Consider the following 461,373-nt stretch of genomic DNA (forward strand, 5'->3'; position numbering starts at 1 on the left):
AATTAAGTCATTGTTTTGCAAATTTTTCACCTCGATGATTACCTTAGTCATAAATCTACAAGCCACCTTTTGGTATCATGCGAATTTATAACTAAGCAACACTTATTTAACTAGTGTTAATATTTCGGGTCCATCTGGTAAAATTACAACAGTATTTTCGTAGTGGGCAGATAGACTTTTATCACTAGTTACTACAGTCCAATCATCATTTAATGTTTTAACTCTATAAGTTCCCACATTAACCATAGGTTCAATAGCTAGTGTCATACCAGCTACTAATTTTGGACCTCTCCCTGGTCTACCAAAGTTAGGCACCTCAGGATCTTCGTGTACAACTCTACCTATACCGTGTCCTACGAAATCTCTTACTACATGAAAGCCATTTGCTTCAACGTAGTTTTGTATTTCATGTGATATATCAGTTAGTCTGTTGTTAACTTTTGCATATTCAATTCCCTTAAAGAAAGACTCTTCAGTTACTTTTATTAACTTCTTCGCTTCCTCTGAGATATTTCCAACTGCAAATGTTCTGGCAGCATCTCCATGAAAACCATTGAGCTCTGCTCCACAATCTACACTAATAATATCTCCATCTTTTAATACATACCCTCCTGGGATCCCATGAACTACTTGCTCGTTAACAGATATACATAGTGAAGCAGGAAAACCATATAGACCTTTAAATGAAGGCCTTGCTCCATGCTTAGTTATAAATTCTTCTGCTATCTTGTCTAATTCAGCAGTAGTTATTCCTGGTCTTACTTTTTCTTCAATTAATAGTAAGGTTTCAGCTACTATTCTACCTGCTGCTCTCATCAGGTCGATTTCTTTGTGGTTTTTAACGATTATCATTATTTGCCACTTCCTAGGATATCACAGATACCCTCGAATACTTCATTAATAGCTTTTGTACCATCTACAATTGAAAGTAAGTTTCTTTCTTTATAAAAATCAATCAGTGGTTGCGTTTGTCTCTCATACACATCTAATCTTTCTGATACAGTTTCTTCTGAATCATCTTTTCTTTGGATTACATCACTACCACAAACATCACATTTACCTGCAATAGTTGGTGGATTGAATTTTATATGATAACTAGCTCCACATGATGGACAAACTCTTCTGCCTGTCATTCTTTCTAAAATAAACTCCATTGGTACTTCAATTAATAATGCAGTATCAATATCTTCATTTCTTTCATTCAAGAATTGTTGAAGGGCTTCTGCTTGTGCAACTGTCCTTGGAAAACCATCCAAAAGATATCCGCCCTTACAATCTTCATCTTGTAGTCTATCTTTTACCATATTAATAGTAACTTCATCTGGTACTAATTGACCTTTATCGATGTGTTTTTTAGCTTCTATTCCTAAAGGAGTATTTTCAGAAATATTCTTTCTGAAGATATCACCAGTAGAAATATGTGGTATAGAGTATCTATTACTAATTGATTTTGCCTGTGTTCCCTTTCCTGCTCCAGGAGGACCTAATAATACTATCTTCACCGGCATCATCTCCAATATAAATCTATTTTAAGAATCCTTGATAGTGTCTCATTACTAATTGTGAGTCAAGTTGTCTTGAGAAATCTAAAGCAACCCCTACGATAATCAATAATGATGTACCACCAAATTGAACTCCTTCTAGAGAAGTACTTGAAATTATAATTGGTAATACTGCAAGTAACGCTGCAAATATACCACCTACTAAAGATACTTTAGTAAGTACATTTTCAAAATACTTTTCTGTAGCTTCCCCCGGTCTAATTCCTGGTACAAAACCTGCTGATTTATGCAGATTTTCCGCCATTTCATCAGGCTTAAATGTAATTTGAGTATAGAACCAAGTAAAGAATATAGTTAATACTGAATAACATACTGGATACATCCAAGTTTTTTCATTGAATATACTATATTTGCTTGATACTACCCAAGTTGCCCAATCATGACCTTGGAAGAACATTGCAATTGTTCTTGGAAACATCATAACTGACATTGCGAATATTATTGCTATTACCGCAGATCCAATTATGCTTAGTGGAATATGAGTAGATTGACCTCTCATAACTTTGCTTCCAACAGCTTTTCCTGCATATTGTACAGGTACTCTTCTTTCTGCTAATGAGAAGAATATTGTTGCTCCAAGCATTGCTAATGCAAAAACTAAAAATAGTGTAATCTCTACTATAGTAATTTTACCAGTATCCTTTAATGTAAATAATGACATTAAAGTCATAGGTAATTGAGATACTATATTAACAAAAATTAATATAGAAATACCATTTCCAAATCCTTTAACTGTTATTTGGTCACCTAACCACATACAGAAAGTTGATCCAGTAACTAATGCTACTAAAACGACTATCATTTCTGGTGTTGTTATACCTGCTGTTGCTCCAGTTGATGCTATCATTTGATATGCACCAAAGGCTAATATTACTGCTATCGCTATTGAAAGTATTCTTGTAATCTTTTGGATTTTTTTCCTACCTTCTTCACCTTCTTTAGAAAGTTGTTCTAAAGATGGTAATGCTATTGTAAGCAATTGAATAATAATCGATGCATTAATATATGGTGTTACACTTAATGCAAATATACTAAATTTACTTAAAGCTCCACCTGACAACAAGTCATAAAAACCAAGTAAAGTACCATTTCCAGTTAATTCTTGTAAATGTGATGTGCTAATCCCAGGAATAGGAATATGTATTCCAATCCTGAAAATTGCAACTAAAAATATTGTCCATATAAATTTTTTCTTTAGCTCGGGAACCTTCCAGGCATTACGTAGGGTTGATAGCATACTAAATCACCTCAACTTTTCCTCCAGCTGCTTCTATCTTTTCAGCCGCTGACTTGGAGAATTTACATCCTTTAACAGTTAGGCTCTTTTCTATTGTACCGTTTCCTAAAATCTTAACTCCGTCCATTAATTTACTTACAACTCTTCTGTCAAGTAAAACTTCTGGAGTAACTTCTGTTCCGTTTTCAAAAATGTTTAATCTATCAACGTTAATGCTAACATACTTCTTAGCAAATATATTTGTGAATCCTCTCTTAGGAAGTCTTCTGTATAGTGGCATTTGACCTCCTTCAAATCCTGGTCTTACTCCACCACCTGATCTAGCGTTTTGGCCTTTTTCACCTTTTCCGGCGTTTCTACCTAAACCTGAACCAGTACCTCTACCAACTCTTTTAGGAGCTTTCTTACTTCCTGCTGCTGGTTTTAATTCATGAAGTTTCATTATCAATGCACCTCCTCTGTATTAAACTTCTTCTACTTTTAGTAGATAGTCAACTTTGTTGATCATTCCTCTGATTTGAGGAGTTTCCTCATGCTCTACTGTCTTACCGATCTTTTTTAGTCCAAGGGCATGTGCAGTAGCAATATGGTCTTTCTTTCTTCCAATTAAGCTCTTTACTAAAGTAACTTTAATCTTTGCCATTGCTATTCCCTCCTAACCTAAAATCTCTTCAACAGTTTTTCCTCTTAATTTAGCTATATCTTCAGCTGTTCTTAAGTTTTCTAAACCATTGATTGTTGCATTTACCATATTTTTCGGATTGTTTGAACCTAATGACTTAGCTCTAACATCCTTTAATCCTGCTAATTCTAATACAATTCTTGCTGGACCTCCGGCAATAACTCCTGTACCTTCTTTAGCTGGCATTATAAGAACTTTACCAGTTCCAAATTTACCATATATTTCGTGAGGAACTGTAGTTCCAACTATTGCAACACTTACTAAGTGTTTCTTAGCGTCTTCAATTCCTTTTTTGATTGCTTCAGGTATTTCTATTGATTTACCCATTCCAACGCCTACGTGTCCGTTTTCGTCACCTACAACTACTAAAGCGCTGAATCTGAAGTTTCTACCACCCTTAACAACCTTAGTTACTCTGTTTATATAAACAACCTTTTCTTTAAGGTCTAGTGCGCTAGGATCGACTCTCATGTGTTTCCCTCCTTGTTTACTTAGAATTTTAAGCCAGCTTCTCTTGCTGCTTCAGCTAATGTTTGAACTCTTCCGTGATATACGTATCCACCTCTGTCGAATACTACTTCTGAGATTCCTTTTTCTAAAGCTTTTTTAGCAACTAATTCTCCTACAAGCTTAGCTGCTTCCTTATTTCCGCCTGCTTTTACAGTAAAATCTTTGTCTAAGCTTGAAGCTGAAACTAAAGTTACTGCGTTAACATCATCTATTATTTGAGCATATATATTTTTTTCACTTCTATATACTGAAAGTCTTGGTCTCTCAGGAGTACCAGAAATTTTCTTACGTACTCTAAGGTGACGTCTTTCTCTACTAGCTTTTCTGTCTACCTTCTTAAACATAAAAGGCTCACTCCTTTCTATTATTTCTTACCAGTTTTACCTTCTTTACGTCTGATAACTTCGTTATCATACTTGATTCCCTTACCCTTATATGGTTCAGGCTTTCTCCATGATCTTATATCAGCCGCAGCAGCCCCAACCTTTTCCTTATCGATACCCTTAACTACAACTTTTGTTGCAGCTGGAGTTTCGAAAGTAACACCTTCGATTGGTTCTATTTCAACTGGATGTGAATATCCTAAGTTCATTACAAGCTTCTTACCTTGTAATTGAGCTCTATAACCAACACCTATTAATTCTAAAGATTTTTCAAATCCTTTTTCAACTCCAATTATCATGTTGTTTATTAATGCTCTAGTTAATCCATGAAGAGCTCTGTGCTCTTTTTGATCGCTAGGTCTAGTAACAACAACTTGGTTGTCTTCAACTGCTATATTCATGTCTTTGTTCATAGCCTTAACAAGTTCGCCCTTTGGACCTTTAACTGTAACAACATTTTCTGCTGAAACAGTTACAGTTACGCCTGCAGGTATAGCTATAGGTAATCTACCTACTCTTGACATAATCGCACCTCCTGTTTTACTTGTTCGTGTGTATATATGTTAATCTTAGTTATTTTCTAATTAAGAACTACCAAACGTAGCAAACTACTTCTCCGCCTAAGCCAGCTTTTCTAGCTTCTCTATCAACTAATAATCCTTTAGAAGTTGATATTATAGCGATTCCTAATCCATTAAGAACCTTTGGAGTTTCATCTTTCTTACAGTAAACTCTTAAACCTGGTTTTGATATTCTCTTTATACCAGTTATAACTCTTTCTTTATTTGCACCATACTTAAGAGATATTCTTAACATTGGAACTACACCATCATTGTATTCCTCTATTTCTTTTATATATCCCTCTTGTAATAATATATCTGTAACAGCCTTCTTCATGTTTGATGAAGGAACTTCTACGACTTCATGTTTTACAGAATTTGCGTTTCTTATACGTGTTAGCAAATCTGCGATAGGATCTGTCATAACCATTTAATGTGCCTCCTTTCACTATATAGGTTTTTTACCAACTTGCTTTCTTACAACCAGGGATTTGACCCTTATAAGCAAGTTCTCTAAAGCATATACGGCAAATACCAAATTTCTTTAGTACTGAATGTGGTCTTCCACATATTCTACATCTTGTATAAGCTCTTGTTGAGTATTTTGGTTCTCTTTTCCACTTTTCAATAATAGCTTTACGTGCCACGGTTTTCCCTCCTTATTATTGAGCGAATGGCATACCAAGGAATCTTAATAATTCTCTTGCTTCTTCGTCTGTATTTGCTGATGTAACGAAGATAATATCCATTCCTCTAACCTTATCGATTTTATCGTATTCAATTTCTGGGAATATTAATTGCTCTTTAACTCCTAATGAGTAGTTACCTCTACCATCAAAAGCTTTTGCTGAAACTCCTCTAAAGTCTCTAACTCTTGGAAGAGCAATTGACATTAATTTATCAGCAAATTCATACATATTTGCCTTTCTTAATGTAACCTTACATCCTAAAGCCATATTTTCTCTAATCTTAAAGTTAGCAACTGATTTCTTTGCTCTTGTTAAGATTGGCTTTTGACCTGCAATTATAGTTAAATCATTAACTGCAGCTTCTAATATTTTTTGGTTGTCCTTAGCTTCTCCCACTCCCATATTGATGACAATTTTTTCAAGCTTTGGAACTTCCATAATGTTTTTATATCCGAACTTTTCTATCATAGCTTGCACTACTTCTTTTTCGTACTTCTCTTGAAGTCTTGTTATCATAATTAGTACCTCCTTTCAGATTCTAGAATGTTTCTCCACACTTCTTACAAACTCTAACTTTAGTACCATCTTCTAAGATTTTATTACTAATTCTTGTAGCGTTTTTACATTTAGTGCAGTATAACATAACTTTTGAGCTATATATAGCTCCTTCTTTTTCAATTATACCACCTTGAGCATTAGCTCTGTTTGGCTTTTGGTGCTTTTTAACTATGTTAACTCCTTGAACAATAACTTTACCTGTCTTTGGACTTACTTTTAAAACTTCACCTGTTTTTCCTTTATCTTTACCTGAAATAACTACAACTGTGTCATTCTTTCTAACATGTACCTTCAAATGAGCCACCTCCTCTATTATAGAACTTCAGGTGCTAATGATAATATCTTGTTAAATTCTTTATCTCTTAGCTCCCTAGCAACTGGTCCGAAGATACGAGTTCCTCTTGGTTGCTTATCATCTTTTATAATAACAGCTGCGTTTTCATCAAACTTAATGTATGAACCGTCAGCTCTTCTTAATCCTCTAACTGATCTAACTATAACAGCTTTTACAACGTCGCCTTTTTTAACAACTCCGCCTGGTGTTGCACTTTTAACGCTAGCAACTATTATATCTCCAATGTTACCGAACTTTCTTTTTGATCCGCCTAAAACTCTGATACACATAATTTCCTTAGCACCTGAGTTATCTGCTACCTTTAGTAAGGTTTGTTGTTGTATCATTGAATTACCCTCCTTTCAGTCTTAAAGCCTATTTAGCTTTTTCAACTATTTCAACAAGTCTCCATCTCTTATCTTTAGATAATGGTCTAGTCTCCATAATTAAAACTCTATCATTAATTTTAGCTTCATTGTTTTCATCATGAGCTTTAAACTTTGTTGTTCTGTTTACAGTCTTACCATATAATGGGTGTCTAACTTTAGTTTCAACAGCAACAACAATAGTTTTTTCCATTTTATCTGAAACAACTCTACCTATTTTTTTCTTTCTTAATCCTCTTTCCATTAAGAGTTACCTCCTTTCAGATTTACTGCTCGTATGCCCTGATCTCTTCTTCTCTTAAGATGGTTTTGATTTGGGCTATAGATTTCTTTACTTCTCTTATTCTCATAGGATTTTCTAATTGTCCTGTAGCTAATTGGAATCTTAAGTTGAATAATTCAGCTTTAAGGTCATTTAGCTTAACCTTTAAATCTTGAGGATTATTTGCTCTTAATTCTTTTAATTCTCTAGCCTTCATTATTCTTCACCACCCATTTCCTCAAAATCTCTTCTTGTAACGAACTTACACTTTACAGGAAGCTTGTGTGATGCAAGTCTCATAGCTTCTCTTGCAACTTCTTCATTAACTCCTGATAACTCGAATAACACTCTACCAGGTTTAACTACTGCTACCCAGTATTCTGGTGAACCTTTACCTGAACCCATTCTTGTTTCAGCTGGCTTTTCAGTTACTGGCTTATCTGGGAAAATCTTTATCCAAAGTTTTCCTCCTCTTCTGATATATCTGTTTATAGCAATTCTGGCAGATTCTATTTGATTACTAGTAATCCATCCACAAGTAGTAGCTTGAATACCATAATCTCCGTATGCAAGGAAATTACCTCTTGTAGCTTTTCCTTTCATTCTACCACGTTGTACCTTACGATGCTTAACTCTTTTAGGCATTAACATGATTAATTCCTCCTTTCTTACGCGTTAACTTCTTCCTTCTTTTCAACTTTTTTAGTTGGAAGAACTTCTCCATTATAAACCCAAACTTTTACGCCGATCTTTCCGTAAGTTGTATCAGCTTCAGCAAATCCATAATCGATATCTGCTCTTAAAGTTTGTAGTGGAATTGTTCCTTCGTGATATTGTTCAGTTCTAGCTATTTCAGCTCCACCTAATCTACCTGAGCAAGCAGTTTTAACACCCTTAGCTCCAAGTCTCATACCTCTTTGGATGCTTTGCTTCATAGCTCTTCTGAAAGATACTCTCTTTTCTAATTGTGCAGCAATATTTTCTGCCATTAATTGAGCATCTGCATCTGCATTCTTAACTTCAACTATGTTGATTAATAAATTCTTTTTACTAACCATTTTAGCTAATTTAACTTTTAATGCTTCTATTCCTGATCCACCTTTTCCGATGATAACACCAGGTTTAGCAGTGTGTATATTTAACTTTACTCTTTTAGCAGCTCTTTCTATTTCAATCTTTGAAATACCAGCTGAGTAAAGCTCTTTCTTTACGAATTCTCTGATTTTGTTATCTTCTATTAGATTGTCTGCAAAGTTCTTCTTTGAAGCATACCATTTAGCATCCCAATCTTTGATAACACCTACTCTAAGTCCGTGAGGATGTACTTTTTGACCCACTTGTTTTCCCTCCTTTTTTCTAAGCTCTTTCTTTAACTACAAGTGTTATATGACTTGTTTTCTTATTGATTCTAAATGCTCTACCTTGAGCGTGAGGTCTAAATCTCTTTAATGTTGGACCTTGACCTACGAATGCATCAGCAACGTATAATCTTTCCATATCCATTTCATGATTATTTTCTGCATTTGCAACAGCTGATTTTAAAACTTTGTTTATAACAACAGCTGCTTCTTTTGGAGTGTATTGTAATATAGCGAAAGCCTCTTGTATATTCTTTCCTCTTATTAAATCAAGAACTACTCCTACTTTCATTGGAGACATTCTCACATATTTAGCTATAGCTCTAGCTTCCATTTATGTTCCTCCTTTCCGGGATTACTTTCTTTTTCTTGACGCTTTTTCGTCATAATCGTGTCCTCTATAAGTTCTTGTTAAAGCGAACTCACCAAGTTTTTGTCCTACCATATCTTCAGTTATGAAAACAGGTACATGCTTTCTTCCATCGTGAACAGCGATTGTATGACCAATCATTTGTGGAAAGATAGTTGAACTTCTTGACCAAGTCTTAACAACCTTCTTTTCTCCACTAGCATTCATTTCTTCGATTTTCTTTAAAAGTCCTTCGTGTACGAAAGGTCCTTTCTTTGTTGATCTACTCACTATAATTTGCCTCCCTTCATAATCTCTAGGTTGACAAGTCATGAAGAGAATTTTAGATTCTCTTCATACTACTTATCGTTTCTTCTCTTTATTATGAATCTATCTGAATACTTCTTATTCTTTCTAGTCTTGTATCCAAGTGCTGGTTTACCCCATGGAGTAACTGGACTTGGTCTACCGATTGGTGATCTACCTTCACCACCACCGTGAGGGTGATCGCAAGGATTCATTACTGAACCTCTAACTGTAGGTCTCCATCCCATATGTCTCTTTCTACCAGCTTTACCGATGTTAATTATATCGTTAGTAGTATTTGAAACTGTTCCGATTGTAGCTCTACATTCAATTCTTACATATCTCATTTCGCCTGAAGGTAATCTTAATGTTGCATAATTTCCTTCTTTAGCCATTAATTGAGCAGTAGTTCCTGCTGATCTTACCATTTGAGCTCCCTTACCTGCTTGTAACTCAACGTTATGAACGAAAGTACCAACTGGTATGTTTCTTAATGGTAGAGCATTACCTGCTTTTATATCTGCTTCTGGTCCTGAAACAACAACATCTCCAACTTTTAATCCAACTGGAGCGATTATATATCTCTTTTCACCATCAGCATATACAACTAATGCAATGTATGCTGTTCTGTTTGGATCGTATTCTATAGTAGCAACTTTTGCTGGAACACCATCCTTATTTCTCTTGAAATCTATTATTCTATATTTTCTCTTAGCTCCACCACCGTGGTGTCTAACAGTTATTTTACCTTGAGCATTTCTACCACCAGTTTTCTTTAAAGATACAAGAAGTGATTTTTCTGGTGAGCTAGTAGTTACTTCTTCAAAAGTAGCCATAGTCATACATCTTCTTGATGGGGTAGTTGGTCTAAACTTTTTAACTGCCATGTAAATTCCCTCCTTCTTTAAGCTTATCTGGTACTATGTACCAATAACTCGCTCTACTTTAAATTATTGCATTCCTTCAAAGAATTCAATATTTTTGCTATCTTCAGCTAATGTGATTATAGCTTTCTTAAAGTCAGCTCTTTTTCCTACATGTACGCCCATTCTCTTAGTTTTTCCCATAGTTCTTATTGTTTGAACATTTTCAACTTTAACACCGAAAACTTCTTCAACCGCTTTCTTTATTTGAACTTTGTTTGCGTTTATATGAACTATGAAAGTGTACTTTTTCTCTGCCATAGCAGCCATACTCTTTTCAGTTATAACAGGCTTTCTTATTATATCATGGCTTGTCATTTTCATTATGCGTACACCTCCTCGATCTTTGATACAGCATCCTTAGTTATGATTAACTTTTCGAACTTTAATAAATCATAAACATTAATGTTGTTAACTGGCATTACTTCAACGCCTGTAATGTTTCTTGCTGATTTATAAACTGCTTCGTTTGATTCTGCAGTTACTATTAAAGTTTTCTTAGCTTCGAAAGCTTTTAAAACTTCAACCATGTTCTTAGTCTTTGGAGCTTCAAAAGTTAAGTTTTCTAAAACTATCATTTCTCCACCTTGTACCTTGCTTGTTAAAGCAGACTTCATAGCTACTCTTCTCATGCTCTTTGGTACTGACATTCTGTAATCTCTTGGCTTTGGTGCGAATACTATACCACCTTTGATCCATTGAGGTGCTCTAATAGAACCTTGTCTTGCTCTACCAGTTCCTTTTTGTCTCCAAGGCTTGATTCCGCCTCCTCTAACCTCAGCTCTAGTCTTAGCTGATTGAGTTCCTTGTCTCTTGTTAGCTAATAAAGCTACAACCATTTGGTGCATTGCATCTTGATTAACTTCAACTCCGAACACATTATCATTTAATTGGATATCTCCAACTTGTTTTCCTTCTTGATTAAATAATCCTACTGTAGGCATCCTGTTTCCTCCTTTCTACAGAATTAAGCTTTAACTGCGTTTCTTATTACTACTGTACCTTTGTTAGGTCCTGGGATACCACCCTTGATTAGTATTAAGTTCTTTTCAGCTATAACCTTAACTACTTCTAAGTTTAATACTGTTGTGTTAACAGCACCCATATGTCCTGGCATATTCTTGTTCTTGAAAGTTCTTGATGGATCTGATGAAGCTCCCATTGAACCAACAGCTCTGTGGAACTTAGAACCATGAGTCATAGGTCCTCTATTTGCATTCCATCTCTTGATAACGCCTTGGAATCCCTTACCTTTTGAAATTCCTGAAACGTCGATCTTTTCTCCAGCTACAAATATGTCAGCTTTGAATTCTTGACCAACTTCATAAGTTGAACAATCTTCTAATCTAAATTCTTTTAATCTTCTCTTTAAAGATACACCTGCTTTTGCAAAATGTCCTTTCTTTGGCTTGTTAACAAGCTTTTCTCTAACATCTCCGAAACCTACTTGTATTGCTTCATAACCATCTTTTTCGATAGTTTTCTTTTGAACAACAACACATGGGCCAGCTTCTACTACTGTTACTGGAACAACCTTACCATTTTCATCAAATATTTGAGTCATTCCTATTTTCTTTCCTAATATAGCCTTTTTCATGTATTTACACCTCCTAAACGTATTAGCGGATTGTCTAACAATCATAATCGTTCAAACTGTTTATTTAATAGTAGCTATTATAGCTTAATTTCGATATCAACACCAGCTGGTAAGTTTAATCTCATTAAAGCATCAACTGTTTTAGGTGATGGATTAACTATGTCGATTAATCTCTTGTGTGTTCTGATTTCGAATTGTTCTCTTGAATCCTTATATTTGTGAACAGCTCTTAATATAGTAACAACATCTTTTTCAGTTGGTAGTGGTACTGGACCTGCAACTTTAGCTCCTGTTGATTTTGCTGTTTCAACGATCTTTTCAGCTGATTGATCTAATATTGTGTGATCAAAAGCCTTTAATCTGATTCTTATTTTTTGTTTTGACATCTTGGTTTCCCTCCTTTTCATGTACGCTTTACTTCTAACGCACAACAGCGGTTGTTCTATAAACTGTTCCTGGTGTTTCCTATTAAAACACATAAAAAAGTTATAAAACCCCTGTCGTTGGATTCTAGATCCTAACATACTCATCAAGAATTAACCCGGAAGTCCGGCAACCTCTTGATTCATCGCTGTTCGCTATACAACTTCTTTATTATACTATCTTTACATAGTATTTTCAAGACTTTTTTAGCCTTTTTTCATTTTTTTAAATTAATTTTTTTATTAATTTTTAACCACATTTTCTTTAATAATTATATTTTATTAGTGTTTTATATTTTTATCAACAATTTTTTCTTGTAATATTTGGTTTGTATAATTTTATATTTATATTATTCCTATTTCTACTAATTTTAATCATTTACTCTTATTTTTATAAAAAAAAGAAAGAGTAAAGGCGTCCCCTTACTCTTTCTAAATAGTGATCACATTTTAGCGCTATTTATTTTAAATTTAAAGTTTGTTCATTAGCTAAATGAAATTATTCGATTATGCTAGTAACAACTCCTGAACCTACAGTTCTTCCACCTTCTCTGATAGCGAATCTTAATCCTTCATCCATTGCTACTTGAGTGATTAATTCAACGTTCATATCAATGTGGTCTCCTGGCATAACCATTTCCATTCCGTCTGGTAATTTGATTGATCCAGTAACGTCTGTTGTTCTGAAGTAGAATTGTGGTCTGTATCCATCGAAGAATGGAGTATGTCTTCCACCTTCTTCTTTCTTAAGTACGTATACTTGACCTACGAACTTGCTGTGTGGCTTAACTGATCCAGTCTTTGCTAATACTTGACCTCTTTCGATGTCTGTTCTTTGAACACCTCTTAAAAGAACTCCTACGTTATCTCCAGCTTGTGCTTCGTCTAGTAACTTTCTGAACATTTCTATTCCTGTTACTACTACTTTTCTGCTTTCTTCTGATAATCCAACGATTTCTACTTCGTCTCCTACGTGAAGAACTCCTCTTTCAACTCTTCCTGTTGCAACTGTTCCTCTACCAGTGATTGTGAATACATCTTCTACTGGCATTAAGAATGGCTTATCTGTTGCTCTTTCTGGTGTTGGAATATAGCTATCTACTGCTTCCATTAATTCTAAGATTGGAGCGATTGCTTTTTCATCTGTTGGGTTTTCTAATGCTACTAAAGCTGATCCCTTGATTACTGGAATATCATCTCCTGGGAAGTTGTATTCTGATAATAATTCTCTAACTTCCATTTCTACTAATTCTAATAATTCTTCGTCATCTACCATATCTGCCTTGTTTAAGAATACTACGATATAGTCAACACCAACTCTTGATGCTAGTAGTATATGTTCTCTTGTTTGTGGCATTGGACCATCTGCTGCTGAACAAACTAGGATTGCTCCATCCATTTGTGCTGCTCCTGTGATCATGTTCTTAACATAGTCAGCATGTCCTGGACAGTCAACGTGTGCATAGTGTCTGTTGTCTGTTTGGTATTCAACGTGTGCTGTATTGATTGTGATTCCTCTTTCTTTTTCTTCTGGAGCCTTATCAATTTCATCATATTTGAATGATTCTGCTAACCCTCTATTTGCTAAAACAGTTGTGATTGCAGCTGTTAATGTAGTCTTACCGTGGTCAACGTGACCGATTGTTCCGATGTTTACGTGTGGTTTACTTCTTTCGAATTTTTGCTTTGCCATTGTAAATTCCTCCTCTATGGAAATTAATTATATGAACCTTCCTAGATATTATATCTAATTCAGCTCTAATTTTCTATAGTTATGTGAAGTTTTCCTTCTATTTATAACAACAAAATTATTGTTATTTTGTTGTTACCTATAACTAATTATAAGTAACAACATTTTTATTTATATTTAAAGTGAATTATCTTTCACCCTTAATCTTTTCTTGAATGCTTTTTGGAACTTCTTCGAAGTGATCAAATACCATTGAGTAAGTACCTCTACCTTGAGTTCTTGATCTTAATGTAGTTGCATATCCAAACATTTCTGATAGCGGAACGAATGCTCTAATTATTTGAGCACCATTAACAGCTTCCATACCTTCGATTCTTCCTCTTCTTGAGTTAATGTCTCCCATTACATCTCCCATATATTCTTCTGGAATTGTAACTTCAACTTTCATCATTGGTTCAAGTAATACTGGGTCTGCTTTAGCCATAGCGTTCTTGAATGCCATTGATCCAGCAATCTTGAAGGCCATTTCTGATGAATCGACATCATGGTATGATCCGTGAACTAATTTAACCTTAAAGTTAATAGTTTCGTAACCTGCCACAACCCCGCTCTTAGCAGCTTCTTTTATTCCATTGTCTATAGCAGGAATGTATTCTCTTGGAATAGCTCCCCCAACTATAGCATTTTCGAAAACATATTCGCCTTCTGTTGGTTCCATTTCGATAACACAGTGACCGTATTGTCCTTTACCACCTGATTGCTTAGCATACTTAGCTTCAGCTTTAACAGCTGCTCTAATAGTTTCTTTGTAAGCAACTTGTGGAGCACCAACATTACATTCAACCTTAAATTCTCTAGTTAATCTATCAACGATAATTTCTAAGTGTAATTCACCCATACCAGCGATGATAGTTTGACCTGTTTCTTGATCTGTATAAGTCTTGAATGTAGGATCTTCTTCTGCAAGTTTAGCTAACGCTAATCCCATCTTTTCTTGACCAGCTTTTGTCTTTGGCTCGATAGCTACAGATATAACTGGTTCTGGGAATTCCATTGCTTCTAGTATTATTGGATCACTTTCTAAACAAAGAGTATCTCCTGTTGTAGTGTTCTTTAATCCGATAATAGCTCCTAATTCACCTGCTTCTAATGCTTCTACTTCTTCTCTTGAATTAGCATGCATCTTAACAAGTCTTCCTATTCTTTCTTTCTTACCCTTTGTTGAGTTTAATACGTATGATCCGCTTTGCATAACACCTGAGTAAACTCTTGTGAATGCTAACTTACCAACAAATGGATCTGTCGCTATTTTAAATGCTAACGCTGCCATTGGAGCTTCATCTGATGATTCTCTTGTATCTTCTTCACCTTCTAAAGTAGTACCCTTAACAGCAGGTATATCTAATGGTGACGGTAAGAAATCAACAACCCCATTGATCATTTCTTGAACACCTTTGTTTTTGTATGATGATCCACAAATACAAGGTACGATTTCGTTAGCTATAGTAGCTTTTCTTAAAGCAGTCATTAACTCTTCTTCAGTTAACTCTTCTCCTTCAAGATATTTTTCCATTAAAGTTTCATCTGTTTCAGCAATAGCTTCTATCATAGCCATTCTGTATTCTTCTGCTTGATCAACTAAATCAGCTGGAATCTCTTCTATTCTAACATCTTTTCCTAAATCATCGTAGAAGATGTTAGCTTTATTAGATATTAAATCTACCATTCCTTTAAATTGATCTTCTGATCCTATTGGAATTTGTATTGGAACTGCATTAGCTTTTAATCTTTCTCTTACAGTATTTATACATCTGAAGAAATCAGCACCTGTAGCATCCATCTTATTAACATATATCATTCTTGGAACGCCATACTTATCTGCCTGTCTCCATACTGTTTCAGTTTGAGGTTCAACACCACTCTTAGCATCTAGAACTGTTACAGCACCATCAAGTACTCTTAAAGATCTTTCAACTTCAACTGTGAAATCTACGTGTCCTGGAGTATCGATAATGTTTAGTTCGTGACCTCTCCATTCACAAGTTGTTGCAGCAGAAGTAATTGTTATACCTCTTTCTTGTTCTTGAACCATCCAGTCCATTGTAGCTGCACCTTCGTGAACTTCTCCTATTTTATGGCTTCTACCTGTGTAGAATAATATACGCTCAGTTGTCGTAGTTTTACCGGCATCTATATGAGCCATTATTCCGAAATTACGGAATTTTTCTAATGGATATTTTCTAGCCATTTGTATTTCCTCCTCTCAATGAGTAATTTTAAATTCGACAAAACTGTTTTGGAAATAACCAAAACAGTTTGTGTACTAGTATCTGTAGTGAGCAAAAGCCTTGTTTGCTTCAGCCATTTTGTGAGTATCTTCTCTCTTCTTAACAGCTGCTCCAGTATTGTTAGCTGCATCTAATAATTCTCCAGCTAATCTTTGAGCCATTAACTTTTCGCCTCTTTTTCTTGAAGCATCTAAGATCCATCTTAAACCTAAAGTCTGTCTTCTTTCTGGTCTTACTTCTATTGGAACTTGGTAGTTAGCACCACCTATTCTTCTAGCTTTAACTTCTAATAAAGGCATTACATTGTTCATAGCTTCTTCAAATACTTCTAAAGCTTCTTTGCCTGTTTTTTGCGCCATAATTTCAAACGCTTCGTAGCATATTTTTTGAGCTACTCCTTTTTTACCATCGATCATTACGTTATTTACTAACTTTGTAACAACTTTTGAGTTGTACATTGGATCTGGTAATACATCTCTCTTTGCGATATGTCCTTTTCTTGGCACTTTTCTTCCCTCCTTAACATGATAAATTTAAGTTCATTGGTACTCGGTAATATTTATTACCGTAAAGTGCTTCACTTCTTCATCTATATAAACTTAATTTATAAATCTATGTAAATGCTGAAGACAAGCACTGGTGTAGTTTAAACTACTTTTTTGCCTTCGGCTTCTTAGCACCGTACTTTGATCTTCCTTGCATTCTGTTAGCTACTCCAGCACAATCTAGTGCTCCTCTTACGATATGGTATCTAACACCAGGAAGGTCCTTAACTCTACCACCTCTTATAAGAACAACACTATGTTCTTGTAAGTTGTGTCCTACACCACCAATGTATGCAGTTACTTCGAATCCATTTGTAAGTCTTACTCTTGCGATTTTTCTTAACGCTGAGTTAGGCTTCTTAGGAGTTGTTGTTTTAACAACAGTACAAACCCCTCTTCTTTGTGGACACTCATTAAGTGCTGGTGCTGTTGACTTGTTGACAATAGTTTTTCTGCCTTTTCTAACTAATTGACTTATAGTTGGCATTATTTCACCTCCTGAAAATTATTTATCTATTTAATATTTAAGATAAAAGCTTTTTTACAAATTTAACATAAAATAAATATGTTAAATTAAATCATTTGATAAAATTTACATTTTACTAAACTGTAACAATGTGGTTTGATATTTTAAAACTTTATTTATCTAAATATATTAAGATTATAGAAGCAAAACTTAAATGTTTTGCTTCTATTAATCATATAAACATAATTTCGATAATATAGTTCAAAAATCACACAATTCGTATTTTATCATTTAAGTATATACATGTCAATAAAATTAAAATGTATTATTCTGTTATATTTAATACTTCTTCTTCTACTTCAACATCTTCAACGTCTAATTTTACTGATCTATATTTCATCATACCTGTTCCTGCTGGAATAAGTTTACCAATAATTACATTTTCCTTTAATCCTATTAATGGATCAACTTTTCCCTTTATAGCAGCTTCAGTAAGAACTCTTGTTGTTTCTTGGAATGATGCAGCTGATAAGAAACTATCTGTTGCTAAAGCAGCTTTAGTAATACCTAGTAAGGCCATTTCACCCTTAGCTTCTTCTCCACCAAATTCTCTTACTCTTGCATTTTCCTCATTAAAGTCGAACATATCTATCATTGTTCCTGGTAATAATTCAGTATCTCCTGAATCAGATACTTTAACCTTTCTAGTCATTTGTCTAACAACAACTTCTAAATGTTTATCATTAATATCAACACCTTGAAGTCTATAAACTTTTTGTACTTCTGAAAGTAAGTATCTTCTAGCTCCGTCAACACCTTTTATAGCCATGATATCATGAGGGTTTACTGAACCTTCTGTGATTTCATCTCCAGCTTCTATTTCATCACCATCAACAACTTTTAATCTAGATCCAAATGGTATTTCGTAACTACGTTCTTCACCATCTGCACCCATTACAAATACAGTTCTCTTCTTCTTAGTTTCTTCTATTCTTACATTACCAGTTATTTCACTTACTATAGCTAACCCCTTAGGTTTTCTAGCTTCAAATAATTCTTCAACTCTAGGAAGACCCTGAGTGATATCGGCTCCAACAACTCCACCTGTATGGAATGTTCTCATTGTAAGCTGAGTTCCTGGTTCCCCGATAGATTGTGCAGCTATTATACCAACAGCTTCACCTATATTTATCTTTTGAGCAGTAGCCATGTTCATACCGTAACATTTTGAACAAACTCCAACCTTACAGTTACATGTAAATACTGATCTAATTTTAACTTTTTTAATTCCTGTAGCAGCTACCTTTTCTGCCATATCTAAAGTTATATATTCATCAGCTGGAACCATAACTTCTCCTGTTTCTGGATGAAGTATCTCTTCAACTGTGTATCTACCATGAAGTCTTTCTGCTAATCCTTCAATTGCTTCATTTCCTTCTTTGATTTCTGATACATATATACCTTCTTTTGTACCACAATCAATTTCTCTTACGATAACATCTTGTGATACATCAACAAGTCTTCTTGTTAGATATCCTGAATCGGCAGTTTTAAGAGCAGTATCGGCATTACCTTTTCTAGCTCCATGAGTAGATATGAAGTACTCTAAAACTTCAAGACCTTCTCTAAATGATGCTCTAATTGGTAATTCGATAATCTTACCTGTAGGACTTGCCATAAGTCCTCTCATACCTGCTAATTGCTTAATTTGTGACTTAGAACCTCTGGCTCCTGAGTCCGCCATCATAAATATTGGGTTAAACTTATCCAAACTATTCATTAAGGCATCAGCAACTTCTTCAGTTGTTTTAGTCCATTTTTCTATAACTCTTTCATATCTTTCATGTTCAGATATGAAACCTCTCTTATACATCTTTTCAATTTTGCTAACAGTTTCATCAGCTTCTTTAAGTAAATCATACTTAGCATCTGGTACTATCATATCTGAAGCCGCTACTGTAACCGCTCCAATTGATGAATAATGGTAACCTAACGCTTTAATCTTGTCTAGCATAATAGATGTATTAGTTGGTCCATGAACTGCATAACATTTATCTATAAGTGTACCTAAAGATTTCTTAGTTATTAAGAAATCAACTTCTAAGTTAAACTTTCATCATCTTTAGTTCTATCTACAAATCCTAAGTCTTGTGGAATAGATTCATTAAAGATAACTTTACCTACTGTAGTTTTTATTATTCCAGATTTAAGTTCTCCATCAAATTCTTTGAACATTCTTACGCCTATTTGCGCATGAATTGCTATTTCACCTACTTCATAGGCCATAATAGCTTCATCTTTTGATGAGAATATTTTACCTTCTCCTTTAGCTGCATCCTTATCCATTGTTAGATAATATGAACCTAAAACCATATCTTGTGTAGGTACACAAACTGGCTTACCATCTGAAGGTTTCATTATATTTCCTGCCGCAAGCATTAAGAATCTCGCTTCTGCTTGAGCTTCTACTGATAAAGGTACGTGAACAGCCATTTGGTCTCCATCGAAATCGGCATTATATGCTGTACATACTAATGGATGTAGTTTGATTGCTCTACCTTCAACAAGTACTGGTTGGAAAGCTTGAATACCAAGTCTGTGTAGAGTAGGTGCACGGTTTAATAAAACTGGATGATCCGCAATAACTTCTTCAAGTATATCCCATACTTGATTATTTACTCTTTCAACCATTCTCTTAGCACTCTTAATATTATGTGCTACACCATCTTCTACTAACTTTTTCATTACAAAAGGCTTAAATAGTTCTAAAGCCATTTCTTTTGGAAGACCACATTGGTACATTTTTAACTCTGGACCAACAACGATAACTGATCTACCTGAGTAGTCAACTCTCTTACCAAGTAAGTTTTGTCTGAATCTTCCTTGCTTACCTTTAAGCATATCTGAAAGAGATTTTAGAGGTCTGTTTCCAGGACCTGTTACAGGTCTTCCTCTTCTACCGTTATCAATAAGCGCATCTACTGCTTCTTGTAACATTCTCTTTTCATTTCTAACGATTATATCAGGAGCTCCTAAATCTAAAAGCTTCTTTAATCTATTATTTCTGTTTATAACTCTTCTATATAAGTCATTTAAGTCAGATGTTGCAAATCTTCCCCCATCTAATTGAACCATAGGTCTTAAATCTGGTGGAATTACAGGTATTACATTTATAATCATCCATTTTGGATCATTCCCTGATTTTCTAAATGACTCAACAACTTCTAGTCTTCTTATAATTCTTACTTTCTTTTGACCTGTACTTGTTTTTAATTCTTCTTTAAGATCTCTTGATTGACCTTCTAAGTCGATTTCTCCAAGTAATTCTTGAATAGCTTCTGCTCCCATTCCAGCAACAAAGCTTTCATCACCATATTTATCTACAGCTTCTCTATATTCTTTTTCATTTAAAAGTTGTTTCTTTAATAATGGTGTTTCTTTAGGGTCAATTACTATATAAGATGCAAAGTATAATACTTTTTCTAAAGCTCTTGGTGACATATCCATAAGTAATCCCATTCTTGATGGAATACCTTTGAAGTACCAAATGTGAGATACAGGGGCAGCTAATTCAATGTGCCCCATTCTTTCTCTTCTTACTTTGGCTTTTGTAACTTCAACTCCACATCTGTCACAAACTATGCCCTTATATCTAACTCTTTTATATTTTCCACAATGACATTCCCAGTCTTTTATAGGTCCAAATATTCTTTCGCAGAATAGACCATCTCTTTCTGGTTTTAAAGTTCTATAATTTATAGTTTCCGGTTTCTTAACTTCTCCTCTTGACCATTCTCTAATTTGGCCAGGTGAAGCAAGCCCTATTTGGATAGCGTCAAAATTATTCAATTCAAACAAGGGTATATCCTCCCTTCAAATTTAGTGTTCATCATTTACAAAATCATCAAGTTCTAACTCTTCTTCATGGAATCCATCTAATGGGAAGTTTTCAAATTCAACATCCTCTTCAATTTCTTCTTCAACAACAGTGTAACTGTCATCTCCATTTGAAGTTTCACTTGTTACTAGTTCTTCTGTACCTTCTATGTTAACTTCTAAATCTGCCATATCTTCATCAGCAAATTCTTTTAATTTAACTTCTTGATTTTCGTCGTTTAATACTCTAACGTCTAAACATAAAGCTTGAAGTTCTTTAATTAGAACCTTGAATGATTCTGGAACTCCTGGTTCAGGAATATTTTCACCCTTAACTATAGCTTCATATGTTTTTACTCTACCTACAACATCATCTGACTTAACAGTTAATATTTCTTGTAGTGTATGCGCTGCACCATATGCTTCTAGTGCCCAAACTTCCATTTCACCGAATCTTTGACCACCAAATTGAGCTTTACCTCCAAGTGGTTGTTGAGTTACTAGTGAGTATGGTCCTGTTGATCTAGCATGTATCTTATCATCAACTAGATGGGCAAGTTTTAAGATATACATTATACCTACGGTAACAAGATTATCAAATGCTTCTCCTGTTCTACCATCATATAATACAGTTTTTCCATTCGCATTATATCCTGCCTTTTCAAGACATTCCTCTATATCATTTTCAGTTGCGCCATCAAATACTGGTGTTGCAATATGCCAACCTAATTGACTTGCAGCCCAACCTAAGTGAACTTCAAGAACCTGACCGATATTCATACGTGATGGAACCCCTAGTGGGTTTAAGCATATTTGTAGTGGTCTACCATCTGGTAAGAATGGCATATCTTCTTCAGGTAATACTCTTGAGATAACCCCTTTATTACCATGACGTCCAGCCATCTTATCCCCTACAGATATCTTTCTCTTTTGAGCTATATAACATCTTACTAATTCATTAACTCCTGGATTTAATTCATCACCGTTTTCTCTAGTAAACACTTTAACGTCTACTATTATTCCAGATTCTCCATGAGGAACTCTTAAAGATGTATCTCTAACTTCTCTTGCTTTTTCACCGAATATAGCTCTTAATAATCTTTCTTCTGCTGTTAATTCAGTTTCACCCTTTGGTGTTACTTTACCAACAAGTATATCTCCTGATCTAACTTCTGCACCGATTCTGATTATTCCTCTATCATCTATATCCTTTAAAGCATCTTCACTTACATTTGGAATATCTCTAGTTATTTCTTCCGGTCCTAACTTTGTATCTCTCGCTTCACATTCATATTCTTCTATATGAATTGAAGTAAATACATCTTCTCTAACTAATTCTTCAGAGATTAACATAGCATCTTCGTAGTTATAACCTTCCCAAGTTATAAAGCCCATTCTGATGTTTTTACCTAATGATATTTCTCCTAAATCAGTTGATGGTCCATCAGCTAATACTTGGTTTTTAAATACTATTTCACCTTTATCAACTAATGGTCTTTGGTTAATACAAGTACCTTGGTTACTTCTCTTGAATTTTAGAAGTTTATAAGTATCTATACCACCATCTAATTCTCTTTTTATTCTTATTTCGCTTGCGCTTACATAAACAACTGTACCAGCATTCTTAGCCTTTGGAAGAACTCCTGAATCTACAGCTGCCTTAAATTCTATACCAGTACCTACTATTGGAGCTTGTGGCTTTAATAATGGAACTGCTTGACGTTGCATGTTTGAACCCATCAGTGCTCTAGATGCATCATCATTTTCAAGGAAAGGTATCATAGCTGTTGCTACAGAAACGATTTGTCTTGGTGAAACATCAATTAAATCTACTTCTTCTGCATTAACAACTAATACTTCATGCTTAAATCTTACTGTAACTCTGCTATCAACGAACTTTCTATTTTCACCAATAGGTTCTTTAGCTTGAGCAACTAGATATTGATCTTCTTCATCAGCAGTAAAGTATCTAATTTCATCTGTAATAATACCTTTTTCTTTATCTATAACTCTATATGGAGTTTCTATAAATCCATATTCATTTACTTTTGCATATGTTGCAAGTGAGTTGATTAATCCTATATTTGGACCTTCTGGCGTTTCTATAGGACACATTCTACCATAATGTGAATGGTGAACGTCTCTTACTTCGAAACCAGCTCTTTCTCTTGAAAGACCTCCTGGTCCTAAAGCTGATAATCTTCTCTTATGTGTTAATTCTGATAATGGATTTGTTTGATCCATGAATTGAGACAATTGTGAACTACCAAAGAATTCTTTAATAGCTGCAGCAACTGGTCTAATATTAATTAACATTTGCGGAGTTATTGATTCTTGGTCTTGAATAGTCATTCTTTCCTTAACTACTCTTTCCATTCTTGATAAACCAATTCTAAATTGATTTTGTAATAACTCTCCAACAGATCTTAATCTTCTGTTTCCTAAATGATCGATATCATCTACATATCCTATTTCATAAGGTAATCCTAATTCATAGCTTATTGTAGCAAAAATATCTTCTCTTATTATATGTTTAGGAATTAATCTGTTTATGTTTCTCTTTATTTCTTCTTTTATAGTTGCTTCATCATCATAATTATCAAGTATTTCTTTTAAAGTAGGATAGTGAACTAATTCTTTAATATTTAAGTCATCAATATTAAATGAAATATGTTTAGTAATATCAACAAAGTGATTACCTATTACTTTTAATACTCTATCTTCTACTAAAATATCTACTGAATTAATACCTACATTTTGAATTTCTTCAGCTAAACTTCTGCTAATTTTTTGGCCTTGCTCAACCATAATTTCTCCTGTTTGAGGATTAACTATGTCTTCTGCAGCTACTTGATTAACAAGTCTTAAGTTTAGTGCCAACTTTTTGTTGAATTTGTATCTACCAACTCTTGATAAATCATATCTCTTTGCGTCAAAGAATAATGAATCTATTAGAGATATAGCACTATCAACTGTAGGTGGTTCGCCTGGTCTTAATCTTTTATAGATTTCTAATAAGGCTTCTTCTTTAGTCTTTGTATTATCTTTTTCAATCGTTGCCTTAAATCTTTCATCTTCACCAAAGTACTCTAAAAGTTCTTGATCACTTCCAAGTCCCATAGCTCTTCCTAATATAGATATTGGAAGTTTTCTTGTTTTATCTATTCTTACATAGATAATATCGTTAGAATCTGTTTCATATTCTAACCAAGCACCTCTGTTAGGAATTACAGTTGATGAATATAACTTTTTACCAGTCTTATCAACACTATAATTGTAATAAACACCTGGTGATCTTACTAATTGGCTAACAATTACTCTTTCAGCACCGTTTATGATGAAAGTTCCTTGTTCAGTCATTAGTGGGAAATCACCCATAAATACTTCTTGTTCTTTAATTTCTCCAGTTTCATTATTTTGTAATCTTACTGAAACTTTTAATGGTGCAGCATAAGTTGCGTCTCTTTCCTTACACTCTTCCACTGAGTACTTAATATTTTCCATATCAAGTTTATAGTCAATAAATTCAAGTACTAGATTTCCAGTAAAGTTTGTTATCGGATTAACGTCATCAAATACTTCATGAAGACCTTCCTTTAAAAACCACTGATAAGAATCTAATTGTACTTCAATAAGATTTGGCATTTCAGTTACGTCTTTAACCTTACCAAAACTCATTCTAGTTCTTTTTCCAACTTGGACAGGATGTACCATGAATTTTCACCCCTTGTATAAAACTAAAATAACCAAAAGCATACTTCCCCTAAGGACTTACGCTTTCGGACAGCATCACTTATTAGTATAACCACATCTGTTCTTGATTATACCTATTTTCAATTTGAATATAGACTTATCCATATTGAATAGTACATTTTATGATAGTATCATAATTGTTTTGTGTTGTCAATATTTAATACCTGTTAGTATAAATTTTTAAGTATAATTTAATTTTTATAAACCAAAACATTATAAAACTATATAAAGTATCCCAGGAATATGATATTTTATATAGTTTCATTTAGGCAATTAAAAAGGTGCCATTACAGCACCTTTTTATATAAAGTTTAAATTACTTTATTTCTACTTCTGCTCCAACTTCAGCTAATTTAGCTTTCATATCTTCAGCAGCTTCCTTTGATACAGCTTCCTTAAGTGTCTTAGGAGCTCCATCAACTATTTCCTTAGCTTCTTTTAATCCTAATCCAGTTAATTCTCTAACTACTTTGATAACCTTTATTTTTTGTCCACCAGCGTTAGCTAATATTACATCAAATTCAGTCTTTTCTTCAGCAGCAGCACCTGCAACAGCACCACCTGCAACTGCTACTGGAGCAGCAGCACTAACACCGAACTCCTCTTCGCAAGCTTTTACTAATTCATTTAATTCTAAAACGCTCATTTCTTTAATAGCTTGAATTATATCTTCTCTTGTCATTATAATTGCACCTCCAAATTTTTTAATCAGTTATTATTCAGCTGATTCTGATTCTTTTTTTTCTTTAATTGCATTTAATAAGTATGCAAGGTTTGATAATGGAGCCTTGAAGCTTCCAAGAAGTTTTGCAATAAGCACTTCTTTTGGTGGTATTGTAGCAAGTTGTTCAACTTCTGCCTTATTGTAGATAGTTCCATCTACTATACCAGCCTTTAATTCTAATTTCTTATGATCCTTTGCAAATGTGTGTAACACTCTTGCAGGAGCAGTAGCATCTTCGTATCCGAAAGCTATTGAAACAGGTCCTTCTAAGTATTGTTCTACACCATCTAAACCTAATTCTTTAGCAGCTAATGTTACTAAGCTATTCTTATAAACTTTGTATTCAACACCAGCTTCTCTTAAAGATTTTCTTAAAGCTGTATCTTCTTCAACAGTTAAACCTTGATATTGAGCTAAAACTACCGCTTGAGCTTTTTCAAGTTTTTCTTTTATTTCAGCTACTTTAGCTTCTTTAATTTGTCTATTCTTGTTCATTACTGTGTGTCCACCTCCTCACAGTCTTCAAACTGCAAATTTATATTAAGAAAGGCCTTCCCATCGACGCAGGAAGACCAATAATCACTAACCTTGGCATTCCTAGGTAGGTGATTATCTTTAAACCTTTCGGCACCTACTGTCTTTGGAAACAGTATTTTCTTTTACAACAGAACTTATTATATTACATAAGTTCTATGATGTCAATATTAATCTAAAACTTTTGTTGGATTAACTTTTGCTCCAGGTCCCATTGTGCTTGAAACAGATACTGACTTAACGTATTGTCCCTTAGCAGCTGCTGGTTTAGCCTTAACTAAAGCGTCCATTAAAGCATGGAAGTTTTGTTGTAATTTTTCAACACCAAATGACTTCTTACCGATTGGGCAGTGAACGATAGCAGTTTTATCAACTCTATATTCTACTTTACCAGCTTTTATTTCAGCTATTGCCTTAGCAACATCAAATGTAACTGTACCTGATTTTGGGTTTGGCATTAATCCCTTAGGTCCTAAAACTCTACCGATTCTACCAACAACACCCATCATATCTGGTGTAGCTACAACTACATCGTAGTCAAACCAGTTTTCGCTTTGAATCTTTTGAACTAAATCTTCAGCTCCAACGAAATCTGCTCCAGCTTCTTGAGCTTCTTTAGCCTTTTCACCTTTAGCAAATACTAATACTCTTACAGTTTTACCAGTTCCGTTTGGAAGAACTACTGCTCCTCTAACTTGTTGGTCTGCATGTCTTGGGTCAACCCCTAATCTAACGTGTAATTCTATAGTTTCATCAAATTTAGCTTTTGCAGTTTTAACAGCTAAGTCTAAAGCTTCTGATGGAGTATATAGAACATTTTTATCTATTAATTTTGCACTTTCAATATAATTCTTTCCCATAATTTGCCTCCTTTGTGGTTTTAACGGTTTTTACCTCCCACGCTTTTACGAATTACTCTTCAATAGTTACGCCCATACTTCTTGCAGTACCTTCGATCATGCTCATAGCAGTTTCGATTGTTGCTGCGTTTAAGTCTGGCATTTTTAATTCAGCAATTTTTCTTACTTGATCCTTTGTTAACTTACCAACCTTAGTTCTGTTTGGAACTCCTGAACCACTTTCTAGTCCTAATTCCTTTTTGATAAGAACTGCTGCTGGAGGAGTCTTTAAGATAAAACTAAAAGATCTATCTTGGTAAACTGTTATAACTACTGGTATTATTAAACCAGCTTGATTAGCAGTTTTTGCGTTGAACTCCTTACAGAAACCCATAATATTAACACCATGTTGACCTAATGCTGGCCCAACTGGTGGTGCTGGTGTTGCCTTACCTGCAGCAAGTTGAAGTTTGATCATTCCTGTTACTTTCTTAGCCATGTATTTTTCCTCCTATACTGTGGTAATACGGACTTTTTAGTCCTCCCACTTTATTAAAACATTAGCTTATAATTTATTAAACTAATTTTTCAACTTGTGTAAAATCTAGTTCAGCTAGAGTTTCTCTGCCGAACATATCGATTGATGCTTTTATTTTGCGTTTTTCTAAATTAATCTCTTGAATAGTCGCTACAAATTCTCTTAGCGGACCTGAGATAACTCTTACGCTTTCCCCTACTTCTAAGTCTATTTCAATAGGTGTTTCTATAACTCCCATTGATTCAACTTCATCATCAGTAAGCGGTACTGGTTTAGACGCTGGACCAACAAATCCTGTTACGCCTCTTGTATTTCTAACCACATACCATGATTCATCTGTCATTAGCATTTTTACTAACACATATCCAGGGAATTTCTTTTTAAGAGAAATCTTTTGTTTACCATCTTTCTCTTCTATAACTTCTTCCATAGGCACTTGAATGTCTTGAAGTAAGTTTTCAAGATTTCTGTTTTCGATGGTCTTTTCAAGATTTGCTTTTACTTTGTTTTCATAGCCTGAGTATGTGTGTACAACATACCATCTTGCTCTATCACTCATATTTTCTTAATAGGTGAAAACCACCTAAACCTCCTTATTTCAATTTTAACAATAATTCAAAGAGGTTTTGAAAAATATAATCTAACCCGCCTACTAATATCATATATATTAGAGCTACTACGCCAACTGCAATTAACGCTTTTTTAGTGTCATTTTTAGAAGGCCAAGTTATTCTTTTAACTTCTGCCTTAACCTCTCTAAAAAATTTAGATATTCCACCTTTTTCAGATGGAGTTTTAGTTAAATTTACATTTTCCTTAACAGCCATTATACTTCACATCCTTATTTCTCGTGAGCATGTGCATCTATTATATTAGCTAATTATTTTGTTTCTCTATGAAGTGTATGCTTCTTACAGAACTTGCAGTATTTTTGCATGTCTAATCTGTCTGGGTTATTCTTCTTGTTCTTCATTGAATTGTAATTTCTTTGCTTACACTCTGTGCATGCTAAAGTTATCTTTACTCTCACAGTCTGCACCTCCAGTTTATCGTAAATAATATCAAAACTTATTTGCTCTAATGTTATTTTATTCGTTAATTACTTAAACACATTATCACAAATAAAGTATTATGTCAATATATCAACCTTTGTAAAGGACTAGGTAAACAAACCCAGTCCTATTACTTATATGTTATATATGTCTTATTCGATTATGCTAGTAACAACTCCTGAACCTACAGTTCTTCCACCTTCTCTGATAGCGAATCTTAATCCTTCATCCATTGCTACTTGAGTGATTAATTCAACGTTCATATCAATGTGGTCTCCTGGCATAACCATTTCCATTCCGTCTGGTAATTTGATTGATCCAGTAACGTCTGTTGTTCTGAAGTAGAATTGTGGTCTGTATCCATCGAAGAATGGAGTATGTCTTCCACCTTCTTCTTTCTTAAGTACGTATACTTGACCTACGAACTTGCTGTGTGGCTTAACTGATCCAGTCTTTGCTAATACTTGACCTCTTTCGATGTCTGTTCTTTGAACACCTCTTAAAAGAACTCCTACGTTATCTCCAGCTTGTGCTTCGTCTAGTAACTTTCTGAACATTTCTATTCCTGTTACTACTACTTTTCTGCTTTCTTCTGATAATCCAACGATTTCTACTTCGTCTCCTACGTGAAGAACTCCTCTTTCAACTCTTCCTGTTGCAACTGTTCCTCTACCAGTGATTGTGAATACATCTTCTACTGGCATTAAGAATGGCTTATCTGTTGCTCTTTCTGGTGTTGGAATATAGCTATCTACTGCTTCCATTAATTCTAAGATTGGAGCGATTGCTTTTTCATCTGTTGGGTTTTCTAATGCTACTAAAGCTGATCCCTTGATTACTGGAATATCATCTCCTGGGAAGTTGTATTCTGATAATAATTCTCTAACTTCCATTTCTACTAATTCTAATAATTCTTCGTCATCTACCATATCTGCCTTGTTTAAGAATACTACGATATAGTCAACACCAACTCTTGATGCTAGTAGTATATGTTCTCTTGTTTGTGGCATTGGACCATCTGCTGCTGAACAAACTAGGATTGCTCCATCCATTTGTGCTGCTCCTGTGATCATGTTCTTAACATAGTCAGCATGTCCTGGACAGTCAACGTGTGCATAGTGTCTGTTGTCTGTTTGGTATTCAACGTGTGCTGTATTGATTGTGATTCCTCTTTCTTTTTCTTCTGGAGCCTTATCAATTTCATCATATTTGAATGATTCTGCTAATCCTCTGTTTGCTAAAACAGTTGTGATTGCAGCTGTTAATGTAGTCTTACCGTGGTCAACGTGACCAATTGTTCCAATGTTTACGTGTGGTTTGCTTCTTTCGAATTTTTGCTTTGCCATTGTAAATTCCTCCTTTAATCTTTCTAATAAACTTTGCCTAGCGTTTTGTACTTTTTAAAATATGTTGAAATTATAAATGTAAAATCAACTATACTGGAGCTCACGATCGGGATTGAACCGACGACCTCCGCCTTACCAAGGCGACGCTCTACCAACTGAGCTACGTGAGCACTCTTGCTTGCTCTGTAGTTTAATATACCAATTATAAAGTTTACTATTATTTAAAACCTTTGTCAATAAAAAATAAATACTTTATTTTCTAGTATCTAAACATTTTTCTAGTTTCCTTTTTACTCTTTGTAAAGCGTTATCTATAGACTTTGATTGTCTGTCTAAATCACATGCAATTTCTTGATATGATTTCCCATCTAAATAGGATTGAAGCACTTCTAGCTCTAAACTTGATAGAACCTTTTGCATCTCTCCTTCTATACTTTTCATTTGCTCTTCTCCTATTATGAGTTCTTCAGGATCACTTATTCTAAATCCTGAAAGAATATCTAATAGTGTTCTATCAGATTCTTCTTCATAAATAGGTTTATTTAATGATACATATGTATTTAAAGGAATATGTTTTTGTCTTGTTGCAGTTTTAATAGCTGTTATAATTTGTCTTGTTACACAAAGTTCTGCAAAAGCTTTAAAACTTGTTAACTTATCTGTTTTAAAATCTCTTATAGCTTTATATAACCCAATCATCCCTTCTTGATATATATCTTCTTTGTCTGCCCCAATAAGAAAATATGATTTTGATTTTAGTTTTACAAAGTTTTCATATTTAGATATTAGATACTCTTGGGCTCGTATATTTCCTTTCTGGGATTCGACTACAATTTCTTCATCCAGCATATCTTCAAAGCCAATAACAGTTTCTGCAACACATCCCTTATTATCCACACTTTTTCCCCCTCAACCCCATATTTTTTTCTACAATTACATCCTATTTGTATTATTTTATTCAAATAATTTACTTACTTCTTCTCATAGCTTCTAACTTTAGTAAAGTTTCATTGTTAATATTGTCACCTAAATGATTTTTATTAACTGTATAATTCTTTCTCGTTTTATTTTTTATAAGTAACTCTGATTGTATTATATCATTGTAAAACTCTAAAGCTGATACTCTTACAGCACCTCTTTGAAATATAGTTTGTTGCTCTAGCCAATCTGAAGTAACTACGTAAACTTCAAATTTTCTTCCTAGATTATGGACTTCTCTTTCAATATAAGAATCTGCCGTTTCTCCATCTTTAGTAAATACTACAGTTATATTTTTATTAATACTTTCTTTTTTCTCTATACTTCCACTAACTTTATGAGCATCAAAAACTATAACAATTTTACAATCATTATACACTCCATAATTATGTAGTATATCTATTAAATTTTGTCTTGTTCCTTGGAAGCTATGGTCTTTTTCATTTTTCAAATTAGGCCAACTATTAACTACATTGTATCCATCAACAAATATGATCTTCACAATTTACCTCTTTTATATTTCCAAGTTTATTTTGATAGTCTTCCCTTTAATACTTCATACATCATTATACCACCTGCAACTGAAGCATTTAAAGAGTTAATTTTTCCTATCATCGGAATTTTAACTAACTTATCACATTTTTTTAATGTTAATTTAGATATACCTCTTCCTTCACTCCCAATAACAATTGCACATGGTCCATTAAAGTTAACTTCATAACTATACTCTGTACCTTCTATATCAGCTCCATATACCCAAACGCCTTCTTCTTTTAATTCATCTATTATAGCATTTATATTTGTTACTTTTGCTATATTCATATGCTCTATAGCTCCTACTGAACATTTATATACTGTTGATGTTATTCCAACATTTCTTCTTTTTGGTATTATAATTCCATGCGCCCCACATAACTCTGCAGTTCTTATTATTGAACCTAAATTGTGTGGGTCCTCTATTTCATCTAAGATTATTATAAATGGATCTTCATTTTTTTCTTTAGCTATTTTTAATATATCTACAACTTCACAATATTTAAATGGCGTAACTAAAGCTATTGTTCCTTGATGATTTGCGCCTTCACTCATTGAGTCTAGTTTTTTTCTATCAACTTCTTTAATAACAATGCTCTTCTCTCTTGCTAAGTTTATTATAGCTTTAATTGATCCTTCTACATCACCTTTTGCTATATATAAGCACTCTATAGTTCTATCACTTTTTAAAACTTCCATAACGGCATTTCTACCAACTATTAAGTCTTCTCTCATTGATTGTACATTTTTAGAAGTATTCTCCTTATTTTCTATGTACTCTTGATTATTATTATACTCTCTTCCTTTTCTAGGTTCTCTAAAGTTTCTCTTAGAATTTTTATTGCTTCCTGAAAAAACTTCTCTCTCTAATCTAGCATTTTTTCTTTCTAATCTAGTTCCTTTCGTCACTATAATCACTCCTATTCCTTATATTTATTATAATTCTATCTTTACACTAGTTTCTAATACCTTTGTTAGTCTTTCTTTATCTCCAATTAAATATAAATACCCTACTAAAGCTTCAAAGCCTGTTGCATTTCTATAGTCTCTTACATCAGCATTTTTAGGTACTGTAGCAGACTTTGCATTTCTACCTCTCTTATAAATATAAAGTTCTTCTTCTGTTAACATGTCTTCTATATTATGCATTATTGTAGACTGGCTCTTAGCTTTTACATAACCTATAGCTTTTACATGCATTTTATGAGCTGATAAATCAGTATTTTCTGTAAGTATATAATTTCTTATGTATATTTCATATACCCCATCCCCTATCAATGCTAATTGCAAAGGATTTAATTGTCTTGCCTCTTCTTTACTAAATTCTCTAATTTTTAAATCATCTAACATGATTCTCTCCTTTAAATAAAGGCTGCAATATTGCAGCCTTGATATTTTAATTAATCTTTTTCCATCTAACTCCTTGTGGAGTATCTTCTAATACTATATTTCTAGCTTTAAGATCATCTCTTATCTTATCTGCTAAGGCAAAATCTCTATCTTTTCTTGCTTGTTGTCTTTGTTCAATTAATGCTTCAATTTCATCTTCTAAACTTCCTTTAGTTGAGTTTTGAAGTATTCCTAACGGTAGTCCTAATTCTTTTATTAATTCGAGAGCTTTTTCACATAATTCTTTTGATGACTCTATTGTTATATTGCTATTTGTATCTTTAATTAAATCAAATATAGCTGTTATAGCATCTGCTGTATTAAAATCATCATCCATTTTCTCTATATATTTTTGTCTGTATTTATCTAATGATATTAAGTATTCTTTTTCTTTATCATCCATTTTTTCTTTTGTTACTTCATCAATAAGATTTTCTAAGTTTGATATAGCATTATATAGTCTTTCAATTGATGCTTTAGCTGAATCTAATAACTCTTTACTAAAATTCAATTGTACTCTATAGTGTCCTGATAGCATTAAAAATCTTATTACATCTGCTTCATAATCTTTTAAAGCATCTCTAGCTGTTAAGAAATTGTTTAATGACTTAGACATTTTTTGATTATTAACATTTAAAAATGCCCCATGTACCCAGTAATTTGCAAAAGTCTTCCCTGTTAATGCTTCACTTTGGGCAATTTCATTTTCATGGTGTGGGAAAGCTAAATCCATACCACCTGCATGTATATCTATAGTATCGCCTAATAGTTTTTTAGCCATACATGAACACTCTATATGCCAACCTGGTCTTCCCATTCCCCAAGGACTTTCCCAAGCAGGTTCACCTGGTTTTTGAGACTTCCAAACAGCAAAATCCATAGGATCTTCTTTTCTTTCATCTACATTTATTCTAGCTCCAGCTTGTAAATCTTCTAGATTTTGACCTACTAATTTCCCATAACCTTCAAATTTCTTTGTTCTAAAATATACATCTCCATCAACTTCATATGCATATCCCTTTTCTATTAAACTTTCTACAAATTCAATAATATCTGATATATATTCAGTTGCTCTTGGATTTACTGATGCTCTTTTTATATTTAATCCATCAGCATCTTTATAATACTCACAAATATATTTATCACCTATCTCTTTAACAGTAGTTGATTCTTCATTTGCTTTCTTTATCATCTTATCATCAATATCTGTAAAGTTTTGTATAAATGTTACATCATAACCTCTATACTCTAGATATCTTCTTATTGTATCAAAAATAATAAAAGTTCTGCCGTTTCCTATATGAAAATAATTGTACACTGTAGGTCCACAAACATACATTTTCACCTTACCTGGAGTTATAGGAATAAATTCTTCTTTTTTTCTAGTTAAAGAATTGTAAATCTTCATTGCAGTACCTCCTATCTAATAAATATATTATTTTTCTTAAATTCATCTCTAACTTTATTGATAGCTTCTTCTATCTTTATAACTTCTACTTCTGAGCTTCTTAGCTTAAATTCAATTTCACCATCTGTTATTTTTTTACCAACAGTTATTCTCATTGGAATTCCAATTAATTCTGAATCTTTGAATTTAACTCCTGCTCTTTCGTTTCTATCATCTAATAAAGCTTCTACTCCTAGTTCTTTTAACTCTGCATATAGCTTATTAGCTATTTCCATTTGGTTTTCATCTTTTATATTAACTGGTATTACTGTAACATGATATGGTGCTACAGATAATGGCCATACTATTCCGTTTTCATCATGATGTTGTTCTATTATTGAAGCCATTGTTCTTGTTACTCCAATTCCATAGCAACCCATTATAAATGGCTTTTCTTTTCCATTTTCATCTATAAAAGTAGCTTTCATAGCTTCTGAGTACTTTGTTCCTAATTTAAATATATGCCCAACTTCTGTTCCTCTTGCTATTGTAACCTTTTCTCCACATACTGGACATTTTTCTCCTACAGTTATATTTCTATAATCTCCAACTTTACCATCAAAGTCTCTTCCGAAGTTCACATTTTCAAAATGGTATCCTGTTTCATTTGCTCCAACTATGAAGTTATACATATTAACTACTTCTTCATCTACTAGAAGTTCTTCTACTTTTATTCCTATAGGACCTGCAAAGCCTATTGCTGCATTTGTAGCTGCTAAAACTTCTTCTGCTGTTGCCATATTTAAGTTAACAATTCCACCTAAAGCATTTGAAACTTTTACTTCATTAACTTCTCTATCTCCTCTAACCATTACAGCAACAATTTTACCATCAGCATTAAATATTAATGTTTTTGCAAAACTTTTTTCTGTTGTGTTAAAGAATTTAACTAATTCTTCTATAGTTCTAACGTTTGGAGTTTCTGTTTTTACTAACTCTTTTGCATCTTCTTTTTCAGCCTTTTCTGGTGTTGATGGTGCTTTTTCCATATTCGCTGCATAATTACATTCTGTACAGAATACTACATCATCTTCTCCTACTTCTGATTTAACCATGAATTCTGCTGAATTTGATCCACCAATTGCACCTGAGTCAGCTTCTACACATTTAGCGTCTAATCCGCATCTATTGAATATTTTAACATATGCATCATGCATCTTATTAAATGATAAATCTAATCCTTCTTGATCTTTATCAAAGCTATAAGCATCTTTCATTACAAACTCTCTTGATCTCATAACTCCAAATCTTGGTCTTCTTTCATCTCTATATTTAGTTTGAATTTGATATAGATTTACTGGTAATTGTTTGTATGACTTTATTTCATTTCTAGCAATATCAGTAAATACTTCTTCATGTGTTGGTCCAAGACAGAAATCTCTATTATTTCTATCTTTTAATCTAAACATCTCTTCTCCGTATATATCCCATCTACCTGATTCTTGCCATAATTCAGCTGGTAAAACTGCTGATGCTAAAAATTCTTGAGCACCTGCTGCATTCATTTCTTCTCTAACTATATCTTCTACATTTTTTAAAACTTTTAAGCCTAAAGTAAGATAATTATATACCCCTGAAGCCATTTTTCTTATCATTCCTGCTCTTAACATCAACTTATGACTGTCTATTTCAGCTTCTGCTGGAACCTCTCTTAAAGTTGATATAAGCATATTGGACATTTTCATACTTATTCCTCCCTCTACATTAGGTTAGTGTAAAGTTTTTTACACTACTTTTCTTTTTAAATCTTTATATATCAAGGTTTCGCCAGTTTTTTTGTATAAAAAAATAACGACCCCCTAATTTCATGTTAAAATTGAATCTCTAACCAAACAAAATCACACATGAAAGGATGTCGTTATTATGGATTCAATTATAACTTATTTAATTACTTATAATCAATATTTAATTGCCATTATCGGTCAATTACTTTTATTCATCTCAAAACATATTCCACTTAACCAGATGATATTTGATGATTCTAATAGTCCAGAATACCAAAAATTCAAAGTAGATAAGCTACCCACAATTATTAGATTTGAAAAGGTAGACTATATATTACTTTTAGCTTATTACAAACATAAATATAACAAGACCGTAAAACCCGTCCAAAGACGGAACGGGAAGTCTATCCCTAAAAAAACTAAATGTCCTAAGTGTGGTGCACCACATGAATATATATACGATAACAATGGCAGTAAAGGACAGTTTCAATGTAAAGTTTGTGGTCTTACATTTAAAGAAACTAATCACACAACTAAACCAATAGTATTTATATGTCCTTATTGCGGTGCTACGCTTACGGAACAAAAGCAACGCAAGCACTTTAAAATACATAAATGCAATAATTCTAAATGCTTATACTATCAAAGAAATCTTAAGAATCTTCCAAAGAATATTGATCCTTGTGATAAATACAAGTATAAGCTTCATTACATATATCGTGAATTTAATATTAACTTCTTTAAAATGGATCTATATCCAATATCAAAACATGCTACCGGATTTAGTTTTAAGAAGTTTAGCCCGCATATAATGGGACTATGCTTGACTTATCACGTTAATTGTAAAATGTCTACAAGACAAACAGCTCATGTTTTAAAAGAAGTTCATGGAATAAAAATTTCACATAGAACTGTTGCTAATTATGCTCTAACAGCAGCTGCTGTTATTAAGCCGTTTGTTGATACCTTTGATTACAAACCCTCTAAAATACTTTCTGCCGATGAAACTTATATAAAAGTAAAAGGCATTAAGCATTATGTCTGGATTGTAATGGATGCTTGTAAAAGGTCTATTCTAGGTTATCAAGTATCTGATACAAGAGATACTGGCCCTTGTATACTAGCAATGCGTATGGCTTTTGATAAGTTTAAAGACTTCCCTGGAAAAGCTTTAAACTTCGTTGCCGATGGTTACAGTTCATATCCGTTAGCGAAGCAACAATTTGAATTAGAAAAAAATAAAGAATTTAATCTAACTCAAGTTATCGGACTTACTAACGATGATCCAGTATCTGAAGAATTTCGTTGGGTTAAGCAAGTTGTAGAGCGTTTAAACCGTACCTTTAAATCTTCCTACAGGGGTACCTGTGGTTATGGAAGTGATGAAGGTGCTCTTTATGGCTTCTCCCTTTGGGTTGCTTATTACAACTTCTTACGCCCGCATCCTTACAATTACTGGCGTCCTTTAAACGAATTAAAGCAACTAGATGGTATTGACAATATGTCTGCAAAGTGGCAAATTCTTATCAGTCTCGGTCAACAAACCATATTACATATGCAAGAATCACAAACTTCTTGATAAATCATAAAATCAAATATTGATTAAGTTTTTGCCTCCGTTACCGAAGGTCTTTTTAGCATATTCAATTTTAAAATTTTCTTAGATATTATAAAGATATTTTTAACTATTATTCCAAATTAGCCATAAGCTATTTTTTCATACGAAACTTTACACTATCTACATTAGTACTATATTATTTTATTAAACAATTAAATAATTGGATAATAATAAATTTTTTCATTTATAAAAATAAAAAAAGTCCACCCCTATGATTAGGGCGAACTTATATCGCGGTACCACCTAAATTTGTTCTCTACTAATGATAACGGTGTTAAACCGATAGTTTTTACCTACAACTCTAAAGCTGGTTCAAATCCTATTGAAAATCTTACAGCCTATGGACTTTCTCTCTGAATAGGCGGACTCTACTATTCTTCTTCACTGCGTTAGTAATATTTATTTGTAACTTATTATATCTTTTGCTTAAAATTATGTCAATATTATGTTCTATAGTCTAATAAGTGTTTCTCCTAATATTAAATCTTCTGGTGTTGTTATCTTTATATTTGTATAATCTCCTTCATAAAGATATACTTTATTATTGTAATTTTCAACTACCATGGTGTCATCTGTAACTGAAATTTTATCAGCTTTTACTCTCTTATGACATTCAAGAATTATATCAAACTTGAATACTTGTGGAGTTTGAATTGATACTAAATTTTCTCTTTTAGGAGTTTCTACTGAAAATCCCTTTTCATTTTTCACCTTAATTGTATCCTTAGGCATAACTCCAGGTGCCGCTGCTCCATGAATTCTAGCTAATTCTATTCCATTTTCAATTATTTTTTCTGAAACAAACGGTCTAGCTCCATCATGAATAAGTACAATATCAGTATCTTTAATACTTAGTAATCCATTTAATACAGAATCTTGTCTCTCCATTCCACCTTCTACTATAGAATCAATTTTTAAATTGTATTTGTCTAAGATTTCATTTTTACAATAATCAATTTCATCCTTAGGTAATACAAGGATTACTTCATCTACTTTTTTACAATCAATAAATCTTTTCAAAGTATAGTATAAAATAGGTTTTCCATTTAACTCTATATATTGTTTACTAATACCAGCACCCATTCGTTTGCCTCTTCCACCAGCTAAAATAATAGCACTTACCATTTAATCACCTACTTAGCTATTCTTTTGGTTTTGCGAAAATCATTCTTCCTGCTGCTGTTTGAAGTACTGAAGTTACTATAACTTCTATAGGTTCTCCTATGTACTTTCTTCCACCTTCTACTACAATCATTGTCCCATCATCAAGATAAGCAACACCTTGAGTAGCTTCTTTACCATCTTTAACAACAACTACTTTCATTTCTTCACCAGGAAGAACAACAGGTTTTATAGCATTAGCTAATTCATTTATGTTAAGTACTGGTACTCCTTGAAACTCAGCAACTTTGTTTAAGTTAAAGTCATTAGTTATAACTTTTCCCTTTAATACTTGAGCTAGTTTTAATAGCTTACTATCTACTTCTGCTATTTCTGGAAAATCACCTTCCCAAATTTCAGTTCCTATCTCTAATTCTTTTTGAATCTTATTTAATATATCTAACCCTCTTCTTCCTCTATTTCTTTTTAATGAATCTGAGGAATCTGATATGTGTCTAAGTTCATCTAAAACAAAACTAGGTATAACTAAGGGTCCTTCTATAAATCCTGTTTTACATATATCAAATATTCTTCCATCTATTATTACTGATGTATCTAAAACTTTAGAAATTGTTTTCATATTATTTTTAGATTTCTTTTCTTTTGAACTTGTTTTCTTTAAATTTATTAATAGTGTTGATATATCTTCTTTCTTTTTAATAAATATATCTCCTACGATAAATGCAAAAATTAGATTAAATAATATAAATATTATTGGACCAACCATAGTTAGTTTATTTAATGGTAATCCTATTAATGATGTTATTATTAATGATAATAACGCACCAAATCCACCATAAAGTATTTCCGTAGCCGATAACTTTTGAATATTTTTTTCTGCATATTCTATTAAACTTACTACCCAATCATAAATACGTGGAGAAATTATAAATAATATAAGACCAAATAATAAAACTGTAAAAATAAGAAATAATACCGAACCCACAGGTTTTGATAGGAAACTAATATTACTTATTTGAGGAATATCTAATATTATACTTCCAATAACATAACCACTGATTGAGCCTATAAGCGAAAATATAATTCTTATTGTTTTTTTGAACACGCAATCACCTCCTATTTAATTATTGACATAATTATATTATTAAATTCTATTCTATTTAATATTGATTTATTGCCCATATTAAAGGCAATTTTATAATATTATACCATATTAATCTACTGTCTAAAACTTGTAATTCTTAAATTCTTCTTAATTTAAAATAAAATTACCCCCTATAAATTTTAAATAAAATTGTCTATTATAATAATTAATACAGGCTATGGCTGTATTAACAAATTTATCAGTTATACTTTATAGCTAAATTTTATATTATATCGATTTATAATAAGGAGTTGAAATATATGAAAGATATAATTTTTGATAACTTTCAAAATGATGTGGACGAATCACTAATAAGACATAAAAGTATTCTTGACATAATGACTAAATATACTGAATCAAGTGCTAGGGTAAATAGAGCTGTAGCAAAATCTGTTACAAACTGTGGCTGTATTAACATATCCGCTAAAAAACAAGTTACTCCTAGCGAGAATGATTCATTATCTGAGTTTAGCGCTTTACTTGAAAATCATCTAAATGGTACCTTGTGTGATAATTGTCGTGAGGTTGTTGAAAGAGAAATCGGAAATAATTTATTTTACCTTACATCTATTTGTAATAGTTTAGGTTTAAACCTTTACGATATACTTCTTAAGGAAGAGGATAAAATAAATACCTTAGGTAAATTTTCATTTAGATAATTTTTAAAGCAGGTTATTTAAAATAACCTGCTCTTTTATTATTAACTATCTTTTTCTTACTTATTCCATTTTAATCTACTTAAATCTCATTTTTTAAATAAACTTGTTCTTTTATTCTTCTAAGTCCATTTCTTATAGCTCTTGCTCTTGCTTCTCCGATTCCTTCTACTTGATCTAGTTCATCAGTAGTAGCTTCTACAACATATTTCAATTCATTAAAATGCTTAACTAAATTTTCTATTACTGAGCTTGGAATTCTAGGAACTTTACATAATACTCTATACCCTTTAGGTGATATTAAAGTATCTACTAAGGATATTCCACTATGACCTAAGGATTTAGATATTAAGTCTAAATCTAGTAATTCTTCTGAACTAAGCATTTGTATTTCTTTATATATTTCTTCTGGCTCTAATTCTTCTTTACAATAATCTCTAATAAGAAGAATACCATCTCTTTCTATGTTTTTTATTAACTCTTGTAATTGCATAGAAATTAATCTTCCTTCGTTTCCTAGTTCTACAATATATCTTTTAATCTCTTCAACAATTCTCATAACCATTTCTGTTCTTTGTATTGCTGTTACTACATCAAATATTGTAGTTAAATCTTGAAATTCTAGTAAATTCAGATTGTTTATTGCTCTATTTAACACATTAACATATTTCTCAAGAGTCTGAATAGCTTGATTAGCTCTTGCTAGAATAACACTACTTTCTTGCAAAACGTACTTTAAATCGCCTTTATATACTGTTATTATATTTCTTCTTTGTGATATAGCTATAACAATATTACCCGTTTGTTTAGCAACTCTATTAGCTGTTCTGTGTCTGGTCCCTGTTTCATATGTAGTTAATGATGAGGATGGTACTAATTGTGTATTTGCACATACAATTCTTTTTAAATCTCCACTTATGACAATAGCTCCATCCATTTTAGCTAGTTCATATACATAAGCTGGAGTATATTCTGAATTTATATGAAATCCTCCATCTACTAGCTCCATAACCTCTTCTCCATCTCCAAGTACTATCAATCCACCAGTCTTAGCTCTTAAAATATTTTCTAACCCATCTCTTAGTTGAGTTCCTGGACTCATTAATTTCAATATATTTTTTATCTCTTTATCATTCTTTATTCTCATACACTCACCTGATTCACTAGAATATCTTACTAATTACTTCTCTTATATTACTTACGCCAATAATGTTCATTTCATTACTAGTTACTTTATCTTTATTTCTATTTGGTATTATAGCATTCTTAAATCCCATTTTTTCTGCTTCTTTAATTAATCTATCACAAGCTGATATTGGCCTTATTTCACCTGTTAATCCAACTTCTCCTATTATTACAGTTCTCTCCAACTTAAACCCAGTACTTTTAACACTAGATAATAGTGCTAGTGCTAATCCTAAATCCCCAGTAGTTCCATCTAAGTTTAATCCACCAACTACATTTACATATACATCATATTTAAAGAAAGGAACCTTTAATTTCTTTTCTAATACCGCTAGTATTAATCTAAGTCTTTGATTATCTATACCTACTGCTGTTCTACTTGCCATATGCATATTAGTTTCACTAACAAGAGCTTGCATTTCTACAAGTATTGGTCTAGTTCCTTCCATAACACCTATTACTGCTGAACCTTCTTGATTAAAATTTGTATCTTCTAAAAATATTCTAGATGGATCATAGATTTCCTTCAAACCTTCTTCAACCATTTCAAAAACTCCTATTTCACTAGTTGTTCCAAAACGATTTTTCATAGTTCTTAAAACTCTAAATTCTTCTGTTCTTTCACCTTCAAAATATAAAACAGTATCTACCATATGCTCTAACACTCTAGGTCCTGCAAGCTCACCTTGTTTAGTAACATGTGCCACTATAAATAAGGGGATACTTTTCTTTTTAGCAATTCTCATAATTGCATTTGAACATTCTTTTACTTGTGAAACACTACCTGGTGCAGATGTTATAGCTTCTTTATATACCGTTTGTATAGAATCTATTATTACAAATACAGGTTTTAATTCATCTATATATCCTTCTATTAAATCTAAATTAGTTTCAGATAAAACATATAAATTACTATCATTGGCTCCTAACCTATCCCCTCTTATCTTTATTTGCTCTTCTGATTCTTCACCTGAAACATATAATACCTTTCCATACTTTTTAGAAATAGCATTTGCTGTTTGAAGTAGTAACGTAGACTTTCCTATTCCTGGATCTCCCGAAATTAAAGTAAGAGATCCTTTCACTAAACCTCCACCTAATACTCGATTTAATTCTTTTAATCCTGTATTAAACCTTTCTTTTTCTCCAGATTTTATTTCCTGTATATTTTTAGGCATACTACCTAGAACTTTTATTGTATTAACTTTATTTTTTTGTTCTTTTTGTGTATCTTTAACTTCTTCTACAAGAGTATTCCATTTATTACAATCAGGACATTTACCTAACCATTTTAAAGATTCATACCCACATTCTTGACAAACAAATATGGATTTAATTTTAGCCATAAATTTACCTACCATCCTAAATTTAATTTTATTGTAAATACATTTAAAATCTTGATTTAACTATATTATAATATATCATAATAAATTTATAAAAAACAATTTATAAAAAATAAAAAAGGAACTATTATTTAAATAATTCCTTTTAATCTAATAATTATTCTAAAATATTATCTATTTATTAAACTTGCAGCGTCTTCATCAACTATTAATACAACATCTTTGTGCATTTGTAACATTGATGCTGGCATATTAGTTTTTATTTTTCCACTTAACATTTCTTTTACTGCTTCAGCTTTTCCTGCTCCACTTGCTATAACTATAATCTTTCTTGATTTCATTATTCCACCTAATCCCATAGTTAAAGCTGTTTTAGGAACCTCATCTATTGAATCAAAAAATCTTGCATTTGCTTCAATTGTATTTTGTGTTAATCCTGTTAAGTGTGTACCTGCTACTAAGAAATTGTCTGGTTCATTAAATGCTATATGTCCATTGTTTCCTATTCCTAATAGTTGTACATCTGTTCCACCTAGTTCTGCTATCTTTTGATCGTAATCTATACATTCTTTTTCAATATCTTCTGCTAATCCATTTGGAACAAAAGTATTTTCTTTATTTATATTGATATGATTAAATAAATTCTCATTCATGAAATATCTGTAGCTTTGATTATGTTCTCCTGATAATCCAACATATTCATCTAAATTAACTGTTGTAATTTGTGAAAAATCAACTTGACCTTCTTTATTCATTCTTATTAATTCTTTATACATTCCGATTGGTGAACCACCAGTTGCTAAACCTAAAACTGCCTTTGGATTATTTTTTATAATATCAGCCATTTCCTTAGCTGCTACTTTGCTTAATTCATCATAATTTTTTGTAACTATTAATTTCATCGCATTTTTCCCTCTCTTCTCGATATATTTACTTGAAGTATAAACTTATCTGATCTGTAAATTGCTTCTTCTACAAAAAGAATTTTCCCACTTTCAGTAAAAGTTCTTCCTATTACTTTTAATAACGGAACATCATTTTCCACATCAAATAACTTTTTTAAATCATCATTAACAATAATTGATACAATTGACGAATTAGTATAATCTACTGAATACCCAAAATCTTCAAGTATTTTGTATAAAGAACCCTCTAACATAGCTTCATCAACATATCCACAGTAATCTACCGGTATATAAACTGTCTCTATCGCTATACATTCTCCATCTACAATACGTTTTCTATTTATCTTATACACTTCGTCTAATTCAAGCACTTCTACTAAGTGTTCTGGAGTTCTAATTTTCTTGAATTCTATAACTTCAGTCTTTAACTTTCTGCCAGTTTGTTTAATAATTTCTGTAAAACTCATCATATCTTGTTGCTTTACTGTAGGTTCACATACAAATGTACCTTTACCTTTTACTCTTAAAAGGATACCTTCTTGTACTAGCTCTCCAATTGCTTGTCTAATAGTCATTCTACTTACACCATAGACTTCGCATAACTCTCTTTCACTAGCTATACATTCACCTGGCTTCCATACCCCTTCAGCTATTTTAGATATTAAATCGTTTTTTAATTGATAATAAACTGGAATTGGACTGTTTTTATCTATCATAATTAATCCTCCTGATAATATTATATTCAAAATTGTTATAGATGTCTAGACCAGTTAAAAAATTTATTTTTGAATAAAACAGAGATTTTTGGAAAAAATAATCTTAATAAGTCTAAAGGAGATGATATTTTGTTTAATAAGGATTTATTCTCAAACATTACCTCTAAAAATATACTTAAAGAAGATACCAAAAAAAATTTATCCGAAGACCTTTCAGATATCTATGTTCAAAATTCTCTTGATAACATGGTATTAAACTCTAATTTAGACAATAACAATGTTATTAAATAATTTAATTATTCTATGATATTATACATAATATCATAGAATAAAATTCATTTTAATATTTATAATTAAATTTGTTGTAAATGCTAGTAGTTTATTGTAAAATTTATAGTAATTAATATTAATTATTGATAGGAGGCATCTGATTATGATAAAAGTATATTCAACTAATGCTTGTCCATGGTGTGTCAAAGCAAAAAGTTACTTACAAGCTAAAAATATTTCATTTGAAGAATTTAATGTTCAAGATGATATGATGGCTCGTGAAGAAATGGTAAAGAAATCAAAACAAATGGGAGTTCCTGTTCTTGATATAAACGGTGAAATAATAATTGGTTTTGATAAAAAAGCTATTGATTCAGCTCTTGAAAAATAAAAATAAACCATTGGTTTTTGCCAATGGTTTATTTTTTTAACTTTGTATTAAGTTTATTACAGTAGCTTTTGGTCTTGACATAGATTCTATAGAATATCTTATACCTTGAGTTCCTATTCCTGATGCTTTTACTCCTAGGAATGGGAAATGATCTGGGCCTCTCTCAGTTTTATTATTAACTTGTACTGTTCCTACTTCTAATCTATTAGCAACATAAAATGCTTCATTTATATTTTCTGTAAATACTGATGATTGTAATCCATATTCTGATTTATTAGCAATTTCTATTGCTTCATCTTTATCTTTAACTCTTATTATAGGAAGTACAGGACCAAAAGGTTCTTCCCATGCTAATCTCATATCTGTTGTTACATTATCAAAAAGTGTTGGGTAAATTATATTACCTTCTCTTTTTCCTCCAGTTACTAAATGAGCTCCCTTTTCTCTTGCTTCCTCTATTAATTCCCACACAAAGTCTGCTGCTTTTGAATCTATTAAAGGTACTATATCTACATCAGACTCTAATGGATTTCCTACTTTTAAAGCTTCAATTTTATCTTTTAATTTATTAATAAGTTTATCTGCAACTTTATCAACTACTAATATTCTTTTTACTGCAGTACATCTTTGTCCTGAATAAGAATATCCTCCTGATACTATATTGCTTGCAGCTAAATCTAAATCTGCGTCTTCTAAAACTATAGCTGCATCTTTTCCTCCTAATTCCATTAAAAGAGGAACCATTGTTGTGATACGAGAAATTCTTGTACCTATTTCTGTACTTCCTGTAAAGTTTATAAAATCTATCTCTGGATGAGTAACAACATAATCTCCAATCTCGCTACCTCTTCCTGTTATAGTGTTTAAAACTCCAGCTGGTATTCCTGCTTGCTCAAATACTTTAGCTAGATATAATCCACATAAACTTCCTTGTGTTGCAGGTTTTAAAACAATAGAGTTTCCTGCTACTAATGCTGGTGCTAACTTTGACGCAGCTAAATTTATTGGATAATTAAATGGTGATATGGCTAAAACTACTCCTAATGGTTCTCTTGTTACTACAGAGATTTTATTTCTTTTAAAACCTGGAAAACTATCTCCTGGAATACTTTCTCCTGAAATATTCTTAGCTGTATCCGCTGTAAATTTTATGTAATCTGCTGTTCTAAATATTTCAGACTCAGCACTTTTTCTATCTTTTGCAACTTCTCTCATTAGTATATCTGATAGCTCTTCTTTTCTCTCTACTAATATTTCTGCCGCTTTATATAAAATATCTGCTCTTTGGTTTATTGTTATCTCTTTCCACTTTTTTTGTGCTTCTTTTGCACTTGTTATTGCAAAATTAACCTCTTCCTTAGTCATTGCAGGTACTCTGCCTACCAATTCACCATTTACAGGTGAATATAATTCTATAAACTTCCCATCTTTGTTACTAACCCATTCTCCATTAACAAGATTTCTAAATGTTCTTTCTTTATCTTTAATACAACTAAACATTTAACCACTTCCTTTCTAAGAAAATAGATTTTGATTATTACTTATTAAACGCTACTTCTATAGCCTTCTTATCAAAACCTACTATTATTTCTCCATTTACATCTACAACTGGTACTGTTCTTTGTCCTGAAACTTTAAATACTTCTTCTCTATCTTCATGTTTATCGGCTACATTTATCTCTTCATAATTCCAGCCTTTCATATCAAAAAATCTTTTCGCCTTAATACACGCTGGACACCAAGATGTTGAATAAATTTTTATCATTTTATAATCCCTTCCTTTTCTCTACAATATATTTTTCTGTGCTTAAAGCAGCTATTGTACCATCTGCTACAGCTGTTGTTATCTGTCTAAATTGTTTATCTCTAACATCACCTGCTGCATATACTCCACTTACATTAGTCTTCATATTTTCGTCTGTTATAATATATCCATTTGATGTAGTTTTTATATATTCTTTAAACATATCTGTTTTAGGTTCTGTACCAATAAATCCAAAAATAGCATCTATATCAAGCTCTTTTGTCTCTTTATTTTTAGTATTTTTAATCTTTACCTTTTGTAAAAAATCTTCTCCATATGCATCAACTAAATCATAGTTATACATAATTTCTATTTTAGGATTGTTTTCAACTTCATCTATTATAGCTTTTTCACCATTAAAATAATTATGTCTTCTTATCATAATTACTTTCTTTGCAAATTTAGTTAGAAATATAGCCTCTTCTAAGGCTGAATTTCCTCCACCTACAACTGCTACAATTTTATCTTGATACATAGCTCCATCACATACTGCACAGTAATGAATCCCTTTTCCTGCAAATTTACTTTCATTGCTTATTGGTAACTTTTTAGGGCTAGCACCAGTTGCAATTATTACAGCCTTAGTTTTATATATATAATCTCCAGTTTCTATTATTTTTTCATCTTCACTAAAATCAACCTTTTCAATAACATCAAACTCATCTATTTCAGCTCCAAGCTCTTCTGCTTGTTGTTGCATTAAATCTGATAATTCAGTTCCTGAAATTTTCTTAAATCCAGGATAATTTTCTATTGTATAACTGTTTCTTACCTGTCCACCTAGTATTTTATCTTCTAGTAATAACATATCAATTTTAGCTCTAGTAGCATATATGGCTGAAGTTAATCCCGCTGGACCTCCACCAATTATAATTAATTCTTTGAATTTTATCTCTTTATCCATTTTAACCTCCTTACCCCCACGGGGTATGATTAATGATTGTATTATACATATATTTTTTTATTTTTTCAACTGATTTTAAATAATAATTTTTATTATTTACTTTTATTTGTTAAATAAATCTACTAAGATACTACTATATTATTACCAAGTTTAATATCTATTATTATTTTGATATATAAAAATGAGCCCTAATTATACTAATTACGGCTCACTCTTAATTTATTCATTATGAAATATGCTTAAAGCATAATGATGCTCCATCACAATATACTTCTAGCTGATCTCCACCTTTTATATATCCCTTTAACATTTCTTCACTTAATTTATCTTCTAATTCTTTTGTTATTATTCTTCTTAACGGTCTTGCTCCATAACTTATATCTACACCTTTGTTAGCTAAGAATTTTTTACTATCATCATCTAAGTTTATTGTTATCTTTCTTTCTTTTAATCGTGTTATGGTATTATTTAGCATAATATTTACTATTTGTAATATATTTGATGTATCTAGTTGATGAAAAACTATAATATCATCTATTCTATTTATAAATTCTGGCTTAAACTCTCTTTTTATTTCTTCCATAATATTTTGTTTCATTTTTTCATAATCTGTTTCTGTATTATTTTTTTCTGTTTCAAAACCTACTGTTTTTTGTTTTTTTATTGTATGTGCTCCAATATTAGATGTCATAATTATTATTGTATTTTTAAAGTTTATTACCTTTCCTTTTCCATCTGTTAATCTTCCATCCTCCATAATTTGAAGTAATATATTAAACACATCTGGATGGGCTTTTTCTATTTCATCTAATAATATTACAGAGTATGGATTTCTTCTTACTGCTTCTGTTAATTGTCCACCTTCATCATATCCAACATATCCTGGAGGTGACCCTATTAATCTTGCTACTGCATGCTTTTCCATATACTCAGACATATCTATTCTAACTAGATTTTTTTCACTTCCAAACATAGCTTCTGCTAAAGCATTTGATAATTCTGTTTTTCCTACACCTGTTGGACCACAGAAAATAAAGCTACCTATTGGTCTGTTAGGATCTTTTAACCCTACTCTCGCTCTCTTTACAGCCTTTGATACTGCTCTTACTGCTTCCTTTTGACCTATAACTCTTTTATGAAGAATATCTTCTAATTTTAAAAGTCTTTGGGATTCTTTTTGAGTTAATTTTTCTAATGGTATTTGAGTCCATAATGATACTACATTTGCTATATTATCTGGTGTTACTACATACTTATTGTTGTAATTTTGATGTTTCCAATCATCTCTTAAGGTTATACACTCTTGTTTAAGTTCATTTTCTTTATCTCTTAAGCTTGCAGCCTTCTCAAAATCTTGACCTCTTATTGCTTCTTCTTTTTCTCTTTCTATATCTTCTATTTTAAGTTCTATATCTTTTATACTTGGTGGTGCTATTAAATTTTCTATTCTTACTTTAGCTGCTGCTTCATCAATTAAATCAATTGCTTTATCAGGCATAAATCTATCTGTTATATATCTATCTGAAAGCTTAACAGCTGCCTCTATTGCTTCTTCTGTAATTTCTACCCTATGATGCGCTTCGTATTTATCTTTAAGTCCTTTTAATATTTCTAAAGTTTCATTTTTTGAAGGTTCTCCTATATTTACAGGTTGAAATCTTCTTTCTAATGCTGAATCTTTTTCTATATATTTTCTATATTCTTCTATTGTTGTTGCTCCTATACATTTTATTTCGCCCCTTGCTAATGCTGGTTTAAGTATATTTGCTGCATCAATAGCTCCTTCTGCTCCACCTGCTCCTACTATGGTATGAATCTCATCTATAAATATAATTACATCTTCTCTACTTTTTATTTCTTCCATTACCTTTTTAAGTCTATCCTCAAATTCTCCTCTATATTTAGCCCCTGCTATCATGGATGTTAAATCTAAAGATATCAATGATTTATTTTTTAATATTTCTGGAATATTTCCATTAACTATTCTTTGTGCTAACCCTTCAACTACAGCTGTTTTACCAACCCCTGGCTCACCTATTAAACATGGATTATTTTTTATTCTTCTACATAAGATTTCTAAAACTCTTTGATTTTCGTTATCTCTCCCTATCACAGGATCTAATTTTGACTCTTTAGCCATTAATGTTAAGTCTATCCCATATTGATTTAACATTGGAGTTTTAACTGATTTCTTTTTAGGTTTAGTGTCCATTTTTTCAGTTAAACTTTCATCTATAATATCACTTCCTAATAGATACTTATTTAACTTTTGCTCTAAATCTTTAAATTCAACTTTATAATTAGATAATGTAGTATGTGCAACACTCTCTACATCTTCTATTAAAGCTAACAGTATATGTTCTGGACTTATTGCATTATGGTTAAAATTTCTAGCTTTTATTAAGCTATCATCAAATAATCTTTTTGCTCTAGGAGTTAATAGCATCTCTCCTACAGAGATATCATCATCACCAAACCCTAAATAATCTTCTATTACCTTTTTTACCTTTTCTACTGTTATTCCTGCAGAGTATAAAATTTCTCTTGCATATCCACCCTCTTTGAGTAACCCAACAAGAATATGCTCTGTTCCTATATAACCATGTTTAAAATAGTGTGATTCTTTTTGAGCTTCTACTAACACTATATGTGCCCTTTCCGTAAACCTCCCAAAAATCATATATATACCTCCATACCCTAATTTTATATTTTTTAACCCCTCATAAAGTAAACACATTTATATCTAGAATTTATGATAAAATTACCGTTATCATTCCTTTTAATATATCTGCTCTTACTCTATTTTTATCTAATACAGATGTTAATGTTCTGTCATTTAATGATATTTTCATTATTTCATATTCATTATCCGTAATGGATCTTGATTCTCTTAAGTGATCTAATATTGAAATTGCACCATTATATGTGATACTACTACCTATAGAATTGTTTATTATATCTAATCTACGTTCTTTATTGTCATAAGTTACTTTTGTAATAACAATATAACCTCCTCCGCCTCTTCTACTTTCGATTAAATACCCTTTTTCATAAGTAAATCTAGTAGTTAATACATAGTTTATTTGGGAAGGTGCACAACAAAATTTATCTGCTAATTCGTTTCTTTGAATTAACACTTGATTCTCTTCTTGCTCATTTATCATATTCTTTATAAATTTTTCTATTGTATCTGAAATTCTTGCCATCTTTTCACCTTTTTAAACCTAATTTAATTTTGACTTTCTTTGACTTTAATTATATATTAATACCTTTATTATGTCCATTTGGTATCATTGCAATCAATATATATTAATATAATCCACTTTTACTAAATTACCCTAAAATAATTAATCTTTTGGAATTATTTAAACATATTTTTCAAACACTAATAATATTAACTTTAAGAAAGGAGCTTACTATGGAAATTCAATGGTTTGGTGGTACCACCTTTATTATAAAAAATTCAATTGGCAAAAGAATATTAATAGATCCTATGCAAATAGGTGCCAGTATTAAAAAATATGATTTTAAAGTTGATATAATTACTTTAAATAGTCCAGATATATATCAAAATATCGAGCCCTACATTCAGAAAGAATGTACTATAATAAATAGCATTTCTTCTTTTTGTAATGAATATTTATCTTTAAATAGTTATAGTTCCTTTAAAGATAATATAATGGGGGCTAAAAGAGGTGAAAATATAATTTATATTTTTGAAATAGATGGCTTTAGACTTTGTCATTTAGGTACTCTTGGGCATACCCTAAATATTAATTTTGTTTCTAAATTGCAAAATTTAGATTTTTTATTTATTCCTATAGGAGGTCATTTTTCTTTAAATGGTATAGATGCTGCTAAGTTAGCCACATCTATTAATTCAAAGTATATAATTCCTATGTACTATAGAAATTTATATGATTATGCTTACTTAGATGGTCCGCATAAATTCTTATCTCATATGAAATGTGTAAAAAAATGTAATAGTACTTCTATTCAAACTAACTCTTTAGATTTTAAAAACAGTAATACAGTTCTATTACTTGAATGATATTTATTTACAAAATAAAAGAACCGTCATATAAAAGACGGTTCTTCTCATGTACATTACTCTTGAACTGGAGCTCCAACTGGACAAACATTTGCACAGTTTCCGCAATCTATGCAAGTATCTGCATCTATAACGAATTGAGTATCTCCTTGGCTTATAGCATTAACTGGACATTCTGCAGCGCATGCACCACAGTTTACACATGAATCTTGAATTACGAATGCCATAATTAGCACCTCCTAATTAATATGAAATTTATTTCTTCTTTATTTTAGCACAATGATTTCAATTTTAAAAGGGTTAAAAAGTATATCCTTATAGGATTTACCAGTCCTTTTATCCTTTACTCTACATCATATCCTGAATTTTCTAAAGAATTTATTATGTTATCTAGCTTTACAACTCTATCATCATATACAATACTAACTTCTTTTTTAGATACGCTAACTTCACAGGCAATTATTCCTTCATTACTGCTTATAGCTTCTCTTATAGCTATAATATCATTTTGTGTATTAAGATTATAAACTTTTAATGAAGATTTCACTTCTATTCCTCCTAATTGTCCTTTATAAGATTTTTAATTAAATTTTTATCTTCTGGTAATTCTATTTCAAGTTTAATATCTGATTCGTCTATAGAATCCTCATAACTTCCCTTTATAATAGTTACATCTTCTATCTTAAACTCTTCTATTACTTCTTCATCTACTCTCTTATATTTAACCTTAACACTCTCTTTAACAATATTATTACTTATAACTTCACCTTGCCCTTCAGACATTTCAACGATTGATCCAACTTTAGGCAATCTCTTTCTTATATCTTCATAAGTGCTTTGCTCATAATTTAAACAACACATAAGTCTTCCGCAAATCCCTGATATTTTAGTAGGATTTAAAGATAGGTTTTGTTCTTTTGCCATTTTTATAGATACTGAAGCAAAATCTCCTAAGAATGAAGAACAACACATAGGTCTACCACAAGGTCCTAATCCACCTAACATTTTAGCTTCATCTCTTACCCCTATTTGTCTAAGCTCTATTCTTGTTTTGAATATAGTTGCTAAATCCTTTACTAATTCCCTAAAATCAACTCTTCCGTCTGCTGTAAAGTAAAATATTACTTTGTTATTATCAAAAGTGTATTCTACATCTATTAACTTCATATTTAATCCATGCTCTTCAATCTTTTTAAGACATATTTCTAGAGCATCTTTTTCTTTGATTTTATTACTCTTATGTTTATCAACATCTTCTTGCTCAGCAATTCTTATAACACTCTTCAAAGGTGCTACTATGTCAGTCTCTGGTATTTCCTTCAAGCCAATTACACACTCGCCAAACTCAATACCTCTTGCTGTTTCAACAACTAAATAATTACCTTTTTTAATATCTAAATCCTTTGGATCAAAGTAATATATCTTTCCTGCCTTTTTAAATCTTACTCCCACAACTTTTATCATATTTAAACCTCCATAAAACCTATAAGCATTACTCTTATGGTTATAGCAAAATTAGAATTACTCATTAAATTAACTCTTGCTTCTCTTATTTTATCCAATAAGCTATTCAACTTTCTATAAGACATATCTATAGCTAGTTGTTGTAGCTCCTCTATTTTATCCCCATTTATTATTACACTATAATCATAAACTTCTTTATAAACCATTAGATCTCTTATAAAGGAGGCTAAAATGTTTAATATTTCCTCTTTATTATCCTTATACTCTAATATCTTTTCTTCAAAACTTAATAAAACTTCCCCATCATTTTTAGATAACGATTTAAGCAAGTCTAATATTAATTCTCTCAATTCTTTCAATCTTGTATCCGTTAAAAATCTTTCTGCCTTTCCTGGTATTCCCTCACTATAAGCAATACTAGCTAAAAGTTCTTCTTCACTTATATCATCTTTTATAAATTTTATATACTCTACTAATTCACTTTTAGATATAGGTGTTAATTTATATATTTGGCATCTTGATTTTATAGTATCTAATATTAGTTCTAAGCTTTCACAAAGAAGTATAATAAAAACTCCAATTGGTGGTTCCTCTATGGTCTTTAACAATGCATTTTGAGCTTGTGTCGTTAGTTTATTTCCTTCGTGGATAATTATTACCTTCTTATCTCCTTCAAAAGGCTTTTTACTAACTTCATCAATAATCTCTCTTACCTCATCTACCCCAAATGACGCCTTCTTAGGTCTATAATTTATTATGTCAACATAGTCCTTGTACTCTTCTTTATTTAAAATTTTAAGAGCAAATATTCTAGCTAAATTGCTTTTACCTATTCCGTCTTCCCCTACAATAAGGTGTGCATGAGATAAGTTGCCTGTATCAGCTCGCTTTTTAAAGCTACTAATTATTCTATCATGTCCTATAAATTCTCTCATTGCACGCCTCCATAATTTTATATTTTAACAAACTGATCAACATCTACTACAAAAACCGTTGCTCCCCCAACTTGTACTTCTATCGGATATGACATATACATATCTGCATTACCTGATATAGGTGTTGGAGTTGCTATCATTTGCTTTCTAGTTCTACAAATATCTTCTACAACCTCTATAACCTTTTGTACTTTTTCTTTTTCCACACCAATCATTAAAGTAGTATTTCCAGACTTTAAGAATCCTCCTGTAGTAGCTAACTTTGTAACTCTAAATCCAGCTTCTGTTATTGCATCTACTAGATCTAACGCATCATCGTCTTGTACAATTGCTATTACTAATTTCATAAAGACTCCTCCCCTTTAATTAAAAATTAAATCTCCTAAGAATATTTTATCATAAATCCTATAGAATTTAATTAAATTTTATATTATGATAAAATATTTTATAGTACCCTATTTAAAACTACATTTTTGACTTCTTCAAAGACTTCTTCTAATGTTTTTTCTGCATTTATTTTTATGATTTTTTCTTTATTATTTTGATATAAGATCTCATAACCATCTCTAACTTTGTGATGAAAATCTATTTTTTCTAAATCTAATCTATTAATTTCTCTTGTTGAATTTTTATTTATTCTTTCTAAGCCTACTTCTGGAGTTATATCAAATAATATTGTTAAATCAGGCATATACTCTCCAATTGCAAACTTATTTATTTCAAAAACATCATCAATTCCTAAGCCTCTTGCATAGCCTTGATAAGCTAATGATGAATAAATAAATCTATCACATAAAACTACTTTACCTTCATTTAAAGCTACTATAACCTTCTCAACTAAATGTTGTCTTCTAGCTGCTGCATATAATAATGCCTCTGTTCTTCCATCCATTTCAGTATTTTTAGTGTCTAATATAATAGATCTAATATCTTCTGATATTTTAATACCACCGGGTTCTCTAGTCTTAATACAATCTATTCCTCTTTCTTTTAAATGGTTATATACCATTTCTAGAACAGTACTCTTGCCTGATCCATCTCCACCTTCAAATACTATAAACTTACCTTTTTCCATTGTTGCTCCTTAATATTTAAATTTATAAATTATAATTACTAAATAAAGCTTTTTTAATCTTGTCCTTATAAAAGTCATACTGTTTATTATCTATATTAGTATTTACTATTTTGTCCTGACAACTTTTACAGATTAAGCTCTTTCCTACAATTATACCATCTTCCTGTTGATTTCTACATATAAAACATACTTTTTCACTTTCATGTATTTGAATACCTTTAAATTTTATTTTCATAAACCCACCCTCTTATTTTTTTAGTTAGTGTAAAGTTTTTTACACTACTTTTCTTTTTAAATCTTTATATATCAAGGTTTCGCCAGTTTTTTTGTATAAAAAAATAACGACCCCCTAATTTCATGTTAAAATTGAATCTCTAACCAAACAAAATCACACATGAAAGGATGTCGTTATTATGGATTCAATTATAACTTATTTAATTACTTATAATCAATATTTAATTGCCATTATCGGTCAATTACTTTTATTCATCTCAAAACATATTCCACTTAACCAGATGATATTTGATGATTCTAATAGTCCAGAATACCAAAAATTCAAAGTAGATAAGCTACCCACAATTATTAGATTTGAAAAGGTAGACTATATATTACTTTTAGCTTATTACAAACATAAATATAACAAGACCGTAAAACCCGTCCAAAGACGGAACGGGAAGTCTATCCCTAAAAAAACTAAATGTCCTAAGTGTGGTGCACCACATGAATATATATACGATAACAATGGCAGTAAAGGACAGTTTCAATGTAAAGTTTGTGGTCTTACATTTAAAGAAACTAATCACACAACTAAACCAATAGTATTTATATGTCCTTATTGCGGTGCTACGCTTACGGAACAAAAGCAACGCAAGCACTTTAAAATACATAAATGCAATAATTCTAAATGCTTATACTATCAAAGAAATCTTAAGAATCTTCCAAAGAATATTGATCCTTGTGATAAATACAAGTATAAGCTTCATTACATATATCGTGAATTTAATATTAACTTCTTTAAAATGGATCTATATCCAATATCAAAACATGCTACCGGATTTAGTTTTAAGAAGTTTAGCCCGCATATAATGGGACTATGCTTGACTTATCACGTTAATTGTAAAATGTCTACAAGACAAACAGCTCATGTTTTAAAAGAAGTTCATGGAATAAAAATTTCACATAGAACTGTTGCTAATTATGCTCTAACAGCAGCTGCTGTTATTAAGCCGTTTGTTGATACCTTTGATTACAAACCCTCTAAAATACTTTCTGCCGATGAAACTTATATAAAAGTAAAAGGCATTAAGCATTATGTCTGGATTGTAATGGATGCTTGTAAAAGGTCTATTCTAGGTTATCAAGTATCTGATACAAGAGATACTGGCCCTTGTATACTAGCAATGCGTATGGCTTTTGATAAGTTTAAAGACTTCCCTGGAAAAGCTTTAAACTTCGTTGCCGATGGTTACAGTTCATATCCGTTAGCGAAGCAACAATTTGAATTAGAAAAAAATAAAGAATTTAATCTAACTCAAGTTATCGGACTTACTAACGATGATCCAGTATCTGAAGAATTTCGTTGGGTTAAGCAAGTTGTAGAGCGTTTAAACCGTACCTTTAAATCTTCCTACAGGGGTACCTGTGGTTATGGAAGTGATGAAGGTGCTCTTTATGGCTTCTCCCTTTGGGTTGCTTATTACAACTTCTTACGCCCGCATCCTTACAATTACTGGCGTCCTTTAAACGAATTAAAGCAACTAGATGGTATTGACAATATGTCTGCAAAGTGGCAAATTCTTATCAGTCTCGGTCAACAAACCATATTACATATGCAAGAATCACAAACTTCTTGATAAATCATAAAATCAAATATTGATTAAGTTTTTGCCTCCGTTACCGAAGGTCTTTTTAGCATATTCAATTTTAAAATTTTCTTAGATATTATAAAGATATTTTTAACTATTATTCCAAATTAGCCATAAGCTATTTTTTCATACGAAACTTTACACTATCTTTTTTTATTATCTTAATTCTGACCATATGTAATGAATTTTATACTTTTGGGGAACTATAAAGTTAATAAATATTATTTGGTTTTTAAGGGAAACTAATATTGAAAATAATTTGGGAGGAATAAACTATGAAACAAGAGATGATTTCTTATTTGTCTACATGTCGTAATGACATTTTTGACCTGTGTAAGTATCTATATGATAATCCTGAAGATAGCTACAATGAAACTAAAGGTTGTAAGTATATATCTGACTTATTACTCAAATACGATTTTGAAGTAAAAAATAACTTTTTAGATTTATCTACTTCTTTTTATGCTACTAAAGGAAATGGGCATCCTAAGGTTTGCTTTCTATGTGAATATGATGCAATTCCTGGAGAAGGACATATAACAGGACATAACTTACTATCTTCAACTTCTATAGCTGCTGCTATAGCACTTGGTAAGGTTATTGATAAAATTGGTGGAACCGTTGTTGTTATAGGTTGTCCTGGTGAGTATCTAGGTGGCACTAAATCCGTTATGGTAAAACAAGGAGTTTTTGCAGATATTGATGTAGTTCTATTAGCACATCCTGATATTGTTACTTCTGAAAGTGGAAGTTCTTCTGCAATAATACCTTTAAGTATTAAATTTATAAGTGATAATGGATTGAGCTTTCTTAATAAAGGTAAGTACACTTCATTAGATGGAGTACTTCTAACATTTAATATTTTAAATGCACTATTAAAAGGATTTCCTGAAGATGTAGAAGTAAATTCTATCTTATCTCAAGGTGGTTTTACTCCACTTCTTTTACCTTCAGAATCAGAAGCTCAATTTTACATAAGAGCTAAAGATATGGATACAGCTAAAATAGCTGAAAATAAATTAAGAGAAATAGCCATATATGTTTCCAAGTTAATAAGAGTTCAATACTCTATATCCTTATATGAACCTGAGAACGAAGAACTTATTACTAACAGAACCTTAAATAGGCTATTTAGTCATAATCTTAAAGAAAATGGGATAATAAATATATCTGAACCTAGAGATGTTTATTCTGGTCTAAGCTTAGGTATTGTTAGTAAAACATTACCGTGTATTCATCCTTATATATCTATAATTGAGGATACTACTATAAAATATGGTTCAAAAGAATTTGCTAATGCAACAATTACTGAATACGCATTAGAACAAAGTTTAAAGGCTGCTCAAGCACTTGCTTTTACAGGATTAGATATTATACAAAATCAAAATCTTCTATGTGAAGTTAAAGATGAATTCTATAAAAAATAGGCTTCCGTTTGGAAGCCTATTTTTTTATAATATTAAACTGTCTTAGATAATTTACAACTTAAACTACCATGCTTTATTATTCTTTCAATAAATAAATTGCTTGGCTGGAAATTAAACTTTTTTATTTTATTTCCACTTTTGTAAATACAACAATAAATTTCACTACCAATTCTATTGCATAAATATTTTTTAGAATTTCTGATTGAAGAATACTCTTTAGGAATTTCATTTTTTTTACCTATGTATAATATATCCTGAATCTTTATGCTTTCTAAGTTTTTTTCCTCTCTGGTACTTATTTTATTTATTATTAGTTTTCCTGCTATTATCGAATGTTTATAAGCTAAACTCCAGGTTCCTAACTCTTTTAATAAAATAATTGTAGTAAGCAATAATAAAAACCCGTGTATTAAATAACCTAAAAAGTGATTATCTAATCCTATAATTTTTACAGCCTCTGATATATATAACATAACCGTAATAAGTACTATCGAAACAGAAATTACAGAAACCTTTCTTCGTGCAATAACCTCTCTATGCATCATATCAAAAAATCCCCCATAAATGCATTATCTCTTAATTTATAAAACAATATTGTGATTATACTAATTATTTTCACTTTTATCCACATCAAAATTCCTTCATTAATACTCATATTTGCAATTATTATAAGTTTAATATTAGTTTTTAAGAGAATATAGCCTTTTCCTAATTATAGCTTTAAGTATCTCTTATTTATACGCTTACATACCTCTTATTACTTATTTTCTCCTATTATAATTTTCTTTTTAATAGTATAATTGTTTCGGAGGTGTTATATAAAATGATTCAAATTTATAAAAGTAAAAGTGAGCAAGATCCTTCACTAAAAATATTGGATAATTTAGAACAAGGCTGTTGGATTAATATTATCGCTCCTTCAGATGAAGAATTAATATTAATATCAAAAAAAACAGGAGTACCACTTTCATTTTTAAAGGCGCCTTTAGATGACGAAGAAACATCTCGTATAGATATTGAAGATGGATGTGTCTTAGTAGTAGTCGATATTCCTTTTACAGAAATGGAAGATAACTCACTTACTTATGATACGTATCCTTTAGCTATAATACATACTGAAAAACAAATAATAACTGTTTGTTTGAAAAATAGTAGAATACTAACTGATTTTATAAACGGTAAAGTTAAGTCTTTTTATTCTTTTAAAAAATCTAGATTTATATTACAGGTATTAAATAAAATATCAACATATTACTTACTTTATCTTAGACAAATAGATAAAAAGAGTTTAATGATAGAAAAAAGACTTCATAAATCTATGAAAAATAGAGAATTAATTCAACTTCATTCTTTAGAGAAATCTTTAGTTTATTTTTCTACATCATTAAAAGCTAATGAAATAACCTTAGAAAAAATGCTTAAACTAGAAATAATGCAAAAATATGAAGATGATAAAGATGTGTTAGAAGATGTTATTATTGAAAATAAACAAGCAATAGAAATGACTGAAATATATAGTAACATTCTTGCTAGTACAATGGACTTTTTTGCATCTGTTATTTCAAATAATCTAAATATAGTAATGAAAATTCTAGCCTCTGTTACAATATTAATGGCAATTCCTACTGTAATTGGTGGTATATTTGGGATGAACTTCGTTGAAATGCCTTTATTAAAAAATCCTGCTGGATTTAATATCACTATGATAATAACAGCATTCTTAACTGCAATTACAGCATTTATCCTATATAAAAAAGGAATGTTTAGTTAAATTAATTTCATATATAAGTTTTATAATAAAAAGTTATTATTTTAAGTAATAGCTTTTTATTTTTTATAGTATATTTTAATATTAATATTTAAAAGTAGGTGAATTTATATTGATAAAATTAAACCCTCTATCTTCCTCTTCTACTATAGGGATAGTAGCTCCTGCCTCTTGTGAAGATTCTAATATTATAGATTCTAAAATATTAGAATTTGAAGAATTAGGTTTTAATATAAAAAAAGGAAAGCATATTTATGATAAATACGGTTATTTAGCTGGTACGGATGAAGATAGAGCGAAGGATATAATTGATATGTTTACTGATAGTACTGTAGATGCTATTGTATGTTTAAGAGGTGGCTATGGTTCTATAAGAATGATTCCTTATCTAGACTTTAAAAAAATCAAACAAAACCCTAAGCCATTCTGTGGCTATAGTGATATAACGTTACTTCTTAATTATATATCGAATAGATGTAACTTTACTACGTTCCATAGTCCAATGATAACATCTAATTTAAAAGATCAACTTACGCAAACTTATTTTATTAATACATTAACTAATTATAATATACCTTTTTATAACTTAAAAACTATTGGTAAAAATACTATAAGCTATATTAATAAAGATAGCTTTCATGGGAAACTTGTTGGAGGTAATCTTAGCCTTATCTGCTCTTCTATTGGGACACCTTATGAAATTAACTTTAAAAATTCAATTGTATTAATTGAAGAGGTTAGTGAAAAACCTTATGCAGTAGATAGAATGCTCTCTCAACTTATCTCATCTGGTAAATTTAAAAATTGTTCTGGCATTATTTTAGGACATTTTACAGATTGTATTTCTTCTAAAACATCTAATAGTTTCGATATTTCTAATATTATCGCTCAAAAATTATCCCCATTAAAAATTCCGATAATAAATGGTTTTCCAACTGGACATAGTTATCCAAATATAACATTACCTATTGGAGCTAAATTAACATTTAACTATAAAAATGATTTGCTATATATCTCTGATAATATATTTAAAAATTCTAAATAAAGTAAAAAAACCTACAAGTAAAACTTGTAGGTTTTTTGGAGGCGCCACCCGGATTTGAACCGGGGATAAAGGTTTTGCAGACCTCTGCCTTACCACTTGGCTATAGCGCCATACCTGGTGGCTCGACCAGGAATCGAACCAGGGACACGAGGATTTTCAGTCCTCTGCTCTACCGACTGAGCTATCGAGCCACATTACCTGGCAACGTTCTACTCTCCCACACAGTCTCCCATGCAGTACCATCGACGCTGTAGAGCTTAACTTTCCTGTTCGGAATGGGAAGGAGTGTTTCCTCTACGCCATCATCACCAGATGCATTGTCACCCCAAATCTATGATTTGGTTGGTGTAAAGCACTTAGCATAGCTAAGTTACCTTTTCAGAGATGTTCTCTGAAAATTGCACATGAATTTTTGCCATTTCGTTATTGGTCAAGCCCTCGACCTATTAGTATCAGTCAGCTAAATATGTTACCACACTTACACCTCTGACCTATCAACCTTGTGTTCTTCAAGGGGTCTTACTAGCTTATGCTATGGGAAATCTCATCTTGAGGGGGGCTTCACGCTTAGATGCTTTCAGCGTTTATCCCTTCCCGACTTAGCTACCCAGCCATGCTCTTGGCAGAACAACTGGTGCACCAGAGGTCAGTCCATCCCGGTCCTCTCGTACTAAGGACAGCTCCTCTCAAATTTCCTACGCCCGCGACGGATAGGGACCGAACTGTCTCACGACGTTCTGAACCCAGCTCGCGTGCCGCTTTAATGGGCGAACAGCCCAACCCTTGGGACCTACTACAGCCCCAGGATGCGACGAGCCGACATCGAGGTGCCAAACCTCCCCGTCGATGTGGACTCTTGGGGGAGATCAGCCTGTTATCCCCGAGGTAGCTTTTATCCGTTGAGCGATGGCCCTCCCACGAGGTACCACCGGATCACTAAGCCCGACTTTCGTCCCTGCTCCACTTGTGGGTGTCGCAGTCAGGCTCCCTTCTGCCTTTGCACTCTTCGAACGATTTCCGACCGTTCTGAGGAAACCTTTGGGCGCCTCCGTTACTTTTTAGGAGGCGACCGCCCCAGTCAAACTGCCCACCTAACAATGTCCCGTCACCAGATTCATGGCGTCCGGTTAGAACCCCAATACTGTCAGGGTGGTATCCCAAGGATGACTCCACCAAGGCTGACGCCCTAGTTTCCCAGTCTCCCACCTATCCTGTACAGACAATATCGGAATTCAATGCTAAGCTACAGTAAAGCTCTACGGGGTCTTTCCGTCCAATCGCGGGTAGCGAGCATCTTCACTCGCACTACAACTTCGCCGGATTTGCAGTTGAGACAGTGCCCAAGTCATTACGCCATTCGTGCGGGTCAGAACTTACCTGACAAGGAATTTCGCTACCTTAGGACCGTTATAGTTACGGCCGCCGTTTACTGGGGCTTAAGTTCACACCTTCGCTTGCGCTAAGTGTTCCCCTTAACCTTCCAGCACCGGGCAGGCGTCAGCCCCTATACATCAGCTTGCGCTTTAGCAGAGACCTGTGTTTTTGCTAAACAGTTGCTTGGGCCTATTCTCTGCGGCCTACTCTCGTAGGCACCCCTTCTCGCTAACTTACGGGGTCAATTTGCCTAGTTCCTTAACTGCAATTCTTCCGCTGGTCTTAGGATTCTCTCCTCATCTACCTGTGTCGGTTTGCGGTACGGGCACTACTTCTCTCTCTAGATGCTTTTCTTGGAAGCATGGAATCAGATACTTCAGCCTTTTGGCCTTCCCCATCACGCCTCAGAATTGTTGAAACGGATTTGCCTGTTTCAACTCCCTAAACGCTTAGACTAGCATTTCCAATCGCTAGCACATCCTATCCTTCTCCGTCACACCATCGATAATAACGATTGTAGTGGTATCGGAATATCAACCGATTGTCCATCGCCTACGCCTATCGGCCTCGGCTTAGGTCCCGACTAACCCTGGGCGGACGAGCCTTCCCCAGGAAACCTTAGATTTTCGACCTGTGAGATTCTCACTCACATCTCGCTACTAATGCCAACATTCTCACTCGTAATCAGTCCACCGCTCCTTACGGTACGACTTCAGCCCGATTACGACGCTCCTCTACCGCTCATCTTACGATGAGCCCGTAGCTTCGGTGGTAAGTTTGAGCCCCGGACATTTTCGGCGCAGGATCTCTCGACTAGTGAGCTATTACGCACTCTTTCAATGAGTGGCTGCTTCTAAGCCAACATCCTAGTTGTCTTAGAAATCCCACATCCTTTTCCACTTAACTTACACTTTGGGACCTTAGCTGACGATCTGGGCTTTTTCCCTTTTGACCACGGATCTTATCATTCGTAGTCTGACTGCCGGACTAATAGTATATGGCATTCGGAGTTTGATAAGGTTCGGTAAGCGATACGCCCCCTAGCCCATTCAGTGCTCTACCTCCATTACTCATATCCGACGCTAGCCCTAAAGCTATTTCGAGGAGAACCAGCTATCTCCGAGTTCGATTGGAATTTCTCCGCTATCCACAGCTCATCCCATGCTTTTTCAACAGCAACGTGGTTCGGTCCTCCACGGGGTTTTACCCCCGCTTCAACCTGGCCATGGATAGGTCACCCGGTTTCGGGTCTACGGCATGCAACTAGTCGCCCTATTAAGACTCGGTTTCCCTTCGGCTCCGTACCTTAAGTACTTAACCTTGCTACATACCGTAACTCGTTGGCTCGTTCTACAAAAAGCACGTCATCACACTCATATGGTGCTCTGACCGGTTGTAGGCACACGGTTTCAGGTTCTATTTCACTCCCCTCCCGGGGTTCTTTTCACCTTTCCCTCACGGTACTGCTTCACTATCGGTCATCAGGTAGTATTTAGCCTTGGGAGGTGGTCCTCCCTGCTTCCCACAAGGTTTCACGTGTCTCGTGGTACTCTGGATCAGAACTTAGTTATTATAATTTTTACCTACGTGGCTATTACACTCTATGGCCTAACTTTCCAGTTATTTTCAGTTAATTATAACTTCCCGTTAATGTTCTGTCCGCAACCCCAGAGATAAATCTCTGGTTTGGGCTCTTTCCCTTTCGCTCGCCGCTACTCAGAAAATCGATTTTTCTTTCTCTTCCTCTAGGTACTTAGATGTTTCAGTTCCCTAGGTTTACCTTCCTGTAACTATTTATTCATTACAGGATACATGGGGTTTCCCATGTGAGTTCCCTCATTCGGAAATCTCCGGATCACTGGCTATGTGCGCCTACCCGAAGCTTATCGCAGCTTATCACGTCCTTCATCGGCTCCTGATGCCAAGGCATTCACCATGCGCCCTTTGTAGCTTGACCTTTACGGTTCTCTTTTTACAAAGAGTCAATTTATATCACAAAGAATATTTTTCTTGGCTTGTTGTCACTTCTCAATTAACATTTGTTAATAAAGTTGTTTTAATTCATGTGCAATTTTCAAAGAACAATGGTGGGTCTAAATGGACTCGAACCATCGACCTCACGCTTATCAGGCGTGCGCTCTAACCAGCTGAGCTATAGACCCATGTGGTGGAGATAAAGAGATTCGAACTCTTGACCCCTTGCGTGCAAGGCAAGTGCTCTCCCAACTGAGCTATACCCCCACATGTTTTGAGGTAGATCCCTCAAAATTGAACAGAAGTTAAGATAACGCTTCTTTTGAAATATACTAGTTAATCATCTTGTTAACTATATTTCTCCATAGAAAGGAGGTGATCCAGCCGCAGGTTCTCCTACGGCTACCTTGTTACGACTTCACCCCAATCGCTGACCCTACCTTAGGTCGCTGCCTCCTTGCGGTTAGCTCACGAACTTTGGGTATTGCCAACTCTCATGGTGTGACGGGCGGTGTGTACAAGGCCCGGGAACGTATTCACCGCGACATGCTGATTCGCGATTACTAGCAACTCCAGCTTCATGTAGGCGAGTTTCAGCCTACAATCCGAACTGAGACAAGTTTTATAGTTTAGCTCCACCTCGCGGTATTGCATCTCGTTGTACTTGCCATTGTAGCACGTGTGTAGCCCTAGACATAAGGGGCATGATGATTTGACGTCATCCCCACCTTCCTCCCGGTTAACCCGGGCAGTCTCGCTAGAGTGCTCAACTAAATGGTAGCAACTAACAATAAGGGTTGCGCTCGTTGCGGGACTTAACCCAACATCTCACGACACGAGCTGACGACAACCATGCACCACCTGTCATCCTGTCTCCGAAGAGACTTCCTCGATTAAGAGTAATGCAGGAGATGTCAAGTCTAGGTAAGGTTCTTCGCGTTGCTTCGAATTAAACCACATGCTCCGCTGCTTGTGCGGGCCCCCGTCAATTCCTTTGAGTTTTAATCTTGCGACCGTACTCCCCAGGCGGGATACTTAATGTGTTAACGGCGGCACGGAAGGAGTTGATACCTCCCACACCTAGTATCCATCGTTTACGGCGTGGACTACCAGGGTATCTAATCCTGTTTGCTCCCCACGCTTTCGAGCCTCAGCGTCAGTTACAGTCCAGAGAGTCGCCTTCGCCACTGGTGTTCTTCCTAATCTCTACGCATTTCACCGCTACACTAGGAATTCCACTCTCCTCTCCTGCACTCTAGACTTCCAGTTTGAAATGCAGCACCCAAGTTGAGCCCGGGTATTTCACATCTCACTTAAAAGTCCGCCTACGCTCCCTTTACGCCCAGTAAATCCGGACAACGCTCGCCACCTACGTATTACCGCGGCTGCTGGCACGTAGTTAGCCGTGGCTTCCTCCTCAGGTACCGTCATTATCGTCCCTGAAGACAGAGCTTTACGATCCGAAAACCTTCATCACTCACGCGGCGTTGCTGCATCAGGGTTTCCCCCATTGTGCAATATTCCCCACTGCTGCCTCCCGTAGGAGTCTGGGCCGTGTCTCAGTCCCAATGTGGCCGATCACCCTCTCAGGTCGGCTACGCATCGTCGCCTTGGTGAGCCGTTACCTCACCAACTAGCTAATGCGCCGCGGGCCCATCTTGTAGCGGATCACTCCTTTAATTACTGCTCCATGCGAAGCTGCAATATTATGCGGTATTAATCTTCCTTTCGGAAGGCTATTCCCCTCTACAAGGCAGGTTGCCCACGTGTTACTCACCCGTCCGCCGCTAGGTTTGTTCCCGAAGGAACTCTCCTCGCTCGACTTGCATGTGTTAGGCACGCCGCCAGCGTTCGTCCTGAGCCAGGATCAAACTCTCACTAAAAAGTTTAATCTGTGCTCAAATTACTTTGAGTCTTTGTTTTAAGACTTTCAAAAGAATTGCTGGTTATACTTAACTTTTATTCTGTTCAATTTTCAAAGATCTAATTTCTTGCAATCTCTCGACCGCTTAATCATAATAACATTTTCTCATTTCCTTGTCAACATATTTTTTAAAATATATTTTCAAGTTTTTCGTTTTGTCCTCGTTGTTCCCGACGACGCTATTTATAATATCATGATTACGAAGAATAACATACTATAAATCTATTAATTTTTGAGTTTTATTTCTATTTTACTACTATTTTCTTGTATTTTCTAAGTTTTTCATATAAAGATACGCCAGGCATAGTTAACTCTATATATCATAATTATACTAAATATATTATTATAAAAGTACGATACTTATATTAAAGTTAAAACTTTATAATTTAAATTTTAAATTACATTAAATTAATATAAACTATTATATATTAGTATTAGCACATTATTTAGGAGGTTTATTATGCTAAAAAAAATTTTACCTTTAATTTTATTATCTAGCATTTTATTAATTGGTTGTACCAAACAAGAAGATAAAGAAAATAAAATTAAAAATAATACTACTACAGTAGAATCACAAACACCTTCCCCTACAACTAACACAAATATAGTTTTAGTTGAAAAATCAAATTCATACTCTCCATATTTAAATATAGGTAATCTAACTTTCTTTCCAGATAAAGAAAATAACAATAAATTATCTACTATAGAAAAACCTAAAGCTACTGGTTATATATCAACTAAAGATATAAAAGATATTTTTAATTACCCAGTAGAATCTACAGCTTCTATAGATGAATGTATTTATTTTCCAAACGGTTCTGATAATAATTTTTTATACAAATTAGATTATCAACGTAATGAAATAACCAAAATTAATAATAACTCTGTTTATAATATAACTTCTAACATGAAATCACTTTATTATATAAATAGAGATGATAACAATAAAATTTATACATATAATCTAGAAACTAGTACATCTTCCTCACTTACAGCTGATTCTTGTGGTAAATTTTTAATAAATGGAGATTTTATCTTATATCAAAACACTAGTGATAACTCTAAACTTTATATTGTAAAACTAGATGGTACTAATAAAAAGCAATTAACCAATACTTCTGTTGATAGTTTTACTGTTTATAATAGTCAAATACTTTATATAAATTCTCATGACAATAACTCGTTATATAAATTAGATCCAAATTCAACTTCAACAAATAGAGTAGACCTAATTAATGGTACAAATCTTAAATGTTTTGATAACAAATTATATTTCATCGATAATAGTAATAATAACTTATGTTCATTATCAGTAGATTTAACTAAAAATACTGCAACTACATCAAATGTAACTACTGATTCTATTAATAATTATTTTATTACTGATAACGGAATATTCTTAGATAAAACTATAGATGTAAATAAAACATATATCCTTAAATAAAAAAACGCCTACAGATTAATAAAGTTAACCTGTAGGTGTTTTGTTTTTATTTTAATTTTTTTACTATCTCTTTAAATTTATTTCCTCTTATTGCAAAGTTAGGGAACATATCAAATGATGCACAAGCTGGTGATAGTGTTACTACATCTCCTGTAGTTGCAATATTTCTAGCTTCATTTACTGCATCTTCTAATGAATCAACTATTTTAATTGGAATACATATATTTTTATCTTTCATAACTTTATCAAAAGCTTCCTTTATCATACTTTTAGTTGCTCCTAATAAAATTAATTCTTTTATATATGGATATCCCTTTTCTGCTAATGGTTCAAAAGGAATATGTTTATCATATCCTCCTGCTATTAATATTACTTTTTTTTCAAATGCAAAAAGACCTGCTAATGTTCTAGTTGGGCTTGATGCTATAGAATCATTATAATATTTAACACCTTCTAATTCTCTAACTAATTCACATCTATGCTCTACCCCATTAAATGTTTCTGCAACTTTTTTCATGGTTTCAATCTTCACATCATCTTTAGTTGCTATAAATGCTGCTAAATAATTTTCAACATTATGCATTCCCTTTATCACAATGTTTTCTTTTTTACATACTTCTTTACCTTGTAAATACAGAATACCATCTTGATAATATGCACCATCTTTTAATATTCTTTTAGAGCTAAATTCTCTTACTTCACCTTTAGCTTCCTTTTCAAATCCATATGTTATTTCATTTTCTCTATTTACTACTAAAACATTGTCTTTGTTTTGATATAAAAATATATTCTTCTTAGAGTCAATATATTCTTGCATATCTTTATGCATATCAAGGTGATTTGGAGCTAAATTTGTTGTTATAGCAACATCTATAGGTGAATCCATAGTCATCAATTGGAAACTTGATAATTCTAATACTACCATATCACTTGATTCTATTTCTTCTATTTGTGAGAATAAAGGCGTACCTATATTTCCACCAACCCACGTTTTATAACCTTCTGCTTCTAAAATTTTAGAAACTATTGTTGTTGTTGTTGTTTTTCCATCGCTACCTGTTAACCCATATATTTTGCCTTTGCAATATATAACAAACTCTTCCATTTCTGATGTTATATATGCTCCTTCATTTTTCACTTTAAGTAAAGCATCGCAATCTATTCTCATAGATGGTGTTTTAAATACAACATCAAAACCTGTTAATTTATCTAAATAATTTTCTCCTAATTCTAATTTTATACCCTTTTCTTTAAATCCGTTAACAACTTCTCCCAATTGGTCCTCGGTCTTCTTATCAAAAGCTGTAACAGTAGCTCCTAGTTTAAATAAAAAATTAATAAGAGGAATATTACTTACACCTATACCTACAACGGCAACATTCTTTCCATTTATAAACTCTTTAAATTCTTTAAAGTCTTTTTTCATATACTTTCCTCCAAAAAAACTATCTATTCCATTATTATATTAACTCTATTTAAGTCTGTCCCAATTCTTTCTAATTATAACATTTAAATTAATTAAATACAAAAATCAAAGAAATTTTATCAAGTTTTTCTTATACTTTTAATCTTTAACACTATTGGTTTTATATATACAATTATTTATATTTATTCTTGATATAACTACTAATTCGTCAACTTATCCAAAAATAAAAATAGCCCGGGAAATAATTCCCAAGCTATTAATTAATTAAATTAAAATTCTAAGCTTTTTGAAATAAATGCATCTAACTCTTCTATCTTTACTCTTTCTTGTTGCATTGTATCTCTATTTCTTATAGTAACAGCATTATCTTCTAAAGTTTCAAAATCAATTGTTATACAGTATGGTGTACCAATTTCATCTTGTCTTCTATATCTCTTACCGATACTTCCTGCATCATCATATTCTAAGTTGAACTTCTTGCTTAAATCTCCATATACTTCTAAAGCCTTTTCTGAAAGCTTCTTTGAAAGTGGTAATATAGCAGCTTTATATGGTGCTAATGCTGGATGTATATGCATTACTGTTCTTGTATCTCCACCTTCTAATTCTTCCTCATCGTAAGCATCAACTAAGAATGCTAATGCAACTCTATCTGCTCCTAATGATGGTTCTATAACATATGGTATATATTTTTCCTTGTTTGTTGGATCTAAGTAGCTCATATCTTGACCTGAATGTTCTTGATGCTTATTTAAATCATAGTCAGTTCTATCAGCTATTCCCCAAAGTTCTCCCCAACCAAATGGGAATAGATATTCTATATCTGATGTTGCATTTGAATAGAATGATAATTCTTCTTGAGCATGATCTCTCATTCTTAAGTTTTCTTTGTTAACTCCTAGATTTAATAGGAAGCTCCAACAGTAATCCTTCCAATATCCAAACCACTCTAAATCTGTTCCTGGTTTACAGAAGAATTCTAATTCCATTTGTTCAAACTCTCTTGTTCTGAAAGTGAAGTTACCTGGTGTAATTTCATTTCTGAAAGATTTACCTATTTGTGCTATACCGAATGGTACTTTCTTTCTTGAACTTCTTTGAACTGATTTGAAGTTTACAAATATACCTTGTGCTGTTTCAGGTCTTAAGTATATTTCGTTTTTAGCATCTTCTGTAACACCTTGGAAAGTTTTAAACATTAAATTAAACTTTCTAATATCTGTATAGTTCATTTTTCCGCACTTTGGACAAACTATATTATTTTTTTCTATATATTCTCTTAGTTGTTCATTACTCCAACCATCAGCTGATGCTACTTCTACTCCACTTTCAGTCATATGGTCTTCAACTAATTTATCTGCTCTAAATCTAGCCTTACATTCTTTACAATCCATTAATGGATCTGAGAAGCCACCAATATGTCCTGATGCTACCCAAACTTCCTTATTCATTAATATAGCGCAATCTACACCTACATTATATGGACTTTCTTGAACGAATTTTTTCCACCATGCTTTTTTAACATTATTTTTAAATTCTACTCCTAGTGGACCGTAATCCCATGAGTTTGCTAATCCACCATAAATATCTGACCCTGGGAATATGAATCCTCTATTTTTGCAAAGTGCAACGATTTTATCCATAGTCTTTTCTACTGCCATTTTCATACCTCCAATATTTTAATGTAAAATAAAAAGGCCTTATAAACCTAAAGGGACGAAATTTTCTTCCGCGGTTCCACCCTTCTTGGCTATAGCCCATCTTTCTAAATCAATACATTCAAAAGCGCCATTCATTTTAATTTAATAACGATTTTCAGCAACCATCGTCTCTCTAAAATTAAATTTAAAATTACTCTTCTTTATCATCATGTAATATTCACTTATACATCAATTTTATCAAAAGAGTTTTATATGTCAAGTAAAACAATACTATAAATATAAATCTTATCTCTTTTTTGTTTTTTAAATATAAAAAAGACTTTTATAACAATAGACTATATCTACTCTTATAAAAGCCTTTAGATAAAAAAATGGCTCCGCGAAGAGGATTCGAACCTCCAACCTATCGGTTAACAGCCGAGTGCTCCACCGTTGAGCTATCGCGGAATATTTTTTATATAAACATGTTAAATTTAAATGGCTCCGCGAAGAGGATTCGAACCTCCAACCTATCGGTTAACAGCCGAGTGCTCCACCGTTGAGCTATCGCGGAATATTTTTATATTAACATGTTAAATCAAATGGCTCCGCTAAGAGGATTCGAACCTCCAACCTATCGGTTAACAGCCGAGTGCTCCACCGTTGAGCTATCGCGGAATATTGATTACATTAGATATTATATCATGTTTTTTTAATATGACAACCCCTTTTATAAAAAAAAGTAAAAAAACTTTTATTTTTCACATTTAAATCATTTTATCCACAGTTTTTAAGAAAAAAATCTATTTTAATGTTAATAACTTTTAACATATTCACACCAATTTATTTAATCTTTTAACTATCTATATAAAAAAAAGAGCAAGAAAACTTGCCCTTTATTTAAATAGAATTATTTATTTGATTGTGGCTTCATTGTTGGGAACATGATGACATCTCTTATTGATGCTGAATCAGTTAAGAACATTATCATTCTATCTATTCCTATTCCTAATCCGCCTGTTGGTGGCATACCTGTTTCTAAAGCACTCATAAACTCTTCATCGATCATGTATGCTTCATCATCACCTAATTCTCTTTCTTTTTCTTGTTGGTTAAATCTTTCTCTTTGAACTATAGGATCATTTAATTCTGAGTAAGCATTACATACTTCTCTACCAAATACAAATCCTTCAAATCTTTCTGTAAACTCAGCATTATCTCTCTTTTTCTTAGTTAAAGGTGAGATTTCTACTGGGTAATCACATATAAATGTTGGTTGTATCATCTTTTCTTCTGCATATTCTTCGAATAGCATATTTAATACTTCACCTTTAGTTACGTATTTAAGTTCTTTTTTGAACTCTAAGTGCTTTTCTTTAGCTATAGCTTGAGCTTCTTCATTTGATTTTATTGCATTAAAATCTACGCCTGCGTATTCTTTTACAGCATCAACCATAGTTATTCTTCTCCAAGGAGGTGTAAAATCTATTTCTGTTCCTTGGTAATTAACTTTAGTTGTACCATTTACTTTTTCGCAAACATATGCAACCATATTTTCTGTTATTTCCATCATATCATTGTAATCTGAAAATGCTTGATACAATTCTATCATAGTAAATTCTGGGTTATGTCTTACTGACATACCTTCATTTCTGAATGTTCTTCCAAGATCATAAACCTTTTCTAATCCAGCTACTATACATCTCTTTAAATATAATTCTGGAGCAATTCTTAGATACATATCTATATCTAATGTATTATGATGAGTAACAAAAGGTCTAGCAGATGCTCCACCAGCTATTGGTGATAATATTGGTGTTTCAACTTCTATAAATCCTTTATTATCTAAGAATTCTCTTATTCCTTTTATTATTCTAGCTCTTTTTATAAAAGTATCTTTAACTTCTGGGTTTGTAATTATATCTACTTCTCTTTGTCTATATCTTAAATCTGGATCTTTTAATCCATGCCACTTTTCTGGTAACGGTTTTAATGATTTACATATTAATTCAAAACTCTTAACCTTAACAGATACTTCACCTGTTCTTGTTTTAAACACTTCTCCTGTTGCAGAAACCCAGTCTCCTAAGTCATAAGTCTTATATGACTTTAAAGCCTCTTCTCCAACTTCATCTATCTTGATAAATAATTGTATTCTACCATCTCTATCATGGATATCTGAAAATACAACTTTACCTTGACCTCTTTTAGACATAATTCTTCCAGCTACAGTTACTACTGTACCTTCTAAAGTTTCAAAACTATTTTTAACTTCTTCTGAAGAGTGGGTTCTTTCAACCTTATAAACGTCAAATGGATCCTTACCTTCATTTTGTAACTCTACTAGTTTTTCTCTTCTTAATGCTTCTTGTTCACTAAACTGAGATTCTAGCTCTTGTATATTCATTTCCTCAGTTGACATTAAATATCCCTCCGTTAATCTCTTCTAATTCCAAGTACTTCAAATTTATTTACTCCGCTTGGAACTGATACTTCTATTATTTCACCAACTTTTTTGCCCATTAAAGCACTTCCAACTGGTGATTCATTTGATATTTTAAAATTCATAGGATCTGCTTCTGCTGAACCTACTATTGAATATTCTACTTCTTCATCGAACTCATAATCTTTAACTTTAACTATTGATCCTACTGATACCTTATCAGTTGGTATTTCTGACTCATCAACAACAGAAGCATTTTTTAACATATTCTCTAATTGAATAATTCTTCCTTCTGTAAATGCTTGCTCATTTTTAGCTTCATCATATTCTGAGTTTTCGCTTAAATCCCCATACCCTAATGCTACTTTTATCTTTTCTGTTATTTCTTTTCTCTTAACTGTTTTTAGGAACTCTAATTCATCTTCTAACTTTTTAACACCTTCATAAGTCATCAAGAATTTTTTTGATTCGCTCATTTCTTTCTCCCCTTCAAACTAATTACTACTTTTATATTGTAATACCTAACACTAGGTCTGATATTCTTTGAACATTTAAAATATTATAAATCAGTAAGTTTAATATGTCAACAAAGTTAATGTCATCCATATACAAGATTAAGTTTAGTGACTTATATATGTATTAACCGTTTAGACTATATTTATTCAAATATTTATACTTTAATACCTAAATATTTTACTTTAACAGTTCTTCCTTATATTGTTTTAAAAAATCAATAACCTTAGAACTTTCCTCAATAGTATTCATAATATTTCTTACTTCACTACTTCTTGGCAATCCTTTTATATACCATGATGCATGCTTTCTCATCTCTCTTACAGCTTTATAATCTCCATCATATTTTATTGCCAATTCATAATGTCTAAGACACATATCTATTTTATCTATATCGCTTATCTCTAATAATTCTTCACCTTTAAGCTTTCTTTGAACCTGCTTAAATATCCATGGATTTCCCATACTTCCTCTTGCTATCATTATTCCATCACAATTTGTGATTTTTTTCATATCAAGAGCATCATCGGGTGTAAAGACATCTCCATTTCCAATGACAGGAATATTTACTGCTTGTTTAACTTTAGCAATTATATCCCAATCTGCTTTACCTTCATACATTTGTTTTTTGGTTCTTCCATGAACAGCAATAGCATCTGCACCTGCATTTTCTAATGCTTTTGCAAATTCAACTGCATTAACACTTTCTTCATCCCATCCTTTTCTAAACTTCACTGTAACAGGCTTTGTTGAAACCTTTTTAATATCTTCAACAATTTTTGCTGCAAGTTTAGGATCTTTCATAAGTGCAGATCCTTCACCATTCTTAGTGATTTTAGGAGCAGGACACCCCATATTTATATCTAATATACAAATATCTTCTCTATCATTAAAATATTTTTGTACTACCTCTGCCATTATTTTAGGGTCATTCCCAAAAATTTGAGCTGCTACAGGTTTTTCTTCATCAGCTATTCTTAGTAAAGTTTTAGTATTTTCACTTCCATAATATAAAGCTTTAGCACTTACCATCTCTGTGTATACTAATCCACAACCCATTTCTTTACATAATCCTCTGAAGGATATATCTGTAACGCCTGCCATAGGTGCTAGAAAAACATTATTTTCAAATTCTAGGTTTTTTATTTTCATACTATACTACTCCTTATTTTTTTCGTATATTATTCTTAACCCCTCTAATGTTAAACTAGAATCAACTTTATCAATAACATTTGTTTCATTAGCTATTAGATTAGCTAATCCCCCTGTTGCTATTACAAAAGGCTCTTCTGACCCAAGCTCCATCATTTCTTTTTTAGTCTTTTTAACTATATATTCAACCTGGCCTATATAACCATAAATTATTCCAGCTTGCATACTTGAAATTGTATTTTTACATATTATATTTTCAGGCACTTCTAACTCTACTCTTGGTAGCTTTGCGGCTCTATCGAATAAAGCATCTGATGATATTTTCACACCAGGTACAATACATCCTCCTAAATAATTTGCTGATTTAGTTACAGCACAAAAGGTAGTTGCTGTACCAAAATCAATTATTATCATATCTCTTTTGTAAATTTCATGAGCAGCTACTGCATTTACTATTCTATCTGCTCCAACTTCTTTTGGATTATCATATTTTATATTTATGCCTGTTTTAATTCCAGGGCCTACAATTAATGGATTAATCCCAAAGCATTTTTTAATCATATTTTCCAAAGAGTGCATTATATTAGGAACCACAGATGATATAATTATACCCTTTACTTCCTTTGGATTAAGTTCACTTTGCGTAAACAATTGCATCACTTGAATCCCAAATTCATCAGAAGTCTTTTTTGAATCTGTAGAAATTCTCCAACTCATAACATTTTCCTTGTCTTTGTATACCCCTAAGACTATATTTGTATTCCCTACATCCAGCAATAAAACCATAAAAGCACCATCCTTAATACAATTAAAAGCAGCCCTAAAGCTGCCTTTATTTTAAGTATTGTAATCCTTAAAATTTAATAATTTAATTTTAACAATTACAGAGTATTTGTCAAGCGTTGTAAATTGTAGAAATTAAAATAATCCTACAATTTCTCCGTTATCTAAAATATCCATTCTATTGGCTGCTGGTATCTTAGGTAACCCTGGCATAGTCATTACATTCCCATTTAATGCAACTATAAATCCAGCTCCATTTGACACTCTTATTTCTCTTACAGTAATTTCAAAATTTTCTGGTCTACCTAAAAGATTTGCATTATCTGAAAGTGAATATTGGGTTTTTGCCATACAAATTGGTAATTTATCTAATCCAAACTTTTCAAGTTCTAGTATTTGCTTTTTAGCTTCTGGCGTAAATTTAACCCCATTAGCTCCATAAATCTCTCTTGCTATTATATTTATTTTATTTTCTATTGTTTCTTTTTCACTATATATTGGTGCAAAACATGATTTTTCATTCTCTAATACGCTAGTAACTATATTTCCTAACTCTATTCCACCTTCTCCACCTTTTGCCCATACATCTGATAAAGCAACTTTTACATTTAGTTTTCCACAGAATTCTTTTATAAATTCAATTTCTTCCACACTATCTGTTAAAAATCTGTTTATAGCTACAACTACTGGTACATTATATTTTTTAATATTTTCTATTTGCTTTTCTAAATTTACTATTCCCACTCTTAAAGCTTCTACATTAGGCTTATTTAATTCGTCTCTACAAACTCCACCATGATGCTTTAAAGCTCTTATAGTAGCCACTACTACTACACAGTCTGGATTTAATTCTCCGTACCTACACTTTATATCTAAAAACTTCTCTGCTCCTAGGTCTGCACCAAATCCTGCTTCTGTAATAACTATATCGCCTAGTTTTAAAGCCATTTTTGTAGCTATTATAGAATTACATCCATGAGCTATGTTAGCAAATGGTCCTCCATGTATTATCGCAGGAGTATTCTCTAATGTTTGAACTAAATTAGGTTTTATAGCCTCCTTCATTAATAACGCCATTGCCCCTTGAACTTCTAACTGCTTAGCATATACTGGATTGCCATCTAAATCATATGCTATTAATATATTCCCCATTCTTTCTTTAAGATCTTTTAAGCTATTTGCTAAACATAGTATCGCCATTATTTCTGATGCTACAGTTATCATAAAGCCATCTTCTCTTAAAAATCCATTTATTTTTCCACCCATTCCAACAACTATATTTCTAAGAGCTCTATCATTCATATCCATAACTCTTTTAAAGATAATTCTTCTTGAATCTATTCTTAATAAATTCCCTTGATGAATATGATTATCTATAGACGCTGCCAATAAATTATTAGCAGAAGTTATTGCATGCATATCTCCTGTAAAATGTAGATTTATATCCTCCATTGGAACTACTTGAGAATATCCACCACCTGCAGCACCCCCTTTAATTCCAAATACAGGTCCTAATGATGGTTCTCTTAAAGCTATTACTGCATTTTTACCCATTTTGCATAACGCTTGCCCTAAACCAACAGTAACTGTAGATTTACCTTCACCTGCTGGAGTTGGATTTATTGCCGTTACTAAAACTAACTTCCCATCTTCTTTATCCCTATTCTGTTCTAATATATCTAAAGATAACTTACATTTATATTTGCCATATTGCTCTATATTATCTTCGTTTAGATTTAACTTTTCAGCAATCTTTACTATATGCTCCATATTAGCCTCTTGAGCTATTTGAATATCACTTTTCATAAATAACTAACCTCCCAATAACTTTTAAATTATAACTTATTATATCATCAATAAACCTTTAATTAAACACTTTGTTCGAATATTATTTTAATTTTAATTATTAATGTTCGTATATTTTAAATATAACCCCGCTTTTATATGTTATTTTAAAACATAATTCGTTAATTAAAAATTAATAATACTTACGCCTTATCTATTAATTACCTAGCCTTATCTATTAATTACCTATATATAAAAAATAAAATGCGAGATAATAAACCTATTATCTCGCATTAATAATTATTATAACAAATTAATTGGCATCGAATATTCTTTCGAATTCTTCTCCATCAATTTTTTCTTTTTCTAATAGAGTTTCTGCTACAGCATGTAATTTACTCATATTTTCACTTAGAAGCTTTTCAGCTTTACTGTATGCTTCATCAATGAATGATTTAACTTCTTTGTCTATTTCTGAGCCAACTTGTTCACTAAAGTTTCTTCCTCTTCCAAGATCTCTTCCAAGGAATACCTCGTTATTATCTGTTCCATAAGAAATAGTTCCTAGCTTATCACTCATTCCATATTCCATAACCATAGCTCTTGCTATTGCACTAGCTCTATCTATATCATTCTTAGCTCCTGTACTTATATCTGATAGAACTAACTTTTCAGCTACTCTACCACCTAAAAGTCCAACCATATCATCTTTTAGTTTTGCTTTTGATGTATATGATCTATCTTCTCTTGGTAAGTTCATAGTGTATCCACCAGCCATACCTCTTGGAATTATACTTATTTCATGTACTGGATCTGAATGTTCTAAGAATTTCATAACAACTGCATGACCAGCTTCATGGAAAGCTGTTAACTTTCTGTCATGTTCGCTAATAGTTCTACTCTTCTTTTCTGGTCCTGCTATTACTCTTGTAATAGCTTCTTCAAATTCATTCATTCCTATTTGTTTCTTATCTTTTCTAACAGCTAAAAGAGCTGCTTCATTAGCTAAGTTTTCTAAATCTGCTCCACTAAATCCTGGTGTTCTTTTAGCTAATACAGATAAATCAACATCTTCTTCTAAAGGTTTTTCTTTAGTATGAACCTCTAAAACTTCTTTTCTTCCTCTTACATCTGGAGCTCCAACAACAATTTGTCTATCAAATCTACCTGGTCTTAAAAGAGCAGGGTCTAATATATCTGGTCTATTTGTTGCTGCAATCATTATTATTCCTTCATTTGCTCCAAAACCGTCCATTTCAACTAGCAATTGATTTAAAGTTTGTTCTCTTTCATCATGACCACCACCAAGACCAGCGCCTCTTTGTCTACCAACAGCATCTATTTCATCAATAAATATTAATGATGGTGCACTTTTCTTTGCTTGCTCAAATAAATCTCTAACTCTTGATGCACCTACACCAACAAACATTTCAACAAAATCAGATCCTGATATACTATAAAACGGAACTCCTGCTTCTCCAGCAATAGCCTTAGCTAATAAAGTTTTACCAGTTCCCGGAGGTCCTACTAAAAGAACTCCTTTAGGTATTCTAGCTCCCATTTCTACGTATCTTGAAGGTTGTTTTAAGAAATCAACAATTTCTTCTAACTCTTGTTTTTCTTCATCTGCTCCCGCAACATCTTTAAATGTTACCTTCTTAGCGTCAGGTGATAGTACTTTAGCTCTACTTTTACCAAAGCTCATTACACCTCGACCGCCGCCTCCACCTTGGGATTGTTGCGACATCATAAAGAATGCTACTATCATTACTACCACTAGCATTATAGTAGGAATTATACTAATCCACATACCACTATTAGATGGTTGCTTAAACTCAACTTTAATATTATCTTTTGGATTTTGTGTCATTAAGATTTCTAACATATCACTTGGTGCATATGTTAAAAACTGCTTTCCATCTCTTAGTTTTCCACTAATAATCATTTTATCCTGTTGTACCGTCAAACTATCTATTTTGTCATTTACCCATTTTTGTTGAAATTCACTATATGCAATTTGGTCTGACATACTTCCATTATTCCACAGAAATGTAGCTGCTAAAAAAAGTAGAAGTATTGCAAATATCCATACAGTTGCACTTGAATATTTTTTCATTCAAGGCCCCCCTCTCTTATAGTATTTTATTTTTATCAATTGCTATTTTTGTCTTTGATAAACTTCCTCTTTCAATATTCCTATAAAAGGTAAGTTTCTATACTTTTCTGCATAATCTATCCCATATCCTACTATAAATTCATCTGGGACTTCAAAACCACAATACTTAACCTCTATTTGAACCTTTCTTCTTGCTGGCTTATTTAATAGTGTTAGTATTTCTATGCTATTTGCTTTTCTAGCTTTTAAATATTTAAGAAGATAATCAAGTGTAACTCCACTATCTATTATATCTTCAACTATAATTACATCCTTACCTTCAATTCCATGATCTAAATCTTTTAAAATTCTAACTACTCCTGAAGACTCTGTTGAGGTTCCATAACTTGATACTGCCATAAAATCAATAGAACATGGAATAGTTATGTTTTTTATAAGACTTGATGTAACTATTACAGATCCTTTTAATATTCCTACTACCAATAAATCCTTTCCCTTGTAATCCTCATTAATTCTTGATGCAAGTTCTTTGATTTTTTCTGTTATTTCTTGTTCTGTTAATAATACTTTTTTGATATCTTCTACCATTTGCTTATTCCTTTCTAGAAAAAGTAATTTTTATAATATTTTTAGTTTCTTTGGTTATTTTAAAATTCTCAGAAACCTTATACCCCACTACCCATGCTATGTCATTATCAAAACATACTATGGGTACATTTAATCTTTCTTCCCTTGGAATCTTTAGGTTTATAAATATATCTTTTAACTTTTTACTACCTTTCATTCCAAGAGGTCTAATTTTGTCTCCATCTTTTCTAGTCCTAATACATAGTCCTTCTTTTATATTATCATAATCAAAATATTTTATTAAGACATTATCGGAAAATTCTATATTATTTTTATTAGTTACTACTTGAAATTTAACATTATATTTACCAAAGGTAATTTCTTTACTATCAATCTTATCTTTTGACAAACATACTTGATTATATTCATTCTTTTCTACTTTTAAACGCTTTTTCAAATAAATATTTCCATATATATTCTCTGCAAAGATTTCGTTAGGTAAATCTATTTTTTTATTTGTCCCTATTTTAGCAAGTTCTATAACTTCGTAAATATGCTTCATCTCAAAATTAGTATGTTTTTTAGAATATTTTATAAATGCACTTTTTATTACTCTAGTAATTATAGAATCTTCTAATTCAAATAATTTTTTTGATATAATAAGATTTTCATTTTCTTCAAAGCAATATTCTTTATATACTTTATTTGCTGTCTTTTCAATAAATTCATTATCTTTTTGAAGGAGACTTGCCATTCTATTTATAGTGTCAATAATATCCTCATTAAAATTTTTCTTCATATATGGTAATATATCTAATCTTATTTTATTTCTACTATAAACTTTTTCTAAATTGCTCTTATCAATCCTAGGATTTAATTTGTTTAAATCACAATATCTTTCTATTTCTTGTCTTTTAAGGCATAATATAGGTCTTATTATATCTTGACCTCTTTGTGCTCTTATTCCACAAAGACCTTCTAAACCAGCACCTCTCATCATTCTCATAATCACAGTTTCTGCTTGATCATTAGCATTATGAGCTATAGCAATCTTATTATATCCTTTTTCCATCTTAACTTTATCGAAAAACTTATATCGCTCTTCTCTTCCTGCCATTTCATGAGATATACCTTTTTCTTTAGATATTTTATCTATATCTATTCTTTCTATATAACAAGGTATCTTTAACTCTTCACAAGTTTTTTTCACATATTCCTCATCTGCTAAAGCATCTTGCCCTCTTAACATATGATTAACATGTGCAGCTCCTATATCTAAATTCATTTCATCTTTTAATGAATTTAAAATATGCAACAAACATATAGAATCTGGCCCACCTGATAAAGCTACTAATATCTTATCTTCTTTATTAAGTAATTTATTATCTCTTATAAAGTGTTTTACCCTATCTATCAATTGTATGCTCCTAAGTATAAATATTTTAATATATAATATAATACCCTTTACAGCTATTAATGTAAATATTTATAAAAATATTATATTTTTTATAAATAAAAGAGATGAGATTTAATGGTACAATCCTAAATCTCATCTCCATACCTTTAAATTAATACACTGAATATATTTTTGATACTAATACCGTCATATCATCTTTAATTTTCCCACCACTTAAGGATTTAGATTTTTCTAATATATCCCTTGATAGTGCCTCTGGATTAGTATCTGCATATTCAAGATATTCTTTTAACCAGTCATAATTACCAATATCACTTTTATCTACATCTAAAACGCCATCACTTATACTAATAATAATATCTCCATGTTTTAACTTTTTCTTTTCAGTACTAATATCTACATTATCCAAAACTCCAAATGGTAAACTTTCAGAGTTTATAATTTGTACATCATTAGCTCTCTTTATAAAACTTACAACTCCACCAACTTTCATAAAATCAGCTTCACCAGTATATAAATCTATAACATTTAAATCTAAAGTAGTAAACTTTTCATCCTCACTAAACTTCATTCCCATAATTGAATTTACAGTATTTATTGCAGTTCTATCACTAAATCCTGCTTCTATAAATTTTTCTATCAAATCTACAGCTACCTTGCTTTCTATCCCTGCTTCTGGACCAGACCCCATTCCATCACTTACAATTGTTAAATAAGTTCCATCATCATTTTTCCCATAACTGTAACTATCTCCTGCAAACTTTTCTCCATCTTTAATTTCTGTTGCTACATATGATAAAACATGATATTTAGGAGTTTCTTCTACTATTATGGAACATTCATCAGTATCTGGATTTATTCTACATCCATCTCCTCCTATTGATACAGGAATCTTTACTAATGAATTTATAATTGGTAACACCTTCTTTGAACAATAATTTGCACCTTCACAATTTGAAAGAGTTACCTTTATTTTCAACCTACCTCTTCTATCTAAATAACAAAATACATCTTTATAATCTACATTACTCTTATTTAATGATTTCCTTAAAATTCTATCTATATCTGTACATACAGAAATATCCTTATTAAAGTCTCTTACAATATCCCCCATTGTCATAGCCATATTATTTATATGATTTGAAATTAAATTTCTACCTTCTGATAACCTTGTTTTCAAAGCCTCATTAACAACATAATTATTTATAATTTCTTGTGAACTTCTAAGTAATGCTGCTTTTTTTACACATCTCTTTTCTAAATCTGTTGGAAATTTCACATCATTAGCTTCACAACTACTTATAAGTTCAGAAAAAGAATTAAATGTATTGTGAAGATTTCTATCCCAACATCGTCCTTTCATTTCACAATTACAACAAACCCTATCTGCTAAACTCTCAACCATTGCAGTTCCTTTATTATTTAATAGCAACCTATCATTTTCAGCTAAATTAGATATTGATGTTGATAAATTTCCAAGCACACCCTTTAAAGCTTCTAATCTATCTACAAACTCACCTTTAATTCCTTGTAAATGGATGTCATTTATAATTTCAACTTTCTTATCTTGATTTACTTCCTTTATAGCTTTATTTAAAATACTCTTAGGAAATAAAATTAATATCATTCCTGCTAGCACCGCTTCTATAGCTCCATATATTGCAAAAGTTTCTGAATACATTGTTATAATAAAATATATTACTACATAGGATATAGCTGAAAAAAATCTTCCAGTATCTTTAAATACCCCAACAATAAGTCCACATATACTATAAAGACTTATTAATAAAATAATATTATCAGTAGTTATACCTACTATAAACCCCATAGTAACTCCAACAGCCGCTCCAAGGCCTGCTCCACTTATATAAGCTATAAATATTATTGAAGATAAAGCAACTATATTTCTTACCGATACTCCAAAAATACTTACTCCTCCGATTCCAGCTACTAATAAACAAATCAATATTCCTATACTTATCAACTCTTCTGTAGAAAATATATAATTTGTTTTAAGCTCTTCGGTGCAATTTAATGCATATCGTAAAATATAATATATCGGAGCTATAGATGCTACCTTAATTAGTGAAAATGTAAGATTTACACCTACAGGTTGTTTACTAACTAATAGGCTATAAAAGAAAAATACGCAAAATATCAATACAAAAGCTATTTTATCTTTGTGTTGATATTTTAATATATCTTTCATTTTAGAATATGCGAATATTAACACTGCTGATATTATGTACATCCATACATTATCTAAAGTTTTATATATAGATACATATCCTATAATTGTTCCTATTAATGTTAATATAGAATTCTTTTTATTCTCTTTAAGGCTTGTCCCTAAAAGATAAGCTAACCCAAAAGGTGCTATCCCTACACCTGGAATTACAGCTAACATGACTCTACTTAATAACAATGCCATACAACCTGAGATAATAGATTTAATAGGTGTGTCCTGTAACCGTATTTCCCTTCTACTTTTTTTGTTATCTACTCTTTTAAACTCTGATATATCTACCCCATATTGCATGTATCTCTCTCCTTTTTCCATAAAATGTATATTTATTATAGCATTATGTTAGATAGATATATGTCATTTGTTGGTTTACGATATATTTTTCGTAGGACACTTTTCCCTTTTATTCCCATTTATACTTTCTTTTTATTTATTTCTCTAATCAATACTTTTTATTAAAATAACCCTTATATATCAAGACTTATTTCCATTTTTAGTAAATTAAACTCAACTTACTAACTATTTATTTTTTATTTATTTATTTATATTTTTTGTCACTATTAATTCTATTGTGAAGAAATATGAATAACACTTTTAATCATATCTCAAATTTTGATGAATAATTTATTTTAAAAACAAAAAAGATCTAAGTTTAAAACTTAGATCTTGGTGCTGAAGACCGGAATCGAACCGGTACGGTATCGCTACCGCAGGATTTTAAGTCCTGTGCGTCTGCCTGTTCCGCCACTTCAGCGTATATGGTAGCGGAAATAGGACTTGAACCTACGACACCTCGGGTATGAACCGAGTGCTCTAGCCAGCTGAGCTATTCCGCCATTTTATGGTTGCGGGGGCAGGACTTGAACCTACGACCTTCGGGTTATGAGCCCGACGAGCTGCCAACTGCTCCACCCCGCGATATTATAAGCTAAATTCAACTTGGTGCTGAAGACCGGAATCGAACCGGTACGGTATCGCTACCGCAGGATTTTAAGTCCTGTGCGTCTGCCTGTTCCGCCACTTCAGCATATATGGTAGCGGAAATAGGACTTGAACCTACGACACCTCGGGTATGAACCGAGTGCTCTAGCCAGCTGAGCTATTCCGCCATCTTATGGTTGCGGGGGCAGGACTTGAACCTACGACCTTCGGGTTATGAGCCCGACGAGCTGCCAACTGCTCCACCCCGCGATATTTAAGTTGAATTTAGCTTGGTGCTGAAGACCGGAATCGAACCGGTACGGTATCGCTACCGCAGGATTTTAAGTCCTGTGCGTCTGCCTGTTCCGCCACTTCAGCATGTTTTGTTTGCCGCCCCTTGACGACAAAATTAATTATATAGCATGTTCTTTATACTGTCAACATTTTTTTCATATTTTTTTTATTTTATTATGTAAATAATAGAATCCCCCTATAATTCAAGGGATACATCATTTTTTAATACTTATAGAAAACTATAAATAACAAAAACCTTAGTTTAAATCTAAGGTTTTTATGTAAATTTATATATTAACTTTAAAATGATGTCCTAAGTATAGATCTTAAAATCCTTTTCTGCTACTCTTGCTTTTAAAATCTTGGTTCTTTTTAACATCTTGCATTCTTTCTTCGCTATCCTTTAAGAATTTTGACATTATATCTTCAAAATTCCCTGAATTGCTATTACCACTACTCTTTTTGTTTTCTAATTCCCAATCTATTTCAGCTGGTTTATATGATTTTTTTTGGACATTAGCTTGTTTTATTGATAAGCTAATCTTACCATTATCATCTATTGATATTACCTTTACCTTAACTTTATCTTGTTCTTTAAGATGTTGTCTAATATCTTTTACAAAAGAATCTGCTACCTCTGAAATATGAACTAAACCTGTTTTTCCTTCTATCTCTACAAAAGCTCCAAAATTTGTGATATTAACCACTGTACCTTCTAATATCTTTCCTGCCATCAAGGTCATGTTACAAAGATTCCTCCTTAAAATTAAATAATATATGTTATTATAATAATAACCTATTGTGATACTTTTAAAACATATTCTCTAATTTTGCTTTTGGGAATTTACAACCTTCTCGCCTTCTTTGACCATTCCTAGTCTTTCTCTAGCTAGCTTTTCAAGATATTCTTTATCTGTTTCAGCCTTTTTTAGCTTAACTTCAAGTTTATTATTCTTTTCTTTAAGTTCTTCTAATTGTTGCTGACTAGTATCGATATCTTTTCTGATTCTATTCATTGTAATTTCCTGTCTAATATAACTAAATATAAAAACTGCAAAAAGTAAAATTATAATTAGGTTCTTAAGAGTTAATCGCTTTTTCATAGATATTAACCTCTTCTAAAATATATTCTATAATATATTTTAAACACTCTACATATTTTATTCAAGTTATTTTTTATGTTATTTAATTAAAGTTACTTCTTACCAGATATGCTTGAATATATAAGTTTTATAGGATATATAATATTTTTAAAGGTTATTCTAATAATTTTACTACATGATCGTATTAACTTCTTCTCTATTCTAAATATTATAGGGCTTATAAACCTTAAATATATTATCAAAGTTAATATCATAAAAACATATACATAAGGCCCTAAAAAAGCATAATTAGTATATAACAAGAAAGTAAATATTATTAAAGCTGCTAAACACCAAAATAAAATATCTTCTATTACTACTATTACTTTAGGTACTTTAGCTCCTCTCATAATCTTATAAAGGTCAAATATTATACCTGTAAGCACTCCTGCTAATATAGCATAAACTACTATATCAAACTGTACATTTATTGGTAACGGCATTTTCTATTTACCTAAATAATCTTTTTATTATATTTTCTTTTTCTTTTTTAACTTCCTTGCCACTATAAATCATTGATGATATATGTCCAATAATTATTACATCACCATTTTGCACATCTAATTTATTCATTTTTAACTCTTCGCCCCTAATAGTTAATGAACCTAATGTAGTATTTAGTAATATCTTTTCATCATCAAAGCTTATTACTTCTTCAACCCCTGTTAGTGTTAATTTTTTTCTATTTTCTAGAGTTATGTTACCTCTTGCATCCTCTATTTTATTTTCCCCTTTTTTTTCCATAGCCTCTCCTCCATATATTCTTTAATAAAAATATATGACAGTAATGCTAATTTTATTCTTTATCTTCTTCGCCTTCTAAAATCTCATACATCTCTTTTGCATTTTCTTTTCTTACATGTTCTGCAATATTTATTATTCTAGCTTTTAATTTTCTATTTGCAAATTCTATTTCTATTATATCGCCTTCTTTTATAACAGTTGATGGCTTTGCTATTTTATCATTAATTGAAACTCTACCACCTTCACATGCTTCTTTGGCTACAGTTCTTCTTTTTATTATTCTTGAAACTTTTAAATACTTGTCTAATCTCATGTAATTGCACTCCTTTTAATATTGCTAAAAGAACCCGAGATTTCTCGGGTTCCTATATAACTACTTATTAACTTTTTCTTTAAATTCTTTTCCAGCTTTAAATACTGGCACTGTTGATGCTGGTATGTTTATAGTTTCTTTTGTTCTTGGATTTCTTCCTTCTCTAGCTGCTCTTTCTCTAGTTTCAAAAGTTCCGAAACCAACTAGTTGAACTTTTTCTCCATTTTCTAATGCTTCTTCAACGCTTTCTATGAATGCTTTTAAAGCTAATTCTGCATCCTTTTTTGTTAATTTACTTTTTTCTGACATGCTAGTGATTAATTCTGCTTTATTCACAATTACATCCTCCTTAAATAACCAGTTATATATTTAGTAGTTAACTTTTTTCTCTTTTTAAAAATATGTACTTAACTACATTATCTTATTATATAGCCTCTTTTACTTGTAGTCTATAGAATTATCAATATTTTGTTATTAAAGCTATTTATTACAATAATTCGCCAGTACCCTAATTTAATATAATATATTCTTCATATAAGTCAAAATTCCTTCTTAGAATATTTTATTTTATTGTTTCTCGACTTTTTTAGCTTTATTCCACAATTTATCCATTTCTTGTAATGTCATATCCTTTAGGTTTTTATTTGAATTATTTGCAGCTTCTTCTATAAAGGAAAATCTTCTTATAAATTTCTCTATCGTTTTGTTAAGTGCTTCTTCTTCATTTACATTTAATAATCTTGCCACATTAACGCAAGCAAATAACAAGTCTCCTACCTCTTCTGTTATTTTTTCCTTATTTCCCGTTTTATATACATCTAAAACTTCTTTTAGTTCTTCTTCCACCTTTAAAGATGCCTCTTTAGCATTATCCCAATCAAACCCTACTTTAGCTGCCTTCTTTTGAACTTTATTAGCTCTTGTAAGGGCTGGTAGACTTTTTGCTATAGCTTCTAACTCTTCAGTTAAAGTTTCAAGATTTTTCTCTTTCTTTTTAAGCTCTTCCCAGCTTTCTAGTACGTCTTCACTTTTAATTGAAATTTTATCCCCAAATACATGCGGATGTCTATATACCATTTTATTTGATATCGCTTCTATTATGTCTGACATATTAAAATATCCATCATCTTTTCCTATAGCTGCATGGAATACTACATGTAATAAGATATCTCCTAATTCTTCAATCATACCATCAATATCGTCATTATTAATAGCATCTACAACTTCATATGCCTCTTCAATCAATTGATTTTTTATACTATCATGAGTTTGCTCTATATCCCACGGACAGCCATCTTCACCTCTTAAAGTATCTATTATATCAATAAAATCATTTATATCTTTTTTATTATTTAAATCTTTTGGAATATATATAGATGTTAAATAATCTATGTCTTCTTGCATATCTAATTCATACATAAGAATCTTTCTTATACTTTCTTCACCTTTTATTCCTGCTGCTCTTACGTAGTAAATTTCTGTATCATCATTGTAGTAATCTAACAATTGTAATTTTACTTCTGATGCTATAAATTGATTATAAACTTGAGTTATTATTGTTCCTATTCTTTTATCTAGTATTTGATTTTTCATATCAAACGCATCTATAATTTTAAGACCTTCTATTGGATCTATTTTTAAACTATCCATCATTGCGTCTACAAAACTAACTGCTGGAACTAGCTTATACTCAATATTATTTTCCTCGCATAAATTAATTAAATTAACTACTGATTTTTCTGCTACTAGCGGATGTCCAGGAACAGCATATACTAAATCGCCCTTTTCTTTATATACATTAATAACATCTGTTGCTATGTTAGCATAAACTTCATCAAAGCTATCGCATTCTTCATAAAAATGATCGTATGTTTTAAATTTGTTTATTTTATCTTTCAGATAATCTACAGTTGGATGTTTTTCAGTTCTAAAGTATAAATTTTCACTTTTTTCTAAGACATCTACCGCTCCTATTGTCAAAGCCTCTGGTGCACCTGGTCCTAATCCTACTATTTTTATCATCAGCTTCTCTCCTTATTCACTTAATATTTTACAAGTCTATTTTTTATTTCATTTACATCAAAAACCCTAAATATCAATATTGCTATTCCATATATAATCATACCTACAAAAATGGAAATTATACATGAAAAACCTTCGCTTGTTATTTTATTTATTGTATATCCATAAGTTAATAAAACTCCTATTATCATAACTAACGCTGCAATTGTTGGTTTAATAAATGATCCATAAAAATCTAACCTACTCTTCATTTTAGTCTTAACTGATATTAAATTCAATACTGTTGCCACTATATATGCACTAACACTTGCTATCACAGCTCCATATATATTTATTGAAGGAATCGGAACTAATACTAATGTAAGTACAACTTTTACTAAACAACCTATAAATAAGTTTATAACGGGTCTTATATAATGGCCTGTCCCTTGTAATATAGATGTAGTTGTTTGTGTTAGTATCACAAATGGAATTGATAATGATAAGAACTGTAATATTTCTATCCCTTCAAATTTCCCTGGGAATATAAGTTTCATTATTGGCCCTGCTAAACAGAATAGTCCTAACATACATGGCATAGCAATTACTGATGATAATTTTAGAGATAAAACTACTTTTGAATTTAGCTCTTTCTTTCTTCCTAGTATATAATTTTCTGCTATTATTGGTATAAGTGATGTGCAAAGTGCCATGGATAATGTAAGAGGAATATTTACTATTACAGCAGCTTTACCTGTTAATTGTGCATATAATATTGTTGATTGTTGTGAAGTAAGCCCTGCTGTTAGTAACTTTTGTGGTACTAATATAGAATCTATCAAATTCATTATAGTTCCTACCGTAGCCCCTACTGATATAGGTAATGCTATTTTTAGTATATTATTTAACACTTCTGGGTTAGCTTGTATTCTTCTAATTCCCATTTCTCTCTTAACATGTCTATATTTTATATATAAATATGTTCCTCCTATAAGCCCTCCTGCTGCCGCTCCAAAAGCTGCTCCTCCTGCTGAATATTCAATTCCTTTAGGTAATAATATAACCGCTAAACCTACACCTATAACAACTCTACCTATTTGTTCTAATATTTGTGATATACCTGTGGGTGTCATATTTTGAAGACCTTGAAAAAAACCTCTGTATATTGTCATAAAAGATATTATAAGCGGTGCAAAAGATATACCAAGTAAAGCATAATATGCTTTCATATCCCACCTTAAAAAACTTATTATTGGTTTTGCAAAGAAAAATAATATAAATGTTGTTCCTACACCTAAAACCATCATTAAAATAGTTGATTCTTTAACAACTTCAAAAATACCTATAACATCATTCTTAGCTCTTTTTTCTGATATCATCTTAGATATAGCTACAGGAACTCCAGATGCCATGGCTACGAAAAACATATACAACGGATATGACATTTGATAATATCCTACACCCTCATCGCCTATTAACATTATTAATGGCCATCTAAAAAATAAGCCTAAAAATCTTGCTATTATTCCTGTTATTCCAAGAATTAAACTCGCTTTAATTAAAGACTGTTTCTTCATAAAAAAATACCTCCAAACTTTATCGTACTAATAATTTGTATTTAAAGTTTGAAGGTATTATTACTTTTATTTATTGATAACTCTTTATTCAATTTTTATTGTAGTATTTTATTGTTCCATTTGTTTGCCTAAAAATGAAGCTGCTGTTTCTGCTAACTTCAATTCTATTTCTGAGAATTTTTCTCCTGATTGTTTTGATAATATTATTACTGCTCCAATAGCATCGCCTTCTGCAATAATAGGTGCTATCACTTGACTACTATACTTTCCATCTTCTTCGTCATTATGTAATGATATTGTTTTATTTTCGTCATTTATTAAGACTGCTTTTCTATCATCCATAATTTTTTCTAGTTCGTTACTTACTTTTCTTTCTATATAGTCTTTTTTAGGAGCTCCACTAGCTGAAATAAATGCATCTTTATCTGCTATCAGTACAATATGTCCAATTGATTGTTGTAAACTCTCAGCATATTCTTTTGAGAAGTCTGTTAACTCCCCTATTGGTGAATATTTCTTTAATATTACCCCGCCTTCTCTATCTGTAAAAATTTCTAAAGGGTCTCCTTCTCTAATTCTTAATGTTCTTCTTATTTCTTTTGGTATTACTACTCTACCTAAGTCATCAATACGTCTAACAATTCCTGTTGCTTTCATTATTGTGAGCTACCTCCTTAATTCATTATTAATAATTAGTTGCAATATTATTATTTGACTTATTAGAAATTTTATACACTTATAACCATAATTTATAAATAAACAAAAAAGAATCCGATTAAATCGAATTCTTTTTTTATATTATAGTTTATCTTCATAAGTTTTAATTTTTATTTCATTCTTCCATTGATCCATTGTTTTCTTGTAAGCTTCGTTTTTCTTTTCTTTATCCATTTTAGTTTTTATTTCATCTTTAACTTCATCAAATGACTTAGTTTTTACGTTAGTTGCCTTTATTATATGGTATCCAAATTGGCTCTTAACTGGTTGTGAAATTTCACCTTCTTTAAGAGTTTTAAATCCATCTACAAATTCCTTAACAAATTTTTCTGAGTTATATGGAATTACGCCGTAATCTCCACCCTTGTCTTTTGAACCTGGATCTTCTGAGTATTCTTTAGCTAATGCAGCGAAATCTTCTCCATTAGCAGCCTTTTCTCTTACTTCTTTAGCTTTATTTTCGTCAGCTACTAATATATGAGCAACATTTGCTTCTCCATAGTTTGCCTTATTCGCTTCATATTCTGCATTAATATCTTCATCTGTTATTTTTATATCTTTAAATATATAATCTTTTGCCTTTTGAGCTATAATTTGCTTCTTTATAAATGCATTAAAACTTTCTTCAGTATGTCCGTTATCTTCTAAAGACTTTTTGAAATTTTCTTCTGTTCCATACATAGCTTTTATATTGTCGCTTTGTTCTTTAATTTCTTTATCTAACTCTGCTTGTTCTGGAACTAAATTTAACTCCTTAGCTTTTTGAACTTGTATATTTTCATCAATTAATTGATTTAACATAGTTACTCTATATTGATGTAAAGTCTCTTTTATTTGTGGATTTTCTTCATAGTTTTCTCCATATTGTTGCTTAAACTTTTCTAAATAAGTCTTTAACTCTTTATCCACATCACCTTTTGTTATTTTTTCATCTCCAACTTTAGCTACTACAGTGTTTTGTATTGACTCTGGAGTCCTTTGTATCATTTTGCACCCAACTACAGAAAAAGCTAATATTCCTACCATCGCTGTAGCCAGAACCTTCTTAATTTTATTCAAGTCCGTTCCCTCACTTCTCTTTTATTTTGTTTTCAATACCATTATATAATATAAGTATATCAATATTGTGTCAGTTATTCAATTTAATATAAATAGTTTACATATTTTTTATTAAATTATCTAACATTTCTTTATAGAACTCTAATATCTGCTCTTTTTTTATCTCATTTGGTTTTATTGAGAAATATGGATTCTCTCCAAACATAAGAAATACCTTATCTTTATAATCTTTTAATAATAATTTATATATTTTATTAATATCCTTGAAACCATCTGCAAATTTAAATCTTACTTCTTTTGGCATTTCTTTTATCTCTTGTATTGATAATAACTTAGCTTTACTTTTTATATAAGCTATATCCATAAGATTTTGAACAGCATCTGGAATACCAGAATATCTATCTTGTAACTCTTCCTTTATATCCATATAATCTTCTATATTATCTATGGCTGCAATCTTCTTATATATTTCTATTTTTTGTATCTCATCTTCTATATATGTTCCTGGTATATATGCATCTACTTTTATATCAACTGTTGTTTCAACTGGTTCTTTATCTATTTCACCTTTTATTATCTTGATTGTATCTTCTAACATTCTACAGTATAAATCATATCCTATAGCTGCCATATGACCATGTTGTGCAGATCCCATCATATTTCCTGCACCTCTTATCTCTAAATCTCTCATTGCAATTTTAAATCCTGATCCAAGCTCTGTAAAATCTTTTAAAGCCTTTAATCTTTTTTCTGCAACTTCAGTTAATACTTTATCTTTTGTATATATAAAATATGCATAGGCTATTCTATTAGATCTACCTACTCTACCTCTTAATTGATATAACTGTGATAATCCCATTTTATCAGAATCATGTATTATCATAGTATTTACATTTGGAATATCAATTCCTGTTTCTATTATTGTTGTACATACCAATATGTCATATTCCTTATTCATAAAGCTTACCATTTCTTTTTCTAACTGTCTTTCAGTCATTTGCCCATGGATTATACCTACTTTACATTCAGGAACTAAATCTCTAAGATAACTCGCCATATCTTGAATAGTTTCTACTCTGTTATATACATAATAAACTTGGCCTCCTCTATTCACTTCTCTTAGTATGGCATCTCTAACCAATTCCTCATTATTTTCTACAACATAAGTTTGTATTGGGTATCTTTCTTCTGGAGGAGTTTCTATTACTGAAATATCCCTTGCCCCAGTTAATGACATATGAAGAGTTCTTGGTATAGGTGTTGCACTTAACGTAAGAACATCAACATTTTTCTTTAAGCCCTTTATTTTTTCTTTTTGAGCTACTCCAAATCTTTGTTCTTCATCTATAATAAGAAGTCCTAAATCCTTAAATACAATATCTTTAGAAACTAATCTATGGGTTCCTATTAATATATCCACATTTCCTTCTTTAACTGCTTGAAGTGTTGCTTTTTGTTGTTTAGCAGTTCTAAATCTACTAACCATATCAATATTTACTGGAAAGTCTGAAAATCTTTTTATCATATTTTTATAATGTTGTTCAGCTAATATTGTTGTTGGAACTAAAAATGCAACTTGCTTTCCATCCATTACTGCTTTAAAAGCTGCTCTTACTGCTACTTCTGTTTTTCCGTATCCAACATCTCCACATAAAAGTCTGTCCATCGGCTTATCAGATTCCATATCTTTTTTTATCTCTTCTACTGATGTTAATTGATCTGGTGTTTCTTCAAATGGAAACTCGTCTTCAAATTGCCCTTGCCACTGAGTATCCTTACCAAATTTATATCCTTTAACAGTAGCTCTCGCTGCATAAAGCTTAACTAAGTCTTGGGCTATTTCATTTATTGACTTTCTAACTTTAGCTTTAGCCTTAGTCCATTCACTTCCACCTAATTTATTTACTTTTGGGCTTTTTCCTTCGCTTCCTATATATTTTTGGACTAAATCCAATTGATCTACAGGAACATATAATTTATCTCCCTTATCGTAAATTATATCTAAGTAATCCCTAGTACTACCTAAAGATTCTATTTGTTTTATGCCCTTATAGACACCTACCCCATGGTTAGCATGAACAACATAATCACCAGGCTTAAGTTCTGCAAAGCTCTTAATTTTAGCTATACCCTTTTTAGGTTTTATCTTTTTGGCTGTTTTTCTTTTTGCTTCTCCAAATACTTCTTTATCTGAAATCACACATAATTTTATATCTGGATATTCAAAACCCTTTAAAAGGTTTCCAAATGTAATTACTACTTCACCAAATTGTATTGATGATACATCATCTTTATATGAACTTTCTATTCCTCTATCTCTAAGCGTAGAAACTAATCTTTCTCCTCTACTTCTAGTTCCTGATAGGATTAATATTTTATAGCCATTTAATTTTTTATTTTGAATTTCTTCTATTAATAAATCTAGCTGTCCTTGATAATTATTTAAGGTTACTTGATTTATTCCTACTGTAGCTAATGGTTTTAATATTTCATTCTTACTTACAAAAGTATCTAATGTTATTGAGTTTTGATCTTGTACTTTTTCAATTAAAGTTTCCTTTGTTATCAATAACTCATTTTGCCCTGGAAGAATTCCACCTCTTTGTAAAAAAGACTCATAGTTTTCTCTAAATTCATAGTAAGTGCTATCAACTTTTCCTATACATCTTTTAACATCATCTATTATATAAGTGTATCCTTTTAAATATTCAAATAAATCTTCCTTTTCCTTATAGAAATAAGGTAAGTAACTCTCTACAGTTTCAAAAGTTAGTGTCTCTGATAAACTTTCAATATTTTTATTTACTATATCTTGTAATCTTGATATTCGCTCTTTATCTTTGTTTCCTGACTTTTGATTTATCTCTTCAAATTCTTCTTTCATTCTTTTTTTAGCTAAGTCTAATCCTTCTTCTGTTATTATTATTTCCTTAGCCGGGAATATTTCTAAGCTTTTTACTTTTTCAATACTCCTTTGAGAGTCTGTATTGAAAGTTCTTATTGAATCTATTTGATCTCCAAAAAGCTCTACTCTAAATGGGTACGCTGAAGTAGGAGGGAAAACATCTAGTATTCCCCCTCTTAAAGAAAACTCACCTTTTCCCTCTACTATTTCTACCCTTTCATATCCACCTTCTAAAAGCTTCATAGATAGGTCTTTAAAATCAACCTCTTGATCTATCTTAAGTTTAAAAGTATATTTTTTAAACAACTTTTTTGGTGTATAGATTGTAGCAAATGAATCTATAGAAGTTATTATTATTTTCTTTTTATTATTTAACATTTCTTTTATTACTTTTAATCTAGCCCATCTTAAATCCCCTGAAATTGCATCTATATTATAAAAAACAACTTCTTTATTTGGAAAATAATAAACATCATTTGTATAAAAAATTAAATCTTCATATAGATTTTTAGCTTCCATATCACTATGAGTCAAAATCACTAGTGGGGTATCTATATTTTCATAGATTCCCTCAATCGCATAACTTTTACCTGAGTCTGATAACCCATATATATTAATTGGATATTTATTTTGATTTATATTAGTTAATATCTCATCAAAATGAGAACTATTATTTAAGGGTTCCATTACCCCCTTTAATCTCATCAAATCACACCATCCTTAAGTTATATAATTTTAGATGCCTTAAATCCATTTAGTTTATTCATGGCTTCTTTAGTATCCTCTTTAATTATAATTTCTACTGCTTCAGCTGAAGCCTGTATACTCTCTTTTAATATTTCTTCTTCTTCCTTAGAAAATTTACCTAAAACATGTGAAACTAAATCCCCTTTAGGTTGTCCTACCCCAACTTTAACTCTTGGAAAAACTTCTGTAGAAAGGTTTTTTATTATACTTTTTATTCCGTTATGCCCACCAGCACTACCTTTTTCTCTAATACGTATTTTTCCAACTTCTAAGCTTATATCATCATAGATAACTATAATTTCTTCTGGCTCTAACTTATAAAAGTTAACAATTTCTCTAATGCTTTCTCCACTTAAATTCATAAAAGTTGTAGGTTTTAATAAAACAACCTTTTTATTATTTATAAAACCTTCTCCATATATACCTTTAAATTTTATCCTATTTAACTCTATATTATACTTACTTGAAAGATAGTCTACACATTCAAATCCAATATTATGTCTAGTTTTATCATATTCTTTTCCTGGATTTCCTAATCCAACAACTAAAAACATTTTTAACTTCTCCTTTTTTTGCTATTTAACACATTATTATTATACTAGTTTTTTACAATAATTAAAGACCTTTTATTTCTATTGTTTAATCATATAAAAGAAACCCCCTAAGGAGTTTCTTTTATATTGATATTTTTATTGTATTGATATCTTTATTTCTTTTACCTCACCATTATTTATAACTTTACAATTTATATTATCTCCATTTTTTTTATCATTTATTATATTCGCTAAATCCTGGGTAGTTAATATGCTTTTTCCATCTAATTGAACTATTATATCAGTGGCTCTTATTCCAGCTTTGTATGCATTCCCTGATTCCTTTACATTTTCAACATAAAATCCCTTAACCTTACTTTTGGGATCTTCAATAACGCCTCCGCTCACTCCTAGTTTTTGTTTAAAAACATCTGTAACCTTTGCTATCTTTTCTAATTCTCTTAAATCAATTGCATAATATAATCCTAGTTCATTTTTTTTCTTAGTTATACTTGAACTAGCTAAACCTATTAGTTCCCCGTTTGCATTACAAACAGCTCCCCCAGTATTTTTTTCATTAACTACACAGCTCAATTCTAATAATCTATACTCTTTATTATCTGTTTGTGAGCCTATTACTTGATGAGTAGATGTTACTATTCCTGGTGTTATTCGCTCTATATACTCATTACCCATAGAATTGCTAAATATAGCTATCTCTTGACCATCTTTTACTTCATCAAATTTCGCAATTTTTATAGGTGAAAGATTTCCTTTGTAATATATTTTTATTATAGCAATATCTATTTGCTCATTTGCTCCAACTAAATTTGCCTTTATAGGCATAGAACCACTTGATGGTAACTTTACATATATCTCTTTAAATTCATTAATCGATGTATAATTTGTTAATATATACCCTTCTTCATTTAATATTATTCCTGTAACATTAGATGAAGAATATGAGTTCTTAACAAGTTTTCCAGTTTCATCACTTATACTAACTATAGAGTCTGCAACCTTATTAGCAACCTTATCATATTCAAATACTCTTCTATTTACATCTATTTTACTTTTATCTATTTTACTTATAAGCTCATCGTATTTTTTTAATATAATAATATTAGTTGATATTATAAATATAAATATTAATATACCTAAAATTAAGGTTAATCTTCTTCTGATTTTTATTCTATAGCTTTCTTTTTTCATTTTAAATTTTATAGAAGAACTATCACTTGAGGAGTTTTGTTTTTCATTATTGTAATTATTTTTATTAAACATTTATTTTAATCCTCCTCAATTTTAATTAGCCTTTTTTAAACTAAATGTAAATCTTACACCTTTTCCATCTATATTATTAACCCATATATCTTGACCATGCTGTGATAAAATAAGACGTACTATAGGCAATCCTAATCCCGTACTTATTTTATTTGTTCTAGCTTTATCTGATTTATAGAATCTATCCCATATATTATTTATATCTTCCTTTGGAATGCTTGAGCCACTATTAAATATGCTTACATATACCTTATCTGTCCTTAAATAAGTGTTTATTTTTATTTCTCCATTATCTTCTCCATATTTTATAGCATTCTCTATTAAATTGGTAATAACTTGTATTAATCTATCTCTATCCGCAATTGCATACTCATGTTTATTATGAAAAACAACCTCAACATTTATATTTTTTTCTTTTATTTTTCCTTCTAAATTTAAAGTACATAATGTTATAACTTCATTTATATCCAATTCCACCATATTAAGATTAAACTTTCCTGATTCCATTGCTGATATATCTAGAAGGTCTGTTACTAATCTAGTTAATCTACTTATTTCGTCGTTTACTATAGTTAAGTAATAATTTTCTTTATCTTTAGGAATTACCCCATCTAATATACCTGTAATAAATCCCTTAATTGATGTTATGGGTGATCTTAATTCGTGAGATACATTAGATATAAAATCTCTTCTTTTTTTATCTACTTGTTCTAAAGATTCAGCCATTATATTAAAAGAGTCTCCAAGTTCGCCAATTTCATCATTGGACTTAATATTTACTCTTTTTTCCACTTCACCTTTAGCTATTTTCTTAGCTGCATTATTTATCTCTTCTAAAGGCTTTATTATTATTTTTTCTGAAAAATAATATGTTATGATACTTGATACAATAAGAGCTAAAACTACAGAAATCCAAATGATAATATAAATTCTATTTGGCATCTTTACATATATGTTGTTTCCTATTAAAACTATAGCCCCATTAAAGTATCCCTTATTAAAAATAGGTCTTATATATGTCTTTCTTTCGATACCTTCACTATCTATAAATTTAGAATTTACAGTTTCACCATTTTTTAATTTAATTAAAGCTTCTTCCTCTATATTTAGCTTAGTGTATTTTTCTTTATTATATTTATTGTCTGAAACTACATATATGTACCCTAAATTGTCTATTATAACCGAATCCATATCTATAGAGCTTTCTATCATATTCATTGTATCTCTTAACTTATCATATGCATACTCTGTATTTTGGCTTAAAAATGATATTGTAGCTTCTTCTACTAATACTAGTTGTTTTTCCAATACTCGTTGTTTCTCTAATTTATATTCTTTATTAAACCATATGGATAAAATCATCCCTATTAATACTAGTATTACTGCTATTATAGAAGTAAAGGTAATTGTTAATTTATAAGCAATCCCTTTTCTGTTCATTACTTCACCTCGAACTTATATCCTACACCCCAAACAGTTTCAAGTTGCCAATTTTCCCCTCCACTAATTTTCTCTCTTAACCTTTTTATGTGAACATCGACCGTTCTTGAATCACCTGGATAATCATATCCCCATACTTCACATAATAGTTGTTCCCTAGTGAAAACTTTATTTTTATTACTAGCTAAATAATAAAGCAACTCAAATTCTTTAGGTGGCATTTTTATTTCATTCCCTTTATATAAAACATTATAAGAATTTACATCTATAACAAGGTCAGAAAAACTTAATACTTCTTTATCTATATTTTCATATGTATATCTTCTCATTACTGCTTTAACTCTTGCCATTAATTCTTTAGGCTCAAAAGGTTTTACTATGTAATCATCTGCTCCTAACTCTAATGCAAGTACCTTATCAAAGGTATCTCCCTTTGCTGTCAACATAATTACTGGTATTTCACAATGCTTTCTAATCCACTTTAACACTTCTACTCCATCCATTCCTGGAAGCATTATATCTAATAATACTAATTCTGGCTTGAAACTATTAAAAACATTACATGCTTCTTTTCCATTATGACATATTCTAGTTTCATATCCCGTACTAGTTAAATACATATTTATAACTTCACATATATTTTCATCATCATCTATAACTAAAACTTTTCCTAATCTACTTTCCATTGCCATCACCTTCCTACTCCTATTATAATAGATTACTTTACTTAATTACTTAAATATTAATAAACTTTACAAATTATTAACTATAATAAAATAAACCCTCTAAAAAGTTTTTGCTTTTTAGAGGGTTTTTATCCAAATTATTATCTTATATACTAAGATTCAAATAATTTACTTATAGGTTGGTCATCATATATTCTCTTAATTGCTTCTGCAAATAAAGGAGCTACTGATAAAGAATTAAATTTAGCTAAATCATTTTTTTCTGGTAACTTTATTGTATTTAACATTATTAATTCCTCTATAGCTGAGTTATTTATTCTTTCAAAAGCTGGTCCTGATAATACTCCATGTGTACAACATGCATATACATTTTTTGCTCCAAGATCTTTAAGAGCATTTGCTGCATTTGCAATAGTTCCTGCAGTATCAATCATATCATCAATAAGAATACATCTCTTTCCTTTTACATCTCCAATTATATTCATTATCTCTGAAACATTTGCTTTTGGTCTTCTTTTATCTATTATTGCTATAGGTGCTTGTAACTTATCTGCAAATTTTCTTGCTCTTGTTACACTACCTAAGTCTGGTGAAACAACAACTACATCATCATCTTCATCAAAGCCTTTTGAAACAAAATATTTAGCTAATATTGGTGATCCTAATAAGTGATCTACCGGTATATTAAAGTAACCTTGTATTTGAGCTGCATGTAAATCCATAGTTAAGACTCTATGAGCTCCTGCTGCTGTTAAAAGGTCAGCAACTAACTTAGCTGTTATTGGGTCTCTTGATTTTGCTTTTCTATCTTGTCTAGCATAACCATAGTAAGGCATAACAACTGTTATTCTACCAGCTGATGCTCTTTTAAAAGCATCTATCATTATTAAAAGTTCCATTAGATTATCATTTACAGGAGAACTAGTTGATTGTACTACAAACACATCAGCACCTCTAACTGTTTCATCAATATCAACAGATATTTCTCCATCGCTAAATGTTGAAACTTTTGCTTTACCTAAAGGAATTCCAAGTATCTCTGCAATTTCCTTTGCTAATTCTGGATGTGCATTTCCAGTAAATATTTTAATATTTTTTCCATGGGTTATCATCTTACGAAGACCTCCTTAAAATTTAGCAGTTTGTTTTATATATAAATACCTATTTGTTAGTAAGACCTCTTCTTGCTACCCATCCTTCAATGTTTCTTTGTTTTGCTCTAGCTATAGCAAGATCGCCTTCTTTTACTTCATTAGTAATAGTTGATCCTGCTGCTATATACGTATTATCTCCAACCTTAACTGGTGAAACTAAATTAGTATTGCAACCAATAAAGCTATTATCTCCAATTATAGTTTTATATTTATCTTTTCCATCATAATTTACAACTACAGTTCCACATCCAAAATTACAAGCTGATCCAACTTCTGCATCTCCTATATATGTTAAATGTGACACTTTAGTATTATCTCCAATTGTTGATTTTTTAATTTCTACAAAGTCTCCAATTCTTGCACTCTTACCTATAACTGATTCTGGTCTTATATAAGCAAATGGACCTACTGTAGTATTTGCTCCAATCTTACTATCAAGGATAACTGATGATTGTACTTCAACCTCTTCATCTATTTGACTATCTTTTATTCTTGAATTTGGATATAACATTACTCTTTCGCCTATAATAGTATTTCCTTCTATTACATTTCCAGGATAGATTATAGTATCTTTTCCTATTATTACATCATCACCTATATAGGTGCTTGATGGATCTATTAAAGTTACTCCATTAGTCATATGTCTTAAATTTATTCTATTTCTTAAAATTTGTTCTGCTTCTGCAAGTTGAACTCTTGAGTTTACACCTATAGTTTCTTCATAATCTATAACTACAGCTCCAACTTTCTTTCCTTGTTCTTTTAAAATTCCGATTACATCTGTTAAATAATATTCACCTTGATTATTATTATTAGATAATTTATCTAAGCTTTCTAATAACTCTTCAATATTAAAACAATATAAAGCTGCATTCATTTCATTTACTTTAAGCTCTTCTTCGTTACAGTCTTTATGCTCTACTATCTTTAATACTTCATCATTTTCTCTTATAACTCTTCCATATCCTGTTGGATCTTCTACAATAGATGTTAAAAGAGTAGCACTATTATTATTATTTTCATGTTCTTCAAATAGTCTTTCTACAGTTTCACTCTTTATTAAAGGAGCATCTCCACAGAAAATTCCTACTGTTCCTTTTTTATCTTTTAAGAAATCTATAGCACACTTTACTGCGTGTCCTGTTCCTAATTGCTCTGCTTGTACTGAATAACTTACAGTTCTTGATTCAGTATTTTTCTTTACAAGCTCTGCACCTTTTCCTATTATTACATTTACATCTTGTATTTTAGCTTTTCTCATAGTATCTATTACATGATTAACCATTTCTTTTCCTGCTACCTTATGTAACACCTTAGGTAAATCAGACTTAATTCTAGTTCCTTGGCCTGCTGCTAAAATTAGCGCACATTTATACATATAACCACCTCATTATTTAAACATTTTAAGTACAAATATATAAAACTCTTTAAAAATGTTCGTACATATCTCACTATATTATATTGTATTAATTAAAGTATTTCAACCTCGTAGACTTATTAAATGAGTCTACATATAAATGAAAAATTTAACTTTAAATAAAAAATAAAAGAGGCCATAGCCCCTTTTATTTTTAAATAAATATCTTTTATTCAGATACATTTTCTGAATCATCTTCTAATAAAGCTTTTTCATATGCAGCTAAAATTGAAGATTGAATTTTTTCCCTAGTATCAGTATTTATAGGATGCGCAATATCTTTAAACTCACCATCTGGTGTTTTTCTACTTGGCATTGCTATAAATAACCCATTTTGTCCTTCGATTACTTTAATGTCATGAACCACGAATTCATTGTCAAATGTCACCGAAACGATAGCTTTCATTTTTCCTTCTGCTGCTATCTTTCTAATCCTAACGTCTGTAATTGTCACTGCACTACACCTCCAGTTGCTATGATAAATATATATTTCTATAAAAGTTATAAAAATCCTTTTTTTATTTATTATTTTTAGAATTTTTTAAAACTTCTAGCAACTTTTTTGTAAAACTCCACTACTTTTTTTGTTTATTTCATAATTTCAGAAGGATTTACTTCTAATTTATCATCCTCATCTATATGCTTAAGCTCTACTATAGAAATGTAATCTTCTACCTTTTTTTTACTTATACCAACATTATCTACTAAAACTCCAGTAGCAACTAATTCACTATCAAACTCTTTTAATAAATCCTTAATTCCCTTAGCAGTTCCACCACCTCTTAAAAAATCATCAATAAATACACACTTACTTGATGGCTTCATTGATTTTTTAGAAAGAGACATTTGTTGAATCCTACCACTTGTTCCAGAAACATAATTTATTGTTACTGTTGAGCCTTCTGTGATTTTACTATCTCTTCTTATTATAACTAATTGAATCCCTAAATTTCTTGCTACTTCATAAGCTAAAGGTATTCCTTTTGTTTCTACAGTTACTACATAGTCAACTTCTGTAGCTTTAAAAAAGGAAGATAATATAACTCCTGCTCTACTTATTATTTGAGGATTATACATTACATCTGTCATATATATAAAGTTCCCAGGAACTATTCTTATTTCATCTCTTAACAAAGTACATAGTTCTTTAGCAAACTTAGAGCTTTCATTATGCCCTATACCTGGAATATATTTTATTCCTCCTGCTGCACCTGCAATTGTTTCCACTTTTCCCATTTCTAATTTTTCTAAAACTTCTCTAACTATAACTATATCTTCACTTATTGTTGATTTTGCCGCATTTAATAAATCCGAAAAATTATTTAAGCCAATAACCTTATTCGGGTTTTCCATTAGAATTTTTGTAATCGCTACAACTCTACTATTTCTACTTAACTTTTCCACTCTATATCACCTACATTTTGTTTTTTCCGAATTATTTATCATTTTTTAGCCTCTAATATTCATATTTTATTCCATATTCTTCTCAATATCAATAGATTTTAATCAGTTGTTTGTTTATTATCTATAAAACTATAACATTTTTTATATTTTCCACATAAAATATTGAATATACGAGTTTTTTATGTGTTCATTTTTTTAATTTTGTATATAATTATAAATGTAAGTTTAAAGTTTAGTTTTTATTTACGTTTGAATTGTATTTAACTCCTATCTTGAATTTAATAGGAGTGATTTTAATAATCAAATAGAGGAGTTGATTTTTTGTCTTTCGATTTTAATAAAGATATTAATAAAAAGGTTCACTTCATCGGTATTGGTGGAGTTAGCATGAGTGGCCTTGCTGCTGTTTTGTTAAATAACGGTTTTAAAGTTTCTGGTTCTGACTTCAAAGAGTCTACTGTTACCAATAAATTAAAAACTTCTGGAGCTGAAATATACATAGGACATAAAAGTGAAAACTTAAAAAACGTTGATCTTGTCGTATATACTGCTGCTATTCCTTCAGATAATCCTGAAATAATAGAAGCTAAAAAACAAAATATAGATCTTATGACTAGAGCTGAGTTCTTAGGATTAATAATGAAAGGGCATAAATTTAATGTTGCTGTTGCTGGAACACACGGAAAAACTACTTGCACTTCTATGCTTTCTCATGTAACTTTAAAAGCAGATTTAGATCCTACAATATTAGTAGGTGGAGATCTTGATATTATAAATGGTAACTTTAAAATAGGTAAAAGTGAATACTTTATAACTGAAGCCTGTGAATATAAAGAGTCATTTTTAAAATTCTACCCTTATATAGGTATAATATTAAATATCGATGCAGATCATCTTGATTACTATAAAGATATAAATCATATTAAAGCTACTTTTGAAAAGTTTGCTAATCTAATTCCTGAAACTGGCTACTTAATAGGATATGCTGAGGATGAAAAAGTTTTTGATATTTTAAATAAATGCAAATGTAACACTTTAAGCTATGGAATTAATTATGGAGATGTTACTGCTAAGAATATTACCTATAATAATAAAGGGTGTGCTTCTTTTACAGTTTGTAAGGATTCAAAAGAATTATTTAATGTTACGTTAAGTACAACTGGTACGCATAATATCTTAAACGCTTTATCAACAATTTGTGTAGGTCTAATTTTTGATCTTCCATATAAAGATATAATAGAAGGACTAGCTGAATGCAAAGGAGCTCATAAACGTTTTGAATATAAAGGTGAATTTAATGGAGCTACTATTATAGATGATTATGCACATCATCCTGTTGAAATTAAAGCTACATTAAATACAGCTCAATTAATACCTCATAAAAAGATTTATACAATATTCCAACCTCATACTTATACAAGAACTAAAACTTTATTTAATGAATTTACAGAATCATTCTTCGAAACTGATGAACTTCTATTAATGGATATTTATGCAGCTAGAGAAAAGGATACTGGTCTTGTAAGTTCTGATGAATTAGGAAATGCATTAAGATCTAAAGGCGTAAACTGTAAAAATGTTCACAGCCATAATGAGGCCTTTGAATATATTAAAAATAACGTTTCAAAAGATGATTTAGTTTTAACAGTAGGCGCTGGAGATGTTGTTAAAGTAGCTGAATTACTACTAAAATAAATTTATATTTTAACTAAAATAAAAGTAAAATGAATTAATTAAACTCATTTTACTTTTATTTTTTGTATTTTTTAATAAACTTAACATAACCTAATGATATATAATGAAAATTTCGTAATTTTTTGTCGTAATAAATGAAATTTTATCCTTTATAATTATTTTTATATTAATTAATTAAATTGGTAAATTCAATTATATACTTGTCTATTTTTTGTCGATTTGAGTACAATATTCGCACTATTTTTAAATATCCAATATATATTATTAGTTTTTTTAACAATTACATATATATGCATTAAAGAATTGTTAAAAATTTTAAAATTTTTTATTTCCTTTTTTCTAACTTTATTTTATAATTATTAATGCTATATAGCTTTATTAAAAATTTAATCGTAAACATAAATTAATTTTTAGAGGTGATTTTATGGATTTATCAAACAAACTTCAAGTTGCTTCCAAGTTTATACTAGAAAAGACTAAATACAAACCAGAAATCGGATTAATACTTGGATCTGGATTAGGTTCTTTAGCTGATTCTATTGAGAACCCTGAATTCTATGATTATAAGGATCTTCCACACTTCCCAACTTCAACAGTTGAAGGTCATGCTGGCAGACTTGTAATCGGTATGTTAAATGGAAAATGCGTAGTTGCTATGCAAGGTAGATTCCATTACTACGAAGGGTACGCTTATAACGAGGTAACTTTCCCAGTTAGAGTTATGAAATTAATAGGAGTTGAAAAGTTAGTAGTAACTAACGCTGCAGGTGCTGTTAATAAAGATTATGTACCTGGAGACTTAATGTTAATAACTGATCACTTAAACCTTTCAGGTGACAATCCGCTAATAGGTAGAAACCTTGAAGATTTCGGACCTCGTTTCCCTGATATGTCAAACGCTTACAATGTTGAGCTTAGAAACAAGGCACTAGAAATAGCTAAGAAACTTAATATGAGTGTAAAGCAAGGTGTTTATGCAATGATGAGTGGCCCAACTTACGAAACTCCAGCAGAAGTAAGAATGGTTAGAATTCTTGGTGGAGACGCTGTTGGTATGTCAACTGCTCCTGAAGTTGTTGTTGCAAACCACTGTGGAATGAAAGTACTTGGTATTTCATGTATGACAAATATGGCTGCTGGAATACTAGAACAACCTTTAAACCACGAAGAAGTTATTGAAACTTCAAACATGGTTAAAGCTAAGTTCACTCAACTTATGAATGAAATAATCGCTACAATTTAATATCTTTTTACTGTCTTTTTAATATCTTTTTTAAAATATAAGATTAATACAAATGATTTAATAAGCCCGAAAATACGCCAATGTAAAAGTAAATCATTATGAAAGAGGAGATTAACATTGAATAGATTTATCGGTATTATAGGTATTATCGCTATTTTAGGAATAGCATTCTTATTTTCAGAAAATAAAAAGAAAGTTAACTGGAGACTCGTTGGTACTGGACTTGCGTTACAAGTTGTATTAGCGCTTCTTATATTAAAAGTTCCTGCTGGTAGAGCTGTGTTTGAAGGTGCAAGTACAGCTATTACTAAGTTACTTGAATTTACAAAAGAAGGTACTGTATTCTTATTCGGAAATTTGGCTGATTCAAATTGTCCTGTAGGATTTGTATGGGTAGTTCAAATATTACCTACAATTATCTTCTTCTCATCTTTAATGGGTGTTTTATACTACCTTGGAATTATGCAAGCTATAGTTAAATTTATAGCTAAGTTTATTTGTAAATTACTTGGAACAAGTGGATCAGAAACTTTAAGTGCTGTTGGTAATATATTCTTAGGCCAAACTGAAGCTCCATTATTAGTTAAACCTTTCGTAAAAGATATGACTAGATCAGAAATAATGGCTATTATGATTGGTGGTATGGCTACTGTTGCTGGAGGCGTTATGGCTGGATACGTTGCTATGGGAGTTAACGCTGGACACCTTTTAACTGCTAGTATAATGGCTGCACCTGCAGGGTTAATATTAGCTAAGATTTTAGTTCCTGAAACTGAAGAAAGTAAAACTAAAAATTCTACTGATATTCAAGTAGAAATTACTGCATCAAATGTTGTTGAAGCTGCTGCTAACGGAGCTAGTGACGGTTTAGGATTAGCATTAAACGTTGGAGCTATGTTACTTGCATTTATTGCTTTATTATCATTACTTAACTTCATTATCGGATCTATAGGTGGAGTATTTGGATTCCCAGATTTAAGCTTCCAATGGATAGTTGGTAAGTTATTCTCACCATTAGTATTCATTATGGGAGTTCCAATGGTAGATATCCCAACTGCTGGTAGCTTATTAGGACAAAAGATTATATTAAACGAATTCGTTGCTTATTCAGAGCTTTCAAACTATATAACAGCTGGTACATTACAACCAAAGACTGTTATGATGTTAACTTACGCTTTATGCGGATTCGCTAACTTTAGTTCAATCGCTATTCAAATAGCTGGTATTGGTGGTTTAGCACCAGAAAAGAAAAAGACAATTGCAAGCTTAGGTTTAAAATCACTTTTAGGTGGGGTTCTAGCAACTTGCTTAACAGCAACAATTGCTGGTGTCTTATTCTAATTTGTAGATTTTCAAAAGCTAAAAGAAATATTATTTTTACTATAAAAAAACCTAGCCCTTTGGCTAGGTTTTTGCTTTATATATTTAAAGTATTGTTATATCTTTTGTTACTGAATTTAATACTTCACATCCATCTTTTGTTACTAAAACTAAATCTTCTATTCTTACACCAAAATTATCTTTTAGATATATTCCTGGCTCTATTGAAAATATCATGCCTGCTTTAATTTCCTCATTATTAACAGAGCTTACATCCCCAAAATCATGACATTCTATTCCTATACTATGTCCTGTTCTATGAGTAAAATAATCCCCATACCCAGCATCCTCTATATGTCCTCTTGCCGCTTTATCTATATCTGAAAATTTAACTCCATCTTTAACTTTTGAAATTGCTTTTAAGTTAGCTTCTTTAGCTACATTATATATCTCTGCATGATCCTTACTTGGCTCTTCTCCAAAGAATATAGTTCTAGTCATATCTGAACAATAATAATTATATACGCCCCCCATATCTATTACTATACTTTGACCTTTCTTTAAAAGTGACTTTCCTGATTTGTGATGTGGATCTGCTCCATTTGGACTTGTTGCAATTATAGGTGAAAAGGAAAATGAGTTTACTCCTTCTCTTTCATATAATTCTGCTAAAAGGTTACAATAATACTTTTCTGAATATCCCTCTTTAAGATTACTCCATAATTCCTTCATAACTTTATCATTTATTTTAGAAGATTTTTTCATAAGTTCTATTTCTTCTTCATCTTTTATCATTCTTAATCTATCTATTATAGGAGATGAATTTACAAAACCCTTTGCTCCATTTCTATTCATTAAATTAATTAAAAAATGAGCAGGCCAATTTTTATCCACACCTAAAGCTTTTTCTTTATCCACAACTGTGCATAATAAGTTTATAGGATCTTCTATATCTGAATACCATAATATATCTACGCCTAAATCTTCATATACAGGAAATAGCTTATTTACTATGAATTTATGCTCCCCATTCCTATTTAAATATAAAGCTATCATTCTCTCTCCTGGAGAAATCCACTTTCCTGTTAAATAGAAAATTGAAGGTGCTGCCGTTACTATTATTTGTTCTAAACCTTGTTTTTCCATAGCTTCTAATACTTTTTTTATTCTAGTCGCTTTCATTTTTGTTCCTCCTTAAATGTTTTATTTCCCTATAAATAATAGTATACTACAAAGCTAAAATACTATCTATGCAATACTTGTAAGTGGTATAATATAATATACGTTTTTTTAGGAGGGGATAAAATGAGGATAGCTGCCATTTCAGATATTCACGGCAATATTTATGCATTATTGAAAGCATTAGAAGATATAGATGAACAAAAAGTTGATATGATTGTTTGTCTTGGTGATCTTGTTGGCTATGGCCCACACCCAAATGAAGTTATTGCTTTAATCAAAAGAAGAAATTTACCTTGTATTAAAGGGAACTATGATGCCTCAGTAGTAGATGGTGCTTTTAGTTATATAAGAGATACAAAAATAAACTCCTTTGCTCTGCCTTGGAGTTGTGAGGAAGTAAGAGAATCCAATAAATTCTTCTTAAGTCAATTACCAGAGTTTCTTGAATATACTTTTGATAAAATAAAGATTAAGTTTGTTCATGGAAGTCCTAACAAGATAAATGAATACCTATTTGAAGATGGAGAAAATACTAATGCTATAATGAAGGATTTAGATTGCGATGTATTAGTTTGTGCCCACACTCATATACCATCTATTAAAAAATTCGATAATAAATTATTTATCAATGTTGGTAGTGTTGGAAAACCTAAAATCGGTAGACCTAATATAACATATTGCATATTAGATATAAAAGATAATACTGTTGAAAGTAAAATTAGAGAATTAGAGTATGAATTCAAAAGAATTGTAAAAGATACTCAAATGCTATCTTTCCCAAGTGAACTTTCAAATTCATATTCAACAGGAAAAGAATAAAAAATACCAATACATAGGTTCTTTATGTATTGGTATTTTTTATTTATTCTATTAAAGTTCCTACAATTCTTAACTTTTCTAATATCTTATCCATTTCTTTAGCATGACAATTCAAAAATTCATTAGTTAGATTCTTCCCTGCCATAACTCCAAAATGAACACCATCTTTCCACACATCAACATCAGCAACATCATATACAGTTCCATTAATAGCAATTAAAGAAGGCATTCCATCTCTTCCATTATACTTGCTTAATTCTTCAATAGTATATTCTATTGGTAAGTTTTCAATAATATTTTCTCTGTATCTCCTAGACATAGTTGGAATCAATTCCCCTACTAATTCTAAGTTATCTAATAAAATTTGTGCACCTTCATGACAAGACTTAAAAAATTCCGTTAAATCATTTCCAGCTTTCAATCCATTATGCATTCCATTTTTCCAAGCATCAACATTTTCCAAAGAATAAACCTTATTATCAATGGCTACATACGCAGGCATTCCATTTTTCCCATTATATTTAGCTAACTCTTCTATTGTAAATTTTTGATTAGTAATTGGGACACTTCTAAAAGTATGCTTTTTACAATCCTCTAAGTATTCAGTAACCTTATCACAAACGCCACTCATAACATCTATAATACTCTCCTTGTAATCTTTAGGATAAGTTAATAAAATAGTTTTAAGTTGATTTAGTTCTATAAATTTTTCTTCTAAGAAATTCTTTTTTGTCATAAAATCCTCCAAATAAACACTATACAAATATATTATGATAAAAAGTTGCAAATGTTAGTAAATTAGTGTAAAATCGTAATAAACATCATATTTTATTACTGTGATGAGAAGAGTAGCTATTGGACGTAGTCTTAGCGAGTAAGGAACGGTGTAAGCCTTATACGAAGCCTTTAGTGAAGAACATCTCTGAGTTTCTAACCGAAATCTATTTATTGAGAGTAGGCTTAGACGGATTCAAACCGTTATTAATTGGATGACATTATTTGTGTCAGATAAGTGGTCATATCTTATGACAATTTGGGTGGTACCGCGAAAGTATCCTTTCGTCCCTTTTAGGGATGAGAGGTTTTTTTATTTTTAAAAATAAATTTTATGATATATTAGGAGGAAAACTTATGGATAAAGTAGTTTTAGTAAAATCACTTTATAGAAACGAAAATGAATATTTATCAAAAGAAGTTAAAATCTCTGGATGGATAAGAACACTAAGAGCATCAAATGCATTTGGATTTATTGAAGTTAATGATGGGACTTTTTTCAAAAACGTTCAAATAGTTTTTGAAAACAAATTAGAAAACTTTAAAGAAGTATCTAAATTACCTATAAGTTCATCAATAACTGTTATAGGTACTTTAGTTCCTACACCAGAAGCTAAACAACCATTTGAAATTCAAGCTAAAGAAATAGTAATTGAAGGATTATCTCAATCAGACTATCCTCTTCAAAAGAAAAGACATACTTTTGAATATTTAAGAACAATATCTCACTTAAGACCAAGAAGTAATGCATTCTCAGCTGTATTTAGAGTTCGTTCTGTTGCAGCTTATGCTATACACAAGTTCTTCCAAGAAAGAGGTTTTGTATATACTCACACACCAATTTTAACTGGAAGTGACTGCGAAGGTGCTGGAGAAATGTTTAGAGTAACAACTCTAGATTTAAACAACACACCTAAAACTGAAGATGGTAACATAGATTTTAGCCAAGATTTCTTTGGTAAAGAATCAAACCTTACAGTATCAGGACAATTAAATGCTGAGTGTTATGCTCTAGCCTTTAGAAATGTTTATACTTTTGGACCTACTTTCAGAGCTGAAAATTCAAATACAGCTAGACATGCAGCTGAATTCTGGATGATTGAACCTGAAATTTCATTTGCTGATTTAAAGGATGATATGGAATTAGCTGAAGATATGCTAAAATATGTTATTGAATATGTAATGACTGAATGTCCAGAAGAAATGGCATTCTTTAACCAATTTATTGATAAAGGAGTTATGGATAGATTAACTCACGTAATTTCATCAGACTTCGGAAAAGTTACTTATACTGAAGCTGTAGAAATTTTAAAGAAAGCAGATAAGAAATTTGATTATCCAGTAGAATGGGGTATCGATTTACAAACTGAACATGAAAGATATCTTACTGAAGAACACTTCAAAAAGCCAGTATTCGTTACTGATTATCCAAAAGATATCAAAGCATTCTATATGAGATTAAATGAAGATCAAAAAACTGTTGCAGCTATGGACTTATTAGTTCCTGGAATAGGTGAAATAATCGGTGGTAGCCAAAGAGAAGAAAGAATTGATGTTTTAACTAAGAGAATGGCTGAATTAGGTCTTAAAGAAGAAGATTATTGGTGGTATTTAGACCTTAGAAAATTCGGTGAAACTAAACATGCTGGATTCGGATTAGGATTTGAAAGACTTATAATGTATGTTACTGGTATGTCAAACATAAGAGACGTAATACCATTCCCAAGAACTACAGGACAATCTGATTTTTAATATAATAAACCCTAGTAAACAGTTTGTTTACTAGGGTTTATTTATTGTTATTTTACTAAATTGTAGTAAAATAACTAACTGACTATTTTAATGTCTGTCCCTAAATCTAAAATAAACATTAATCTGAATTTATAACATTCATAGATTTCTTTCTACTAATTATCACCTTTAAGTTTAATTAAAACTCCATTATCTACTTCATAAATATAGTCACTTAGCTCCTCTATATCCTGATATATATGACTTGTCATTAGTATTGTTTTTCCCTTTTCTTTAAGTTCTATTAACTTTTCTTTTAAGTTTTTAACTCCCTCTTTATCTAATCCATTGAAAGGTTCATCTAATATTAATATTTCAGGATCCTCCATTATAGCTTGTGCTATACCTAATCGTTGCTTCATGCCTAAAGAATATTCTTTTACTAACTTATTATCAATTGGATATAACTCTACAAATTTTAATATCTTTTCAATTTCTTCATTACCAATTTTATTTCTAATCTTTGCTAAAAACTTTAAATTATCAAACGCATTATAATTTGGTAAAAATCCTGGTTGCTCAATTAACGCTCCCACATCATCAGGAAAATCAACATCAAATCCTATTTTTAAACCATTCACCATTACATATCCAGATGTTGGTTTAATAAATCCACATATAGATTTTAAAATTAAGGTTTTTCCTGAGCCATTTCTTCCCACAATCCCGTAGCATTTTCCTCTTATAATATTTAAATTTATATTTTTTAAAACCGTTGTTCCTTTAAATATTTTTGTATAATTAACTATTTCTATTACATTATCATTCAAAAAATTACCCTCCTACTAATAATTAAATATCTACAATATCCTGTTTTTTGATTATAAATAGTCCTATGAAAAAATTTATTATTATAAAAGCAATAATAAATATCAAAGAACTCTTAAAATTCAATCCATTAAATCCACTCTCAAACATTTCGTATCTTTTTAGCATTCCATTATTAATCAAAAATATTTTGCAAAATTCAGTATTTTTAGGGTAAAATATTGGCGCTATATAAAATAGTATTCCTATAACACTTGCTTCATTTGATCTTGAAAAAATAGAATATAAATTATTTAAAAAAAGTTGTATAGCTACTACTGTCAAAATATTTAATAAAATAATATATAATGAAATACCATATTGATTTATATTTATTACGCTATTTATGTGTACTGGTGAATTTTGAAATGCTATATATCCACTTTTTATCAAAATTACAATTAGCGAAGATAAAAATAATACAAAAAAATATATACTTATTCTTATTATTATCGTTAAATTAAAAGCTATAAACCACTTTGCCTTGTTTTTAACTCTTGGTAGGACTAAAGTTGTACTTTCTCTAAATCTATCTATTGTAGATAAATTAAGCAAATTTAATACTATTATATATGGAGTAATCCATAATATAAAATAAAAATATTATATATACTATACTCTGTTACTAATCCACCATAAGTTTCTATAATAACATCTCCCATTAATACAGTATTATTATCTATTCCCATTAATCCATAATGTAGATTTGTTATTAATATACCTACAATAAATAAAATTAAAATTCGTAGCTTTTCATTATTTACCTTCAAATTTATACTTACTATTCTTTTAATCATCTTCTATTAATGCCTTTCTACTAAAGTATAGATTTAAAAATAATATTACAAATAAAAGTACTAAACTAATTATAATTGAAGTACTTAAAGAAGTAGTAAATCCATTATAATTTTTAAACTTATGCTTAAATATACTAGATATGGTACCCAATCCTATATATTCATTTATTTTAAATATACCTTCATTTAAACCATATGATTTAATATAATTTCACTCCATTTATTTTCAAATTTAAACATTAGAAAATTAATACTAAATACAATAACGAAAAAAGAAATTGCAAACAAAAAACTAAACACAATATTAGTTAAAATCTTAGATACAATCCATATTCTTTTTTCTTTAGTTCTTAGCATAATAAATTTTATATAATCACTTTTAGTATTAAAAAAAGTTGTTAAAATTATAATATAAGGAAAGTAGAAACCTAAAAGTAAACTGCCATAAGTTGTAGTTCTAAAAATTCCATCCCATATATTTAAATCTAAATTATAGCTATAACTTACTTCTACTAATCGGTTAGTAATAATGTAGATTACTATAGAAAATATTACTTATAGTCATATCTACACTTCTATAAAATTGACTAATGGATGATGGTGAATAGTTATATATATTTAGAATGGAACAGAACATACTTCCTAATATCCAAAATAGAAATGGTGAAAATATTATTGCTATCTTATTTTTGATAAATGCAGAAATTGCTAATCCAATACTAGCATAAGCAAAACCTAAACTAAAATTTATAAATATATGTATCATTATATAAACACCAAAATTTTCAGTTAATAATCTTATAAAGGGGCCACCCATTTTACCATATCCATAAAAACTAGTTATACTTCCTTTAAAAAAAGTAAAAATTAATATACTTAATATTATAGTTGGAATTATTATTGCTAATCCACCAGCAATTCCATTAACAAGTAATTTTGATAATATATATTTCCTATGGTTTATTCTCATATCTATTTGCTTAATAATGCCATATTCCTTATCTTCTATATATGACAATCCAAAAGGTAATACTGAGAGAATAGGCATTGTAACAATAGACATTAAGAATGAACTAAAAAATACTGAATATTTATTTAGACCGTTCTCTACCATAACTTTAGCCTTTTCTTGGAGTTCTAGCGTTTGGAGATCAGGGGCATCATAATTGAAAAATATGTATTGTTTAATATCAATATATACACTAATAAAAGCAAGTAATAATCCTATAATAATAACTATAATGAATTTTTTACTTGTAATTACTCTTTTAAGTTCATTTAATATCATGTTTTCTCCTCTTATACTCTACAATAATATGATATTTTTTACATTTTATTTTATTAATCTCCAAATTATTGTATTTTTACTAACAATAAGCTTATTTGTATAAATATCGTATTATATATTAAAACTTTTGACAACTTTTTACACGTTTTTTATAATTATATTTAATTATCACTAATTATTTTTATTATTTGTTTAACATATGTGTAATAAAAACCCTACTAGCTTTTAGAAAACTTAAAAACTAAAATAAAAACACAACTTTTCATGTAGAACAGTTGTGTTTTCATAATTGTAATAAACAATACTTTTAATATTACTACTAACTTACATATGTTTGTAAGTAAATTTGAATATAATCTAATTACTTAAAATTATTATAATCATTCTCTATTATTTTTGTCTCTTTTTTACTAATTCATATAATGTGCTTACCGGTACTCCTGTACCACCTTTTATTCCATATTCGCTTGATGATGAAGCCCAAGCTGTTCCTGCTACATCTAAATGTAACCAGGGTTTATTTTGAACAAAGGCTTCTATAAATAATCCTGCTGTTATAGTTCCAGCTAATCTACCACCACTATTCTTTAAATCAGCAATATCAGATTTAATTAATTTTTTATATTCATCAAAAGTTGGTAGTTGCCAAACCTTTTCTCCTGTATATTCAGATATTTCTTTTAGTTCTTTATAAAATTCTTCATTATTAGTTACTACCGCTGTTGTAGTTTCACCTAATGCATGCAATGCCGCTCCTGTTAATGTAGCAACATCTATAATTTCTTTAGCATTTTCATTTTCTATTATATAGTGAACTGCATCTACTAAGGTTAATCTTCCTTCAGCATCAGTATTTACTACCTCTATAGTTTTTCCTGCCATAGATCCTATAACTTCTCCAGGCTTATATCCATTTCCTGCTATTAAATTTTCACAAGCAGCTACTACAGCTATAACATTTGCTTTAAGTTTTCTTTTAGCAATTACAGACATTGCTCCGATTACAGCAGCTGCTCCACCCATATCAGATTTCATATCTACCATACTACCTGTAGGTTTTATAGAATATCCACCTGAATCATAAGTTAAGCCTTTTCCTACTAATCCTAATATATTATCTTTATTATCTTCATCACCAAAATACCTCATAATAATAAATTTAGGTTCATTTATTGATGCTTTTGCTACATTATAGAAAGCTTCCATCTTTAATTCTTTTATTTTCTCTAAATCATAAACCTCAACTTCAAATCCACTATCAACTCCAATTTTAATAGTTTCTTCTGCTAATGTTTCCGGGTAAATAACATTAGATGGCTCATTTACTAAATTTCTAGCTAGTATTACTGCATCTGCTAAAGCAGTTCCCTCTTCAATAAATAAATCTACTGATTCCTTAACTTCATTGTCTATATTATGAACGCCTATTGAAATATTTAATTCAACATTTTCCTTTTTAGATGTTTTATATTTATCAAAAGTGTAATTTGCTAACTTTGCTGAATATGTAAAAGCTTTAGCCATATCCTTTACTGATAATTTATTTGTATTTGGTACTCTTAAAAATATTTTTAATAATTTTAATTCTTTGCATTTCTTAATGCTTTTTCCAACTGTTTTTCTAATAATTTCTAAACTTAAGTTTTCTTCTTTGCCTAATCCCATTAAAATTACAGTTTGAAACTCTGAATTAACCTCTCTATTAAATATATAACTTTGACCTTCTTTTCCTTTAAATAAATCTCTTTTTTCTAATGAATCTATTACTTTATTAATCTCTTCATTAGGTGTTTCTAAATTATCCTCTAATAAATACATAATTAAAGTATCTACTTGTGAGCACGTCATGCTATTAAATGAAATATTCATTATTAAACTCCTTTCATTATTGTCTTTAAGACATAGTATTTCCTAAATTTAATATATCACACACTTCCATATTATTGTAATTATTTATTTTAAATTTATTCTAAATTTTTTTATTTTTTTGTATATAATTTCATTCTCTTGTCCATAATAAAAATGTAGATACAAAAAAACCTGTTTATTACAGGTCCCATCCCCCATTTATTTAAAAGCGCTTCGGCGCTTTTTTTGTTAAAAAATAAGAGTATGCAATTTGCATACTCTTATTTAAATATAACTGTATTATTTTCAAATCTATCTATTATAGCTAAAGATTCTACTCTTATCCCCATTTCTTCAAGCACTTTTCTTCCTTCTTGAAAACCCTTTTCTATAACTATTCCTACACCAATAATATTTCCTTCAGCTTGTCTAACTATATCTATCATACCCTTTGTTGCACAACCTTGAGCTAAAAAATCATCTATTATCAGTATATTTTCTTCCTTTTTTATAAAGTTTTTTCCTACTCTAACTTTATAAGTTTTCTTTTTTGTAAATGAATGTACTTCTGATTCAAAAACTTCTTTGTCTAAATTTAAACTTTCCGTTTTCTTCGCAAAAACTACTGGTACATAATCAAAATATTGTGAAACAATAGCTGCAATTCCTATCCCTGAAGCTTCTATTGTAAGTATTTTATCAATTTTTTGATCCTTAAATCTTTCCTTAAATGCTTTTCCTATTTCATTAAAAAATTTAATATCCATTTGATGATTTAAGAAACAATCAACCTTTAATATATTACCTTCTCTTATGTTACCTTCTTCTAATATTTTTTTCTTTAATGCTTCCATAATTACCTTCCTATCACTCATTTATTTATCTTCTCTACTAAAAATGTAATTTACAAATAAACATATGAATGTATAGTGGGTATAAAAAACATATACTCATCACTCATATATTCGTAGTTAGGATTTTTACGGTTTCCCAGTAGAGACACTTGAACCTTATTTTCAAGCATATACGAATCATATTATTCTTTTTTTAATCATTATAACATTACATTATTTAAATATCCAATAATCATATTAAAAGTCTAGAGTTTTTATAATTCCTGATTTAACGCTTTCTTTAACATCTATAATTCTTTGATTAGTAGAACCTCTATACTTTAAACTTTCATCCATTTTTGTTTTATCAAATCTCCCATCGACTAAAACATCTATATTATCTAAAAGATCTCTCCAACCTGGAATCTTATCAATGTTGTTTAATATATATTCAAAAGTATAACCTGAATAACTCCAGACATTTATATTATTATTTTTGAATTGTTTCGCCATATACGCAAATTCTTCCGCTCTCTCAAAGGGATCTCCCCCACTAAATGTCACGCCTTTTATCATCGGATTATCTAATACTCCTTGTATAAGTTCATCCATATTTCTATCTTCTCCACCAAAGAAACTATGAGTGTCTGGATTAAAACAACCATTACAATTATGCTTACAACCTTGTGAGAAAAACACTCTTCTTATGCCTGGTCCATTAACTAGACTTTCATATGCTATCCCTGATAATCTTATAGTCTTTTCCATATTATCCTCCACATCCTACTTCTTAATTTAATAAATACTTTTAATTTCAAAAGCTTGTCCATTATACTATTATACAATAAAAAAATAGTTATAGGATTAGGATTCGATACCCAATTCTATAACTATTTATTATTTTGTATTTTCCTTTAAGTAAAGTATACTTTTATACAATTTGGTAATTATTTTTATTTGTTCCTGTATGAGACTTTCTATCTTCTCTTTCATGGTATTTTCCCGGGCCAAATCTTTCGTCTAAACTTAAATACCCAGTAACTCTAGAAATACCTTGAATATCTAAACTTCCACACTTATTACACTTACTTTCATTACTACTTAAATAAGTCCCACAACTTTTACAGTATCTTATGTGGAAGTTTATTCCTAAATAACTTATGTTAGTGTACTTATATGCATAGTCTAAAATATCCATAATTGCTTCTCCAGATGGACAATCGTCTACTTCTAAATAACTTATATGCCCTGCATTACAAAGTTTATGGTAAGGTGCTTCTATATCTATTTTACATTTAATTGATATAGGGAAGTTTACTGGAATGTGGAAACTATTTGTATAGTATTCTTTATCAGTAACTCCTTTAACTATTCCAAAAGTACCTTGATCTTGTTTTATGAATTTTCCTGAAAGACCTTCTGCTGGTGTTGCATAACAACTCCAATTTAATTTAGTTTCCTCAGTAATTCTATCTGTATATTCTCTAATATATGATACTATTTTAACACCTAATTTTCTAACTTCAGTATCTTCACCATGATGCTTTCCTGTTAATGCTATTAAAGTTTCTGCAAGTCCTATAAATCCAATTCCCCATGTTCCTTGTTTTAGGATTGGTTCTATTGTATCATCAGGAGTTAACCCTTCTGATCCCTTCATTAAACCCTGACCAGCTACAAATGGTAAATCTTTAATTTTAAGATTTTTAAGTACTCCATATCTATGAAGTAATGATTCCTTTGCAAGGTCTAACTTCATTTGTAATATTTCAAAGAATTTATCTATATCTCCATTAGCTTGTAAGCCTATTCTTGGTAAGTTTATTGTAGTTGGCGCAATATTTCCTCTTCCTTTACATCCTGGTTCACCATTTATATTCTTCATTAGATAAGTTCTACATCCCATAGTTGCAGGCATATATCCCATATCATAATATTCTTTGTTGAAGTCTGCATCTATATTCATAAATGTTGGATTCATTCTTTTAGCAGCAACTCTACATGCTAATTTATATAAATAATGATATGGATCATTAACTTCTCTATTAACGCCCTCTTTAACTCTAAAAATTATGTTAGGGAATATCGGTTGCTCTCCCTTCCCTAATCCTTTTTCATATTCTAATAAGAAAATTTCACATACTAAAGCTGCATCCTCAGAGTTTGGAATACCTAAGTTTATAGAACTAAACGGTACTTGTGATCCTGCTCTTGAATGCATCGTATTTAAATTATATACAACGCCTTGCATTGCTTGATGTATTCTTTTCTTTAATTTTTCTTCTGTTAGTTTCTCTATCTTTTCTTTATCAATTCCTAGCTCTTCTAACTCATTTATTATTTCATCTCTCGTTGGCTTTACAAAAGCAGACATGTCATTATCAAAATCCGGGTGTGCTTGCCCACCAAACATATCATTTTGAGTTGATTGAAGTAATATACATGAAAGTTCTGCTGCTGTTTCTATTCTTCTTGGTGCTTTTATTGTCCCATATCCTGTATTAAAACCTTTTTCTAAAATTTCCCCTGTAGGTATGTGTAAGCAATTAGTAGTCAAGTTATAACTGTCTAAATCATGATAATATAAATCTCCATTTTCATGTGCCTTAGCTAATCTCTTTGGCATACTAGCTAAATTAAACCACTTATTAGATTCTGATGCTATTCTAAGTAACTTAGAACTAAAGTTATTACCTACATTAGCATTATCTCTATCGGTTTCGACACCAATTCTTTGAATAGCTGTCATTAAGTCTGATTTTATTTCTCTAACTTGTGTTCTTTGTGTTCTATAATTTGAATAGGCTATTTTTATGTCTTTATATCCACTGTCAAGTAACGCCTTCTCAACTAAATTTTGAATTTCTTCAACAGTTATTCTTTCTTGCCCAGACATTTCTATATAATTGATAACTTTCTGAACTGTATCTAGAACTTGACTTTCTCTAAGTCTTTTCCCGACCTCTTCTCCTGAGCTTTTAATTGCGTTTGATATTTTAACGGCATCAAACTCGACTTCCCTACCGTCCCTTTTCACTACATATAGCATACACTCAACCCCTATCGCACAATATCTTGTATTAATTTACTAGTAATTATTATACTCCATTACATTTTCATCATCAAAGATGCTAGGATTGACTTCGATTAACTATTCTCAAATTACATCAATATATCTTCATTTTTTACCCTTTTTTATAATAAACATAAATTTTTAAATGTACTCATATTTTTATATATCTATGTAATATATTGTTATTAAAAGCCACATATAAACTTAATATTTTAAAAATTTAATTTAATAAAAGGGGATTATATTTATGAAACGAATTTTATCAATTTTAATATTTTTATCACTTTTTTCATTGATTAGTTGCTCAAATAAGGAAAGTAATCCTGTTGATGTCTTTAACGAAATAGATAAATCTCAACCAATATATTCCTATTATACTGGTGAAGAAATTTCTCAAGACTTAAATAATAACACACCTTTTATGGTTATGGTAGAGAATTCTGTTTATGCTAGGCCACAAAGTGGTTTATCTTATGCAGACGTAATTTATGAAACATTAGCTGAAGGGGGAATTCCTAGATTTATGGCATTATTTCATAGTAAACAACCAAATGCTATTGGCCCTATAAGAAGCGTTAGACCATACTTTTTAGATCTTGCTCATGAAAACAATCTAGCCTTTGCTCATTGTGGAGGCTCATCTGAAGCATTAGCAACAATCTCAGAAGATGAATCAATTATGAGTATAAATGAAATTTCAAATGGCAAATATTTTTGGAGGGATGATAAAAGATCTGCTCCCCATAATTTATATACATCATCTGAAAATATATTAAATTCTATAATAGATAAAAAGTTTAATTCAACACCAAAACCTTTTGCAACATTTAATAGTGAATATTATTCAAAGGAATCTCTTAATACAATAAAAAATATAAACCTTAATGTAAATAGATTTTATAATACCTCATATATATATGATAATGGGGAATATATAAAATATATGGATGGTGAAGTAGCTATTGACGCTTTAACAGATAAACCATTATCTTTTGCTAATGTAGTTATTCAAAAAACAAATATTCAGCTTCAAGCAGATAATAATCATATAGATATAGATTTAATCGGAGAAGGGGAAGGATATATTTTTTCTAACGGAAAATATGTAAATGTACTTTGGAAAAAAGAAGATAAAAATTCAAAAACAACTTTTTACGATTATTCCGGTAATGTAGTACCTTTATCTCAAGGAAAAACTATATGGCACATATTAGATAAAAATTCAAATATAACTTTTAGTTAAAAATCACCATAAGGTGGTTTTTTTATTTTTAAGAATAAATTTAATTAAAACAAGAAATCATATCAATAGTGATAATTTTAGAATTTTATCAGTATTGATATAATAATCTATTATGATATAATATAATTAACATTAATCGGAAATTATTAGGAGGAGTACACATGCAAAAAATAGCTTTATTAACCGATAGTGCTTGTGATTTATCATTAGAAACTTTAAAGGAAAAGAATATAAAATTATTACCTTTGAAACTTATCTATTCAGATAGAGAGATTCAAGACAAAATAGATATTACAGCAGAAGAAGTCTATAATAATTTAGAAAATGAAGTGCCAAAAACTTCTTTACCAAGTTCAGAAACAATTCACACTATATTAACTGATTTAGAAAACGAAGGCTTTACACATGTTATAGCTATCACTATATCTAGTGGGTTATCTGGAACATTTAATGCTATAAGATTAGCTTTAGAAGATCACCCTAAATTAACTTCTCATGTGTATGACAGTAAAATATTAGCATTACCTCAAGGACTTCTAGTTATGGAAACTTGTAAGTTAATTGAAGAAGGTAAGTCTTTTGAAGAAATTGTTAGTTCTTTACCTGCAATACATTCAAATATAACTGGATATTTTACTATAGATACATTAGAATACTTAAAAAAAGGTGGTAGAATAGGTAGAATAACTGGAACTTTAGGAGAAATTCTTCACTTAAAACCAATTATAACTGTTGATGATAATGGTGTTTATTATACTATTTGTAAAGCTAGAGGACATAAACAAGCTTTATCAAAACTTACTGATATACTAAAAAATGAATTAAATAAATGTAAATGTAAAGTTTGGGTTCTTCAAGGTGGAGCTCTTGAAACTGCTGAAAAATACTTACAAACATTATTAAAACTTGATAATATAGTGGATATTGGTATTTCTGAAATTAGTCCTGCCTTAGGAGTTCATGCTGGTCCTGGTTTAATAGGTTTAGCTATTCAAAAGGTACAATAACATGGATAACTTTAGCTTTAATAGTATCGATGATATTAAAGCAGAGGAACAGCGAATTCATGAGGAATACAAACAAAAACTAGCCGAACTAAAAAAAATCCAAAAAGAAAGAGAATCAGTTGGTCAGGTTTTTACTAAAGGATTACTTCCTATATACGTTCTTCACATTTTAACTTTAGGTCCAACCAATGGAAATGAAATAGCTCATAAAATTGGTGAAAATACTAATGGACTTTGGATTCCTAGTACTGGTGGTATTTATCCCCTACTAAAAAAATTAGAGAAGAGTGGTTATGTTGTAGGCAATTGGGATGATCCTCATAAAAAATTTCAGAAATTCTATTCTTTAACACCTGCAGGTTTAGAGGAATATAAAAACAAAAAATTTCTTTTAAAACCTAAAATAGAAGAATCACTTAAAGTTTTTAAAATAATTTACAAAGATCTATATCTTTAAGCGTCTTAATGACGCTTTTTTTATTTAATCCAATTATTACAGCTTATTATATAATTATTTCTACAAATAATAATTATATAATAAATTTATAAATCTATATAAATTAATAAAATTATAACCTTATCACTATTGATATAGTTATCAAATATGATATATAATTGATATATAATTAGAAAGGGGGCTATATATTTGCAAAAGATAGCAATTTTAACGGATAGTGCATCTGATTTATCTTTAGAAACATTAAAAGAAAATAACATACATCTATTTCCTTTAAGAATCTTATACTCAAACGAGGAATTTGAAGATAAAATTAGCATTACTCCTGAAGAGGTTTATAACAGACTTTCTACAGAAATTCCTACAACATCTCTTCCTAGTCCTAAGACTTCTGCTAAAGTTCTAAAAGATTTAGAAGCTAATGGATATACTCATGTAATAGCAATCTCTGTTTCTAGTGGATTGTCTGGAACATTTAATGCCTTTAGATTAGCATTAGAAGAGCATCCAAACCTTACCTCTTATGTATACGATAGCAAAATCATAGGATTCCCTCAAGGAGTTCTAGTATTAGAAGCTGCTAGACTCGTTAAAGAAAAAAAATCTTATGATGAAATAATACAAGAACTACCTAGAATTCGTGAAAACATAACAGGTTACTTTACTTTAGATACCTTAGAGTATCTAAAAAAAGGTGGCAGAATAGGTAAATTAGCAGGAACTATAGGTCAATTTTTACACCTTAAGCCAATTATAACTATGGATGAGCATGGAGTTTATCACCCATATGCTAAAGTTAGAGGAAGAAAACAATCTTTATCTAAAATGATTGAAGTTTTAAAAACTCATCTAGATGAATCTAAATGTAAAGTTTGGATACTTCAAGGTGGTTGCATGGATGAAGCTCTTTTATTTGCTGAATCAGTTAAAGCATTACATAATTGCGAGTTTATGGGCATAACACCTGTAGGCGCTATGGTAGCTGTTCATTCAGGTCCTGGTATGATGGGACTAGCAATAGAAAAAGTATAAATTTTAAAAAATGTTGAGTAAAGTTAAAAGATACTCAACATTTTTTGTATTATAAGTAACCTTTTTGACCAAACTAATATTATTAACTTTTAGGTGGTGTTAGTTTGAAAGGTAAAATAATAGATTACAGTAATTTTGAAGCTTTTGTTTGCTTAGAAGATGATACAATTATAAAACTTCCATTATCAGAGGTAGATAATTATACATCTATAGGTTCAACTGTAAATATATCCTCGCAATCAGGAAGTTTTGGTTACTGTAATAATCATTCTTCCAAAATTTACAAAGATAAATTAGTTGACTTTTTTTAGAAATAACTTTAAAATATAACCTATATTTAACAATTGCTAGGGGTGCCATTGGCTGAGAGATGTTTTTAACATTAACCCTTTACCTGATCTGGATAATACCAGCGTAGGGAAGCTTATGTATGATATCTATATTACATTTTCATGTATATATTAGTATATCTTATATCTCCTAGCACAAGTATAAGGAGGTATTTTTTTATGTCAAATTTTATTTCTACTCTAAAAGAAAGCTTTTCAGTTTTATGGGACAACCCATTATCAATAGTCACAGTTATTGGTGGCGTCATACTTTTACTTGCTATAATAAAGTTCAAAAATATTAAGCTTGATGCTAAAATAATGACTAGAATCGGTATAGCTCTTGCTCTTGCAACTATACTAAATATGATTAAATTATATGTATTACCAAATGGAGGCGGTAGCATCTCATTAGGTAGTATGGTTCCTATAATATTAATCGCTTATATGTATGGCCCACAAATAGGATTATTAACAGGGTTTTTATTTGGTATAATAAGTTTAATATTAAACCCTTATATTCTACATCCTATTCAAGTATTATTTGATTATCCATTACCATACATGGCTGTAGGTTTTGCAGGATATTTTAAAAATAATAAGATGATTGGAACAGCTGTTGGTATGACTTTAAAGTTTATATTCCACTTTATATCAGGTTATGTATTTTTCGGAGCATTTGCACCTGAAGGATGGTCACCTGCTTTATATTCTTTAGTTGTAAATGGAACAGCTGTAGGTGGAGAATTAATTATTTGTTTAATTATTATTTTCTTCTTACCTTTTGATAGAATTATTAACAACTTATCTAGTAAACAAGCAAGTATAAGTTAATTTTAACAAAAAAAGTTCTACCTTAAACTCAAGGTAGAACTTTTTTATTAATCTACTGTTATTGCACTTACTGGACAACTTGATTCAGCATCTTTAGCTTCATCAACATTTGCATCTGGAACTTCTGTAACTTTTGCTACAGCCTTTCCATCATCGTCCATTTCAAACACTTCTGGACATACAGATGGACATAGTCCACAACCTATACAAGTATCCTTATCTACATTAGCTTTCATAACTCTCATCCTTTCTAAATAACTTCAATTATATTATTCCCAAAGAAAAAAGAGTTATGTATTTATTAATATAAACCTTCAAATATTAATGCGTATAAATCATTATTTCTTACGTATTCTTCTGCTTTTCCTTGCTCTAAAGCTTCTGTTAAATCTAAATTTATAGGAAGTTCACCTAATAATGGTAAACCTAAATATTCTGCATGTTCTTCAGCTGATTTTTTGCTAAAGACTTTAATTTTAGTATCACAACCAGGGCAATTAATATATGCCATATTTTCTATTACACCTCTTACAGAGATACCCATTTTTTCAGCCATTATTACACCCTTTTTAACTATCATAGATACCATGTCTTGAGGTGTTGATACTATTACTAACTCAGTTAAAGGGAAGCTTTGCATTATAGTTAATGTTATATCTGACGTGCCTGGTGGCATATCAATTAATAAGTAATCTAAGTCCTCCCAGTTTGTATCAGTAAATAATTGTGATAATACTCCAGTTGCCATTGGACCTCTCCAAATTACTGGTTCATCTTCATTAGGAATTAAAAGATTTATTGATATAACCTTTATTCCACTTTCAGTTTCTACTGGAAAATATTTTACACTAGTTTCTCCTATAGGTTGCATCATAGCTCTTTTTTCATTTATTCCAAAAAATCTTGGCATTGATGGTCCTGTTATATCAGCATCTAGCACTCCCACCTTATATCCTTTTTTTCTTAAAGTGCTTGCTAATATACCTGTTACTGTTGATTTACCAACTCCACCTTTACCACTTATAACACCAATTATATTTTTTACATTCCCATAGTTAGGAGTTATTTTCCCACATGATGCTCCATCTTTTGTTTTTGATCCACATTTATCCTTACTAGGACATGTTGAACAATTTCCCATTTTATTCTCCTCCTTTTACCACTCAGCTTTTATAGCCTTCGGTACATCACTTTCTTCGTAAATATCAATAGCCCATTCTTTAAATTCATTAGTCGCCATTACATAAAATTCATCTTTTATCTTATCTGTCTTGTTATCAACTGTTATATTAGTTTTGTATGTAGTACTGTCGTACCCTCTATTCTTTATAGTAATAACAACATCAAATTCATTTGAGTTATTATTAACAAGACTTACATCTGGAGTAATTTTTTTTGCATTCTTTAAAAACTCCTCTAAATCAGTTGAAAATACATACTTTAAACAATCAACATCACCTTGAATGTTTATTCCTACCTTATGGGTATTATTATTCAATTCCGATTTTTTCATTTCTAAGACCTTCAAAATTGAGTTATAATACACATATTCAAAATCCCTAGGTTTTCTTATTATTGATAAGTTTTGTATTATTCCTTCATCTAATCTTTTTGATACGGTAAAGTTAGTTGTTTCATCATAGAAATTCCCTTCTACTGCTCCAACAACATAATAAAATTTCTTTACTTCATCACCAACATTTATTTCAAAAACATAATCAGGATTTAGCTCTGATTTTTTATCAGTTACTTTAGCACTAGATAAAAGTTCGTACATATCTTTTATAGCTTTATCATCTGTTACTATAAATTTAAACCCTGGATCTCTAATACTTTGAATACTTATCTTATCACTTTTATTAGTATTTAAGTATTCAAAATACTCATTTTTACCCCCAATTTTTGTTTTTATATTATCTATTGTAGTGCAACTAACAAAGTTTAAACAAATTAACATTGTTAACATAATACTTATGAATGTTTTTCTTTTCTTCAAAATGTAATCTCCTTTTTCAAAAGATTTTATTATGTATATATTTACTTTAATAAGTAATTAGGAGAAGTTTAAACTTCTCCTAATTATAACTAAATTATAATACTTTAATTCTTTAATGGCAAATCTTATTATAAACTATTTAAAGCCCTCTGCTACTTTATCAAAAGCAACTTTTATGCTTGGTTTGTATTCACTTTCATCGAAATGAAAGTTTATTATAAGAACCTTCCCTCTAGAGTATTTTCTGAAATAACATATATTTTTGTACTCATCATCATTTGGCATTTTATATTCTAAAACATGCCACTTAATTCCATATTCATCATAAACATTATAATCTTCACTTTTAACATCTTTAAATATGGTATCGGGGATATTATCGATCTCTTTGATTCTATCCAAAATGCTAATAGTACCATTTATTTTGTTATTATCATTTATTGTTGCTTCAAACTCAATTCCATCTATATTTTTATTTCTCTCATCAATAGACCATGTTTCAGGTAATAAAACTTGGTATTTACCATCCCCTACATTCAATTCTCTAAACGCTCTTATATTATTATTAGAAAGAGCAATTTTTCTTACATTCTCTTTGAATAATTGTTGCATGCATACTAGGATAAACATAAGTGATAATAGGACTGTAAAAATATAGACTTTTTTCTTATTAATACTCATTAGGAATTATTAAGTACAGTCTCTAATCTTATATTTTATTGCATAGGCACAACAACTGTTGAATTTCTAAAATCATAGAACATCAACCAGCATCCTAAGCTATCTTTATCCTCATCACTTATCCAAGTTACAAAACCAGTTTTCCCTTCATATGGCTGTTCATTTTTATCTTTCTTTCCTGGTACTCCATAAACTATATATTTTAGATTACCTTCTTTATCACACTTATAACCTAACATAAAATATCCATACTTCTTAATATAAGGATAATAGTTTAACATTGGATAATAAGCTACAGTATATTTATTGTAATTTGACATATTACACATTTCATATAAATCATTAACTTGAACTTTATACCACTTACAATTTTTTATTTCTTTATAACCTCTATAATGTTCAAAACCATTTGCTATTCCTTCAAAATACTCTCCAACACTTCCTCTTATTTCTACATTGTCAGATTTCTTTTGAATAAGCTCTTCATAATCGTCAAATTTAGTTCTTTCTTCATTTTTACTTGTGTTAATCTCTTCATTTATTTCTTTTCTAACTTCTTCTTTTAGCTCTTCTCTCAATTCTTCTCTAATTTTTTCTTTTACTTCTTCTGAGACTTCTACCTCTTCTTTAACTTCTTCAACCTCTTCAATCTCTTGAACTTTAGTAATTTCTTCAACACTATCAGATTCTTCCCTTTCAGAGGTTATATCTTCCATATTAACTTCTACTTCTTCTCTCTTACATTCATCCTTTTTATTCTTATCTTTATCATATTTCTTTTCTTTTTCTTTTTTCTTTTCCTTATTCTTATCCTTATCCTTTTCTTTCTTTGGAGCTTCTACTTTAGGTTTAATTTTAATTATTCCTTCTTCAGCTTTTATTACTTTATAGTTTTTCCAGTTTTCTGATGGTTGCTCTCCATTCATAAAGCCACACATTATGAATATAGGAATACCATCTTTCATTTTAACTATTGCTGCTCCTGATATTTTGTCATATGGTATTCCAACACCAGCTATGTTATCAACAAAATATTCTTTCGTAACTTCTGCCTTTCCTCCTTCTGAAACTTTGATTTTTCCTAAATCTATAAGTTTCTTAGAATCTTTCTTATTGCATATAAGCATAATGCAATAATCATCACTATCATTTTTTAGGTTTTGAGCATAAAAAGATACCTTGCATTTTTCTCCTTTTGCCTCTATTTTTGAGTAACCAGATAGAGCTTTATCGTTACAGTTTGAATATCCTCTTTCATCTTCTTGTAAAATAATAAAATTTCTATACAATTTATTTACTTGTGCCAAAACTCTAAAACCTCCATTTTAGATTAATTCAATATATTATATGCGTGCTATATATAAATATGTTCAAAAATAAACTCGGAAGAATTTTAACATCAAATTAAAAGTCTTCCGAGTTTTTCATTAATACGCTTAGGCACTACTATTCTATTGTAATACTTTTATTTTTAGAACTGTTCATTTATTTTATCTGATAAACAAGCAAACTCTTGAATACTTAGAGTTTCTCCTCTTCTCTTTGGGTCTATATTAGCATTTTTAAAAGCTAATTCTAATTTTTCTTTTTCTAACCCTAAACTTTTTACTCCATTCCAAAGAGTTTTTCTTCTCATATTAAATGAGTTTCTTATTATATCAAAGAATAATTTTTCATTTTGAACCTTCACCTTAGGCTCTTCAAGTCTATCTAGTCTAATAACTATTGAGTCTACCTTTGGTCTTGGTATAAAGCATTGTGGTGGTACTCTTCTTACAATACTAGTATTACAATAGTATTGAACTAATAATGAAAGTGAACCATAATCCTTATTACCTGGATCTGCATCCATTCTTTCTGCAACTTCTTTTTGAATCATTATGGTTAATGATTTAAATTTATAGTTTTCCTTTAAAAGTTTAACTATAATAGGAGTAGTAACATAGTATGGTAAATTAGCTACTAATTTAACACTTTCTTCATCTCCTATAATCTCATTAAAATCTACTTTTAAAGCATCATTATGTACTAGCATGAAATTAGGATTGTCTCCAAGTTCTTGATCTAATATTGGAATTAAATCATTATCTAATTCTATAGCTACTACTCTCTTTGCTCTTTTCAATAATTGTGCTGTTAAAGTTCCTACTCCTGGTCCTATTTCTATTACTAAGTCATTTTCATCTACATCAGCACCATTTACTATATCTCTAGGAACAGAATCATCTATTAAGAAGTTTTGCCCTAAGCTTTTTGAGAATTTAAAGTTATACTTTTTAACAAGCTCTGCTGTTTTCACATCTTGTATATCCATATTACTTATTTCCTTCCATTTCTTTATCTATTTTTTGAATTGCTGCAATAAACTCTTCTTTTGTTATTGAATACTTATTTAATCTAGTTAACATTTGATTTGCATTACCATATCCAATTCCTAATTCCTTACCTAGCATAATTCTTCTTTGTTTCGAATTAGCATCTCCTGTTAACTTAAAGTAAAACATATCTTGTGAAGTGTAAAACTCTTCAAAAACTTCTTCTGATATTTTCGCTCTATTTAAAGCTTCTATTATTACTTCTGGTTTAGCATTTTCTACACCTATATCGTCACCCTTTATTCCATCTTCTTGTGCGATATAAGCATGCTTTATACCTTTTACTCTTTTAGCAATTATACTTCTAATCTTTTCCCCTGCAAAATCTGGATCAGTTAATACTATTACACCTTTCCTTTTTTGAGCCTCTCTTATTCTATCTATTACTCTTGCATTTATTCCAAATCCACCTACAGCTATTAATTCTGCATCTACAGCTTGCTTTACTGCTGTTATGTCATCTCTGCCTTCTACTACTATAACTTCTTTAATCAAAGCATTATCTTCCTTTCGTATTATAACTTCGTCTTTCTATATTCTTATTTATAATTTATCCTTATATAGATATTATGTCAAATTTATATTTAAATAAGTAAAAAAGGTGCCCATATGAGCACCTTTTCTACCATTCTCCTGGATAAGCTAAAATGTACACTGGTACATCGTATCTTCTTCCCCACCAACTATATGCATCTTCTTGTGAATTCACAAAAACATCAATTATGTTTCCCTTTATAGCTCCACCTGTATCTGCTGCAATAGCTTTTCCGTATCCCTCTACATATACTAATGATCCTAGAGGGATTACTCTTGGGTCAACAGAAATAGTACTTATCCCACCTTCAATTCTTACAGGTGTACTTCCTGTTGCGGTTAAACCATCACCATGATATGCTGTAGATTCACAATAAATTAACTTTTTATAATCTAATATTTGTCCATCTCTACTAGCAAAACTTTTTCTTGTACCTTGTACAATTATTTTATTAACAGGTTCAGTTATAACCTTGGAGTTTTTTACATTTCTGGATACCTCTTTGCCATTTTTATAAATTACTTCATAAGCAACTTCTTTCTCTCCAGTAACTCCATCTTGTTTTACTTGTTCTACACTTTCATCAAGTGTATCGTCTGTTTGTTCTACTACGTCAAAATTAATAGCTTCTTTAGCTAATTCTTCTTTTACTTCTACTTTAACTAGTTGAACGTTAAGACCTTCTCCAATTTTTGTGTCAACTGAAGGTGTGACTTCATCAACGCCTTCTTTATACTCTATTCCTTCATTCTTTAGTTCTTCTACTTCTGCATTTAACATATCACCTATAGTATCTTCTGCAGTGTTAATTTCAACACTTTTACCATTTACAGATAGATTTACAGGGATAGCTTTCTTAATAGATATAGTACTGTCTTCTTTCACTTTACTATTTAAAGCTGGTTTAACTTTATCTTTAGGAGCAATTTCTACCCCCTTAGTAGTTAACACATCTTCAACAGTCCCTTTATATGTGACAAAAGTTTCTTCTTTACCGTCTATACTTACTGTTATTGTCTTTCTCATATTGATGAACGTCACTGTTACTATGGCCACAAGTGCAGCACCTAACAATATTTTTGCCTTTGGACTGTTAGAAAAATTTCTTTTTAAGTATTCCTTACATTTTTCTACCATCTACTTTACCTCCTTTGGCAAGAGCGTCTTTAGCATTATATATTGAAATGCTATAGTTTGTCAAATATGACACTTCTTGCTCCTATTTAAACTGCTTATAAAATGCACCCTGTGCATAAATAAATAATTTAATAAAAATAAATAATAGCAGGTTGTCCTTAGCAGTTTATAAAGATTAACTTTAAGTAGATTCTGTTCTTCTAATGCCTCTTTAGCATGCATATATAAAATAAATTTTAGTAATTAGTGTTTCACATTTTTAATTTTACTTTATATTCTATTTTCAAGCAAGTCTCTAAAGTTATCGTTTACCCTTAAATTTACTTCTTTTGGGCTGATTTCCTTAATTTTTCCAATTTGTTCTATTATATATCTTATATAATCTGATTTGTTTCTTTTCCCTCTATTAGGTACAGGTGCCATATACGGACAATCTGTTTCTACTAGCAATCTATCCATAGGTATTTCTTTAACTACCTCTACTACCTTTTTTGCATTTTTAAAAGTTACAACACCAGTAATTCCTATATAATATCCTAACTTAACACATTCTTTTGCAAATTCAACACTTCCTGAAAAACAATGTACTATCCCTTTAACCTCTGGAAATTCTTTCATAACTTCAAGAGTATCACCATGTGCTTCTCTATCATGAATAACAACTGGCAAACTTAATTCTTTTGCTATTTTCATTTGTTCTCTGAAAACTTCTTTTTGGATTTCTTTAGATGGATTTTCATCCCAATAATAATCTAAACCTATTTCACCTATTGCTAATATTTTTTGTTATTTTTTATATATTCTATTATTTCCTCTTTAACTTTAGAATTAAATTCATCTGCATTTTCTGGATGTATTCCTAATGCTCCATAAATGAACTCATATTCTTTAGTTAAATTATTTGTTTTTCCTATACTTTCATAACTAGATGCACAGTTCATAATTCCTATTACACCATTTTCTCTTATTTCATTAAAAACCTCTTCTCTATCTTCATCAAAGGCTTCATCATCATAATGTGCATGAGTATCAAAAATTAAATATTTTCCTTCCATATTATCTCTCCTTATCTTATTATTAACAAATAATCTTATTCTAAGTATGTAGAATTAGCTAATTATTATACATTTAATAATTTGTTTATCTTTTTGTCACATAAATGACATATTTATCATTTATATTGGTATTTGTAAAGTAGTTAAAGCATTATTATTTACCCCTAAAACCATCTTAACAGAATGGTCCCTAGAGTTTAATCGTCCCCAAATTTGATTATAACTCTAGGGTTTTCACTTTTTATAGCTTTTTTTCTTTCAATCTCTTAACCTCATCTATTGCTATCTTTTTATCTATTCTTTCAAATAGTATTTCTATTTCTTTTATATTTCCCTGCTTCTTTTCGATATAACTCCAAATAGGATCTTCTAAGTCTAAAAATCTTCTGATTTTTTTAGTTGTAAATGGAATAAAAGGCTCTAATAAATTTGAGATATTTACAATGATTTGAATACATACATAAATGGTTTCTTCACATTTTTTCCTATCTTTTTCTATTGATATCCATGGCTTTTCATTATCAAAATATTTATTAGCTTTCTTTATAAAATTAAATATATCATTTAAGGCACTATTAAATTGGCCTTCTTCTATTTTATCCCCTACTTCAAAATACAAATTTAATATATCTTGTTGAAATTTTCTTGAAATTTCACCTTTAGGTATTCTTGAATTGAAGTTTCTTTTACAAAATAATAAAGTTCTATTTACAAAATTCCCTAAGCTTCCAACTAAATCTGTATTCGATGTATTAATAAAGTCTCTCCATGTAAAATCAGTATCATTTTCTTCTGGTGAGTTTAATAATAAATAGTATCTAACAGAATCAACATTATAATTTTTGACTATGTAATCTGACCATATAGCCCAATTCTTTACAGCTGAAAAGTTTTTCCCTTCTAATTTTAAATACTCACTTGATATTACTCTCAAATTAGGATTTTTTATACCTAGTCCTGAAAGTATAGCTGGGAAAATTATTGTATGGAATGGTATATTATCTTTACCATGAACAAAATAAATTCTTGAATCTTCACCTTTCCAATACTCTAAAAAATCTTCTTTTTTATCTTCAAGACATTTCATACTAGCTGTTAAATATCCCATAACCGCTTCAATCCATACGAATATCTTTTTATCTTCATAGCCATCTAAAGGAACATCTACTCCCCAATTAAAATCTCTAGTTACAGCTTTATCTCTAAGACCTTCTTTTAAATATCTATTAACTATTTTTTCTGCATTATCTCTCCACCCATGTTGTCTTATAATTAGTCTTCTAACATCAATTTCAAACTTAGATAGTGCAAAAAATAGATGATTAGTATTTTTTACTACAGGCTCACTTTTGCATACCTTACATCGCTTATCTATTAAATCATCAACTTCTATTATTTCAGAACACTCTTCGCATTGTTCTCCTGAAGTTATTTCACCACAATGTGGACATTTTCCTTCTATATATCTATCTAATAAGAAATTATTACAAGTTTCACAATATATCTGTTCTACATTTTTTTCATAAATATATCCTTTATTGTACAACTCTAAAATAAACTCTTTTACCTTCTCTTCATGATATTCTGAGTGTGTTTTAGTAAAAATATCAAAAGAGAATCCTAAGTTTTCAAAACAAGTCTTAAACTCTTGATGATATTTTTCTACCGTTTCAATTGGAGTTGTTCCTTCCTCTTTAGCTTTCATTGTTACAGGAGTTCCATGACAATCTGTTCCTGAAACAAATATAACATCATCCCCCATTAATCTATGATATCTAGCTATTACATCTCCTGGAAGCCATACAGCTATTCTTCCTAAATGTAATGGTCCATTTGCATATGGCCATGCATTGCCTACAATAATATTCAAAAAAAATCCCCCCTTTTAGATTTAAGCTTTTAAAATTTTAATTTATATAAAGAAATTCAGCATCAGCTGAATTTCTTTATCTTTTATATTTTATTATCTAACTTGGCTTCCTGTTGGAAGTTCACCTGGATTTACTACTGTTAATAAACTATCATCATCTGTAGATGCAGCTAATATCATTCCTTGTGATAATTCCCCTCTTAATGTAACAGGTTTTAAGTTTGCTACTAATACAACATACTTACCAACTAAATCTTCTGGTTTGTAATATTGAGCTATTCCTGAAACTACCTGTCTTTCTTCACCATTTATATCTACTTTTAATTTAAGTAATTTCTTCGCTTTCTTTATTGGTTCACAAGCTATTACTTTCACTACTCTTAAATCTATTTTTTCGAAATCTTCTATTGTTATTTCTTCTTTTATAGGAATGATTTCTTTCTTTTCATTTTTCTTATTTTCTGCTAATTGAGCTTCTCTTAAAGCTTCTAATTCAGCAAGTTTTTTATCTACATCTATTCTTGGGAAAAGACTTTCTCCTTTTTTAACTTCTGTTCCTACTACTGTTCCATCAAAGCTACTTAATGAATCCCATTCTATACACTTAGTATTTAATTGCTCATTCATCTTTATACTTGTTTCTGGTAAGAATGCAGATAAAAGTACTGATGAGAATCTTAAACTTTCAGCTAGGTTATATAATACTGTTCCTAGTCTTTCTTGCTTTTCTTCATCTTTAGCTAATATCCATGGTGTTGTTTCATCTATATACTTATTTGCTCTTCTTATTAATGTAAAGATTTGTTCTAATGCTTCTGGAATTCTTAATTCTTCTATAGCTTTATCTACTTTTTTAGGTGTTTCTAAAGCTAATCCTATTAACTCATCATCTATAGCTTCCTTAGCTGTTGGAGCTGGTATAACACCTCCAAAGTATTTTTCTACCATAGCAACTGTTCTTGAAAGTAAATTTCCTAAATCATTACAAAGATCTGAGTTTATTTTCTTTATAAATATTTCATTATTAAATAATCCATCTGAACCAAATGGTATTTCTCTTAATAAGTAATATCTTACTGCATCAACACCAAAGTTCTCTACTAATGTTACTGGATCTACAACATTCCCCTTTGATTTTGACATTTTTCCACCATCTACAAGTAACCAACCATGACCGAATACTTGCTTTGGTAATGGTAAATCTAAAGCCATTAACATTATTGGCCAATAAATAGTATGGAATCTTAATATATCCTTACCTATTAAATGTACATCTGCTGGCCAGAATTTTTCGTATAATTCTTTATTGTCACTTCCATAACCTAAAGCTGTTATATAGTTTGAAAGTGCATCTATCCAAACATAAACTACGTGTCCTTCATCAAACGTTACTGGAACTCCCCAGTTAAAACTAGTTCTTGATACACAAAGATCTTGAAGTCCTGGTTTTAAGAAATTATTAACCATTTCATTTTTTCTTGATTCTGGTTGTATAAAATCTGGATGAGCTTCTATATATTCTATTAATTTATCTGCATACTTACTCATTTTAAAGAAATAAGCTTCTTCTTTTGATGTTTCAACTGGTCTACCACAATCAGGGCAATTTCCATTAACTAATTGTGTTTCTGTCCAAAATGACTCACAAGGTGTACAATATAAACCTTCGTATGATGATTTATATATATCCCCATTATCATATAATTTTTTGAATATATCTTGAACAGCCTTTATATGATAATCATCTGTTGTTCTTATAAATTTATCATAGCTTATATTCATCATCTTCCAAAGGTCTTTAATTCCAGCAACAATTTCATTTGTATGCTCTATTGGAGCAATTCCCTTTTCTTCAGCTATTCTTTGTATTTTTTGTCCATGCTCATCTGTTCCTGTTAAGAACATTACATCATATCCTGTTAATCTTTTATATCTAGCTAAAGCATCTGCTGCTACAGTAGTATAAGTATTACCTATATGAAGTTTTGTTGATGGATAATAAATTGGTGTAGTTATATAATATGGTTTTTTACACATATTTCTTCCTCCTTTAATAGTTAACTAATAAAATTCCTTCATTATAATAGATTTAAATTTTATAATAAAAAAAGCCTCTATATAGGTATAAACCCTATATAGAGACGTAATATACGCGTTACCACTCTACTTTGTATTTATTTCACAATAAATACCTTATTAGGTGACTATCATCACCTTGCAATATAACGGTTGCTACCGTATCTCTCTAACAAAATTAGCTCAAAAGATATGCTCTAAGACCATCTTCACAAAGCTTATTGCCGCTAGTTTTCAGCTACCCTAGCTCTCTTTGGACTTTCCCCTCTGCTACTCTTCTTTTCATTGCATTTATCATTTTAATAATATGATATTCTATAATCAAATTACTGTCAATTATTTTTAAAATTTCCACTAGAATCAATATTCCCATGTATATTTATTTTTCCCTGAAAATTTACTTCTATACCCTAATTTTGCTTTTTTAAACTCTGTAGACTTACTCTCACATATGGCTCCTACTAATTGGTAAACTTCTACCAATATTAAAGTACCCCAAAAACTCATTTTATTCTCTCCTTATAAATTACTTATATTTAGATTTTATCATATACTAAAACAATTTCATCTTCTATTAGTCAAAAAATGCTTAAATTTTTATTGTGTACAAATTTACATCTCCGTTGTATGATATAATAATGTATAAATATAGACCCTTTTGAATAGGAGTGGATAGTTATGAAAAGTTTAGAATTACCACGAATTGGATCTAGAAATATAAAAACCGCTATATCAGTATGCATTTGCTTAATTCTTTTTAAAGCAGATCCTTTTTATTCAGCAATAGCATCTGTTATATGTATGCAAGGAACAGTTGAAAATTCGGTAAAGTCGGGGATAAATAGATTAGTAGGTACATTATTAGGTGGTTTTACTGGAGTAGTTTGCTTATCTTTAGCAAGGCATTTTCATCTTGAAAAAATAATTCCTTTTATTACTGCACTAGGTATTGTATTTGTAATATATACTTGTAACCTAGTAAAAAAACCTGGTTCTTGTAGTATATCTTGTATAGTTCTTATAGCTATAATGATAGCTCCTGTAACAAGCAATCCTTTATTTTATGCAACTAGGAGAACTATAGAAACTGCTTTAGGTATAATTGTAGCAATTCTAGTTAATAAATATATTAATCCTCCTGAAATAAAAGTTGAGGATTGCAAAAAAATTGAAAACAATGACTCTGAGTAGTTTTAATTATAGATAAGCTTATTATATTAGGAGGCACTATTTAATGCAATTTACTCTACCTAAAGTCGGACTTAGAACTATAAAATCTGCACTATCAGTCTTTTTATGTTTAGCCCTATTACCAAATGAGCCATTCTTTGCTTGTTTAACAGCGATAATTTGTTTACAAGATACTGTCTCAAGCTCAATTAAAATGGGAATCAACAGAGCATTAGGAACGATTATGGGGGCAACTATCGGTCTTGGATTTATGCTCATATGCAGATTTATAGCTTTTAATATTTCATCAGGCTTTATATCTAAATTTCTAATTTATTTATCCATTGCAATAGGTATAATAGTAGTTATAACATCATGTAACTTGGTAAAGAAACCAGGTGCAGTCAACGTAGCATGTATAGCATTTTTAGGAGTTACTACTATTCATGCTTTTGCAAGCCCACTATTATATGCAGTTAATAGAACTTTTGAAACTTTATGTGGTGTTGTTATAGCAATATTAGTAAATAAATATATAACTCCACCTAAAGAAAAGCATGAAAAACATGAACATTCTAAAGAACATATTAAAAGTAAAAAAATTGCTTAATAAAAAGAGATAGAAATTTTCTATCTCTTTTTATCTATATACTTCTTGTTTCATGTTCTAAGAATGACTTTTCGCTTTCGTTTAAATAAGGGCTTAGCTTTTTAAATACAATATTATGATATTCATTTAACCAGTCTTTTTCTTGTTTTGTTAATAAACTTACCTCTACCCCATCTAAATCTATAGGACAATATGATATTGTCTTAAAGCTATAAAATTCTCCTGAGTCTTCACTTATCATATCTTTAACTACTAATAGAGTATTTTCTGTTCTAATTCCATGTTTTCCTTCTTTATAAATCCCTGGTTCATTTGTTATTATCATACCTGGTTCTAAAACAGTCGTGTTTCCCTCCTGTCTAAATCCTTGTGGTCCTTCATGAACATTTAAGAAAAATCCTACTCCATGACCTGTTCCACATTTATAGTCAATTCCATAGTCCCATAAAGGTCTTCTTGCTAAAATATCTAAGTTTATTCCAGTTGTTCCTTTTAGAAATTTTGCAGTTAATAGGTTTATATGCCCTTTAAGTACCAAAGTAAAATCTCTTTTTTCCTCTTCTGTTAAACTTCCTAATACAAAAGTTCTTGTTATATCAGTAGTTCCATCAAGATATTGTCCACCTGAATCTACAAGAAACATTCCTTCTGGCTTTAACTCATACTTACTCTTTTCATTTGCTGAATAATGCATCATGGCTGCATGATCCTTATATCCTGCTATAGTTCCAAAACTTTCACCTTTAAAGTTATCACCTTTTGATCTAAACTCTCTTAATTTTTCACTTGCTGAAATTTCCGTAACTACTTCTTTACCTACAGTTTCCTTTAACCATTTTATAAATTTAACCATAGCTACGCCATCTCTTACTTGACATATTTCTAAATTTTCTATTTCAACTTCATTTTTTATAGCTTTTAATTTTGTTGTTATATTTAAGCTTTCTATTATATTTACATCTTTGTTTATATTAGAATATATCTTTGCATTAACTTTAGTTGGATCTATTAGTGTATTTTCTCTTATATTCTGTACATCTTCGTATATAAAGTCATAATCTAATATTTCTACTCCTTGTTTTTTCAACTCATCTATTACTTTATCTTCTACTTTATTAATATCTATATAAAGCTTTGCTGTATTCATTGTAATTAATGCATATGAAAGAAATACAGGGTTAAACTTTATATCATTTCCTCTTATATTGAATAGCCAAGCTATATCATCTAAGGATGAAATTATATAATTTTCTACGTTTAACTTTTTCATATTTTCTCTTACTTCTTTAAGCTTATCACTTGCACTTTTTCCTGCAAATTTAATATCATGTAAGAATATCTTTTCACTAGGTAAAGCTGGTCTATCAACCCAAATAATTTCTAATAAATCATCTTCCATTTTTATTTCAAATCCATTTTTTTAGCTATAGAAAGTAAATCTTTATATTGATTTACTGAATAACATCTTCCATCAAATCCTAATATTTCTCCAGCTTTAACATTTTCAGATATCCACTCTTCAATAGTAGGATATCCTGGTGTTCTCATTTTCATTAACTTAATTCCACTATCGTCTAGTTCCTTAGCTGCTTGTATAAAATATCTTCCATCAGTCCACAAGTTTGCATTATCTAATGATATTACAACAGTTCCTGCTGAACCTGTAAATCCTGAAACATATGCTCTTCCCTTATAATATTCTGATACATATTCACTTTGATGTGGATCACTACTTGGAATTATATAGTGGTCAATTTTTTTATTTTTCATTATTTCTCTTAAACTACTAATATTACTCATTTACTTTTCTCCCTTCTATTTACACCTATATAAATTATACAACATATTCCAATTATTCAACTGTTTTTATTTTAATTTTATAAAAAAAGAACTAGAAATCTAGTCTAGTTCTTCTTAAAATTCTATTTTTAATTTTATTCTTGTACTGCACTATCTGGCTTCTTACCTAATATTTGAACTCCAATATAAATCGCAAGTAAAGATATTGGTAATACTATATACCATGCTAAACCAAATCCTGCTGGTATATATCCAAACACTATAGTAATTACTGCAACAAATAAGGCATATGGCATTTGAGTTTTAACATGAGCTATATGATTACAACCTGATCCCATAGAAGATAAAATTGTTGTATCTGATATTGGCGAGCAATGATCTCCAAATATCGCTCCTGTTAATACAGCACTTGTACTTACTATTACATATCCCATATCTGGGTTTATGGAAAATGCTAGCGGAATAGCTAATGGCATTAATATTCCCATTGTTCCATATGCTGTTCCTGTAGCAAAGGATATTACCGCTCCAAGTATAAATATTAAACTTGGTAATAAGAAATATGGTAATGAACCTGATAATAATGATACTAAGTATTTTGCTGTACCTAACTCTTTAATTACTGAACTTAATGACCATGCAAGTATTAATATTACACCTGTTATAATTAATGGCTTCATTCCATCTACCCAAGTGTCTATAGCTTCTGATAAAGTAAATATCTTCTTTGCAACACCCATAATTATAGTAACTATACTTGCAATTAATGCTGATTGGAATAATGCAACAGATGCATCTGCATTACTAAAAGCTTGTTGTATAGCTGTAAATGAAAGTGGTGAATTGCTCATTAATTGTTGAAGTGCTACATCTTCACCACCCACTATTGATGAATATCCACTAAAGTAGAAGCAAATTAATGCTGTAACCACTAGAGTACCTATTGGTATTATCGCATTCCAAACACTTAATTTTATACCTTCTTTAGGTTGTAATTCCGAATCCTCAATTTCTCTATTGTTATCTGCTGCTACTTCCTTTTTTACTAAATGTAAATCTCTTCTTCTAGCTTCTATTTCTGCTTTGTACATTGGTCCAAAATCTTTTAATAATATTGAAGTAACAAATACAAAGAATATTATTAATATGTTGTAGAATCTATACGGAATAGTTTGGAAAAACACTCCAAAAGCATCTACTTGTTGACCAATACCATTTGTGAAAGCATCATTTATTAAACCAACTTCAAGTCCTATCCATGTAGATATAATTGCAAGCCCTGCTATTGGTGCTGCTGTAGCATCTATAATGAATGCTAATCTTTCTCTTGATATTTTCATTTTATCTGCTACTGGCTTCATTATAGGTCCAACTATTAATGAGTTTGCGTAATCATCAAAAAATACTACAAGTCCTAATAATAACGTTACTAATTGAGTACTTTTAGCTGTTTTTGCCTTTCTTGCTAACGCTTCTGCTACAGCTTTAGCTCCTCCCATTTTAGCTACTAGATGAATAACTCCTCCTATAACTAAAACTTGAAGTATAATCCCTGCATTCCAAGGATCTGCTAATGAATTTAAAGCTCTTGATACAAAATCTAAAAATGATTGTATTAGTGCACCAAAAAATGAATGATCTATAAGTTTAATAAGAAAACTTCCTGATAAAATACCTATAAATAGTGATATTACTACGTTCTTTGTTAAGAAAGCTAATATTATAGCTACTAATGGTGGTATCAATGTTAAAATACCATAATGACTTGCATTAGTTGTTGCTGCATCAACTTCTGATGCAAAAACTACAGATGTTGATAATACTAACATCAATATAGTCATAAATAAAATTCTAAAATTTCTGTTGTTTTTCATGATTAGAATCCCCCTTTTAATATCTTTTGTGAATACTTAAAGGGCAGCTTTAATGCTTAGTACTGAATATTAATTCTTATTTTACCTACTATGCTACAAAAAAAGAGCCTTGAGTTTTCACTCAAGGCTCTAATATACTTCTTAAAATAATATATTAAAAAAATCCTTAAATGATAGCTCTCCACAAATACAATTTGTGACAGTGTTGCATATATTTTATACAACCCCAGATATATAACCTTAAAGCATCAGTTATATACTTCGGCGACATTTCCTTTTCCATTGAATCATTGTGCTTACCTCATCAATGGTACTCTTAAATATCGCGCCTCTACCCTTGCCGTTATTCACTTTTTAATTTAATTAGATTATACAAGCATCTTTTAACTATTGCAATAGTATTTTTCGAAAAATTAAAATATTCTTATTTATTTCTCAATATTACATATCTATTTTTAAGAAAATTGTATTTAATCATTTTTATTTAACATAAATTCTTCTATATCTTCTACAGATTTAATCATATTTTCAGTTAAAACTTTACATCCATCTTCTGTTATTAACACATCATCTTCTATTCTAATTCCTATTGATTCTTCCTCTATATAAATACCTGGTTCAACTGTATATACCATTCCAGCTTCAAATATAACATCTCTATTATTTAACTCTATATCATGAGTATCCATTCCCAAACTATGTCCTATGCTATGGTAATAATATTTTGATACATCTTCTTCCTTATCAATTAATCCAAGCTCAATACACTCTTTTGCAATCCACTTTTTTGATTGCTTATTTAATTCTATAAAGCTAACTCCTGGTTTCATAGCTTGAATAACTCTTTCATTTACTCTTAAAACAGCATTATATACTGCTTTTTGTCTTTCTGTAAATTTACCACTAACAGGAAAAGTTCTTGATATATCCCCATTATAATAATTATATTGTGCCCCTAAATCAAATAAAATTAGATCTTCCATTTTTAATTCTGAATCATTATCTACATAATGTAATACTGCTGCATTCTTACCAGTTGCTGCAATAGTTTTAAATGCAAAGTCTTTTGCACCTTTAGTTTTACATATAAAATCAAAATATGCTTCTAATTCATATTCTTTCATTCCTGCTTTGCATTTTTTCATAAGAGTTTCTACACCCTCAATTGTTATATCTATAGCCTTTTGAATTTCTTCTATTTCTTCTTGTGACTTTACTAATCTAAATTTCCCTATAATTCTATAAATATTTTTAATATTTACTTGTGGGTATTTTAATAATATTTCCCTGGAAATACTCTCTGCAAGGGTTTCTTGTGAATCATAGCTGTCCTTTTCTAAATCTAAATATATATTAAATTCTTCCCTTGATGTAATTATTTTATGTAATGCCCCTTTAAAATTACCTAAATAATCTACATCATCTACTCCTGTTACTTCAAAGGCTTCTTCTTTTCTTATAGATTTTCCGTGCCACTTTTCTAGTATTGGATCTATCTCTTTTATGAATAAACAAGATTTCATTTCCCCATTTACCTTACTCATTAGTAATATATGATCTTCCTCATCTATTCCTGTTAGATAATAAAAATTTCTATTTGGAGTAAAAGGATATTTTTCATCCGCAGTTTTCTTAGGTGCATTACCCGCAAATAATATAACAACAGAATTATCCTTAATCTCCTTGAAAACGTTTTGTCTATTTCTTTTATAGAATTCTTTGTTCAATACTGTCACTTCCTTATATTTATTCCATAGCTAAAAGTTTTACGCTAACAACATTAGGGAGTCCTCTTAGAACATTTACTAAATGCTTTAGATCTTTTTTCATATTAGAAATATCTAATGTTATAGTTACATTCGCAGCCATATTAATAGGTATATCTTGATTTATTGTTAATATATTCCCCTTATTGAAAGCTATACAATCTAACACTTTAGATAAAGTTCCCGCTTCATGGGATAATAATACTACTAATGTTATCTTTTTACTATGTATTCCTTCTGACATAGGAAAAATGTCATCTTTATATTTATAATAAGTACTTCTACTTATACCTGTTTGCTTAACTGCATCGCTAATATCTTTTGCTTTTCCTGTAAATAATAATTCTTTAACTTCTATTACTTTCTTAAATGCTTCCGGTAATACTTTGTCACTTACTATATAATATTTTTCACTCGCCATACCAACACCATCCTTACATTAGTTTACTATATGGTTGCCCCAGATAAACATTTCGGAAGATTTGTTTTATTATAAACAATTATATAACTTGTTTTAGGTAAAATATAGCCTATTTTGCCTATCTAAACAATATTTTTTTGTCGCTCTCTTTATTTTTCTTTAATTCTCTCCATTAATCTCTTTATTACGATTAGTACTTTTTTAATCTTTTTTTTCTGATATACTACCTTTAAATTATAAAAATCATATTAAAGGGGGACATTTTATATGAAAAAATTTGGACTTATACCAAAATTAATTTTATCAATAATATTGGGTATCATTATAGGATCTTTCTGTCCTAAGGTTATTGTAGGTGTTTTAGCTACCTTCAATTCAATATTTGGTAGTTTCTTAGGCTTTATGATTCCTTTAATTATAGTTGGATTTGTAGTTTGTGGAATTGCTGATTTAGGAAAAGGTGCTGGAAAGATGCTTGGCTTAACTACTTTAATTGCTTATGCATCAACTTTAATTGCTGGTTTACTTGCTTACTTTGTATCTTCAAAGTTTTTCCCATTATTTATACACACATCAGGTACATTAAATAATGCTGTTAACCCAGAAGAAAAGTTAGTTAAAGCTTTATTTACAATAGATATTCCACCTATTATGTCTGTTATGACAGCTTTAATTTTAGCTTTCTTATTAGGACTTGGAATATCAGCTATAAAAGGAAGATCACTTTATAATATGGCTAGTGAATTCCAACAAATAGTAGAACTAACAATTAAAAACTTAATAATTCCTTTACTTCCTATCCACATCATGGGTATATTTGCAAATATGACATTTGCAGGAGAAGTTAAAAATGTATTATCTGTATTTTGGAAGGTATTCTTAGTAATAATTGCTTTACATTTTACAATAATGTTTATTCAATTTTTATTAGCAGGTATTGCTGGTAAAAAGAATGCTATTTCATTATTAAAAAATCAAATCCCTGGTTATTTAACAGCTTTAGGAACTCAAAGTTCAGCTGCTACAATACCTGTAAATTTACAATGTGCTGAAAAAAATAAGGTTTCAAAGGAAGTAAGAGAGTTTGTTGTTCCTTTAGGTGCAACTATCCACTTATCTGGTAGTACAATAACTCTTACATGTTGTGCAATAGCAGTAATGCTTCTTAATAATATGAATCCAAACCCTAGTCAAATGATGAGTTTTATAGCTATGCTAGGTGTTACTATGGTTGCAGCTCCTGGTGTTCCTGGTGGTGCAGTAATGGCTGCTCTTGGAGTACTACAAAGTGTTTTAGGCTTCTCAGAAGCTCAAATAGCTTTAATGATTGCTTTATATATAACTCAAGATAGCTTTGGAACTGCTTGTAACGTATCAGGAGATAATGCAATTGCTATTATTGTTGATTCATTAAAAAATAAATTAGGTTTAGATATAAAGAAAAGTGATGCTGATGACAACTTAGAATCTACAAATTAGTGTTAGTTTTCTTCCCATAAATATAAAAATAGCTAAGGCGATTATTTAATTACCTTAGCTATTTTTAATTATAAATTACATTTCCATAAACATCTTTATATCATCTTCTACATTACTTATTCCACCTATTCCAAAGTTCTCGATTAATACATTTGCTACATTAGGTGAAAGAAATGCTGGTAAAGTTGGTCCTAAATGAATATTTTTTACTCCAAGGTATAATAGTGATAACAATACTATTACTGCCTTTTGTTCATACCATGCAATATTAAATGCAATAGGTAATTCATTTATATCCTCTAGTCCAAATACTTCTTTTAACTTTAATGCTATTAATGCTAGTGAATATGAATCATTACATTGACCAGCATCTAATACTCTAGGAATTCCTGCTATATCTCCTAAAGGTAATTTATTATATTTATATTTTGCACATCCCGCTGTTAAAATGATAGTGTCCTTAGGTAAAGCCTTTGCAAAGTCAGTATAATAGTCTCTTGATTTAGCTCTACCATCACAACCTGCCATTACAAAGAATTTCTTTATAGCACCACTTTTTACACCTTCTACAACTTTGTCTGCTACAGCCATAACCTGATTATGTGCAAATCCACCTATTATTTCTCCTGTTTCTATTTCTTTTGGAGCATTACACTTTTTAGCCATTTCTATTATTTCTGTAAAATCTTTTTTGCCATTGTCATCTACATTTATATGAGTACACCCCTCGTATCCTGATGCACCTGTTGTAAATAATCTTTCTTTATATGAATCTTTAGGTGGAACTATACAATTAGTTGTCATTAATATAGGTCCATTAAAGCTTTCAAATTCCTCTTTTTGTTTCCACCATGCATTACCATAATTCCCTACAAAATTTGAATACTTTTTAAATGCAGGATAATAATGAGCTGGTAGCATTTCTGAGTGAGTATAAACATCTACGCCTGTGCCTTGTGTTTGTTCTAGTAGTTGTTCTAAATCTTTTAAATCATGCCCTGATACTAAAATTCCAGGATTCTTTCCAACTCCTATATTTACTTTAGTAGCTTCTGGATGACCATAAGTTTCTGTATTAGCTTTATCTAACAAAGCCATTCCATCTACACCAACTTTTCCTGTTTCTAAAGTTAATGCTATATACTCATCAATAGTTATTGAATCATCCATTGTTTTTGCTAAAGCTTCTTGCATAAATATTGATATTTCTTCTGAATCATAACCTAAAGCATTTGCATGTTTTAAATATGCTGATAATCCTTTTAATCCATAAGTTATAAGCTCTCTTAAACTTCTAATATCTTCATTTGTAGTACTTAGTACCCCTATGGTTTTTGATTTCACTTCAAATTCTTTATTAGTTTTTGCAGTCCATGTAGCTGCACCATTTAAGCTTTCTTTATTTTTTAATTGAGATAATAAAGAATCTTTTTCTTTTAAAGTCGTTCTTATTCTATTATAAAATATATCATTATCAAAATTTGCATTTGTTATTGTTGTAAAAAGATTCATTGTAACTAAATGATTAATTTCAGATACAATTTCTATACCTTCCATTCTTGCTCTTATCAAAACTTCTGATAATCCTTTTGTTACATATATTAATAAATCTTGTAATCCTGCTAGTTCAGGTGTTTTTCCACACACACCTTTTATTGTGCATCCTGTACATCCTGCAGCTTCTTGACATTGAAAACAAAACATTTTTTTATCCATAATTAATTCCCCCTTGATAGTTTTAAGTAACATCATGGGTTTATTATATATATTTGAATAAAATAAATCGGTAACATTTGTTACCGATATTTAAAAATGTATAAATTATTTGCACATTATATTTTTATTTCATCTAAATTTAAAATATTTATTTGTCCTTTACTTAATTCTATTATCTCTTCATTCTTTAATTTTATAAGTTCTCTAGATAAAGAAGGTCTTGGTATTCCTAACATTTCTGCTAATTCTTTTTTATTTATATTTAAATTAATAGTAAGATTATCTTGTTTTTTGTATTGTTCTAATATAAAATTACATACTTTTTGCCTTATACTTTTTAAAGATGTATTTCGTATTTTATTATTTAACATAATAATCTTTTCACTTAATAAACACATAAAATTATTTAAAAAATTTAAATCTCTAAAACAAGACTCTACAATGCTTTCTTTAGAGATGAAAAGCACTTTGCTTTTAGTTGAGGAGATTATTGTGGCTGGATATTTATGATTTTCTGAAAAAACTAAAGCTTCTCCAAAAACATCTCCTCTTGAAAATCTTTGTATAGTTAAACTACTTCCATTTTCATATATATTCTGTATCTCTATAACACCTTCTATTATTAATCCTATGCTATCACAGTTTGATTGTTCTACTGCTATAATGTCATTTTTACCATAAGTATTTAACTTACAGTTGCTTTTTTCAGTAAAGTTTACTATTTGCTCTATACTCATTCCCCTAAAAATACTATTATCTTTTAGAATATTTAGAGTTTCTTTATCCATTAGTTTACCTCTTTTTTCTTTAAGTTATATGTTAAAATTTTTCTAATAAAACATACTGAAAGTGAAACTAAAATTGATATAACTCCACCTAAAGAAAATCCCAATAGAACATTATCAATAAAAATGCCTATAAATACTCCTAAACCAATTCCATATGCTAAATTTATGGCCATTTTCTTAATTTCCTCATCTGATAGATATAACATATCAATATTTTCTCTCACTTTTAATACCTCCAATTATTTTATATTTTTATTATATAATGTAATTATTATCAAACAGTTACAAAATTATTACCTTTTGTAATTTTTTTATTTATTAGACGTATTATTTAAAAGAAATTATAATATTAACGTTCCAACTAAAAATATTGCTGCTATTATTGCTGTTATTTCAGCAAATAAAGATGCCCATATAGTATGTCTTATTTTCCTAATCTGTACTGCTCCAAAATAAACTGTTATAGTGTAAAATATCGTTTCTGTTGTTCCCATAATTACTGATGCTATAAATCCTATATTAGTATCTGGCCCATATGTTTTTAAAATATCTGTAAGTATTCCCATTGCACCACTACCTGATAAAGGTTTTACTAATACAAGTGGGACAACCTCCTTTGGTAAACCTATAAACTCTGATATTGGAGATATTAAATTATTAAGCATATCTAATAAATTAGATTCTCTAAAAATATTAACAGCAACTATCATTGCTAAAAGATATGGAAATATGTTTAAACAAACCTTCAAGCCTTCCTTTGCTCCTTCTATAAACCATTCATATACTTTTCTTCCTCTAAACATTCCATAAGTAATTATTATTATTACTATTATGGGTATTACACTCTTAGTTAAGTAATCAAACAATTAGCTCCACCTCCAACTAAAAATATCTTTGCAATATTTTGCAACATATAACTCCAACAATAGCTGCAATTGTACTTGCTAATACTGCTGGAACTATAATTGCTCCTGGGTTTGCTGATCCACAAGCTGCTCTAATAGATATTACTGTTGATGGCACTAATTGAATACACGCTGCATTTAATACTAGAAATAATACCATATCATCAGATGCTGTGCCTTTATCTTTATTTAATCTATCCATTTCTTGCATAGCTTTTATTCCAAATGGTGTTGCTGCATTTCCTAGTCCCATCATATTTGCAGTTATGTTCATGACAATAGCACCTAATGCTTTTTCATCTTTAGCAGCATCTTTAAATAATAATTTTAATATAGGCCTTAAAAGCCGTGCCAATTTATTAGTAAGCCCGCTTTTTTCTGCTACTTTCATAACTCCACACCAAAAACACATAAGTCCTACTAATCCAATTACAAGTCCTACTGTAGAGTCTACAGAGCCTATTATAGCCTTAGATATTCCCTCTCCATTACCAGTAAAAAGACCTATTATAATCCCTAAAAATATCATTATAAACCAAATATAATTAATCACCTTGTTCACCGCCTACAAAAATTCCTTTTCTAAATATATGCCTTGCATCTAATATTTATTAATGTTACGATAAATATAACGAATATTAATTATGTATAATTCATATAAAGGAGACTCAATTATGAAAGAAGCAAATCTAAAACTAGCTCAACAAGATATTGATGAGGCATTACAGACTGTAGAAGATATGGAAAAGGTAATTAATGAAGTAAATGTTCCAGATGAATTATTAAAAGAAAAGTTTTTAACTCTTACAGAAAAGGTTCAAAAGTTAGAAAATATACTAAAAACTGAAGGAATACTTTAATAGATATTAAAAAATAATAATGGGATATAAAATCATTTGATTTTATATCCCATTTTCTTTTATTAATTAATTTCTGGTACTTCTTTTAACTTTCTTACAGAAGTATAAAATAAAATTCCTGTTATAATTGCTGATAATAAATCTGATGCTGCCCCAGCTATCCATATTCCGTTTAAAGCTGGATTAACAACTCTAGGTAATATTATCATAAATGGTATTAAAAGAATAACTTGTCTTAGTAGACTTAAAAACATCGAAACCTTTGCTTTCCCTATCGCTTGGAAATAACTTGAACTTACAATTTGAAATCCTATAAAAGGTATCATACAAAGATATATTCTTAATCCATTAGTTGCTATATCTACTAATTTAGGATCCTTATTGAACATACTAATTAAAATATGTGGAAATAATTCAACTAGTAAAAAGCCTATTATCATTATGATAGTTGCTATTATCGTTCCATAAGTAACAGTTTCTTTTACTCTATGATATTTTTTAGCCCCATAATTATATCCTATAATTGGTTGAGCTCCTTGATTTAATCCTATTATCGGCATAGCGAATATCATTGTTATGCTTGCTATAATAGCCATTGATCCTATAGCTAAATCCCCACCATATATTCTTAAGGAATTATTTGCAATAACCTGCACCATACTTTGAGCTATTTGCATTGAAAATGGAGACATTCCTATTGTAACAATCGCTAATACTATTCTTTTTTCTAATTTTAAATTTTCTTTTCTAAGTTTTATATAGCTTTTTCCTGTTGTAAAATAACTTATAACCCATATACAACTAACTAATTGAGATATAACTGTTGCTATTGCTGCACCTTTTACTCCAAGGTTTAATCCGAAAATAAATATTGGATCTAATACTATATTAGTTATAGCTCCAATTAGCATTGAAAACATTTCTATTCTAGGATTTCCATCACTTCTTATAGAATGATTTAAACTAAAGCCCATAAGATTAAATATTGTTCCAAAATAAATAATGTTTATATAATCCTGTGCATAACCAATTGTACTATCACTTGCTCCAAACACTCTTAAAAGTTTATTTGAAAACATTAATCCTATAATCACTATAACTATACTTATTATTATTGATAATGCTAGTGAATTTCCTATTAACTTTTCTGCATCATCTTTATGCCCTCGTCCTAAATTTAAAGATACCCTTGCTGATGTTCCTACGCCAAGCAATAACCCAAATCCTAATATAATAGTTGCTATAGGCATAGTTACACCTACCCCTGTTATTGCTAATTGTCCAACTTCTGGTATATGTCCTATAAACATCCTATCTACTATATTATATAAAGTATTTACTAGCATACCAATTATAGCGGGTACAGAAAATGTAATTAAAAGTTTTGATATCTTCTCTTCTCCTAATCGTTCCTGTCTATTCATAATAAACCTCCTTGTTCTCTAGTTCATAGTTATTTTTTTCAGTATATTTTTTACTGTTATTACTTCTTCCTCCGTTAATGGTTCTGTTATATTAGCTTCCCATGATTTTAGTATTCCAAAAAACTCTTCCTTTATATTTAATGCTTTTTCTGTAAGAAAAACATTATATGCTCTCTTATCTTCTCTACATCTTACCCTTGTAACATATCCTTCTTCTTCTAACCTTTTTATAGCTCTTGCTGTGTTGGCTTTATCTATTTTTAACAAATCTGATAATTTTTCTTGATTTATTCCATCATTTTTATAAAGCTGAATTAAAAATATATATTGTCCTACCCCTAAATTAAGCTTTGAAAATTCTTTTGAGAAAAATCTACAACTGTTTCTATATATTTCAGAAATATATTTTCCTATTGCATCATCTTTACACTCCATGCCTTTCCCTCCTTTTAGTTGCTATCGCAACTATTTAACTTGTTTATTTTAACACAACTTAGTTGCTATCGCAACTAAACTTAAAAATAAAAAAACAATCTTACTCTAATTAAGATTGTTTTTAAGTTAATCTACTTATTATTAATAACCATTACCTACTCTATTAAAGTACACTATTGCACTTTAATATCACCCTAAAAATATACCCAGTCGAATTTGAAAACGTTTTATTATACCCAATATAATTTTACTATATTATTATTTAAATTACAACCCATATTAAATCTAAAAATTCAATATATAGTAAAAAGCAGGATTTAAATCCTGCTTTTTACTATAATAATTATTTAGTTATTTACAGCTATCTCTTTCAACTAAGCTGTAGTCTAAAACATATTGAGCTTCATCTATTTCTTTTTTATTTAGTAGCTTTATAAGCATTCTCATAGCTACTGATCCCATATCATAACTTGGTTGATTTATAGTTGTTATTTTAGGGTAGAATACTGAAGCTACTGCATTATCATTAAATCCTATAACACTAACATCGTCTGGTACTTTCTTGCCGTGTTCTCTTAATCCGTTAATAACACCCATTGCAATTTCATCAGACGCACATACAACTGCATCGTATTTTTTGTTTAATGATTCAAACTTTTCTACTGCATCATATCCTGTTTTAACTTTAAGATTTCCTGTAAATACTAATTCTTCATCAGTTTTTATACCTTTATCTCTAAGAGCATTCTCATATCCTATGTATCTGTCGCCCCAAGCATTCATAGTGTCTTTCTTAACACCAGCAAAAGCAATATTTTTTAAGTCTTTATTAAGCAAATAATTAGTTGCTTCATAAGTAGCCTTTATATTATCTATTGTTACACTTGGTAATGTTCCCTCTTTATCATTTGTCTCAACTAATACTGTCTTTAAATCTAATTCATTTATTATATCAAGTATTTCGTCTTGTAATGAGGAACTCATATAGATAACCCCATCTACCATCTTTTCTTTAAGTACTCTTAAATATTCTTTTTCCTTTTCTGAGTCAAAGTCTGAATTACATAATATTACATTATAATCATAAATATTAGCAACATCCTCTGCTCCTCTAACTATCTCTGGATAAAAACCACTTGAGATATCAGGAACTAATATTCCTATTGTTTTTGTTTTTTGAGTTTTTAAACTTCTCGCTACTATATTTGGTCTATAACCTAATTTTTTTATAGCGTCTAATACCTTTTTCTTTGTATCTTCATTTACAACATCGATATCGTTTAACACTCTGGAAACAGTGGCAATTGAAACTCCAGCCTCTCTTGCAACATCTTTAATAGAAGTAGCCATACCAACATCACTCCATTTTAATAGTATTCTTAAACTTATCTATTCTAAATATATATTATACCTTTATTTACTAAAAAATACAAGGCATCATATCTGCTTTTTCTACATTTTATCCTATTTTAGTAAATTATATACCTGTTTGCTTTATTAAATTTAAAGAGACTAGAGTTTTTTCGTAAAAATTTCTAGTCTCTTTTAATTAAGAATTTAATCTATATCTTTAAATAAATGTTTTTATTTTATAACTTCAACAGTCATTTTTAAATTCTCACCATTTATAACTGTATCTGTATAATCAAATTCACCATTATAAATGATTTCTTGAGTTAAAGTTTCTCTCTTAATATTTTCTGCATATTTTTTAATAATATCCATTAACATGTCATTTTCTGCAACATACAGCTTTATTTTATCAGCAACTTCAAAGCCTTTTTCTTTTCTCATGTTTTGGATTTTTGAAATTATCTCTCTTAAATGTCCTAATTCTCTCAGTTCAGGTGTTATTGTTGTATCTAGTACAACCCCAATTGAACCTTCACCAGCAAATGCATATCCATCTAATCCTTGCATTGTAACTAAAACACTTTGTTTATCTAAAACTATTTCTGTTCCATCAACATTTATAGTTTCAGTTCCTCCATTTTGAAGCTTTTGAGCTAATTCCATTTGATTTCTTGAAGCAATTTCTTTTCTTATTCCTGGTATTAACTTACCATAAGCTCTTCCTAATACAGGTAAATTAGGTTTAATTTCAAAGTTAACATATTGTGAAAGATCGGCTCCAAATAAAGCCTCTTTTATGTTAAGCTCATCAGTTATTATATGTGAATAATATTCTGGAAGTAAATCTGTTGATAATAATATCTTTGAAAGCGGCTGTCTATTTTTAATATTAGCACCGTTTCTAGCACTTCTTCCTAATTTAACTATTGTGTAAGCTAAATCCATTTCTTCTTCTAACTTACTATCTATAGCTTTTTCATTAACTGTTGGCCATGTACATAAGTGAATGCTTTCCTCAGCCTTTGGATCTAAATTAACTACTAAGTTTTGATACATTTCTTCTGTTATAAATGGTACAAATGGAGCTGCAACTTTAATTAAAGTAGTTAATACTCTATATAATGTTACGTAAGCGCCTATTTTATCATCTGTTAATTCTTCTGACCAGTATCTAGCTCTATTTCTTCTTACATACCAATTTGATAACTCATCTGTAAAGTCTTCTAAAGTAAGAGCAGCTTGAGTTATTTGATATGAATTTAAATTTGAATCAACGTCTTTAATTAATGTATTTAATTTTGACATTATCCATTTATCCATTACGTTTTCTGATTCAAAATCTGCATATTGTAATGGATTGAATTTATCTAAATCAGCATATAAAACATAGAATGAATAAACATTCCACAATGTGCTTAAGAACTTTCTTTGAGCTTCTGCAACATCATCTATAGAGAATCTAGTAGGAAGCCATGGTGCACTTGCAGTATAGAAATGCCATCTTGTAGCATCAGCTCCTTGTGCATCTAATACCTCAAATGGATCTACTACATTTCCCTTTGATTTTGACATTTTTAAGCCCTTCTTATCAAGAACGTGACCTAATACTATACAATTTTCAAATGGGTTTCTATCAAATATAGCTGTTGAAATAGCTAATAATGTATAGAACCATCCTCTAGTTTGGTCTACTGCTTCTGATATAAATTGAGCTGGGAAATTCTTATCAAATAACTCTTTATTTTCAAATGGATAGTGTAATTGAGCAAATGGCATTGATCCTGAATCAAACCAACAGTCTATAACTTCTGTTGTTCTAGTCATTTCCTTTCCACACTTTTCACATTTTAAATGAACATTATCTATATAAGGTTTGTGTAGCTCTATGTCATCTGGAACATTAATTCCCTTAGTTTTTAACTCTTCAATACTACCTATACATTCTCTGTGGCCACATTCACATTCCCAAATTGGAAGTGGTGTACCCCAATATCTATCTCTTGAAATACCCCAGTCAATAACATTTTCTAGGAAATTACCGAATCTACCTGTTCTTATGTTATCTGGATACCAATTAATTTTATTGTTGTTTTCTAATAACTTATCTCTTAAAGTAGTCATTGCAACAAACCAGCTTTCCTTTGGATAATAAAGAAGTGGTGTGTTACATCTCCAACAATGTGGGTATGAGTGAGTATGTTTTTCTGATTTAAATAACTTATTTTGTTCTTTTAAATAGTTAACAATACTTTCATCACACTTTTTAACGAACTTACCAGCCCAAGGAGTAACTTCTTCTGTAAATTTACCTGCTAAATCAACTAAATTTATGAAAGCTAAACCATTTTTCTTAGCTACTAAGTTATCATCTTCACCATATGCAGGCGCTATATGAACTATACCTGTACCATCTGATAAAGTTACAAAGTCACCATGAATTACAACAAATGCTTTTCCTTCTGGAGTATGGAATGGAAGTAGTTGTTCATATTCAGTTCCTAGAAGCTCTTCCCCCTTGAATTCTCTGATTACTTCATAATCTTCACCTAATACCTTTGGTGCTAATTCTTTTGCTAAAACATATATTTCATCTTCTACTTTAGCTTCTATATAATCATATTTTTTATTTATACATAACGCTACATTTGAAGGTAATGTCCAAGGTGTTGTTGTCCATGCAAGTATATACTTGTTATCTTCACCCTTAACTTTAAACTTAGCAACTGCAGTTAAATCTTTAACATCTTTATATCCTTGTGAAACTTCATGTGAAGAAAGACCTGTTCCACATCTAGGACAATATGGCATAGTTTTATGACCTTTATATAAAAGTTCTTTATCCCACATTTGTTTTAAAGCCCACCATACTGATTCTATGTATGGGTTATGATATGTTACATATGGATCATCCATGTCTACCCAATATCCTATTTGTTCAGTCATTTTTTCCCACATGTTTACATATGTGAATACACTTTCCTTACATTCTGTAACGAACTTTTCAACACCATATTCTTCTATTTGAGGTTTTCCTGAAATTCCAAGTTTCTTTTCTATTTCAAGCTCAACTGGAAGTCCATGTGTATCCCATCCAGCTTTTCTTATAACCTTGTATCCCTTCATAACTTTATATCTTGGGATTATATCCTTCATAACTCTTGTTAATATATGACCTACGTGAGGTCTTCCATTAGCAGTTGGAGGACCATCATAGAAAGTGAAATATTCACCATCTTGATTCATATCAAAGTTTTTCTTTATTACGTTATTCTCTTTCCAAAGTTCTGCAACATTCTTTTCCATGCCAACAAAACCTTTTGGTAATTCAACCTTTTTGTACATATACAAATCTCCCTTCTTATTGTAATTAATAATTAGTCCTTAATAATTAATAATTTTTATAAAACTCCAAGGGAGTTCTAAAAGTAATAATTTAAGAAATTACTTCATATTCTTCCTTAATTATTCACTATTAATTATTAATTATTCATATTTTTTTATAAAAAAACTTCGCCCTAATAGGACGAAGTGAATTCGCTATACCACCCATGGTTAAATTCTTATATAAAAATAAGACTTTTCTTTCGAGTACTAACATACCCTATCCTTTAACGCAGGCTAACGGATAAGCTTAATAAGAAATTTCCTTTCAGCTTTCAACTCCTAGGTGATTTTCCTTAAATTTTTCTATGACTTCACACCAACCAGCCACTCTCTTAAAGAATAAAATATAAGTACTTTTCCTAATCATAGTTTTTTTACTTTTAATAATATATTTATTTTACTACAAACATTCGCAATATAAAAGGTAATATTATTGAATATAAAAAATTTTTTTGTTCAATAATATATAGTGAACAATAAGTATTCCAAAGATAACTAACTACCTAATAGTTTTTATTAATTAGTATTGACTTTTATTTTCCTAAATTATATAATACACTTATAAAAAATAAACGTCAATTATTTTTTATCCCCTTTATTTTCCGTAGTCAGTTTCTAATGAATCATTAGTTCTTAGAATTTACTCTTTTAATAATGTTTTACTGTTTTTTAATTCAGTAACTTTATAATTTATAGGAGGAATACTTATATGGAAAATAATTTAAACGAACAAGTCCTTGATAAGATTACAAAAGTTTGTACTTGCAAGGCAATACCAAGATCCAAAATAAAAGATGCAATCAAAGCCGGTGCTCATACCGTAGAGGAAGTATCCAAAGCAACTGGAGCTTGTACCGGCGGATGCAGAGGTTATAGATGTACCCCGACAATTGAAAAGTTAATTGAAAAGCATCTAGAAAACCGCTAATACAGTTCCCCCAAATTGTATTAGTTTATACAAGATTATATCTCCCCAAAACCACCTGTTATTTAAATAGGTGGTTTTACTCTTTAAAATAGTTTTGTTGGCATTCCATAACCTATATATTGATTTTTCATCATAATCTCTATAAATATAGGATCATTTATTATACCTTCTGATTTTTCTATAATTTCATATGCTACTCCATAATATATAAGTACACCTATAACAAGTTTCTTTGCTGGAAAATCACTTAAACCTATAATTCCACCCCCTAATCCTATTAAAGAATATATACATACCCTTTCTTTTGTTGCATGTTCCTTAATATATCTCTTTACCCTAGTTGGCGTTGGTATTGTTACAGCTTTAAATATCAAATTCCTATCCCCTAATACATTATTTATTACTATTAATATATTTCTTTTACATTATATCTAGAATTAAATTTTTAGTATGTTATAATTTTAAAGAATTAAATTATAAGGAGCTGTTTACATATGGCAAGTAAGTTTTATTTACATAAAGGAAAACATAAAAAGGCTGAAAATGGTCGTCCTTGGATATATACTGATGAGATAAATGAATATGATGGTGAATACCAAAATGGTGATATAGTAGAAGTATATGGACCTAGACATAACTTTATTGGTAAAGGATACATAAATGATCAAAGTAAAATAACAATAAGAATTATGACTAGAGATATAGATGAAGAAATAAATGAAGATTTCTTTAGAAAAAGATTTAAAGCTTCATGGGATTATAGAAAAACAGTTATTGATACATCTTCATGTAGATTTATTTTTGGTGAAGCAGATTTTTTACCTGGTTTAACTGTTGATAAATTTGAAGATTATTTTGTAATTCAAATTTCAACCTTAGGTATGGAACAATATAGAGATATAATAGTTAATCTTTTAGTTAATGAATATGGTGCTAAAGGAATTTATGAAAGAAGCGATTTAAAGACTAGAGAACTTGAAGGATTAGAACAAAGAAAAGGATTCTTAACTGCTCCATTTGATACTAATGTTGAAATCATTGAGAATGGAGTTAAATATATAGTTGATTTAGAAAATGGTCAAAAAACAGGATTTTTCCTAGATCAAAAAGAAAATAGAGCTGCAATCCATAGAATTTGTAAAGATAGAGATGTTTTAGATTGCTTTACACATACAGGTTCCTTTGCATTAAATGCAGGTATAGCTGGTGCAAAGTCAGTTTTAGGAGTTGATGTATCTCAACATGCAATTGATTGTGCTACTAAAAATGCAGAACTTAATAATCTTCAAGATACAGTTAAGTTTGAATGTCACAATGCTTTTGATGTTTTACCAACTTGGTCAAAAGAAGGTAGAAAATTCGATGTTGTTATATTAGATCCACCTGCATTTACTAAATCTAGAAATAGCATTAATGGTGCAAAAAGAGGTTATAAAGAAATTAACCTTAGAGGATTAAGAATGGTTAAGGAAGGTGGTTATTTCATAACTTGTTCATGTTCACACTATATGAATGAAGAGTTATTAAGACAAACTATTGCTGAGGCTGCTCGTGATGCTCATAAAACTTTAAGACAAATAGAATGTAGAACTCAATCATCAGACCATCCAATCTTATGGAATTCAGATGAATCATATTATTTAAAGTTCTTTATATTCCAAGTCGTATAATAGAAAAGTTATAGATGGTAGAAAAAGAAAATATTATAAAATTACTAAGAAAGGTCTTAAAGAATTAGAAGATGCTTTTAATATAGCAATAAAAGTACTCTATGTATATCTTTTGCAGTTCAATTAATAAAAAAGGAAAACAAGCTTAAACTTATGGCATTAAGTGGATTTATCGGTATAGAACTGATGCGAGAGTTACTTTTTAATATATTAATAACTAATAATATATTCGGTTCACAAAACCAAAATACTCTAGTATTAATTTATTCATTAATACTATTTACTTTAATTTTCTTAATCATAGGAAGGGAATTTAGTTTTATAAATAACCTACTATTTATAAAAAAATATGGATTTTAGGAGCTTGCTTAACAATTGCTATAGGTATTAAAATTTCACTTTTATACTTTGTTATACCTAAATTAATAAGTATAACTGCTCTAATGGATATTAATTGTATAATTACAATATCAACCAATATAATTAGCTTCTTGTTAATTTTCATTAGCTTCTTGTTATTATCTATAGATACTAAAAATTTCAAAGTCGTAGAGTGACATTATTATGTAGATAATAAAAATAGACCTTAAAAGGCCTATCTTTATTATCTATAAAATTCTTGTGTTGCATAATATGTATTTCCTATTTTGTACACTCCAACACCAATGCTTGTAAAGTTATTAGATAAAATATTTGCTCTATGACCTGATGAATTCATCCAATTTGTCATAAATTGATTCGCTAAATTACTATTTCCTGATATACCACTAATGTATGCTATGTTTTCTCCCCATGCATTGTAAGATATTCCATCAGCTCTCATCTGTTCTGTCATTAGCTGACCTTCTGGGTTTTTATGATCAAAATATCCTCTAACCCCCATATCCTTAGATTTTGCTCTTGCATAGTGTTCCATAGTTCCATTATAACTTAATGGTTGTAATCCAGCAGCTTGTCTTTGTTGATTTGCTTGTTCGAAAATCATCTGCTCTATTTCAGCTATATAACTATCATCTTGATTTATATTTGGAGTCTCTATCTTTTGATCTTCTACTGTAGAATTTTGTCCTACTTCAAGGTTATTATTATTATCTTCATTAACCTCTAAAGTTTCATTATACTGTTTGTTTTCGTTAGATATATTTTCTTTACTATCAGTTTTAACCTCTTTCTGTGAAGCTACTACTTGCTTTTCAGTATTTTCATATATATTAAGTTCAGTATTTTTGTTAGCATCATTACTAGCATTAGCTTGTACCTTTTGTTTTTGCTCTTCTACTTTTAAAGGACATTCTCCAGTCTTAACCTCACCTTTATTCGCTTCTACAATTTCAGGTCTTTTATTAATATTTTCACTTGTCTTAAATGGCTCACATATAGTTCCCAAGCCTAATGTTGAAGCTAATCCTAATGATATTATTAACTTTATAATTTTTAAACTTTGCATTGCTCCTACCTCCTTAGATTTTACTTGGCTATCTGCCTACCCCTAGGTTAGCACGAAATTCCTCTATCCTAAATATGAGTTAATTGTTAATTAGTGAATTTACTGTTTTAAATTCCATATTTGACCTAAGGTAAAAATTTCAAATTTCAAAAAATATATCATATTTTAATATTTCTTAACCCCTATAAACTCTACTGTTAACATATTATTAACATTACTAAATTTTATAGTGTATTTTTTATCATCTATTGTAATTTTATTCATTTAAATCCATTCATTTTTTAGATATAAATTTTTTATTTTTTATCTAAAAACGCAAAAATAGATGGATAATTCTCATCTATCCATCTATCCTGCGAAATAAATTTTACATTTTAAGAGTTTAATTTGTTCATACATTTATCAAGTGGTGTTAAGCCTGTAATGATAAATATTAAAAGTAATGTATTTGTATACTTATCAGAAATTGATATTCATTATCAACTAACATTATAATACTTTATTTTACCAAGATTGTCAATACAATTAATTAAAATTATTAATTTTTATTAACTTGAGAAAAGAGTAGTTGTTAGGGATACAACTACTCTTTTAGTCAAACATATTCTGTTGAGAATTTTAAAAATTTGTTTGTATATCATTTACTAGAGAAAGTGTGGATCTTCCTTCTAGTATCTTGCTAACTATATATTTTTTACTGTTATCATATAAACTGAATATTTCTTTTGCTTTATAGCAATCATTATAGACTTTCCAATATCCACACATTAAACACTTTTTTTCTGTACATTCCATAAAATCTATAACATCCTCTATTGGAATTCCAAGAAATAATCCTATTTCATGTGGACAATGGTATTTATTATATCTTATTTTTAAAGTTTCTAGCCAAGAATCTAGATTATTTTTTTCATCATATCCTAACTTCTTTAAAAATTTAATGTTGCTTTCTTCTAATAAATATTCTTTTAATGTATTTTCTTTATATATTAGAACTACAATATAATCTTGATGTTCTCTTAATATTATATAATTTAACCCCAGCTCTTTTATAAACTTCTTGCCATGTAAATTCCATTGAAAGTATAAATCTCTATAATCACGTTTAAAGTTAATTGTAGATGATGGTTTAAACCCAGCAATTACTGGGGCTAAACTATATACTAAATAAAGCTCCATATATTCTTTATTATTTTTTGAGTTTAATACGCTATAAAATTGCTTTTGTTTTTCCTCCATCATATATACTCTCCTATATTTAAATTCAATAAATTTGAAATGTGTGTTAAATTTTTATTTAGCTAATTGTAAACCGAATTCTATACAACGATCTACATCTTCACCTTCTGGAAAATTATTTACAATTAAGCTTTCTTTAATAACTTCTGCTCCATACCCAATCATTCTTTCTTCCCAATTTCTCATCCAAGTTCCATCGCCCCATCCATAAGATCCAAATAAAGCAACTTTTTTACCTTGAACTTCTTGACTTATTGATTCTATAAATGGATCCATTTCGTATTCTTCTAATACTTCATCTCCCATTGCAGAACAGCCTAAAACAATTGTATCTTCTTCTTTGATGGAATCAACACTTGCATCTTCTACTTTTATTAATTCAGCGTTTTTTCCACCTTTTTCTATACCCTTAGCTATTAAATTAGCCATCTCTTCTGTGTTACCTGTACCACTCCAATAAATAATTTTCATTTTCTCACCCTTTCTAATTGATATTGATTATCATTAACAATAATATAACCCTATTTTTCTATATTGTCAATACCTATATTAATTTATAAAGAAAGTTTATATAAAAATTAAGAAGCCAATTAGACTTTTTATAATCTAATTGGCTTCTCTTCTATAGAAATTAAATAACTATACTTTTTTTGTTCTTATCATATCTAGGTACTGATTTTATAATGTCTTTTTGACAACAGTAATTTAAATCAGCTTCTAATCCTAATGTTTTTAAAATATTATAATGTCTAGCATCCTTTATATAATCAATTATATTTTCATTAGATTTATATATTAATTTTGCAGTCTTAGCAATGTCTGTTAAGTCATGCTCTTTATCTTTACTTAATAAATAAATCATATACCCAGAACAGATAAAGTCATCCATTGAAAACTCTCCATTTGTTCCAGCATTAATAAATACAACATCTTTATTTATATCCTTAACCTTATCTACTATTGCTTTAGCATTTATCATAGCTCCAACTAATATCTCATCAGCTTTTAAGCTTAAAGTTATAGCTCTAGTTCCATTTGTTGTAGTTATTACTACATTATTATTCTTAACAACATCACTTGTGTATTCTAAAGGTGAATTAGTACAATCAAATCCTTCTATCTTAAGAGCTCTTCTCTCTCCACCTAATAATACGCTCTCTCCTAAACTCTTTAACTCTTCTTTCATATCAAAAGCTTCCTCTACAGTTAATAAAGGAATAACTTTTTTAGCTCCATTTGCTAATGCTGTAGTTATTACAGAAGTCGCTCTAAGCATATCAATAACAACAACAGTCTTTCCTTCTAAGCTTTCTTCATTAATATGATCAGCAGAAATTATTACATCTACCTTCATTATACTTCCCCCTATTTTAAATCTATTTATAGTTTTTTCCTTGCCATAGATCATTATCTTCTAATGCTTTATCTATTGTATTAAGTACTTCCCATTTTTTCAAACTCCACATAGGACCTATTAATAATTCCCTTGGAGCATCTCCTGTTAATCTATGAACTACCATTTCTTCTGGTATCATAGTGACTGCTTTACATACAGTATCTATGTAATCTTCTTGTGTCATTAACTTTAATTCTCCAGACTCATATTGTTTAACCATTCTTGTACCTTCCATTAAGTGAAGAAGGTGGAACTTTATACCTTGTACTCCTGAATGAGCTACATAGTCTACTGTCTTTAGCATATCCTCCTTAGATTCCCCTGGAAGTCCAAATATAGTATGAACTACAACTTCAATATTTCTATCCTTTAACTTCTTTAAACTCTCATCAAATACTTTCAAGTCATATCCTCTATTGAAATTTCTTGCTGTATCATCATTTATAGTTTGTAAACCTAGTTCTACCCATAAATAAGTCTTTTTGTTAATTTCACCTAACAAATCTGCAATTTCATCATCTATACAATCAGGCCTTGTTGCTATAGATAAAGCTACTACACCTTTTTGCTTTAATGCATCCTCATATTTTTGTCTTAATACGTCTACTGGAGCGTAAGTATTAGTATAGGCTTGAAAATACGCTATATACTTTCCATCTTTCCATTTCTTCTCCATCATTTCTTTTCTATCTTCAAATTGTTTAGATATTGATAAAGCTCTGCTTCCTGCATAATCCCCTGATCCACTTGCACTACAGAAAGTACACCCTCCTTTAGCTACTCTTCCATCTCTATTTGGGCATGTAAAGCCTCCATCTAAAGAAATCTTATATACTTTTTCTCCAAATTTATTTCTAAGATAATAGTTTAAACTATGATATCTTTTGCCATTCCACTCTTTCATCATGTTCTCCTTGCTCTATATAAATTTAAAACTTATTTTTATATAATCCTTTAATAAAAAGAAAAGTACAACTTTTATTATAGTTGTACTTTATATTTTACTACATTATTTATATATGTTAATAATTTTATGTCACTTTATAGCTTATTTATATTTGATTTTTCAGTATCAACTTCATATTTCCCTAGTATTTCTTTATCTATATTTTCGCTTTTGTTAGCTGCTTCTACTTTTATAAATATTTTATTCTTATCTAATCCTACCACTTTTATATTATATTTATCTTCTGGAAATTTATCATCAATCCCAAAGTCAACAGGAGTTCCATCGTCTGACTTATAAACCTTTATTCTATTTACTGATAAATTACTAGTATATTCTATTATTAGCTCTTCTTCTTCTTGAGAAAATATAAAATCATTTATGCTACAATCCTTTAATACATCAACTGGGACTACCTTTTTTGCAATAGGTTTTTCTAATATTCCTTCTAAACTTTGCTCTAATTGAGAATTATTTGATGTAGTACTTCCTGAACCACTAGCTGTTTGTTTACTATTTTCTATATATCCTATTGAAACAAATTGACTATTATCTCCTGTTGTTGATATTGCTACCTTTTTTCCTGTATAACTTAATGCTACTATATCAAAAGCTTGATTTGGAGATGGCTCTTTATAAAGCATAACTTTATTATCTCTTGGATATATGTCTCTTGGCATATCACTTAATTTTACGATTAAATCACTCTTTCCCCCATCTTCCCCAATCATTCTTAAAGTATTATTTTTAACGAATACCTGCCCTTTATTTATAGCTTTTACTTCTGATATTTTATAATCTTCTCCACTTTTTTCTATCTTAATTGAAAAATTATCTAAATCGCATTTCGGTTCTGAGTCTGAACTTCTAACTACATTAAATACTACATAAGCTGACATTCCACTTTCTATTAAATTCTCTTGAGCATATGAAATAATCCTTGATGTCCCTACTCCAATGTTTTTGTTCGCTTCTAATAACTCTTGTTTGCATAATTTGTTTGCACCATTTAAATCCCCAATACTTATAAAGTCTAAATATTCCTTTGCAATATCCGATGCCTTTGTGGTATTAAATATATCTGCTTCTACATCTTGATTATTATTTTTATCTACACATCCAAATAAAATAATTGCAGTAAAAAACACTATTAATAGTTTTGATATATTCATTTTTTTATTCAATTGAATTACCTCCTATTAAAATTCTATGATAGTACATATTAAAACTTATTTTGCGTATATAATAATTATTTTTCCTTAGAATTACTCCCTTATGCATATTTACAAAATAAAAGTATATACCTAGTTATATATTGGTTATTAGAAATTCAATAGGGGGATATTAAATGCGAAAGGAATTAACTAAAATTTTTCAAATTGCAGTTGTATTTATAGGTACAATTGTGGGTGCTGGATTAGCTTCTGGCCAAGAAATAACAGAATTTTTTACGTCTTATGGTGTAGCAAGTTTTATAGGAATAATTATTTGTGGTATTTTTTATATAGCAATGGGTACTATTGTATCTAAAATCAGTATAAAATATAGACTTAATTCCTATAGTGATGTTATACGTGTAGTAAGTCCTAATATTTTAGGTAAAGCAACTGGTGTAATTACTACTCTATATTTGATTTCTAGTGCATCTATAATCTTAGCCGGTAGTGGTGCATTAATTCATCAATTTTTTGGAATACCCAAAATTGTTGGTTCTTTAATTATGATAGCAATAGCTATTTTCTTTTTACTTAGAGATACTGATGGACTAATAGAAGTTAACTCTTTTATAGTTCCAACATTAATAATTACCATAACTCTTATAACTGTTCTTTATATTTTATTCTGTAAAGATATGCTTTCTTTTGACTTTATTACTAACTTTGAGCCTAGAAAAACAGGAATAACTAAATCTACAATTTTATATGCAGGTTATAATGTACTTTGCTGTTTAGGTGTTTTAGTTCCTATTAGTAACCAAGTAAGAAAACCTAAAACTATGTTTTATGGAATTACTTTAGGAGCTGTTGGATTAGCTTCTCTTTGCTTTGCAATTAATCTATTATTAATGGTTAATCAACCATATATATTTGAATATGAGATTCCACTTTTATTTGTTGCTCAAAGATTTGGAAGTATAGTTCAAGCATTATTACTAGTAGTTATTTGGCTTGAAATGTTTTCTACTGAAGTTTCTGATGTTTATTCAATCAGTAAGACCTTAGAGCAAACTTTTAAAATTGATTTTAAAAAAGGGATATTTATAATTATAGCCATAGCTTTACCAATTTCTCAAATAGGTTTCTCTAAATTAATTGGTAAATTGTATCCGTTCTTTGGTCTACTTAGTTTGATATTTATATTCCAAACAATATATTTTTATTTTAAACATAAAAAAGAATTAGATACCCTATAAATAATATTTTTTAACATAATCCTAATTTTAATATATAAAGGCTACTAAGGTTTTAATTTAGTAGCCTTTATATATTTACTTTAAATCCTATTCCATATAAGTAAATCTCGGAACACTTATATCATAATAATTATCAAAGGATCTTGGTGGTATAAATATTTTCTCTGTAGTTGGAATAGAACCTCTAAGTTCTGCAATTCTTGTTACTCCAACATATACATCTGATATTTTATACCAAGTTGCATAATCTACAATTCCTGTCTTAGGAAGATTAAATACACCTTGGAATACCTTTACTGCTTCTTGTGTCTTGGCTCCATAAATTCCATCTACAGCACTTTTAGGAATAAGTGGATAGTTTTGTGCTATTCTATTTAAATATTCTTGAACTACTTTTACTTCCTCACCTGTTGAACCTATTGTTAAATCATATCCTGGATAAGATTTAGGGCTACCTTTAACTTGTTCAGCTGTTACAAGCTCTATATCATTTCCATAAAAATGAGTTAGTATTTCATATGGGGTTTTTCCTTGATCTCCCAAGTATTTACTTCCCCATTGTGTCATCCACTCTGGACATGAAACATTTTTACCATCACAATATTGAGTCAATAATGGTTGCTTTCTTCCAAACCTCCTAACATAAGTTGCAAAAATATCATCTACAACAGCACTTATGCTTTCAAAAAGATTTCTTCCATAATTAAAAGCATGATCATATGCAGTTGAGTTTGTAATATCATAATTTTTACCTTTCCCTCTATACCATTCAGTATAAATTCTATTTAAAGTAAATGATATGATAGCATAAACGTTACTTCTTATAGTACTATCTGACCAAGTTGAATATATTTCACAAGACGCAACATTTTTAATATAGTCCTTATATAATACTTTATAATTTGGTGCTGAATTATTACTAGGACTTCCTGCATGTACTGTTATAAATTCTGGAACCACAGGTTTTTGTAAGACAACCCCACTTGATGGTGGTGGTAAAGGTTTGTCTACTTCTTCTGGAATTTTAGATGGATAATCTCCATTTAAAACATTAGACTCTATATTAATAACATCTGCCCTAAAACTCCTTGCTCCAGCTTCTAATAAATTACAAGGTTGTAACGCTAGTTCTTCAGGGAAAACTTGACATCTATTTATTAATAGTGGTTGGAATCCATCTCTTTCAACTCTTATATCATACATACTATACGGTATTTGTCCTGTTGGCTCTTGAGAATATGCAAAAGGTGGTGCTTCTAACTCAATAGTTTCTGATTCCCCCATTGAATTAGTAGATAATACTATTTCATTTGCATTATTATTACTCCCCTCTGATGGAGTTACTATTATTTTAGTATTATCTACTGGTATATAGGTATTACTTTTAAAGCATTGTATTTTTAAACGACCTTTTTCAGCCATATATTGCTCCTTTTTATTATTAATCCTTAAATATTAATATGCTTTATTTATACTAAATGTGATTACTATAAATCAAATGGTTTACTGATAAACAAATTCCCTACTGTGTACTCATCATACTTTGATTCTATAGATCGTGAATCATTGCTTCTAATTGCTGAAAATATTCCTGGTATATCTAACATACCGTAACCCCAATTTTGATTTGGGTAAATATCTCCACTTCTTAATTTAGCACCTCTAACTATATATCCTCTAAGCTTATTGGCATACATTCTCGGATCATTCTTATCTACTATTCCCCATTGAAGCATAATGGCACAAGTTCCAGCTAATATAGCTCCTCCAACACTTCCACCTGACATAACTGCTGTTCCTCCTCCAGGTTTTAAAACTAGTGCCCCTTCTCCACCTGCTGCAATATCAGGCTTTATCCTTCCATCTCTAGTAAATCCTCTACCTGATTGTGAAACTACTCCATTATTACTCTGATCATAATATGCTGCTACAATAACAGATTTAGCAGTTGACGGTATTGCTAAAGTAGTATATTGACTTGGACTTAAAAATCTAGTTCCTGGTGCTAAAAGTTTATCTTGAGGAAGCCAGCTCCAATATCTCCCATCAATTATATAAGTTCCTGTAAGGATAAAGGTCCATATTCCAGGTTTTAAGTCTCGTGCTCTTACACTAATAACTTCTTCTCCTGTTAATTCATCTGGTAGGAAATATTCTATCTCCATAAAAGTACCCTCATATATAAATTTTCCTGTATACTTCTGTTTAAATTTTGCTGATATTTCCCCCCACTTTTCTCCTGTGGGTGAAATAATAGTCATAGAAACCCTATCCGGTATTGAAAACCATATTTTAAAATCTATGGTTTTTTGATTATCCCCAATCTTTAATTCTATAGGAACAGATTGCCCAGTTTTTTCTATTCTTCCTTCAACATGAGTATCTGCATTTCCTTGATTTCCTGTATCTGATACAACTATAATTCCAAGAGTTTTACTTATTTCATCTATATAAACTTCTAAATTAGATGTTCCATCATGTGCACCTACAGTTGTTCCTACTGGTATAAATATAACCATGGGCTTTCCTAATTCATTTGCTACTCTCTCTAAATACCTTACTGCTGTTAGTACTGTTCCAGTTCCATACCTTCCTCTACCTTCTGTTGTAACCCCTGAAAACTCTAACTGTGCTTTAGTTGCTTCTTGCATTTTTACCATTACAATATTACAATCTGGTGCCATTCCCTTTAGTTTTGGATCTTTTCCTATAGCTCCTATAAGTCCTGATATTGCTGTTCCATGCCCAATTTCATCTTTACTTGGAACAATTGTATATGGATCTCCTCCACTTCTTTTAAGTTTTATAGCTTCATTAATTTGCTCTTCTTTATATTCAGTTCCAAATCTAAGACCATATACTAATTCTCCACTCTCTATATTTTGATCCCAAATTCTAATTATTTTAGTTGTATCATCTTCTCTAATGAATTCTTCATTTAAATAATCTATCCCAGTATCTACAAGACCAACTATTATTCCTTTTCCGCTTAAAGGTATATACGGATTATTATGATAAACTAATGCTCCAGCTGCATCCTGTGGAGATATTGAAGTTAATGTATATATAGCTGGCGCCTCCTCATATACTTTATTTTTTATATACGCATCTATTTCGCTTATTTTTTCAACTGGTGCAAATACAACTCCAAAACCATTATTAAAATCAATAGCTATCATATCATCTAGAGAATTTAGTTTTTCAAATAATTGTGGGTTCGAATACTCAACGTAAACACCAACTTTATTTGCTATATTTTTAAACTTCTTTCCTTGAGTGGTACTCTCCACAACATCCCCTCCATAAATTTTAAGATTATAAACAATCTTTAGGTTTTCTAATAAATAATTTCCCTATATTATATTCTTCGTATTTATCGTTGTTGTCTAACCCTCTTGTTGAGGCTACTCCTCCTGATAAATTACCTCTAATTGCATCAAATATACCCTTCATACTTAATGTTCCATATCCCCATTGTTGATTTGGGTATATATCTCCAACTCTCATATCAGCACCTCTTATTATATAAGCTCTAACTTCTGTAGCATATATAGATGGATCATTCCCATCTACTATAGCCCATTGCAATATAAGTGCACAGCAACCTGCTAATATAGCTGAAGAAATAGATGAACCACTAGCTATTTTTGTGCCTCCTCCAGGAGTTATTACTAAGGCGTTAACCCCTCCAGCTGAAATATCAGGTTTTATCCTACCATCTCTTGTAAACCCTCTTCCTGATTGACCTACTGTTGCATTATTATTTTGATTATAAAATGATGATACTATTGCTAATCTTGATGTAGATGGTATTGTTAAAGTTGTATATTGACTAGGATTTAAAAACTTAGTATCTGTATCTAATAAATTTCTTTGTGGCAACCAACTCCAATATCTACCATCAACCACATAATCACCATATAATCTAAATTGCCATATTCCCTCTTTCAAGCCTCTAAGCTCTATATTAATAATTTCATCCCCTGTTGCATAATCAGGACATATATAGGTTACTTTTACATTAGTTCCTTCATATATGAGTTTAGCCTTTTCAACTTTCCCTAGTCTAGCAGGTATTCTATCGATAACTTCTCCAGATGGAGATATTATTCCTAGTGAAATTCTATCTGGTTGTTTTACAAAAATTTGAAAACTTAAATCTTTTTGAGCTTTTCCTACTTTTAATTCTACAGTTTTTATCTCTCCTGATTTTTGAAATTTTCCTTCTGTATGTGTATCTGTATCTCCTTGATTCCCTGTTCCAGTTACACAAACTATTCCTAACTGCCTACTAACTGAATCAATATAAGTTTCTATAACTGAAGTCCCATCATGTGCTCCTATATTAGTACCTAATGGTATATATATAACCATAGGCTTTTTTAACTCATTTTCTAATTTTGTTAAATATCTTATAGCTAGTAATACATCAACTGTTGAAAATTTTCCTACGGCACTTCCTTTTACACCTGCATAATGCAAAAGTGTCTTTGATGCTGGTTGAACTTTAACTACAGCAAACTGGCAATCCGGAGCTGCTCCAATAACATCTGGATTTTTTCCTCTTGCTCCAATTAATCCTGCCACCATAGTTCCATGTCCTACTTCATCTTTGCTTGTTACTATGGAATATGGATCTCCTCCTGATTTACTAATCTTAATAGCCTCATTTATCTGAGATTCCGTATATTCTACTCCCATTCTAGTATCGTAAATAGCCTTATCCCCTTTTAAAGTTTGATCCCAAATTCTTATAATCCTAGTAGTATCATCCTCTTTCATAAGCTCTTCATTTAAATAATCTATTCCTGTATCTATTATTCCAACAATAACATCCCTACCATTTAGAGTTATAAAAGGATTATGATGAAACATTGGTGCTCCACTAGCTTCTACAGGTGAAAGTTCAGTTAACGTATATATTGCTGGTACCTCTATAGGTACTATCTCTTTGACATAAGGTTCAATATCACGAATTTTATTAAATGGAGTAAATACAATTGCAAAATTATTATCTAAAAGTACTCCATAAGTATTAGGAAGCTTATCTACTTCCTTAATTTTTTCTTTAGAATCATACTCAACAATAAATCCAACTATATCCGTACTCTCTTTATATTGTTGCAATATATCTTCTTGTATATCTCTATACATATTAGTGTTTTTACTTCTATTACCCAAAAATCCTATAGTATTTATAATGTTTTCTAAAGCATCATATGCACAGATTTCACCATATCCCCACGATGGATCTGGATATGTAATATCTGTCCTTGTTCTTTTTGCTCCTTTTATTAAATAATACTTTAATCTTTCTCCATATAGATATGAATCATTTTTCTTAACAATTCCCCACTCCATAAGTAGTGCTGCAACCCCTGTAACTGTAGGTGCTGCCATTGATGTCCCACTTTTTACATCAAATCTATTATCAGGAACTGTAGACATTATCTCCTCTCCAGGAGCAACTAGATCTGGTCTAATAGGTTCATATACCGATGGCGTACCTCTCCCACTAAAAGAAGATATATTGTTAGTTCTATAATTATAACTTCCAACAGCTATTATATTATTTACCGTTGCTGGGATTCCTAATGTATTTAATACTGTTGGTTGTAGGAATTTAGTTTTTTCATTTAATCCTTCTGATATTGGAAGCCACATATCAAATATTCCATTATAATTATTTGTTATAGTTAATATAATATCCCATTGCCCTCCAGATAAGTATTGTCCATTGGTAACTAAACTTATTACAGCTTCACCTATAATATCAAAAGGTTTAGGACCTGTATCAAATATTTGAAATTTATCTCTTCCTATGTTTCCTTCATTGTAACCTTCTCTAATTATTATATCTCCACTTGTGGCCCCAGTTGGACTAATAATCTTTAAGGTCATATCAACTAATACAGGTTTATATAAATTTATTACAACTGTTGGCTCATCACTAGCCACATTTATAGATATTTTTTTTTGATCTACAATCATACCTCCAACATGATGGGCTGCCTCACCTTCATTCCCTGCTGCAATACATATAGTTATTCTCTCTAAAGTTGCTACTGTTGATATATATTGTTCTAATAAACTAGTCCCATTATGAGCCCCATCATTAGTACTCAAGCTTATATTAACTACTAATGGCATTTTTAATTCTGCACTTTTATCTACTAAGAACTTTAGCCCTCTCATAATATTAGTACTTAATGCATAGCTTCCCCGTGTACACTTAACCATAGCTATAGAACTATTAGGGGCTACTCCATAGTACTCTTGTCTTATATTTCCCCCAGCACAAGCTATACCAGCTACATGTGTACCATGTTCAGTTTGATCATAAGAGTTTACTATTGAAAATGGATCTGGAGCCTTTAGAGCTTCATTTATTTTCTGCTTATCATATACTACATTTCCTTGACTTAAATCGTATATATATTCTATTCTTGTTGTTCCATCAGCATTTCTAAATGCTCTATGTGTATAATCTATACCTGAATCTATAAACCCAATTAAAACTCCCTTTCCATCTACATTAAAACTACTTTGTGCTCTTTGAACACAGGCTGCTCTATTACTTTGTTCATCAGTTGTATATAGACTCTTAGGTAATTCTATATACTGAATGCTTTCATTTCTTGCTAATTCTACTAACTTATCCACAGATATAGTTACAATCGCAAATCCATATCCCAAACTTTCATATTTTCCGCCTAAGTTATCCACAAATTGTGATAACTTATCCACACTTTCCCCAGAAATTATCACAACTTCTATATTATTGTTATTTAAATATCCCATATTTGTTGGAATACCTAGTTTATTTAATACTATTTTAGGAACATTTTTTATAATCCCTAGTCCAGTATTTATATTATTCATTCCTGTTGTCTCTATGATAATCACCCTACTACATTGTTCAATTATCATTATATGTACTCAACCTTTTTTGGATATTAAAATTTGTTATAAATAGCAAAAAGGACTGCTAAAATTAGCAATCCTTTCTATATAAAACTATAATTTTATCTCTATTCTTTCAAGTTTAGCAATAACTTCTATATCTCTTGCTTCCATAGTTTCTGTTAATAAACTTCCACCATTACTTACAAGTAATACTTTTGAATTTCCTAAACTTTTTATTTGCCTTATTTTAGTTTTGCCTTTGTAATTTACTAAGAAAATACCATTATTAGTTATTTCCTTTATAAGATGAGCAAATACTAAATCACCCTTTAACATTCTAAAGCCTGTCATTTCATCATCTTGAACTTCTAAATATAATACTTTATCTTGATGATAGCCTTCTACTTTATTGGAATGGATAGGTAATTCTCTAAATCCTTTAGGCTTATTTAAAGTATAATCAAATATAGGCACATTTTTTAAAACTGATGAAAATGCATTTGTCCATACTTCATCTTGCTCTATATTTTTCTTAGCCGTTTTAGACTTTGTTTCTTGCAAAGTCTTTCTTTCTTCCATTAGGACTTCGTCAGTTACAACCATGCTTATATCATTTAAATCTGCATTTAATATTTTAGAAACTCTATTAATAAATGATTCTTGTGCAACCTTTCTTCCCATTTCTACTTCATTTATATATTTTTCAGCAACACCTAATTTTTTTGCTAATGTCTTTTGAGTCATTCCACTTTTAAGTCTTGCTTCTTTGATTTTCTCCCCAACTCTACTCACTCTACAAACTTCCCTTCTGTTGATTTAAAAACCATTCTCGTTCTTCTACTAAATGATTTGCTAAATCATTAAACTTCCATTCTATTGATGTAGGAGTTACAACTGCTAAAATTCCACCTTTTACTAGTTTTCTTACAGCTGTAATAGTTGCTTGTAATTCCTTATCTGAAAAATTGTTAAATAAAATAATTTTTCCCTTTGTAGGATAAGGATTAAAGGTAGGAAACCTAAATCCATCTAGTATATCTCTAACTTTCATTTCTGTCATTTCAGGTAGAATTTCTATTATTTTCATTTTTTTATTTTCTAAACTTTTTAACTCTATCTCTGGAACTCTGTAAGTTAAGATACACTTATTATTATCAAGCATTTTATTCACTCCTAAAAATTATTAATCCTCTATTATTTCTGGTGCATCATAAGTTTCGCCAAATGTATCAACAGTCATCTTATTTATTTTTTGATCTTCGTAAGGTTTGTCATTGTAATCTCTTTTAGCTTTAACTATTTCATCTACAACTTCCATTCCTTCTAATACTTTTCCAAAAGATGCATATTGACCATCTAAATGTGGTGAATCTTGTGTCATTATAAAGAATTGACTACCAGCTGAATCTGGAATCATAGTTCTTGCCATTGATAAAACACCTCTTGAGTGCTTTAAGTCATTTTTGAATCTATTTCTTGTAAATTCACCCTTTATGCTATATCCTGGGCCACCCATTCCTGTTCCATCTGGGCATCCCCCTTGAATCATAAAGCCAGGAATTACTCTATGAAATATTATTCCATCATAAAATCCTCTCTTAATTAAATCAATAAAGTTTCTTACTGTGTTTGGAGCTACTTCTGGATATAATTCAGCTTTTATAACTCCTCCGTTTTCCATATTTATAGTTACTATTGGATTATTCATAGTTAAATCTCCTTTCAATTCTACATATTAGATATTATTATCATATTTAATAATATGAATACACTAATTTTATAATATCATATCATTATTGGTAATTATATCTTATTTGAGAGAAAGTGACTAGGTTGTAACTTTAATTAATATAAAAAGATACCGAATGAATAGCATTTTACTATTGATTTGGTATCTTTTTATATCAACATATTCATTTTTAATTCTACTATTTAAATGTAGTTCCTAAAACTACTCTAGAATAGTCACTATAATTTGATAAATTTTTAACTTCTATTTGTTTAAAAATATATTCTCTTCCAAATTTATAAATTAAATCACTTAAAAGACAATTTATAAAAGTAGATGGTATTCTTTCAAAACCTTTAAAATCTAGTACTATACCCTGGTTAATGTTGTTTCTAATAATTTCTCTTAATAAAATAGCATCTTCTATGTGAATGCTTTCTCCAAGTATATCTCTTATTTTTATCTCCATGATTATTCCTCCTATGATTGTTTTTTTAATTTTCTGAAAATTCTTTCCTTAATATTAATATATCAACACACTTATATTTTGTCAACAATTTAACAAATAAAAATAAAAATAAGTTAAATTGCCATAACAATTTAACTTATTCGATACCAACTAAGGATTTGCTTAATTTAATAATACCTTCATTATTTAAAGAGTTAAATATTTTTACGCTACCTTTTACTTTTGAATCTGTTAATAAACCTTTCTCTTGTAGTCGTCTCTTTATTTCCTTAGATGTTCCAAGACCTCCATCTATAATTGGAATATCTTCTCCTACAATTTTAGATAAAGTTTCACTTATAAAAGGGTAGTGAGTACAACCTAAAACTATTGCTGCTATTTTTAAATCTATATAACAACTAAGCTTTTGTTTTAAATACTCTTCAAGTTCTTCTCCCTTTAAAATTCCTCTTTCTATAAATTCCATTAGCCCAGCACAAGGTACAGGCTCTATACATGCTACTTCTCTATATTTATCCATTAATAGATTAAACTTCTTCTCCCTTAAAGTCATAGGAGTAGCCATTATTAATATATTACCTTCATTTTCCAACTCAACTGCCGGTTTCAACGCAGGCTCTATTCCTACTAACGGTACTTGAGGATATGCTTTTCTCAACTCTGCTACTGCTGCACTAGTTGCTGTATTGCAAGCTATAACTATTCCTTTAGCTCCTTGGCTTAATAAAAACTCTACAGCTTTGAATGTTAAGTCCCTAACTTCTGTAACAGACTTAGTTCCATATGGTGCATTCTTAGAATCACCAAAATATATATAATCTTCATTTGGCATTATCTTAAGTGCTTCTCTCATAACACTAAGACCACCTACCCCTGAATCAAAAAAACCTATAGGCATATTTCTCTTATCCAAGTATTCTCACTCCATTTTTCATTAATTCTATTTTTATTTTATACCTTTATTCTATATAAATCCATAAGTTTTAATTCTCATTAAATTATGTTTCAATTTTTCGACTTATTTAACAATAAAATTATTGACATCATATAATCAATATAATAGAATTTTTCTATAATTATAATTTAAGCGAATATTTTTCGTCTAATTATTGTTTTTGTTCGATATTGTTAGAAAGGATGTGAGTTATTTCTTGCATAATTTTTGTGTTTTGCAAGAATAAATTTATGAGTAATTTAATATTTACAATTTCAAAATCAAATCATAATAAAGAAGATTTATTAAATATTTTTAATAATCACCCTGAAATAAAATTTGTTTCCTTTGTAGGTGTAGATTTATCTGGTAATGATACAGATGAAAAAATTCCTGCAAAAGTATTTTTAGAAGACCTAGACAGTTTCCTTCATGGTGTTGCCATTCAAACTGATGGTTCATCGGTTGTACTTCCTGGCATAGCTACCCTTAATGACGCCAAAGTTGATATGATTACAGACCTTAACTGTAATTGGTTTGTTGACTATAATTATGATCACATCGATGCTTCAACTAATAAGCCTGTTGGAACTTTAAGAATCCCTTCATTTTTAGTTCATAATCATAAACCTGTATGTTCAAGACATATCTTAACTTCTGCAGTAGATACCTTCAAGTCTACTCTTTTTAATATCTTTAAAAATAAACCCCAAACATTAAAGCCTTTTAATATAACATTTGATGATATTGATGATATTGTTATAACATCTGCATCAGAACTTGAATTTTGGGTTAAAACTCCTAATGATAAAGCAGAAATTGAAGAATTATCTACATCTCAAGTTTTACATGAACATTACTGGACAAGAACTAAAGGTTCTGTAAGAACAGCTTTAGAACAATCTTTATTGCTTATGGAAGAATACGGATTTGAACCTGAAATGGGCCATAAAGAGGTTGGTGGAGTTAAAGCTAAACTTGAATCCTCAGGAAACTTCAATCATATAATGGAGCAACTTGAAATAGACTGGAAGTATTCTGATGCAATACAAGCTGCAGATAACGAAATATTTGTAAAGATTCTTGTTCAAGAAGTATTTAGACGTAATGGATTAGAGGTAACATTTAAAGCAAAGCCAATTGATGGTGTTGCTGGATCTGGTATGCACATTCATTTAGGTGTTAGCTTAAAGCTTAAAAATGGGAAAAGAATTAACTTATTCCATGCTACAAAAGAAGATTTTTTAAGTTGTTTAGGTTATGGAGCTGTAATGGGAATTCTTAAAAACTATGAAGTTATGAATCCATTTATATCTTCAACGAACAACTCATTAAAAAGATTAAAACCTGGCTTTGAAGCTCCTATATGCGTAGTTACATCTCTTGGGTTAACCCCTGATAATCCTTCAAGAAATAGAACTGTTCTTGTTGGCCTTATTAGAGACTTACAAAATCCATTAGCCACTAGATTCGAACTTAGATCTCCAAACCCTCATACTAATATTTACTTAGCAATAGCCGTTTCTTATATGGCAATGTTAGATGGTATAATATATGCTACTGATAATAATAAAACTGAAGAAGAACTATTAATTGAATTATCTAAAAAAGCAGGTGAAAATTCAGATTACCTAGAAAAAGATAGAGCTTATAGAAGTGAAGAGGATGTATTTGAATATTTCACTGAAGAAGAAAGAAATAGTTTCTTTGGAAAAGCACCAGCTACAATATATGAAAACTTAATTCAATTAGATAATAATCCTAATAAATTAGAAATATTAAAAAGAAATAATGTAATGGGTGATGCTCTAATTAATAGCTTTAAACTAGCAACTACTGAAAGATGGGCAACTGAAATATCTCATAGAGTTATATCAAATTATTCATTAGAAGTTAGAGGGTATAAGCAACTTCATGGTAGTCATGCATTAGATTTAGATGTTTCAAATTGGATGAGAATAAATGACTTAAGACATTATATAATGAAGGATACTTATACTACTAAGAGCTTATTTACTCAAATAAAAGAAGCGTTAGCTTCAGATGACTTCGCTACAGCATCAACTTTATCTCTAAAGCTTGATGATATGATGTCAGAATTAAGAGATCTTTATGTTCAATATAAAAAGAATTTATTAGATATATAGAAATAAATGAGAGAATAGATAATTCTGTGTAATTATCATTTTTATTATTTTAACATTACTGGAAATTTTCATTTCCAGTAATATTTTTTTATATTTAAGAAATACTAATAATGTTTCTTATTACCTTTTTTAGTATTTCAAAAAAATCTAATAGTATGCATATAATTTATAAAAAGTACAAGCTTTTAAGCTAATTCATCTTTTAATTGATCTTCAAATATTATTGATAGCTCCGCTAGCGTAGCACCCCAATTATGTATAGGTTGAGTCCATTTTTCTAGTATCTCCATTGTTGCTAAGTAAACACACTTATTTAAAGATTCATCAGTTGGGAATATGACTCTAACTTTAGTGAATTTACGTATTTGACGATTAAAACCCTCTAAGATATTTGTAGTATAAATCATCTTTCTTATAGTTGGAGAGAAGTCAAAAAATGTTGAAAGGTTACTCCAATTGTTATACCAGGAATCTATTACTATTCCATATTTATCTCCCCATCTCTCCTTTAAATTATCTAGCTGTGCTAACGCAAGTTCCTCTGTTGTAGCCTTATAAACCTCCTTCAAATCTTTCATAAATGCTTTTTTATCTTTTGAAGCTATGTATTTTATTGAATTTCTTATTTGATGAACAATACATGTTTGAATATTTACTGATGGAAATACTGTTTTTATAGCTTGTGGAAGACCTTTTAATCCATCCATACAAGCAATTAAAATTTCTTTTACACCTCTATTTTTTAAATCATTGCAAATTCCTAACCAGAATTTAGCACCTTCTGCTTCATCAACCCATATACCTAAAATATCTTTATATCCTTCCATAGTGTATCCTAAGCATATATAGACAGCCTTGTTAACTATCTTTCCATTACTTCTAACTTTAAAGTACATAGCATCTAAATAAACTATTGGATATATTTTATCTAATACTCTATTTTGCCATTCGGCGGCGCTAGCAAGCACTTTATCAGTTATTTTAGATACCATCGATGGTGATATAGTTATTCCATATAAGTCTTCAATTTCAGCCTGAATATCAGATGTTGACATACCTTTAGCATATAAAGATATAATCTTTTTATCTAACTCAGTACACACAGTTTCATATTTTTTTATAATTTGTGGCTCAAATTCAGCATTTCTATCACGGGGTACGTCTAGGTCGACGTCACCGAAGGAACTTCTTAAATTCTTGCGACTATAACCATTCCTGTAGTTCTTCTTAGTTTGATCAACTGCTTCTACACGTTCATATTTATTTCTTCCTAGATGTTCTTCCATTTCACCTTCTAATATATTTTCAAGGACATCTTTAACTAATCTTTGTATTAATCCGTTTTTACCCATTACATCATCGATTGTTTTACATCTTTTAATTTCCTCATTGTAATCAAAGTTGGTATCAATTTTTCTTGTCATAATAATTCCTCCTAATTTATATAGTATATTATTCCAAAACTTCCAACTGTTAATACAAAAAAACAGTAGATAGTTTTATTTTTACACAAAACTATCTACTGTCTCAAATAAATAGCACTAGATAAATTAAGTTTTATCTAGTGCTATTTATTTACATCCATGCTGGTATATGTACCTTATCATTATCTATTATATGTGCATTATTAACTACTCTACTTGTATTTATTGATTTTGTATTTATTAACTCTTCTGCTTCCTTCATGCTATTAGCTTTAAATACAAAAGTCCATCCATCTTTGTTATATTTGCCTGCACACATTAAATATTTATCATAATCCTTTTTTATTCCGTCTCTATCTATTATTAAACTCTTAAATTCTCCAATTGTCTTATAATTTAACTTTACAAAAATACCACTATCTATTTTCATAATCTCCCCTCCGGAACATTTGTTCTGATATTAATTTTATACGAACTTCCGTTCGATGTCAATTAAATTCATGTATTTTTTTGTTCAAAAAAGGATTATTTTAATAAATATAGAATTAATCATGTATGTTAAATTTTATAGAAAGGGGTTTTTAATTTATTTATGAAGAAAAAATTACTAAAACCACAAAACATATCAATAGTTATATTATCTTGTTTACTTATTTTTGTTTTTGTACTAGAAAGCATGAAAACTAAAGTACAATATGATAAAAACTCTAAAATAACTGTAAAGCAGAATAATAATACAAGTTCAAAGAAACAGGATACGGATTCCCAAAAAAATAACGTTAGTGAAAAGAGCGATTCTAATAAAAAGAAAGATACTACAAAGAAAGAAGATTCAACTGATAAGCAAACTACTGAACAAGATGGAACTTCTCCAACTACTCAACAAGAAAATTCTACTATAGAAAATAGTTCTAGTGTTGAAAGTGGATCTTCTTATGATGATAATACATCTAGTGATTCTTGGTCTTCTGGAGGATCTAGTAGTTCAGGAAATGAAGGACAATCACCTAGTAAACCGAAACCTACTACACCAGTAGTTCCTGATAATAATCCAGTTCAAAAACCTGATAATGCTCAAAAGCCTGACAATAATCCAGTTCAAAAACCTGACAATAATCAAAAGCCTGACGATGATCAAAAACCACCATTTCTTCCATCACAACCAGATCATGATCAGGATCCTCCGTTTGTTCCAGGTGAAAATAACTAATTTGATAGAATATTATTTTAAATAAAAACAAAGTCGACAATATAAACTGCTCTCTATCTAATTGATAGGGATCAGTTAAATATTGTACCTTCTATATTTTACTCTGCTATATTAAATACTTCTAAGTCTTTCTTTTCTACATTTTCAACTTTAACTTCTGCTATAGCCTTTAATGTATCTAATGCTGTTATTACTCCAATATTTCTCTCTACAGCTGCTCTTCTTATTAAGAAGCCATCTCTCTTAGAGTCATTTCCTTTAGTTGGTGTATTTATTACTAAATCTACTTCTTTATTCTTAACAACATCTAATATATTAGGTGCATCTTCATTGAGTTTTCTTACTTCTTCTGCATCTATACCAGCTTCTCTAAGTAATTTAGCTGTTCCAGCTGTTGCTATAAACTTATAGCCTACTTCTGAAAGCATTTTAGCTATTGGTAAAAACTCTTCTTTATCATGTTTATTTATAGTAGCTAATATCTTACCTTTTTCGTTTCCTGGATACATGCTACCACCTACAAAGCCCTTATATAAAGCTTCTTTAACATTTCTACCTACACCTAAAACTTCACCAGTAGATTTCATTTCTGGTCCTAAAGATACCTCAACCTTTGGAAGCTTTTGAGTTGAGAAAACAGGCACCTTAACTGATACTAATTCTGGCTCTTTATACACATCTACTCCATATCCTAAGTCCGTTAATTTATGCCCAAGCATTACTTTAGTAGCTAAATCTACTATTGGAACTTTACTAACTTTACTAATGTATGGAACTGTTCTTGATGCTCTTGGATTAACTTCAATTATATATAATTCTCCTTCAAACTCTATAAATTGAATATTTATCATTCCTTTAATTCCTATAGCAACTGCTAACTTCTTAGTATAATCTAAGACTTTAGCCTTTATTTTATCACTTATATTTTGACTTGGATACATAGTTACTGAGTCACCTGAGTGAACTCCTGCTCTTTCTAAATGCTCCATTATTCCTGGTATTAAAATATTCTCTCCATCTGATATAGCATCTACTTCTATTTCTCTACCCATTAAATATTTATCTACTAATATCGGATTCTTTTTATCTTTAACAAAAGCATTCTTTAAGTAGTATATTAATTCCTCTTCATCAAAAGTTATTTCCATACCTTGACCACCAAGTACATATGAAGGTCTTACTAATACTGGGAAGCCTAATTTTCTTGCTTCTTCTAATCCTTCTTCTACTGTCCAAACCCCTTTACCTTTTGGTCTGTCTATTCCTAATCCTTCAAGTAACTCATCAAATTTTTCTCTATCTTCAGCCATATCTATTTGATCTGCTGTTGTTCCTAAAGTTTTTATTCCTTTTTCCTTTAAGAAATTAGCAAGCTTTATAGCTGTTTGACCACCAAATTGTAGTATAACTCCATAAGGCTTTTCTTTTTCTATTATATTTAATACATCCTCTTCAGTTAGTGGTTCAAAATATAATTTATCTGATATATTGAAGTCTGTACTTACTGTTTCTGGATTGTTGTTTACTATTATTGTTTCTATTCCCATTTTCTTTAATGCCATTACGCAATGAACTGAAGCATAATCAAATTCTATTCCTTGCCCTATTCTAATAGGACCTGAACCTATAACTATTACTTTTTTCTTATCTGAAACTTCTACTTCATCAAATTGCTCATATGTTGAATAGTAGTATGGTGATAGTGCTTCAAACTCCCCACCACAAGTATCAACCATCTTATAAGCAGGTTTTATATTCCATATACTTCTTAATCTATAGATATCATCTGGGCTAACCTTTAACATATCTGCTATAGCTTTATCTGAGAATCCTTTTTTCTTTAAATTTAATAACCAATCTTTATCTAAATTTTCTATGTGACTTAACTTTAATCTTGTTTCTTCATGAATTATCCATTTAATTTTTTCTAAGAAGAATATATCTATTCCTGTTATTTTAGCAATACTTTCTATTCTATAATCTCTTCTAATCATTTCTGCAAGAGCAAACATTCTTTCATCATCTGGTTTCATTACAGCTTTTTTAAGTTCTTGAATACTTAGTTCCTTAAACTTTGGATGATCTAATGAGTATTTACCTATTTCTAAACTTCTAATTCCCTTTAAGAAAGCTGACTCAAAATTAGCTCCTATAGCCATTATTTCACCTGTAGCCATCATTTTTGTTCCTAATGCTCTGTCAGCAGTAAAGAACTTATCAAAAGGCCACTTTGGAATTTTAACTACTACATAATCTAAAGTTGGTTCAAAACAAGCATATGTTTTTTGAGTAACAGCATTTTTTATTTCATCTAATCCATAACCTAGTGAAATTTTAGCTGCAAGCTTTGCTATAGGATAACCTGTTGCTTTTGATGCAAGGGCTGATGATCTTGATACTCTTGGATTTATTTCTATAACTGCATATTCAAATGAATTTGGATTTAAGGCAAATTGTACATTACAACCTCCCTCTATTCCAACTGCATTTATTATATTTATTGATGCAGTTCTTAACATTTGGTATTCCTTATCTGATAAAGTTTGAGAAGGAGCTACAACTATACTATCTCCTGTGTGGATTCCTACTGGATCTATATTTTCCATGTTACACACAGTTATACAGTTACCATACGAATCCCTCATAACTTCATACTCTACTTCCTTCCAACCCTTAACGGATTTTTCTAGAAGAACTTGACCTATAGTACTTAATTGTAAACCTGATGTTAAAATCTCTTTTAATTCATCTTCTGTTTCAGCTATTCCACCACCAGTTCCTCCTAATGTATAAGCCGGTCTAACTATTACTGGATATCCTATTTTATTAGCAAAAGCCATACCTGCTTCAAAGTCAGTAACTATTTCACTTTGTATAACAGGTTCATTTATTCTATTCATCATATCTCTAAATAGCTCTCTATCTTCACCCTCTTTAATTGATTCGATAGATGTACCTATTACTTTTACATTATATTTATCTAATATTCCATTATCATATAATTCTACAGCTAAGTTAAGTCCAGTTTGCCCACCCATACCTGCAAGTAAGCTATCTGGTTTTTCTTTTGCTATAACTTTTTCTAAAAACTCTATTGTTAATGGTTCTAAGTAAACTTTATCTGCAACTTCTGCATCTGTCATTATTGTTGCTGGATTTGAATTTACTAGTACAACCTCTATTCCTTCTTCTTTTAAAGCTTGGCAAGCTTGAGTTCCTGAGTAATCAAACTCTGCTGCTTGACCTATTATAATTGGACCTGATCCTATAACTAAAACTTTCTTAATATCTTTATTTAATGGCATATCTAAAACCCTCCTATAGTGCGTAATTCATAAATTTATCAAATATATATTCACTGTCCTTTGGACCTGCTGCAGCCTCTGGATGGAATTGAACTGAGAATATTGGTAACTTTGTATGCTTCATTCCCTCTATTGTTCCATCATTTATATTTACATGAGTTGCTACAACATCTTCTGGCAATGTTTCAACCACATATCCATGATTTTGTGATGTAATATGAACTTTATTTTCTTCTAAATCCTTAACTGGATGGTTACATCCTCTATGTCCAAACTTTAACTTAGTAGTCTTTCCTCCTAAAGTTAATCCTAACAGTTGGTGTCCTAAACATATTCCTACTATAGGTTTCTTTCCAACTATCTTTTTAATATTCTCTATTACATCTGTTAAATCTTCTGGATCTCCTGGTCCATTTGATAAAAATACTAAGTCTGGGTTAACTGATAAAACTTCCTCAGCTGTTGCAGTCATTGGGAATACAGTTATTTTGCATCCTCTTTTTTTGAAGTTTCTTATAATATTTTGTTTTATTCCAAAATCCATTATTGCTACATGTTTTCCCTGACCTTCTATAGTATAAGTCTCTTTTGTTGATACTATGCTAACAGCTTCATTATTAGAGAATGCCTTAACTTTTTCTTCTACTTCTTCTAAAGAATTTGCCTCTAATGATATTATGCCTTTCATTGTTCCATAGTTTCTTAAAACCTTTGTTAATGCTCTAGTGTCTATTCCTTCTAATCCAATAATTTTATTTTGTTTTAGAAAATCTTCTAATCCCATTTCACATCTAAAATTATTAGGGAAGCTACATTTTTCTCTTACTATAAATCCTCTAACCTTTGGTGAATCTGACTCCATATCTTCTAAGTTAATTCCATAATTCCCGATTAAAGGATATGTCATTGTTACTATTTGTCCATAATATGATGGATCTGTTAACACTTCTTGATAACCAGTCATTCCTGTTGTAAATACAACCTCTCCAACATTATCTTTTAAATATCCAAAGGCTTTCCCTTCAAATATCATTCCATTTTCTAATATAAGTTTTGCTTTCATACTTTAGCCTCCTTAGATTTATATAATTTACGCTAAAAATACACTTTTCTAAAACCTTACTGATTTTTATATAAAATAAAAGGATACCAGGGAGACGACATTAGAATCTTCTCCCTACTATCCTTATATATTTAATATCAGTATTAGAAAACTTCCTTACTGACATAGCTATGCAATTATTGTATAATTTTTGGTATAACATAGTCACATACTCCCTTTCTGGCCTCACAGGACCAATTTAAAGTGTACTTTTTAACTTCACTTATTTTAAATTTTATCTTTTATAACATTCTAGTTGATTAAATATTCTATGTCAAGAATATTTAATCAACTAGAATAAATTTACTTATTTTTTATGTATACACCGTTTATTTCTAAAATAATAACTGTTAAAATTTATTAATATTGTAATTTTTTCTTCCATAACTTAGAGTTATATGGTATAATCTACAACATAAAACAATATATAATACCTAATAATATGAAAAAGGGGGGATTGAAATGTTACAATTAAAAAATGTAACAAAAAACTTCAAGAAAACTACTGTAGTAGACAATATTTCTTTCGATGTAAATGAAGGAGAAATTGTTGGACTTCTTGGAGAAAATGGAGCTGGTAAAACAACTACTTTAAGAATGGTATCTACAATGCTACAAATTTCTAATGGCGAAATAACAGTTAATGGAATTGATGTTAAAAAGAATCCTGAAAAAGTTAGAAAAGAAATAGGAATTCTTTTTGGTGGAGATGTAGGTCTTTATGACAGACTTACAGGAAGAGAAAATATTAGGTATTTTGCTAACTTATATGGAATGAGTAAATTAGAAGCTAATAAAAGAATTGATGATCTTGCTAAAAGCTTTGGAATGGAAGATTATATAGATAAACCTGTAGGAAAATATTCTAGAGGTATGAAACAAAAAATATCAATTTCTAGATCTATAGTTCATAACCCTTCTGTTATGCTATTTGATGAACCTACAACTGGTTTAGATGTTAGTGCTGCAAGAATAGTTCAAAGCTTTATTCTTCAATGTAAAAAAGAAAATAAAGTAATTTTATTTTCAAGCCACTCTATGAAAGAAGTTGAAAAATTATGTGATAGAGTTGTAATAATAAATAAAGGTAATCTTTTAGAAAATTCTACTATAGAACATCTAAAAGAAAAGCATAATAATAATGATTTAGAAGAAGTATTTTTAAATCTGATTGGAGGTCATACAAATGAGTAACTTCCTAACTGTATTAAAAAAAGAATTATTAGATATATTTAGAGATAAAAAAACTTTAGTATTTACGTTAATACTACCAATACTTTTATATCCGTTAATGTTTAAATTTATGTCTTCTTCAATGCAAAAAACTCAACAAGATGTAGAAAAAGAAATAAATATAGTTATTGATGGAGATTCTAATTCTTTAATGGCAAAAACATTAACAAGTTTAGAAAATATTAAAACTCCTAAAGTTGAATCTCCTACGGAATCTCTAAAAAAGGGTGACATTCAGCTTATTGTAAAAATACCTGAAAACTTTGATAAAGATATATCAGAAGGTAAGCAAGCATCAATTGAATTATTAATTGATGAAGAGTCAAATAAATCTATGCTTGCAAGTAGTATGGTTAATAGTGTTTATGATACTTATAAGGAAACTATTGTACAAGCTAGATTAAATGAAAAAGGAATAGATCCATCTATACTTAAACCTTTTGATATAGAAGTTAAGTCTGGAATAAATGTAGATACTGATAAAGTTAATGGCGTTGCCTCCATGCTTCTTACAATGATCCCTACACTAATAGTTATTTTAATGATTTCTTCTACTGTTGGTATGGCTGCTGACTTAGGTGCTGGTGAAAAAGAAAGATTTACTTTTGAACCATTACTTTCAACATCAGCTAAAAGAGATGCATTACTTTGGGGTAAGATAGCTGCTCTTTGTACTGTTTCATTTACAGCCTTAATGGCAAATTTAGTTGTAATGATTGTATCAATGCAGAAGTTTATGTCTTTTGGAACTGACGCTCTTAATTTTAAACTTACACCATCCACTATAATTGGTATGTTAATTGTATGTGTATTACTTTTAGTTACTTTATGTTCAATGCAAATATCCGTTAGTCTTTATGCAAGATCAACTAAAGAGGCTAATTCTTACTTAACTGCTATAACAATGCCTACAATGCTATTAGCATTTATACCTTATATAACGGATGCTAAAAACATAAATCCAGTATTCTTTAATATTCCTATTACAAACTCTATTTGTTTAATGAAAGAATTTGTTGTTGGCATATTTAATGTAAAACATATTGCTATAGTTTTAGGTTGGCATATAGTATATATAGTTGCTGCAATTATATTTGCTAAATTTATGTTCTCTAAAGAAGAAGTTATTTTTAGAAATTAATTTTTTAAATTAACAAGGGATAGTTATCGAAACTATCCCTTTATTAATTTATTAATAATATTATCAAATTCTCTTACTAGTGCCCAACTATGATAGTTAACACCTTCTTTAGAATGGTTTTCTTCAAAATCATCTAAATCTATTTCATAGGTTTCAAATCCATTTAACTCTATATATAATAAGTCATCTTTTATATCCAAGCAAGTTACTTCTCCATAGCTTATACTCTCACTTCCATAATAAAATATAACTCCATTATCTACTAAGTTATTGTATTCTTCTAAGAATTTAATTTTTAAGATATCATTCATTTTATATTTCACCTTTTTTTATTTTATCTTCCTTAACCTTCATTCATCATTAGAATTACTTTTCTTGATATTGATCTTGGTAATAATTTATTTATTAAAACCAACATTTTATTTTTAAATCCAGGAATTATTATTACTTTCCCCTTATTAAAATCTCTATAAGCAATCTCTGCAACCTCTTTAGGTGACATTAAATTATTTTTTGCACCTTCTCTTTTTTTAATACCTGCTTTACTTTGAAAAGTCGTATTGACTGCCCCTGGACAAAGACAACTTACTTTAATTCCTTTATCTTTTACTTCCTCATATAATGCTTCTGTAAAATTAAGAACATACGCCTTTGAAGCATAATAAGTAGCCATTTTAGGACCTCCACAAAAAGCGGCTGTAGATGCCACATTCATAATTGCCCCTTTATTATTATCAATCATTATACTTAAAAAATATTTTGTAAGTTTTGTTAAGACTTTTATATTTAAATCTATTAAATTCATCTCTTTTTCGGTTTCTAAAGTATTTAAATATCCAAAAGAACCTACCCCTGCATTATTTATTAAAATATCCACAGAAAGATTTTTTTTATTCACAATTTCTATGAGATTTTCACAGGAATTATCCCCAGTTAAATCTATAGCTATAGTATCCACATCTATATCATAACAAATTAATTGATCTTTTAAATTTTTAAGCCTTTTAATATCCCTAGCTACTAAAATTAAATTATATCCATCTCTTGCATATAACTTACTAAGCTCATATCCTATCCCAGAAGATGCTCCTGTAATTAAAACATATCCTCTTTCTTTTTTCTTTTCCATAAACTTACCCTTTCAAGCTAAAAATTAATACTACACTTATCCTTATAATAACAAACTTAACACAAAATAAAAATATAGAAGACATTATTTAAAACTATGTTTGAATAATCTCTTCTATATTAATTCTAAATTATGAAATAAATCTCCATAATTGAGTTACTACAAAACAACTTATAATTCCACATAATGTTGGAATTATAAATGCTAGGAATGTCCATTTCATACTATTTGTTTCTTTCTTAATTGTTAGCAAAGTAGTTGCACAAGGATAGTGCATCAAAGATAATAACATAACATTTATAGCTGTTAATACTGTCCATCCATTTGCTATTAATAATTCTTTTAACTGAGTCATACTATCCAATTCTAACATTGTAGTTGCTCTTAAATAACTCATTATTATTATTGGCATTACTATTTCATTAGCTGGTAGTCCAAGGATAAACGCCATTAATATATACCCATCTAAACCTATTGCATTAGCAAAGGGTGATAAAAAATCTGCACATACAGTTAATAAAGTTCCTCCCCCTATATGGATATTAGCAAACATCCATATAACTATTCCAGCTGGTGCTGCTACTATTATAGCCCGTCCTAAGACATAAATAGTTCTATCCAATATTGATCTTACTAAAACTTGACCTATTTGAGGTTTTCTATATGGAGGTAATTCTAAAATAAAATTTGAAGGCATTCCTTTTAAAAATGTTTTTGATAACACCTTAGAAACTAATAAAGTAATAAACACCCCTAATACTATTATAAAAGTTACTGTTAATGCTGAAATTATATTTGCTCCTAATGTACCGTTTCCTCCAAGCAATCCACCTACAAATATTGTTGCCACCGTGATTATCAATGGAAATCTACCATTACATGGCATAAAATTATTTGTTATTATCGCTATTAATCTTTCTCTTGGCGAATTAATTATTCTACATCCAATAACTCCAGCTGCATTACATCCAAGTCCCATACACATAGTTAAGGCTTGTTTCCCACAGGAACAACATCTCTTAAAGCACTTATCTAAATTAAATGCTATTCTTGGTAAATACCCTAAGTCCTCTAATAAAGTAAACATTGGAAAAAATATTGCCATAGGAGGCAACATAACTGAAATAACCCAAGCCAAAGTAGTATATACTCCATCCATAATAATACCTTGGAGCCAAACTGGAGAATTAATATAATAGAAAAATTCCCTTAACTTAATTTCTAATGCTGCAAACATTTTTGCTAACATATCAGATGGATAATTTGCTAATGTTATTGTTATCCATAATACTACTGCTAGAAGTATTATCATTATTGGTATTCCTGTTAACTTTGATGTTAATATTTTATCTATCTTCTGATCTTTTAACCCATATTCTCTTGATATAGAAACAGTTTTCTTAGCTATATCTTCAGATTTTTTTATGATACTACCTACAATCCTATCTTCTAATGAAATATTCTTATTTTCTATTAACCTATTTCTTATGTTTTCTATTAACTTTATAACTTCTTTTGGTATATTAAATTTATTCATTAAAGAATCATAAATATCCTTATTTCCTTCTAATAATCTTAAAGCTATCCATCTCTTTTTCTTATCTTCTATATCAAAATTCAATAATGGAATTATTTCTGATAGATTCGTTTCTATTTCTTCATCGTATTTCATTTCAAAGGTTTCTTTGTATCCATTATTCACTAAATCTTTAACTTTTTCTTTAAACTCTTCAATTCCATTTCCTTGTCTTGCAGCCATACTTATTACTTTGCACTTTAACTCTTTTTGTAGCTTTTTGAAGTTTATACTTATTCCCTTTTTCTCTGCTTCATCCATTAAATTTACACATAATATAACATTATCAGTTAATTCAAGTATTTGAATTAGTAAATTTAGATTTCTTTCTAAACTAGTCGCATCTGCTATTACAGCTATTGCATCATGTTTTTCAAAACAAATAAAATTTCTTGCTATTTCTTCTTCTTCTGAATTAGATAATAATGAATATGTGCCAGGCAAGTCCACAACTTTATATAAATCTTCATTATATTTATAAAAACCTTCTGCATTTATAACAGTTTTTCCTGGCCAGTTTCCTGTATGCTGATTTAATCCCGTTAGTTCATTAAACACTGTACTTTTCCCCACATTAGGATTTCCTGCTAATCCTATAGTATAGACTTTTTCATTATTTCTTACTTTTTTCCCTTTTGCTAACACTTTTGTTCCTGTAGAACTTTTTGTTAGTCCCATTAATTCATCTCCTTATTTATTGATTGTACATAGATGTGCTCAGCTTCTTCATCCCTAATTGCAATAACAGCACCTCTAATTAAATATGCTCTAGGATCTCCTAATGGACTTCTATATAGAATTTTAATCCTTGTCCCTTTTATTATCCCTAAATCCAAAAAACGCCTTCTCATATCTCCATTTACATCCAAATTTATAACCTCAACATAATTATTTGACTTTATTTTATTTAATGTGTTTTGGTTCTCCATTTCTTTCCCCCTATTTTAAATTTCTATTCTCTTGTTTAATATATAATGTTCCTAATTTCAAAATATGAAGATTTTATTTTTTTGTTCTAAAAAATAAAAGTTCTGCATATAGCAGAACTTATAATTCAACCTCATCATCAGTAACTCTACCATCTGAAGAACTAACCGGTATCTCATCACCTAAAAATGTTGGTTTTGGTTTTAATATATTTACATAAATAAAATCCTTTAATTGAGCTAACTTTTCTCTTTTTTTATAACTATCAATAAATAAATACCTTCTTATATCAGAAGGAATACCATAAGCTTCTATTCCTAGCTTTCTTGCTATATACAAGGCTCTTGGCAAGTGATATTTATTAGTTACTATAATAGCTTTATCCACTTTAAATATTTCTTTAGCTCTATACATACTGTCATAAGTGCTAAAACCTGCATGATCCATAAAAACATGCTTTTCATTTATATCATTCTTCATTATATAATCTTTCATGGCTTTTACTTCATTATAATTTTCTCTTCCATGATCACCTGTTAAAATAAAAGTATTACTTTTATCTTCTTTATATACTTCTAAAGATGTTTCCAGTCTATCTACTAAAATGTCTGATGGATTTCCATCATCTTTAACTCCAGCACCAAGAACTATTATAGCATCACTATTTTTCGGTAAATCTTCTAAATTTAATATATATTTTTCTCCATAACCTTGTACATGATTTATTATAGTTAAAATTATTATTATTGATATAATTATCAATACCATAATAACCTTCATCATACGCTTTATACAACTCCCCAATTTTCCCTTTTTCATTTTCTTCTCCCTTTAATATATTCTTATTTTATCTTAAATGACATTTTTATATGTGGAATTTCAGCCTCATCATATACATTTGATATTTGTTTAAATCCTATTGAGTTATATAAATTTTGTACATATAACTGGGCTGACAATATTATTTCATCATCATTAAAATTCTCTTTTATAAATTCTATCGCTTTTTGCATCATTTCCTGGGCAATACTATTTCTTCTATATTCTTTTAAAACAAGCACTCTTCCTATTGAAGGTTTTTCATACCCCATCCCACTTTTAAGTATTCTGCAATAACCTATTAACTTTTCTTCATAATAAGCTAATAAGTGATAACAATCTTTATCTTTATCATCGAAATCATTCTCACAAACTATTTTTTGTTCACATGCAAATACTTCATATCTACACTTTGCTATTTCATAAATATCATCCCTAGTTAAATCATAAAAACTACTTATTTTATACTCTACTCTATTATTATTTATCTTCATAAGTTTCTCCCTTTATTTTCATAGTTACATTTTCTTCTATTATATAATCTAAAGAAATCCATTACTATAAATTTAATTTTTATTTAATAATATTTTTCATTTTTTCCATAAAAGAACTTTTTAAATAAAAAGCAACTAAAAAGATTGAATACTCTTATTAGTTGCTTTCTTATCTATTATTTTATAATTAAATTTTCATATAATATATATTTAAATTATCTTATTTGTCCATTTCCATAAATAATATATTTAATAGTTGTAAGTTCTTTAAGTCCCATAGGCCCTCTAGCATGTAACTTTTGAGTACTTATTCCTATTTCTGCTCCAAAACCAAATTCACATCCATCAGTAAATCTTGTTGATGCATTAACATAAACTGCTGCTGCACTAACTCTTTGCATAAATTTTTGTGAGTTTTCATAGCTTTTAGTTACTATAGCTTCTGAATGTCCTGAACCGTATTTATTTATATGGTTTATAGCTTCATCTATATTCTTAACTACTTTTGCTCCAATTATATAATCTAAGTATTCTCTACTCCAGTCTTCTTCTGTAGCTTCTACAGCTTCTGATATTAAACTTCTTACCTTCTCATCGCCTCTAATTTCAACTTCTTTTTCTTTTAAAGCTTCTGATATTATTGGTAAGAATTTATCTGCTATTTTTTCATTAATTAACATCTTTTCTGCTGCATTACATACTGCTGGTCTTGATGTTTTAGCATTTACTATAATATTTTTAGCCATTTCAAAATCACATTCTTCATCTACATATATGTGACAATTTCCTACACCTGTTTCTATAACTGGTACTGTAGCATTTTTAACTACTGTTTGTATAAGTCCTGCTCCACCTCTTGGTATTAAAACATCAATGTAATCATTAAGTTTCATCATTTGTGTTGCAACTTCTCTACTTGTATTTTCTACTAATTGAATTGAATTTTTAGGTAAGCCTACTTCTTCTACAGCTTCAGCTAATACCTTAACAATTGCAGTATTAGAATTTATCGCTTCACTACCACCTCTTAAAATAACTGCATTACCAGTTTTTAAACATAATCCTGCTGCATCACAAGTTACATTCGGTCTAGCTTCATATATAATTCCTATAACTCCCATAGCAACTCTTTGTTGACCTATTTGTAAACCATTTGGTCTCTTCCACATTGAGATTACTTCACCTACTGGATCTGGTAAAGCAACTATTTGTCTTAGTCCGTCTGCCATATCATCTATTCTTTGACTATTTAAAGAAAGTCTATCTAACATTGCTTTTGATGTTCCTTTTTCAACAGCTTTCTTTAAATCTAATTCATTTGCTTTAATTATTGCTTCTTTATTTGCTAATAAACCCTTAGCCATATTCTCTAAAGCTTCATTCTTTTTTGAAGTGCTGGCATTTCCTAATTCATATGAAGCTTCTTTAGCTAATTGTCCTTTTATTATTAATTCGCTCATTTTAATACCTCCATCTATTTGTATATATAAAACTTTAATTAAGCTTTAAATAAAGTTCCTATTTCTTCACCATTTAATATTTCTAATAATATTTCCGGTTCTTTTCCATTAGCTAAAATCATATTTACACCTGCTGATGTAGCTGTTTTAGCAGCTATTAACTTAGTAACCATACCACCAGTTCCTAAATTGCTACCTGCTCCTCCACAACATTCTTCTAACTCAGGAGTTATCTCATCTATTTCCTTTAATAGTTTTGAATCTGGATTACATCTTGGATCTGAATCATAAAATCCATCTATATCTGATAATATTATTAAAAGATCTGCATTTATAAGCTTTGCAACTATTGCAGATAAATTATCATTATCTCCAAACTTAACTATATTCTCTATTTCATCTATTGAAACAGTATCATTCTCATTAACTATTGGAATAATTCCTTTTTCTAATAAAGTCTCAAAAGTATTACATACATTTTCTCTAATGTGATCATCTTCAATTACATCTCTAGTAAGTAACACCTGTCCAACAGTATGACTATATTCACCAAAAAATTTACTATATATATGCATTAATTCACATTGTCCTACTGATGCAACTGCTTGTTTTTCTCTTATGCTAGTAGGCTTTTCTTTTAGTTTTAACTTACTAACTCCAACCCCTATTGCTCCAGAAGTTACTAATGTAACTTCTTTTCCTGAATTAATCATATCTGATAAAACTCTTGTTAATTTCTCTATTCTAGTTAGATTTATATTTCCATTGTCATATGTTAATGTTGAAGTTCCAACCTTAACAACAACTCTTTTTGCACTTTTTATTTTTTCACGATAACTCATTTAATACACTCCTAAGCAAATTTAACACTTTATTCATTATATCTTCTTTTAATTATAAGTTTTTTTACAATGTTTTTCTATATAAAATTAATATTCATTTTATATAAGATTATTTTTAAATCAAACTAAATTTATCTCAATAACTTAAAATCAATATATGACCTAAAATGATTATAAAATACTTTTAAAAGTGTATATATAGGAATAATTACAAATGCACCTACAGGTCCTATTAATGTTGCTGCTGATACAACTAAAAATATATCTGTTATTGGATGTATTTTCATAACCTTTCCCATAATAAGTGGCACTACTAATCTTCCTTTAAGAGTTTGTGCTATTATAAATAATACTGTTAATTTTAATACCATAGTCCATCCCATAGTTACTGCTATAATATATGGAACTATCATAGATATAAAAAATCCTATAAATGGTATAAAAGCTAATATAAATGTTATTGTCGCTAGAAATAAAGGACTAGTCATTCCGATAATCTTATACCCTACATAAACCATCATAGATAAACTTAATGCTACAGTCGCTTGACCTAGTATATATGATGATAGGACAGTATTGGATTCATCTAATACCTCCTCTAATGTATTCTCATATTTTTTAGGAACTAAACTAATTATTTTATCTTTTAATTTTTCCCCATCTCTTAAAAGGTAAAATAATATTAAAACAATTAGCAATGCATCTGAGAATACCTGCATTCCTTTATTAAATATTCCCTTAGCACTAATTAATGCAACTCCAATATAAGTTTTTAAATCGCCTAAAAACTTACTATAATAATCTACATTAAATACATTTTCATTTACTACTCGATTAATTTCCTGTTGAAGTTCTCTTTCTTTTAATATTTTTATAAACAAATCTTTGAGAATAAAAAATTGTTCTATAAAATATTCGCTGAAATACTTTAAAATACCTGAAGCTATAAAGAAAAATATTATTATTGTTAGTGTTGCTGCCGTAGAACTCTTTAATTTTTTCTTTCTAAAAATATTATTTAAAGGCCTCAATATATAAAATAAAAATGTACCAAAGATTATAGGTACTATAATTACCTTGAAAATTACATTTATAGCTCTAAGAACTATACTTAATTTTCCTATCATTAATATTAAAATAATAGTTAGATTGGCAATTAATAAATATGAAATAATCCTTTTTCTATCCATATTTTCACCTCATAAGTAAAATATTAATTTTTTAATTATATTTCTATAATAAAAATAAGGAGCCTACTCTTTTTAAGTACTCCTTATTAGTTAAAATATTAAAATTTAAGTATTTTTCTACTTTCCTCATAATTCTATTTAATACATTAATATTATCTTTATCTCTATAAATATTTATTCTTATTTTTGAGAAAAATATAATTAAATAAAACTCATAATAATTCTTAATATATATGCATAATTTTCTATTTTTTTTGCATAATATACTATTGCTTTTTTTTCTTAATGTATTAAAATTAATATTAGTGTATAAATATTAATGCGTAATTTACAAAGGAGATACGGATGCAAAAATCAATAACAATTAAACCTTCACTTAAGTCTATTTTAACATTCTTAATACCTTCTATAATAGGTATTATATTGTTTATGACTCCAGTTAAACATAATGGTGAGATTACAATTCCTGTAGCTATATTATCTAAAATTTTAGTTAATTACTTAGGAGCAAGCTTACCATATATAATCACTATTACAGTTTGTTTTTCAGCTATAATAAGTATTTTTACAAAAATAGCCAAACCAAATTGTATATTAAATAATGAATATTTAAACACACTTTTTAATGTAGGACCTTTATGGTTTATATCTAGAATATTAGGTGCTATATTCTGTGTGTTAGTTATAATGGGTGTTGGACCAACTCCTATAATAGGAGACTCTACAGGTTCATTTGTATTAAATGATTTATTAACTATCTTATTTTCAATTTTCTTATTTGCAGGATTCTTTTTACCTTTATTACTTGATTTTGGTTTATTAGAATTCTTTGGAGCTATACTTACTAAAGTAATGAGACCTATATTTAGACTTCCTGGTCGTTCATCTATAGATTGTATAACTTCTTGGTTAGGAGATGGTACTTTAGGTATCATATTAACTAGCAAGCAATATGAAGATGGTTTCTATTCAAAAAGAGAAGCTGCTGTAATTAGTACAACCTTCTCTGCAGTATCAATTACATTTAGTTTAGTTGTAATAAGTCAAGTTGGATTATCACACTTGTTTATACCATTCTATCTAACTGTTACATTTGCAGGTATAGTTGCTGCTATGATAATTCCAAGAATATATCCTTTAAGCAAAATACCTGATACTTATTATAATAATAGACCTCAGGTTGACAATGAAATAATTCCTGAAGGATATACTCCTTTTAGTTGGGGTTATAATTTAGCATTAGATAAGGCTGCAAAGAATACTGATATTAAAGCATTCCTTATAAATGGAATTAAAAATGTATTAGATATGTGGTTAGGTGTATTACCTGTAGTTATGGCATTAGCAACAATAGCTTTAATAATTGCAGAGTTTACTCCAATATTCCAAATTCTTGGAATACCATTTATCCCTGTATTAAAATTATTACAAGTTCCTGAAGCAGTAGCTGCATCTCAAACTCTTGTTGTAGGATTTGCAGATATGTTATTACCTTCAGTATTAGCTGCTAAAAATATTACTAGTGATATGACTAAGTTTATAATAGCTTGTACATCTGTTTCTCAATTAATATATATGTCAGAAGTTGGCGGAGTTTTATTAGGATCTAAAATCCCAGTATCTTTAAGACAACTACTTATAATATTCTTAGAAAGAACACTTGTAACCTTACCTATCATAGTATTAGTGGCAAACTTAATTTTTTAGTTAAATAAAAAATTAATTAATTCGTATAATATTTTTATAATTTAAGTGATAAACTAGGCATAGGTTAATAAATCTATGCCTTTTTAATTCTAAAATATAATATACGAAAGGTGGTGAAGTTCCTTAAAAGGAACTACTATATATGTTTAACTTTTTTAATAAATCTTTAAATCTAATAGCTCCAGTTTCAGGTAAAACTATAGATTTATCTTCTGTACCTGATCCTGTATTTGCTCAAAAAATGGTAGGTGATGGTATAGCAATAGATACTACTGGAAGCACTATTGTTGCACCTGCTGATGGAGTAATATCTTTAATTATGGATACAAAGCATGCCTTTGGAATGACCTTAGATAATGGTGTTGAAATACTAGTTCATGTAGGTTTAGATACTGTAACTCTTAAAGGAGAAGGTTTTGAGCAACTTATTAATCAAGGTACAAAAGTAACTGCTGGAACTCCTATACTAAAAATTGATAGAGACTTAATACAATCTAAAGGTATATCACTTATTACTCCTGTATTAATAACTAATGTAGATGTTGTTAAGAAAATAGAAGGGTTGCCTAATTTAGATGTTACAGAAGGAAAAGATACTATTATAAACTATAAACTTTAATAGCTTAATTATTTTTTAAATACTAAAGCATTAAATTACGGAGAATTTTATGAGAATACGAGATATAAGATTAGATGATTACAATAATATAGATAAATTAATGCAACAAGTTCATGATTTATGTGTAGATGAACGATTTAGAGGACGTGGAATTGGTAAATTGCTATTTTCTCACGTTACGAATATAGCAAAAGAAAAAGGAGCAGAGCGACTTGATTTAATGGTATGGTCTTTTAATAATAACGCTCTAAATTTCTATAATGAAATAGGAATGAAAGCGCAAAGATATATTTTAGAAAAAGAACTCTAGATGTCTATAAAAAGGAGCTGCGTACTAATTATTTAGAGAGAATAGATAATTCTGTGTAATTATCATTTTTATTATTTTAACATTACTGGAAATTTTCATTTCCAGTAATATTTTTTTATATTTAAGAAATACTAATAATGTTTCTTATTACCTTTTTTAGTATTTCAAAAAAATCTAATAGTATGCATATAATTTATAAAAAGTACAAGCTTTTAAGCTAATTCATCTTTTAATTGATCTTCAAATATTATTGATAGCTCCGCTAGCGTAGCACCCCAATTATGTATAGGTTGAGTCCATTTTTCTAGTATCTCCATTGTTGCTAAGTAAACACACTTATTTAAAGATTCATCAGTTGGGAATATGACTCTAACTTTAGTGAATTTACGTATTTGACGATTAAAACCCTCTAAGATATTTGTAGTATAAATCATCTTTCTTATAGTTGGAGAGAAGTCAAAAAATGTTGAAAGGTTACTCCAATTGTTATACCAGGAATCTATTACTATTCCATATTTATCTCCCCATCTCTCCTTTAAATTATCTAGCTGTGCTAACGCAAGTTCCTCTGTTGTAGCCTTATAAACCTCCTTCAAATCTTTCATAAATGCTTTTTTATCTTTTGAAGCTATGTATTTTATTGAATTTCTTATTTGATGAACAATACATGTTTGAATATTTACTGATGGAAATACTGTTTTTATAGCTTGTGGAAGACCTTTTAATCCATCCATACAAGCAATTAAAATTTCTTTTACACCTCTATTTTTTAAATCATTGCAAATTCCTAACCAGAATTTAGCACCTTCTGCTTCATCAACCCATATACCTAAAATATCTTTATATCCTTCCATAGTGTATCCTAAGCATATATAGACAGCCTTGTTAACTATCTTTCCATTACTTCTAACTTTAAAGTACATAGCATCTAAATAAACTATTGGATATATTTTATCTAATACTCTATTTTGCCATTCGGCGGCGCTAGCAAGCACTTTATCAGTTATTTTAGATACCATCGATGGTGATATAGTTATTCCATATAAGTCTTCAATTTCAGCCTGAATATCAGATGTTGACATACCTTTAGCATATAAAGATATAATCTTTTTATCTAACTCAGTACACACAGTTTCATATTTTTTTATAATTTGTGGCTCAAATTCAGCATTTCTATCACGGGGTACGTCTATGTCGACGTCACCGAAGGAACTTCTTAAATTCTTGCGACTATAACCATTCCTGTAGTTCTTCTTAGTTTGATCAACTGCTTCTACACGTTCATATTTATTTCTTCCTAGATGTTCTTCCATTTCACCTTCTAATATATTTTCAAGGACATCTTTAACTAATCTTTGTATTAATCCGTTTTTACCCATTACATCATCGATTGTTTTACATCTTTTAATTTCCTCATTGTAATCAAAGTTGGTATCAATTTTTCTTGTCATAATAATTCCTCCTAATTTATATAGTATATTATTCCAAAACTTCCAACTGTTAATACAAAAAAACAGTAGATAGTTTTATTTTTACACAAAACTATCTACTGTCTCTATATACACATGAAATAATACTTTTTTACTTATTACATAATTTTATTTACTTTCAACTTTAACTACAGATAATCTATGTAAAGCTCTTGTACACATAATATATTTTATTAAATCATCTGTGTTGTCATCAAAATCTACTACTATAACACCATCAAATTCAAGCCCTTTTGCAAAATATGAAGGTATAAGCACCTTTCCACCTCTATATATAACATCTTCAGTATCAAAAGCTAAAATATTTATACGAGACTTTAATTCTGGTGCTATTTTATTAAGTTCATTTTTATCTTTAGTTATAACTGCAATATTTTCAAAATTCTCTTCTTGATAATCTTCTAATAAGTTTAATATAACTTCTATTAGACCTTCTTTGTCACTTGCAGGTACTGAAGTTTCTAAAACATCAAATTCCCCTTTTCTAACAAATGGTACTATTGCATTTTCATCTAGAATCTTATTAGCATACTCCATTATTTGGAATGTTGATCTATAACTTTTATTAAGTTCAAATAAGTTAACAAACCCTCCAAAGAATTCCTTCAATCTAAGCATTGCTGGAACTTCTTCTGCTTTAACAAGTCTTTGATTAGTATCCCCTACAACTGTATAGCTTCTACATCCTGTTAATTCTTTTAAAACTAAAAATTGTAAATAGTTATAATCTTGAGCTTCATCTATAACTATATGTTTAATTTCATTCTTTACCTTTTTACCATCAAGCTTAATCATTAAATATAATATTCCTGGTAAATCTAAATATGATAAAACATCTTTACAATTAAGTTCTTTATATATATCAACTACGCTATCATTATCTATCCAAGCTTCTAATCTAGCTCTAGCATTCATGACTTCTCTAACAACTTCTCTTACAGCTATTCTTCTTTGGAATTCTATATTATTTTCTTCTATTAATAATTCTTCTGGTGTAAGACTAGCTAATTTTTCCTTAGTAGCTTTATTTATTTCTCTTACTCTTTCATCTCTTTTATCTTTTATTTTAGAAATTAATATTCTCTTTATCTTTTGACCTCTTCTAAATAAAGGCATATATTTATAATGCTTATTAAATAGTTCATCTATTTCTTCTAATCCAACAATCTCTTCATTTTCAAACTTAATTGCTTCTGGTTTAAAATATTCATTTTCAAAGATTCCAATATTAAAATCTAAGAATTCTATAAATTCCTTTGATGATTTATATCTTATTTCTTCTATAGCTTCTTTATTATTTTTAAGAACTTCTTCTAAATAAGCAGTTAAACCTACAACTGGCTCTTTTAAATCAATTTCCTTATAAGCAAATGATAAGAAGGTTTCATTTATAACTGCTGTTTCCCCAAGAGTTGGTAAAACTTCTGATATATAATCCATAAATATATCATTTGGTCCTAATATAAGTACCTTATCTGTTAGTTGTTCTCTATAATTATATAAAAGATATGCTATTCTATGTAAAGCTATTGTAGTTTTTCCGGATCCTGCTACTCCATTTACAACAACAACTTTATTTCTTTCTGCTCTTATTATTTCATCTTGTTCTTTTTGTATAGTCATAACTATATCTCTAAGTTTTTCTCCAGAATTTGATGAAAGTACCATTTGAAGAATTTCATCTTGAACATTCATATCTGAATCAAAAAAACCTTGTAACTTAGCTTTTTTAACCATAAGTTGTCTTCTATTAATTATATCAACAGGAACTTCACCACTTGGTGCCTTATAACTTGTTTTACCTGTCATACCCTTATAAAATAATGATGCAACTGGCGCTCTCCAATCTACTATTTTAGGTTCATAACTGCCTTCTGGTGTTAATCCATATCTTCCTATATAAGATATTTCACTAATACCATCATCTATAAAAGATACCTTTCCAAAGTATGGCGATTCTTTAAGCTTTGTAAATTCACCAAGTCTTCTATCTATAGTTTTATATGATTCCTCTTTAACATATCTTTCATGGTCAAAGTATTCTATTAATTTATCTTCATCATCTTTATATTCTTCAAGAAATTTCTTTCTGTAATCAAGAATATAATCTACTATAGCTTTTCTCTTTTCAACATAATTTAATATCTCTGTATTTAAAGCTTCTAAAGTTTCCTCTAGGTTTTGTTCTTCTTTTAAAAATTCTATTCTATCCAATAGGTATTTCTCCTTTTATAAATAAATTTTCAATAAACAATAGACAATGGAGTATCTTTTCCATTGTCCATATAAATTGTCCTTCTATTATTCTATATCTTTTATATCATCTTTTGCAATTTCTATTTCTTTATTTTCTTCTATCTTTTTATCTTTGATTTTTCTAAGCTCTGGATGCTTTTTAAATATAAACTCCATAAACTCATCACCAAAAATAGTTTCTTTGTCTAGTAAGTATTCTGAAATCTCGTCTAATAAATCTCTATTATCATTTAATAATTTTCTTGCATTCTTATGGCAAGTTTTAATTATTGATAATATTTCCTCATCTACTAAAGTTGATGTTTGATCACTACACTCTCTTACAGCTCTGCCATCTAAATATCTGTTTTGTACTGTTTCTAAAGCCATCATATCAAACTTTTCAGTCATACCATAAACAGTAACTATACTCTTAGCTGTTTTTGTAGCTCTTTCTATATCATTTGATGCTCCTGTTGAAATCAAGTTAAATACTTCCTCTTCTGCTGCTCTACCACCTAACATTACTGTTATTTGATTTAAAAGCTCATCTTTAGATACTAAGTATTTTTCTTCTTCAGGTAATTGCATTGTATATCCTAATGCCCCCATAGTTCTTGGAACTATTGTTATTTTATGAACAGGATCTGCTCCTTCTAACATAGCTGCAACTAAAGCATGCCCTACTTCATGGAAGGCTACTATTCTCTTTTCTAATGGTGATAAAATTCTATCTTTCTTTTCTTTACCTGCAATTATAACTTCTACAGCTTCTCTTAAATCTTCTTGATTAACAGAATCTCTACCTTGTTTAACAGCTCTTAATGCGGCTTCATTTACCATGTTTGCAAGGTCTGCACCTACTGCTCCTGGAGTTGATTTTGCTATTTCTTCTAGATTTACACTTTCATCAAATTTTACATCCTTTGAATGAACCTCTAATATAGCTATTCTTCCTTTTAAATCAGGTCTATCTACTATAACTCTTCTATCAAATCTACCTGGTCTTAAAAGAGCTTTATCTAATATTTCTGGTCTATTAGTAGCTCCTAATATAACTATTGCCTTTGATGAATCAAACCCATCCATTTGTGTTAATAATTGATTTAAAGTCTGTTCTCTTTCATCATTTGTTTGTAATTGTGCATCTCTACTCTTACCTATAGAATCAATTTCATCTATAAATATTATACATGGAGCATTTTTTTCTGCTTCTTGGAATAAATCTCTTACTTTAGCAGCTCCCATACCAGCAAACATTTCAACAAAGTTTGATCCTGATATTGAGAAAAATGGTACTTTTGCTTCTCCTGCAACTGCTTTTGCAAGTAATGTCTTACCTGTTCCTGGAGGTCCTACTAATAAAGCTCCCTTAGGTAACTTAGCTCCTATTTGAGTATATTTTTCTTTATTATTTAAGTAGTCTATTATTTCCTTTAAAGATTCCTTTGCTTCATCCTGCCCTGCAACATCGTTAAAAGTTATCTTTATATCATTTTCTCCATAAACTTTAGCATTACTCTTACCTAAGCCCATCATAGGGCCTCCACCCATCTTTTTACCCATCTTACTCATTAAAAATCTAAACATAAAGAATATTAAGACTGGAGTAAGCACATAAAGAAAAATGAAATCTGCAATAAAATTATTTTCTATAGGTTTAGCTCTAAACTCTATTCCAGCATCACCTAATATTTTTACAAGCTCTGGATCATTTACATTACCTGTATATAAAACTTTATTTTTTAATTTTTGCCCTTCATTTTCTTTAGGAATTATTTTAAGTTCGTTTGATGATATTACTACTTCTTTAATCTCTTTATTTTCAATCATAGATAAAAACTTATTATAGCTTATCTCTTCTGTAGTCATCATATTTTTAGTTGAACTAAAAGCATACATAAATAAGAATGCTATAACTACATACAAAATCATCTGCTTTCTTTTTTTCTTTTTATTATCTTCAGTATTGTTATCCATCATAATACTAACTCTCCATTTATTTTATACTTCCTATACTTGGAATAGGATATATTCTAAACTTTACTATACCTATTATTTTTTTACCATCTATATAGGTGTTTTTCCATCGCCTTGAATCTAATGATATAGGTCTATTATCTCCTAAAAAGAAATATTTATCTTCTGGAACAGTATAACTACCTATAAAATCATCTTTAGATTGTACATAATCTTCTTCTAAATATTCTCCATTTATATATACATCTCCACTACTAATAGATATGTAATCTCCTGGTAATCCTATTAGCCTCTTTACCATATATTCTCCTTTTTCTTCTGAAAAGAATACTACTAAATCTCCTCTTTCTAAAAGATCTAGCTTATATAGTCTGTTTACTAATACAATATCACCAATATTTAATGTTGGTACCATAGAAGAAGTAGGTACTCTTGCTTTAAAAAATATAAATTTATTTACTAGTATCGCTATTAATAATGATATTCCAATTATTTTTACATAATCTTTTGTACTACTTGATTTTTTTCCTTCTTGTAAATTTTCTTCTGATAGTTTATTTAGAAGTTCTTGGAATTTTTCAAGCATTATTAGTATCTTTTCCTTTCTACGACTATTTAATTCTTCCTATCTCATCGAATGGATATACTTTCACTTGTGCCTTACCTTTTATATCTTGGCCATCTATATAAGGGTTAATCCAATATCTTGAATCTTTTGACCAAAGTCTATTATCTCCTAAAAAGAAATACTTTCCTTCTGGAACTTTATATTCTCCATTAAAATTATCATGTGCTCCTATATAATTTTCTACTAAAACTTCTCCATTTACTGAAACTGATCCATTTACAATTTTAATTTCATCCCCTGGAAGTCCTATAAGTCTTTTGATTAAATCTTCTTGCAATTCTTCTGAATAAAATACTATTATATCTCCTCGCTTTAACTTATCTAGATTATATACTCTACTTACAAATAATCTATCATCTACATTTAGAGTTGGAACCATTGATTCAGAAGGTATATAAGCTTTAAATATTACATATTTATTTATAGCTAAAGCTAATAAAACTGCTACAATTATTGGTATTCCCCATTCATAAAAGAAACCTTTTGTTGGTATTCCTCTTTCATCCAAAAAGGCTTTTATTTTACTTACTTTTTCTTCATTCATTACTACTCCCACATACCTTTCATCATATTTTTAATATATTCTCTTCTATTTTTAGTTAAAACATCATCTACTTTAAATCGGTCTCCCTTTTTTACTAATATATCGCCTTCATTAAATTTACCATCAATTAAATCTTTTTTTATGTTAATGAAATCTCCAAGTTCTGTTTCTAAAACTGCATATTCTCCTTCTATTCTGTCTATAGTAAAATTATTCATATCTTATTGGCATTAATGCCTCTCACCTCTTTTTAATTTCTCATATTCTAGTATAACATAATTATTTTAATTATTGACTAATATAAATACAAAACCTATATAATTAATAAGCTATTTGTTAATTATAAATTTATTATACTATAAAAAAATAATAGTATATGTAAACGCACTACATATACTACTATTTTCAAATAAATTAATATCTAATTTTAATTAAATCTCTGATGATACTAACTCTTCATAAGTTTGTCTTTTTGATACTATCTTTGCTTCTCCATCTTTTACAAATACTACTGCTGGTCTTAAATTTTTATTATAATTATTTGCCATAGAGAATCCATATGCTCCTGTTGACATTACAGCCAATATGTCGCCACTACAAATATTAGGTAGCTTAATATCTTTTATTAATATATCTCCGGATTCACAACACTTTCCTGCTATAGTAACTGTCTCATTAATTGAATCATTTATTTTATTTGCTAAAACTGCTTCGTATTTTGCTTGATATAAAGCAGGTCTTATATTATCTGTCATTCCCCCATCTACTGCTACATATTTTCTTATTCCTTGAACTTCCTTTATTGAACCTACTTTATATAATGTAGTTCCTGCATTAGCAACTATTGATCTTCCTGGTTCTATTGTTAAAATAGGTTTATTTAAAGATAATTCTTTGCATACTTTATTTACTCTTTCTAATATGACATTACAATATTCTGATGTTTCCTTAGGTTTATCTCCTTCTGAATAATATATTCCAAAACCACCACTAAATCTAATTCTTGTATTGTGTGTCCTGTTTCTTGTCTTATATCATCTATAAATTTAAGCATTATTTCAGCAGCATCTCCAAAAGGTTCTGTATCAAATATTTGTGAACCTATATGACAGTGAAGTCCAACTAAATCTATATTATCAAAAGATAAAGCTATCTTTACTGCATTCATAATATTATCTGCAATAGGTGCAAATCCAAACTTTGAATCTAGTTGCCCAGTTTTTATATAATCATGAGTATGAGCTTCTATTCCTGGAGTTAATCTTAAATATATTTTTTGTACTTTATTATACTTATTAGCTATTTCATTTACTTTTTCCATTTCCCATAGGTTATCAACTATAAACCTACCAACTCCAAGCTTCACTCCTAAGTCTATTTCTTCTAAAGTTTTATTGTTTCCATGAAAATAGATATTTTCTAAAGGATATCCTGCCTTATGTGCAGTATATAACTCTCCACCAGATACTACATCTAAGCAAAGCCCTTCTTCTTTTATTAACTTACACATTCCTACTGTTAAGAAAGCTTTCCCTGCATAAGCTACTCTATTTCCATCTTCTTTACATTTAAAACTTTTAACATACCCTCTACAAATATCTCTTATAAGTTTTTCATCCATTACATATAATGGTGTACCATAATCTTTAGCTAATTTTGTAGCTTTAATACCACCTATACATAATTCATTTTCTTTGATTTCCATTGCCCCAAATAACTTCATAATTTACCTCCATATTATTTAATTGACCAAAATAAAAAACCACCGTAATAACGATGGTAGATTTTCACAATATAAATGGTAGCTATAATTATGGTACCCATAATTTCATAAAATGATTTTTCGTAGCTCTCCACTTACGTGACAGTGATACACATATTATATGTATCCCCAGAAATAAACTTTGCTTTTTTATTTCTTCGGCTATTAATCCTTTCGTCATGTTTCTTCGCTTGCCAGCTCTTCATAACTACTATTATTAACAGCTCCTCTACCTAATAATCTTAAATATATTATTTTAAAAGTCCTAAAACTATGTATATTATTAAAAATAGTTTGTTTTTAATAAAATTTATAGTTCATTAATATTATTATACACATTTTACAAAATTATGCTATATATTTTCAGAATTTTTTAAATTTTATTTCATCCTCTATATTTATCCATAAGACTACTCATTATATCTCCTGTTACTGGTGGAGTATATGTTATTGCATTTGCTCCTGCTTCTATTGTTTCTAATATAGAGCTTTCTGTTGGTCCACCTGTAGCCATAATAGGGAAGTCTGGAAACTCTTCTCTTATTTTTCTAACTATTTTTGCAGTATTCTTTCCTCCAGATACATTTAAAATAGTAGCTCCTGATTCTATTCTATCTCTTATATTTTCGCATTCTGAAACTACTGTAACTATTACAGGTATATCTATAGTTTCTCTTATTTTTTTACTATATTATTTGCAGTTGGTGCATTTATAACTACCCCCATAGCCCCTTTAAATTCAGCATCCAAAGCAAGATTCACAACTCTTTTTCCTTGAGTTATTCCACCACCTACTCCACAAAATATAGGTACATCTGCAGCCATAACTAAAGCTTGCGTTATAAGTGGCTGAGGAGTAAATGGATAAACTGCAATTATTGCATCTGCATTTGTATTTCTTATAATGGCAACATCTGTAGTAAATAATAAAGACTTTATTCTTTTACCAAATATCTTTATTCCACTACACTCTCTAATACAAGTTGGTACTTCAATAACATGACTTCTTAAAGTACCTTTTATTTCTGGAACAAGTTTTACTTTTTTTACCCCCATGAATATTCCTCCTATTGATTCTTTAATTATATATCCCAATTAATATCTATCTAATAATTTTTTAGTTTATTATATTATACTCTTTTATTAATAAATTGAAATACTAAAAAATCTTTTATTGTTTAAACTATATTTTTATGACTTTTTACCTAGTTATAATATATAATTAGCTTATGTAAACTATAATTAATAATACATAATTTCGAGGTGATTTTAATGTTAACAAAGAGAAAACTATATCCTCCCTATACTGTATTAATAATAATGTATGTCTTTTTTATTGTTTTTGCTTTTACTATAGATTCTCCTAAAGAGATTTTATCTGGATTAAAAACAATATTATTTACACCTGATATCTTAATAACAGATTATATAGAAATTGGTGGAATTGGAGCAACCTTTGTAAATGCTGCTCTTACAAGTCTTGTTTCTATATTAATTTTAGTTATTATAGGTATAAAACCTAATGGTTCTACTATTATGGCTTTATATCTTATGACTGGTTTTTCTTTTTTTGGAAAAAATATATTAAATATTTGGCCTATTATGATAGGTGTATATTTATTTTCTAAATATCAAAAGGAACCTTTTTTAAATTATACTCTTGTAGCTTTACTTGCAACATCACTAGCTCCAACTGTTAGTCAATTAAGTTTTACAGGGTATTTCTCTACTGGTACTGGAATAATTCTTGGATATGCCTTAGGGATTTTTACTGGTTTTGTATTACCACCTATAGCATCTCATTGTATTAAAGCCCACAATGGATATAATTTATATAATATTGGTTTTGCAGGTGGGCTTTTTGCTACTTTATTAATGTCTATTTTAAGAAGCATTGGAATAAATTTTGAAACTAGACTTATTTGGCATACAGGCTCTAATAAAATCTTTGCTATATTTTTATTTACTATTTCTATATACTTGATTGTTATAGGATTAATTTATAGTGATAATAATAAAAATAAATTAATTAATATAAGTAAACAAACAGGTAGATTAGTTAGTGACTTTTATATTCTCTTTGGAGAAGCTTCATATATAAACATGGGTATATTAGGAATAGCTTCTACTACTTTTGTTCTGCTTATAAAAAGTGATTTAAATGGCCCAACAATGGCTGCTATTTTTACTATTATGGGATTTGGTTGCTTTGGTAAACACCTAAAAAATATTACACCTATTGTAATAGGAGCATGTTTAGCATCACTACTTCATGTTGATCCTATAAACTCACCAGGTTTAATATTATCAATTTTATTTTCAACAGCACTTGCCCCTATATCAGGTAAATTTGGTTGGAAATTTGGTATAATTGCAGGATTTTTACACTTAAACATAGTTACTAATATTGGCTATCTTCATGGTGGCTTAAATTTATACAATAATGGTTTAGCGGCAGGTTTTGTAGCAATGATTTTAATACCATTAATAACTACATTTAGGGAGGAACAATATTAAGATGAAGTTTAAATTAGAAAAAAACTTGAGAATTGTAAGTGAACTTATAACGTATTTCCATAAGCTAGGTACCGATGATGTACACCTAGATATTAAAAATGAAGAAAACAATTCTTATTTTTATATATCAGGAAAGGTTTTAAATTTATCTAAAAATGAACTAGATAATTTAAATTCAATTTTAAATACTAAAAGACAACATGAAGTTGAACATTATTATTGGAATTTAGGTGGGGAAAGCGAACTTGATTGTGAATTATCCTTAGTTGGTATGATGGTAGATAATGTTGCTATAACTTATGAAAATAATATACTTTCTTTAAAAATATTACGTAAAGAAAATTAATTTTATACATAAAAATAGTAGGAATCTAGTACGCTTCCTACTATTTTTATATTAATAGCTTTTATAGTTCATTTCTTCTAATACTTTTTTTACTACTTTTGTTCCTATTTTATCTTCTTTCATTTCATCTAATGCCACTTCTAACTTACACCATGACATCCCTTCAACTTCTGTAGATTTATTAATTTCACCAGAAACATATTTTGCCATAAATGTTATCATTAATATTTCTTTATCTTGAACAAAATCAGATCCTAAGTATTTGATATTAGCTACATCTAATCCTGATTCTTCTTTAACCTCTCTATAAACTGTTTCTTCAGCTGTTTCATTGTGGGAAACATATCCTGATAATAAAACTTTAGAGTCTTTAAAGATATAACTCTGCTTTAAAAGTAGTATCTCATCGCCTTTTATTACAGCAACCATTATGCATGGCTTTGGAGTATCAAAAAACATAACATCATCATGACTACAATAAGGTACTCCTCCTTCATCAAAGCTGTATTTTTCTTCTAGTTCTTTTCCACATAAGGGACAAAATTTAAACTTCATTTATTCACCCCAAATTTCGTTTTTTATTTTCTAATCTTTATTTAAGCTTTACTCTATTATAATACAATTTCAACTGGATTGTTTATAATTATTCCATCTTTATAAACTTTACAAAAATACCTTCATATATATTTTTATTATATCTCATTTCTCTCTCCTTAAACTTGCCATTTTTTCTTAGCTTTCCACAATATGCCCTAATTATTGCATGTCCAACACTTTTTCTACATAAAGTTATCCACACATTAAATTACTGAAGCCCTTATTTTATCTATATTACAGTAATATTTTAACATTATCCACAGATTTTATCCACATTCATGTGTGTTTTGTGAATAACTTCAAAAGGTTATGCACAGCTTGTATATTTTTCAAAATTATCCCATTACATATATCTTCGTAATTCGTCAAAAATCACTATCTTGTTACAAACACATATTCGTACCTCATATCTTGTGTCAATACCCTTTTAAAAAGTTTTCAACAGTTTTTGAAAGTTGTCCACATTTTGTGGATAACTTTTAACATTCCTAACACATTTTTCACCATTTTTTCAGGTTTTTCTTATTATAATTAGTATTGTGGATAATTTAATTGACTTCTTAAGTTTTTCTTAACTCTATTTTATTATTTCCTTAAAGATACTTCCAACATCTTGTATTAACACTATGCCTTCCTTATACTATTAACATAGACAATTAATAGTAATTTAAATTGATGTAAATAAATATATTATCGGGGGTGCTAATAATAATGACTAAGCAGATGTTTTTAGATATATTAAAAACTGGCTTAAGTGATCTTCCAACAGGAATTCTTGGAGACATTTTATATGAATATAAAGATTATTTTGATACTGAAATTGCTTCTGGAAAAACTGAAGATGAAATAAGTGAAGAACTTGGAAGTCCATATGAAATAATAAACAAATATAGAGATGGATATTTAAAAAAATATACTCCTAACGAAAATAATTCTTCTAATTATAATAGTAGTGATTTTATAGATGCTAACTACTCAAATGTTAATGAAGAAAAAGAAAACATTAATCACAATTATACTGAAAATAACAATAAAACAAATACCATTAATGATACTGAACCTAGTAAGACCAATACAACTAACATTATCTTGACATTAATTATATTAGTTTTAGGGTTAATATTCTTAGGTCCTATGATTTTAGGTTTAGGTGCTGGAACTTTAGGTTTAATTGTTGGTATGTTAGGTGCTACTTTTTCATTAAGTATTGCAGGTATAGGAATATTAGTAGGAAAAGTTGTTACAAATACTGTTGGAATTTTTGTTTTTCCAGCCTTTATATTAGACTTTCCAAATTCAGTTATAGTATTAATGGTTATAGGATCTGTTTTATCCTTTATATTTTTCTTTTTAGTAGGATATTATTTAATTAAATGGATTATACGTCTATTAGCTAGATTTATAGATTGGCTATCTTTAAAAATAAAGGGGGAAAAGTAATGACTAAGAAAAAACTAATAAGCACTAAAATGAAAGTCTTTATGTTATCTCTCCTTCTAGGTTCAGTTATAGCTTTCTCTTTTGCTGGAGTGATCTTATATAATAGTGGCTTCTCTTTTGCTAATTATTTTAATGTAGCAGAATGGCAATTAGGACTTCTTTCTCATTCAGATTATAATTATAGCTTTAGTAGTGATGAAAAATATTCAATAAACCAAGATTTAAATGGTATTGAAGAACTAAATGTAGACTTTAATGGCTATACTGTTTATTTTGAAAATTATGAAGGTCCGAATCTTGCTCTTGAAACATCTAATAGATTTTTAGATTTAGATGAGAATAGTACTGATTCTCCTTTTGAAATTTCATATGAAGGTAATAAATTAACTGTAAAACCTAATAAATCTATTTTATCAAATGTTAATGAGAACTATTTATTTATAATAAAAATACCTTATTCATATAATAAAAACCTTAATATTAACTCAGTATGTGGATCTATAAAATTAGATAGTTCACAATTAATTAATCTTAATATAAACTCAATTAATTGCGATGTTATGCTATCTAACTTAAACTGCGAAAATGCAACTATAAATATAACAAATGGTAATATTGCCACTAACGCTTTTGTTAGTAAAGTATTTAACGCATCAACTATAAATGGAAATATAAATTCCACGCCTATTTCTGGTGAAATAAAGTTATCTACTATTTCTGGTGATATATCGGCTTTATTAACAAATTCAGTTACTAAACTTGATGCATCAACTACTTCAGGAAATATTCACTTTAACCTTCCTGTTGAAAGTAATTTTACTTTTAATTACTCAACAATTAATGGTGAATTTTATCAAGACCTACATGAAGTTAGTTCTACTATAAAAGAACCTTCTAAATCTTCTGAAGGAAATATTACTTTCTCCACTGGTACTGGAGACAATAAAATTAATGTAAAAACTGTAAATGGTAATTTAACCTTAACTAATTAAAATAAAGAAAAGCTATAAATCCAAGGATTTATAGCTTTTCTTATATGTAAGTAACTGGTTATCTTGTTGCATATCTATTTTTAAAGTAATGAGATAAATATTGAATTATTATTACGAAAGGTCCTACCATACCTGTTACTATTGACCACACGTATTTAGCTTGTCCCTTTTCTTCTGCCATTTTAAATGATACAAAAACAGACGCTACTATTATTAATATAAACATTATACTACTCATTTTTATCTCCTTTTTAACTTTTTAATAAAGTTATCCTTCTATTCAAATCAATTTTACATAAAATCTTTATATTTTTCAAGAACTAATATTCATTTTAATTTTAAACTTTTTATAAACTTAATTGTTAAGTTCCAAAAAAAGACCTAATATTAATTAGGCCTTATCATATTTTTCTTTATTCACTTATTGTTGGTAAAGCACTTAAGTTATTTGACTCATCTTGATCTGGTAAACTTCTTAAATATTCTTCACCTTTTTTAGAGACTCCAACAGCTACGCCTTGTATATTACCAGCCTTAGCTAATTGTACTCCTTCTTCTTTAGATACTCTTTCGCCATTTGAAAGCTCATATCCTATAACTTCACCTGAGTGTTTTATTAAAGATTTTATTGCTTTTGCATCAGCATTAGGTGTTGGAACTTCCTTGTTTATATTGATTGGTAGTCCACCCATCATTCCATCATTTTGATTATTCATAAATAACACCTCCTATAAGTTATAGTGTTATTTTGTCCAATAAATTATCTTTAATTCAAATTTTTAAAAATCAAGTTGAGGGAAGCCTTTACCTTTAACTTCTTCAATATGTCCTATTGTAATAAATGCATCTTCATCTACTGAATTAATAAATTCTTTTAAACTTGTTAACTCTTGCTTTTCAAGAACAGTATATATAATGTCCTTATCTTCTCTACTAAAAGCACCTGCACCCTTTAAATGTGTGCAACCTCTCTTTAGTTCATTTATTATGTAATTTGAAATTTCTTCATTTTTATCACTTACTATAGTTATTTGCTTTTTAGCATTAAATATTGCTATTAACCTATCTATCATTGGTCCATTAACTAGTACACATAATAATGCGTAGAATCCTGTATCTGATCCAAAGGTTAATCCTGCTAATAAAGTTATAAAGAAATCTACCATTAATAAAGAAATACCTATATTAAATTTAGTGTATTTATTTAATATTTTTGCAACAATATCAGTTCCACCTGTTGAAGCATTTCTGTTGAATACTATTGACATACCTATTGATACTAATATAGTACCAAATATTGATGCTATCATTAAATCATTTGTAATAGCATGTGGATTTCCAAACTTCTCCATAAGCCATATTATTGCTGATAACCCAAAGCTTGCGTATATTGTTTTCACTCCAAATTCAGGCCCAATAACTATAAATGCTATTACATATAATATAGCATTTCCTATAAACAACATTCCACCTATAGATATTGATGGAATAAAGTGATTAATTATCAATGCTGTCCCTGATAATACCCCTGCTGCCAAGTTATTTGGTGCATAAAAATATACTAGTGCAATTGCAACTAATATAACACCAAAGGTTATAATTCCATAGTCTTTTAACTCTTTAAAGAATTTTTCTTTACTCATCCCTAACACGCCCCTAATTATTATGCGAAATATTCATATTTTCCCATATTCCTACATAACATATTTTACCGTCTGTTTTTTGTTTTTCTGTTGTTTAGTAACAATAAATAGAATAACAAAAATTTGATAATTTTAATAGTGGAAATTTATAAAAAAAATACTGAGCTTATCTAAATAAGCTCAGTATCTTCTACTCTCTCCAAACTTCATCAATTATTCCATCTATTTTTTCTTTTGCTAATTCTATAGCATTATTCTTTTCTTCATCTGTAAATCCAGTTCCATCAACTAAAAGCTCTTCAAACCTTTTTATTCCCATTGATTTAGCTATGTCCTCAATGTAATTTAATCCTTTATTTAATACAAGCCTTAACATCCATGGAATATGTGCACCTGATGATTGAATATAAACCATTCCTCTTGGTTTATCATTTAATAAACCTTCTATTTTATTTTCTTTTATTTTTATTGTTTTACCGTCCATAACTATACAATCAATATATTCTTTTAAAGGAGCTGGGAATGATAAACTCCACATTGGAGCTGCAATAACATACACGTCAGCTTCTTTAAATTGATCTGTTAGTTTTACAATCTTATGTACTTCCTCTTGTTGCTTTTTATCTAACTTATTAAAATCCTCTTCCTTAATCATGCAGTTTCTTTTTTCAAAATATTCATATTCCAATCTTGGTATATGACAATCATAAAGGTCTAATTCTTCAAGTTCAAAATCATTATGTCTTTCTAAAAACCTATTTACAAAAGCTCTCCCAACAGTTTTACTTGCTGATATTGATTCAGGTTTTGAATTTACAGTTATATATAATAACTTTTTCATAAATATCACCTCTACTAAGTATTCCTTAGTAGTATTTGATATTTAAGCTATTATTATTTATCTAATAAATCTTTAACATAGTTTGGTAACATAAATGCCCCTATGTGTAGGTCTGTATTATAATACTTTGTTTTAAGACCTAATGCATTCCACTTCTCTGCATTAAAATCTTTTATTGGATGTAAATCTTTTGATGCAAAACAGAACATCCAATGTCCTGATGGGTAAGTTGGCATATGATATTGATATGCTTCACATACATTAAATAAATCTTTTAGTTTATTAAATGATCTTCGCATTTCTCTTTGATTATTTGGATAATATGGACTTTCACATTGATTTATTAAAATTCCTTTATCTGTTAATGCATCAAAACAATCCTTATAAAACTCAGTAGTAAATAAACCTTCCCCTGGACCAATTGGATCTGTAGAATCTACTATTATTAAATCATATACTTTTTCTTTACCTTTGATAAACTTAATCCCATCTTCAAATAATAAATTTACTCTTTCATCATCTAACTTATTAGCTGTAAATGGTAAAAATTCTTTTGATGCCTTTACAACATCCTCATCTATTTCAACCATATCTATATTACATATATTTTTATATCTAGTTAACTCTCTTACTGTACCACCGTCTCCAGCACCTATAACTAATACATTTTCTATATTTTCATTGGTAGCCATAGCTACGTGAGTTATCATTTCATGATAAATAAATTCATCCTTTTCTGTAACCATTGTCCAATTATCAATTACAAGTACTCTACCAAACTCATAAGTATCTAAAACATCAATTTTTTGAAATGAGCTTTGATTTGAGTACAAGTGTTTTTTAACTTTCATCGAGAAATTTACATTTTCTGTTTGGTTTTCAGTGTACCATAATTCCATATTCATGTATTAAACCTCCATCTTATAATTAATTTTCATATTATCATAGGCACCATTAGCAAAAGTTTTTACTTTATCTACTAAGCCTCTAGCTACTTCTGTTGATTCACTTCTCTCTGACTTTAAAACCTCTTCAAGATATTTAAATCCAATCCATGGATTAACAGAATCTCCACAAGTAAATAAATCTACTGATGCATAACCATATTCTGGCCATGTATGAATAGTAAGATGTGATTCCTGGATTATTACAGCTCCGCTGACTCCCCAGGGATTAAATTTGTGAAAACAACTTGTTACTATTGTTGCATTTGCTTCAATAGCTGCTTGCTTCATATACTCCTCAATAATTTCATGATTTTTTAAAATTTCCTTATCACAGTTGTAATACTCCACTAAAATGTGTCTTCCTAATTGTTCAATTTTCATAAAAAAATCCCTCCATTAATATAAATTTTTAATTCCATCCAACAGATAAATATTTAATTAACAAAAATGCTTCACTCATGCAACCTCCTATTTTTTGTTTAAAAGTTTAGTATTTGTAAACTTAAAGTTAATTTATACTAACTATTCCAGTTTATCATCCACTCTTTTTATTGTCAATATTATCAAAATAATTTTATTTAAAATGGAAATTAAAGAATAAAAAAGCCTTTTGGTAAAAATATACCAAAAGGCTTTTATGTTAAAATTTTATTAAGCTGTTTTAAATTGATCTGCAGCAACTATTGCTTGATCTGCACTCCAGAAAATCATTTCTTTTCCTATTTTTTCGTAAATTCCAGCTCTAGCTATAGTATTTTTAACTTGAGGTTGAAGTCCACATAACATAAGCGTACATTGTTTTTCTTCTAAATCTATACGCAGTTCTTCTAAGGCTTGTATCCCTGAAGTATCTATTAATGGAACTCCTCTCATAGAAAGAATTAATACAGTTCCTTCTTTTATTTCTGAAAGCTCTGATTTAAACTTTTCAACTGTTGCAAAGAATAAAGGACCTGTAAAGTAAGCAACTTTAACATTGCTTAAGTTTTGATTAATGTCAATATCATCTGCTAATCTATCTTCATCAACTTCATTTATTGAAATATCCATATTAGAAATTTTAACAATGAATAATAGGCTTGAGAATATTACACCTATTAAAATAGCTTGAGTTAAATCAAACATAACTGTAGCTATCATTGTTATTAGGAATTTAGAGATAGCACTTTTAAATCTTTTTGAAAACATATATTCGATGTTTTCCCATTCGTTCATTCTCCAAGCTGTAACCATTAATACCCCAGCTAGTCCTGCTAATGGTATTTGTGACATTATTGGTGCAAGGACAAACATTGATACTAAAAGGAATAAAGCATGGAATACGCTAACTAATCTAGTTTTTCCACCTGATTTAATTGCAACGCTTGTACGAGCAATTGCTGCAGTTGCTGGAACTCCTCCAAAGAAAGGAATTATCATATTACCAATTCCTTGAGCGATTAATTCTCTATTAGAATTAAATTCTTCACCCTTCATCTTCTTACCAACTTCTCCGCAAAGTAAGCTTTCTATCATTGCAAGAGCTGCTATACTTATTGATGGCACTATTAACCCTTTGACTGTAGCTAAATCTATAGCTCCTATAGTCAATCTGTCATCAAGGAATAATGTCTTTGGAATACTACCAATAACTTCTACTGGAAGTTTAAAAATAAGGTTTATACCTAGTGCAAGTATTAATCCAATTAATGATGAAGGCACTATAGCATTCCACTTTTTAGGCCATACTATCATTGTTAATACTACTACTCCACCAAGTAAAACTGCATACCAGTTAGGATTTAAAGGTCCTTGAAGGAAATGTATCACTTTTCCTGCTGCTGACTCTGCTCCTTTAGTAGACACTCCAAAAAAATTATCTAACTGTCCTATTGCTATTATTAAAGCAATACCTGATGTAAATCCAGTAACAACTGGTGATGGTATATAAGAAACTATTTTACCAAATTTAAATATACCTGCGATAACTAATAAAAGTCCTGCTATTGCACCTGCAATCCAAACTCCATTTAATCCATATTTTTGGAATAATAAAATTAAGATAGCACTCATTGCTCCAGTTGGTCCAGATATTTGGAAGGATGCTCCAGATAAAGCTCCTATAACTAAACCTCCTATTATAGCAGTAATAAGTCCTGCTGCTGCTGTGGCTCCACAACTAACACCAAAGGCTAAAGCTAAAGGCAACGCTACTGCTGTAACTGTTATACCAGCCATTAAATCTTTTTTAAAGCTGTTTAGATTATAGCCTTTAAACTCATTAATAAGGTCATTTTTATAATCACTAAACATTATTTCACTCCATTTCTCTATTTAAGTGATATTTTTCAATTGCTTCCTATAAAATCCATTTTAAATGCATTTTATATGCATTTTAATTTTAATGCTTTACTTTAATAAATTCAACTATTGTATTTCAAGTTTAATGACTATTCTACTACTATACAGGATAGTTAAACGATTTAATTACTTTTTTGCTCTTTATTTTCATTTATTATAAATTTAACTATCCTATCCTTATAATTTTTCCCTTATTTTTACTTTTTATCTTTGAAACTTATCTCCTTTATCTAATTATCTTTCTAGTAACTGCTCCAATACCTATCCCCATCATAGCAACACCAACTAACATTTCTACATTAGTAACCATATAACTACTTGCTGTGGGTTGAGCTGTATTAAACCCAACTCCTGCAAACATTCCCACGCTTAAATTAATTGCTTCATTGAAGTACTCTTTTAGTTCTGCTAAATTAAAATTATTAAATATCGTATAGTAGTTAACTAACTGCCCATTTATATCAATCCCAAATCCTAAATATAAAACTGAAAAAATTAATATTATGATTATAGATGAATATACTGCATATATAGGTCTTTCTCCATATCCACAAGTTGACCAAGTTAAAAATGAAACTATTCTAGGCATAGGTTTTAAAACTTTAGCTTTAGTTTTTTGTGCTAAATAATAATACTCCCCAAAATTATTGTTTAATTGATTTCCTTTGAATTTATTAGCCAAAGTTTCATAAACCATATAAATCCCTTCATATTCAGACCTAGTTTTACTTCTTAATTTTATTTTATCTACAAATGTCTTTTCATCCATTTTACTTATGTATTTATCTCTAAATTCTAAGTCTTGTATGTATGTATTTAATATCTTAGCTCCACTTAAATCAGTATCAGCTATTATAGTTAAATTTAATTCTGAATTTTTAATTATTACGCTTGTCATATCTGTTAAATTGAAATTTGAATTTTGAATACTACAATTCTCAAACACAGCATAATTCAATAAGCAATTAAGAAACTTTCCATATATATTGCATCCTTTAAAAATACATGAAAAATTATCATTTTTATTTAAAGAAGGAATTGCATCACTTTCTTCCTTAAATAATATACAATTTTCAAAAGCTACTCCTCCACTACCAAAGTCGCAATTTATAAAATAGCATCCTATAAATTTACAATCTTTAAACTTCATGTTGTTAAACTTACAGTTTTGAAAAGTACTACAAATAATATCTTTATTTGAAACCTCCTCAAAGTTTTCTTCACCCTTTATCCTATGTTCCCCAAATATACGGCCATTAAAATCCTTATAACTATATTCTTTATCTGGCATATAATCTTTAGATATATTTTTAGTTTCTCTTAATTTCTTAAATAGCTTTCCATTATTTTTAAGTCTATTATGGAATTGATTTTTTGCTTTGGAATTTTCTTCTTTAAAGTTTATGTACGCCAAATCTTTCACCTCTTGTATCTACTAATAATTTTTAGTATTCCACAATGATGTACTTTTATTATTTTATTTAAAATAAGTTATTTGAATTTGCCTCTAATTATTAATTTTAATATTATAAATTATAAAAACCCTCTATTTTTTTAACAGAGGGTTTTTTCAATATGTTAAAATATATTATTCAGCCTTAATATTTACAAACACATCATCTGCTGATGGTTTCTTCTTTATAAAGCCTTTATTGTAAAGCCATTCTATATTTTCTTCCCAAACTTTTGAATCTTGTGAAAGGAAATTAGCATTTTCTGTTTCCATCTTAGGTAATAAAATATCCATACTTTGTTTTTCAACTGCTTCTGTTAATGGGAAGCTATCTGCTTGTTGATGATCTAATAGTAATTTTAGTGAAGCTTGTGGATCATTTTTCATATCTTCAAAACCTTTTTTAGATGCTCTCATAAACTTTTCTACAACTTCTGGTTTTTCTTCTATTGTTTTGTTATTAGCTACAAATACTAATTCATATGCATTTGGAACACCATAATCTGATGGATAGAAATAATTAACATCTAACCCTTTGTCTATCATTACTGGTACTTCGTGATTTACCATTCCACCTGTAGTTGCGTTAACCTTCTTAGTTGCCATTGATGAAATTATATCAAATCCTATATCTACTAAGTTAATTGAATCTGGATTACCATTGTCATTTTTAACCATATCTTTAACTATAGCTTCTGTTAATGGATCACCTGAATAACCTATAGTTTTATTCGTAAAGTTCTTTGGTCTAGTTATATTTTCTTCTTTAAGTGATATAACAACATTTAAACCTGATTGAACTATTGCTCCAACTGATTTTACTGGTATATTTTCATTTGCTATTGCATTTATTAAATGCTGTGGATAATATATTCCAAAAGTAGCTTGACCTGCTCCTGTTAATGATAGTGGATCTGATGAGTTAGCAGGAAATTTAACATTAACCTTTAATCCTTCTTTTTCATAATATCCCTTTTCAATTGCATTATATATAAAACTGTGTACTGCATTTGGATACCAATCTAAAACTAAATCTACTTCCTCTAACTCTTTAGAGTCAGTACTTACCTTTCTATTTGTTCCACATGATATAAGTGTTAAAGTTAAACATAAAATAAGTACTAATGATGATATTTTCTTTAAGTTTTTCATTATAATTCACTCCTCCATTTAATTATCTTCTTTTCTAATATGTTTACTATTGCTACTAAAATTATTGCTAGCAATGAAAGTATTACTATTGGTGCAAAAACTCCTGCTCCATTAAGTTGAGTCATCATTCTTTTACTAAAATAACCAAGTCCAGCTTGAGCCCCCAGCCATTCTCCAATAGCTGCTCCAATTAAACTAATAGGTACTGCCATCTTTAAAGCTGAGAAAAAATGTGGCATAGCTGTTGGTATCTTTAATTTTAAAAATATATCTTTTTTAGAGGCTCCATAAGTTACTAAAAGTTCTTCCATTTCTCTTTTAGTTGACTTGAAACCATCATAAACATTAACTGTGATTGGGAAAAATGTAATTAATACTGTAACTACAACCTTGCTTGAAATTCCATATCCAAACCATAATACAAATAATGGAGCTAAAGCTGTAATTGGTATAGTTTGAGTAACTACAACTAAGGGATATAAAGCTCTTTCTATAGCTTCATTTAAATCCATAATTATAGCTAGTCCAACACCTAATATTATTGCAATAGCTAAACCTATTATTGTGACTGTAACTGTTGCTTTTAAATGTACTGTAAAAAGAACATCTCTAAGTTTCCAAATTTCCTCTACTATTTTTGTTGGGGACGGTAATATATACATGGCATTTATGTGTCTAGCTACACCTTCCCATAATAGTAATAATATTGCTGCTATTATTATTGATGGTGCATATTTTTTCATATTTTCACCTTCTTCCTTAATTCGTTAGTGTAAAGTTTTTTACACTACTTTTCTTTTTAAATCTTTATATATCAAGGTTTCGCCAGTTTTTTTGTATAAAAAAATAACGACCCCCTAATTTCATGTTAAAATTGAATCTCTAACCAAACAAAATCACACATGAAAGGATGTCGTTATTATGGATTCAATTATAACTTATTTAATTACTTATAATCAATATTTAATTGCCATTATCGGTCAATTACTTTTATTCATCTCAAAACATATTCCACTTAACCAGATGATATTTGATGATTCTAATAGTCCAGAATACCAAAAATTCAAAGTAGATAAGCTACCCACAATTATTAGATTTGAAAAGGTAGACTATATATTACTTTTAGCTTATTACAAACATAAATATAACAAGACCGTAAAACCCGTCCAAAGACGGAACGGGAAGTCTATCCCTAAAAAAACTAAATGTCCTAAGTGTGGTGCACCACATGAATATATATACGATAACAATGGCAGTAAAGGACAGTTTCAATGTAAAGTTTGTGGTCTTACATTTAAAGAAACTAATCACACAACTAAACCAATAGTATTTATATGTCCTTATTGCGGTGCTACGCTTACGGAACAAAAGCAACGCAAGCACTTTAAAATACATAAATGCAATAATTCTAAATGCTTATACTATCAAAGAAATCTTAAGAATCTTCCAAAGAATATTGATCCTTGTGATAAATACAAGTATAAGCTTCATTACATATATCGTGAATTTAATATTAACTTCTTTAAAATGGATCTATATCCAATATCAAAACATGCTACCGGATTTAGTTTTAAGAAGTTTAGCCCGCATATAATGGGACTATGCTTGACTTATCACGTTAATTGTAAAATGTCTACAAGACAAACAGCTCATGTTTTAAAAGAAGTTCATGGAATAAAAATTTCACATAGAACTGTTGCTAATTATGCTCTAACAGCAGCTGCTGTTATTAAGCCGTTTGTTGATACCTTTGATTACAAACCCTCTAAAATACTTTCTGCCGATGAAACTTATATAAAAGTAAAAGGCATTAAGCATTATGTCTGGATTGTAATGGATGCTTGTAAAAGGTCTATTCTAGGTTATCAAGTATCTGATACAAGAGATACTGGCCCTTGTATACTAGCAATGCGTATGGCTTTTGATAAGTTTAAAGACTTCCCTGGAAAAGCTTTAAACTTCGTTGCCGATGGTTACAGTTCATATCCGTTAGCGAAGCAACAATTTGAATTAGAAAAAAATAAAGAATTTAATCTAACTCAAGTTATCGGACTTACTAACGATGATCCAGTATCTGAAGAATTTCGTTGGGTTAAGCAAGTTGTAGAGCGTTTAAACCGTACCTTTAAATCTTCCTACAGGGGTACCTGTGGTTATGGAAGTGATGAAGGTGCTCTTTATGGCTTCTCCCTTTGGGTTGCTTATTACAACTTCTTACGCCCGCATCCTTACAATTACTGGCGTCCTTTAAACGAATTAAAGCAACTAGATGGTATTGACAATATGTCTGCAAAGTGGCAAATTCTTATCAGTCTCGGTCAACAAACCATATTACATATGCAAGAATCACAAACTTCTTGATAAATCATAAAATCAAATATTGATTAAGTTTTTGCCTCCGTTACCGAAGGTCTTTTTAGCATATTCAATTTTAAAATTTTCTTAGATATTATAAAGATATTTTTAACTATTATTCCAAATTAGCCATAAGCTATTTTTTCATACGAAACTTTACACTATCCTTAATTCATCTATAAGACTATCTTTTAACGTTAAAAGTTCTTCTGTTTCTAACATCCTCCTATTTCTAGGATATTTAAGGGGAATTTCTATTTCTTTTAACTCTGTTATAGGATTTTTATTAACAACAAATATCTTATTAGATAAAAACATAGCTTCTTCTACGTCATGAGTTATAAATAGAATAGTTTTATTGTATTTACTCCATTGATCTAATAACCATTCCTGAAGTGCTAGCCTTGTTATAGCATCTAAAGCACTAAAAGGTTCATCTAAAAGTAATACCTCTGAACCTGTCAACAAAGTTCTTATAAATGAAATTCTCTGTTTCATTCCTCCTGATAAATCCTTTGGATACTTGTCCTTATATTCATAAAGAGAAAATCTACCTAATAACTCTTCAGCTTGTTTCTTAGCCTCATTCTTAGAAACACCTTGTATCTCTAATGGTAAGCAAGTATTTTCTAAAATTGTCCTCCAAGGAAGAAGTAAATCCTTCTGGGGCATATACCCTATAGGAGCTTTTAATTCTCTTATATCTTTATCTCCAATATAAATAGTTCCACTAGATTGTTTCTCTAATGATGCTATTAGTCTAAAAATAGTACTTTTACCACATCCGCTAGCCCCTATAATACTTACAAAATCACCCTTATTTATGTTGAATGATAACTTGCTTATTATATTTTCATTGCTATTTTGATAGTTAAAAGTTATTTCATCAAAGTTTAGCATAGTAATTTATCTCTCCTTACTATTTAATTTAAAAATAAAAAAACCACTTTCTAATGAAAGTGGTTTATTATATCCTATGAAAAATTTTTATAATTATAATAATTTTAAATAAAGTATAAACTTGTAACACCACTTCCCTACGCTAGCATTAACTAGATCAGGTTATAAGGGTAATTCTCAGCTTTCGCACCCCTAGTAGCATATTATTCGCTTTTTTCGATTACTATTATAACACAAATATTCTAAAAATATCATATTTTTAATTTATACTATAAAATTTATATAGATTATGGTCTCATTCCTGATCCACCTTGAACTGATATAGTTTCTCCTGTAATATAGCTTGAATCATCACTTGCTAAAAATACACACACTCTTCCTATATCTTCAGTTGCATCTCCAAATCTTCCTAATGGAATGCTTTTAATATTTTCAGCATACATTTCTGGATATTGTTGCTTCCACTTCTCTAGTCCTGGAGTCATTGCTAATGGACATACTACATTTACATTTATTCCATGTTCTCCCCACTCTGTTGCTGCAACTCTAGATAATCCTCTAATACCTTCTTTTGCAGCTGCATATGAAGCTTGACCTGGTCTTCCTGATATTCCTGCTCCTGATGCAAAATTTATTACTTTTCCAATAGATTTCTTTAAATAAGGAAAAGAATATTTCATATAATTAAAGGTTGCATATAAACCTGAATTAATAGCTAGATCAAAATCTTCTTTGCTATGATCTACTAATAATACTCCTGACTTTGAAACTTGAGCATTATTAACTAATATATCTAATTGTCCATAATTTTTTATAGTTTCTTCTATAACATTTTTTACAGCATCTTCATTTGCACCATCTGCAACTACAGGTAAAACCTTTATTCCATACTCTTTTTCTAAATCTATTTTTGCCTTTTCTAAAGTAGATAAAGTTCTTCCTGTTATAACTAAATTTGCTCCTTCTCTAGCAAAAGCTGAAGCTACACCATATCCTATTCCTTTACCACCACCAGTTACAATAGCTACTTTATTTTCTAATTTACTCATTATTATTTCCTCCTTTAATTATTTATAAATATCTCTTATAGAAAATTGGCCAATTAGTACATCTTCACTATTTTTCACTAAAGCTTTACCTAGCTTATTTTCAAAAAGGGTTCTCATTGCTTCCATTAAAGAATCCTCCTCTTTTAGTATTGGTAATTTTTTATTTTTATATAATTTTTCATAATATAATTTTTTATCATTATTCAAAGGTTGTACCACTTCTGATACCTTAGTTAGACTTAAATAAGATGAAAAATTCTTTACCCCAAATAGTTCTTTAACAAATTCATTATCAACATTAAACACCATATCTTTAGCTGTACCTTGAAGAATTATCTTCCCTTTGTCCAAAATAACTACCTTAGTTCCAAGGCTTAAAGCTTCCTCTATGTCATGAGTTACAAATATTATAGTTTTCTTCAATTCACGATGAATTTTTTTAATCTCTTCCTGTAGACTTTTTCTTGTTATTTCATCTACAGCTCCAAAAGGCTCATCCATAAGAATAATATCTGGATTAGAAGCAAGAGCTCTAGCTACACCAATTCTTTGTTTTTGCCCTCCACTTAATTCTCTTGGATATTTTTTTAGATACTCTTCATCAATTCCTACTATATTAATTAACTCTCGAACTCTTTTATCTACTTCTTCTTTAGGTATCTTTTTCATATTTAATACATACCCTATATTATCTTCTATTGTCATATGTGGAAAAAGCCCTGCTTGTTGAATTACATAACCTATATTTCTTCTAAGTTCTATAATATCCCAATTATTTATTTCCTTTCCTTCAATGACTACATTCCCTTTATCAGCTTTTATAATTCCATTAATTAATTTAAGTAAAGTAGTCTTACCACAGCCTGATTTTCCTAATAAAGTAACAAACTCCCCACTATTTATAGTAAAATTCAAATTATCTATTACTATATTTCCTTTTTCATATGACTTCTCTATATTTTCAAACCTTATAACTTCCATATAAACGCCACCTTTAACTATAATAATCCTTTCTTCTTTAAAAATTCTCTAGCTACATCTTTAGGCTCCTTACCTTCCTTATCTACTTCATAATTTAAATCAATCATCTCTTCATTACTTATTTGATTATCTAGCTTTCTAAGGATACCCTCTAATTCTGGATACATATCTAAAGCTTCTTGTCTAATTAATGTGGCACCGTAATATGATGGAAAAAAGGCTCTATCGTCCTCTACTATTTTAAGATCATATTCTTTTAATAACGCATCAGTTGAAAATGCATTTATAACATCAACCTTATCATTATTTATAGCTTCATATTTTAAACCTATATCAATATCTTTTTTATCTTTAAATTTAAACCCATAAACTTTTTCTAATCCCTTATATCCATCTTCCCTCTCATAAAAATCATATTCACAACCTATACTTAATTTATCACTTACTTTGGCTAAATCAGAAAAACTATTTATTCCAAATTCCTCTGCTAAATCTTTTTTTAATGCAAGGGTAAATGTATTATTAAAGCCATAAGTTCCAAGCCAATTTATATTGTATTCTTTCATATAATCATCTCTAACAGCTTCATATAATTCATCTTTATCCTCAATTATAGATTTTTTTAAAACAAATAACCTTGCTGTCCCTGTATATTCTGGATAAATATCTATTTCTCCATTAATCATTGCAGGATGAATATTAGATGTTCCCCCTCCTATACCGAATTTTCTCTCTACAGTAATATCCGTATTTCCTTCTATTAATTGACATATCATTTCACCTAAAATATATCCTTCTGTTTGTGGCTTACATGCAACAACAACCTTGCCTTTCTTAGCTGTAAATCCTAATATTCCAATTGTTAAACATATAAAAACTAATATAGAACTTCCAATGAGTAACTTCTTTTTGCTAAACTTATTATTATCCCTAATACCATTTACTCTATTACTAACCTTAATATCTAATTTCCCAATAAAAAAATCTGATAATACAGAAAGTAGTGCAACAAGCAAACTACCAGCTATAGTCATAGCTGGATTATTAGTAGTAATTCCTCTCCATATGGCAACACCTAACCCTCCTGCTCCTATAAATGAAGCTATTCCACCAAGAGCTATAGTCATTACTACCATAGTCCTAAAGCCTGTAATAATTACTGGAAGTGCTAATGGAATTTGAACCTTCCATAATAATTGACTTTTTGTACTTCCCATCGCAATTGCTGACTCTACTATTTGTGAATCTACTTCATTAATACCTGAATAAGTGTTTTTTATAATAGGCATAAGACCATATATAACAAGAGCAATTAAAGCCGTTACATTTCCTATACCACTTATAGCAACTAAGAACCCAAACAAAGCAATAGATGGTATTGTATATAAAAAATTAACTGTCCCTAATACAAAATCTGCTAACTTTTTATTTCTAGTTATATAAATACCTATAGCCATTCCAATTACAGTAATAATCAGTATAGCTATAAAAGATAAAACTATATGCTGAACTAATAATTCTAGAAAAAAATCAAATCTCTCCTTATATAAATTAAAAACCTCAAAAATAATATTCACTAAACTCCTCCTTTTTAATTGATTATTTTTTCATATTTATATTTTTATATGAGATTTTTTATTAATCTATGTATTAAATTTCACTTTAATTTATATAAGCTTTTTTATGTAAAAAATGATATACCCCTAATACCAATATAGAAACTATTAATAATCCTAAAAATAACCAAGTTTTATTTAAGCTATAAATATATGCAGATACGATTGGTCCAAGAGCATAACCTAAAGATTCCGAAGCTCCTACAACACCAAAAACTATACCTTTTATATTTTCATTTTCTCCAAATTCCGAAAGCAAACTTTGAAGAGATGCATTTAAAAATGTTGCACCTAAAAAATAAATTATTATAATACTTGCAAATAAAACCTTATTTCTTATTAAATATAATGCAAACAAAGTTCCATTCATCACTATAAAAGATATATATAATTGTTTTTTGTTTCCTATCTTATCACTAACCCACCCTGCTATTGGAGCCCCAAAGCCAAATATAAATAAATAAAGAGAAATTATAGTAGAAACATACCCAACAGAAGCACCCAATACTTCACTTCCGTAGAATGGAAATATAGAAACTACACATCCATATATAAAATCTCCAAGCATAGCAATAAAACTTAATAATAAAATTTTGTATCCAAGCTTATATTTTTTTATGTCTTTAATAATTAATTTTAGTCCCTTTTTATTGTGATTTTTCTTTTCCGTCGTTGAAATGTCTGATTTCTTTATTTTTAAAATTACAAATAGAAATGTTAGAAATATGCCAATAGATGTTATATAAAAAACTATATTATAATTACCAAATTTAGATATGATAAATCCTGCTATAGCAGCTCCAATGCCACCTCCAAGAGTAAAGACTGCCGATGCAAATCCAGTACATTCCCCTCTTTTACTTTCTTCTAAAGACCTTGATAATATAGAAAAAGTAGCTGGTGCCGCCATCCCTAGAATAGCGCCTTGTAATACATATACTCCACTAACTAATAGTTGACTATTAAAAAATACATAACCTATAGGTATAAATGCCATTAATCCTACAGCTATTATAAGTAATAATTTATCTCCTATTTTATCTGACACAACCCCAAATGGAATCTGCGCTAAGGCCTTACTAACTCCATATAAAGACATAACTACACCTACCATTGTAGTAGCTATTCCTATTGAACTAAAAAACAAAGGTATTACAGGAATCATAAAACTATAACTAATCCCAAAAATAAGTCTATAAATACAAAATTGTAATAATTCATTTTTCTTAAATAAAACAAATTCCTTAACTTTCATTTTACTTACTCCTTGAAATTAAAATGTGATACTAGTATTCTCTTAAAGTAAAAATAAAATCCCCTAAACTTTATTAAATTTAGGGGATTTTTTGTTAATAATTAAGTTCTATTTTCTTTTTCTTTTATATACTGTAGCTCCAGCTAAAAGTAATGATATTCCCATTACTCCTAAGCTTACACCAGCTGTTCCAGTTGCAGGTAATTTTCCACCTGTTGAATTATTATTATTTCCGTTACCTGATTTTGCAATTAAACCCTTCATAGCTGAATCTAATTCTTTTTCTGCATTAGCGATTTCTTCAGCTGTTGCATCTTCCTTAGCCATAATAGTCTTTGCAAATGCTAATTTGTCTTCTAATACCTTCCAAGAATCCTTTGTATAATCTTTAGAATTTAACTTTCCTGTTTGATTTATTAAGTCTTGTAGCTTATCTTTACTTGGTTTTAATCTTAAGTCTAATAAAGCCTTAACTAATTTTGTATAAGCTTCATTTACTTCATTTACTAAATCATTTTCATCTTCTATTACTAAATTAGCTTCTTCTAAAACTTTTTGTAAATTGTCCCAAGTTGCTTTAATATATTCTTTTTCTTCTAAGGCATTAATCTTTTCAACTAGCTTTATTAATTCTTTTTTATCTCCTTTTTCAAAAGATAACATATGCATAGCTTTACTTAATCTATCAAAAGCTTTATCTATAGCTTCTTGTGTAAGATTTTCATCTAATAACACCTTTTCAGCTTCCACTAAAGCAGTTTTAAATTCATTTGCTACTGCTGGTACAACTTTTGAAAGCTCTGCTTCTGTTACATCTTTAGCTACTGATACCGCAATTTCTAAATGTTTTTTAAATACCTCTGTTGGCTTTTCTCCTTCTACTAAAGAATCTATAGCATTTCTTAAAGAGCTTTCTGCATCAACAACGGTTTTTCTATTTGCAGTTTCATTTGCTAGAACTTCATTAGCTACCTTTAATGCCTCTTTTAAAACATTAAAGCTTTCTTCTGTATAATCTTTTTCGTTATACTTACTAGCTTCTTCAATTAAATCAGATAAAGTAGTCTTATTTAAAGGAATTATATTATCATAAGATTCCTTTAACTTATTGTAACGATAATCTACTTCATCTTGTGTAGCTGCATCATTAGATATAATAGCATTTGCTTCTATTACATCTTGTTTAAAGTCTTGTAGATTCGTATCATTTACATAATCTTCTTCATTAACATTCTTTACTTCTTCTAAAAGAGCTGTTAATTTACTCTTATCAACACCATTAATAGGAACTAACTTTTCCTTTGCCTTATTTAATTCGTTAATAGCATTATTTAATTCAATAATTGTAATATTAGTATTTTCTACTAATGCTTCTGCAGTAGATATAGCTTTTTCAAAGGCTTTCCAATTATCATCTTGCTTATATTCATCTGCATTAACATTTTTCATATTTGCAATTACAGCCTTAAGTTCATTTATTTCAGCTGTAGTTGCATAGCGTACTAATGAATCCTTAGCACTATTTAAGTCATTATAAGCATTTTTAATTTCTTCTTCAGTTGCAGTATCATTTGCTATAACAACGTCTGCACTTTGTATCTTTTCTTGTAATTTACCAAAGCTTTCTTCTGTGTAATTTTTAGAATCTAAAGCTTTTAACTCATTTACTAATGCTTTTAAAGTTTCTTTTGATATATTTACAATTTCATCAACACAAAGATTATCTATTATTATACTACTATCATTATTTTTTCTTACCTCTAAATAATAATCATCATAATCTCCTGTAGTAAATTCTAATACTGCATTTCCTCTATTATTTAAATCAACAACTTTTAAAGTTTCCTTTTCAGTATCTCCAGCTTCTTTTGCTTTATCTGATTTAATAGCTGCGGTAAAGCCTTGATTTCTATAAGTTATATAATCGAATCCAACTTTATAAGCAGTGTTTGGCTTAAATCTAACTGTAGCTGGAATAGTTCTCATATAATCTCCACTACGTACCTTAAGTGAGTATTTACCTGATATAGTATCATCAGTATAAGGTTCATTAGTTTCTGATAAGTGAGAGTTATCAGATTCAGTTGATACAAATGCTCCAAATCCAAAATCAACATTTTCAAAGTCTTCAAATAGATAATGTTCTCCTTGATTTGTTAATCCAACCTTCATAATTCTAACATCATCAATATTTACCCAAGAATTATTATCTCCTCCATCTGCCTTTAACTTAATTGTTGCAGCTTTTGAGCCTTCTGGAACAGTAAAGTTAACTCTTACTCTTTGATAGTTAGTCTTATATTTATCTGTATGATGAACTCCAAACACTACATTTGTACGATCTGTATAGTTAGATACTTCTTTACCATCTTCAGTTGTAACACTTAGTGTAGCTTTTCTTCCATCACTTACTTCAAACCAAGCTGATGCTGAATAACTTTGTCCTGAAACTAATCCCGTTGCAACTTGAGTTATCATTGCATCTGCTCCATTGTTACCCTCAACTTTTATATGACTATTTCCTTTAGCATTATTAACTATATTTATATGATCTTTTGAAGTGTTACTTGAGGATTTTGTCCAATAATCAAATGAATGACTATCAAATCCCATATCCTTGATTGGACTTCCTGTACTCCATTCAAAATTCTCTTCTACTTGCTTACCTTTATATATAATATATCCTGTATTAGGTTTAACATCTAAAGTAACCTTATTATTCTTTACTTTAACTTCTGTTTCATTAACTTTTCCTAAATCAGTTAATTCATATAAATAAACAGTACTTACATCACTCCAACTATCTGGTAATTCCCACTTTGTTGAAGAGTTACTATCGTTCCAATGGTATATTTTTTCTTCAGTCTTAGCATCCCATGGTATAAATATCTTGTTTCCACGAGCTATTTCTTTACCATCTTTAGTTATTACATTTACTCCATTTTCAACTTTAGAAACAACTTCATTATTAGCTCCAAAGTGTATTATATTATCTTCCCATTTACTTACTGGATAACTCATTAAATATTTAAATGGTAATTGACTTGTAAAGAAATTCTTTACTGTTGCATTTAAGTCAGTTTCTCCTTGCCATCCATTAATACCAATTCTTGAATTTCCTCTAAATAAATTATCTCCACCAAAAACGTCTTGCTCTTGATGATTTACAAATCTAGCAAGGTTACTATTAGTACCATAGCCTCCCTTATAAGCATGGTGAGCCCATACGCTAGTTTGTTGTAATTCTTTAGCATACTCTGATGCTACAGCAAGTCCTAATTCATTTAACTTAGATGTTAATTTATGTGCTGGCCATCTAGCATCCATATAAACATCAACATAAACTAAGTCTAATCCTGGTGCTTTGTTTACTAAATCTTCAAGTCTTTTTCCCATTCCATCTTCTTTATTCATTATGTCATTTTCTCTAATTATTTGTTTAGCACTATCATACCAAGACCATCCCCCAACTGATGATACTAAATTCTCATTATATTGAGGTGCTTCTGGATAAGCTTCTGTATGGTTTATGTGAACTCCAATATTAGCATTATATTTTTCTGACTCTCTTAATAAAGTTTGGAACTCCTTTATTCCTCCTGCTCTTTCACTAATATTTGCAAAATCAGGATGTTGACTGTCATGTCCTTCTGCTTGATATCCTTTTATAATTATAGTTTGTTCAAATCCATCTGTTGATAAATTGAACTTCTTAATATTGTCTAATATTCTTAAGAATGGATATTGAGCATTACTTCCAACATTCATTGCAACAGAACTATAAGAATTATTTACAAGCTCTGAACCAAATCTTTTCTCTGATATATCATCTCTTAAAGCAATTGCTCCATCTTGATAATTAACTTTATTATCAGAATTACGGTCTGCTGTTATAGTAACTTTTGTCCACGGTTCATTAATTATCTCTCCATCTAATCCACGATATAAATACTCATTTGTCCATAATCCTGTTGAATAATGGTCTGAAACTACAAATGTTTGATAATTAACTTGTTGTCTTCCCTTTATTGAATTATTTGAAATACTCGCTGCTAATTCATCATTACTTAATATAGCTATTGATGTATTTTTGTAAGTTTCATCATCACTCTTTGATGTTAAGTTAACCTTTATATCATCATTAGCATAATTAGCTCCATTAAATTCAGCATTTGGATCTGTATTTCTTATTGAAACCAAACTATGATTTGGGAAGTTTATAGTTTCAACCTTTGTAGTACTTTCATCTATATTTTCTATTTTCATTACTAAAGTATTACTTTCTACAGTAAATCTAACATCAAAAGAAAGCTTTAACTTATCTATATTTAACTTATATATTGCTTCATTTCCATTAAATGTTGCTGTTACTGTTGGAACATAATCTTTATTATTTATACTTACGCAATATATAGGTCTTTCTTGACCATACATTTTTTTATTATTATCTAAATAAGTATAATCAATAACTCTTGGGAAATTAGCATCTAATTTGACTTTTAATTTTTCAGATGATATTTCATTTTCAGTTATTTCTCCTGTAAATGTGTCTAAAACTTTTTCGGAGTTAACAGCTAAATATTGATATAACCCAGAATTTCCACCAGCTAATCTTAATCCGCTCTTACCTCTACTTCTTGTTAATTCATTTACAACACCATTAAATATTTCTGCCCCATCTAAATAGATTGTTACAGTATTTTCTACAACCTTTACTTTTACCTTATATGGCTTAACTCTATTGGCATATATTCTTGTACTATCCGTAACTAATTGTCTATTTTGACCATTACTATTTCTAACATACCAGTTTGAACCATATTGATTACCAGAACCGTCTTGTCCAATATATGTCCATGAACCATTTTCTGAATATCTTACTATTACACCTATATTAGCTGAATCTTTTAATGGATCAACAACAAATTCAACTGAACTATTAAATAATTCTGGTGAATTTTCATCTATTAAAATTGATGTTCCATTAGAATTAAATAATAAGTTTCCATCTTTAATCTCTACTGTTCCATTACCTTGAACAACCTGAATTCCTTCTATACCATCTTTAGAAAAATCTCTTAAGTATTCATTATCCCCATCAGGTGGTAATTGAACTTGTAATTTAAATGTTGTTACATATCCATCTCTAAATAAAATACTTATATTGGTATCTCCACTATTTTTAACTTTTTCTATAAATTCTTTTTTTATAGTTATTGTATTATTTCCTAATGTATAGTCTGTATCTAATACTAAATCATTATCTCCTACAAATAATCTATCTATTTCATTGTTTCCAGATAAATTTATAGGAATATCATAAGTTCCTGCATCATTATAAGTTACAAACTTACGATCTGGATTAAGTGTAACTGGACTAAATTCTCCATTTATAAAATAATCAAATGTTACATTGGAGAAGTTTCCTGTATATCCCCAGTTTCTTAAACCTATTTTACCTGGTGTTGTCTTTAACCCTGAAACATTACCTTCAAATACCTTTTCATCATCAATTAATAAAGTAATAAATTCTCCTGCATACTTAATGCTTATTTTATATTCTCTACCAACTTCTAATACCTTATTAAAAGGTAATGGTCCATTATTTGATCCATTTAACCATACCCATGTTCCACCTACATCATATCCAATTCCTGCAAAGCTATTTGGATTTTCATATCTAAATAATAATCCAAAACGTCCTGCATGATTGTTTACAGTAACTCTAGTTTCAATAAATCCATCTTGTACTAAAGGTGCGTTTTTATCTCTAGAAATTGTATTAGAATCATTTCCATCAGCAGCTGCTGTTAGCTTTCCATTTTCTACCGAAAGTGCTCCTGTACCTCTTTCTACAGCCCAACCTCTTATATCATTATCATCAAAGGAAACTAGATAATGACCATCTTCAGTAGATTCTGATGGTTTTTTTGCATAATATAATAAGTTATCATATTTAGCATTAGAATAATTATCTGTGTATCCCCAATGTCTAAATCCTATCTTTCCTGAGTTTACATTTTTTAAATCATTACCTGAATATATTAAAGTATCATTAATATATAGTTCTGCAAATGTACCAGCAAAAGTAAGCTTTAGCCTATAAGTTTGTCCACTTTGTAATGACACAGAATTTTGTGCAATTACAACTTCAGTTTCTACTCCATCTTTAGCATTTTTTAATACCCATTTTCCGCCTACATCATAACCTATCATAGTATAATTGTTAACGTCTACATAACGAAAAACTATTCCCAATCTTCCTGCATTACTCTTAACTCCAATATCAACTTCAATTACACCATCTTGTATACTTGGTGAATTATTGTCTACAACTAGAGTATATTGACCTTGATCTGGCCAATTAGCTGCTTCAATATTAAGTCCACCATCAACGTGGGATATAATACCACCACCATGGACTCTTTCTATGCCTTCTATTCCGTCATTAAAGTCTTTAGTATATTCTTGCCCAACAGTATTTGCATGTGCAACAATATCTAAGTTTGAAACTATTCCACTTATTATAAAAACAAATAAAAGTAAATAGCTCATCTTCTTTTGAAACTTTTTCTTCACTTAAATCCCCCCTTTATTTTTTACCTAATTATGGTGTCAACTTCATTATATTAAACCCCTAAAATTTAATCTTTAAATATATTGCTTAACTTTATAATAATATTGTTAATTCTGATAAATTAGGATAAACTATTTATCATTTCACTATTTTATTCTTAATTTCTTTGCTTTTTTTACATTTCAATATCTAAAATCCTTTTTTTTACAATAAAAAACCCCTTAAATTTTATTAAATTTAAGGGACTTCTTGATTATATTTTTTATTTTAAAAACTTGTTAATCTTCCTTCTGGAAATATTATTTTTACTTTTGTACCTTCTCCAATTTGTGATTTAAGTTCTAAGCCTAACCCTAACTTATCACAAAGATTTTTGCATAAATAAAGTCCAATACCTGTTGATTTACCAAATATTCTACCATTCTCACCAGTAAACCCTTTATCAAAAACTCTATTTAAATCTCTATCTATAATACCTACTCCATTATCTTCTATTATAAGTGCCACTGAATTATTCTCTTTAGTTGAGTATATACTAATCTTAGGCTCCTTATCTCTTGAATATTTAATAGCATTACTTATTACTTGATTAATAATAAATTCTACCCACTTAATATCACTATAAACTATCTTATCTAAACTATTTAAATTCAACTTAATCTTCCTACTAATGAAATCTCTTGAGTTCCTTTTTATAACACTCGTTATTGCTTTATTAAGTTCAAAACTATTAATTATGTAATCCTTACTAACATCATTACTTCTTGAGTAATATAATATTTGTTCAATAAATCCTTCAACCCTATTAATTTGAGTTTTTATTCTATTGGTTATTGGATTTTCATTATTATCTATTATTAATCTTGTAGATGCTATTGGTGTCTTTATCTCGTGAACCCAAGTTTCTATATATTCTCTATAATCATTTTCTTTATCTCTATAATATTTAACTTGTTCATTCATATCTCTACTTACTTCCCTTAGAATATCACATACTATTTTCCCCTCTAAAAAGTTTGGCTTATTTATAACCTCAGGTAATAAATATTTTTTCTCTAAATTATTTAATACACTAATAACTTCATCATAATACCTTTTCTTTTCAAGCATCTCTATAGTTATATATGATATTAATGGTAAAAACCAAATGCAAAAAACTATAAATACTACTGCTAAACTAATTTTAGTTACTAACATTATTATTGAAACTAATATAAATAAAGATATGTTTATAACTAAAAATCCTAACTTATCCTTAAAAAAATCTACTATTTTCATGGCATTATATACCCTAATCCCCTTCTAGTCTCTATAGAATCCTCCATACCTATTTCTTCGAGTTTTTTTCTAAGTCTTGTTACATTTACGGATAATGTATTGTCATCTACAAATAACTCTGAGTCCCATAAATATTCCATTAATGACTCTCTTGAAACAATATTACCCTTATTTTTTATTAAGTAAGATAATATTTTTATTTCATTTTTTGTTAACTCTAAAGTTTTCCCATTACATGTTATACTTCCATTTGAAAGATTTAAACTTATATTTTTATAACTCATTATATCTTGTTCTTTTTTTAATGAACTCCCATATGTTCTCTTCAAAATTGATGATATCCTTGCTAATAATATTTGTGTATTATATGGCTTTGCAACAAAATCATCAGCTCCAAGATTCATGCTCATAAGTTCATCCATTTGATTATCTCTACTTGTAACTATTATTATAGGTATCTCTGACCTTTTTCTAATTTCTCTACATATATAATAACCATCAAATACAGGTAGATTTATATCTAATAGTATTAAATGCGCCTTCTCTTCCTCTATATAATCTATAATATTATTAAAGTTAGTTATAGCTTTAACCTCATACCCATATCTATTCAATAAATTTTCCAACTCTTCTCTTATTACTGCATCATCTTCTATAACTATAATTTTTTCCATAAAAATCAACTCCCTAATTTAGGTTATAAACTAATTATACAAATTTTATATATATATAATAACATAATGTTATTTAGGTTTTGTATGTATATAAAAAGTGATGATATTATTTTAAATATCACCACTATCTAAATCTTATAAATTACTTTTAACTATATTTTTATAACCAGTATATGTAGCATAGAAATAACCTATATAAACTACCATAAATATTGTCGCTGTTATTAATGATGCTGCTCCCACATTAGGCTGATTATATAAAGTTATAAAATTATTTGCTACATTTATTCCCACAATTGAATGTATTAATGCTAATGTAACTGGAATACTAAAGTAAATAATAGTTTGTGCAAATATTGTTTTGTATATGCTCTTTTCATTTGCACCTAATCTTTTTAAAGATTTATATCTTTCAATACTATCACTTGCTTCTGATAATTGTTGAAGTGAAAGAATTGCCATACTACTTATTAAAAATACTATTCCTAAATATATACCTATAAATAGAAGTATAGTTGTAAGTCCTTTATTTTGTTCATATGTTTCTTGTCTTGTTGAAGCTATCACTAAACCAGTTTTATCACAGTCAACATGCTTGTCTCTATAGATATCAAATAATTTTCTATATTTTTCTTCCACTACTTTTTTATTGTCTTCTGGGAAATTAACATTTACATTTGATGACGCCCATTCAGCTTCTTTACAAAATTCATCATTAATAACTACAGTAATCATATTATTTTGCATATATGTTGTAGTAAGATTTTCTTCTATTGCTTTATTATTTATTGATGTATATTCTTTTCCTTTAATATTCACTTTAGTAGATTTTTCTAAAGCTTTATTTATAACTTTTTTTGATTTTTCAAAATTTGATAAAATGAGAACTTGATTTTCTCCTAATTTTATTGCTTCTTTATTCCTTATACTCCTAGCTTTATTATATTCAGACTCTTTTACAAAACTTACATTAAAATCATTGCTAGAGTTCTCTTCTGATAATGAAAATAAATCTTTTATTTTTGTATCTGCATAATACTCATTTAAAAACACATATCTTTCGTTGTTATTAAATTTGAATCCAACATTTTTTAAAGAGTCTTCCATACTTTTAACTTTATCTTCTGAATAAATATATATAGTTGCACTTGCATCATATGGTGTTGCACCTTCTAAACTAGATTCAACAGCATTTTTAAAGCTTAATCCAGTTGATAAAACTGCTATAGTAATAAATAGCATTAAACATATTATAGACATAGATAAAAAATTTGTATTAACCTTACTATTTATTTGTTTAACTACAAATATATTTAGCCCTTTAAAGTAGACTTTCTTATTTTTCTTTACTATATATAATATAAATCCTGCTAAACTAAAGAAAAATAATACCGTTCCTACTATACCAAGTAATATAGATATTAAAAATTTAGGGTTTTGAATATTTAATCCAACTTCTAGTGCAAATTTGTATGCAAATCCAAGTGATACTACGCATAAGATAAATGTTATTAAATAAATTAGAGGGTTTTTAAAAGTAATATCTTGATTTTTTCTTCCTGATGTTAATAAATCTATTATCTTATATTTAGAGATTATAATAGTATTAAATATCATAATAAGTAAAAATATTATTCCAAAATATATTATAGTTTTAATAATAGCAGTAGTTGAAATTACAAAACTATATTCACTCATTGCAACATCAAATAAATTTGATGTAAATATTGATAATCCTTGTGATGCTAATATTCCAAGTAAAAGACCACTTATTAAAGACATAATTCCAACTAAAATAGTTTCTGTTATTAGTATTTTTGATATTTTACGTTTTCCCATTCCCAACGTCATATATATACCTAATTCTTTTTTACGTTTCTTTACTAAAAAATTATTAGCATATAACATTAAACTTCCTAATATTATCGATACAAATACTGATACATATCCTATAATATTAGTTAACATACCTACATAATTTTTACCTGATGATTCTAATTCTGTAAATGCCTTTTGTGCTCCTATAGAATTAAAACTATAGAATATAGCTACTGCTAATGTTAGTGTTAGAAAATATATAGTATAATCCTTAAAACTTTTCTTTACATTACCTAAAGCAAGTTTAAAATACATTTCCATCATCACCTCCAAGAAGAGTTATAACTTCAATAATTCTATTAAAAAATTCTTTTCTTGTATCTTTACTTCTAACTAATTCAGTAAATATTTTTCCGTCCTTAATAAAAAGAACTCTATGAGCATAACTAGCTGTAAATGCATCATGTGTAACCATTAATATTGTTGCATTTAAATCTTGATTTAAACTTTCAAATCTTTCAAGTAATAATCTAGCTGATTTTGAATCCAAAGCTCCGGTTGGTTCATCTGCAAGTATTAATGATGGATTTGTAACTATAGCTCTAGCTGATGCTACTCTTTGTTTTTGTCCTCCTGACATTTGATATGGATACTTATTTAAAATTCCTTCTATATCTAAATACTTTGCTACGTCTTTAATTTTCCCATCAATTTCAGAAGTTTTTTCACCTTTAATAGTTAATGATAATGCAATATTTTCATAAGCTGTTAATGTATCTAAAAGGTTAAAATCTTGAAATATAAAACCTAATTCATTCTGTCTAAATTTATCTAGATCTTTTGATTTTAATCTTGTAATATCTTTATCATTTATAATTATCTTTCCTGTAGTTACATTATCTATTGTTGATATACAGTTAAGTAGTGTTGATTTACCACTACCTGAAGGCCCCATTATACCAATAAACTCTCCTTCATCTACACTAAAACTTATATTATCTATAGCCTTTGTAACATTACCTTTATTACCATAAAACTTTTCTATCTTTTCAACATTTAATATATTCTTCACATAACTCACTCCTAATCTTATTTTTATTATTAAAACTCTTTTTATCTATCGCTTAATACAATTATTATTTTACATAAATAAATAAATATCACATATTTATTTACCTTTCAATTGAGTTACATTTTTGTAAGATAAAAAAATTAAATATCTATTACCTTTTCTTCCAAGCTGTTATTAATATTATTAGATAAAATTTTAACCATCTTTACGTATAAATATATACTTATTTCAAAAAATCAAAATCATATCACAGTAAAAGTGTAATCATTAATTACATTGTCATTATAAGTTACACTTTTTATGTAATTATTAATTACACAAATAACTATCAATTGTTAAATTTATAACTTTTACTTAGATATATAACTTGGCATGGAAATTGCTTTAGTATTTTATGTAATAATTTTTGATAAAAGAAAGGATTTTAAAAAATGGATAAAAAAGTTTTTAAAAAAGGTATCATATTTGGTATATTAGTCGGTCTTGCATGGGGACTAGATGGAGTGTTAATGGGTAAGTTAGGAGAAAACCCAATATTTGTCGATAAAATTTTCGCATTAAATTATGGAATATCAGAAACAAGTTTTGAATTCTCACCTCTTGTAACAGCATTCTTCCATGAAGGTTTCTGTTTTATGTGGGTTGCACTATTTTTAGTATTTAGAAAACAACTAAAGCATGTTTTTTATTTACTTTTTAAAACTAAAAAAGGTAAAGCAGCTGCAATTGCAGCTTTAGTAGGTTCTCCAATTGGTATGAGTGCATATCTTTTAGGAATTAAATATGCAACTGCACCATATGCATCAAGTATTTCAGTAATTTATCCTGGAGTTGGAGCAATATTATCATATCTTATATTAAAAGAAAAATTATCACTTAGAGCTGTAATTGGTATTGTAGTAAGTTTACTTGGATCATTTATGTTAGGATTTAACCCTGGAAATGTTCCTCCTACTTTCTTAAAGGGAATATTATTTGCAGTAGTAGCTGTATTTGGTTGGGCTCTTGAAGGAGTTATCATTGGTTTTGCAATGAAACATATAAAAGACGAAGATCATATACAAGCAACACCTCAACAATTCTTAGGACTAAGATATTTTATTTCAATGATTTCATATGCAGTTATAGTATTACCATTAATAAAAGGATACCCACTTGCAGGATACATAGTTCAAAGTGGATTAGTGTTTAAATACGCTGGAATTGCAATACTTGGAACAATAACTTATTTATCATGGTACAAAGCTGTGGATTTAATAGGTGCTGCAATGGGAACTGCTTTAAATAGTACAGCAGCACTTTGGACAATAATTTTTAGTGCAGTATTATTTGGAAATAAAATAACAGGTTCATTAGCATTATGGGGATTTGTAATAGTTCTTGGAGTATTTATATTTGCTATTGATCCAAAATCTTTTTTAAAGAAGAATTAGCAATTTTAAATAGTAAAATTTCAAAGTAAATTTAGTCTATAACTTTTAAGGAGGAGCTTAAATGTTAAAAAAAGAAATAATAGAAAATATGCAAAACATAGTTGATAATTGCATGGGAGATTCAGAGGCTGCTTGTGTTGCTACATGTCCAATGCATACAGATGTAAAAACATACATCAAATTAATTAAAGAAAATGATGGTAAAGGTGCTATAAAAGTTATTAGAGAGAATCTTTTTATTCCAGGAACCCTTGGAAGAATTTGTGCTCATCCCTGTGAAAAGAAATGTAAATGGAATGAAGGTAAAAGTCCTATGGCAATTGCTTCATTAAAAAGATATGCAGCTGATAATTTTGATAATGAAAATGATTGGGATTTAACTATAAAGCCTGAAAAAAACAAAAAAGTTGCAATAATAGGAGCTGGTCCATCTGGCTTGCAATCTGCCCTTGAATTAAGAAAAGAAGGAATAAAGGTAACTGTCTTTGAAAAACTTCCTGTAAGAGGTGGAATGATGGCAGTTGGTATTCCTGAATATAGATTACCAAGAAATATATTAGAAAAAGAAATAAGTTATTTAGATAAATTAGGTGTTAATTTTAAACTTGGTGTAGAGATTGGTAAAGATATTAAGTTTGATGAGTTAATAGAAGATTTCGATTCCGTTATAGTTGCAGTTGGTAAACATGTTGGAAGAGTAGATACAAGCTTAAAAAACTCTGAAGCTGAAGGTATATTTAGTGCAGCTGAATATTTAAAAGAAGCAGCCCTTACAAGAAATATAACTAAATCAGGTAAAAAAGTTTTAGTAGTTGGTGGCGGAGACGTTGCTATGGATTGTTGTAGAGTTGCAAGAAGAATAAACACTACAGATTCTGTTTACTCAATATGCTTAGAAAATAATTTTGATCAAATGGCATCATCAGAACACGAAGTTAAGGGTGCTATTAGTGAAGGAATATCATTTAATCATGCAAGAGCTATAAAAGAGATAAAGGTAGATGAAAAAGGAAGAGTTTCAAAAGTAATTTTAAAGAAATGTCTTTCAATGTTTAATGAAAAAGGTATGTTTGCTCCTACCTTCGATGATAATGACACAACTGAGCTAGAAGTAGATACAATAGTATTTGCAATAGGACAAGGTGTTGATGGAAGCTTTGCAGAAAAAAAATTAGAACAAAGAGGAAATTCAACATTTGAATGTGATAAGCAAACTCTTCAATCAGTGTCAAACAATAAGGTATTTATAGCTGGAGATGCTTCTGGAGAATCAGTTATAGTTATACAAGCTATGGCAACTGGAAGAAGAGCTGCTGAATCTGTAATTAGATTTTTAAAAGAAGAATCTTTAATAGAAGGAAGAGAATTAAAGGATACTTGGAGTTTTGATACTAAACTTGATATGCCTACTGATTGGAGTAAAATATCAAGAGTTAGAGAAGATATGAAGGAGCTTAATCCTGAAATTAGGATTAAATCTTTTGATGAAGTTGCCCTTGGGTACACTAAAGAAGAAGCTTTAAGAGAAGCAGATAGATGTAGACAATGCCAATGTAAACTTTGTATGAAAGAATGTTTAATGCTTAGAGAATATACTGAATGTCCTAAAAAGTTATTTAAAGAGTATTTGGAAAAAGGCTATGAAAATATGGATAAGATGATAGCTTATTCTTGTAATCAATGTAGTCAATGTACAATAGTTTGTCCTAAAGACTTTAATATAAAAGATAACTTTATTGCAATGAAAGAAGATTTTGCCGAAAAGAATAATGGCTATGCCCCACTTAAAGAGCTTGAATATGTAGCACCTCAACAAGAAAAAGAAGCTAGTGAAAAGTATTCAACACAAGTTAAAGCTGATTATGGAAAGGCAAAGAAAACTAAGTATGTATTTGTTCCAGGATGTACAGTTCCAGCCTATATTCCAGATGCATGTGATAAAGTTTTAAAGCATTTAAAAGAAAAATTAGGTGAAGAAAATGTTGGAGCAATACTTCAATGTTGTGGTAAAGTATCTCTATTAGTTGGTGAAAAGCAACGATATTTAGATATAAATAAAAAAGTTATAGATCAGTTTGATGAAATGGGAGCTGAAGTTATAGTAACTATATGTCCTTCTTGTTATAAAGTTTATTCAGATACTGTTAAAAATCAAAAAGTTATATCTTATTGGGATCTTATTAGAGATGAAATTGGACTTCCTGAAGAAGCTTTAGGTATAGGAGAAAACTCTGATATTGTATTTAATATCCATGATTCTTGTGTAACTAGAGATGTAACTTCTCATCATGAAAGTATAAGATGGATGTTAGATGAAATGAAGTATAGATGGAGCGAAATAGAACATAACGGCAAAAACACAAGATGTTGTGGAGTTGGTGGTATGGCCTGTAGCTCAAACCCTGAACTTTATAAAAAGCTATATACAAGAAGAGCAAATGATTTTAACGAAGAATCTGTAGTTACTTATTGTGGCTCATGTAGAGGAACTATGGAAGCTGCTGGTAAAGATGCTGTTCATATATTAGATTTAATGTTTAGAGGAAAAGTTTATGAAAGCTCAGATAGAGGATACGGTAGAGGTTATAAAAACGAAGAAGAAATGTGGAGTAGAAGATTAGCTACTAAAGCAAAATTTGATGCTTATAAAAAATAACAATTTAAATTAATAAAGACACTTGGGAAATATTTCAAGTGTCTTTTGTTTATTTTGCTATCCCATAACGTTTCATCTTATTATATAAAGCATTTCTACTTATCCCAAGACTTTCAGCAGCTTTAGTCATATTCCCTTTAAAATAGTCTACAGTATTCTTTATTGTTCTTTGTTCAATTTCTAATAATGTACTTAATAAAACTTCTTGCTGACAATCTTCCTCTTTACTCTTGCTTTGATTGCAAGTAATGCAATTTTCATCATCACAAGTATGAATTATTTCATTACCTAAATTATCATATTTTAAACAAGTACATTCATCAAAATTCATCTCATAACTGGTTTCCCCATTAAGGTTAACAATATTCTCTACACAATTTTCTAGTTCTCTTATATTCCCTGGCCAACAATAAGATATCATTTTTTTTAATAATTTATTAGAAATTATAGGTATTGGTTTATTAAGTTTTTCACTCTTTATATTTAAGAAATAATCAATTAGTATTGGAATATCTCCAAATCTATCTTTAAGAGGAGGCATTTGAAGAGGAATTACATTTAATCTATAAAACAAGTCATTTCTAAAACATCCTTTTTTAATTTCTTCCTTAAGATCTTTGTTAGTTGCAGCAATTATTCTAACATCAATCTCTATTGGAACTTTTCCTCCCACTCTAGTTATTTTACCCTCTTGAATAACTCTTAAAAGGTGTACCTGCATTTCTAAAGGCATTTCTCCTATTTCATCTAAAAATATTGTTCCTCCATTTGCAAGTTCAAACTTCCCTGTTTTCCCACCTTTTTTAGCTCCAGTAAAAGAACCTTCTTCATAACCAAAAAGTTCACTTTCTATTAATGATTTAGGTATAGCTCCACAGTTTACAGCGATAAATGGTTCACAGGCTCTAAGACTATAATTATGAATTGATTGAGCAAGAAGCTCTTTTCCACAGCCACTCTCCCCTGTTATTAACACAGTTGATGGACTTTTAGAAATTTTCTTAGCATCATTTATAACTTTATTGATTTGAGGACTTTGACCAATTATATTATCAAAAGTGTACACCGCATATGAGGTTGTTAATTTATTTAAAGTACTTATTAACTTTTTCCTTTCTTTTAAAACCATAATAAATTCATAGTCACCATTAGGTAAAACCATTTTTATTAAATCACAATTAAAACTATTATTTATTTTTGATATGTTTATGTTTTCTATTGTGTTTTCATTATTTTTAATCATTTCATCTAAACTTAATCTTAATGAAGGAAAAATATCTAATATATCTACTCTATTAATATCTAACATCCTTATTTTCAATAATTCTTCAGCTTTATTGTTGATAAATTTGATTTTAAAGTTTTTAGTAATAGTTAATATCCCATTCTCTAATGAATCAATAATATGCTTATAATAATCTTTATCTAAACTTTCCATTTTTGTCTCTCCAATATTAAACTTCTTGAGTTATATTATATAACAAAAATTATTTTTTATAAAATTAAAGACTGCTGATACTTTGTCAGCAGTCTAGAAAATATACTTTATAAATTTATCTATTAAGTTTTTGATTATTATTTTTTATTAATTCTCTCATAAAGCTCAATAATTTCCTTCGCTAAATCTGTAAATGCTATTGAAGTCATTAAATGATCCTGTCCATGTACCATTAATAATGAAACTTCTGCTTTATTTCCTTGAGCTTCTTGTGTTAATAATCCTGTTTGAGCATGATGTGCATGTATTAATGATGCTTCTGCTTGAGAAAGCTTAGTTTTTGCTAATTCAAAATCCCCAGTTTTTGCAGCTTGAATAGCTTCCATAGAATTGCTTTTAGCATCTCCACCATACATAATTAACTCCATAATAACCTCTAAACCTGTTTGTTCTCCCAAAATAAACACTCCTTTTAAGTAATAGGCTTTATCCTAATTGTTCATTAATTTAATCGCTTGTTCTAATACTTTTGCTCCATTCATCATACCGTAATCTACCATTTGTATTACATCTAATGCAATCCCTAATGGTGCAACTTTTTCTTCAAATTGTGACTTCATAAAACGTACTTGTGGTCCTAAAAGTAATACATCTATTTTTTTATCTTCTAAATAATTATCTGCTTCACTAGCTGAAACAGCAAATATCTCTGCATCCATTCCTTTAGCTTCAGCAGCCTTTTTCATTTTTTCCACCATTAAACTAGTACTCATTCCAGCAGCACATACTAACATTATTATTTTTTTCATTTTCTCCACCCTTCCCTTTACTATTATTAATAATATATCTTAACTTCATTATATAGGAAGGTAAATTAAAAGTCTTAATAACCTTCCTATTTTTTCAAACAAACTTCCTTTTATTATACTGATTAACGATTAATTGAACGAGCAATCATAGATATTGTATGACGAACACCACGAATTGCCTTACTCATAGCAAAGATGTTTTCAAATGGTGCTACTCCGCCATAACCAGCATCACCAATATGTTGAATATCTACTCCACAAATTTTATTACGAATAGCAATTTGCTTAATAGTATCTTCATCAGAGCTTTCTTGGCTAGTTCCAATTGCACTTAATACAAGAGCTCCTTTACTGTGTGCTAATTTAACTACTGCTTTTAACTCTTCATCATCAAAACCTGGCACTGTTCCAACTGCAGGAACTAAAATAATATCTGCACCAGCTTCAATGAAACTTTCTACTGCCTTTAGATCAGCAACTGGTTCATTAACACCAGCTCCATGCATTTTACCAGCAATTATTAGTCCTGAGAATTTTTCCTTTGCTAAACTAATTGTTTTTTCGATTTGTGAATTAGTAACTCCAGTACCAGGATTACCAGTGAAACAAACAAAGTCCATGCCTAGTTTTTCAATTTCTTCAATTGTCTCTGGTGTAGCTTGTCTACCTTTACTGATAGTAAAAATATCTTCTGCCATGTCTGCTTCTAAATCTACTGGCTCTAAGTTTACCCCTATTGGACGTCCTACTAAACGATGTAATTCATCTACAAAAGAACCTTCTTTTACATCTAATCCAAAAATCTCTGGATTTAAAACATCTACACAATTAAGAAGAATTAAATCTGCCCCAAAAGCTCTAGCAATCTCTGAATTGCTAATATCACCTATAAATGATTCTCTTGGTGCTACATTCTCTGAAAGAATAGTTCTCCCTTCACTTGCTTTAATACTTTGTTTCAATTCTGCTGCGTTCATCTCTAATATTTCTGAAGCATTTGCGCTAATTAATCTTTTACCCATAACTACTCCTCCTAAAGTCTCTTTAAACTAACTATATAAATTTATCTAACTATCTTATTATTTTTCTATTGATTCTAATTCTAAGTTTTGTTTTTCTACTGTCTTATAGAAGAACCAATAAATTGCCACGTCAACAAGTATGCAGACTAATTGTAAAATTGAACCACTTATATGTCCTCCAGTTGTAAGGAAACCACTAATAATTGGTGGCATTGTCCAAGATACGGCTATACCTGTGGTAGTTGCGACTAATCCGGTGGCCATTGCTGCATAGGATATGACGGCATTGGCTATTGGGGCCAAAATAAATGGTATTATTAATGAAACGTTCATTACTATTGGTAAACCAAACATTGCTGGTTCATTAATATTGAATATACCTGGTGTAAATGTTAATGGTGCCATAGTTTTAGTAATTTGGCTGGCTCTATTACGTCTAGCGATGATTGCAATAACAATTACTAAACCGATTGTGGCTCCTCCACCACCCATATATACGAAGTTATCCATAAATTGTTGTGTAATAATATGTGGTAATTGTGCTGCACTATCAGCTTGGAATATTAAACGATTTGCATCTGAATTCATTAACCAAATTGGGTTAAGAATACTATTTACCACGTTACCACCGTGGATACCTACAAACCAGAATAAGCTGTTTAATAATATTGAAATAACTGTTCCGAAAATATTATTTCCAAGTAACCCTAATGGTCCACCTAGAATTTTTAAAAGTAAATCATGAATGTTACCAATGCTCATTCTATCAAGAACTGCGAAAACGATTAACCATAGGGTTATAATAGCTGCACCTGGAATTAATGCACTAAAACTTCTCGCAACTGCTGGCGGTACTGATTCTGGTAATTTTATTTGAATATCCTTTTTAATAAATTCTTTAAAAATTAAAGCTGAAATAATACCAAGAACCATAGCAACGAATAATCCCTTACTTCCCATATATCCAACTGGGATTCCTGCTCCTGCTTCTCCACTTACAAAAGGTGTAACAACAATAAATGAAGATAATGATATAATACCTGCTGAAACTCCATCAACTTTATATTGACGAGCTAAACTGTTAGCAACACCAAAACTTGCTATTAAACCCATTAGTCCAAAACTACTATCTACGCCTTTCCATAAATAAGAGTCGATTCCTACAGCCGTTAACCAATCAGTCCATGCCTTTATTGGGAAACTTGCTATTACAAGAAATAATGAGCCAATAATAATTAATGGCATATTTAACGTGATACCATCACGTATTGAAATTAATATTTTGTTTGATCCTAGCTTCGCTGCAATAGGAAACATCTTTTCTTCAAGAAATACATTTAGCTTTTGCATATTTACCTCTCCTTTATGATTAATTATAAAAAATAATTTATAAACATAATTTAAACCATTTCATAATAGACATTGATAACAATTAATTATTTAATATCTAAATAATATCCTATTAATCTCCTTGTGTCAACAATTTTTTCCAAATTAATACGTATAATTGTTTATAAATTATAATTAATATATTGTGCTGTTAATTTTAATTTAACTAATAAAAACAGTAAAAATTCCACCTTAAAATTAAACTTAATTTTAAAAACAAAATGCTAAAAACTAATTTCTGTATTTAATAGAAATTAGCTTTTAGCATTTCAACTCTCTTCATAAACTTTTATCTCTTAACTTTTAAATTTTGTTATTATACTTTTATATTTACTGATACTTTTCTAGTCTAAATCAACCTATTTTATTACTTCATCAAAATTATATTCTATTTCAGCATTTTTACCAATCTTAAATTTATTCAACCTATAATCTTTTTAAATAACTTATCTATAACTATTTCGTTAATTTTCTTATCTACAACAGTTTCTTTAGCTACACCTAAAATTAATAGCCTATTATTTAAATAATATATAAAAAAATCATGAAGAGCTTTATAACTTATAAAATTTATTATAGTCTTTTTCTACTATTTTAAATTAGTCCTTATTTAATATTAATTAAAACTTCCTACTTTTCCGAAGAACACTCCCTATGAAGTTCTTTTATCCATTCTATTTCTAAATGATTTTCTGATAAGTGAGATTGTATCAGTAAATCATATTTTTCTGAAAGTTCACCGAGTTTTTTCATAAGTTCAGGTGTACAACTCGGAACAAATCTTGGGGTAATTATAGGTTTAACTAAATCACTTTTATCTATATATTCTTTTATAATATCCTCAGTATCACTTATAGATTGATTAGTATCCTCTATCAAATATTCTGGTGAATTTCTATCCATATTTACTTTTCCTACATAGGCTCCTAATCCTGATTTAATTAATAAATCAAATAATACCCTAGTTCCTTCTTTATGTAAACTACTAAAGAGAACTACACGTGTAGTTCCTTGTTTCCATATCTCTTTAATTACATTTATATATATGTTTTTTGCATAATTTACATCCTTAAATTTTGCTTCTTCAGGAAATGCATAATTCTTAAGCCAAGGAATCAATTCTTTGTCTAGACCTAATCCTAAATTTGCAAACTGTGGAGCATCAAAATGTAAATCTATAAAACCTGGTATTATTAGCTTATTCTCATAATCTATAATTTCAAATTTTTTATATTCTTCATCTAAATTCTTTGTAACCTTTTGAACTTTTCCATCCTTAACTAAGATATATCCATTTTCATATACTATTTATATTTACTAAATACATCATTTGTGAGGTGCTTTGTAAATTCATAAAAATAGTACATTTCTAGTTTTTCATCATTCAAATCCTTATGAATCTTCTTTTCCTTGAATTTAAATCCCGCTTTTTCAACAACTTTCCAAGCTGGTATGTTTTCTTCTCTAACTGTTGCTATAATTTTAGGTTTATTATAATTATTAAAAAAATATTCAGTATAAGCTTTAACCGCTTCAAGTGCATACCCTTTATTTCTGTATTGTGATCCTATAAAGTACGTAATTTCTATTTGTTGAAGATCTTCGTAATATGAACAACTAACTGAACCTATTACAATGTCTTCATTCTTTCTTCTACTTTCAAATTTCTCTTCTAGACCTATATTATACTTAATACATAAAAAGCATTAATTATATTATTAAATCTCTTTTTTACTGTTGTATTTATAATTTTATATATCTAATATTTACTTAAAAATACTAAAATTTTTCTAGTTTAGATATTAATTAATATTATTGATATAATATTAATTGGAAATTACACTATCATTTTATAATTTAAATGATATTATTAATTGCAACGGAGGTAACCTATTTTAATTATGATTAAAGAGTATTTAAAAATTTATAAATCGAATAGCTATGGTATACTAACAATTAAAAATTTATCTTGTACAATGCTTATGGGCCTACTATTCTATATACAACTTAGTAATAATAATAGAATTAACGATATTGTACTTATAGCATTTTCAACTATTATAATAATGTTTGCTTGTGATAGTATAAATAATGAATTATTTATTAATGTTAATAATATTAAATTCAAAAAAGAACCTTTTTATAAAAAATAATTTCTAGCAATATAGTTTGTATCTTAAATATTACATCGTATATTTTAATATTATTTTTTATAAATATATATCTTTTTGATTATGCTCATAATTTAAAACTACTAATAAAATTACTAATCTTGATAATTTTCAGCTCCGCTCTTGGGAACTTACAGCTAGCTACTAATTATAATAAAATAACTTTAAATATATCTAATAAAACTAAAGATAAGTTGATTCAAACCATTATTCCAATATTAAAAACAACTTTTATTTCTATAGTTTTAGCAATTGTTTTATACTATTTATTATATAATTATACTTTTTCTATTTTATTCCCAATATCAGTATTAATTTATATATTATCATTATTAATTAATAAAAATGGTGTTAGTATAAAATAGTGGATACATTAAGCGCAATTAAGTAATGATATACCCATTACAGGAAATTGCAAATATATATTCTAGAATATAAAGATATGATAGTAGACTTATTGAAGTCTGAAATGAGCTTAACAGAGCTAAATAACTAATATGGCATTGTAAAATCAATAATTACTGCTTGGATTAAAAATTTAAAATAGAAATTAATAAAGATAGCTACAAAACTCCACTTTTAGTTTCGTGAGAGAATAGATAATTCTGTGTAATTATCATTTTTATTATTTTAATATTACTGGAAATTTTCATTTCCAGTAATATTTTTTTATATTTAAGAAATACTAATAATGTTTCTTATTACCTTTTTTAGTATTTCAAAAAAATCTAATAGTATGCATATAATTTATAAAAAGTACAAGCTTTTAAGCTAATTCATCTTTTAATTGATCTTCAAATATTATTGATAGCTCCGCTAGCGTAGCACCCCAATTATGTATAGGTTGAGTCCATTTTTCTAGTATCTCCATTGTTGCTAAGTAAACACACTTATTTAAAGATTCATCAGTTGGGAATATGACTCTAACTTTAGTGAATTTACGTATTTGACGATTAAAACCTTCTAAGATATTTGTAGTATAAATCATCTTTCTTATAGTTGGAGAGAAGTCAAAAAATGTTGAAAGGTTACTCCAATTGTTATACCAGGAATCTATTACTATTCCATATTTATCTCCCCATATCTCCTTTAAATTATCTAGCTGTGCTAACGCAAGTTCCTCTGTTGTAGCCTTATAAACCTCCTTCAAATCTTTCATAAATGCTTTTTTATCTTTTGAAGCTATGTATTTTATTGAATTTCTTATTTGATGAACAATACATGTTTGAATATTTACTGATGGAAATACTGTTTTTATAGCTTGTGGAAGACCTTTTAATCCATCCATACAAGCAATTAAAATTTCTTTTACACCTCTATTTTTTAAATCATTGCAAATTCCTAACCAGAATTTAGCACCTTCAGCTTCATCAACCCATATACCTAAAATATCTTTATATCCTTCCATAGTGTATCCTAAGCATATATAGACAGCCTTGTTAACTATCTTTCCATTACTTCTAACTTTAAAGTACATAGCATCTAAATAAACTATTGGATATATTTTATCTAATACTCTATTTTGCCATTCGGCGGCGCTAGCAAGCACTTTATCAGTTATTTTAGATACCATCGATGGTGATATAGTTATTCCATATAAGTCTTCAATTTCAGCCTGAATATCAGATGTTGACATACCTTTAGCATATAAAGATATAATCTTTTTATCTAACTCAGTACACACGGTTTCATATTTTTTTATAATTTGTGGCTCAAATTCAGCATTTCTATCACGGGGTACGTCTAGGTCGACGTCACCGAAGGAACTTCTTAAATTCTTGCGACTATAACCATTCCTGTAGTTCTTCTTAGTTTGATCAACTGCTTCTACACGTTCATATTTATTTCTTCCTAGATGTTCTTCCATTTCACCTTCTAATATATTTTCAAGAACATCTTTAACTAATCTTTGTATTAATCCGTTTTTACCCATTACATCATCGATTGTTTTGCATCTTTTAATTTCCTCATTGTAATCAAAGTTGGTATCAATTTTTCTTGTCATAATAATTCCTCCTAATTTATATAGTATATTATTCCAAAACTTCCAACTGTTAATACAAAAAACAGTAGATAGTTTTGTTTTTACACAAAACTATCTACTGTCTCAGTTTCGTAGCTATCTTTATTGTATTTTTTACTTTCTATTTAACAACACTACATTTTCCACATGACTTGTATGTGGGAAAAGCATTTGTATGATTCCTCTTTGGTAATTATACTTTTTAAATTCTTATTTAACTATCAGAACAATCTCATTTTCGGGATAAGTTCAGGTTCTATTCCAATCTCAGCAATGTATTCTACTAGGTTAATCACAAAGTCTGGCGGCATAATATAATCATCACCTCTATTGGGTATTTCCAACATAGGCTCTCCATCATTTGATATACATTGTAAGCTCCATCTATATGTATCTAACAATGAAATATAATTATCTATATTTAGATTATCTCTATACTTTTTAAAATTCTCAATTTTCAACAACTGTTTTAAATGAGCATATTGATTTCTATTCAGTTTAATTCCTTTGGTAGTATATCCACCTAAAAAATTATCGTAAATAATTTCTAATTCTCTACATAACATATTAAGTTTAAAACTATAGGTTAGTTTTTTCCAATCTCCAGAATTAAAAATAATTTTTGTATAATACATAGTTTGCCCTCCTAAACTTTAAGGTAAAGAACCTATTTAGTTTTTCATGTATTTCTAACTCAACTAATCCAGATTTTTCAATTATAATAGCATAACCCATCTTTGATAATATAAATATATGTAATATCTCCAACCTATTTTTCATTAGTAGAAGTGGTTGTAAAATCTCTTTTTAAAATGTTTTCTAAACTTTCTACTACTTTTAATCACTGCTTTTAGCTCCTAATTTTCTATTTCGGTTGCAGATTTAGTTTTATCAAAAGATTTATAATATGTACTTCTAGCTACACCTAGAATGATACACATAGTTCTTAATATCATGGTTGTTTTTATTATTATCTATTCTTAACTAAATATAATTTTACTTAGTTCGACTTGCTGTGTCCACTACTTTATACTAACACCACTTCTGCATCGTATAATGTTATTACTATCATAAACTAACTTATAAAACTTAGCTCTTACATAAAATTCTTTTTTTAACTCTTCTGCTAATATAAACTCCATTTTTCCTCTTTAAAATTCAATTATATTATATATTATGTAAAAAATAAGTTTATGTTACTCTAATTAGACTATTCAACTCTTTTATTTTAGTAATGATTCAAACATATTATCTATGATATTTATATCCTCATTTAATATTTTTGAATCTCTATATTGCTCATAAGCTTGGTCTTCATCATAATATTCCATCTTTAACTCATCTTCTAATAACTCGTTAAATTTATTTTTTAGCAAATCTATTTCATCATCAAATCCAAAATACTTATTTATTTCTTCTATTATGCTTATAGTTTCGTTAACGTCATCTGAATTGTCTAAGTTACTACTTTCATCGTATAACATCGTCTCATAATTATTTATATATCGCTCCGTAATTAATTCTACTTCGTAATTTCTTATATTTCCCTCGATTTCTTTTAAAATGTTAATTACTCTTTCCCATTCAAATGAAAGTATATCATCAGTAGTGGCTTCTATTATTATTGTTAAAACTATAGATCCTATTCTATTATAATTTTTCCTATCCATATCATATTTTTTAAATAGTCTTAACATTCTTAAACAACCTTCTAAATCATCAAATGTTAATTTATCTATTACAACATTAAGTAATTCACTAAGTAATTTAGTATCTTCTATATTATTTAATTTTAAAAATTCATATGTATAATTATACTTATCTAATAATGTATAATTATTATAATTTACTATGGAATTATTTTGTTTGTTAAAAATTGTAATATCTTTTTCTTCAATTGTTTCCTCTATTTTATTTATTAATATACTTATCAGCTTTTCATCCTTAAACTTTTTAAAACCCCTACTAGCTAATGTTCTAATCTGCATAAAAAACGCTGTAGATTCCAAACATCCTGAATAAGTTTCTTTATCATCATATATAATATTTTCAATAAAACCCTTAATTGATGGATTAGAAAAACTAATTAGTAATTTATCTTTATTTTTATCAACTTTTATAAAAGTTACTTCCAAAGCCTTTAATGCATTCTGAAAATCATATCTATGTCTATTTTCAGAATATCTATCACATATATATGAATTATAACTTTCAAAAGCAATTTTTAATTCAGAGCTTTCAACTACATTAGGCATTGTAGCTAAAATTATTAATAAATTTCTTGAATATGACTTTAATTGATTTTTAAATATATGCTCCCATAAATACTCTGGATTATCTAAAGTAGAAATCATATTCTTATAAAATTCATCATAGCTTTCATCACAATAATTTTTTATTACCTCATCTATAATTCTAGGATTATAATTAGAATGATTTATTATTTCTTTATATTTTTTTCTAATAATTAATTGTTCATATATTTCTCTTGGAAGTTCTGAAAAATATAAATGATTATATAAAATATTAGCTTTATGAATCTCAGTATAATCACTTAATTTTATACTACATTGATTAATATCAAAGTTGAAATTATTAAATTTTTCATAGTAAATTTTAGCTTCATTTAATATATATTCTCGTGTTGTAAGTATAAATTTTGAATTCTTGTTTTTAGCTATAGTTTTTATAAATTTTAATATTTTATCATCTTCATTTTTATTTAACTTGTTATCAAGTGAGGTTTGTCCCAAAAAATCATCATAATAAAATAACTGTTTCTTATTTTTATTATAAACTTCATAGGCTTCACTTATATCATTACTTATTTTATATATATCATATTCCTTCTCTAAAAAATGTAATATTAATATCTCCGCCAATGTAGTCTTACCTATACCTGGCATTCCTGTTATAATGCAATAATTTAATTCTTTTAGCATATCTAAAGCTATAAAAAAACTTTTATTCTGAACATAATACTTACATCTACTTCTTATATCATCAATTTCTAATTCTGACTGATTATATACTCTACTATGTAATATTTTATCCATTAGTGTAGTACTAGTTAACCATAATTTATAATTTGATTTTTCTACTTCTGGATATTTAGTTAATAAATTATTTATGTCTTCTTTTCCTAATATATCTGATGTCTTATCACAATATGGTCTTAATATTTCTAATAATTCATCCTTTTCCATAGGATTTAATCCTTTTGAAGTTATAACCATATATCTCCTACACTTTATTTTATTTAACTTTAATACTTCGCCCTTTAAGCTTGTCTTTAAATTGCTAAAACTTGAATTTGCATAGTGCTTACATTGTATTATTGCTGTATTTTTCTTATCCGTTGAATATCTTAAATCTATTCCATTATCTCTACCTGATTTAAAACTCTCAATATAAACTCCTAATTCCTTTTGAAGAATATCTCTTATTAAAAGTTCAAAATCATAGCTAGATAATTCTTTAAAATCATAATTTGCCATCTCTCAACAACACCCTTTTATTTTCATATATTATTTTTACATTAATTCCTCTAACAATGACCTTATTTCAGTTATTTTTTCATCACTAATATAATTATTTTTATAATTATGCATAATATTTAACGGTTTTAAGTCTTTCCTTTTAGGAGTATCTATTTTTAAAAAATCTTCTATATCTGTTTCAAATAAATGTACATTTTTCGTAAATTCATTTTTGCTTTTATCAATAAATTTATTAAATATGCCTTGAATCCCTTTGCTTCCATCACTATCAATAAGTACAGAATGTGATATTGCTAATTTAGAGAATAAATTCATATATCTATTTATATTAAACTTCCCCATACAATCTATGATACATATATTACGTTCTTTTAGCTCTGTCCATTTTGTATTTATTAAATATTCAAAAAATATTTTTTCACTTGGTCCTTCACATAAAATTACATGATTAACAAAAAACATTGATGTTCTTTCTGAATCTAACCATAAAAAATACTTCATAGATTCCTTATCTAATATATCATCAATATTCGAATGTTCATTTGCTAAGTTTCTCTTCCTTATTTCAGCTTTTAATTTATTATCTGATGATTGTTCTAAAATTTCTTTAAAATATTTAAATATACTTATGTTGTCATCATATAAATCTTTTAAATCTGACTCATTCATTTGATATATTTCACTAATTCCATTTGATTTTTTTACCTTGCAAATATTTTTTAAATCTTCTGTATTTTGAGATACAAATATATTAGAATGTGTTGTAATTAATATTTGATTATTTTCTTCAGCTCCAAGCCCTCGTAAACTTATATTTAATCTTTCTTGTTGAGATGGATGTAAAAATACTTCTGGTTCTTCAAACAATATTAATTTCAAATTAGGGTTAAAATCAGTTTTTTTGATACTATCATCTTGGTACTTTGCTGATAATAATATTAATGTATATATTAAATGTCTTTGTACTCCCTGCCCACAGTTATCTATATCTATTGTATTATTAAGATTAATATCTTCTATATAATGGCTCATTAAACTTTTAATAATTTCTTCTTCCTTTATAGCATTTATTTGTATTCCAAAGTTTATTCCCCAAGTATTAATATTGCTATTAATATCTTGAACTAATGTATTTAACGAAATACCTTCATCCGTAACTTCTCTTTTAAATTCATTATTAAAAGTATCAAAACTACAAGCTAATTCTTTATAAGCTGGACTACTCTTCATAATTTTTTTCATAACATAACTTAATAAATTTCTAAACGGTGATGGACCTGTTAACTTTAATACCTCTGAACTTTTGCTTACATCCGGTATATATATAAGTTCACCTAATTTTGATTGAGCAATATTTTTAGCACCATAAAATAAATTTCTTGATAAAATTCCATTTTCATACGCATATATATTGCTCTGATTTGTTTTGACATCAATTTCCTCTGAGTTAAGATATTTTCTAACTCTTAAAGTATTATCATCATTTCTATATTCAACTTTTAAATTTTCATTTTCATATTCTTCAAGACTATACTCTATTTCTATCCAACTTTCCCTATCATCTGTATCGAATTTAGGAAAATCCTTATCTATATTAAATTTAATATTATCCTCATAAAATACTCTTAATGCAGTCATTATATTAGTTTTCCCTGAATTATTTTCACCTATCAATAATGAATAATCATACATATTAAATATATTATCTTTTATTGACCTAAAGTTATGAACTTTTACGCTTTTTATCTTCATGTCTTTTTCACCTAACCTCTTTTAAATATCCCTTTTAAACATCTATCTACTTATTACTCCAAATTTAATAGCATTTTTATATTTTCTATTTCTAATAACATTATCTGTTTGTATTATTTCATCTTCTATTCATTTTAACTCTATGTATATAACCCCCTATCTCTTTTTAATTTGCCCTTAATAACCCATTTAAATAGATTATACAATAAACATTTTACCATAATTAAACTTTTTTCTCACTATTATGATATATAACCTAACCACTCATTTTTTACATTCTCCTAAAGGATTTTTTATTTTTCTTTGTATACTAATTATATAAATACTTACTATATCTAAACCTATAAAAAATAAAAATCATTCATCTTATAGAGTTTATATTGAAGTAATTTAAGCCCTTTATATGACAGCTTGTAAAAATTTTAATACTATACATAGTACAGATATTAATGAAATAAAAAAACAATTATTAAATTTTGAAAGGTATGTTTTTACTCATAGTAGCTATAACTGTGTAATAACTATACTACCTGGACAAGAGCATTGTAATTTAAGCTTAGTTGATACATTTTCATATGAGTTCATAGATTATTTTAACATTACACTTGAAGATGAATGTATATGCATTCAACAACATAACCTTTCCCCTACTACAATTCATTTTAGATATAGCTAAGTTTGTAAAGTGATTATCAATAAAGATAGTCACTTTATTTTTTGGCATATAAAAATAATAAAAGCGAACTTCACCTAAACTGATACCTATAGACTAGACACTTATAAAAAAGTGTTTAAATCTATAGGTATTTATATAATTAAAAAAACAAGTTGGAGGTAGCTAATGAATAAGATTTTATTTACAGAAGAAGAATAAAATTGTTGCTAGAGCTAGTGAAAAATCTATAACTTATACATTTGAATTTAAAAGATTGTTTATAGATGAATATATTGCTGGAAAATTACCACGAGACATTTTCATTAAAAATGGATTTGATATAGAAATGATTGGAATGAAAAGAGTTGAACAATCTGCTGATAGATGAAAAAAACTTATGATAAAGGCAGAATTATATTCTAATGAGCGCCCTAGCAATAGAGAACTAACAAAAGAAGAAATTATAGAAAGACAAGAAGCTAAAATAAAGCTGCTTGAAGCACAGTTAGAATTATAAAAAAAATTAGACGAGAAAGAAAGGTTGTTGATAAACAAAAATAAAGAATTAAAAACTAGTGATAAATTTGAATTAATAAAATCTACAATTGAAGCAAATAACTTTAAAATCTTAACACGATATTTTTGTAAGCTTTTGGATGTTTCACGTTCGGGATATTACAATTATATAAATTCAGAGGATATAAGGTGAGAGCGGTATGGCTTATTTATCGACCGTTCTAGACGCTTCAACTAGTGAACTTTAGTGCACCATATATCTAAACGAATTACACTAGATATAGCAATTGAAACTATAATAAAGTTAAAGAAACAAACAAATGTAAAATTAAATTCAAATGCATTTATTCATTCTGATCAAGGATCACATTATACAAGCCCTATATTTCAATCTTTACTTTAAAAAATAAATTAGAACAATCTATGTCCCGTCGTGGGAACTGTTGGAACAATACACCTCAAGAATCATTCTTTGGTCATCTAAAAGATTCTGTAAAAAGTAAGAACTGTAATTCTTATGAAGAACTAAAAATTGAAATTGATAGATATATACTTTATTATAACAATTACAGATATAAATGGAATCAAAAAAAGATGACTCCTGTTCAATACAGAAATCATCTTCTTTATGCTTAATCCTCTTTTTTTATAATGTCCTTGACATCGGTATCAGTTTAAAGTGATTTCTCCCTTAATCCTGATTAATTCAATCTTATTTCAGTTACTAACTTCTGTTGAAGCCCTGGTTTCATCAGTGTTAATGACCAACTTATTTCGCCATTATATTTCTTCATACTCTCAATCTTATTCCTTGAAACTATCTCCCATAGAGCTATCTTTTTTCAAGAGCTACGGAGAGCACTTTGTGCGACCTCTTAGTCCTGGAGCACCTTCTTTTAGTGTGAGTTTTTTGTTAGACTATAACTTTTTATTTAACAACACTACATTTTCCACATGACTTGTATGTGGAAACATATCTACTGGTTGAACGACTTCAGTTTTAAAGCCTTGTTCTTCTAGTATTTTTAAGTCTCTTGCTAAGGTACTTGGATCACATGATACATATACAACTCTTTGTGGTTTTGCTTTACCTATAGCTTCTAACAGCTTCACATCACAGCCTTTTCTTGGCGGATCTACTACTATTACTTCTGGTTTTATTCCTTTTTCTATAAGCTCTGGAATGACTTCCTCTGACTTACCTACAAAGAATTCTGCATTTTCTACTAAGTTAACTTTAGCATTTTCTTTTGCATTTACTATTGCCGGTTCTATAATTTCAACCCCATATACCTTTTTAGCTTTTTGTGATAAAAATAGTGTTATTGTACCTGTACCACAATATGCATCAAACACTGTTTCATCGCCTGTTAAACCCGCATATTCTAAAGCTTTTCCATATAATACTTCTGTTTGGATAGGATTAACTTGGAAGAATGATAGTGGTGATATATTAAACTTAAAATCTCCAATATAGTCTGTAATTACGTCTTCTCCCCATAATGTTATACACTTTTCGCCTAATATAACATTTGTTTCTTTTAGATTAACATTTTGCACTATACTCTTTATTCCATTTATGTTTTCACTTATAGCCTTTACAAATTCATTAATATGTGGAATTTTATCCTTTAAAGTAACTAAAACCACCATTACCTCATTAGTTTTAAAGCCTCTACGAATCATTATATGTCTAAGTAACCCCTTTGGATTAAACTTACCATCGATAGTAGCTGGAGCTATATTATATTCTTCTATCCACTTTCTAGTTAACTCTACAACTTTATCTGCTATTTCATCTTGAATTAGGCAAGTTTCTAAATCTATTATGTTATGACTTCTTGGAGCATAGAAACCTATTGAAAGCTTTCCATTAACTAAACCAATTGGAAGCTGAACTTTATTTCTATATCTAATAGGGTTTTCCATTCCTAATGGATATTTAACTAAATCCTTAGATAGTCCCCCTATTTTATATACACAATCCTTTACTCTATCCCACTTAAAATCTAATTGCTTTTCATAATTCATATGTTGAACAGAGCATCCACCACATTTTTTATAGTATTCACATTTTGGTTCTAATCTTCCATCAGAAGTTTCTAGAATCTCTAGTAATTTACCGTATGCAAAGTTCTTCTTAGCTTTAACAATTAAGGCTCTAACCTTCTCTCCTGCTATTGCTCCCTCTATAAAAACTGGGTATCCATCTACTTTTGCAATTCCTTCGCCTTCATACCCCTGTGAAATTATATCTAAAGTATATTCTTTATTTTTCTCTAGCAAAATAATCACCTAACTCTTCCTTATTATTTACCGAATTCGTAATTATGATTATAACATAACAGTAAACAAATTCGAAGAAAATTTAAGGCAATTTAACTGTTTAACTAATATGCCTCAACAAAGGTTTCACAATTAGTTTCATCTAAAGTTCTTGCCTTTTGGCCTGCTACAGAAATATTTTCTGCAACACACGCACCTTCCTTATTATAATAACAATTTGATGCATCACAATAAACTGAAGGTGATAAAGAGGTTATATTGGAATTAAACATTTGCTTTACTCCATTAAATATACCTACATTGTTAATATTGCTAAATGTATTTTTTAAAGTAGTTTCTTTAAAAGTATTACAACAAGTTTCATCGCTAATATGAGAATATTTCCCTGATATATTTATATAATCTGCATTACAACTCCCTGAATGGTTATATACACACTTTGATGCTTTACAATTCAAACTTGACATATCAATCCATCCTTTATCTTTTTTTAATATTCTTTTCATTATTACTATAATTTATACAAATATATCAAATTATTCTTAAATCTAAGTTGATTTTTATTTTTAGATAAAAAAAAAGCACCCTTGGGTGCCATTGCAGAATTAGTTGCCATTTAATTCCATATTAATAGTATATCTATTTATTTCGATACTATACATTATATCCTAAAAATACTAAATGTAAATGTTAATTTTTTGTTAACTTTTCTTATTTTTATCTTTTTTATACTATTTTTATACTGTTTTTATACTATTTTTAAACTTTTTCTCTTTTAATTGATAATTAATATCATTTAAACATTTTCATATGCAAATAAAAAAATTAAATTTTATTATTTATTTATAAATTTTTCATTTAAAACTACTTATAGATATTTTATTGAAACAAAAAAAGAAGCCCTTAGGCTTCTTTTTAAAAGTGTATTATTCTACTATGCTTACTTTTAATAAGTTAGTAGATCCTACAGTATGAACTGGAACTCCAGCAGCTACTACTACTGTATCTCCAGCAGCTACATATCCGTTTTCCTTAGCTATTTCAACTGATCTTTCCATCATGTGATCTGTTGATTGCATTTGTTCTCCAACTATTGGGTTAACTCCGAAGCAGATAGCTAATTTCTTAGCAACTTTTTCATCTGGTGTTACAGCAACTATTGGACAATCTGGTCTACATTGAGATAATCTCTTTGCAGTTGCTCCACTTTGAGTTGATGAAATTATAGCTGAAGCTTTTAATTCGCTAGCAGCATTTGCAGCAGCTCTTGAAATAACTCCACCTATAGCTGGGATGTGAGTCTTAGCTGTTGAAACAGCAACCTTGTAGCTTAATTGCTTTTCAGCTTCTGCAGCTATCTTAGACATAGTTTCTACAGCTTCTACTGGCCAATCTCCGTTTGCTGATTCACCTGATAACATGATTGCATCTGTACCATCATAGATAGCGTTAGCTACGTCTGAAACTTCTGCTCTTGTTGGTCTTGGGTTTCTGATCATTGAATCTAACATTTGAGTTGCAGTTACAACTGGCTTTCCTGCTACGTTACATTTTTCAATTATCATCTTTTGAACAGCTGGTAATTTTTCCATTGGAATTTCAACACCTAGATCTCCTCTAGCTACCATTATTCCATCTGAAGCTTCAAGTATTGAATCTATGTTATCAACACCTTCTTGGTTTTCTATCTTTGATAATATTTGAATGTGTTCTCCACCGTTTTCTGCTAATATCTTTCTTATAGTTTGAACGTCTGAAGCTTTTCTTATGAATGATGCAGCAACTAAGTTAACACCAATTTCACAACCAAATTTAAGGTCTGCTATATCTTTTTCAGTTAAAGCAGGTAATTTTATTGAAACTCCTGGTACATTAACTCCCTTATGAGTTCCTACAAATCCAGTGTTTTTAACAACACAGTGAATTTTATTTCCTTCTATTGACTTAACTTCTAATCCTACTAAACCATCATCTATTAAGATTACATTTCCTGGTTTAACATCGTTAGCTAATCCTTCGTATGTTACTGAACATTGAGTTGCATCTCCTACAACATCTCCACCAGCATAAACTGTAAATTCTGCACCTGCTTGTAATTCAATTTTCTTAGGTTCGAATTTTCCAGTTCTTATTTCTGGTCCTTTAGTGTCTAGCATTACAGCTATTTCCTTGTTGTATTTCTTAGCTAATTCCTTTACTAAAAGAATTCTTCCCTTATGCTCTTCATGATCTCCATGTGAAAAGTTATGTCTTGAAGCGTTCATTCCTGCTTCGATTATCTTTGATAATATTTCTGGCTTTTCACTAGCTGGGCCTATTGTACAGATCATTTTAGTTTTTCTCATGTAATACACTCCTTTGGTTGTTTAAATATAATTTATATTTTTTTATTGCTTGCTTTTATAAAATCCTACTAAAATTAGTAGTAAATTTAATAACTTATTTATTTATTTCTTCAGCTGTCTTAAATAGTTCTTCATCAAAAGTTCTATCTAAAGCTAGAGCTTCATCTATATCTTGATCGATTATTTCGTTATTTCTAATACCTATAACTCTTGAAGTTCCTCCATTTAGAAGTACTTCTACAGCTTTTGCTCCCATTCTTGAAGCTAAAACTCTATCTGATGCACTTGGGCTTCCACCTCTTTGAATATGTCCTAATACTGTAGCTCTTGTTTCAATTCCTGTAACTCCTTCTACGTATTCAGCTAATTCTTGAGCTCCGCCTACACCTTCTGCTAATAATACTAAACTATGTATTTTTCCTTTGTGCTTTCCTTCTAGAATTACTTTACATAATTCTTCTTTTGTATATCCCTTTTCAGGAGTAATTATATATTCAGCTCCACCTGCAAGACCTGCATATAAAGCTAAATCTCCACAATCTCTTCCCATAACTTCAACTATAGAAACTCTTTCATGAGAAGTTGATGTATCTCTTATTTTATCTATTGCATCGATAACTGTGTTTAATGCAGTATCGAAACCTATTGTGTAATCAGTATAAGTTAAATCATTGTCAATAGTTCCTGGTAGACCTATAGTCTTTATTCCTAGCTTTGATAAAAGCTTAGCTCCCATGAATGATCCATCTCCACCTATTACAACTAAAGCATCTACGCCATAAGCTTGTAATATCTTAGTAGCTTTAACTCTTACTTCTTCTTGTTTAAACTCTAAACATCTCGCAGTTCTTAATATAGTACCACCTCTATGGATAATATCTGATACTGATGATCTATCCATATTAAATAGTTCACCATTAATTAATCCACTATAGCCTCTTTGAACACCCATAACTTCTAATCCGTTATATAAAGCTGCTCTTACAACTGCTCTTATTGCAGCGTTCATACCTGGGGCATCTCCACCGCTAGTTAAAATAGCTATCTTTTTCATGTAAACTCCTCCTTAACACCACCGGGACAAAGGTTGTCCCACTTTCTATGAAATAATCCATTTTTTATTTTACTATTCTGTAACTCTAGTATGCTGTTAAAGTTTTTATTTTTTTCTTTTTACCACCATTTATTATTTTACTTGCTATAAGAGTTTATTGCAACTAAAATAAATTAATTATTGACGATTTTTATCTACTTTTAATTCTTGTCTATAGATATTATAACCTACTTATTATCAATTTATATCTCAAATATAAATTTTTCAGAAATTAATTGATGTAAAATTTTTCATTTACCTTTTTGTTAATTTTTATGTAGAAATTTATCTTCTATAATATAAATTTGACAAATTTTCAATGTGATTTTAATAACTTCTTTTTGTTTTAGAACATTAAAATAAGATGGATATATTCTTTTTTATGTTACCCATCTTATCTTAAATATATTATTTTTTTATTTTAGTCCATAATTTTTACATTATCTTCCCCAACAATTTTTCTAAAATAATCTACCGCATCTGATTCCATATCAATCCAAATATCTCTAGACATTCTGTATTGTTTTTTATCTTCAGCTGTAAACATAAATACAGTTGTGTCACCTTTATATTCTTTAGGCATTGTTTCTTTTATTGTTTTTATTAATTCTTTTCCTGTATTAGTATTTTGAGTTCTTAAATAAACCTTTGTTTTATTTACTTTCTCTAAAGGATCTATAGCTTCACATATAAGCTTTGGAAGTTCATCTTCCTTTATGCTAACTCTACCTTTAATTGCTACTAATATATCTGGCTTTATTAACTCTCTAACTTTATCTAGTGTTCTAGGGAAAACTATTACTTCTATTATTCCTGTTAAATCTTCTAGCTTTAAAAATGCCATCATAGTATTACTTCTTGTAATTTTTTGATTTACTTCAGCAATAATACCACCTAATATTACTTTTTCTTCATCGTGTATAATATCTACTTTAATTTCTTCATTATTGTACGTTTCTTGTAATATTTCATAGGATTCAAATATTTTTTCTATATTAGTACTTGTTTGCATCTTTAAACTTTGAACATATTCATCTAATGGATGTCCTGATAAATATAATCCTGTCATTTCTTTTTCCATTGCTAGAATATGTTTCTTTGCAAATTCTTTTATATTAGGGTAATTAACTTCTGGTGCTTTTAAATCTTCTTCAGCTATACCAAATAAACTTATTTGACCATCAATATTTCTCTTTTTTTCATTTGAAACACCATCCATTATTTTTTCATAAACTGCTAAAAGCTTTGACCTAAATATTTTAAATTCATCAAAAGCTCCTGATTTTATTAAACTTTCTACAGCCCTTTTATTAATTGCTGATAAGTCTATTTTATTTACGAAATCCACTAATGATTCAAATCTTCCTTTTTTATCTCTTGCATAGACAATATTTTCAACAACATTTAACCCTACATTTCTAATTGCAGCTAATCCAAATCTTATTTTATCCCCTTTAACAGTAAATTTAGAATAACTTTCATTTATGTCAGGGGGAAGCACTTGAATCCCTAAACTTTCTGCAAAGTTTATATAATGTGCAACTTTTTCACTTGTTCCCATTACTGAGTTAAGCATTGCGGCTATTGTTTCTACAGGATAATACTTCATTAAATATGCTGTTTGATATCCTATTACTGCATAAGCTGCAGCATGACTCTTGTTAAAAGCATAACTTGCAAAGTCCATCATAGAGTCAAAAATCTTATTGGCTATCTCTTCTGATATTCCATTTCTTAGACATCCTGGAACTTCTAAATTCCCGTTTTCATCAGTAATACCATGAATAAAGTTCTTTCTTTCTTCTTCCATGACTTTATGCTTTTTCTTAGACATTGCTCTTCTTACAAGGTCACTTCTTCCCATTGAATATCCTGCAAGCTTTCTAACAATTTCCATTACTTGTTCTTGATAAACCATTACCCCATAAGTAACATTTAATATTTCTTCTAATTGTGGTGTATCATATTTAAGCTTACCTGGATTTCTTTTACACTCTATATATTTAGGTATTTCTGCCATAGGACCTGGTCTATATAATGATATACCAGCTATTATATCCTCTAGAGAATCTGGCTTTAATTCCTTCATGAAAGAAGTCATACCTGCTGATTCTAACTGGAATACTCCTGCTGTCTTACCCTCACCTATCATTTTATAGACTTCTTTATCTTCAAAGTCTATTTTATCTAGGTCTATATCTATTCCTCTATTGTACTTTATCATTTTAACAGCATCACTCATTACTGTTAAAGTTCTTAAACCTAAGAAGTCCATTTTTAATAATCCTAGTTCTTCTAAGGTCGTCATATCGAATTGAGCTACTATAGATTCATCATTTTTTTGCAGTGGAACATACTCCACTAATGGTTTAGATGCTATAACAACACCTGCTGCATGTGTTGATGAATGTCTAGGTAATCCTTCTAATTTTTTGCTTACATCTATTAAAGTTTTAACTCTTTCTTCTTTATCATAAGCTTCTTTTAGTTCTGGATTTAATTCAAGTGCTTTTTCTATAGTTATTCCAAGCATAGTTGGAATCATCTTAGCTATTCTATCTACCTCTGAATAGGCATAATTCATAGCTCTACCTACATCTCTTATACAAGCTCTTGGTGCCATAGTTCCAAAGGTTATTATTTGAGATACATTATTTACGCCATATTTCTCTACAACATAATCAATAACCTCTTGTCTTCTTTCATAACAGAAGTCTGAATCTATATCTGGCATACTTACTCTTTCAGGATTTAAAAAACGCTCAAAAAGTAAACTATATTTTATTGGATCTATTTTTGTTATACCTAAAGTAAAGGCTACTATAGACCCTGCTGCTGACCCTCTACCTGGGCCTGTTGGAATTCCATTATCATTTGAATACTTTATAAAATCCCATGTAATTAAGAAATAATCTACATACCCCATTTGGCGTATTACTGATAGTTCATACTCTAATCTTTTAACATATCCACAAGCTTCCTCATTATTTTTAGAGAAATCCACAACTTCCTCCACATTTAGTGGTTTATTTAAGAAATCTTTAAATACATCATACCTTTCGATAAGACCTAAATAACAAGTTTCTCTTAAATATTCATAAGGTTCTCTACCTTCTGGTAAAGGAAATTTAGGAAGCTTAGAAACATGGAATTCATAATCAAAATTACATTCTTCTGCAATCTTAGTTGTGTTTTCTAATGCCTCTTTAACATGAGAGAACATACTCCACATTTCTTCTTTAGATTTTAAGTAAAATTGATTTGAAGGATATTTTCTTCTATTTGGATCATCTATAGTTTTACCTGTTTGGATACACATTAATATATCATGTGCTTCTGAATCTTCTTCATTTATGTAATGTACATCATTAGTAGCTACAAGTGGAATATCCAGTTCTTTTGATAACTTTATATTCTCCTCCATAACTTTTCTTTGTTCTTCCATGCCATGATTTTGAATTTCTAAATAGAAACCATCTTTAAATATATCCTTGTATAAAAGTGCTACTTCCTTTGCTTTTTCATAATTATCCTTTAGGTGCCAAGACTGAACCTCGCCCCCTAAACATGCACTTAAAGCAATTAGCCCTTCGCTATGATTTCTTAAAAACTCATGATCCACCCTAGGTTTATAGTAAAATCCTCTTATTGAAGCTTCTGATACTATTTCCATAAGGTTTTCATATCCTTTTTCATTTTTTACTAAAAGAACTAGGTGATGCGTACTATTTTCTTTGTCATTGATTTTAATATCCATTGACTTAGCTGCAACATAAACTTCACATCCTAGTATAGGCTTTATGCCTTGATCTTTTGCTTCTTTATAAAAAGCAACGCATCCATACATAACTCCATGATCTGTTATTGCTATACTATCCATCCCTAGCTCTTTAGCCTTACTTATTATCTTTTTTATTTTTCCTGAACTATCTAATAAACTGTACTCTGAATGGAGATGAAGATGAGTAAATTTTTTTTCCACTCTATCACCTCATTTGTAACTAATAAGTTCCTGTTCTAACTTCTTCTGCTATTTTCTCTATTTTTCTTAATCTATGATTTACTCCAGATTTACCTACTGGTGGATTTAACATTTCTCCTAATTCCTTTAGTGATTCATCTGGATAGCTAAGTCTAAGCTCAGCGATTTCTCTTAAATTCTTTGGTAGTCTTTGAAGACCTATTTCTTTTTGAATAAGCTTTATGCTTTCAACTTGCCTTACTGCTGCATTTACTGTCTTACTAAGATTAGCTGTTTCACAGTTTACAAGTCTATTTACATTGTTTCTCATTTCCTTCATTATTCTTATGTTTTCAAGTTCTAATAATGATGTATGAGCCCCTAATATACTTAGAAGGTTAGATATTTGTTCTCCTTCTTTTATATAAATTATGTGACTATTTTTTCTTTGGATAACCTTTGATTTTAATCCAAAAGTATTTATTAGTTTACATAAATCTTTAGCATATTCTTCACTATGGGTAACAAATTCTAAGTGGTATGTTTTTTCAGGATTACTAATACTTCCTCCACCTATAAACGCACCTCTTACATAAGCTCTCTTTAATTCATCAGTTTTAACCATATCTTCATCAATTCTATAGTCTAAAGTTAAGACACCATCTACTTCTTTAAATATTCCCGTATCTCTAAGTAAATCCCTAACCCCCATAGATTCTTCAATAAGTACCATGTAAATATTGTTCTTTTTAAGAGAGTTACTCTTTTTAACCATTAACTTTGAATGTATATCAAAATGCTCCTTTAACAAACTAAAAATATGTCTTGCTGATGCTGGATTTTCAGTTGTTATTCTAAACGCTAAACCTAATCCGCTAAAGGATATAGTTCCACTTACCTTCATAATTGCCGATATTTCTGCTAATGCATCTTCTTTTGTTAATTCAGAATATCTGCAAATTTCTCCTTTTACTTTTGATGAAAATGACATAAACTACCTTCTCCTTGCTATAAGTGCGACTCTAAATCTTATATTTAGTCCCTATTATCAACTCTTCCACCTGTTTCGTAGAAGCCTTTTTGTTATCTATTCTTTATCAATTTATTATATCATAAAAAATATAAATTTTTAGATGTAAATTATAGATAGAAAATAAGAACTGATTTCAATTATAAAATCAGTTCTTAATTATAATATTTCCTATTTAAGTATATCTACAGTATTAGCACTTGCTGCTTTTTTAGCTGGTAATAAACTTGATGCTATTCCAACTACAATAGAAATAACTATGGCTATTGATGCTGTATAGAAGCTTGGTGTAATAGTAAGCTTCATAAACATAGATATAATGTTTGCTATTATTATTCCAAGTATATAACCTATTAATCCACCTGTTAAAGTTATTACAACACCCTCTATTAAAAATTCTCTTCTTATATCTTTTTTCTTAGCTCCTAAAGCTCTCTTTATTCCTATCTCGGCAGTTCTTTCAGATACAGATGTATATATCATATTCATTACCCCTATACCTGCTATAAATAAAGATATTCCTGCTACTGCTGCTATAAATAAAGTAATAGTGTTTAAAACTCCACCCATAAGCTTTATTATTCCGCTAGTATCCATAACATTATATTTACCCTTACCTCTATTGCTACCTACTTGATTTAAAGTGTTTTCAATACTTTTTATACTTTTCTTTACATCAGCATCTTTACTTAAAGTAATTTTTAATCCTGATATTGTTTTGCTTGTACTAAAGTATTTATTATAAGTACCTTCTGGTATTTGTATATCTCCTGACATATTAAAGAAACTTACCTCATCATCTGGGGGTGTCTTAACAATACCTACTATTTCAAAAGTAATTCCCTTAACAGTAACTATTCCACCTAAAAGATTTTCAAGCTTTCCAGCATTATCTTTTATTATAGTTTCTGAAATAACTATTACTCTTTTCTTTCCCTCACTATCGCTTTTAGTTAGATTTCTTCCTATTACATCTTTAGAGTCTCCTTCTTTAACCTTATTAGCTAATCCTTGAAACTCCTTACCCCTAACTTCTGCTGTAATGAATTCTCCGAATCTATTTGAATCAAAATTAAATTCTACTTTTTCAACGCCTTCTATATTTTCAACCGCCACTTTATCTGAATTACTAAAAATACTCCCACTTATCATAGATTGAGTTTTATCTTCACTAGATAAAGATGCCTCTAACACGACTTTACCTTGATCTTCACCTGTAAACTCTTTTATGGTTTTACTTTTGTATCCTTCACCTAATGCTACTATAGCTATAACAGCTGCTATACCTATAATAATTCCAAGCATAGTTAGAAAAGAACGCTTTTTATTTCTATTTAAATTTCTCAAGGCTGAAAAGATTAATACCTTTAATTTCATTATACATCTTCTCCTTCCTTAAGCTCTCCATCAAATATTCTCACCATTCTATCTGCTTTTTTTCCTACATTAATATCATGAGTAATTAAAATTATTGTAATTCCATCTTTATTTAACTCTTTAAAAATCCTTATAATCTCTTCTGATGTATGACTATCTAAAGCCCCTGTTGGTTCATCAGCAATTATTATGTCAGGATTATTTACTAAGGCTCTTGCTATAGATATTCTTTGTTGTTGTCCACCTGATAATTGAGTTGGATACTTATTTATTTTATCTATAAGATTTACTTTTTCTAATAACTCTTTTACCCTTTTTCCAGTTTCCCTTAATGTACATCCTCTATAAAGCATTGGTAGCTCTATATTTTCTTTTATTGTTAATCTTTTTATAAGATTGAAATCTTGGAATACAAAACCTATTTTTTCATTTCTAAAAGAAGTTAATTCATCATCTGATAAATCTCTTACATTCTTATTATTTAATAAGTAACTTCCTTCAAATTTATTATCTAGTAACCCTAGAATCTTTATCATCGTTGATTTTCCTGAACCTGAAGGGCCCATTATAGCTAAAAATTCACCTTTTTCAACCTTTAGGTTTATATTCCTTAAAGCATGTAATTTTTCTTCTCCTGAAATATAATACTTATTTATATCCTTCAGTTCTATCATAATTAATTATCCCCCTTAAAAATATCAGAAGGATTCTTCATTAATTTATCCCCTAAAGTAATATCTCCATCAATTAAACTATAATTATCCCCTTTTAATTCTGCTTTTATTTCTATCTTTTCAAATGGATCTTCCTTATCATCATCTTTAGACTTTGCTACATATAATTTAGAATCTTGTTCATAAACATAATCCTTTGGTATTTGGATACTATCCTCTTTTACCTTTACTTCAACACTAAAGCCAACTCTTATTGCCTTTTCTGGTTTAACATAGAAGTTATATGCTGTAGTCTTTCCATCTACTGATACTGTTGGTAATTCATCTATAGTAGATATTTTACCCTTAACTATATCTCCATTACTTACTACTTTTATCTGAACTTCACTATCAACCTTTAATCCTTCTACATCAAATTCTGAAACTTCTGCTTTAATTAAAGGTTCCTTTGATACTACTCTCATATACTCTACTGTTGGATCTGTTAATCCCTTTTCATTTATATAAACAACACCATTAATCTCAGCCTTAATAACTTTCTTTTGTTTTGATGATAAAGCTTCCTTTTGTTTTTCTAAATCAGCTGAACTATCTTTTAAAGTTTCTATTGCTGCATCTTCTGCCTCTATTTTAGCTTGTGCTGCTTGAAGCTTTTGAGTAAGCTCCATTTCCTTTGCCTCTAACTCTGGTGTAGCTTCTCCTTGTTTTTTACTCTTAACTGCATTTAATTGATTTTTATATTCTTCTATTTCATTATTAAATTCTGTTCTTTTTCCATTACTTCTATTGATTTTTTCATTAGCTGAAGCTATTTGTCTTTCTACTCCTGCCACTTCTTCTGAAATTGCTGGATTTGAATATGTAAAAAGTACATCTCCTTCTGAAACTTCTTGTTTATTTGAAACATTTACACTCTCTATATCACCTAGTGTCTTGTCCATGCCAACTCTTTGTTCTTTACTGATAACACTTATACCTTTAAACTTTAATCCATTTTCTCCAGTAACCTCGAATTTATCTGCTACATTCTCTACTGTACTTTTTGTATTATTTTGATTAACTTTAATTTTATATCCTAATGCTGAAATAACTCCTACGGCAATTATAAAACTAATACTAATAATTATCTTTTTATTTTTTGAAGTTAATTTTTTACCTTTCACTATAACACCTCGTTTAATTTTATTTATAAAAAGCCTATATTTATTAACTTAAATAAGAATTATCTTTTTAAGAAAACAAACATAGGCTATAATTGAAATTCAATTATTCTGCTGAAGCAGTTCCAAATCCATATACTTCTTTTTTTATATAAATAAATATAGCCATTAATACTGGTAATATTAATATAAATAAAATTCCTAATTTAGACTCTACAGTTATAAGACTAAATATAACTCTTAATATTATTGTACCGAAATAACAATATACTCCTACTGCTTTTCTTCTTAAAATTAAGATTACAGATACTAACATTAATATTGTAAATACTAAACCTATAATTATTTCCATTTGTGAAACTTGTGGTACTGCCCCTTCACCTAAAGTCATCATTTGCTCGTTAATAGCATCTTTAAATAATAGACTCATTATAGTTCCAATAATACTAAATGCAATTCCTATAAAATGTAGAATAGAGATTGTCCATATTCCAGCTCCAAGTTTAATTTTTTGATCATTTTCCATAATATCCATCCTCCCCTATTTATAAGTGATTCCCCTAAAACCAACTTATTTATTCACCCATAAGGCTAATCATAATAGATATTACTTCTCAATTAGTAAATTATCAATAGATAATGTACAAAGTGGATATAATCCTACATGAAAAGAATATTTAGAAGATTATTTTAATGATTAAATAATTATCTTCTAAAGTTATGTTAATTTCACCTTTATTCTTTTTAATTATTTTCATGACATTAAATAACCCATAGCCTCTATTTTGCCCTTTTTTAGAAAATCCCTTTTTAAAAAAGCCTTTGATTTCCTTTATTTCTAAATTTTCAATAGAATTTCTAACTTCAATAATATTATCGTCTAATACTACTTCTATATCTTTATTTTCTAATTTCTTAACTTCATCAATAGCATTATTTAATAAATTAGTTAAAACTATATTTAACTCCCAATCTTCTAAGTTATCTTTAAAATCACCCTTTATCTTATAGCTAAAATTTATTCCAAAGTTATTACACTCTAATATTTTATTATATATAATAGCTTTAATAATTGTATTTTTTATATTTAAAATGCCTGCTATTTTACTGGTATCTTTTATATCTCCAATGTATTTTCTAACTTTTGATTTTATCTCTTCTTTACTATCCTCTACTTCTATAATGGAATATAAAGTATTTAAGTGGTTTTTATATTCATGTTCATTTACTTTAATACTCTCTATAAGCTCTTCTAAAACAATATTAGAATACGTATTTATTTCTAAATTCTTTTTTTGTACAACTAATCTATAAGAGGTTTTATAATAATGAAAGCTTATTATAACTAAAATACTTGTTATAATGCTAAACTCTACTATTAAATGATTAAATTGTAAAGCCGAATAGTTTAATAATTTAAAAAAGATAAAGTGAAGAAAAATATAAAGTAATTTAAAAAGTAAACAACTTAGTAATGCTAATGTTATATTTTTTACTATATTTTTCAAGATACTTTTATTAATTAGAATATTATAAAGTAATAAAGAAATTAATATTTCTAAAAAAATTATTATAATCATTTTTTAATTTGCCTTTATGTATATATTATTTTTATATTTATACCCAAGTTTTGCAGCTTCTTTATAATTATTAAAATAAATATTCCAAAGCTTTGGATATACCTTTTCTATCTTATCTATATAATTTAAATTTATTGCATAAGATTTATGGGATTGTACTATATCTTTAAAGTTAATTTCTTCAATAATCTTTGCTAATCCATTTACCTTAACTTCGTATTTTCCTTTTATGGTATGGATTCTACATTTTCTTAAATAATACTCTATAAATATTATATCTTTATGATAAATTTTTACTGATATTTTAGATGAGATATTAAAAATACTAGATGGATTATCGTTTTCTTTAGCATCATTCTTTGCTTTTAAGAAAGTGCTTACTATATTTATTATTTCTTCTTTTTCATATGGCTTTAATAAGAAATCATAGCAATGAATATTTTTGAAAGCATCTAACATTCTATTTGCCTCTATAGTTACAAATACTATTGGTGTTAATTTATATCCAGGTTTAACTCTTATTTTCTCAGCTAATTCTATTCCTGTCCCATCTACTAGATTGACATCTAGTAAAAATAAATCTATATTTTCTTTATTTATTATTTCCATTGCCTTTTTCAAAGATTTTACTGAATAAACGGTAATATCTTCAAATTCTTCTTGTATTATTTTCTTTAAAGCTTCTCTTTGCTCTTCTATATCTTCAACTATTAATATATTCATATTTCACCCCAGCTTTAATTTTTATATACAATACTACTTTTTCGCTAATATATAATAAATATATCATATTTTTCCATAACTTTTCTATAAATTTATTTAATTAGCCTTTATTAACTAAAAAAATACAAAAAAGGTACATAGCCTTATAACTATATACCTTAAATATCTTCATTTAACTTTGATTATTCTTTCTTTTATTTTTTTCTTCTTTTTCTTTTATACGTTGTGATAGATACATATATTCAATAATTTTCTTTCTATCATATAAAAGCTTCTTTTCCATTATTGTATCAACTAAAACTTCTGCTAAATGTTCTGCATCATGTTTTACATATTTCTTTTCTATTTTTACTAATGAAGCTTCTACTACTTCTACACCTAAAGCCTTTAACTCTTTTTTATCTAACTCAACTAATTCTGAGTTATCCTCTAGATACTTAGCTTTTATGTCTTCTGGTATTCCTTCTCTATTAGCTACAACATAATCTACTATATTCTTACCAGCATGCTTTTTTAATACTTTTATATGATCTGAAGCCTTAAAGCCATGAGTTTCTCCTGGTTGAGTCATTATATTAGATATATATATTTTTATTGCATCACTTTTCTTAATAGTATCTGCAATATCTTTTACTAAAAGATTAGGTATTACACTTGTATATAAACTTCCTGGCCCTAAAACTATAGCATCTGCTTCTCTTATAGCTTTTAGAGCATCTTCTAGTGGCCTCGCATCCTTTGGTTCAATCATAAGTCTCTTTATTCTTGAATTTTGTTCCAGAGATTCTTTTGGTATTAAAGATTCACCTTCTATTTTATTACCGTTTTCTAATTCAGCTACAAGCTTCATATCATCTAAGGTTACAGGTAAAACTTTTCCTGTAACAGCTAATACTGAACTCATTTTTTGAACTGCATCTTCAAAGTTATCACTTACTCCATCCATTGCAGCTAAAAATAAATTACCAAAGCTTTGATTTTTAAGTCTTCCATCTGGAAATCTATATTGAAGTAATTCTTCCATTAATGGTTCTGTATCTGCTAATGCTAAAATACAGTTTCTTATATCTCCTGGAGGCAACATTCCAAGATCTTCTCTTAGGTCTCCTGACCCACCACCATCATCAGCTACTGTAACTATCGCTGTAATATTTGATGTATAATATTTAAGTCCTCTAAGCATTGTAGACAGTCCTGTTCCACCACCTACAACTACTATTTTAGGCCCTTTAACTAAAAGTCTCTTTTCGTAAATAAGACTTTCCATCTTTCTACTATCTAATGATAATTTTATATACCCTTTGTTAGTAAGGGCTATTATAGACTTCATTCCTTCTGCTACTGAAACATAAATAACAAATATTCCTGTAATATTTAAGAAAATATAAAATAACTTATAATAAATATCGTAAATTCTATGGTTTACTAATTCCGTAAATCCAAATGCAATTAATAAGATTCCAAAGATTCCAAAGAAAAACCAACGTTTGACTCTTACCCCTGGCCTTAACCAATCTTTAATCTTCACAGTTTTTTAGCTCCCTGATGAACATCTTCTCTGATGTCCCTATGTTCTACAGATACATTATAGTTCTTTTCTGATAGCTTTTCATAAATTGCATTTGCAATGGCAACTGACCTATGTCTTCCACCTGTGCATCCTACAGATATAATAAGCTGTCTCTTTCCTTCTTTCTTATAATTTGGAATTAAAAAGTCTAACATATCTATTGACTTACTTACAAATTCTACTGTTTCTTGTTGCTTTAATACATAATCTTTAACAGGCTCATCATTTCCTGAATATGGTTTTAACTCTGGAATATAGAATGGATTTGGTATAAATCTAACATCAAATACCAAATCTGAATCTACTGGAATACCATATTTAAATCCAAAACTTAATACAGTTACAGAAAGTTGCTTTTCTGGTTGTTCTGCATCTCCATAGTTTTTATTCATTTCTTCTCTTAAATCTCTTATTGCATATTTAGATGTATCTATTATTATATCTGCTCTATCTTTTACTTCTCTTAATTTATTTCTTTCTTCTGTTATCCCAGTAATAACTCTACTTCCTGGTGATAACGGATGACTTCTTCTTGTCTCTTTGAATCTTTTAACTAAAACCTCATCTGATGAATCTAAAAATAATATTTCATATTTAAATTCTTGATCTTTTAAATAATTTAAGCTTTCGAATAAATCATCAAAGAATATTCCACCTCTAATATCTATAACTAGTGCTACTTTATCTATCTTTCCTTGACTTTGAACACATGCTTCTGCAAATTTTGGTATTAATTTTGGTGGAAGGTTATCTACACAGAAATATCCCATATCTTCTAAACTTCTTGTAGCTTCTGTTTTACCTGCTCCTGATAATCCTGTAACTATTATAAATCTCATATGTTGCCCTCCCTTGTTTGTACGTTAGTGTAAAGTTTTTTACACTACTTTTCTTTTTAAATCTTTATATATCAAGGTTTCGCCAGTTTTTTTGTATAAAAAAATAACGACCCCCTAATTTCATGTTAAAATTGAATCTCTAACCAAACAAAATCACACATGAAAGGATGTCGTTATTATGGATTCAATTATAACTTATTTAATTACTTATAATCAATATTTAATTGCCATTATCGGTCAATTACTTTTATTCATCTCAAAACATATTCCACTTAACCAGATGATATTTGATGATTCTAATAGTCCAGAATACCAAAAATTCAAAGTAGATAAGCTACCCACAATTATTAGATTTGAAAAGGTAGACTATATATTACTTTTAGCTTATTACAAACATAAATATAACAAGACCGTAAAACCCGTCCAAAGACGGAACGGGAAGTCTATCCCTAAAAAAACTAAATGTCCTAAGTGTGGTGCACCACATGAATATATATACGATAACAATGGCAGTAAAGGACAGTTTCAATGTAAAGTTTGTGGTCTTACATTTAAAGAAACTAATCACACAACTAAACCAATAGTATTTATATGTCCTTATTGCGGTGCTACGCTTACGGAACAAAAGCAACGCAAGCACTTTAAAATACATAAATGCAATAATTCTAAATGCTTATACTATCAAAGAAATCTTAAGAATCTTCCAAAGAATATTGATCCTTGTGATAAATACAAGTATAAGCTTCATTACATATATCGTGAATTTAATATTAACTTCTTTAAAATGGATCTATATCCAATATCAAAACATGCTACCGGATTTAGTTTTAAGAAGTTTAGCCCGCATATAATGGGACTATGCTTGACTTATCACGTTAATTGTAAAATGTCTACAAGACAAACAGCTCATGTTTTAAAAGAAGTTCATGGAATAAAAATTTCACATAGAACTGTTGCTAATTATGCTCTAACAGCAGCTGCTGTTATTAAGCCGTTTGTTGATACCTTTGATTACAAACCCTCTAAAATACTTTCTGCCGATGAAACTTATATAAAAGTAAAAGGCATTAAGCATTATGTCTGGATTGTAATGGATGCTTGTAAAAGGTCTATTCTAGGTTATCAAGTATCTGATACAAGAAATACTGGCCCTTGTATACTAGCAATGCGTATGGCTTTTGATAAGTTTAAAGACTTCCCTGGAAAAGCTTTAAACTTCGTTGCCGATGGTTACAGTTCATATCCGTTAGCGAAGCAACAATTTGAATTAGAAAAAAATAAAGAATTTAATCTAACTCAAGTTATCGGACTTACTAACGATGATCCAGTATCTGAAGAATTTCGTTGGGTTAAGCAAGTTGTAGAGCGTTTAAACCGTACCTTTAAATCTTCCTACAGGGGTACCTGTGGTTATGGAAGTGATGAAGGTGCTCTTTATGGCTTCTCCCTTTGGGTTGCTTATTACAACTTCTTACGCCCGCATCCTTACAATTACTGGCGTCCTTTAAACGAATTAAAGCAACTAGATGGTATTGACAATATGTCTGCAAAGTGGCAAATTCTTATCAGTCTCGGTCAACAAACCATATTACATATGCAAGAATCACAAACTTCTTGATAAATCATAAAATCAAATATTGATTAAGTTTTTGCCTCCGTTACCGAAGGTCTTTTTAGCATATTCAATTTTAAAATTTTCTTAGATATTATAAAGATATTTTTAACTATTATTCCAAATTAGCCATAAGCTATTTTTTCATACGAAACTTTACACTATCGTTTGTACTGTTCTTTATAATTAAATTATATCACATTTTCGAATCTCGTTCTTCCATTGCTCTAAATAATAATTCACAAAATTCTCTGTTGTCTTCTTCTATTCCTATACTTACTCTTATCCATCCTGGTATTCCTAAAAGAAACCCTGGTCTTATAATATACCCATGCTTTAATAAATATTCATGAATAGGTTTACCATCACTCTCCAATTTTATTAATACTACAATTATATATTACCTTACTTTAATTTACAATTTGCATTTAATAATTTGAGGTTTTTATTTAATTACACATAAAAAATAGGACCTAATTAATTAAGTCCTAAATATCTTTCAAATACTTTTTATTTTAATTGTATTAATCTTCACCTATAATTCTAACTTCTGGATGTAATTCTACTCCAAACTGTTTCTTTACTTCTGCTTGAATATGGTGTATTAAATCTAATATATCCTTAGCTGTAGCTCCACCTTTATTTATAACAAAACCTGAATGTTTTTTAGATACAGCAGCTCCACCAAGAGTAAAACCCTTTAAACCTGCATCTTCAATTAACTTTCCTGCAAAATATCCTTCTGGTCTCTTAAATGTACTTCCTGCTGATGGATATTCTAATGGTTGCTTAGATTCTCTTTTAAAAGTTAAATCATCAACTCTTTCTTTTATGTTAGCTCCATCGCCTTTTTCTAAACTGAATGTGGCTGATAAAACTATATATCCTTTTTTCATAACAATTGATGATCTATAACCTAACTCTAACTCTTCATGTGAAAGTGTTAAAACATTGCCTTCAGTATCTATAACATCTGCTGATTCTATAACATTTGATATTTCTCCATTATATGCACCTGCATTCATAAATACTGCGCCACCCACAGTTCCTGGAATTCCACAAGCAAACTCAAAACCAGTTAAAGAATTTTCTAATGCTGAATTAGAAACATCTTTTAACATAGCTCCACACTCTGCTTCAACCTTGTTATCTGTTACATTTATATTTTTTACATTTCCAAGTTTTATAACAACGCCTCTTATTCCGCCATCTTTAACTAATAAATTTGAACCATTTCCAACTACGTAAAAAGGTATATTGTTTTTTCTGCAAACTTCAATTGTTTTTATTACCTGTTCTTTGTTATTAGGTATTACTAATATATCTGCCGGTCCACCTACTCTAAAATGAACATACTCTTTCATAGGTGCATCTAATTTTAAACTCTCTTCATCATAAAATTCTTTAAATAAATCTACAAAACCTTTATATTGATTCATCACAAACTCCTTAAAAAACGTAGTAATATCTTTTCCTAGTATAAATTAAAAATTTCTATTAAACAACCCATTTAAATATAAATTATTATCTTTTACAATATTGTAACTTATTTATTAAAATAATCTATTATACTTTGGGCCGCTTTTTTATCTATGCTTTCTGTATCTAATAATTCTTCAAGTTTAGCATTTTTTATATTTTCAACACTACCAAACTTCATAAGTAAATTTCTTCGTCTTTTTTCTCCTATATTTGGAATGTCTTCTAATATAGAATGTAATGTTCTTTTATCCCTAAGACTTCTATGATAAGTAATAGCAAATCTATGTACTTCATCTTGAATTCTTCTTATCATTTGCATTAGATTTGAGTGTCTATTAATTATAATCTCATCATTATTAAATATAATTCCTCTAGTTTGATGTTTATCGTCTTTTACAAGTCCACATACAGGTATATTTATATTTAACTTTTTCAGTACCTCTAAAGCAACATTTACTTGCCCTTTCCCTCCATCCATCATTATAAGGTCTGGAAAACTTGAAAATTTACCTGAAGAAAACTTTAAACTTCTTTCCTGAATCTGCTTTATTTCTTCAAGCCCATGAGTAAATCTTCTTTCTAAAATTTCTCTCATACTATCATAATCATTAGCACCCTTTACAGATTTTATTCTAAATCTTCTATAATCACTATTTTTTGCTCTTCCTTCTTCAAAAACAACCATAGTCCCAACAGAATCCACACCTTGTATATTTGATATATCATATGCTTCTATTCTAAAAGGTGTTTCTTCTAGTTCTAAAGCTTCCTTCAATTCTAAAAGTGAAATCCTATTTATCTCCCTTTCTTGAAGGAATTTATCTTTGAATTTTTCTAAAGTTATTTGGGCATTGCTTTTAACCATTTCTAGCATATCTCTTTTTTGCCCTTTTTGTGGTATCTTGATCCACACTTTAGAACCCCTCTTTATATTTAGAAATTCTTCTATTAAATCTAAATCTTCTATTTCTGGTACAAATATAGTCTTTGGAACCTTTGCTGTACCTCCATAAAATGATGTTATAAACTCTCCTAAAATTTCTCCAATACTCTCATTTACGGTATTTTCAAATATAAAATGTTCTCTTCCTGTTATTTTCCCTTCTCTTGAAAAAAACACTTGAATACAACTATCTTTTTCGTCTTGGAATATGTTAATGAAATCTTCATCACCTTCCATAGTCTTAAATATTTTTTGCTTTTCAGCTATCGCTTCAATTGCTAATATCTTATCTCTAAGACTAGCTGCCTTTTCAAATTCTAAATTCATAGCAGCTTCTTCCATGTTAGCCTTTAATTGATTTTTTATAGTTTTATCTTTTCCATTAAGAATATCAATAATATCATCAATCATTTTTTTGTATTCTTCTTTAGTTGCATGGCCTGCACAAGGTCCTAAGCATTTTTTTATATGATAATTAAGACATGGCCTAATCTTTTCTCCATTTTCTTTAATTGAAAGCTTACATGTTCTAAGTGGAAATAACTTATTTATTAAATTCATAGTTTCATATACAACTGTACTATTTGTATATGGGCCAAAATATTTACTTCCATCCTTTGCATATTTTCTTGTTACAAATACCCTCGGGTAATCATCATTATTAGTAATCTTTATAAAAGGGTAAAACTTATCATCCTTTAACAAAATATTATATTTAGGACTATATTTTTTTATTAGATTACATTCTAAAATTAATGCCTCCATTTCACTATCTGTAACTATGTATTCAAATTCTGATATATTCTTAACTAAAACTCTAACTTTTTCTGAGTGATTTTTAGAATTTTGAAAATAACTTTTTACTCTATTCTTTAATATCTTTGCCTTACCTACATAAATAATTTCACCTAAATTATTTTTCATTATATATACACCAGGTTTTTCTGGTAAATTTTTTAGATGATACTCAAAATCAAACATTTTATCACCACCCTTTTTCCTTTATCCACAGTTTATAAAGTAAATTTTATCACATTTGTGGATTAATACAATAAGGGCTTTGTGTTTTAACAAAGCCCTTATTGTATAACTAACTTACATATATTTTAAACTTTAAAATGGTGACTGAAAATCTTCAAATCTTGGAAAGTTTTCATCTTCCTCTTCAACTGATATATCGCCTTGAAAATCCCATGGTATATTTAATGAACTCCAATGAATTCCCCCTCTATACTCTGGAATAAACGGTTTAGTTACTTTATAAAAAATTAAAGCCTCTTTATCACCTTTAATATAGTATCCATGAGCACATCCTTTTGGAATATACAATAATTCTTTATTTGTTTCATTTAAATCTACCATAGCATATTTTCCAAAAGTTTTTGAGTCTTTTCTTAAATCTACAACTACATCTTGTATTTCTCCTTTTATACATGTTACTAATTTGTCATGTGCTTCTGGTGGTGCTTGAAAATGCATTCCTCTTAAAGCACCTGGCTTTGCAATTGCATAATATTCTTCTTTGAATTCTGTACTCAGTCCATAGATGTTAAATTGAATATCATTAAATACCTTTATAAGATCACATGTATTGTTCATTGATATAGATGGTGTAATAACGAAGCATCCCTCAACGCCTAATGGTTTTACTCTAAACATTATTTTATTTCCCCTCTTATCCTCAAAAGTTTGTTATTTACCCTTTTTTTCGAAAAATTTCAAAAGAAATTCCTACTTTTAATATATGTTTTTGTAAAATAAAAGTGTTTATCTTTAAAAAAAATAGAGTACTAAGTATGCCTTAGTACTCTTTTAAGATTTCTTTTAAATTTTTTAATTATTCTCCTAAAACTGCCATTCTTACTACTTGTGATGCTATTTCTGCTGCTGTTCCTGCACCATTTTCACCATTTTCAACAATTACAGCTACTGCTACTTTAGGATTATCTAATGGTGCTGCTGTTATAAACCAACCATGAGGAATTGCATCAGTCCCATCAGGTAACTTATAATCTGCTGTACCTGTTTTAGCTCCAGCATTTGTTCCTTCAAAAGCAGGCCATCTATATAAGTTATTTTCTACTAAATATCCCATATATCCTTTAACAGTTTCTGCTACATCTTTAGGAATTACATCTTCTTTTAAAACTTTATTTGGAATTTCTTTAACGTTATTTCCATCTTTATCAACAACTTTATTAACTAACTTAGGTTCCATAAGAACTCCATCATTAGCTACCGTTGCTGCCATTATTGCCATTTGCATTGGTGTTACTACAACACTTCCTTGCCCAATACCACTTTGTGCTATATTCCCTTCTTCATATGATTCTAAAGTAGGGAATTGGCTTATTGACATTGATACTCCAACACCTGGAATTCTTGAATTAAAACCAAATTTCTCTGCAGTTGCTTTTAATTTTTCATTTCCAAGCTCCATTGCTAACGTACCAAATACTACATTACTAGAAACTCTATATGCTCTTCTTAAATCAATGTTTCCATGTGCTTGATGCATATAGTTGTTTAATGTTGATCCATCTGCAAATGTTATTTTACCAGTATCATTAAATATTCTTCCTGTTACTGAAGGATTATTTTCAATAGCACTAGATAATGTTATTGTTTTAAATACTGATCCTGGTGGATAAATACCATTAGTAGCTCTATTTAAAAGCTTATTTTCTTCATCTACACCTGCATTTGCATCCTTTATAGCTTGCTCCAAGTTAGCTGGATCATAAGTTGGTTTTGAAACCATTGCTAATATTTCTCCTGTTTTAGGATTTAAAGCTACAACTGATCCCTTTCTATCGCCTAATGCATCATAAGCTACCTTTTGAATATTATAATCTAAAGTAGTTACTAATCCATTACCAACCTTTTTATCCTGTTCTTTATCTCTATTTTCAAAAGCACTTTTTAGGTTAAAGTCCTTAAATAAATTTCTAATTCCATTTGAAAAAGTATTGTAACTTGAAAGCTCATTATCAAATTCTTCTTCTAATCCTGTAAGTCCATATCTTTCGTCAACATATCCTAATGCATGAACATAAAGATCTCCATAAAGATATTCTCTATCTTGTGTTAATGTGTCTACTCTTTTGCTCTTTGTTAAAGGTTCACCGTTTCTATCATAAATAGTTCCTCTTAAAACTTCATTTCTTTTTGCCCAAAGTCTTACGTTTTTAGGATCTTCGGCAATACCTGGACCTTTAAATATCTGGAAGTAGGCCATATATGATATTAATCCTATAAAGCAAAAAAGGAATACAACCATAACATTTCTAACGCTTTTTGCTAAATCATTCATATACTATGCCTCCTCTGAAATTTTCTGCAATATTCCTAATGTAAAGAATATAGTTATCATGGAACTACCACCATAACTGATAAGTGGTAAAGTTATTCCTGTTAGTGGTATTACTTTAAAAATACCACCTATTATAACTAAAGTTTGACAAGCTATCATTGTACTAAAACCTACAGCTGATAATTGACTAAACTTTTCATTTGTAACAAAAGCTGCTCTTATTCCTCTATAGAATAATAAGAAATATATAATCATAATTCCTACAGCAAAAATTGTTCCAAACTCTTCACATATAACTGCAAAAATAAAATCACTTGTATTTACTGGTATAAATTCTGGATAGCCTTTTCCTAATCCAACACCAAATAGTCCACCGGATGCTATAGCATATAATCCTTGTACTATTTGCATACCTTCATCAGTAGCATGACTCCAAGGATCTAACCATATCATAACTCTGTTTCTTACGTGTGAAAACATTCCATAAGCTCCTACTGCACCTATTGCAGATAAGCCTAAACAAGTAAATACATATTTTTTCTTTGAGGTTGCTATGTATAACATAGTTACTGATATACCAAAGAAAATTAATACTGATCCTAAATCTGTTTGAAGAACCATACAAGCTAATGAATACATAGCTATTAGTGCTGGCTCTATAAGTTGTTTAAATTCTTCTTTTAAATTCTTTTTGCTTTCATAATTCATTAAAGCTGATGCTAAGTATAAAACTAAAGCTATCTTACCAAATTCTGAAGGTTGAAATCCAAAACCTGCTATATAAACCCAGTTCTTAGCTCCATATATTTCTTTACCGAATATTAATGCCATAGGCATAAGAATCAGTGTTAAGATCATATATATTCTTTTATACTTTGCAAAGCTCTTTAAATCTGGCAATACAACTACTATTGTAATATAAGCAATTATTCCAATAACAACCCACATAAGCTGTTTCATTGCTTCTGCATGGTTTATTCTATATATTACCGCTATCCCTACTACTGCTAAAATACTGGAGAAAATCAACATAAACTTATCTCCATCAGGATAAAACTTTCTTATTACATAATGAGAGTATCCTATAATTATGCATAGTACTACTCCCATTCCAAGTGCTTTGTAATCAAATGGTTTTTTTAACAAGGCTAGGTTAGTAAAAAGAAGTATACATAGTAGATAAATTAGTTTAAGAACTCTCTTCTCTAATTTTAAAGCACTCTTCATAACTTCACCTCTATTTTTTATCTGATCTTATAACCTTAAAAATTGCACTTCCTATTCTTATCTTATCGTTAGGTCTTAATTTAAAGCTTCCGTCTATTTGCTCATCGTTAACGAAAACTCCATTTGTACTATTCAAGTCTTCAATAAATACTTCATTATTTTTAACAATAAGCTTCGCATGATTTCCTGAAACATATGGTTCAGTTAATTGAACTGTATTTCCATCTCTTCTTCCTATTGTTATTGGAGCTCTTAATAAATATAGGGTTCCTTCTTCAATATTTGAATTATCTCCTGATTTCAAAACCTCTATTCCATAATTTTTCTTACCTGAAGCTTGTTTCCTTTTTCCACCACTTTTAACATCCTTGTACATAATTTTTAGAGCATAGTAAATTATGAAATATAGTATTATTATAAATACTATACCAAAGCCAAAAGTCATCAGTCTTGAAAAACTCATTTCTTCACCTCTAAATTCAAGTATTATTACCATTATATATTAAAACTTCTAGCATAAAATAACAAGTATTTAGTATTTATCTTAACATCTTTTTAAGATATTTCCCTGTGTAGGACTCTTCTAAAGTGCTTATTTTCTCAGGTGTACCATATCCCACTATAGTTCCTCCCTTATCTCCACCTTCTGGACCTAAATCTATTATATAGTCAGCACATTTTATCATATCTAAGTTATGTTCTATAACTACTACTGTATTTCCTGCATCAACTAATCTTTGAAGGATTTCAACAAGTCTATTTACATCATCTATGTGTAATCCTGTAGTAGGTTCATCTAGTATATATAAAGTTTTTCCTGTACTTCTTTTTGATAATTCAAAAGCTAATTTAATTCTTTGGGCTTCTCCTCCTGATAGTTGAGTAGATGGTTGCCCTAACCTTATATATCCAAGACCTACATCATTTAAAGTTTGAAGCTTATTTTTTATTCTCGGAATATTTTCAAAGAATTTTAGTGCTTCTTCTACAGTCATGTTTAAAACATCATCTATAGATTTCCCTTTATATTTAACTTCTAAGGTTTCTCTATTATATCTTTTTCCTTTACATACTTCACATGGTACATATACATCTGATAAAAATTGCATTTCTATTTTAATTATTCCATCTCCTGAACAAGCTTCACATCTTCCACCTTTAACATTAAAGCTAAATCTACCTGGTTTATATCCTCTCATCTTAGCTTCTGGAGTTGTTGAAAACAATTCTCTTATTATATCAAAAGTACCTGTATAAGTTGCAGGGTTTGACCTTGGAGTTCTTCCTATAGGACTTTGATCTATATCAATTATTTTATCTATAAATTCTGCTCCTATAATTTCTTTATGATCACCTACTGGATTTTTGCTTCTATTTACTATTCTATTTAATCCTTTATATAATATTTCATTTACTAAAGTACTCTTTCCTGAACCTGAAACACCTGTAACCATCGTTAATGTAGCTAGTGGAATAGATATATTTACATTTTTAAGGTTATTTTCTCTAGCTCCCTTAACAGTTATTTTATTTCCATTTCCTTTTCTTCTTTCTGTAGGAAGGTTAACTTTTTTCTTTCCAGTTAAATATTGACCAGTTATAGATTCTTTACAATTTTTAATTACATCTAAAGGCCCTGCTGCAACAATTTCTCCACCATGTTCACCAGCTCTTGGTCCTATATCTACAATAAAATCTGCTTCTTTTATAGTATCATCATCATGTTCAACTACTATAACTGTATTTCCTACATCTCTTAGATTTTTTAGAGTTTTTATTAATCTATCATTATCTCTTTGATGCAGTCCTATACTAGGTTCATCCAAAATATATAAAACTCCCATAAGTGCTGAACCAATTTGAGTTGCTAATCTTATTCTTTGAGACTCTCCTCCAGATAATGTTCCTGAATTTCTTGATAGATTTAAATAATCTAATCCTACATCTATTAAGAAGTTTAGTCTGCTTTTTATTTCTTTTATTATTTGATCACTTATAATTCTATCTTTTTCTGAAAACTCAATACTATTTAAGTATGCTAACTCTTCTCTAATAGACATTGTAGTAAATTCATAAATATTTTTACTTCCAACCCTAACTGCAAGTGCTTCTTTTTTTAATCTTGCTCCTTTACATTTAGGACAATAACTATTGCTCATGTATTGTTCTATATCACCTTTAATTATATCTGAATTTGTCTCTCTATATCTTCTTTTTAAAGAGTTTATTTCGCCTTCATAGGCATAAGAATATTCAGCTTTAACTCCTTCTTTTGTATATATAACTTTTAATTTTTTACCGTTAGTTCCATAAAGAATTAAATCAAGATGCTCTCTTGAAAGCTCTTTAACTGGTCTGCTTAAATCTACATCGTATTCGTTACTCAAAGCCTTTAATATAGCAAAAGTCCAAGAATCTTCCTTTAATCTCCCATCTCCCCAAGTAGCTATTGCACCTTCTAAAATACTTAAATCTTTATTAGGTATTATTAAATTTTCATCTAATTCAATTAAACTTCCAAGGCCATCACAATAATCACACTTTCCAAAAGGTGAATTAAAAGAAAATAATCTTGGTTCTAATTCATCTATACTTAAACCACACTCTGGACAAGCAAACTTCTCACTAAATAAAATATCTTCTCCACCTATTACATTTACTATAACTAATCCTTCTGCTAATTTAAGAGCAGTTTCTAAAGAATCAGTTAATCTTCCTTCTATCCCTTCTTTAAGAATTATTCTATCTACTACTGCTTCAATACTATGTTTCTTATTTTTATCTAAGTTTATTTCTTCTTCTGTAAGATCATAAATTTCACCATCAACTCTGGCTCTTACAAATCCATTCTTTTTTATATTTTCTAAAACTTTTTCATGAGTTCCCTTTTTACCTCTTACAATTGGAGCTAAAATTTGAATCTTAGCTTTATCCCCAAGTTCCTTAACTCCATCCACAATTTGATCAACAGATTGTTTAGAAATTTCTATATTATACTTTGGACAATGTGGAACACCTACTCTTGCATATAAAAGTCTTAGGTAATCATATATTTCAGTTACTGTTCCAACTGTTGAACGTGGATTTTTACTTGTAGTTTTTTGATCTATTGATATAGCTGGTGATAAACCTTCTATATATTCTACATCTGGTTTATCCATTTGACCTAAAAATTGTCTTGCATATGATGATAAAGATTCAACATATCTTCTTTGCCCCTCTGCATAAAGGGTATCAAAAGCTAAAGAAGATTTACCTGAACCTGATAATCCAGTAAAAACAATTAATTTATCTCTAGGTATTTCTAATGAAACGTTTTTTAAATTATGAACTTTTGCACCTTTTATAATAATTTTATCCTTCATATATTACTGCCCCTTCTCTCATTTTAGAGTTAGTTTTCACTTATTTATTTTAAAATAAACTCGAACAAACATTCTTTATTATATTGTAAATTTCTTTATATTTATTGTCAATTATACCTTGTTAATAAAAATTATTAATTAAAATATTATAACAATAAAATTGTTGCCTCATATAATTACATTGAAGTTTTAAACAAAAAAGAACCCGAAAAATATAAATCGAGTTCTTTTCCATATTTTCTAATTTTCAATACCATTAATACTTATTCAACTAATTAAGGTAGCTTAAGAATTCCTCCCTAAACTACCTTAATAAACTTGTTTATGCTCCATTATATACACTTACTAAATCTTTGATTTTAGAAACTTTGGCATTCTCTTATAAACAAAACTATTTTCATAAAAAAATGTAAACCAAACTAGATTAATCATAGCTACTAGATATATATATTCATGTGACCAAAATGCCTTTAACCCAATTAATGAAAATAGTCCAAGTAGCCCTACATATTTGTATCTGTTATAGTCCATAATTCAACTTCCTCTCGTCTCACCATTTTTCTACTATATTATACCATATTTTTTATATATTCGTATTTATACTCAGGTCTCCCAATATTTCCATAAGTTATAGTGGAAGATACTTTTCCTACTTCCTCTAAATATTCCATATACTTTTTAATAGTTACATTACTTATACCAATCTCACCAGCAATTTCTCTTATTGTCCATATAGTGCCTATATTATCCTCTAAAAAGTCAGTTAGCTTTTTAAGAGTTTTTTCATTTAATCCCTTTGGTAGATCTAAATTAATCTCAGTCTTTGATAGATTATCAATTTGTTTTTGTTTTATTTTACTACTTTCTTTTAACAAATTATCCTTTGCTAAAAACTTATTAATAGCCTCTTGAAATCTATCAAACTCAAAAGGTTTTATTAAATAGTCTACAACTCCATAAGCAAAGGCACACTTTATTTTCTCTACTTTATTAGTAGCTGTTATCATTATTACATCTACTAACAGTCCTTCACCTCTGATTGCTTTTAATATGTCAATTCCACTTTCTTTAGGTAAATAAACATCTAACAAAACAAGGTCTATTTGTTTACTTTTCAGTATTTTAATAGCTTCTTCTTTTTCTGATACTATATCTTCTACTGAAAATCCTTTTATAGACTCAATATACTTTCTATTTATTAGAGCTACCATAGGATCATCTTCAATTATCATTACTTTTTTCATTGCTACCTCCTTTGTTCATTTCAATAATAAATATTTTAGTATCTTCAACTTCATCTATTTGAATATTACCACTATATAATTCAACTCTACTCTTTATTAGTGCTAAACCGAATCCTCTTCCATTTCCCTTAGATGATACACCTTGCACAAATAAAGTACTTTTTATATCTTTGTTAATTGGAATTCCATTGTCTTTCACTTTAATAAATATCTTTTCACTATCTTCTTTTATAGATATTTCTACTTTCATATCTTCTCTTCTACTTGAAAGACAAGCTTCAAAAGCATTCTCTAATAAGTTTCCTATTATTGTTATTAAATCATAAGGTTCAATTTGACCATGATTTTCATATAAATTTGACTCATTATCTATTTCAAAACTTATATTTCTCTCATTGGCTACTAATTGTCTACTAATTAATAACCCTTTTATATAATTATCTTCTATACTTATAAACTTCCCATCTACCAATTCATGAGATTCTTGTGTATTTATAATGTACTTTCTTGCTTCATCATATTCCTCTATTTTTATAAGTCCTAAAATTACATGTAGCTTATTTTTAAATTCATGAACTGTAGCTCTTAAATTTCTAATAATCTCATCTACTCCAGTTATTTCTTTAGCCACTTTATTTATTTCGTTTCTATCTATAATAGTAATTATTGAACCTAAATATCCCTGTGCCCCAATCATAGGATAAATTGATAAAAATATTTTTTCTCCATCTATTATAAATTCCTTAATTTCTATAACCTCTCTTTTTTCTATATACGAAGATATTTTTTCAAAGAACTTTTCTTCGTTAAAATCTTTCAATAAATGATAACAAGCATTATTTACTTCTATTATTTTATCCTTATTATCTAATGCTATTATTCCTTCTTTTATATTATTTAATATAATTTCTTTTTGGGTATATAATCTAGCAATTTCTTCTGGTTCCATTCCAAATATCTTATTTTTTATTTTTTTAGCAAACCAATTAGCTAATACTATATTAATTATTAGTGAAACTATAAATAATATAGTAAATACTCCAATAATATTTTTCATTAATCCTTCTATTTCTGTTTGATATTTTCCAACCATTACGAAGCCAACTTGTTCATTTCCATAAAATATTGGTTCAAAGTATCTTAAGGTTTTTCCCATTGAACCAGTCATACTTGAATAATAACTTATTCCTTTTTCTAAAACGTCTTTTTTATCTGGATTTTTAAATATATCACCTATTTGACTTTCATCTAAATGAGAATACTTTTCTCCAGTTATATCTGCCACTACAATTATGTCTATATTTTCATTCTCTTCTATTAATTCTTTAGTAAAACTTTGAATAGTATAATCGTTTTCCCTATTTTTAAGTTTTTCTTTTATAAAAGGTGTTTTACTTATAAAAACAGCTGATGTATGTAAATCACTTTTTATATTCTTATTTAAAGTATTTATTTTGTCCTCTACAAATAATGTTTGTAAAATCATTACTTGAATCAATGCTATAATTGTCGCTAAGATCATATTCTGTTGTTTGAAACTTAGTTTAAACTTCATATTCTCACCTCACAAACTTTACTTTCTTTAATTATAAAATATATCATATTTTATAATTAAAGAAAATTCCTAGAATCATAATGAGTTCTAGGAATTTTTTTATTATGCTATTTCGTTTTTTGAATTTCCTGTTTCTATTAAATCATTTAAATTATCATAAGATATGCTAATCATATTTCTTAAAGCTTCATCTGTATATGAACCCATGTGTGGAGTTACTAAAGCTTTAGGATACATTTCTATTAATTTTTCAACTAAAGGATTCTTTATAGTTTGTCCTGTTAAATCGTTAAAGAAGATACCAGCTTCGCCTTCTATAACGTCTGTTCCAAAACCGCCTAATTTTCCTGATTCTAAAGCTTTTATTATAGCCTCTAAATCTTGAACTTCTCCTCTTGCTGTATTTATTAATATAGCCCCATCCTTCATTTTTGCTATAAACTCATCATTTATCATATGATAATTTTGACCCTTTATGTAAGGTGTATGAACTGATATCACATCTGATTCCGCTAATACTTCCTCTAAGCTCTTAAATTCAACAACTTCTTTAGCTGCATCACTTTGGAATATATCATATCCAATAACCTTTGCACCTAGCCCCTTAAATAATTTAGCTGTTGTTACACCGATTTTTCCTAATGCTAAAACCCCAACTGTGCAGTTTCTTATTTCCTTACTAAACATTTGTGAATCAACTACAAAGTTTTTATCTTTTGTTCTATTAGTTGTGTAAGCTGTATTTCTTAATAACATCATTGCTAATGTTAATGCTAATTCTGATATTGCATTTGGTGAATATCCTGGAACTCTAGCAACCTTTAATCCTAAATCTTTTGCCGCTCCTAAATCAACATGATCAAATCCTACAGTTCTTGTTAAAACTGTTTTTAATCCATGTAATTTTAGTAATTCTAGGTTTTGTCTATCAGCTTTACAGTTACCTCTAACCATTATTGCTTCAGCGCCTATAGCTTCCTTAACATTTTCATGATCTAAGTTTTTAGTAACTAATACTAATTCATATCCATATGTATTTAATTGATGAAAATATGATACCTCTGTATCTCTAACACCATAACAAACTAATTTAACTGACATATCAAGGACCTCCTATTTAGCAAATAATCCAATATTTTTAACTATTTCTAACACAACTATCCACAGTGGCATACATATAACAGCAAATAATGTGGATAATAGTGAACAGTTTGAGGATAATATTGCTTCTTTATCAAAGCTTATAGCATAAGCTGCTGCAACAGTAGCTGTTGGTGTTGCTAACATTATTACAGTAGTAGCTGCACCTACGAATGAAACTGGTAATATTCCAGTCTTGTTTAATACAACTAATAAAGCTAAGTTTATAGCTGGTACTAACATTATTTTTATAACGCTGTATATCCAAGTTTCTTTTTGTGCTACAGCTTTTTTAACTGGTACTTCAGCTAAAGTAGCCCCTATTGATAACCAAGCTAAAGGTGAACATAATTTATCTAAATAAGTTAATGGCTTATATAACCAAGGTAAAGTTTGATCTATTCTTAAGAATGCATAATTTACTATACCATCCTTTGTAGCAACCCCTACTTGTGGTAATGATTTTTGGAATATCCAAATAAATAATCCTAAGAATGTTGCTATTATAACTGGATTTAAGAACATTTCTTTTAAGTTCTTTTTCATTGTTTCTTTTTCTATTTTTATACCTGACATCTTTATGTATCCATATGAATATAAGAATACTCTATATGCTATATTGAATATTGATGAATACATAGCTCCAGTAGCACCATAAACTGCTTTAACTATTGGAACTCCAAAGAAAGTTGTTGATCCGAATATTGTAAGGACTCTTAATACGTCTTGCTTGTCCCCTTTTACTCTTGAATAGATTAACTTAGTTAATACTATAAGTAAAATATAAACTGCAAAACCCCATACTATTATATTTAGACCTTCATGTAATTCTTTTTCATTTATATCTTTCATAAATGATGTAAATGCTAAAGCTGGAATTGCAACTGTTAAAACTACTTTTGTAAGTATTTTAGATGCTGCATTGTTCATTATGTTTCTCTTTCTTAAGTAGAAACCTAATAATATTATTGAAATTGATGAGAAAATAGCTCCCATGATAGCATTATCTGTTAATGTCTTTTTGATTATTTCCATAAAATTCATTTTCTTTTCCTCCTAATTTTTTTATTTAAGCTATTAATTAAAATAAGTTCGACTTTTTTCAACATTACTTTACAACATTGTTAAAAAAACCACAATCTTGTTGAAGTTTATAAACAATTATTTAACTTATTTAAGTGATATTAAATAAAAAAAATTAGGCCCCTTTTAATTTGTCGATATTATGGATATAACCCAGCTATCTTTAAAATAATTATCTTGCTGTATATACTTATTTATTTCACAATCATCTCTTGAGTAATCTCTTATAACATCAAAAACTTGATACTCATCTTCTATTGTTATATTATTTCCACTCATTATTGAAAAGGAGATTTTCTTATAATATTGTAAATTAGTATATTCTGTTAAAATATTCACTATACCTAATCCAACTCCCCCTTCTTTTTTCGTTTTTGTTACATAGTAATCTATTATCCCTTGAGAATTTATATTGGAATGACTATTAACTATAGTTTTAAATAATGAATAATTCAAAAGCTTAAAATCCCTAGAAGAACTTTTTATATTAATTACTGAACAAAATTTACTTAATTCTTCTATGAACCCTTCATCACTATTATTTACCATAGAAATTAACTTTTTACTATTATTCTGTATTTCTTTTACTCCATGCAAAAGTACTTCTTTTTCTTTTTTTGTCTTTGTATTTGATAAAACTATAATTAAATCATATCCTTTTATATATTCACTACAAAACTTTAATTTTTCTAAATTAGTATCAAAAAGATTTAATATCTCTATGTTAAGGTTATCTATATATATTTCTTTTCTCTTTATATAACTAACTAAATCATTTGATTTTAATACTATTGGAGACAATTCTCTAACTACACTAATATCTAATAAATCATTTTCTATATCTCCTAATAAAATAACTATAATTCTATTACCTGCATTCATATAGTAACTCCTAAAACACTTCTTTATTTATGTAAAGTTGAATCCTGATAATAAAATTCAACTTTACACAAATATCATATGTTAAATTATTTCTTTAACTTTTCAATTATATCTCTAAGTTCTGCCGCTCTTTCAAATTGTAGGTTTTTAGCAGCTTCCATCATTTCTTCTGTATATTTCTTAATTAATTTCTTCTTGTCCTTAGCGCTTACTTCCTCTATATTTTCTACCTTATAATCTTCTTTGGCTTCTGCTGCTGTTGTAGCCTCTATTACATCTCTTACATCCTTTATGATAGTTTTTGGTATAATTCCATGTTCCTCGTTATATTCCATTTGAACTTTTCTTCTTCTATTAGTTTCTTTAATAGCTTTATCCATAGATTTTGTTATTCTATCTGCATACATAATAACTTTACTTTCAGAATTTCTTGCAGCTCTTCCTATAGTTTGTATTAGTGAAGTTTCCGAACGTAAAAAACCTTCTTTATCTGCATCTAAAATTGCAACTAACGCTACTTCTGGAATATCTAGTCCTTCTCTTAAAAGATTTATACCAACTAACACATCAAATTCTCCAAGTCTTAAATCCCTTATAATTTTCATTCTTTCTATAGTGTCTATATCTGAATGCATATAAGTTGTCTTAATCCCTAGTTCTGTTAAGTATTTAGTTAAGTCTTCTGCCATTCTCTTAGTAAGAGTTGTTATTAAGGTTCTAAATCCTCTTTCAGTATTTTTTATTATCTCTGAATATAAGTCATCTATTTGACCTTCCACAGGTCTTATTTCTATAACTGGATCTAAAAGACCTGTTGGTCTTATTATTTGTTCTGCAATATTACTTGAATTATCTATTTCATATTGTGAAGGTGTAGCACTTACAAATACTATTTGGTTTATTTTATCTTCAAATTCTTCAAATTTTAATGGTCTATTATCATATGCACAAGGTAATCTAAACCCAAAATCAACTAATGTATTTTTTCTTGATTTATCTCCAGCATACATAGCCCTACATTGTGGTAATGTAACATGGCTTTCATCTATAAACATTAGGAAATCATCAGGGAAATAATCTAAAAGAGTTTGTGGTGGCGTTCCTGGTGCTCTTCCATCAAGTATTCTTGAGTAGTTTTCTATTCCACTACAATATCCCATTTCTCTTATCATTTCTATATCATAATTAGTTCTTTGTCTTAATCTTTGTGCTTCTAATAGTTTTTCTTGTCCATTAAGCTCCTTAAGTCTTTCTTCTAGTTCATCCTCAATTACTTTAATAGCTTTTTCTAAAACTTCCTGTGAAGTTGCAAAGTGAGATGCTGGGGATATTGATACATGATTTCTCTCTCCTAATATCTTTCCTGTTAAAACATCAAATTCTCTAATCCTTTCTATCTCATCTCCAAAGAATTCAATTCTAATTCCTTTATTAGAAGATGAGGCTGGAATAATATCTAAAGAATCTCCTCTTACCCTAAAAGTTCCTCTTGCAAAATCTATATCATTTCTTTCATATTGAATTTCTATAAGCTTTTTTATTATTTCATCTCGTTCCTTTTCCATACCCTTTCTTAAAGATATAGTTAACTTTTTATATTCATCAGGATTACCTAACCCATAAATACATGAAACTGAAGCTACTATAATTACATCTCTTCTTTCTAATAAAGCAGATGTGGCTGAATGTCTAAGCTTATCTATTTCATCATTAATAGAGGCATCTTTTTCTATAAAAGTATCTGTTTGTGGAACATAAGCTTCTGGTTGATAATAATCATAATATGATACAAAATACTCAACTATATTATTCGGGAAAAATTCTTTAAATTCTGAACATAATTGTGCTGCTAAAGTTTTATTATGAGCTAATATTAAAGTTGGTCTTTGAAGCTTTTCTATTATATTAGCCATAGTATAAGTTTTACCTGAGCCTGTTACACCAAGTAAAGTCTGTCCTCTATCTCCCTTTTTAATAGATTCAACTAAACTCTCAATGGCTTGTGGTTGATCTCCTGTGGGCTTAAATTTTGATTCTATCTTAAATTCTGGCATCTTATCATCTCCATTATTTAACTTTTACTTACATATATTTTATATTTTATTTTTGCCTTCTTCAACCTAATTTAATCTTAATGAAATATATTAAAAAAGAGAAAACATTACTGCTTTCTCTTTAAGTCTTCTAATATTTTTTTAAAGTCATCATTATTTATATCTATTGCATCTTCTCTTTTAACCATCTTAGGAACTAAAAGTATTCCTATACGTTTATTTATTGGTTTTACGACATGTTCTGATATTTCCCCGGAAATACTTTTCACCGTTAAAGTAATATCATAAATATTATCTCTTACCGCTTTAAATATTTCTACTTCTGAAAGAACTGGTTTATCATTTATTTTAATTATCTTATCTCCTCTTCTTATACCGGCCTTATATGCTGCTGACGTAGGAGAAACTTCTAATATTGCTATCCCTTCATCATCACTTGTATAAAGATAAGATCCCTTTTCTTCAATTTTATTTAATATTTTAAGCATTAATTCATGACCTAGTGGTGCATAAATCACAACCAAAACTTGACCTATTATCCCAAAGTTTGCAAGCTGTGCTATTAATGCTAATGATATACCATAAATTAATATACCAACACCTGAATATAATGGTTTTTTCTTTTTATCTTTAGTAAAAGATACTGATCTATATCCTATTACACCATATAAAGGCATTGCTGATATTACTGATGTTAATAGTAAGTTTAGTGTTTCTGCTCTATTAATTATAGGCCACCAAGTGGGTGTTTCAACACTTCCTGTAAAAGAACTTACTGATGAACTACTAAAAATTATAAAAATAGCTACTGGCAAAGCCCAATATCTATTGAATGAAAATCCACCAACTATTTTATCATTTCTATTAGAGAAGACAGGTAACGCCCCTCTTCCTCCATCAAACATTACAAGAAATGCTTCAACTATATGTAATACTCCTACAAATGTCATTAATGACACTATGTTTATATTTATGTATGATTGTATATTCATTTTATTTGATACTATTCCAAATATTATACTAAGTAATCCTAATATTGCTCCCGAATAAGAAAAGCATACAAATCTCTTTTTAACAAAAAGTAGTAATAATGAAAACATAAATATTAATTCTATTCCTGAATTATGATTAAATACAATTCCAAGACTACTTAATATAACACTTCCTATTGCTCCTGCAATAATTCCTAATACTAATTGTGAAAGTGTAAGTTCTAAGGGAGAGTTTAAACTCTCCCCTATAGTCATTTTTTGCATTATTGCTATTCTCTTATTCTTTGTATAGAAAACTAATCCTAATACTATCAATATAATTAAATGTGATGGCTCAACTATCGCATATGATACGGTTCTTAGTGTATATAATAGTAATTCCATTTTGAGCCCTCCTATTTCATTTTTTCTTTTATTACCTCTAAAGCCTTCTTAAATTGTGGATCATTATTTCTATTATAAGGTTGTTTTAATAAATCTTCAGGTATTTCAACTTCTTCATCAGGTTTGATACCAATCTTGTGTATATTCTCTCCATTAGGAGTATAATACTTAGATGTTGTAACCTTCAATCCACCTTTTCCACCTTTTAACTCAATAAGTTGTTGTACTACACCTTTTCCAAAACTATTTTGACCAACTGTAGTAGCAACTCCATAATCTCTTAAAGCACCTGTAACAACTTCTGATGCTGAAGCACTTCCTCCATCTATCAAAACTACTAATGGCATGCCGTCAGCTTCTCCTCCTATAGATTTTGATTCAATTTTATTATCATATTTATCTATAGTATAAGTTATTGTTTTTCCCTTTGGTATGAATTGTGATGCAACTTTAACTGATTCACCTAAGAATCCACCTGGATTTCCTCTTAAATCTAATATTACTCCCTTCATACCTTTATCTTTTAATTCAACAAGTTTATTCTTAAATTCTTCTGCAACATTTTCGTCAAAAGAAGATATTTGAATATATCCTATTGAATCATCAAGCATTTCACCCTTAACTGCAATCATTTTAACTACATCTCTTACAATAGTTACTTCAAATGGTTCACCATTACTTCTAGATAAAGTTAATTTTACAGGGTTTCCTTGCTCACCTTTAATCATTGAAATTGTTTTTTCTACACTAGCTTCTTGAACATCTTTATCATCTACTTTTAATATTACATCCCCAGTTTTCAAACCAGCTTTTTCTGCTGGTGAACCTTCTAATGGTGCAACAATGGTTACATTTCCATCTTTAATTCCTAACTGAGCACCTATACCAACAAAATGTCCTTCACTTTGTTCCATAAATGATTTATATTCTTGTGAGTTCATAAAGACTGTATAAGGGTCTTTTAGAGATGATGTCATTCCTTTAATTGCTGCCTCTAAAAGTTTTTCATCATCTATTTCTCCGTCGTATTTTGATAAAAGAGCATCCCTAACTTGGAAAAGCAGATTATACTTACCAATATCCTGAATATCCTTTAAATCCTGTGCTACTTCACTATTTATTCCTCTTAAAGTAATTCCATTAAAAGCAAATCTGTTTCCTAAGTAAAAAAATCCAAGGTTTGAAGCAATAAATATAACTATTAAAGTTACTGTAATAATTATCTTTTTGCTTTTTCTTCTTTTTCCCTCTCCTTTATTAAAATCCTCCATTACTGATTACTTCCTTTCTAAACTCCTTTTATACCCTCATTAGTTTATACGTCTAAGAATTTTCTTAATGCAACGAAACTACCAACTGCTCCTACTATTATACCACCACCTAAGAATAACCATATAAGTGTTGTAAATACAAATGTTGGTGGTACTAAAGTTACTAAGAACATATTAGATACTATATAACCATATGTGAACTTATATAAGAAGAATAATACTACACTTGAAAGTAAAGAACCTATCGCACCTATTATTATCCCTTCGATTATAAATGGCCATCTAATAAACCAATCTGTAGCTCCTACAAATTTCATTATTCCAACTTCTCTTCTTCTTGAGTAAACTGCAATCTTTATAGTATTTGTTATTAAGAAAATTGATACTCCTGCAAATACAACAAATAATCCTATACCTATTACTTGAACGCCCTTAACAATAGAGCCTATTTTATTTATTAATTGTTGTTGGTTACCTATGTCTTCTACACCAGTCATATCTTTAATTACTTTTCCTACTGGTTCAGCATAACTTGGATCTTCTAATTTAACTATAAAAGAACTAGGTAACGGATTATTCTTTAAATCATAACCTTGTAATAATCCTTCATTATGCTCTAAACTTTCCTTAAAATTCAAAAATGCTTCATCTTTTGATTCGTAAATTACGTCTTTTATTCCTTGTTGTTCATTTAGCTTAACTTCTATTTCTCTTTGGTCTACTAATTTAATATCATCTTTTAAATATACCTTTATCTCAACTTTTGAGGCTACATCTTCAATTTGTTTATTGAAGTTTAATGCCAATAATGTAAATGATCCAAATACGAAAAATGTTATTAGCACTGTAATCATAGCTGCTACACTTATTCCTCTATTTCTTTTAAGACTTTTAAGTGCATCTATTATGAAATATTTTGTAGTATTAATTTTCATCCTCGTACATCCCCCTCTTTTCATCTCTAGTTATGCAACCCTTCTCTATAGCAATAACTCTCTTTTTCATAGTATCTACTATATCTTTTGCGTGTGTTGCCATTAGTATAGTTGTACCCGCTCTATTTATATCATCTAGCAATTCCATTATTTCTTTAGCTGTTTCTGGGTCTAGATTTCCTGTTGGTTCATCACAAATAAGTACTGATGGGTTATTAACGATAGCTCTTGCTAAAGAAACTCTTTGTTGCTCTCCACCTGATAATTCATTAGGGAACATTTTATACTTATGTGATAATCCAACTAATGATAACACCATAGGAACTCTTTTTCTTATTTCCTTTGGTGTCGCTTCTACAACTCTCATTGCAAATGCAACATTTTCATATACATTTAAAGTAGGTATAAGTCTAAAATCTTGGAATACCATACCTATCTTTCTTCTATAATACGGGATTTGTCTTCTTGTTATTCCTGAAAGTTTTTTTCCTGCAACTGTTATTTCTCCCATAGTAGGATCTATTTCTTTAATTAACATTTTTATAAATGTTGATTTACCTGCTCCTGAAGCACCTACTAAAAAAACAAATTCTCCAGTTTCTATATTTATGTTTACATCTGATAATGCTTTTACATTATTATCATATAGCTTTGACACATTTTTAAATTCTATCATATCTAACACCTCTCATCAGCGCATTTTTTCTTTATTGTAAAAACCTATAGGGTTATTATAGCATAACAATTCTCTATGAAAAATATTTTTTATGCTTTTATACTACTTATATTGCGATTTCCCTCCATTTTACACCAAAATTCTTACAAAAAAATTAATAATCAGTAAAACCCTTTCCTAATGCTTCTGTAGATTCATTTACAGTTACAAAGGCTTCTGGATTATTTTCTTTTATAAACTTCTTTAGCATTATAAATTGCTTAGAAGTTAATACTGTATAAATCATAGTTGTATCAACTTTAGTATAACCACCTTTTCCAGTTAAAATCGTACATCCTCTATCTATATCATTCATTATAAAGTCAACTATTAATTTTTCCTTTTGAGTTACTACAAATACCTGTTTAACAGGATTGAATCCATCTATAACCTTATCTACTAAACTACCTATTAGTATTGCACTTAGTAAACCAAATAAACCTTTTTCTACACCAAATACATAAATAGCTAAAAGAGTTACTGTACAGTCTGATAAAAGCAATCCTTGTCCTATAGGTATTCCTAAATACTTATTTATTATTTTAGCAATAATGCTTGTTCCTCCGGTAGAAGCTCCTTGATGAAAAACTATAGCTGTTCCAATAGATATACAAGCTGACCCAAATATACTTGCTAAAAATAGATTTTCAGTTATAGCTACTGGTTCTAAGTATCTTTCAGCTAGCCACATAAATACTGATAGCATTATAGTTGCATATATACTTTTTGTCCCAAAGGACTTATCAATTAATAAGAATGCCATAGAAAATAGTATAATGTTAAAAATAAATGTTAATATACTCGGTTCTATTTTAAATATTTCATTTAGCGCTAATGCTATACCTGATACTCCTCCTGCTGCAATCCCATTAGGAAAAAAGAAATACTCTAAACTAAAGGCTACTATCGCTACTCCTAAAGTTGATAACAAATACTCTTTTGTTTTTTCCATTTAAATAATCCCCCTTTTAAGTAATTCTAATATTGCTTATATTTCTTTAAAGCCTTCGCCCATAACTTCATGAACTTCTCCAACCGTAATAAAGGCTTTTTTATCTATTTCTGATATGTATTGTTTTAATTTTATAAACTCTTTTCTTTCTAAAACTGTATAAAGTACCGCTGTATCTTTACCAGAGAACCCACCAACTCCTTTTAAGAAAGTACAGCCTCTATCTAATTCATTCATAATATACTGTCCGATTTTTTCATTTTCTCTACTTATAATTGTAACTTCCTTACACATATGAAATCCTGCTATAACATTATCTATAGCGATTCCATTTATTATTACAGCAAGCAATGCATATAAACCTATATTTATACCAAAAGTTATAGCTCCTAATGAAGTAACTATAAAATCTACCATAAGCAAGGATTTTCCTATATCTATATGAAAAAACTTATTTAATATTTTAGCAATAGTATCTGTTCCTCCAGTACCTGCATCCATATGAAATACTAAAGACATACCTAATGCTGTTATAATAGTTCCAAAAATAGTTGCTATTATTAAATCATTTGTAATAGCTTGTGGGTTTAGAAAGGTTTCTATGAATGACATAATAAGAGATAAACTTAAACTAGCATATATAGTTTTAACCCCAAAATTTCTTCCTAAAAACATAAAACCTACTGCATAAAGTATTAAATCCATTATTAGTACTAAAGGTCCTGTAGATATAAAAGGAATGTAATGATTAATGACAATAGCTAAACCTGTTAATCCACCTGCTGCTATCTTATTTGGTATAAAGAAATATTCCAAAGAAATAGCAATTAATAATACTCCCAATGTAATTATTAAAAATTCTCTTAATTTACCTTTCATAAAATCCCTCCATTTCTAAAATTTAAAGGAAGTTTTTTGTTTTATCTTCCCTCATAGTATTATTTTTTATCCAATTATTTTAACAATTTTAATAATACCATAAAATACCTGTTTTTTTCTATTTTATATCTTACAAATTAATAAAGTCGCAGATTTTTCACTGCGACTTGGTGGTAAATATAGCTATTTTAAATTGTTAGTAGTTTTCACTTATATAATTTATTATTTACTTTTTGAATTAATAGCCTTTTTAGCTTTTTCAACTATTTCTTTAGTTGTTAATCCATAAGCTTCTAATAATTCATTAGGTTTTCCACTTTCTCCAAACACATCTTTAACACCAATTCTAAATACAGGTACAGCACACTCTTCTGAAATTGCTTCTAAAACTGCTGATCCAAGTCCAGCAACTATATTATGTTCTTCTACTGTAACAATTGCAGCTGTTTCCCTTGCTGCATTTATTAGAATTTCACTATCTATAGGTTTTAAAGTATGTATATTAATTACTCTTGCATTTATATTTTCTTTTAAAAGTTCTTCTTTTGCTTCTAATGCTAAATCAACCATTATTCCTGTTGCAACTATAGTTACATCATTACCCTCTGATAACTTAACACCTTTTCCTATTTTAAATTCGTATGTTTCTGCATCATTTATAATATTAACAGGAGCTCTTCCTAATCTTACATAGCAAGGTCCATTATATTCTGCTATAGCTTTAATTGCTGCTTCTGTTTCTACAGCATCAGCTGGGCATATTACTGTCATATTAGGAATACTTCTCATTATAGCTAAATCTTCTATAGCTTGATGTGATGCACCATCTTCTCCTACTGTTAATCCAGCATGTGTAGCACAAATTTTAACATTTAGTTTTGGGTAACAAATGGAATTTCTTATTTGCTCAAAAGCTCTTCCTGCTGCAAACATTGCAAAAGTACTTACAAATGGTATTTTCCCACAAGTTGAAAGCCCTGCTGCTACTCCCATCATATTGGCTTCTGCAATTCCCATGTTAAAAAATCTTTCAGAACATACAGCCTTAAAATCTGCTGTTTTTGTAGATTTTGAAAGGTCTGCATCTAGAACTACTACATTTTTATTAGTATTAGCTAAATTAGCTAAAGCCTTTCCATAAGCTTCTCGTGTTGCAATCTTTTTACTCATTATCTACTACCTCCGATTTCAGCTAACGCCTGACTACATTGTTCCTTAGTTGGAGCTGTTCCATGCCACGCTGCTTGGTTTTCCATAAATGAAACACCTTTACCTTTGATGGTTTTACAAATTATTGCCGTTGGCATTTCCTTGCACTGCTTTGCACTTTCTATAGCTTTTAATATCTCTTCCATGTTATGACCGTCAATTACAATAGTATTCCAACCAAAGGCTTCGAATTTCTTATCTATTGGTGATGGATTCATAACATCCTTAACATTCCCATCAATTTGTAACCCATTAAAATCTATAAAAGCAGTTAAATTATCTAATTTATAATGAGCTGCTGCCATAGAAGCTTCCCAAACTTGCCCTTCTTCTAATTCTCCATCGCCTAAAAGAGTATATACTCTATATGATTTATTATCAATTTTACCAGCTAAAGCCATACCTGTTGCTGCTGATATACCTTGACCTAATGATCCAGTGGACATATCTATTCCTGGTAAACATTTCATACTTGGATGTCCTTGAAGCCTTGATCCAAATTTTCTTAATGTCTTAAGCTCCTCTACTTCAAAATAACCCCTTCTTGCTAAAGCGCTATATAAAACTGGTGCCGCATGTCCTTTTGATAATACAAATCTATCTCTGTTTTCATCACTAGGATTCTTTACGTCTATGTTCATTTCCCCAAAAAACAATGCTGTTACTATATCTGCTGATGATAACGACCCACCTGGATGACCTGAAGATGATTCTGTTAACATTGTTACTATATCTCCACGTATTAATTGAGCTATTGACTTCAATTCTGAAATATTCTTATTCATATTTATCCTCCTGAAATATTTATCATATCTAGTTAAATATATATTGTCCCCTTTTTACTAAAATTATTTTATCATAGCTTTTTTATTTTGTATATACTATTAGGTGTATTTTGCATCATATTCGCGAATATAGTGTACTCTTTTTATTTGTTTAGAATATTAACCAATTCAAAAATAAATTAAGTTCTATATAGTATATACTATTGCGATTTTTTCTGTAAATTTTACGAAAATATTTTTATAAATAAAAAATAAAAGAGACTTTTCAAAATAAAGTCTCTTTTTAAAATACAATATTCTTTTTTATCTATGTCAGACTTAAACTAATAAGTAATGATTTATTTACTTTCTTCATATCTCCATCAGTCATATGACCTATTTTTTCTTTAAGTCTTTTTTTATCTAAAGTTCTAATTTGTTCTAAGAGAACAACGGAATCCCTATTTAATCCATACTCTTCTGATGAAATTTCAACATGTGTTGGTAGTTTAGCCTTATTTATTTGTGAAGTTATAGCTGCTACTATAACTGTAGGACTATATTTATTACCAATATCATTTTGAACTACTATAACCGGTCTAATTCCCCCTTGTTCTGAACCGATAACAGGGCTTAAATCCGCATAAAAAATATCCCCTCTTTTTACTACCATAGTCGTCATTAGAAAATATCACACTCCACAAAGCCACTTCTCGTACTCATTAATATTTGCAAGTTCGCACTCGAAAGGAAGTTGTGAAAGCTCTAAATTAATTTCAGCCATTTCTTCATAGCCGTTTTTCATTAATTGTAGAAATTCCACTTCATATTGTTTTTTATTATATTCTATTACTTTTGATCTAATATATTTCCTATTTTTTTAATTTTTCTAACATTTATTATAAAATTTAGGCTTTTAACATTTTTTGACATAATCCGCCTCCAGGTAGTAAAAATCTATGTATGAATAAATTATATTACAAATTATGTCATAATGTCAAAATATATGTTTTACTATCTTTTCAAATATATTCTAAATTTTATATTTTTCTGTCTTTTTTTCACTAATAGACACCCTTTAAATCTATCATTTTACCTAAGTAACTTATGTACTAAACTTCTAGTAACTTTCTTAAATAGTGCGTCATTGCTTTTAATATAAGAATTAGCTTTAAATTAATTTTATCTTTTTTAAATTTCACCCTTATAACTTGTCTTATGTTTATCGCCTTCTCATTGCTTATATATTTTTTCTAAATTTTTATGCTATAAAATTGAATCATCCATTTCTTTTAATTTTTCAAAATCTTTATAAATTACTCTTACTCTATCTTTTCCATCTTTATCATAAATAACAGCCCCAAGAGGAACCTTTTCATTCTTATCTACATATACTTTAATTTTATCTAAATGATCATTTTCAAAAAATAATTCAGATGTAAAAGCTATATATTGAGTATCTCCCCATTCTTCTTGTCCCTCTTCAATACTTCCTTCTTCCATAGGAAAAGATAACAAGTTAGTCATTAGAGCAATGGTATGAAGCTTATCCATATCTTCTTCCATTGTATATTCTTTATTAGATATATTGTCTTTTACTGTTACATTTCCATCTTTATATATCTTTACTCTATCTTGACCAAAATCTATTCTAGCACCCTTATCCTTGCTATAATACAATACGGTTTCTTCGCTCTCTTCTCCACGAGTATTTTTTACGGTATACTCAATTCTCGTAGTGTAATAGGGCGTATCCCTTAATTTTTGTATTATTTCCTCATTAGATGGTTCTGCTGTTAATCTAAATATTATAACTAAAATAATAGATATAAATGGCACACATAATAAAAGTGTTAGTAATATCTTTTTTTTCATAAATCCTCCTAAAGTTATCAGTCTTCTTTACTACTAATATTATCTTCATAAGGATTTTATTCTATCTTTTACTAATCTATTTCTAAAATGCTCTCCATAACTTTTGGAATTTTATCTATAACTTCAGTTGCTGTAGTAGAATATTGATTTTTTGAAGCTATTTCTCCTGCTAATCCATGGATATATGCTCCTAATAAAGTTGAGTTTAACATAGAATGTTTTTGAACTATTAAAGATATTATAATTCCAGTTAAACAATCCCCCATTCCACCAGATGCCATTTTACTATTCCCTGTAGTATTTACAAAAACAAAATTCCCATCTGTAATTATAGTATTATATCCCTTTAATAATAAAATTATATTATTTGCTTTTGCATACTCTTTGGCTATCTCTATTCTATTACTTTCTATTTCCTTAATTGATTTACCTACTAATCTAGCCATTTCTCCTGGGTGAGTAGTAAAAATTGCCCTTTCTTTTAAAGGCTCTAGTAAGTTTTTGTTTTCTGCTATTATATTTATTCCTTCGGCATCTATAACTATCGGTTTTTGAGTTTCATAAATAACTTTTTCTAATAGTTCCTTTGCTTTTTCTTCACCTTTAAGTCCTGGTCCAAAGGCAATAGCATTGGAATTATTCAAGATATTTTCTATTTCCATTTCATCATTAATATCTATTGTCATCGCTTCTACTAACTTAGTGCTTAAAATATCTTGAACATATCTTGAAGAAATTAAAGTTGTTAACCCAGCTCCAGTTTTTAAACAAGCTTCTGTAGTTATATACGCAGCACCAGTGTACCCTCTAGCCCCAGCAATTATAACAGCCTTTCCATATGATCCCTTGTGTCCGTATAAATTCCTTTTATTTAACATGTATGAATAATCTTTTTTATCTAGGGTTACTATTTTTACATTATGCATATCTTTAACAGCCTTTGGTATCCCTATGGAAATTATCTCTAATTCCCCTAAATATTCTAAAGCTCTATACTCAATAAATCCCTTCTTAATAACTTCAAACGTGTATGTAATATCAGCTTTTACTGCATTTCCCATAGAAATTCCTGTATCAGCATTAATTCCTGATGGCACATCTACAGATATCTTAAAAGCTTTACAATTGTTTATTGTTCTAATTATATTTATATAAAAATCATTAAGATTTCTATTAAGTCCCACACCAAAAATACAATCCACAACAATGTCGCATTTATTTAACATATTTTGTAACATATTAATCTTTTCATTATTTTGTATATACTCTAGAGAACATTTCATTTCTTTTAATATTCTTAAATTAGTATTAAAATCATCAGTATATTTATTTTTTTCATTAACTATAATTACTTTAACAGACTTTTCTTGTAAAATTAACTTTCTTGCTATTGCTAATCCGTCACCACCATTGTTTCCTCCCCCACAAATTACAAGAAAATTTTCAGCTTTTCCTTTAATTCTATTTGCTACTTCATGAGCTGCATTTTCCATTAACACTATACTTGGAATCCCTATATTATCTATAGTATATTTATCTAATTCCTTGCATTTATTAACTGGTAATATATACATTTTACATATCCTCCAATATAGCAAAAGCAATTGCTGATGTATTGTTATGAGATATAGATATATTTAATTTGAAAGAGCTCACTTTTAATATTTTTATTATATTTTCATTTAAAGTAGCTATTGGTTTCCCAAGCTCGTCCCTCAACACTTCAATATCCTTAAGTGAAAAACTCCTTACTCCTGTTCCAATGGCTTTGCTTATAGCTTCCTTTGCCGCAAAATTCCCCGCTATAACTTCCGCTCTCATATTTTTGCTCTTAAAAAGCTCTAATTCTTTTTTTGTAAATAATTTTTCTACAAAACCATTAGTGTTATTTATAGCTTTTTCAATTCTAGCTATTTCAATAATGTCTGTCCCTACCCCTATAATCATCTAATCACCTCTAAAACTACCTTACTATTAAATAAAATATTTTTATTATTCCCGATACATTTTTAATTATATATGATTATAAGAATAATTTACAATTTACCAATATTGTAAAACTCTAGCTTATTCTTTAAATTACTCCTTGAAGTTCTAATACTCTGTCAAAATCATAAACATATTCATCTACATATTCTCCCAACACATCTACTAAATGTATTGGTGAAACTTGATTCTTATAAAGTAAGTCTAAAAGTTTACTAACTTTTTGTTTATCATTTGATATAAGACTAATATCATCTCTTTCAATGTTAATTACTTGTCCATCTTCAACGACTTGTCTTTCCACTTCAATACCAAATGCTTGATTTCCTCTAAAAGAACTACTAAACAACCTATAAAAATATTTATGTTCTCTATTATCTTCTGTTCTAACACTCAATAAGCTATCAACAATATTCATATCCTTTCCCCCTTAATAACCCTATTTAGTGAGAATTTAATAACTCACAAATAAACAATATCACACCTAATCTCAAAACTATGTCAAACATTGTTTCCAAGTTAGTTAAAATGTTTTTCTATTTTCCTACATATTTTTTTCTCTTTCAACTTTTTTATGACATAATATCACATATTTGTAATTTTATTACTCTGGTTTTACTCTTTTGTTGTCGAATAATAAATAAAAGTCGATAAATTGTACATACTTTAAGAGTGATGAAATATTAAAAACTTTTGTTATTTTACTTATTCTTCCATTGATATTGTCAATAATTAGTCATATAATTATATTGAAATAATCGTTATTAATTAATATTAATTACAAGGTAGGTGCAATTTATGAAATCCTTAGAACTAAAAAAGGATATCCACTGGGTGGGTGCTTTAGATCCTAATTTAAGAATATTTGATATTATCATGTACACTCCATATGGAACTACTTATAATTCATATGTTGTTAAAGGTAGTGAAAAAACAGCTATTTTTGAAACTGTTAAAGTAGAATTTTTTGAAGAATATATTTCTAGATTAAACGATTTAGGTGTTGATACTAAAAAGATAGATTATATAGTAGTTGATCATACCGAACCAGATCATGCGGGGTCAGTAGCTAAGATATTAGAACTTTCTCCTAATGCAAAGGTTGTAGGTTCTTCAATAGCTATTAAATTCTTAAAGAAAATTACTAATACTGAATTTGAATATATTACTGTTGGAGATGGTGATACTCTAAGCTTAGGAAATAAAACATTACAATTTATTTCAGCCCCATTCCTGCATTGGCCTGATTCAATTTATACTTATATTCAAGAAGATGAAGTATTAGTTACTTGTGACTCTTTTGGTTCACATTATTCTTCTCCTTCTATAATTAATAGTAAAATTGAAAATGAAGAGCATTATATGGATGCATTAAAATATTATTATGACTGTATTTTTGGTCCATATAAGCCTTATGTACTAAAAGCAATAGATAAAATTAAAGATTTAAAAATAGATATGATTTGTCCAGGACACGGGCCTGTACTTGTTGAAAATCCTATGAAAATAGTGGAAACTTATAAAGAATGGAGTACACCAATTCCAAAAAGAGCTGATGGTAAAAAAATAGTTACTATTCCTTATGTATCCGCTTATGGCTATACTGAACAAATAGCTCAAAAGATAGCTAGGGGTATAGAATCTTGTGGTAATATCGAGGTTAGATTATTTAATGTTACTTATAGTGAAATGGGAGATATTATAGGAAGTATTGGCGAATCAGATGGTTTATTATGCGGTTCTCCTACAATAGTAGGTGAATTACTAGAACCTATCCGTGATATACTTTCAAAATTAAACCCTGTTGTTCATGGTGGAAAACTTGCTGCTGCTTTTGGATCTTATGGTTGGAGTGGTGAAGCTATTCCTAGAATGGAAACTAGATTTAAGGAATTAAATTTAAAAATCTATGGTCCAAGTTTAAAAATAAACTTTAAAGCAAGTGATTCAGAACTTCAAGAAGCTTTTGATTTTGGAGTAGGCTTTGGTGAAACTCTTTTAGGTAATAAAGAATTTACTCCTTATGTAGATAATAAATCTGATATAAAAGAAATTTCTGGAGATGGTGAACTTAAGCTATGGAAATGTGTAATATGTGGAGAAATTTTTGAAGCAGAAGTTGTTCCTGAAATTTGTCCTGTATGTGGAGCTGGTAGTGATCAATTTATAGAAGTAGAAAGACCACAATCTATTCCTTCTATAGATAGAGAAGAAAATTACGTAATTATAGGTAATGGGGCTGCTGGTTTCTATGCTGCAAGAGCTATAAGAGAAAGAAATGCTAAGGGTATTATAACTCTTATATCTAATGAATCTGAGCATTCATATATAAGAACTCAACTTTCTGATTTAATATCTGAAGATAGTGATGATCAATTCTATCTTGTTGCATCAAATTGGTATAAAGAAAATAACATAAATGAACTTCTTGGTGTGAATGTAGATAGTATAAATAAAGATTCTAAAACTATTAAACTAAACAATGATAAGGAAATTTCTTATGATAAACTTATTTTAGCTAACGGAAGTTATAACTTTATTCCTAATACAAAAGTTAAATTAAGTGATTCATCTGAAATAGAGATAAATTCATTTAACTTTAATAAAGTAAATGGAATTCATACTATAAAAACGCTTAAAGATGTAGAAATAATAAAATCTGAATTACCTTCTACAAAAAATGTAGTTATAGTTGGTGGTGGACTTTTAGGCTTAGAGGCTGCTTGGGAAATTCAAAAACAAAACATTCATGTTAAGGTTATTGAATTATCTGAAAGAATTCTTCCTAGACAGTTAGATAATGATGGCTCTAAGGTGTTTAATAATATAGTAAACAACACTTCTGTTGATGTTTTACTTGGTGAATCTATAGATTATATATTAGCAAATGAAAATGGAGTTGAATCTATCATATTAAAGAGTGGTAAAACTTTAAATTGTGATATGATCATCTATTCTGTTGGTGTAAGAGCTAATACAGCTTTAGCTGAATCTATAGGTGTTAAATGTAATAGAGGTGTACTTGTAAATAATCATATGGAAACAAATATATCAGATGTATTTGCCTGTGGTGATGTTGCTGAATATGATGGTTGCTATTATGCTAATTGGCCTGCTGCTATAGAAATGGGAAAAGTAGCTGGTTGTAACGCAGCTCTTGATAAAATAGAATTCCAAAGATTTGTTTCTTCTACAGTATTTGTTGCTATGGAAACAGAAATTTTCTCTGCTGGAACTGTAGATTTTAATGATGAAACATTAGAAAAGGTAAGTTCTATAAATAAAGTCAATAATACTTATACAAGTTTATTCTTTAAAGATAATAAGCTTGTTGGTGGAATACTTATAGGAGATATATCATCTTCTGTTAAAATAATTCTTGGAATACAAAAAGGTGAAACAAAAACTGCTGTTTTATCTAAAGGAATAATATTTTAGTAAATAGTAAAAAGGAGTATAGGATAATTCTTATACCCCTTTTTTGATATTTTTTAAAGAACTTCTTCTTCTGAAGTATCTTCTCTTTCCCACTTTCTATTTCCTACAAATTTAAAATCTTCTGCCACTACCTCTGCTATATATTTTTATTTCCATCTTTATCTTCATAACTTCCAGTTCTTAATCTTCCACTTAAAGTTATATAACTACCTTTTTTCATATACTTACATACTACTTCTGCTTTTCTTCCCCAAAATGTAACTGGAATTAAGTCTGACTTTCTTGTTCCATCTTGTGATTTGAAATTTCTATCTACTGCTATTATGAATCTAGTGAATACCTTTTCTCCATTCTCTAATGTCTTAAGTTCAGGGTCTCTTATTAATTTTCCTAATAATACTATTTTGTTCATTTTTTATACCTCCTGAATATTTTATCTTTGATTATATCCACTTCTTATTTTTCTATTCAAATAGACAAAAGTATATTATAATTAAGTGATAAGTTTTATTTAGGAGGTATGAGAATGGCAATTTTAGTTTGTGGCGGTGCAGGTTATATAGGTAGTCATATGGTAGCCGAACTTTTAGAAAACGGACAGGAAGTAGTGGTACTAGATAATCTTGCAAAGGGTCATAGAGACGCTTTATTAGGTGGTAAATTATATGTGGGAGATTTAAGGGACAGAAAAGTACTAGATAAGGTTTTTACTGAAAATAAAATTGAAGCAGTTATAGATTTCGCTGCAGATTCTTTAGTTGGTGAAAGTATGACTGAACCTTTAAAATATTTTAATAATAATGTATACGGTACAATTTCATTGTTAGAAGCTATGAGAGATTATAATGTTAAATATATTGTATTCTCTTCAACAGCAGCAACTTATGGAGAACCTGAGGAAATTCCTATTTTAGAAAATAGTAAAACAGTTCCTACAAATGCATATGGTGAATCTAAATTATTAGTTGAAAAGATTTTAAGATGGGCAGATCATGCTTATGGAATTAAATATACAGCTTTAAGATACTTTAACGCTGCTGGTGCACATATCAGTGGAAAAATTGGAGAAGATCACTCTCCTGAAAGTCACCTTATTCCAATTATATTAAGTGTTGCACTTGGTAAGAGAGATAAAATAATGATGTATGGAGATGATTATGCAACTGCTGATGGTACTTGCGTAAGAGATTACATACATGTTTCTGATTTAGCTTCTGCTCATTCATTAGCATTAAAAAGATTAATGAATGGTGGAGAAAGTGCTATTTATAATCTTGGTAATGGTGCTGGTTTCTCTGTTAAAGAAGTAGTTGAAATAGCTAGAAAGGTGACTGGACACCCAATCCCTGCTGAGGTTGCTCCAAGAAGAGCTGGTGACCCTGCTGTGTTAATAGCTTCTTCTGAAAAAGCTACTGAAGAATTAAATTGGAAACCAAAATATAACTCACTTGAAAATATTATAGAAACTGCGTGGAATTGGCATAAAAATCATAAAGATGGGTATAGTAAATAATATATAATAATTAACTTATTATATGAAACTCCACAAAATTTTCTAAATATATAAGGGTAGAAGCTTTGCTTCTACCCTTATGTTAATTTTTTAATCTTTATTCTATTTCCCATTGTCTTTTTCTCATTGCTAATACAGAATTTATTTCCGCACCTAGTATTAATATCATAGAAGTAATATATAACCAAGTCATTAATACAAATACAGCTCCTAGACTTCCATAAAACCTCGAATAATTTGCTACATTATTTATATAGTATGAAAATCCTAATGAAACTCCAATCCAGCCTAATGTACTTATTATAGCTCCTGGTATCACTTCTCTCCATTTTCTCTTAATGGCTGGAGTGTACCTATATATACCTGCAAATATCCAAACCATCATAAATATTACTATTCCATATCGAGTTAAATTCCACAATGTTACTATAAGATCTTTAAATGGTAGTACTGATATTAAATAGTTTCCTATTACATCTCCAAATACTAACATAGCTAATGTTAAAATTATTATAAGTGCTAATGTAAATGTAAAAAATATTGCTACTATAACTCGTTTTACAAAAGATCTATCTTCTTCTATATTATAAGCTTTATTTATACCTTTAATTACAGCTCTAAACCCAGATGAAGCTGACCATATTGTGATGGCTATGGATGCTCCTAACAAACCTGTATATTGAGTATCAACTACCTCAATAACAATCTTAGACACAAGATCAAATACACTTGATGGTAATATACTCCTTAATCCATCTAATACCTCCATAGAATTTAGACTACTAAATCCTATTAACGTCATTAAAAAGATTAAAAATGGGAAAAATGATAAGATTAAATAATATGCCAATTGTGATGCTAATGCAAATATGTCATCATTTTTTACCTTAACAATAAAGTATATTAAAAAATCTACAGTAGATCTTTTTTCCCAGGCTCTTCATTTTTCATTAAATCACCCATCTTTATTTATTTATATTCTTTATTATTATATATCAAATAAAATATATTATAATTATTATATTTTATTTTTTGTACTATCATTTTCTATTTTATATCTTTTTCACTATTTTATCTATTTTTCCAGGAAAATTTTACATATAAAACCTTTACTTTATTTAATAAATTTCCTATAGTATAATTTATATTATTTGAAACTATTTTTCTATGAAAGGGTGTTGAATATGATTTATACTTTAGAAAATAACTCTATTAAAATTACAGCTAGTACATTTGGTGGAGAATTAAACTCTATTACAAGCAAAAAAGATAATACCGAATTTTTATGGACTGGAGATGAAAAGTATTGGAAATATCATTCTCCTGTATTATTTCCTATAGTAGGTAAAGTTAAAGATAATAAATATAGAGTTAATGGTGAAACTTTCGAACTTCCTCAACACGGCCTTGCAAGAACTCGTGAATTTAATATGATTGAAAAGGATGATAATCATATAGTTTTTGAACTTACTTGGTCTGAAGATACTTTAAAGGTTTATCCTTATAAGTTCTCTTTAAAGATTACTTATACACTTGTTGATAATGGTGTTATTACAACTTATACTGTTGATAATGTTGATAATGATACAATTTATTTCTCAATAGGTGCTCATCCAGCCTTTATGTGTCCTATAAAGAATAATGAAAACTTGGATGATTATTATTTTGAATTTAATAAAATAGAAAATTCAAAGATTATGCAATTAGGTAATACAGGCTACTTTATACACGAAAAGAAAGATTACTTAAAAGATACTAATATACTTCCTTTAAGTCTTGATATATTTAAATCTGATGCTTTAGTATTTGATGATTTAAAATCAACAGTAATAACATTAAAATCTAAAAATCATGATAGATATGTATCTATGGACTTTACAGGCTTCCCTTATATGGCTTTATGGACTAAAGCAACAGGGGCTCCTTTTGTATGTATAGAACCATGGTATGGTCTTTCTGATTTTGCTGATTTCAATGGTGAATTAAAAGATAAGATTGGTATAGAAAAGCTAAATGTTAATGAAAGTTTTGAGGCAAGCTATACTGTATCAATAAACTAAATTAAATATTTAAAGAGATTACCTACATTTTAAAATTATTATATTTTAATGTATAGATAATCTCTTTTTATTTTCTTATATCTATTTAAACTTTTCTATTTTCCACTCTTTTGGCAATAACGTTCTATATTTTAAGCTAAAATACCTATCATCTATAAGTAAAAGTCTCCCCTTATCTTCTTCAGTTCTAATTACTCTTCCAGCAGCTTGTAGCACTTTATTTATTCCTGGATATACGTATGCATAATCAAAGCCCTTATCGTCATAATAATCCTTTATTATATCCCCTTCTTTAGATATTCTAGGAAATCCAACTCCAACAACTACACTACCTATAAGCATATCACCAGGTAAGTCTATACCTTCAGAAAATATTCCACCTACAACGCAAAAAGCTGTTATATTTTTATTTTCCCTAAACTTGTTAATAAAAGCATCTCTATCTTCTTCCGACAAAGTATCTCCTTGGCAGAAAATATCTTCCTCTTGATAAAGCTCTACATATCTTGAATACACTTTATTCAAATAAGAGTATGATGGTAAAAAAACCATATAATTTCCACTATATTCACTAATGAATTTTTTAATTAACTTACATACATTATCTATGTTTTTTTCTCTCATACTATATCTCATATTTAATGGATAACCATAGGTTTTAAAATTTTCTATTTTAAAAGGTGATGGTAATTTCATTCTATAACTTTTTTCATTGCCACCTAATAAATCTATATAGTAATTTAGTGGCGTTAAAGTAGCTGAAAATATTATTGTTGAATAACTTCCTCTTACTATGGAAGCTAAGTTCTTAGAAGGATTTACGCAAAATAACTTTACTTTTACTTCGCTTTTATCTAATTCTACTATAGTAACATACTCATTAGAATATAACTCTGAAATTGAAACAAAGCTTCTCATATCGAAATAAAGCTCTAATACGTCATTATACCCTTTTGTTCCTACTGCTTTGACTAAATATTCGTCTCCCTCTTTCAAAGCTATCCTAAGCAGCTTATATAGGTTCTTAAACTCTTCTTTTTGATATATGTTATCCTGTTCCATTTCTTGAACTTGTTTTCTTATTTTTATGAACTCTTTATTTATTGAAGATAAAGCCTTATATAATGTAGGTGCTATACCTTTTATTAACTTACTTACATTAAGAATATTACTTTTATATAGTTCTGCACTAAACATATCTCTAGCTCTATTAACTAAGTTATGTCCTTCATCTACTAATAATATATTGCTTTTTAAATCCTCTTCAAAAAATCTCTTTAATCTAACTCTAGGATCAAATGCATAATTATAATCACATATTATTCCATCACACCATGAACTTAAATCTAATGATAATTCAAAAGGACATACCTCATACTTTTTGGCATACTTTTCTATTATCTCTCTAGTAAATCTTTTTTCATTTGATAACATCTCAAATATAATGTCATTTACTTTAGTAAAATAATTAACTGCATATCTACATTCATCAGGATTGCATGTTACTTTTTCTTGAAAGCATATTTTCTCCTTAGATGTTAAAGTTATATTTCTAAAATTTAACCCTTTATCTTCTAGTTTATTAAAGGCCTCTTCTGCTACAGTTCTTGTTATAGTCTTTGCTGTTAGATATATTATTCTCCTACCCATTCCGCTTCCTAATGCCTTCACAGCTGGAAATATCGTTGATATAGTCTTTCCTATTCCTGTAGGAGCTTGTGCAAATAAAACGCTCTTTTCTCTTATTGTATTGTAACAATTAACTGCTAAATCTCTTTGACCTTTCCTATAGGTTTCAAAAGGAAAATCAAGTTTATTAATTGAATCATTTCTTAATACTTGAAGTTTACTACTAATTTTAATCCACCTACTATATTCTTTAACTATATAATCTATAAAACTAGTTAGTTCTTCTATATTAAATTCTTTATCAAAACTTTTTACTTCATTTGTTTCTATATTATAATAACTTAATCTAATAAAGATATTACTTAAATTATTTTCAACTAAATATATATATGAATAAAACTTTGCTTGTGCCCAATGCAATTCATTATAATCTTCATCTATCAAAGATAAATTTTTCATAGTTGACTTAATTTCTTCTATTATTATCCTATTATCTTCTATTATTATCCCATCAGCTCTACCATCTACTTTTAATAAAGCATCTTCTATAGCAAAAGTATATTCTAATCTTACTTCCTTTTCATAATTAGAATATATCTTTTCATTACTAGCTTGTAATCTTTGATGTGCTAATGTCCCCTCTAAAGCTCTACTTTTACCTGTATATCTATCATCTAAATGACCTGCTCTTAAAATATATTCAATTATCCCTCTAACTGATTCTCTAATTACAATTTTATTTTCCATAGCATTCCTTATCTTTCTTACATATATACTACTATTATAGCCAATATACTAATGTATCTCTATTTAAATAAAAAAAATAACACAGAATACTCTGTGCTATTTTGAAATTACTCTGAATGATATTCATTCACTATTTTTTGAACCAGCTTTTTAATTGCACTTGCTTGTGCTATTAAAGACATTACTATTACGAAGGTTCTAATGCTATTTTCGTCTTTTTCATTTAAGTCTAATTCAGAAATTATCTCATTTAATTTTTGTTCATCTACAGCTGGTGTAGCTAAAAAGTCTTTAAAACTTTCACTTTGTGTCTCTGCAAATATTTTATATGCTCTTTCCCATGATATTATGTCATCAGATCTATCATTTATTTCATTAAATGCAAGACTAAACACTTTTTTTATTTCTTCTGTAGTTAATACTGGCCTCATATAACTCAAAAGAACTAATTGAACTAAATGAATCTTTGTATATCCTCTTTTTTTACCATCCTCTGGTTTAGTTATAACTTCACTTTTTATGTAATTTTGTACTATGTTATTAGTGTATTTATCTTCTGTAAATTTATCATTTAAAAAATCTATAACTTGGGATAGAAAGAGGTCATACTTTGGTAGATCATCATAAGAAACCATACTATTAGTTGACATTTCTTCTGCCAAATCTGTTATATAATTAGTATCAATTTTTTTTACCATTATCTATCCACCTCTCACACGTTTAATATTATATATATAATATCTCTTTAAAATTTATTATATAGTACCTATAAACTTATTACAAGTTAATTTTGCCTATTTTATTTTACTACACATTTCAACTTTACTATAGTTTATCTATATAAGTGCATTACAATACGCCTAAATCCCCTTTATTTATATCATATTCTTTATTACTTAATAACTTTTTATATTTTCGACATAAACTTTTCTATTACTACATAATATTATTTTTACATTTTTTTCTTGTTTTGTAAGCCGATTTTTTAATTTTTAATCAATTTGCTTATTTATTTTACTTATAAAGCTAGAGGACAAGCCACTTAACAAGACTATGTATTTTTTGGAAATTTTCTAATAAACCTATTGACATTTCTAATTTATGGTAGTATATTTTACTTATAAAGTTTCGCATATAAAAAATTTGTAAATTTTAAATAAATTTATCATTTTAATATTGACTTTTAATTACATATTTAGTAATATTAAGTTACAAGATGTCGAAACTTGTTTTAAGGAGGAAATATTATGAAATCAACTGGAGTTGTAAGAAGAGTAGACGAATTAGGAAGAATCGTTATTCCTATAGAATTAAGAAGAACATTAGATATCGCTGAAAAGGATGCTTTAGAAATATACGTAGATGGTGAACAAATTATATTAAAGAAATATGAACCAGCTTGTATCTTCTGTGGCGATGCTAGAGACGTAGTTAACTACAAAGGTAAGAACATTTGCGAAAAGTGTTTAGCTGAATTAAAGAAATAATCTTTTTATTCGTACATACCACTTTACTTTAAAGTTCTTAAGTAAACACCCCCATTAGTAAAATTAACTAATAGGGGTGTTTTATTATATATTCATAGAATACTTATATATTTCTTTTTTAGGTACTCCTCTTTCCTTTGCAACTCTTTTTATAGCCTCTTTTTTATCTATTCCGGATTCCATAACCTTTAAAATATGTTCTTCTACCGTTAAGTCTATCCATAAAGAGTCTCTTTCTGCTTTTAATTCTTCTTCTGATTTTCCTTCTATAACTAAGACAAATTCACCTCTAGGCTTATTAGCAACAAAGTGTTCTATCCCTTCTGTTATTGTGCCTCTATATATTTCTTCATGTAGTTTTGTTAATTCTCTACATATTGCTATTTTTCTATCTCCTAAATTATCTTTTAAATATGTCAAAGTTTCTAAAAGTCTATGTGGTGCTTCATAAAATATTAATGTGTCTTTTACATTTAGAAGTTCTTCTATTACTGGTTTTCTTTCTTTGTTTTCTCTTGGTAAAAACCCTCTAAAAACAAACTTTGTTGTATCTATCCCTGAATATACCAAAGCTGTAGTTATTGCTGTAGCTCCAGGTAAAACTTCAAAATCTATTCCACGCTCAATACATTTTAATACAACAACACTTCCTGGATCTGAAATACCAGGTGTTCCTGCATCTGTTACCAAAGCAACATTTAAACCTTCTTCTAGTTTATTTATTATATCTTCACTTTTGCCTTGCTCATTATGTTGATGATAACTAAATAAACTCTTCTTTATGTTAAAGTGATTTAAAAGCTTTAAACTTTGTCTCGTATCTTCTGCTGCAATAATATCCGCATTTTCTAAGACTTCTAACGCCCTAAGTGTTATATCCTTTAAATTTCCTATAGGTGTTGGTACTAAATATAACTTTCCTACTGACACTTTTATCCCTCTCTTCCATATATCTCATTTAATTCTTTACTATAAGTTCCATCTTCATTATATACATATAAAGGTGCATCCCACTTTAAAAATGCTCCCCCATCTCGTTGCCCTTCTACAAGTACTATATTAGGTGCCTTTTTAGGGTTAGGTTGAATCATCTTCACTCTCTTTGGCTCTATATTATACTTTCTCATAAGCTCAAATATGTCTATTAGCCTTTCTGGCCTATGTACTATATACATACGTCCATTGTCCTTAAGAAGCCTTCTAGAAGCTATTATAACGTCTTCTAGCCTACACATAATTTCATGTCTAGCTATAGCTAATTTATCATTAGGATTTAAAATCCCTGCATTATTCAATTTATATGGTGGATTTACAGTAAGTACATCAAATTTACCTAAAGTATCTAATAACTTTTTATCTTTTAAATCTCCACACTTAAATTTAATTTTTTCTTGAAGATTATTATACTTAACGCTTCTTTTTGCCATTTCAACCATATCTTCTTGAATTTCTAATCCAACTACTTGATTAGGCTCATATTTACCATAAACTAAAAAAGGTACTATTCCTGTTCCCGTACATATATCTATAACTCTATGTTTCTTTTTAATATTAGCAAAATCAGATAAAAGTACTGCATCTACTCCAAATCTAAATCCGCTCTTCTTTTGAATTAAATGAAGTCCCTTCAACTGTAGATCATCTATTGATTCATCTTCTAATAGTTGTACTGTATTTTCCATCTTATCATCCTTTATTTTCTTTTTTCTAAATTATAACCTAAGGAATATTAATTTACAATTAACAGAATTTAACTTAAATAAACTCCGGCCATTTTAGACCGGAGTTTTACTTGCTAAACTATTAATTATTCTATTATTCTTCTAGCTGCGTAGAATGAAGTAACTGGTGATACTTTTACTCTATCTCCTGGTTGAGGAGCATGAATATAACTTCCGCCACCTACATAAATACCAACATGATCTCCACCATATGTGAATACTAAGTCACCTGGTTGTAATTCACCTTGTGATACAGCTCTACCTTGTCCAATTTGTGAATAAGTAGTTCTTGTAATTTCAATTCCTGCTGCATTTCTATAAACATAGCTTGTAAATCCAGAACAGTCAAATGTATCTGGACCAGTTGCTCCATATACATAAGGAGTACCTAAGAAGTTATATGCATAACTAACTATACCTGAAGCTGATCCACTTACAGTAGCATTATCCCCTCTATTTGGTATACTTGGTTTATTAGCTTCTGCTTGAGCCTTAGCTTCTGCTTCAGCCTTAGCTTCTAAATCAGAAATTCTTACTTTAGCAGCTTCAATAGCATTATTTACTTCTTCAATTACAGTAGGACTCTTAAGCTGATTATCTCTAACGCTTCTTAATTGATCAATAGCACTTTGAATCTCATTAATTGAATTTGATGAAGTTAATACCGTTAATTGGTGATCTACTATCTTTCTCTCTGCAATTGATAAGAATTCAGCATCAAACTTAGTTTGCTCTTCTTTAGCAGTATTAATTAGAACTTCTTGTTCCTTCTTTTTAACTTCAAATTCTTGTAAAGCCTTTTGAGTTTCATCATTTACTTTAACTATTTCATCATTTTTTTCTTCTAATGACGAAATCTTATTATTCATCTTTTCTTGCTTGTCCAATAAATCTTTTACAACCTTCTTATCAATATTAACTAATCTAGTTGTAGAATCTAATTTAGATATGAAATCGCTAAAGCTTTCTGCACTAAAGACAATTGATAAGTAACTACTTTGTCCACCTGACTTATATAGTTCTCTTAATCTTTTTCCTAAAATCTCTTCTCTTTCTCCGATTTCAACCTTTGATGCATCGATTTCTTTTGTAGTGTTTTCAATTTCCTCTTTTATATCTTGCATCTCTTTTTTATTATTTTCCACCTTTTCAACAAGTGGATCTATTTCCATATTTAATTTGTATATTTCACCTTGAATGTCATTAATCTTCTTAGTTATTTCTTCATATTTCTTTTGACTTTCCGTAACTTCCTGGTTTGGTGTTGCAAAGGCCGGCACTCCTGAAGTTAATACTAAAACTCCGGCAATAACTGCTGATAAAATTCTTTTTCTCATACGTATCCTGGTCCTTGGACCATCCCCCTCTCCTACGTGATATGTTTTCATTATAACACTTATGGAAAGCTTGGACAATGGTAAATTTTTTAAAAGCGTGGTATTTAGGTAATGTAAATGTATACTATAGGCCTATGTATTTATATTTTTTACAATAGTTGCTAAAACCCAAATTCCCCCTTATCCCTAATAAACACTTGCTTTAGAGATATCGAATTCTTAGATTAGCCTTATATTAGTATTAATTTCCGTTTAAAATTTCTTAATTTTTTCTTAATATTTTATCCTTTTTGATAACCTTCTACAAAAATTATTTTATTCTCTATCATATCATATTAAATAGTAAAAGACACCACTAAATGATGTCTTTTTTAACTAGTACTTTTTATACTTTTTCCCTAATTTATTTTGAAGTAAAGATGCTGTTACCATTACTATTATAAATATTACAACTATGTATTTAGACTGTTCTTCAAACATATAATCTAGACCACCTAATAAAAGTCCAGCTAACCCAACTATAATATTAAACTTTCCATTAAATGAAATGAATTTGTTAGTATCAGTATAAATTTGAACCTCTGACATTAACTTTCTAATTTTTTTACTACTTAAAATTACTAAGCCGATAAGTATAAAACCTATACTAGCTACAATCATAACAATAGTACTTCCTCTCACGTTTAGTACCTCCTCTATGTAATTTGCTTACAATTAATAACTATATACTAAATTAAAATATATAATTTTTCAATATTTATATAAAAATGTATTGACATATTCCAAGTAAGTCACTATAATAAGTTATGTGCTACGGGGTGTGGCGCAGATGGGAGCGCGCGTGGTTTGGGACCATGAGGTCGCAGGTTCAATCCCTGTCACCCCGACCAAAAGCTAGGTAAGAATTTACCTAGCTTTTTTTATTTGTTAAAATTGTTTTCTATATATTCCTCCCCTTCTGTAAATCTCTCTTCCACACCAATAGCCTTAAAAATAGACAATACTATAGGGATAATTGCAATATAAATAAAAAATACTAATAGTGGCATATCTATCTCCCCTTCTAAATTTATAAATTAAGTAATATTATTTAATAAAAATATAGATACTAATTGTATATTAAAATTTACTTATGTTTGTAATTTTTTCTTGGAGGTATACAATGAATAAAAAATATAATACTTTATTTAAAGAACTTGTAAAATCTTATTATGACGGTAACTTTGACGAAACACTTAAAAATATACTATCTACATCTGAAAAAAGTGTCAAGGAAACGTTTTCTATAATTTCATCATTATGTGGATCTAATGTTAAATATGATGAAAATTACATTTATAATTTGAAAAAAGCTATTACTAATTACAATGTTCATCAAAAAATAGTTGAAAAACTACAGAAATGCTCTGGAAATTGTGCTGAAACTGAAGGTGGAATATCTAAATGTCAACGTTCTTGTCCCTTCGATGCTATAATTGATGATAAAGAAACTAACTCCAAAATAATAGATTCTGAACGTTGCATAGACTGTGGACTTTGTATCGATGCCTGTGAAGATGGTAACTTTATAGATAAAGTTGAATTCTTACCTGTAATGGAACTAATAAAAAACAACAAAACAGTAATAGCTGCTGTAGCACCTGCTATAAGTGGCCAATGGGGTCCAAATACAACTATGGATCAAATGAGAACAGCTCTAAAAAAAATCGGTTTTACCGATATGATTGAAGTAGCTTTTGCCGCTGACATGCTAACTATAAAAGAAGCTGTTGAATTCAATAACCATGTGCATACCTCTTCTGATTTAATGATTACCTCATGTTGTTGTCCTATGTGGGTAGGAATGTTAAAAAAAGTATATAAATCATTAGTTAAAGACCTCTCTCCATCTGTATCTCCAATGATTGCTGCTGGTAGAGTTATTAAAACATTAAATCAAGATGCTAAAGTAGTCTTTATAGGACCTTGTATTGCTAAAAAATCCGAAGCTAAAGATAAAGATTTAGTAGGTGCAATAGATTTTGTTCTTACCTTTCAAGAATTAAAAGAAATTTTTGATGCCTTGTCTGTTAATCCATCCACCTTAGATGAAACCCCATCCATTGAATACGCTTCACGTGGTGGTAGATTATATGCACGTACTGGCGGAGTGTCAATAGCAATATCTGAAGCAGTAGAAGAACTCTATCCTGAAAAATTCAAACTTTTTAAGGCTGCGCAAGCTGAAGGTGTTAAAAACTGCAAAGAAATTCTAGAAAAAGCTCAAAACGGCGAATTAGATGCAAACTTTATAGAAGGTATGGGTTGTATTGGTGGTTGCGTTGGTGGTCCTAAAATCCTAGTTCCTAAAGAAGAAGGAAAGAAAGCAGTAGACCAATTTGCATATGATTCCTCTATAAAAATAGCGACTCATAGTGCCATCTTAGATAATGTATTAGAAAAATTAAATATAACTTCATTAGATGACTTTAAAAATCCTGAAAAAATTAGTATTCTCGAACGTGAATTCTAATAATCGCTGCTTTTTAGCAGCCTTTTTCTTTTATATTAATATACTATTATAAAAATGCTATTTCGTTGATTATTTTTTTTAATTTGTTATAATATTAATTTAAATAAGCAATAGAGGTGATGGTAATAATGCATAATATAAAAGCAGCAATTTTTGATTTAGATGGAACACTAGTAGACTCTATGTGGGTTTGGGAACAAATTGATATAGACTATCTTTCAAGTAAAGGCCATAAGGTTCCTGATGGTATTAAGGATGAGATAAGCCATCTAAGCTTTAATGATACAGCTCTATATTTTAAAAATAGGTTTTCAATAGAAGATTCTGTTGATGAAATAATTAATTGCTGGAATGTCATGGCTTTAGATTATTATTCTAACAAAATAAAATTAAAAAAAGGTGTATTGGAATTTTTTAATAAATTAAAAGAAAATAATATAAAAATAGGACTTGCTACAAGTAATTCCTTACCATTATTAGAAGCTACATTAAAAAATAATAATCTATATGATTACTTCGATGCTATAACTGTTACTGATGAAGTAAAGAAAAGTAAAGCTAATCCTGATATATATTTACTTGCAGCTGAAAAACTAAATATATCTCCTAAAGATTGCATTGTTTTTGAAGATATTGTTCAAGCTGTTAATGGAGCTAAATTAGCTGGAATGAAAGTAGTTGCAATATATGATAAATCATCAGAAAACCAAAAAGAAGACCTTATTAGCTTAGCTGATAAATATATATATGATTATACTGAACTATTATAGTAAAAACCCTCTTAGTAGAAAACTAAGAGGGTTTTTAGCTTTAAATTATAATATTTATATTAAGTAAATAAAACTTCTATTATATATTACTATTTTCTAGTAACTCCATATTTGCCTTCTAATTCCTTAACAACATCTAAATACTTTCTTTGTTGTCTTTCTTGAATTAAGTTATTTACTATTTGATCTTTTACATTTTCAAATTCCACTGACTTTTCTTCTGATTTTCCTTCAACCTTGATTAAATGATATCCGAATTGTGTTTGTACTGGTTCACTTACAACGCCAATTTCTAAATTGAATGCTGCTTCTTCAAATTCTGGAACCATCATTCCTCTACCAAATGCACCTAAGCTACCACCTTGTTCTTTAGATGGGCAACTTGAATACTTATTAGCTGCTTCTTCAAAAGTAAGTTCTCCAGCTTCAATTTCTTTCTTGATTTGGTCACAAGTTTCCTTTGAATCAACTAATATATGTTTAGCTGATACTGTAGGTTGTTCTACAAACATATTTTTATTTTCGTTATAAAAATCTAAAGCTTCTTTATCAGTAACAGTTATTTCTGATAATACCTTATTCATTGTTATTTGAGTTAATATATCTTTTTCAGCTTGAGCTACATTAGCTTTATATTCTTCAGTAGTATTTAGCTTTAATTCTTCACCTAATTGTGCCATTAATTCAAAAGCTATAACTTGTTCTAATAATTGCTTCATTGCTTGCTCTGTTTGGAAATATCCTCTTTTTTCTTCTGGATATCTCATAACTAATTTTTGTAAGTCTGAAGTTTTAATATCTTTTCCAGCTACTGTTGCTAAAATCTTATCTTGCATTTATAAAAGTCTCCTTTATTTTTATTATAGTTGATACTTTTTATTATATCAGAATTGGAAATAATGTATATTATATTTAGAATAAAATTTAAATTTACCTATAATTATTCTTATTGATAATAATTATCTATAGTATTATAATAAAATAAAGTAAACAATAATAATGTTTACTTAAATACGAATTTTATTTATAATTTGTTATTAAATAAAAATATTAGGAGGTTTACAATGTTAGAAGTAGGTAAACTAGCACCAGATTTCACTCTTATGGGATCTGACGGAAATGAACATAAGTTAAGTCATTATAAAGGTAAGAAGGTAATATTATATTTCTACCCAAAAGACAATACTCCTGGTTGTACAACCGAAGCTTGTGACTTTAGAGATCATACAAACGAAATACATGATCTAAACGCTATAGTTATTGGTATAAGTAAAGATTCTTTAACTTCTCATAATAAATTTATAACAAAATTTAATTTACCATTTATTTTATTAAGTGATGAAGAAAAAACTGTTTGTGCTCTTTATGATGTAATTAAAGAAAAAAATATGTTTGGAAAAAAAGTCTTAGGAATTGAAAGAAGTACTTTCATAATTAATGAAGATGGCGTTTTAATTAAAGAATTTAGAAAAGTTAAGGTTAAAGGACATATAGAAGCTGTAATTGACGAATTACGTTTATAAGAACATATTTTATAAGGAAGTAGGATTTTTATAGTCTTACTTCTTTTTATTTTTATAAAAATAAAAAAACCAACTAATTTAAAATTAGTTGGTTTCCTGGTGGCTCGACCAGGAATCGAACCAGGGACACGAGGATTTTCAGTCCTCTGCTCTACCGACTGAGCTATCGAGCCACATTACCTGGCAACGTTCTACTCTCCCACACAGTCTCCCATGCAGTACCATCGACGCTGTAGAGCTTAACTTTCCTGTTCGGAATGGGAAGGAGTGTTTCCTCTACGCCATCATCACCAGATTCATTGTCACCCCAAATCTATGATTTGGTTGGTGTAAAGCACTTAGCATAGCTAAGTTACCTTTTCAGATATTCTCTGAAAATTGCACATGAATTTTTGCCATTTCGTTATTGGTCAAGCCCTCGACCTATTAGTATCAGTCAGCTAAATATGTTACCACACTTACACCTCTGACCTATCAACCTTGTGTTCTTCAAGGGGTCTTACTAGCTTATGCTATGGGAAATCTCATCTTGAGGGGGGCTTCACGCTTAGATGCTTTCAGCGTTTATCCCTTCCCGACTTAGCTACCCAGCCATGCTCTTGGCAGAACAACTGGTGCACCAGAGGTCAGTCCATCCCGGTCCTCTCGTACTAAGGACAGCTCCTCTCAAATTTCCTACGCCCGCGACGGATAGGGACCGAACTGTCTCACGACGTTCTGAACCCAGCTCGCGTGCCGCTTTAATGGGCGAACAGCCCAACCCTTGGGACCTACTACAGCCCCAGGATGCGACGAGCCGACATCGAGGTGCCAAACCTCCCCGTCGATGTGGACTCTTGGGGGAGATCAGCCTGTTATCCCCGAGGTAGCTTTTATCCGTTGAGCGATGGCCCTCCCACGAGGTACCACCGGATCACTAAGCCCGACTTTCGTCCCTGCTCCACTTGTGGGTGTCGCAGTCAGGCTCCCTTCTGCCTTTGCACTCTTCGAACGATTTCCGACCGTTCTGAGGGAACCTTTGGGCGCCTCCGTTACTTTTTAGGAGGCGACCGCCCCAGTCAAACTGCCCACCTAACAATGTCCCGTCACCAGATTCATGGCGTCCGGTTAGAACCCCAATACTGTCAGGGTGGTATCCCAAGGATGACTCCACCAAGGCTGACGCCCTAGTTTCCCAGTCTCCCACCTATCCTGTACAGACAATATCGGAATTCAATGCTAAGCTACAGTAAAGCTCTACGGGGTCTTTCCGTCCAATCGCGGGTAGCGAGCATCTTCACTCGCACTACAACTTCGCCGGATTTGCAGTTGAGACAGTGCCCAAGTCATTACGCCATTCGTGCGGGTCAGAACTTACCTGACAAGGAATTTCGCTACCTTAGGACCGTTATAGTTACGGCCGCCGTTTACTGGGGCTTAAGTTCACACCTTCGCTTGCGCTAAGTGTTCCCCTTAACCTTCCAGCACCGGGCAGGCGTCAGCCCCTATACATCAGCTTGCGCTTTAGCAGAGACCTGTGTTTTTGCTAAACAGTTGCTTGGGCCTATTCTCTGCGGCCTACTCTCGTAGGCACCCCTTCTCGCTAACTTACGGGGTCAATTTGCCTAGTTCCTTAACTGCAATTCTTCCGCTGGTCTTAGGATTCTCTCCTCATCTACCTGTGTCGGTTTGCGGTACGGGCACTACTTCTCTCTCTAGATGCTTTTCTTGGAAGCATGGAATCAGATACTTCAGCCTTTTGGCCTTCCCCATCACGCCTCAGAATTGTTGAAACGGATTTGCCTGTTTCAACTCCCTAAACGCTTAGACTAGCATTTCCAATCGCTAGCACATCCTATCCTTCTCCGTCACACCATCGATAATAACGATTGTAGTGGTATCGGAATATCAACCGATTGTCCATCGCCTACGCCTATCGGCCTCGGCTTAGGTCCCGACTAACCCTGGGCGGACGAGCCTTCCCCAGGAAACCTTAGATTTTCGACCTGTGAGATTCTCACTCACATCTCGCTACTAATGCCAACATTCTCACTCGTAATCAGTCCACCGCTCCTTACGGTACGACTTCAGCCCGATTACGACGCTCCTCTACCGCTCATCTTACGATGAGCCCGTAGCTTCGGTGGTAAGTTTGAGCCCCGGACATTTTCGGCGCAGGATCTCTCGACTAGTGAGCTATTACGCACTCTTTCAATGAGTGGCTGCTTCTAAGCCAACATCCTAGTTGTCTTAGAAATCCCACATCCTTTTCCACTTAACTTACACTTTGGGACCTTAGCTGACGATCTGGGCTTTTTCCCTTTTGACCACGGATCTTATCATTCGTAGTCTGACTGCCGGACTAATAGTATATGGCATTCGGAGTTTGATAAGGTTCGGTAAGCGATACGCCCCCTAGCCCATTCAGTGCTCTACCTCCATTACTCATATCCGACGCTAGCCCTAAAGCTATTTCGAGGAGAACCAGCTATCTCCGAGTTCGATTGGAATTTCTCCGCTATCCACAGCTCATCCCATGCTTTTTCAACAGCAACGTGGTTCGGTCCTCCACGGGGTTTTACCCCCGCTTCAACCTGGCCATGGATAGGTCACCCGGTTTCGGGTCTACGGCATGCAACTAGTCGCCCTATTAAGACTCGGTTTCCCTTCGGCTCCGTACCTTAAGTACTTAACCTTGCTACATACCGTAACTCGTTGGCTCGTTCTACAAAAAGCACGTCATCACACTCATATGGTGCTCTGACCGGTTGTAGGCACACGGTTTCAGGTTCTATTTCACTCCCCTCCCGGGGTTCTTTTCACCTTTCCCTCACGGTACTGCTTCACTATCGGTCATCAGGTAGTATTTAGCCTTGGGAGGTGGTCCTCCCTGCTTCCCACAAGGTTTCACGTGTCTCGTGGTACTCTGGATCAGAACTCTAAACCTTTCTGTTTTACCTACGTGGCTATTACACTCTATGGCCTAACTTTCCAGTTATTTTCGGTTACAAATTAGTTTATTTAATGTTCTGTCCGCAACCCCAGAGATAAATCTCTAGTTTGGGCTCTTTCCCTTTCGCTCGCCGCTACTCAGAAAATCGATTTTTCTTTCTCTTCCTCTAGGTACTTAGATGTTTCAGTTCCCTAGGTTTACCTTCCTGTAACTATTTATTCATTACAGGATACATGGGGTTTCCCATGTGAGTTCCCTCATTCGGAAATCTCCGGATCACTGGCTATGTGCGCCTACCCGAAGCTTATCGCAGCTTATCACGTCCTTCATCGGCTCCTGATGCCAAGGCATTCACCATGCGCCCTTTGTAGCTTGACCTTTACGGTTCTCTTTTTACAAAGAGTCAATTTATATCACAAAGAATATTTTTCTTGGCTTGTTGTCACTTCTCAATTAACATTTGTTAATAAAGTTGTTTTAATTCATGTGCAATTTTCAAAGAACAAAATTTTGAAGGATTTTGGTCCTTCAAAATTGAACAGAAGTTAAGATAACTCTTCTTTTGAAATATACTAGTTAATCATCTTGTTAACTAGATTTCTCCATAGAAAGGAGGTGATCCAGCCGCAGGTTCTCCTACGGCTACCTTGTTACGACTTCACCCCAATCGCTGACCCTACCTTAGGTCGCTGCCTCCTTGCGGTTAGCTCACGAACTTTGGGTATTGCCAACTCTCATGGTGTGACGGGCGGTGTGTACAAGGCCCGGGAACGTATTCACCGCGACATGCTGATTCGCGATTACTAGCAACTCCAGCTTCATGTAGGCGAGTTTCAGCCTACAATCCGAACTGAGACAAGTTTTATAGTTTAGCTCCACCTCGCGGTATTGCATCTCGTTGTACTTGCCATTGTAGCACGTGTGTAGCCCTAGACATAAGGGGCATGATGATTTGACGTCATCCCCACCTTCCTCCCGGTTAACCCGGGCAGTCTCGCTAGAGTGCTCAACTAAATGGTAGCAACTAACAATAAGGGTTGCGCTCGTTGCGGGACTTAACCCAACATCTCACGACACGAGCTGACGACAACCATGCACCACCTGTCATCCTGTCTCCGAAGAGACTTCCTCGATTAAGAGTAATGCAGGAGATGTCAAGTCTAGGTAAGGTTCTTCGCGTTGCTTCGAATTAAACCACATGCTCCGCTGCTTGTGCGGGCCCCCGTCAATTCCTTTGAGTTTTAATCTTGCGACCGTACTCCCCAGGCGGGATACTTAATGTGTTAACGGCGGCACGGAAGGAGTTGATACCTCCCACACCTAGTATCCATCGTTTACGGCGTGGACTACCAGGGTATCTAATCCTGTTTGCTCCCCACGCTTTCGAGCCTCAGCGTCAGTTACAGTCCAGAGAGTCGCCTTCGCCACTGGTGTTCTTCCTAATCTCTACGCATTTCACCGCTACACTAGGAATTCCACTCTCCTCTCCTGCACTCTAGACTTCCAGTTTGAAATGCAGCACCCAAGTTGAGCCCGGGTATTTCACATCTCACTTAAAAGTCCGCCTACGCTCCCTTTACGCCCAGTAAATCCGGACAACGCTCGCCACCTACGTATTACCGCGGCTGCTGGCACGTAGTTAGCCGTGGCTTCCTCCTCAGGTACCGTCATTATCGTCCCTGAAGACAGAGCTTTACGATCCGAAAACCTTCATCACTCACGCGGCGTTGCTGCATCAGGGTTTCCCCCATTGTGCAATATTCCCCACTGCTGCCTCCCGTAGGAGTCTGGGCCGTGTCTCAGTCCCAATGTGGCCGATCACCCTCTCAGGTCGGCTACGCATCGTCGCCTTGGTGAGCCGTTACCTCACCAACTAGCTAATGCGCCGCGGGCCCATCTTGTAGCGGATTGCTCCTTTAATTACTGCTCCATGCGAAGCTGCAATATTATGCGGTATTAATCTTCCTTTCGGAAGGCTATTCCCCTCTACAAGGCAGGTTGCCCACGTGTTACTCACCCGTCCGCCGCTAGGTTTGTTCCCGAAGGAACTCTCCTCGCTCGACTTGCATGTGTTAGGCACGCCGCCAGCGTTCGTCCTGAGCCAGGATCAAACTCTCACTAAAAAGTTTAATCTGTGCTCAAATTACTTTGAGTCTTTGTTTTAAGACTTTCAAAAGAATTGCTGGTTATTACTTAACTTTTATTCTGTTCAATTTTCAAAGACCATTTTCTTCGTCGCCCTCAAGCGACTCGTTTATCTTATCACTCTTAAAATTTCTTGTCAACAACTTTTTTTAAGTTGTTTTTTGATTTCTCAAAAGTGACTCGTTTATCTTATCATCAGTCGCAAATACTGTCAACACCTTATTCCGTGTTGTGTTTTGCGCTAACAACGTATTTTATATTATCATATTCTTTTATTATTATATCTTATAATTCCTGTTTTATTCATAATTAACATAAAAATTCTATTGTTTACTTAAAATACATTAATATTACTATTACTGATATTCGTGGTTACGTTTCTGCCTGTTTTTATGCAATTATAGGATAATTTTACTATTTTATACTAATAATATACTCTAAATATTCAATTAGTATATTATTATGCTTATTAGAAATACTTTATTTATGGTTATGTTATAATTATTTCGAGGTGAGAATATGAAGAAAATTTTAGATAATGACTGGCAAGAACTATTAGAGCCTGAATTTCAAAAGGATTATTATCAAAATTTAAGAAAGTTCCTAATTTCTGAATATAATACAAAAACTATATATCCTACTATGTATGATATATTTAATGCTTTAAAATTTACTCCTTATAAAGATGTTAAGGTAGTTATTATTGGCCAAGATCCTTATCATGGTCCAAATCAAGCTCACGGACTTAGCTTTTCCGTTAATAAAGGAGTCAGGATTCCCCCTTCTTTATTAAATATTTATAAAGAGCTTCATTCTGATTTAGGGTGCTATATACCTAACAATGGATATTTAAAGAAATGGGCTGATCAAGGTATATTACTATTAAATACGGTATTAACTGTAAGAGATCATGAGGCTAATTCTCATAAAAATATGGGTTGGGAGATTTTCACTGATAAAATTATAAGTTTACTTAATGAAAAAGATACTCCTATAGTTTTTATACTTTGGGGAAATCCTGCGATTAAAAAATCCTCATTAATAACTAATAAAATTCATTACATACTTACTTCTCCACACCCAAGTCCATTATCAGCCTCAAGAGGCTTCTTTGGAAATAAGCATTTTTCTAAAACAAATGAAATTTTAAAGGATATAGGAAAAGAACCTATAGATTGGCAAATAGATAATGTTTAAATAAATAAAAGGTATGCACCTTGAACTTTACCTTATCAATTAGATAGTTCATCTTTATAATGCATACCTTTTTATATTTAAATTATTGAACGCTTTTATACTTAAATAATTATATTAGTTCTTTTTTATGTCCCTTTTTAGCTTTCTTTACTAAAAAGTGTATTCCAGCTCCTAAAATCCCTAGTACTCCACCAGCTGAAAATCCTAAAATAACATCACCCATTAGAACTCCTACAAAAATCCCAATTCCCACACCAATAGCTATCCCTTTAGCTAGATAATCATATTCTTCATCTGATAAACTTATCTTTTCTAACATAATTAACCACGCCCCTAATAAATTTAATACTTATACTTTATATAATAAATAAAACTTCTTAATTATTTCTTAAACAATTCTTAAAAATGACTAAATTAATATATTTTCTATACTTCTAGACTACACCTTTTTATTAACCTTGTAAAGAGTTATTTTTTACTTTTTAATATATTTTTAAAAATCTTATTATGTCGCTTATATTATGTTAAGTTAATCTTAATATATGTATGAACTCTGTTATTAATTATTATTAAGTAACAAAAAAAAACCAACTAATTTAAAATTAGTTGGTTTCCTGGTGGCTCGACCAGGAATCGAACCAGGGACACGAGGATTTTCAGTCCTCTGCTCTACCGACTGAGCTATCGAGCCTTAACAATATTTATTTTACATAAATTTTAACTAAAAGTCAAACATTTTGTTGAAATTAGTTTTAATTTATTATATCTAATATAAAAAAATTTCTACTACTTTATTATTCCGCTATCATCATCTTGAGTATTACTTTGTCTTAATGCCTCAACAGCTCCAAAAACAGATAAATTTTGTCCAATAGCTTCAAATAACCATGCAACTATTTCTTGTTGTTCACTAGTTAGTCCCTGCGCTATGTCAGCTGCAATAAAGGCAGCTACTACTATTAATTGATCTGGCCCTAAACTAAAAAGATCTACCATATCGCACTCCTATAAAATGTCTTTAATTAATATTTTTATGTTGAAAACTTTCTATAATACTATTATATATGTAATTTCCATAAGAATGTTTAATATAATATAAGGTATATTAATTTTTACGGAGTTGTATGGTGAAATATTTTATCTTCATAATTTTAATATTAGGCATAATTGCTATGTATTTTTATTATGACTACAAACTAGCTTTAACTAGAAAACAACTGATGATAGCTTCTAAAAAAAGAAATACTGTAAAAACTCGATCTATTAATAGAATAGAAAAAACTCCTACTATTAAGTTTTCTAGCCCAAATTCAAAGGTAGGTATAACTAATATCAATACTAATCTTTATTTAGCACCTACTACTTCTTCACCTATTTTAAAGAACATTTCAATTAGAATGGAAGTTCAACTTTTAGATACTGCTGAATTAAATTCTGAAACTTGGTATTATGTTAATTTACCTATAGATACGGATATTAACTGTAGAGGGTGGTTAAACTCTAAGGATTTTTCTATACTATATAGTGATTCAACAAATTTAACTAAAAGCAATTAACTTATACTTTAATTAATTATACTTAATTTATAATTAAGGAACTGTAGTAAATAAAATTTCTCTATATTTACTACAGTTCCTTTTTCATATTAATTGCATATTAAATTCTATAAGATACTTATAAGCATAAAAATTATATATACTACTATTATTAAGAAAAATGGTATATTAAATATATTTTCTTATCTTATCACATCTGACTTTATTTCTTCTTTTAATATCCCTCTATTAATATTAAGTTCTTCTAACTTCTTTAATATTAGATATACAAAAGTTGAAAATATTATTGCTATCACTCCATATACTACAAACATAATTAACTTATCATTAAATGGTAAACTTCTTAATGATAAATCCATTGTTCCATTCATTATCTCTGTTGATTGTGGAATAGTATTTATCAATTTAGACATAGTTACAGAAGTTCCATTAATTATAAAATGTATAATTGATTCTGCAAATATACTATTAGTTATTCTTACTACTAAAGCTAAAATAAATCCTAATACTGTTGCATATAAAAATTGTTGTGGATCTAAATGTAAAATTCCAAAAAATAATCCTGTTATCATTGCAGCTAGATATTTATTTTTATGTTCATATCCTGATAAGACTATCCCTCTTATTGTAACTTCTTCTGTAATGGCAGGTAACAATGCAACTAATGATAACATAATTAAATATGGTGTAGAATTTATTTGTGTTATAAAAGCTCCGATATTATTATTAAAGAAAAATGATGTTACTATAGAGAAAAAACTCATTATTGGTTGACATAAAAATGCTAATAATATTACTAGCAATGCATCTTTTAAATACAACTTATTTAATTTTAATGTTTCTTTTACTGATGATTTAGTTACTATTATATATATTACTGCTGGAATTAAAAAGAATATAATATGATTCATCGTTAAAGCAATTCTTAAATCTGTAACACCTAATATATCATAGATAGGTAGTAAAATTTTTGGCATAAATATCTCTAATAATAAAATTATTAGAAAATATAAATTGGCTTTATAAACTTTTTTCATTTAAGTACTTCCTTTCATTATTTTAAGGTCATTTTTATGTATATATTCCCTTTTCCATGGGCATACTTAAAAATGAAGCGAGTAAGCTTCCACAGTTAATCGCCTCTCCCCCATTTTATTTATATACAAAGATAATCCCTTTTAATACTATTTAGTTTAAAAGGGATTATTATTTTCCCTTTTACTTACTTTTTGATAATTCATTTTTTAACATGCTTAGTGCACTTAACACAGCTTCTTCTCTAACTTCTTCTCTATTTCCATTAAAATTAAATTTTTCAACCTTGGTGTTTCCTTTTATATGAATTCCTATATATACTAGTCCTACTGGTTTTTCTTTAGTTCCACCACCTGGACCTGCTATTCCTGTAGTAACTACAGATATATCTGTTTCAGCTTCTCTTGCAATTCCCTCTGCCATTTCTTTTGCTGTTTCTTCACTTACTGCACCAAACTTTTCTAAAGTTTCAGCTTTTACACCTAATCTTTTCATTTTGGCCTCATTAGAATATGTTATAGCCCCTTCTTTAAATACTTCTGATATACCTGGATAGGAAATTAACTTTCCTGCAACTAATCCACCTGTACATGATTCCGCTGTAGATATAGTTAATTTATTTTTACATAAAATTTCTCCTAATGCATATTCTATCGCTAAACCATTATTTTTATTGTTACTCATAAACTTCTCCTTTTAAAATTATATGATTTATTTTATTATAATATTATTTTATCTAATTATATAGCTTTTATTTTACTTAAAAAAGCTACCAGCTTTGATAGCTAGTAGCTAAATTTATTATTTTAACTTATTTGCATTAATGTAATAATCACCTCTTATATTAATACCTTGCTCTCTTATAGTGAAATCACTATCTTTTAACATTGATGTAATCATATTGATATCTTGCTGACTTGTGTTGTTTAAGGTTATCGTAAAACTATCGTGCATATCTACTACACCCATATAATCAAAGATATTACTATATTCACTAAGAGTTAAATTTCCTTGTATATCCATCTTATAATCTGGCATAGTCTTCCTCCTAAAATTTATATTTTATATTAAAATATAATTAATTATTTATATTTTACTCATAATCTACTTATTTATTCAATTTACACCTATATTTTTTGACTTTCTTCAATTATCTTTTTGGCTTCTGGTGCGGGTACTTCTTCATATCTCTCTAAAGTACTTGTAAATGTTCCTCTTGCTTGAGTCATTGATCTTAAATCTGTAGCATATTTAGCCATTTCTGATAATGGTACTTCACCTATTATCTTTTGAAGATTTCCCTCAAGTTCCATTCCTAGTACCCTTCCTCTTTTTTTATTTATATCTCCAATAACATCTCCCATATATTCATCAGGAACTATTACCTCTATATGCATAATAGGTTCTAATAATATAGGTTTTGCCATTTCTAACCCTTTTTTATATGCTATTGACGTTGCCATTTTAAATGCCATTTCTGAAGAATCCACAGGATGATAAGAGCCATCATATAATGTTGCTCTTAAACCAATAACTGGATATCCTGCAAGAATACCTTTTTCAATACAATCTTTTAAGCCTTTTTCAACTGCTGGTATAAAGTTTCTTGGAACTGCTCCTCCAACGACTTTATCTACAAATTCAAGTTCTTCTCCACCATCATCTCTATGCTCAAATTTTATTTTTACATCTCCATATTGTCCATGTCCACCTGATTGCTTTTTATGTTTTCCTTGAACTTCAGAAACTCCTTTTATAGTTTCTCTATATGGTATTTTAGGTATATTTAATACAACTTCAGCACCAAATTTATTTTTTAATCTACTAGCTATTACTTCTAAATGAGCTTCTCCTAAACCACAAATTATTGTTTCTGCATTTTCAGTATCTCTATACATATTAAAAGTAGGATCTTCTTCTAATAATTTTTGTAATGAATATGATATTTTATCTTCATCGCCTTTTGCTTTAGGCATTACAGACATAGAAATTACTGGTGTAGGAAAATTCATATTATCAAACATAACTCTATTATTTGTATCACATAATGTATCCCCTGTTCCTGTATATTGAAGTTTTGCTACTGCTGCTATATCTCCTGCTATTACCTTATTAGTTTGTATTTGATTTTTACCTCTTAAAAAGAATATATTAGATAACTTTTCTACTTTATTTTTATTACTATTTATTACAGAAACTTCATTTGAAAGTTCCCCTATAATTACTCTAAATAAAGATATCTTACCTACAAAAGGATCTGCTATAGTCTTAAAAACTAATGCAGAAAAAGGTTTATCTTCTGTAAGATTTACGAAAACCTCTTCATCGTTTTGTAAGTCAATTGCTTTTTGATGAATTGCATATTCTGGTGATGGAAAACATTCTACTATATCTTCTAAAATAGAATCCATACCTATAAGCTTAGTAGCACTTCCACACATTATAGGTGCAATTTCTCCATCTGCACATCCTTTGATTAGTCCACTATATATTTCCTCATCACTAAGTTCGCCTTCTCCAAAATATTTATCTAATAATTCTTCATCAGTTTCTGCTACTGCCTCCATAATCATTTGCTTACATTCTTCTACTTTATCTAGTAAATCTGATGGAATATCTGTTATTTCCATTTTGTGAGTTTTTTCATTATATATTCTAGCCTTTTTTGAAATAATATTGATTACACCTTTAAAGTCATCTTCTTTACCTATAGGATATTGTATAGGTACTACACTCATGCCAAACTTATCCTTTAGTTCGCTTAATGTTTTATCGAAGTTTGAATTTTCTCTATCTAACTTATTTATAAAAAATGTTCTTGGTAGTTTAATCTTATTGCAATATTCCCAGGCTTTTTCAGTACCAACTTGTACTCCTGAAGCTCCACATACAACTATAGTAGCAACATCAACAGCTCTCATACCTTGAATCAGTTCTCCATAAAAATCAAAATACCCTGGAATATCAACTAAATTAATCTTAGTATCTTTAAATATAACTGGAGCTAAAGAAACTGATATTGAAATTTGTCTCTTTTTTTCTTCTTGATCAAAATCCATAATAGTAGTTCCATCTTCAACTTTACCTAGTCTATCACTACTTCCTGAATAAAATAATAATGCTTCAGCTAATGAAGTTTTTCCTGATCCAATATGTCCTATCAATCCAACATTTCTTAAATTATTAATTGTGTAATCTTTCATACTTAACCATAATATCCTCTAATTAGATATTATGAATTCACCCACCTTTCATTTAAAATCTAGATAAATCTTTAAAATTAGGCTATATATTTTATTTCTATGCGAATTCATTGAAATTAGTACAAAAAAAGGAAGCGTATAAACACTTCCCTTAAATTATCTATATTTATCTTTTAACTATTCTACAAAATCTCTTTTTTCATAATATCTATTTTTTATTATAATCTCACCTATATCATAAGCTTCTTCTAGTCTAATTCTTTCTTCCTCATTTTGAGGTTCACCCTTTATTACTTTATTATGTTCTCTATTATTCATTATAGTAGCATTTCTATTTGTATTTAAAAGGTTTCTTCCCATTAGATTTTCATAGTCTATCCCAAGTAAATACAGTACTGTTGGCATTATATCTACCTGCCCTCCATTTTTATCAACAACATTGGGTTTAACTCCCTTTGAGTAGATTACAAATGGTATTTGTTCTGTATCTTCCTTCCAAAAATCACCTTCTAAAGGTGCATTTTCTATCATACTACTATAATATTTATGAACCCCACCATGATCTCCATATAAAACTATTACTGTATTATCTAGTAATCCTAAAGCTTCTAGCTTTTCTACAAACATACCTATTTGAACATCTGTATAATGAATACTTTGAAAATATTCTCCTAATCTATTTTCATTTAATTCTTTTGGTAAATTTAAATACTTAAATTCATCTTGTGTTTCAAAAGGTCCATGACTACTTGCAGTTGCTACCATTGAGTAAAACGGTTCTTTTAATTCTGTTAGCTTTTCTGTATATTGTTCTAAATATTCTCTATCAGAATAATAGCCTCCCACTTTTTCTTTAATATTAAACTTTGAATTGTCCCATACATTTTCAAAACCTAAAGCATTAACATGATTTTCTGCCCAATTATAGTCTGAAGATGAAACTACATGAGCTGTACTTAAATCATATCCTTCTTTTTTTAAAATTCTAGGAAGAGATGGGTACTTCCCTTCTGGATGTGTTAAAAATGTTATGCTATCTCCTAATGGCAATACAGAAGTATTTACCATAAAGTCACAATCTACACTATTCCCCCCATTATTTTGTTCATATATATTAGAAAAATATAATCCTTCTTTAATTAACCTATTAATATTAGGTGTTATTTCTTGTCCATATACCTTCTTATTTATAACAAAGTTTTCTAAGGACTCAAATTGTACAAATATAACATTCTTACCTTCTGCCATAGCTTTATATTCATTAGCAGGTAAATTTTCATTATTCCACTTAAGCCAATTATCAACTTTTTTAAAATCCTGTTCATTTGGTTTGTTTGTAACCTTCTTAAAAGTATTTATTCCTTCAAAAACATGGAATCCTAAAGGCAGGGTATTTTTCGTAGTTTCAGCTGGATTCCATTGTATATCCATAAAATTAATTTTAGTATTATCTAAAATATCTACTTCTTGATGCACATTATAAACTGTTATGAAGCTTATAAATATTATTACTGTCGGAATAACTATAAACCTTCTTGTTACTTTTATAGACTTTAACTTTAAAGCTAATACGGCTAATGGTAAATCTATTAAAAATATTAAATCTATCAATATAAATTTAAGCTTAAATGCTTTAGCTGGATCTGTAAGCTCGTTAAAAAATATGTTTCTAAATCCTAAAAAATTTCGTGTAGCTCTGAAATATACTATATCTGCAACTAACAATATTGAATATAGAATATCTATTGTAATTAAATATTTTAATGCTCCTTTTCCTTTAAAATATAAAGAAGGAACTATAATAATTATTATCATTAACATATAAGCTAGTATTAACTCTTTATTCAACTCAAATTTTTTTAAACTTAATCCGTTATATGACCATATTAGACTCATAAATATAATTGTCTTTATAGATAAAATAATAAAAAACACTAAATTTATTAGACTTTGCTTACAGAAATTTTCAGCTATTTCTTTTTTCATATTATTTTTATCTCCTATATTAGTAATTCTTAATTACTCATTAAATGTCCAAATTTTATTTCCAATAAAGTTTATAACTGTTGTAATAATTAAAGCTAAAGCTTGTGCTATAGTTGCATTTAACTTAAGGTTATTTACAAGCACAATTAATATTCCATTATTTATAAGCATAGTTATCACATTAACAATAATAAATTTGCCTATTGTTGATATATCTTTACTATTAGCTTTAAATACCCACTTGTTATTCCATAAATAGCTATTTGCCATACCGCATATATATCCTATAGTGTTTGCTACTAGAATTCCAACACCAAAAACTCTTAGTATATTAAAAACTATCATAGTTATTAAGGTATTTATTAATCCTACTAATCCAAATTTTAAGAACTTCTCCATGTTTTTATCCTTTCTATTCCTGAAACTGCAAATATTATAAATAACCAACATACAATATATGCATATCTACTTTGGTTTTCTGTTATTAAATATGATAATCCATATCCACAGAATATAATATAAAATAGGTTTATAACTTCATTTTTTATTCTTCTCTTATTAAATAAACCTAGGTAAGTTAGTAGTATTATTACTATATAAAACCATTGAAATGTTGGTATATTTTTACCTGAAAAATCTACTATCATTTCATTGTCTTCTAAACTTAATTTAGTCCAAAAAACACCATCCATATCTCCTACACGCCATTGAGAACCAAACTTCTCAACATAAAACTTAAATAGTTTCATTGGAGGAGTTTTTGTTAATCTTTCTTTTATAATCTCATTTGACATTTTTTCCATCTTTTCATAGTCATAATCACATAATTCAGGAATTGCTGCATCTTCTTCATTCCATCTTCCACCAGATTCTATGTTAAGTCCTTTTACTATATTAGTAGCTGATGGTTCACTTCCCTTCCAAAGCTGGAATTCTGTTATACCAAATGATTTTATAGTAAAGCTCGTAATAACTAGAATAATTATAAATGATGCTATTAAAGTTACCGAAGCCTTTATTTTTTGTGAAACTTTGCCTCCATAATATATAATAATATACATAATGAATGCTATAACTGTAACCGCTGCAACCATTCTAAATAGATTGCCTAATGATAGTAATATACCTGATAAGGCTAGAATCCCTAACCCATTTTTTCTCTTAATAAATCTAATAAATAGATATATACTTCCTAAGTAAAATGGAATCGCTATATTCTCAGTACAGAATACTCCTATATATGATATCATTGGTGGAAAAATAGCCGCTATAAAAGCTCCTGTTAAAGCATATTCTTCCTTTTCAAAAACCTCTTTACATATCTTATAAATCAAATATATTGTTACTACTGATAATAGTATATTTACTACTTTAATAGCTAGTAATGCATTTGGAAATACCTTCATCATAAATGTAAAGTATAAAACCATCATTGTTAAATGAGGAAATCTTGCTATATATCCATTTCCATGTAAAGTATTAAAATTACCATTCAATACATCTAAAGCTGAATTATACATAGTTTTAAAATCAGATACTGGAACAGTATTAGCATTTAATAACCATAATAATCTAGCTATAAACCCAATCCCTATAACATATAAAATTATATTTTTATTGCTGAAATTTTTATTTTTAATAAGTTTATAAAATATAGAAATACTTCCTACATAAAAAACTACTTGTAGTAATAATGCTAGATTAAAGGACGTAGTAAATTTCATTCCTAAGATTATTGCTCCAAACACAATTACTAACATTATAATTTTAAGCGAATTAGTTACAAAGCTAGTAAAAATTTTTTTAAAATTATCCATAATTGTCTCCCTTAATTTATTTTTTATTTTATGGCACGCTCTTATATTCTACCATAGGAAAAATAATAAATGTATTTTTATGTATAATTTATTTAAATAAAAAAGATTTATATTAAGACCATTAAATAGCCTTAATATAAATCTATATTTTCTAATATTTATTACATCATTATTCCTGCACCAGGTCCTAATGGAAGTTTTAACATATACCATACTATTAATAGTAATGTCCATCCAATTAAGAATGCTAATGAGTAAGGAAGCATAGTTGTAATTAATGTACCTGCTCCTGCTTCGTCATCATATTTTTCTGCGAAAGCAACTATTAATGCGAAGTAACTCATAAGTGGTGAGATTATATTTGTTGTTGAATCACCTATTCTGTAAGCCATTTGAACTAATGCTGGTGAATATTGCATATTCATTAACATTGGAACAAATATTGGAGCCATAATAGCCCACTTAGCTGAAGCTGATCCCATGAATAAGTTTATAAAGGCTGTAATAATTACAAATCCTATTATTAGTGGAATTCCTGTAATTCCTGCACCTTGTAAGAAGTCCGCTCCTTTAACAGCAATTACTGTTCCTAAATGAGTGTAATTGAAGTATTGAACAAATTGAGCAGCAAAGAATACTAATACTATGTATCCACCCATTGTTGCCATACTCTTACTCATTAATGCAATAACATCTTTATCATCTTTAACCTTCTTAGCTCCTATACCATAAGCAACTCCTGGTATAAAGAAGAATAATGCTATTATAAGAACTATTGAGTCCATAAATGGTGATTTTAATATTTGTCCAGTTTCAGGATTTCTTAAAATTCCTGTTGGTCCTGGAAGTAATAATACAACTAATGTTACAAGACAAATTAATGCTGCTATTCCAGCAAACTTTAATCCTCTCGTTTCTTCTGTTGAAATTTCAGTTAATACTTCTTCTGCATTACCTTTGTATTTTCCTAATTTAGGTTCTACTACTTTTTCTGTTATGATAGTACCTATTATTGTAATAAGAATTGTTGATGCCATTATGAAATACCAGTTATCTGTTACTCCTACAGCCATTTGTGATGGATGTATCTTAGCAGCTTCTGATGTGATACCTGCTAATAAAGCATCTGTTGGTCCTGCAATTAAGTTTGCACTAAATCCACCTGAAACCCCAGCAAAAGCTGCAGCTAAACCAGCTAATGGATGACGTCCAAAACTTAAGAAAATTATAGCACCTAATGGAACTAAAACTACGTAACCTGCATCTGAAGCTATACTTGACATAACTCCAGCAAAAACTACAACTACAGTTATTAATCTCTTTGGAGTACTTGTTACTAACTTAGTTAATAACGTTCCAATAAGACCAGTTCCTTCTGCTACCCCTACACCAAGTAATGCAACTAACACTGTACCTAGTGGTGCAAAACCTGTAAAGTTTGTAACCGCTGATGTAAACATATATCTTATTCCTTCTGGAGTAAGTAAGCTTACTACATTAGCAGTCATTTCTTTAATTTCCATTGTAGATCTGTCTAAGCCAGTATATGTTACTGATACACCCATTTTAGCAAATATAGCTGATAAAACCATTATAATTGCACATAAAATTACGAATATTGTACCTGGGTGAGGAAGCTTATTACCTACTCGCTCAATAGAAGCAAGAATACCTCTTTGAGACTTATCCTTCTTTTCATTGGTCTTCATATTTATCCCCCTTGTTGTAAAATAAATCTTATATAAAAATACATATAATAAATAAATATTTCTATATATAATTCACTCAATTATATATCTTTATCCATATTTTTTCAAGTGCTTTCTGTTTTTTTGCTAATAATAACCGTTTTCTATTATTCATTTGTTAAAATTCGATATATTATTATATGCTTTAGTTAATAAAAATAAATTTTTGAAATTTTATAGCATTTATTTCAATAATTTATTGTAAAACTTTAATAGTTATACTTTGTTTAGGATAAAATAATAATTAAGAAGGTGGTAGCTATAAATACATTAATGATATTATTCTCAACTATAATTTTTATAAATTTAATTCTTATAAGTGCAATAGTAATTTTAGAGAAAAAACGTCCTGAAAAAACAATAGCCTGGATTCTAATTTTATTATTATTGCCACCTATAGGATTAATATTATACATCTTTTTAGGCAGGAATTGGAAACTAAACACTTTAAATAAGGGAATCACTAACAATTTAAAGAAACTTATAAATCCAATTATATGTAGCAATAATGATACACTAAAAGATTACCCTTCCTTGGTAAAACTTTTAGCCGCAAATAGTTATTCACCATTATTTATAAATAATAAAGTATATATTCTAAATGGTGGTAAAGAAAAATTTAAATTTTTAAAGAATGAACTTATAAAAGCTAAACATCATATTCATCTTGAATATTACATTGTAAAAAATGATAAGATTGGAAATGAAATAAAAGATATTCTTATAGATAAAGTTAAACAAGGAGTTGAAGTTCGTTTTATAATTGATAAAATGGGTTCTATAAAGTTAAAAAAATCTTATATAAAAGAATTAAAACAAGCTGGAGTGGATGTTGTTTTTTATACTTATATTTTTGCTCCATTATTAAGGTTAGTAAATACTCAAGTTAATTATAGAAATCATCGTAAAATTGTAGTTATAGATGGTTCTATTGGATTTATTGGAGGAATTAATATCGGTGATGAATATTTAGGTAAAGGGAAACTTGGAGAATGGAGAGATTGTCACATAATGATAAAAGGAGATGCCGTTTTAGCTCTTCAAGCAACCTTTCTTGATGATTATTCATCTATAAAAAAATGTAATAGTGAAAATCTCAATCTAACTTCTTCTATAGAAACCTATTTTTCTCAACCTAACTCTACTGGCAATACACTTATGCAGGTAATTAAAAGTGGCCCTAACTCAGAATTTCCCTCCATAATGCAAAGTATGATAAAGATGATTAGTATGGCTGAAGATTATATAAATATAGTAACGCCTTATTTTATTCCAAGTGAAGGTCTTATAGATGCATTAAGAATAGCATCTCTTAGTGGAATAAAAGTTACTATAATATTTCCAGAACAAGCAGATCACTTTACTGTAAATCATGCTTCAATAACTTATCTAGCTGAGTTAATGCGTTGTGGAGCTAAAGTTTATTTATATAATAAAAAGGGATTTGTTCATTCCAAATTCCTTATAATAGATGGTGAAATCTGCAATATAGGTACAGCTAATATGGATATTAGAAGCTTTGAACTAAACTACGAGATAAATACTGTTATTTATGATAAAAAAATTACTACTATCCTTAATAATATTTTTTATAAGGATTTAAATAATTGCCGTGAATATACTTTAAAAGAATATGATAAACAATCTATATTTAACAAAATGTTAAATGGTTTATGTCGCTTACTATCCTCTATTCTATGATATAATTATTAAATTATATATGTTTTCTGAGGGGGTATTATGAAATTTAAAAATAATATTTTAAAAATGACTTTATTATCAACTATATTAATTTTATTATTAACAATCTTACTTTTTAAGTCGAATCTTTTGGGTGGTAATATCATTGTAGAATCTAGTGATTTCTCAAAAATAGAAACTAGTTCTCTTACTTTAAAAAGTACAGAATCTCCAGTTGACTTTAACTCTATGCCTGTTAAACAAATATATAATATTAATATATCAGTATTCAATGAACCATTAAATACTTCAATTTATGAAAAATCTCAACGCTATTATATTTCATTAAGTTCTATATGTAATAAACTAAATTCTCCTATATACTATAATAATGATGAAATATTAATAAATAATATAGTAACTTTATATACTAATACAAATTCCTTTGAAATTAATAATAAAGCCTATAAATTAAGAGGTGATTTAATTTTTTCAGATGCTGAATATTATATGTCATTATCTGATATTGAAACTATATTTAATTTAAGAACACACTTTAATTTTGAAAATAAAAGTATAAATTTTATTAACTCACCAAATATAGTTAAAGAGATTTCTCCTGCAACTAAAGGACGTTTAGCCTTAATAAGACTTGAAGATTTTGCTGCTGGAGGAGCATTAAATGATTCTACTAATATAGAAAAATTTAAACTTATGGGTGATTTACTATATTCTAAAAATATAGGCTTTCATATAGCTTGGGTTCCTAGATATGTTGAACCAGATAATAATATAGATAATGATCTTCTTAATATTCACTCATTACAAAATGTAGCATTTATAAATCTTCTAGATCACCTAATTAATAGAGGTGGATTAGTAGGTTTACATGGATATACTCATCAATATGGTAATGAAACTAGTCTATCAGGAACAGAATTATCTAAAAATGCAAATAAAACAACTGATGAAACTAGAGTTATTATTGAAAATGCAATTAATACAGCTCATGCTTTAAATATTCCTTTTGCATTTTTTGAAAGTCCACACTATAAAGCTACAAAACCTCAAAAGAAAATTATAGAAGAATATTTTAAATATATATATGAACCATATGGTCCTATTCAATACTTTAATATACATCATACAAAGACAGGTAATATTTATATACCTACACCTTTAAGTTATGTTAGAGATTTAAATATTTCAAACATTTCTAGAGGTATTAACTCTCCTAAAGCAGGATCATTAGTTAGTTTATTTTATCATCCAATTAAAGAGTTAGATTTTATTGATGTTTCAGTTACTGATACCAATTTAAATTATACTTACTCTAAAGAATCTCCTTTAAGTAAAATTATTAAAGAATTAAACTCTAATGGATATATAACTTCATATATCACAGAGATAAATTAAATTATAATTTAAATAAAATAGACTACCCAACCTTGAGTAGTCTATTTTTTATACACTTTTTAATAATTTTCTCTTTTCATGTATATATCCTATAATAAATCCAAATAATCCTCCACTTGTATCTATAAGTATATCTTTAAACGCCATAGCTCTTCCTGGTATGAAATATTGATGTATTTCATCTGAACATGCATATAAAAATACAAAGATAAGAGAACATATTCTCGCACTTTTCTTATCTGTATATAATATAAGAACATTATAAGCAAATGCAAACAATATTAAATATTCACTAAAGTGAGCTGTTTTTCTTACTATAAGCGTTGCTAACTCTCCAAAATAATCATTTAAATTTATCCCTATAAATGAAAATATCTTTAATACTAACTCACTTTGATTACTTGATATATTTCCTGGTTGATGTGACATAAAAAATATAACACTCATCCAAATTATAAGCATAAACCAAGCAATAATTTTTTTCTTATTTTTCATATATCTTCTCCTTAGTATTCTTCAAAGTTCCTTGTGCTATAAATTATACAATATCTTAAAGTTTTTTTGTATTAACAATTAATCTCTCTCAACTATATATCTGTTAATATAAGCTAATGATTGTTCTAACATCTCTTGTCCCTGTTCTAAATCTTGTACATTTCTTTCTAAGTTACACATTCTTTGTTCAATCAAAGACATTACTTCCTTTATGTCATTTAATAATTTAATTTGGTAAGATACTTGCATTCCATCAGGATCAAGATACGTAACTTCTGGCTCTGAACCACATTCTGTACACTTAGCATATACCGCTTTCTTATCTACATCCCTAAATATTTTAAACGTTTCATTATTACAATGTGAACAATTTGGTAGCATTATAACATCATCGTCACTTAAATCAATATAATACTTAGTTTTACATTGATCACAAGTTAACTCTAGCTTCCCATCCTTAGTTTGTATATGGAATCTATTCCCACTACACCCTTCTTTTTGACATACCATAGTTCTTATCATATAATACACCTACTCCTCTCATCCATTAAGGACTATATAAAAATAACCCTTATAAATTTAATATGCTTTTTATAGTTAATATATGATAAAAACAAAAGGATTTAAATACTTCTTGTACTTAAATCCAAGTTTAAATAAATTCATCACTAATTATACACATTATTTAACTCTTTTATTGACTTTTCTAGCTCATCTATTAATTTATCTATTTTTACCGTGCTCTTACCTGTTAATACTAATTCTCTTTTTTCTAATTTTAACTCTATCATTCTCTGTTCTAGTTCATTTTTATTCCCCACCAAAAACACTCCCTATCCCATTAGGATTTAACTTTAGCATTATATACCACCAGTATATGTATTATATAAAAAAATGCTAAACTTAAATTTATTTTAAATCTCCTCATATATAATTATATAATATACAAGCCTTAATGACTAATTAAAAATTTCTAAATTTTTAATTAATTTTCGACATATTACTTATATTTAAAACAAAAAAAAAGTTACGAAATAATTCGTAACTTTTTGGTGGAGATAAAGAGATTCGAACTCTTGACCCCTTGCGTGCAAGGCAAGTGCTCTCCCAACTGAGCTATACCCCCAAATATGGTGGACCTTCAGGGACTCGAACCCCGGACCTACCGGTTATGAGCCGGTTGCTCTAACCAACTGAGCTAAAGATCCTCAACTTACCTGGCAACGTTCTACTCTCCCACACAGTCTCCCATGCAGTACCATCGACGCTGTAGAGCTTAACTTTCCTGTTCGGAATGGGAAGGAGTGTTTCCTCTACGCCATCATCACCAGATTACATTATCATTATAATGTATTGAGTACTATTTGTCAATAGTCTTTTCAGAATTTGTTCTCTGAAAATTGCACATGAATTTTTGCCATTTCGTTATTGGTCAAGCCCTCGACCTATTAGTATCAGTCAGCTAAATATGTTACCACACTTACACCTCTGACCTATCAACCTTGTGTTCTTCAAGGGGTCTTACTAGCTTATGCTATGGGAAATCTCATCTTGAGGGGGGCTTCACGCTTAGATGCTTTCAGCGTTTATCCCTTCCCGACTTAGCTACCCAGCCATGCTCTTGGCAGAACAACTGGTGCACCAGAGGTCAGTCCATCCCGGTCCTCTCGTACTAAGGACAGCTCCTCTCAAATTTCCTACGCCCGCGACGGATAGGGACCGAACTGTCTCACGACGTTCTGAACCCAGCTCGCGTGCCGCTTTAATGGGCGAACAGCCCAACCCTTGGGACCTACTACAGCCCCAGGATGCGACGAGCCGACATCGAGGTGCCAAACCTCCCCGTCGATGTGGACTCTTGGGGGAGATCAGCCTGTTATCCCCGAGGTAGCTTTTATCCGTTGAGCGATGGCCCTCCCACGAGGTACCACCGGATCACTAAGCCCGACTTTCGTCCCTGCTCCACTTGTGGGTGTCGCAGTCAGGCTCCCTTCTGCCTTTGCACTCTTCGAACGATTTCCGACCGTTCTGAGGGAACCTTTGGGCGCCTCCGTTACTTTTTAGGAGGCGACCGCCCCAGTCAAACTGCCCACCTAACAATGTCCCGTCACCAGATTCATGGCGTCCGGTTAGAACCCCAATACTGTCAGGGTGGTATCCCAAGGATGACTCCACCAAGGCTGACGCCCTAGTTTCCCAGTCTCCCACCTATCCTGTACAGACAATATCGGAATTCAATGCTAAGCTACAGTAAAGCTCTACGGGGTCTTTCCGTCCAATCGCGGGTAGCGAGCATCTTCACTCGCACTACAACTTCGCCGGATTTGCAGTTGAGACAGTGCCCAAGTCATTACGCCATTCGTGCGGGTCAGAACTTACCTGACAAGGAATTTCGCTACCTTAGGACCGTTATAGTTACGGCCGCCGTTTACTGGGGCTTAAGTTCACACCTTCGCTTGCGCTAAGTGTTCCCCTTAACCTTCCAGCACCGGGCAGGCGTCAGCCCCTATACATCAGCTTGCGCTTTAGCAGAGACCTGTGTTTTTGCTAAACAGTTGCTTGGGCCTATTCTCTGCGGCCTACTCTCGTAGGCACCCCTTCTCGCTAACTTACGGGGTCAATTTGCCTAGTTCCTTAACTGCAATTCTTCCGCTGGTCTTAGGATTCTCTCCTCATCTACCTGTGTCGGTTTGCGGTACGGGCACTACTTCTCTCTCTAGATGCTTTTCTTGGAAGCATGGAATCAGATACTTCAGCCTTTTGGCCTTCCCCATCACGCCTCAGAATTGTTGAAACGGATTTGCCTGTTTCAACTCCCTAAACGCTTAGACTAGCATTTCCAATCGCTAGCACATCCTATCCTTCTCCGTCACACCATCGATAATAACGATTGTAGTGGTATCGGAATATCAACCGATTGTCCATCGCCTACGCCTATCGGCCTCGGCTTAGGTCCCGACTAACCCTGGGCGGACGAGCCTTCCCCAGGAAACCTTAGATTTTCGACCTGTGAGATTCTCACTCACATCTCGCTACTAATGCCAACATTCTCACTCGTAATCAGTCCACCGCTCCTTACGGTACGACTTCAGCCCGATTACGACGCTCCTCTACCGCTCATCTTACGATGAGCCCGTAGCTTCGGTGGTAAGTTTGAGCCCCGGACATTTTCGGCGCAGGATCTCTCGACTAGTGAGCTATTACGCACTCTTTCAATGAGTGGCTGCTTCTAAGCCAACATCCTAGTTGTCTTAGAAATCCCACATCCTTTTCCACTTAACTTACACTTTGGGACCTTAGCTGACGATCTGGGCTTTTTCCCTTTTGACCACGGATCTTATCATTCGTAGTCTGACTGCCGGACTAATAGTATATGGCATTCGGAGTTTGATAAGGTTCGGTAAGCGATACGCCCCCTAGCCCATTCAGTGCTCTACCTCCATTACTCATATCCGACGCTAGCCCTAAAGCTATTTCGAGGAGAACCAGCTATCTCCGAGTTCGATTGGAATTTCTCCGCTATCCACAGCTCATCCCATGCTTTTTCAACAGCAACGTGGTTCGGTCCTCCACGGGATTTTACCCCCGCTTCAACCTGGCCATGGATAGGTCACCCGGTTTCGGGTCTACGGCATGCAACTAGTCGCCCTATTAAGACTCGGTTTCCCTTCGGCTCCGTACCTTAAGTACTTAACCTTGCTACATACCGTAACTCGTTGGCTCGTTCTACAAAAAGCACGTCATCACACTCATATGGTGCTCTGACCGGTTGTAGGCACACGGTTTCAGGTTCTATTTCACTCCCCTCCCGGGGTTCTTTTCACCTTTCCCTCACGGTACTGCTTCACTATCGGTCATCAGGTAGTATTTAGCCTTGGGAGGTGGTCCTCCCTGCTTCCCACAAGGTTTCACGTGTCTCGTGGTACTCTGGATCAGAACTCTAAACCTTTCTGTTTTACCTACGTGGCTATTACACTCTATGGCCTAACTTTCCAGTTATTTTCGGTTACAAATTAGTTTATTTAATGTTCTGTCCGCAACCCCAGAGATAAATCTCTGGTTTGGGCTCTTTCCCTTTCGCTCGCCGCTACTCAGAAAATCGATTTTTCTTTCTCTTCCTCTAGGTACTTAGATGTTTCAGTTCCCTAGGTTTACCTTCCTGTAACTATTTATTCATTACAGGATACATGGGGTTTCCCATGTGAGTTCCCTCATTCGGAAATCTCCGGATCACTGGCTATGTGCGCCTACCCGAAGCTTATCGCAGCTTATCACGTCCTTCATCGGCTCCTGATGCCAAGGCATTCACCATGCGCCCTTTGTAGCTTGACCTTTACGGTTCTCTTTTTACAAAGAGTCAATTTATATCACAAAGAATATTTTTCTTGGCTTGTTGTCACTTCTCAATTAACATTTGTTAATAAAGTTGTTTTAATTCATGTGCAATTTTCAAAGAACAAAATTTTGAAGGATTTTGGTCCTTCAAAATTGAACAGAAGTTAAGATAACTCTTCTTTTGAAATATACTAGTTAATCATCTTGTTAACTAGATTTCTCCATAGAAAGGAGGTGATCCAGCCGCAGGTTCTCCTACGGCTACCTTGTTACGACTTCACCCCAATCGCTGACCCTACCTTAGGTCGCTGCCTCCTTGCGGTTAGCTCACGAACTTTGGGTATTGCCAACTCTCATGGTGTGACGGGCGGTGTGTACAAGGCCCGGGAACGTATTCACCGCGACATGCTGATTCGCGATTACTAGCAACTCCAGCTTCATGTAGGCGAGTTTCAGCCTACAATCCGAACTGAGACAAGTTTTATAGTTTAGCTCCACCTCGCGGTATTGCATCTCGTTGTACTTGCCATTGTAGCACGTGTGTAGCCCTAGACATAAGGGGCATGATGATTTGACGTCATCCCCACCTTCCTCCCGGTTAACCCGGGCAGTCTCGCTAGAGTGCTCAACTAAATGGTAGCAACTAACAATAAGGGTTGCGCTCGTTGCGGGACTTAACCCAACATCTCACGACACGAGCTGACGACAACCATGCACCACCTGTCATCCTGTCTCCGAAGAGACTTCCTCGATTAAGAGTAATGCAGGAGATGTCAAGTCTAGGTAAGGTTCTTCGCGTTGCTTCGAATTAAACCACATGCTCCGCTGCTTGTGCGGGCCCCCGTCAATTCCTTTGAGTTTTAATCTTGCGACCGTACTCCCCAGGCGGGATACTTAATGTGTTAACGGCGGCACGGAAGGAGTTGATACCTCCCACACCTAGTATCCATCGTTTACGGCGTGGACTACCAGGGTATCTAATCCTGTTTGCTCCCCACGCTTTCGAGCCTCAGCGTCAGTTACAGTCCAGAGAGTCGCCTTCGCCACTGGTGTTCTTCCTAATCTCTACGCATTTCACCGCTACACTAGGAATTCCACTCTCCTCTCCTGCACTCTAGACTTCCAGTTTGAAATGCAGCACCCAAGTTGAGCCCGGGTATTTCACATCTCACTTAAAAGTCCGCCTACGCTCCCTTTACGCCCAGTAAATCCGGACAACGCTCGCCACCTACGTATTACCGCGGCTGCTGGCACGTAGTTAGCCGTGGCTTCCTCCTCAGGTACCGTCATTATCGTCCCTGAAGACAGAGCTTTACGATCCGAAAACCTTCATCACTCACGCGGCGTTGCTGCATCAGGGTTTCCCCCATTGTGCAATATTCCCCACTGCTGCCTCCCGTAGGAGTCTGGGCCGTGTCTCAGTCCCAATGTGGCCGATCACCCTCTCAGGTCGGCTACGCATCGTCGCCTTGGTGAGCCGTTACCTCACCAACTAGCTAATGCGCCGCGGGCCCATCTTGTAGCGGATTGCTCCTTTAATTACTGCTCCATGCGAAGCTGCAATATTATGCGGTATTAATCTTCCTTTCGGAAGGCTATTCCCCTCTACAAGGCAGGTTGCCCACGTGTTACTCACCCGTCCGCCGCTAGGTTTGTTCCCGAAGGAACTCTCCTCGCTCGACTTGCATGTGTTAGGCACGCCGCCAGCGTTCGTCCTGAGCCAGGATCAAACTCTCACTAAAAAGTTTAATCTGTGCTCAAATTACTTTGAGTCTTTGTTTTAAGACTTTCAAAAGAATTGCTGGTTATTACTTAACTTTTATTCTGTTCAATTTTCAAAGACCATTTTCTTCATCGCCCTCAAGCGACTTGTTTATCTTACCATCTATTCAAATCCTTGTCAACAACTTTTTTTGAAAAACTTTTTTGTTTTTTCATTTGTTGTTAACCGGCTTGTTTAGCGGTTTTTTGTTGTTCCTCTTGGGAACGAAACTTATAATATCACTTATAGAATTTTATTGTTTTACTATTTATCTCATATTTTAAAATTAACATATTAATAGTTATATTTCCTCTTTTTTTCTTAAAAAAACTATTATTGATACACTAGGAATAGTTTTCCCCTTTTTTACAAACTCATTTTACAAATAATCTCAATTATTATAATATATCTTCTAAAATTTATTCTGAAAATAAAAAATCTCTCACTAAGATAGCCTTTTTACAGCTCTATCTTAATGAGAGAAAATTTATTTATATAAAATATTCAGTACTTTTTACACCGCTCTTGATTTTTGAATTGTAACTGGATGATTATTAGTTCCCTTAATACTTTGATTTTCATCTATTAAAGTACCTTTATCTGCAATAACCTTGTCCATTTTAACATTTGGTCCTATTACAGTGTTTTGCATTATTACACAATTCTCAATTATAGTTCCTTCTGATATATGAACTCTTCTGCCTATTATACAATTTTTCACCGTTCCTTCTATATATGAACCATTAGCTACAATAGAATTAGATACTTCACTTATTTTAGTATATTGTGTAGGGGCTTCATCCTGTGACTTTGTATATATTGGTTTATTCTCATAGAATAATTCCTTATTTATAGTTTTACTTAATAAATCCATATTTGTATCGAAATAAGCTTTTAATGAATTTATACATGCTAAATATCCTTTAAATTCAAATGCATCTACTTGTATTTTGTCTAAGTTAGCACTTATAAAATCTTTTATCTTTCTATACATACCACTCTTTATAGAATCATATACAATATTAATAAACACATCTGTTTTCATTATATACATTTCCATACTAATATTAGCATTTTCTTCTCTACCTATATTTTCACCAATGCTTATAACTCTACCTTCTTCATTTATATTTAATACATCACAATCAATAAATTTTTTATCTGCATCATTTACTTTCTTATATACAATAGTTACATCTTTATTATTTTTCTTATGTTGCTTAATAACTTCATTGTAATCTATATTACATATCATGTGTGATGGAGCAATTAATATATAGTCTCTTCTACTTTGCTTTATAAACTCTATGTTATCTGCAAAATTATGAACATCATCATATTCTGGTGCATAATCCCCAAAATTAAATACTCTTAGTCCATCTTTTTTTCTATGAAGATCCCAAGGTCTACCATTTGTTAAATGATTTATTAATGAACGTGATTTATTTTTAGTAAAAATTCCTATACCTTCTATTCCTGAATTAGCCATATTTGATAATACAAAATCTATTATTCTATATCTAGCAGCTATAGGTACTGATGCTAAAGTTCTATATCTTACTAGTTCTCCCATTCTACTTTCATTTTCATCTAAATTTATAATTCCTAAACAGTTATTCACAAGTTTCCCTCCTAAATTCTAGCCTATATTATTTATACTCTTTACTTTTTTAATAACAATACTCTTTTATATCAGATTCTATGGATTTAAATTTTAATGAATCTATAGCTACCTCTGTTTTACACTCAACAATTTCATTTGCTGCTATAACTTCTATATCTTTTCCATTTCCTATTCTGTTGCCTGATTCTATTACTACATCAGCTCCAATTATTGCTTTTTCTATAATTACGTTATCTCCAATTTTTACGTTTGGCATTATAACTGAATCTCTAATTATAGTATTTTCACCAACATGTACTCCTTGTGATAATATTGAATTTTCAACTACTCCATTAACAATACACCCTTCTACTATTAATGATTCCTTAACTCTTGCTCTTTCTCCAACATATTGTGCTGGACTTACTGGATTTCTTGAATATATCTTCCAATCACTACTATATAAATTTAATTTATTATCAAGCTTTAATAAGTCCATATTAGCTTCCCATAAACTATCTATTGTTCCAACATCTTTCCAGTATCCTTTAAATGGGAACGCCATCATTTTTCTACCTTCATCTAACATTTTAGGAATTATGTTTTTACCAAAGTCATTGCTAGAACTTAAATCTAATTCATCTTCCTTTAAATACTTCTTCAATAGTTCCCACTTAAATATATATATTCCCATAGATGCATTTGTACTTTTAGGGTTTTCTGGCTTTTCTTCAAACTCATAAATTGAAAAATCTTCTCTTGTATTCATTATTCCAAATCTACTTGCTTCTTTTAAAGGCACATCAATAACTGCAATTGTTGCATCAGCATTATTTTTCTTATGGAATTCTAACATTCTATCATAATCCATTTTATAGATGTGATCTCCTGAAAGTATTAATATATACTCTGGATTATATCTATCTACATACTCTATATTTTGATAAATTGCATTGGCTGTTCCTTTATACCACATTCCACCTTTTTCTTCTTGATATGGAGGTAATATAGAAACCCCACCATCTCTTCTATCTAAATCCCATGGATCACCAATCCCTATATGTGAATTTAAGTCTAATGGCTTATATTGAGTAAGTACTCTTACTGTATATATACCTGAATTCGAACAGTTGCTTAAAGGAAAATCTATTATTCTATATTTTCCTCCAAACGGAACTGCTGGTTTTGCTAACTGTTTTGTTAATACTCCTAATCTTGATCCTTGTCCACCCGCTAAAATCATTGCTACAATTTCTTTATTTCCCATATTAAATTCCCATCCCCTTCTATTCATAACTAATTTATATATATCAAACCCAAATATATATAAATTTAACTAACTACCTTAAATTTGATTTAAATATTTTAAATCCATATGAATCTAAAACTAAATTCTTATTTTCATTTTTCATCCATTGAGTACTTTTTAAATCATAGTAATTTACTTCTGATTCATTGACCTTATAATTTATACTTTGGTTATAAGGATTTAAAATTATAGTAATTTTTTCATTCCTATAAACACGCTCATAAACAAGATATTTATTCTCTTTAAGATTTACTTTAAGCTCTCCTTTTTTTAGGATTTCTTCTTTGTATCTTAAGTTACCTAAAGATTTATAGATAGATAAAATCTCTTTATTTTCATTTCCCCATGGATAAGTTTTTCTATTTTCAGGATCTCTTCCTCCTTTTAATCCAGCTTCATCTCCATAGTATATTAATGGAACTCCTGGTAGTGTCATTTGCATAACTAAAGCTAATGTTAATAAATTTATATCTTCATTAAGTATAGTTAAAATTCTTTCTGTATCATGATTTCCTAATAAATTCATGCCACTATAAAAATTTTCTATTGGATAATTTTCATATAAACTTACTAACCTCTTTGTAAAGTATTCTGCTTTTATATCACCCATTAAAAACTTTATAATTATATCTCTCAATGGATAGTTAGTAACAGAATCTAGCTCTTCCCCAAAAAAGTATCTTCTTCTTTCAGAGTAACTAACTTTATTTGAAGCATCTTCCCATACCTCACCTATAAGTACGCTATCATTATTAATGGCTAACATTTTTTCTTTTATCATTGCTATAAATTCATCTGGTAATTCATCTGCAACATCTAAACGCCAACCACTTGCCCCTAATAACATCCATTTTGATATAATGGATTTATCACTTTTGATTATATAATTTACATAATCATTGTTTAGCTCTTCAATATTAGGTTGATTATCAAATCCCCACCAACATTCATATTTATCTGGATACTCTTTGAATCTGTACCAATTATAGTACTTTGAATCTTTTGATTGGTATGCGCCTAACCCTTCATAATGTCCATACTTATTAAAATATTTGCTGTCTGATCCTGTGTGACTAAAAACTCCATCTAATATAATTTTTATACCTAGTTTATTTGCTTCTTCACATAAAATTTTAAAGTCTTCTTCTGAACCAAACATCTCATCTATCTTTTCATAATCTCCAGTATCATATTTATGACTACTAACAGCTTCAAAGATAGGATTCATATATATAATAGAAACTCCTAATGATTTAATATATTGAAGTTTCTTTATAATCCCCTTTAAATTTCCACCATAGAAATCCCACCTAGCTATATTTCCTTTACCATCTCTTATATACATAGGTTCATCATTCCAATTTCCATATATAAAACTATTCTTTTTAGGTTTATTTATTTGTCCATTATCATTTCCATTAAAAAATCTATCAACAAATATTTGATATATCAATCCCTCTTTATACCAATTTGGTACTATTCTTTTTTTATATACAGTAATTTGATAAGGCTTAGGATCTATCTCATATATAGACCCTGCACCTCCTAAACATTCTGAGTTATTTCCATAGTAAAATACATCATTGTTATAAATTATTTTAAAATAATAATTTACTATTCCTTTTAATTTAGTTGTATCTATTTCAATATTAAAAATATATTCTCCTAAATTATTGTCCTCTAATCTCCTCATTAAAAGTTCTAAAACTTCTCCATTAAAAAGATTTAGATGAACATATGCCATTACATATTTGTTAGAAGATATGCTTAATGATACTTTATCTCCAAGTTCAATAGCTCCAAAAGGCGCTCTATATTTTAAATTCCAAGAATCATGAAAAATTTCTATATCATACATAAGCATTCCCCTTTCTTATAAATTTTTATAAATAACATTTGACCCCCAAATACCAGTTGCATATTCATTTATTGTTCTATCTGATGAAAATATTCCTGAGTGTGCTATGTTTATTCCGCACATCCTTTGCCACTTTTCTCTATCTCTATAAAGTTTATCTACTTTATCTTGAGCTTTTATATAGTCGTCAAAATCTTTTAAAACAAAAAATTCATCATTATAATTTAATATATTTTCATAAATAGGTTTAAACTTATCTTTATCCTTACTATATGTTCCATTTATTAAATCATCCATTATTCTCTTTATTCTTGGATCATTATTATATATATCCCATGAACAGTATCCACCATTCTTATAGTAGTCTAAAACTTCATTTGCACTTAACCCAAAAATTATAATATTATCTTCTTTTACTTCATCTTTAATTTCTATATTTGCTCCATCTAAAGTCGCTATTGTAACTGCTCCATTCATCATAAATTTCATATTTGATGTACCAGAAGCTTCTTTAGTGGTAGTGGATATTTGTTCGCTTAAATCAGTTGCTGGTATTATTTTTTCAGCTAAGGACACTCTATAGTTATCCATAATTACAACTTTAATTTTATCTCCCACTCTGGAATCATTATTTACTTTATTAGCAATAGCATCTATTAACTCTATTGTATTTTTAGCTAAATAATATCCAGGTGCTGCTTTCCCTGCAAATATAAATGTCCTTGGTACTATATCTAAATTAGGATTATCAATTATCCTATTATATAAGTCCATTATCCTTAAACAATTTAATACTTGTCGTTTGTACGCATGTATTCTCTTAACATGTACATCGAATATCGAGTCCAGATTTACTTTTATACCCTTAGTCTTATATATTTCTTCAGCTAACTTTTTCTTATTATTAGCTTTTATATTATCTAAGGCTTTTATAATTTTTGGATCATCTAGATATCTTTCAAAATTCTCTAAATCTGTAGGATGTTTTATAAAACTAGACCCTATTGTAGACTTTAAAAGCTCTGTTAACTTTGGATTCGATTTTATAAGCCACCTTCTATGGGTTATTCCGTTAGTCTTATTATTAAACTTATTAGGATATAGATAATAGAAATCTGACATTTCTTTTTTCTTTAATATTTCAGTATGAAGCTTTGCTACTCCATTTACACTATGACTACCTACAATTGCAAGATTAGCCATTCTAATATATCCATCTCCTATTATAGACATCCTAGAAATTTTATCCCATTGCCCTATATACTTATTCCAAAGTTCTCTACAATATCTTTCATTAATTTCTTCAATTATCATATATATTCGTGGAAGTAATGTTTTAAACATATCTACAGGCCACTTTTCTAAAGCTTCTGCTAATATAGTATGATTTGTATATGAAATTATATTTTGTGTTATTCTCCAAGCTATTTCCCAAGATAATCCTTCTTCGTCTAATAAAATTCTCATAAGTTCTGGAATCGCTAATGTTGGATGTGTATCATTTATATGAATTGCTATTTTTTCATCTAATTCTAATATATTTCCGCCATGCTTCTTAAAATGTCTTATTATACTTTGAATTCCAGCTGATACGAAAAAATATTGTTGTTTTAATCTTAATAACTTTCCTTCATAAAATGAATCTTCTGGATATAAAACTAATGAAATTGCTTCTACAGAATTTTTGTACTCCATCGCCTTTACAAATTCTCCTCTACTAAAAGAAGAAAAATCAAATTCATTTGAAACTGGCTCTGCACTCCATAACCTAAGAGTATTTACAACTTCATTTTCATATCCAACTATAGGTGTATCATATGGTACTGCTAAAACAGGTTCATAATTTACATGAATAAAATTTAACTTACCATTTACATTCTCTACCTTTACTTCTCCACCAAATTTAACTATTTCTGATTTATCTGGTTTCTTAATTTCCCAAACATTTTCTGAACTTAACCATGTATCTGGTACCTCAACTTGTTTTCCATCGATTATTTTTTGTTCAAAAAATCCATATTTATATCTAATTCCACAACCATGTCCTGCAATACTTAAAGATGCCATAGAGTCTAGAAAACATGCTGCAAGTCTCCCTAAACCACCATTTCCTAAACCCTGATCTTGTTCTATTTCCTCTAAACATTCTAAATCTATGTCTAACTCTTTTAATGCTTCTCTACAAGTTTCTCTAATTCCTAAATTTAATAATGAGTCCCCTAATAATTTACCTAATAAAAATTCCATAGATAAATAATAAACTTGCTTTGACTTAACATTAGAATACTTTTTATTAGTTTCAATCCATTTTGCAGTTATATATTCTCTTACCAAGCTACCTAATGCTTGATATTTTTGAAGATCTGTTCCCTCTCTTAATTCTTTACCGTGTAACTCTAAAAATTTTTCTTTATAGTCATTTATTATTTTTTTCTTAGAAATTGACAATACGTATTCCTCCTAAATAGATATACTATTATTTGCAAGCTATTAATTCACTATATAATCTCTTATATTCTTTAGCTGATTTTTCCCAACTATTATTAGAATCCATAGCCTGTATTATTAATGATTGCCAATTTTTTCTATTATTATATACTTCTAAAGCATAATTTGTTATTTTTAATAATTCTTCATAACTATAGTGCTTAAATCCAAACCCATTTCCTTCATTAGTATATTTATTATAAGGTGTTATTGTATCTTTAAGCCCTCCGGTTTCCCTAACAATAGGAATAGTACCATATCTTAAAGCTATTAATTGCCCTAATCCACATGGTTCAAATAAAGATGGCATTAAGAACATATCTGAAGCTGCATATATTTTATGTGCTAATGAATTATCAAACATTATATTTGCACTTAATTTATTAGTATATCTTGATTGGATTTCTTTAAATTTTTCTTCATATAAAGAATCTCCAGTTCCTAATATTACTACTTGTACATCTTTTTGTAGTAATCCCTCTAACATATTAATTATTAGGTCGCATCCCTTTTGATGTGTTAATCTAGACACCATGCCAATCATAGGTATATCCTTATTTACAGGTAACCCTAATTCTTTTTGTAACTTTTCTTTATTTATTTCTTTTCCTTCAATATCATTTATAGAATATTGTTTATATATAAATTTATCCGTACTTGGATTATATTCCTCATAATCTATTCCGTTAACTATACCCTGTAGATAACTTCCTCTATATTCTAATAAACCATGTAGCCCCTCTCCATATTGTGGAGTTTTTATTTCTTCTGCATAAGTTTTACTAACAGTTGTTATTTTATCTGAATAATTAAGAGCTCCCTTTAAAAAACTTACTCCTCCATTAAACTCTAAGCTTCCATCATCAAATAAACCATAATCATATCCAAAAAGCTCTGGTAAAATCTCTTTACTAAATGTTCCTGTAAAGAATAAGTTATGAATTGAAAAAACAGTTTTCATATTCTTATAATAATCATCCTTCATATATTCAACTTTATGAAGGACTGGAATCATAGCTGTTTGCCAATCATTGCAATGTATTATATCTGGCTTCCAATCTATTTCCCTCAAAAAGTTAAGCACTGCTCTATCAAAAAATGCAAATTTTTCTCCATCATCATAATATCCATATAAACTATCTCTTTTAAAATAGTATTCATTATCTATAAAGTAATAAGTTACACCTTTATATACATATTCAAATATTCCACAATATTGTGTTCTCCAACTTACTGGTACCATAAACCATTTAATAAATTTAAATTTTTTCTTCAAACTCTCATTTATATCTCTATAGTTAGGTATAACAACTCTAGCTTCTACCCCTATTTCATTTAAAGCTTGAGGTAAAGCACCTATAACATCGCCTAACCCACCTGTTTTTATAAATGGATGTGCTTCTGATGCAACTATTAATACTTTCATTTATTTCTTCTCTCCCTTTAGTACCCTTTTATTCTTTTTAATACCTTTTTTATTAGTACGCTTATTATCCTTAGCATTTATCTTATCAGTATCATTTTCTGCATTATTGAATTTATCAATTGCTATTACTGAAACTCCCATAGGTGGGACCTTAATTTTTATTGAATATGGCTGACTATGACTTTCGAGATTATCTGCTACTAAAGTACCTTCTATAACTTGTCCAGATCCACCATACTTAACTTCATCTGTATTGAATACTTCTTTATAATCTGCTAAATATGGTACTCCTACTTCGAAATCATAATAAACTATAGGCGTAAAGTTACATATAAATATTAATGTATCTTTCTCATCTCTTCCTTTTCTTATAAAAGTTAAAATACTTTGCTTATTATTATCAGCATCGATCCATTGAAATCCCTTTTCATCATAATCCAATTCCCATAAAGCCTTGTTTTCCTTATAGAACTCATTTAATTCTTTAAAATAATTTTGTGTTTTTTTATGTGTCTCAAATTCCTTAATTAACTTCCATTCTAGTTGTTCGTATTCTCTCCACTCTATAAATTGACCAAATTCTGATCCCATAAATAGAAGTTTCTTTCCTGGATGTCCTATCATAAATGCTGAAAATAATCTTAATCCAGCAAATTTATTCCAGTAATCTCCCCACATTTTATCCACTAATGACTTTTTCCCATGAACAACTTCATCATGAGATATAGGTAATATAAAATTTTCTGAGTAATTATACATCATTGAGAAATTTAATTTATTGTGATGATATTTTCTATATATAGGATCTACTTCAATATATTCTAACGTATCGTTCATCCATCCCATATTCCACTTAAAATTAAATCCTAATCCACCTAAATTAACTGGCTTACTAACATTTGGCCATGAAGTTGATTCTTCCGCTACCATAAGCACATTTTCAAATTCTGCAAAAACAGCAGTATTCAATTCTTTTAAAAATTCAATTCCCTCTAAACATCCATTCTCCCCATATTTATTAGGAATCCATTCTCCTTCATTTCTACCATAATCTAAATATATTATGTTAGAAACAGCGTCTACTCTTAAGCCATCAACATGAAACTCTCTTATCCAATATAAAGCGTTAGATATTAAAAAGCTCTTAACCTCAGGCTTACCTAAATCAAAATTAGAAGTTCCCCAACCTTTATTATCAGCCTTCCAACCTTCTTCGTATTCATAAGTTGGCCCACCATCAAACATATATAATCCATGTTCATCTTTACAAAAATGACTTGGTGCCCAATCTAAGATAACTCCAATATCATTCTTGTGTAACTCACTAATCAAATGCTTTAAACCTTCTGGGTTTCCATACCTACTTGTAGGAGAATAGTAACCTACGCCTTGATATCCCCAAGAGGCATCTAATGGATGTTCTATTAATGGCATCATTTCTATATGAGTATATCCCATCTCTACTAAGTACTTTGGTAATTCTTCAGCTAATTCCTCATAAGTAAGGAATTCTCCATCCTTAGTTTTCCAGGATCCTAAATGTACTTCATATATATTTAATGGACTTTCATATATATTCGTCTTTTTTCTTTTATTAATCCATTTTCTATCATTCCATTTAAATTTAATATCTTCTTTTACAATGGATGCAGTATTAGGTCTAACTTCTGATAAATATGCATATGGGTCAGCCTTATAAACACCTTTGGTACCCCATTGGTTAACTATATAATACTTATATTTACATCCTGGCTTTAAAGCAGGAATAAAAATACTCCATAGTCCTTTATCTGTTATTTTCTTAAGTTTATACTCTTCCATTGGTTTAAAATCACAAAAGTCCCCAACAACATAAATACAACTAGCCTTTGGTGCCCATGTAGTAAATCTTATTCCTCTTTTTCTATTCTCTGTAATATAATGAGAGCCCATAAATCTATAGCTATTATAATTTTTTCCTTCATGAAATAAATTATTATCTTCTGATATTATTTCTCCCTTCTTTACTACTACTTTTTTTTCTTTTACGGTTACCATAGCTCCCCCTCCTTATCCCCATATTTGGTTTACATATATTTGAAATTATATCATAAAGGTATTATTTTTCCCATTTCTTTTGAAATACAATTATCTTCATTTTTTATTTATATCTACAATAAACTCCTACCTTTATTTGCATTATTTATTTTTTTAATTAACTGCTTATAAAATTTTTATATTATCTTGTAAAATTTTTCCTATTTAATTTAGTTTTTAATAAAATAAAAAATCATCTTCTAAATATTTATTAGAAAATGATTTTAATTTTAAGATTATTATTTTTTAAAAGAAATACAAAAAAAATAAGAGTCTAATAAGACTCTTATTTACTAACCTGGCAACGTTCTACTCTCCCACACAGTCTCCCATGCAGTACCATCGACGCTGTAGAGCTTAACTTTCCTGTTCGGAATGGGAAGGAGTGTTTCCTCTACGCCATCATCACCAGATGCATTGTCACCCCAAATCTATGATTTGGTTGGTGTAAAGCACTTAGCATAGCTAAGTTACCTTTTCAGAGATGTTCTCTGAAAATTGCACATGAATTTTTGCCATTTCGTTATTGGTCAAGCCCTCGACCTATTAGTATCAGTCAGCTAAATATGTTACCATACTTACACCTCTGACCTATCAACCTTGTGTTCTTCAAGGGGTCTTACTAGCTTATGCTATGGGAAATCTCATCTTGAGGGGGGCTTCACGCTTAGATGCTTTCAGCGTTTATCCCTTCCCGACTTAGCTACCCAGCCATGCTCTTGGCAGAACAACTGGTGCACCAGAGGTCAGTCCATCCCGGTCCTCTCGTACTAAGGACAGCTCCTCTCAAATTTCCTACGCCCGCGACGGATAGGGACCGAACTGTCTCACGACGTTCTGAACCCAGCTCGCGTGCCGCTTTAATGGGCGAACAGCCCAACCCTTGGGACCTACTACAGCCCCAGGATGCGACGAGCCGACATCGAGGTGCCAAACCTCCCCGTCGATGTGGACTCTTGGGGGAGATCAGCCTGTTATCCCCGAGGTAGCTTTTATCCGTTGAGCGATGGCCCTCCCACGAGGTACCACCGGATCACTAAGCCCGACTTTCGTCCCTGCTCCACTTGTGGGTGTCGCAGTCAGGCTCCCTTCTGCCTTTGCACTCTTCGAACGATTTCCGACCGTTCTGAGGGAACCTTTGGGCGCCTCCGTTACTTTTTAGGAGGCGACCGCCCCAGTCAAACTGCCCACCTAACAATGTCCCGTCACCAGATTCATGGCGTCCGGTTAGAACCCCAATACTGTCAGGGTGGTATCCCAAGGATGACTCCACCAAGGCTGACGCCCTAGTTTCCCAGTCTCCCACCTATCCTGTACAGACAATATCGGAATTCAATGCTAAGCTACAGTAAAGCTCTACGGGGTCTTTCCGTCCAATCGCGGGTAGCGAGCATCTTCACTCGCACTACAACTTCGCCGGATTTGCAGTTGAGACAGTGCCCAAGTCATTACGCCATTCGTGCGGGTCAGAACTTACCTGACAAGGAATTTCGCTACCTTAGGACCGTTATAGTTACGGCCGCCGTTTACTGGGGCTTAAGTTCACACCTTCGCTTGCGCTAAGTGTTCCCCTTAACCTTCCAGCACCGGGCAGGCGTCAGCCCCTATACATCAGCTTGCGCTTTAGCAGAGACCTGTGTTTTTGCTAAACAGTTGCTTGGGCCTATTCTCTGCGGCCTACTCTCGTAGGCACCCCTTCTCGCTAACTTACGGGGTCAATTTGCCTAGTTCCTTAACTGCAATTCTTCCGCTGGTCTTAGGATTCTCTCCTCATCTACCTGTGTCGGTTTGCGGTACGGGCACTACTTCTCTCTCTAGATGCTTTTCTTGGAAGCATGGAATCAGATACTTCAGCCTTTTGGCCTTCCCCATCACGCCTCAGAATTGTTGAAACGGATTTGCCTGTTTCAACTCCCTAAACGCTTAGACTAGCATTTCCAATCGCTAGCACATCCTATCCTTCTCCGTCACACCATCGATAATAACGATTGTAGTGGTATCGGAATATCAACCGATTGTCCATCGCCTACGCCTATCGGCCTCGGCTTAGGTCCCGACTAACCCTGGGCGGACGAGCCTTCCCCAGGAAACCTTAGATTTTCGACCTGTGAGATTCTCACTCACATCTCGCTACTAATGCCAACATTCTCACTCGTAATCAGTCCACCGCTCCTTACGGTACGACTTCAGCCCGATTACGACGCTCCTCTACCGCTCATCTTACGATGAGCCCGTAGCTTCGGTGGTAAGTTTGAGCCCCGGACATTTTCGGCGCAGGATCTCTCGACTAGTGAGCTATTACGCACTCTTTCAATGAGTGGCTGCTTCTAAGCCAACATCCTAGTTGTCTTAGAAATCCCACATCCTTTTCCACTTAACTTACACTTTGGGACCTTAGCTGACGATCTGGGCTTTTTCCCTTTTGACCACGGATCTTATCATTCGTAGTCTGACTGCCGGACTAATAGTATATGGCATTCGGAGTTTGATAAGGTTCGGTAAGCGATACGCCCCCTAGCCCATTCAGTGCTCTACCTCCATTACTCATATCCGACGCTAGCCCTAAAGCTATTTCGAGGAGAACCAGCTATCTCCGAGTTCGATTGGAATTTCTCCGCTATCCACAGCTCATCCCATGCTTTTTCAACAGCAACGTGGTTCGGTCCTCCACGGGGTTTTACCCCCGCTTCAACCTGGCCATGGATAGGTCACCCGGTTTCGGGTCTACGGCATGCAACTAGTCGCCCTATTAAGACTCGGTTTCCCTTCGGCTCCGTACCTTAAGTACTTAACCTTGCTACATACCGTAACTCGTTGGCTCGTTCTACAAAAAGCACGTCATCACACTCATATGGTGCTCTGACCGGTTGTAGGCACACGGTTTCAGGTTCTATTTCACTCCCCTCCCGGGGTTCTTTTCACCTTTCCCTCACGGTACTGCTTCACTATCGGTCATCAGGTAGTATTTAGCCTTGGGAGGTGGTCCTCCCTGCTTCCCACAAGGTTTCACGTGTCTCGTGGTACTCTGGATCAGAACTCTAAACCTTTCTGTTTTACCTACGTGGCTATTACACTCTATGGCCTAACTTTCCAGTTATTTTCGGTTACAAATTAGTTTATTTAATGTTCTGTCCGCAACCCCAGAGATAAATCTCTGGTTTGGGCTCTTTCCCTTTCGCTCGCCGCTACTCAGAAAATCGATTTTTCTTTCTCTTCCTCTAGGTACTTAGATGTTTCAGTTCCCTAGGTTTACCTTCCTGTAACTATTTATTCATTACAGGATACATGGGGTTTCCCATGTGAGTTCCCTCATTCGGAAATCTTCGGATCACTGGCTATGTGCGCCTACCCGAAGCTTATCGCAGCTTATCACGTCCTTCATCGGCTCCTGATGCCAAGGCATTCACCATGCGCCCTTTGTAGCTTGACCTTTACGGTTCTCTTTTTACAAAGAGTCAATTTATATCACAAAGAATATTTTTCTTGGCTTGTTGTCACTTCTCAATTAACATTTGTTAATAAAGTTGTTTTAATTCATGTGCAATTTTCAAAGAACAAAATTTTGAAGGATTTTGGTCCTTCAAAATTGAACAGAAGTTAAGATAACTCTTCTTTTGAAATATACTAGTTAATCATCTTGTTAACTAGATTTCTCCATAGAAAGGAGGTGATCCAGCCGCAGGTTCTCCTACGGCTACCTTGTTACGACTTCACCCCAATCGCTGACCCTACCTTAGGTCGCTGCCTCCTTGCGGTTAGCTCACGAACTTTGGGTATTGCCAACTCTCATGGTGTGACGGGCGGTGTGTACAAGGCCCGGGAACGTATTCACCGCGACATGCTGATTCGCGATTACTAGCAACTCCAGCTTCATGTAGGCGAGTTTCAGCCTACAATCCGAACTGAGACAAGTTTTATAGTTTAGCTCCACCTCGCGGTATTGCATCTCGTTGTACTTGCCATTGTAGCACGTGTGTAGCCCTAGACATAAGGGGCATGATGATTTGACGTCATCCCCACCTTCCTCCCGGTTAACCCGGGCAGTCTCGCTAGAGTGCTCAACTAAATGGTAGCAACTAACAATAAGGGTTGCGCTCGTTGCGGGACTTAACCCAACATCTCACGACACGAGCTGACGACAACCATGCACCACCTGTCATCCTGTCTCCGAAGAGACTTCCTCGATTAAGAGTAATGCAGGAGATGTCAAGTCTAGGTAAGGTTCTTCGCGTTGCTTCGAATTAAACCACATGCTCCGCTGCTTGTGCGGGCCCCCGTCAATTCCTTTGAGTTTTAATCTTGCGACCGTACTCCCCAGGCGGGATACTTAATGTGTTAACGGCGGCACGGAAGGAGTTGATACCTCCCACACCTAGTATCCATCGTTTACGGCGTGGACTACCAGGGTATCTAATCCTGTTTGCTCCCCACGCTTTCGAGCCTCAGCGTCAGTTACAGTCCAGAGAGTCGCCTTCGCCACTGGTGTTCTTCCTAATCTCTACGCATTTCACCGCTACACTAGGAATTCCACTCTCCTCTCCTGCACTCTAGACTTCCAGTTTGAAATGCAGCACCCAAGTTGAGCCCGGGTATTTCACATCTCACTTAAAAGTCCGCCTACGCTCCCTTTACGCCCAGTAAATCCGGACAACGCTCGCCACCTACGTATTACCGCGGCTGCTGGCACGTAGTTAGCCGTGGCTTCCTCCTCAGGTACCGTCATTATCGTCCCTGAAGACAGAGCTTTACGATCCGAAAACCTTCATCACTCACGCGGCGTTGCTGCATCAGGGTTTCCCCCATTGTGCAATATTCCCCACTGCTGCCTCCCGTAGGAGTCTGGGCCGTGTCTCAGTCCCAATGTGGCCGATCACCCTCTCAGGTCGGCTACGCATCGTCGCCTTGGTGAGCCGTTACCTCACCAACTAGCTAATGCGCCGCGGGCCCATCTTGTAGCGGATTGCTCCTTTAATTACTGCTCCATGCGAAGCTGCAATATTATGCGGTATTAATCTTCCTTTCGGAAGGCTATTCCCCTCTACAAGGCAGGTTGCCCACGTGTTACTCACCCGTCCGCCGCTAGGTTTGTTCCCGAAGGAACTCTCCTCGCTCGACTTGCATGTGTTAGGCACGCCGCCAGCGTTCGTCCTGAGCCAGGATCAAACTCTCACTAAAAAGTTTAATCTGTGCTCAAATTACTTTGAGTCTTTGTTTTAAGACTTTCAAAAGAATTGCTGGTTATTACTTAACTTTTATTCTGTTCAATTTTCAAAGACCATTTTCTTCATCGCCCTCAAGCGACTCATTTATCTTATCACTTTCAACTCTTCTTGTCAACAACTTTTTTCAAGTTATTTTCAAGTTGTTTAAGCGACTCGTTTATCTTACCACTACTTAGTTTCCTTGTCAACAAGTTTTAAAATCTTTTTTTCAAGTATTTCTGACTTGTTTCTAGTGGATGTCTTAAATACTATCATTAGTTTTAAATTATGTCAACATTATTTCTATGTTTTTTAAATTTAATTATAATTTATGAATTATATTTCGTTTTTTATGTTTTTATTTCGTCTATTAACGTATGTTATTTGTAATAAACATAAATAAGTTTATGTTTTGTAAATATATCTATTTGAACAATCTTTTTATTTTACTTATTATATTCTCTTTTGGCTTTGTATTATTATTTTCTTCTATATCTAAGTACCTAATTAATTTTACCATTGGATTTATAAGATTTATTGTATCTTCATATCCAATAGCCATTCTCTCCTTAGCTATTTTAGAATCAAATTCTAAAACTCCATTAATAGCTCCGTCTTCAATTATGCTAGGTATAATTTCTATTATATCTGCTTTCTTAAACTCTCTTTTATCTATTTCACTAATCTTTGATAAATGAACTATTATTATTATGTCACAATTTTCTTCATAGATTGCTTTTATAGGTACATTATCAACTATTCCTCCATCTAAATATTCTCCATCTTCAACCTTTTGCTTATCGTATATTATTGGTATAGCCGATGTTGCTAGTAATATATTTTTTATTTCATCAATATTATAGTCATTAATTAAAAAGTATTTAGCTTTTAAACTTTCAATATCTGTGCAAGTTATATAGCATCTAATTTTCGAATTATTAATAAAGGATAGATCTAATTTATCTATAATCTTATTTAGACCTTCTCTGGAAATATTACCTCCCGATATAATCTTAGGCATATGTTTTTTTATAAATTTTATATTTTTCATTCCTACATCTAGTAGTGTCTTTCGTATTTTAAGATCTATCTCATTAATAGGTAATATTTCATTTGAATTTATAGTGTTCCAAACTTCTTCTGCTAACTCAATATTTCCATTCATAAATAGTATTGAATTTAAGGCTCCTATCGATGTACCTGATATAACTTTTATATGTTTATCTATCTTCAATTCCTTTAATGCCTTCCAAACTCCAATTTGATATGCTCCTCTAGCCCCTCCACCAGATAATACTAACCCTATTCTCAAGATAAATTCCCCCTTCTATAAAAAAATATAAAAATAGTGGTATAGAATTAATTCCGTACCACTTTATTATCTCTATTTATTATCATGACCTAAATCTTTTATAATTATTAATGCTGTATCCTCAATCGCTCTTTGTGTAACATCAATTGTTTTGCATCCTAGTTTTCTCATAATTCTATCTGAGAATTCAAACTCCTCTAGTATTCTTGCATCACTTGCATACTCTATATCTGCTGGTATTCTATGAAATTTATCTAATCTACGCTTTCTAATCTCTATTAATTGTAATGGATTTATAACAAGTCCAAACACTTTCTTTTTATCTATTTCATATATTTCTTCTGGAACTCCAACTTCAGGTACTAAAGGAATATTTATAGCCTTAATCCCCTTATTCGCTAAATACATACATAATGGAGTTTTAGAAGTTCTTGATAACCCAACTAAAACTACATCAGCATTTTTTAATCCCCTATAATCCTTACTATCATCATATTGCATAGCAAATTCCATAGCTTCAATCCTTTTAAAATAAACTTCATCAGTTTTCCACATTGCTCCTGGATTATAATTAGGAATTTTATTTATTATTGTTGACGCAACATTTATTATTGGTCCTAATACATTTAATACAGATATATTCTTTTCAGCACCTTTTTGGGTTAAATATTCTCTAACATTTACTGTTATTATAGTAGATACCACCATAACTCTCTCGCAAAGCTCTATTTCTTTAATTAGTTCTTCTACATCTTCTAAGGTTTTTATATAAGGTACCCTTTTTACCTCTACATCATTCCCAAATTGACTTGCTGCTGCAACTGCTACTTGTTCAGCTGTTTCTCCTATAGAATCTGAAACTGCAAAAATAGTTAACATTCTAATACCCTCCTCATTAGTCTAGAAATTATTAATATTATTTTTCTAATTATTATTAATATTCTCAAAATACCATTTTCTTAATTATACCAATATTTTTAACAAATTGTTATACCTATATGAATTTATATGGCATATATGATAAAATCTTTATATTGTGATACTTTTTTGTATAGGAGGGGTTTTATGAGACGAAAAATAAATCACGAGAAACTACTAACCATTTCATTACTTCCTGCCATGTGGTTAATTTATTTTTTATTTGAAATAATTACAGGAAGAGTAAAAGATTCTTATACGTTTATACTCAATCTATCACTTATATTTGTATTTGCATTTACTGGATGGATTATATATTATTTTTCACAAAAATATTCTAAAGGTATAAACTCTAAGAGGCTTTTTTTATATTTTTTATATTAATGTTATTAGATCAAGGAATTAAAATAATAATTAAGTTTTTCTTTTTTGAAAAATACTTTGAAATAATACCTAACTTTCTATCTTTTAATCCTATAATTAATTCTGATGGTTCATGGCTTAATGCTAGATTTGGTGCTGGGGTAAGCTTTCCACTTCTTATAATAATAAATATACTTGCTCTTATTATCTTTATAGAAGTATATAGATACTTTCTATCTAAAGGTACAAAAAACTTTTGGAGTGACTTATGTTTCTTATTCATATTCTGTGGAGCTCTTTGTTCATTAATAGATAAGGTATTCTACGGAGGTAGTTTAGATTTCATTGGTATTAGTAATTTATTTGTAGCTGACATAAAAGATATTTATATTAATATTGGAATTTTATTTTTTATTATGTGTGTTTATACGAGTGGTTATTTATCTGATGAAGAAGATACTAGCTTAAAAGAAGATATAGACGGAATAAAAAGATTTTTATCATTTATAAAAAAAGATCTATTTAAAATTTAAAAATAAAGTCCGTTACAAAATCATTTTGTAACGGACTTTTTTTAGTTGGCAAAATATACTTTAATTTGAGAAGGTATGTAAATAATAGCTACGTTATCTTGAATAGAATTCTACTATTAGATTTTCATTGATCTGAATCGGAATTTCTTCTCTTTGAGGTAGTCTTATATATGAGCCTTTTAAATTTTCTACATCCTTACTTATATAAGGTAAAGTATTACTACTGTTACTTTGCATAATCTCTACAAAATTAGAAATCTTTCTTGATTTCTCTCTTAATGATATTTCATCACCTGGTACTAGTTTATATGATGGAATGTCTACCTTATTTCCATTAACAAGAAGATGTCCATGTGTAACCATTTGTCTTGCAGCTCTAATTGAGTTTGCAAATCCCATTCTATACACCATATTATCTAGTCTAGATTCTAATCTAATAAGTAGAGCTTCACCTGTAGTAATCCCTTTTTCATTAAACGCATTCTGAACATATCTTTCGAATTGTTTTTCTAAGACGCCATAATAAGCTCTTAATCTTTGTTTTTCTAATAATCTAACTCCATACTCTGATAACTTTTTATCTGCTCTGCTAGTCCCCTTAATGGCACGGTCCATTGCTTTGGGATGACCAACAACATTTAAACCAAGTCTTCTGCACATTTTAAAACGTGGTCTTCTATCTCTAGCCATTGTTTACCTCCTTTTTAAATTAAACTATGAGGTAAGTTTAACATATATCTTTTCTTATTGAAAATGATTATCAGTATCATATTTTATGTTTTAAGCGAATTATTTTCATATCTCTCATTATTTTAAGTTTTTACTCCATTTAATATATTATTTCAATTTTTATACTTTATAAAATAAAGAAGCCACCTACGCAAACAATTTAAAAAATAATTTGCGAGATAGCTTCTTTTTATATATTATGCTAAGCAAGTTCCTATTAAAAAATCACTTCTTACGAAGTGATTTTTGTGGTGGCTTACCGGGGAATCGAACCCCGGACACCTTGATTAAAAGTCAAGTGCTCTACCGACTGAGCTAGTAAACCATATGACCTGGCAACGTTCTACTCTCCCACACAGTCTCCCATGCAGTACCATCGACGCTGTAAAGCTTAACTGTCCTGTTCGGAATGGGAAGGAGTGTTTCCTTTACGCCATCATCACCAGATATTTTGCTCTCAACAAGATATAAGTATATAGACTTTTAGTTAATATGTCAACACTTTTTATAAAAAAACTTTTAACTTTTTTATTTTTTATTTAATAACTACCCATAAAAGGTAAATTTATCACTATTATAGCCAAATTTTAAGGTCAAAAATTGTATTTTTAAGTTTTATATCAAATTTACTCTATCCACAATTTGATGATTTTTTTATCCACACTGTTTATAACTTTTAAGTATATATGTTAATAACTTTAATATAAAAAGAGTATACAACCTAATATTTAATTGCATACTCTTCTAAAATCTCTAATAACCTAACTTAGTTATATATTCTCTTATAATATTATTGGAGTTTTTAAATTTCTCTAATTCTTCTTTAGTTAAATCTAACTCAACAACTTCTTTAACACCAGTACCATTTAATACTGCTGGAACTCCTGTAAATACATTAGCCTCCCCATATTCACCATCTAACAATGTAGAAACTGGCATAATCTTATTTTCATCATTTAATATAGCCTTAATTATAGCCACCGTTGATGTTGCTATTGCATAATATGTTGTTCCTTTTCTATTATAGACTTCCCATCCAGCTTTCGCTGTATCTAAAACTAGTTTATCTAAGTCTACATCCCCAACTCTATCCTTATTATCTTCTATAACCTTATTAAAAGGCTTTCCACCTACATATATATGAGACCATGGTACCATTTGAGAATCACCATGCTCACCCATTGAATATCCCTGAACACTTCTAGGATCTACATTTAATAAATCACCTATAAAATTCTTTAATCTAGCAGAATCAACTGATGTTCCTGTTCCAATTACATGACTTTTAGGTAATCCTGATAATTTATATACATGATATGCTATTATATCTACTGGATTTGATATTATAATAAAATGACCTTTAAAACCACTCTCCATTATAGGATCTACTATAGATTTAGCTATTTTAGCAGATAAATCTAATGAATCTAATCTAGTTTGCCCTTGTTTTGGAGGTGCTCCTACTGTTATAACTACTATATCAACATCTCCACATTCTTTATAGGTTCCTCTTTTCACTTTTGTATTTCTATTTAGATATTCTATGCAATGATTTAAATCCATCACTTCACCAAGGGCTTTTTCTTCATTTATATCTATCATTAATATCTCTTCACAAACCCCTTGTGTTATTAAACTAAAGGCTGTACTCGAACCTACTAACCCTGTTCCTATTATAGCTACCTTTCTTGTTTTTAATGGCATAACCTAATCCTCCGTTGTAAATATATATTCTCATATTTATTATATATTTTTTTCCTTTATATTGAAATAAAATTACTTTAAACAGATAAATTTTTATACAACAAAAAATCCTAGACTTAAAGTCTAGGATTTAAATTGGTGCGTCATCAGGGATTCGAACCCGGGACACCCTGATTAAGAGTCAGGTGCTCTACCAACTGAGCTAATAACGCATATTAACCTGGCGACGTTCTACTCTCCCACACAGTCTCCCGTGCAGTACCATCGACGCTGTAGAGCTTAACTTTCCTGTTCGGAATGGGAAGGAGTGTTTCCTCTACGCCATCATCACCAGATATACTGCTACCAAATCTAAAATTTGGCTTATATAAAGTACTTAGATATGCTAAGTTACCTTTTCAGATGTTCTCTGAAAATTGCACATGAATTTTTGCCATTTCGTTATTGGTCAAGCCCTCGACCTATTAGTATCAGTCAGCTAAATATGTTACCACACTTACACCTCTGACCTATCAACCTTGTGTTCTTCAAGGGGTCTTACTAGCTTATGCTATGGGAAATCTCATCTTGAGGGGGGCTTCACGCTTAGATGCTTTCAGCGTTTATCCCTTCCCGACTTAGCTACCCAGCCATGCTCTTGGCAGAACAACTGGTGCACCAGAGGTCAGTCCATCCCGGTCCTCTCGTACTAAGGACAGCTCCTCTCAAATTTCCTACGCCCGCGACGGATAGGGACCGAACTGTCTCACGACGTTCTGAACCCAGCTCGCGTGCCGCTTTAATGGGCGAACAGCCCAACCCTTGGGACCTACTACAGCCCCAGGATGCGACGAGCCGACATCGAGGTGCCAAACCTCCCCGTCGATGTGGACTCTTGGGGGAGATCAGCCTGTTATCCCCGAGGTAGCTTTTATCCGTTGAGCGATGGCCCTCCCACGAGGTACCACCGGATCACTAAGCCCGACTTTCGTCCCTGCTCCACTTGTGGGTGTCGCAGTCAGGCTCCCTTCTGCCTTTGCACTCTTCGAACGATTTCCGACCGTTCTGAGGGAACCTTTGGGCGCCTCCGTTACTTTTTAGGAGGCGACCGCCCCAGTCAAACTGCCCACCTAACAATGTCCCGTCACCAGATTCATGGCGTCCGGTTAGAACCCCAATACTGTCAGGGTGGTATCCCAAGGATGACTCCACCAAGGCTGACGCCCTAGTTTCCCAGTCTCCCACCTATCCTGTACAGACAATATCGGAATTCAATGCTAAGCTACAGTAAAGCTCTACGGGGTCTTTCCGTCCAATCGCGGGTAGCGAGCATCTTCACTCGCACTACAACTTCGCCGGATTTGCAGTTGAGACAGTGCCCAAGTCATTACGCCATTCGTGCGGGTCAGAACTTACCTGACAAGGAATTTCGCTACCTTAGGACCGTTATAGTTACGGCCGCCGTTTACTGGGGCTTAAGTTCACACCTTCGCTTGCGCTAAGTGTTCCCCTTAACCTTCCAGCACCGGGCAGGCGTCAGCCCCTATACATCAGCTTGCGCTTTAGCAGAGACCTGTGTTTTTGCTAAACAGTTGCTTGGGCCTATTCTCTGCGGCCTACTCTCGTAGGCACCCCTTCTCGCTAACTTACGGGGTCAATTTGCCTAGTTCCTTAACTGCAATTCTTCCGCTGGTCTTAGGATTCTCTCCTCATCTACCTGTGTCGGTTTGCGGTACGGGCACTACTTCTCTCTCTAGATGCTTTTCTTGGAAGCATGGAATCAGATACTTCAGCCTTTTGGCCTTCCCCATCACGCCTCAGAATTGTTGAAACGGATTTGCCTGTTTCAACTCCCTAAACGCTTAGACTAGCATTTCCAATCGCTAGCACATCCTATCCTTCTCCGTCACACCATCGATAATAACGATTGTAGTGGTATCGGAATATCAACCGATTGTCCATCGCCTACGCCTATCGGCCTCGGCTTAGGTCCCGACTAACCCTGGGCGGACGAGCCTTCCCCAGGAAACCTTAGATTTTCGACCTGTGAGATTCTCACTCACATCTCGCTACTAATGCCAACATTCTCACTCGTAATCAGTCCACCGCTCCTTACGGTACGACTTCAGCCCGATTACGACGCTCCTCTACCGCTCATCTTACGATGAGCCCGTAGCTTCGGTGGTAAGTTTGAGCCCCGGACATTTTCGGCGCAGGATCTCTCGACTAGTGAGCTATTACGCACTCTTTCAATGAGTGGCTGCTTCTAAGCCAACATCCTAGTTGTCTTAGAAATCCCACATCCTTTTCCACTTAACTTACACTTTGGGACCTTAGCTGACGATCTGGGCTTTTTCCCTTTTGACCACGGATCTTATCATTCGTAGTCTGACTGCCGGACTAATAGTATATGGCATTCGGAGTTTGATAAGGTTCGGTAAGCGATACGCCCCCTAGCCCATTCAGTGCTCTACCTCCATTACTCATATCCGACGCTAGCCCTAAAGCTATTTCGAGGAGAACCAGCTATCTCCGAGTTCGATTGGAATTTCTCCGCTATCCACAGCTCATCCCATGCTTTTTCAACAGCAACGTGGTTCGGTCCTCCACGGGATTTTACCCCCGCTTCAACCTGGCCATGGATAGGTCACCCGGTTTCGGGTCTACGGCATGCAACTAGTCGCCCTATTAAGACTCGGTTTCCCTTCGGCTCCGTACCTTAAGTACTTAACCTTGCTACATACCGTAACTCGTTGGCTCGTTCTACAAAAAGCACGTCATCACACTCATATGGTGCTCTGACCGGTTGTAGGCACACGGTTTCAGGTTCTATTTCACTCCCCTCCCGGGGTTCTTTTCACCTTTCCCTCACGGTACTGCTTCACTATCGGTCATCAGGTAGTATTTAGCCTTGGGAGGTGGTCCTCCCTGCTTCCCACAAGGTTTCACGTGTCTCGTGGTACTCTGGATCAGAACTTAGTTATTATAATTTTTACCTACGTGGCTATTACACTCTATGGCCTAACTTTCCAGTTATTTTCAGTTAATTATAACTTCCCGTTAATGTTCTGTCCGCAACCCCAGAGATAAATCTCTGGTTTGGGCTCTTTCCCTTTCGCTCGCCGCTACTCAGAAAATCGATTTTTCTTTCTCTTCCTCTAGGTACTTAGATGTTTCAGTTCCCTAGGTTTACCTTCCTGTAACTATTTATTCATTACAGGATACATGGGGTTTCCCATGTGAGTTCCCTCATTCGGAAATCTCCGGATCACTGGCTATGTGCGCCTACCCGAAGCTTATCGCAGCTTATCACGTCCTTCATCGGCTCCTGATGCCAAGGCATTCACCATGCGCCCTTTGTAGCTTGACCTTTACGGTTCTCTTTTTACAAAGAGTCAATTTATATCACAAAGAATATTTTTCTTGGCTTGTTGTCACTTCTCAATTAACATTTGTTAATAAAGTTGTTTTAATTCATGTGCAATTTTCAAAGAACAAAATTTTGAAGGATTTTGGTCCTTCAAAATTGAACAGAAGTTAAGATAACTCTTCTTTTGAAATATACTAGTTAATCATCTTGTTAACTAGATTTCTCCATAGAAAGGAGGTGATCCAGCCGCAGGTTCTCCTACGGCTACCTTGTTACGACTTCACCCCAATCGCTGACCCTACCTTAGGTCGCTGCCTCCTTGCGGTTAGCTCACGAACTTTGGGTATTGCCAACTCTCATGGTGTGACGGGCGGTGTGTACAAGGCCCGGGAACGTATTCACCGCGACATGCTGATTCGCGATTACTAGCAACTCCAGCTTCATGTAGGCGAGTTTCAGCCTACAATCCGAACTGAGACAAGTTTTATAGTTTAGCTCCACCTCGCGGTATTGCATCTCGTTGTACTTGCCATTGTAGCACGTGTGTAGCCCTAGACATAAGGGGCATGATGATTTGACGTCATCCCCACCTTCCTCCCGGTTAACCCGGGCAGTCTCGCTAGAGTGCTCAACTAAATGGTAGCAACTAACAATAAGGGTTGCGCTCGTTGCGGGACTTAACCCAACATCTCACGACACGAGCTGACGACAACCATGCACCACCTGTCATCCTGTCTCCGAAGAGACTTCCTCGATTAAGAGTAATGCAGGAGATGTCAAGTCTAGGTAAGGTTCTTCGCGTTGCTTCGAATTAAACCACATGCTCCGCTGCTTGTGCGGGCCCCCGTCAATTCCTTTGAGTTTTAATCTTGCGACCGTACTCCCCAGGCGGGATACTTAATGTGTTAACGGCGGCACGGAAGGAGTTGATACCTCCCACACCTAGTATCCATCGTTTACGGCGTGGACTACCAGGGTATCTAATCCTGTTTGCTCCCCACGCTTTCGAGCCTCAGCGTCAGTTACAGTCCAGAGAGTCGCCTTCGCCACTGGTGTTCTTCCTAATCTCTACGCATTTCACCGCTACACTAGGAATTCCACTCTCCTCTCCTGCACTCTAGACTTCCAGTTTGAAATGCAGCACCCAAGTTGAGCCCGGGTATTTCACATCTCACTTAAAAGTCCGCCTACGCTCCCTTTACGCCCAGTAAATCCGGACAACGCTCGCCACCTACGTATTACCGCGGCTGCTGGCACGTAGTTAGCCGTGGCTTCCTCCTCAGGTACCGTCATTATCGTCCCTGAAGACAGAGCTTTACGATCCGAAAACCTTCATCACTCACGCGGCGTTGCTGCATCAGGGTTTCCCCCATTGTGCAATATTCCCCACTGCTGCCTCCCGTAGGAGTCTGGGCCGTGTCTCAGTCCCAATGTGGCCGATCACCCTCTCAGGTCGGCTACGCATCGTCGCCTTGGTGAGCCGTTACCTCACCAACTAGCTAATGCGCCGCGGGCCCATCTTGTAGCGGATTGCTCCTTTAATTACTGCTCCATGCGAAGCTGCAATATTATGCGGTATTAATCTTCCTTTCGGAAGGCTATTCCCCTCTACAAGGCAGGTTGCCCACGTGTTACTCACCCGTCCGCCGCTAGGTTTGTTCCCGAAGGAACTCTCCTCGCTCGACTTGCATGTGTTAGGCACGCCGCCAGCGTTCGTCCTGAGCCAGGATCAAACTCTCACTAAAAAGTTTAATCTGTGCTCAAATTACTTTGAGTCTTTGTTTTAAGACTTTCAAAAGAATTGCTGGTTATACTTAACTTTTATTCTGTTCAATTTTCAAAGACCATTTTCTTCATCGCCCTCAAGCGACTCATTTATCTTATCACTTTTCAAATCTCTTGTCAACAACTTTTTTCAGAAGTTTTATTAGAAACTTTCAAAGGATTTTTTGTGTCTCAACAATGTTGCTGAGCACATGACTTATAATACTACCTATCCCCTATTAATTCATATGTAAACTTGCCTTTAATATAAATTTATACCTATATTAACTATATAATTCTACATTTTCCTCTATTTTTCATCTACTGATACACCTGGAAGAGTTATCAGTTTTATATTTAATAGTCTGAATTTTACTCATATTTTGCTTGTTTAAATAATACTTCTACACCTTCAATAAACCATTATATATACTTTAAAGTAACTTTTATAAAAAATAGCCCTACAACTTAGTGTAAAGCTACTTTAATAAACTAATCTTATACTATTGATTTTTCTTTTTCTATAATTATAGGTAAATTACCGTCTCCTATAATATTGTTATTACTATTTATTAAAGAGCCTTTATGAGTAATTACATTTTTCATAATTACATTATTGCCTATATCTGTATTTTGCATAATAACACAATTTTCAAGAATTGTTCCTTTACCTATGTTAACCTTTCTTCCAATAATACAATTTTTCACAGTACCTTCTATATACGATCCATTTGCAATTATAGAATTATTAACACAACTATCTTCTGTATATCTTGTTGGAAACTCATCTTGAATTTTAGTATATATAGGTGGGTTTTTATAAAACAACTCTTTACTTATATGTTTATCTAAAAAACTTAAACTTGCATTAAAATATGCTCTTGTAGAATTTATACATGCTAAGTATCCTTTAAACTCAAAAGCCCCAACGTTTAAATTATTTAAATTCTGTCTTATAAACTCCTTTACCTTTCTATACATTCCACTTTTTATTCCTTCATAAGCTATTTCCATAAATAAATCTGTTCTCATTATATACATTTCCATATCTATATTAGAAATAGATTCTTTTCCTATATTCTTTTTAATATTAACTACTCTATTTTTATTATTTATATTTAAAATTCCACAATCTATGAAATTATTATTTGCATCATTAACTTTTTTATAAACTACAGTTACATCATTATCTGATTTTTTATGATAATTAATCAAATCCTTATAGCTAATATTGCATATCATATATGCTGGAGCAATTAACACATATCTTTTTTTACTTTTTTTAATGAATTCTATGTTATTTACAAAATTATGGACATCATCATAAATTGGATCTTCATCTCCAAAATTAAAAATTCTTAATCCATCCTTCTTTCTATGAAGATCCCATGGTCTACCATTAGATAAATGATCAATTAATGATCTTGATTTATTTTTTGTAAATACTCCTATAGCTTCCATTCCTGAATTAGTCATATTGGATAATATGAAGTCTATAATTCTATATCGTCCCGCTATTGGTATAGACGCCAATACTCTATTAGTCACTAAATCGCCCATTTTACTATCATTTTCATCTAAGTTTATTATGCCTAAACAACCGTTCATGCACTCTCCCCCTTAATATTATAGTGATTCCGCTGGCTCTAAAGTTGTCCCGTTTTTTAATTCTTCATTTGCCGCTATAACTGCTATCTTATCCCCATCCCCAATTATACAGCCTTTTCTTATTATCGCATTGCTTCCAATTATAGATTTATCTATAATTACGTTGTTTCCTATTTTAGTATCTGGCATAATTACTGAATTTTTAATTGTAGTATTTTTCCCTACATATACACCTTGAAATAATATTGAATCTTCTACAGTCCCATATACTGTGCAACCTTCTACTATTAATGAATTTTTTACGTTTGCTTCTTTACCTATATACTGAGCTGGTCTTACTGGATTATTAGAATATATTTTCCAGTCATTATCATAAAGATTTAAATCATTTTCTCTTTTTAATAAATCCATATTAGCTTCCCATAAGCTTTCTATAGTACCTACATCCTTCCAATAGCCCTTAAATGGATATGCTACCATCCTCTTTTTATTTCTTAACATCCTAGGTATTATGTTCTTACCAAAATCATTACTTGACTCTCTATCTTTTTCATCTTCTTTTAAAAATTGTTTTAATACCTTCCAATTAAAAATGTATATCCCCATAGATGCGTTGGTACTCTTAGGATTTTCTGGCTTCTCTTCAAATTCATATATTGATAGATCTTCTCTTGTATTCATTATTCCAAATCTATTTGCTTCTTCTAATGGTACGTTTATGACAGCAATAGTTGCATCTGCTTCTTTTGACTTATGAAACTCTAACATTTTATCATAATCCATTTTATAGATATGATCTCCTGATAATATCAAAACATATTCTGGTTCATATCTATCTATATATTCAATGTTTTGATAAATTGCATTTGCAGTTCCTTTATACCAAGCTCCTCCTTTTTCATGTTGATATGGTGGTAATATATTAACTCCACCATCTCTTCTATCTAAATCCCAAGGTGCCCCTATTCCTATATGTGCATTTAGATCTAATGGCTTATATTGGGTTAATACACCAACTGTATATATCCCAGAGTTGGAACAATTACTTAATGGAAAATCTATAATTCTATATTTCCCACCAAATGGTACTGCTGGCTTTGCTAATTTTTTAGTTAATACGCCTAATCTTGAGCCTTGTCCACCTGCTAGAATCATCGCAACCATTTCTTTTTTACTCATATAATCCTATACTCCCTCCTTACCATCTTATACAGATTAAATTTCTATAATTATCTTTCCTTATATACCTATGTGTTTAAATTCTCATATATGTTAAGTATATTAATAATTATTTTATTTTTTATAAAAACAAAAGAGCATTAGTAATAACATTACTAACACTCTCTTATTTTTGAGGATCTTTATTTCCTTTTCATTATTTATAAATTTTTATAAATAACATCTGATCCCCAAATTCCTGTTGCATATTCTTTTATAGTTCTATCTGAGGAAAAGATTCCTGAATGAGCTATATTTATTCCACATTTTCGTTGCCAATTGTATATATCACTATATAAAATGTCAGCTTTTTCTTGAGCTTTTACATAAGAATCAAAATCTTTCAAAACAAAAAACTCATCATTGTAATTTAATAAATTCTTATATATTGTTCTAAATCTCTCTCTATCATTACAGTAAGTCCCATCTATTAAATTATCTATAACTCTCTTTATTCTTTTATCGCTATTATATATATCCCATGAACAATATCCACCATTTTTATAGTAATCTAGTACTTCATCTGCTGTTAATCCAAATATTATAATATTATCTTCTTTTACTTCATCTTTTATTTCTATATTTGCACCATCTAATGTAGCTATTGTAAGAGCTCCATTCATCATAAATTTCATATTAGATGTTCCTGATGCTTCTTTAGTAGTTGTTGATATTTGTTCACTTAAATCAGTTGCAGGAATTATTTTCTCTGCTAAGGATACTCTGTAATTGTCTAACATTACCACTTTTATTTTATTGTTTACTCTTGGATCGTTATTGATTTTATCAGCAATTCCATTTATAAGCTCTATTGTATTTTTAGCTAATATATATCCTGGAGCCGCCTTTCCTGCAAAAATAAAAGTTCTAGGCTTAATGTTTAGATTAGGATTATCTATTAATCTATTATATAAATCCATTATTCTTAAACAATTTAATGTCTGTCTCTTATATGCGTGTATTCTTTTCACTTGGACATCAAATATTGAATATGGATCTATTATAATACCTTTAGTATTATATACTTCATTAGCTAACTTCTTTTTATTTTCTAATTTTATATTAGCTAGCTTTTCTAAGACACCTTTATCATCTAAATGATTTTCAAAATTCTCTAAATCCATAGGATGTTTTATAAAACTATCTCCTATTGTTTCCTTTAATAAATTAGTTAATTCTGGGTTACTCTTTAATAACCATCTTCTATGAGTTATTCCATTTGTTTTATTATTAAATTTTTTAGGATATAAATAATAAAAGTCTGACATTTCTTTTTTCTTTAAAATTTCCGTATGAAGTTTAGCTACACCATTTACACTGTGACTACTTATAATTGCAAGGTTAGCCATTCTTACATATCCATCACCTATAATGGCCATTCTAGAAATCTTTTCCCATTGCCCTATATATTTATTCCAAAGATCCTTACAATATCTTTCGTTAATTTCTTGAACTATCATATATATTCTAGGAAGTAATTTCTTAAACATATCTATTGGCCACTTTTCTAGTGCTTCTGCTAAAATTGTATGGTTTGTATATGAATTTACATTTTGAGTTATCCTCCAAGCGTTTTCCCAAGGTAAACCTTCTTCATCTATTAATATTCTCATAAGTTCTGGAATTGCCAAAGTTGGATGAGTATCATTTATATGAATTGCTATTTTTTCATCAAGCTCTAATATATTTCCACCATGTTTTTTATAATGTCTTATAATACTTTGAAGTCCTGCTGATACAAAAAAGTATTGTTGCTTAAGTCTAAGCATCTTGCCTTCATAAAAGGAATCTTCCGGATATAATACAAGAGAAATTGATTCAACTGAATTTTTATACTCTATAGCTTTTAAAAAATCTCCTCTACTGAATGAAGAAAAATCAAATTCATTTGATACAGGCTCTGCACTCCAAAGTCTTAAAGTATTTACAACCTCATTTTCATATCCAACTATAGGTGTATCATAAGGAACAGCCAATACTGGCTCATAATTAACATGATTAAAAACTAATTTCCCATTTACAGTTTCAACTTTAACTTCTCCACCAAATTTAACAATTTCTGATTTATCACTTTTTTTGATTTCCCATACATTTCCTTCACGAAGCCAATTATCAGGCACTTCCACTTGTTTACCATCAATTATTTTTTGTTCAAAGAAGCCGTATTTATATCTTATACCACATCCATGCCCTGCAATATTTAATGATGCCATGGAATCTAAAAAACAAGCTGCAAGTCTCCCTAATCCACCATTACCTAACCCTTGATCTTGCTCTAAGTTTTCTAATTCTTCTAAATCTATATTAAGTTCTTGTAATGCTTCTTTGCACATATTTCTTATTCCTAAATTTAAAAGAGCATCACCTAATAGTCTACCTAATAAAAATTCCATTGAAAAATAATAAACTTGTTTTTCTCCAGTTTTGTTATATTTTTTATTAGTAGTTATCCACGCTTTAGTTACATAATCTCTAACTAGACTCCCAAGAGCTTCATATTTTTGAAGGTTACTTCCTTCCTCAAGCTCTTTTCCATGTAACTCTAAAAATTTCTTTTTATAATCTGTCTTTAAAGACTTCTTATCTATATCTAGCATAAACCCTCCTCCTAATAGCTGTATTATATCTATCTACCAATTATTTCACCGTATAATGTTCTATATTTATTCGCTGACTTTTCCCAACTATTATCAGATCTCATGGCTTGTGAAATTAAAGAATTCCATGCATTTTTATTATGATAAGCTTCTAATGCATATTCTGTTATTTCCATAAGCTCATTAGCATTATAATTAATAAAACCAAACCCATTCCCTACTCCATTATATTTATTATAGGGTTGAATTGTGTCTTTAAGACCACCTGTTTCTCTAACTATAGGTAGTGTTCCATACCTTAACGCTATAAGCTGACCTAATCCACATGGTTCAAATAAAGATGGCATAAAGAATAAATCTGAAGCTGCATATATTTTATGAGCTAAAGAATTATCAAACATTATATTTACAGAAACTTTATCATGATATCTATAATTAAAGTTTCTAAAAGTTTCTTCATATAAATAATCTCCAGTTCCTAATATAACTACTTGTATATCTCTTTGTAATAATCTATCTAATATATTTATTATTAAGTCACACCCTTTTTGGTGAGTAAGTCTAGTTACCATCCCAATCATAGGTATATTTCTATTTACTTGTAACCCAAGTTTTCTTTGCAATTCTTCTTTGTTGATATATTTATCATGTATTGTATTTTCAGAATATGTTTTATATATATATTTATCATTTCTAGGATTAAACTCTTCATAATCAATGCCATTTACAATCCCTTTAAGAGCATAGCTTCTATTTTTTAATAATCCTTCTAACCCTTCCCCATACTCAGAGGTTTGTATTTCTTTAGCATAAGACTCACTTACAGTTAAAATTTGATCTGAATAATTTATACCACCTTTTAAAAAGCTAACTCCTCCATCTAAAGCTAAGCTACCATTTAAAAATGGTTGATAATCATATCCGAATAATTCTGGTAGAACATTCGGTGACATAATTCCTTTGAAAAGAAGATTATGAATTGAAAAAAACATTTTTATATTTTTGTAAAAATATTTGTTTTTATATTCTAATTTATATAAAACAGGAATCATTCCAGTTTGCCAGTCATTGCAATGAATAACATCCGGTTTCCAATTAATTTGATTAATACTTTCTAAAACAGCTCTATTAAAAAAGGCAAATCTTTCTCCATCATCATAATGTCCATATAATTCTTTTCTTTTAAAATAATATTCATTGTCTAAAAAATAATAAATTACTCCATTATATTCATACTCAAATATTCCACAATATTGTTTTCTCCACCCAACACTTACTCTAAAGGATTTTATAAATTTCAGTCTGTTGATAAAATCCTTATTAATATCTCTATGTTTAGGAATAATAACTCTTACATCTACACCCTGCTTTCTTAAAGCCTGAGGAAGTGCTCCCATAACGTCTCCGAGTCCACCTGTTTTAATAAATGGATGAGCTTCAGAGGCTACCATTAATATCTTCATTCTAACCACTCTCCTACTTAAACTTATTTATATTTATATTTAAATTGTATTTATCTTGTTAATTTTAGAAACTTAAGTTTATTAAAGTATGGTATTAAAATTGATATTAAGTATTATCCATTCTGTTATCTCATTAACCATATTTTTAACATCAGTATATTTTATACTTATTTATTTAGTTTTTAATGTTTCCTACATCTATATCTATGAAAAGATTCTTATTATATGACAAACTTATATAATAAAAAAATCCTGCAACTATAAAAATAATTACAGGATTAATGCTATAAAAGACAAAAAAAATAAGAGTCTTATTAGACTCTTATTTACTAACCTGGCAACGTTCTACTCTCCCACACAGTCTCCCATGCAGTACCATCGACGCTGTAGAGCTTAACTTTCCTGTTCGGAATGGGAAGGAGTGTTTCCTCTACGCCATCATCACCAGATGCATTGTCACCCCAAATCTATGATTTGGTTGGTGTAAAGCACTTAGCATAGCTAAGTTACCTTTTCAGATATTCTCTGAAAATTGCACATGAATTTTTGCCATTTCGTTATTGGTCAAGCCCTCGACCTATTAGTATCAGTCAGCTAAATATGTTACCACACTTACACCTCTGACCTATCAACCTTGTGTTCTTCAAGGGGTCTTACTAGCTTATGCTATGGGAAATCTCATCTTGAGGGGGGCTTCACGCTTAGATGCTTTCAGCGTTTATCCCTTCCCGACTTAGCTACCCAGCCATGCTCTTGGCAGAACAACTGGTGCACCAGAGGTCAGTCCATCCCGGTCCTCTCGTACTAAGGACAGCTCCTCTCAAATTTCCTACGCCCGCGACGGATAGGGACCGAACTGTCTCACGACGTTCTGAACCCAGCTCGCGTGCCGCTTTAATGGGCGAACAGCCCAACCCTTGGGACCTACTACAGCCCCAGGATGCGACGAGCCGACATCGAGGTGCCAAACCTCCCCGTCGATGTGGACTCTTGGGGGAGATCAGCCTGTTATCCCCGAGGTAGCTTTTATCCGTTGAGCGATGGCCCTCCCACGAGGTACCACCGGATCACTAAGCCCGACTTTCGTCCCTGCTCCACTTGTGGGTGTCGCAGTCAGGCTCCCTTCTGCCTTTGCACTCTTCGAACGATTTCCGACCGTTCTGAGGGAACCTTTGGGCGCCTCCGTTACTTTTTAGGAGGCGACCGCCCCAGTCAAACTGCCCACCTAACAATGTCCCGTCACCAGATTCATGGCGTCCGGTTAGAACCCCAATACTGTCAGGGTGGTATCCCAAGGATGACTCCACCAAGGCTGACGCCCTAGTTTCCCAGTCTCCCACCTATCCTGTACAGACAATATCGGAATTCAATGCTAAGCTACAGTAAAGCTCTACGGGGTCTTTCCGTCCAATCGCGGGTAGCGAGCATCTTCACTCGCACTACAACTTCGCCGGATTTGCAGTTGAGACAGTGCCCAAGTCATTACGCCATTCGTGCGGGTCAGAACTTACCTGACAAGGAATTTCGCTACCTTAGGACCGTTATAGTTACGGCCGCCGTTTACTGGGGCTTAAGTTCACACCTTCGCTTGCGCTAAGTGTTCCCCTTAACCTTCCAGCACCGGGCAGGCGTCAGCCCCTATACATCAGCTTGCGCTTTAGCAGAGACCTGTGTTTTTGCTAAACAGTTGCTTGGGCCTATTCTCTGCGGCCTACTCTCGTAGGCACCCCTTCTCGCTAACTTACGGGGTCAATTTGCCTAGTTCCTTAACTGCAATTCTTCCGCTGGTCTTAGGATTCTCTCCTCATCTACCTGTGTCGGTTTGCGGTACGGGCACTACTTCTCTCTCTAGATGCTTTTCTTGGAAGCATGGAATCAGATACTTCAGCCTTTTGGCCTTCCCCATCACGCCTCAGAATTGTTGAAACGGATTTGCCTGTTTCAACTCCCTAAACGCTTAGACTAGCATTTCCAATCGCTAGCACATCCTATCCTTCTCCGTCACACCATCGATAATAACGATTGTAGTGGTATCGGAATATCAACCGATTGTCCATCGCCTACGCCTATCGGCCTCGGCTTAGGTCCCGACTAACCCTGGGCGGACGAGCCTTCCCCAGGAAACCTTAGATTTTCGACCTGTGAGATTCTCACTCACATCTCGCTACTAATGCCAACATTCTCACTCGTAATCAGTCCACCGCTCCTTACGGTACGACTTCAGCCCGATTACGACGCTCCTCTACCGCTCATCTTACGATGAGCCCGTAGCTTCGGTGGTAAGTTTGAGCCCCGGACATTTTCGGCGCAGGATCTCTCGACTAGTGAGCTATTACGCACTCTTTCAATGAGTGGCTGCTTCTAAGCCAACATCCTAGTTGTCTTAGAAATCCCACATCCTTTTCCACTTAACTTACACTTTGGGACCTTAGCTGACGATCTGGGCTTTTTCCCTTTTGACCACGGATCTTATCATTCGTAGTCTGACTGCCGGACTAATAGTATATGGCATTCGGAGTTTGATAAGGTTCGGTAAGCGATACGCCCCCTAGCCCATTCAGTGCTCTACCTCCATTACTCATATCCGACGCTAGCCCTAAAGCTATTTCGAGGAGAACCAGCTATCTCCGAGTTCGATTGGAATTTCTCCGCTATCCACAGCTCATCCCATGCTTTTTCAACAGCAACGTGGTTCGGTCCTCCACGGGATTTTACCCCCGCTTCAACCTGGCCATGGATAGGTCACCCGGTTTCGGGTCTACGGCATGCAACTAGTCGCCCTATTAAGACTCGGTTTCCCTTCGGCTCCGTACCTTAAGTACTTAACCTTGCTACATACCGTAACTCGTTGGCTCGTTCTACAAAAAGCACGTCATCACACTCATATGGTGCTCTGACCGGTTGTAGGCACACGGTTTCAGGTTCTATTTCACTCCCCTCCCGGGGTTCTTTTCACCTTTCCCTCACGGTACTGCTTCACTATCGGTCATCAGGTAGTATTTAGCCTTGGGAGGTGGTCCTCCCTGCTTCCCACAAGGTTTCACGTGTCTCGTGGTACTCTGGATCAGAACTCTAAACCTTTCTGTTTTACCTACGTGGCTATTACACTCTATGGCCTAACTTTCCAGTTATTTTCGGTTACAAATTAGTTTATTTAATGTTCTGTCCGCAACCCCAGAGATAAATCTCTGGTTTGGGCTCTTTCCCTTTCGCTCGCCGCTACTCAGAAAATCGATTTTTCTTTCTCTTCCTCTAGGTACTTAGATGTTTCAGTTCCCTAGGTTTACCTTCCTGTAACTATTTATTCATTACAGGATACATGGGGTTTCCCATGTGAGTTCCCTCATTCGGAAATCTCCGGATCACTGGCTATGTGCGCCTACCCGAAGCTTATCGCAGCTTATCACGTCCTTCATCGGCTCCTGATGCCAAGGCATTCACCATGCGCCCTTTGTAGCTTGACCTTTACGGTTCTCTTTTTACAAAGAGTCAATTTATATCACAAAGAATATTTTTCTTGGCTTGTTGTCACTTCTCAATTAACATTTGTTAATAAAGTTGTTTTAATTCATGTGCAATTTTCAAAGAACAAAATTTTGAAGGATTTTGGTCCTTCAAAATTGAACAGAAGTTAAGATAACTCTTCTTTTGAAATATACTAGTTAATCATCTTGTTAACTAGATTTCTCCATAGAAAGGAGGTGATCCAGCCGCAGGTTCTCCTACGGCTACCTTGTTACGACTTCACCCCAATCGCTGACCCTACCTTAGGTCGCTGCCTCCTTGCGGTTAGCTCACGAACTTTGGGTATTGCCAACTCTCATGGTGTGACGGGCGGTGTGTACAAGGCCCGGGAACGTATTCACCGCGACATGCTGATTCGCGATTACTAGCAACTCCAGCTTCATGTAGGCGAGTTTCAGCCTACAATCCGAACTGAGACAAGTTTTATAGTTTAGCTCCACCTCGCGGTATTGCATCTCGTTGTACTTGCCATTGTAGCACGTGTGTAGCCCTAGACATAAGGGGCATGATGATTTGACGTCATCCCCACCTTCCTCCCGGTTAACCCGGGCAGTCTCGCTAGAGTGCTCAAATAAATGGTAGCAACTAACAATAAGGGTTGCGCTCGTTGCGGGACTTAACCCAACATCTCACGACACGAGCTGACGACAACCATGCACCACCTGTCATCCTGTCTCCGAAGAGACTTCCTCGATTAAGAGTAATGCAGGAGATGTCAAGTCTAGGTAAGGTTCTTCGCGTTGCTTCGAATTAAACCACATGCTCCGCTGCTTGTGCGGGCCCCCGTCAATTCCTTTGAGTTTTAATCTTGCGACCGTACTCCCCAGGCGGGATACTTAATGTGTTAACGGCGGCACGGAAGGAGTTGATACCTCCCACACCTAGTATCCATCGTTTACGGCGTGGACTACCAGGGTATCTAATCCTGTTTGCTCCCCACGCTTTCGAGCCTCAGCGTCAGTTACAGTCCAGAGAGTCGCCTTCGCCACTGGTGTTCTTCCTAATCTCTACGCATTTCACCGCTACACTAGGAATTCCACTCTCCTCTCCTGCACTCTAGACTTCCAGTTTGAAATGCAGCACCCAAGTTGAGCCCGGGTATTTCACATCTCACTTAAAAGTCCGCCTACGCTCCCTTTACGCCCAGTAAATCCGGACAACGCTCGCCACCTACGTATTACCGCGGCTGCTGGCACGTAGTTAGCCGTGGCTTCCTCCTCAGGTACCGTCATTATCGTCCCTGAAGACAGAGCTTTACGATCCGAAAACCTTCATCACTCACGCGGCGTTGCTGCATCAGGGTTTCCCCCATTGTGCAATATTCCCCACTGCTGCCTCCCGTAGGAGTCTGGGCCGTGTCTCAGTCCCAATGTGGCCGATCACCCTCTCAGGTCGGCTACGCATCGTCGCCTTGGTGAGCCGTTACCTCACCAACTAGCTAATGCGCCGCGGGCCCATCTTGTAGCGGATTGCTCCTTTAATTACTGCTCCATGCGAAGCTGCAATATTATGCGGTATTAATCTTCCTTTCGGAAGGCTATTCCCCTCTACAAGGCAGGTTGCCCACGTGTTACTCACCCGTCCGCCGCTAGGTTTGTTCCCGAAGGAACTCTCCTCGCTCGACTTGCATGTGTTAGGCACGCCGCCAGCGTTCGTCCTGAGCCAGGATCAAACTCTCACTAAAAAGTTTAATCTGTGCTCAAATTACTTTGAGTCTTTGTTTTAAGACTTTCAAAAGAATTGCTGGTTATTACTTAACTTTTATTCTGTTCAATTTTCAAAGACCATTTTCTTCATCGCCCTCAAGCGACTTCTTAATAATAACATTTCTGTCGAAGTTTGTCAACAAGTTTTTAAAACTTTTTTTCAAATCTTCTTTCGTCGTTTTGATGTTTTGCATCAGCGACGTGTTTTATCTTAACATAATAATTATACTTAATTCTAATATATACATCTATTTAGGTAAATTATCTTTATATATATCATTATTTCTTTTGTTTTCTAACTTTACCTTATGTTGATACGCCTGGCAAAGTATCCTTTAACTTGTCTTATTATGCTGTATTTTATCTTATTTATAATGTATGTTATAGGCTTATTTACCTATATTAATAATTCTATTTATTTAAAGAACTCCCCCTAAGCAACTTTTTAAGAACTCAAATATTCTATTAAAGATATCTATCAGTATATAAAGATATAAAATAAAAAAAGCTAGAAAGAATACGCCTGTCTTTCTAGCTTTTTTTAATACGCCAATTTAAATCTCTTTTTACTATGATTTGATTATATTATTTTATAGATTGTTTGTCAACGATTTCAGTAAAAGTTTTTTATTTTTTTATATATTTTATTGACATTAAGAAATATATCTATATATAATGTTTGTATACGATGTTACTGTTAAATCAGGCATAAGTTCTTTAGTGAACTTATGCCATTTTTTATTTTTCATACTTTAATGTATGTAACCACCACCATTTATGTATACTACTTAATATAGTATTAATACGTATGTTTTATTACAGTAATATAAAAAAATAACATTATGAAAGGAAGTGGATTCCTGTTTTTCAGGATATACTATGTTTGATTTTTTAAAAAAGATATTTAAATCAGAAGCAACTGAACAAGAAAATGTAGCTTCAAAACCATCATCACTTATTGCGCCTGTTTCAGGGCAAGCAATTCCTTTATCTGAAGTACCAGATCAAGTTTTTGCTGAAAAATTAGCTGGAGATGGAATAGGTATAATAGCTGAAGGAGATACAGTTGTTGCTCCTGCAGATGGAGAATTAACTTTAGTCTTTAAGACAAAGCATGCTTTCGCAATGACTTTAGATAATGGATTAGAATTATTAGTTCACATTGGTTTAGAAACTGTTTCTTTAAATGGAGAAGGTTTTGAACAACTTGTTGAGCAAGGTACTAGAGTTAAAGCTGGTACACCAATAATGAAAATAGACACTAACTTCATAGCAAGTAAAGGATTATCCCTTGCTACACCAGTTTTAATAACAAATGTAGATGCTACTAAATCAATTACTCCAGTTGCTACTGGAAAAGTTGTTGCAGGTGAAACTACAGTTATTAACTTTGAAGTTTAATATATAGTTTTACAATTTATTGCTTAAATAAAAAAGAGCTATGTCAAAAAGAATTAAATTCTTCTTGATATAGCTCTTTTTTATATATTATTTTAGATTTATACTACCTACAAGCTTATTATTAATCTTCTAATATTTTATATAAAGTTAAATGATCTCTCCAACTTCCATTTATATATAGATATTTTTCATTTATTCCTATTTCTTTAAATCCACACCCCAAAAGTACACCTTTAGATCTTTCATTATCTACTAATACCGAAGCCTCAACTCTATGTAGCTCTAATTCATTCTTTGCATAATCTAAAATAAGTCTTACAGCCTCTTTCATATATCCTTTACCCTGATAATCCTTATCTATAGAATATCCTAAAATAGCACTTTTGAAAATTCCATATACTATATTAGATACTTTTGCCTTACCTATTAATTTATCATCTATATATATTCCCAAATCATAACCTGTACCACTCATCAATTGTCTGTAGCTTTCAATTAATATATCTCTTTGCATTTCATATGTATAAAAACTTGCATCTCTACTAGGTTCATACGGACTTAAATGATCTTTATTTCTTATATAATAATCTAACAATTCATCAGCACTCTCTGGAGTTAGATTTCTAATTTCTATATTTTCTCCCTTTAATCTAATAATTGATGTAATCATAAAATTATTATAATCATTTCTGTTTATCCCAAAACTAAGTTCATCTACAAAATGACCGTTAATAAAAAGATTGTCTGAAAATATTCCTTCTAACACAAACCCTAAATCTATAAATACTTTAAAATTTGCATTTTCATTAACTATAAAATTAGCTTTGTGTACACTTGAATCCTTAAATATCGCTCTTAATATACTTTTAATGGTTTCATTTAATAAATCAGAATCATTATATCTATAAAATTTTAACTTTACATCACATCTTTTATTGTCTTTATCTAATTCTAAAATCGTAAATCTTCCAATAACTATTCTATTTTTATCCCTAATAATATAATCACTAAGTGTGCCTTTTACTAAATCTATATTTACTTCTTTAACTTCACTCATAATAAATTCTCCTAAGGCTATTTTAAACTTTATTATAATTATTATAACGATAAATGTAGTTTATACACAATATAAAAATTATAGAGTTTATAAAATGAAAATTTAATACTATCGATATTTTGAATAATATGCTTATATTTTATTCTTAATGCCTATTTATGCCCTAAATTCACCATAAATGGCCTTTCATCAAAATTGACTATTTCTTTTTATTGATTAATAATAATGCCATTAAATGAATAACTGAGATAGAGGTGCAAAACTTATCAGTAGCATTATGGAGGTAAGCTCAATGAAGTAATGTGAAAGGATTTTTTGCCGAAGTGTACGGGTAAAGCTTTAATACCGTATCACTGGTATTTCATATAACATATGTAATACTGTCACATTTGTGGAGCGCTATCATTCTTAGTATATGGATAATATATTTATTTTATATGCCCTGAGTATAGTTCTTAGGGCATTTTTTATTTTTTAAGTCAAATTAGTCTTCACTTAGTTAAACATTTATGTATTATACGATCAATGGAGGACTTGATATGGATTCAGTAAATAATTGTAATGGAGAATTAAAAAAAGGATTAAAATCTAGACACCTTAGTATGATTGCTATAGGCGGCTCTATAGGTACAGGTATATTTCTTGCTATGGGTGATACAATTCATCAAGCAGGTGCTGGTGGTGCATTAATTGCTTATTGCTTAATTGGTATAATGGTATATTTCTTAATTAGTAGCCTAGGTGAAATGGCAACATTTATGCCAGTTTCCGGTTCATTTGGTACATATGCAACAGAGTTTATCGACCCAGCTGTAGGCTTTGCACTTGGTTGGAACTATTGGTTTAACTGGGCAATAACAATTGCCGCTGAACTTGTTGCTTCATCTTTAATAATGAAATTTTGGTTCCCTAACATACCTGGTATAATATGGAGCGTTTTATTATTATCAATAATAGTTATGTTAAATCTATTATCAACAAAAGCTTATGGTGAATCTGAGTTTTGGTTTGCTAGTATAAAGGTTTGTACAGTTATAGTATTCTTAATAATCGGTGTTTTAAATATCTTTGGTATAATGAATGGACATGCTGTTGGACTTTCGAACTTTAAATCTGGTGGTGCATTTGTTGGAGGATTTAAGTCTATCTTTATGGTATTCCTATTAGCAGGTTTTTCATTTCAAGGTACAGAATTAGTAGGTATCGCAGCTGGAGAAAGTGAAAATCCTGAAACTTCAATACCTAAAGCTGTAAATAGTGTCTTTTGGAGAATATTACTTTTTTATGTAGGTACTATAATAGTAATTGGGGCGTTAATTCCTATAGCTGAAGTAGGTGTTCAAGAAAGTGCTTTCACTCTTGTATTTGAAAAGGCTGGTATAGCTGGAGCTGCTTCTATTATGAATGCTGTAATATTAAGCTCAGTATTATCTGCAGGTAATTCAGGAATGTACGCTTCAAGTAGAATGCTTTATTCAATGGCAAAAGAAGGTATGGCTCCTAAAATCTTTGAAAAAGTAACTTCTAAAGGAGTTCCTGCAAATGCTGTCATCGCAACTACAGTTATTGCATCAGCTTGTTTTTTAACTGGACTATATGCTGAAGATACTGTTTATGTATGGTTAGTTGGTGCATCTGGGTTAGTAGGCTTTATAGCTTGGATGGGGATAGCCCTTTGTCATTATAGATTTAGAAAAGCCTGCGAGGTTCAAAATTTTGATTTAAATAAATTACCTTATAAATCAAAATTCTTCCCATATGGCCCTATAATAGCATTAGTATTATGTACTATAGTAATTTTAGGACAAGGTCTTTCATTTATATCTTCAACAGGAATTGATTGGATGGGTCTTTGTTCATCATATATTGGAATTCCATTATTTGTAGTTTTATTTATAAGCTATAAGATAAAACACAAAACTAAAGTTGTTGATTTAAAAAATGTAGATTTAATGAAATATGCAATAAAGAAATAAACTTTAAAAATCCTTCTAGATATATCTAGGAGGATTTTTTTGTAATAAATATATCTATCTTTTCATATATTTAAGTACGTTCTATGAATTTATGCAAGGAGGGATTTTTTATTTTTATACCAAACTTTTTTAAGGGTAAGAAAAAGAAATCAAAACTACATTTTAAAATCTCTTTTATTCTTCCTCTTATCTTTATTATTATAGGCATATTCCTTGGATATAAAATTTTTACTAAACCTAAAACACCACCAAAACAGTGGACATTAACTGAAAATGAAAATAAAAATGTAAAATTTTTAACCGAAGAAAGTTTAGTAAAGGAAATTAGAGATGTAAATAAAATTATCCCATTAGAAATAGAGCTTTCTGAAACTATTGTTGTTGATAAAAGTTGGGGAGATTTTGAAGTCTTTAAAAAGATAAAAAGAATTAAATTCTTCGCTAATTGCTCTTATGCTGTAGATCTATCAGCTATTGAAAATAAAGATATAACTATCAATAAATTTAAAAATGAAATAACACTATCTCTTCCTAAGCCTAAAGTTTTTAGTGTGGATATTGATGAAGATAAAACTATTTATGAAGAATCCTCTAATGGACTACTTAGATTTGGAGATATAAAATTAACTTCTGAAGAATTCGGTGTAATTCAAATGGAAGTAGCTAAAACTTTTGAATCTAAAATGAATGACCCAGAAATATATAATAAAGCAGTATCTAATACAACAATAGTATTAGAAAAAGTTCTTAACCAGATTGCTAATAACGAAATGAAAGTAACCATAAACTTTAAAGATTAAAAAGGATTAAGGAAGTTACTCTTCCTTAGTCCTTTAAAAATTTAATCATATATTTATTTAAACTTTCTTTGCAGACTTTAACCATTTCTCTCATTTCTTTTTCTTCTATTATATATGGTGGATTAAAATATATACAATTTGCTATAGGTCTTAATATTACTCCTTTTTTAAGAGCAATTTTATATATTTCATATCCAACCCTTTTTTCGCTGTTAAAGGGTTCTTTACTTTCCTTATCTTGTACTAGCTCTATTGCATTTATTAATCCTATATTTCTGATTTCACCTATAAGAGGATGACCTTCTAGCTCATCTATTAATATATCATTTAACATCTTGCCTTTTTTATTTATCATATCTAAAACATTGTCTTCTTCGAAAATCTTTAGAACTTCCAATGCAATTGCACAGCCCATAGCATTTCCTGAATAAGTGTGCGAATGTAAAAATGCTTTATACTCACTATAGTCCCCATAAAATGCATTATATAATTTCTTAGAAGTCATAACTACAGACATAGGCATATACCCTGCTGTTAACCCCTTTGATAAACACATAATATCAGGACTTATTTCAGCATGCTCACACGCAAACATTTTACCTGTTCTTCCGTATCCAACGGCTATTTCATCTGCTATTAAATTAATATCATACTTATCACATAACTCTCTTAACTTTTTTAAGTATTTCGTGGAATAAATCTTCATTCCCGCTGCCCCTTGTACTATTGGCTCTACTATAATTGCTGAAACCTCTTCATTATTACCTTCTATTAATAATCTCATATGTTCAAAACATTCTGCATCGCAACTACTTCTAATTTCCCCATATGGACATCTATAGCAGTTTGGACCTTTTACTCTATACGTATCAATCATTAATGGTTTATATACTTTATTATATATATCTAAATCCCCTACTGATAATGCTCCTAAGGTCTCCCCATGATACGCATCTGTAATAGCAACAAACTTTTGCTTTTTAAATTTTCCTATTTGCTGATGATAATGAAAACTCATTTTTAAAGCTATTTCTACTGCTGCTGAACCATTGTCTGCAAAAAACACCTTTTGTAATCTATCTGGAGTAATGTTTACTAACCTTTCGCTAAGCTCTATCGCTGGTACATTAGAAAAGTTTGCAAAAATAACATGTTCTATCTTATCTATTTGAGCTTTAATTGCGTTATTGATTCTTTCATTAGCGTGTCCAAACAAATTGCACCACCAAGAACTGATAGCATCTAAATATCTATTTCCGTATATATCATAAAGATAAACACCTTCTCCTCTTTCAATAACCATTGGTTTAAGTTCTTCATAATCCTTCATTTGAGAACAAGGATGCCAAATATATTTTAAATCCTTATCTACTAAATTCATAAATTCTCCCTATTAATCATTTAATAAACTTATCAACATATCAAAATTTATTAAACTATCCACATCTATTTTTTCTTTTTCCACAAAAGGAATAGTTAATATCCTATCTATTCCTGTTAAAACCCTTATAGTCTCTTTATTATCTTTGTGAATAATATTTTGTGGATTATATTCATTTAATATTATTCCTTTAACCTTTATGCCTATGGATTCTAAATATTTAATAGTTAAAGTAGTATGATTTATAGTTCCTAGTCCTGCTCTTGCAACAACTATTGTAGATAAACCTAAATACTTTATAATATCTTCTAATAAAATAGTTTCTTCATCATTTATCTTTATTGGACATATTGCCCCTCCACTACCTTCAACTATTAACAATTCATATTTATTTTTCATCTTTTGATAGTCAGCTTTTATTTTTTCAATACTTATATCAACACCTTTAACTCTAGCTGCCAAATGGGGTGAGTAAGCATTTTCTAATGTATATGAAACTAAATTATCATAAGTTTCCTTTAATCCTGATACCATACAAACATCTTTAGCATCTCCAGGTATTAATTTATTACCTTCTTTTAATGCTCCACTTAATGCTCCCTTAAAATATCCTGCATCTACTCCGTTATCTCTAAGTGTTTTAACTATTAAAGATGTAACAAAAGTCTTTCCTACATCGGTGTCTGTCCCTGTTATAAATATTGATTTTTCCATTATTTCACCTTCAATCCTAAAGCTTTAATCATCTTTCTATCATCACAAATTTTATTACCACAAGTAGTTAATAAATTTCCTGTAATTGTTGCATTAGCTCCTGCTTTAAAAGCCTTATCCCCATTATTATTTAAAAGACTTCTCCCAGCTGCTAATCTTATATTGGCTTTAGGATTTATAAACCTAAACACAGCTATGGTTCTAAGTATTTCTTCTTCACTTAAAGCTTCTTGTTTTTCTAAAGGCGTTCCCTTAATTGCCATAAGTGCATTTACTGGAATAGACAATACTTCTAATTTCCTTAATTCTATCGCCATATCAATTCTATCTTCTCTACTTTCTCCAAGGCCTATTATTCCACCGGAGCAAATCTCTAATCCTACTTTTTTAGCCTCTTTAATTGTATTTACTCTTTCATCATAACTATGAGTTGTACATATCTTTTTATAATACCCTCTTGAAGTTTCTAAATTATGATGATATCTTTTAACTCCAACCTCAGTAAGTTTTGCTAGAGAATCTTCATTTAAAATTCCATGAGATGCACATAAACTTATATTGCATTCATCATTTAATCTTTTGTAATACCCTACTACCGACTTAAAATCTTCCCCAACTAAGCCTTTACCTGAAGTTACTATAGAAAATCTATCTACGCCCTCTTTTTCATTTTCCTTCGCTTGAGCTTTTATTTCTTCATAGGATAATAGTTTATATTCCGTTACTCCAGTTTTAAAGTGAATTGATTGAGCACAGTATGAACAATCCTCAGAACACTTTCCACTTTTTCCGTTTATTATTGAACATAAGTCTATCTTACTTCCAGCTAACTTTTCTCTTATTGTATCTGCTGATTTATATAAAACTTCTGCTGGTTCATTATATAATTTTAAAGCTTCTTCTTTAGTTACTTCATAACCACTTAAAACTCTCTTCATTAACTCACTGCAATATCCCATTTCTATTCCCCCTAAAATTAACTTGCATATCCTAACTTTCTTAGTAGTGGTACAACTCTAACTCCAACTATTGAAATAATTAAAGTTAATAATAAATCACTTGCTAAACAAGCTATTACCCCAACACTAATTACTTTCCATGCACTCATTACTTGACCTAAATAGAAATTGTAAATTATATACATATGAATACATCCAAATAAATATACAGCCCCAAGACCTACTAAACATGACATAAAAATGTTTTTAGTAGTTATCTCTTTTATTTCCTCGGAAATACGCCCTATAATATATGCTGCTACTATAAAACCTATTAAGTAACCAAATGTAGGTTGAAATATATATTGTGGCCCTCCCCTCTAGTAAAAACAGGTACTCCTACAAGTCCTATTCCAACATAAAGCACTTGTGCTAACATCCCTCTTTTAGATCCTAATAATATTGCACCTAATGCACAAAAGAAATATTGTAATGTAAATGGTACTATTGGCAATGGTATTGTAATAAATGCTCCAATTGCAGTAAGTGCAGCAAACATAGCAATTAAAACTAAATCTCTTGTTTTTAAATTCATAAATATCCCTCCAATGTATTTTGATTATCAAACTATATTTAGATAATATAGTTATTTTTTGCTATTGTCAACCACTTTATTTGCTTAAAGTTTACAATCCTTAAGTTAAATATAAAAAAAGGTGTGATAAAATTTATCACACCTAATTAACAATTTTCACTATTTAATTATAGCTGCTCTTAACTTGTCACTAGCTTCTTGTAGTGCTTTTTGCCAATCTGCAACTGTCTTTTCTCCAGTCATTATTGAATCTACTGTTCCAGTGTAAATATCACCAAAAGTTACACCTTCAACTGGTTCAGTTGCTGCAAATCCACCCATAACTGGCTTAGCTCCGTTTTCGTAAACTTGGAACATTTCAATTTGTAATGGATCTAAATATTTGCTAGCAATTTCTATTGATCCCTTTACAGGAACAACAGCTTTTGCTTTCTCAGCAATAATAGAAACTGCTTCATCACTATACATATAAGCCATAAAATCTTCTGCTAAATCTTTATTTGCAGCATCTTTTGGAATATACATTTGTTCAAAGAAGTTATAAGAATATTGGTCTCCACCATCCTTAAATGCTGGATATGCTGTAAATCCCCATTCAAATCCATCTGCTCTTGGAGCATCCTTCATTTCATCTGGTAACCAAGTTCCATTTGGAATAAATAAAGCTTTATTATCTAAAATTAATTGTTGATTGTTCTTAAATCCTTGATCGTTTGCATTTGCAACAACTGATGGTTCTAAATAGTCTTTAAGCTTAGCTAATGTATCTAAAGCTAATGTTGCTTTTTCTGAAGTCCAGAAACCTTCTGCATAATTCATTGCATTATCAAATGCTTCTACTCCACCAGCTCCTGCTAATGTTGCTGCCATCGTACCATCATAATATCCTGCTGTAGGATATGCCCATAAAGAAAGTCCATCCCCTTTAGCTTTATCACCTAAAGCAAACATTCCATCCCAAGTCTTTGGCACTTCATATCCCTTTTCTTTAAATAATGTTTTATTATAGAATAATCCTGTTGGACTATAGAATAATGGTGCTAAATAAGTTTTTCCATCTCCATATGGATTAGTTGCTGATGTATCTAAGAATCCTGGTAAAATCTTATCTTTTACAGTTACATCTTCACCTGGAACCTTCTTATCTAATACTCCTGATAAATCATGTAAGCCTTGTTCTTTAATGAAAGTTTCAGTTAAAGCTTCTTTTCTACCAGTAGCTAAATAAACTAAATCTGGAACATTTCCTGATTGAATTTGAGGACGAATAATTTCTTCTAAGTTATTCGCAACTGTTAATTCAACCTTAACCCCTTCATGTTCTTTTTCAAAGTTTGCTTTTAAATCTTCCCAATACTCTTTACCATATCCACCCTCAAAAGCAGCTATTTTTAAAACCTTATTTTCCTCTTCTTTACCACTGTCTGTTGTCCCACCATCTTTAGCCCCACAACCTGCTAGAGTTGAAATTAGCATAAATGAACTTAATAAAAGTGCTATTCTTCTTTTTTTCATTTTAATTCTCCTCTCTCCCTTAAATAAGTACCATAATTTTATAGCTTGTCTATATATTAATTTTATTATTTTGTAAACGTTATTTATATAATTTTTTTGCGAAGTATTATAATAATCTTGCTATATTATTGATATCTTTTATTATATAGGTATAATTCAGAAAGTATTCCTGCTAATCCTATAAACATAACTCCTAATCCTGCATAACCTGCCATGGTATTTCCTTTTACAACTAAAAATATTGAAAGAAAAAATACTATTGCATAAATTAGTTTTTTCATAATTTATAACCCCTCCTTAAGGATTTATTATGAACCCTATATATCCATCCATCTTATTTCAGCTGGTTCTAATTCAATCTTAGTTACATTTCCTAAACCATCATATAAATTAGTTATTTGCTTTTCATTTGAATTATTTACTATAGCATATTTATTAGATTTTAAATAAGCTGAAACCTCACAGTAAATATTATCTACATACCACTTTTTCATTTCCGACTCTTTATTAGCTGCATAAAAGCAAGATCTCATTAATAATCTTGTATTTTGCTCTGAATAAGGCAATCCTGCTATATAAACAGCTCTACCTTTTCCATATTTATTTGCAGACATTAATAAATCACCATTTTCGATTTTTATTATTTCTGTATTAGCATTAGTTGCATATATATTTTTTTGACTTTCTCCAAAATCCATATCTTGAGTTAAGTCTTCTGTTATAAAGTGACTATCTACTTGAGTCTTAAAGTACTTGTCCGTACTTAATGAGAATCCTAATTCCTTCTCTACTCCTAGCGCATCTGATAATTGGAAATAGTGTCCTCCACTTAACACAGCAGAAGGCTCTCCTATTCCAACAAATCCACCGCCATTAAAAATCCACTTTCTTACATTTGTTATTATATCACAATCATTCCACTTTTCTCCACCACTAAATGCAGTTCCTGCATCACCTGCATTTATTATTACATCTATACCTTCTGGTATCCCATCATTCTTTATGTCATCAAAACTAATAAACTTAACATCTAAACTCATACCACTTAACGCTTCAATTACTCCAAGATAAGTATAAATTTGCTTATACCATAAAGCATGAGCTACCATATGAGTTTGCCATGTACGAAGTTTTCCCCAGCAATTTAAAATCGCAACAGTCAATCCACAATATGGTTTGTTTCCGTCTATGTTATCATATATTTCTCTAAATTCATCACATACTTTACCTATATACTCTACAAAGTTAGGAAACTTATATGCAAGAGATAAATATCCACCATATCCTATTCTATCAACAGGCTTTCTCATTAAAGCTCTTCTAGCAGTCAACCAATTTTCTCTTGCTTCTATAGTTGGATCATTTCCTTCATAGAAAGTGTCAGGGAAGAAGTATGGTAAAAAACGTCCTTCTGTATATTTAACACCTGGAATATCTGAAATCATTCTTAAAGTTGCACCACTTCCTACTGAACCAACTACAGCATCTAAACCAATCTCTTCAAAATATTTTCCATAAGGTTCTGTTCCTATCCAATTGTCTCCCAAAAACATCATAGCTTCTCTTCCATGTTCATGTGCTATATCAACTAATTTTTTAACATTTAAAGCCACAAACTGTTGTTGGAAATCCATATAATCTAAATATTCTTTTGTTGGAACTCTAAAGGAGGAATTATAATAACCTTGATCAATTATATGTTCAGGTCTTAACTTATACCCCTTAACTTTTTCAAACTCTCTTAAAGCTTCAGCACTAACACTTGAGCTATATCCAAACCAATCTACAAATTTTTCTTTAGCTAAATTATTAAACACTAAAGTAAAGTGATAGAAGAATGTTGTAAAACGGACAACATCTGTTTCTGGATGTTCATCTAACCATTTATGCATAGCCTCAAAAATATGTTGATTAGTTTTTGGTTTTCTTGCATCAAATGGCATTTCATGAGGTTTATCTCCCCAATTATTTGTGATATGGTTATACATTTGAGTTGGATCCCAAATACAATAAGCTAAGAATGAGACTGTGTATTCATGCCATGGTTTAATATTCTTTATTGTAACTTCTTGAGTTTTCTCATTATATTCCCATTTATCTAGACTAACTACATCACCTGTAGTTCTATCTATTACTTCCCAGAATTCCTTAACATCATGATATGAATCTGGTTGAACTTGCTCTTCAAAATATCCATCCATTATTTTAATTGCTAAAGAATCTTCTGTAGCTAAATGATGTTTTGTCATTAAATAAGTTTGTTGTAACTCTTCTCTATTAGCATTAGCCCACTCATTATCTCCACGTGCTACAAAATAAGTTGAATATATCTTTTCGGCTAAACCTTTGATTTCTCTTGGCAACTTAAATCCATCACAATCACGAATTGCATCTGCTCCCCATTTCTCTACTATATCTATAGTCTCCTTGATAAAATTATCGTCTGTTGGTATAGTAACTCTTCCTTTACTCATTTACTTCATCCTCCTATTCCTTTATTCCGCCTACTGTCATTCCTTCTGTTAATTTCTTTTGAACTAATATATATAAAATTATTGTTGGTATCATTACTATTACAAGTCCTGCATACATTGCACCATAATCTGTTGCTGTCTTTTGAACTTGCATTAAATTTATTAACCCTAACGGCAATGTCTTTCCACTATTAGGTAACATTGTTAAAGCAATTATATATTCATTCCAAAAAGCTAAGAAATTAAATAGTACGACTGTTAAAATACTTGGTTTTGCCATTGGAATTATTACATGTATTAACGTTTTGAAATTACTACATCCATCCATATAAGCGGCTTCTTCATATGCTTTGGGTAATGTTCTTAAATAATTCATTAATAGGTAAATGGTAAATGGTAATGCTGTTGCTGCATAAATTATAGCTACCACTATTCTGCTATCTAAAAATAAGGTTAAACTTGCTGGTACAGCAAATATTTGTTTTACTAATTTTTCTCCATCTAATACCATTAAGAATATTGGTACAACGATATAGTTTACGTTTATAAATAAACCTGCTGAAAATAAAAGGTTAATGATTTTTTTACTTTTAAATTCAAATCTTGATAAAACATAAGCTGCTGGTATAGCAACTACTAATAATATTATTAGAGCTAGTCCAGTTACTATAACTGAGTTTATAAAGTATTCTCCCATATTAGCTTCTACAAAAGCTTTACGGAAGTTTTCAAAATAGAACCCTTGTGGTAATGCCCATGGATTACCATAAAATTCTGATTTATGCTTCATTGATGCTAAAAATGCCCATCCTAAAGGAATTAATATACTTAATGCAAAAATACTTAAACATAAATACATAAATATCCTCAATAATTTTTCAGCTGATATTTCTTTAAATGCCTTTTTCATATTAATCCCCCCTTAAAATTCTAATGTATCTCTTTTAGTTATTTTGCTAATTATTAAAGATAACCCAAATGAGAATATAAATATTACAACTCCTATAGCCATTCCATATCCATATGAAGAGTTAGAATATGCCTGCTTGTACATATAATTTAAGAAAACATCTGATGCTCCGTCAGGCCCACCGCCAGTCATAACTTTTACAAACAAGAAACTTAAATTTATCGTACTTATTATAAAGAAAGTTAAAGTAGTTCTTATTGTGTTCCAAATTAAAGGTAATGTTATTTGGAAGAATTGTTGTGATTTTGTTGCTCCTTCTAGATCTGCTGATTCATATAAACTAGCTGGTATACTACTCATACTAGCCATGTACATTACCATGTAATAACCTACAGCTTGCCATATCATAGCCAAGACTATACACCATATTACGACTTTCTGATCTCCAAGCCACATTCTCTTTAAGGATTCTAAACTCAGCACATCTAATGTTGCATTTATAATACCTTGTTTTGGATCAAGTATTGCTGAGAATATAGCAGATATTACTACTACTGATAAAATATTAGGGAAATAGAATACTATTCTGAAGAAATTTTTAAATTTAGTATCTTCTCTAACTAATACTGCTGCCGCTGCAATTGCTAATATTAGAGTAATTATTGTTACAATTACTATTAAAAATAAAGTATTTTGAAAGGACTTTATAAAATTTGCGTCTTTAAACAAGATTGTAAAATTATCAAGCCCTACAAATTTTTTATTATTTGATAATCCTCCCCATTTAAATAAAGACATCCAAAATACATTTAATGTTGGTATAACCATAAATACTATGAATAGTATTAATGCTGGAAATACTGATAAACCCACGAATAATCTTTTTGATGTATTTTTTTTACTCATAAATGTTCCCCCCTTATTTAGTAGTTAGTGTAAAGTTTTTTACACTACTTTTCTTTTTAAATCTTTATATATCAAGGTTTCGCCAGTTTTTTTGTATAAAAAAATAACGACCCCCTAATTTCATGTTAAAATTGAATCTCTAACCAAACAAAATCACACATGAAAGGATGTCGTTATTATGGATTCAATTATAACTTATTTAATTACTTATAATCAATATTTAATTGCCATTATCGGTCAATTACTTTTATTCATCTCAAAACATATTCCACTTAACCAGATGATATTTGATGATTCTAATAGTCCAGAATACCAAAAATTCAAAGTAGATAAGCTACCCACAATTATTAGATTTGAAAAGGTAGACTATATATTACTTTTAGCTTATTACAAACATAAATATAACAAGACCGTAAAACCCGTCCAAAGACGGAACGGGAAGTCTATCCCTAAAAAAACTAAATGTCCTAAGTGTGGTGCACCACATGAATATATATACGATAACAATGGCAGTAAAGGACAGTTTCAATGTAAAGTTTGTGGTCTTACATTTAAAGAAACTAATCACACAACTAAACCAATAGTATTTATATGTCCTTATTGCGGTGCTACGCTTACGGAACAAAAGCAACGCAAGCACTTTAAAATACATAAATGCAATAATTCTAAATGCTTATACTATCAAAGAAATCTTAAGAATCTTCCAAAGAATATTGATCCTTGTGATAAATACAAGTATAAGCTTCATTACATATATCGTGAATTTAATATTAACTTCTTTAAAATGGATCTATATCCAATATCAAAACATGCTACCGGATTTAGTTTTAAGAAGTTTAGCCCGCATATAATGGGACTATGCTTGACTTATCACGTTAATTGTAAAATGTCTACAAGACAAACAGCTCATGTTTTAAAAGAAGTTCATGGAATAAAAATTTCACATAGAACTGTTGCTAATTATGCTCTAACAGCAGCTGCTGTTATTAAGCCGTTTGTTGATACCTTTGATTACAAACCCTCTAAAATACTTTCTGCCGATGAAACTTATATAAAAGTAAAAGGCATTAAGCATTATGTCTGGATTGTAATGGATGCTTGTAAAAGGTCTATTCTAGGTTATCAAGTATCTGATACAAGAGATACTGGCCCTTGTATACTAGCAATGCGTATGGCTTTTGATAAGTTTAAAGACTTCCCTGGAAAAGCTTTAAACTTCGTTGCCGATGGTTACAGTTCATATCCGTTAGCGAAGCAACAATTTGAATTAGAAAAAAATAAAGAATTTAATCTAACTCAAGTTATCGGACTTACTAACGATGATCCAGTATCTGAAGAATTTCGTTGGGTTAAGCAAGTTGTAGAGCGTTTAAACCGTACCTTTAAATCTTCCTACAGGGGTACCTGTGGTTATGGAAGTGATGAAGGTGCTCTTTATGGCTTCTCCCTTTGGGTTGCTTATTACAACTTCTTACGCCCGCATCCTTACAATTACTGGCGTCCTTTAAACGAATTAAAGCAACTAGATGGTATTGACAATATGTCTGCAAAGTGGCAAATTCTTATCAGTCTCGGTCAACAAACCATATTACATATGCAAGAATCACAAACTTCTTGATAAATCATAAAATCAAATATTGATTAAGTTTTTGCCTCCGTTACCGAAGGTCTTTTTAGCATATTCAATTTTAAAATTTTCTTAGATATTATAAAGATATTTTTAACTATTATTCCAAATTAGCCATAAGCTATTTTTTCATACGAAACTTTACACTATCATTTAGTAACTCTCCTTATAATTATTGTATTAATTTGTAATCTTTTACACAACAATATTATTGCTTATTATTTTAGTAATCTTGCGATGAATAATATTTCTAAAAACAATAAATCTTTGTTATAATATATAATTATCAGCAATAAATTTATGAGGTGGTATTATGGGGAATACAAGATATTTAATTACTGATAAGAATATTTATAACTGTAAATATGAATTGTTGTACATAAGTAAGTCCAAATATGAAAACGATTGGCATAGTACAGCTCACTTTCATCCTTTTACAGAAATATTTTTTATCATTAATGGTGAAGGGGCTTTTACTTTAGATGATAGAGATGTAAAGGTTAAACAAGGAGATTTAATTATAATAAATCCTAATTGTCTTCATACCGAAAAATCTATCGTAAAAAATAACCCTTTAGAGTATATAGTTTTAGGAATAGATAATTTAATACTAAACTTTCCCGATTCCTATAACTTAACTAATGATACGAATTCTAAAAAACTCTATAAAATTATTAATTTACAAAGCAGTAGAGATGCTATATTAACCTGCTTAAATTCCTTAATAAGGGAAATTGAGAATAAAGACTATAATTATGAGATGGCTTGCAAAAATATATTAACACTTCTTATAATCCATATCATTCGTAGTATCCCATCTCTTTTAGTAATTGAAGAACCACAGGAAAAACTTAACTTAGAATGTGTTAAGATTAAAAACTACATTGATTCACACTACTCAGAAAACATTACACTTGATATTTTATCTGATATGTCTTATATGAATAAGTTCCATTTAGTACACACTTTTACAAAGCAAATTGGAATTTCTCCAATTAATTATGTAATTAATAAAAGAATTGAAGAATCTAAAAATTTATTGACTACTACTAGTTATTCAATTAGAGATATAGCTTCAATTGTTGGCTTTTCTAATTCCTCTTATTTTAGCCAAGCCTTTAAGAAAGTTACCGGAACTTCCCCAAAAGGATATAGATTAGATAAAAAATAAAGGATAGAAAAGTAACTTTTCTATCCTTTTAATTATTTAACTTCTAGTATATCTTTGATAACTTCTCCACCTAATATCATTCCTGCAACTGGTGGAACAAATGAAATACTTCCTGGTATTTGTCTTTTAGCTGCACATTTTTTTGTACCACCTGTACAAACACATCCTGTTTTACAAGTAACTACATCTTCAGTTTTAGGCTTTCTTGGCATTTCTTCTGAATATACAACTTTAAGTTTTTTCACGCCTCTTTTTCTAAGTTCATATCTCATTACCTTAGCTAATGGACATACCTTTGTTTTATAAATATCTGAAACTTGAAATTGTGTTGGATCTAACTTATTTCCTGTTCCCATAGATGATATTATTTTTATATTTTTTTCATAACAATATTGGGCTAATGCAAGTTTAGCTGAAACAGTGTCAATTGCATCAACAACATAGTCAACATCATCTGGTACTAAATCACTTATATTTTCAGGTGTTACAAATACTTGATGAGTTGTTACATTACATTTCTTATTTATAGAAAGAATTCTTTCTTTCATAACTTCAACTTTAACTTTACTTACAGTATTATATGTAGCATGTATTTGTCTATTTAAATTAGTTAAGCATACTGTATCGTCATCTACTAGAATTATATTTCCAACTCCAGCTCTTGTTAAAGCTTCAACAGTAAAACTACCAACTCCCCCTACTCCAAATACCATTACTTTAGCATTTTTTAATTTTTCTAAGCCCTCACTACCTATAAGTAGTTCTGTTCTAGATAATGGATGTTGTAACATTCATATCTCTCCTTTGTTTATTATAATTTATAATTATTTTAGACTATTGTTTGTATATATACAAGAATATTATTTATATCTATAATGGTATTATATGTTAAATATAAATTTACTAGTTTTTGGAGGTCTAAAATTGAGAAGATTATTTAATAAATATTTTTCACCATATAGAAAAATAGAACAATTAAACATATCTTTTGGTATATTTAAAGCAATATTAATACTATTAGTATGTAATATTATAGAGGTAATTTTTAATAGTATTCCTAATTTTATTATTCCAGATAGTTTTTTAAATAATAATATGATTGTATTATTGCCTTATGAAACTATCTTATTCTTTTATTACCTTATATATGGAATGATATTAGTGGTAAAGATACTAAAGTTATAAATACCTATAAGAAATTTAATTTAAAATCAATAATTTATCCATTTTTATTAGTTATATCCTTTAGGTTAATTTATGATTCACTTATTTATCCTTTAGTAATGTTAGTTCCTGAAAGTGATTTTTTAAATGAATTTACTTCTATTGCAAATAATAATTTCTTATATTTCTTTATTAATGCAATTTTATATGCACCATTTACAGAAGAATTATTATTTAGGGGAATTATACTTAATGGCTTACTTGGAAAATATAGTGCAAAAATAGCAATCCCAATTTCAGCTTTACTATTTGCCTATACTCATTTTAATTTTCATCAAGGTGTCAATGCCTTTATTTTCGGTTTAGCCTTAGGATATATATTTTATAAAACAAAATCATTATATTTAACTATATTCTGTCACTTTATAAATAATTTGATAGCACTTATCACCTTCACCCCCTCAAATCCTATAGTTTTTCAAATAACAACATTTTTATCAGCCTTTATAGGACTTAGTTTATTAGCTTTCATAATTGTTAAATATACGCCAGAATATAATAAAAACTTGAAAAACTTAGACCTTTAAGGTCTATTAAATAAATTATTTTAAGTATATAATAATCATTAGGTTAATTATTCTATTAACCTAATTTTTTTATGGAGGATTTTAATAATGGTTTTAGGAATTATAAGTGCAATGTCAGAAGAATTAGAAATTCTTTTAAAAGATATGACTCTAGAAGAAAAAATTGAAAAGGCTAATATGACTTTTAATAAAGGTAAACTTGGAAACACAAGTATAATTGCTGTAGTTAGTGGTATTGGTAAGGTTAATGCTGCTGTATGCGCACAAATACTTATATCAGAATATAAGGTTGATTCAATAATAAATGTAGGTGTTGCTGGTGGTATCGGTAAAGATATTTATCCTGGAGATGTAGTAGTTGCTACAGATTTAGTTCAACATGATATGGATACAACAGTATTTGGAGATCCACATGGTCAAGTACCTAGATTAGATACTTTTGCTTTTAAGTGTGATGAAAAATTAGTTAAAGCAGCTATGGAAGCTTGCGAAGAAATAACTGAAATAAACACATTCTCTGGAAGAATAGTTTCAGGAGATCAATTTATTTCAAGTGTAGAAAAAATTCAATGGTTTGAAAAAGAATTTGGTGCAATATCATGTGAAATGGAAGGTGCAAGTATAGCTCATGTTTGCTACTTAAACAATGTTCCATGTGTTGTTATTAGATCCATTTCAGATAATGCAAATAATGGTGCTCACATGGACTACGAAAAATTCATACCATTAGGTGTAAGAAATTCAACAGCAATATTAAAGACAATGATAAATAAACTTTCTTAATAAAAAAGTCGGCAATTCATTATGCCGACTTTTTCTATATCACTCTTCATTTGTGATAAGTTGCGCTCCTACAAAAGTTGCTATAAACCACACAATAAGTGCTATTACTAATACAAGTATACTTTTTTCATAACCTGCATAATCTATCAAACCGAAGGATATCAATATTAAACCCAATGCATAAAAACTATTTGCTAAATAATCACTAACCTTATTTAAAAATGTATTTTCTTCATTATTATCTATTGTATTTCTATAAGTTTTAATATATGGATTTATCTTCCCCTTCTTTATTAATGCTCCAATAGCTATTGAGAGTATCATCATAATTATGCTAGTTAATAAGGTTAACATAATAATTCACTCCTAAATCAATATTTATAAATATTGATTTATTATATTCATAAGTTTACTTTATTGACATTAATTTATGAATAAATAAGCCACTTCTAGGTTTAGGTTCGAACCATGTAGATTTTGGTGGCATTATTCTTCCACTATCTGCAATAGTCATAATATCTTCAATTGAAGTTGGGAACATTGAAAAGCTTACTTTCATATCGCTGTCAGCTCGTTTTTCTAATTCTTCTAATCCCCTTACCCCTCCGATAAAAGCAATTCTATTTGATTTTCTAGGATCATCTATTCCTAATATAGGTCTTAAAATATTATTTTGTAATATTGATACATCTAGTTGTTCAACTGGATCATCAATGTTATATGTTCCATCTTTTGCTTCTAATAGATACCACTCTTTTTCTAAATACATTCCAAAGGTATGCTTTTTACTTGGTTTTACTTTATCCTTTGATAAAGTTATTTTAAAATATTCTCTTACTTCTTCTAAGAATTTTTCTTTAGTTAATCCATTTAAATCTTTAACTGTTCTATTATAATCTAAAACTTGTAATTCACTATCTGGATATGCTATTGATAAAAAGAAATTAAATTCTTCTTCTCCTGTATATTCCTTGTATTCTTTTCTTCTAAGCTCTGCTACTTTAACTGCCGATGCTGATCTATGATGTCCATCAGCAATATATACGTAATCCACACCCTTAAATAAGTTTTCTAAGTTATTTATTGTCTTTTCATCATCAATTAGCCAAACTACATGCTCATTGCCATCTTCAGATGTGAAATTATACACTGGCTTCTTTTTAACCCATTCATTAATTATATTTGATATAGATTTATTTTCTCTATATGTCAAAAATATTGGACCTGTATTGGCATTACATCTATCAACATGATTAATTCTATCTAATTCTTTTTCTTCTCTAGTTAATTCATGTTTTTTTATAATATTATTTTTATAATCATCTACTGAAGCACATGCTACTAAACCTGTTTGTTGTTTTCCATTCATTATTTGTCTGTATATATAAAAATAAGGCTTCTTATCTTGAATATACCATTTTAAATCTATCATTTTTTCTAAGTTTTCTTTTGCTTTATCATAGACTACATCATCATACATATTTATAGACTCATCTAAATCTATTTCAGCTCTATCTACATGTAAAAATGAATATTTATTTCCCTCTACCATTTTCTTTGCTTCTTTTCTATTCATAACATCATAAGGTAATGCTGCTATTTTTGATGCAAGCTTTTTTGTAGGTCTTAATGCTTTAAAAGCCTTAATTATTGCCATACTTTCTCCTCCTAAGATTAAATATTAATCATCTATTTCAAAAAATTTCTTTATAGTTGATACAACTTCCTCTTCTATTCTTTCTTGTGCCTCTTTTGTTGCTGCTCCAATATGCGGAGTACAACTAACTTTTTCATTATTTACTAAAGCTTTATTAGCTGTTGGCTCTTCTTCAAAAACATCTATACCTGCCCCTGCTACCTTTCCACTATTTAAAGCTTCTAAAAGAGCTTCTTCATCTATTACTTTTCCTCTTGCACAATTAATTATATAAACTCCATCTTTCATCATATTTAATTCATTTTTCCCTATTAAAGCACCTTTATTTTTATCATATGGAACATGTAATGATATAAAATCTGAAGTTTTAAGAATCTTTTCTAATGATATAAATTTATACTTTAAATCCTCATGCTTTCCTTCAATAGTATAATATTGAACTTTCATTCCTAAAGCCTCTGCTTTTTCTGATAAAGCTCTTCCTATTCTACCCATTCCAATTATCCCTAATGTTTTGCCGCTAATTTCTATTCCTTTATATTTTTTCTTGTTCCATTCTTCATTTCTCATTGTATGATTAGAAATTCCAATAAATCTAGCTACTGCAAGCATGTGTCCAATTACTAATTCTGCTACAGCACTTGAACTTGAGTTAGGAGTATTTTTAACTACTATTCCATTATTGCAAGCATACTCTACATCTATATTGTCAATTCCTACTCCAGCTCTCACTATTAGCTTTAGCTTTCCTTTTATTGCTTTTTCTAAAACATCTTTTCTTACTTTAGTGGCTGATCTGACTACTAAAACATCAAAATCTTTTAATTTTTCTTTAAGCTTATCATTATTATAATGTTCATTTATAATTTCAAAGCCTGATGCTACCAACTTGTCTATAGCATCCTTTTCTAACCCATCACTTGCTAAAACTTTATACATTATATACCCCCTTATTAAATAAGAGTTTAGACTACCTCATCTAAACTCTTTTATCGCTAACCTTTATTCTAGTCCTAATATTTCATTTATATTTTTTAATAAATCATTTATGTCTTCCATTTGACAATCTGCCATATGCGCAATTCTAAAGGTTTTGTTTTTTAAACTTCCATACCCATTTGAAATTTGGAAACCTCTTTCTCCTAACTTTTTATTTAAATCTGCTATGTCTATATTTCTTGTATTTTTTATAGTTGTTAATGTATTAGAAATATATCTTTTGTCTGGAAAAATCTCAAAATAATTTTCTGCCCATGCTCTAACTACTTTAGCCATTTCTAAATGTCTTGAAAATCTATTTTCTAAACCTTCTTTATTAAGAATATAATCTAATTGATAATCTAAAGCGTACATATGAGATAAGGATGGTGTTGAAGGATATTGATAATCCTTCTTTTGAATATATTTATATAACGCTAAAAGATCTAAATAGAAACCTCTATTAGGAACTTTTTCGGCTCTCTCTTTAGCCTTTTTAGAAAATGTACAAATAGCCATTCCTGGTGGAAGTCCTATAGCTTTTTGTGTTGAGGCAATACAAACATCTATTCCCACTGTATCTACTTCAATTTTAGTTCCTGCCGCTGAACTAACTGCATCTACTATAAATATAATATCTTGATATTTTTTTATTACTTCTCCAATTTCTTCAATAGGATTCATTATCCCCGTTGATGTCTCATTATGAGTAACTGCAACTAAATCATATTTCCCAGTTTTTAATTCTCTATCTACCATATCTGGTGTAATAGCTTGCCCCATTTCAACTTCAAATAAATCTGCTGGAACATTATTAGAAATAGCCATCTCATACCATCTCTTTCCGAATGCTCCAACTGAAAATACAGCTGCCCTTTTAGCAGTACATGATCTTATTGCCCCTTCCATAAGACCACTTCCTGAAGTTGTTGAAAGCAAAATTTCACTTTCAGTATAAAATAATTTTCTTAAGTTATCACTTATTCTTCTTTGGATTATAGAAGCTTCCTTGCTTCTATGTCCTATCATCGGCTTTGCCATTTGATTTAATACATCTGATCTAACCTCTACAGGACCTGGAATAAATAATTTTTTATGCATTCTATATTCCTCCCCCAATTTATTATTTTATAAGCCAAAATATTATTGTTGTTTATTCTACTACTTTTATAACTATATAACAATCACTAATTGGAATTTAATTGTTTTATTTATGTTTTAAATTCTTATAAATATTAATTATTTTAAATAGATATTTTTATAATATGTTTTTTATTTTATTTATGTACTTATTTTCTATGAAAAAAACTAGTATATTACCATCTTGGTAAAATACTAGCTTATTTTTATATGTCATCTTTAACTGTTTTTCTAGAATTTAATTCTTGTAATACATCTCTTATTTCAGTTAACAATACTTCTTCCTTTGAAATCTTCTTTTCTTTTACTTCTTCTTTTTTTCTATTTAGTTTGTTGATAACCTTAATCATAATAAATATAGATAAAGCTATTATTATAAAATCAACTACATTTTGAATGAATACACCATAATTTAATACTACGGCTGGATTCCCATTCTCTTCAGGTTTTAGGATTAATGTTAAATATTCAAAATTAACTCCTCCTGTTAATAGTCCAACTGAAGGCATTATTATATCTTTAACTAGTGAAGATACTATTTTGTTGAAAGCACCACCTATAACAACACCAACAGCTAAGTCTATAATATTGCCTTTCATAGCAAAATCTTTAAACTCTTGAAAAAAACTTTTCCCTTTTGTTTTCATTTACTATTCCTCTTTCTATTATATTTTATTTATTAACTTTAAATTAAGTTAATCTTATATTTGAATAGTATTTACTAATCTAATGAATTCCATTCATCATCAAAGAATGTTAATATTGATTCCGTTTCTCTACAGTATTTAACACATCTACATTGTCCTAAATGTCTTGGACACTTATAGCATAAACACCCTTTATCATCTCCATTACAACGCTTCTTTTCATATTCTGGACAGTATTTACAGTTTACTCCATTTCCTGCTGGCATACCTTCTCCTCCTCTTAAGTTTCTATATAATAATATTACTATTAAAGCCAATAAAAATATATATGCTCAGTAACACTTTTTAATCATATCCATATATTATTTCTATAAGGAGCTTTTCACTCATTGGCAAATTAAGAAAAACTTCTAACTCCCATCTATATAGACTTTTGGGAACCCTAGGTTCCCTCTCTCTTCAAAAAACAAGAGAGATTCAATTTCTAAGTTGAATCTCTCTTTTATTATTTTATAAGAATAACTGAAATATTATTAGGAAAATAACCCCTGGTACTCCTAAAAAACCTGCAATCAATGCTGTTACAGCATTGATTCCTATAGAAAAACCAAGATATCCTCCTATAAAATTTGCTATATATAGTAAAACTATTCCTATTACTCCATTAAGTAATATCTTTAAAGGCCATTTTAGGAACTTTATTACTAAATATAATAAGGCTAACCCAATTATTGCATATAATATCATTTGATAATCCATATGTATCTCCTCCTATGTAATATTATACTATTACCTTTATTACTTTAGTCTATTTTTCTTCGTATTTCTCTTTTTTTAGCAAGTGAAATTAAATAATCATATCTCATCTTAGCCACATCTTCAGCATGTATGGCTACTTCTATTAATTTAGGATCACTTACAAAATCAAACATAGCTCTTGCTACTTCCATCTCCATTCTAGCATCTTCTATATTGTCAATTATCTCTTGATCCTCTTTACTATAATCTACCCTCTGCATTAATAAATCCGCTATTATACCTTTATTCATACAATCTCCTCCCAAATATGTCAATATGTCATATTGAAATTATTTCCACTATTTGGTTGTTATATACATCGTTTTTAAAATTTATTATGATTAAAGGTATTAAAATTAAAAACTATAGGATTAAGATAGCCTAAATCCTATAGTTCTATAAACTTTATTTAATTAAAATTATATTAAAATATCCTTCTTAGTAAATACTAAATATCCTATTATATAACTTAAAATTGTTGTTGCAATCATAACTATTATTCCATTATTTACAGTCATATTAGGATTTGAATACATAAGAGGCGTTGAACCTATTACTAACTTCATAGTATCTCCATAATTTAAGAATACTAAATGTGCTAAATCCTTTAATGGCTTTAATGAAACACATCCTATTGTAAGGAAAACTGATACTACAACAGTTACAGCCATAGTTACCATACTGCTCTTTATAATGCTTGATACTAAGAATATAAATGCACAAGCTGTTATTATAAATAATACTTGTAATAACATTGCTTTAATAAATAACTCTTGATTTGTAGCCATATGCCCTGAACCCGCTATAGGTACAATTTGGCTAGTTCCTGTTGCTTTTACTACTTCTAGTTTATATAGATTTCCTATTCTTACTGGATAATTTGATGCACTAACTTTACTCATTAGATTTACTATTCCAAAACCTATAAATTCTACTCCAAGTATCATAGTTAGTACTGTTAAAGTTGCTGCTATAAACTTAGATAATAACACCTTTCCCCTAGTTATTGGCTGAATAAGCAAGAATTTTAATGTTGCAGGAGTACATTCTCCTGATACTATATCACTCATAAATATTGCAATCCCTGACACTAAAACTGCTAATCCTAAAAACATCATAAGATTTTTCATATATCCATAAGACTCAAATTCCCATCCATATAATAGTTTTATATTATTATCTCTAAGATATTTATACTCTTCTAATCTTTCTTTATCTTGAAGGTATCTTTTTTGATTATACTCATCAACACCATTTTCTTCTAAATTCTTGATTGACTCTTCTGCCCATTTTATATTTTCATCTAACTCTTTTTTCCATGCATCCTCTGGAATTCCATTAGCTATCAAATCTTCACAACTCTTTTTTCTTTTTTCAGCTTCTTCTTTTCTTTCTTTAGTTTCTATTATATATTGTACATTTGAAGTTTTTTCTTCATCTGTCATCTTTTCAAATTTATCTAATTCTTTATTTATATGAGTTAAATCTTCATTTACATATTCTAATTGTTTTTCTGGTGACATATAATATCTCATATTTTTATCTGATTTATATGCACCAAAAATAGTTACTGCTATAAATAAGCAAAATAAAGCAAATACTATCCATGTTTTTGATTTCTTAATGAGCTTTATAAATTCATTTTTTATTAATGTAAATATCATTTATCTAATACCCCCTTCTACTAACTCCATATACCTTTGCTCTAGTCCTTTTCTTTCTTTAAATACTTCTTCTACTTCTAAGTTAGCATTAACTAGAGTCTTTATTAATTTAGGTGTTGTATTAGCTTCTAGTATTATTTCTAATCCCTTTTCTATTTCTCTAACATTGTGTACAAAGCCTTGAGCTTTTATTTCTTTTAATAAAACTGCTTTATCACTTGAGGATAATAAACAAACTAAATCCTTTTCTGTTGTCATAGTATTATTATTTATTTCTTCTACAGCTTTAATTACTCCATCATTTATAAAGGCTACTTTATCACAAAGATTTTGTACCTCTGCTAATATATGTGATGATACAAATACAGCCATTCCTCTTTCTCTTGCTGCTTTTTGTACGATTTCTCTAAAATCTATAATTCCTGATGGATCTAGTCCATTAGTAGGCTCATCTAATATTAATAATTTAGAGTTTGATAAAAGTGATGCAGCTAATCCTAGTCTTTGTTTCATCCCTAAAGAATATTTCTTAACTTTATCATTAATTCTATTTTCTAAACCAACTAGCCTAATAGTATCTTCAACATCTTTTAAAGAAACCTTTCTTATTCTTGCAATTTGCATTAGATTTTCTCTACCTGTTAAGTACTTATATAATTCAGGATTTTCAACAACTGCACCTACTTCTTTTAATGCACCTATAGGATCTTTTTGTATATCATGTCCACAAATCGCTATAGTTCCTGAATCTGGTTTTATTAATCCTACAAGCATTCTTATAGTTGTAGTTTTCCCTGCTCCATTTGGTCCTAAAAATCCAAATATCTCTCCTTCTTCTACCGAAAAAGTTACCCCTTTTATAATTTCCCTTTTACCTAGTTTCTTACGTAAATCACTTACTTCTAAAACCTTCAATGTTGTCCCCTCCTATAAAATTAACTATTTTAAAGTTTAACCACCATTTCTTAATATAAAGCTATTAATTATCTTAATATTTCCTTAAGACACATATTTTATATTATATAAAAAAAGTTGAGGTATTAAGAATGTAATTCCTAATATCTCAACTTTAATTCAAATTATTTTTAAATACTAATGAAGATAATTAAATTTCTTTTCTTCCTTCTAAGGCTTTAGAAAGAGTTATTTCATCTGCATACTCTAAATCTCCACCTACTGGTATTCCTGAAGCTATTCTTGTAACCTTTATATCTAAAGGTTTTAGAATTCTAGCTATATACATAGCTGTAGCTTCTCCTTCTATATTGGGATTAGTAGCTATAATTACTTCTTTAACATCTGCACTCATTCTGGCTACTAATTCTCTTATTCTAATATCTTGAGGCCCTCTTCCTTGCATAGGTGATAAATTACCATGTAAAACATGATATATTCCATTAAACTCCTTAACCTTTTCCATAGTCATTATATCTTTAGGTTGTTCAACTACACATATTATATTTTTATCTCTATTTGGATTTCCACATATAGCACATGGATCTTTGTCTGTAAAGTTTCCGCAAACTGTACAATATCTTATTGTTCCCCTTGCTTTAACAAGAGCTGTTGCAAACTCCTTTACTTCATCCTCTGGTAAATTAAGAATATGTAAAGTTAATCTTTGAGCAGTCTTTTGTCCTATACTTGGGAGTTTTGCAAACTCTTCTATAAGTTTTTCTATAGCAACTGGATAAAATTCCATTTAATACACCCTTTCTAAAAAATTTAGGAATTGAATATTTAAAACATTCAATTCCTTAATTTTCAATCTTTCACTTATTAAAACAGTCCCGGTATATTCATTCCACCTGTAAGTTTACCCATCTTATCTGCTGTTTCTTCTTCAGCTTTTCTTAATGCTTCATTTACTGCACTAAGAACTAGATCTTCTAACATTTCTACATCATCAGCATCTACAACTTCTGGTTTTATGTTAATTGAAACAACTTCTTTCTTACCATTAGTTTTAACTATTACAGCTCCACCACCAACAGATGCTTCAAATTCCTTTGTTTCAAGGTCTTTTTGCATTTGTTCCATATCTTTTTGAAGCTTTTGAGCTTGTTTCATTAAGTTATTTATATTTCCTCCCCCAAATCCTCCAGGGAATCCACCTCTTGCCATAAAAAATCCTCCTTTTTTATCGAAAATCTATTTTTTATTATATAGTATTATAATAAAATTGACCACATTTACATATGTTATTTTTTATAAAATTTACATATTTCTATTCATCTAAAACATCTACTAGATCAGAACCTAAAGTTTCTAAAAGCATCTCCTCTGTAGATTTTTCAGTTTTTGCTTCTTCATCTACTGTAAATATAACTTTAACATCTTCTCTAAACATCTCTGCAAAAACTTCACTTATTATTCCTCTATATTCTTGTTTTTCTAATCTATCTTTGTTAAATTTATACTCTTCATCATATTGTATAGTTACGATTCCATCTTTACATTCAACAGGCTTTCCTGTAAGTAAAGATGCATATACTATCATAGCTCTTCTACCTTTAACTTTTTCTAAAATATCCTTCCAAGCCCTTTGAATATCTTGTAGCTTTAAGTTTGAGTTTACATTTCCACTAATTGATGCTGTCTTTGGTGCTGTCTTTTGTTTTGGCATATCACCTTTAACTTTTGGGCTTACTTCATCTTGTGCTTTACTTGGAGCTGTATTTGATGCAACAACTTTTAAACTACCATTCTTAAGTCCTTCTTCTAACTTATTTATTCTTGTTAGGATAATTTCATTAGATGTATCATATTCTATTTTACACATTTTTATTACTGCAAGCTCTAAATATAATCTTGCTTGTTTACTTAACTTAGCATTCCCCTCGGCCTCTTGAAGTATTCTAATACATCTCATAGCTTCTTCCGCTCTAATTCTAGAAGCTTGATCCTTTACTAAAGTTATATTTTCTTCTGACATATCTAATACTTCTTCTGGATTATTAGTTACTTTAGCCATTAATATATTTCTATAATGAGCTATTAAATCCTTTATAAAAAGATACATATCCTTACCAGAATAAACAACTTCATCTATTATATTTATAGATTTTTCTACATTTCTTTGTATTACTGCATTTGTTAAATTAAACAAATATTCATTTGTTACTAACCCTAGCATATTTACTAGTGATTCATAGCCAACACTTCCATCTCCCATTGCAATAGATTGATCTAATATACTTAAAGCATCTCTCATAGCTCCATCTGAAACTCTTGCTATAAGAGCTAAACTTTTATCATCTGCATAAACCCCTTGGTCTGTTACAATCTTTCTAAGTCTTTCTATAATATCACTATTATTTATTCTTTTAAAATCAAACCTTTGACATCTTGAAAGAATAGTTATAGGTAATTTTTGAGGATCTGTAGTTGCCAATATAAATATTACGTTATTTGGTGGTTCTTCTAAAGTTTTTAAGAATGCATTAACCGCTCCTGTTGATAGCATATGAACCTCATCCATTATATAAACCTTAAATTTAGCTTCTTGTGGTGGGTATTTTACATCATCTATAATATCTCTTATCTTATCTACACCATTGTTAGAAGCTGCATCTAACTCAGTAACATCTATAGCTAAACCATTATTTATCTTTGTGCACATTTCACATTCATTGCAAGGCTCTCCATTTTTAAGATTTAAACAATTTAATGCCTTGGCAAAAACTTTCGCTGTTGATGTTTTTCCTGTACCTCTTGTTCCACAAAAAAGATATGCATGGGCAATTCTATCATTTAATATTTGATTTTTTAAAGTAGTACTTATATGCTCTTGACCTACAACATCATGGAAAGTTTTAGGTCTCCACTCTCTATATAAGGCTGTATATGCCATGCTAATTACCTCTCTTCCTTAAATTAAATCTCTATTTTAATTTACTTTTCATTATACAATACTCTTCACCCTTGAACAAATTAAACTTTACAGAATCACCTCTATTATTTATCATTATCTTTGTAATAAAATATTAAACAAAATTTTGGAGGTATATAAATGAGTATTTGCGATAAAAAATATTTATCTATTGTACAGGATATATTAGATAATGGATACTACGATAACAATAGGACAGGAATGCCTACGTATAAACTACCTCATCAGGTAATGCAATTTAACTTAGAAAAAGAGTTTCCAATATTAACAACTAAGTTTGTTGCATTTAAGACAGCTGTAAAAGAAATGTTATGGATATATAAAGATCAATCTAATGATGTAACAAAACTACAAGAACAAAATGTACATATTTGGGATCAATGGGTTGATGAAAATAATACTATTGGAAGAGGTTACGGCTATCAAATTGCAAAATTTAATCAAATAGATAATCTTATAGAAACATTAAAGACTAATCCTCAAGATAGAAGAATGTTAATGACTATGTGGAATATAGAAGACCTTCCTCATATGACATTACAACCATGCTGCTTTTTAACTATGTGGGATGTTACAGATGGTAAACTTAATTGTATGTTAATTCAAAGAAGTGGCGATGTTCCTTTAGGTGTTCCTTTCAACACAACACAATATGCAGTTTTAGTTCACCTAATTGCACAGGTTACAGGCCTTAAACCTGGATTATTTACTCATGTAATTAATAATGCTCATATATACGAAAATCAAATAGAAGGTATGAAGTTACACTTATCTAGAACAAATGATGAATATGATGCGCCTAAACTTTGGATAAATCCTGAAATTAAAAACTTCTATGACTTTACTCCAGATGATATAAAATTAGAAAACTATGAATATCATCCATCTATTAAAATGGAGGTATCTGTTTAATGTTATCTATTATAGTTGCAAAGGCTAATAATGACATTATAGGCGGAGATAACAAGTTACTATGGCATATATCTGAAGACCTTAAAAGATTTAAAGAAATTACATCTGGCAACACAATAATCATGGGTAGAAAAACTTTTCAATCATTACCTGGTATATTACCTAATAGAAAACATGTTGTTATAACTAGAGATACTGATTTTAAAGTAGATTCAGATATGGTAGAAATTTATCATAATATAGATGATGTTTTAAATAAATATAAAAACAATAATGATGAAGCCTTCATAATAGGTGGTGGAGAAATTTATAACTTATTACTTCCTCATGCAAATAAACTTTATTTAACTTTAATAAATAAAGATTTTGAAGGAGATACTAAGTTTCCTAAGTTAGATTTAAATGATTGGAATATAGATTATAAATCAGAAGAAAAAACAAATTCTAAAAATGATTTAAAATATACTTTTATAAACTTAAGTAGATAAGAAAACGAGGGTAGTTCTTAATGAACTGCCCTCGTTTTCTTGTCCTATTGTATGTTAATCCTATTGAAGAGTAACCTAATTTAATTAAACTATTATTGTTTGCCTATACATTAAAAAAGCCTTTCTTACAGAGAAAGGTTTTAAATAAAACCGCGCACCTGGCTTTGGCAGTAATCTGTAGGCGTTACCTATGCAGTTAGCTCTGGTAAGATTTATCCATGTCACACGCAGTAATCACTTATCGCTGCTTCCTTCCAGACCTGACGAGGTTCATGCACTTACGTCGCATGGGACCCGACCATCAACACCACTTACATAGGGCAGACCCTACAAATTAAAGCCTATGCCAGGAATTCAATCCTGCTATAGCGGATTGCAGGTTACAGGGCACCGCTAACTCCCCATCTAGCACGGCATGGCGGAGAGAAGGGGATTTGAACCCCTGATAGAGTTGCCCCTATACACGCTTTCCAGGCGTGCTCCTTCGACCACTCGGACATCTCTCCATGTTATAGCTATTTAATTTTAACTACTGCTATATATTATCATATACGAATATATATTGCAACACGAAAAACTTACTATACATTATGTATAGCTATATTTTATCTGTAAATTCAGTATTATATTTCAAATAAATAAGAGAATTTAGAAATCAAGCCTAAATTCTCTTGTTTAAAATCTATATTAACAATTTGTTTTTTTACGTTTTTTCACCCAAATTATTAAAGATAATCCAAGTATTATTCCTACTATGCTTATTATTTGAGCTATTCTTAAGCCAAAAAACATAAGACTATCTGTTCTTAACCCCTCTATAAAGAATCTTCCTAATGAATAGAAAGTCATATAGCTACCTAAGACCATTCCACTTTCTGATGACTTTCTTTTTAAAAGTATATATACAAGTATTCCACATACTACTAAATTCCAAATTGATTCATATAAGAATGTAGGATGATAATATTGTCCTCCTATATACATTCCTTGTTGTATAAACTCTGGAAACTTACTTATAAACTCTTTAGATACTAATCCACCATGAGCTTCTTGATTCATAAAGTTTCCCCATCTTCCTATAGCTTGGGCTAATATAACACCTGGCATTACTATATCTACATATTCTAAAAAATTTATTTTTCTAACCTTAGCAAATATTAAGCCTACTATAAGTCCTGCTATTAAGCCACCATGTATAGCCATTCCACCTTGTCTTATATTAATTACATCCATAAAGCTATCGTAATTTTGATACTCAAAAGCTACATAATATAATCTTGCCCCTATTATAGAAAATGGGAATACCCATAAAAACGCATCTATAATAACTTCAAAATCTAGCTTTTTCTTCTCTGCCATAAAGTATGTTAAAGCCATTGCTGCTACTACCCCTAGAGATATTATTACCCCATACCATCTTATCTCTAATCCGAATACTTCAAACGCTACTGGATTCATGTAAATTCACTCCCTTACTATTATTATGTTATTTACCATTATACCCCTTAAAAGTTGCTTATATCAATTAAAAATTTATGAACTTAACTTTAAGTATTATCTATTTTTCTCTTCTTCTTTTATTAAAAAAATTCGTTAATATTTTGCTACATTCATCGTTATAACACCATTTAACATCTACATAAAAATTAAATATATCATAATCAAGCAAATTTATTGTTGATCCACAAGCTCCCATATCTTTATTAAAAGTCCCTATATATAATTTTGAAATTCTACTTTGAGCAATAGCTGCTGCACACATAGGACATGGTTCTAATGTAACATACATTTCAGTTCCACTAAGTCTCCAATTATCTAATTTATTGCATGCTTCTTCTATAACTAACATTTCTGCATGTGCCATTGGCTTTTTTAAAGTTTCTTTTAAGTTATGTGCTTTTGCTAGGACTACTCCATCTTTGACTATTACTGCTCCTACTGGAATCTCACCCTTTTCTTCTGCTTTTTTAGCTTCTTCTATTGCTAAATCCATAAAATCCATGTCTATCACCTCTTCTTCTTAATTATAAAAGCTGATTATAAATATAAAAATACTTATAATCAGCTTTTACTAGGTATATATTCTAACTTTTTTAATTCTATTTTTATCTATATCTTCAACTATAAATCTAATATTATTACGAGTTACTTCTTCATCTTGTTCTGGAAATCTTCCAAGCTCCCCAATTATAAGTCCTCCTATAGAGTCGAATTCTTCTGACTCCATATTTACTCCTATAAGCTCACTAAGATCATCTAACCTAGCACTTCCATCTACTATATACTCATCTTCTTTGACTACTTCTATTTCCTTATTTTCATCATCATATTCGTCTTCTATTTCACCAAATACTTCTTCAATTAAATCTTCTATAGTTACTATACCAACATTTCCACCATACTCATCTAAAACTACCGCTATATGATTTCTTGTTTTTTTCATTTCACTAAATAATTCTTTTATCTTTTTAAATTCAAAAGTATAATATGGTTCTCTCATATATTCTGTAACGTTAAACTCTACTTTATTGTCTTGAGCCATTATTAAATCTTTAACATTTAAAATACCGACAACGTCATCTATAGTTTGGTTATATACTGGTATTCTTGAGAATTGCTCAGTCTTTATTACTTCTAAAACCTCATCGTAAGTTGCATTAACATCAACAGCTATTACATCTACTCTTTGAACCATTACATCTTTTACTTGAGCATCAGCAAAGTCAAAAACATTGAAAATCATTTCCTTTTCAACACCTTCTAAAACACCCTCTTCTTCACTGACTCCAACCATTGTACGAAGTTCCTCTTCTGTTATAAATGGTTCAGATGCTTTGGGATTTCCTCCTAAAAGCCTTATAAATACACTTGATATTGCTGTAAAAACTGCAATAAATGGTTTAAATATCTTAACTGTTAAATTTATAAATTTACTTACTCTTAAAGCTACCTTTTCTGATTTTTGTTTAGCAATTGATTTTGGTGTTATTTCCCCAAATATAAGAACTAATACAGTCATTATTACAGTAACAATTCCTACTCCACTTTCACCAAATGCCTTTAATGCTAATGATGTTGCTAATGCAGATGCACCTATATTTACTATATTATTTCCTATAAGTATGGCTCCTAATAGCTTATTTGGATCTTCAGTTAGCTTTTCTACTAACTTTGCTCCTTTTACTCCCTCATCCACCATATGTCTAATCCTAATTTTACTTAAGGCCATTAAAGCCGTTTCAGACATCGAGAAAAACCCTGACATAACTAATAGTATAATTAACAATACTATTTGCCACGTATAACTCTCCAAAAATAATCACACTCCTAATGTATTAAAATTCTAATAATTTCTATTATATCATATGTAATTTTTTTATAGAATAAAATTAATTCTAAAGTTTTTTAAATTTTTTTAATATTTTAAGAGCCTTTAAATTTCTACATATTAAAAATAAAAGTGGTTTAAACTTTTAGTTTAAACCACTCTCATTTAATAAATTGGTATCCCCAACAGGGATCGAACCTGTATCTGTCCCTTAGGAGGGGACTGTTCTATCCATTGAACTATGGAGACTTACTCAATAAATAAATTGTATATCAGTCATTTCGAATTGTCAACAATATAACCCATTTAATACCAAATTCTATTTCCTAGGAAATCTTTTCTTTTGATATTTTGTAGAATTATTAATTGTTTATTTACTTTTATATGTTTATGCTTTGTTATATACTTTATTATGTAATTATTTATAAGGTTATGGAAAGAAAGGATTGATTTACTATGTTTAGAAGCATTATATGGTATATATACTTTTTCTTAAGTCTTATTATGACTATTCCTGGTATATATAAGGTTAAACGCCTTGAAAAAAAGGGACTTACTGAAGAGAAGAAAGCGTATGTTCATAAATTCACATCTTCATGGGCTAATTCATTATTGAAGCTTGCTGGAGTTAAAGTAACGGTACATGGTGCTGAAAACTTACCAAAGGATAGAACAGTATTATTTATTGGAAATCATCAAGGTAATTTTGATATTCCTATATATATGAGTAAAATTGATATGCCAAAAGGATTTATTGCTAAAACTGAAATAAAGAAAATGGCTGGTATAAGAACTTGGATGGAATTTATGAATTGTGTATTTATGGATCGAAGTAATATAAGAAAAGCTGGTGAAGCTATTATCCAAGGTATTAGAAACCTAAAAAATGGAGATTCAATGGTTATTTTCCCTGAAGGTACAAGAAGTAAAGGAGATAAAATTGCTGATTTCAAAGCTGGTAGTTTTAAACTAGCAACTAAATCAAAAGCTCCTATAGTTCCTGTAACTATGAATGGATCATATAAAATAATGGAAGGTACTAAAGGTCCTTGGCTTAGACCTGCTGAAGTTGAATTATATATTCATCCATTAATTGAAACAGCTAATCTTACAAAAGAAGAGCAAGATGAACTACCAAAACTAGTTCATAGTATAATAAAAAGTAAATTACCAAATAACTAATTATATAAAGAAAAGCAGTAGTATGAAATATCTAATAAACTTTCATATTACTGCTTTATTAATTTTATCTAATTATGCAACTTGGCTTTGTCCACCACTTATTACATCTTTTAACCACTTTCCTGATTTCATTCTAGCTCTTTCAAAGAAAATTTTCATCAATTCTTCACAACACACTAAAAAATAAACTGCTGTTATTGGTAAATGTAACAATGTTGCTCCTAAGAATGAGAATGGAACTGCAAAACACCATATTGTTCCTAATTGAACTAAAGTTGAATATAGAGTATCTCCACCACCTCTAAATATTCCAACTATCATAAGCACATTATAGAATCTTAATGGGCAAAATATAGCCATAATCCTTAATACTACAATTGTATTGGCAAAGGTTTCTGATGTAACACTAAAAGGTTTAACTATTATAGGCGCTGTTATCCATAATAATACTCCAACAACTAACCCTACTATCGGAGCCACTACTTCTAATTTTATAGCATAGTCAATGGCTGTCTTTTCTTCCTTAGCTCCAATTTTATTACCTACCATTATTGCTGCTGCACTAGCAAGCCCTATTGATAAACCCATAAACATATTATTTAAAGTTGTAGCTATTTGCATAGTTGCAACTGCACTTGTCCCTATTTGAGCATAAGCAATTGAATATGCAGTCATTCCTAATGACCATAATAACTCATTTATAATAACTGCTGTCGATGTTCTAAAATACATCTTTATATATGCAATATTAAATCCAAATAATTCTTTCAACTTAGCTGATACTATATTCTTTCTTAAATAAACCATAGCTATTATAAATATCATTTCAACTAGACGAGCTATAGTTGTAGCTAATGCTGCCCCAGCTACTCCCATTGGCTTCGTGCCTAAGTTTCCAAAAATAAACACCCAATTTAAAAACGCATTACATAAAACTCCTAGTAAACTTGCATACATAGGTAATTTAGGTTGCTCTGTACTTCTTAACGCTGCTGAAAAAGCTTGCGTAAGATTAGTAAATATGTAGCTTATAGAAACTATTCTAAGATAGCTTGACCCAAGTTCAACAACTCTAGGATCTTTAGATAATATACTCATTACTACTTCTGGGAAGCATAATGCTATGCTACCAAATAGAATTGAAGCTATAAATCCTACACTTATATCAACACCTAATATTCTCTTAATATTCGAAGTATCTTTTCTTCCCCAATATTGTGCCATAAATACACTTGCCCCAGCATTTATGCCAGATAAACATAACATAAAAATAAAGAAATATTGATTAGCTAGTCCAACAGAAGCTATCGCTTCTTCTCCTAGTCTACCAATCATTAAATTATCTACTAAGTTTAATGATGATGTAATAAAGTTCTGAAGGGTTATTGGTAAAGCTAAACTAAGCATAGTCCCCATAAAAACCTTATCTTTTAAAACCTTTTTCACTTTGAAATTCACCTCATTTTATTTAATTTTTTATTTTTTTGCATAAAAAAAGAGCACATGGGTAGTCTAGCCGCCCATCTGCTCATTAGAAACTTTCAACATATTTAATCTTACTTTAGTATTTTCTATTAATTTTTTTAAATTGTCAATACTATTTATTCTTCAAAGCTTTCTACGATAGTCGCAATATCATTAATATAGTACTCATATTTTTTTCCTACCTTACTTATCTTAAAGAATCCTAATGTTACCAAGTGTGTTAAGTCTGTTCTTGCTGTTTCATAAGATATATTGTTTTTACTCTTATATACATCTATTGTAACTACATTATTACTAGCTATTGTATTATTTATAAAGGTTATCTGTCTATCTTCTAAAGCGATATTCTTTCTTTCTAACAACTCTTTTATTATTTTCTTACCATACTTGCAATTAATTTCTCTATTTAGTCCATTAATTGATGTCTTAATAGACTTTACATAATATTTTATAAAATATGTTATGTCTCCATCACTTACTTTACTATCCTCTATTGCATTTAGATATTTCTTTTCTTCATCTAAAACTGTCTTTAATAATGAAAAATACCTCACAAGGTTATAGCTCTTATTTATCAGATGTAAAAATGCTAGAATATTAGCCATTAAGTTATTGTATTTATTAAAAGGCTTGAAAGTAATTATATAGTAATAGATTATTGATGCTTTAACTATATCATTATATTTGCTATTGGCATTTATAAAATCACTTAACTCTTCTAATAACTCTTTATTACTACTAGGTTCCTCTAAAAATATGTCTACATATACTTTGTTAATGTATGTATCATCTACTTTTACCTTTTCTTTTCCTACTTTTTCTAAAAAATCATATAAATTCAATAAAACTCTATCTTCATAGCATAGTTTTTCTCTATCTACATCTTTAATATTTTTAATCACTAATTGGTTATCAAATTTAATATCATTAAATCTTAAATTTGAAACTACTTCTTTTAAAAGTCCATCTTCTATAATTCTATTTTTACTTCTTTTAGATAAATATCCTAAAACATCACTTTTGTTGATACTCTCTATAAAATCCAAATCATTTTGTATGTCATCAGTAACACAAAACCACAATCCTCCATTTTCTGCATATTTAAAGGATAATTTAACAGATTTATCTTTTCTTTCCTGTGATATTAATTCCCATATTTCTTCCAATTCTTCTCTGTTATATACTCTTCTTTGTAATTGCTTTTTACTAAAATATAATTTATTAAACTCTTGTATTATTTGCTTGTCCACGTCTTATTATCTCCCAATCTAAATCCTAATTATACTACTATTGTACTACTATTTTATTACTAATTAAATACTAAACTATATATTTTTTAATTACTAATTTATTACTAATGAATTAATTTTTTTATTTTTCAAACAATAAATTATTAAAATAAAAAAAGGGAGAGGTTTTTAAAAGGTAATAAATTGAAATTAATTTTACAAAATATTACACTATTTTTTCTTTAAAAATCTCTTCCTAATTATATAAAATTTCATATCTAATTTTAAAAGTTGTTTATTTATATCTATTTTCATGCTCTAATAGTATTTTTTGAATATCAATATTGTCTCCTACATAGCCTATAAGCTTCCCATTTTTACTTTTTACTCTATGACAGGGAATTATTATAGGAATTGGATTGGCTCTATTTGCTTGGCCTATCGCTCTTGAAGCTTTAGGATTTCCTATTTTGTTAGCAATATCTCCATAACTTGTTGTTTCTCCATAAGGTATATTATTTAATTCACTCCATACTTTCATTCTAAATGTGGTGTCTTCTATTGAAATTGGTATATTAAAAATTTTTCTCGTACCTTTAAAATATTCTTCTATTTGAATTTTAACTTTTTTACATCCGTCTATATCTAACCTTAAATTAGAGTTCAAATTTAAAAACTCATACCATTTAGACTCTATAATTTCAACTTTTTTTAATCCTTTTTCATCCATTACAATATAGATAGTTCCTATAGGTGTATCTAACTTATCATAAACTAATAGTTTTTCCTTCAAACTTGTAAGATCTCCTTTTTAATATTTTAAATTTATTTTTAATAGAGTTTCTTTATTTTGTTAATACTATAAATATATTATTTACGTATTATTTACGCTCTTAAAACGCTTTCATTGGTTATATATATAAAAAACTTTACTTTTATACAAAATAACTTTAATTTGTTAATAAATAATACGAGCATATTTCATCATTATAGTGTATACTAAGAAAGTTGATATTAAAATCAATAGATATTTTGGAAATAAATCTACTTAGAATTAAGTATAAATTATTTTTATTAAAAAAAGAAAGAGGATTTTGAATGAAAGAAATTAATTTTAGTGACTTAGGGCTTAAAGATACCCTTTTAAAATCTATTAATGAATTAGGTTTTGAAAAACCATCTCAAATACAATCACAAGCTATTCCTGTAGCAATAGAAGGTAATGATCTTATAGGTCAAGCTCAAACTGGTACTGGTAAGACAGCTGCATTTGGTTGTGGAATAATTAATAGTATTGACTGTAAAGAAGGACTTAGTGCTATAATTCTTGCTCCAACAAGAGAATTAGCAATTCAAGTTAATGACGAACTTACAAGATTATCAAAATATGATCATTTAAATATTTTACCTATTTATGGTGGAGAACCTATAAATCATCAAATAAGAGCACTTAAGAGAAATGTTAATATTGTTGTTGGTACTCCTGGTAGAATCTTAGACCATATTAAAAGAAAAACACTTTCTCTATCAAAAGTTAAGTTTTTAGTTTTAGATGAAGCAGATGAAATGTTAAACATGGGCTTTATAGATGATTTAGAAGATATAATAAAGGAACTTCCAGAGGACAGACAAACTTTATTATTCTCTGCTACAATGCCTCCACAAATTAAAAGATTAGCTAAGCGTTATATGAAGGCTGATGCTAAACATATAGCTATTGAAAAGTCAGCTATGACAGTTTCAAAAATAAAGCAACACTTCTTTGAAATAGCTCCAAAAACAAGATTTGAAGCGCTTTGTAGAATACTTGATTTCGATAATCCAAATTCTGCTATAATATTCTGTAGAACAAAAAAAGGCGTAGATGAATTAGTTGAAGGTATGCAATCAAGAGGATATGTTGTTGAAGGTATGCACGGAGATATGTCACAAGCTCACAGATTAAGAACTTTAAGAAAATTTAAAGATGGTTCATTAAACTTCTTAATAGCTACAGATGTTGCTGCTAGAGGTATAGACGTTGAAGGTGTTACTCACGTTATAAACTATGATTTACCACAAGACGTTGAAAGTTATGTTCATAGAATAGGTAGAACTGGTAGAGCTAATAGAGAAGGTACTGCTTACTCATTAATATCACCAAAAGAATTTTCAATGTTAAAGCAAATAAAATCAGTTACTAAGGGTACTATTACTAAAAAATCAGTTCCTACAGTAGATGAAATCTTCTCAAATAAATCACAAACAATGATTGATGATGTTGATGCTACATTAAAGAAAGCTGATTTTGATAAATTTATACCAGTTGCTGTTGAATTAAACAAGAAATATGATTCAGTAGAAATAATCGCTGCACTTATAAAGAGTAAGTTTAATGATGATTTATTATCTACTTATACATCAAATATTTTAGAAGCTCCAAAGAGTGAAGATGTTCGTTTATTCTTCTCAGTTGGTAGAAGAGATGGTATAAATCCAAAATCTTTAGTTAACTTTATAAAGGATTCAGCTAGAATAAAAGCTTCTTCTATAGGTGATATAGACATATTAGAAAACTTTGCTTTTGTTAATGTTTCTCCTGATGTTAAAGATAAGGTTATGGACAAATGTATTGGACTTAAACTAAACAAGAGAAAAATAAACATAGAAGTTGCTAACAAAAAGAAAAGAAGATAATAAATTTTGTTATGGTAAAGGTGACTACGTCAGATAACGGCACAATGTGCATGGAAAGGACTTTTTAATTAATAGTCCTTCGGCAGATAGATTTGCTTAGGCATATATCACCTGCGGTGGAGAATTTGAGGTTAATTACTCAAAATATTTAAGGGAATTATAAATTGATTTATAATTTCCTTTTTTATATGAAAAAGAATAGGAAATTTTCCTATTCTTTTATTTACACTTCTTCTTAATTCCATCATATAAATATTGTAGATAATCTATATTTATATTCTCTCTTTTTAATAACTTAATTCTATCCTCTGCTCTTTTAATAGATTCTCTTGCTTCTTCAAAATCCTTATGATTTATACAATTGCTAGTGTATTGTAATAAATAATCAACCTTTAAAACAATTTCAGCTAAATCTTCTCTATCATTATTCATAAGCTCTACTAATACTGAATATATCTTAGGAGAAGTTGTTCTTTTTACGCTGTTTAATAAATCATTATTTTTACTTGTCTTTTTAGGCATATTCCTTCACCTCTCTTTATTAATTTAACTAAATTCAAATAAAATATACTTATTTAAATTTAGATATAATACATTATATTTACTGTACTTTCTTTATACTTACTAGATAATTCCTCTAAAGTTATTGAGTTAAAATATTCTTTTATCTTTTGATTTGCTATCTCCCAAAGATTTTCACAAATAAATTTTTCTATTTGATTATCAGTTTTTTCTATGTTTATTAAATCAGAATCTCCTTCTAAAATTCTTATAATATCTCCAATAGTCAATTTATTGGCTCCATCTGCTAAAAAGTAACCTCCTTGAGGTCCTTTTTTTGCTTTTATTACTCCACCTTTTCTTAATAAAGAAAAAATCTGTTCTAAATATCTCTCTGATATATCTTGTCTCTCAGAAATGCTTTTTAATGTTACTATTTCTGAAGATGAATATATAGATATATCTATTAACGCTCTTAAACCATATTTACCTTTTGTTGATATTTTCATTTAATCACCATTCCTACTACCTCTTATATTATCTTCAATTATATTTATTCAACTTTTAAAAATCAAGAAAAATAGCCCCTTAACCAAATTTAGTTATAGGGCTATTTTTTTATTTACTTTGTTTTATTAAAAATATCTTTATCAATTTCATTAAAGCTATTTGCAACGGTAACTGATGTTACCATAGAACCATTTACATTAAGCATTGTACGCCCCATATCTAAAATTGGATCTATCGCAAGAATTCCTCCTACAAGTGGGAAGTAACTTCCCATACCCATACCTGATATTACTACAGACACAGCCATAGTTGCTGTACCTGGTAATCCTGCAATACCTAAAGATCCTATAGCAATAATCACTACTAGCATTGCATAAAAACTGAAATCCATTGGTGTTCCTGATATATTTGCTATTGTAACTGCCATTAACGCTGGATATATAGCTGCACATCCATTCATTCCAGCATTTGCCCCTAAACTACCAACAAAACTTGCAATCCCATTTTCTAAGCCTACCTTTTCTGTTAGTGTTTCTATAGTAACTGGTAAAGTTCCAAGACTTGACCTTGATGTAAAAGCTAATATTAAAGGTTCAGAAACATTTTTTACATATTTAATAGGATTTAATCCATTTAAAGCAATAATAATTAAATGAATTAAAAACATAATTATTATACTTACATATAAAGCAATAATGAAATTAAGTACACTTATTATAGATGATAATCCTCTACCTGCAATAGTGTTTGCTAGTAAAGCTACTACTCCATAAGGCATAAATCTAATTACTGTTATAGCAACCTTTGTTATAACTTTATATCCAGCTTCTACTAAGTCTATTGCTGGTTTAATTTCTTTATAGAAATCCTTACTTAATAATTGCATTGCAAACCCTATAAATCCAGCAAATACAACAACTGCTACAACATTTCCATCAGCCATTGCTTTTATTGGATTTGATGGAAGAAGACCTCTTAAAGTATCTATTATAGATTTAACTTCTTTTATCTCCGTATTTGCTAATTGTGTTGCTTCTAAGCCTACCCCAAGATTAAATAAATTACCTATAATGATTCCAACTATAGCTGCTATTGTTGTTGTTGCAAGTAAAGTTAATATAGATCTAATAGTAAGTTTACCTAAGTCTTCTCCACGCTTCATATTTATAATAACTCTTATTATTGAAATAAATACTAACGGTATAACTAACATTTTTAATAAATCCATAAATCCATTACCAAATAAACTATACCACCTTATTACTTCATCTATCCATTGAATATCAGTTGGATTGTCTGGAAATCCTGCTAAAAATTGAACTAAAGTTCCAAGCCCTAGTCCTAAAACGGTTGCTAAAATCATGCGAGTTGAAAATTGAGAATTTTTCTTTTCAACTTTTCTAATTATAAAAAATACAGCTATTAATAAAATCATAAATAGTATTGTTTTAATATCTGTAATCATAAGAAATTCAGAAAAAAATGTACTATCCATCATACTCCTCCTTAATCACACTTATCCTATCGGTTTAATATGTTATTATGTTAAAGGTTTTTTAGTTATATGTCAATATTAATAATGTTTGTTTATTAATATTTATTTATCCATCCATATTTTCTGATTAACTTTAACAATTAAAGTAATACTAATTTTCATTTAATGTATATTTTAGTTGCACATTTAAATAAAAGATGTTATATTATCTTCATAAATAATAATTATTAAACAATACTATGTGTTAAAAGGAGATTCATTATGTTAGATACAAAAACAATAGATATAATTAAAAGTACTGTTCCTTCATTAAAGGCTCACGGTTTAGAAATCACACAAACCTTCTATAAAACTATGTTTGAAAATAATCCTGAAGTTAAGACTCTATTTAATATGGATAGACAAAATTCTGGTGAGCAACCTAAAGCTTTAGCTATGACAATATTAGCAGCAGCTCAAAATATAGATAATTTAGAAGCTCTTATCCCAGCTGTAAGAAAAATAGGTGAAAAGCACTGTGATAAATTAATAAAGGCTGAACATTATCCAATTGTTGGTTCTAATCTTTTGATATCAATAAAAAAAGTTTTAGGGGATGCTGCAACTGATGAGGTTATTAACGCTTGGGGAAAAGCATATGAAGTTATAGCAGAGGTTTTTATAAAGATTGAAAAAGAAATCTACGAATCTAGGAAATAAATAATTTAGGAGCATTATAAAAAATAATGCTCCTAAATATATTTTTATGTATAATATTATAACTTTTTAACAAATTCTGATTTTAATTGCATAGCTCCAAATCCATCAATTTTACAGTCAATGTTATGGTCTCCCTCAATTAAACGTATATTTTTTACTTTTGTACCTTTCTTTAAAGGTGATGGACTTCCCTTTACTTTAAGATCTTTTATTATTGTTACAGAATCACCATCATTTAATATATTTCCATTTGAATCTTTAACAATAAGTTCGTCTTCATTATTTTGACTTTCAGATTCTAAAGTCCATTCGTAAGCACATTCAGGACAAACAAAAAGATTTCCATCTTCATATGTATATTCTGAATTACATTTTGGGCAATTTGGTAAATTACTCATTAATTAAATTCCTCCATTCGTTAAGGCTTTACTTATAGGGTTATATAATATCATAGTCTTCTCTTATTGACAAATCTTTATCCTAGTGTTTACTAAATACATATTACTTACTAAAGAGATATGGTTAATTTAAAACTACCATATCTCAAATAATCTAAATACTATTTTTCATTACCATAAGTCAACTCAAAACTATCATTACTACTAGATTCAACATATCCTGTAGGAGACTTTATCTCTACTAATTTATATTTCCCTTCCGGTAACATAATTTGCGCTTCCCCATTTTCTCCAGTTATAACTGTAGTAATTAATTTATTGGGTGTTGAATCTGTATTGTATACTTGGTATTCAGCCCCTGATAATGCTTTATTAGGATTATTTTTATCTACTTTTTTTATATCTATTGGGTAATCAATAGACTGATTTTCTACATTTCCTATATTTATAGTTTCTCCAATATCATTTGCAGTTATTGTTATTTGAACTTTGTTATTCTCTAAAACATAACCTTTAGGTGCTGTTACTTCTTGAAGATAATATACTCCTGGTGAATTTATTGCTGAAGTAATAATCCCACTTGAATTACTAGTTAATTGAGTTATAACTTTATTATTACTATCTAATAAATTAAATATCGCTCCTTCTATATAGTAATTTGGATTTGTGCTATCTACTTTAGTCGCAGTAAAGGCATATCCCTTTTTAGTTTGAACAGTATTACTTATAGATTTATTTATTTTAGCTGTATTATCTATGGTTGTTCCATCTGGTACTCCACTAAAATCAGTAACTATTGTAACATTAAACTTTTGTCCATATAATATTTTTCCCGCACTATTTGAAAAGGTAACTACATTGTTATTGATTGTATAGGTGAAGTTATCTGGAGCTTGAACAAATAATATTTTAACATCTTTATTAATTTCTTCAGTTGCTGTTATATAATTCTCATCAAAATACCCATAACTTTGAAAGTCTATTGAATACTTAACTATTTGACTACTAGTATTTGTTAAAGTTTCTGGAGTTACAGTTTTATAAGCATTTATAGCACCTGAATTAGATTTAAAGCTTATAATGTCATTAGTAGTATATTCTTCTTTATCATGGGTTATTGTGACTTGATTTATATACTCTAAACTTGGGCCAGTAACCTTTATATCATATATTATTTCATAATGGTTGCTTATATCCCCTAAATTAAAAGTTAATTCATGATCTCCTACAGTTAAAATATTTTCACTTGATATCCATATTACTTGTCCATAACTATTATATTTAGCTATATTAACCGTTCCAACTAAATAAGTCATATCACTTGGAAATACATCCGTTACAACTACATCTTGCATTTTAGCTCCATTAGGATTTACATTTATAAAATACTCAATATATTCACCAATATCACCTACTGTAGATTCATTATGACCTTTGGTAATAGCAGGTCCATTATATTTGGTAACGTCAACTCTAGCTGAACTTGTTAAAGTTCCATTATTATCAGTTAACGTAGCCGTATTTATATAGCTTGGGTCTTCTTTATATATTAAAGCTTCATAGCGTATAATATATTTAGCATTTATATTCCCAAGTGATATTTTAAGAGATGTGCTTGTTTGAATAATGCTTCCACTCTTGCTTAAAGTATCTGTTACATTTTGTTGTTCTTGCCCTTTAATGGTTTCAAAAACAACTACTGAATTAGGCGTAATCTCCATTCCCTCAGGAAGCTGATCATTTATAACTACATTTTCTAAATTTTCATAATCTCCATTTACAAATATAGAATAGCTAAATCCTTTATTAATAACTGGTTCTGATACTGTTTGAACTGGTGTTATTCCTGGTGGAACTATTTCATTTCCAAAAGTCTTTAAAAATTTAACTCCGTCTCCAATAGGAACTACGGGAGCTGGCTTTGGTGCTGGCTCTACATCTATATTTAAATATTTTACTTGTCCATCAATACTATATGAGATTTGTTCGTTAGTTTCTTTGTCTACATCTTTAGGAATTGCTGATATTGTCATATAACTACCTAAGGCAGTCTCTGCTCCTATACCAAAAATAGCTGTTACAGTTGTTCCATTTACTTTTACACTTTCAAAATGTTGCTTTGGATAATTAATTTGTATTCCTGAAAAAATACTTGGCAATTGGAATATTATTGTTTCTCCAGGTTTTATGCTTCCTGGTCCATCCTCTGCATAATATTGCAAAGTAAAAGTTACTTCTTCACCAGCTGTAACTTGTACTTTATTAGTAGTTACATTTACATAAACATTGGTTGCAGTTCCACTAACAAAATTATTTGAAGAATTCTCTCCATTTATCATAAGTTGCTCATTCCTTTTAATTTATCATTAGTTATACCCACAAGTTTTAGTGTGGATATTATCATATTATGCACACTATTTAATTTGTGATTTTAGTATTATGGATGCTATTTTATATATAAATAAAAAAAAGTATAATTTTTAGGTTTTATATCTAAAAATCACACCTTTTTAACTTTATTTTTCAAAACTACATTTGATTATTATATAAATAATTAAATTATAAATGTTCTATAAGCATTTGAATCTGACAACTATATGACTCTGTATTAAAAATATCATTAAATAATTCTACCTCAATAAAATTATTAATTTTTAAGTTGTTTTCTTTTACATAATTAATTATTTTATCTATTCTTTCCTCTTCATTTTCTTTACTATATACTAAAGTTAAATATCTCCCCTTAGGTAGGATTTTCACATTATCTTCAACTTTTATATCTACATCATCCTTAAATGTATTAAATACATACTTCGGTTCTAAATTCCAATCTAAAGTAACATCATATATTATTCCCTTTTCCATTGCCATTTTGTCTCTCTTATCATTAATAACCTTATCTAAATTCGAATAGTACACTAATTCTTTTAAGCTTCCTGATTCTTTACATGGAGCTACAATTATATAACGTTGTTCAAAAGATTTTATATATATATCAGTGTTACTTAAAATACTTTTTGAATACTCAACATTCATCTTTAATGTATCAATATTTTTTATTATTTCCTTCATTTTGGTTATATTTTCTTCAGCTTCTGATTTTCTAACTTCTAGAAATTTTAATAATTCATCAGTATCGCAGGTTTTAAAAATATCTTGTAATTCTACTATACTAGTTCCTAATGCTCTACATCCTTTTATAATGTCTATATAAACAAATTGATCTATAGAATAATATCTATATCCTGTTTCATCATCAATATATCTTGGAACAAGAATTCCTACTTTATGATAATATCTTAAAGTTTTTATTGTAATATCTTTGATTTTAGAAATTTCTCCAATAGAAAATAGATTTTTCATTATAAATACACCTCTTATTTATTTAAAGTTACGCTTGACTCTCCTCTTACTGTACACTCTATTATAATTATAAGCTATTTGGAAATAAGTACAAATTAATTTTATATATAACATAAAAAGGTGGTTAATAATATGAGTAAAGTAATTTATAGAGATTTAGAAAAAAGGGATTATGATCGTGTTAAAGAGCTAATTGGAGATGCCTTTGGATTTAACGAATTTATTAAAGATAAAAAATTTTTGAATCTAGTTTTAAATGTTTATTTACAAGACTGTATTTCAGTAAGTACATTTAGTAAGGTTGCAGAAAAAAATAATAAGGTTATTGGAATTATTCTAGGTGATGCTAATAAAGATAAACATAAACTAAGAAAATTTCATAACATTACAAGTCTTGCATCTACATTCTTTAAACTATTAATTTCTAACAGTGAAAATAAAAAGTCTCTTAAGGAGTTTTCAAAAATTACTGATACCTATAAGGAAATTATAAAAGGTAAGAAAGATAACTTCCAAGGCTGCATACAGCTGTTTATTGTTTCTAAAGAATCTAGAGGTCTTGGCGTTGGTAAGTCTCTAGTAGGTTATTTATTTAATTATATGCATAAGATGGATGTAAAATCTCTATATCTATATACAGATACTAGATGTAACTATGGATTCTATGAAAATCAAAACTTTAAGCGATTAAAAGAAAAGGAAATTCATTTTGATTCTATCAATGAAAATCTTAATGTTTTCCTATATGGATATACCCTTAACTAAAACAAGCTAATGGTACTTTTTAGTATCATTAGCTTGTTTTTTATCTCTCACTTTCGATTAAAGTTTTCATGGTCTCTTTACTCATTCCACCAGGTATATATCTACTTATATATCCCTCCTTATTTATAATAAATGTTGAAGGGAATGCACTTATACCATATCCATAAACTTGAGTTGCATTATTATCAAATACTACAGGGAATGTGTATCTATTTTTATCTAAAAACTCTTTTATGCTTTCTTCAGAACCTTCTCTCCCAATATTAGGTGTTGCTACTCCAAGAATAACTATATCATCTTGATTTTTATTATACTCTTCATATAACTCATTTATATATGGCATTTCCTCTCTACATGGAGGACACCATGTTCCCCAAAAATTTAAGAATATAGTTTTACCTTTATAATCTCCTAGTTTATGCTCATTTCCATATTGATCATATAAAGTAAAGTCTATTGGCTCTATTTTTTCTTTTTCTTGTTCTATATTATTTATACTTTGCTTTTGATTTTCATTTTTTATATTTATTTCTTTATTTATATTCATAGTTCCATTTATAAGCATAATAAGTCCAGCTATCATTATAAAAATACCACTTATCTTTTTAATCTCATTCATATATTTTTTCATTTTATCAAATTTTCTAAATAGCTTACTATAAAATAATGATGTTATTATAAATGGTAATATAAAGCCTATTGTATAAACTAGTATTAACAGATTAGATGTTATAATATTTTCTGAACTTGATGCCATAACAAGTACCGATGCTAATATAGGCCCAATGCATGGTGTCCATCCAAAACTAAAGGTAAACCCTAATATAAATGCTGATAATGGAGTCATGGTTTTATATTTAACATTAAATCTTTTTTCTCTACTTAAAAGATTTGATTTTATTATCCCAAGGTAGAATAATCCCATAATCAATACTATAATTCCACCTATAATCATTATAAGCTTTTTATTAGTGTTAAAAAATGAACTTAATGCACTTATTGATGATCCTAATATAAAAAATGTAGTAGAAATACCTAGGGTGAACATTATAGTATTTTTATTAACGTACCATTTTTAAAATTAGAATCTCTTATTTCATCTATATCACTATTTGATAACATACTTAAATATATAGGTAGTATTGGTAATATACATGGTGAGAAAATTGATAAGATACCTTCTATAAAAACAATAAAAAAATTAATATTTTCCACTCTAATCCTCCTTTTAATATAGATTCCTATTTAATAATCTTTCTTAATATATCATACATTAAAGCATTTCATTTCTCAATTAGTCACTTTTTGTTACTCCTAAAAATAAAAAGGAGAACCCTATCTTATTACTAGGTTCTCCTTAATTGCTTAGATATATTAAAAATTACTATTTTTAGTTTGCTAACATCTTCTTATTTTTTTCTTTACGTGCTTTTGCAAATTCTGCTATTGCAGTATAAAGTACATCTGTTGATGAGTTAAGTGCAGTTTCACAAGAATCTTGTATAACTCCAATTACAAATCCAACACCAACTACTTGCATAGCAATATCATTTGGAATTCCAAATAAACTACAAGCAAGTGGTACTAATAATATTGATCCTCCTGCTACTCCTGAAGTTCCACATGCACTTACAGCTGATAATAAAGTAAGTATTATAGTTGTTCCTAAATCTACATTTATACCAAGAGTATGAGTTGCAGCAAGTGCTAATACTGATATAGTTATAGCAGCGCCTCCCATATTTATAGTTGATCCAAGTGGTATTGAAATTGAATATGTATCTTCATTTAATCCTAATTCTTTACATAATGCCATATTTACTGGTATATTCGCAGCTGAACTACGAGTAAAGAATGCTGTAATTCCACTATCTCTTAAACATTTAATAACAAGTGGATATGGATTTTTACGTATTGCTATAAAAGTTATTATTGGATTTATTATTAAAGCATAAAATGCCATACATCCAACTAATACTAATATTAATTGTCCATATTTAACTAATGATTCTATCCCTTGTTTTGATATACTTTCATATACAAGTCCCATTATTCCAAATGGAGCTAAATTAATTATCCATCTTACTACTTCTGACATAGCATCAGAAATGTTTAATATAATATCCTTAGATCCTTCACTAGCATTTTTGAAAGCAAGACCTAAAATTATTGCCCAAAATAATATTCCAATATAGTTCGCGCTAGAAAGTGCATGAACCGGATTATCAACTATACTCATTAATAAGTTATGTAGTACTTCTCCTACTCCACTTGGTGGTGTTAAATTTTCTACACTTGAAGTAAATACTAAGTTAACTGGAAATAAGAAGCTACCAATAACTCCAATTACTCCTGCTGAAAGTGTTCCTAGAAGGTATAATCCTATAATTGATTTCATATTTGTCTTTTTACCTTCTTTATACTGACATAACGCTGCCATTACTAGGAAAAACACTAGTACTGGAGCTATAGCTTTTAATGCACCAACAAATAATGATCCAAGTATTGATAGTGGTGCTCCTATCTTCGGAACTGTTAAAGCAATTATTATTCCTACTATTAGACCTAATATGATTCTTTTAACTAAACTAATATGATTCCATGTGTCTATTATCCTCTTCATTTTATCCCCCTATTTATAATTTGATTAAAAATATAACAAAATAATATCACAATATAGATTTTTATACAATATTAATAATATCTTAATATTTATCATAATATTTAATTTACTATTTATACGTAAAAAAGTATTAATTTTAGCACCCTATATGCATAAATCTCCATCATTTTTCTTCTGTATTTGCAATATAAATTTCAAATTTCTTAATTTAATCCTGCAATGATATTTTCTATATCTTTCATTTATTAATTATAATACTTATCTAATTTTATCTTCCTATTTAAAAGGGTAATCCAAAAATACAAAATCTAATAGCATCTATCACACCCTGAGCAACCATTACTAAGGCTATACTCTCTTTCTTTATAAGATTGCTAAAAGTAAGGCAAATATAAAACATAAATTATTATTAATATAACTCCTGAAATAATTCCATCATGCATAAAAGTATTAGGAGCATGTATTATAAAAATATAAATTAATTACTAAAATATATATTTTTTAGCTTTTTGAAGTAAATAAACGACATAATAATTGCTAATATCCCCACAAAAGGAACTAATATCCACAACTCTACTGCATGTCTAGGTTATAAAATCCTCACTTAAAATCTTTAATTAGCTAAAGAAAAATACTATACTTAATATTGATACCAATAAAAAGTATTAGATTGTGGGGTTTATATATGAGAAAAAAAGATATACTTGAATTAAAAAGACGTTTTAAAAAAGATCATTGCACCTTCACTAAAATGTGTGGTTGCTATGTTAATGGAGAAAAACATGTTATTTTAAAATTCAGAGAAACATTTCTAAATTTAGATGAAGATGAATACTTTAAATATTTAGAGATTGCTAAAAAAGTCTTATCTGGAACTATTGGAAATAATATTTTAGAGTTGAATTTTCCACTTAATGAAGAGCTTATAAATGAAAAACAAGTTTCTCTTATGCAACTTAAAAATAGTCAATTAAAAGATGATGCTCTTCTTGATAATTTCTATGATTCTATTATAGATAATTATGATTATACAGGTAACTTTATAATACTTATTTTCCATGATGCTTACGATGTCATCACTAAGACTTCTGATAATGCAAAAATAGATGAATCAGAAGAAGTTTATGAATATGTTCTATGTGCATTATGTCCTGTCTCTCTTTCTAGTCCAGGACTTAGATATTTTGAAGAGGAAAATAAAATAAAAGCACGTATTAGAGATTGGGTAGTTGAAGCTCCAACTAATGGTTTTGTATTCCCAGCTTTTATTGACCGTAGCTCAGATGTTAATTCTATTATGTATTACACGAAAAATGCTAAAGATACACATCCTGAATTAATGGAATACGCTTTAGGTTGCTCTTCAAAACAAACTGCTACTATACAAAAAGAAACATTCCAATCAATTATTAAAGATTCCTTTAGTGCTGATGAGAAAAAAGCAGATAAAATCTTTATGGATGTGCAAGAAAATCTTAATTCTATGATAGAAGAATATAATGCTATATATGAAGATACTACAGAGGCTGAACCAATAATATTGTCAAAAAATGATATACAAAGCCTTTTAATAGATAGTGGAATTCCTGAAGAAATTACTACTAAAATCGAAAAATCTTATACCGAAAACTTTGGTGAAGATCTTCCTTTAGTAGAACATTTAATTGATCCAAAAGCACTTAAAGCAAATGAGCAAAGAAAAAAAGAAGAGCATTTAATAAAACAAGTGGAAGTACTTCAAAATAGACTTGAAGAAGTAAAAAAAGAAGCTGTTATAGATAATGAATCTACTAATGATTTAGAAGAAGCTAGTGATACAGCTATTGAAGATACTGAAGCTACTTCTAATTTTGATGTTGTACTTCAAGTGAAACCTGAAAAAGTACCTCAAATAAAATCTCAAATAATTGATGGGCAAAAATGTATAGTTATCCCTATCGCTGAAAATGAGCAAACTAAAGTTAATGGAGTAGATAATTTAATTTAAATATTAAATCCCCATTTCTGACAAATATTTTAATAATTCTGTAATATAATGTATTAGTATTTATAAATTATTTTAAATAGAATTTAAAATATTAGGGGGAAGTTATAATGGATAAAATTGCTTTTATAGGTGGTTTACTTATTGATGGTACTGGAAAAGAGCCTATTAAAAACTCTGTAGTATTAGTAATTGATAAAAAAATTGAATATGCTGGCCCTAAAAAAGAGATTTCAGGAGATTTTAGAATAGTTGATATATCAGGAAAAACAATTATGCCTGGTCTTATAGATAGCCACTTACATTTCTCTGGGAACCTTACGGATGATGATAGTGATTGGGTTTTAGAAGATCCTATTCAAAAAACAGTGGTTGCAGTTCAACAGGCTCGCGAATGTCTTGAACACGGATTAACTACCGTTGGTGAAATTTCACGTTCTGGTTTACATATTCGTAATATGATTGAAGCTGGAATTATGCAAGGGCCTCGTATAGTAGGTACTGGCTTAGGCTTTGCTCGTACTTGTGGACACGGAGACTCCCATAGAGTTCCTTTATGGTATAATGAACAAGCACATCCATGGGCTGAACGTGTTGATGGTCCTTGGGAACTTCGTAAAGCTGTTAGAAGAAGATTAAGAGAAAGTCCTGATGCCATAAAAATCTGGTCAACAGGTGGAGGAATATGGAGATGGGATAAAAAACTTGATCAACACTATACTTTTGAAGAAATTCAAGCCGTTGTTGATGAATGTAATATGGTAGGAATCCCTGTATGGTCTCATGCTGAAGGATATGGCGGAGCATTAGATTCAGCTAAAGCTGGCGTTCATTTAATTATTCACGGACAAACACTTAATGATGAATGCTTAGATATAATGTCTGAAAAAAATATTTACTTTTGTCCTACTATCCAATTCCTTAATGAATGGTTTAAGTCATATGCTCCTGAGTATATTCCAGAAGTGCATGATCAATATCCAGGAAATACTGTTTCCGAAAAGGAATTAAATCGTGTTTATGCTAATCTAAAAAAAGCTAAGGGTAAAGGAATTGGATTAACTATTGGTTCAGATTCATTTTGTTCAAGCTTAACACCATATGGAATAACCGCTATTGGAGAAATGTACTCCTTCGTTGAAAAAGCTAATATTTCACCTATGGATACAATAATGGCAGCTACTAAAACAGGGGCTGAAATGCTTAAAGTAGGCGATATTACAGGTACATTAGAAGAAGGGAAATTTGCTGATTTAATAGTTATAAATGGAAATCCATTAGAAAATATTCGTGCAATAGACGTTGAAAACATGGATATTATAATGAAAGAAGGAAGTATTATAAAAAATAATTTTATAAAAAGCACTTTCTAATTTAAATAAAAATAACCTTAGGTATTTAAGATGCCTAAGGTTATTTTTTAAATTACTCCTAATAAGTTTTAACCTATTTATATTATAAGATAATACTATTTTACCTATATTATAAATAGGAGTATGATAAATTTATAACAATTGTTAAAAAGATTTTGGAGGTATTTATATGGGATACAATCTTTCATTTACTGAAGTGAATACTCTATTTGAAGAATTGAAAAAGGATTATAAAATTTATGCTCCTAAGAGATTTGAGAAGCAAGGAAGATACTCAGATACAGATATTATAAGATATGATGAAGTTTCTTCTATTGAAGAAATTGAATTTAAAGAGAAATCTGATTATCCTGCCAAAGAAGTTATAACACCTATTTCCCAAACACTTTACTATTTTACAGAAGATGAATTTAGAGAAAGCTCTATAGGTCATAACAAAAAGATTTTAATTTTTGCTAGACCTTGTGATATAAATGCTCAAAGAAGACAAGATATAATATATCTTAAAAATGGAAATTTTGAAGATACTTTTTATAAAAGAATAAGAGAAAGAGTTAAGTTTATATGTATAGAATGTGTTGATGGATTTGACACTTGCTTCTGTACATCAATGAATAGTAATAAAACTGAAGATTACGCATTAGCTGTAAGAGTTAACGAAGACTCTTTATTGTTTAATGTTAAAGATACTGAATTTGATAATTACTTTACTGGAAAAAATACTGAAGAATTTGAGTTGCAATTTATTGAAAGTAATAAAACTCAAGTTACAATTCCAGAAATTAAAGATAAAGAAACATTAATAAAACTTAAAGAACATCCAATGTGGCAAGAATTCAATAAAAGATGTATTGAATGTGGAAGTTGTACAATAGCTTGTAGTACTTGTTGTTGCTACACTAGTAGAGATGTTGTATATGATCCTGCTGGTAAAATGGGAGAAAGAAAAAGAGTACAAGCTTCTTGTCATATAGATGGATTTGATGAAATGGCTGGTGGTCATAAATTTAGAATTACCAAAGCTGATAAAATGAGATATAAAGTTCTTCATAAAATACATGATTATAAAGAACAATTTGGCGTTGAGCATATGTGTGTTGGATGTGGTAGATGTACTGATAGATGCCCAGAACATATTTCAATTACAGCTACTATCAATAAAGTAAACAAAGCAGTAAATGAAATAATGGAGGGAATGTAATATGTCAACTAATATATTAACACCTAAAGCATATGAAATAATTAGCATTACACATGAAACAAATTTAGAATATACTTTTAGAATTTCTACTGATATAGTTCCTCAACATGGTCAATTTCTACAACTTTCATTACCTAAGATAGGAGAAGCCCCTATTTCTGTTAGTGGATTTGGTACTGGATATATTGATTTTACTATAAGGGCTGTTGGAAAAGTAACTGATGAACTCTTCAATCTTAAACCTGGAGATAAAATATTCTTAAGAGGCTCATATGGAAAAGGATGGCCACTAGAAAAATTTGAAAATAAGAATTTAGTTGTAATAGCTGGTGGTACAGGAGTTGCTCCTGTAAGAAGCCTTATTAATAAATGCTACTTAGATGATAGTTTTGTAAAATCATTACACCTAGTATTAGGCTTTAAAAATGAAAATGGAATACTATTTAAAAACGAATTATCAAAGTGGAAAAATAAATTTGATACAATTTATACCTTAGATAATGGACACAAAGAAGATTGGGAAGAAGGTCTTGTAACTAAGCATTTATCAAAGTTACCTTTAAAATCCTTTGATGATAATTACGAAGTTATTATTGTTGGGCCTCCAATAATGATGCATTTTACAGCTCTTGAACTGTTAAAGCTTGGAGTTCCTGAAGAAAAGATTTGGGTATCTTTTGAAAGAAAAATGTCTTGTGCAGTTGGTAAGTGTGGTCACTGTAGAGTTGATGAAACTTATGTATGCTTAGAAGGTCCAGTATTTAATTATACTAAGGCTAAAAAATTATTAGATTAGGAGGATATTATTATGAATCATGATATAGATATCAAAAAGGTTAGATTAAATTGTTTCAGGCAATCAAAAATTCCTGGAGAATTCATGCTTCAAATGCGTATTCCTGGGGGTACTGTAAATGCTAAATATCTAAACAATGTCCAATATATTGCTGAAACATATGGTAACGGTACTTTTCATATTGGAATGAGACAAACATTTAATATACCAGGTATTAAATATGAAAATATTCCTTCTGTTAATAAATATATAGCTAACTACTTAAAAGAAGTTGAAATAGATGAATGTAATTGTGATATGCAAGTTACTGAAAATGGATATCCTACAATTGGTGCTAGAAATATTATGGCTTGTATAGGGAATTCCCATTGTATAAAGGCTAATGCTAATACTAAAGAGTTAGCCACTAAAATAGAGAATTTAATCTTCCCTTCACATTATCATATTAAGGTTTCTGTTGCTGGTTGTCCGAATGATTGTGCTAAAGCTCATTTTCAAGACTTCGGGATTATCGGTCAAGCTAGAATGATCTATCACCCTGAAAGATGTATAGGTTGTGGCGCTTGCGCTAAAGCTTGTGAACATCACGCTACTAGAGTTTTAAGCTTAAACAGTAATGGAATTATAGATAAAGATCCTTGTTGTTGCGTTGGTTGTGGTGAGTGTGTACTTGCTTGCCCTACTGGAGCTTGGACAAGAAATCCTCAGAAATTCTATAGAGTTCTTATAGGTGGAAGAACAGGAAAACAAACTCCTAGAATGGGTCAAACCTTCTTAAACTTCGTAACTGAAGATGTTGTATTAGGTATGTTTGGAAACTGGCAAAAGTTCTCTGCATGGGCTTTAGATTATAAGCCTGAATACTTACATGGTGGCCATCTAATAGATAGAGCTGGCTATCAAAAATTCAAAGAAATAATATTAGATGGTGTAGAGTTAAATCCAGAAGCATTAGTTGCTGAAAATATTTTCTGGAAAGAAACTGAATATAGATCAAATATAAATGTTAAACCACTATCTAAACATCATACAATTAATTTAAATAGGCCCGTTAAATAACTTTAAAATATTCCTAAAGTTATATTTATTTCCCCATAAAATGGGGCTGTCGCACTAAATAATAGTGCACAGCTCCTTTTTGATGCAAAAAAAATAAATCCTAAACTCAATAGTTTAGGATTTATGGTAAAATGTTTTTTATGCAACTAAAAAATATTTTACAACAAAATTATACTGTAAATCGAAAGTTTTATCAATTAAAACTTCCTTTTGATATAGATTGCATAATTCCAGAAAATGATTCGGTGAGATTACTAAGTCAGTTTGTAGAGGAGACGGATTTAACTGACCTATATTCTACTTATTCTAAAATAAGAGAAAATCAAGTATCGCCAACGAACATGTTAAAGATTGTGCTTTATGGATATATGAATGGTTTCTATTCTTCACGAGATATAGAAACAGCATGTCTTAGAGATATAAATTTTATGTTTTTACTCGAAGGGGCATCTGCTCCGGATCACTCAACATTTGCAAGATTTAGAAGTTTACATTTTGCTCCATGTGCTGAAAAGATATTGGCTGAAATGTCTAATTTTCTTTATGAGATTGGAGAAATATCAGGCAGATCAATATTTATTGATGGTACTAAAATAGAAGCTTATGCAAATAAATATACATTCGTTTGGAAAAAAGCTGTGACAAAAAACATGGCTAAATTATTAACAAAAATAGCCGACCTTGTAAAAGAATGCGAAGAACTTTATGGTATTAAATTGATTTATAAAAATAAAGTTCAAATGAGGCACGTAAAAAAGCTAAAGAAAAGGCTTTATGAATTAAAGAAAATTGAAACTATTGAATTCGTCCACGGATGTGGTAAAAGAAAATCACCACTTCAAAAATCTATAGAGAAGCTTGAAGAGTATCTTTCAAAATTCAAAGAATATAACCAAAAAGTATACACCTGCGGAGAAAGAAATAGTTATTCAAAAACAGATAATGACGCTACTTTTATGAGAATGAAAGAAGATTCTATGAAAAATGGTCAACTTAAACCTGCTTATAATGTACAACACGGTGTTGATGCAGAATATATTTCGTGGCTTACTGTGGGACCACAGCCAACAGATACTACTACATTAATACCCTTTTTAAAAAGTATGGAATGGCATCTAAATTTTAAATATTCAAAAATAGTTGCTGATGCTGGCTATGAAAGTGAAGAGAATTACTCATTTATTGAGGATAATAATCAAATAGCATTTATTAAACCTTCTAATTATGAAATATCAAAGACAAGAAAGTATAAGAATGATATTGGCAGAATAGAAAATATGGATTATGACGCTGAGAATGATTTATTTATTTGCCAGAATGGTAAGACTCTAAAAGTCAATGGTATAAAGTTCAAGAAATCTAAAACAGGATATGAAAGTGAAAAAACAATTTATTCATGTGAGGACTGTAGTAATTGTAGCTTTAAGAGTAAATGTATTAAAGGAAATAATTCTAAAATTCCATTGGGGGAAAGAACTAAGAAACTTGAAACTTCAAAAAAGTTTAATCGTCAAAGAAAAGAAGATTTAGAAAGAATTATTACTGATGAAGGCATCTTACTTAGAATGAATAGAAGTATTCAAGCAGAAGGCTCTTTTGCACAAGTAAAACATGATATGAATTTCAGAAGATTTATGTGTCGTGGTCAAAAGAATGTTTTAGCAGAAAGCATCCTAATTGCTATGGCTCATAATGTTAATAAATTACATAACAAAATACAATCTAACCGAACTGGTAAGCATTTATTTGAGCTAAAAGAAGCTTTATAGTTAAATTTTTTAAGTCTTTTTTATTAGCTTTATTAAAGTGCGTCTATTTTTAAATAGAGTTTATTTATATTATAAAATGTGTAATAAATTTTATAAAAATATAGAAAAGGAGCTATCGCTAGCGGATTTTTTTACCCGCTATGCGACAGCCCCATTGATTTTTATTAAATAACTCCAAGAAAGTATTCAAGCCATATATAAAAATTATTCTTACCATCATGCCATAATATAGATGATTTATTTAGTGCTTCACAATAAGTTTCTTTGCTATCCTCAATTATTTTTTCTAAACTAATAAATCTTCCAACCTCAAAGCCATTTTAATACAAAAGTAAAAGTGTTAATAATCTAGACATTCTCCCATTAAAAGAATATATACTAAAATTAAAACTACTTAATAACACTACTAAGATGAGATATTTTATTAGAAATCAGATTATTAGCTGGAGGAGTCTTTAATTATTGAAAGTACAACCTTATCTATGTGTTCAATAGATGAAAAGGAAAAAGCAGAGGTCTATAAAGAAGTTTGATAAATGGTCAAACAAGCTTTATCTGTCATATTCACCGTTTATAAGTACAGATTATTTCTATTAACCTTTAAATTAAAATTGGCGTAACATGATTACCTCTGAATTTTCTTACCACCAACCCTCCTTTACTTGGCATACCCAAAATTATACCCACTAACTAGGTAGTGTATGGAATGGCCTATGCTGTTTGCTACTCTAACACAAATTATGGCTATCATGTTATGATATATTATGACAACACTTTCGTCATATAATGACAAAAGTATCATTTTTAAGAGATTATTTAATTCTAGTAATTATATATTATGATTAAACATAAAAATTTAAGTAATACTTGACTTTTTTTTAAGGATTACTTAAATTTTAATTATAATATATATTATAAAATATAAAAAATTCTTCTTAAAGATGAGGTGTTGTAAATGAATAATTAAACTAATTTACTTAAAAACAATATGAGAACTAAAAAAGAAAGAGGTACATAAATGAAAAAAAAATTATTAAGTTTACTTCTATGTATATGTATGTTTATCACGATGTTGAATACTGTGGCATTTGGAGAACCAAAAGAAGTTTTAACAACATCAAACAATATTATTTACATGGATGTAAGTGTTGGCTCAAACTCTGAACAAGATGGTAGTTCAGAAAAACCATATTATGATATTGCAAATGCAATCTATGCAGCAAAAGATGGTGATACTATTGTTATTAAAAATAACGAGGGTTATGTAAATGATTTAACTTCAGGCGATTTTGGGCAAAATGCCCCTCTAATTATTGATAAAAGAGTTACTATCCAAGGAGAAGGATATCCTATTCCATCGTTAAATCTACGTTGCGGAGAAATCATTCTTGCTAAAGATGTAACGTTTAAAAATTTCAATTTTAACTATACAAATTCTATTGTATCAATATTTGCAAACGGTCATTCTTTAGCTCTTGAAAATATTGGATATAATAATGATTCAAAGATTATTGATATATTTGGTGGCTCATTAAGTGGACAAACTGTTGACCATGGAAATAAAAGCAAAATAATGGTGACAGGAAAGAACACGAACATAGGTGATATTTTTGCAGGAAGCCAAGGTGAGGACTGGACTCAGGATGTTGACATTACTGTGGAAGGGAAAATTGGTAGCATAGGTACTATATATGCTGCAGGAAAAAATAGCAACTCTATTGGAGATGTGTCCATTAACCTTAACAACAGTAACGTAACAAATGTAGATGGGAAGCAAGGTGAAAATACCTTAAAGAATGCTTCTGTCTCAGTAAGTGTAGAAGATACAAATGACTTAATATCTTTTGAACACTTAGGTAGGCTGGAGTTAATGAATGGTAAGTTAACACCTAAAGCTTTAAATGAAAACATAGAAATAAAAATTCACTCTGAATGTAGCTTAGACTTATCTGCTGTAACTAAAACTGATTCTTCTTTTGAAATAAAAAGATTATATGGTGAGGAAGGAAGTACTTTATATACTAATAAAGATGATTCTATAAATATTATGGAGTCTTTTATTGGAAATATTGAGTTCAGAACTGTTAATAATTCTACTTTAATACAGGATGAGTCAGGATTGGTAGATCTTAACCATATATATATCAATGCTGAAAATG

Annotated in this window: 381 protein-coding genes, 24 tRNA genes, 19 rRNA genes, 1 other RNA gene, 12 pseudogenes, 6 riboswitches and 5 other annotated features (2 of these 448 running past the window's edge); of the genes and pseudogenes, 79 read left to right on the forward strand and 358 right to left on the reverse strand. The window is 30.2% G+C overall.

Translation table 11 applies throughout. From position 1 onward, the window contains the following. The 46 genes and pseudogenes from BTM21_RS11080 to BTM21_RS11305 form a co-directional block, all read right to left on the reverse strand. Positions 1-51: the 5' end (the start) of a KOW domain-containing RNA-binding protein gene (locus tag BTM21_RS11080; RefSeq protein ID WP_079481052.1), read on the reverse strand. The gene continues 261 nt to the left of window position 1, outside the view; the window shows 51 of its 312 coding nt (coding positions 1-51); its start codon is at positions 49-51; the stop codon falls past the left edge of the window. A 51-nt stretch (positions 52-102) separates the two neighbouring features. After that, positions 103-852, reverse strand: a complete 750-nt coding sequence (gene map, locus BTM21_RS11085; RefSeq protein WP_079481051.1) for a type I methionyl aminopeptidase — start codon at positions 850-852, stop codon at positions 103-105. After that, positions 852-1,502 carry an adenylate kinase gene (locus BTM21_RS11090; protein ID WP_021876959.1) on the reverse strand — a complete coding sequence of 217 codons (651 nt, stop codon included), beginning with the start codon at positions 1,500-1,502 and terminating at the stop codon, positions 852-854. The genes map and BTM21_RS11090 overlap by 1 nt, the downstream gene beginning before the upstream one ends. A gap of 22 nt (positions 1,503-1,524) precedes the next feature. Then, positions 1,525-2,799 (reverse strand): preprotein translocase subunit SecY, encoded by a 1,275-nt coding sequence (secY, locus tag BTM21_RS11095; protein WP_079481050.1) that lies wholly within the window; start codon positions 2,797-2,799, stop codon positions 1,525-1,527. A 1-nt stretch (position 2,800) separates the two neighbouring features. Continuing rightward, positions 2,801-3,241 carry a 50S ribosomal protein L15 gene (gene rplO / locus BTM21_RS11100; RefSeq protein WP_021876957.1) on the reverse strand — a complete coding sequence of 147 codons (441 nt, stop codon included), beginning with the start codon at positions 3,239-3,241 and terminating at the stop codon, positions 2,801-2,803. A gap of 21 nt (positions 3,242-3,262) precedes the next feature. Beyond that, positions 3,263-3,442: a 50S ribosomal protein L30 gene (gene rpmD, locus BTM21_RS11105; protein WP_008681171.1), complete on the reverse strand. Its 180-nt coding sequence runs from the start codon at positions 3,440-3,442 to the stop codon at positions 3,263-3,265. 12 nt (positions 3,443-3,454) lie between these two features. Further along, positions 3,455-3,952, reverse strand: a complete 498-nt coding sequence (rpsE, locus tag BTM21_RS11110; RefSeq protein WP_021876956.1) for a 30S ribosomal protein S5 — start codon at positions 3,950-3,952, stop codon at positions 3,455-3,457. Between the two features lie 20 nt (positions 3,953-3,972). Further along, positions 3,973-4,335, reverse strand: a complete 363-nt coding sequence (rplR, locus tag BTM21_RS11115) for a 50S ribosomal protein L18 (protein ID WP_021876955.1) — start codon at positions 4,333-4,335, stop codon at positions 3,973-3,975. Between the two features lie 20 nt (positions 4,336-4,355). Further along, the gene (rplF, locus tag BTM21_RS11120; protein ID WP_021876954.1) at positions 4,356-4,898 is read right to left on the reverse strand and encodes a 50S ribosomal protein L6; all 543 of its coding nucleotides are present in this window, start codon (positions 4,896-4,898) and stop codon (positions 4,356-4,358) included. Positions 4,899-4,965: 67 nt separating this feature from the next. Then, the gene (gene rpsH / locus BTM21_RS11125) at positions 4,966-5,364 is read right to left on the reverse strand and encodes a 30S ribosomal protein S8 (protein ID WP_079481049.1); all 399 of its coding nucleotides are present in this window, start codon (positions 5,362-5,364) and stop codon (positions 4,966-4,968) included. Positions 5,365-5,395: 31 nt separating this feature from the next. After that, entirely contained in the window at positions 5,396-5,581 is a 186-nt protein-coding gene (locus tag BTM21_RS11130; protein ID WP_021876952.1) for a type Z 30S ribosomal protein S14, read from the reverse strand. Between the two features lie 15 nt (positions 5,582-5,596). Then, a complete protein-coding gene (gene rplE, locus BTM21_RS11135) occupies positions 5,597-6,139 on the reverse strand; it encodes a 50S ribosomal protein L5 (protein ID WP_021876951.1) in 543 nt (180 codons plus the stop codon). 22 nt (positions 6,140-6,161) lie between these two features. After that, positions 6,162-6,476 carry a 50S ribosomal protein L24 gene (gene rplX / locus BTM21_RS11140; RefSeq protein ID WP_021876950.1) on the reverse strand — a complete coding sequence of 105 codons (315 nt, stop codon included), beginning with the start codon at positions 6,474-6,476 and terminating at the stop codon, positions 6,162-6,164. Between the two features lie 17 nt (positions 6,477-6,493). After that, a complete protein-coding gene (gene rplN / locus BTM21_RS11145) occupies positions 6,494-6,862 on the reverse strand; it encodes a 50S ribosomal protein L14 (RefSeq protein ID WP_021876949.1) in 369 nt (122 codons plus the stop codon). 28 nt (positions 6,863-6,890) lie between these two features. Beyond that, entirely contained in the window at positions 6,891-7,145 is a 255-nt protein-coding gene (rpsQ, locus tag BTM21_RS11150; RefSeq protein ID WP_021876948.1) for a 30S ribosomal protein S17, read from the reverse strand. 22 nt (positions 7,146-7,167) lie between these two features. Further along, positions 7,168-7,380, reverse strand: coding sequence for a 50S ribosomal protein L29 (gene rpmC / locus BTM21_RS11155; protein WP_021876947.1), 213 nt, complete (start codon positions 7,378-7,380; stop codon positions 7,168-7,170). Further along, positions 7,380-7,814, reverse strand: a complete 435-nt coding sequence (gene rplP / locus BTM21_RS11160; RefSeq protein WP_066678360.1) for a 50S ribosomal protein L16 — start codon at positions 7,812-7,814, stop codon at positions 7,380-7,382. Before rplP ends, rpmC begins: the two co-directional genes overlap by 1 nt. A 17-nt stretch (positions 7,815-7,831) precedes the next feature. Continuing rightward, positions 7,832-8,500, reverse strand: a complete 669-nt coding sequence (gene rpsC / locus BTM21_RS11165; RefSeq protein ID WP_021876945.1) for a 30S ribosomal protein S3 — start codon at positions 8,498-8,500, stop codon at positions 7,832-7,834. 19 nt (positions 8,501-8,519) lie between these two features. Next, a complete protein-coding gene (rplV, locus tag BTM21_RS11170; protein WP_021876944.1) occupies positions 8,520-8,855 on the reverse strand; it encodes a 50S ribosomal protein L22 in 336 nt (111 codons plus the stop codon). A 21-nt stretch (positions 8,856-8,876) separates the two neighbouring features. Next, complete coding sequence (gene rpsS, locus BTM21_RS11175; RefSeq protein WP_021876943.1) at positions 8,877-9,161, reverse strand: 30S ribosomal protein S19; 285 nt, start codon at positions 9,159-9,161, stop codon at positions 8,877-8,879. A gap of 68 nt (positions 9,162-9,229) precedes the next feature. Continuing rightward, a complete protein-coding gene (gene rplB / locus BTM21_RS11180) occupies positions 9,230-10,063 on the reverse strand; it encodes a 50S ribosomal protein L2 (RefSeq protein WP_021876942.1) in 834 nt (277 codons plus the stop codon). Between the two features lie 63 nt (positions 10,064-10,126). Continuing rightward, entirely contained in the window at positions 10,127-10,423 is a 297-nt protein-coding gene (rplW, locus tag BTM21_RS11185; RefSeq protein ID WP_021876941.1) for a 50S ribosomal protein L23, read from the reverse strand. Continuing rightward, entirely contained in the window at positions 10,423-11,043 is a 621-nt protein-coding gene (gene rplD, locus BTM21_RS11190; protein ID WP_021876940.1) for a 50S ribosomal protein L4, read from the reverse strand. The genes rplW and rplD overlap by 1 nt, the downstream gene beginning before the upstream one ends. Positions 11,044-11,066: 23 nt before the next feature. After that, positions 11,067-11,696: a 50S ribosomal protein L3 gene (gene rplC, locus BTM21_RS11195; RefSeq protein WP_021876939.1), complete on the reverse strand. Its 630-nt coding sequence runs from the start codon at positions 11,694-11,696 to the stop codon at positions 11,067-11,069. Positions 11,697-11,773: 77 nt separating this feature from the next. Then, entirely contained in the window at positions 11,774-12,082 is a 309-nt protein-coding gene (rpsJ, locus tag BTM21_RS11200; RefSeq protein WP_021876938.1) for a 30S ribosomal protein S10, read from the reverse strand. Between the two features lie 535 nt (positions 12,083-12,617). After that, on the reverse strand, positions 12,618-13,811 hold the full coding sequence (gene tuf, locus BTM21_RS11205; protein WP_079481046.1) for an elongation factor Tu: 1,194 nt from the start codon (positions 13,809-13,811) through the stop codon (positions 12,618-12,620). A gap of 184 nt (positions 13,812-13,995) precedes the next feature. Next, positions 13,996-16,056 (reverse strand): elongation factor G, encoded by a 2,061-nt coding sequence (fusA, locus tag BTM21_RS11210; protein ID WP_021876937.1) that lies wholly within the window; start codon positions 16,054-16,056, stop codon positions 13,996-13,998. Positions 16,057-16,131: 75 nt separating this feature from the next. Then, entirely contained in the window at positions 16,132-16,602 is a 471-nt protein-coding gene (gene rpsG, locus BTM21_RS11215; RefSeq protein WP_021876936.1) for a 30S ribosomal protein S7, read from the reverse strand. 145 nt (positions 16,603-16,747) lie between these two features. Then, positions 16,748-17,128 (reverse strand): 30S ribosomal protein S12, encoded by a 381-nt coding sequence (gene rpsL, locus BTM21_RS11220; protein ID WP_021876935.1) that lies wholly within the window; start codon positions 17,126-17,128, stop codon positions 16,748-16,750. 304 nt (positions 17,129-17,432) lie between these two features. Next, positions 17,433-20,965 (reverse strand): annotated as a pseudogene (rpoC, locus tag BTM21_RS11225) (DNA-directed RNA polymerase subunit beta'). 21 nt (positions 20,966-20,986) lie between these two features. Then, positions 20,987-24,697, reverse strand: coding sequence for a DNA-directed RNA polymerase subunit beta (gene rpoB / locus BTM21_RS11230; RefSeq protein ID WP_021876933.1), 3,711 nt, complete (start codon positions 24,695-24,697; stop codon positions 20,987-20,989). Between the two features lie 355 nt (positions 24,698-25,052). Continuing rightward, a complete protein-coding gene (gene rplL / locus BTM21_RS11235) occupies positions 25,053-25,418 on the reverse strand; it encodes a 50S ribosomal protein L7/L12 (protein ID WP_021876932.1) in 366 nt (121 codons plus the stop codon). A gap of 33 nt (positions 25,419-25,451) precedes the next feature. Beyond that, positions 25,452-25,955, reverse strand: a complete 504-nt coding sequence (rplJ, locus tag BTM21_RS11240; RefSeq protein WP_021876931.1) for a 50S ribosomal protein L10 — start codon at positions 25,953-25,955, stop codon at positions 25,452-25,454. 38 nt (positions 25,956-25,993) lie between these two features. Continuing rightward, positions 25,994-26,122: a sequence feature (ribosomal protein L10 leader region), on the reverse strand. A 42-nt stretch (positions 26,123-26,164) separates the two neighbouring features. Beyond that, a complete protein-coding gene (gene rplA, locus BTM21_RS11245; RefSeq protein ID WP_021876930.1) occupies positions 26,165-26,854 on the reverse strand; it encodes a 50S ribosomal protein L1 in 690 nt (229 codons plus the stop codon). A 52-nt stretch (positions 26,855-26,906) separates the two neighbouring features. Further along, complete coding sequence (rplK, locus tag BTM21_RS11250; RefSeq protein ID WP_021876929.1) at positions 26,907-27,332, reverse strand: 50S ribosomal protein L11; 426 nt, start codon at positions 27,330-27,332, stop codon at positions 26,907-26,909. A gap of 76 nt (positions 27,333-27,408) precedes the next feature. Continuing rightward, positions 27,409-27,930, reverse strand: coding sequence for a transcription termination/antitermination protein NusG (nusG, locus tag BTM21_RS11255; RefSeq protein WP_021876928.1), 522 nt, complete (start codon positions 27,928-27,930; stop codon positions 27,409-27,411). 34 nt (positions 27,931-27,964) lie between these two features. Beyond that, positions 27,965-28,198 carry a preprotein translocase subunit SecE gene (secE, locus tag BTM21_RS11260; RefSeq protein WP_021876927.1) on the reverse strand — a complete coding sequence of 78 codons (234 nt, stop codon included), beginning with the start codon at positions 28,196-28,198 and terminating at the stop codon, positions 27,965-27,967. Between the two features lie 53 nt (positions 28,199-28,251). After that, complete coding sequence (gene rpmG, locus BTM21_RS11265) at positions 28,252-28,401, reverse strand: 50S ribosomal protein L33 (RefSeq protein WP_021876926.1); 150 nt, start codon at positions 28,399-28,401, stop codon at positions 28,252-28,254. 174 nt (positions 28,402-28,575) lie between these two features. Continuing rightward, complete coding sequence (gene tuf / locus BTM21_RS11270) at positions 28,576-29,769, reverse strand: elongation factor Tu (RefSeq protein WP_079481046.1); 1,194 nt, start codon at positions 29,767-29,769, stop codon at positions 28,576-28,578. A gap of 94 nt (positions 29,770-29,863) precedes the next feature. Next, positions 29,864-29,939, reverse strand: a tRNA-Thr gene (locus BTM21_RS11275). Positions 29,940-30,021: 82 nt separating this feature from the next. Beyond that, entirely contained in the window at positions 30,022-30,666 is a 645-nt protein-coding gene (gene sigH, locus BTM21_RS11280; RefSeq protein ID WP_079481045.1) for an RNA polymerase sporulation sigma factor SigH, read from the reverse strand. 70 nt (positions 30,667-30,736) lie between these two features. After that, positions 30,737-31,249, reverse strand: a complete 513-nt coding sequence (locus BTM21_RS11285) for an NYN domain-containing protein (RefSeq protein ID WP_021876924.1) — start codon at positions 31,247-31,249, stop codon at positions 30,737-30,739. 26 nt (positions 31,250-31,275) lie between these two features. Beyond that, positions 31,276-32,190, reverse strand: a complete 915-nt coding sequence (rlmB, locus tag BTM21_RS11290) for a 23S rRNA (guanosine(2251)-2'-O)-methyltransferase RlmB (protein ID WP_021876923.1) — start codon at positions 32,188-32,190, stop codon at positions 31,276-31,278. 27 nt (positions 32,191-32,217) lie between these two features. Continuing rightward, the gene (locus tag BTM21_RS11295; RefSeq protein WP_021876922.1) at positions 32,218-32,631 is read right to left on the reverse strand and encodes a Mini-ribonuclease 3; all 414 of its coding nucleotides are present in this window, start codon (positions 32,629-32,631) and stop codon (positions 32,218-32,220) included. 46 nt (positions 32,632-32,677) lie between these two features. Further along, the gene (gene cysS / locus BTM21_RS11300) at positions 32,678-34,078 is read right to left on the reverse strand and encodes a cysteine--tRNA ligase (protein ID WP_021876921.1); all 1,401 of its coding nucleotides are present in this window, start codon (positions 34,076-34,078) and stop codon (positions 32,678-32,680) included. A gap of 11 nt (positions 34,079-34,089) precedes the next feature. After that, the gene (locus BTM21_RS11305; protein WP_079481044.1) at positions 34,090-35,802 is read right to left on the reverse strand and encodes a proline--tRNA ligase; all 1,713 of its coding nucleotides are present in this window, start codon (positions 35,800-35,802) and stop codon (positions 34,090-34,092) included. A gap of 178 nt (positions 35,803-35,980) precedes the next feature. Here BTM21_RS11305 and BTM21_RS11310 point away from each other — a divergent pair, with 178 nt between their 5' ends. Next, a complete protein-coding gene (locus BTM21_RS11310; RefSeq protein WP_079481036.1) occupies positions 35,981-37,420 on the forward strand; it encodes a DDE-type integrase/transposase/recombinase in 1,440 nt (479 codons plus the stop codon). A gap of 489 nt (positions 37,421-37,909) precedes the next feature. On the opposite strand, the gene ispD is transcribed toward BTM21_RS11310, so the two are convergent. After that, positions 37,910-38,584 carry a 2-C-methyl-D-erythritol 4-phosphate cytidylyltransferase gene (gene ispD / locus BTM21_RS11315; protein WP_021876919.1) on the reverse strand — a complete coding sequence of 225 codons (675 nt, stop codon included), beginning with the start codon at positions 38,582-38,584 and terminating at the stop codon, positions 37,910-37,912. A 16-nt stretch (positions 38,585-38,600) separates the two neighbouring features. Further along, positions 38,601-39,686, reverse strand: coding sequence for a PIN/TRAM domain-containing protein (locus tag BTM21_RS11320; RefSeq protein ID WP_021876918.1), 1,086 nt, complete (start codon positions 39,684-39,686; stop codon positions 38,601-38,603). A gap of 299 nt (positions 39,687-39,985) precedes the next feature. On the opposite strand from BTM21_RS11320, the gene BTM21_RS11325 reads away from it, so the two are divergent. Continuing rightward, entirely contained in the window at positions 39,986-40,384 is a 399-nt protein-coding gene (locus BTM21_RS11325) for a nucleoside triphosphate pyrophosphohydrolase family protein (protein ID WP_079481043.1), read from the forward strand. Between the two features lie 79 nt (positions 40,385-40,463). Here the strand turns inward: BTM21_RS11325 and disA are convergent, their stop codons facing one another. The 4 genes from disA to BTM21_RS11345 all read right to left on the reverse strand — a co-directional run bounded on the left by disA (position 40,464) and on the right by BTM21_RS11345 (position 44,530). Next, on the reverse strand, positions 40,464-41,528 hold the full coding sequence (gene disA / locus BTM21_RS11330) for a DNA integrity scanning diadenylate cyclase DisA (protein ID WP_021876916.1): 1,065 nt from the start codon (positions 41,526-41,528) through the stop codon (positions 40,464-40,466). Positions 41,529-41,544: 16 nt separating this feature from the next. After that, positions 41,545-42,912 carry a DNA repair protein RadA gene (gene radA / locus BTM21_RS11335; protein ID WP_079481042.1) on the reverse strand — a complete coding sequence of 456 codons (1,368 nt, stop codon included), beginning with the start codon at positions 42,910-42,912 and terminating at the stop codon, positions 41,545-41,547. A gap of 167 nt (positions 42,913-43,079) precedes the next feature. After that, entirely contained in the window at positions 43,080-43,811 is a 732-nt protein-coding gene (gene nagB / locus BTM21_RS11340) for a glucosamine-6-phosphate deaminase (RefSeq protein ID WP_079481041.1), read from the reverse strand. Continuing rightward, on the reverse strand, positions 43,808-44,530 hold the full coding sequence (locus BTM21_RS11345) for a GntR family transcriptional regulator (RefSeq protein WP_079481040.1): 723 nt from the start codon (positions 44,528-44,530) through the stop codon (positions 43,808-43,810). Before BTM21_RS11345 ends, nagB begins: the two co-directional genes overlap by 4 nt. A gap of 129 nt (positions 44,531-44,659) precedes the next feature. Between BTM21_RS11345 and BTM21_RS13735 the strand changes: the two genes are divergently transcribed. Both BTM21_RS13735 and BTM21_RS11350 read left to right on the forward strand, forming a co-directional pair. Further along, positions 44,660-44,821: a hypothetical protein gene (locus BTM21_RS13735; protein ID WP_161493128.1), complete on the forward strand. Its 162-nt coding sequence runs from the start codon at positions 44,660-44,662 to the stop codon at positions 44,819-44,821. Between the two features lie 142 nt (positions 44,822-44,963). Beyond that, a complete protein-coding gene (locus tag BTM21_RS11350) occupies positions 44,964-45,191 on the forward strand; it encodes a glutaredoxin family protein (protein ID WP_021876911.1) in 228 nt (75 codons plus the stop codon). Positions 45,192-45,227: 36 nt separating this feature from the next. Here BTM21_RS11350 and BTM21_RS11355 read toward each other — a convergent pair whose 3' ends face one another. From BTM21_RS11355 to BTM21_RS11375, 5 genes are all read right to left on the reverse strand, one after another. Continuing rightward, a complete protein-coding gene (locus BTM21_RS11355) occupies positions 45,228-46,691 on the reverse strand; it encodes an NADP-dependent glyceraldehyde-3-phosphate dehydrogenase (protein ID WP_021876910.1) in 1,464 nt (487 codons plus the stop codon). Between the two features lie 37 nt (positions 46,692-46,728). Next, positions 46,729-46,956, reverse strand: a complete 228-nt coding sequence (locus BTM21_RS11360; protein ID WP_079481039.1) for a glutaredoxin family protein — start codon at positions 46,954-46,956, stop codon at positions 46,729-46,731. 1 nt (position 46,957) lies between these two features. Further along, positions 46,958-47,899, reverse strand: a complete 942-nt coding sequence (gene trxB, locus BTM21_RS11365; RefSeq protein WP_021876908.1) for a thioredoxin-disulfide reductase — start codon at positions 47,897-47,899, stop codon at positions 46,958-46,960. A gap of 226 nt (positions 47,900-48,125) precedes the next feature. Beyond that, on the reverse strand, positions 48,126-50,579 hold the full coding sequence (locus BTM21_RS11370; RefSeq protein ID WP_079481038.1) for an ATP-dependent Clp protease ATP-binding subunit: 2,454 nt from the start codon (positions 50,577-50,579) through the stop codon (positions 48,126-48,128). 70 nt (positions 50,580-50,649) lie between these two features. Further along, complete coding sequence (locus BTM21_RS11375; protein WP_021876906.1) at positions 50,650-51,105, reverse strand: CtsR family transcriptional regulator; 456 nt, start codon at positions 51,103-51,105, stop codon at positions 50,650-50,652. Positions 51,106-51,317: 212 nt separating this feature from the next. Between BTM21_RS11375 and BTM21_RS11380 the strand changes: the two genes are divergently transcribed. Further along, positions 51,318-51,950 carry an MBL fold metallo-hydrolase gene (locus tag BTM21_RS11380; protein ID WP_079481037.1) on the forward strand — a complete coding sequence of 211 codons (633 nt, stop codon included), beginning with the start codon at positions 51,318-51,320 and terminating at the stop codon, positions 51,948-51,950. A gap of 56 nt (positions 51,951-52,006) precedes the next feature. Here the strand turns inward: BTM21_RS11380 and BTM21_RS11385 are convergent, their stop codons facing one another. From BTM21_RS11385 to BTM21_RS11415, 7 genes are all read right to left on the reverse strand, one after another. Next, positions 52,007-52,177: a DUF362 domain-containing protein gene (locus tag BTM21_RS11385; RefSeq protein ID WP_021876904.1), complete on the reverse strand. Its 171-nt coding sequence runs from the start codon at positions 52,175-52,177 to the stop codon at positions 52,007-52,009. A 116-nt stretch (positions 52,178-52,293) separates the two neighbouring features. Next, a complete protein-coding gene (locus BTM21_RS11390; protein WP_021876903.1) occupies positions 52,294-52,497 on the reverse strand; it encodes a heavy-metal-associated domain-containing protein in 204 nt (67 codons plus the stop codon). 11 nt (positions 52,498-52,508) lie between these two features. Beyond that, complete coding sequence (locus BTM21_RS11395; protein ID WP_021876902.1) at positions 52,509-53,414, reverse strand: PSP1 domain-containing protein; 906 nt, start codon at positions 53,412-53,414, stop codon at positions 52,509-52,511. Between the two features lie 2 nt (positions 53,415-53,416). Further along, positions 53,417-54,349: a DNA polymerase III subunit delta' gene (locus BTM21_RS11400; protein WP_021876901.1), complete on the reverse strand. Its 933-nt coding sequence runs from the start codon at positions 54,347-54,349 to the stop codon at positions 53,417-53,419. 17 nt (positions 54,350-54,366) lie between these two features. Continuing rightward, the gene (locus BTM21_RS11405) at positions 54,367-54,696 is read right to left on the reverse strand and encodes a cyclic-di-AMP receptor (RefSeq protein ID WP_021876900.1); all 330 of its coding nucleotides are present in this window, start codon (positions 54,694-54,696) and stop codon (positions 54,367-54,369) included. Positions 54,697-54,794: 98 nt separating this feature from the next. After that, entirely contained in the window at positions 54,795-55,424 is a 630-nt protein-coding gene (tmk, locus tag BTM21_RS11410; RefSeq protein ID WP_021876899.1) for a dTMP kinase, read from the reverse strand. Between the two features lie 22 nt (positions 55,425-55,446). After that, a complete protein-coding gene (locus BTM21_RS11415; protein WP_021876898.1) occupies positions 55,447-55,659 on the reverse strand; it encodes a sigma factor G inhibitor Gin in 213 nt (70 codons plus the stop codon). Between the two features lie 178 nt (positions 55,660-55,837). Between BTM21_RS11415 and BTM21_RS11420 the strand changes: the two genes are divergently transcribed. Then, positions 55,838-57,277, forward strand: coding sequence for a DDE-type integrase/transposase/recombinase (locus BTM21_RS11420; protein ID WP_079481036.1), 1,440 nt, complete (start codon positions 55,838-55,840; stop codon positions 57,275-57,277). 287 nt (positions 57,278-57,564) lie between these two features. After that, a complete protein-coding gene (locus tag BTM21_RS11425; RefSeq protein WP_079481035.1) occupies positions 57,565-58,716 on the forward strand; it encodes a zinc-binding metallopeptidase family protein in 1,152 nt (383 codons plus the stop codon). Between the two features lie 32 nt (positions 58,717-58,748). On the opposite strand, the gene BTM21_RS11430 is transcribed toward BTM21_RS11425, so the two are convergent. Beyond that, positions 58,749-59,261 carry a hypothetical protein gene (locus tag BTM21_RS11430; protein WP_021876896.1) on the reverse strand — a complete coding sequence of 171 codons (513 nt, stop codon included), beginning with the start codon at positions 59,259-59,261 and terminating at the stop codon, positions 58,749-58,751. 278 nt (positions 59,262-59,539) lie between these two features. Between BTM21_RS11430 and BTM21_RS11435 the strand changes: the two genes are divergently transcribed. Both BTM21_RS11435 and BTM21_RS11440 read left to right on the forward strand, forming a co-directional pair. After that, positions 59,540-60,487 (forward strand): magnesium transporter CorA family protein, encoded by a 948-nt coding sequence (locus tag BTM21_RS11435; protein ID WP_021876895.1) that lies wholly within the window; start codon positions 59,540-59,542, stop codon positions 60,485-60,487. 109 nt (positions 60,488-60,596) lie between these two features. Next, positions 60,597-61,529, forward strand: a complete 933-nt coding sequence (locus tag BTM21_RS11440) for a S66 peptidase family protein (RefSeq protein ID WP_021876894.1) — start codon at positions 60,597-60,599, stop codon at positions 61,527-61,529. A 36-nt stretch (positions 61,530-61,565) separates the two neighbouring features. Here the strand turns inward: BTM21_RS11440 and BTM21_RS11445 are convergent. The 7 genes from BTM21_RS11445 to BTM21_RS11475 form a co-directional block, all read right to left on the reverse strand. Further along, positions 61,566-61,639, reverse strand: a tRNA-Cys gene (locus BTM21_RS11445). A gap of 5 nt (positions 61,640-61,644) precedes the next feature. Beyond that, positions 61,645-61,720 (reverse strand) — tRNA-Phe (locus BTM21_RS11450). A gap of 5 nt (positions 61,721-61,725) precedes the next feature. After that, positions 61,726-61,842, reverse strand: a 5S ribosomal RNA gene (gene rrf, locus BTM21_RS11455). A gap of 113 nt (positions 61,843-61,955) precedes the next feature. Beyond that, positions 61,956-64,860 (reverse strand): 23S ribosomal RNA (locus BTM21_RS11460). Positions 64,861-64,988: 128 nt separating this feature from the next. Beyond that, positions 64,989-65,065: transfer RNA gene (locus tag BTM21_RS11465), tRNA-Ile, on the reverse strand. A 3-nt stretch (positions 65,066-65,068) separates the two neighbouring features. After that, positions 65,069-65,144, reverse strand: a tRNA-Ala gene (locus BTM21_RS11470). Positions 65,145-65,245: 101 nt separating this feature from the next. Further along, a 16S ribosomal RNA gene (locus BTM21_RS11475) occupies positions 65,246-66,760 on the reverse strand. Together the 16S, 23S and 5S rRNA genes with 4 tRNA genes alongside form the textbook arrangement of a ribosomal RNA operon. Positions 66,761-67,261: 501 nt before the next feature. On the opposite strand from BTM21_RS11475, the gene BTM21_RS11480 reads away from it, so the two are divergent. Next, on the forward strand, positions 67,262-68,245 hold the full coding sequence (locus BTM21_RS11480) for a DUF5050 domain-containing protein (RefSeq protein ID WP_021876792.1): 984 nt from the start codon (positions 67,262-67,264) through the stop codon (positions 68,243-68,245). A 46-nt stretch (positions 68,246-68,291) separates the two neighbouring features. On the opposite strand, the gene murD is transcribed toward BTM21_RS11480, so the two are convergent. From murD to purR, 40 genes are all read right to left on the reverse strand, one after another. Further along, on the reverse strand, positions 68,292-69,671 hold the full coding sequence (gene murD / locus BTM21_RS11485; protein WP_021876791.1) for a UDP-N-acetylmuramoyl-L-alanine--D-glutamate ligase: 1,380 nt from the start codon (positions 69,669-69,671) through the stop codon (positions 68,292-68,294). 269 nt (positions 69,672-69,940) lie between these two features. Then, a complete protein-coding gene (locus tag BTM21_RS11490; RefSeq protein WP_079481034.1) occupies positions 69,941-71,332 on the reverse strand; it encodes a glycine--tRNA ligase in 1,392 nt (463 codons plus the stop codon). Between the two features lie 48 nt (positions 71,333-71,380). Continuing rightward, positions 71,381-71,548 (reverse strand) — a binding site (T-box leader). A gap of 156 nt (positions 71,549-71,704) precedes the next feature. Further along, positions 71,705-71,779, reverse strand: a tRNA-Asn gene (locus BTM21_RS11495). Between the two features lie 31 nt (positions 71,780-71,810). Beyond that, positions 71,811-71,885, reverse strand: a tRNA-Asn gene (locus tag BTM21_RS11500). 29 nt (positions 71,886-71,914) lie between these two features. Then, positions 71,915-71,989: transfer RNA gene (locus tag BTM21_RS11505), tRNA-Asn, on the reverse strand. Between the two features lie 232 nt (positions 71,990-72,221). After that, the gene (lysS, locus tag BTM21_RS11510) at positions 72,222-73,733 is read right to left on the reverse strand and encodes a lysine--tRNA ligase (protein WP_021876789.1); all 1,512 of its coding nucleotides are present in this window, start codon (positions 73,731-73,733) and stop codon (positions 72,222-72,224) included. Positions 73,734-73,747: 14 nt separating this feature from the next. Then, positions 73,748-74,230, reverse strand: coding sequence for a transcription elongation factor GreA (greA, locus tag BTM21_RS11515; RefSeq protein WP_079481033.1), 483 nt, complete (start codon positions 74,228-74,230; stop codon positions 73,748-73,750). A 217-nt stretch (positions 74,231-74,447) separates the two neighbouring features. Beyond that, positions 74,448-75,419: a tRNA dihydrouridine synthase DusB gene (gene dusB / locus BTM21_RS11520; protein ID WP_021876787.1), complete on the reverse strand. Its 972-nt coding sequence runs from the start codon at positions 75,417-75,419 to the stop codon at positions 74,448-74,450. A gap of 6 nt (positions 75,420-75,425) precedes the next feature. After that, positions 75,426-76,205, reverse strand: coding sequence for a type III pantothenate kinase (locus BTM21_RS11525; RefSeq protein ID WP_079481032.1), 780 nt, complete (start codon positions 76,203-76,205; stop codon positions 75,426-75,428). Positions 76,206-76,337: 132 nt separating this feature from the next. Beyond that, positions 76,338-78,008: a formate--tetrahydrofolate ligase gene (locus tag BTM21_RS11530; protein ID WP_021876785.1), complete on the reverse strand. Its 1,671-nt coding sequence runs from the start codon at positions 78,006-78,008 to the stop codon at positions 76,338-76,340. Positions 78,009-78,300: 292 nt separating this feature from the next. Then, entirely contained in the window at positions 78,301-80,103 is a 1,803-nt protein-coding gene (gene ftsH / locus BTM21_RS11535; protein ID WP_021876784.1) for an ATP-dependent zinc metalloprotease FtsH, read from the reverse strand. Positions 80,104-80,145: 42 nt separating this feature from the next. Further along, entirely contained in the window at positions 80,146-80,691 is a 546-nt protein-coding gene (hpt, locus tag BTM21_RS11540; RefSeq protein WP_021876783.1) for a hypoxanthine phosphoribosyltransferase, read from the reverse strand. A 4-nt stretch (positions 80,692-80,695) separates the two neighbouring features. After that, positions 80,696-82,087, reverse strand: a complete 1,392-nt coding sequence (gene tilS, locus BTM21_RS11545; RefSeq protein WP_021876782.1) for a tRNA lysidine(34) synthetase TilS — start codon at positions 82,085-82,087, stop codon at positions 80,696-80,698. A gap of 151 nt (positions 82,088-82,238) precedes the next feature. Then, the gene (gene spoIIE / locus BTM21_RS11550) at positions 82,239-84,626 is read right to left on the reverse strand and encodes a stage II sporulation protein E (protein WP_079481031.1); all 2,388 of its coding nucleotides are present in this window, start codon (positions 84,624-84,626) and stop codon (positions 82,239-82,241) included. Positions 84,627-84,999: 373 nt separating this feature from the next. Then, positions 85,000-85,086, reverse strand: a tRNA-Leu gene (locus BTM21_RS11555). 5 nt (positions 85,087-85,091) lie between these two features. After that, positions 85,092-85,168 (reverse strand) — tRNA-Met (locus tag BTM21_RS11560). Between the two features lie 6 nt (positions 85,169-85,174). Then, positions 85,175-85,250 (reverse strand) — tRNA-Met (locus BTM21_RS11565). Positions 85,251-85,272: 22 nt separating this feature from the next. Next, a tRNA-Leu gene (locus tag BTM21_RS11570) sits at positions 85,273-85,359 on the reverse strand. Positions 85,360-85,364: 5 nt separating this feature from the next. Continuing rightward, positions 85,365-85,441 (reverse strand) — tRNA-Met (locus tag BTM21_RS11575). Between the two features lie 6 nt (positions 85,442-85,447). Then, positions 85,448-85,523 (reverse strand) — tRNA-Met (locus BTM21_RS11580). A gap of 21 nt (positions 85,524-85,544) precedes the next feature. Next, positions 85,545-85,631, reverse strand: a tRNA-Leu gene (locus BTM21_RS11585). A 242-nt stretch (positions 85,632-85,873) separates the two neighbouring features. After that, the gene (locus tag BTM21_RS11590) at positions 85,874-86,290 is read right to left on the reverse strand and encodes a S1 domain-containing RNA-binding protein (RefSeq protein ID WP_079481030.1); all 417 of its coding nucleotides are present in this window, start codon (positions 86,288-86,290) and stop codon (positions 85,874-85,876) included. A gap of 81 nt (positions 86,291-86,371) precedes the next feature. Further along, positions 86,372-86,650 (reverse strand): FtsB family cell division protein, encoded by a 279-nt coding sequence (locus BTM21_RS11595; RefSeq protein WP_079481029.1) that lies wholly within the window; start codon positions 86,648-86,650, stop codon positions 86,372-86,374. Positions 86,651-86,742: 92 nt separating this feature from the next. Continuing rightward, a complete protein-coding gene (gene yabQ / locus BTM21_RS11600) occupies positions 86,743-87,132 on the reverse strand; it encodes a spore cortex biosynthesis protein YabQ (protein WP_079481028.1) in 390 nt (129 codons plus the stop codon). Positions 87,133-87,139: 7 nt separating this feature from the next. Next, positions 87,140-87,433, reverse strand: a complete 294-nt coding sequence (gene yabP / locus BTM21_RS11605; RefSeq protein ID WP_021876778.1) for a sporulation protein YabP — start codon at positions 87,431-87,433, stop codon at positions 87,140-87,142. 52 nt (positions 87,434-87,485) lie between these two features. Beyond that, positions 87,486-87,746 (reverse strand): RNA-binding S4 domain-containing protein, encoded by a 261-nt coding sequence (locus BTM21_RS11610; protein WP_021876777.1) that lies wholly within the window; start codon positions 87,744-87,746, stop codon positions 87,486-87,488. Between the two features lie 60 nt (positions 87,747-87,806). Next, positions 87,807-88,082: an HU family DNA-binding protein gene (locus tag BTM21_RS11615; RefSeq protein WP_079481027.1), complete on the reverse strand. Its 276-nt coding sequence runs from the start codon at positions 88,080-88,082 to the stop codon at positions 87,807-87,809. Positions 88,083-88,313: 231 nt separating this feature from the next. Next, the gene (yabN, locus tag BTM21_RS11620; RefSeq protein ID WP_021876775.1) at positions 88,314-89,768 is read right to left on the reverse strand and encodes a bifunctional methyltransferase/pyrophosphohydrolase YabN; all 1,455 of its coding nucleotides are present in this window, start codon (positions 89,766-89,768) and stop codon (positions 88,314-88,316) included. A 20-nt stretch (positions 89,769-89,788) separates the two neighbouring features. Continuing rightward, complete coding sequence (locus tag BTM21_RS11625) at positions 89,789-91,324, reverse strand: putative polysaccharide biosynthesis protein (protein ID WP_021876774.1); 1,536 nt, start codon at positions 91,322-91,324, stop codon at positions 89,789-89,791. A 108-nt stretch (positions 91,325-91,432) separates the two neighbouring features. Next, positions 91,433-91,981 carry a stage V sporulation protein T gene (spoVT, locus tag BTM21_RS11630; RefSeq protein WP_021876773.1) on the reverse strand — a complete coding sequence of 183 codons (549 nt, stop codon included), beginning with the start codon at positions 91,979-91,981 and terminating at the stop codon, positions 91,433-91,435. 141 nt (positions 91,982-92,122) lie between these two features. Beyond that, complete coding sequence (locus tag BTM21_RS11635; RefSeq protein WP_079481026.1) at positions 92,123-93,100, reverse strand: peptidylprolyl isomerase; 978 nt, start codon at positions 93,098-93,100, stop codon at positions 92,123-92,125. A gap of 97 nt (positions 93,101-93,197) precedes the next feature. Next, positions 93,198-96,710, reverse strand: a complete 3,513-nt coding sequence (gene mfd / locus BTM21_RS11640; protein WP_021876771.1) for a transcription-repair coupling factor — start codon at positions 96,708-96,710, stop codon at positions 93,198-93,200. A 20-nt stretch (positions 96,711-96,730) separates the two neighbouring features. Continuing rightward, complete coding sequence (gene pth / locus BTM21_RS11645) at positions 96,731-97,306, reverse strand: aminoacyl-tRNA hydrolase (protein WP_021876770.1); 576 nt, start codon at positions 97,304-97,306, stop codon at positions 96,731-96,733. A 135-nt stretch (positions 97,307-97,441) separates the two neighbouring features. Beyond that, a complete protein-coding gene (locus BTM21_RS11650; RefSeq protein ID WP_021876769.1) occupies positions 97,442-98,569 on the reverse strand; it encodes a S1C family serine protease in 1,128 nt (375 codons plus the stop codon). A gap of 21 nt (positions 98,570-98,590) precedes the next feature. Further along, positions 98,591-100,009, reverse strand: coding sequence for a sensor histidine kinase (locus BTM21_RS11655; protein ID WP_021876768.1), 1,419 nt, complete (start codon positions 100,007-100,009; stop codon positions 98,591-98,593). Next, on the reverse strand, positions 100,009-100,695 hold the full coding sequence (locus BTM21_RS11660; RefSeq protein ID WP_079481758.1) for a response regulator transcription factor: 687 nt from the start codon (positions 100,693-100,695) through the stop codon (positions 100,009-100,011). The genes BTM21_RS11655 and BTM21_RS11660 overlap by 1 nt, the downstream gene beginning before the upstream one ends. Before the next feature lie 152 nt (positions 100,696-100,847). After that, a complete protein-coding gene (locus BTM21_RS11665; RefSeq protein WP_021876766.1) occupies positions 100,848-101,807 on the reverse strand; it encodes a ribose-phosphate diphosphokinase in 960 nt (319 codons plus the stop codon). 49 nt (positions 101,808-101,856) lie between these two features. Continuing rightward, complete coding sequence (gene glmU, locus BTM21_RS11670) at positions 101,857-103,227, reverse strand: bifunctional UDP-N-acetylglucosamine diphosphorylase/glucosamine-1-phosphate N-acetyltransferase GlmU (RefSeq protein WP_021876765.1); 1,371 nt, start codon at positions 103,225-103,227, stop codon at positions 101,857-101,859. Between the two features lie 208 nt (positions 103,228-103,435). Continuing rightward, positions 103,436-103,720: a septation regulator SpoVG gene (gene spoVG, locus BTM21_RS11675; protein WP_079481025.1), complete on the reverse strand. Its 285-nt coding sequence runs from the start codon at positions 103,718-103,720 to the stop codon at positions 103,436-103,438. 134 nt (positions 103,721-103,854) lie between these two features. Continuing rightward, on the reverse strand, positions 103,855-104,670 hold the full coding sequence (gene purR / locus BTM21_RS11680; RefSeq protein ID WP_079481024.1) for a pur operon repressor: 816 nt from the start codon (positions 104,668-104,670) through the stop codon (positions 103,855-103,857). Positions 104,671-104,991: 321 nt separating this feature from the next. On the opposite strand from purR, the gene murC reads away from it, so the two are divergent. From murC to BTM21_RS11695, 3 genes are all read left to right on the forward strand, one after another. After that, positions 104,992-106,365, forward strand: coding sequence for a UDP-N-acetylmuramate--L-alanine ligase (gene murC, locus BTM21_RS11685; protein WP_021876762.1), 1,374 nt, complete (start codon positions 104,992-104,994; stop codon positions 106,363-106,365). A 424-nt stretch (positions 106,366-106,789) separates the two neighbouring features. Beyond that, positions 106,790-107,608 carry a purine-nucleoside phosphorylase gene (locus tag BTM21_RS11690; protein WP_021876761.1) on the forward strand — a complete coding sequence of 273 codons (819 nt, stop codon included), beginning with the start codon at positions 106,790-106,792 and terminating at the stop codon, positions 107,606-107,608. 117 nt (positions 107,609-107,725) lie between these two features. Next, the gene (locus BTM21_RS11695) at positions 107,726-108,949 is read left to right on the forward strand and encodes a NupC/NupG family nucleoside CNT transporter (protein WP_021876760.1); all 1,224 of its coding nucleotides are present in this window, start codon (positions 107,726-107,728) and stop codon (positions 108,947-108,949) included. Positions 108,950-109,033: 84 nt separating this feature from the next. Here BTM21_RS11695 and BTM21_RS11700 read toward each other — a convergent pair whose 3' ends face one another. After that, the gene (locus BTM21_RS11700) at positions 109,034-110,110 is read right to left on the reverse strand and encodes a M24 family metallopeptidase (RefSeq protein ID WP_021876759.1); all 1,077 of its coding nucleotides are present in this window, start codon (positions 110,108-110,110) and stop codon (positions 109,034-109,036) included. Positions 110,111-110,233: 123 nt separating this feature from the next. On the opposite strand from BTM21_RS11700, the gene BTM21_RS11705 reads away from it, so the two are divergent. Continuing rightward, the gene (locus tag BTM21_RS11705; protein WP_079481023.1) at positions 110,234-110,929 is read left to right on the forward strand and encodes a metallophosphoesterase family protein; all 696 of its coding nucleotides are present in this window, start codon (positions 110,234-110,236) and stop codon (positions 110,927-110,929) included. Positions 110,930-110,972: 43 nt separating this feature from the next. Here BTM21_RS11705 and BTM21_RS11710 read toward each other — a convergent pair whose 3' ends face one another. Beyond that, entirely contained in the window at positions 110,973-111,665 is a 693-nt protein-coding gene (locus BTM21_RS11710; protein WP_096145442.1) for a cytochrome b5 domain-containing protein, read from the reverse strand. Positions 111,666-111,756: 91 nt separating this feature from the next. Next, positions 111,757-111,999: a binding site (T-box leader), on the forward strand. 61 nt (positions 112,000-112,060) lie between these two features. On the opposite strand from BTM21_RS11710, the gene asnS reads away from it, so the two are divergent. Beyond that, positions 112,061-113,455, forward strand: a complete 1,395-nt coding sequence (gene asnS / locus BTM21_RS11715) for an asparagine--tRNA ligase (RefSeq protein WP_079481022.1) — start codon at positions 112,061-112,063, stop codon at positions 113,453-113,455. A gap of 155 nt (positions 113,456-113,610) precedes the next feature. Here asnS and BTM21_RS11720 read toward each other — a convergent pair whose 3' ends face one another. The 8 genes from BTM21_RS11720 to nrdD all read right to left on the reverse strand — a co-directional run bounded on the left by BTM21_RS11720 (position 113,611) and on the right by nrdD (position 122,116). Continuing rightward, the gene (locus tag BTM21_RS11720; RefSeq protein WP_021876755.1) at positions 113,611-114,264 is read right to left on the reverse strand and encodes an ABC transporter ATP-binding protein; all 654 of its coding nucleotides are present in this window, start codon (positions 114,262-114,264) and stop codon (positions 113,611-113,613) included. Between the two features lie 22 nt (positions 114,265-114,286). Next, positions 114,287-114,856: a hypothetical protein gene (locus tag BTM21_RS11725; RefSeq protein ID WP_096145443.1), complete on the reverse strand. Its 570-nt coding sequence runs from the start codon at positions 114,854-114,856 to the stop codon at positions 114,287-114,289. An 11-nt stretch (positions 114,857-114,867) separates the two neighbouring features. Continuing rightward, on the reverse strand, positions 114,868-115,098 hold the full coding sequence (locus BTM21_RS11730) for a hypothetical protein (RefSeq protein ID WP_096145444.1): 231 nt from the start codon (positions 115,096-115,098) through the stop codon (positions 114,868-114,870). Positions 115,099-115,618: 520 nt separating this feature from the next. Further along, complete coding sequence (locus BTM21_RS11735) at positions 115,619-116,386, reverse strand: membrane-spanning permease (RefSeq protein ID WP_021876752.1); 768 nt, start codon at positions 116,384-116,386, stop codon at positions 115,619-115,621. A gap of 390 nt (positions 116,387-116,776) precedes the next feature. Further along, positions 116,777-118,258, reverse strand: a complete 1,482-nt coding sequence (locus BTM21_RS11740) for a leucyl aminopeptidase (RefSeq protein ID WP_372450484.1) — start codon at positions 118,256-118,258, stop codon at positions 116,777-116,779. A 257-nt stretch (positions 118,259-118,515) separates the two neighbouring features. Then, positions 118,516-119,088, reverse strand: coding sequence for a xanthine phosphoribosyltransferase (locus tag BTM21_RS11745; RefSeq protein WP_021876750.1), 573 nt, complete (start codon positions 119,086-119,088; stop codon positions 118,516-118,518). A gap of 94 nt (positions 119,089-119,182) precedes the next feature. Next, a riboswitch (purine riboswitch) is annotated at positions 119,183-119,284 on the reverse strand. A 41-nt stretch (positions 119,285-119,325) separates the two neighbouring features. Beyond that, positions 119,326-119,835, reverse strand: a complete 510-nt coding sequence (nrdG, locus tag BTM21_RS11750; RefSeq protein WP_079481019.1) for an anaerobic ribonucleoside-triphosphate reductase activating protein — start codon at positions 119,833-119,835, stop codon at positions 119,326-119,328. A gap of 163 nt (positions 119,836-119,998) precedes the next feature. After that, positions 119,999-122,116: an anaerobic ribonucleoside-triphosphate reductase gene (gene nrdD / locus BTM21_RS11755; protein WP_079481018.1), complete on the reverse strand. Its 2,118-nt coding sequence runs from the start codon at positions 122,114-122,116 to the stop codon at positions 119,999-120,001. Positions 122,117-122,387: 271 nt separating this feature from the next. Here nrdD and BTM21_RS11760 point away from each other — a divergent pair, with 271 nt between their 5' ends. The 6 genes from BTM21_RS11760 (at position 122,388) to thiT (ending at position 127,042) form a co-directional block, all read left to right on the forward strand. Then, positions 122,388-123,383 (forward strand): DUF3048 domain-containing protein, encoded by a 996-nt coding sequence (locus BTM21_RS11760; protein ID WP_079481017.1) that lies wholly within the window; start codon positions 122,388-122,390, stop codon positions 123,381-123,383. Positions 123,384-123,544: 161 nt separating this feature from the next. Continuing rightward, a complete protein-coding gene (locus BTM21_RS11765; RefSeq protein ID WP_021876746.1) occupies positions 123,545-124,390 on the forward strand; it encodes a DegV family protein in 846 nt (281 codons plus the stop codon). Position 124,391: 1 nt separating this feature from the next. Beyond that, the gene (locus BTM21_RS11770) at positions 124,392-124,847 is read left to right on the forward strand and encodes a PadR family transcriptional regulator (RefSeq protein WP_021876745.1); all 456 of its coding nucleotides are present in this window, start codon (positions 124,392-124,394) and stop codon (positions 124,845-124,847) included. 189 nt (positions 124,848-125,036) lie between these two features. Next, positions 125,037-125,879, forward strand: coding sequence for a DegV family protein (locus tag BTM21_RS11775; RefSeq protein WP_021876744.1), 843 nt, complete (start codon positions 125,037-125,039; stop codon positions 125,877-125,879). A 104-nt stretch (positions 125,880-125,983) separates the two neighbouring features. Next, the gene (locus tag BTM21_RS11780; protein WP_021876743.1) at positions 125,984-126,190 is read left to right on the forward strand and encodes a hypothetical protein; all 207 of its coding nucleotides are present in this window, start codon (positions 125,984-125,986) and stop codon (positions 126,188-126,190) included. A 28-nt stretch (positions 126,191-126,218) separates the two neighbouring features. Continuing rightward, a riboswitch (TPP riboswitch) is annotated at positions 126,219-126,317 on the forward strand. Positions 126,318-126,388: 71 nt separating this feature from the next. Next, positions 126,389-127,042: an energy-coupled thiamine transporter ThiT gene (gene thiT, locus BTM21_RS11785; RefSeq protein WP_021876742.1), complete on the forward strand. Its 654-nt coding sequence runs from the start codon at positions 126,389-126,391 to the stop codon at positions 127,040-127,042. A gap of 47 nt (positions 127,043-127,089) precedes the next feature. On the opposite strand, the gene BTM21_RS11790 is transcribed toward thiT, so the two are convergent. From BTM21_RS11790 to BTM21_RS13740, 12 genes and pseudogenes are all read right to left on the reverse strand, one after another. Then, positions 127,090-127,278, reverse strand: a complete 189-nt coding sequence (locus BTM21_RS11790) for a ferredoxin (RefSeq protein ID WP_079481016.1) — start codon at positions 127,276-127,278, stop codon at positions 127,090-127,092. Between the two features lie 65 nt (positions 127,279-127,343). Continuing rightward, complete coding sequence (locus tag BTM21_RS11795; RefSeq protein WP_021876740.1) at positions 127,344-128,183, reverse strand: Mrp/NBP35 family ATP-binding protein; 840 nt, start codon at positions 128,181-128,183, stop codon at positions 127,344-127,346. A gap of 15 nt (positions 128,184-128,198) precedes the next feature. Beyond that, positions 128,199-129,038 carry a YhfM domain-containing protein gene (locus tag BTM21_RS11800; protein ID WP_079481015.1) on the reverse strand — a complete coding sequence of 280 codons (840 nt, stop codon included), beginning with the start codon at positions 129,036-129,038 and terminating at the stop codon, positions 128,199-128,201. Between the two features lie 135 nt (positions 129,039-129,173). Further along, on the reverse strand, positions 129,174-129,650 hold the full coding sequence (locus BTM21_RS11805; RefSeq protein WP_021876738.1) for a hypothetical protein: 477 nt from the start codon (positions 129,648-129,650) through the stop codon (positions 129,174-129,176). Between the two features lie 104 nt (positions 129,651-129,754). Further along, positions 129,755-131,026, reverse strand: coding sequence for a hypothetical protein (locus BTM21_RS11810; protein WP_079481014.1), 1,272 nt, complete (start codon positions 131,024-131,026; stop codon positions 129,755-129,757). A gap of 164 nt (positions 131,027-131,190) precedes the next feature. Then, positions 131,191-132,033, reverse strand: coding sequence for a 16S rRNA (adenine(1518)-N(6)/adenine(1519)-N(6))-dimethyltransferase RsmA (gene rsmA, locus BTM21_RS11815; RefSeq protein WP_021876736.1), 843 nt, complete (start codon positions 132,031-132,033; stop codon positions 131,191-131,193). A 1-nt stretch (position 132,034) separates the two neighbouring features. Continuing rightward, the gene (rnmV, locus tag BTM21_RS11820; RefSeq protein ID WP_021876735.1) at positions 132,035-132,589 is read right to left on the reverse strand and encodes a ribonuclease M5; all 555 of its coding nucleotides are present in this window, start codon (positions 132,587-132,589) and stop codon (positions 132,035-132,037) included. 127 nt (positions 132,590-132,716) lie between these two features. Next, positions 132,717-133,766: a 3D domain-containing protein gene (locus BTM21_RS11825; protein WP_079481013.1), complete on the reverse strand. Its 1,050-nt coding sequence runs from the start codon at positions 133,764-133,766 to the stop codon at positions 132,717-132,719. 270 nt (positions 133,767-134,036) lie between these two features. Beyond that, positions 134,037-134,821: pseudogene (locus tag BTM21_RS11830) on the reverse strand (TatD family hydrolase). 241 nt (positions 134,822-135,062) lie between these two features. Beyond that, complete coding sequence (gene metG, locus BTM21_RS11835; RefSeq protein ID WP_021876731.1) at positions 135,063-136,691, reverse strand: methionine--tRNA ligase; 1,629 nt, start codon at positions 136,689-136,691, stop codon at positions 135,063-135,065. 93 nt (positions 136,692-136,784) lie between these two features. Then, positions 136,785-138,728, reverse strand: coding sequence for a methionine--tRNA ligase (metG, locus tag BTM21_RS11840; protein ID WP_021876730.1), 1,944 nt, complete (start codon positions 138,726-138,728; stop codon positions 136,785-136,787). 97 nt (positions 138,729-138,825) lie between these two features. Next, positions 138,826-139,062: a binding site (T-box leader), on the reverse strand. 65 nt (positions 139,063-139,127) lie between these two features. After that, positions 139,128-139,274 (reverse strand): hypothetical protein, encoded by a 147-nt coding sequence (locus BTM21_RS13740; protein ID WP_021876728.1) that lies wholly within the window; start codon positions 139,272-139,274, stop codon positions 139,128-139,130. A 171-nt stretch (positions 139,275-139,445) separates the two neighbouring features. Here BTM21_RS13740 and BTM21_RS11845 point away from each other — a divergent pair, with 171 nt between their 5' ends. Both BTM21_RS11845 and BTM21_RS11850 read left to right on the forward strand, forming a co-directional pair. After that, on the forward strand, positions 139,446-139,958 hold the full coding sequence (locus BTM21_RS11845; RefSeq protein WP_079481012.1) for an FUSC family protein: 513 nt from the start codon (positions 139,446-139,448) through the stop codon (positions 139,956-139,958). A 43-nt stretch (positions 139,959-140,001) separates the two neighbouring features. Then, positions 140,002-140,547 (forward strand): FUSC family protein, encoded by a 546-nt coding sequence (locus tag BTM21_RS11850; RefSeq protein WP_021876726.1) that lies wholly within the window; start codon positions 140,002-140,004, stop codon positions 140,545-140,547. A gap of 34 nt (positions 140,548-140,581) precedes the next feature. Here BTM21_RS11850 and BTM21_RS11855 read toward each other — a convergent pair. The 4 genes and pseudogenes from BTM21_RS11855 to BTM21_RS11870 form a co-directional block, all read right to left on the reverse strand. Then, a pseudogene (locus BTM21_RS11855) lies at positions 140,582-142,347 on the reverse strand (aminopeptidase P family protein). A 134-nt stretch (positions 142,348-142,481) separates the two neighbouring features. Continuing rightward, the gene (locus tag BTM21_RS11860; RefSeq protein WP_079481011.1) at positions 142,482-144,221 is read right to left on the reverse strand and encodes a Na+/H+ antiporter NhaC family protein; all 1,740 of its coding nucleotides are present in this window, start codon (positions 144,219-144,221) and stop codon (positions 142,482-142,484) included. A 166-nt stretch (positions 144,222-144,387) separates the two neighbouring features. Then, a riboswitch (Lysine riboswitch) is annotated at positions 144,388-144,563 on the reverse strand. A gap of 128 nt (positions 144,564-144,691) precedes the next feature. Then, positions 144,692-145,948 (reverse strand): aminopeptidase P family protein, encoded by a 1,257-nt coding sequence (locus BTM21_RS11865; protein WP_021876723.1) that lies wholly within the window; start codon positions 145,946-145,948, stop codon positions 144,692-144,694. A 19-nt stretch (positions 145,949-145,967) separates the two neighbouring features. Next, the gene (locus BTM21_RS11870) at positions 145,968-146,408 is read right to left on the reverse strand and encodes an ACT domain-containing protein (RefSeq protein WP_021876722.1); all 441 of its coding nucleotides are present in this window, start codon (positions 146,406-146,408) and stop codon (positions 145,968-145,970) included. A gap of 267 nt (positions 146,409-146,675) precedes the next feature. Here BTM21_RS11870 and BTM21_RS11875 point away from each other — a divergent pair, with 267 nt between their 5' ends. Then, positions 146,676-147,887, forward strand: a complete 1,212-nt coding sequence (locus BTM21_RS11875; RefSeq protein ID WP_021876721.1) for a dicarboxylate/amino acid:cation symporter — start codon at positions 146,676-146,678, stop codon at positions 147,885-147,887. Between the two features lie 75 nt (positions 147,888-147,962). Here BTM21_RS11875 and hcp read toward each other — a convergent pair whose 3' ends face one another. From hcp to BTM21_RS11900, 5 genes are all read right to left on the reverse strand, one after another. Continuing rightward, positions 147,963-149,603, reverse strand: coding sequence for a hydroxylamine reductase (gene hcp, locus BTM21_RS11880; protein WP_021876720.1), 1,641 nt, complete (start codon positions 149,601-149,603; stop codon positions 147,963-147,965). Between the two features lie 116 nt (positions 149,604-149,719). Beyond that, positions 149,720-150,391, reverse strand: a complete 672-nt coding sequence (locus BTM21_RS11885) for a Crp/Fnr family transcriptional regulator (RefSeq protein WP_096145445.1) — start codon at positions 150,389-150,391, stop codon at positions 149,720-149,722. Continuing rightward, positions 150,391-150,615, reverse strand: coding sequence for a hypothetical protein (locus BTM21_RS11890; RefSeq protein WP_021876718.1), 225 nt, complete (start codon positions 150,613-150,615; stop codon positions 150,391-150,393). Before BTM21_RS11890 ends, BTM21_RS11885 begins: the two co-directional genes overlap by 1 nt. Before the next feature lie 117 nt (positions 150,616-150,732). Further along, positions 150,733-151,257, reverse strand: coding sequence for a spore maturation protein (locus BTM21_RS11895; protein WP_021876717.1), 525 nt, complete (start codon positions 151,255-151,257; stop codon positions 150,733-150,735). A 16-nt stretch (positions 151,258-151,273) separates the two neighbouring features. Then, positions 151,274-151,849: a nucleoside recognition domain-containing protein gene (locus tag BTM21_RS11900; protein ID WP_079481010.1), complete on the reverse strand. Its 576-nt coding sequence runs from the start codon at positions 151,847-151,849 to the stop codon at positions 151,274-151,276. Positions 151,850-151,970: 121 nt separating this feature from the next. Between BTM21_RS11900 and BTM21_RS11905 the strand changes: the two genes are divergently transcribed. Beyond that, positions 151,971-152,156 (forward strand): hypothetical protein, encoded by a 186-nt coding sequence (locus BTM21_RS11905; RefSeq protein ID WP_079481009.1) that lies wholly within the window; start codon positions 151,971-151,973, stop codon positions 152,154-152,156. Between the two features lie 62 nt (positions 152,157-152,218). Here BTM21_RS11905 and BTM21_RS11910 read toward each other — a convergent pair whose 3' ends face one another. The 4 genes from BTM21_RS11910 to ileS all read right to left on the reverse strand — a co-directional run bounded on the left by BTM21_RS11910 (position 152,219) and on the right by ileS (position 158,710). Beyond that, the gene (locus tag BTM21_RS11910; protein ID WP_021876714.1) at positions 152,219-153,580 is read right to left on the reverse strand and encodes an MATE family efflux transporter; all 1,362 of its coding nucleotides are present in this window, start codon (positions 153,578-153,580) and stop codon (positions 152,219-152,221) included. An 18-nt stretch (positions 153,581-153,598) separates the two neighbouring features. Next, positions 153,599-154,015, reverse strand: coding sequence for a MarR family winged helix-turn-helix transcriptional regulator (locus BTM21_RS11915; RefSeq protein WP_021876713.1), 417 nt, complete (start codon positions 154,013-154,015; stop codon positions 153,599-153,601). A gap of 351 nt (positions 154,016-154,366) precedes the next feature. Beyond that, positions 154,367-155,365 carry a LacI family DNA-binding transcriptional regulator gene (locus BTM21_RS11920; RefSeq protein ID WP_021876712.1) on the reverse strand — a complete coding sequence of 333 codons (999 nt, stop codon included), beginning with the start codon at positions 155,363-155,365 and terminating at the stop codon, positions 154,367-154,369. Positions 155,366-155,599: 234 nt separating this feature from the next. Then, positions 155,600-158,710, reverse strand: a complete 3,111-nt coding sequence (gene ileS, locus BTM21_RS11925; RefSeq protein WP_021876711.1) for an isoleucine--tRNA ligase — start codon at positions 158,708-158,710, stop codon at positions 155,600-155,602. Positions 158,711-158,884: 174 nt separating this feature from the next. Further along, positions 158,885-159,128, reverse strand: a binding site (T-box leader). A 333-nt stretch (positions 159,129-159,461) separates the two neighbouring features. On the opposite strand from ileS, the gene BTM21_RS11930 reads away from it, so the two are divergent. Beyond that, entirely contained in the window at positions 159,462-159,680 is a 219-nt protein-coding gene (locus BTM21_RS11930) for a (2Fe-2S)-binding protein (RefSeq protein ID WP_079481008.1), read from the forward strand. Between the two features lie 83 nt (positions 159,681-159,763). Here BTM21_RS11930 and BTM21_RS11935 read toward each other — a convergent pair whose 3' ends face one another. Then, a complete protein-coding gene (locus BTM21_RS11935) occupies positions 159,764-160,054 on the reverse strand; it encodes a hypothetical protein (protein WP_021876710.1) in 291 nt (96 codons plus the stop codon). 120 nt (positions 160,055-160,174) lie between these two features. On the opposite strand from BTM21_RS11935, the gene BTM21_RS11940 reads away from it, so the two are divergent. After that, positions 160,175-161,350 (forward strand): class I SAM-dependent rRNA methyltransferase, encoded by a 1,176-nt coding sequence (locus BTM21_RS11940; protein WP_021876709.1) that lies wholly within the window; start codon positions 160,175-160,177, stop codon positions 161,348-161,350. A 604-nt stretch (positions 161,351-161,954) separates the two neighbouring features. On the opposite strand, the gene BTM21_RS11945 is transcribed toward BTM21_RS11940, so the two are convergent. The 6 genes from BTM21_RS11945 to BTM21_RS11970 all read right to left on the reverse strand — a co-directional run bounded on the left by BTM21_RS11945 (position 161,955) and on the right by BTM21_RS11970 (position 167,562). Beyond that, positions 161,955-162,797 (reverse strand): CAP domain-containing protein, encoded by an 843-nt coding sequence (locus BTM21_RS11945; RefSeq protein WP_021876708.1) that lies wholly within the window; start codon positions 162,795-162,797, stop codon positions 161,955-161,957. 618 nt (positions 162,798-163,415) lie between these two features. Then, positions 163,416-164,036, reverse strand: coding sequence for a DUF3793 family protein (locus tag BTM21_RS11950; protein ID WP_021876707.1), 621 nt, complete (start codon positions 164,034-164,036; stop codon positions 163,416-163,418). Between the two features lie 54 nt (positions 164,037-164,090). Continuing rightward, positions 164,091-164,507, reverse strand: a complete 417-nt coding sequence (locus BTM21_RS11955) for a flavodoxin (protein WP_021876706.1) — start codon at positions 164,505-164,507, stop codon at positions 164,091-164,093. Between the two features lie 160 nt (positions 164,508-164,667). Further along, positions 164,668-165,390, reverse strand: a complete 723-nt coding sequence (locus BTM21_RS11960) for a 2-phosphosulfolactate phosphatase family protein (RefSeq protein WP_021876705.1) — start codon at positions 165,388-165,390, stop codon at positions 164,668-164,670. Between the two features lie 22 nt (positions 165,391-165,412). Further along, positions 165,413-166,339: a tRNA modification radical SAM protein MnmL/YtqA gene (gene mnmL / locus BTM21_RS11965; protein WP_021876704.1), complete on the reverse strand. Its 927-nt coding sequence runs from the start codon at positions 166,337-166,339 to the stop codon at positions 165,413-165,415. A 134-nt stretch (positions 166,340-166,473) separates the two neighbouring features. Beyond that, a complete protein-coding gene (locus tag BTM21_RS11970) occupies positions 166,474-167,562 on the reverse strand; it encodes a hypothetical protein (RefSeq protein ID WP_079481007.1) in 1,089 nt (362 codons plus the stop codon). A 164-nt stretch (positions 167,563-167,726) separates the two neighbouring features. Between BTM21_RS11970 and BTM21_RS11975 the strand changes: the two genes are divergently transcribed. Further along, positions 167,727-168,791 (forward strand): YkvI family membrane protein, encoded by a 1,065-nt coding sequence (locus BTM21_RS11975; protein ID WP_079481006.1) that lies wholly within the window; start codon positions 167,727-167,729, stop codon positions 168,789-168,791. A gap of 87 nt (positions 168,792-168,878) precedes the next feature. Here the strand turns inward: BTM21_RS11975 and BTM21_RS11980 are convergent, their stop codons facing one another. The 8 genes from BTM21_RS11980 to murI form a co-directional block, all read right to left on the reverse strand. After that, a complete protein-coding gene (locus BTM21_RS11980; protein WP_021876701.1) occupies positions 168,879-170,213 on the reverse strand; it encodes a peptidoglycan-binding domain-containing protein in 1,335 nt (444 codons plus the stop codon). A 65-nt stretch (positions 170,214-170,278) separates the two neighbouring features. Continuing rightward, positions 170,279-172,081: a S8 family peptidase gene (locus BTM21_RS11985; protein WP_021876700.1), complete on the reverse strand. Its 1,803-nt coding sequence runs from the start codon at positions 172,079-172,081 to the stop codon at positions 170,279-170,281. Positions 172,082-172,106: 25 nt separating this feature from the next. Then, complete coding sequence (locus tag BTM21_RS11990; protein ID WP_079481005.1) at positions 172,107-175,673, reverse strand: S8 family peptidase; 3,567 nt, start codon at positions 175,671-175,673, stop codon at positions 172,107-172,109. A 135-nt stretch (positions 175,674-175,808) separates the two neighbouring features. Next, positions 175,809-176,489, reverse strand: a complete 681-nt coding sequence (locus tag BTM21_RS11995; protein ID WP_021876698.1) for a helix-turn-helix domain-containing protein — start codon at positions 176,487-176,489, stop codon at positions 175,809-175,811. A 1-nt stretch (position 176,490) separates the two neighbouring features. Further along, entirely contained in the window at positions 176,491-176,859 is a 369-nt protein-coding gene (locus BTM21_RS12000; RefSeq protein ID WP_079481004.1) for a DUF3783 domain-containing protein, read from the reverse strand. Positions 176,860-176,880: 21 nt separating this feature from the next. Beyond that, entirely contained in the window at positions 176,881-177,405 is a 525-nt protein-coding gene (locus BTM21_RS12005) for a peptidylprolyl isomerase (protein ID WP_079481003.1), read from the reverse strand. Positions 177,406-177,625: 220 nt separating this feature from the next. Further along, the gene (locus BTM21_RS12010) at positions 177,626-177,895 is read right to left on the reverse strand and encodes an STAS-like domain-containing protein (RefSeq protein ID WP_021876695.1); all 270 of its coding nucleotides are present in this window, start codon (positions 177,893-177,895) and stop codon (positions 177,626-177,628) included. Between the two features lie 136 nt (positions 177,896-178,031). Next, positions 178,032-178,808 carry a glutamate racemase gene (gene murI, locus BTM21_RS12015; RefSeq protein ID WP_021876694.1) on the reverse strand — a complete coding sequence of 259 codons (777 nt, stop codon included), beginning with the start codon at positions 178,806-178,808 and terminating at the stop codon, positions 178,032-178,034. A gap of 272 nt (positions 178,809-179,080) precedes the next feature. Between murI and BTM21_RS12020 the strand changes: the two genes are divergently transcribed. Next, positions 179,081-180,976 (forward strand): type I glutamate--ammonia ligase, encoded by a 1,896-nt coding sequence (locus BTM21_RS12020; RefSeq protein ID WP_021876693.1) that lies wholly within the window; start codon positions 179,081-179,083, stop codon positions 180,974-180,976. 185 nt (positions 180,977-181,161) lie between these two features. Here BTM21_RS12020 and BTM21_RS12025 read toward each other — a convergent pair whose 3' ends face one another. Together BTM21_RS12025 and BTM21_RS12030 are read right to left on the reverse strand one after the other, a co-directional pair. Then, positions 181,162-182,400, reverse strand: coding sequence for an IS256 family transposase (locus BTM21_RS12025; protein WP_079480999.1), 1,239 nt, complete (start codon positions 182,398-182,400; stop codon positions 181,162-181,164). A gap of 151 nt (positions 182,401-182,551) precedes the next feature. After that, on the reverse strand, positions 182,552-182,830 hold the full coding sequence (locus BTM21_RS12030; RefSeq protein WP_021876692.1) for a hypothetical protein: 279 nt from the start codon (positions 182,828-182,830) through the stop codon (positions 182,552-182,554). Positions 182,831-182,992: 162 nt separating this feature from the next. Between BTM21_RS12030 and BTM21_RS12035 the strand changes: the two genes are divergently transcribed. Further along, complete coding sequence (locus tag BTM21_RS12035; protein WP_021876691.1) at positions 182,993-183,610, forward strand: hypothetical protein; 618 nt, start codon at positions 182,993-182,995, stop codon at positions 183,608-183,610. 98 nt (positions 183,611-183,708) lie between these two features. Here BTM21_RS12035 and carB read toward each other — a convergent pair whose 3' ends face one another. Together carB and carA are read right to left on the reverse strand one after the other, a co-directional pair. Next, positions 183,709-186,915, reverse strand: a complete 3,207-nt coding sequence (gene carB, locus BTM21_RS12040; protein ID WP_021876690.1) for a carbamoyl-phosphate synthase large subunit — start codon at positions 186,913-186,915, stop codon at positions 183,709-183,711. Between the two features lie 13 nt (positions 186,916-186,928). Next, positions 186,929-187,978, reverse strand: a complete 1,050-nt coding sequence (carA, locus tag BTM21_RS12045; RefSeq protein ID WP_021876689.1) for a glutamine-hydrolyzing carbamoyl-phosphate synthase small subunit — start codon at positions 187,976-187,978, stop codon at positions 186,929-186,931. A gap of 501 nt (positions 187,979-188,479) precedes the next feature. Between carA and BTM21_RS12050 the strand changes: the two genes are divergently transcribed. Together BTM21_RS12050 and BTM21_RS12055 are read left to right on the forward strand one after the other, a co-directional pair. Next, entirely contained in the window at positions 188,480-189,211 is a 732-nt protein-coding gene (locus BTM21_RS12050) for an ABC transporter ATP-binding protein (protein WP_021876688.1), read from the forward strand. Next, positions 189,204-190,391, forward strand: coding sequence for an ABC transporter permease (locus tag BTM21_RS12055; protein ID WP_079481002.1), 1,188 nt, complete (start codon positions 189,204-189,206; stop codon positions 190,389-190,391). The genes BTM21_RS12050 and BTM21_RS12055 overlap by 8 nt, the downstream gene beginning before the upstream one ends. A 32-nt stretch (positions 190,392-190,423) precedes the next feature. On the opposite strand, the gene BTM21_RS12060 is transcribed toward BTM21_RS12055, so the two are convergent. The 9 genes from BTM21_RS12060 to BTM21_RS12100 all read right to left on the reverse strand — a co-directional run bounded on the left by BTM21_RS12060 (position 190,424) and on the right by BTM21_RS12100 (position 198,828). Further along, complete coding sequence (locus BTM21_RS12060; RefSeq protein ID WP_021876686.1) at positions 190,424-190,702, reverse strand: hypothetical protein; 279 nt, start codon at positions 190,700-190,702, stop codon at positions 190,424-190,426. A 32-nt stretch (positions 190,703-190,734) separates the two neighbouring features. Continuing rightward, positions 190,735-191,520, reverse strand: coding sequence for an SDR family NAD(P)-dependent oxidoreductase (locus BTM21_RS12065; RefSeq protein WP_021876685.1), 786 nt, complete (start codon positions 191,518-191,520; stop codon positions 190,735-190,737). Positions 191,521-191,650: 130 nt separating this feature from the next. After that, the gene (gene feoB, locus BTM21_RS12070) at positions 191,651-193,774 is read right to left on the reverse strand and encodes a ferrous iron transport protein B (protein WP_021876684.1); all 2,124 of its coding nucleotides are present in this window, start codon (positions 193,772-193,774) and stop codon (positions 191,651-191,653) included. Continuing rightward, the gene (locus tag BTM21_RS12075; protein ID WP_021876683.1) at positions 193,774-194,025 is read right to left on the reverse strand and encodes a FeoA family protein; all 252 of its coding nucleotides are present in this window, start codon (positions 194,023-194,025) and stop codon (positions 193,774-193,776) included. The genes feoB and BTM21_RS12075 overlap by 1 nt, the downstream gene beginning before the upstream one ends. Positions 194,026-194,143: 118 nt before the next feature. Beyond that, complete coding sequence (locus BTM21_RS12080) at positions 194,144-194,842, reverse strand: SanA/YdcF family protein (protein WP_079481001.1); 699 nt, start codon at positions 194,840-194,842, stop codon at positions 194,144-194,146. 23 nt (positions 194,843-194,865) lie between these two features. Further along, a complete protein-coding gene (locus tag BTM21_RS12085; protein ID WP_021876681.1) occupies positions 194,866-195,336 on the reverse strand; it encodes a GNAT family N-acetyltransferase in 471 nt (156 codons plus the stop codon). 215 nt (positions 195,337-195,551) lie between these two features. Beyond that, positions 195,552-196,796, reverse strand: coding sequence for a glutamate-5-semialdehyde dehydrogenase (locus BTM21_RS12090; protein WP_021876680.1), 1,245 nt, complete (start codon positions 196,794-196,796; stop codon positions 195,552-195,554). 38 nt (positions 196,797-196,834) lie between these two features. After that, on the reverse strand, positions 196,835-197,638 hold the full coding sequence (gene proB / locus BTM21_RS12095) for a glutamate 5-kinase (protein ID WP_021876679.1): 804 nt from the start codon (positions 197,636-197,638) through the stop codon (positions 196,835-196,837). A 131-nt stretch (positions 197,639-197,769) separates the two neighbouring features. Further along, a complete protein-coding gene (locus BTM21_RS12100; protein ID WP_021876678.1) occupies positions 197,770-198,828 on the reverse strand; it encodes an AI-2E family transporter in 1,059 nt (352 codons plus the stop codon). A 345-nt stretch (positions 198,829-199,173) separates the two neighbouring features. On the opposite strand from BTM21_RS12100, the gene BTM21_RS12105 reads away from it, so the two are divergent. The 3 genes from BTM21_RS12105 (at position 199,174) to BTM21_RS12115 (ending at position 201,464) form a co-directional block, all read left to right on the forward strand. Further along, complete coding sequence (locus tag BTM21_RS12105) at positions 199,174-200,535, forward strand: YjiH family protein (RefSeq protein WP_021876677.1); 1,362 nt, start codon at positions 199,174-199,176, stop codon at positions 200,533-200,535. Positions 200,536-200,677: 142 nt separating this feature from the next. After that, positions 200,678-201,154: a PTS sugar transporter subunit IIA gene (locus BTM21_RS12110; RefSeq protein ID WP_021876676.1), complete on the forward strand. Its 477-nt coding sequence runs from the start codon at positions 200,678-200,680 to the stop codon at positions 201,152-201,154. A gap of 49 nt (positions 201,155-201,203) precedes the next feature. Continuing rightward, entirely contained in the window at positions 201,204-201,464 is a 261-nt protein-coding gene (locus BTM21_RS12115; RefSeq protein WP_079481000.1) for a GNAT family N-acetyltransferase, read from the forward strand. 212 nt (positions 201,465-201,676) lie between these two features. Here the strand turns inward: BTM21_RS12115 and BTM21_RS12120 are convergent, their stop codons facing one another. The 8 genes and pseudogenes from BTM21_RS12120 to BTM21_RS12155 form a co-directional block, all read right to left on the reverse strand. After that, positions 201,677-202,915, reverse strand: coding sequence for an IS256 family transposase (locus tag BTM21_RS12120; protein WP_096145446.1), 1,239 nt, complete (start codon positions 202,913-202,915; stop codon positions 201,677-201,679). Between the two features lie 147 nt (positions 202,916-203,062). Beyond that, on the reverse strand, positions 203,063-205,168 hold the full coding sequence (locus BTM21_RS12125; protein WP_021874542.1) for a HelD family protein: 2,106 nt from the start codon (positions 205,166-205,168) through the stop codon (positions 203,063-203,065). Between the two features lie 87 nt (positions 205,169-205,255). Further along, a complete protein-coding gene (gene ftsH / locus BTM21_RS12130) occupies positions 205,256-207,172 on the reverse strand; it encodes an ATP-dependent zinc metalloprotease FtsH (RefSeq protein WP_021874543.1) in 1,917 nt (638 codons plus the stop codon). A gap of 16 nt (positions 207,173-207,188) precedes the next feature. Beyond that, positions 207,189-207,755 (reverse strand): signal peptidase I, encoded by a 567-nt coding sequence (gene lepB / locus BTM21_RS12135; RefSeq protein WP_021874544.1) that lies wholly within the window; start codon positions 207,753-207,755, stop codon positions 207,189-207,191. 25 nt (positions 207,756-207,780) lie between these two features. Further along, a complete protein-coding gene (gene lepB, locus BTM21_RS12140) occupies positions 207,781-208,341 on the reverse strand; it encodes a signal peptidase I (RefSeq protein WP_021874545.1) in 561 nt (186 codons plus the stop codon). 2 nt (positions 208,342-208,343) lie between these two features. After that, a complete protein-coding gene (locus BTM21_RS12145) occupies positions 208,344-208,559 on the reverse strand; it encodes a DUF3006 domain-containing protein (protein ID WP_021874546.1) in 216 nt (71 codons plus the stop codon). 213 nt (positions 208,560-208,772) lie between these two features. Beyond that, positions 208,773-210,064, reverse strand: a pseudogene (lysA, locus tag BTM21_RS12150) (diaminopimelate decarboxylase). Between the two features lie 115 nt (positions 210,065-210,179). Continuing rightward, positions 210,180-210,343: riboswitch (Lysine riboswitch) on the reverse strand. A 145-nt stretch (positions 210,344-210,488) separates the two neighbouring features. Further along, positions 210,489-211,159: pseudogene (locus tag BTM21_RS12155) on the reverse strand (hydrolase). Positions 211,160-211,375: 216 nt separating this feature from the next. Between BTM21_RS12155 and BTM21_RS12160 the strand changes: the two are divergent. Both BTM21_RS12160 and BTM21_RS12165 read left to right on the forward strand, forming a co-directional pair. Then, entirely contained in the window at positions 211,376-212,620 is a 1,245-nt protein-coding gene (locus BTM21_RS12160) for a DUF1576 domain-containing protein (protein WP_021874551.1), read from the forward strand. A gap of 1 nt (position 212,621) precedes the next feature. Continuing rightward, positions 212,622-212,966, forward strand: a complete 345-nt coding sequence (locus BTM21_RS12165; RefSeq protein ID WP_021874552.1) for a hypothetical protein — start codon at positions 212,622-212,624, stop codon at positions 212,964-212,966. A 51-nt stretch (positions 212,967-213,017) separates the two neighbouring features. Here BTM21_RS12165 and BTM21_RS12170 read toward each other — a convergent pair whose 3' ends face one another. Further along, positions 213,018-213,521 carry an NAD(+) diphosphatase gene (locus tag BTM21_RS12170; protein WP_021874553.1) on the reverse strand — a complete coding sequence of 168 codons (504 nt, stop codon included), beginning with the start codon at positions 213,519-213,521 and terminating at the stop codon, positions 213,018-213,020. A gap of 753 nt (positions 213,522-214,274) precedes the next feature. On the opposite strand from BTM21_RS12170, the gene BTM21_RS12175 reads away from it, so the two are divergent. Both BTM21_RS12175 and BTM21_RS12180 read left to right on the forward strand, forming a co-directional pair. Further along, the gene (locus BTM21_RS12175; RefSeq protein ID WP_021874555.1) at positions 214,275-215,003 is read left to right on the forward strand and encodes a DUF1700 domain-containing protein; all 729 of its coding nucleotides are present in this window, start codon (positions 214,275-214,277) and stop codon (positions 215,001-215,003) included. Next, complete coding sequence (locus tag BTM21_RS12180) at positions 215,003-215,995, forward strand: DUF4097 family beta strand repeat-containing protein (RefSeq protein WP_079481668.1); 993 nt, start codon at positions 215,003-215,005, stop codon at positions 215,993-215,995. Before BTM21_RS12175 ends, BTM21_RS12180 begins: the two co-directional genes overlap by 1 nt. A gap of 58 nt (positions 215,996-216,053) precedes the next feature. On the opposite strand, the gene BTM21_RS12185 is transcribed toward BTM21_RS12180, so the two are convergent. From BTM21_RS12185 to BTM21_RS12230, 10 genes are all read right to left on the reverse strand, one after another. Further along, complete coding sequence (locus BTM21_RS12185) at positions 216,054-216,233, reverse strand: hypothetical protein (RefSeq protein WP_021874557.1); 180 nt, start codon at positions 216,231-216,233, stop codon at positions 216,054-216,056. Between the two features lie 175 nt (positions 216,234-216,408). Continuing rightward, positions 216,409-216,711 (reverse strand): DUF3892 domain-containing protein, encoded by a 303-nt coding sequence (locus tag BTM21_RS12190; protein ID WP_021874558.1) that lies wholly within the window; start codon positions 216,709-216,711, stop codon positions 216,409-216,411. A gap of 63 nt (positions 216,712-216,774) precedes the next feature. Continuing rightward, positions 216,775-217,638, reverse strand: a complete 864-nt coding sequence (locus BTM21_RS12195) for a YitT family protein (protein ID WP_096145447.1) — start codon at positions 217,636-217,638, stop codon at positions 216,775-216,777. Positions 217,639-217,828: 190 nt separating this feature from the next. After that, a complete protein-coding gene (locus tag BTM21_RS12200; protein ID WP_021874560.1) occupies positions 217,829-218,479 on the reverse strand; it encodes an FMN-dependent NADH-azoreductase in 651 nt (216 codons plus the stop codon). A 53-nt stretch (positions 218,480-218,532) separates the two neighbouring features. Next, positions 218,533-219,378, reverse strand: coding sequence for a polyamine aminopropyltransferase (gene speE / locus BTM21_RS12205; RefSeq protein WP_079481885.1), 846 nt, complete (start codon positions 219,376-219,378; stop codon positions 218,533-218,535). A 9-nt stretch (positions 219,379-219,387) separates the two neighbouring features. Beyond that, complete coding sequence (speD, locus tag BTM21_RS12210) at positions 219,388-219,801, reverse strand: adenosylmethionine decarboxylase (protein WP_197685104.1); 414 nt, start codon at positions 219,799-219,801, stop codon at positions 219,388-219,390. Positions 219,802-220,077: 276 nt separating this feature from the next. Continuing rightward, positions 220,078-221,718 carry a SulP family inorganic anion transporter gene (locus BTM21_RS12215; protein ID WP_021874563.1) on the reverse strand — a complete coding sequence of 547 codons (1,641 nt, stop codon included), beginning with the start codon at positions 221,716-221,718 and terminating at the stop codon, positions 220,078-220,080. Positions 221,719-221,992: 274 nt separating this feature from the next. Continuing rightward, positions 221,993-223,180, reverse strand: coding sequence for a pentapeptide repeat-containing protein (locus BTM21_RS12220; RefSeq protein ID WP_079481670.1), 1,188 nt, complete (start codon positions 223,178-223,180; stop codon positions 221,993-221,995). Between the two features lie 174 nt (positions 223,181-223,354). Then, positions 223,355-224,371, reverse strand: a complete 1,017-nt coding sequence (locus tag BTM21_RS12225) for an ABC transporter substrate-binding protein (protein WP_021874565.1) — start codon at positions 224,369-224,371, stop codon at positions 223,355-223,357. Beyond that, positions 224,371-225,114, reverse strand: a complete 744-nt coding sequence (locus BTM21_RS12230; protein ID WP_021874566.1) for an ABC transporter permease — start codon at positions 225,112-225,114, stop codon at positions 224,371-224,373. Before BTM21_RS12230 ends, BTM21_RS12225 begins: the two co-directional genes overlap by 1 nt. 178 nt (positions 225,115-225,292) lie before the next feature. Between BTM21_RS12230 and BTM21_RS12235 the strand changes: the two genes are divergently transcribed. Next, a complete protein-coding gene (locus BTM21_RS12235; RefSeq protein WP_079481036.1) occupies positions 225,293-226,732 on the forward strand; it encodes a DDE-type integrase/transposase/recombinase in 1,440 nt (479 codons plus the stop codon). Between the two features lie 150 nt (positions 226,733-226,882). On the opposite strand, the gene BTM21_RS12240 is transcribed toward BTM21_RS12235, so the two are convergent. The 10 genes from BTM21_RS12240 to BTM21_RS12285 form a co-directional block, all read right to left on the reverse strand. Further along, positions 226,883-227,626, reverse strand: coding sequence for an ABC transporter ATP-binding protein (locus tag BTM21_RS12240; RefSeq protein WP_079481671.1), 744 nt, complete (start codon positions 227,624-227,626; stop codon positions 226,883-226,885). A gap of 117 nt (positions 227,627-227,743) precedes the next feature. After that, positions 227,744-227,830, reverse strand: a riboswitch (TPP riboswitch). Between the two features lie 83 nt (positions 227,831-227,913). Then, the gene (locus tag BTM21_RS12245) at positions 227,914-228,675 is read right to left on the reverse strand and encodes an SDR family NAD(P)-dependent oxidoreductase (RefSeq protein WP_021874567.1); all 762 of its coding nucleotides are present in this window, start codon (positions 228,673-228,675) and stop codon (positions 227,914-227,916) included. Between the two features lie 18 nt (positions 228,676-228,693). Further along, positions 228,694-229,656: an ABC transporter ATP-binding protein gene (locus BTM21_RS12250; RefSeq protein WP_021874568.1), complete on the reverse strand. Its 963-nt coding sequence runs from the start codon at positions 229,654-229,656 to the stop codon at positions 228,694-228,696. 17 nt (positions 229,657-229,673) lie between these two features. Continuing rightward, on the reverse strand, positions 229,674-231,233 hold the full coding sequence (locus tag BTM21_RS12255) for an ABC transporter permease/substrate-binding protein (protein ID WP_021874569.1): 1,560 nt from the start codon (positions 231,231-231,233) through the stop codon (positions 229,674-229,676). Between the two features lie 85 nt (positions 231,234-231,318). Then, complete coding sequence (locus tag BTM21_RS12260) at positions 231,319-232,527, reverse strand: MFS transporter (RefSeq protein ID WP_079481672.1); 1,209 nt, start codon at positions 232,525-232,527, stop codon at positions 231,319-231,321. A 108-nt stretch (positions 232,528-232,635) separates the two neighbouring features. Continuing rightward, positions 232,636-239,106 (reverse strand): endo-alpha-N-acetylgalactosaminidase family protein, encoded by a 6,471-nt coding sequence (locus BTM21_RS12265; protein ID WP_021874571.1) that lies wholly within the window; start codon positions 239,104-239,106, stop codon positions 232,636-232,638. A gap of 265 nt (positions 239,107-239,371) precedes the next feature. Continuing rightward, entirely contained in the window at positions 239,372-240,382 is a 1,011-nt protein-coding gene (locus BTM21_RS12270; RefSeq protein WP_079481673.1) for a sensor histidine kinase, read from the reverse strand. Continuing rightward, positions 240,379-241,056: a response regulator transcription factor gene (locus BTM21_RS12275; RefSeq protein WP_021874573.1), complete on the reverse strand. Its 678-nt coding sequence runs from the start codon at positions 241,054-241,056 to the stop codon at positions 240,379-240,381. Before BTM21_RS12275 ends, BTM21_RS12270 begins: the two co-directional genes overlap by 4 nt. A 135-nt stretch (positions 241,057-241,191) precedes the next feature. Continuing rightward, on the reverse strand, positions 241,192-243,189 hold the full coding sequence (locus BTM21_RS12280) for an FtsX-like permease family protein (RefSeq protein WP_079481889.1): 1,998 nt from the start codon (positions 243,187-243,189) through the stop codon (positions 241,192-241,194). Further along, positions 243,179-243,946, reverse strand: a complete 768-nt coding sequence (locus BTM21_RS12285) for an ABC transporter ATP-binding protein (protein ID WP_021874575.1) — start codon at positions 243,944-243,946, stop codon at positions 243,179-243,181. The genes BTM21_RS12280 and BTM21_RS12285 overlap by 11 nt, the downstream gene beginning before the upstream one ends. A 431-nt stretch (positions 243,947-244,377) precedes the next feature. Between BTM21_RS12285 and BTM21_RS12290 the strand changes: the two genes are divergently transcribed. Beyond that, the gene (locus tag BTM21_RS12290; RefSeq protein WP_021874576.1) at positions 244,378-245,379 is read left to right on the forward strand and encodes a DMT family transporter; all 1,002 of its coding nucleotides are present in this window, start codon (positions 244,378-244,380) and stop codon (positions 245,377-245,379) included. Positions 245,380-245,440: 61 nt separating this feature from the next. Continuing rightward, the gene (locus BTM21_RS12295) at positions 245,441-248,035 is read left to right on the forward strand and encodes an FAD-dependent oxidoreductase (protein ID WP_021874577.1); all 2,595 of its coding nucleotides are present in this window, start codon (positions 245,441-245,443) and stop codon (positions 248,033-248,035) included. Between the two features lie 49 nt (positions 248,036-248,084). Here BTM21_RS12295 and BTM21_RS12300 read toward each other — a convergent pair whose 3' ends face one another. The 11 genes from BTM21_RS12300 to BTM21_RS12355 form a co-directional block, all read right to left on the reverse strand. Continuing rightward, positions 248,085-249,473, reverse strand: coding sequence for a sigma-54 interaction domain-containing protein (locus BTM21_RS12300; RefSeq protein ID WP_021874578.1), 1,389 nt, complete (start codon positions 249,471-249,473; stop codon positions 248,085-248,087). A 137-nt stretch (positions 249,474-249,610) separates the two neighbouring features. Continuing rightward, the gene (locus BTM21_RS12305) at positions 249,611-249,931 is read right to left on the reverse strand and encodes a PTS lactose/cellobiose transporter subunit IIA (protein ID WP_021874579.1); all 321 of its coding nucleotides are present in this window, start codon (positions 249,929-249,931) and stop codon (positions 249,611-249,613) included. Positions 249,932-249,964: 33 nt separating this feature from the next. After that, on the reverse strand, positions 249,965-250,282 hold the full coding sequence (locus BTM21_RS12310) for a PTS sugar transporter subunit IIB (RefSeq protein WP_079481674.1): 318 nt from the start codon (positions 250,280-250,282) through the stop codon (positions 249,965-249,967). Positions 250,283-250,404: 122 nt separating this feature from the next. Then, positions 250,405-251,304, reverse strand: a complete 900-nt coding sequence (locus tag BTM21_RS12315; RefSeq protein WP_079481675.1) for a DUF7916 family protein — start codon at positions 251,302-251,304, stop codon at positions 250,405-250,407. A 57-nt stretch (positions 251,305-251,361) separates the two neighbouring features. Continuing rightward, complete coding sequence (locus tag BTM21_RS12320) at positions 251,362-252,654, reverse strand: PTS sugar transporter subunit IIC (protein ID WP_096145448.1); 1,293 nt, start codon at positions 252,652-252,654, stop codon at positions 251,362-251,364. A 669-nt stretch (positions 252,655-253,323) separates the two neighbouring features. Continuing rightward, a complete protein-coding gene (locus BTM21_RS12325; protein WP_079481681.1) occupies positions 253,324-254,001 on the reverse strand; it encodes an amidohydrolase family protein in 678 nt (225 codons plus the stop codon). Continuing rightward, positions 253,998-254,387 carry a GNAT family N-acetyltransferase gene (locus BTM21_RS14255; protein ID WP_079481897.1) on the reverse strand — a complete coding sequence of 130 codons (390 nt, stop codon included), beginning with the start codon at positions 254,385-254,387 and terminating at the stop codon, positions 253,998-254,000. The genes BTM21_RS12325 and BTM21_RS14255 overlap by 4 nt, the downstream gene beginning before the upstream one ends. A 1,243-nt stretch (positions 254,388-255,630) precedes the next feature. Then, positions 255,631-256,869, reverse strand: coding sequence for an IS256 family transposase (locus BTM21_RS12340; protein WP_079481332.1), 1,239 nt, complete (start codon positions 256,867-256,869; stop codon positions 255,631-255,633). Positions 256,870-257,108: 239 nt separating this feature from the next. Beyond that, positions 257,109-257,522, reverse strand: coding sequence for a hypothetical protein (locus tag BTM21_RS12345; protein WP_079481682.1), 414 nt, complete (start codon positions 257,520-257,522; stop codon positions 257,109-257,111). Between the two features lie 588 nt (positions 257,523-258,110). Then, complete coding sequence (locus BTM21_RS12350) at positions 258,111-260,384, reverse strand: nSTAND3 domain-containing NTPase (RefSeq protein ID WP_021874587.1); 2,274 nt, start codon at positions 260,382-260,384, stop codon at positions 258,111-258,113. A 36-nt stretch (positions 260,385-260,420) separates the two neighbouring features. Beyond that, on the reverse strand, positions 260,421-262,139 hold the full coding sequence (locus tag BTM21_RS12355) for an ATP-dependent nuclease (RefSeq protein ID WP_096145450.1): 1,719 nt from the start codon (positions 262,137-262,139) through the stop codon (positions 260,421-260,423). A gap of 403 nt (positions 262,140-262,542) precedes the next feature. On the opposite strand from BTM21_RS12355, the gene BTM21_RS13595 reads away from it, so the two are divergent. Next, entirely contained in the window at positions 262,543-262,815 is a 273-nt protein-coding gene (locus BTM21_RS13595; RefSeq protein ID WP_131431668.1) for a hypothetical protein, read from the forward strand. Between the two features lie 169 nt (positions 262,816-262,984). Continuing rightward, positions 262,985-263,946 (forward strand): annotated as a pseudogene (locus BTM21_RS12360) (IS3 family transposase). A 282-nt stretch (positions 263,947-264,228) separates the two neighbouring features. Here BTM21_RS12360 and rlmD read toward each other — a convergent pair. From rlmD to rapZ, 14 genes are all read right to left on the reverse strand, one after another. Continuing rightward, positions 264,229-265,596 (reverse strand): 23S rRNA (uracil(1939)-C(5))-methyltransferase RlmD, encoded by a 1,368-nt coding sequence (rlmD, locus tag BTM21_RS12365; protein WP_021874591.1) that lies wholly within the window; start codon positions 265,594-265,596, stop codon positions 264,229-264,231. A 104-nt stretch (positions 265,597-265,700) separates the two neighbouring features. Next, positions 265,701-266,063, reverse strand: a complete 363-nt coding sequence (locus tag BTM21_RS12370; RefSeq protein WP_161493129.1) for a DUF1540 domain-containing protein — start codon at positions 266,061-266,063, stop codon at positions 265,701-265,703. Positions 266,064-266,522: 459 nt separating this feature from the next. Continuing rightward, positions 266,523-267,941 carry a pyruvate kinase gene (gene pyk, locus BTM21_RS12375; RefSeq protein WP_021874593.1) on the reverse strand — a complete coding sequence of 473 codons (1,419 nt, stop codon included), beginning with the start codon at positions 267,939-267,941 and terminating at the stop codon, positions 266,523-266,525. Positions 267,942-268,035: 94 nt separating this feature from the next. Then, complete coding sequence (pfkA, locus tag BTM21_RS12380; RefSeq protein ID WP_021874594.1) at positions 268,036-268,995, reverse strand: 6-phosphofructokinase; 960 nt, start codon at positions 268,993-268,995, stop codon at positions 268,036-268,038. A 460-nt stretch (positions 268,996-269,455) separates the two neighbouring features. Further along, positions 269,456-273,016 carry a DNA polymerase III subunit alpha gene (locus BTM21_RS12385; RefSeq protein ID WP_021874595.1) on the reverse strand — a complete coding sequence of 1,187 codons (3,561 nt, stop codon included), beginning with the start codon at positions 273,014-273,016 and terminating at the stop codon, positions 269,456-269,458. Between the two features lie 19 nt (positions 273,017-273,035). Beyond that, complete coding sequence (whiA, locus tag BTM21_RS12390; RefSeq protein ID WP_021874596.1) at positions 273,036-273,986, reverse strand: DNA-binding protein WhiA; 951 nt, start codon at positions 273,984-273,986, stop codon at positions 273,036-273,038. 210 nt (positions 273,987-274,196) lie between these two features. After that, entirely contained in the window at positions 274,197-275,402 is a 1,206-nt protein-coding gene (locus tag BTM21_RS12395; protein WP_079481683.1) for an ABC transporter permease, read from the reverse strand. After that, a complete protein-coding gene (locus tag BTM21_RS12400) occupies positions 275,402-276,076 on the reverse strand; it encodes an ABC transporter ATP-binding protein (RefSeq protein WP_021874598.1) in 675 nt (224 codons plus the stop codon). Before BTM21_RS12400 ends, BTM21_RS12395 begins: the two co-directional genes overlap by 1 nt. A gap of 2 nt (positions 276,077-276,078) precedes the next feature. Beyond that, positions 276,079-277,239 carry an efflux RND transporter periplasmic adaptor subunit gene (locus tag BTM21_RS12405; protein ID WP_021874599.1) on the reverse strand — a complete coding sequence of 387 codons (1,161 nt, stop codon included), beginning with the start codon at positions 277,237-277,239 and terminating at the stop codon, positions 276,079-276,081. A gap of 103 nt (positions 277,240-277,342) precedes the next feature. Beyond that, on the reverse strand, positions 277,343-277,762 hold the full coding sequence (locus tag BTM21_RS12410; RefSeq protein ID WP_079481684.1) for a hypothetical protein: 420 nt from the start codon (positions 277,760-277,762) through the stop codon (positions 277,343-277,345). A 151-nt stretch (positions 277,763-277,913) separates the two neighbouring features. Continuing rightward, on the reverse strand, positions 277,914-278,816 hold the full coding sequence (locus BTM21_RS12415) for a sensor histidine kinase (RefSeq protein ID WP_079481685.1): 903 nt from the start codon (positions 278,814-278,816) through the stop codon (positions 277,914-277,916). Between the two features lie 3 nt (positions 278,817-278,819). Beyond that, positions 278,820-279,539: a LytR/AlgR family response regulator transcription factor gene (locus tag BTM21_RS12420; protein WP_021874602.1), complete on the reverse strand. Its 720-nt coding sequence runs from the start codon at positions 279,537-279,539 to the stop codon at positions 278,820-278,822. Between the two features lie 172 nt (positions 279,540-279,711). Further along, positions 279,712-281,067, reverse strand: a complete 1,356-nt coding sequence (locus BTM21_RS12425) for a gluconeogenesis factor YvcK family protein (RefSeq protein WP_079481686.1) — start codon at positions 281,065-281,067, stop codon at positions 279,712-279,714. Then, the gene (rapZ, locus tag BTM21_RS12430; protein ID WP_021874604.1) at positions 281,064-281,948 is read right to left on the reverse strand and encodes an RNase adapter RapZ; all 885 of its coding nucleotides are present in this window, start codon (positions 281,946-281,948) and stop codon (positions 281,064-281,066) included. Before rapZ ends, BTM21_RS12425 begins: the two co-directional genes overlap by 4 nt. Before the next feature lie 178 nt (positions 281,949-282,126). Here rapZ and BTM21_RS12435 point away from each other — a divergent pair, with 178 nt between their 5' ends. After that, positions 282,127-283,566 (forward strand): DDE-type integrase/transposase/recombinase, encoded by a 1,440-nt coding sequence (locus BTM21_RS12435; RefSeq protein WP_079481687.1) that lies wholly within the window; start codon positions 282,127-282,129, stop codon positions 283,564-283,566. Between the two features lie 190 nt (positions 283,567-283,756). On the opposite strand, the gene BTM21_RS12440 is transcribed toward BTM21_RS12435, so the two are convergent. The 28 genes from BTM21_RS12440 to BTM21_RS12580 all read right to left on the reverse strand — a co-directional run bounded on the left by BTM21_RS12440 (position 283,757) and on the right by BTM21_RS12580 (position 314,228). After that, complete coding sequence (locus tag BTM21_RS12440) at positions 283,757-283,936, reverse strand: histidinol-phosphate aminotransferase (RefSeq protein WP_021874605.1); 180 nt, start codon at positions 283,934-283,936, stop codon at positions 283,757-283,759. Between the two features lie 148 nt (positions 283,937-284,084). After that, the gene (gene murB / locus BTM21_RS12445) at positions 284,085-284,999 is read right to left on the reverse strand and encodes a UDP-N-acetylmuramate dehydrogenase (RefSeq protein ID WP_021874606.1); all 915 of its coding nucleotides are present in this window, start codon (positions 284,997-284,999) and stop codon (positions 284,085-284,087) included. A 107-nt stretch (positions 285,000-285,106) separates the two neighbouring features. Continuing rightward, positions 285,107-286,966 carry an excinuclease ABC subunit UvrC gene (gene uvrC / locus BTM21_RS12450; protein WP_021874607.1) on the reverse strand — a complete coding sequence of 620 codons (1,860 nt, stop codon included), beginning with the start codon at positions 286,964-286,966 and terminating at the stop codon, positions 285,107-285,109. A gap of 132 nt (positions 286,967-287,098) precedes the next feature. Continuing rightward, the gene (locus tag BTM21_RS12455; protein ID WP_021874608.1) at positions 287,099-287,644 is read right to left on the reverse strand and encodes a dTDP-4-dehydrorhamnose 3,5-epimerase family protein; all 546 of its coding nucleotides are present in this window, start codon (positions 287,642-287,644) and stop codon (positions 287,099-287,101) included. A 178-nt stretch (positions 287,645-287,822) separates the two neighbouring features. After that, positions 287,823-289,298 (reverse strand): peptidoglycan D,D-transpeptidase FtsI family protein, encoded by a 1,476-nt coding sequence (locus BTM21_RS12460; protein ID WP_021874609.1) that lies wholly within the window; start codon positions 289,296-289,298, stop codon positions 287,823-287,825. Positions 289,299-289,301: 3 nt separating this feature from the next. After that, positions 289,302-290,525 (reverse strand): FtsW/RodA/SpoVE family cell cycle protein, encoded by a 1,224-nt coding sequence (locus tag BTM21_RS12465; protein WP_079481688.1) that lies wholly within the window; start codon positions 290,523-290,525, stop codon positions 289,302-289,304. 10 nt (positions 290,526-290,535) lie between these two features. After that, the gene (locus tag BTM21_RS12470; RefSeq protein WP_079481898.1) at positions 290,536-290,988 is read right to left on the reverse strand and encodes an FHA domain-containing protein; all 453 of its coding nucleotides are present in this window, start codon (positions 290,986-290,988) and stop codon (positions 290,536-290,538) included. A 76-nt stretch (positions 290,989-291,064) separates the two neighbouring features. Further along, complete coding sequence (uvrA, locus tag BTM21_RS12475) at positions 291,065-293,890, reverse strand: excinuclease ABC subunit UvrA (protein ID WP_096145451.1); 2,826 nt, start codon at positions 293,888-293,890, stop codon at positions 291,065-291,067. Between the two features lie 345 nt (positions 293,891-294,235). Continuing rightward, the gene (locus BTM21_RS12480) at positions 294,236-294,421 is read right to left on the reverse strand and encodes a hypothetical protein (RefSeq protein ID WP_079481689.1); all 186 of its coding nucleotides are present in this window, start codon (positions 294,419-294,421) and stop codon (positions 294,236-294,238) included. Between the two features lie 38 nt (positions 294,422-294,459). After that, positions 294,460-295,134, reverse strand: coding sequence for a response regulator (locus BTM21_RS12485; protein WP_096145452.1), 675 nt, complete (start codon positions 295,132-295,134; stop codon positions 294,460-294,462). Continuing rightward, positions 295,112-296,689 carry an ATP-binding protein gene (locus BTM21_RS12490; RefSeq protein ID WP_079481690.1) on the reverse strand — a complete coding sequence of 526 codons (1,578 nt, stop codon included), beginning with the start codon at positions 296,687-296,689 and terminating at the stop codon, positions 295,112-295,114. Before BTM21_RS12490 ends, BTM21_RS12485 begins: the two co-directional genes overlap by 23 nt. A 102-nt stretch (positions 296,690-296,791) precedes the next feature. Then, the gene (locus BTM21_RS12495) at positions 296,792-297,790 is read right to left on the reverse strand and encodes a 2-hydroxyacid dehydrogenase (protein ID WP_021874616.1); all 999 of its coding nucleotides are present in this window, start codon (positions 297,788-297,790) and stop codon (positions 296,792-296,794) included. 12 nt (positions 297,791-297,802) lie between these two features. Next, the gene (locus BTM21_RS12500; protein WP_021874617.1) at positions 297,803-298,873 is read right to left on the reverse strand and encodes an AEC family transporter; all 1,071 of its coding nucleotides are present in this window, start codon (positions 298,871-298,873) and stop codon (positions 297,803-297,805) included. Positions 298,874-299,038: 165 nt separating this feature from the next. Continuing rightward, positions 299,039-299,794: a hypothetical protein gene (locus tag BTM21_RS12505; protein ID WP_021874618.1), complete on the reverse strand. Its 756-nt coding sequence runs from the start codon at positions 299,792-299,794 to the stop codon at positions 299,039-299,041. 86 nt (positions 299,795-299,880) lie between these two features. Beyond that, positions 299,881-301,848, reverse strand: a complete 1,968-nt coding sequence (gene uvrB / locus BTM21_RS12510) for an excinuclease ABC subunit UvrB (RefSeq protein WP_021874619.1) — start codon at positions 301,846-301,848, stop codon at positions 299,881-299,883. A gap of 107 nt (positions 301,849-301,955) precedes the next feature. Continuing rightward, positions 301,956-303,224 carry a PDZ domain-containing protein gene (locus BTM21_RS12515; protein WP_079481691.1) on the reverse strand — a complete coding sequence of 423 codons (1,269 nt, stop codon included), beginning with the start codon at positions 303,222-303,224 and terminating at the stop codon, positions 301,956-301,958. Between the two features lie 11 nt (positions 303,225-303,235). Then, positions 303,236-304,495: a S41 family peptidase gene (locus tag BTM21_RS12520; protein WP_021874621.1), complete on the reverse strand. Its 1,260-nt coding sequence runs from the start codon at positions 304,493-304,495 to the stop codon at positions 303,236-303,238. A gap of 44 nt (positions 304,496-304,539) precedes the next feature. Further along, positions 304,540-305,430, reverse strand: coding sequence for a permease-like cell division protein FtsX (gene ftsX / locus BTM21_RS12525; RefSeq protein WP_079481692.1), 891 nt, complete (start codon positions 305,428-305,430; stop codon positions 304,540-304,542). Continuing rightward, on the reverse strand, positions 305,420-306,106 hold the full coding sequence (ftsE, locus tag BTM21_RS12530) for a cell division ATP-binding protein FtsE (protein WP_079481693.1): 687 nt from the start codon (positions 306,104-306,106) through the stop codon (positions 305,420-305,422). Before ftsE ends, ftsX begins: the two co-directional genes overlap by 11 nt. Positions 306,107-306,260: 154 nt before the next feature. Further along, positions 306,261-307,097, reverse strand: coding sequence for a YitT family protein (locus tag BTM21_RS12535; protein ID WP_021874624.1), 837 nt, complete (start codon positions 307,095-307,097; stop codon positions 306,261-306,263). Positions 307,098-307,133: 36 nt separating this feature from the next. Continuing rightward, positions 307,134-307,976 (reverse strand): YitT family protein, encoded by an 843-nt coding sequence (locus tag BTM21_RS12540; RefSeq protein ID WP_021874625.1) that lies wholly within the window; start codon positions 307,974-307,976, stop codon positions 307,134-307,136. A 222-nt stretch (positions 307,977-308,198) separates the two neighbouring features. Next, positions 308,199-309,146: a transketolase family protein gene (locus tag BTM21_RS12545; RefSeq protein ID WP_021874626.1), complete on the reverse strand. Its 948-nt coding sequence runs from the start codon at positions 309,144-309,146 to the stop codon at positions 308,199-308,201. After that, positions 309,146-309,970: a transketolase gene (locus tag BTM21_RS12550; protein WP_021874627.1), complete on the reverse strand. Its 825-nt coding sequence runs from the start codon at positions 309,968-309,970 to the stop codon at positions 309,146-309,148. The genes BTM21_RS12545 and BTM21_RS12550 overlap by 1 nt, the downstream gene beginning before the upstream one ends. A 307-nt stretch (positions 309,971-310,277) precedes the next feature. Further along, a complete protein-coding gene (locus BTM21_RS12555; protein WP_079481694.1) occupies positions 310,278-310,631 on the reverse strand; it encodes a type II toxin-antitoxin system PemK/MazF family toxin in 354 nt (117 codons plus the stop codon). 584 nt (positions 310,632-311,215) lie between these two features. Continuing rightward, the gene (locus BTM21_RS12565) at positions 311,216-311,824 is read right to left on the reverse strand and encodes a germination lipoprotein GerS-related protein (RefSeq protein ID WP_079481697.1); all 609 of its coding nucleotides are present in this window, start codon (positions 311,822-311,824) and stop codon (positions 311,216-311,218) included. A 71-nt stretch (positions 311,825-311,895) separates the two neighbouring features. Next, a complete protein-coding gene (locus BTM21_RS12570; protein WP_021874631.1) occupies positions 311,896-313,398 on the reverse strand; it encodes a bifunctional ADP-dependent NAD(P)H-hydrate dehydratase/NAD(P)H-hydrate epimerase in 1,503 nt (500 codons plus the stop codon). Between the two features lies 1 nt (position 313,399). Continuing rightward, positions 313,400-313,771, reverse strand: a complete 372-nt coding sequence (gene acpS / locus BTM21_RS12575; protein WP_021874632.1) for a holo-ACP synthase — start codon at positions 313,769-313,771, stop codon at positions 313,400-313,402. Between the two features lie 127 nt (positions 313,772-313,898). Then, positions 313,899-314,228 (reverse strand): DUF6514 family protein, encoded by a 330-nt coding sequence (locus tag BTM21_RS12580; protein ID WP_079481699.1) that lies wholly within the window; start codon positions 314,226-314,228, stop codon positions 313,899-313,901. Positions 314,229-314,608: 380 nt separating this feature from the next. Between BTM21_RS12580 and BTM21_RS12585 the strand changes: the two genes are divergently transcribed. Next, entirely contained in the window at positions 314,609-317,248 is a 2,640-nt protein-coding gene (locus tag BTM21_RS12585; protein ID WP_021874634.1) for an FAD-dependent oxidoreductase, read from the forward strand. Positions 317,249-317,301: 53 nt separating this feature from the next. Here BTM21_RS12585 and BTM21_RS12590 read toward each other — a convergent pair. Next, positions 317,302-317,660: pseudogene (locus BTM21_RS12590) on the reverse strand (single-stranded DNA-binding protein). A gap of 114 nt (positions 317,661-317,774) precedes the next feature. On the opposite strand from BTM21_RS12590, the gene galE reads away from it, so the two are divergent. After that, positions 317,775-318,761, forward strand: a complete 987-nt coding sequence (gene galE / locus BTM21_RS12595) for a UDP-glucose 4-epimerase GalE (RefSeq protein ID WP_079481700.1) — start codon at positions 317,775-317,777, stop codon at positions 318,759-318,761. Between the two features lie 97 nt (positions 318,762-318,858). Here the strand turns inward: galE and BTM21_RS12600 are convergent, their stop codons facing one another. Further along, the gene (locus tag BTM21_RS12600; protein ID WP_096145453.1) at positions 318,859-319,665 is read right to left on the reverse strand and encodes a YihY/virulence factor BrkB family protein; all 807 of its coding nucleotides are present in this window, start codon (positions 319,663-319,665) and stop codon (positions 318,859-318,861) included. Positions 319,666-319,945: 280 nt separating this feature from the next. Here BTM21_RS12600 and BTM21_RS12605 point away from each other — a divergent pair, with 280 nt between their 5' ends. Further along, positions 319,946-320,821, forward strand: a complete 876-nt coding sequence (locus BTM21_RS12605) for an aldose 1-epimerase family protein (RefSeq protein WP_021874638.1) — start codon at positions 319,946-319,948, stop codon at positions 320,819-320,821. 81 nt (positions 320,822-320,902) lie between these two features. On the opposite strand, the gene BTM21_RS12610 is transcribed toward BTM21_RS12605, so the two are convergent. Next, on the reverse strand, positions 320,903-323,197 hold the full coding sequence (locus tag BTM21_RS12610) for an ATP-dependent DNA helicase (RefSeq protein ID WP_021874639.1): 2,295 nt from the start codon (positions 323,195-323,197) through the stop codon (positions 320,903-320,905). Positions 323,198-323,304: 107 nt separating this feature from the next. Next, positions 323,305-323,895 (reverse strand): DUF1836 domain-containing protein, encoded by a 591-nt coding sequence (locus BTM21_RS12615; RefSeq protein WP_021874640.1) that lies wholly within the window; start codon positions 323,893-323,895, stop codon positions 323,305-323,307. Positions 323,896-324,444: 549 nt separating this feature from the next. Between BTM21_RS12615 and BTM21_RS12620 the strand changes: the two genes are divergently transcribed. Then, positions 324,445-324,684, forward strand: a complete 240-nt coding sequence (locus tag BTM21_RS12620) for an AbrB/MazE/SpoVT family DNA-binding domain-containing protein (RefSeq protein WP_021874641.1) — start codon at positions 324,445-324,447, stop codon at positions 324,682-324,684. Between the two features lie 84 nt (positions 324,685-324,768). On the opposite strand, the gene rsmI is transcribed toward BTM21_RS12620, so the two are convergent. The 4 genes from rsmI to BTM21_RS12640 all read right to left on the reverse strand — a co-directional run bounded on the left by rsmI (position 324,769) and on the right by BTM21_RS12640 (position 328,423). Continuing rightward, positions 324,769-325,614, reverse strand: coding sequence for a 16S rRNA (cytidine(1402)-2'-O)-methyltransferase (gene rsmI / locus BTM21_RS12625; RefSeq protein ID WP_021874642.1), 846 nt, complete (start codon positions 325,612-325,614; stop codon positions 324,769-324,771). Positions 325,615-325,616: 2 nt separating this feature from the next. Further along, a complete protein-coding gene (locus BTM21_RS12630; RefSeq protein ID WP_021874643.1) occupies positions 325,617-326,366 on the reverse strand; it encodes a tRNA1(Val) (adenine(37)-N6)-methyltransferase in 750 nt (249 codons plus the stop codon). A gap of 125 nt (positions 326,367-326,491) precedes the next feature. Then, positions 326,492-327,742 (reverse strand): C40 family peptidase, encoded by a 1,251-nt coding sequence (locus BTM21_RS12635; RefSeq protein ID WP_021874644.1) that lies wholly within the window; start codon positions 327,740-327,742, stop codon positions 326,492-326,494. Positions 327,743-328,117: 375 nt separating this feature from the next. Continuing rightward, the gene (locus BTM21_RS12640) at positions 328,118-328,423 is read right to left on the reverse strand and encodes a hypothetical protein (RefSeq protein ID WP_021874645.1); all 306 of its coding nucleotides are present in this window, start codon (positions 328,421-328,423) and stop codon (positions 328,118-328,120) included. Between the two features lie 133 nt (positions 328,424-328,556). On the opposite strand from BTM21_RS12640, the gene BTM21_RS12645 reads away from it, so the two are divergent. Beyond that, positions 328,557-328,632: transfer RNA gene (locus BTM21_RS12645), tRNA-Pro, on the forward strand. A 30-nt stretch (positions 328,633-328,662) separates the two neighbouring features. Here BTM21_RS12645 and BTM21_RS14100 read toward each other — a convergent pair. Beyond that, a complete protein-coding gene (locus BTM21_RS14100) occupies positions 328,663-328,791 on the reverse strand; it encodes a hypothetical protein (protein ID WP_021874646.1) in 129 nt (42 codons plus the stop codon). Between the two features lie 113 nt (positions 328,792-328,904). On the opposite strand from BTM21_RS14100, the gene BTM21_RS12650 reads away from it, so the two are divergent. Both BTM21_RS12650 and BTM21_RS12655 read left to right on the forward strand, forming a co-directional pair. Further along, positions 328,905-330,254: a [Fe-Fe] hydrogenase large subunit C-terminal domain-containing protein gene (locus BTM21_RS12650; RefSeq protein ID WP_021874647.1), complete on the forward strand. Its 1,350-nt coding sequence runs from the start codon at positions 328,905-328,907 to the stop codon at positions 330,252-330,254. Positions 330,255-330,379: 125 nt separating this feature from the next. Then, positions 330,380-331,024 carry an HAD family hydrolase gene (locus tag BTM21_RS12655; protein WP_079481899.1) on the forward strand — a complete coding sequence of 215 codons (645 nt, stop codon included), beginning with the start codon at positions 330,380-330,382 and terminating at the stop codon, positions 331,022-331,024. Positions 331,025-331,113: 89 nt separating this feature from the next. On the opposite strand, the gene BTM21_RS12660 is transcribed toward BTM21_RS12655, so the two are convergent. Next, positions 331,114-331,860 (reverse strand): peptidylprolyl isomerase, encoded by a 747-nt coding sequence (locus BTM21_RS12660; protein WP_021874649.1) that lies wholly within the window; start codon positions 331,858-331,860, stop codon positions 331,114-331,116. A gap of 228 nt (positions 331,861-332,088) precedes the next feature. Here BTM21_RS12660 and bcp point away from each other — a divergent pair, with 228 nt between their 5' ends. Continuing rightward, on the forward strand, positions 332,089-332,547 hold the full coding sequence (gene bcp / locus BTM21_RS12665) for a thioredoxin-dependent thiol peroxidase (RefSeq protein WP_021874650.1): 459 nt from the start codon (positions 332,089-332,091) through the stop codon (positions 332,545-332,547). Positions 332,548-332,644: 97 nt separating this feature from the next. On the opposite strand, the gene BTM21_RS12670 is transcribed toward bcp, so the two are convergent. The 4 genes from BTM21_RS12670 to BTM21_RS12685 all read right to left on the reverse strand — a co-directional run bounded on the left by BTM21_RS12670 (position 332,645) and on the right by BTM21_RS12685 (position 337,602). Further along, positions 332,645-332,720: transfer RNA gene (locus BTM21_RS12670), tRNA-Phe, on the reverse strand. A 5-nt stretch (positions 332,721-332,725) separates the two neighbouring features. Continuing rightward, a 5S ribosomal RNA gene (rrf, locus tag BTM21_RS12675) occupies positions 332,726-332,842 on the reverse strand. Positions 332,843-332,953: 111 nt separating this feature from the next. Then, a 23S ribosomal RNA gene (locus BTM21_RS12680) occupies positions 332,954-335,857 on the reverse strand. Positions 335,858-336,087: 230 nt separating this feature from the next. Beyond that, a 16S ribosomal RNA gene (locus tag BTM21_RS12685) occupies positions 336,088-337,602 on the reverse strand. A 541-nt stretch (positions 337,603-338,143) separates the two neighbouring features. On the opposite strand from BTM21_RS12685, the gene BTM21_RS12690 reads away from it, so the two are divergent. Beyond that, a complete protein-coding gene (locus BTM21_RS12690) occupies positions 338,144-338,821 on the forward strand; it encodes a uracil-DNA glycosylase (protein WP_021877020.1) in 678 nt (225 codons plus the stop codon). Positions 338,822-338,930: 109 nt separating this feature from the next. Here BTM21_RS12690 and BTM21_RS12695 read toward each other — a convergent pair whose 3' ends face one another. The 3 genes from BTM21_RS12695 to BTM21_RS12705 all read right to left on the reverse strand — a co-directional run bounded on the left by BTM21_RS12695 (position 338,931) and on the right by BTM21_RS12705 (position 339,817). Then, positions 338,931-339,140: a hypothetical protein gene (locus tag BTM21_RS12695; protein WP_021877019.1), complete on the reverse strand. Its 210-nt coding sequence runs from the start codon at positions 339,138-339,140 to the stop codon at positions 338,931-338,933. A gap of 296 nt (positions 339,141-339,436) precedes the next feature. Beyond that, a tRNA-Phe gene (locus BTM21_RS12700) sits at positions 339,437-339,512 on the reverse strand. Between the two features lie 95 nt (positions 339,513-339,607). After that, positions 339,608-339,817 carry a hypothetical protein gene (locus BTM21_RS12705; RefSeq protein ID WP_021877018.1) on the reverse strand — a complete coding sequence of 70 codons (210 nt, stop codon included), beginning with the start codon at positions 339,815-339,817 and terminating at the stop codon, positions 339,608-339,610. Positions 339,818-339,945: 128 nt separating this feature from the next. Here BTM21_RS12705 and BTM21_RS12710 point away from each other — a divergent pair, with 128 nt between their 5' ends. After that, on the forward strand, positions 339,946-340,377 hold the full coding sequence (locus tag BTM21_RS12710) for a hypothetical protein (RefSeq protein WP_021877017.1): 432 nt from the start codon (positions 339,946-339,948) through the stop codon (positions 340,375-340,377). 182 nt (positions 340,378-340,559) lie between these two features. Here the strand turns inward: BTM21_RS12710 and BTM21_RS12715 are convergent, their stop codons facing one another. The 8 genes and pseudogenes from BTM21_RS12715 to BTM21_RS12750 all read right to left on the reverse strand — a co-directional run bounded on the left by BTM21_RS12715 (position 340,560) and on the right by BTM21_RS12750 (position 350,127). Next, positions 340,560-341,414, reverse strand: a complete 855-nt coding sequence (locus tag BTM21_RS12715) for a CPBP family intramembrane glutamic endopeptidase (protein ID WP_242969951.1) — start codon at positions 341,412-341,414, stop codon at positions 340,560-340,562. A gap of 181 nt (positions 341,415-341,595) precedes the next feature. After that, positions 341,596-342,072 (reverse strand): annotated as a pseudogene (locus tag BTM21_RS12720) (CinA family protein); the annotation flags it as partial. Between the two features lie 141 nt (positions 342,073-342,213). Continuing rightward, entirely contained in the window at positions 342,214-342,450 is a 237-nt protein-coding gene (locus tag BTM21_RS12725; RefSeq protein WP_021877014.1) for a hypothetical protein, read from the reverse strand. 89 nt (positions 342,451-342,539) lie between these two features. Next, complete coding sequence (gene fusA / locus BTM21_RS12730; RefSeq protein WP_021877013.1) at positions 342,540-344,615, reverse strand: elongation factor G; 2,076 nt, start codon at positions 344,613-344,615, stop codon at positions 342,540-342,542. 177 nt (positions 344,616-344,792) lie between these two features. Continuing rightward, complete coding sequence (locus BTM21_RS12735; RefSeq protein WP_079481703.1) at positions 344,793-346,601, reverse strand: LTA synthase family protein; 1,809 nt, start codon at positions 346,599-346,601, stop codon at positions 344,793-344,795. 33 nt (positions 346,602-346,634) lie between these two features. After that, positions 346,635-347,000, reverse strand: coding sequence for a GtrA family protein (locus BTM21_RS12740; RefSeq protein WP_079481704.1), 366 nt, complete (start codon positions 346,998-347,000; stop codon positions 346,635-346,637). Then, entirely contained in the window at positions 346,985-348,418 is a 1,434-nt protein-coding gene (locus tag BTM21_RS12745; protein WP_079481705.1) for a glycosyltransferase family 39 protein, read from the reverse strand. Before BTM21_RS12745 ends, BTM21_RS12740 begins: the two co-directional genes overlap by 16 nt. A gap of 161 nt (positions 348,419-348,579) precedes the next feature. After that, positions 348,580-350,127 carry an AbgT family transporter gene (locus BTM21_RS12750; protein WP_079481706.1) on the reverse strand — a complete coding sequence of 516 codons (1,548 nt, stop codon included), beginning with the start codon at positions 350,125-350,127 and terminating at the stop codon, positions 348,580-348,582. A 312-nt stretch (positions 350,128-350,439) separates the two neighbouring features. Here BTM21_RS12750 and cls point away from each other — a divergent pair, with 312 nt between their 5' ends. Beyond that, positions 350,440-351,867 (forward strand): cardiolipin synthase, encoded by a 1,428-nt coding sequence (gene cls / locus BTM21_RS12755; protein WP_021877008.1) that lies wholly within the window; start codon positions 350,440-350,442, stop codon positions 351,865-351,867. Between the two features lie 39 nt (positions 351,868-351,906). Next, positions 351,907-353,262 carry a DUF2334 domain-containing protein gene (locus BTM21_RS12760; protein ID WP_079481708.1) on the forward strand — a complete coding sequence of 452 codons (1,356 nt, stop codon included), beginning with the start codon at positions 351,907-351,909 and terminating at the stop codon, positions 353,260-353,262. Positions 353,263-353,310: 48 nt separating this feature from the next. Here the strand turns inward: BTM21_RS12760 and BTM21_RS12765 are convergent, their stop codons facing one another. The 19 genes from BTM21_RS12765 to BTM21_RS12850 all read right to left on the reverse strand — a co-directional run bounded on the left by BTM21_RS12765 (position 353,311) and on the right by BTM21_RS12850 (position 378,005). Then, positions 353,311-353,757, reverse strand: a complete 447-nt coding sequence (locus tag BTM21_RS12765; RefSeq protein WP_021877006.1) for a VanZ family protein — start codon at positions 353,755-353,757, stop codon at positions 353,311-353,313. Positions 353,758-353,835: 78 nt separating this feature from the next. Then, entirely contained in the window at positions 353,836-354,279 is a 444-nt protein-coding gene (locus BTM21_RS12770) for a hypothetical protein (protein WP_021877005.1), read from the reverse strand. A 146-nt stretch (positions 354,280-354,425) separates the two neighbouring features. After that, positions 354,426-354,578, reverse strand: coding sequence for a hypothetical protein (locus BTM21_RS13805; protein ID WP_021877004.1), 153 nt, complete (start codon positions 354,576-354,578; stop codon positions 354,426-354,428). A 229-nt stretch (positions 354,579-354,807) separates the two neighbouring features. After that, a tRNA-Ala gene (locus BTM21_RS12775) sits at positions 354,808-354,883 on the reverse strand. 5 nt (positions 354,884-354,888) lie between these two features. Beyond that, positions 354,889-354,965, reverse strand: a tRNA-Ile gene (locus BTM21_RS12780). Between the two features lie 7 nt (positions 354,966-354,972). Beyond that, positions 354,973-355,089: ribosomal RNA gene (gene rrf, locus BTM21_RS12785) — 5S ribosomal RNA — on the reverse strand. 96 nt (positions 355,090-355,185) lie between these two features. Then, positions 355,186-358,089: ribosomal RNA gene (locus BTM21_RS12790) — 23S ribosomal RNA — on the reverse strand. 230 nt (positions 358,090-358,319) lie between these two features. Further along, a 16S ribosomal RNA gene (locus BTM21_RS12795) occupies positions 358,320-359,834 on the reverse strand. Between the two features lie 534 nt (positions 359,835-360,368). Continuing rightward, complete coding sequence (glgD, locus tag BTM21_RS12800; RefSeq protein WP_021874656.1) at positions 360,369-361,475, reverse strand: glucose-1-phosphate adenylyltransferase subunit GlgD; 1,107 nt, start codon at positions 361,473-361,475, stop codon at positions 360,369-360,371. 49 nt (positions 361,476-361,524) lie between these two features. Next, positions 361,525-362,724 (reverse strand): glucose-1-phosphate adenylyltransferase, encoded by a 1,200-nt coding sequence (locus BTM21_RS12805; protein WP_096145454.1) that lies wholly within the window; start codon positions 362,722-362,724, stop codon positions 361,525-361,527. A gap of 73 nt (positions 362,725-362,797) precedes the next feature. Next, a complete protein-coding gene (locus BTM21_RS12810; protein WP_079481710.1) occupies positions 362,798-364,624 on the reverse strand; it encodes a glycoside hydrolase family 13 protein in 1,827 nt (608 codons plus the stop codon). A 15-nt stretch (positions 364,625-364,639) separates the two neighbouring features. Further along, complete coding sequence (locus BTM21_RS12815; RefSeq protein WP_021874653.1) at positions 364,640-367,072, reverse strand: glycogen/starch/alpha-glucan phosphorylase; 2,433 nt, start codon at positions 367,070-367,072, stop codon at positions 364,640-364,642. Positions 367,073-367,100: 28 nt separating this feature from the next. Next, a complete protein-coding gene (gene glgA / locus BTM21_RS12820) occupies positions 367,101-368,537 on the reverse strand; it encodes a glycogen synthase GlgA (protein ID WP_021874652.1) in 1,437 nt (478 codons plus the stop codon). Then, positions 368,538-370,574, reverse strand: a complete 2,037-nt coding sequence (gene glgB, locus BTM21_RS12825) for a 1,4-alpha-glucan branching protein GlgB (RefSeq protein WP_079481711.1) — start codon at positions 370,572-370,574, stop codon at positions 368,538-368,540. Between the two features lie 335 nt (positions 370,575-370,909). Next, a 5S ribosomal RNA gene (gene rrf / locus BTM21_RS12830) occupies positions 370,910-371,026 on the reverse strand. Positions 371,027-371,139: 113 nt separating this feature from the next. Further along, positions 371,140-374,043: ribosomal RNA gene (locus BTM21_RS12835) — 23S ribosomal RNA — on the reverse strand. Positions 374,044-374,273: 230 nt separating this feature from the next. Then, positions 374,274-375,788 (reverse strand): 16S ribosomal RNA (locus tag BTM21_RS12840). Positions 375,789-376,238: 450 nt separating this feature from the next. Then, complete coding sequence (locus tag BTM21_RS12845) at positions 376,239-377,126, reverse strand: patatin-like phospholipase family protein (RefSeq protein ID WP_021874668.1); 888 nt, start codon at positions 377,124-377,126, stop codon at positions 376,239-376,241. A gap of 72 nt (positions 377,127-377,198) precedes the next feature. Continuing rightward, positions 377,199-378,005, reverse strand: a complete 807-nt coding sequence (locus BTM21_RS12850) for a pyruvate, water dikinase regulatory protein (protein ID WP_096145455.1) — start codon at positions 378,003-378,005, stop codon at positions 377,199-377,201. Between the two features lie 198 nt (positions 378,006-378,203). Between BTM21_RS12850 and BTM21_RS12855 the strand changes: the two are divergent. Next, a pseudogene (locus BTM21_RS12855) lies at positions 378,204-378,940 on the forward strand (signal peptidase II). A 93-nt stretch (positions 378,941-379,033) separates the two neighbouring features. Here the strand turns inward: BTM21_RS12855 and rpsD are convergent. The 15 genes from rpsD to BTM21_RS12930 all read right to left on the reverse strand — a co-directional run bounded on the left by rpsD (position 379,034) and on the right by BTM21_RS12930 (position 398,581). Next, positions 379,034-379,630, reverse strand: coding sequence for a 30S ribosomal protein S4 (gene rpsD, locus BTM21_RS12860; RefSeq protein WP_021874665.1), 597 nt, complete (start codon positions 379,628-379,630; stop codon positions 379,034-379,036). A 288-nt stretch (positions 379,631-379,918) separates the two neighbouring features. Then, a tRNA-Lys gene (locus BTM21_RS12865) sits at positions 379,919-379,994 on the reverse strand. Positions 379,995-379,999: 5 nt separating this feature from the next. Beyond that, positions 380,000-380,116: ribosomal RNA gene (gene rrf / locus BTM21_RS12870) — 5S ribosomal RNA — on the reverse strand. Between the two features lie 306 nt (positions 380,117-380,422). Beyond that, complete coding sequence (locus BTM21_RS12875; protein WP_096145456.1) at positions 380,423-381,373, reverse strand: L-lactate dehydrogenase; 951 nt, start codon at positions 381,371-381,373, stop codon at positions 380,423-380,425. A gap of 136 nt (positions 381,374-381,509) precedes the next feature. Further along, positions 381,510-381,585 (reverse strand) — tRNA-Lys (locus tag BTM21_RS12880). Between the two features lie 6 nt (positions 381,586-381,591). Then, positions 381,592-381,708, reverse strand: a 5S ribosomal RNA gene (rrf, locus tag BTM21_RS12885). A 109-nt stretch (positions 381,709-381,817) separates the two neighbouring features. Continuing rightward, positions 381,818-384,722, reverse strand: a 23S ribosomal RNA gene (locus BTM21_RS12890). A gap of 230 nt (positions 384,723-384,952) precedes the next feature. Beyond that, a 16S ribosomal RNA gene (locus BTM21_RS12895) occupies positions 384,953-386,467 on the reverse strand. A 517-nt stretch (positions 386,468-386,984) separates the two neighbouring features. After that, entirely contained in the window at positions 386,985-388,094 is a 1,110-nt protein-coding gene (gene glgD / locus BTM21_RS12900) for a glucose-1-phosphate adenylyltransferase subunit GlgD (protein ID WP_079481712.1), read from the reverse strand. An 18-nt stretch (positions 388,095-388,112) separates the two neighbouring features. Further along, the gene (locus BTM21_RS12905; protein ID WP_021874659.1) at positions 388,113-389,273 is read right to left on the reverse strand and encodes a glucose-1-phosphate adenylyltransferase; all 1,161 of its coding nucleotides are present in this window, start codon (positions 389,271-389,273) and stop codon (positions 388,113-388,115) included. Between the two features lie 200 nt (positions 389,274-389,473). Further along, on the reverse strand, positions 389,474-391,909 hold the full coding sequence (locus BTM21_RS12910; RefSeq protein WP_021874658.1) for a glycogen/starch/alpha-glucan phosphorylase: 2,436 nt from the start codon (positions 391,907-391,909) through the stop codon (positions 389,474-389,476). A gap of 29 nt (positions 391,910-391,938) precedes the next feature. Further along, entirely contained in the window at positions 391,939-393,372 is a 1,434-nt protein-coding gene (gene glgA / locus BTM21_RS12915) for a glycogen synthase GlgA (RefSeq protein ID WP_021874657.1), read from the reverse strand. Positions 393,373-393,704: 332 nt separating this feature from the next. Beyond that, positions 393,705-393,821 (reverse strand): 5S ribosomal RNA (rrf, locus tag BTM21_RS12920). Between the two features lie 111 nt (positions 393,822-393,932). Further along, positions 393,933-396,836: ribosomal RNA gene (locus BTM21_RS12925) — 23S ribosomal RNA — on the reverse strand. 230 nt (positions 396,837-397,066) lie between these two features. Continuing rightward, positions 397,067-398,581, reverse strand: a 16S ribosomal RNA gene (locus BTM21_RS12930). Positions 398,582-399,482: 901 nt separating this feature from the next. Here BTM21_RS12930 and BTM21_RS12935 point away from each other — a divergent pair. Further along, positions 399,483-400,004, forward strand: a complete 522-nt coding sequence (locus BTM21_RS12935) for a PTS sugar transporter subunit IIA (protein ID WP_021877021.1) — start codon at positions 399,483-399,485, stop codon at positions 400,002-400,004. A 121-nt stretch (positions 400,005-400,125) separates the two neighbouring features. On the opposite strand, the gene BTM21_RS12940 is transcribed toward BTM21_RS12935, so the two are convergent. Beyond that, positions 400,126-401,061, reverse strand: a complete 936-nt coding sequence (locus tag BTM21_RS12940) for a GNAT family N-acetyltransferase (protein ID WP_021877022.1) — start codon at positions 401,059-401,061, stop codon at positions 400,126-400,128. Positions 401,062-401,302: 241 nt separating this feature from the next. After that, a riboswitch (Lysine riboswitch) is annotated at positions 401,303-401,471 on the forward strand. Between the two features lie 129 nt (positions 401,472-401,600). Here BTM21_RS12940 and BTM21_RS12945 point away from each other — a divergent pair. Together BTM21_RS12945 and BTM21_RS12950 are read left to right on the forward strand one after the other, a co-directional pair. Further along, positions 401,601-403,037, forward strand: coding sequence for an amino acid permease (locus BTM21_RS12945; protein ID WP_021877023.1), 1,437 nt, complete (start codon positions 401,601-401,603; stop codon positions 403,035-403,037). 83 nt (positions 403,038-403,120) lie between these two features. Beyond that, complete coding sequence (locus BTM21_RS12950; RefSeq protein WP_021877024.1) at positions 403,121-403,837, forward strand: DUF4230 domain-containing protein; 717 nt, start codon at positions 403,121-403,123, stop codon at positions 403,835-403,837. 25 nt (positions 403,838-403,862) lie between these two features. On the opposite strand, the gene bioA is transcribed toward BTM21_RS12950, so the two are convergent. The 9 genes and pseudogenes from bioA to BTM21_RS12990 all read right to left on the reverse strand — a co-directional run bounded on the left by bioA (position 403,863) and on the right by BTM21_RS12990 (position 413,270). Next, complete coding sequence (gene bioA / locus BTM21_RS12955; protein WP_021877025.1) at positions 403,863-405,218, reverse strand: adenosylmethionine--8-amino-7-oxononanoate transaminase; 1,356 nt, start codon at positions 405,216-405,218, stop codon at positions 403,863-403,865. A 12-nt stretch (positions 405,219-405,230) separates the two neighbouring features. Beyond that, a complete protein-coding gene (gene bioD / locus BTM21_RS12960) occupies positions 405,231-405,932 on the reverse strand; it encodes a dethiobiotin synthase (RefSeq protein ID WP_021877026.1) in 702 nt (233 codons plus the stop codon). Continuing rightward, a complete protein-coding gene (gene bioB, locus BTM21_RS12965) occupies positions 405,932-406,891 on the reverse strand; it encodes a biotin synthase BioB (protein ID WP_021877027.1) in 960 nt (319 codons plus the stop codon). The genes bioD and bioB overlap by 1 nt, the downstream gene beginning before the upstream one ends. A 17-nt stretch (positions 406,892-406,908) precedes the next feature. Further along, positions 406,909-407,465: pseudogene (locus tag BTM21_RS12970) on the reverse strand (biotin transporter BioY). Between the two features lie 159 nt (positions 407,466-407,624). After that, positions 407,625-408,980: a carbohydrate ABC transporter substrate-binding protein gene (locus BTM21_RS12975; RefSeq protein ID WP_021877029.1), complete on the reverse strand. Its 1,356-nt coding sequence runs from the start codon at positions 408,978-408,980 to the stop codon at positions 407,625-407,627. Positions 408,981-409,105: 125 nt separating this feature from the next. Next, positions 409,106-409,261, reverse strand: a complete 156-nt coding sequence (locus BTM21_RS13810) for a DUF6903 family protein (protein ID WP_021877030.1) — start codon at positions 409,259-409,261, stop codon at positions 409,106-409,108. A 36-nt stretch (positions 409,262-409,297) separates the two neighbouring features. Next, complete coding sequence (gnpA, locus tag BTM21_RS12980) at positions 409,298-411,454, reverse strand: 1,3-beta-galactosyl-N-acetylhexosamine phosphorylase (protein ID WP_021877031.1); 2,157 nt, start codon at positions 411,452-411,454, stop codon at positions 409,298-409,300. A gap of 13 nt (positions 411,455-411,467) precedes the next feature. Beyond that, positions 411,468-412,364, reverse strand: coding sequence for a carbohydrate ABC transporter permease (locus tag BTM21_RS12985; RefSeq protein WP_021877032.1), 897 nt, complete (start codon positions 412,362-412,364; stop codon positions 411,468-411,470). A 12-nt stretch (positions 412,365-412,376) separates the two neighbouring features. Next, positions 412,377-413,270 (reverse strand): carbohydrate ABC transporter permease, encoded by an 894-nt coding sequence (locus BTM21_RS12990; RefSeq protein WP_096145457.1) that lies wholly within the window; start codon positions 413,268-413,270, stop codon positions 412,377-412,379. Positions 413,271-413,448: 178 nt separating this feature from the next. Here BTM21_RS12990 and BTM21_RS12995 point away from each other — a divergent pair, with 178 nt between their 5' ends. Both BTM21_RS12995 and BTM21_RS13000 read left to right on the forward strand, forming a co-directional pair. Further along, a complete protein-coding gene (locus BTM21_RS12995; protein WP_079481036.1) occupies positions 413,449-414,888 on the forward strand; it encodes a DDE-type integrase/transposase/recombinase in 1,440 nt (479 codons plus the stop codon). A gap of 322 nt (positions 414,889-415,210) precedes the next feature. Next, on the forward strand, positions 415,211-416,068 hold the full coding sequence (locus BTM21_RS13000) for an AraC family transcriptional regulator (RefSeq protein ID WP_021876793.1): 858 nt from the start codon (positions 415,211-415,213) through the stop codon (positions 416,066-416,068). Between the two features lie 32 nt (positions 416,069-416,100). On the opposite strand, the gene BTM21_RS13005 is transcribed toward BTM21_RS13000, so the two are convergent. Further along, positions 416,101-416,859, reverse strand: coding sequence for a tRNA threonylcarbamoyladenosine dehydratase (locus tag BTM21_RS13005; protein WP_021876794.1), 759 nt, complete (start codon positions 416,857-416,859; stop codon positions 416,101-416,103). Positions 416,860-416,992: 133 nt separating this feature from the next. Between BTM21_RS13005 and BTM21_RS13010 the strand changes: the two genes are divergently transcribed. The 3 genes from BTM21_RS13010 (at position 416,993) to BTM21_RS13020 (ending at position 418,602) form a co-directional block, all read left to right on the forward strand. Next, the gene (locus BTM21_RS13010) at positions 416,993-417,253 is read left to right on the forward strand and encodes a hypothetical protein (protein ID WP_096145458.1); all 261 of its coding nucleotides are present in this window, start codon (positions 416,993-416,995) and stop codon (positions 417,251-417,253) included. Positions 417,254-417,351: 98 nt separating this feature from the next. After that, entirely contained in the window at positions 417,352-417,819 is a 468-nt protein-coding gene (locus tag BTM21_RS13015) for a CPBP family intramembrane glutamic endopeptidase (RefSeq protein ID WP_096145459.1), read from the forward strand. A gap of 87 nt (positions 417,820-417,906) precedes the next feature. After that, positions 417,907-418,602, forward strand: a complete 696-nt coding sequence (locus tag BTM21_RS13020) for a 5'-methylthioadenosine/adenosylhomocysteine nucleosidase (protein ID WP_021876796.1) — start codon at positions 417,907-417,909, stop codon at positions 418,600-418,602. A 39-nt stretch (positions 418,603-418,641) separates the two neighbouring features. Here the strand turns inward: BTM21_RS13020 and BTM21_RS13025 are convergent, their stop codons facing one another. The 13 genes from BTM21_RS13025 to dnaX all read right to left on the reverse strand — a co-directional run bounded on the left by BTM21_RS13025 (position 418,642) and on the right by dnaX (position 429,339). Next, positions 418,642-418,956 (reverse strand): DUF3784 domain-containing protein, encoded by a 315-nt coding sequence (locus tag BTM21_RS13025; RefSeq protein ID WP_079481714.1) that lies wholly within the window; start codon positions 418,954-418,956, stop codon positions 418,642-418,644. Between the two features lie 55 nt (positions 418,957-419,011). Next, positions 419,012-420,259 (reverse strand): DUF1015 domain-containing protein, encoded by a 1,248-nt coding sequence (locus BTM21_RS13030; protein WP_021876798.1) that lies wholly within the window; start codon positions 420,257-420,259, stop codon positions 419,012-419,014. A 24-nt stretch (positions 420,260-420,283) separates the two neighbouring features. Further along, on the reverse strand, positions 420,284-421,198 hold the full coding sequence (locus BTM21_RS13035) for a D-2-hydroxyacid dehydrogenase (protein WP_021876799.1): 915 nt from the start codon (positions 421,196-421,198) through the stop codon (positions 420,284-420,286). 63 nt (positions 421,199-421,261) lie between these two features. Continuing rightward, positions 421,262-422,338, reverse strand: coding sequence for a pyridoxal-phosphate-dependent aminotransferase family protein (locus tag BTM21_RS13040; RefSeq protein ID WP_079481715.1), 1,077 nt, complete (start codon positions 422,336-422,338; stop codon positions 421,262-421,264). 245 nt (positions 422,339-422,583) lie between these two features. Beyond that, positions 422,584-423,024: a large-conductance mechanosensitive channel protein MscL gene (gene mscL, locus BTM21_RS13045; protein ID WP_021876801.1), complete on the reverse strand. Its 441-nt coding sequence runs from the start codon at positions 423,022-423,024 to the stop codon at positions 422,584-422,586. A gap of 74 nt (positions 423,025-423,098) precedes the next feature. Next, the gene (locus BTM21_RS13050; protein WP_096145460.1) at positions 423,099-423,290 is read right to left on the reverse strand and encodes a hypothetical protein; all 192 of its coding nucleotides are present in this window, start codon (positions 423,288-423,290) and stop codon (positions 423,099-423,101) included. A 244-nt stretch (positions 423,291-423,534) separates the two neighbouring features. Then, positions 423,535-423,783 carry a pro-sigmaK processing inhibitor BofA family protein gene (locus BTM21_RS13055; protein WP_079481719.1) on the reverse strand — a complete coding sequence of 83 codons (249 nt, stop codon included), beginning with the start codon at positions 423,781-423,783 and terminating at the stop codon, positions 423,535-423,537. A 44-nt stretch (positions 423,784-423,827) separates the two neighbouring features. Beyond that, positions 423,828-424,073 (reverse strand): YaaL family protein, encoded by a 246-nt coding sequence (locus BTM21_RS13060; RefSeq protein ID WP_079481720.1) that lies wholly within the window; start codon positions 424,071-424,073, stop codon positions 423,828-423,830. Between the two features lie 168 nt (positions 424,074-424,241). Next, positions 424,242-425,486, reverse strand: coding sequence for an ABC transporter permease (locus tag BTM21_RS13065; protein WP_021876805.1), 1,245 nt, complete (start codon positions 425,484-425,486; stop codon positions 424,242-424,244). Then, on the reverse strand, positions 425,487-426,401 hold the full coding sequence (locus BTM21_RS13070; protein ID WP_021876806.1) for an ABC transporter ATP-binding protein: 915 nt from the start codon (positions 426,399-426,401) through the stop codon (positions 425,487-425,489). A gap of 190 nt (positions 426,402-426,591) precedes the next feature. Next, positions 426,592-427,188, reverse strand: coding sequence for a recombination mediator RecR (recR, locus tag BTM21_RS13075; RefSeq protein WP_021876807.1), 597 nt, complete (start codon positions 427,186-427,188; stop codon positions 426,592-426,594). A 77-nt stretch (positions 427,189-427,265) separates the two neighbouring features. Beyond that, a complete protein-coding gene (locus BTM21_RS13080) occupies positions 427,266-427,610 on the reverse strand; it encodes a YbaB/EbfC family nucleoid-associated protein (RefSeq protein WP_021876808.1) in 345 nt (114 codons plus the stop codon). 103 nt (positions 427,611-427,713) lie between these two features. After that, on the reverse strand, positions 427,714-429,339 hold the full coding sequence (dnaX, locus tag BTM21_RS13085; protein ID WP_021876809.1) for a DNA polymerase III subunit gamma/tau: 1,626 nt from the start codon (positions 429,337-429,339) through the stop codon (positions 427,714-427,716). A 159-nt stretch (positions 429,340-429,498) separates the two neighbouring features. Between dnaX and BTM21_RS13090 the strand changes: the two genes are divergently transcribed. Together BTM21_RS13090 and BTM21_RS13095 are read left to right on the forward strand one after the other, a co-directional pair. Beyond that, on the forward strand, positions 429,499-430,290 hold the full coding sequence (locus BTM21_RS13090) for a thymidylate synthase (RefSeq protein ID WP_079481721.1): 792 nt from the start codon (positions 429,499-429,501) through the stop codon (positions 430,288-430,290). Continuing rightward, on the forward strand, positions 430,290-430,778 hold the full coding sequence (locus tag BTM21_RS13095) for a dihydrofolate reductase (protein ID WP_021876811.1): 489 nt from the start codon (positions 430,290-430,292) through the stop codon (positions 430,776-430,778). The genes BTM21_RS13090 and BTM21_RS13095 overlap by 1 nt, the downstream gene beginning before the upstream one ends. Positions 430,779-430,928: 150 nt before the next feature. On the opposite strand, the gene ffs is transcribed toward BTM21_RS13095, so the two are convergent. From ffs to BTM21_RS13125, 6 genes are all read right to left on the reverse strand, one after another. Continuing rightward, positions 430,929-431,192, reverse strand: an RNA gene (ffs, locus tag BTM21_RS13100) — signal recognition particle sRNA large type. Positions 431,193-431,194: 2 nt separating this feature from the next. Further along, positions 431,195-431,284 (reverse strand) — tRNA-Ser (locus BTM21_RS13105). A 181-nt stretch (positions 431,285-431,465) separates the two neighbouring features. Further along, a complete protein-coding gene (lgt, locus tag BTM21_RS13110) occupies positions 431,466-432,236 on the reverse strand; it encodes a prolipoprotein diacylglyceryl transferase (RefSeq protein WP_021876812.1) in 771 nt (256 codons plus the stop codon). A gap of 100 nt (positions 432,237-432,336) precedes the next feature. Next, positions 432,337-432,780, reverse strand: a complete 444-nt coding sequence (locus BTM21_RS13115) for a nucleoside deaminase (protein WP_021876813.1) — start codon at positions 432,778-432,780, stop codon at positions 432,337-432,339. A 69-nt stretch (positions 432,781-432,849) separates the two neighbouring features. Then, positions 432,850-434,091 carry an HlyC/CorC family transporter gene (locus BTM21_RS13120; protein ID WP_079481722.1) on the reverse strand — a complete coding sequence of 414 codons (1,242 nt, stop codon included), beginning with the start codon at positions 434,089-434,091 and terminating at the stop codon, positions 432,850-432,852. A gap of 189 nt (positions 434,092-434,280) precedes the next feature. Further along, positions 434,281-434,355: transfer RNA gene (locus BTM21_RS13125), tRNA-Arg, on the reverse strand. Between the two features lie 207 nt (positions 434,356-434,562). Here BTM21_RS13125 and BTM21_RS13130 point away from each other — a divergent pair. Next, positions 434,563-435,288: a lysophospholipid acyltransferase family protein gene (locus tag BTM21_RS13130; RefSeq protein WP_079481724.1), complete on the forward strand. Its 726-nt coding sequence runs from the start codon at positions 434,563-434,565 to the stop codon at positions 435,286-435,288. Positions 435,289-435,360: 72 nt separating this feature from the next. Here BTM21_RS13130 and BTM21_RS13135 read toward each other — a convergent pair whose 3' ends face one another. The 3 genes from BTM21_RS13135 to BTM21_RS13145 all read right to left on the reverse strand — a co-directional run bounded on the left by BTM21_RS13135 (position 435,361) and on the right by BTM21_RS13145 (position 438,795). Further along, entirely contained in the window at positions 435,361-436,734 is a 1,374-nt protein-coding gene (locus tag BTM21_RS13135) for an MATE family efflux transporter (protein ID WP_021876816.1), read from the reverse strand. A gap of 155 nt (positions 436,735-436,889) precedes the next feature. After that, positions 436,890-438,023, reverse strand: coding sequence for a Fic family protein (locus tag BTM21_RS13140; protein ID WP_021876817.1), 1,134 nt, complete (start codon positions 438,021-438,023; stop codon positions 436,890-436,892). Positions 438,024-438,297: 274 nt separating this feature from the next. After that, positions 438,298-438,795 carry a methylated-DNA--[protein]-cysteine S-methyltransferase gene (locus BTM21_RS13145; RefSeq protein ID WP_021876818.1) on the reverse strand — a complete coding sequence of 166 codons (498 nt, stop codon included), beginning with the start codon at positions 438,793-438,795 and terminating at the stop codon, positions 438,298-438,300. A gap of 305 nt (positions 438,796-439,100) precedes the next feature. Between BTM21_RS13145 and BTM21_RS13150 the strand changes: the two genes are divergently transcribed. Then, positions 439,101-440,678 (forward strand): DEAD/DEAH box helicase, encoded by a 1,578-nt coding sequence (locus BTM21_RS13150; RefSeq protein WP_021876819.1) that lies wholly within the window; start codon positions 439,101-439,103, stop codon positions 440,676-440,678. Positions 440,679-440,897: 219 nt separating this feature from the next. On the opposite strand, the gene BTM21_RS13155 is transcribed toward BTM21_RS13150, so the two are convergent. The 3 genes from BTM21_RS13155 to BTM21_RS13165 form a co-directional block, all read right to left on the reverse strand. Next, positions 440,898-441,200 carry a hypothetical protein gene (locus BTM21_RS13155; protein ID WP_021876820.1) on the reverse strand — a complete coding sequence of 101 codons (303 nt, stop codon included), beginning with the start codon at positions 441,198-441,200 and terminating at the stop codon, positions 440,898-440,900. A gap of 59 nt (positions 441,201-441,259) precedes the next feature. Then, complete coding sequence (locus tag BTM21_RS13160; RefSeq protein ID WP_096145461.1) at positions 441,260-441,688, reverse strand: RrF2 family transcriptional regulator; 429 nt, start codon at positions 441,686-441,688, stop codon at positions 441,260-441,262. A 113-nt stretch (positions 441,689-441,801) separates the two neighbouring features. Continuing rightward, positions 441,802-443,184, reverse strand: a complete 1,383-nt coding sequence (locus tag BTM21_RS13165; RefSeq protein ID WP_079481726.1) for a cation:dicarboxylate symporter family transporter — start codon at positions 443,182-443,184, stop codon at positions 441,802-441,804. A gap of 261 nt (positions 443,185-443,445) precedes the next feature. Here BTM21_RS13165 and BTM21_RS13170 point away from each other — a divergent pair, with 261 nt between their 5' ends. After that, positions 443,446-443,883, forward strand: coding sequence for a globin domain-containing protein (locus tag BTM21_RS13170; protein WP_021876824.1), 438 nt, complete (start codon positions 443,446-443,448; stop codon positions 443,881-443,883). Between the two features lie 56 nt (positions 443,884-443,939). Here BTM21_RS13170 and BTM21_RS13175 read toward each other — a convergent pair whose 3' ends face one another. From BTM21_RS13175 to BTM21_RS13185, 3 genes are all read right to left on the reverse strand, one after another. Next, positions 443,940-444,281: a zinc ribbon domain-containing protein YjdM gene (locus tag BTM21_RS13175; protein WP_021876825.1), complete on the reverse strand. Its 342-nt coding sequence runs from the start codon at positions 444,279-444,281 to the stop codon at positions 443,940-443,942. A gap of 161 nt (positions 444,282-444,442) precedes the next feature. Further along, positions 444,443-446,620 (reverse strand): MSCRAMM family protein, encoded by a 2,178-nt coding sequence (locus BTM21_RS13180; protein WP_021876826.1) that lies wholly within the window; start codon positions 446,618-446,620, stop codon positions 444,443-444,445. A 220-nt stretch (positions 446,621-446,840) separates the two neighbouring features. Then, a complete protein-coding gene (locus BTM21_RS13185) occupies positions 446,841-447,644 on the reverse strand; it encodes a MerR family DNA-binding transcriptional regulator (RefSeq protein WP_021876827.1) in 804 nt (267 codons plus the stop codon). Between the two features lie 132 nt (positions 447,645-447,776). Here BTM21_RS13185 and BTM21_RS13190 point away from each other — a divergent pair, with 132 nt between their 5' ends. Continuing rightward, the gene (locus tag BTM21_RS13190; protein WP_079481727.1) at positions 447,777-448,409 is read left to right on the forward strand and encodes a GNAT family N-acetyltransferase; all 633 of its coding nucleotides are present in this window, start codon (positions 447,777-447,779) and stop codon (positions 448,407-448,409) included. Positions 448,410-448,449: 40 nt separating this feature from the next. Here BTM21_RS13190 and BTM21_RS13195 read toward each other — a convergent pair. Continuing rightward, positions 448,450-449,624 (reverse strand): annotated as a pseudogene (locus BTM21_RS13195) (redoxin family protein). A 175-nt stretch (positions 449,625-449,799) separates the two neighbouring features. Beyond that, entirely contained in the window at positions 449,800-451,032 is a 1,233-nt protein-coding gene (sstT, locus tag BTM21_RS13200) for a serine/threonine transporter SstT (RefSeq protein WP_021876830.1), read from the reverse strand. A 685-nt stretch (positions 451,033-451,717) separates the two neighbouring features. Here sstT and BTM21_RS13205 point away from each other — a divergent pair. The 6 genes from BTM21_RS13205 to BTM21_RS13230 all read left to right on the forward strand — a co-directional run bounded on the left by BTM21_RS13205 (position 451,718) and on the right by BTM21_RS13230 (position 459,214). Next, on the forward strand, positions 451,718-453,019 hold the full coding sequence (locus tag BTM21_RS13205) for a DUF4317 domain-containing protein (RefSeq protein WP_079481728.1): 1,302 nt from the start codon (positions 451,718-451,720) through the stop codon (positions 453,017-453,019). 107 nt (positions 453,020-453,126) lie between these two features. Next, positions 453,127-454,389 (forward strand): metal-dependent hydrolase family protein, encoded by a 1,263-nt coding sequence (locus tag BTM21_RS13210; protein WP_021876833.1) that lies wholly within the window; start codon positions 453,127-453,129, stop codon positions 454,387-454,389. Positions 454,390-454,558: 169 nt separating this feature from the next. Beyond that, positions 454,559-455,590, forward strand: a complete 1,032-nt coding sequence (gene asrA, locus BTM21_RS13215; protein WP_021876834.1) for an anaerobic sulfite reductase subunit AsrA — start codon at positions 454,559-454,561, stop codon at positions 455,588-455,590. Position 455,591: 1 nt separating this feature from the next. After that, a complete protein-coding gene (asrB, locus tag BTM21_RS13220; protein ID WP_021876835.1) occupies positions 455,592-456,386 on the forward strand; it encodes an anaerobic sulfite reductase subunit AsrB in 795 nt (264 codons plus the stop codon). A gap of 12 nt (positions 456,387-456,398) precedes the next feature. Next, on the forward strand, positions 456,399-457,445 hold the full coding sequence (gene asrC, locus BTM21_RS13225) for a sulfite reductase subunit C (RefSeq protein WP_079481730.1): 1,047 nt from the start codon (positions 456,399-456,401) through the stop codon (positions 457,443-457,445). Between the two features lie 140 nt (positions 457,446-457,585). Continuing rightward, positions 457,586-459,214, forward strand: coding sequence for an IS1182 family transposase (locus tag BTM21_RS13230; RefSeq protein WP_079481823.1), 1,629 nt, complete (start codon positions 457,586-457,588; stop codon positions 459,212-459,214). 167 nt (positions 459,215-459,381) lie between these two features. Here BTM21_RS13230 and BTM21_RS14035 read toward each other — a convergent pair. Continuing rightward, a pseudogene (locus BTM21_RS14035) lies at positions 459,382-459,579 on the reverse strand (Fic family protein); the annotation flags it as partial. A 704-nt stretch (positions 459,580-460,283) separates the two neighbouring features. Between BTM21_RS14035 and BTM21_RS13240 the strand changes: the two are divergent. Beyond that, positions 460,284-461,373 carry the start of a hypothetical protein gene (locus BTM21_RS13240; RefSeq protein ID WP_131431675.1) on the forward strand. The gene runs 1,487 nt beyond the window's last position, so only the first 1,090 of its 2,577 coding nucleotides appear in the window; it begins with the start codon at positions 460,284-460,286; its stop codon lies beyond the right edge, outside the window.

Origin of the sequence: Clostridium chauvoei, from assembly GCF_002327185.1 — a bacterium.
GTDB lineage: Bacteria > Bacillota > Clostridia > Clostridiales > Clostridiaceae > Clostridium > Clostridium chauvoei.

Coding starts and splice junctions, on each gene's coding strand:
- map (WP_079481051.1), bottom strand. CDS start 852: ATGATAATCGTTAAAAACCACAAAGAAATCGACCTGATGAGAGCAGCA.
- secY (WP_079481050.1), bottom strand. CDS start 2,799: ATGCTATCAACCCTACGTAATGCCTGGAAGGTTCCCGAGCTAAAGAAA.
- rplO (WP_021876957.1), bottom strand. CDS start 3,241: ATGAAACTTCATGAATTAAAACCAGCAGCAGGAAGTAAGAAAGCTCCT.
- rpmD (WP_008681171.1), bottom strand. CDS start 3,442: ATGGCAAAGATTAAAGTTACTTTAGTAAAGAGCTTAATTGGAAGAAAG.
- rpsE (WP_021876956.1), bottom strand. CDS start 3,952: ATGAGAGTCGATCCTAGCGCACTAGACCTTAAAGAAAAGGTTGTTTAT.
- rplR (WP_021876955.1), bottom strand. CDS start 4,335: ATGTTTAAGAAGGTAGACAGAAAAGCTAGTAGAGAAAGACGTCACCTT.
- rplF (WP_021876954.1), bottom strand. CDS start 4,898: ATGTCAAGAGTAGGTAGATTACCTATAGCTATACCTGCAGGCGTAACT.
- rpsH (WP_079481049.1), bottom strand. CDS start 5,364: ATGGTTATGACAGATCCTATCGCAGATTTGCTAACACGTATAAGAAAC.
- rplE (WP_021876951.1), bottom strand. CDS start 6,139: ATGATAACAAGACTTCAAGAGAAGTACGAAAAAGAAGTAGTGCAAGCT.
- rplN (WP_021876949.1), bottom strand. CDS start 6,862: ATGATACAACAACAAACCTTACTAAAGGTAGCAGATAACTCAGGTGCT.
- rpsQ (WP_021876948.1), bottom strand. CDS start 7,145: ATGGAAAGAGGATTAAGAAAGAAAAAAATAGGTAGAGTTGTTTCAGAT.
- rpmC (WP_021876947.1), bottom strand. CDS start 7,380: ATGAAGGCTAGAGAATTAAAAGAATTAAGAGCAAATAATCCTCAAGAT.
- rplP (WP_066678360.1), bottom strand. CDS start 7,814: ATGTTAATGCCTAAAAGAGTTAAGCATCGTAAGGTACAACGTGGTAGA.
- rplV (WP_021876944.1), bottom strand. CDS start 8,855: ATGGAAGCTAGAGCTATAGCTAAATATGTGAGAATGTCTCCAATGAAA.
- rplB (WP_021876942.1), bottom strand. CDS start 10,063: ATGGCAGTTAAAAAGTTTAGACCAACTACCCCATCAAGAAGATGTATG.
- rplW (WP_021876941.1), bottom strand. CDS start 10,423: ATGAAAATGACAAGCCATGATATAATAAGAAAGCCTGTTATAACTGAA.
- rplD (WP_021876940.1), bottom strand. CDS start 11,043: ATGCCTACAGTAGGATTATTTAATCAAGAAGGAAAACAAGTTGGAGAT.
- rplC (WP_021876939.1), bottom strand. CDS start 11,696: ATGAAAAAGGCTATATTAGGAAAGAAAATAGGAATGACTCAAATATTT.
- rpsJ (WP_021876938.1), bottom strand. CDS start 12,082: ATGTCAAAACAAAAAATAAGAATCAGATTAAAGGCTTTTGATCACACA.
- tuf (WP_079481046.1), bottom strand. CDS start 13,811: ATGGCAAAGCAAAAATTCGAAAGAAGTAAACCACACGTAAACATCGGA.
- fusA (WP_021876937.1), bottom strand. CDS start 16,056: ATGGCTAGAAAATATCCATTAGAAAAATTCCGTAATTTCGGAATAATG.
- rpsL (WP_021876935.1), bottom strand. CDS start 17,128: ATGCCAACTATAAGTCAATTAGTTAGAAAAGGCAGAAAAACTATTGTC.
- rpoB (WP_021876933.1), bottom strand. CDS start 24,697: ATGGTACATCCTGTCCAAGTTGGAAAAAGAACTAGAATGAGTTTTGGT.
- rplL (WP_021876932.1), bottom strand. CDS start 25,418: ATGACAAGAGAAGATATAATTCAAGCTATTAAAGAAATGAGCGTTTTA.
- rplJ (WP_021876931.1), bottom strand. CDS start 25,955: ATGAACAAGAATAGACAAATTAAAGAAGCTAAAGTAGCTGAAATAAAA.
- rplA (WP_021876930.1), bottom strand. CDS start 26,854: ATGGGAAAGAATTATATTGAAAGTGCAAAATTAATAGATAAAAATGTT.
- rplK (WP_021876929.1), bottom strand. CDS start 27,332: ATGGCTAAGAAAGTAACAGGAATGATCAAACTTCAACTTGCTGCAGGT.
- nusG (WP_021876928.1), bottom strand. CDS start 27,930: ATGAGTGATAGAGCAAGATGGTATGTTGTACACACATACTCAGGCTAT.
- secE (WP_021876927.1), bottom strand. CDS start 28,198: ATGGCTGTTAAGGAAAATGTAAATTTAACTAAAACTCCATCTGAAAAA.
- tuf (WP_079481046.1), bottom strand. CDS start 29,769: ATGGCAAAGCAAAAATTCGAAAGAAGCAAACCACACGTAAACATTGGA.
- BTM21_RS11295 (WP_021876922.1), bottom strand. CDS start 32,631: ATGTTAGATGATTTAAAAATTAGAGAATTTAGTAAAGAAGAGGCAAGA.
- cysS (WP_021876921.1), bottom strand. CDS start 34,078: ATGAAGATTTACAATTCTTTAACTAGAAAAAAAGAAGAATTTATTCCT.
- BTM21_RS11305 (WP_079481044.1), bottom strand. CDS start 35,802: ATGAAAATGTCCAATATGCTTATATCAACTTTAAGAGAGGTTCCAGCA.
- BTM21_RS11310 (WP_079481036.1), top strand. CDS start 35,981: ATGGATTCAATTATAACTTATTTAATTACTTATAATCAATATTTAATT.
- ispD (WP_021876919.1), bottom strand. CDS start 38,584: ATGGTAAGTGCTATTATTTTAGCTGGTGGAAGAGGCAAACGAATGGGT.
- BTM21_RS11325 (WP_079481043.1), top strand. CDS start 39,986: ATGAAAGATATAATTTTTGATAACTTTCAAAATGATGTGGACGAATCA.
- disA (WP_021876916.1), bottom strand. CDS start 41,528: ATGAGAATAAAGAATGATAAAGAGATAAAAAATATATTGAAATTAATG.
- radA (WP_079481042.1), bottom strand. CDS start 42,912: ATGGCTAAAATTAAATCCATATTTGTTTGTCAAGAATGTGGGTATGAA.
- nagB (WP_079481041.1), bottom strand. CDS start 43,811: ATGAAATTAATAGTTACAAAAAATTATGATGAATTAAGCAAAGTAGCA.
- BTM21_RS11345 (WP_079481040.1), bottom strand. CDS start 44,530: ATGATAGATAAAAACAGTCCAATTCCAGTTTATTATCAATTAAAAAAC.
- BTM21_RS11350 (WP_021876911.1), top strand. CDS start 44,964: ATGATAAAAGTATATTCAACTAATGCTTGTCCATGGTGTGTCAAAGCA.
- BTM21_RS11355 (WP_021876910.1), bottom strand. CDS start 46,691: ATGTTTAGTTGTATTAAAGATAAAGAAAGAACATTTAGAAATCTTGTT.
- BTM21_RS11360 (WP_079481039.1), bottom strand. CDS start 46,956: ATGATAAAAATTTATTCAACATCTTGGTGTCCAGCGTGTATTAAGGCG.
- trxB (WP_021876908.1), bottom strand. CDS start 47,899: ATGGATAAAGAGATAAAATTCAAAGAATTAATTATAATTGGTGGAGGT.
- BTM21_RS11370 (WP_079481038.1), bottom strand. CDS start 50,579: ATGATTTTTGGGAGGTTTACGGAAAGGGCACATATAGTGTTAGTAGAA.
- BTM21_RS11375 (WP_021876906.1), bottom strand. CDS start 51,105: ATGGCAAGAATTTCAGATACAATAGAAAAATTTATAAAGAATATGATA.
- BTM21_RS11380 (WP_079481037.1), top strand. CDS start 51,318: ATGGAAATTCAATGGTTTGGTGGTACCACCTTTATTATAAAAAATTCA.
- BTM21_RS11385 (WP_021876904.1), bottom strand. CDS start 52,177: ATGGCATTCGTAATTCAAGATTCATGTGTAAACTGTGGTGCATGCGCT.
- BTM21_RS11395 (WP_021876902.1), bottom strand. CDS start 53,414: ATGATAAAAGTTGTGGGAGTAAGATTTAAAAAGGCAGGAAAGATATAT.
- BTM21_RS11400 (WP_021876901.1), bottom strand. CDS start 54,349: ATGAGAGAATTTATAGGACATGATAGAATAATTAGTAGCTTTAAAAAG.
- BTM21_RS11405 (WP_021876900.1), bottom strand. CDS start 54,696: ATGAAATTAGTAATAGCAATTGTACAAGACGATGATGCGTTAGATCTA.
- tmk (WP_021876899.1), bottom strand. CDS start 55,424: ATGGAAAAAGGTAAGTTTATAGTATTTGAAGGTGGAGATGGATCAGGC.
- BTM21_RS11415 (WP_021876898.1), bottom strand. CDS start 55,659: ATGAAAATAAAATTTAAAGGTATTCAAATACATGAAAGTGAAAAAGTA.
- BTM21_RS11420 (WP_079481036.1), top strand. CDS start 55,838: ATGGATTCAATTATAACTTATTTAATTACTTATAATCAATATTTAATT.
- BTM21_RS11425 (WP_079481035.1), top strand. CDS start 57,565: ATGAAACAAGAGATGATTTCTTATTTGTCTACATGTCGTAATGACATT.
- BTM21_RS11430 (WP_021876896.1), bottom strand. CDS start 59,261: ATGATGCATAGAGAGGTTATTGCACGAAGAAAGGTTTCTGTAATTTCT.
- BTM21_RS11435 (WP_021876895.1), top strand. CDS start 59,540: ATGATTCAAATTTATAAAAGTAAAAGTGAGCAAGATCCTTCACTAAAA.
- BTM21_RS11480 (WP_021876792.1), top strand. CDS start 67,262: ATGCTAAAAAAAATTTTACCTTTAATTTTATTATCTAGCATTTTATTA.
- murD (WP_021876791.1), bottom strand. CDS start 69,671: ATGAAAAAAGACTTTAAAGAATTTAAAGAGTTTATAAATGGAAAGAAT.
- BTM21_RS11490 (WP_079481034.1), bottom strand. CDS start 71,332: ATGGCAGTAGAAAAGACTATGGATAAAATCGTTGCACTTTGCAAAAAT.
- lysS (WP_021876789.1), bottom strand. CDS start 73,733: ATGTCAACTGAGGAAATGAATATACAAGAGCTAGAATCTCAGTTTAGT.
- greA (WP_079481033.1), bottom strand. CDS start 74,230: ATGAGCGAATCAAAAAAATTCTTGATGACTTATGAAGGTGTTAAAAAG.
- dusB (WP_021876787.1), bottom strand. CDS start 75,419: ATGAAAATAAAAAACCTAGAATTTGAAAATAATGTTTTTCTAGCACCT.
- BTM21_RS11525 (WP_079481032.1), bottom strand. CDS start 76,205: ATGGTTTTATTGCTGGATGTAGGGAATACAAATATAGTCTTAGGGGTA.
- BTM21_RS11530 (WP_021876785.1), bottom strand. CDS start 78,008: ATGAAAAGTGATATTCAAATAGCTCAAGAGGCTAATATGGAGCATATA.
- ftsH (WP_021876784.1), bottom strand. CDS start 80,103: ATGAAAAAATATTCAAGTGCAACTGTATGGATATTTGCAATACTTCTA.
- hpt (WP_021876783.1), bottom strand. CDS start 80,691: ATGGTAGAAGATATCAAAAAAGTATTATTAACAGAACAAGAAATAACA.
- spoIIE (WP_079481031.1), bottom strand. CDS start 84,626: ATGCAATATGGGGTAGATATATCAGAGTTTAAAAGAGTAGATAACAAA.
- BTM21_RS11590 (WP_079481030.1), bottom strand. CDS start 86,290: ATGACCTTGATGGCAGGAAAGATATTAGAAGGTACAGTGGTTAATATC.
- BTM21_RS11595 (WP_079481029.1), bottom strand. CDS start 86,650: ATGAAAAAGCGATTAACTCTTAAGAACCTAATTATAATTTTACTTTTT.
- yabQ (WP_079481028.1), bottom strand. CDS start 87,132: ATGCCGTTACCAATAAATGTACAGTTTGATATAGTAGTTTATGCTATA.
- yabP (WP_021876778.1), bottom strand. CDS start 87,433: ATGGAAAAAAAAGGGGAAAATAAAATAGAGGATGCAAGAGGTAACATA.
- BTM21_RS11610 (WP_021876777.1), bottom strand. CDS start 87,746: ATGAGATTAGACAAGTATTTAAAAGTTTCAAGAATAATAAAAAGAAGA.
- yabN (WP_021876775.1), bottom strand. CDS start 89,768: ATGATAAAAATAGTAGGATTAGGACCAGGTGCACCAGAGGCTTTGACA.
- BTM21_RS11625 (WP_021876774.1), bottom strand. CDS start 91,324: ATGAAGAAACAGTCTTTAATTAAAGCGAGTTTAATTCTTGGAATAACA.
- spoVT (WP_021876773.1), bottom strand. CDS start 91,981: ATGAAAGCAACAGGAATTGTTAGACGTATTGATGACTTAGGTAGAGTA.
- mfd (WP_021876771.1), bottom strand. CDS start 96,710: ATGAGATTAAAGGGGGTAATGGAACCCTTAAATAATAGTTCTCATTTT.
- pth (WP_021876770.1), bottom strand. CDS start 97,306: ATGTTTTTAGTTGTTGGATTAGGAAATCCAGGAAAAGAATATGATAAA.
- BTM21_RS11650 (WP_021876769.1), bottom strand. CDS start 98,569: ATGTTTAATAAAAATAATTACAATAATGAAAAACAAAACTCCTCAAGT.
- BTM21_RS11655 (WP_021876768.1), bottom strand. CDS start 100,009: ATGAACAGAAAAGGGATTGCTTATAAATTAACAATTACCTTTACTTCT.
- BTM21_RS11660 (WP_079481758.1), bottom strand. CDS start 100,695: ATGGAAAGTAGATTAGGAAAAGTTTTAGTTATAGATGATGATGAAAAT.
- BTM21_RS11665 (WP_021876766.1), bottom strand. CDS start 101,807: ATGATAACCCATGGAAAAAATATTAAAATATTTACTGGAAATGCACAT.
- glmU (WP_021876765.1), bottom strand. CDS start 103,227: ATGTATAAATGTGCGCTAATTTTAGCAGCAGGCCAAGGAACTAGAATT.
- BTM21_RS11690 (WP_021876761.1), top strand. CDS start 106,790: ATGGATTTATCAAACAAACTTCAAGTTGCTTCCAAGTTTATACTAGAA.
- BTM21_RS11700 (WP_021876759.1), bottom strand. CDS start 110,110: ATGAAAGCGACTAGAATAAAAAAAGTATTAGAAGCTATGGAAAAACAA.
- BTM21_RS11705 (WP_079481023.1), top strand. CDS start 110,234: ATGAGGATAGCTGCCATTTCAGATATTCACGGCAATATTTATGCATTA.
- BTM21_RS11710 (WP_096145442.1), bottom strand. CDS start 111,665: ATGACAAAAAAGAATTTCTTAGAAGAAAAATTTATAGAACTAAATCAA.
- asnS (WP_079481022.1), top strand. CDS start 112,061: ATGGATAAAGTAGTTTTAGTAAAATCACTTTATAGAAACGAAAATGAA.
- BTM21_RS11730 (WP_096145444.1), bottom strand. CDS start 115,098: ATGATTAAAAGAATAGTAAGTATAAATTTGAAGGTAAATAATGAAAAG.
- BTM21_RS11735 (WP_021876752.1), bottom strand. CDS start 116,386: ATGATATTAAATGAACTTAAAAGAGTAATTACAAGTAAAAAATTCATT.
- BTM21_RS11745 (WP_021876750.1), bottom strand. CDS start 119,088: ATGGAAGCATTAAAGAAAAAAATATTAGAAGAAGGTAACATAAGAGAA.
- nrdG (WP_079481019.1), bottom strand. CDS start 119,835: ATGGAAAAGACTATAAGATTATCAGGGATAGCATATGAAAGTCTAGTT.
- nrdD (WP_079481018.1), bottom strand. CDS start 122,116: ATGCTATATGTAGTGAAAAGGGACGGTAGGGAAGTCGAGTTTGATGCC.
- BTM21_RS11760 (WP_079481017.1), top strand. CDS start 122,388: ATGAAACGAATTTTATCAATTTTAATATTTTTATCACTTTTTTCATTG.
- BTM21_RS11765 (WP_021876746.1), top strand. CDS start 123,545: ATGCAAAAAATAGCTTTATTAACCGATAGTGCTTGTGATTTATCATTA.
- BTM21_RS11770 (WP_021876745.1), top strand. CDS start 124,392: ATGGATAACTTTAGCTTTAATAGTATCGATGATATTAAAGCAGAGGAA.
- thiT (WP_021876742.1), top strand. CDS start 126,389: ATGTCAAATTTTATTTCTACTCTAAAAGAAAGCTTTTCAGTTTTATGG.
- BTM21_RS11790 (WP_079481016.1), bottom strand. CDS start 127,278: ATGAAAGCTAATGTAGATAAGGATACTTGTATAGGTTGTGGACTATGT.
- BTM21_RS11795 (WP_021876740.1), bottom strand. CDS start 128,183: ATGGGAAATTGTTCAACATGTCCTAGTAAGGATAAATGTGGATCAAAA.
- BTM21_RS11805 (WP_021876738.1), bottom strand. CDS start 129,650: ATGCAACAATTATTCAAAGAGAATGTAAGAAAAATTGCTCTTTCTAAT.
- rsmA (WP_021876736.1), bottom strand. CDS start 132,033: ATGGATATACAAGATGTGAAAACAGCAGAGCTTGTTAAAAAGTATAAC.
- BTM21_RS11825 (WP_079481013.1), bottom strand. CDS start 133,766: ATGGTAGAAAAATGTAAGGAATACTTAAAAAGAAATTTTTCTAACAGT.
- metG (WP_021876730.1), bottom strand. CDS start 138,728: ATGTGTAAAAAACCATATTATATAACTACACCAATTTATTATCCATCA.
- BTM21_RS13740 (WP_021876728.1), bottom strand. CDS start 139,274: ATGAGTTTTTGGGGTACTTTAATATTGGTAGAAGTTTACCAATTAGTA.
- BTM21_RS11845 (WP_079481012.1), top strand. CDS start 139,446: ATGAAAAGTTTAGAATTACCACGAATTGGATCTAGAAATATAAAAACC.
- BTM21_RS11850 (WP_021876726.1), top strand. CDS start 140,002: ATGCAATTTACTCTACCTAAAGTCGGACTTAGAACTATAAAATCTGCA.
- BTM21_RS11860 (WP_079481011.1), bottom strand. CDS start 144,221: ATGAAAAACAACAGAAATTTTAGAATTTTATTTATGACTATATTGATG.
- BTM21_RS11870 (WP_021876722.1), bottom strand. CDS start 146,408: ATGGCGAGTGAAAAATATTATATAGTAAGTGACAAAGTATTACCGGAA.
- BTM21_RS11875 (WP_021876721.1), top strand. CDS start 146,676: ATGAAAAAATTTGGACTTATACCAAAATTAATTTTATCAATAATATTG.
- hcp (WP_021876720.1), bottom strand. CDS start 149,603: ATGGATAAAAAAATGTTTTGTTTTCAATGTCAAGAAGCTGCAGGATGT.
- BTM21_RS11885 (WP_096145445.1), bottom strand. CDS start 150,391: ATGGATAAAGAAACTCTAAATATTCTAAAAGATAATAGTATTTTTAGG.
- BTM21_RS11905 (WP_079481009.1), top strand. CDS start 151,971: ATGAAAGAAGCAAATCTAAAACTAGCTCAACAAGATATTGATGAGGCA.
- BTM21_RS11910 (WP_021876714.1), bottom strand. CDS start 153,580: ATGAATAGACAGGAACGATTAGGAGAAGAGAAGATATCAAAACTTTTA.
- BTM21_RS11915 (WP_021876713.1), bottom strand. CDS start 154,015: ATGGAGTGTAAAGATGATGCAATAGGAAAATATATTTCTGAAATATAT.
- BTM21_RS11920 (WP_021876712.1), bottom strand. CDS start 155,365: ATGGCTACTTCTATTAAAGATGTTGCAAGAGAGGCTGGAGTTTCAATT.
- ileS (WP_021876711.1), bottom strand. CDS start 158,710: ATGTACAAAAAGGTTGAATTACCAAAAGGTTTTGTTGGCATGGAAAAG.
- BTM21_RS11930 (WP_079481008.1), top strand. CDS start 159,462: ATGGAAAATAATTTAAACGAACAAGTCCTTGATAAGATTACAAAAGTT.
- BTM21_RS11940 (WP_021876709.1), top strand. CDS start 160,175: ATGGCAAGTAAGTTTTATTTACATAAAGGAAAACATAAAAAGGCTGAA.
- BTM21_RS11945 (WP_021876708.1), bottom strand. CDS start 162,797: ATGCAAAGTTTAAAAATTATAAAGTTAATAATATCATTAGGATTAGCT.
- BTM21_RS11950 (WP_021876707.1), bottom strand. CDS start 164,036: ATGGAGGAAAAACAAAAGCAATTTTATAGCGTATTAAACTCAAAAAAT.
- BTM21_RS11955 (WP_021876706.1), bottom strand. CDS start 164,507: ATGAAAATTATTTATTGGAGTGGTACAGGTAACACAGAAGAGATGGCT.
- BTM21_RS11960 (WP_021876705.1), bottom strand. CDS start 165,390: ATGAAGGTAGATGTAATAATTTCTGCTGATCATATTAATGAAGAAAGC.
- mnmL (WP_021876704.1), bottom strand. CDS start 166,339: ATGATGAAAGAGTGGAATGGCAAAAGATATCATAGTTTAAACTATTAT.
- BTM21_RS11975 (WP_079481006.1), top strand. CDS start 167,727: ATGCGAAAGGAATTAACTAAAATTTTTCAAATTGCAGTTGTATTTATA.
- BTM21_RS11980 (WP_021876701.1), bottom strand. CDS start 170,213: ATGGCTGAAAAAGGTCGTTTAAAAATACAATGCTTTAAAAGTAATACC.
- BTM21_RS11990 (WP_079481005.1), bottom strand. CDS start 175,673: ATGAATAATATAAATACTGGACTAGGGATTATAAAAAATGTTCCTAAA.
- BTM21_RS12000 (WP_079481004.1), bottom strand. CDS start 176,859: ATGCTTGATAATAATAAGTGTATCTTAACTTACAGAGTTCCAGAGATA.
- BTM21_RS12005 (WP_079481003.1), bottom strand. CDS start 177,405: ATGAATAATCCAATAGTAACTATAAATATGGAAAACGGAGGAGTTATA.
- BTM21_RS12010 (WP_021876695.1), bottom strand. CDS start 177,895: ATGGAGATAAAAATAAGAGATATACTTGGAGAAAGCATTCACATAGAA.
- BTM21_RS12020 (WP_021876693.1), top strand. CDS start 179,081: ATGAGTAATTTAATATTTACAATTTCAAAATCAAATCATAATAAAGAA.
- BTM21_RS12025 (WP_079480999.1), bottom strand. CDS start 182,400: ATGACAAGAAAAATTGATACCAACTTTGATTACAATGAGGAAATTAAA.
- BTM21_RS12030 (WP_021876692.1), bottom strand. CDS start 182,830: ATGAAAATAGATAGTGGTATTTTTGTAAAGTTAAATTATAAGACAATT.
- BTM21_RS12035 (WP_021876691.1), top strand. CDS start 182,993: ATGAAGAAAAAATTACTAAAACCACAAAACATATCAATAGTTATATTA.
- carB (WP_021876690.1), bottom strand. CDS start 186,915: ATGCCATTAAATAAAGATATTAAGAAAGTTTTAGTTATAGGATCAGGT.
- carA (WP_021876689.1), bottom strand. CDS start 187,978: ATGAAAGCAAAACTTATATTAGAAAATGGAATGATATTTGAAGGGAAA.
- BTM21_RS12050 (WP_021876688.1), top strand. CDS start 188,480: ATGTTACAATTAAAAAATGTAACAAAAAACTTCAAGAAAACTACTGTA.
- BTM21_RS12055 (WP_079481002.1), top strand. CDS start 189,204: ATGAGTAACTTCCTAACTGTATTAAAAAAAGAATTATTAGATATATTT.
- BTM21_RS12060 (WP_021876686.1), bottom strand. CDS start 190,702: ATGAATGATATCTTAAAAATTAAATTCTTAGAAGAATACAATAACTTA.
- BTM21_RS12065 (WP_021876685.1), bottom strand. CDS start 191,520: ATGGAAAAGAAAAAAGAAAGAGGATATGTTTTAATTACAGGAGCATCT.
- feoB (WP_021876684.1), bottom strand. CDS start 193,774: ATGGGACTAACAAAAAGTTCTACAGGAACAAAAGTGTTAGCAAAAGGG.
- BTM21_RS12075 (WP_021876683.1), bottom strand. CDS start 194,025: ATGGAGAACCAAAACACATTAAATAAAATAAAGTCAAATAATTATGTT.
- BTM21_RS12080 (WP_079481001.1), bottom strand. CDS start 194,842: ATGAAAAAGGGAAAATTGGGGAGTTGTATAAAGCGTATGATGAAGGTT.
- BTM21_RS12085 (WP_021876681.1), bottom strand. CDS start 195,336: ATGAAGATAAATAATAATAGAGTAGAGTATAAAATAAGTAGTTTTTAT.
- BTM21_RS12090 (WP_021876680.1), bottom strand. CDS start 196,796: ATGAGCGAATTAATAATAAAAGGACAATTAGCTAAAGAAGCTTCATAT.
- proB (WP_021876679.1), bottom strand. CDS start 197,638: ATGAGTTATCGTGAAAAAATAAAAAGTGCAAAAAGAGTTGTTGTTAAG.
- BTM21_RS12100 (WP_021876678.1), bottom strand. CDS start 198,828: ATGGATAGAAAAAGGATTATTTCATATTTATTAATTGCCAATCTAACT.
- BTM21_RS12105 (WP_021876677.1), top strand. CDS start 199,174: ATGCAAAAATCAATAACAATTAAACCTTCACTTAAGTCTATTTTAACA.
- BTM21_RS12110 (WP_021876676.1), top strand. CDS start 200,678: ATGTTTAACTTTTTTAATAAATCTTTAAATCTAATAGCTCCAGTTTCA.
- BTM21_RS12115 (WP_079481000.1), top strand. CDS start 201,204: ATGAGAATACGAGATATAAGATTAGATGATTACAATAATATAGATAAA.
- BTM21_RS12120 (WP_096145446.1), bottom strand. CDS start 202,915: ATGACAAGAAAAATTGATACCAACTTTGATTACAATGAGGAAATTAAA.
- ftsH (WP_021874543.1), bottom strand. CDS start 207,172: ATGATGGATAACAATACTGAAGATAATAAAAAGAAAAAAAGAAAGCAG.
- lepB (WP_021874544.1), bottom strand. CDS start 207,755: ATGCTTGAAAAATTCCAAGAACTTCTAAATAAACTATCAGAAGAAAAT.
- lepB (WP_021874545.1), bottom strand. CDS start 208,341: ATGAATGAAGAAAAAGTAAGTAAAATAAAAGCCTTTTTGGATGAAAGA.
- BTM21_RS12145 (WP_021874546.1), bottom strand. CDS start 208,559: ATGAATAATTTTACTATAGACAGAATAGAAGGAGAATATGCAGTTTTA.
- BTM21_RS12160 (WP_021874551.1), top strand. CDS start 211,376: ATGTTAACAAAGAGAAAACTATATCCTCCCTATACTGTATTAATAATA.
- BTM21_RS12165 (WP_021874552.1), top strand. CDS start 212,622: ATGAAGTTTAAATTAGAAAAAAACTTGAGAATTGTAAGTGAACTTATA.
- BTM21_RS12170 (WP_021874553.1), bottom strand. CDS start 213,521: ATGAAGTTTAAATTTTGTCCCTTATGTGGAAAAGAACTAGAAGAAAAA.
- BTM21_RS12175 (WP_021874555.1), top strand. CDS start 214,275: ATGACTAAGCAGATGTTTTTAGATATATTAAAAACTGGCTTAAGTGAT.
- BTM21_RS12180 (WP_079481668.1), top strand. CDS start 215,003: ATGACTAAGAAAAAACTAATAAGCACTAAAATGAAAGTCTTTATGTTA.
- BTM21_RS12185 (WP_021874557.1), bottom strand. CDS start 216,233: ATGAGTAGTATAATGTTTATATTAATAATAGTAGCGTCTGTTTTTGTA.
- BTM21_RS12190 (WP_021874558.1), bottom strand. CDS start 216,711: ATGAATAATCAAAATGATGGAATGATGGGTGGACTACCAATCAATATA.
- BTM21_RS12195 (WP_096145447.1), bottom strand. CDS start 217,638: ATGAGTAAAGAAAAATTCTTTAAAGAGTTAAAAGACTATGGAATTATA.
- BTM21_RS12200 (WP_021874560.1), bottom strand. CDS start 218,479: ATGAAAAAGTTATTATATATAACTGTAAATTCAAAACCTGAATCAATA.
- speE (WP_079481885.1), bottom strand. CDS start 219,378: ATGGAATTATGGTACACTGAAAACCAAACAGAAAATGTAAATTTCTCG.
- BTM21_RS12215 (WP_021874563.1), bottom strand. CDS start 221,718: ATGTTTAGTGATTATAAAAATGACCTTATTAATGAGTTTAAAGGCTAT.
- BTM21_RS12225 (WP_021874565.1), bottom strand. CDS start 224,371: ATGAAAAACTTAAAGAAAATATCATCATTAGTACTTATTTTATGTTTA.
- BTM21_RS12230 (WP_021874566.1), bottom strand. CDS start 225,114: ATGAAAAAATATGCACCATCAATAATAATAGCAGCAATATTATTACTA.
- BTM21_RS12235 (WP_079481036.1), top strand. CDS start 225,293: ATGGATTCAATTATAACTTATTTAATTACTTATAATCAATATTTAATT.
- BTM21_RS12240 (WP_079481671.1), bottom strand. CDS start 227,626: ATGCTAAACTTTGATGAAATAACTTTTAACTATCAAAATAGCAATGAA.
- BTM21_RS12245 (WP_021874567.1), bottom strand. CDS start 228,675: ATGAGTAAATTAGAAAATAAAGTAGCTATTGTAACTGGTGGTGGTAAA.
- BTM21_RS12250 (WP_021874568.1), bottom strand. CDS start 229,656: ATGGAAGTTATAAGGTTTGAAAATATAGAGAAGTCATATGAAAAAGGA.
- BTM21_RS12260 (WP_079481672.1), bottom strand. CDS start 232,527: ATGAAAGTTAAGGAATTTGTTTTATTTAAGAAAAATGAATTATTACAA.
- BTM21_RS12270 (WP_079481673.1), bottom strand. CDS start 240,382: ATGAAAATAGTAGATTTTTTTAAGGATAAGTTAGGATTTTTAGTTATA.
- BTM21_RS12275 (WP_021874573.1), bottom strand. CDS start 241,056: ATGGAAAAAATTATAGTTATAGAAGATGATGCAGTAATAAGAGAAGAG.
- BTM21_RS12280 (WP_079481889.1), bottom strand. CDS start 243,189: ATGTATTTTAAACTTGCTTTAGGTAATGTAAAGAAAAGTTTTAAGGAT.
- BTM21_RS12290 (WP_021874576.1), top strand. CDS start 244,378: ATGGATAAAAAAGTTTTTAAAAAAGGTATCATATTTGGTATATTAGTC.
- BTM21_RS12295 (WP_021874577.1), top strand. CDS start 245,441: ATGTTAAAAAAAGAAATAATAGAAAATATGCAAAACATAGTTGATAAT.
- BTM21_RS12300 (WP_021874578.1), bottom strand. CDS start 249,473: ATGGAAAGTTTAGATAAAGATTATTATAAGCATATTATTGATTCATTA.
- BTM21_RS12310 (WP_079481674.1), bottom strand. CDS start 250,282: ATGAAAAAAATAATAATGTTAGTATGTGCTGCTGGAATGAGTACTAGT.
- BTM21_RS12315 (WP_079481675.1), bottom strand. CDS start 251,304: ATGGGTAAAAGATTAATTAGCGCAAATGCTTCAGAAATATTAGAGATG.
- BTM21_RS12320 (WP_096145448.1), bottom strand. CDS start 252,654: ATGCAAAAGCTAAATGTATTTCTTGAAGAAAAGATGTTTCCTATTGCA.
- BTM21_RS12340 (WP_079481332.1), bottom strand. CDS start 256,869: ATGACAAGAAAAATTGATACCAACTTTGATTACAATGAGGAAATTAAA.
- BTM21_RS12345 (WP_079481682.1), bottom strand. CDS start 257,522: ATGTATTATACAAAAATTATTTTTAATTCTGGAGATTGGAAAAAACTA.
- BTM21_RS12350 (WP_021874587.1), bottom strand. CDS start 260,384: ATGGCAAATTATGATTTTAAAGAATTATCTAGCTATGATTTTGAACTT.
- BTM21_RS12355 (WP_096145450.1), bottom strand. CDS start 262,139: ATGAAGATAAAAAGCGTAAAAGTTCATAACTTTAGGTCAATAAAAGAT.
- BTM21_RS13595 (WP_131431668.1), top strand. CDS start 262,543: ATGACAGCTTGTAAAAATTTTAATACTATACATAGTACAGATATTAAT.
- BTM21_RS12370 (WP_161493129.1), bottom strand. CDS start 266,063: ATGTCAAGTTTGAATTGTAAAGCATCAAAGTGTGTATATAACCATTCA.
- pyk (WP_021874593.1), bottom strand. CDS start 267,941: ATGAGAAAAACTAAAATGATCTGTACAATAGGCCCAGCTAGTGAAAAG.
- pfkA (WP_021874594.1), bottom strand. CDS start 268,995: ATGAAAAAGATAGCTATTTTAACTAGCGGTGGAGATGCCCCAGGTATG.
- whiA (WP_021874596.1), bottom strand. CDS start 273,986: ATGTCATTTTCATCAAAAGTAAAAGGAGAAATTTGCAGATATTCTGAA.
- BTM21_RS12395 (WP_079481683.1), bottom strand. CDS start 275,402: ATGAAATTAAAGGTATTAATCTTTTCAGCCTTGAGAAATTTAAATAGA.
- BTM21_RS12400 (WP_021874598.1), bottom strand. CDS start 276,076: ATGATAGAACTGAAGGATATAAATAAGTATTATATTTCAGGAGAAGAA.
- BTM21_RS12410 (WP_079481684.1), bottom strand. CDS start 277,762: ATGGAAAATGATCAAAAAATTAAACTTGGAGCTGGAATATGGACAATC.
- BTM21_RS12415 (WP_079481685.1), bottom strand. CDS start 278,816: ATGATTATAATAATTTTTTTAGAAATATTAATTTCTTTATTACTTTAT.
- BTM21_RS12420 (WP_021874602.1), bottom strand. CDS start 279,539: ATGAATATATTAATAGTTGAAGATATAGAAGAGCAAAGAGAAGCTTTA.
- rapZ (WP_021874604.1), bottom strand. CDS start 281,948: ATGAGATTTATAATAGTTACAGGATTATCAGGAGCAGGTAAAACAGAA.
- BTM21_RS12435 (WP_079481687.1), top strand. CDS start 282,127: ATGGATTCAATTATAACTTATTTAATTACTTATAATCAATATTTAATT.
- murB (WP_021874606.1), bottom strand. CDS start 284,999: ATGAATCAATATAAAGGTTTTGTAGATTTATTTAAAGAATTTTATGAT.
- uvrC (WP_021874607.1), bottom strand. CDS start 286,966: ATGTTTGATTTTGAGTATCATCTAAAAAATTTACCAGAAAAACCTGGT.
- BTM21_RS12455 (WP_021874608.1), bottom strand. CDS start 287,644: ATGTTTAGAGTAAAACCATTAGGCGTTGAGGGATGCTTCGTTATTACA.
- BTM21_RS12460 (WP_021874609.1), bottom strand. CDS start 289,298: ATGAATGATTTAGCAAAAAGCGTTAGAAATGTTATGGTTGTATTCCTT.
- BTM21_RS12465 (WP_079481688.1), bottom strand. CDS start 290,525: ATGAAGAGTGCTTTAAAATTAGAGAAGAGAGTTCTTAAACTAATTTAT.
- BTM21_RS12470 (WP_079481898.1), bottom strand. CDS start 290,988: ATGAGTTTTTCAAGACTGATGACTTTTGGCTTTGGTATAGTATTTATA.
- uvrA (WP_096145451.1), bottom strand. CDS start 293,890: ATGAAGGATAAAATTATTATAAAAGGTGCAAAAGTTCATAATTTAAAA.
- BTM21_RS12480 (WP_079481689.1), bottom strand. CDS start 294,421: ATGGACTATAACAGATACAAATATGTAGGGCTACTTGGACTATTTTCA.
- BTM21_RS12485 (WP_096145452.1), bottom strand. CDS start 295,134: ATGAAAAAAGTAATGATAATTGAAGATGATCCTATGGTAGCTCTAATA.
- BTM21_RS12490 (WP_079481690.1), bottom strand. CDS start 296,689: ATGAAGTTTAAACTAAGTTTCAAACAACAGAATATGATCTTAGCGACA.
- BTM21_RS12495 (WP_021874616.1), bottom strand. CDS start 297,790: ATGTCAGTTAAATTAGTTTGTTATGGTGTTAGAGATACAGAGGTATCA.
- BTM21_RS12500 (WP_021874617.1), bottom strand. CDS start 298,873: ATGAATTTTATGGAAATAATCAAAAAGACATTAACAGATAATGCTATC.
- BTM21_RS12505 (WP_021874618.1), bottom strand. CDS start 299,794: ATGAATGCAGGTAATAGAATTATAGTTATTTTATTAGGAGATATAGAA.
- uvrB (WP_021874619.1), bottom strand. CDS start 301,848: ATGCCAGAATTTAAGATAGAATCAAAATTTAAGCCCACAGGAGATCAA.
- BTM21_RS12515 (WP_079481691.1), bottom strand. CDS start 303,224: ATGGAATTACTATTATATACACTAAGAACCGTATCATATGCGATAGTT.
- BTM21_RS12520 (WP_021874621.1), bottom strand. CDS start 304,495: ATGGAGGATTTTAATAAAGGAGAGGGAAAAAGAAGAAAAAGCAAAAAG.
- ftsX (WP_079481692.1), bottom strand. CDS start 305,430: ATGAAAATTAATACTACAAAATATTTCATAATAGATGCACTTAAAAGT.
- ftsE (WP_079481693.1), bottom strand. CDS start 306,106: ATGATAGAATTTAAAAATGTGTCAAAGCTATATGATAATAATGTAAAA.
- BTM21_RS12535 (WP_021874624.1), bottom strand. CDS start 307,097: ATGGAAAAAACAAAAGAGTATTTGTTATCAACTTTAGGAGTAGCGATA.
- BTM21_RS12540 (WP_021874625.1), bottom strand. CDS start 307,976: ATGAAAGGTAAATTAAGAGAATTTTTAATAATTACATTGGGAGTATTA.
- BTM21_RS12545 (WP_021874626.1), bottom strand. CDS start 309,146: ATGAGTAAAAAGATTGCAACACGAGAAGCTTATGGAAAGGCTTTAGCT.
- BTM21_RS12550 (WP_021874627.1), bottom strand. CDS start 309,970: ATGAATAAGAATATTTCAGAATTGAAGTCAATAGCTCAATTAATACGT.
- BTM21_RS12555 (WP_079481694.1), bottom strand. CDS start 310,631: ATGACGACTATGGTAGTAAAAAGAGGGGATATTTTTTATGCGGATTTA.
- BTM21_RS12565 (WP_079481697.1), bottom strand. CDS start 311,824: ATGAAAAAAAAGATATTACTAACACTTTTATTATGTGTGCCATTTATA.
- BTM21_RS12570 (WP_021874631.1), bottom strand. CDS start 313,398: ATGTATATATTACCAGTTAATAAATGCAAGGAATTAGATAAATATACT.
- acpS (WP_021874632.1), bottom strand. CDS start 313,771: ATGATTATAGGGGTAGGGACAGACATTATTGAAATAGCTAGAATTGAA.
- BTM21_RS12580 (WP_079481699.1), bottom strand. CDS start 314,228: ATGAATATTGTTGATAGCTTATTGAGTGTTAGAACAGAAGATAATAGA.
- BTM21_RS12585 (WP_021874634.1), top strand. CDS start 314,609: ATGAAATCCTTAGAACTAAAAAAGGATATCCACTGGGTGGGTGCTTTA.
- galE (WP_079481700.1), top strand. CDS start 317,775: ATGGCAATTTTAGTTTGTGGCGGTGCAGGTTATATAGGTAGTCATATG.
- BTM21_RS12605 (WP_021874638.1), top strand. CDS start 319,946: ATGATTTATACTTTAGAAAATAACTCTATTAAAATTACAGCTAGTACA.
- BTM21_RS12610 (WP_021874639.1), bottom strand. CDS start 323,197: ATGGAAAATAAAATTGTAATTAGAGAATCAGTTAGAGGGATAATTGAA.
- BTM21_RS12615 (WP_021874640.1), bottom strand. CDS start 323,895: ATGGTAAAAAAAATTGATACTAATTATATAACAGATTTGGCAGAAGAA.
- BTM21_RS12620 (WP_021874641.1), top strand. CDS start 324,445: ATGAAATCAACTGGAGTTGTAAGAAGAGTAGACGAATTAGGAAGAATC.
- BTM21_RS12630 (WP_021874643.1), bottom strand. CDS start 326,366: ATGGAAAATACAGTACAACTATTAGAAGATGAATCAATAGATGATCTA.
- BTM21_RS12635 (WP_021874644.1), bottom strand. CDS start 327,742: ATGAGAAAAAGAATTTTATCAGCAGTTATTGCCGGAGTTTTAGTATTA.
- BTM21_RS14100 (WP_021874646.1), bottom strand. CDS start 328,791: ATGCCACTATTAGTATTTTTTATTTATATTGCAATTATCCCTATAGTA.
- BTM21_RS12650 (WP_021874647.1), top strand. CDS start 328,905: ATGAATAAAAAATATAATACTTTATTTAAAGAACTTGTAAAATCTTAT.
- BTM21_RS12660 (WP_021874649.1), bottom strand. CDS start 331,860: ATGCAAGATAAGATTTTAGCAACAGTAGCTGGAAAAGATATTAAAACT.
- bcp (WP_021874650.1), top strand. CDS start 332,089: ATGTTAGAAGTAGGTAAACTAGCACCAGATTTCACTCTTATGGGATCT.
- BTM21_RS12690 (WP_021877020.1), top strand. CDS start 338,144: ATGAAGAAAATTTTAGATAATGACTGGCAAGAACTATTAGAGCCTGAA.
- BTM21_RS12695 (WP_021877019.1), bottom strand. CDS start 339,140: ATGTTAGAAAAGATAAGTTTATCAGATGAAGAATATGATTATCTAGCT.
- BTM21_RS12705 (WP_021877018.1), bottom strand. CDS start 339,817: ATGGTAGATCTTTTTAGTTTAGGGCCAGATCAATTAATAGTAGTAGCT.
- BTM21_RS12710 (WP_021877017.1), top strand. CDS start 339,946: ATGGTGAAATATTTTATCTTCATAATTTTAATATTAGGCATAATTGCT.
- BTM21_RS12715 (WP_242969951.1), bottom strand. CDS start 341,414: ATGAAAAAAGTTTATAAAGCCAATTTATATTTTCTAATAATTTTATTA.
- BTM21_RS12725 (WP_021877014.1), bottom strand. CDS start 342,450: ATGCCAGATTATAAGATGGATATACAAGGAAATTTAACTCTTAGTGAA.
- fusA (WP_021877013.1), bottom strand. CDS start 344,615: ATGAAAGATTACACAATTAATAATTTAAGAAATGTTGGATTGATAGGA.
- BTM21_RS12735 (WP_079481703.1), bottom strand. CDS start 346,601: ATGAAAAAAGAAATAGCTGAAAATTTCTGTAAGCAAAGTCTAATAAAT.
- BTM21_RS12740 (WP_079481704.1), bottom strand. CDS start 347,000: ATGGAGAAGTTCTTAAAATTTGGATTAGTAGGATTAATAAATACCTTA.
- BTM21_RS12745 (WP_079481705.1), bottom strand. CDS start 348,418: ATGGATAATTTTAAAAAAATTTTTACTAGCTTTGTAACTAATTCGCTT.
- BTM21_RS12750 (WP_079481706.1), bottom strand. CDS start 350,127: ATGAAGACCAATGAAAAGAAGGATAAGTCTCAAAGAGGTATTCTTGCT.
- cls (WP_021877008.1), top strand. CDS start 350,440: ATGATATTATTCTCAACTATAATTTTTATAAATTTAATTCTTATAAGT.
- BTM21_RS12760 (WP_079481708.1), top strand. CDS start 351,907: ATGAAATTTAAAAATAATATTTTAAAAATGACTTTATTATCAACTATA.
- BTM21_RS12765 (WP_021877006.1), bottom strand. CDS start 353,757: ATGAAAAATAAGAAAAAAATTATTGCTTGGTTTATGCTTATAATTTGG.
- BTM21_RS12770 (WP_021877005.1), bottom strand. CDS start 354,279: ATGATAAGAACTATGGTATGTCAAAAAGAAGGGTGTAGTGGGAATAGA.
- BTM21_RS12805 (WP_096145454.1), bottom strand. CDS start 362,724: ATGGGAAATAAAGAAATTGTAGCAATGATTTTAGCGGGTGGACAAGGA.
- BTM21_RS12810 (WP_079481710.1), bottom strand. CDS start 364,624: ATGTATGATATAGAAATTTTTCATGATTCTTGGAATTTAAAATATAGA.
- glgA (WP_021874652.1), bottom strand. CDS start 368,537: ATGAAAGTATTAATAGTTGCATCAGAAGCACATCCATTTATAAAAACA.
- glgB (WP_079481711.1), bottom strand. CDS start 370,574: ATGGTAACCGTAAAAGAAAAAAAAGTAGTAGTAAAGAAGGGAGAAATA.
- BTM21_RS12850 (WP_096145455.1), bottom strand. CDS start 378,005: ATGTTAACTATTTTTGCAGTTTCAGATTCTATAGGAGAAACAGCTGAA.
- rpsD (WP_021874665.1), bottom strand. CDS start 379,630: ATGGCTAGAGATAGAAGACCACGTTTTAAAATGTGCAGAAGACTTGGT.
- BTM21_RS12875 (WP_096145456.1), bottom strand. CDS start 381,373: ATGCCATTAAAAACAAGAAAGGTAGCTATAATAGGAACAGGGTTAGTA.
- glgD (WP_079481712.1), bottom strand. CDS start 388,094: ATGAACGGTTGTTTAGGCATAATAAACTTAGATGAAAATGATAGTAAA.
- BTM21_RS12905 (WP_021874659.1), bottom strand. CDS start 389,273: ATGAGTAAAAAAGAAATGGTTGCGATGATTCTAGCAGGTGGACAAGGC.
- BTM21_RS12910 (WP_021874658.1), bottom strand. CDS start 391,909: ATGCTAGATATAGATAAGAAGTCTTTAAAGACAGATTATAAAAAGAAA.
- glgA (WP_021874657.1), bottom strand. CDS start 393,372: ATGAAGATATTAATGGTAGCCTCTGAAGCTCATCCATTTATTAAAACA.
- BTM21_RS12935 (WP_021877021.1), top strand. CDS start 399,483: ATGTTTGATTTTTTAAAAAAGATATTTAAATCAGAAGCAACTGAACAA.
- BTM21_RS12940 (WP_021877022.1), bottom strand. CDS start 401,061: ATGAGTGAAGTTAAAGAAGTAAATATAGATTTAGTAAAAGGCACACTT.
- BTM21_RS12945 (WP_021877023.1), top strand. CDS start 401,601: ATGGATTCAGTAAATAATTGTAATGGAGAATTAAAAAAAGGATTAAAA.
- BTM21_RS12950 (WP_021877024.1), top strand. CDS start 403,121: ATGAATTTATGCAAGGAGGGATTTTTTATTTTTATACCAAACTTTTTT.
- bioA (WP_021877025.1), bottom strand. CDS start 405,218: ATGAATTTAGTAGATAAGGATTTAAAATATATTTGGCATCCTTGTTCT.
- bioD (WP_021877026.1), bottom strand. CDS start 405,932: ATGGAAAAATCAATATTTATAACAGGGACAGACACCGATGTAGGAAAG.
- bioB (WP_021877027.1), bottom strand. CDS start 406,891: ATGGGATATTGCAGTGAGTTAATGAAGAGAGTTTTAAGTGGTTATGAA.
- BTM21_RS12975 (WP_021877029.1), bottom strand. CDS start 408,980: ATGAAAAAAAGAAGAATAGCACTTTTATTAAGTTCATTTATGCTAATT.
- BTM21_RS13810 (WP_021877030.1), bottom strand. CDS start 409,261: ATGAAAAAACTAATTTATGCAATAGTATTTTTTCTTTCAATATTTTTA.
- gnpA (WP_021877031.1), bottom strand. CDS start 411,454: ATGAGTAAAGGAAGAGTTACTATACCAACAGACGATAATTTTATCAAG.
- BTM21_RS12985 (WP_021877032.1), bottom strand. CDS start 412,364: ATGAAAAAGGCATTTAAAGAAATATCAGCTGAAAAATTATTGAGGATA.
- BTM21_RS12990 (WP_096145457.1), bottom strand. CDS start 413,270: ATGAGTAAAAAAAATACATCAAAAAGATTATTCGTGGGTTTATCAGTA.
- BTM21_RS12995 (WP_079481036.1), top strand. CDS start 413,449: ATGGATTCAATTATAACTTATTTAATTACTTATAATCAATATTTAATT.
- BTM21_RS13000 (WP_021876793.1), top strand. CDS start 415,211: ATGGGGAATACAAGATATTTAATTACTGATAAGAATATTTATAACTGT.
- BTM21_RS13005 (WP_021876794.1), bottom strand. CDS start 416,859: ATGTTACAACATCCATTATCTAGAACAGAACTACTTATAGGTAGTGAG.
- BTM21_RS13015 (WP_096145459.1), top strand. CDS start 417,352: ATGTTAGTTCCTGAAAGTGATTTTTTAAATGAATTTACTTCTATTGCA.
- BTM21_RS13020 (WP_021876796.1), top strand. CDS start 417,907: ATGGTTTTAGGAATTATAAGTGCAATGTCAGAAGAATTAGAAATTCTT.
- BTM21_RS13025 (WP_079481714.1), bottom strand. CDS start 418,956: ATGTTAACCTTATTAACTAGCATAATTATGATGATACTCTCAATAGCT.
- BTM21_RS13030 (WP_021876798.1), bottom strand. CDS start 420,259: ATGGCAATAATTAAGGCTTTTAAAGCATTAAGACCTACAAAAAAGCTT.
- BTM21_RS13035 (WP_021876799.1), bottom strand. CDS start 421,198: ATGTATAAAGTTTTAGCAAGTGATGGGTTAGAAAAGGATGCTATAGAC.
- BTM21_RS13040 (WP_079481715.1), bottom strand. CDS start 422,338: ATGCATAAAAAATTATTTATTCCAGGTCCTGTAGAGGTTAGATCAGAT.
- mscL (WP_021876801.1), bottom strand. CDS start 423,024: ATGAAAACAAAAGGGAAAAGTTTTTTTCAAGAGTTTAAAGATTTTGCT.
- BTM21_RS13050 (WP_096145460.1), bottom strand. CDS start 423,290: ATGCCAGCAGGAAATGGAGTAAACTGTAAATACTGTCCAGAATATGAA.
- BTM21_RS13055 (WP_079481719.1), bottom strand. CDS start 423,783: ATGGATTATCAAATGATATTATATGCAATAATTGGGTTAGCCTTATTA.
- BTM21_RS13060 (WP_079481720.1), bottom strand. CDS start 424,073: ATGAATAAAGGTATAATAGCGGATTTATTAATGCAGAGGGTAGATTAT.
- BTM21_RS13065 (WP_021876805.1), bottom strand. CDS start 425,486: ATGATATTTACATTAATAAAAAATGAATTTATAAAGCTCATTAAGAAA.
- recR (WP_021876807.1), bottom strand. CDS start 427,188: ATGGAATTTTATCCAGTTGCTATAGAAAAACTTATAGAAGAGTTTGCA.
- BTM21_RS13080 (WP_021876808.1), bottom strand. CDS start 427,610: ATGGCAAGAGGTGGATTCCCTGGAGGATTTGGGGGAGGAAATATAAAT.
- dnaX (WP_021876809.1), bottom strand. CDS start 429,339: ATGGCATATACAGCCTTATATAGAGAGTGGAGACCTAAAACTTTCCAT.
- BTM21_RS13090 (WP_079481721.1), top strand. CDS start 429,499: ATGAGTATTTGCGATAAAAAATATTTATCTATTGTACAGGATATATTA.
- BTM21_RS13095 (WP_021876811.1), top strand. CDS start 430,290: ATGTTATCTATTATAGTTGCAAAGGCTAATAATGACATTATAGGCGGA.
- lgt (WP_021876812.1), bottom strand. CDS start 432,236: ATGAATCCAGTAGCGTTTGAAGTATTCGGATTAGAGATAAGATGGTAT.
- BTM21_RS13115 (WP_021876813.1), bottom strand. CDS start 432,780: ATGGATTTTATGGATTTAGCAATAGAAGAAGCTAAAAAAGCAGAAGAA.
- BTM21_RS13130 (WP_079481724.1), top strand. CDS start 434,563: ATGTTTAGAAGCATTATATGGTATATATACTTTTTCTTAAGTCTTATT.
- BTM21_RS13150 (WP_021876819.1), top strand. CDS start 439,101: ATGAAAGAAATTAATTTTAGTGACTTAGGGCTTAAAGATACCCTTTTA.
- BTM21_RS13155 (WP_021876820.1), bottom strand. CDS start 441,200: ATGCCTAAAAAGACAAGTAAAAATAATGATTTATTAAACAGCGTAAAA.
- BTM21_RS13160 (WP_096145461.1), bottom strand. CDS start 441,688: ATGAAAATATCAACAAAAGGTAAATATGGTTTAAGAGCGTTAATAGAT.
- BTM21_RS13165 (WP_079481726.1), bottom strand. CDS start 443,184: ATGGATAGTACATTTTTTTCTGAATTTCTTATGATTACAGATATTAAA.
- BTM21_RS13170 (WP_021876824.1), top strand. CDS start 443,446: ATGTTAGATACAAAAACAATAGATATAATTAAAAGTACTGTTCCTTCA.
- BTM21_RS13175 (WP_021876825.1), bottom strand. CDS start 444,281: ATGAGTAATTTACCAAATTGCCCAAAATGTAATTCAGAATATACATAT.
- BTM21_RS13180 (WP_021876826.1), bottom strand. CDS start 446,620: ATGATAAATGGAGAGAATTCTTCAAATAATTTTGTTAGTGGAACTGCA.
- BTM21_RS13185 (WP_021876827.1), bottom strand. CDS start 447,644: ATGAAAAATCTATTTTCTATTGGAGAAATTTCTAAAATCAAAGATATT.
- BTM21_RS13190 (WP_079481727.1), top strand. CDS start 447,777: ATGAGTAAAGTAATTTATAGAGATTTAGAAAAAAGGGATTATGATCGT.
- sstT (WP_021876830.1), bottom strand. CDS start 451,032: ATGAAGAGGATAATAGACACATGGAATCATATTAGTTTAGTTAAAAGA.
- BTM21_RS13205 (WP_079481728.1), top strand. CDS start 451,718: ATGAGAAAAAAAGATATACTTGAATTAAAAAGACGTTTTAAAAAAGAT.
- BTM21_RS13210 (WP_021876833.1), top strand. CDS start 453,127: ATGGATAAAATTGCTTTTATAGGTGGTTTACTTATTGATGGTACTGGA.
- asrA (WP_021876834.1), top strand. CDS start 454,559: ATGGGATACAATCTTTCATTTACTGAAGTGAATACTCTATTTGAAGAA.
- asrB (WP_021876835.1), top strand. CDS start 455,592: ATGTCAACTAATATATTAACACCTAAAGCATATGAAATAATTAGCATT.
- asrC (WP_079481730.1), top strand. CDS start 456,399: ATGAATCATGATATAGATATCAAAAAGGTTAGATTAAATTGTTTCAGG.
- BTM21_RS13230 (WP_079481823.1), top strand. CDS start 457,586: ATGCAACTAAAAAATATTTTACAACAAAATTATACTGTAAATCGAAAG.